This window comes from Pseudomonas fluorescens group sp. (assembly GCF_020093335.1).
GTDB classification, from domain to species: domain Bacteria; phylum Pseudomonadota; class Gammaproteobacteria; order Pseudomonadales; family Pseudomonadaceae; genus Aquipseudomonas; species Aquipseudomonas petroselini.
In genome coordinates, this window is the sequence record NZ_JAIOKW010000001.1 from 165035 (window position 1) to 626407 (window position 461373).

Annotated in this window: 363 protein-coding genes, 1 tRNA gene and 20 pseudogenes (2 of these 384 only partly in view); 165 read left to right on the plus strand and 219 right to left on the minus strand. The window is 60.3% G+C overall.

Annotated elements, in window-relative coordinates; genetic code table 11:
• The 3 genes in view from alkB to K7431_RS00920 are tightly spaced (at most 23 nt apart) and all read right to left on the minus strand, a layout consistent with a single transcriptional unit that may run on beyond the window.
• Nucleotides 1-221, minus strand: partial view of a DNA oxidative demethylase AlkB gene (gene alkB / locus K7431_RS00910; RefSeq protein ID WP_012724159.1) — the beginning only. Its footprint begins 445 nt before the window's first position; only the first 221 of its 666 coding nucleotides appear in the window; its start codon is at nucleotides 219-221; the stop codon falls past the left edge of the window.
• 4 nt (nucleotides 222-225) lie between these two features.
• Complete coding sequence (locus K7431_RS00915; RefSeq protein ID WP_012724160.1) at nucleotides 226-393, minus strand: hypothetical protein; 168 nt, start codon at nucleotides 391-393, stop codon at nucleotides 226-228.
• Between the two features lie 23 nt (nucleotides 394-416).
• The gene (locus tag K7431_RS00920) at nucleotides 417-719 is read right to left on the minus strand and encodes a DUF1883 domain-containing protein (RefSeq protein ID WP_003191319.1); all 303 of its coding nucleotides are present in this window, start codon (nucleotides 717-719) and stop codon (nucleotides 417-419) included.
• 213 nt (nucleotides 720-932) lie between these two features.
• Here K7431_RS00920 and K7431_RS00925 point away from each other — a divergent pair, with 213 nt between their 5' ends.
• From K7431_RS00925 to K7431_RS00940, 4 genes are all read left to right on the plus strand, one after another.
• Nucleotides 933-1286, plus strand: a complete 354-nt coding sequence (locus tag K7431_RS00925) for a hypothetical protein (protein ID WP_012724161.1) — start codon at nucleotides 933-935, stop codon at nucleotides 1284-1286.
• Nucleotides 1287-1459: 173 nt separating this feature from the next.
• Entirely contained in the window at nucleotides 1460-2107 is a 648-nt protein-coding gene (locus tag K7431_RS00930) for a c-type cytochrome (RefSeq protein WP_043205336.1), read from the plus strand.
• Complete coding sequence (locus K7431_RS00935) at nucleotides 2104-3027, plus strand: c-type cytochrome (protein ID WP_012724163.1); 924 nt, start codon at nucleotides 2104-2106, stop codon at nucleotides 3025-3027. The genes K7431_RS00930 and K7431_RS00935 overlap by 4 nt, the downstream gene beginning before the upstream one ends.
• A gap of 77 nt (nucleotides 3028-3104) precedes the next feature.
• Entirely contained in the window at nucleotides 3105-3335 is a 231-nt protein-coding gene (locus K7431_RS00940; protein WP_012724164.1) for a hypothetical protein, read from the plus strand.
• Nucleotides 3336-3344: 9 nt separating this feature from the next.
• On the opposite strand, the gene K7431_RS00945 is transcribed toward K7431_RS00940, so the two are convergent.
• Complete coding sequence (locus K7431_RS00945) at nucleotides 3345-3626, minus strand: hypothetical protein (protein WP_012724165.1); 282 nt, start codon at nucleotides 3624-3626, stop codon at nucleotides 3345-3347.
• A 142-nt stretch (nucleotides 3627-3768) separates the two neighbouring features.
• Entirely contained in the window at nucleotides 3769-3954 is a 186-nt protein-coding gene (locus K7431_RS00950; RefSeq protein WP_012724166.1) for a hypothetical protein, read from the minus strand.
• Between the two features lie 310 nt (nucleotides 3955-4264).
• Here K7431_RS00950 and galU point away from each other — a divergent pair, with 310 nt between their 5' ends.
• Both galU and gorA read left to right on the plus strand, forming a co-directional pair.
• Nucleotides 4265-5104 carry a UTP--glucose-1-phosphate uridylyltransferase GalU gene (gene galU, locus K7431_RS00955; RefSeq protein ID WP_003173830.1) on the plus strand — a complete coding sequence of 280 codons (840 nt, stop codon included), beginning with the start codon at nucleotides 4265-4267 and terminating at the stop codon, nucleotides 5102-5104.
• A 105-nt stretch (nucleotides 5105-5209) separates the two neighbouring features.
• Nucleotides 5210-6568 carry a glutathione-disulfide reductase gene (gorA, locus tag K7431_RS00960; RefSeq protein WP_012724167.1) on the plus strand — a complete coding sequence of 453 codons (1359 nt, stop codon included), beginning with the start codon at nucleotides 5210-5212 and terminating at the stop codon, nucleotides 6566-6568.
• On the opposite strand, the gene K7431_RS00965 is transcribed toward gorA, so the two are convergent.
• Nucleotides 6569-7576, minus strand: coding sequence for a DNA-binding protein (locus K7431_RS00965; RefSeq protein WP_012724168.1), 1008 nt, complete (start codon nucleotides 7574-7576; stop codon nucleotides 6569-6571).
• Between the two features lie 170 nt (nucleotides 7577-7746).
• Between K7431_RS00965 and K7431_RS00970 the strand changes: the two genes are divergently transcribed.
• The 3 genes from K7431_RS00970 to ahpF all read left to right on the plus strand — a co-directional run bounded on the left by K7431_RS00970 (nucleotide 7747) and on the right by ahpF (nucleotide 11080).
• On the plus strand, nucleotides 7747-8679 hold the full coding sequence (locus K7431_RS00970) for a site-specific integrase (RefSeq protein ID WP_012724169.1): 933 nt from the start codon (nucleotides 7747-7749) through the stop codon (nucleotides 8677-8679).
• Between the two features lie 144 nt (nucleotides 8680-8823).
• A complete protein-coding gene (gene ahpC, locus K7431_RS00975) occupies nucleotides 8824-9387 on the plus strand; it encodes an alkyl hydroperoxide reductase subunit C (protein ID WP_010210361.1) in 564 nt (187 codons plus the stop codon).
• Between the two features lie 127 nt (nucleotides 9388-9514).
• Nucleotides 9515-11080: an alkyl hydroperoxide reductase subunit F gene (gene ahpF / locus K7431_RS00980; RefSeq protein ID WP_012724170.1), complete on the plus strand. Its 1566-nt coding sequence runs from the start codon at nucleotides 9515-9517 to the stop codon at nucleotides 11078-11080.
• A gap of 50 nt (nucleotides 11081-11130) precedes the next feature.
• Here the strand turns inward: ahpF and gloA are convergent, their stop codons facing one another.
• On the minus strand, nucleotides 11131-11652 hold the full coding sequence (gene gloA, locus K7431_RS00985; RefSeq protein WP_012724171.1) for a lactoylglutathione lyase: 522 nt from the start codon (nucleotides 11650-11652) through the stop codon (nucleotides 11131-11133).
• Between the two features lie 195 nt (nucleotides 11653-11847).
• Here gloA and K7431_RS00990 point away from each other — a divergent pair, with 195 nt between their 5' ends.
• Nucleotides 11848-12384, plus strand: a complete 537-nt coding sequence (locus K7431_RS00990) for a DUF4946 domain-containing protein (RefSeq protein WP_012724172.1) — start codon at nucleotides 11848-11850, stop codon at nucleotides 12382-12384.
• Between the two features lie 123 nt (nucleotides 12385-12507).
• Here K7431_RS00990 and K7431_RS00995 read toward each other — a convergent pair whose 3' ends face one another.
• From K7431_RS00995 to K7431_RS01005, 3 genes are all read right to left on the minus strand, one after another.
• Nucleotides 12508-12873, minus strand: coding sequence for a histone-like nucleoid-structuring protein, MvaT/MvaU family (locus K7431_RS00995; RefSeq protein WP_012724173.1), 366 nt, complete (start codon nucleotides 12871-12873; stop codon nucleotides 12508-12510).
• A gap of 198 nt (nucleotides 12874-13071) precedes the next feature.
• Complete coding sequence (locus K7431_RS01000; RefSeq protein WP_043206247.1) at nucleotides 13072-14613, minus strand: EAL domain-containing protein; 1542 nt, start codon at nucleotides 14611-14613, stop codon at nucleotides 13072-13074.
• A 96-nt stretch (nucleotides 14614-14709) separates the two neighbouring features.
• A complete protein-coding gene (locus K7431_RS01005) occupies nucleotides 14710-15579 on the minus strand; it encodes a LysR family transcriptional regulator (RefSeq protein WP_012724175.1) in 870 nt (289 codons plus the stop codon).
• A gap of 77 nt (nucleotides 15580-15656) precedes the next feature.
• On the opposite strand from K7431_RS01005, the gene K7431_RS01010 reads away from it, so the two are divergent.
• Both K7431_RS01010 and hppD read left to right on the plus strand, forming a co-directional pair.
• The gene (locus K7431_RS01010) at nucleotides 15657-16580 is read left to right on the plus strand and encodes a DMT family transporter (protein WP_043205338.1); all 924 of its coding nucleotides are present in this window, start codon (nucleotides 15657-15659) and stop codon (nucleotides 16578-16580) included.
• Between the two features lie 244 nt (nucleotides 16581-16824).
• Nucleotides 16825-17901, plus strand: coding sequence for a 4-hydroxyphenylpyruvate dioxygenase (gene hppD / locus K7431_RS01015; RefSeq protein ID WP_012724177.1), 1077 nt, complete (start codon nucleotides 16825-16827; stop codon nucleotides 17899-17901).
• A gap of 59 nt (nucleotides 17902-17960) precedes the next feature.
• Here the strand turns inward: hppD and rarD are convergent, their stop codons facing one another.
• From rarD to K7431_RS01030, 3 genes are all read right to left on the minus strand, one after another.
• Nucleotides 17961-18842 carry an EamA family transporter RarD gene (gene rarD, locus K7431_RS01020; RefSeq protein ID WP_043206249.1) on the minus strand — a complete coding sequence of 294 codons (882 nt, stop codon included), beginning with the start codon at nucleotides 18840-18842 and terminating at the stop codon, nucleotides 17961-17963.
• A gap of 172 nt (nucleotides 18843-19014) precedes the next feature.
• Nucleotides 19015-20025 carry an aldo/keto reductase gene (locus tag K7431_RS01025; protein ID WP_012724179.1) on the minus strand — a complete coding sequence of 337 codons (1011 nt, stop codon included), beginning with the start codon at nucleotides 20023-20025 and terminating at the stop codon, nucleotides 19015-19017.
• Nucleotides 20026-20104: 79 nt separating this feature from the next.
• Nucleotides 20105-21007 carry a LysR family transcriptional regulator gene (locus K7431_RS01030; protein ID WP_012724180.1) on the minus strand — a complete coding sequence of 301 codons (903 nt, stop codon included), beginning with the start codon at nucleotides 21005-21007 and terminating at the stop codon, nucleotides 20105-20107.
• A 101-nt stretch (nucleotides 21008-21108) separates the two neighbouring features.
• On the opposite strand from K7431_RS01030, the gene K7431_RS01035 reads away from it, so the two are divergent.
• Complete coding sequence (locus tag K7431_RS01035; protein WP_012724181.1) at nucleotides 21109-21813, plus strand: SDR family oxidoreductase; 705 nt, start codon at nucleotides 21109-21111, stop codon at nucleotides 21811-21813.
• A 54-nt stretch (nucleotides 21814-21867) separates the two neighbouring features.
• Here the strand turns inward: K7431_RS01035 and K7431_RS01040 are convergent, their stop codons facing one another.
• Nucleotides 21868-23178: an MFS transporter gene (locus K7431_RS01040; RefSeq protein ID WP_012724182.1), complete on the minus strand. Its 1311-nt coding sequence runs from the start codon at nucleotides 23176-23178 to the stop codon at nucleotides 21868-21870.
• A 161-nt stretch (nucleotides 23179-23339) separates the two neighbouring features.
• Between K7431_RS01040 and K7431_RS01045 the strand changes: the two genes are divergently transcribed.
• Nucleotides 23340-24446, plus strand: a complete 1107-nt coding sequence (locus K7431_RS01045) for a sugar diacid recognition domain-containing protein (RefSeq protein ID WP_012724183.1) — start codon at nucleotides 23340-23342, stop codon at nucleotides 24444-24446.
• Between the two features lie 91 nt (nucleotides 24447-24537).
• The gene (locus tag K7431_RS01050) at nucleotides 24538-25680 is read left to right on the plus strand and encodes a glycerate kinase (RefSeq protein WP_012724184.1); all 1143 of its coding nucleotides are present in this window, start codon (nucleotides 24538-24540) and stop codon (nucleotides 25678-25680) included.
• Here the strand turns inward: K7431_RS01050 and K7431_RS01055 are convergent.
• The 4 genes from K7431_RS01055 to K7431_RS01070 form a co-directional block, all read right to left on the minus strand.
• Entirely contained in the window at nucleotides 25677-26789 is a 1113-nt protein-coding gene (locus tag K7431_RS01055) for a class II histone deacetylase (RefSeq protein WP_012724185.1), read from the minus strand. The two genes, K7431_RS01050 and K7431_RS01055, sit on opposite strands and share 4 nt — an antisense overlap.
• Nucleotides 26786-27970 carry an MFS transporter gene (locus tag K7431_RS01060; RefSeq protein WP_012724186.1) on the minus strand — a complete coding sequence of 395 codons (1185 nt, stop codon included), beginning with the start codon at nucleotides 27968-27970 and terminating at the stop codon, nucleotides 26786-26788. The genes K7431_RS01055 and K7431_RS01060 overlap by 4 nt, the downstream gene beginning before the upstream one ends.
• A 23-nt stretch (nucleotides 27971-27993) precedes the next feature.
• A complete protein-coding gene (locus tag K7431_RS01065) occupies nucleotides 27994-28869 on the minus strand; it encodes a transporter (RefSeq protein WP_012724187.1) in 876 nt (291 codons plus the stop codon).
• Nucleotides 28870-28971: 102 nt separating this feature from the next.
• Nucleotides 28972-29943 (minus strand): helix-turn-helix transcriptional regulator, encoded by a 972-nt coding sequence (locus tag K7431_RS01070; RefSeq protein WP_012724188.1) that lies wholly within the window; start codon nucleotides 29941-29943, stop codon nucleotides 28972-28974.
• A gap of 238 nt (nucleotides 29944-30181) precedes the next feature.
• Here K7431_RS01070 and K7431_RS01075 point away from each other — a divergent pair, with 238 nt between their 5' ends.
• Nucleotides 30182-30694 (plus strand): GNAT family N-acetyltransferase, encoded by a 513-nt coding sequence (locus K7431_RS01075; protein ID WP_012724189.1) that lies wholly within the window; start codon nucleotides 30182-30184, stop codon nucleotides 30692-30694.
• Here K7431_RS01075 and K7431_RS01080 read toward each other — a convergent pair.
• The 3 genes from K7431_RS01080 to ccoN all read right to left on the minus strand — a co-directional run bounded on the left by K7431_RS01080 (nucleotide 30691) and on the right by ccoN (nucleotide 33112).
• On the minus strand, nucleotides 30691-31383 hold the full coding sequence (locus tag K7431_RS01080; protein ID WP_012724190.1) for an aspartate/glutamate racemase family protein: 693 nt from the start codon (nucleotides 31381-31383) through the stop codon (nucleotides 30691-30693). The two genes, K7431_RS01075 and K7431_RS01080, sit on opposite strands and share 4 nt — an antisense overlap.
• Nucleotides 31384-31473: 90 nt before the next feature.
• Nucleotides 31474-31683, minus strand: coding sequence for a cbb3-type cytochrome c oxidase subunit 3 (locus K7431_RS01085; RefSeq protein WP_012724191.1), 210 nt, complete (start codon nucleotides 31681-31683; stop codon nucleotides 31474-31476).
• 1 nt (nucleotide 31684) lies between these two features.
• Nucleotides 31685-33112 carry a cytochrome-c oxidase, cbb3-type subunit I gene (gene ccoN / locus K7431_RS01090; RefSeq protein WP_012724192.1) on the minus strand — a complete coding sequence of 476 codons (1428 nt, stop codon included), beginning with the start codon at nucleotides 33110-33112 and terminating at the stop codon, nucleotides 31685-31687.
• A 199-nt stretch (nucleotides 33113-33311) separates the two neighbouring features.
• On the opposite strand from ccoN, the gene K7431_RS01095 reads away from it, so the two are divergent.
• Together K7431_RS01095 and K7431_RS01100 are read left to right on the plus strand one after the other, a co-directional pair.
• A complete protein-coding gene (locus tag K7431_RS01095) occupies nucleotides 33312-33806 on the plus strand; it encodes a hypothetical protein (RefSeq protein ID WP_043205339.1) in 495 nt (164 codons plus the stop codon).
• Between the two features lie 143 nt (nucleotides 33807-33949).
• A complete protein-coding gene (locus K7431_RS01100; RefSeq protein ID WP_043205340.1) occupies nucleotides 33950-34621 on the plus strand; it encodes a DUF3313 domain-containing protein in 672 nt (223 codons plus the stop codon).
• A gap of 262 nt (nucleotides 34622-34883) precedes the next feature.
• On the opposite strand, the gene K7431_RS01105 is transcribed toward K7431_RS01100, so the two are convergent.
• Together K7431_RS01105 and K7431_RS01110 are read right to left on the minus strand one after the other, a co-directional pair.
• The gene (locus tag K7431_RS01105; RefSeq protein WP_012724195.1) at nucleotides 34884-36284 is read right to left on the minus strand and encodes a DUF1254 domain-containing protein; all 1401 of its coding nucleotides are present in this window, start codon (nucleotides 36282-36284) and stop codon (nucleotides 34884-34886) included.
• A gap of 158 nt (nucleotides 36285-36442) precedes the next feature.
• Complete coding sequence (locus K7431_RS01110; RefSeq protein ID WP_012724196.1) at nucleotides 36443-36808, minus strand: response regulator; 366 nt, start codon at nucleotides 36806-36808, stop codon at nucleotides 36443-36445.
• A 240-nt stretch (nucleotides 36809-37048) separates the two neighbouring features.
• Here K7431_RS01110 and K7431_RS01115 point away from each other — a divergent pair, with 240 nt between their 5' ends.
• The 5 genes from K7431_RS01115 to K7431_RS01135 all read left to right on the plus strand — a co-directional run bounded on the left by K7431_RS01115 (nucleotide 37049) and on the right by K7431_RS01135 (nucleotide 43623).
• Nucleotides 37049-40546 (plus strand): response regulator, encoded by a 3498-nt coding sequence (locus tag K7431_RS01115; RefSeq protein WP_043205341.1) that lies wholly within the window; start codon nucleotides 37049-37051, stop codon nucleotides 40544-40546.
• Nucleotides 40547-41377 (plus strand): CheR family methyltransferase, encoded by an 831-nt coding sequence (locus K7431_RS01120; protein ID WP_012724198.1) that lies wholly within the window; start codon nucleotides 40547-40549, stop codon nucleotides 41375-41377.
• Nucleotides 41374-41979 (plus strand): chemotaxis protein CheB, encoded by a 606-nt coding sequence (locus tag K7431_RS01125; protein ID WP_012724199.1) that lies wholly within the window; start codon nucleotides 41374-41376, stop codon nucleotides 41977-41979. The genes K7431_RS01120 and K7431_RS01125 overlap by 4 nt, the downstream gene beginning before the upstream one ends.
• Nucleotides 41973-43166 (plus strand): hybrid sensor histidine kinase/response regulator, encoded by a 1194-nt coding sequence (locus K7431_RS01130; protein ID WP_012724200.1) that lies wholly within the window; start codon nucleotides 41973-41975, stop codon nucleotides 43164-43166. The genes K7431_RS01125 and K7431_RS01130 overlap by 7 nt, the downstream gene beginning before the upstream one ends.
• Before the next feature lie 79 nt (nucleotides 43167-43245).
• Complete coding sequence (locus K7431_RS01135; protein WP_012724201.1) at nucleotides 43246-43623, plus strand: response regulator; 378 nt, start codon at nucleotides 43246-43248, stop codon at nucleotides 43621-43623.
• A gap of 103 nt (nucleotides 43624-43726) precedes the next feature.
• Here K7431_RS01135 and K7431_RS01140 read toward each other — a convergent pair whose 3' ends face one another.
• From K7431_RS01140 to K7431_RS01160, 5 genes are all read right to left on the minus strand, one after another.
• Nucleotides 43727-48004, minus strand: a complete 4278-nt coding sequence (locus K7431_RS01140) for a hypothetical protein (protein WP_043205342.1) — start codon at nucleotides 48002-48004, stop codon at nucleotides 43727-43729.
• A 186-nt stretch (nucleotides 48005-48190) separates the two neighbouring features.
• Entirely contained in the window at nucleotides 48191-49861 is a 1671-nt protein-coding gene (locus tag K7431_RS01145; protein WP_012724203.1) for an ATP-binding protein, read from the minus strand.
• Nucleotides 49858-51360, minus strand: coding sequence for an ATPase domain-containing protein (locus K7431_RS01150; RefSeq protein WP_012724204.1), 1503 nt, complete (start codon nucleotides 51358-51360; stop codon nucleotides 49858-49860). The genes K7431_RS01145 and K7431_RS01150 overlap by 4 nt, the downstream gene beginning before the upstream one ends.
• Before the next feature lie 144 nt (nucleotides 51361-51504).
• Nucleotides 51505-52563, minus strand: a complete 1059-nt coding sequence (locus K7431_RS01155) for a tetratricopeptide repeat protein (protein WP_012724205.1) — start codon at nucleotides 52561-52563, stop codon at nucleotides 51505-51507.
• Between the two features lie 76 nt (nucleotides 52564-52639).
• On the minus strand, nucleotides 52640-53533 hold the full coding sequence (locus K7431_RS01160) for a bestrophin family protein (protein ID WP_012724206.1): 894 nt from the start codon (nucleotides 53531-53533) through the stop codon (nucleotides 52640-52642).
• Between the two features lie 200 nt (nucleotides 53534-53733).
• Between K7431_RS01160 and K7431_RS01165 the strand changes: the two genes are divergently transcribed.
• Genes K7431_RS01165 through K7431_RS01180 form a run of 4 tightly spaced genes read left to right on the plus strand, consistent with a single transcriptional unit; the run spans nucleotide 53734 to nucleotide 57620 of the window.
• On the plus strand, nucleotides 53734-54501 hold the full coding sequence (locus tag K7431_RS01165; protein WP_012724207.1) for an SDR family NAD(P)-dependent oxidoreductase: 768 nt from the start codon (nucleotides 53734-53736) through the stop codon (nucleotides 54499-54501).
• A gap of 12 nt (nucleotides 54502-54513) precedes the next feature.
• Nucleotides 54514-55698: an acetyl-CoA C-acyltransferase gene (locus K7431_RS01170; RefSeq protein WP_012724208.1), complete on the plus strand. Its 1185-nt coding sequence runs from the start codon at nucleotides 54514-54516 to the stop codon at nucleotides 55696-55698.
• 9 nt (nucleotides 55699-55707) lie between these two features.
• Entirely contained in the window at nucleotides 55708-56835 is a 1128-nt protein-coding gene (locus K7431_RS01175; RefSeq protein WP_012724209.1) for an acyl-CoA dehydrogenase, read from the plus strand.
• Between the two features lie 11 nt (nucleotides 56836-56846).
• Nucleotides 56847-57620, plus strand: coding sequence for an enoyl-CoA hydratase (locus tag K7431_RS01180; protein ID WP_012724210.1), 774 nt, complete (start codon nucleotides 56847-56849; stop codon nucleotides 57618-57620).
• 95 nt (nucleotides 57621-57715) lie between these two features.
• Here the strand turns inward: K7431_RS01180 and K7431_RS01185 are convergent, their stop codons facing one another.
• The 12 genes from K7431_RS01185 to arnC all read right to left on the minus strand — a co-directional run bounded on the left by K7431_RS01185 (nucleotide 57716) and on the right by arnC (nucleotide 70727).
• Nucleotides 57716-58864, minus strand: a complete 1149-nt coding sequence (locus K7431_RS01185; protein WP_012724211.1) for an acyl-CoA dehydrogenase family protein — start codon at nucleotides 58862-58864, stop codon at nucleotides 57716-57718.
• A 3-nt stretch (nucleotides 58865-58867) separates the two neighbouring features.
• Entirely contained in the window at nucleotides 58868-59971 is a 1104-nt protein-coding gene (locus K7431_RS01190) for an enoyl-CoA hydratase/isomerase family protein (RefSeq protein WP_012724212.1), read from the minus strand.
• A gap of 141 nt (nucleotides 59972-60112) precedes the next feature.
• Nucleotides 60113-60823 carry an HPP family protein gene (locus K7431_RS01195; protein WP_043205347.1) on the minus strand — a complete coding sequence of 237 codons (711 nt, stop codon included), beginning with the start codon at nucleotides 60821-60823 and terminating at the stop codon, nucleotides 60113-60115.
• Nucleotides 60824-60997: 174 nt separating this feature from the next.
• A complete protein-coding gene (locus K7431_RS01200; protein ID WP_139237994.1) occupies nucleotides 60998-61234 on the minus strand; it encodes a type VI secretion system contractile sheath small subunit in 237 nt (78 codons plus the stop codon).
• Between the two features lie 169 nt (nucleotides 61235-61403).
• Complete coding sequence (locus tag K7431_RS01205) at nucleotides 61404-63026, minus strand: ArnT family glycosyltransferase (RefSeq protein WP_012724215.1); 1623 nt, start codon at nucleotides 63024-63026, stop codon at nucleotides 61404-61406.
• A 3-nt stretch (nucleotides 63027-63029) separates the two neighbouring features.
• Nucleotides 63030-64421: a UDP-glucose dehydrogenase family protein gene (locus K7431_RS01210; RefSeq protein ID WP_012724216.1), complete on the minus strand. Its 1392-nt coding sequence runs from the start codon at nucleotides 64419-64421 to the stop codon at nucleotides 63030-63032.
• Nucleotides 64418-64831, minus strand: a complete 414-nt coding sequence (gene arnF, locus K7431_RS01215; RefSeq protein ID WP_012724217.1) for a 4-amino-4-deoxy-L-arabinose-phosphoundecaprenol flippase subunit ArnF — start codon at nucleotides 64829-64831, stop codon at nucleotides 64418-64420. The genes K7431_RS01210 and arnF overlap by 4 nt, the downstream gene beginning before the upstream one ends.
• Nucleotides 64828-65175 carry a 4-amino-4-deoxy-L-arabinose-phosphoundecaprenol flippase subunit ArnE gene (gene arnE, locus K7431_RS01220; RefSeq protein ID WP_012724218.1) on the minus strand — a complete coding sequence of 116 codons (348 nt, stop codon included), beginning with the start codon at nucleotides 65173-65175 and terminating at the stop codon, nucleotides 64828-64830. Before arnE ends, arnF begins: the two co-directional genes overlap by 4 nt.
• Nucleotides 65172-66827: a lipid IV(A) 4-amino-4-deoxy-L-arabinosyltransferase gene (arnT, locus tag K7431_RS01225; RefSeq protein WP_012724219.1), complete on the minus strand. Its 1656-nt coding sequence runs from the start codon at nucleotides 66825-66827 to the stop codon at nucleotides 65172-65174. Before arnT ends, arnE begins: the two co-directional genes overlap by 4 nt.
• Entirely contained in the window at nucleotides 66824-67708 is an 885-nt protein-coding gene (gene arnD, locus K7431_RS01230; RefSeq protein ID WP_012724220.1) for a 4-deoxy-4-formamido-L-arabinose-phosphoundecaprenol deformylase, read from the minus strand. The genes arnT and arnD overlap by 4 nt, the downstream gene beginning before the upstream one ends.
• Nucleotides 67708-69699: a bifunctional UDP-4-amino-4-deoxy-L-arabinose formyltransferase/UDP-glucuronic acid oxidase ArnA gene (arnA, locus tag K7431_RS01235; RefSeq protein ID WP_012724221.1), complete on the minus strand. Its 1992-nt coding sequence runs from the start codon at nucleotides 69697-69699 to the stop codon at nucleotides 67708-67710. The genes arnD and arnA overlap by 1 nt, the downstream gene beginning before the upstream one ends.
• Nucleotides 69700-69701: 2 nt before the next feature.
• Nucleotides 69702-70727, minus strand: a complete 1026-nt coding sequence (arnC, locus tag K7431_RS01240) for an undecaprenyl-phosphate 4-deoxy-4-formamido-L-arabinose transferase (RefSeq protein WP_012724222.1) — start codon at nucleotides 70725-70727, stop codon at nucleotides 69702-69704.
• Between the two features lie 413 nt (nucleotides 70728-71140).
• Between arnC and K7431_RS01245 the strand changes: the two genes are divergently transcribed.
• Both K7431_RS01245 and K7431_RS01250 read left to right on the plus strand, forming a co-directional pair.
• Entirely contained in the window at nucleotides 71141-71965 is an 825-nt protein-coding gene (locus K7431_RS01245) for a M949_RS01915 family surface polysaccharide biosynthesis protein (protein ID WP_012724223.1), read from the plus strand.
• Between the two features lie 108 nt (nucleotides 71966-72073).
• Entirely contained in the window at nucleotides 72074-72988 is a 915-nt protein-coding gene (locus K7431_RS01250; protein ID WP_012724224.1) for a site-specific integrase, read from the plus strand.
• Between the two features lie 423 nt (nucleotides 72989-73411).
• Here the strand turns inward: K7431_RS01250 and K7431_RS01255 are convergent, their stop codons facing one another.
• Together K7431_RS01255 and K7431_RS01260 are read right to left on the minus strand one after the other, a co-directional pair.
• Complete coding sequence (locus K7431_RS01255; protein ID WP_012724225.1) at nucleotides 73412-74269, minus strand: glucose 1-dehydrogenase; 858 nt, start codon at nucleotides 74267-74269, stop codon at nucleotides 73412-73414.
• 191 nt (nucleotides 74270-74460) lie between these two features.
• The gene (locus K7431_RS01260; protein WP_012724226.1) at nucleotides 74461-75669 is read right to left on the minus strand and encodes a multidrug effflux MFS transporter; all 1209 of its coding nucleotides are present in this window, start codon (nucleotides 75667-75669) and stop codon (nucleotides 74461-74463) included.
• A gap of 157 nt (nucleotides 75670-75826) precedes the next feature.
• Here K7431_RS01260 and K7431_RS30975 point away from each other — a divergent pair.
• Nucleotides 75827-76582 (plus strand): annotated as a pseudogene (locus K7431_RS30975) (MCP four helix bundle domain-containing protein); the annotation flags it as partial.
• Nucleotides 76583-76714: 132 nt separating this feature from the next.
• Nucleotides 76715-77440 (plus strand): methyl-accepting chemotaxis protein, encoded by a 726-nt coding sequence (locus tag K7431_RS30980; protein ID WP_370636041.1) that lies wholly within the window; start codon nucleotides 76715-76717, stop codon nucleotides 77438-77440.
• A 60-nt stretch (nucleotides 77441-77500) separates the two neighbouring features.
• On the opposite strand, the gene K7431_RS01270 is transcribed toward K7431_RS30980, so the two are convergent.
• Complete coding sequence (locus K7431_RS01270; RefSeq protein ID WP_012724228.1) at nucleotides 77501-77860, minus strand: winged helix-turn-helix transcriptional regulator; 360 nt, start codon at nucleotides 77858-77860, stop codon at nucleotides 77501-77503.
• 99 nt (nucleotides 77861-77959) lie between these two features.
• Between K7431_RS01270 and K7431_RS01275 the strand changes: the two genes are divergently transcribed.
• On the plus strand, nucleotides 77960-78709 hold the full coding sequence (locus tag K7431_RS01275) for an SDR family NAD(P)-dependent oxidoreductase (protein WP_012724229.1): 750 nt from the start codon (nucleotides 77960-77962) through the stop codon (nucleotides 78707-78709).
• Nucleotides 78710-79737: 1028 nt separating this feature from the next.
• On the opposite strand, the gene K7431_RS01280 is transcribed toward K7431_RS01275, so the two are convergent.
• Nucleotides 79738-80541 (minus strand): hypothetical protein, encoded by an 804-nt coding sequence (locus K7431_RS01280; RefSeq protein ID WP_224265892.1) that lies wholly within the window; start codon nucleotides 80539-80541, stop codon nucleotides 79738-79740.
• An 876-nt stretch (nucleotides 80542-81417) separates the two neighbouring features.
• Here K7431_RS01280 and K7431_RS01285 point away from each other — a divergent pair.
• Complete coding sequence (locus K7431_RS01285) at nucleotides 81418-81705, plus strand: hypothetical protein (protein WP_148270917.1); 288 nt, start codon at nucleotides 81418-81420, stop codon at nucleotides 81703-81705.
• Between the two features lie 479 nt (nucleotides 81706-82184).
• On the opposite strand, the gene K7431_RS01290 is transcribed toward K7431_RS01285, so the two are convergent.
• The 5 genes from K7431_RS01290 to K7431_RS01310 all read right to left on the minus strand — a co-directional run bounded on the left by K7431_RS01290 (nucleotide 82185) and on the right by K7431_RS01310 (nucleotide 86858).
• Nucleotides 82185-83111: a hypothetical protein gene (locus tag K7431_RS01290; protein WP_012724232.1), complete on the minus strand. Its 927-nt coding sequence runs from the start codon at nucleotides 83109-83111 to the stop codon at nucleotides 82185-82187.
• A 195-nt stretch (nucleotides 83112-83306) separates the two neighbouring features.
• The gene (locus K7431_RS01295) at nucleotides 83307-84344 is read right to left on the minus strand and encodes an SMEK domain-containing protein (RefSeq protein ID WP_012724233.1); all 1038 of its coding nucleotides are present in this window, start codon (nucleotides 84342-84344) and stop codon (nucleotides 83307-83309) included.
• A gap of 390 nt (nucleotides 84345-84734) precedes the next feature.
• Nucleotides 84735-85604 (minus strand): DUF7281 domain-containing protein, encoded by an 870-nt coding sequence (locus K7431_RS01300; protein WP_012724234.1) that lies wholly within the window; start codon nucleotides 85602-85604, stop codon nucleotides 84735-84737.
• Complete coding sequence (locus K7431_RS01305) at nucleotides 85601-86170, minus strand: hypothetical protein (RefSeq protein WP_148270918.1); 570 nt, start codon at nucleotides 86168-86170, stop codon at nucleotides 85601-85603. Before K7431_RS01305 ends, K7431_RS01300 begins: the two co-directional genes overlap by 4 nt.
• Before the next feature lie 94 nt (nucleotides 86171-86264).
• Nucleotides 86265-86858, minus strand: a complete 594-nt coding sequence (locus K7431_RS01310) for an ATP-binding protein (RefSeq protein ID WP_043205351.1) — start codon at nucleotides 86856-86858, stop codon at nucleotides 86265-86267.
• 178 nt (nucleotides 86859-87036) lie between these two features.
• Between K7431_RS01310 and K7431_RS01315 the strand changes: the two genes are divergently transcribed.
• Nucleotides 87037-87909, plus strand: a complete 873-nt coding sequence (locus tag K7431_RS01315) for a transcriptional regulator (RefSeq protein WP_012724236.1) — start codon at nucleotides 87037-87039, stop codon at nucleotides 87907-87909.
• Nucleotides 87910-88114: 205 nt separating this feature from the next.
• Here the strand turns inward: K7431_RS01315 and K7431_RS30985 are convergent.
• The 8 genes and pseudogenes from K7431_RS30985 to K7431_RS01345 form a co-directional block, all read right to left on the minus strand.
• Nucleotides 88115-88267, minus strand: a pseudogene (locus K7431_RS30985) (IS21 family transposase); the annotation flags it as partial.
• 101 nt (nucleotides 88268-88368) lie between these two features.
• A pseudogene (locus K7431_RS01320) lies at nucleotides 88369-88662 on the minus strand (methylated-DNA--[protein]-cysteine S-methyltransferase); the annotation flags it as partial.
• Nucleotides 88663-89041: 379 nt separating this feature from the next.
• A pseudogene (locus K7431_RS30990) lies at nucleotides 89042-89539 on the minus strand (methyl-accepting chemotaxis protein); the annotation flags it as partial.
• A 360-nt stretch (nucleotides 89540-89899) separates the two neighbouring features.
• Nucleotides 89900-90718: pseudogene (locus K7431_RS30995) on the minus strand (cache domain-containing protein); the annotation flags it as partial.
• Nucleotides 90719-90794: 76 nt separating this feature from the next.
• Nucleotides 90795-92048 carry an OprD family porin gene (locus K7431_RS01330; RefSeq protein ID WP_012724238.1) on the minus strand — a complete coding sequence of 418 codons (1254 nt, stop codon included), beginning with the start codon at nucleotides 92046-92048 and terminating at the stop codon, nucleotides 90795-90797.
• Nucleotides 92049-92140: 92 nt separating this feature from the next.
• Complete coding sequence (locus tag K7431_RS01335; RefSeq protein WP_012724239.1) at nucleotides 92141-93445, minus strand: CitMHS family transporter; 1305 nt, start codon at nucleotides 93443-93445, stop codon at nucleotides 92141-92143.
• 126 nt (nucleotides 93446-93571) lie between these two features.
• Nucleotides 93572-94903 (minus strand): dicarboxylate/amino acid:cation symporter, encoded by a 1332-nt coding sequence (locus tag K7431_RS01340; protein ID WP_012724240.1) that lies wholly within the window; start codon nucleotides 94901-94903, stop codon nucleotides 93572-93574.
• 44 nt (nucleotides 94904-94947) lie between these two features.
• Nucleotides 94948-96030: a 4-oxalomesaconate tautomerase gene (locus K7431_RS01345; protein ID WP_012724241.1), complete on the minus strand. Its 1083-nt coding sequence runs from the start codon at nucleotides 96028-96030 to the stop codon at nucleotides 94948-94950.
• 165 nt (nucleotides 96031-96195) lie between these two features.
• Here K7431_RS01345 and K7431_RS01350 point away from each other — a divergent pair, with 165 nt between their 5' ends.
• Nucleotides 96196-97086, plus strand: coding sequence for a LysR family transcriptional regulator (locus K7431_RS01350; RefSeq protein ID WP_012724242.1), 891 nt, complete (start codon nucleotides 96196-96198; stop codon nucleotides 97084-97086).
• A 232-nt stretch (nucleotides 97087-97318) separates the two neighbouring features.
• On the opposite strand, the gene K7431_RS01355 is transcribed toward K7431_RS01350, so the two are convergent.
• From K7431_RS01355 to K7431_RS01365, 3 genes are all read right to left on the minus strand, one after another.
• On the minus strand, nucleotides 97319-98686 hold the full coding sequence (locus K7431_RS01355; RefSeq protein ID WP_012724243.1) for a glutamine synthetase family protein: 1368 nt from the start codon (nucleotides 98684-98686) through the stop codon (nucleotides 97319-97321).
• Nucleotides 98687-98759: 73 nt separating this feature from the next.
• Complete coding sequence (locus K7431_RS01360) at nucleotides 98760-100157, minus strand: aspartate aminotransferase family protein (RefSeq protein WP_012724244.1); 1398 nt, start codon at nucleotides 100155-100157, stop codon at nucleotides 98760-98762.
• A 246-nt stretch (nucleotides 100158-100403) separates the two neighbouring features.
• Nucleotides 100404-101189 (minus strand): SDR family NAD(P)-dependent oxidoreductase, encoded by a 786-nt coding sequence (locus K7431_RS01365; RefSeq protein WP_012724245.1) that lies wholly within the window; start codon nucleotides 101187-101189, stop codon nucleotides 100404-100406.
• A 96-nt stretch (nucleotides 101190-101285) separates the two neighbouring features.
• Here K7431_RS01365 and K7431_RS01370 point away from each other — a divergent pair, with 96 nt between their 5' ends.
• Nucleotides 101286-102191: a LysR family transcriptional regulator gene (locus K7431_RS01370; protein ID WP_012724246.1), complete on the plus strand. Its 906-nt coding sequence runs from the start codon at nucleotides 101286-101288 to the stop codon at nucleotides 102189-102191.
• Between the two features lie 211 nt (nucleotides 102192-102402).
• Here K7431_RS01370 and K7431_RS01375 read toward each other — a convergent pair whose 3' ends face one another.
• Genes K7431_RS01375 through K7431_RS01390 form a run of 4 tightly spaced genes read right to left on the minus strand, consistent with a single transcriptional unit; the run spans nucleotide 102403 to nucleotide 106210 of the window.
• Nucleotides 102403-103251, minus strand: a complete 849-nt coding sequence (locus tag K7431_RS01375) for an alpha/beta fold hydrolase (RefSeq protein WP_012724247.1) — start codon at nucleotides 103249-103251, stop codon at nucleotides 102403-102405.
• A 12-nt stretch (nucleotides 103252-103263) separates the two neighbouring features.
• Nucleotides 103264-104556, minus strand: a complete 1293-nt coding sequence (locus K7431_RS01380) for an NAD(P)/FAD-dependent oxidoreductase (protein WP_012724248.1) — start codon at nucleotides 104554-104556, stop codon at nucleotides 103264-103266.
• Between the two features lie 56 nt (nucleotides 104557-104612).
• Nucleotides 104613-105035, minus strand: a complete 423-nt coding sequence (locus tag K7431_RS01385; RefSeq protein ID WP_012724249.1) for a RidA family protein — start codon at nucleotides 105033-105035, stop codon at nucleotides 104613-104615.
• A gap of 35 nt (nucleotides 105036-105070) precedes the next feature.
• Complete coding sequence (locus tag K7431_RS01390) at nucleotides 105071-106210, minus strand: tyramine oxidase subunit B (RefSeq protein WP_012724250.1); 1140 nt, start codon at nucleotides 106208-106210, stop codon at nucleotides 105071-105073.
• A 186-nt stretch (nucleotides 106211-106396) separates the two neighbouring features.
• On the opposite strand from K7431_RS01390, the gene K7431_RS01395 reads away from it, so the two are divergent.
• The 6 genes from K7431_RS01395 to K7431_RS01420 all read left to right on the plus strand — a co-directional run bounded on the left by K7431_RS01395 (nucleotide 106397) and on the right by K7431_RS01420 (nucleotide 110723).
• Entirely contained in the window at nucleotides 106397-107224 is an 828-nt protein-coding gene (locus K7431_RS01395; protein ID WP_012724251.1) for a helix-turn-helix domain-containing protein, read from the plus strand.
• 146 nt (nucleotides 107225-107370) lie between these two features.
• Nucleotides 107371-108117 carry a response regulator gene (locus tag K7431_RS01400; RefSeq protein ID WP_012724252.1) on the plus strand — a complete coding sequence of 249 codons (747 nt, stop codon included), beginning with the start codon at nucleotides 107371-107373 and terminating at the stop codon, nucleotides 108115-108117.
• Nucleotides 108114-109190 (plus strand): ATP-binding protein, encoded by a 1077-nt coding sequence (locus K7431_RS01405; RefSeq protein ID WP_012724253.1) that lies wholly within the window; start codon nucleotides 108114-108116, stop codon nucleotides 109188-109190. The genes K7431_RS01400 and K7431_RS01405 overlap by 4 nt, the downstream gene beginning before the upstream one ends.
• A 23-nt stretch (nucleotides 109191-109213) precedes the next feature.
• A complete protein-coding gene (locus K7431_RS01410) occupies nucleotides 109214-109414 on the plus strand; it encodes a hypothetical protein (RefSeq protein ID WP_012724254.1) in 201 nt (66 codons plus the stop codon).
• 20 nt (nucleotides 109415-109434) lie between these two features.
• Nucleotides 109435-109833, plus strand: coding sequence for a hypothetical protein (locus K7431_RS01415; protein ID WP_012724255.1), 399 nt, complete (start codon nucleotides 109435-109437; stop codon nucleotides 109831-109833).
• The gene (locus K7431_RS01420; protein ID WP_012724256.1) at nucleotides 109806-110723 is read left to right on the plus strand and encodes an ABC transporter six-transmembrane domain-containing protein; all 918 of its coding nucleotides are present in this window, start codon (nucleotides 109806-109808) and stop codon (nucleotides 110721-110723) included. The genes K7431_RS01415 and K7431_RS01420 overlap by 28 nt, the downstream gene beginning before the upstream one ends.
• 12 nt (nucleotides 110724-110735) lie before the next feature.
• On the opposite strand, the gene K7431_RS01425 is transcribed toward K7431_RS01420, so the two are convergent.
• The 9 genes from K7431_RS01425 to K7431_RS01465 all read right to left on the minus strand — a co-directional run bounded on the left by K7431_RS01425 (nucleotide 110736) and on the right by K7431_RS01465 (nucleotide 120202).
• Complete coding sequence (locus tag K7431_RS01425; RefSeq protein WP_012724257.1) at nucleotides 110736-111677, minus strand: helix-turn-helix domain-containing protein; 942 nt, start codon at nucleotides 111675-111677, stop codon at nucleotides 110736-110738.
• A 77-nt stretch (nucleotides 111678-111754) separates the two neighbouring features.
• Complete coding sequence (locus tag K7431_RS01430; RefSeq protein ID WP_012724258.1) at nucleotides 111755-112534, minus strand: 2-keto-4-pentenoate hydratase; 780 nt, start codon at nucleotides 112532-112534, stop codon at nucleotides 111755-111757.
• Nucleotides 112531-114138 carry a bifunctional 3-(3-hydroxy-phenyl)propionate/3-hydroxycinnamic acid hydroxylase gene (locus K7431_RS01435; protein ID WP_012724259.1) on the minus strand — a complete coding sequence of 536 codons (1608 nt, stop codon included), beginning with the start codon at nucleotides 114136-114138 and terminating at the stop codon, nucleotides 112531-112533. Before K7431_RS01435 ends, K7431_RS01430 begins: the two co-directional genes overlap by 4 nt.
• A gap of 62 nt (nucleotides 114139-114200) precedes the next feature.
• Nucleotides 114201-114803 carry an amino acid synthesis family protein gene (locus K7431_RS01440; RefSeq protein ID WP_043206254.1) on the minus strand — a complete coding sequence of 201 codons (603 nt, stop codon included), beginning with the start codon at nucleotides 114801-114803 and terminating at the stop codon, nucleotides 114201-114203.
• Nucleotides 114804-114813: 10 nt separating this feature from the next.
• Nucleotides 114814-115272 (minus strand): VOC family protein, encoded by a 459-nt coding sequence (locus K7431_RS01445; RefSeq protein WP_012724261.1) that lies wholly within the window; start codon nucleotides 115270-115272, stop codon nucleotides 114814-114816.
• Nucleotides 115273-115283: 11 nt separating this feature from the next.
• Nucleotides 115284-116324 (minus strand): VPS10 domain-containing protein, encoded by a 1041-nt coding sequence (locus K7431_RS01450; protein WP_043205354.1) that lies wholly within the window; start codon nucleotides 116322-116324, stop codon nucleotides 115284-115286.
• Nucleotides 116325-116336: 12 nt separating this feature from the next.
• Nucleotides 116337-117131: an SDR family NAD(P)-dependent oxidoreductase gene (locus K7431_RS01455; RefSeq protein ID WP_012724263.1), complete on the minus strand. Its 795-nt coding sequence runs from the start codon at nucleotides 117129-117131 to the stop codon at nucleotides 116337-116339.
• 27 nt (nucleotides 117132-117158) lie between these two features.
• Entirely contained in the window at nucleotides 117159-118649 is a 1491-nt protein-coding gene (locus K7431_RS01460; RefSeq protein ID WP_012724264.1) for an aldehyde dehydrogenase family protein, read from the minus strand.
• Between the two features lie 11 nt (nucleotides 118650-118660).
• On the minus strand, nucleotides 118661-120202 hold the full coding sequence (locus tag K7431_RS01465) for an acetolactate synthase large subunit (protein ID WP_012724265.1): 1542 nt from the start codon (nucleotides 120200-120202) through the stop codon (nucleotides 118661-118663).
• Nucleotides 120203-120439: 237 nt separating this feature from the next.
• On the opposite strand from K7431_RS01465, the gene K7431_RS01470 reads away from it, so the two are divergent.
• A complete protein-coding gene (locus tag K7431_RS01470) occupies nucleotides 120440-121198 on the plus strand; it encodes an IclR family transcriptional regulator (RefSeq protein ID WP_043205356.1) in 759 nt (252 codons plus the stop codon).
• Between the two features lie 10 nt (nucleotides 121199-121208).
• Here the strand turns inward: K7431_RS01470 and K7431_RS01475 are convergent, their stop codons facing one another.
• The 3 genes from K7431_RS01475 to K7431_RS01485 all read right to left on the minus strand — a co-directional run bounded on the left by K7431_RS01475 (nucleotide 121209) and on the right by K7431_RS01485 (nucleotide 125508).
• On the minus strand, nucleotides 121209-122534 hold the full coding sequence (locus tag K7431_RS01475) for a hypothetical protein (RefSeq protein ID WP_012724267.1): 1326 nt from the start codon (nucleotides 122532-122534) through the stop codon (nucleotides 121209-121211).
• A 3-nt stretch (nucleotides 122535-122537) separates the two neighbouring features.
• Nucleotides 122538-123968, minus strand: coding sequence for an aldehyde dehydrogenase family protein (locus tag K7431_RS01480; protein ID WP_012724268.1), 1431 nt, complete (start codon nucleotides 123966-123968; stop codon nucleotides 122538-122540).
• 91 nt (nucleotides 123969-124059) lie between these two features.
• The gene (locus tag K7431_RS01485) at nucleotides 124060-125508 is read right to left on the minus strand and encodes an APC family permease (RefSeq protein WP_043205357.1); all 1449 of its coding nucleotides are present in this window, start codon (nucleotides 125506-125508) and stop codon (nucleotides 124060-124062) included.
• A 347-nt stretch (nucleotides 125509-125855) separates the two neighbouring features.
• Between K7431_RS01485 and K7431_RS31375 the strand changes: the two are divergent.
• From K7431_RS31375 to K7431_RS01495, 3 genes and pseudogenes are all read left to right on the plus strand, one after another.
• Nucleotides 125856-127049 (plus strand): annotated as a pseudogene (locus tag K7431_RS31375) (PDC sensor domain-containing protein); the annotation flags it as partial.
• 315 nt (nucleotides 127050-127364) lie between these two features.
• Nucleotides 127365-127907: pseudogene (locus K7431_RS31005) on the plus strand (methyl-accepting chemotaxis protein); the annotation flags it as partial.
• A 65-nt stretch (nucleotides 127908-127972) separates the two neighbouring features.
• Complete coding sequence (locus K7431_RS01495; RefSeq protein ID WP_012724271.1) at nucleotides 127973-129466, plus strand: MFS transporter; 1494 nt, start codon at nucleotides 127973-127975, stop codon at nucleotides 129464-129466.
• Here the strand turns inward: K7431_RS01495 and K7431_RS01500 are convergent.
• Entirely contained in the window at nucleotides 129463-130911 is a 1449-nt protein-coding gene (locus K7431_RS01500) for an APC family permease (protein ID WP_012724272.1), read from the minus strand. The genes K7431_RS01495 and K7431_RS01500 overlap by 4 nt on opposite strands.
• A 214-nt stretch (nucleotides 130912-131125) precedes the next feature.
• On the minus strand, nucleotides 131126-132094 hold the full coding sequence (locus K7431_RS01505) for a helix-turn-helix domain-containing protein (protein ID WP_012724273.1): 969 nt from the start codon (nucleotides 132092-132094) through the stop codon (nucleotides 131126-131128).
• A 193-nt stretch (nucleotides 132095-132287) separates the two neighbouring features.
• Here K7431_RS01505 and K7431_RS01510 point away from each other — a divergent pair, with 193 nt between their 5' ends.
• The 3 genes from K7431_RS01510 to K7431_RS01520 all read left to right on the plus strand — a co-directional run bounded on the left by K7431_RS01510 (nucleotide 132288) and on the right by K7431_RS01520 (nucleotide 135792).
• Complete coding sequence (locus tag K7431_RS01510) at nucleotides 132288-133664, plus strand: aspartate aminotransferase family protein (RefSeq protein ID WP_043205358.1); 1377 nt, start codon at nucleotides 132288-132290, stop codon at nucleotides 133662-133664.
• 27 nt (nucleotides 133665-133691) lie between these two features.
• A complete protein-coding gene (locus tag K7431_RS01515; RefSeq protein WP_012724275.1) occupies nucleotides 133692-135146 on the plus strand; it encodes an aldehyde dehydrogenase family protein in 1455 nt (484 codons plus the stop codon).
• A gap of 82 nt (nucleotides 135147-135228) precedes the next feature.
• On the plus strand, nucleotides 135229-135792 hold the full coding sequence (locus tag K7431_RS01520; protein WP_012724276.1) for a cytochrome b: 564 nt from the start codon (nucleotides 135229-135231) through the stop codon (nucleotides 135790-135792).
• 352 nt (nucleotides 135793-136144) lie between these two features.
• On the opposite strand, the gene K7431_RS01525 is transcribed toward K7431_RS01520, so the two are convergent.
• The 3 genes from K7431_RS01525 to K7431_RS01535 all read right to left on the minus strand — a co-directional run bounded on the left by K7431_RS01525 (nucleotide 136145) and on the right by K7431_RS01535 (nucleotide 140045).
• Nucleotides 136145-136849 (minus strand): hypothetical protein, encoded by a 705-nt coding sequence (locus K7431_RS01525; protein ID WP_224265893.1) that lies wholly within the window; start codon nucleotides 136847-136849, stop codon nucleotides 136145-136147.
• Nucleotides 136850-136940: 91 nt separating this feature from the next.
• Nucleotides 136941-138941 carry a DKNYY domain-containing protein gene (locus K7431_RS01530; protein ID WP_012724277.1) on the minus strand — a complete coding sequence of 667 codons (2001 nt, stop codon included), beginning with the start codon at nucleotides 138939-138941 and terminating at the stop codon, nucleotides 136941-136943.
• Between the two features lie 171 nt (nucleotides 138942-139112).
• Nucleotides 139113-140045, minus strand: coding sequence for a cupin (locus K7431_RS01535; protein ID WP_012724278.1), 933 nt, complete (start codon nucleotides 140043-140045; stop codon nucleotides 139113-139115).
• A 229-nt stretch (nucleotides 140046-140274) separates the two neighbouring features.
• On the opposite strand from K7431_RS01535, the gene K7431_RS01540 reads away from it, so the two are divergent.
• From K7431_RS01540 to K7431_RS01550, 3 genes are all read left to right on the plus strand, one after another.
• On the plus strand, nucleotides 140275-141477 hold the full coding sequence (locus K7431_RS01540) for a M48 family metalloprotease (protein ID WP_012724279.1): 1203 nt from the start codon (nucleotides 140275-140277) through the stop codon (nucleotides 141475-141477).
• On the plus strand, nucleotides 141465-146903 hold the full coding sequence (locus K7431_RS01545; RefSeq protein WP_012724280.1) for a WGR domain-containing protein: 5439 nt from the start codon (nucleotides 141465-141467) through the stop codon (nucleotides 146901-146903). Before K7431_RS01540 ends, K7431_RS01545 begins: the two co-directional genes overlap by 13 nt.
• A 211-nt stretch (nucleotides 146904-147114) precedes the next feature.
• Nucleotides 147115-147984, plus strand: a complete 870-nt coding sequence (locus tag K7431_RS01550) for an isocitrate lyase/PEP mutase family protein (RefSeq protein ID WP_012724281.1) — start codon at nucleotides 147115-147117, stop codon at nucleotides 147982-147984.
• Between the two features lie 310 nt (nucleotides 147985-148294).
• On the opposite strand, the gene K7431_RS31010 is transcribed toward K7431_RS01550, so the two are convergent.
• From K7431_RS31010 to K7431_RS01565, 3 genes and pseudogenes are all read right to left on the minus strand, one after another.
• A complete protein-coding gene (locus K7431_RS31010) occupies nucleotides 148295-148879 on the minus strand; it encodes a methyl-accepting chemotaxis protein (RefSeq protein ID WP_224265899.1) in 585 nt (194 codons plus the stop codon).
• A gap of 3 nt (nucleotides 148880-148882) precedes the next feature.
• A pseudogene (locus K7431_RS31015) lies at nucleotides 148883-149650 on the minus strand (PAS domain-containing protein); the annotation flags it as partial.
• A gap of 122 nt (nucleotides 149651-149772) precedes the next feature.
• Complete coding sequence (locus K7431_RS01565; RefSeq protein ID WP_012724283.1) at nucleotides 149773-150261, minus strand: winged helix-turn-helix transcriptional regulator; 489 nt, start codon at nucleotides 150259-150261, stop codon at nucleotides 149773-149775.
• Between the two features lie 107 nt (nucleotides 150262-150368).
• Here K7431_RS01565 and fabF point away from each other — a divergent pair, with 107 nt between their 5' ends.
• From fabF to K7431_RS01580, 3 genes are all read left to right on the plus strand, one after another.
• Nucleotides 150369-151637, plus strand: a complete 1269-nt coding sequence (fabF, locus tag K7431_RS01570) for a beta-ketoacyl-ACP synthase II (RefSeq protein ID WP_012724284.1) — start codon at nucleotides 150369-150371, stop codon at nucleotides 151635-151637.
• 64 nt (nucleotides 151638-151701) lie between these two features.
• Nucleotides 151702-152082 (plus strand): RidA family protein, encoded by a 381-nt coding sequence (locus tag K7431_RS01575; RefSeq protein WP_012724285.1) that lies wholly within the window; start codon nucleotides 151702-151704, stop codon nucleotides 152080-152082.
• 105 nt (nucleotides 152083-152187) lie between these two features.
• Entirely contained in the window at nucleotides 152188-154167 is a 1980-nt protein-coding gene (locus K7431_RS01580) for a peptidase U32 family protein (RefSeq protein WP_012724286.1), read from the plus strand.
• Here K7431_RS01580 and K7431_RS01585 read toward each other — a convergent pair.
• On the minus strand, nucleotides 154145-155047 hold the full coding sequence (locus K7431_RS01585; protein ID WP_012724287.1) for a DMT family transporter: 903 nt from the start codon (nucleotides 155045-155047) through the stop codon (nucleotides 154145-154147). The two genes, K7431_RS01580 and K7431_RS01585, sit on opposite strands and share 23 nt — an antisense overlap.
• A gap of 109 nt (nucleotides 155048-155156) precedes the next feature.
• Between K7431_RS01585 and K7431_RS01590 the strand changes: the two genes are divergently transcribed.
• Nucleotides 155157-155597, plus strand: coding sequence for an Lrp/AsnC family transcriptional regulator (locus K7431_RS01590; protein WP_012724288.1), 441 nt, complete (start codon nucleotides 155157-155159; stop codon nucleotides 155595-155597).
• A gap of 120 nt (nucleotides 155598-155717) precedes the next feature.
• A complete protein-coding gene (locus tag K7431_RS01595; RefSeq protein WP_012724289.1) occupies nucleotides 155718-156293 on the plus strand; it encodes a hypothetical protein in 576 nt (191 codons plus the stop codon).
• Here the strand turns inward: K7431_RS01595 and xylB are convergent.
• The 6 genes from xylB to K7431_RS01625 form a co-directional block, all read right to left on the minus strand.
• Nucleotides 156265-157764, minus strand: a complete 1500-nt coding sequence (gene xylB, locus K7431_RS01600; protein ID WP_012724290.1) for a xylulokinase — start codon at nucleotides 157762-157764, stop codon at nucleotides 156265-156267. The genes K7431_RS01595 and xylB overlap by 29 nt on opposite strands.
• Nucleotides 157765-157779: 15 nt before the next feature.
• Nucleotides 157780-158772, minus strand: a complete 993-nt coding sequence (locus tag K7431_RS01605; RefSeq protein ID WP_012724291.1) for a LacI family DNA-binding transcriptional regulator — start codon at nucleotides 158770-158772, stop codon at nucleotides 157780-157782.
• 21 nt (nucleotides 158773-158793) lie between these two features.
• Nucleotides 158794-159726 carry an ABC transporter substrate-binding protein gene (locus K7431_RS01610; RefSeq protein ID WP_012724292.1) on the minus strand — a complete coding sequence of 311 codons (933 nt, stop codon included), beginning with the start codon at nucleotides 159724-159726 and terminating at the stop codon, nucleotides 158794-158796.
• A gap of 34 nt (nucleotides 159727-159760) precedes the next feature.
• Nucleotides 159761-160738, minus strand: a complete 978-nt coding sequence (locus tag K7431_RS01615; RefSeq protein WP_012724293.1) for an ABC transporter permease subunit — start codon at nucleotides 160736-160738, stop codon at nucleotides 159761-159763.
• Nucleotides 160731-162260: a sugar ABC transporter ATP-binding protein gene (locus tag K7431_RS01620; RefSeq protein WP_012724294.1), complete on the minus strand. Its 1530-nt coding sequence runs from the start codon at nucleotides 162258-162260 to the stop codon at nucleotides 160731-160733. Before K7431_RS01620 ends, K7431_RS01615 begins: the two co-directional genes overlap by 8 nt.
• A gap of 164 nt (nucleotides 162261-162424) precedes the next feature.
• Nucleotides 162425-162967, minus strand: a complete 543-nt coding sequence (locus K7431_RS01625) for a cytochrome b (protein WP_043205360.1) — start codon at nucleotides 162965-162967, stop codon at nucleotides 162425-162427.
• Nucleotides 162968-163158: 191 nt separating this feature from the next.
• Here K7431_RS01625 and K7431_RS01630 point away from each other — a divergent pair, with 191 nt between their 5' ends.
• The 11 genes from K7431_RS01630 to K7431_RS01680 all read left to right on the plus strand — a co-directional run bounded on the left by K7431_RS01630 (nucleotide 163159) and on the right by K7431_RS01680 (nucleotide 174226).
• Nucleotides 163159-163836: a thermostable hemolysin gene (locus K7431_RS01630; protein WP_012724296.1), complete on the plus strand. Its 678-nt coding sequence runs from the start codon at nucleotides 163159-163161 to the stop codon at nucleotides 163834-163836.
• Nucleotides 163826-165304: an AMP-binding protein gene (locus K7431_RS01635; protein WP_012724297.1), complete on the plus strand. Its 1479-nt coding sequence runs from the start codon at nucleotides 163826-163828 to the stop codon at nucleotides 165302-165304. Before K7431_RS01630 ends, K7431_RS01635 begins: the two co-directional genes overlap by 11 nt.
• On the plus strand, nucleotides 165301-165975 hold the full coding sequence (locus tag K7431_RS01640; RefSeq protein WP_012724298.1) for a TenA family transcriptional regulator: 675 nt from the start codon (nucleotides 165301-165303) through the stop codon (nucleotides 165973-165975). The genes K7431_RS01635 and K7431_RS01640 overlap by 4 nt, the downstream gene beginning before the upstream one ends.
• A complete protein-coding gene (locus K7431_RS01645; RefSeq protein WP_012724299.1) occupies nucleotides 165962-166771 on the plus strand; it encodes an SDR family oxidoreductase in 810 nt (269 codons plus the stop codon). The genes K7431_RS01640 and K7431_RS01645 overlap by 14 nt, the downstream gene beginning before the upstream one ends.
• A complete protein-coding gene (locus K7431_RS01650) occupies nucleotides 166768-167412 on the plus strand; it encodes a tetratricopeptide repeat protein (protein ID WP_012724300.1) in 645 nt (214 codons plus the stop codon). The genes K7431_RS01645 and K7431_RS01650 overlap by 4 nt, the downstream gene beginning before the upstream one ends.
• Nucleotides 167413-167424: 12 nt before the next feature.
• A complete protein-coding gene (locus tag K7431_RS01655; RefSeq protein ID WP_012724301.1) occupies nucleotides 167425-168087 on the plus strand; it encodes a response regulator in 663 nt (220 codons plus the stop codon).
• Nucleotides 168084-169451 carry a sensor histidine kinase gene (locus tag K7431_RS01660; protein ID WP_012724302.1) on the plus strand — a complete coding sequence of 456 codons (1368 nt, stop codon included), beginning with the start codon at nucleotides 168084-168086 and terminating at the stop codon, nucleotides 169449-169451. The genes K7431_RS01655 and K7431_RS01660 overlap by 4 nt, the downstream gene beginning before the upstream one ends.
• Before the next feature lie 382 nt (nucleotides 169452-169833).
• Nucleotides 169834-171183, plus strand: a complete 1350-nt coding sequence (locus tag K7431_RS01665) for a sensor histidine kinase (protein ID WP_043205361.1) — start codon at nucleotides 169834-169836, stop codon at nucleotides 171181-171183.
• Nucleotides 171168-171551: a response regulator gene (locus K7431_RS01670; RefSeq protein ID WP_012724304.1), complete on the plus strand. Its 384-nt coding sequence runs from the start codon at nucleotides 171168-171170 to the stop codon at nucleotides 171549-171551. The genes K7431_RS01665 and K7431_RS01670 overlap by 16 nt, the downstream gene beginning before the upstream one ends.
• Before the next feature lie 9 nt (nucleotides 171552-171560).
• Nucleotides 171561-172790: an EAL domain-containing response regulator gene (locus tag K7431_RS01675; protein WP_012724305.1), complete on the plus strand. Its 1230-nt coding sequence runs from the start codon at nucleotides 171561-171563 to the stop codon at nucleotides 172788-172790.
• Nucleotides 172791-172873: 83 nt separating this feature from the next.
• Nucleotides 172874-174226 carry a cation:proton antiporter gene (locus K7431_RS01680; RefSeq protein WP_012724306.1) on the plus strand — a complete coding sequence of 451 codons (1353 nt, stop codon included), beginning with the start codon at nucleotides 172874-172876 and terminating at the stop codon, nucleotides 174224-174226.
• On the opposite strand, the gene K7431_RS30860 is transcribed toward K7431_RS01680, so the two are convergent.
• From K7431_RS30860 to K7431_RS01690, 3 genes are all read right to left on the minus strand, one after another.
• The gene (locus K7431_RS30860; protein ID WP_255610698.1) at nucleotides 174217-174351 is read right to left on the minus strand and encodes a hypothetical protein; all 135 of its coding nucleotides are present in this window, start codon (nucleotides 174349-174351) and stop codon (nucleotides 174217-174219) included. The genes K7431_RS01680 and K7431_RS30860 overlap by 10 nt on opposite strands.
• An 11-nt stretch (nucleotides 174352-174362) precedes the next feature.
• Nucleotides 174363-174575, minus strand: coding sequence for a hypothetical protein (locus K7431_RS01685; protein ID WP_012724308.1), 213 nt, complete (start codon nucleotides 174573-174575; stop codon nucleotides 174363-174365).
• Nucleotides 174576-174660: 85 nt separating this feature from the next.
• On the minus strand, nucleotides 174661-175209 hold the full coding sequence (locus tag K7431_RS01690) for a hypothetical protein (protein ID WP_012724309.1): 549 nt from the start codon (nucleotides 175207-175209) through the stop codon (nucleotides 174661-174663).
• A gap of 417 nt (nucleotides 175210-175626) precedes the next feature.
• On the opposite strand from K7431_RS01690, the gene K7431_RS01695 reads away from it, so the two are divergent.
• Together K7431_RS01695 and K7431_RS01700 are read left to right on the plus strand one after the other, a co-directional pair.
• Nucleotides 175627-177036, plus strand: a complete 1410-nt coding sequence (locus K7431_RS01695; protein WP_012724310.1) for a circularly permuted type 2 ATP-grasp protein — start codon at nucleotides 175627-175629, stop codon at nucleotides 177034-177036.
• 2 nt (nucleotides 177037-177038) lie between these two features.
• Nucleotides 177039-177989 carry an alpha-E domain-containing protein gene (locus K7431_RS01700; protein WP_012724311.1) on the plus strand — a complete coding sequence of 317 codons (951 nt, stop codon included), beginning with the start codon at nucleotides 177039-177041 and terminating at the stop codon, nucleotides 177987-177989.
• Here K7431_RS01700 and K7431_RS01705 read toward each other — a convergent pair.
• The 3 genes from K7431_RS01705 to K7431_RS01715 all read right to left on the minus strand — a co-directional run bounded on the left by K7431_RS01705 (nucleotide 177986) and on the right by K7431_RS01715 (nucleotide 182905).
• Entirely contained in the window at nucleotides 177986-178927 is a 942-nt protein-coding gene (locus K7431_RS01705; protein WP_043206256.1) for an alpha/beta fold hydrolase, read from the minus strand. The two genes, K7431_RS01700 and K7431_RS01705, sit on opposite strands and share 4 nt — an antisense overlap.
• A gap of 79 nt (nucleotides 178928-179006) precedes the next feature.
• Complete coding sequence (locus K7431_RS01710) at nucleotides 179007-181262, minus strand: ATP-dependent DNA helicase (protein WP_012724313.1); 2256 nt, start codon at nucleotides 181260-181262, stop codon at nucleotides 179007-179009.
• Nucleotides 181259-182905, minus strand: coding sequence for a VRR-NUC domain-containing protein (locus tag K7431_RS01715; protein ID WP_012724314.1), 1647 nt, complete (start codon nucleotides 182903-182905; stop codon nucleotides 181259-181261). Before K7431_RS01715 ends, K7431_RS01710 begins: the two co-directional genes overlap by 4 nt.
• Before the next feature lie 185 nt (nucleotides 182906-183090).
• Between K7431_RS01715 and K7431_RS01720 the strand changes: the two genes are divergently transcribed.
• The gene (locus K7431_RS01720; protein WP_012724315.1) at nucleotides 183091-183315 is read left to right on the plus strand and encodes a YgdI/YgdR family lipoprotein; all 225 of its coding nucleotides are present in this window, start codon (nucleotides 183091-183093) and stop codon (nucleotides 183313-183315) included.
• Between the two features lie 128 nt (nucleotides 183316-183443).
• Here the strand turns inward: K7431_RS01720 and K7431_RS01725 are convergent, their stop codons facing one another.
• The 8 genes from K7431_RS01725 to K7431_RS01760 form a co-directional block, all read right to left on the minus strand.
• A complete protein-coding gene (locus tag K7431_RS01725) occupies nucleotides 183444-184853 on the minus strand; it encodes a polyurethane esterase (protein WP_012724316.1) in 1410 nt (469 codons plus the stop codon).
• Between the two features lie 36 nt (nucleotides 184854-184889).
• Nucleotides 184890-186218 carry a TolC family outer membrane protein gene (locus K7431_RS01730; RefSeq protein WP_043205362.1) on the minus strand — a complete coding sequence of 443 codons (1329 nt, stop codon included), beginning with the start codon at nucleotides 186216-186218 and terminating at the stop codon, nucleotides 184890-184892.
• 2 nt (nucleotides 186219-186220) lie between these two features.
• Nucleotides 186221-187534 carry an HlyD family type I secretion periplasmic adaptor subunit gene (locus K7431_RS01735; protein WP_012724318.1) on the minus strand — a complete coding sequence of 438 codons (1314 nt, stop codon included), beginning with the start codon at nucleotides 187532-187534 and terminating at the stop codon, nucleotides 186221-186223.
• Complete coding sequence (locus K7431_RS01740) at nucleotides 187531-189282, minus strand: type I secretion system permease/ATPase (RefSeq protein ID WP_012724319.1); 1752 nt, start codon at nucleotides 189280-189282, stop codon at nucleotides 187531-187533. The genes K7431_RS01735 and K7431_RS01740 overlap by 4 nt, the downstream gene beginning before the upstream one ends.
• A 103-nt stretch (nucleotides 189283-189385) precedes the next feature.
• Nucleotides 189386-189754, minus strand: coding sequence for a protease inhibitor Inh/omp19 family protein (locus K7431_RS01745; RefSeq protein ID WP_043205364.1), 369 nt, complete (start codon nucleotides 189752-189754; stop codon nucleotides 189386-189388).
• 49 nt (nucleotides 189755-189803) lie between these two features.
• Nucleotides 189804-191237 carry a serralysin family metalloprotease gene (locus tag K7431_RS01750; protein ID WP_012724321.1) on the minus strand — a complete coding sequence of 478 codons (1434 nt, stop codon included), beginning with the start codon at nucleotides 191235-191237 and terminating at the stop codon, nucleotides 189804-189806.
• A 365-nt stretch (nucleotides 191238-191602) separates the two neighbouring features.
• Nucleotides 191603-192706 (minus strand): DmpA family aminopeptidase, encoded by a 1104-nt coding sequence (locus K7431_RS01755; protein ID WP_012724322.1) that lies wholly within the window; start codon nucleotides 192704-192706, stop codon nucleotides 191603-191605.
• Between the two features lie 9 nt (nucleotides 192707-192715).
• Nucleotides 192716-194080 (minus strand): APC family permease, encoded by a 1365-nt coding sequence (locus K7431_RS01760; protein ID WP_012724323.1) that lies wholly within the window; start codon nucleotides 194078-194080, stop codon nucleotides 192716-192718.
• A 199-nt stretch (nucleotides 194081-194279) separates the two neighbouring features.
• Between K7431_RS01760 and K7431_RS01765 the strand changes: the two genes are divergently transcribed.
• Nucleotides 194280-195065, plus strand: coding sequence for a helix-turn-helix transcriptional regulator (locus K7431_RS01765; RefSeq protein WP_012724324.1), 786 nt, complete (start codon nucleotides 194280-194282; stop codon nucleotides 195063-195065).
• A 300-nt stretch (nucleotides 195066-195365) separates the two neighbouring features.
• Here the strand turns inward: K7431_RS01765 and K7431_RS01770 are convergent, their stop codons facing one another.
• Genes K7431_RS01770 through K7431_RS01785 form a run of 4 tightly spaced genes read right to left on the minus strand, consistent with a single transcriptional unit; the run spans nucleotide 195366 to nucleotide 199139 of the window.
• Nucleotides 195366-196445, minus strand: coding sequence for a polyamine ABC transporter substrate-binding protein (locus tag K7431_RS01770; RefSeq protein WP_012724325.1), 1080 nt, complete (start codon nucleotides 196443-196445; stop codon nucleotides 195366-195368).
• Nucleotides 196446-196505: 60 nt separating this feature from the next.
• Nucleotides 196506-196847, minus strand: a complete 342-nt coding sequence (locus tag K7431_RS01775) for a cupin domain-containing protein (protein WP_012724326.1) — start codon at nucleotides 196845-196847, stop codon at nucleotides 196506-196508.
• Between the two features lie 26 nt (nucleotides 196848-196873).
• Nucleotides 196874-198280 (minus strand): NAD(P)/FAD-dependent oxidoreductase, encoded by a 1407-nt coding sequence (locus K7431_RS01780; RefSeq protein WP_012724327.1) that lies wholly within the window; start codon nucleotides 198278-198280, stop codon nucleotides 196874-196876.
• 49 nt (nucleotides 198281-198329) lie between these two features.
• A complete protein-coding gene (locus tag K7431_RS01785) occupies nucleotides 198330-199139 on the minus strand; it encodes a helix-turn-helix transcriptional regulator (RefSeq protein ID WP_012724328.1) in 810 nt (269 codons plus the stop codon).
• Between the two features lie 261 nt (nucleotides 199140-199400).
• On the opposite strand from K7431_RS01785, the gene K7431_RS01790 reads away from it, so the two are divergent.
• Nucleotides 199401-199673: a DUF1652 domain-containing protein gene (locus K7431_RS01790; protein ID WP_003217129.1), complete on the plus strand. Its 273-nt coding sequence runs from the start codon at nucleotides 199401-199403 to the stop codon at nucleotides 199671-199673.
• A 76-nt stretch (nucleotides 199674-199749) separates the two neighbouring features.
• Here K7431_RS01790 and K7431_RS01795 read toward each other — a convergent pair whose 3' ends face one another.
• The gene (locus K7431_RS01795; RefSeq protein WP_012724329.1) at nucleotides 199750-202197 is read right to left on the minus strand and encodes a UvrD-helicase domain-containing protein; all 2448 of its coding nucleotides are present in this window, start codon (nucleotides 202195-202197) and stop codon (nucleotides 199750-199752) included.
• Nucleotides 202198-202416: 219 nt separating this feature from the next.
• Here K7431_RS01795 and K7431_RS01800 point away from each other — a divergent pair, with 219 nt between their 5' ends.
• Nucleotides 202417-203112 carry a pirin family protein gene (locus tag K7431_RS01800; RefSeq protein ID WP_012724330.1) on the plus strand — a complete coding sequence of 232 codons (696 nt, stop codon included), beginning with the start codon at nucleotides 202417-202419 and terminating at the stop codon, nucleotides 203110-203112.
• A 147-nt stretch (nucleotides 203113-203259) separates the two neighbouring features.
• Here the strand turns inward: K7431_RS01800 and pgm are convergent, their stop codons facing one another.
• From pgm to K7431_RS01820, 4 genes are all read right to left on the minus strand, one after another.
• On the minus strand, nucleotides 203260-204906 hold the full coding sequence (pgm, locus tag K7431_RS01805; protein ID WP_012724331.1) for a phosphoglucomutase (alpha-D-glucose-1,6-bisphosphate-dependent): 1647 nt from the start codon (nucleotides 204904-204906) through the stop codon (nucleotides 203260-203262).
• A 106-nt stretch (nucleotides 204907-205012) separates the two neighbouring features.
• Nucleotides 205013-206419: an aminotransferase-like domain-containing protein gene (locus K7431_RS01810; protein ID WP_012724332.1), complete on the minus strand. Its 1407-nt coding sequence runs from the start codon at nucleotides 206417-206419 to the stop codon at nucleotides 205013-205015.
• Complete coding sequence (locus K7431_RS01815; RefSeq protein WP_012724333.1) at nucleotides 206416-207840, minus strand: hypothetical protein; 1425 nt, start codon at nucleotides 207838-207840, stop codon at nucleotides 206416-206418. Before K7431_RS01815 ends, K7431_RS01810 begins: the two co-directional genes overlap by 4 nt.
• Nucleotides 207841-208543: 703 nt before the next feature.
• Nucleotides 208544-209566, minus strand: a complete 1023-nt coding sequence (locus K7431_RS01820) for a zinc-dependent alcohol dehydrogenase family protein (RefSeq protein ID WP_012724334.1) — start codon at nucleotides 209564-209566, stop codon at nucleotides 208544-208546.
• A gap of 247 nt (nucleotides 209567-209813) precedes the next feature.
• Here K7431_RS01820 and K7431_RS01825 point away from each other — a divergent pair, with 247 nt between their 5' ends.
• The gene (locus K7431_RS01825) at nucleotides 209814-210728 is read left to right on the plus strand and encodes a LysR substrate-binding domain-containing protein (protein WP_012724335.1); all 915 of its coding nucleotides are present in this window, start codon (nucleotides 209814-209816) and stop codon (nucleotides 210726-210728) included.
• An 804-nt stretch (nucleotides 210729-211532) separates the two neighbouring features.
• Here the strand turns inward: K7431_RS01825 and K7431_RS01830 are convergent.
• Nucleotides 211533-211799 (minus strand): hypothetical protein, encoded by a 267-nt coding sequence (locus K7431_RS01830; protein ID WP_010656553.1) that lies wholly within the window; start codon nucleotides 211797-211799, stop codon nucleotides 211533-211535.
• Nucleotides 211800-212099: 300 nt separating this feature from the next.
• Here K7431_RS01830 and K7431_RS01835 point away from each other — a divergent pair, with 300 nt between their 5' ends.
• Genes K7431_RS01835 through K7431_RS01855 form a run of 5 tightly spaced genes read left to right on the plus strand, consistent with a single transcriptional unit; the run spans nucleotide 212100 to nucleotide 214704 of the window.
• Nucleotides 212100-212738: a TVP38/TMEM64 family protein gene (locus tag K7431_RS01835; RefSeq protein ID WP_043205366.1), complete on the plus strand. Its 639-nt coding sequence runs from the start codon at nucleotides 212100-212102 to the stop codon at nucleotides 212736-212738.
• 10 nt (nucleotides 212739-212748) lie between these two features.
• Nucleotides 212749-213132, plus strand: coding sequence for a nuclear transport factor 2 family protein (locus K7431_RS01840; protein WP_010656555.1), 384 nt, complete (start codon nucleotides 212749-212751; stop codon nucleotides 213130-213132).
• A gap of 56 nt (nucleotides 213133-213188) precedes the next feature.
• The gene (locus K7431_RS01845) at nucleotides 213189-213575 is read left to right on the plus strand and encodes a nuclear transport factor 2 family protein (protein WP_012724338.1); all 387 of its coding nucleotides are present in this window, start codon (nucleotides 213189-213191) and stop codon (nucleotides 213573-213575) included.
• 44 nt (nucleotides 213576-213619) lie between these two features.
• Entirely contained in the window at nucleotides 213620-214069 is a 450-nt protein-coding gene (locus tag K7431_RS01850; protein ID WP_010656557.1) for an SRPBCC family protein, read from the plus strand.
• Between the two features lie 56 nt (nucleotides 214070-214125).
• A complete protein-coding gene (locus tag K7431_RS01855; RefSeq protein ID WP_012724339.1) occupies nucleotides 214126-214704 on the plus strand; it encodes a flavin reductase family protein in 579 nt (192 codons plus the stop codon).
• Between the two features lie 307 nt (nucleotides 214705-215011).
• Here K7431_RS01855 and K7431_RS01860 read toward each other — a convergent pair whose 3' ends face one another.
• The 3 genes from K7431_RS01860 to K7431_RS01870 all read right to left on the minus strand — a co-directional run bounded on the left by K7431_RS01860 (nucleotide 215012) and on the right by K7431_RS01870 (nucleotide 217560).
• Nucleotides 215012-215755: an SDR family oxidoreductase gene (locus K7431_RS01860; RefSeq protein ID WP_010656559.1), complete on the minus strand. Its 744-nt coding sequence runs from the start codon at nucleotides 215753-215755 to the stop codon at nucleotides 215012-215014.
• 68 nt (nucleotides 215756-215823) lie between these two features.
• Nucleotides 215824-216927, minus strand: a complete 1104-nt coding sequence (locus K7431_RS01865; protein WP_012724341.1) for an alkene reductase — start codon at nucleotides 216925-216927, stop codon at nucleotides 215824-215826.
• A 51-nt stretch (nucleotides 216928-216978) separates the two neighbouring features.
• Nucleotides 216979-217560 carry a TetR/AcrR family transcriptional regulator gene (locus tag K7431_RS01870; RefSeq protein WP_010656561.1) on the minus strand — a complete coding sequence of 194 codons (582 nt, stop codon included), beginning with the start codon at nucleotides 217558-217560 and terminating at the stop codon, nucleotides 216979-216981.
• A gap of 106 nt (nucleotides 217561-217666) precedes the next feature.
• Here K7431_RS01870 and K7431_RS01875 point away from each other — a divergent pair, with 106 nt between their 5' ends.
• Together K7431_RS01875 and K7431_RS01880 are read left to right on the plus strand one after the other, a co-directional pair.
• Nucleotides 217667-218002, plus strand: coding sequence for a helix-turn-helix domain-containing protein (locus K7431_RS01875; RefSeq protein ID WP_043206257.1), 336 nt, complete (start codon nucleotides 217667-217669; stop codon nucleotides 218000-218002).
• 109 nt (nucleotides 218003-218111) lie between these two features.
• Nucleotides 218112-218744 (plus strand): TetR/AcrR family transcriptional regulator, encoded by a 633-nt coding sequence (locus K7431_RS01880; protein WP_010656563.1) that lies wholly within the window; start codon nucleotides 218112-218114, stop codon nucleotides 218742-218744.
• A gap of 33 nt (nucleotides 218745-218777) precedes the next feature.
• On the opposite strand, the gene K7431_RS01885 is transcribed toward K7431_RS01880, so the two are convergent.
• Complete coding sequence (locus K7431_RS01885; RefSeq protein WP_012724343.1) at nucleotides 218778-219980, minus strand: pyridoxal phosphate-dependent aminotransferase; 1203 nt, start codon at nucleotides 219978-219980, stop codon at nucleotides 218778-218780.
• Between the two features lie 295 nt (nucleotides 219981-220275).
• On the opposite strand from K7431_RS01885, the gene K7431_RS01890 reads away from it, so the two are divergent.
• On the plus strand, nucleotides 220276-220947 hold the full coding sequence (locus K7431_RS01890) for an NAD(P)-binding oxidoreductase (protein WP_010656565.1): 672 nt from the start codon (nucleotides 220276-220278) through the stop codon (nucleotides 220945-220947).
• A complete protein-coding gene (locus K7431_RS01895; RefSeq protein WP_012724344.1) occupies nucleotides 220944-221609 on the plus strand; it encodes an NAD-dependent epimerase/dehydratase family protein in 666 nt (221 codons plus the stop codon). Before K7431_RS01890 ends, K7431_RS01895 begins: the two co-directional genes overlap by 4 nt.
• Here the strand turns inward: K7431_RS01895 and K7431_RS01900 are convergent.
• Nucleotides 221606-222187, minus strand: coding sequence for a TetR/AcrR family transcriptional regulator (locus tag K7431_RS01900; protein WP_029612645.1), 582 nt, complete (start codon nucleotides 222185-222187; stop codon nucleotides 221606-221608). The genes K7431_RS01895 and K7431_RS01900 overlap by 4 nt on opposite strands.
• Before the next feature lie 154 nt (nucleotides 222188-222341).
• On the opposite strand from K7431_RS01900, the gene K7431_RS01905 reads away from it, so the two are divergent.
• A complete protein-coding gene (locus tag K7431_RS01905) occupies nucleotides 222342-223217 on the plus strand; it encodes a LysR family transcriptional regulator (RefSeq protein WP_010656568.1) in 876 nt (291 codons plus the stop codon).
• Between the two features lie 72 nt (nucleotides 223218-223289).
• Here K7431_RS01905 and K7431_RS01910 read toward each other — a convergent pair whose 3' ends face one another.
• The 4 genes from K7431_RS01910 to namA form a co-directional block, all read right to left on the minus strand.
• Entirely contained in the window at nucleotides 223290-223748 is a 459-nt protein-coding gene (locus K7431_RS01910; protein ID WP_012724346.1) for a nuclear transport factor 2 family protein, read from the minus strand.
• Between the two features lie 210 nt (nucleotides 223749-223958).
• A complete protein-coding gene (locus tag K7431_RS01915) occupies nucleotides 223959-224978 on the minus strand; it encodes an alpha/beta hydrolase (RefSeq protein ID WP_012724347.1) in 1020 nt (339 codons plus the stop codon).
• Nucleotides 224979-225047: 69 nt separating this feature from the next.
• Nucleotides 225048-225431, minus strand: a complete 384-nt coding sequence (locus K7431_RS01920; protein ID WP_012724348.1) for a nuclear transport factor 2 family protein — start codon at nucleotides 225429-225431, stop codon at nucleotides 225048-225050.
• Nucleotides 225432-225499: 68 nt separating this feature from the next.
• Nucleotides 225500-226540 (minus strand): NADPH dehydrogenase NamA, encoded by a 1041-nt coding sequence (namA, locus tag K7431_RS01925; RefSeq protein ID WP_012724349.1) that lies wholly within the window; start codon nucleotides 226538-226540, stop codon nucleotides 225500-225502.
• 112 nt (nucleotides 226541-226652) lie between these two features.
• Between namA and K7431_RS01930 the strand changes: the two genes are divergently transcribed.
• Entirely contained in the window at nucleotides 226653-227042 is a 390-nt protein-coding gene (locus K7431_RS01930) for a winged helix-turn-helix transcriptional regulator (RefSeq protein WP_012724350.1), read from the plus strand.
• 156 nt (nucleotides 227043-227198) lie between these two features.
• Here K7431_RS01930 and ggt read toward each other — a convergent pair whose 3' ends face one another.
• The 17 genes from ggt to K7431_RS02015 all read right to left on the minus strand — a co-directional run bounded on the left by ggt (nucleotide 227199) and on the right by K7431_RS02015 (nucleotide 258878).
• A complete protein-coding gene (gene ggt / locus K7431_RS01935) occupies nucleotides 227199-228863 on the minus strand; it encodes a gamma-glutamyltransferase (protein WP_224265894.1) in 1665 nt (554 codons plus the stop codon).
• A gap of 249 nt (nucleotides 228864-229112) precedes the next feature.
• A complete protein-coding gene (locus K7431_RS01940) occupies nucleotides 229113-230372 on the minus strand; it encodes a cation:dicarboxylate symporter family transporter (protein ID WP_012724352.1) in 1260 nt (419 codons plus the stop codon).
• A 112-nt stretch (nucleotides 230373-230484) separates the two neighbouring features.
• A complete protein-coding gene (locus tag K7431_RS01945) occupies nucleotides 230485-230910 on the minus strand; it encodes a VOC family protein (RefSeq protein WP_010656575.1) in 426 nt (141 codons plus the stop codon).
• A 163-nt stretch (nucleotides 230911-231073) separates the two neighbouring features.
• Nucleotides 231074-231283, minus strand: coding sequence for a hypothetical protein (locus tag K7431_RS01950; protein ID WP_029612650.1), 210 nt, complete (start codon nucleotides 231281-231283; stop codon nucleotides 231074-231076).
• A gap of 565 nt (nucleotides 231284-231848) precedes the next feature.
• Nucleotides 231849-232586, minus strand: coding sequence for a hypothetical protein (locus tag K7431_RS01955; RefSeq protein WP_224265895.1), 738 nt, complete (start codon nucleotides 232584-232586; stop codon nucleotides 231849-231851).
• A gap of 18 nt (nucleotides 232587-232604) precedes the next feature.
• Nucleotides 232605-244946, minus strand: a complete 12342-nt coding sequence (locus K7431_RS01960) for a two-partner secretion domain-containing protein (protein ID WP_012724354.1) — start codon at nucleotides 244944-244946, stop codon at nucleotides 232605-232607.
• Between the two features lie 33 nt (nucleotides 244947-244979).
• Complete coding sequence (locus K7431_RS01965) at nucleotides 244980-246701, minus strand: ShlB/FhaC/HecB family hemolysin secretion/activation protein (protein ID WP_012724355.1); 1722 nt, start codon at nucleotides 246699-246701, stop codon at nucleotides 244980-244982.
• Nucleotides 246702-247259: 558 nt separating this feature from the next.
• Entirely contained in the window at nucleotides 247260-249938 is a 2679-nt protein-coding gene (gene aceE / locus K7431_RS01970) for a pyruvate dehydrogenase (acetyl-transferring), homodimeric type (protein ID WP_012724356.1), read from the minus strand.
• A gap of 75 nt (nucleotides 249939-250013) precedes the next feature.
• Complete coding sequence (gene fabG / locus K7431_RS01975; RefSeq protein ID WP_102061468.1) at nucleotides 250014-250772, minus strand: 3-oxoacyl-ACP reductase FabG; 759 nt, start codon at nucleotides 250770-250772, stop codon at nucleotides 250014-250016.
• Complete coding sequence (locus K7431_RS01980; RefSeq protein WP_012724358.1) at nucleotides 250769-252214, minus strand: FAD-binding oxidoreductase; 1446 nt, start codon at nucleotides 252212-252214, stop codon at nucleotides 250769-250771. Before K7431_RS01980 ends, fabG begins: the two co-directional genes overlap by 4 nt.
• The gene (locus K7431_RS01985; protein WP_012724359.1) at nucleotides 252211-253080 is read right to left on the minus strand and encodes a fumarylacetoacetate hydrolase family protein; all 870 of its coding nucleotides are present in this window, start codon (nucleotides 253078-253080) and stop codon (nucleotides 252211-252213) included. The genes K7431_RS01980 and K7431_RS01985 overlap by 4 nt, the downstream gene beginning before the upstream one ends.
• Entirely contained in the window at nucleotides 253068-253499 is a 432-nt protein-coding gene (locus K7431_RS01990; RefSeq protein WP_012724360.1) for an acyl-CoA thioesterase, read from the minus strand. Before K7431_RS01990 ends, K7431_RS01985 begins: the two co-directional genes overlap by 13 nt.
• Nucleotides 253500-253545: 46 nt before the next feature.
• On the minus strand, nucleotides 253546-255375 hold the full coding sequence (locus K7431_RS01995) for an acyl-CoA dehydrogenase family protein (RefSeq protein WP_012724361.1): 1830 nt from the start codon (nucleotides 255373-255375) through the stop codon (nucleotides 253546-253548).
• Between the two features lie 30 nt (nucleotides 255376-255405).
• A complete protein-coding gene (locus K7431_RS02000; protein WP_043205371.1) occupies nucleotides 255406-256623 on the minus strand; it encodes a beta-ketoacyl-[acyl-carrier-protein] synthase family protein in 1218 nt (405 codons plus the stop codon).
• A complete protein-coding gene (locus K7431_RS02005) occupies nucleotides 256623-256853 on the minus strand; it encodes an acyl carrier protein (protein ID WP_007936684.1) in 231 nt (76 codons plus the stop codon). The genes K7431_RS02000 and K7431_RS02005 overlap by 1 nt, the downstream gene beginning before the upstream one ends.
• Before the next feature lie 46 nt (nucleotides 256854-256899).
• Nucleotides 256900-257928 (minus strand): beta-ketoacyl-ACP synthase III, encoded by a 1029-nt coding sequence (locus K7431_RS02010; RefSeq protein ID WP_012724364.1) that lies wholly within the window; start codon nucleotides 257926-257928, stop codon nucleotides 256900-256902.
• A 56-nt stretch (nucleotides 257929-257984) separates the two neighbouring features.
• Nucleotides 257985-258878 (minus strand): DMT family transporter, encoded by an 894-nt coding sequence (locus tag K7431_RS02015; RefSeq protein ID WP_043205374.1) that lies wholly within the window; start codon nucleotides 258876-258878, stop codon nucleotides 257985-257987.
• Between the two features lie 153 nt (nucleotides 258879-259031).
• Between K7431_RS02015 and K7431_RS02020 the strand changes: the two genes are divergently transcribed.
• A complete protein-coding gene (locus K7431_RS02020) occupies nucleotides 259032-259613 on the plus strand; it encodes a helix-turn-helix domain-containing protein (RefSeq protein ID WP_012724366.1) in 582 nt (193 codons plus the stop codon).
• A 276-nt stretch (nucleotides 259614-259889) separates the two neighbouring features.
• On the opposite strand, the gene K7431_RS02025 is transcribed toward K7431_RS02020, so the two are convergent.
• The gene (locus K7431_RS02025) at nucleotides 259890-260825 is read right to left on the minus strand and encodes a helix-turn-helix domain-containing protein (RefSeq protein ID WP_012724367.1); all 936 of its coding nucleotides are present in this window, start codon (nucleotides 260823-260825) and stop codon (nucleotides 259890-259892) included.
• Nucleotides 260826-261189: 364 nt separating this feature from the next.
• On the opposite strand from K7431_RS02025, the gene K7431_RS02030 reads away from it, so the two are divergent.
• The 11 genes and pseudogenes from K7431_RS02030 (at nucleotide 261190) to K7431_RS02080 (ending at nucleotide 271357) form a co-directional block, all read left to right on the plus strand.
• On the plus strand, nucleotides 261190-261351 hold the full coding sequence (locus K7431_RS02030; RefSeq protein ID WP_173390385.1) for a hypothetical protein: 162 nt from the start codon (nucleotides 261190-261192) through the stop codon (nucleotides 261349-261351).
• A gap of 42 nt (nucleotides 261352-261393) precedes the next feature.
• Nucleotides 261394-262452, plus strand: coding sequence for an aliphatic aldoxime dehydratase (oxdA, locus tag K7431_RS02035; RefSeq protein ID WP_012724369.1), 1059 nt, complete (start codon nucleotides 261394-261396; stop codon nucleotides 262450-262452).
• A gap of 83 nt (nucleotides 262453-262535) precedes the next feature.
• Entirely contained in the window at nucleotides 262536-263402 is an 867-nt protein-coding gene (locus tag K7431_RS02040) for a transporter (protein ID WP_043205375.1), read from the plus strand.
• Nucleotides 263403-263582: 180 nt separating this feature from the next.
• Nucleotides 263583-265100, plus strand: a complete 1518-nt coding sequence (locus K7431_RS02045; protein ID WP_012724371.1) for an amidase — start codon at nucleotides 263583-263585, stop codon at nucleotides 265098-265100.
• A gap of 76 nt (nucleotides 265101-265176) precedes the next feature.
• Complete coding sequence (nthA, locus tag K7431_RS02050; protein ID WP_012724372.1) at nucleotides 265177-265770, plus strand: nitrile hydratase subunit alpha; 594 nt, start codon at nucleotides 265177-265179, stop codon at nucleotides 265768-265770.
• Nucleotides 265771-265833: 63 nt separating this feature from the next.
• Entirely contained in the window at nucleotides 265834-266496 is a 663-nt protein-coding gene (gene nthB / locus K7431_RS02055) for a nitrile hydratase subunit beta (protein WP_012724373.1), read from the plus strand.
• Nucleotides 266493-267749 (plus strand): GTP-binding protein, encoded by a 1257-nt coding sequence (locus K7431_RS02060; RefSeq protein ID WP_012724374.1) that lies wholly within the window; start codon nucleotides 266493-266495, stop codon nucleotides 267747-267749. The genes nthB and K7431_RS02060 overlap by 4 nt, the downstream gene beginning before the upstream one ends.
• A gap of 393 nt (nucleotides 267750-268142) precedes the next feature.
• Nucleotides 268143-268766: pseudogene (locus tag K7431_RS31020) on the plus strand (PAS domain-containing protein); the annotation flags it as partial.
• A 27-nt stretch (nucleotides 268767-268793) separates the two neighbouring features.
• Nucleotides 268794-269051, plus strand: a pseudogene (locus K7431_RS31025) (methyl-accepting chemotaxis protein); the annotation flags it as partial.
• A gap of 78 nt (nucleotides 269052-269129) precedes the next feature.
• On the plus strand, nucleotides 269130-270770 hold the full coding sequence (locus K7431_RS02075) for an AMP-binding protein (protein ID WP_043205376.1): 1641 nt from the start codon (nucleotides 269130-269132) through the stop codon (nucleotides 270768-270770).
• 11 nt (nucleotides 270771-270781) lie between these two features.
• The gene (locus K7431_RS02080) at nucleotides 270782-271357 is read left to right on the plus strand and encodes a TetR/AcrR family transcriptional regulator (protein ID WP_043205378.1); all 576 of its coding nucleotides are present in this window, start codon (nucleotides 270782-270784) and stop codon (nucleotides 271355-271357) included.
• 34 nt (nucleotides 271358-271391) lie between these two features.
• Here the strand turns inward: K7431_RS02080 and K7431_RS02085 are convergent, their stop codons facing one another.
• The 4 genes from K7431_RS02085 to K7431_RS02100 all read right to left on the minus strand — a co-directional run bounded on the left by K7431_RS02085 (nucleotide 271392) and on the right by K7431_RS02100 (nucleotide 279301).
• Nucleotides 271392-274502 (minus strand): multidrug efflux RND transporter permease subunit, encoded by a 3111-nt coding sequence (locus K7431_RS02085; protein ID WP_012724378.1) that lies wholly within the window; start codon nucleotides 274500-274502, stop codon nucleotides 271392-271394.
• A 1-nt stretch (nucleotide 274503) separates the two neighbouring features.
• Nucleotides 274504-275643: an efflux RND transporter periplasmic adaptor subunit gene (locus tag K7431_RS02090; protein WP_012724379.1), complete on the minus strand. Its 1140-nt coding sequence runs from the start codon at nucleotides 275641-275643 to the stop codon at nucleotides 274504-274506.
• 64 nt (nucleotides 275644-275707) lie between these two features.
• Nucleotides 275708-277123 carry a diaminobutyrate--2-oxoglutarate transaminase gene (locus tag K7431_RS02095; RefSeq protein WP_080567193.1) on the minus strand — a complete coding sequence of 472 codons (1416 nt, stop codon included), beginning with the start codon at nucleotides 277121-277123 and terminating at the stop codon, nucleotides 275708-275710.
• 117 nt (nucleotides 277124-277240) lie between these two features.
• The gene (locus K7431_RS02100) at nucleotides 277241-279301 is read right to left on the minus strand and encodes a TonB-dependent receptor (RefSeq protein WP_012724381.1); all 2061 of its coding nucleotides are present in this window, start codon (nucleotides 279299-279301) and stop codon (nucleotides 277241-277243) included.
• Between the two features lie 256 nt (nucleotides 279302-279557).
• On the opposite strand from K7431_RS02100, the gene K7431_RS02105 reads away from it, so the two are divergent.
• From K7431_RS02105 to K7431_RS02140, 8 genes are read left to right on the plus strand one after another with little or no spacing between them, the layout of a single operon-like run.
• Nucleotides 279558-280535, plus strand: coding sequence for a TauD/TfdA family dioxygenase (locus K7431_RS02105; RefSeq protein ID WP_043205379.1), 978 nt, complete (start codon nucleotides 279558-279560; stop codon nucleotides 280533-280535).
• A gap of 8 nt (nucleotides 280536-280543) precedes the next feature.
• The gene (locus K7431_RS02110; RefSeq protein ID WP_012724383.1) at nucleotides 280544-283915 is read left to right on the plus strand and encodes a condensation domain-containing protein; all 3372 of its coding nucleotides are present in this window, start codon (nucleotides 280544-280546) and stop codon (nucleotides 283913-283915) included.
• 17 nt (nucleotides 283916-283932) lie between these two features.
• Nucleotides 283933-284979, plus strand: a complete 1047-nt coding sequence (locus K7431_RS02115; RefSeq protein WP_043205380.1) for a TauD/TfdA family dioxygenase — start codon at nucleotides 283933-283935, stop codon at nucleotides 284977-284979.
• 34 nt (nucleotides 284980-285013) lie between these two features.
• A complete protein-coding gene (locus K7431_RS02120; protein ID WP_012724385.1) occupies nucleotides 285014-288025 on the plus strand; it encodes a non-ribosomal peptide synthetase in 3012 nt (1003 codons plus the stop codon).
• A 46-nt stretch (nucleotides 288026-288071) separates the two neighbouring features.
• Nucleotides 288072-301982: a non-ribosomal peptide synthase/polyketide synthase gene (locus K7431_RS02125; protein WP_012724386.1), complete on the plus strand. Its 13911-nt coding sequence runs from the start codon at nucleotides 288072-288074 to the stop codon at nucleotides 301980-301982.
• Nucleotides 301983-302036: 54 nt separating this feature from the next.
• Nucleotides 302037-312101 (plus strand): non-ribosomal peptide synthetase, encoded by a 10065-nt coding sequence (locus K7431_RS02130; RefSeq protein ID WP_043205381.1) that lies wholly within the window; start codon nucleotides 302037-302039, stop codon nucleotides 312099-312101.
• Nucleotides 312098-315844, plus strand: a complete 3747-nt coding sequence (locus K7431_RS02135; protein ID WP_012724388.1) for a non-ribosomal peptide synthetase — start codon at nucleotides 312098-312100, stop codon at nucleotides 315842-315844. The genes K7431_RS02130 and K7431_RS02135 overlap by 4 nt, the downstream gene beginning before the upstream one ends.
• On the plus strand, nucleotides 315845-317476 hold the full coding sequence (locus K7431_RS02140) for a cyclic peptide export ABC transporter (RefSeq protein WP_012724389.1): 1632 nt from the start codon (nucleotides 315845-315847) through the stop codon (nucleotides 317474-317476).
• Here K7431_RS02140 and fhuF read toward each other — a convergent pair.
• Complete coding sequence (fhuF, locus tag K7431_RS02145; protein WP_012724390.1) at nucleotides 317467-318150, minus strand: siderophore-iron reductase FhuF; 684 nt, start codon at nucleotides 318148-318150, stop codon at nucleotides 317467-317469. The two genes, K7431_RS02140 and fhuF, sit on opposite strands and share 10 nt — an antisense overlap.
• A gap of 199 nt (nucleotides 318151-318349) precedes the next feature.
• On the opposite strand from fhuF, the gene K7431_RS02150 reads away from it, so the two are divergent.
• Nucleotides 318350-320053 (plus strand): ABC transporter ATP-binding protein/permease, encoded by a 1704-nt coding sequence (locus K7431_RS02150; protein ID WP_012724391.1) that lies wholly within the window; start codon nucleotides 318350-318352, stop codon nucleotides 320051-320053.
• Between the two features lie 72 nt (nucleotides 320054-320125).
• On the opposite strand, the gene K7431_RS02155 is transcribed toward K7431_RS02150, so the two are convergent.
• Nucleotides 320126-320413, minus strand: coding sequence for a hypothetical protein (locus tag K7431_RS02155; RefSeq protein WP_148270920.1), 288 nt, complete (start codon nucleotides 320411-320413; stop codon nucleotides 320126-320128).
• A gap of 651 nt (nucleotides 320414-321064) precedes the next feature.
• Between K7431_RS02155 and K7431_RS02160 the strand changes: the two genes are divergently transcribed.
• Nucleotides 321065-322207: a pectate lyase family protein gene (locus tag K7431_RS02160; RefSeq protein WP_012724392.1), complete on the plus strand. Its 1143-nt coding sequence runs from the start codon at nucleotides 321065-321067 to the stop codon at nucleotides 322205-322207.
• A 65-nt stretch (nucleotides 322208-322272) separates the two neighbouring features.
• Here the strand turns inward: K7431_RS02160 and gspF are convergent, their stop codons facing one another.
• From gspF to gspG, 7 genes are read right to left on the minus strand one after another with little or no spacing between them, the layout of a single operon-like run.
• Nucleotides 322273-323481 carry a type II secretion system inner membrane protein GspF gene (gene gspF / locus K7431_RS02165; RefSeq protein WP_012724393.1) on the minus strand — a complete coding sequence of 403 codons (1209 nt, stop codon included), beginning with the start codon at nucleotides 323479-323481 and terminating at the stop codon, nucleotides 322273-322275.
• On the minus strand, nucleotides 323481-324899 hold the full coding sequence (gene gspE / locus K7431_RS02170) for a type II secretion system ATPase GspE (protein ID WP_012724394.1): 1419 nt from the start codon (nucleotides 324897-324899) through the stop codon (nucleotides 323481-323483). Before gspE ends, gspF begins: the two co-directional genes overlap by 1 nt.
• A complete protein-coding gene (gene gspD / locus K7431_RS02175; protein ID WP_012724395.1) occupies nucleotides 324896-327262 on the minus strand; it encodes a type II secretion system secretin GspD in 2367 nt (788 codons plus the stop codon). The genes gspE and gspD overlap by 4 nt, the downstream gene beginning before the upstream one ends.
• On the minus strand, nucleotides 327259-327804 hold the full coding sequence (gene gspM / locus K7431_RS02180) for a type II secretion system protein GspM (protein ID WP_043205382.1): 546 nt from the start codon (nucleotides 327802-327804) through the stop codon (nucleotides 327259-327261). The genes gspD and gspM overlap by 4 nt, the downstream gene beginning before the upstream one ends.
• Nucleotides 327797-328969: a type II secretion system protein GspL gene (gspL, locus tag K7431_RS02185; protein ID WP_043205383.1), complete on the minus strand. Its 1173-nt coding sequence runs from the start codon at nucleotides 328967-328969 to the stop codon at nucleotides 327797-327799. The genes gspM and gspL overlap by 8 nt, the downstream gene beginning before the upstream one ends.
• Complete coding sequence (gene gspK / locus K7431_RS02190) at nucleotides 328966-329931, minus strand: type II secretion system minor pseudopilin GspK (RefSeq protein WP_012724398.1); 966 nt, start codon at nucleotides 329929-329931, stop codon at nucleotides 328966-328968. Before gspK ends, gspL begins: the two co-directional genes overlap by 4 nt.
• Before the next feature lie 8 nt (nucleotides 329932-329939).
• The gene (gene gspG, locus K7431_RS02195) at nucleotides 329940-330389 is read right to left on the minus strand and encodes a type II secretion system major pseudopilin GspG (RefSeq protein ID WP_012724399.1); all 450 of its coding nucleotides are present in this window, start codon (nucleotides 330387-330389) and stop codon (nucleotides 329940-329942) included.
• Nucleotides 330390-330535: 146 nt separating this feature from the next.
• Between gspG and gspI the strand changes: the two genes are divergently transcribed.
• Nucleotides 330536-330922, plus strand: a complete 387-nt coding sequence (gspI, locus tag K7431_RS02200; protein ID WP_012724400.1) for a type II secretion system minor pseudopilin GspI — start codon at nucleotides 330536-330538, stop codon at nucleotides 330920-330922.
• Between the two features lie 6 nt (nucleotides 330923-330928).
• Here gspI and K7431_RS02205 read toward each other — a convergent pair whose 3' ends face one another.
• A complete protein-coding gene (locus K7431_RS02205; protein WP_012724401.1) occupies nucleotides 330929-331360 on the minus strand; it encodes a general secretion pathway protein GspC in 432 nt (143 codons plus the stop codon).
• 81 nt (nucleotides 331361-331441) lie between these two features.
• On the opposite strand from K7431_RS02205, the gene K7431_RS02210 reads away from it, so the two are divergent.
• Together K7431_RS02210 and K7431_RS02215 are read left to right on the plus strand one after the other, a co-directional pair.
• Entirely contained in the window at nucleotides 331442-331903 is a 462-nt protein-coding gene (locus K7431_RS02210; protein ID WP_012724402.1) for a GspH/FimT family pseudopilin, read from the plus strand.
• Nucleotides 331900-332511, plus strand: a complete 612-nt coding sequence (locus K7431_RS02215) for a prepilin-type N-terminal cleavage/methylation domain-containing protein (RefSeq protein WP_012724403.1) — start codon at nucleotides 331900-331902, stop codon at nucleotides 332509-332511. Before K7431_RS02210 ends, K7431_RS02215 begins: the two co-directional genes overlap by 4 nt.
• 390 nt (nucleotides 332512-332901) lie before the next feature.
• Here K7431_RS02215 and K7431_RS02220 read toward each other — a convergent pair whose 3' ends face one another.
• The 7 genes from K7431_RS02220 to K7431_RS02250 all read right to left on the minus strand — a co-directional run bounded on the left by K7431_RS02220 (nucleotide 332902) and on the right by K7431_RS02250 (nucleotide 350291).
• A complete protein-coding gene (locus K7431_RS02220; protein ID WP_012724404.1) occupies nucleotides 332902-333300 on the minus strand; it encodes a hypothetical protein in 399 nt (132 codons plus the stop codon).
• Between the two features lie 15 nt (nucleotides 333301-333315).
• Nucleotides 333316-334116 (minus strand): Imm49 family immunity protein, encoded by an 801-nt coding sequence (locus K7431_RS02225; RefSeq protein ID WP_012724405.1) that lies wholly within the window; start codon nucleotides 334114-334116, stop codon nucleotides 333316-333318.
• A 179-nt stretch (nucleotides 334117-334295) separates the two neighbouring features.
• A complete protein-coding gene (locus K7431_RS02230) occupies nucleotides 334296-334553 on the minus strand; it encodes a hypothetical protein (protein WP_012724406.1) in 258 nt (85 codons plus the stop codon).
• Nucleotides 334554-334903: 350 nt separating this feature from the next.
• Nucleotides 334904-335488, minus strand: a complete 585-nt coding sequence (locus K7431_RS02235; RefSeq protein ID WP_012724407.1) for a hypothetical protein — start codon at nucleotides 335486-335488, stop codon at nucleotides 334904-334906.
• A gap of 440 nt (nucleotides 335489-335928) precedes the next feature.
• A complete protein-coding gene (locus K7431_RS02240) occupies nucleotides 335929-336360 on the minus strand; it encodes a hypothetical protein (RefSeq protein WP_012724409.1) in 432 nt (143 codons plus the stop codon).
• Entirely contained in the window at nucleotides 336360-348536 is a 12177-nt protein-coding gene (locus K7431_RS02245) for a hemagglutinin repeat-containing protein (protein ID WP_012724410.1), read from the minus strand. Before K7431_RS02245 ends, K7431_RS02240 begins: the two co-directional genes overlap by 1 nt.
• A 33-nt stretch (nucleotides 348537-348569) precedes the next feature.
• Nucleotides 348570-350291 (minus strand): ShlB/FhaC/HecB family hemolysin secretion/activation protein, encoded by a 1722-nt coding sequence (locus K7431_RS02250; protein WP_012724411.1) that lies wholly within the window; start codon nucleotides 350289-350291, stop codon nucleotides 348570-348572.
• Between the two features lie 560 nt (nucleotides 350292-350851).
• On the opposite strand from K7431_RS02250, the gene hxsD reads away from it, so the two are divergent.
• The 8 genes and pseudogenes from hxsD to K7431_RS02285 all read left to right on the plus strand — a co-directional run bounded on the left by hxsD (nucleotide 350852) and on the right by K7431_RS02285 (nucleotide 357568).
• Entirely contained in the window at nucleotides 350852-351151 is a 300-nt protein-coding gene (gene hxsD / locus K7431_RS02255) for a His-Xaa-Ser system protein HxsD (protein WP_012724412.1), read from the plus strand.
• A complete protein-coding gene (gene hxsB, locus K7431_RS02260) occupies nucleotides 351148-352635 on the plus strand; it encodes a His-Xaa-Ser system radical SAM maturase HxsB (protein WP_043205385.1) in 1488 nt (495 codons plus the stop codon). Before hxsD ends, hxsB begins: the two co-directional genes overlap by 4 nt.
• Complete coding sequence (gene hxsC / locus K7431_RS02265) at nucleotides 352635-353870, plus strand: His-Xaa-Ser system radical SAM maturase HxsC (protein WP_012724414.1); 1236 nt, start codon at nucleotides 352635-352637, stop codon at nucleotides 353868-353870. The genes hxsB and hxsC overlap by 1 nt, the downstream gene beginning before the upstream one ends.
• A complete protein-coding gene (gene hxsA / locus K7431_RS02270; RefSeq protein WP_012724415.1) occupies nucleotides 353867-354472 on the plus strand; it encodes a His-Xaa-Ser repeat protein HxsA in 606 nt (201 codons plus the stop codon). The genes hxsC and hxsA overlap by 4 nt, the downstream gene beginning before the upstream one ends.
• 234 nt (nucleotides 354473-354706) lie before the next feature.
• Nucleotides 354707-354991 (plus strand): hypothetical protein, encoded by a 285-nt coding sequence (locus tag K7431_RS02275; protein WP_012724416.1) that lies wholly within the window; start codon nucleotides 354707-354709, stop codon nucleotides 354989-354991.
• Nucleotides 354992-355153: 162 nt separating this feature from the next.
• The gene (locus tag K7431_RS02280; protein WP_012724417.1) at nucleotides 355154-356098 is read left to right on the plus strand and encodes a hypothetical protein; all 945 of its coding nucleotides are present in this window, start codon (nucleotides 355154-355156) and stop codon (nucleotides 356096-356098) included.
• 72 nt (nucleotides 356099-356170) lie between these two features.
• A pseudogene (locus tag K7431_RS31030) lies at nucleotides 356171-356290 on the plus strand (hypothetical protein); the annotation flags it as partial.
• A 147-nt stretch (nucleotides 356291-356437) separates the two neighbouring features.
• Nucleotides 356438-357568: a GGDEF domain-containing protein gene (locus K7431_RS02285; RefSeq protein ID WP_012724418.1), complete on the plus strand. Its 1131-nt coding sequence runs from the start codon at nucleotides 356438-356440 to the stop codon at nucleotides 357566-357568.
• A 15-nt stretch (nucleotides 357569-357583) separates the two neighbouring features.
• On the opposite strand, the gene K7431_RS02290 is transcribed toward K7431_RS02285, so the two are convergent.
• Nucleotides 357584-358750, minus strand: coding sequence for a cytochrome P450 (locus K7431_RS02290; protein ID WP_012724419.1), 1167 nt, complete (start codon nucleotides 358748-358750; stop codon nucleotides 357584-357586).
• Nucleotides 358751-358824: 74 nt separating this feature from the next.
• On the opposite strand from K7431_RS02290, the gene K7431_RS02295 reads away from it, so the two are divergent.
• On the plus strand, nucleotides 358825-359595 hold the full coding sequence (locus K7431_RS02295) for an ArsR/SmtB family transcription factor (RefSeq protein ID WP_012724420.1): 771 nt from the start codon (nucleotides 358825-358827) through the stop codon (nucleotides 359593-359595).
• 153 nt (nucleotides 359596-359748) lie between these two features.
• Here the strand turns inward: K7431_RS02295 and K7431_RS02300 are convergent, their stop codons facing one another.
• Complete coding sequence (locus K7431_RS02300; RefSeq protein WP_043205387.1) at nucleotides 359749-361557, minus strand: ABC transporter ATP-binding protein; 1809 nt, start codon at nucleotides 361555-361557, stop codon at nucleotides 359749-359751.
• A gap of 416 nt (nucleotides 361558-361973) precedes the next feature.
• Between K7431_RS02300 and K7431_RS02305 the strand changes: the two genes are divergently transcribed.
• The gene (locus K7431_RS02305; protein WP_148270955.1) at nucleotides 361974-362132 is read left to right on the plus strand and encodes a winged helix-turn-helix transcriptional regulator; all 159 of its coding nucleotides are present in this window, start codon (nucleotides 361974-361976) and stop codon (nucleotides 362130-362132) included.
• A gap of 27 nt (nucleotides 362133-362159) precedes the next feature.
• Here the strand turns inward: K7431_RS02305 and K7431_RS02310 are convergent, their stop codons facing one another.
• Nucleotides 362160-363041 (minus strand): LysR family transcriptional regulator, encoded by an 882-nt coding sequence (locus K7431_RS02310; RefSeq protein ID WP_012724423.1) that lies wholly within the window; start codon nucleotides 363039-363041, stop codon nucleotides 362160-362162.
• Between the two features lie 112 nt (nucleotides 363042-363153).
• Between K7431_RS02310 and K7431_RS02315 the strand changes: the two genes are divergently transcribed.
• Nucleotides 363154-364068: an arginase family protein gene (locus K7431_RS02315; protein ID WP_012724424.1), complete on the plus strand. Its 915-nt coding sequence runs from the start codon at nucleotides 363154-363156 to the stop codon at nucleotides 364066-364068.
• Here the strand turns inward: K7431_RS02315 and K7431_RS02320 are convergent.
• The 6 genes from K7431_RS02320 to hpaA all read right to left on the minus strand — a co-directional run bounded on the left by K7431_RS02320 (nucleotide 364048) and on the right by hpaA (nucleotide 370446).
• On the minus strand, nucleotides 364048-365514 hold the full coding sequence (locus K7431_RS02320) for an amidase (RefSeq protein WP_043206263.1): 1467 nt from the start codon (nucleotides 365512-365514) through the stop codon (nucleotides 364048-364050). The two genes, K7431_RS02315 and K7431_RS02320, sit on opposite strands and share 21 nt — an antisense overlap.
• Nucleotides 365515-365528: 14 nt before the next feature.
• On the minus strand, nucleotides 365529-366761 hold the full coding sequence (locus K7431_RS02325) for an MFS transporter (protein ID WP_012724426.1): 1233 nt from the start codon (nucleotides 366759-366761) through the stop codon (nucleotides 365529-365531).
• A gap of 10 nt (nucleotides 366762-366771) precedes the next feature.
• Entirely contained in the window at nucleotides 366772-367704 is a 933-nt protein-coding gene (locus K7431_RS02330; RefSeq protein ID WP_012724427.1) for a SphA family protein, read from the minus strand.
• 68 nt (nucleotides 367705-367772) lie between these two features.
• Nucleotides 367773-368765: a helix-turn-helix domain-containing protein gene (locus K7431_RS02335; protein WP_012724428.1), complete on the minus strand. Its 993-nt coding sequence runs from the start codon at nucleotides 368763-368765 to the stop codon at nucleotides 367773-367775.
• 168 nt (nucleotides 368766-368933) lie between these two features.
• Entirely contained in the window at nucleotides 368934-369356 is a 423-nt protein-coding gene (gene hpaR / locus K7431_RS02340) for a homoprotocatechuate degradation operon regulator HpaR (RefSeq protein ID WP_043205390.1), read from the minus strand.
• Between the two features lie 184 nt (nucleotides 369357-369540).
• On the minus strand, nucleotides 369541-370446 hold the full coding sequence (gene hpaA, locus K7431_RS02345; RefSeq protein WP_012724430.1) for a 4-hydroxyphenylacetate catabolism regulatory protein HpaA: 906 nt from the start codon (nucleotides 370444-370446) through the stop codon (nucleotides 369541-369543).
• A 179-nt stretch (nucleotides 370447-370625) separates the two neighbouring features.
• Between hpaA and K7431_RS02350 the strand changes: the two genes are divergently transcribed.
• From K7431_RS02350 to hpaI, 8 genes are read left to right on the plus strand one after another with little or no spacing between them, the layout of a single operon-like run.
• Nucleotides 370626-371294, plus strand: coding sequence for a fumarylacetoacetate hydrolase family protein (locus K7431_RS02350; protein WP_012724431.1), 669 nt, complete (start codon nucleotides 370626-370628; stop codon nucleotides 371292-371294).
• Nucleotides 371291-372061: a fumarylacetoacetate hydrolase family protein gene (locus tag K7431_RS02355; RefSeq protein WP_012724432.1), complete on the plus strand. Its 771-nt coding sequence runs from the start codon at nucleotides 371291-371293 to the stop codon at nucleotides 372059-372061. Before K7431_RS02350 ends, K7431_RS02355 begins: the two co-directional genes overlap by 4 nt.
• 5 nt (nucleotides 372062-372066) lie before the next feature.
• Nucleotides 372067-373527, plus strand: coding sequence for a 5-carboxymethyl-2-hydroxymuconate semialdehyde dehydrogenase (gene hpaE, locus K7431_RS02360; RefSeq protein ID WP_012724433.1), 1461 nt, complete (start codon nucleotides 372067-372069; stop codon nucleotides 373525-373527).
• A 50-nt stretch (nucleotides 373528-373577) separates the two neighbouring features.
• Nucleotides 373578-374435 carry a 3,4-dihydroxyphenylacetate 2,3-dioxygenase gene (hpaD, locus tag K7431_RS02365; RefSeq protein ID WP_012724434.1) on the plus strand — a complete coding sequence of 286 codons (858 nt, stop codon included), beginning with the start codon at nucleotides 373578-373580 and terminating at the stop codon, nucleotides 374433-374435.
• A 45-nt stretch (nucleotides 374436-374480) separates the two neighbouring features.
• The gene (locus K7431_RS02370; RefSeq protein ID WP_012724435.1) at nucleotides 374481-374873 is read left to right on the plus strand and encodes a 5-carboxymethyl-2-hydroxymuconate Delta-isomerase; all 393 of its coding nucleotides are present in this window, start codon (nucleotides 374481-374483) and stop codon (nucleotides 374871-374873) included.
• Nucleotides 374874-374923: 50 nt separating this feature from the next.
• Complete coding sequence (locus K7431_RS02375) at nucleotides 374924-376228, plus strand: MFS transporter (protein WP_012724436.1); 1305 nt, start codon at nucleotides 374924-374926, stop codon at nucleotides 376226-376228.
• Nucleotides 376229-376241: 13 nt separating this feature from the next.
• A complete protein-coding gene (gene hpaH, locus K7431_RS02380; protein ID WP_012724437.1) occupies nucleotides 376242-377045 on the plus strand; it encodes a 2-oxo-hept-4-ene-1,7-dioate hydratase in 804 nt (267 codons plus the stop codon).
• A gap of 14 nt (nucleotides 377046-377059) precedes the next feature.
• Entirely contained in the window at nucleotides 377060-377863 is an 804-nt protein-coding gene (gene hpaI / locus K7431_RS02385; protein ID WP_012724438.1) for a 4-hydroxy-2-oxoheptanedioate aldolase, read from the plus strand.
• A gap of 428 nt (nucleotides 377864-378291) precedes the next feature.
• Here hpaI and hpaR (K7431_RS02390) read toward each other — a convergent pair whose 3' ends face one another.
• Nucleotides 378292-378714, minus strand: a complete 423-nt coding sequence (gene hpaR / locus K7431_RS02390; RefSeq protein WP_012724439.1) for a homoprotocatechuate degradation operon regulator HpaR — start codon at nucleotides 378712-378714, stop codon at nucleotides 378292-378294.
• Nucleotides 378715-378951: 237 nt separating this feature from the next.
• On the opposite strand from hpaR (K7431_RS02390), the gene K7431_RS02395 reads away from it, so the two are divergent.
• The 6 genes from K7431_RS02395 (at nucleotide 378952) to K7431_RS02420 (ending at nucleotide 383827) form a co-directional block, all read left to right on the plus strand.
• The gene (locus K7431_RS02395) at nucleotides 378952-380250 is read left to right on the plus strand and encodes an NAD(P)/FAD-dependent oxidoreductase (protein ID WP_012724440.1); all 1299 of its coding nucleotides are present in this window, start codon (nucleotides 378952-378954) and stop codon (nucleotides 380248-380250) included.
• Between the two features lie 31 nt (nucleotides 380251-380281).
• Nucleotides 380282-380647: a cupin domain-containing protein gene (locus K7431_RS02400; protein ID WP_012724441.1), complete on the plus strand. Its 366-nt coding sequence runs from the start codon at nucleotides 380282-380284 to the stop codon at nucleotides 380645-380647.
• 57 nt (nucleotides 380648-380704) lie between these two features.
• Nucleotides 380705-381364, plus strand: coding sequence for a helix-turn-helix transcriptional regulator (locus tag K7431_RS02405; RefSeq protein WP_012724442.1), 660 nt, complete (start codon nucleotides 380705-380707; stop codon nucleotides 381362-381364).
• A gap of 85 nt (nucleotides 381365-381449) precedes the next feature.
• Nucleotides 381450-382271 carry a molybdenum cofactor biosynthesis F family protein gene (locus tag K7431_RS02410; protein WP_043205393.1) on the plus strand — a complete coding sequence of 274 codons (822 nt, stop codon included), beginning with the start codon at nucleotides 381450-381452 and terminating at the stop codon, nucleotides 382269-382271.
• Nucleotides 382264-383064 (plus strand): SDR family NAD(P)-dependent oxidoreductase, encoded by an 801-nt coding sequence (locus K7431_RS02415; RefSeq protein WP_012724444.1) that lies wholly within the window; start codon nucleotides 382264-382266, stop codon nucleotides 383062-383064. Before K7431_RS02410 ends, K7431_RS02415 begins: the two co-directional genes overlap by 8 nt.
• Nucleotides 383057-383827 carry an SDR family oxidoreductase gene (locus K7431_RS02420; protein ID WP_043205395.1) on the plus strand — a complete coding sequence of 257 codons (771 nt, stop codon included), beginning with the start codon at nucleotides 383057-383059 and terminating at the stop codon, nucleotides 383825-383827. Before K7431_RS02415 ends, K7431_RS02420 begins: the two co-directional genes overlap by 8 nt.
• Nucleotides 383828-384449: 622 nt before the next feature.
• Here K7431_RS02420 and K7431_RS02425 read toward each other — a convergent pair.
• The 4 genes from K7431_RS02425 to K7431_RS02440 all read right to left on the minus strand — a co-directional run bounded on the left by K7431_RS02425 (nucleotide 384450) and on the right by K7431_RS02440 (nucleotide 388192).
• Complete coding sequence (locus tag K7431_RS02425; RefSeq protein WP_012724446.1) at nucleotides 384450-385034, minus strand: TetR/AcrR family transcriptional regulator; 585 nt, start codon at nucleotides 385032-385034, stop codon at nucleotides 384450-384452.
• Between the two features lie 14 nt (nucleotides 385035-385048).
• Nucleotides 385049-386011, minus strand: coding sequence for a transcriptional regulator FeaR (gene feaR, locus K7431_RS02430; protein WP_012724447.1), 963 nt, complete (start codon nucleotides 386009-386011; stop codon nucleotides 385049-385051).
• Between the two features lie 116 nt (nucleotides 386012-386127).
• On the minus strand, nucleotides 386128-386748 hold the full coding sequence (locus K7431_RS02435) for a DUF3156 family protein (protein WP_012724448.1): 621 nt from the start codon (nucleotides 386746-386748) through the stop codon (nucleotides 386128-386130).
• On the minus strand, nucleotides 386693-388192 hold the full coding sequence (locus K7431_RS02440; protein ID WP_012724449.1) for an APC family permease: 1500 nt from the start codon (nucleotides 388190-388192) through the stop codon (nucleotides 386693-386695). Before K7431_RS02440 ends, K7431_RS02435 begins: the two co-directional genes overlap by 56 nt.
• A gap of 302 nt (nucleotides 388193-388494) precedes the next feature.
• Here K7431_RS02440 and K7431_RS02445 point away from each other — a divergent pair, with 302 nt between their 5' ends.
• Nucleotides 388495-389823, plus strand: coding sequence for a hypothetical protein (locus K7431_RS02445; RefSeq protein ID WP_012724450.1), 1329 nt, complete (start codon nucleotides 388495-388497; stop codon nucleotides 389821-389823).
• Between the two features lie 218 nt (nucleotides 389824-390041).
• Here K7431_RS02445 and K7431_RS02450 read toward each other — a convergent pair.
• The 3 genes and pseudogenes from K7431_RS02450 to K7431_RS02460 all read right to left on the minus strand — a co-directional run.
• Nucleotides 390042-390113, minus strand: a pseudogene (locus K7431_RS02450) (methyl-accepting chemotaxis protein); the annotation flags it as partial.
• A 138-nt stretch (nucleotides 390114-390251) separates the two neighbouring features.
• Nucleotides 390252-391181, minus strand: a complete 930-nt coding sequence (locus K7431_RS02455) for a p-hydroxyphenylacetate 3-hydroxylase reductase component (protein WP_012724451.1) — start codon at nucleotides 391179-391181, stop codon at nucleotides 390252-390254.
• Between the two features lie 57 nt (nucleotides 391182-391238).
• Nucleotides 391239-392408: a p-hydroxyphenylacetate 3-hydroxylase oxygenase component gene (locus K7431_RS02460; RefSeq protein ID WP_012724452.1), complete on the minus strand. Its 1170-nt coding sequence runs from the start codon at nucleotides 392406-392408 to the stop codon at nucleotides 391239-391241.
• Nucleotides 392409-392670: 262 nt separating this feature from the next.
• Here K7431_RS02460 and K7431_RS02465 point away from each other — a divergent pair, with 262 nt between their 5' ends.
• Together K7431_RS02465 and K7431_RS02470 are read left to right on the plus strand one after the other, a co-directional pair.
• The gene (locus K7431_RS02465) at nucleotides 392671-394158 is read left to right on the plus strand and encodes an aldehyde dehydrogenase family protein (RefSeq protein ID WP_012724453.1); all 1488 of its coding nucleotides are present in this window, start codon (nucleotides 392671-392673) and stop codon (nucleotides 394156-394158) included.
• A gap of 99 nt (nucleotides 394159-394257) precedes the next feature.
• Nucleotides 394258-394566 (plus strand): annotated as a pseudogene (locus K7431_RS02470) (MerR family transcriptional regulator); the annotation flags it as partial.
• 13 nt (nucleotides 394567-394579) lie between these two features.
• On the opposite strand, the gene K7431_RS02475 reads toward K7431_RS02470, so the two are convergent.
• Nucleotides 394580-395623 (minus strand): NAD-dependent epimerase/dehydratase family protein, encoded by a 1044-nt coding sequence (locus K7431_RS02475; RefSeq protein ID WP_012724454.1) that lies wholly within the window; start codon nucleotides 395621-395623, stop codon nucleotides 394580-394582.
• Nucleotides 395624-395859: 236 nt separating this feature from the next.
• Here K7431_RS02475 and K7431_RS02480 point away from each other — a divergent pair, with 236 nt between their 5' ends.
• Together K7431_RS02480 and K7431_RS02485 are read left to right on the plus strand one after the other, a co-directional pair.
• Nucleotides 395860-396921, plus strand: a complete 1062-nt coding sequence (locus K7431_RS02480) for an aromatic ring-hydroxylating oxygenase subunit alpha (protein ID WP_012724455.1) — start codon at nucleotides 395860-395862, stop codon at nucleotides 396919-396921.
• A 29-nt stretch (nucleotides 396922-396950) separates the two neighbouring features.
• Complete coding sequence (locus tag K7431_RS02485; RefSeq protein WP_012724456.1) at nucleotides 396951-397901, plus strand: PDR/VanB family oxidoreductase; 951 nt, start codon at nucleotides 396951-396953, stop codon at nucleotides 397899-397901.
• A 6-nt stretch (nucleotides 397902-397907) separates the two neighbouring features.
• Here K7431_RS02485 and K7431_RS02490 read toward each other — a convergent pair whose 3' ends face one another.
• The 6 genes from K7431_RS02490 to K7431_RS02515 form a co-directional block, all read right to left on the minus strand.
• Complete coding sequence (locus tag K7431_RS02490) at nucleotides 397908-398621, minus strand: GntR family transcriptional regulator (RefSeq protein WP_012724457.1); 714 nt, start codon at nucleotides 398619-398621, stop codon at nucleotides 397908-397910.
• Between the two features lie 75 nt (nucleotides 398622-398696).
• Entirely contained in the window at nucleotides 398697-400439 is a 1743-nt protein-coding gene (locus tag K7431_RS02495) for an acyl-CoA dehydrogenase (RefSeq protein ID WP_043205397.1), read from the minus strand.
• A 36-nt stretch (nucleotides 400440-400475) separates the two neighbouring features.
• On the minus strand, nucleotides 400476-401717 hold the full coding sequence (locus K7431_RS02500) for a thiolase family protein (RefSeq protein WP_012724459.1): 1242 nt from the start codon (nucleotides 401715-401717) through the stop codon (nucleotides 400476-400478).
• Nucleotides 401714-403588, minus strand: a complete 1875-nt coding sequence (locus tag K7431_RS02505) for a feruloyl-CoA synthase (RefSeq protein ID WP_043206266.1) — start codon at nucleotides 403586-403588, stop codon at nucleotides 401714-401716. The genes K7431_RS02500 and K7431_RS02505 overlap by 4 nt, the downstream gene beginning before the upstream one ends.
• Nucleotides 403589-403651: 63 nt before the next feature.
• Nucleotides 403652-405100: an aldehyde dehydrogenase gene (locus tag K7431_RS02510; protein WP_012724461.1), complete on the minus strand. Its 1449-nt coding sequence runs from the start codon at nucleotides 405098-405100 to the stop codon at nucleotides 403652-403654.
• Between the two features lie 76 nt (nucleotides 405101-405176).
• Entirely contained in the window at nucleotides 405177-406007 is an 831-nt protein-coding gene (locus K7431_RS02515) for a p-hydroxycinnamoyl CoA hydratase/lyase (RefSeq protein ID WP_010567568.1), read from the minus strand.
• 212 nt (nucleotides 406008-406219) lie between these two features.
• On the opposite strand from K7431_RS02515, the gene K7431_RS02520 reads away from it, so the two are divergent.
• The gene (locus tag K7431_RS02520) at nucleotides 406220-406708 is read left to right on the plus strand and encodes a MarR family winged helix-turn-helix transcriptional regulator (protein ID WP_012724462.1); all 489 of its coding nucleotides are present in this window, start codon (nucleotides 406220-406222) and stop codon (nucleotides 406706-406708) included.
• Nucleotides 406709-406713: 5 nt separating this feature from the next.
• On the opposite strand, the gene K7431_RS02525 is transcribed toward K7431_RS02520, so the two are convergent.
• Nucleotides 406714-408039: an OprD family porin gene (locus K7431_RS02525; protein WP_012724463.1), complete on the minus strand. Its 1326-nt coding sequence runs from the start codon at nucleotides 408037-408039 to the stop codon at nucleotides 406714-406716.
• A gap of 308 nt (nucleotides 408040-408347) precedes the next feature.
• Between K7431_RS02525 and mhpT the strand changes: the two are divergent.
• Nucleotides 408348-409557 (plus strand): annotated as a pseudogene (mhpT, locus tag K7431_RS02530) (3-(3-hydroxy-phenyl)propionate transporter MhpT).
• On the opposite strand, the gene K7431_RS02535 reads toward mhpT, so the two are convergent.
• From K7431_RS02535 to K7431_RS02545, 3 genes are all read right to left on the minus strand, one after another.
• The gene (locus tag K7431_RS02535; RefSeq protein WP_012724465.1) at nucleotides 409535-410482 is read right to left on the minus strand and encodes a SphA family protein; all 948 of its coding nucleotides are present in this window, start codon (nucleotides 410480-410482) and stop codon (nucleotides 409535-409537) included. The pseudogene mhpT and the gene K7431_RS02535 sit on opposite strands and share 23 nt — an antisense overlap.
• An 81-nt stretch (nucleotides 410483-410563) precedes the next feature.
• Nucleotides 410564-411331 (minus strand): coniferyl-alcohol dehydrogenase, encoded by a 768-nt coding sequence (locus K7431_RS02540; RefSeq protein WP_012724466.1) that lies wholly within the window; start codon nucleotides 411329-411331, stop codon nucleotides 410564-410566.
• Nucleotides 411332-411420: 89 nt separating this feature from the next.
• Nucleotides 411421-412896 carry a benzaldehyde dehydrogenase gene (locus K7431_RS02545; RefSeq protein ID WP_012724467.1) on the minus strand — a complete coding sequence of 492 codons (1476 nt, stop codon included), beginning with the start codon at nucleotides 412894-412896 and terminating at the stop codon, nucleotides 411421-411423.
• 269 nt (nucleotides 412897-413165) lie between these two features.
• Between K7431_RS02545 and K7431_RS02550 the strand changes: the two genes are divergently transcribed.
• Entirely contained in the window at nucleotides 413166-414926 is a 1761-nt protein-coding gene (locus K7431_RS02550; RefSeq protein WP_012724468.1) for a sigma-54-dependent Fis family transcriptional regulator, read from the plus strand.
• A 98-nt stretch (nucleotides 414927-415024) separates the two neighbouring features.
• Nucleotides 415025-415636, plus strand: a complete 612-nt coding sequence (locus K7431_RS02555) for a TetR/AcrR family transcriptional regulator (protein WP_012724469.1) — start codon at nucleotides 415025-415027, stop codon at nucleotides 415634-415636.
• A gap of 193 nt (nucleotides 415637-415829) precedes the next feature.
• Here the strand turns inward: K7431_RS02555 and K7431_RS02560 are convergent, their stop codons facing one another.
• From K7431_RS02560 to K7431_RS02570, 3 genes are all read right to left on the minus strand, one after another.
• A complete protein-coding gene (locus K7431_RS02560; RefSeq protein WP_012724470.1) occupies nucleotides 415830-416933 on the minus strand; it encodes a polyamine ABC transporter substrate-binding protein in 1104 nt (367 codons plus the stop codon).
• Nucleotides 416934-416973: 40 nt separating this feature from the next.
• Nucleotides 416974-418311: a hypothetical protein gene (locus tag K7431_RS02565; RefSeq protein ID WP_043205399.1), complete on the minus strand. Its 1338-nt coding sequence runs from the start codon at nucleotides 418309-418311 to the stop codon at nucleotides 416974-416976.
• A 115-nt stretch (nucleotides 418312-418426) separates the two neighbouring features.
• On the minus strand, nucleotides 418427-419689 hold the full coding sequence (locus tag K7431_RS02570) for a serine hydrolase domain-containing protein (protein WP_043205400.1): 1263 nt from the start codon (nucleotides 419687-419689) through the stop codon (nucleotides 418427-418429).
• Between the two features lie 241 nt (nucleotides 419690-419930).
• Between K7431_RS02570 and K7431_RS02575 the strand changes: the two genes are divergently transcribed.
• Nucleotides 419931-420536 (plus strand): cysteine hydrolase, encoded by a 606-nt coding sequence (locus K7431_RS02575; RefSeq protein WP_012724473.1) that lies wholly within the window; start codon nucleotides 419931-419933, stop codon nucleotides 420534-420536.
• Between the two features lie 60 nt (nucleotides 420537-420596).
• Here the strand turns inward: K7431_RS02575 and K7431_RS02580 are convergent, their stop codons facing one another.
• From K7431_RS02580 to pstS, 6 genes are all read right to left on the minus strand, one after another.
• Nucleotides 420597-421187 carry a hypothetical protein gene (locus tag K7431_RS02580; RefSeq protein WP_012724474.1) on the minus strand — a complete coding sequence of 197 codons (591 nt, stop codon included), beginning with the start codon at nucleotides 421185-421187 and terminating at the stop codon, nucleotides 420597-420599.
• Nucleotides 421187-421885: a hypothetical protein gene (locus tag K7431_RS02585; RefSeq protein ID WP_043205401.1), complete on the minus strand. Its 699-nt coding sequence runs from the start codon at nucleotides 421883-421885 to the stop codon at nucleotides 421187-421189. The genes K7431_RS02580 and K7431_RS02585 overlap by 1 nt, the downstream gene beginning before the upstream one ends.
• A 31-nt stretch (nucleotides 421886-421916) precedes the next feature.
• Nucleotides 421917-422678 carry a phosphate ABC transporter ATP-binding protein PstB gene (gene pstB, locus K7431_RS02590; RefSeq protein ID WP_217649954.1) on the minus strand — a complete coding sequence of 254 codons (762 nt, stop codon included), beginning with the start codon at nucleotides 422676-422678 and terminating at the stop codon, nucleotides 421917-421919.
• Between the two features lie 76 nt (nucleotides 422679-422754).
• Nucleotides 422755-423648 (minus strand): phosphate ABC transporter permease PstA, encoded by an 894-nt coding sequence (gene pstA / locus K7431_RS02595; RefSeq protein WP_012724477.1) that lies wholly within the window; start codon nucleotides 423646-423648, stop codon nucleotides 422755-422757.
• Nucleotides 423645-424613: a phosphate ABC transporter permease subunit PstC gene (pstC, locus tag K7431_RS02600; RefSeq protein ID WP_012724478.1), complete on the minus strand. Its 969-nt coding sequence runs from the start codon at nucleotides 424611-424613 to the stop codon at nucleotides 423645-423647. Before pstC ends, pstA begins: the two co-directional genes overlap by 4 nt.
• A 73-nt stretch (nucleotides 424614-424686) precedes the next feature.
• Nucleotides 424687-425715 (minus strand): phosphate ABC transporter substrate-binding protein PstS, encoded by a 1029-nt coding sequence (pstS, locus tag K7431_RS02605; protein ID WP_012724479.1) that lies wholly within the window; start codon nucleotides 425713-425715, stop codon nucleotides 424687-424689.
• Nucleotides 425716-425899: 184 nt separating this feature from the next.
• Between pstS and ppk2 the strand changes: the two genes are divergently transcribed.
• Together ppk2 and K7431_RS02615 are read left to right on the plus strand one after the other, a co-directional pair.
• The gene (ppk2, locus tag K7431_RS02610; protein ID WP_012724480.1) at nucleotides 425900-426817 is read left to right on the plus strand and encodes a polyphosphate kinase 2; all 918 of its coding nucleotides are present in this window, start codon (nucleotides 425900-425902) and stop codon (nucleotides 426815-426817) included.
• A gap of 171 nt (nucleotides 426818-426988) precedes the next feature.
• Entirely contained in the window at nucleotides 426989-427438 is a 450-nt protein-coding gene (locus K7431_RS02615) for a hypothetical protein (protein WP_043205405.1), read from the plus strand.
• Nucleotides 427439-427453: 15 nt separating this feature from the next.
• On the opposite strand, the gene treS is transcribed toward K7431_RS02615, so the two are convergent.
• Together treS and K7431_RS02625 are read right to left on the minus strand one after the other, a co-directional pair.
• Nucleotides 427454-429517, minus strand: coding sequence for a maltose alpha-D-glucosyltransferase (gene treS / locus K7431_RS02620; RefSeq protein ID WP_012724482.1), 2064 nt, complete (start codon nucleotides 429515-429517; stop codon nucleotides 427454-427456).
• 254 nt (nucleotides 429518-429771) lie between these two features.
• Nucleotides 429772-430536: an AraC family transcriptional regulator gene (locus K7431_RS02625; protein ID WP_012724483.1), complete on the minus strand. Its 765-nt coding sequence runs from the start codon at nucleotides 430534-430536 to the stop codon at nucleotides 429772-429774.
• Nucleotides 430537-430723: 187 nt separating this feature from the next.
• On the opposite strand from K7431_RS02625, the gene K7431_RS02630 reads away from it, so the two are divergent.
• The 5 genes from K7431_RS02630 to K7431_RS02650 are packed head-to-tail and all read left to right on the plus strand — an operon-like array spanning nucleotide 430724 to nucleotide 437153.
• Nucleotides 430724-432349 carry an APC family permease gene (locus tag K7431_RS02630; protein ID WP_012724484.1) on the plus strand — a complete coding sequence of 542 codons (1626 nt, stop codon included), beginning with the start codon at nucleotides 430724-430726 and terminating at the stop codon, nucleotides 432347-432349.
• Nucleotides 432350-432363: 14 nt separating this feature from the next.
• Complete coding sequence (locus tag K7431_RS02635; RefSeq protein WP_012724485.1) at nucleotides 432364-433290, plus strand: 4-hydroxyproline epimerase; 927 nt, start codon at nucleotides 432364-432366, stop codon at nucleotides 433288-433290.
• 42 nt (nucleotides 433291-433332) lie between these two features.
• Nucleotides 433333-434280: a dihydrodipicolinate synthase family protein gene (locus K7431_RS02640; protein ID WP_012724486.1), complete on the plus strand. Its 948-nt coding sequence runs from the start codon at nucleotides 433333-433335 to the stop codon at nucleotides 434278-434280.
• A 59-nt stretch (nucleotides 434281-434339) separates the two neighbouring features.
• A complete protein-coding gene (locus K7431_RS02645) occupies nucleotides 434340-435911 on the plus strand; it encodes an aldehyde dehydrogenase (NADP(+)) (RefSeq protein WP_012724487.1) in 1572 nt (523 codons plus the stop codon).
• A 3-nt stretch (nucleotides 435912-435914) separates the two neighbouring features.
• Nucleotides 435915-437153, plus strand: coding sequence for an NAD(P)/FAD-dependent oxidoreductase (locus tag K7431_RS02650; RefSeq protein WP_012724488.1), 1239 nt, complete (start codon nucleotides 435915-435917; stop codon nucleotides 437151-437153).
• Nucleotides 437154-437325: 172 nt separating this feature from the next.
• Here the strand turns inward: K7431_RS02650 and K7431_RS02655 are convergent, their stop codons facing one another.
• Together K7431_RS02655 and K7431_RS02660 are read right to left on the minus strand one after the other, a co-directional pair.
• Nucleotides 437326-438306: a GlxA family transcriptional regulator gene (locus K7431_RS02655; protein WP_043205407.1), complete on the minus strand. Its 981-nt coding sequence runs from the start codon at nucleotides 438304-438306 to the stop codon at nucleotides 437326-437328.
• A 341-nt stretch (nucleotides 438307-438647) separates the two neighbouring features.
• Nucleotides 438648-439256, minus strand: a complete 609-nt coding sequence (locus K7431_RS02660) for a LysE family translocator (protein WP_043205408.1) — start codon at nucleotides 439254-439256, stop codon at nucleotides 438648-438650.
• Between the two features lie 728 nt (nucleotides 439257-439984).
• Between K7431_RS02660 and gcvA the strand changes: the two genes are divergently transcribed.
• The 4 genes from gcvA (at nucleotide 439985) to K7431_RS02680 (ending at nucleotide 442871) form a co-directional block, all read left to right on the plus strand.
• Entirely contained in the window at nucleotides 439985-440890 is a 906-nt protein-coding gene (gene gcvA / locus K7431_RS02665; RefSeq protein ID WP_012724491.1) for a transcriptional regulator GcvA, read from the plus strand.
• A gap of 75 nt (nucleotides 440891-440965) precedes the next feature.
• Nucleotides 440966-441793: a DMT family transporter gene (locus K7431_RS02670; protein WP_012724492.1), complete on the plus strand. Its 828-nt coding sequence runs from the start codon at nucleotides 440966-440968 to the stop codon at nucleotides 441791-441793.
• A 29-nt stretch (nucleotides 441794-441822) separates the two neighbouring features.
• Entirely contained in the window at nucleotides 441823-442584 is a 762-nt protein-coding gene (locus K7431_RS02675) for an SDR family oxidoreductase (protein WP_012724493.1), read from the plus strand.
• Nucleotides 442585-442625: 41 nt separating this feature from the next.
• Entirely contained in the window at nucleotides 442626-442871 is a 246-nt protein-coding gene (locus K7431_RS02680) for a hypothetical protein (RefSeq protein ID WP_012724494.1), read from the plus strand.
• A gap of 159 nt (nucleotides 442872-443030) precedes the next feature.
• Here K7431_RS02680 and K7431_RS02685 read toward each other — a convergent pair whose 3' ends face one another.
• A complete protein-coding gene (locus K7431_RS02685) occupies nucleotides 443031-443621 on the minus strand; it encodes a TetR/AcrR family transcriptional regulator (protein ID WP_012724495.1) in 591 nt (196 codons plus the stop codon).
• A 166-nt stretch (nucleotides 443622-443787) separates the two neighbouring features.
• On the opposite strand from K7431_RS02685, the gene K7431_RS02690 reads away from it, so the two are divergent.
• The 4 genes from K7431_RS02690 (at nucleotide 443788) to K7431_RS02705 (ending at nucleotide 447910) form a co-directional block, all read left to right on the plus strand.
• A complete protein-coding gene (locus K7431_RS02690) occupies nucleotides 443788-444888 on the plus strand; it encodes an alkene reductase (RefSeq protein ID WP_012724496.1) in 1101 nt (366 codons plus the stop codon).
• 52 nt (nucleotides 444889-444940) lie between these two features.
• Nucleotides 444941-445729 (plus strand): SDR family NAD(P)-dependent oxidoreductase, encoded by a 789-nt coding sequence (locus K7431_RS02695; protein ID WP_012724497.1) that lies wholly within the window; start codon nucleotides 444941-444943, stop codon nucleotides 445727-445729.
• Nucleotides 445730-446037: 308 nt separating this feature from the next.
• Nucleotides 446038-447036 carry an NADP-dependent oxidoreductase gene (locus K7431_RS02700; RefSeq protein WP_012724498.1) on the plus strand — a complete coding sequence of 333 codons (999 nt, stop codon included), beginning with the start codon at nucleotides 446038-446040 and terminating at the stop codon, nucleotides 447034-447036.
• Between the two features lie 61 nt (nucleotides 447037-447097).
• A complete protein-coding gene (locus tag K7431_RS02705) occupies nucleotides 447098-447910 on the plus strand; it encodes an oxidoreductase (protein WP_043205410.1) in 813 nt (270 codons plus the stop codon).
• A gap of 541 nt (nucleotides 447911-448451) precedes the next feature.
• On the opposite strand, the gene K7431_RS02710 is transcribed toward K7431_RS02705, so the two are convergent.
• The 3 genes from K7431_RS02710 to K7431_RS02720 form a co-directional block, all read right to left on the minus strand.
• Nucleotides 448452-448787: a hypothetical protein gene (locus K7431_RS02710; protein ID WP_224265898.1), complete on the minus strand. Its 336-nt coding sequence runs from the start codon at nucleotides 448785-448787 to the stop codon at nucleotides 448452-448454.
• A gap of 382 nt (nucleotides 448788-449169) precedes the next feature.
• Entirely contained in the window at nucleotides 449170-449817 is a 648-nt protein-coding gene (locus K7431_RS02715; protein WP_148270922.1) for a hypothetical protein, read from the minus strand.
• A 343-nt stretch (nucleotides 449818-450160) separates the two neighbouring features.
• Nucleotides 450161-450958 carry a hypothetical protein gene (locus tag K7431_RS02720; RefSeq protein WP_012724502.1) on the minus strand — a complete coding sequence of 266 codons (798 nt, stop codon included), beginning with the start codon at nucleotides 450956-450958 and terminating at the stop codon, nucleotides 450161-450163.
• A gap of 306 nt (nucleotides 450959-451264) precedes the next feature.
• Here K7431_RS02720 and K7431_RS02725 point away from each other — a divergent pair, with 306 nt between their 5' ends.
• Both K7431_RS02725 and K7431_RS02730 read left to right on the plus strand, forming a co-directional pair.
• Nucleotides 451265-452005, plus strand: coding sequence for a hypothetical protein (locus K7431_RS02725; RefSeq protein ID WP_012724503.1), 741 nt, complete (start codon nucleotides 451265-451267; stop codon nucleotides 452003-452005).
• Nucleotides 452006-452050: 45 nt separating this feature from the next.
• Nucleotides 452051-452602 carry a hypothetical protein gene (locus tag K7431_RS02730; protein ID WP_012724504.1) on the plus strand — a complete coding sequence of 184 codons (552 nt, stop codon included), beginning with the start codon at nucleotides 452051-452053 and terminating at the stop codon, nucleotides 452600-452602.
• A 25-nt stretch (nucleotides 452603-452627) separates the two neighbouring features.
• Here the strand turns inward: K7431_RS02730 and K7431_RS02735 are convergent.
• A pseudogene (locus K7431_RS02735) lies at nucleotides 452628-453038 on the minus strand (DUF4113 domain-containing protein); the annotation flags it as partial.
• On the opposite strand from K7431_RS02735, the pseudogene K7431_RS02740 reads away from it, so the two are divergent.
• Nucleotides 453035-453403 (plus strand): annotated as a pseudogene (locus K7431_RS02740) (SOS response-associated peptidase family protein); the annotation flags it as partial. The pseudogenes K7431_RS02735 and K7431_RS02740 sit on opposite strands and share 4 nt — an antisense overlap.
• Nucleotide 453404: 1 nt before the next feature.
• Here K7431_RS02740 and K7431_RS02745 read toward each other — a convergent pair.
• A complete protein-coding gene (locus K7431_RS02745; protein WP_043205414.1) occupies nucleotides 453405-453995 on the minus strand; it encodes a hypothetical protein in 591 nt (196 codons plus the stop codon).
• 66 nt (nucleotides 453996-454061) lie between these two features.
• Nucleotides 454062-454388 (minus strand): annotated as a pseudogene (locus tag K7431_RS02750) (DNA adenine methylase); the annotation flags it as partial.
• Between K7431_RS02750 and K7431_RS02755 the strand changes: the two are divergent.
• Nucleotides 454387-455385 (plus strand): annotated as a pseudogene (locus K7431_RS02755) (tyrosine-type recombinase/integrase); the annotation flags it as partial. The pseudogenes K7431_RS02750 and K7431_RS02755 overlap by 2 nt on opposite strands.
• A 145-nt stretch (nucleotides 455386-455530) precedes the next feature.
• Here the strand turns inward: K7431_RS02755 and K7431_RS02760 are convergent.
• The 8 genes and pseudogenes from K7431_RS02760 to pvdQ form a co-directional block, all read right to left on the minus strand.
• On the minus strand, nucleotides 455531-456205 hold the full coding sequence (locus tag K7431_RS02760; RefSeq protein ID WP_012724508.1) for an anti-sigma factor: 675 nt from the start codon (nucleotides 456203-456205) through the stop codon (nucleotides 455531-455533).
• Nucleotides 456202-456837 (minus strand): sigma-70 family RNA polymerase sigma factor, encoded by a 636-nt coding sequence (locus K7431_RS02765; RefSeq protein ID WP_043205415.1) that lies wholly within the window; start codon nucleotides 456835-456837, stop codon nucleotides 456202-456204. The genes K7431_RS02760 and K7431_RS02765 overlap by 4 nt, the downstream gene beginning before the upstream one ends.
• Before the next feature lie 55 nt (nucleotides 456838-456892).
• Complete coding sequence (locus tag K7431_RS02770; RefSeq protein WP_012724510.1) at nucleotides 456893-457486, minus strand: fasciclin domain-containing protein; 594 nt, start codon at nucleotides 457484-457486, stop codon at nucleotides 456893-456895.
• Nucleotides 457487-457810: 324 nt separating this feature from the next.
• The gene (locus K7431_RS31035) at nucleotides 457811-458674 is read right to left on the minus strand and encodes a methyl-accepting chemotaxis protein (protein ID WP_370636043.1); all 864 of its coding nucleotides are present in this window, start codon (nucleotides 458672-458674) and stop codon (nucleotides 457811-457813) included.
• 3 nt (nucleotides 458675-458677) lie between these two features.
• A pseudogene (locus tag K7431_RS31040) lies at nucleotides 458678-459514 on the minus strand (HAMP domain-containing protein); the annotation flags it as partial.
• A 192-nt stretch (nucleotides 459515-459706) separates the two neighbouring features.
• Nucleotides 459707-459871, minus strand: a pseudogene (locus K7431_RS02780) (IS66 family transposase); the annotation flags it as partial.
• A 258-nt stretch (nucleotides 459872-460129) separates the two neighbouring features.
• Nucleotides 460130-460203 (minus strand) — tRNA-Cys (locus K7431_RS02785).
• Between the two features lie 212 nt (nucleotides 460204-460415).
• A protein-coding gene (pvdQ, locus tag K7431_RS02790) for a bifunctional acylase PvdQ (RefSeq protein ID WP_012724512.1) crosses the window boundary here: on the minus strand, nucleotides 460416-461373 show its end. It continues 1328 nt past the right edge of the window; the window shows 958 of its 2286 coding nt (coding positions 1329-2286); its start codon lies off the right edge, out of view — the gene reads right to left on this strand; its stop codon occupies nucleotides 460416-460418.

The following is a 461373-nucleotide window of genomic DNA, read 5'->3' on the forward strand; positions in this document are numbered from 1 at the left end:
TCGCCGCAGCTGCTTAATGCGGCCGACATAGTGAAGCCACCGGGTGTGACCATTTGCCGGAAGGGTGATTGAGCCAGCACCTGCCGTAACTCCGGCAGAAGGCGCTCAATCCAGGGCAGGGCGTAGCCCCTGAGCACGTAGGACTGTTCGCCAATTTGTTCGCGCCCAGCGGGTTGCTGCAAGGCGTCATCGGCGAACAGGTCAGCGGTGGGGCCGGGCATCGGCTTACAGCGCCTTGCTCACATTGATGTCGGTGATTTCATCACTGGCATCGTGAATCTTCGCCAGGGCTTGCTTGGCTTCTTCGACGCTGTTGGTCTGCAGTTGAGCGAACTCAAAGCGGCGTTCGCCGTTGAGCTTGTACTTGATCACGTATTTGGTGGTGGCAGTCACGGCTATTTCCTTTGGATGGCGGATCAGCTCAGCTTGGAGCTGGTACGACGCACAATGCGGATCTTGTGGGACAGCGCGGGTTTGCGGGTCACGCTGATGGCGCGGCGCGTGACGACGTCCAGGGTGATGTTCCAGAAACCGGTGCTCGGCGCGGTGATTTTGGCTGGGAATTTGTCAAATGCGCCACCGTGGTAAGTGTGGCGGCCGCCGTTCTTGAAGCTGCGAAAATTCGCATCGCTCATCAGACGAATATTACAAGTCTGCGAGCATTCGATGACAACAATGTCTCCCTCGTTGAGGTGCTCGCGCTGGTGGATGAATTTCATTGGGGGTGTCTCCAGAAGGGCTTTTTCTGAAAAATCAGAACGATACGTAGGTTAAGATGGAGTTTATCAGCCCCAGCGCGTTTATTATCGGCCCGTCTTCAACGACGTCGACAATTTAAAACAGTTATTTACCGAGTTATCAGGGATAAATCCTACGTGGGCGGGAGAAAAATACCATCCCCGCTGTCGTAGGGTCTTTATCGGAGGTTTTATATGAAGTGGAGTGTGTTGGTTCTGGCCCTGGCGATTGGTGGGTGTGCTTCGGTTGCAGATATCAAGCAGACCCCGCCGACCTTGGCGGTCATTTCCGGGAAGAAACCTCAGGAATACGCCGCGTGTGTGGTACAGAAACTGTCGGCGACCCGCCGGCCGCCGCAGATCGAACCGCATAAGGACGGTGGCGTGCAGGTGATCGTGCCGCAAAAGTTTTCAGCCGACCCATCGGCGATTTTTGAAATTGATGAACGTTCCAGCGGTAGCAGCATCAAGCTCTACGAGAGCATGTCCAATGTGCCGATCCGTCCGGGTGACGTGAAAAAGGCTGGCGAAGAGTGCATTTCCGGCTGATACAGCGCGCTTCAACCGGGACTCGAATCCGATAAAAGAGCCTGGCCCCGCACGCGTGGGGCCGGGCTTTTTTTATGACACGTTTTGAGTGTTGTCGCGACGGGCTCATTCCCCTACCATTTGTAGGCTTATGCCATAAACGCCTAAGCTTATAACTATAAAATTGAGGGTTGATGATGTCTCTGGGACGAGTGCTGATGGGCAGTGCGCTGATGTTGCTGTTGGGCAACGCTCACGCGCTGGAGGGGAAGAAGATCTTTGCCGAGGGCGGCTCGCAACCGGGCGCCATGCCCTGCGTCGCCTGCCATGGTGCCGATGGCGCGGGTATTGCCGCAGCGGGTTTCCCCAGGCTGGCGGGGCTGCCGGCGGCGTATGTGCGTAAACAACTGGAGGACTTCAAGCGCGGCAGTCGCGTCAATCCGGTGATGCAGCCGCTGGCGAACGCCCTCACCGACGCTGAAGTCGAAGCCGTCAGCGAGGCGCTGGCGGCGATGCCGGCCTTTGTCCCCGAACCGATCCAGCGCAGCGAGATGCCCCTCGGTGCTGCGCAAAAGCTTGCACAGCAGGGCGCGTGGGAGCGACAGATTCCGCCATGCGCCAGTTGCCATGGCCCCGCCGGTACGGGGGTAGGCGACGCGTTTCCACCGCTGGTGGGCCAGCCCGCAGCCTACCTGGCCGCCCAGTTGACGGCGTGGCAAAACGGAACTCGTCACAATGACCCGAATGACTTGATGGGCCACATCGCCAAATCCCTCACACCGGAGGAAGTACAGGCCGTGGCCGAGTATTTCGCGTCGCTTAAACAGGAGGCCAAGCCATGAGCCCGTTTATGCATGGCTTGGCGCTGGCGGCGTACGGTCTGTCGTCAGCGTATGCCGCCACGATTGCCATGGAAGATCAGTCGCAGTTGCCGCCATCCGCCAGCCACGCGGCGGTCGCTCAATTCCAACCGCCTCAAGAGCGCGATCTGCCTGACAACGCCTACGGCAAGCTGGTCAAGCAAGGCTACGCGCTGTTCGTGGATACCAAGCGCTTGGCGCCGACATTTGTCGGTAACGGACTCAATTGCAGCAATTGCCATCTGGATCAGGGCCGGTTGGCCCATTCGGCGCCATTGTGGGCGGCGTACCCGATGTACCCGGCCTATCGAAAGAAGAATGACAAGGTCAATACCTTCGCCGAGCGGTTGCAGGGCTGTTTCCAGTTCAGCATGAACGGTGGCACCCCGCCGGCTGCTGATAGCCCCGAAATTACCGCACTCTCCGTGTATGCCTACTGGCTGGCGAGCAAGGCACCTTTGGGCGTGGAGTTACCGGGCCGTGGTTACCCGGACGTGGTCCAGCCGGCCAAGGGTTATGACCTGTCCCAAGGTGGGCAGGTGTACAAAGAGCAATGCGCCGTCTGCCACGGTGCCGAGGGGCAGGGCCAGAAGGTGGGTGACAGCTACGTAATGCCACCGCTCTGGGGTAAGGATTCCTACAATTGGGGCGCGGGGATGCACCGTATCAATACGGCGGCGTCTTTCATCAAACACAACATGCCGCTGGGCAAGGGTGGCAGCCTGAGTGATCAGCAAGCCTGGGATGTGGCCGCCTACATCAACAGCCGCGAACGGCCGCAGGATCCGCGACTGGTGGAGGGTTCCGTGGAGAAAACCCGGGTTAAATTCCATGCCAATGACGGGATCAATCTTTACGGCCAAACCGTAGAAGGCGTGCTGATTGGGCAGGGCATCCGTTAAACTCTCGGTCAATCAATGCAAAAATGCCGCGCAAACTCTCGGTTTGTGCGGCATTTGTCTTTTTAGGGAAGTCTTTCATGAAGCGTGAACACGTCAGGGCGCGCCAGGCCGAAGGCCAGATATCGGCCACTCACATCATCCAGAACCCAGCCGACCTGGGGGAGTGGATCGTTTTCTTCAAGAAAAGCGGCGGCCGCAGTTTTTTCCTGGTAGACGATCAGGATGAAGTCGAGTCTTTCCCGCGTCTGGATGAACTGGTGGAGACTATCCGTGGCCTGGGAATCAAGTTTGCCGATATTCAGCTGTAGGCGTAACGCTTACTTGCAGACCACCACCACGCTGCGGCTTTTGAAGTTGCCCACATCCTGGCCGAGGGTCTTTTCACTTTCCTTGAGCGAGGGTGTGCCTTCGGTGCCGACGATACGGTAGCCGGTGCCCGCACACGAAGCGTCAGCCTTTTCGTAGCAACTGGCCCAGGAATTGGCTTCGCCCGAGCAGTCGATGGTCAGGCCTTGTTCGCCGTTTTTCAGGAAGACGTCGGAAGTGGTGGTGCACCCGGCCAGGGTCAGTACCGCGGTCAGTGCCAGAATCTTGTTCATATAGGTTCATCATCGAGGGTGTTGGAGGGGCGCTGACACTGTCGTGGGGCGTTCCGGCGAGATTATAGCGAACTGCCATCTACGTACAGACAAACACAAAAAAGCCCCGTTCATCGGGGCTTTTTTCGCAGAGCGTTGACGCTTACTTGCCCTTGGGCCGTTTGCTCGATGCGTGGCCCGCTTCATCCACAAACACTTCGGCTACGGCAATAGCCTGGCTTTCGCTCGCGAATGCGCCAGCGACGCTGTCGCCGTGGAAGTTGATCAGGTGCCAGCCGTCCGCTCGCTTGGTGATCAGGTAGCCGTTCACGCCTTTTGGTTCTGACATCTATCAAGTATCTCGTGGTCTGGTTCAAGGGCGTAATGATAGCGCCAAATGTCGCGGGGCTGCGCAAGTTATTCTCGGTCAGTGTTCTGAGCCTGAAAGCATGCTAAAAAGGTTGCAGCCCTCTGAAAACACGAGGTGCAGGCATTTTTTGCCGTGCCGGTGAACATTCCCTCAACAACGTGAGCGGAACTTACGCCGACATTTTTTCTCTATGATGACATCGCAACGCCAGCAGGACCCATTGTAAGGTGACTGCGGCCTGATTAGACTGCGCCGAATTCCGTACGCACAGCCCTTTGTAAGGACTCATATGATCAAGAAATGCTTGTTCCCAGCAGCCGGTTACGGCACTCGCTTCTTGCCAGCGACCAAGGCCATGCCCAAAGAGATGCTGCCGGTGGTGAACAAGCCACTGATTCAGTACGGCGTCGAAGAGGCACTGGATGCCGGCCTGAACGAAATCTCCATCGTGACCGGTCGTGGTAAGCGCGCACTGGAAGACCACTTTGACATCAGCTACGAGCTGGAAAACCAGATCAAGGGCACCGACAAGGAAAAATACCTGGTCGGTATCCGCAAACTGCTCGACGAGTGCTCGTTCTCCTACACCCGTCAGACTCAGATGAAAGGCCTTGGCCACGCCATCCTCACCGGCCGTCCACTGATCGGCGACGAGCCGTTCGCCGTGGTACTGGCGGACGACCTGTGTGTGAACCTGGAAGGCGATGGTGTGCTGACCCAGATGGTCAAGCTCTACCAGAAATACCGTTGCACCATCGTTGCAGTGATGGAAGTGAACCCGACCGAAACCAACAAGTACGGCGTTATCGCCGGTGACGACATTGGCGATGGCCTGATCCGCGTACGTGACATGGTTGAAAAACCAGCACCGGAAGACGCGCCTTCGAACCTGGCGATCATCGGTCGTTACATCCTGACCCCGGATATCTTCAAACTGATCGAAGAAACCGAGCCAGGCAAAGGCGGCGAGATCCAGATCACCGACGCCCTGCTCAAGCAAGCCAAAGACGGCTGCGTGATTGCCTACAAGTTCAAGGGCCAGCGTTTCGACTGCGGCGGCGCTGAAGGCTACATCGAAGCGACCAACTTCTGCTACGAGCACTTCTACAAGACTGGCAAGGCTTACTGATTCACGGTAAACGTCGCCTGCTCTGAAAAAGCCACCTTCGGGTGGCTTTTTCGTTTTTCAGCCCCATCTAAGTCGGTATGCTGATGTCCTGCCGAGGAGAGTGAAATGGCCTACGATTTTGACCTGTATGTAATTGGCGCCGGTTCCGGCGGTGTTCGCGCGGCGCGCTTTGCCGCAGGCTTTGGCGCCAAAGTGGCAGTGGCGGAAAGCCGCTACCTGGGTGGCACCTGCGTGAACGTCGGCTGCGTGCCGAAAAAGCTGCTGGTGTACGGCGCACATTTTGCCGAAGATTTCGAACAGGCCAGCGGGTTTGGCTGGTCTCTGGGCGAAGCGAACTTTGATTGGGCGACCCTGATCGCCAACAAGGATCGTGAGATCAACCGTCTCAATGGGATCTACCGCAACCTGCTGGTGAACAGCGGCGTAACCCTGCATGAAGGGCATGCGCGCCTGGTTGATCCGCACCAAGTCGAGATCAACGGCGAACGTTTCACCGCCAAGCACATTCTGATCGCTACCGGCGGCTGGCCGCAGATTCCGGAGATTCCGGGACGTGAACACGCCATTGGCTCCAATGAAGCGTTCTTCCTCAAGGCGTTGCCCAAGCGCGTGCTGGTCGTCGGTGGGGGTTACATTGCCGTCGAGTTCGCGGGGATCTTCCATGGCCTGGGTGCCCAGACAACCCTGCTGTATCGCGGCGACCTGTTCCTGCGCGGCTTCGACGGTGCGGTGCGCACGCACCTGAAGGAAGAGTTGACCAAGCGCGGCCTGGACCTGCAGTTCAATGCCGATATCGAACGCATCGACAAGCAGGCCGACGGCAGCCTCAAGGCGACGTTGAAAGACGGCCGCGTGCTGGAAGCCGACTGTGTGTTCTACGCCACCGGGCGTCGCCCGATGCTGGACAATCTGGGGCTGGAGAACACTGGCGTCAAACTCGACAAGCGCGGCTTCGTTGAGGTGGATGACCAATACCAGACCGCCGAGGCATCGATCCTGGCCATTGGCGACGTGATCGGTCGTGTGCAACTGACACCGGTTGCCCTGGCCGAAGGCATGGCTGTGGCGCGTCGTCTGTTCAAGCCTGAGCAGTATCGCCCGGTGGATTACGCGATGATTCCGACGGCGGTGTTCAGCCTGCCGAACATCGGCACCGTAGGCCTGACCGAAGAAGAAGCGAAAGAGCAGGGCCATAAGGTACAGATCTTTGAAAGCCGTTTCCGGCCAATGAAGCTGACCCTGACCGAGTGCCAGGAAAAGACCCTGATGAAGCTGGTCGTCGACGCCGACACCGACAAAGTGCTGGGTTGCCACATGGTCGGCCCGGACGCGGGTGAGATCGTGCAAGGCCTGGCGATCGCGCTCAAGGCCGGCGCGACCAAGCGGCATTTCGATGAAACCATCGGCGTGCACCCTACGGCGGCGGAAGAGTTCGTCACCCTGCGCACGCCTGTGGCGGGCTGATCAGGCGTTGGGGGTTGCCTCGGGCGCCGCCGCAACGGTGGCTGCCAGGCGCAACGCCTCGATACTTGCCTGGGCCTTGATCAGCTCAAGCTCCAAGGTCTTGTTGGTGTGCTGGTGTTCGGTCAGCGCCTCCTGGCGTGACTGGCTCTCCAGCACTGCCACCCGCAGGCGTTCCTGAAGCAGGGTGCGTTCGTTATCAATCAGGCCGACCTGTTCACTTAGCTTGAGCTGTTGGGCCTGATCCTTGCGGGATTGCTCCTGCAGCGCCGTCAATTCCTTCGCCGTCACCCGATGCTCGATCAGCAGTCGCTCATTGTCGCGATGCAGTTGGGTGATTTCATCCTGGCGCACCATGGCGCTCTGCTGTGCCTGGCGCAGCTCGGCCTGTACCTGCTGCAATTGGCCTTCGTGGCGGCGCTGTTCCTGTTCGCGCTGTTCCTTGATCGCATTGCGGTAATGCTCCAGGGCGTCGCGCGCATGCAGGTGCTTTTCTTCCAGCGAACGAATCTGTTCGTCCTTGTCGTTGATCCGTAACTCGTAATCACTGCACGCCTGGTTAAGCCCGGCGTTACGGGTTTGTTCGGTCTGCAGGCTGGTAGTGGCGGTTTGCAGGGCGGCGCTTTCTTCTGCCAGGGCTGCGGCCTGGATATCGAGTTGTTGCTGGAGTTGGCTTTGGGCGGCTTCCAGCGCCTCTACTTGGGCGAGCAGGGCGGTCTTTTGTTGCTCGAACTGTGCCAAGGCCAAGTCGATTGGCTCCTGGGCTTTCTCTTTCAGGCGTTGAGCCAGTCGCGCCACCAGCTCGCCAAGCTCGTCGTCGATCGGTGCTTCGGTGATGGTGACGCGGGTTTCGCTCTCATCCAGCTCCTTCAAATAGCGATGAATCGTGGTTTTCGAGCCCGTGTTGCCCATCTCGATGCGTACAGCGTCGATGCTGGGGTTCTCGCCGCGGGCGAGGATCGCCAGGCGTGCCGTTTGAACTACTGCTTTATTAATGCCGCCGCGAGCCATGGGGTCTCCGTCGATTTCGTAGTGTGGTACATGGTATGTATATACGTACTATATCACGGATAAAAAGCCGTTGAAATTCATCAATTAACAGATGGGATATTGGCGTATTATCCCGTGTCATACGCATTTAACCGGCACATACACCTGCCAGCAGTACACAAAGGCCTCCCATGAGCGATCTGGATCGTTACCTCAACGCCGCCACCCGCGATAACACCCGCCGCAGTTATCGCGCGGCCATCGAGCACTTCGAAGTGAGTTGGGGCGGGTTCCTGCCGGCGACCAGCGATAGCGTGGCGCGCTATCTGGTCGCTCATGCGGGGGTATTGGCAGTGAATACCTTAAAGTTGCGGCTCTCGGCCCTGGCGCAGTGGCATACAAGCCAGGGCTTTCCCGACCCGACTAAAGCGCCGGTGGTGCGCAAGGTCTTAAAGGGCATCCGCGCCGTGCACCCGGCGCAGGAGAAGCAAGCCGAGCCTTTGCAGCTCAAGCATCTGGAGCAGGTGGTGGCGTCTCTTGAGGTTGAGGCGACAGCGGCAACGCAGGCGCAGGATCAGCCCCGATTGCTGCGCGCCAAGCGCGACACGGCGCTGATCCTGCTGGGGTTCTGGCGCGGCTTCCGTAGCGATGAGCTGTGCCGCCTCGACATCGAACATGTGCAGGCGACGCCCGGCGCCGGGATCAGCCTGTATCTGCCGCGCAGCAAAAGCGACCGTGACAACCTCGGCAAGACCTACCACACCCCGGCACTGTTGCGGTTGTGTCCGGTGCAGGCCTACAGCGAATGGCTCAGCGCCTCGGCCCTGGTACGCGGCCCGGTGTTTCGTGGCATCGATCGCTGGGGCAACCTGGGGGAGGAGGGCTTGCACCCCAACAGTGTGATCCCGCTGCTGCGCCAGGCGCTGGAGCGCGCCGGCATCCCTGCCGAGCAATACACCAGCCATTCATTGCGCCGTGGCTTTGCGACTTGGGCGCATCGCAGTGGCTGGGATTTGAAGTCGTTGATGAGTTACGTCGGCTGGAGCGACATGAAATCCGCCATGCGCTATGTTGAATCCACGCCCTTTATTGGCATGACCTTGGCGACCCAGCCGCTGCTTTGAGATTTCTTCTATTAATACAGTCACCTGATAGGGAAAACCAATCGTCAGCATCAGGTTTGCCAATGAGCCATCCGCCGAGAGAGTGGGTAGGATTCACTTCATCAACTTCTTCACCCCTTTTACAAACCTGACGGAGAGTCAACGATGCCTATCATCAACAGCCAAGTAAAACCGTTCAAAGCGACCGCCTACAAAAACGGCAACTTCGTAGATGTGTCCGACGCCGACCTGAAAGGCAAGTGGTCCGTTGTGTTCTTCTACCCAGCCGACTTCACCTTCGTTTGCCCAACCGAACTGGAAGACCTGGCTGACAACTACGCCGAATTCCAGAAGCTGGGCGTCGAAATCTACAGCGTGTCCACCGACACTCACTTTGCCCACGCTGCCTGGCACAACACTTCGCCAGCCATCGGCAAAATCCAGTACACCATGATCGGCGACCCAACCCTGACCATCTCCCGCAACTTCGACGTACTGATCGAAGAAGCTGGCCTGGCAGACCGCGGTACTTTCGTGATCAACCCAGAAGGTCAGATCAAGATCGTTGAGCTGAACGACGGCGGTGTTGGCCGTGACGCTTCCGAGCTGCTGCGCAAAATCAAGGCTGCCCAGTACGTCGCTGCCCACCCAGGCGAAGTGTGCCCAGCCAAGTGGAAAGAAGGCGAAGCCACCCTGGCTCCGTCCCTGGACCTGGTCGGCAAGATCTAAGTCTGTGAAGTCTCAAGGGCGGGAATCCGCACTTAAGTAAGCTGCATCCGCCCTCAAAACGCCCGGGCGAGATTCGCTCGGGCGTTTTTTTGTCTGCAATAAACCGAATGAACAGGAAATCGCCCGTATGTTGGACGCCAATCTTAAAGCTCAGTTGAAGTCATACCTGGAACGGGTCACCCAGCCGATCGAGATCGTCGCCTCCCTCGACGACGGCGCGAAATCCCAGGAAATGCTTGCCCTTTTGCAGGATGTTGTCAGCCTCACTACGCTGATTACCCTGAAAACCGATGGTGATGATGCGCGCAAGCCTTCGTTCTCCATCAACCGCCCGGGTGCCGATATCAGCCTGCGTTTTGCCGGCATTCCCATGGGCCATGAATTCACTTCGCTGGTGTTGGCCCTGCTGCAAGTCGGTGGCCACCCGTCGAAGGCCAGTGTCGAAGTGATTGAACAGATCCGCGCCCTTAAAGGCGAGTTCAGCTTCGAGACGTACTTCTCGCTGTCCTGCCAGAACTGCCCGGACGTGGTCCAGGCGCTGAACCTGATGGCCGTGCTCAACCCGAACATCCGCCACGTCGCCATCGACGGCGCGCTGTTCCAGGCAGAAGTCGACGAACGCCAGATCATGGCAGTGCCCAGCGTTTACCTGAACGGTGTGAACTTCGGCCAGGGCCGCATGGGCCTGGAAGAAATCCTCGCCAAGCTCGACACCAGCGGCATTGAAAAAGCCGCCGAAAAAATCAGCGCCAAAGACGCCTTTGATGTGCTCGTCGTCGGCGGTGGCCCAGCCGGTTCGGCGGCGGCGATCTACGCCGCACGTAAAGGTATTCGTACCGGCGTCGCTGCCGAGCGCTTTGGTGGTCAAGTGCTGGACACCATGTCCATCGAGAACTTCATCTCGGTACAGGAAACCGAAGGCCCGAAACTGGCCAGCGCCCTGGAAGCCCACGTACGCCAGTACGACGTGGACATCATGAACCTGCAGCGCGCCAGTAGCCTGATCCCGGCGAAAAACGCCGGTGACCTGCACGAAATTCGTTTCGAAAGCGGTGCGACCCTCAAGTCCAAAACCGTGATCCTCGCCACCGGTGCCCGCTGGCGCGAAATGGGGGTGCCGGGTGAGCAGGAATACAAAGCCAAGGGCGTGTGCTTCTGCCCGCACTGCGACGGTCCGTTGTTCAAGGGCAAGCGTGTGGCGGTGATCGGCGGCGGTAACTCCGGCGTTGAAGCGGCCATCGACCTGGCCGGTATCGTCAGCCACGTCACCTTGCTTGAGTTCGACAGTAAATTGCGCGCCGACGCCGTGTTGCAGCGCAAGCTCTACAGCCTGCCGAACGTTGACGTGATCACCAGCGCGCTGACCAGTGAAGTCAAAGGTGATGGCCAGAAAGTTACCGGCCTGGCCTACAAGGATCGCGACAGCGGCGAGTTCAAGACCATCGACCTGGAAGGGATCTTTGTGCAGATCGGTTTGCTGCCCAACACCGACTGGCTCAAAGGCACCGTGGAACTGACCCCTCGCGGCGAGATCATTGTCGATGCGCGTGGCGAAACGTCACTGCCCGGTGTATTCGCTGCCGGTGACGTAACAACGGTGCCGTACAAGCAGATCGTGATTGCGGTGGGTGAGGGCGCCAAGGCTTCCTTGAGTGCGTTCGACCATTTGATCCGCACCTCCGCTCCGGCGTAATACCGAGCCCGGAAATGAAAAACCCCATGAGCGATCATGGGGTTTTTTCGTTACAGCGGTGCGGGCTGGATAATCTCGACCCAGTAGGCATCCGGGTCCTTGATGAACGCCAGGCTCTTCATGCGGCCATCGCTCAGGCGCTTCTGGAAATCGCAGCCCAGGGCTTCGAAACGTTCACAGGCCGCGACAATATCCGGCACCGAGATGCAGATATGGCCAAAGCCACGTGGGTCGGTATTGCCGTTGTGGTAGGCGAAGTCGGCGTCGTTTTCGGTGCCGTGGTTGTGGGTCAGTTCCAGGATGCCCGGGATCGACTTCATCCACTGGGTGCGCTCGGCGGCGTCGGCCGGGATCTGGGATTTGTCCACCAGGGCCAGGAAATACAGGCTGAATTCGGCTTCCGGGAAGTCACGCTTTTCAACCAGGGAAAAGCCCAGGACGCGCGTGTAGAAGTCCAGCGACTTAGTGATGTCCTTGACCCGCAGCATGGTGTGGTTGAACACGAAGTTGGCGGTGGCGGTGTCAGGTTGGGCAGTGACGCCCGGGAAAGTGTTCAGTTCGTGCAGGCTCATGGGCCCTCCAGAAAAAATGGGGCAAACGCGGCTCTAAGACGTGAGCGGTTCCTTGGCTTGCGGCTGGCATCCGTGCAGCCGGGCCATGATACGCAAGGCGCGCCCCCGGCGCCAAATGAAAAAGCCCACGCAGGCCTTGCGACCCATGGGCCTGGGGCTCAAACTTTGGCGCTTGAACCTTGGGTGTTTTTTGTCATGATCGAACGTCGTAAACCGCTGTTGAGTGCTGTGTGTTTGCTGTTGGCCAGCCCCTTCGTCATGGCCGCCGACCCTGAAATTCATTGGCCCAGCGGCTGGCAAGTCGAAGAAGTCGTGGCGGATGGAGAAGCGCCAGCCACACCACGGCCCGTGTCTCGGCAGCGCGCGATCAAGAATGATGAAAATGGCGCGACCTTGATGGTCATCGAACTGACCGGCACGCCCATTGAGCCGGGCCATAAGGTTAATCTCCCAGGTGTATTGCTGGAGATGCGCAAGTCCATCCAGAAAGATTTTGCCCAGGGGGGGTATCAAAGTGTGTGCAGCAAGATGCACCCTACAACCTTGAGTCGCCTTGAAGCACTGGAAACTACTTGTGTGATTACCGAAAACGGCCGTCACGTGCTTTCACAAACATTGGTGGGTGCGGTCGATACCGATAACGCCTATGTTTTTTCATACGCCGGTCAGGCGCAAGCGTACGACGCCAGCAAGGACGAAGTCAGTTCGGTGCGCGATAGCCTGAAACTTTAAGTATGTAATGCCCGTGGGTTCTGAACATGATGAAACGTTATTTAAGTTCGGTTTCGAACCATTGAAATGAAAAAGAAATGAAAAAGCCCCGCCTAGGCGGGGCTCTTTGTTAGTGCAGTGCAATCAGCCGCGAAGCCAGGAGTCTACAGTGGCGGCGCCGTACTGTTCTTTCCAGGCCTTGAGGCCGCGATGGTTGCCACCTTTGGTTTCGATCAGTTCACCAGTGTGCGGGTTCTGGTAAACCTTGACCACGCGAGCGCGGCGCTGTTTTGGTGCGGCAACGGCAGCAGCACTGGACTTGCCCGGGTTTGGATCAAGGATGGAAATGATGTCGCGCAGGCCTTTGCCATAGGTCTTCATCAGGGCTTGAAGCTTTTCTTCGAATTCGATTTCTTTCTTCAGGCCGGCGTCGTTCTTCAGGGATTCCAGCTGGGCAAGCTGTTCTTGAAGGGCTTTTTCTGCTGCGCGAAATTCGGCGAGTCTGGACAAAATCTGTACTCCAATAGTGTATTTGGCTGATATCAACTGCAGACAAAGCTATAAGCCAAGCGCTTTAAGGCGACCCAAGAAAGAAGTCGTCCCGCGAATTCTGCACAGGCAGGAAAAATTGTAGTAGTTAATCCGCTACGAGTAAATCATGTCTTTTGTCTAAATAAGATTATTTCAACACCGGTAGTGCATGGCTATTCAATGGCCGACCAGGGATTTAATAAATTCATTGCACGGTAATGGCTTCCCGAACAGGTAGCCCTGCAGGAAATCCACGCCCTGGGCCGCCAGGTATTCACACTGTTCAGCGGTTTCCACACCTTCGGCGACGATACCCAAGTCGAGCTTCCCGGACAGTTCTATGATGCTGTCAAGAATATGCCCTGATAGTGCATCTGCGCCGATCATGGCGACAAAACTCTGGTCGATTTTCAAATAGTCCACATTGAAATTACGCAAGTAACCGAGGCTGGAATGCCCGGTGCCGAAGTCATCAATGGCAATCATCACGCCCAGTTGATGCAACGCATCGAACAGGCGACGGGTGATGTCGGTGGGTTCGATCAGCTCGCGTTCGGTCAACTCCAGCACCAGTGTCACCTGGCCTACAGGAAAGGCGGCGAGGAACTCACGACAGTCATCCACCAGTGCCAAGTCCTGGCAGTGGCGCGCGGTGATGTTCACGCCGATATGGAATCCAGGGCGGAACCGCGCCGCGTGGGGCGCCAGTTGTGCAGCGGTCTGACGCAATAGGGCGCGAGTCATGGGGACGATCAGGCCCGAATGTTCGGCCAGCGGGATAAACAGGTCGGGGCGTACCAGGCCTTCTTTAGGGTGTTGCCAGCGCATCAATACTTCGCAACCGGCCCACTCACGGGTATCACCGCGTACGACCGGTTGGAAATACGGAATGAATTCATGGGCACCCAACGCCCGTTGCAGTTCATGGGTCGGCGCCGAAGAGCGCTTTTGCAGCCAATGGGCCAACACGCCCGCCAGCACGCCAAAGAACACCACCAGGCTGAACAGTGCCGGGTATCGGGCCTGCATATACCGCCAAACTTCGCCGGCCGGCATGCCTGCGTCGACACTGTAGTGAAACCGCTCGGACGCCAGGCGATGATGGGCCACGGCGAATACGGGCACCTGCGTGTCGTGCACCTTTCCATCCGCCCCCAGCCAATTCGGGCCAACCTGCAGCACCAGGTCGGCGTAACGGCTGATTAGGCGCAGCGCGTTGGTCAGGTGGTAACCATCAATCGAAGCAAAGGCGGCCTTGTCGCCGTCGACCAGCCGGTAGACCAGCAATGCCGTGTCCGGCGTCACCGGGTTGCCATTCATCAGCCATAAGCGGCCATCCACATAGTCGTCCGGGTTGACCGGCGACGCATAGGTGCCGCCGAACAGCGAACTGCAGTAGATATTTTTTTGCCAGGACAAAGTGGTCGCCCGCACGAACGGCCGGCGCGTGACCTGTTCGCGCAGCGCCAACTGCGCAGCGTCATCACAGGGTCGTCCCGCCAATGGCAGCAAGGCCTGGGCGGCGAGGGCGGTGTTGTCGAGCATCAGGTCGAATTGGCGCACGGCTTCCTGCGCCGTCTGGGCGGTGCTTTGTTGCAGGGTGCGTTCGGCTTGCCAATGCAGAATGACCACCCCGAGTGCAATCGGCAGCAGCGCACTGAGCGCGGTGATCACGTTGCGAGTGGCGCGTTTTCGCGGGCCGTTGACGGTGAGGGGCATGAAGTGAACGGCCTGTTGCAGGATCAGATTCAATTGATGATAGAGGTCCAGGCCAAAATAAGCTCGCGGTACCTAGCGTTTAGCCAGTAGCTGCCACTACCACGCCAAAGCTTGGGCAATGCGAATGAAGGCGAGGGCCGCAGGGGACGCGTGCCGCCGATCCAGCACGGCCAGGCCCACCCGGCGCGGCACACGCGGTGACAGCGCGCGCTGTACATAGCGTTGATCGCGCCAAATTGGCAACGATGACTGCGCCACCACGCTCACGGCATCGCCGCGACCCACGGTTTCCAGGGTGCTTAGCAACTGCGAGCAGCGAAAACGCACGTTAGGGGTCAGCCGCGCCTCGTTGAACAGCCGCAGCACCAATTCAGACGAGCCGGCCTCAGTCAGGGCAAAGGGGTCGTTGCACAATTCCTTGAGGCTGACCTGCTCGCGGGCCGCCAGCTTATGGTCGGCCGGCAGCAGCGCTACCATCTGGTCCTCGAACAGCGCGAAGGTGTCGAAACGTTCCTGTTCCAGTACCACAAAGCCGATATCAATCCGGCGTTCGTCGAGCCATTGCATGACTTGCCTGTCCGGCCCTTCGTCCACATGCACTTCGATGCCGGGATACTCCAGGCGAAACCGGTTGAGGATCTTCGGCAGCAGGTAGGTCGAGGACGTCGGTCCGAAGGAGCCGATGCGCAACGTCCCGCGTTTCATGCCCCGAGCGTCCGCGGCCTCTTGTTGCAGTGTATTGGCCAACCCCAGCATCGCGCGGGCGCGTCCCAGCAATTGCGCGCCGATATCACTGAGTTCCACCTGGGCCTGGTGCCGCCTGAACAATGCCACGCCCAGTTCCTCCTCCAGCCCCTTGATCGCATGGGACACCGCCGATTGGCTGATGCCCAGGCGGTGGGCGGCGCTGGTAAAACCTTGCAGCTCGGCCACCAGGGAGAATATTTCAAGTTGAGTCAGGGTCATGAGTGAAAGCTCATTTTACGATGACTCTGTATTACCAGAACAATGGGCTAACCCTCAAGCCATTAGAGCCACCGCCCGTGTATTCAACCTCGGATCGCATCACTTACTTCAAGTTGGCCGCCGTCACCATGATCTGGGGCGGTACCTTCGTCGCCGGTCGCTACCTGAGTGAGGCGGTTGACCCTCTGCTGGCGGCCAGCCTGCGCTTTTGCCTGGCCAGCCTGGCATTGTTGGTGTTCATGGGGGGCGCACGTATTCCCTTGGCGCGCCCAAACCCGCGGCAGGCCGCACAATTGCTGGTGCTGGGTTTTTTCGGCATCTTTTTCTACAACCTGTGTTTCTTCTACGGGTTGCAGTACACCAACGCGTCACGCGCCTCATTGATCGTGGCCCTGAACCCGGCGGTGATTGGCTTGGCGTCCTGGTGGTTATTCAAGGAGCGCCTGAACGGCATCAAGGTCATGGGCATTGCCTTATGCCTGGCGGGCGCCGCCGTGGTCATCATCAGCCGCAACCCGCAGTTGCTGGGCGAAGGGGCCGGCAACTGGCGGGGCGATCTGCTGATCTTTGGTTGCGTGGTGGGGTGGGGCATCTACTCGTTGTTTTCCCGCGAACTGAACCAGAGCCTCGGGCCGCTGCAGACGGTCACCTGGTCAATCCTGTTGGGCACCCTGATGCTGACCGTGACCTCGCTGATCACGGGCCGTTTTAGCGTCGAGGCCATTGGCCAACTGCATTTTTCGCAGGTCATGAGCCTGTTGTACCTGGGTGTGCTGGGGTCGGCGCTGGCCTATATCGGCTACTACGATGGCATCCGACGTATCGGCGCGACCCGCTCCGGGGTATTCATCGCGCTTAACCCACTCACGGCCGTGATCTTTGGCGCCTTGCTGCTGAGCGAACAGTTGACCGCGCCAATGCTGATCGGCGGTGCGGTGATCCTGCTGGGCATCTACCTGTGCAACAAACCCCTTGCGCAGGCCAAGGCAATGGGGATTTGATAAGAGTACGGACAAACACTGTTACGCTGTGTAGAATCGATTTACGCATACAAGAATATGGACTTGCGCTCACGCAAGCCTAAGCCGTCAGAGACCGATGACATCATGAAGCTACTCGGCTCCCCCCTCATCTTTGGTGACTTCCTCGCCCGCAGCGTGCGAGGCCTCTCCTGTGCGCCGCCTGTGCACCTCATCCTTGCTGGCAATTGAATCCGTCACTACAAGAATGATGAGGCGCCAAATCATGGCAGATCTATACGAAAACCCAATGGGCCTGATGGGCTTTGAATTTATCGAATTCGCGTCGCCGACGCCGGGCACCCTGGAGCCGATCTTCGAGATCATGGGCTTCTCCAAGGTCGCGACCCACCGCTCCAAGAATGTGCACCTGTACCGCCAGGGCGAGATCAACCTGATCCTTAACAACGAGCCCAACAGCATCGCCTCCTACTTTGCGGCCGAGCACGGCCCGTCGGTGTGCGGCATGGCCTTCCGCGTCAAGGATTCGCAAAAAGCCTACAACCGTGCCCTCGAGCTTGGCGCCCAACCGATCCACATCGAAACCGGCCCGATGGAACTGAACCTGCCGGCGATCAAGGGCATCGGTGGTGCGCCGCTGTACTTGATCGACCGTTTCGGCGAAGGCAGCTCGATCTACGACATCGACTTCGTCTACCTCGAAGGCGTGGAGCGCAACCCGCAAGGCGCAGGCCTGAAGGTCATCGACCACCTGACCCACAACGTCTATCGCGGGCGCATGGCCTACTGGGCCAACTTCTACGAGAAGCTGTTCAACTTCCGTGAAGCGCGCTATTTCGATATCAAGGGCGAGTATACCGGCCTGACCTCCAAGGCCATGAGTGCGCCGGACGGCATGATCCGCATCCCGCTGAACGAAGAGTCGTCCAAGGGCGCCGGGCAGATCGAAGAGTTCCTGATGCAGTTCAACGGTGAAGGTATCCAGCACGTGGCCTTCCTCTCTGACGACCTGGTCAAGACCTGGGACGCGTTGAAGAAGATTGGCATGCGCTTCATGACCGCACCGCCGGACACCTACTACGAAATGCTTGAAGGCCGCTTACCGAACCACGGCGAGCCGGTGGATCAACTGCAAGCGCGCGGCATCCTGCTGGATGGCTCGTCCGTTGCAGGCGACAAGCGCCTGCTGCTGCAGATCTTCTCGGAAACCCTGATGGGCCCGGTGTTCTTCGAGTTCATCCAGCGCAAAGGTGACGATGGCTTTGGCGAAGGCAACTTCAAGGCGCTGTTCGAGTCCATCGAGCGCGACCAGGTGCGTCGTGGTGTATTGGCCACCGACTAAGCAAGCGTAAAAAAGCCCGGCCGAGAGATGTCTCGGCCGGGCTTTTTATTGCCTGTGCATCAGGCTCTACGCTGACGCACCAAATGCTTGAACCCTTCAAACACCAGCACCATCACCGCCAGCCAGATCGGGATGTAGGTCAACCACTCGCCGCCCTTGATCCCTTCACCCAAGATCAGTGCGACGCCCAGCAACAGCACCGGCTCCACATAGCTGAGCAGCCCGAACAGGCTGAATGCCAGCAAACGGCTGGCAATGATATAGCTCACCAGCGCCGACGCACTGATCAGGCCCAGCATAGGAATCAACGCATACAGCTTCGGGTGCGCATCCATCACCGCAAAGCCTTGCTCGCCGCTCTGCACAAACCACCAGGCCACTGGGAGCATGAGCGCCATATCCAGCCAGAGGCCGCCCAGGTGGTCGGTCTTGAGGTATTTGCGCACGATGAAATAGAGCGGGTAACCGATGATCACCACCAGTGTTGCCCAGGAGAAACCGCCGGCCTGGTACAGCTCGTTGAGCACGCCGAGGCCTGCAAAAAACACCGCGACCCGCTGTAAATACGACAGCTGCTCGCCCCATACCAGGCGCCCAGTCAGCACCATGGTCAGCGGTAACAGGAAGTACCCCACCGACACATCCAGGCTGCGCCCATTCAGCGGCGCCCACATAAACAGCCACAGCTGCACGCCGAGCAACGCTGAAGACAGCAGCACACCCGCGATCAGACGGGGCTTGCCGGCTAACATCCGTACCAGCTCCCACACCCGCCGCCATTCGCCGCTGACGATCATGAAGACCGTCATGCACGGCACGGTGAGCAGCATGCGCCAGCCGAAAATTTCCAGGCCGCTCAAGGGGGTGAGCAATGATGTGAAGTAATACATCACAGCGAACAACGCCGAGGCCGAGACCGATAACACAACACCTTTAGACACACTGTCCTCGCGAAAAACCATGGGTACAAAAAAGAGGGGGATTGCAGGAGGGGATTATGGTGCTTTTAGCGTGAGAGGGTTGCGCTGTTTTGGGGCGTTTTTCAGGAAAATTTCTCGCGGTGAATTCGTTGGGATCTGCCCTGTGGCCTGCGGGCCACAGGGATTTTGCAAATCAGCCGCGCGCCACACGGCCCGAGACGAAGTGCTCCACATCATTGAACCCGGGCGTGGAGGAATGCCCCGGCGTCACCAGCGAGTCGATGAACGCTTCATCCTGCGCCGTGATCTTCACGTCCAACGCGCCAAGGTAGGCGTCCCACTGCTCCTCGGTGCGCGGCCCGACAATCGCCGAACTGACCGCCGAACTGTTCAACACCCAAGCAATGGCAAACTCCACAATCCCCACGCCACGGCCTTGGGTGTACTGCTGGATCTGCTGGGCGATGCGCAGCGATTCCACGCGCCATTCGGTTTCCAGGATGCGTTTGTCCTGGCGCGCCGCACGGCTGCCGGCTTCGGGCGCTACATCCGGGGCGTATTTGCCGCTGAGCACACCACGCGCCAATGGGCTGTAAGGCACTACACCCAAGCCGTAGGCGACTGCGGCGGTGATCTGCTCGACCTCAGCCTGACGGTTGACGATGTTGTACAGCGGCTGGCTGATCACCGGTTTGTCCACGCCCAGGCGCTCGGCCACGCGGATCACTTCGGCAATGCGCCAGCCGCGATAGTTGGACAGGCCCCAGTAGCGGATCTTGCCCTGGCGGATCAGGTCGCCGATTGCCGACACCGTCACCTCCAGCGGGGTCGTGTGGTCTTCACGGTGCAGGTAGTAGATGTCGAGGTAGTCTGTGTCGAGGCGGCTCAGGCTGGCTTCCAACGCATTGAAGATACGCTTGCGGCTCAGGCCGCTACGGTTGGGCAACCCGTCGGTGGGGCCGATGGCAACCTTGGACGCCACCACCCAATCCTCGCGGTGACGGGCGATCGCTTCGCCGACGATTTCCTCGGAGCGGCCGCCGGTGTAGACGTCCGCCGTGTCGATAAAATTGATGCCCTGGTCCCAGGCCTTGTCGATGATGCGCAGCGAGTCCTCGGTGCTGGTCTGTTTGCCAAACATCATGGTGCCCAGGGTCAAGGCACTGACCTTCAACCCGGACTGGCCCAATGTGCGGTAGATCATGGATAGCTCCTCTTGGCCGAAACGTACGCCATGCAATACCAGACTCCAAGGCTCTGGGACAAGCCCCGCACGCGTTTCTTCACGCGCTCAGCAACGCCTGACAGCGCCCCTGTAAAAAGCGATGCAACACTTTCACCCGTTCCGATACTTGCAGGCGGTGGGGGCACATCAGGTTGAACGGCGTCGGTTCGCCCTGCCAATCAGGCAGCAAGGGCACCAGCCGACCGGCCTGGATGTCACGGGCAATATCCAGGTTGGCTTTGTAGGCGATGCCGTGGCCGGCCAGCGCCCAGCGCCGCACGATTTCGCCGTCATCGCTCAAGTAATCGCCCGTCACCTCAACCTCCTGCAGCGCCGTGTCCTGGCGAAAATACCACGTGCTGTTGGCCCGGCCCTGACGCATGTAGCGCAGTGCGTTGTGTTGCGCCAGATCGGCCGGTGTTCGGGGCGTGCCATGGCGCGCCAGATAGTCCGGGCTGGCGCAGGGGATGCGGTGGTGCCCAGGCACCACCGGCAGTGCTACCAGGCTGGAGTCCCTGGGCACACCAAAGCGCAGGGCAATGTCGACGGTGTCGCGGAACAGGTCGGCATTGCTGTCGTTGAGCAGCAATTGCAGACGGATGTTGGGGTGTTCGAGCTTGAACTCGTCCAGCCAGCCCAGCAGCACATTGCGCCCGAAATCCGAAGGCGCCGCCAGTTGCAGTAAACCACTGAGACTCTGGCCCTGCTGCTTGATCGCCTGTTCGCCTTCCGAGAGCGCCTCCAGCGCTACCCGCACGCTTTCGAGGTAGCGCCGACCTTCCTCGGTGAGGCGCATGCTGCGCGTGGAGCGCGCCAACAGGCGGATGCCCAGGCGCGTTTCCAGGCGTTTGAGGGCGATGCTGGCGGCGGCCGGGGTCAAGCCAAGCCCGCGCGCGGCGGCGGACAAGCTGCCGGTGTCGGCGGTGCGCACGAAGACTTCAAGGTCGAGGGTTGAGCTCATTTGTAAAAATCCTTTAAAGATCTTGTCGTTTTACCGGGATTTTTCGCTGATTGCCAAGCTGGGAAGATGAACGCTCATTTTCTCGAGCAGGAATTTTCCCCATGACTTCTTCCCTCAACGGCAAAACCGTCATCGTGATCGGCGGCAGCAGCGGCATCGGCGCCGCCGTGGCCCAGGCTGCCGCTGCGCGGGGTGCACAAGTGATATTGGCCGGGCGGCGCTTGGTCTCCGGCAACGAAAACGGCCTGCGCAGCGAACCGGTGGACGTCACCGATGCAGCCTCCCTGCAACGCCTGTTCGAGACCGTGGGACGTTTTGACCACCTGGTCTACACCTCGGGGCCGACGGTACGCGCCAAGACCTTGCTTGAGACCGACCTGGCCGAAGCCCAGGAAAATTTCAACGTAAAGCTCTGGGGCTCGCTGCGAGCGATTCAGCTGGCACTGCCTTTTCTTGACGAACACGGCAGCATCAGCCTGACCTCGGGGCAACTGGGACGTAAATTGGCACCGGGCCAGTTCATCAAGACCGGCATTAACGCCGCGACCGAAGCACTGGGCAAGCAATTGGCCAAGGAGCTGGCACCGCGCCGGGTCAACGTGATCAGTCCAGGCGTGATTGACACACCGGCTTATGCGGGGTTGGCTGAGGAACAGCGCCTGGTGATGTTTGCCAAGGCCGGCGGTGCGTTGCCGGTCGGGCGCGTGGGGCAGACGGAGGAGGTCGCGGCGGGGTATGTGCTGGCCATGGAGAATGGCTTCATGACCGGCGCCGTGATCGACATCGACGGCGGCGGCCTGTTGTAAACACCGCACAAACAATGCGGGGGGTGGTCACACCACTCCCCACATGTGACTGCGTTAGACCTTCAGGGTACGCGTCATCCGCAACGCCAGCACACTACCCGCCACGATCACCGCCGCCAGCAGGTACAGCGCCACATCCGTTGATCCAGTGGCATCTTTCACAAACCCCACGATGTACGGGCTGAGGAAGCCGGCCATCTGGCCCATGGAGTTGATCAACGCCAGGCCACCCGCCGCCGCGCCGGCACTGAGCATCGCGGTGGGCACCGGCCAGAACATCGGCAGGCCGGTCAGCGCACCCATGGTGGCGATGGTCAGGCCGAGGATCGCAATGGCCGGCGTCGTCGCGAAGTTCACCGCGATCACCAAGCCAATGGCGCCCATCAACATCGGCACCACCAAGTGCCAGCGACGCTCTTTGCGCAAGTCCGCGGAGCGACCCACCAGCAACATGAACACCGCCGCCAGCAGGTAAGGGATCGCACTGAGCCAGCCGATCACCAGGTTATCGCTGAAGCCCAGGTTCTTGATGATCGACGGCAGCCAGAAGTTGATCGCATACACGCCGCTCTGGATGCAGAAGTAGATCAGGCCGAACGCCCAGATCGCCGGGTTCTTGAACACTTCGGCCAGCGAATCGGTCGTGGTTTTCGGCTTGTTGGCCAGGTCGGTCGCCTGGTCGGCTTCCAGCACTGCGCGCTCGTGCGGCTTGAGCCATTTGGCGTGGGCAAAGCTGTCGCTGAGCAGGAAATAGGCGAGGGCGCCCAAAATCACGGTCGGGATACCTTGCAGCAGGAACATCCACTGCCAACCGGCCAGGCCGCCTTGGCCCGCCGCGAAGTGGTTGAGGATCCAGCCGGAGAACGGGCTGCCCAGCAGGCCGGAAACCGGAATGGCCGACATGAACAGCGCCATGATCCGCCCACGGCGGAAGGTCGGGAACCACTGCGAGAGGTACAGCACCACGCCAGGGAAGAAGCCGGCTTCGGCGGCGCCGGTAAACAGGCGCAGGGTGTAGAAGTGGGTCGGTGTGGTGACGAACAGCAGGCAGGTCGACAGCGTGCCCCAGACGATCATCATCAATGCAATCCAGCGCCGTGGACCGAACTTGGTCAGCGCCAGGTTGCTCGGCACACCGCACAACACGTAGCCGATAAAGAAGATCCCGGCACCGAGGCCGTACACGGTTTCGCTGAATTTCAACGCATCGAGCATCTGCAACTTGGCAAAGCCAACGTTTACCCGGTCGAGGTAATTGAACAGATAGCAGATGAAAATGAAGGGGATCAAGCGCAGGGTAACGCGCTTGTAGATGGCGTTTTTATCGTCATCGGTGGCCAGTGTGACGGCGGCGCTCTGTGACATGGGAGTCTCTCTTTATTATGATTTTTTGCGATGCGAGGTTAACGTTGATCGCCCACTGAGTCTCGGCCACCTGGCAGGCCGCTGTCTTTGTGCGTGCGCACAGTGAAGCCGCTATTGCGCTGTGCCTGTGAACAACCATCGTTTTCTAGGAAATTAGCCCCATGTTCGAGCTGGATCATGACCTGGCACAGGATATCGTCGATCGAACCATGGCGATCCTGCCCCATAACGTCAACGTCATGGACAGCCAGGGCCTGATCCTCGGCAGCGGTGAGCCCGAGCGTATCAACACTCGCCATGAAGGCGCACAACTGGTGCTCGCCAATGGCCGTGTGGTGGAAATCGACGGCCAGACCGCCAAGCACCTCAAAGGCGTGCAACCGGGCATCAACCTGCCGCTGCTGCATGACGGCCGCCTGATCGGCGTGCTCGGCATCACCGGTGAGCCGGAAGGCCTGCGCACCTACGCCGAGCTGGTGCGCATGACCGCCGAAATGCTGGTGAGCCATCGCCACCAGCAGGCCGAGCAACAATGGCGGCGCCAACGCTGTGACGATCTGCTGGCCTTGCTGCTGGCCGATACCGGCGACTCACCGCGCCTGGTGGACGAAGCTCAACAACTGGGGCTCAAGCCGCAGATGGCGCGTACACCGTACCTGTTCGAACTGGGCGCGGGGCAATCGGCGGAAGCCTTGAGTGCCTGGCTGACCTCGCGTTACCCGGACAGCTGGTGCGTCAGCTCGGCGCAATATTCATTGTTATGGTGCCGTCCGGCCGCGATACAGGTCGACAACCCACGGCTGCTGGAAAAGCTTGATGGCCTCGGCTGGCATATCCTGCGCGTCGCCGTTGGGGGGCAGGCGGATGGGCTGGCGGGGCTGCGCCGTTGCTATCGACGCGTCGGTGATTTGCTCGCCTATGGCCGCGATGTGCTGCCGCAGTCACGGCTGCTGACCCTCAACCGCTATCGCCTGCCCGTGATGCTCTGGCGCCATCGCAACGACGATGCCCTCGACGAACTGCTCAACCCCCTGCGCAAAGTGCTGGCCAAAGACAGCAATGGCCAACTGCAGGCCACGCTGCGCAGTTGGTGCGAACACGACGGGCAAAGCCAGGCCTGCGCCGATGCGCTGGGCATTCACCGCAACAGCCTGCGTTACCGCATGGAGCGCATTGCCGAACTCAGCGGTGTCGACCCGTTGACCCTGGACGGCATGCTTGCGCTCTACCTCGGCGTGCAGTTGCTGCCCCAGGCTTTGTCGGAATGAACAACAAAGCGCATCCGCACTTGTGCACCGGACCGGCGTCAGCGGCCGTGCCAACTGGCAGCATGGGCGTTATAAAAACCGGAGAAAGCCCATGAAAATCATCATCGCCCCCGACTCGTTCAAGGACAGCCTGAGTGCTGAAGGCGTCGCCCAGGCCATTGCTGACGGGCTGGCGCAGGTCTGGCCGGATGCACAGTTGGTCCAGTGTCCAATGGCGGATGGCGGTGAAGGCACGGTGGATTCGGTGCTGGCGGCATGTCACGGCGAGTGGCGGCGCCACACCGTGAGAGGCCCGCTCGGCGCAGCGGTTCAAGCACGTTGGGGCTGGTTGGCTGACAGCCACACCGCCATCATCGAAATGGCCGAGGCCAGCGGCCTGCAACTGCTGCCGCCGGAACAGCGCGATGCCTGTGTCACTACCACTTACGGCACCGGCGAACTGATCCGCGCAGCCCTGGATGCCGGCGCCCAACGCATCATCCTGGCGATTGGCGGCAGTGCCACCAACGACGGTGGCGCGGGCGCGATGCAGGCGCTGGGCGTGCAACTGTTCGATGCACAGGCGCAACGGCTGCCACCCGGCGGCCTGGCCCTGTCGCGCCTGGCGCATATCAGCCTTGAACAGCTGGACCCGCGCCTGGCGCAGGTCCGCTTCGAAATCGCTGCGGACGTCAACAATCCGCTGTGCGGGCCCCACGGCGCGTCGGCGATTTTCGGCCCGCAGAAGGGCGCCAATCCCGAGCAAGTGCAACAGTTGGACGCCGCCCTTGGTCACTTTGCCGATCACTGCGCCCGCGTGCTGCCCAACGACGTGCGCGACGAACCCGGCAGCGGCGCCGCCGGCGGCTTGGGCTTTGCCGCCAAGGCGTTCCTGGGCGCGCAGTTTCGTGCCGGTGTAGACGTGGTCGCCGAATTGGTCGGCCTGGATGAAGCTGTGCGTGGCGCCGACCTGGTGATCACCGGCGAAGGCCGTTTCGACGCCCAGACCCTGCGCGGCAAAACCCCGTTCGGCGTGGCACGTATCGCCCGGCAGCACAACGTGCCGGTCATTGTGATTGCCGGCACGCTGGGCGAGGGCTATGAGCAGATGTATGCCCATGGCGTGGATGCTGCTTTCGCCTTGCCTTCGGGGCCGATGAGCCTTGAGCAAGCCTGCAGCGAGGCGCCGCGCCTGCTGCGTGAGCGGGCGTCGGATATTGCGCGGGTGTGGCGATTGGCGGTGCGCACCCGCTAATCAATCAAGCCCGCTGCCAACTGATCGATCCACCGCTTCTGAAACTCCAGCAGCGCCGCCTTGGGCTGCTGCAGCTCGACCAGTGCCAGCATCGGGTCTTCCACGGCTGTGCGCACACCGGACAATTCCTCCAGCGTCGCCAAGCCGCAAAACGGCACATAGGCTTCGCTGTAGCCGCCTTCATGCACCAGCACCAGGCGCCCCTGGCACAGGCGTTCGGCAGCCTGGCGCACGCAACGGGTCATCAGGCGAAACGACTCGCTGTGCAGCAACATCCGCGCGAGTGGGTCGACGGCGTTGGCGTCAAAGCCGCAGGCGACGATGATCAGTTCCGGCTGGAAGCGCTCCAGCGCCGGTACCACGATGCGCGTCATCGCATGCAAGTAAGCGTCGTGGCCGCATCCCGGCGGCAAGGGAATATTGATGTTCGCTCCCCGCCCGGCGCCGCGACCACGATCCTGTTCACCGCTGTAGCCCGGCGGATAACAACCGTCCTGATGCAACGAGATCGTCAAGACATCCGCCCGCGCCTCAAAAATCGCTTGCGTGCCGTTGCCATGGTGTACGTCCCAATCGATCACGGCGACCTTGCCCAGCCCGCTGCGGGCCTTGGCGGCTTCGATGGCGATGGCGATGTTGGCCAGGAAACAGAAGCCCATGGCGCTGTCCGCCAGGCAGTGATGGCCAGGCGGGCGAGACAGCGAGTAGGCGTTATCCGCGAGGCCCTTGAGCACGGTGTCGACGGCGGCCATGGTCAGGCCGGCGGAGAGCCGGGCAATCTCGTAGCTGCCCGGGCCTATCGGCGCCTGCGGCCCAAGCTCGCCACCACCGGCATCACTCAGCGCCTTGAAGCGCTGCAGGTATTCGCGGCCATGGACGCGCAACAAGTCGGTTTCGCTGGCGACCGCAGCGTTGTGGATGTCCAGGTGATGGCTTAACCCAGACACATCCAGCAGGCTTTTCATGCGCCGTTTGGTTTCGGGGGACTCGGCATGCCCGCTGCCGGCCGGTGGCTGCACCCAGCCACCCACGGGCAAGGTCAATGCATGGGCGCTGGCGCTGTGCCAAAGGCTCATTTCATCAAAGAAAAACGCGGTGGTTCGGTTCATACAGGCTCCATTTCAACGACGGGTTTAGGACGGCTGGCGAGGATCATCGCCAGCGACAACAAGGTGATCACGGCGCCGCCGATCAACAGCGCCGTAAAGCTGCCGCTGACCTCGATCAGCCGGCCGGCGATCGCCGGGCCGATGGCCAGGCCGCCGCCGATCACCAGGTTCGAGGCATTCATCAGCTTGCCGCTGTGATCGAGGTCGGCGAGGCACGCGAGGATCAGCGGCAGGATGAAGGTCCAGGTGAACTTGAACAGCAGCGCCGCCAGGGCGAAGCGCATCAGCGTCGGTTGGCCCAGCAGGAGCAACACGGCGGCGGCCATCAGGGCATAGCCCGCCAGCAACAATCGCAGGCGCGACAGGCGTGGGCCGATCAGCGACGCACAGGCGGCGCCGGCGATCCCCATGACCGTCGCAACGGCCAGCACCTCGCCGCTGTCTTGCGGCGATATCCCGACACGGGCGCCCAGGGCGCCGATAAACGTCCAGACCCCGCCAAGGCTGATGTAAAAGGCCAGCACCGCACCGACGCCCAGCGCGGCGTGCCATCGCGAGCCGGACACCCGCGCGGTTTCCGCTGTTTGTGGCGCCGGGGCGGCGTTAGGAAAACTGCGCGCCAGGGGTAACAACAGGGTCATCAGGCCGGCGAGGATCAGGTAGCAGGCACCCAATCCATAGCGCTCGAACAAACCGGGCAATACCGCCAGGCCGATGGCGCCCACGACCAGTTGCCCCATCACCCACAACCCGTAGACGCGACTGGGGTTGGCCGTGGTGGCCGCACTGGCCAGGCAGATAATCATCAATGAACCGCCCGCCAAGGCACTGGCGAAGCGCAGGGTCAGCAGGTGGGTGTAGCTGTCGGCAAGCATCGACAGCAGGTTGGCGGCGATAAACAACCCGGCAGCGGCCAGGGCCGCCAACCGCCAGTTCACGCGCCTTAGCCACCACAGGGCGGGCAGGGTCGCCAGGCTCATCGCGCCCAGTTCCACCGAAAACAAGTCGCCGATCTGCGAGGGGCTCAGTTGCCATTGGGCGCCCAACTGCGCGGCCACGGCGGGCGCGGTCATCAGGATGGTCGGGGTGATCGCGGCAAACAGCACGATGGCGGCGAGCAGGTTCCAGGAAACGGACGCTGGGCGAGGCCGATCCTGTGTTGCGTGGGAATGAGTGTGCATGGTCAGGCTCCGGAAAAGGGGGGTCAGAACACATGGACCAGGCGCAGCAAGGCCTCGGTGCCGGCATAGCCGTTGGATGCCGCGACGTTTTGCGAAAGGCTGAACATCACTTGGTTCTGCTGATCCAGCCAATGCCCGACCTCGAACCCCAGCTGGGTGTAGCGCTTGCGGGTGTCGTCGATTCGCTGACGGTTGATGCGCAGCGCGCCACCCTCGGCCTGGATCAGGCGAAATGCGCCGTAGGTGGCAGGGCTGAAGTCGTAGGAGGCAAACGCTTGCAGGCGATACAGTGGGTCTTGCTTGAGTTCGCTGCCAAAGTAGTCGTCATTGGTGGCGTACAGCTGGGTTTCGAGGTTGGCTTCCAGCACCCATTTTTCGCCGATGCCCTGGGTGTAGTTGTAGACAAAGGTCGCGCCCCAGCGATTGCCGCCGGGCGAGACGTCGGGGTTGTTGCGGTGGTATTCGCCCACCGGCACGGTGATCAGGCTCAGCAGGCCGCTGTAGGTGCGGGACGCCGGGTCATTGATGAAAAACAGCGTGCCGCCGACCTGTGGATCGCCGAACCCGCTTTCTCCGGTGTGCCGGGTCGCGCCCGGCAGGCGAGCATTGATATCGGCAAACGGCACAATGAACTGCGGGGTGCAGAGCGTGCCGCAGGCATCGGTGAAAAACACCTGCCGGTAAGCGACGGCATTGACCTTGAGTTCGGCCTTGCCGGTGGTGTCGGCCGGGCCGTGAAAGTCCCCGGCGCGGGTGGCTGGCAGGTACAGCACACCGAGTTGGGTGCCGGGCGGTGCACTGAAGAAATCCCGGGCATTGAGGTCGGCAGCCTGGCTGTCGAGGCACAGTAAGGTGCCGCCGAGCAGTAAAGGCAAGGTGCGCAGGGTGGGTTGAGTCATGGCAAGGTGTCTCTTATGGGTGAGGGCAGGGACTGAAAGTTGGGCAAAAGCCGCCCGTGGCCGCCAAAACGGGCAGCGCAAAGAAACTAAAAAAACGCGGGATTATTCAGGTGGGGCGTGCACCAAGTGCGCAATGCGTGCTTTGTCTCTGACCCCGAGCTTGCTGTAGATCGTGCGCAAGTGATGGCGCACGGTATTGGGCGAGAGCCCCAGGTCGCGGGCGACTTCCTTGTAGGTCTTGCCCTCGCCGAAGCCTTGGGCTACAGCATTCTCCCGTGGGCTGAGCTGGGGCAGGGCTCGGTTGACGCGCGCGGCCAACAGGAACTGGTCGCCCACCGCGGACACCTGGATATGGATGTGCTTGCCCTCATGGCCACGCTCATCCAGTGGCACCGGCAAGGTCGGACCACTCCATTGCGGCCATTCGCTGAGCAGCAAGTCTATAAAGCCGCGTTCGGCGCACTGCAACACGCCGTGCGGGCCGCACACCGCCAAGGCCAGGTTGCGCGGGCTGATCAGGGTTTCGCGGGTGGCCACCAGCGTGCGGATCTGGTTGGCCGAGACCGCTGCCACCAAGTGCAGCATCAGGTGGTTGAGCAGCTGGCAGTCTTGTTCGGCGAACCGTTGCGCTCCGGGCTTTCGATACAGGGTCAGGTGATCGCTGAGGCTGGTTTGCGGGTCAATGTGGATGACACACAACAGTTCGCCGATGCCGTACCGGTCGGCCAGCCAGTTCAAGCCAGTGCCGCTCGCCGGGTCCGACATATCGATGATCACCGCCTCGCCGGGCTGAGCATGCACGCGCCCGACGGTCACATCCAGATGACGGACGGACTGCCAGTCGGTCAAGTAAGCCGGCGGCAAGTGGTACAGGCAGCTGCTGTGTTCTTCCGGCAAATCCCCGATCAGCGCCGCGCGGCCCCACCAGGCACTGTCGAAGTGCAACAACTGACTGACGCGCGCCAACGCGTGGTGCTGGAAGTGCTCGATGTCCTGGTGTTGGGCCAATCGCTGCAGATCCAGGATCAGGGTGCTGAAGGCCTGCAACAGGCCCGAAGGGTCAGGACGGCTCATGAGTGTTCCTCTGTGCGACTTTTTATTGTTCTGGTCACAGGGTGAAGGCCGGTACGGTGAAATGACGTGGCAGGGCCTGGGCCAAGTATCGGTGCAGCCGAGTACGATCGCTATCGTTCAGATGCAGGATGCGGCCGATGGGTGTGTGGGATCTTTCGGGAGGTGCCACGGCGCTTTTCCCCCTTCCGGTTTTCCCCCTACACTGGCCGGTCACTTGTCTTTCAAAGGATGAAACACAATGCACACGCCTGAACCTCATATCGTGATCCAGCGCTTTACCGAGGCCCACCTTGAGGGGGTCGCCGCGCTCTATAACGAACCGGCCGTGTGCCGTCAGGTGCTGCAGATGCCTTTCCAGTCGGTCGAGGCGTGGCGCAAGCGTTTGGTGATGGACAACGAGCGGCGGCTACAGCTGGTGGCGGTGCACGGCGGCGAGGTGATTGGCCAGCTTGGCCTGGAGCAGTACCTGCGCGTGCGCCAGGCCCACGTTGGCTCGTTCGGCATGGGCGTGGCGACGGCGTGGCAGGGCAAGGGCGTCGGCTCGCGGTTGTTGACGGCAGCGCTGGACGTGGCTGACAACTGGATGAACCTGCACCGGGTGGAACTCACGGTGTACGCCGACAACGAAGCGGCGCAGGCGCTGTACCGCAAATTCGGCTTTGAAGTTGAAGGCGTGTTGCGCGATTACGCCCTGCGTGACGGTCGGTTTGTCGACACCGTGAGCATGGCGCGCCTGCGCACGTCGGCTTAATCCTGCAAGGCGAACGCCACCGCAGCCTGCGCATGCAGCTCGGTGGTGTCCAGCAGCGGCAGGCGGCTGTGTTCGGGTTTGATCAGCAGGCTGATTTCCGTGCAGCCGAGGATGATCGCCTGGGCACCGCGTGCGGCCAGGGACTCGATCACCCGTTGGTAGACCTGGCGTGATGTGTCGCTGATCACCCCGACGCACAATTCTTCATAGATGATCCGGTGCACCGCCTGGCGTGCGTCCGCCTCGGGCACCAGCACGGTCAGGCCTTGGGCCGCCAGGCGGGATATGAGGAAATCCTGCTCCATGGTGAACGCGGTGCCGAGCAGGCCGACTGTGAGCGTGCCGGCGTCCACGGCCGCCGCGCCGGCTGCGTCGGCGATATGCAGGAACGGAATCGAGACGGCCGCTTCAATACGCGGCGCCACGAGGTGCATGGTGTTGGTACACAGCACCACGCACTCCGCACCGCCGGCCTGCAGGCGGCGCGCGGCATCTTCGAGGATCAGCGCGGTATCGTCCCAGCGGCCGGCGTGTTGAGCCTGCTCCACTGGGCCGAAATCTACGCTGTACATCAGCAGTTGCGCCGAACGCAGCGGGCCGAGTTGGTCGCGCACGCGTTGGTTGATGATGCGGTAGTACTCGGCGCTGGACTCCCAGCTCATGCCGCCGATAAGACCGATGGTGCGCATGCGGTGCTCCTGGCAAGGAAAGTCGCTTCACCTTACGCATCAGCCGCGGATTAGTCATACGCAGTTGCCGGCGAAATGACCGGTGCAGTTCTACAGGTCGAGGTTGATCCAGCCCGGCTTGGCCTCTTCCGGTGCCACGGCGTTGATCTGCTTGCCGGTCGCCCGCTCTACGCGCCGCGCCACTTGCGGGTCATCGGCAAAAGGTATCAGGCTGGCGTCGTCCAGGCTCTGCTCAGACTGACCGCGCAAGCAGTATTCCACCGCGCCATACAGGCACACCACCATCAGTAAGCCGCCCATATCAGGCAATCCGCGCGTCAAGTTGAGCCATGCTCAGGTCGGCGACACGCACCGTGCGCCACGTGTTGTAGGCCATCAGCACCATCCCGGTCAGAAAGAACACGCCCCCGGCAAAACGCACCACGAACCCCGGATGACTGGCCTGCAAGGCTTCGACAAACGAGTAGGTGAGGGTGCCGTCATCGTTGACTGCCCGCCACATCAGGCCCTGGGTTATGCCATTGACCCACATCGAGGCGATGTACAGCACGGTGCCGATGGTCGCCAGCCAAAAGTGCAGGTTGATCAGCGGCACGCTGTGCATCTGCTCGCGCCCGAATACCTTGGGGATCATGTGGTACAGCGAGCCAAAGGTGATCATCGCCACCCAGCCCAACGCCCCGGCGTGGACGTGGCCAATGGTCCAGTCGGTGTAGTGGGAGAGGGCGTTGACGGTCTTGATCGCCATCATCGGGCCTTCAAATGTCGACATACCGTAGAACGCCAGCGACAGCACCAGAAAACGCAGGATCGGATCGGTGCGCAACTGATGCCAGCCTCCGGACAACGTCATCATGCCGTTGATCATCCCGCCCCAGCTCGGCGCCAGCAGGATCAGCGACATTGCCATGCCCAGTGACTGCGCCCAGTCCGGCAGCGCGGTGTAGTGCAAATGGTGCGGGCCGGCCCAGATATACAGGGTGATCAACGCCCAGAAATGCACAATGGACAAGCGATACGAATACACCGGTCGGCCGACTTGTTTGGGCACGAAGTAATACATCATCCCCAGAAAGCCGGTCGTCAGGAAAAACCCTACCGCGTTATGCCCATACCACCACTGCACCATGGCATCGGTGGCCCCGGAATACACCGGGTACGACTTGAATCCGTCCACCGGGATTGCCAGGTGGTTGACCACGTGCAGCATGGCGATCACCAGGATAAACGCGCCGAAAAACCAGTTGCCCACGTAGATGTGCTGGGTTTTGCGTCGCACCACCGTGGTAAAGAACACCACGGCATAGGCCACCCACACCACCGCCATCCACACCGCGCCGGAGAATTCGATCTCGGCGTATTCCTTGGTGGTGGTATAGCCCAGCGGCAAGCTGATCAGCATGATCACGATCACCGACTGCCAGCCCCAAAACGTAAACGCAGCGAGGCGGTCGGAAAATAGCCGAACCTGGCAGGTGCGCTGCACCGCGTAATAGCTGGCGGCAAACTGTGCGCTGCCGGCAAAGCCGAAGATCACCAGGCTGGTGTGCAAGGGCCGTAACCGGCCAAAGGTGGTCCAGGGCAGATCCAGGTTCATTTCCGGCCAGACCAGTTGCGAGGCGATCCACACGCCCATCGCCATGCCGACCACGCCCCAGACGAGGGTGGCGATTACAAATTGACGCACGACTTTATAGTTATAGGCCTGCCCGATGGTTGCGGTGCTCATGCTTGTCCTCCCACGGTTCCAAGTGGCGGCACTTTAGGAAGTGTGGGCAAAACAAAACAGACTCAGAAATACCTCATTACGGCGGATCAGCTTGCTTGGAGCCGCCGGGCTCATTACAAAAAAGCCGTTAATCGTACGGCCAGTGGCTGCATCTGCCATGATCGACGCTAGTTACCTGGCCCACCCAAGGAAATCCGCAATGGACGATGTACAGCAACTGGGCGAGATGCTTCGTCACTACGCCGATAGCGAAGCGCACAAGAAACAGCAATTCGATGTGCAATCGGCCCGCTGGGCGCAAAAGCTCGCAGAGCTGTTCGGGCAGATCGAGCAGTGGCTGGAACCGGTAAAGACCGTGGGACTGCTGGAGGTGCATCGCGAGGCCTACGTTGCCAGCGGCCCGAGCGTGCCGGTGGAGACATCGACCTTCAAGACCGAAAAACTGACCGTACAGATCACCGGCAAGCCGGTCGAGTTCGTGCCCGATGTGATGGGAGTGGGTGGCTTGATCTCCGTGTCCGTCATGGGCTTGACCGCTGCGCGGCACGGCAGCGTTTCCTTGGTGCTGCCCGCGGACAAGAACGACTGGCTGTGGAAAAAGACCAATGGCCTGAAAGACCCCGACACCTTTGGCTTCGACGCCAACTTCCTGGCCTCGCAGTTGCAAAGCCTGATTCCACGCGAACGCGGCTGAGTGTCAGCGCGGGGTCGCCACGACCGCTGGGCTGCTGGAGCATCGCCGGCCGGTCAAACCGACTCGTGCAATAACGCTAATTTTTCAGGATTGGCTATACCTACAGCTCAACATTTCGATGATGACTGCCAGGGAGTTCAATGATGAAACTAAGGCTACTGATCAGCACGCTGGGCGTTGCGTCAATCGCGATGGCAGGCTGTGCCAGCAAGGTCACTCAACCGGATGAGTATTCCGGCTTCCTCTCGGACTACAGCCAGCTCAAGGAAGCCAAATCCCCTTCGGGTGCCGAAGTGATGCGCTGGGTCGACCCCAAACTGGACCTGAGCCGCTATACCGCGGTGTACATCGAACCGACCCAGTTCTATCCCAAACCGCAGGCGACCGCGAAAATCCCCGACAGTACCCTCACTGGTATCAACGCCTACTACAGCCAGGCGCTTAGGCGGGAGCTGGAAAAATCCCTGCCCCTGGCCAATGGTCCTGGCCCCGGCGTGATGGTGGTACGTGCGGCGATCACCGCCGTCAGCAGCAAGACCGAAGGCCTCAAGCCTTATGAGTTCATCCCCGTGGCTCTGGTTGCCGCGGCGGTGAGTACCGGCACCGGCATCCGTGATCAGGAAACCACCCTGGGCACCGAGGCGCAGTTTCTCGACGGCTCAAGTGGCAAGGTACTTGCCCAAGTGGTGCGCAAAGGCACCGGCAAGCCATTGGCCAATGACTCGCAGGTGATGAAAGCTGACGATGTAAAAGGCGTGATTGATGGTTGGGCGTCCGACTTGCATCAGTCGTACCTCAAGCTCAAACGCCCATAAATCCGCAGGGATTGGCCTTGTATCGGAGGGACATGCCCTAATGCCAGTCAGTTAAGAAGCAGCAAGAGCGAAAAGTAACCCGTGGCGAGGGAGCTTGCTCCCGCTGGACTGCGCAGCAGTCCCAGTCTTTTGAAACAAAAAGCTGGGGCCGCTTCGCGACCCAGCGGGAGCAAGCTCCCTCGCCACAGTTACGGTGCTCACCCTTAAATGACTGGCATTAGGACATGCCCGGCCTGACGCTGTTGTGACCGGGCATGAGGTGTTACTTGAGCGGGGTCAGGGGAGGCAGCTTCCATTGACCGCTACCGACCTCAGGCTTGGGCAGGTAAATGCGCAACACCGCATAGAACGGGCCTGGCGGGGCCGGCAACCAGTTGCTCTGTTCCGCTTTTGGCGGCTCGTGGTGCTGCAGCGCCAGGGTCAGGCCGCCATCCGCGTCGCGCTTGAGGCTGGAGAGCATCCGCGAGTTGATCAGGTAGCGTTTCTTGTGGTTAGGCACCAGCAGCTTGGTCTTGGCGTAGTACATGGTCAGCGACCAGAACGCGTCGGCTGGCGGTAACTGGTCTTTGGCGAAGTGCACGGTGTAGCTATGGCGTGCGCCGTTGGCCGGTTTGCCCTCGCTGTCGACGACGTAAGTCAAGTAAGCCGCCTCGTCGGTGGAGTTGCCGAAAAGCTCCGTGTCGGCACCCGCATAGCGGTACAGGTAGTTGTTTTTAAGGTGGTCGCGGCTACCGAACAGCTCCCCGCTGGGGATTTGTTGCGTGTCCAGTTTGTCTTTCTTGAACGCGGCAAACTCGGCCTTGCCATCAGCGATGCCGTCTTCGAGGGCCTTACGCTGTTCGGCGGTCAGCTGGTTGACCTTGAACGGTGCACCTGGCGCGACACCGATCTTGGCAAAGCGTGCCAGCAGGTCTTTTTCACTGTCCTGGGGCGCGGCGAACGCCAGCATGAAGTTCAGGTAGCGGAACAATTGTGGGCTGTCGCTCATGGTTGCCGTCGGCTTCGGCCATTCGATTTTCGGCGCCTTGGCCGGTGCGGCGAGCTTCACATAGCTGCTCAGCGACTGCACTTTGTAGCCACTCTGGATCTGCTTGACCTTGTTCAGGTCTTTTTCATCAAACAGCTGCGTGCGGTACAGGGCGTAGGCGATATTGCTTTCGCTGTAGATCACGCGGTCCACATCCACCGGTTGCTGGCCCTTCCAGTCCGGGCCGGCGATCATGTAGTGGCCGCCGTTATTACCGGTACTGCGAGTGCCCAGGTAGGCAAAGTTCTGCGTGTAAAGGTCGATCAACTGCACCGAGTAGTAACGGTCGTCTTCGATTTTGGGCAGGGTCAGTACGAGCGGTTCGCTGCGCAGGTCCATCCACACGAAGGAGTAGGGCGTGTCCGGGTTCGGTGTGACGACCCCGGTGTCCTTGGGCGTAAATACCTGGGCGGAGTGGCCGATACGGTTGATCGGCGCCTTGAAATTGGCACCGCCCTTGTCAACGGCTTGGGTGTAGAGCGTCTTGTACATCTCCACCACCGGGAAGCCATACAGGTAGGCTTCCTTGGCAATGGCCCGCGCTTCGCTGGGCGTTGCGGTGAAGTCGGCCCAGGCGCCGGTACTCATGAATATCGAGAGGCTCGCCAACAGCAGGCGCGTCGGTTTTCCAATCATGTTGTTGCGTCCTTCCAGAGATCTTTTTTGAGGGCATGGGATTAAACCGCCGAGTTAACCGGTTTATTGGCCGAACGTCACGTTAATCCCTGCAAACAAGCGCCATCTGTGCGCAAATCGTTGCCCTGGCGGGACGGCGCACACGCCAAGAGGGGGTCTCAGGCGGCGGGCAGCATCGATTTGACCTTGTCGCGCAATTGATCAATGGAAAACGGTTTGGCGATCACCTGCATGCCGGCGGGCACGTCGATATTCTCCGCATAGCCGCTGGCGAACAGGATAGGCAGGGTAGGGCGCAGTTCACGCACCTTGGTGGCCAGCTGCTTGCCGTCCATGTCCGGCAGGCCGACGTCGGTCATCATCAGGTCGATGACATGTTCGGTGTTTTCCACCATTGCCAGCGCTTCTGCCGCGTCGGCAGCCTCCAGCACACTGAACGCCAACTCCTCCAGAACATCGACGATGAGCATGCGCACGATGGCATCGTCTTCAACGACAAGGATGGTGGAAGTGACTGCGGACATAATATGAAATTCCCAAAAAAGGCGAGGGTTTACACGCGGCCGTTCTGACAGGCCTCTTCCTTGAGTAAGCGCGCACTCGTGACAAGTTCCCGCAGGCCGTAAAAACAATGCGTTAGAAAAGACCATAGAGAATAGCCTGTTCCCATGTAGGAATCTGTACAAACCCGTTCTAGAAAAATAGTCTTGCCCGCCCGTTTGGGGCAAACTCCCGGTTTTTCCACCTTTGGCCAAGGCATGCCCATGACTCCCGCTTCGTCCGTCGATGAAAAGAGCTTCCGTACACTACTGAGCCGAAACGTGGCGTTGCCCCTGGGTGTGGGCGTGCTCAGTGCTGTATTTTTCGTCGTATTGATCACCTACCTGCTGTCGGTCATCCAGTGGGTGGAACACACCGACCGGGTTATCAATAACCTCAATGAGTCGTCCAAGCTGACGGTGGACCTGGAAACCGGCATGCGCGGCTTCCTGATCACCGGTGACGAGCATTTCCTCGACCCTTACGAAGTGGCCAAGCCGCGAATCATTGCCGACCTGCGCAATTTGCAGGAACTGGTGGCGGACAACCCGCAGCAAGTGGACCGTCTCAAACGCCTGGAGGCCATGCAGGCCGAGTGGAACAACTACGCCCAGTCGATGATTGATATGCAGCGCAGCAGTGGCGACTACCGCAGTGCGGTCAAGGCCGGCCGCGGCAAGCGCCTGACCGATGAGATCCGCAAGGAATATGACGATGCGGTGGCGATGGAACAGCAGTTCCGCATCGCCCGCAATGAAGAAGTCACCCGCACCACCGTGATCAGCGTCACCCTGTACCTGGCCTTTGTACTCGGTTTGAGTGGCTTTCTGGCTTACATTGGTCGTAAAAATTTAGTTTCTTTATCAGATAGTTACAGCGCAAACCTCGCGTCCCAACAGAAGATCGCGCGGCGGCTGGAGCAACAGGCTTGGTTGCGCAATGGCCAGACTGAATTGGCTGAACAGGTGCTCGGCCAGCTGACCCTGAACATGCTGGGCCGCAATATCCTGCAATTCTTTGCCCAATACATGGGCTCGGTCGTCGCCGCGCTGTATGTGCGCGAAGAGCACGGCGGCCTCAAGCGCGTGGCCACCTACGGTTTCTCCCGCGAGCAGGAACAGCGTGAGCAAGCGATCTACAGTGATGAAGGCATCGTTGGCCAAGCGGCCCAGCTGGATCGCCTGATTCGCCTGGACGATGTGCCGGTGGACTACTTCAAGGTCAGCTCCGGCCTGGGTGAGGGTGCTGCACGCAGTGTGCTGGTCATGCCCACCAGCGATGATGATCGCGTCAATGGCGTGCTCGAGCTGGGTTTCCTGCGGCCACTGCAAGAACGCGACGAGGAGCTGCTGGAACTGATCGCCGGCAATATCGGCACCTCCATCGAGGCCGCCCGTTATCGCCAGCGCCTGCAGGAAGTGCTGGCCGAAACCCAGCAGCTCAACGAAGAGCTGCAAGTGCAGCAGGAAGAGCTCAAGACCGCCAACGAAGAGCTGGAGGAACAGTCGCGCATCCTCAAGGAGTCCCAGGCTCACCTGGAAACCCAGCAAGCGGAGCTTGAGCAGACCAACGAGCAACTCGCCGAACAGACGCAGACCCTGGCCGAGCAGCGCGACGCCATGGACCGCAAGAACGTCGAACTCAACCAGGCCCAGCTCGAGCTGGAAGACCGTGCCGAAGAGTTGCAGCGCTCCAGCAAGTACAAATCCGAATTCCTCGCCAACATGTCCCACGAGCTGCGCACGCCACTGAACAGTTCGTTGATCCTGGCCAAGTTGCTGGCCGAGAACCCGCAGGAAAATCTCAGCGCTGAGCAGGTCAAGTTTGCCGAATCGATCTATTCCGCCGGCAATGACTTGCTCAACCTGATCAACGACATCCTGGACATTTCCAAGGTGGAAGCCGGCAAGCTCGAAGTACGCCCGGAAAACTCCAGTGTGGCGCGTTTGGTAGACGGCCTGCGCGGCATGTTCGAACCGCTGGCGGCCGATCGCAAGCTGGGCTTCCAAGTGGACGTGCAGGAAGGTTCGCCGACCATGCTGTTTACCGACCGCCAGCGCTTGGAACAGATCCTCAAGAACCTGCTGTCCAACGCGATCAAGTTCACCGAGCAGGGCGACGTAAGCCTCTCTGTGTCGCGTGCACCGGGGGAGGGCATTGCCTTCACGGTTCGCGACTCCGGCATCGGCATTGCCCCGGACCAGCAGGAAAGCATCTTCGAAGCCTTCCGCCAGGCCGACGGCACCACCAATCGCCGTTATGGCGGCACCGGCCTGGGCCTGTCGATTTCCCGCGACCTGGCGGCGCTGTTGGGCGGCTACATCAGTGTGGCCAGCGAGCCAGGCAAGGGCAGTATCTTTACCCTGGTGTTGCCGGAGCAGTATGTCGAGCGCGAGGCAGACGCCGCCCCTGTCGAACCGCCGCGCCAAGTGGTGATGGCACCCGCACCGGTCCCCGTCAAGGTGTCACCGTTGCCGGTGGCCGACGCCAAGCTGATTCCGCGCTTCGCCGACGACCGCGACAAGACCCCGTTTACCACGCGCTGCATTCTGGTGGTGGAAGACGAGCCGAATTTCGCCCGTATCCTCTTCGACCTGGCCCATGAACTGGGCTACCACTGCCTGGTGGCCCACGGCGCGGACGAAGGCTACAGCCTGGCCGAGGAATACATTCCCGACGCCATCCTGTTGGACATGCGCTTGCCGGACCATTCCGGGCTCACTGTTCTGCAGCGCCTGAAAGAGCACGCCAACACCCGTCATATCCCGGTGCATGTGATTTCCGTGGAAGACCGCGTCGAAGCCGCCATGCACATGGGCGCCATTGGCTATGCGGTCAAGCCCACCACCCGCGAAGAGCTCAAGGACGTGTTTGCGCGCCTGGAGGCCAAGCTGACCCAGAAGGTGAAGCGCGTGCTGCTGGTGGAAGACGATGACCTGCAGCGCGACAGTATTGCCCGCCTGATCGGCGACGATGACATCGAGATCACCGCCGTCGGTTTTGCCCAGGAAGCCCTCGACCTGCTGCGTACCAATGCCTACGACTGCATGATCATCGACCTCAAGTTGCCGGACATGCTCGGCAACGAGCTGCTCAAGCGCATGGCCACCGAGGATATCTGTTCGTTCCCGCCCGTGATCGTCTACACCGGGCGCAACCTGACTCGCGATGAAGAGGCCGAACTGCGCAAGTATTCGCGCTCGATCATCATCAAGGGCGCCCGCTCGCCGGAGCGCCTGTTGGACGAAGTCACACTCTTTCTGCACAAAGTCGAATCCCAGCTGTCCCATGACCGCCAGAAGATGCTCAAGACCGCCCGCAGCCGCGACAAGGTGTTCGAAGGGCGAAAAATCCTGCTGGTGGACGACGATGTGCGCAACATCTTCGCCCTGACCAGCGCCCTGGAGCACAAGGGCGCGGTGGTGGTGATCGGCCGTAACGGCCGTGAAGCCATCGACAAACTCAATGAAGTCGACGATATCGACCTGGTGCTGATGGACGTGATGATGCCGGAAATGGACGGTTACGAGGCCACCGCCTTGATCCGCCAGGACCCGCGCTGGAAAAAGCTGCCGATCATCGCGGTGACGGCCAAGGCCATGAAGGACGACCAGGAACGTTGCCTGGCGGCCGGTTCCAACGATTACCTGGCCAAGCCGATTGATCTGGATCGTCTGTTCTCACTCATTCGCGTATGGCTACCGAAGATGGAACGCATTTAAGTGGAGCGAAGTTTTTTGGAAAAAAGCAGCGACATTGAGCTGCGCCTGTTGATCGAGGCGATTTACCTCAAGTACAGCTATGACTTCCGGGATTACTCCGGGGCGTCGGTCAAGCGCCGTGTGGCTCATGCGTTGCGCCAGTTCGATTGCGCGACGATTTCCGCCTTGCAGGAGCGCGTGCTGCACGACCCGGCGGCGTTCATGCAGTTGCTGCAGTTCTTGACGATTCCGGTGAGCGAGATGTTTCGCGACCCGTCGCACTTCCTGGCGATCCGCCAGGAGGTGGTGCCGCTGCTCAAGACCTATCCGTCGATCAAGATCTGGATCGCCGGCTGCAGCACGGGCGAGGAGGTGTACTCCATGGCCATCCTGTTGCGCGAAGAGGGGTTGCTGGAGCGTACGATCATCTACGCCACCGATATCAACCCGGCGTCGCTGGACAAGGCCAAGCAGGGCATCTTTTCGCTGGAGAACGTCCGCGCCTACACCGCCAACTATCAGCAGGCCGGCGGCCAACGTTCATTTGCCGACTACTACACAGCGGCCTACGATTACGCGATCTTCGATAAAACGTTGCGCGAGAATGTCACCTTCGCCGACCACAGCTTGGCGACCGATAGCGTATTCTCAGAAACTCAATTAATTTCATGCCGTAACGTATTGATTTACTTTAATAAAAAATTGCAAGATCGCGCATTTGGTTTGTTTCATGAGTCGCTGTGTCATCGCGGCTTCCTGGTGCTGGGCAGCAAGGAAACCCTGGACTTCTCCGCGTACGGCAAGCAGTTCGAACCCTTGGTCAAACAGGAACGGATCTACCGAAAACTATGAATCAAGCGGCTGCCAGCCCGGCAAAGGTCCGGGGTATAGAGGCTATCGTCATCGGCGCCTCCGCCGGTGGCGTAGAGGCGTTGCTGATAGTATTTGGCCAATTGCCGGCAGATTTCGGCTTGCCTATCGTCGCCGTATTGCACCTGCCGGACGAGCGCCGTAGTCAATTAGCCGAGGTGTTTGACCGGCGCGTCGCCATACCGGTGGTGGAGGCGCGCGACAAGGAAACGCTCAAGCCGGGCACCCTGTACTTTGCCGGTCCCGGCTATCACCTGTCGGTGGAGCAGGATCGCAGCTTGTCGCTGAGCCAGGAAGACCGCGTGCACCATTCGCGACCCGCCATTGATTTCCTGTTCGAGTCCGCCGCCGAAGCCTACGGCAAAGGCCTGATGGCCATCCTGTTGACCGGCGCCAACCACGATGGCGCCCGGGGCCTGGCCTACGTCAAGCGACAGGGTGGAACCACCGTGGTGCAAGACCCCACTGAAGCACGTGTCGACGTCATGCCCCGGGCTGCGCTGGCGCTGCACACACCCGACCACATTCTGACGTTGAGCCGCATTGGCTCATTGCTGGCTTCCCTGGAATATTCCCCATGTTAAGTACTGTCCAGGCCAAACTGCTGATCGTCGACGATCTGCCGGAAAACCTGCTGGCCCTCGAAGCGCTGATCAAGCGCGAGGACCGCCAGGTGTTCAAGGCATTGAGCGCCGACGAGGCCTTGTCCCTGTTGCTGGAGCACGAGTTCGCCATGGCGATCCTCGACGTGCAGATGCCCGGCATGAACGGGTTCGAGCTGGCCGAATTGATGCGCGGTACCGAGAAAACCAAGAACATCCCGATTGTGTTCGTCAGCGCCGCCGGCCGCGAACTCAATTACGCCTTCAAAGGCTACGAAAGCGGCGCCGTCGACTTCCTGCACAAACCGCTGGATATCCATGCGGTGAAGAGCAAGGTCAACGTGTTCGTCGACCTGTATCGCCAGAGCAAGGCGATGAAGCAACAAGTCGAAGCCTTGGAGCGCAGCCGTCGCGAACAGGAACTGCTGCTCACGCGCCTGCAGGCCACCCAGGCCGAGTTGGAACAGGCGGTACGTATGCGCGACGACTTCATGTCGATCGTCGCCCACGAAGTGCGTACGCCCCTGAATGGCCTGATTCTCGAGACCCAACTGCGCAAGATGCACCTGGCGCGGGACAACGCCGCGGCGTTCGCCCTCGACAAGATGCACGCTATGGTCGACCGCGATGAGCGGCAGATCCAGAGCCTGATCCGCCTGATCGAAGACATGCTGGATGTGTCGCGCATTCGCACCGGCAAGCTGTCCATTCGCCCGGCGCGCTTCGACCTGGCGCAGTTGGTGAGCAACTTGGTAGAGAACTTTGCGCCGCAAGTGGCGGCTGCGGAATCGTCCATGCAGCTGATTGTGGACGGCCCTGTTGAAGGTAACTGGGACGAGTTCCGCATTGAGCAGGTGGTCACGAACCTGCTGACCAACGCCCTGCGCTACGGGGCCAAGAGCCCGGTGGAGGTGCGCGTGTACAGCGAACATGGCGAAGCTCGTGTGGAAGTGCGCGACCACGGGATCGGCATCAGCGAAGACAACCAGAAACGTATTTTCCAACAGTTCGAGCGTGTGTCCGCCAGTCAGGTGGCGGCAGGCCTGGGCCTGGGACTGTTTATTTCCGAGCAGATCGTTGCAGCCCATGGCGGCACCATCGAGGTCGAAAGCCAGATAGGCGAGGGCGCCCTGTTTCGGGTGTGTCTGCCCCTTGAACAGTCGGCATGAAATCAATCGTCATTTCGACGCAACCTTCTGCGTGACCCCATGGTCGTAATTGCAGCAATTGACCGAACAAAGGCTTCCCATGAGTGAAGATGCGCAAGATGTCGTTCTGATCGTCGAGGACGACGAATCCATTATGTTTGTGCTGGGTGAGTACCTGGCCGGCCTGGGCTATCGGGTGTTGAAGGCGATCGATGGGGAGCAGGCCTTCGAAATCCTGGCGACCAAGCCGCACCTGGACCTGATGGTCACCGACTACCGCCTGCCGGGTGGGATTTCCGGGGTGCAGATCGCCGAGCCTGCGATTATGTTACGGCCTGAACTGAAAGTGATCTTCATCAGCGGCTACCCGCAGGAAATCCTCGACTGTAACAGCCCGATCACGCGCAATGCGCCGATCCTGGCCAAGCCGTTTGATCTGGATACGCTGCAAGAGCATATCCAGCGATTGTTGTCTTAAACATGGCGGAGCCAACCAGGGCTCCGCTCATTTCTCGGGAACCGAGTGGGTTCAGACTGTCCGGATTTCCTTCCAGCGCCGTGTTCCAAAGCGTCCGTGATGCTTAGGACGATGTGATAGGGGCGTCATACAGTTTTTTGAGCTCTGGACTGAAGACACTGTTTTTCACCTGCCATTCGTCATCATGATCGAAGACCTTAAATTCCAGCTTGTTACGATCATTGCTGTGGGTTCTATAGCTCGCCCCCAACTTTTTATCGTGAAAGAGTTTTTTCAGGCCTGCCTCCATGGCATCGGCACTCGAAAAGGTCGCGATACCCAAGTTGGGGTCATAAAAATAAAATGACTTCTCCGTGCCCTCTATTTTGATACCGGCGGCCATTGCATGGCGGGGAGAATCAATCATGATTGATTTTGAAACGGTAGAGTTGGCGAGTTCATTTACCATGTCTTGATAGGAGAGCTGCCGGGTAGATTTCCCCGCATGGAAAGCAGTCTTCGGGCCCACTTGGATTTGAAGCTTATTTAGCGCTTTCATAAACTGCCTGGAGGCGGGAGCTTTGGGGAAAGCGGCAGCGGTGTACATATTTCTTATCAGCACTTTTTCCTTCCCTTGCTCGATAGCGCTCGCCATGGCCCGTGAAAGAGCGGCGCACTGTCCGTCAGACAGTTGAGCGGTTTGGGAAAGGTAGATAACTTGTGGGATAGGGACGACCTTGCCGAAGCCAGGTTCTATAACGCTGATGAAACGCGCCGACGCTTTTCGGCCGAACGCATAGGCAATATCATCGTATTTCCTGACCAGAGTCCCCAGCTGCTTTGCCGTCAACGTTTGTTTGTTGGCCAGTTCCATCAGATCCTTGATACTTTTAGCGCTGGATAAACCTTTCACACTCTGTAATGTTCCAGTGTTATAGCCTTCATCAAAATCAGCGCTTTCTGGACCATTGCGATGTTTCGCCACTTTTTTTCCCCAGTTTTCAATCAGGGAGTCCTCAATCTTCCGGCGACCATCGCTCGCGGTCGCCCACGTTGCGAACGAACCCGCCTCTAAGCGTGCTGAAGGCAGGAAATCGTTTAACGCGGGACCATAGGGTTGCCGGGTAATGGGGTTGTAGGCGTACCAGTTGTTATTTTTAAAGACCGCGGCCCCCTCTGCAAAATCGCTGTCAAGTTTGAATGTGCCGATTGAAGCGCGATCGAACTGTTTACTCGCGCTCACCATGTCATAGCTCGTCCTCGCGCCTCGTAACTGCCGGATATCCTGGCCCACGTCAGCAATGATGTGCCTCGCCACGTTTCGCGCGCCGCGCCCAGCGCCTCGCAGTAAGTCGGTTGCGCCGTCCAAGGGGTTGATCAAGCTGAGCGTTCCACGCCCCAGGGTCTTTGTAATGCGCAGCGCCTTACCACCGGCTGACAGGGTGCCATTTGCAACTTTCGCGGCTTTACCAACGACGTTTGCACCTGCCGTCAGAATGCCGAATATGTCGAGCGACAAGTCGACGATGCCTTCACCGATATTGCCATCGGTAAAGTTTTTGATGGCTGATCTGAGCGGAATCAGGTTAAGAACGAATTCATTGAATTTCTTGTAAAAGGGCACTTCGGATTCAACGGTGGTAACCCCTCGCGCCTCGGTTTCCAGCGCTTGCCAGAAGCTGGTGACCTTGGCCACCGTGGCACCGATGGCTGACGTTCTGGGGCTGGAAAAGCTATTCAGCGGGCCGCCCGTATCCGTTTTCGCGTGTGCGAGCTGCTCTCGCTGATTGGGCTTGCTTTCATCGCGGATGGAAAGCGTGACCGGTACCATGTCCGTGTAGGGCGTGTTGATGTTTCGCCGCTCGCCCCCTTCAATACCCAGCCCAGGTTGATAACCCGGTTGGAAGTCACCCAGGTCCCGGCGCTTTTCGAGCGTGTTCTTTTGCACGTTCACTTCGTAGGTGTGCGAAACCCCGTCACGCACCACTTTCAACAGGACAGGGTTGCCTGCCGACATCGCCCGGAAGATCATCTGACCCTGGCCAACACGCGTCGCGCCTTTAAATTCCCGGAAGAGCGAAAGACTCCCGTATTCAATATTTTTGCGGTCTTCCAGGGGCAACTGCGCTATCAGGTTCTTGACTTGCGTGGCGACGCTTTTATCAAGCGCCTGGCCGAATTGTGCAAATTCAACATGGAACTGTTGATTGACATCCCTCAGCGATTGAGTCTTGCTCAATACACCGTCAATCGTGAAATTGGGTGTGTTTGCTTCAGAGCGGCCCGGGCCTCTGCTTGGTGGCGTATAAGGCTCAAGCACCCAGCTGTTAGGCGTTTTGGTCCTGTCGGGGAGACGAGGATGATAGGGCCGCATCGGAGGGTTTTGCAGCATGCCCTCGATATAAAGGTCCAGTATCGAGTAGGGCCCCGGCCGATCTTTATCGTAAGTGGCGAGCACTATGCATTTGAGCTCCAGGCGCACATCATCGCCCAAAACCTTGCGCAACTCCGCCAAGGCGATTTCCCTGCGGGAAGCCGGCACAGGCGCGCTTTGCGCCTCGGATGCGTGTCTCAATTCGATGAGTTGCTCGTTGTAGGCCTGAGCCACTGTGTTCATGTCTTCCGGCGAAGTCACCTGGGTGACGATGCTATTGGTAATGCCCCATTCCTTGAGCGCTTCATGATGCGCGATGTATTCGATCTGGCGTTGAGCCGCCGAGACTGGCTGGATCTGCGCATTCAACATTATCTCCCCGTATGTCATCGTCGCGGCGCGACCAGGCGCCTCAGCCTCAATGCGCGCCACCGCAATACTGAAGTTGACGTGGGCGATGGAGCCATGGGTGACCGTCGGAGGAATATCCTTCACCAGTAACTCCGGCGCCCTTGAGGCCAACAGCAAGTGGGCCTGGATCAATGCTTTTTCGGGGGTTGAGGCTCGGCGCGTTTGGAAATAAAGGTAATCGGCCACGCTCTGGGCGGTTTTGGATAACGGTTGGCCTTTGAGCTGCTGCCCGGCCAAGTCAAAGCCGTCGACATGCTTTGCCGGCAGTGCTGAGCGGGCGGCTTCGGGCGCGTCATGCCACTGCAGGTTCAAGGCGGCCATCAACCAGTCATTGGCGCTGCCGGAGACCGACAGCGCGTCAAACCTGGCTTTGATCGCCTCGCCCAACGCTTGCCCCTTCGGCGATTGGATGATTCGGTCGAGCACTTGCTGCGGGTTACGCAGCTCGGACGGTTCAAACGCAATACCCCGCATCAACGACTCCAGCACACAGCGGGTGGACGCCAGGTTCAGGTTGCCGACATCACCGTAAAGCAAGAACGCAGACAGTTGCCGTTGCGCCCCCTCGTCAAGCGGTCGAGGCCAGGACGTTGCACCTCCGTAGTTGCCGTATATCGGGCTGCGGGGTGCCGGCGCGAGGAGCAACGACCTGAGGTTCTGCGCATCCTCTGCGGTGACTGGACTATCAAAGCCGTGGTACTCAAGAAAGTCCTGCAGGCTGACGGCTTCCCCTTCCGACAGCCCCCTGTCCCGTTCATATGACGAGTCGGGATGAACAGTGAAGGTGGTATCACGCAAATACTTGGGAATCTCCGAAACCTCCAGGTTGCCAGTCTCCAAAACTGAAGCCAGGTGCTTGAGCGACACCGCCACGTCGTGCCGGTTGTTGATGTTGCCAAGTGCAACTTTCTGATTGTCTAAGGCATCCTCGCTACGCTGCTCCTGAACGCCAGGGAAATGAGCCGGGTCCAGTAAACCAAAAGTCTTTTCCTGTTCAAGTTCAGCCGAACGTTGTTGAAATTCCAAGGCTGTGTTTTGTTGTTGCTCAAAGTAGAAGCGCCCAACCAGCCAAGCGGGCGCACGGTCCGGGGACTCAGGTGATGGCAGCGGGAAAGGCATGTTTTTGTCGGATATGACCAGACCTGCATCCACTAACGGCGCCCTGGCAGCAGACCATCGCGGGTCCTCGCTACCGCGCTTCTGCATAGACGCCGTGAGCGAGACATCCGGCGCTACCTTGTAGCTGATCTGACCGGTTTTCGGCAGAATTTCAATCGATCCTGGAAGGGCTCTGACATATCGCCGCCATTCAACAAAATCCCGAGATTGAGCAGCATTGCCCAACTGAGTCCACCATTGGCCGAACGTCGAGCCCGGAGGGACATCAACCATGATGGCGTTGTCGTTGACCTTCGCCCCCGTAAACCCCAACAACGCTTTAGCGTAGTTTTGCGCCAGTTCAGCGTCGCCGCTGGTGCGCAGGGAATCAGTAGCGGTGGGTAATGGGGGGCCGGCAGGTTCCGACACCACGGCTACTATGGCCGAAACCTCGGGGGCGGGGGCTTCGAGGCGAACGGGGGAAGGGAATGCACGTACAGAACTGCTGGAAATGCTCATAGGGCGGCGGCTCAATCGTCAGGATTAAAGTCTGCCGGGAAAAATTCTAACTCCCAGCGGTAACTTTACGTGCCTCAAGCGCCCCTATGATTCCAGTACTGAACCGTATTTTTGTTTCTGTCTTTTACCTCCTTCAGGTCACGCTCGAAAATTGCCCGCCTGGTGGTTGACGTCACACAACCTACCTCACGCCTGAATCATCTCCCTGACCTTCGCCGTCAACAGGTCAAAGGTAAACGGCTTGGTGATCAATTGCATGCCCGGGTCCAGAAAACCTCCCCGTACGGCGGCGTGCTCGGCATACCCGGTAATGAACAGCACCTTGAGTTCCGGCCGGATCTGCCGGCCGATTTCTGCCAGCTGTCGGCCGTTCATGCCGGGCAAGCCCACGTCGCTGATCATCAAGTCGATACGCTGCTCGGACTCGATGATCGGCAGCGCCGTATCGGCATCGCCAGCCTCGACAAAGGCGTAGCCCAGTTCTTTGAGTACCGCACTGACCAATACACGCACGGCGGGGTCATCTTCGACGATGAGCACCGTTTCACCCGCGTTGGCGAATGGCAATAACGTCGGGTTGACCGCTTCGTGCGTTGCCATTTCACCGACAAACCGTGGCAAAAACAGGCTGACCGTGGTGCCTTTTCCCACTTCACTGTGGATCGTCACGTGGCCATGGGATTGGCGCGCAAACCCGTAGATCATCGACAACCCCAGGCCGGTGCCCTGGCCAATCGGTTTGGTGGTGAAAAACGGATCGAACACGCGGCCCATCACGCTTTCCGGAATGCCGCAGCCGTTATCGCTGACGCTCAATTCCACGTAGTCACCGGGTTTCAGGGTGCCATAGGCCGCCGTGAACACATTGTCGAGATGGCGATTGGCGGTCTCGACCGTGAGCTTGCCGCCACCGGGCATCGCGTCTCGCGCGTTGATAACCAGGTTGAGCAGGGCGCTTTCCAACTGGTTCGGGTCGGCTTCGGCGGTCCAGAGCTGGTCGTCCAGGCGCATGTCCAGCGTAATGCTCTCGTTGATGCTGCGCTGCAGCAACTCGCCCATGGAGAACACCAGTTGGTTGATCCCTACGGGTTTTGAATCCAGTGATTGGCGACGGGAAAACGCCAGGAGTCGATGGGTGAGGCCCGCCGCTCGGTTGGCCGAGGTCACACCGAGGTCGATAAGGCTGTCCAGATCGTCCAACTTGCCCCGGGATACACGCCTGCGCAGCAATTCCAGGCTGCCGATGATGCCGGTGAGCATGTTGTTGAAGTCGTGGGCGATGCCGCCGGTCAATTGGCCGACGGCTTCCATTTTCTGCGATTGGCGCAAGGCTTCTTCATTGCTGCGCAATTGCGCCGTACGTTCTTCGACTTGCTGTTCGAGGGTCTCCAGCGTGCGCTGCAAGCGCAGTTCACTCTCGCTCAAGTCAATCAGGCGGTCGCGTGCTTCGTATTGACGGCGCCGACCGCGCAGGGCGGTACTCACCAGGCTGATCAATGTCACAGGGTGGAACGGCCGCTCCAGAAACGTCACGTTGCCCAACAAGCCGCTCAAGTGGGATGAGCCATTCTGTTCGCTGCCGCCGTGATGGGTCATCAGCACAATGGGCAAATCCGACCAGGCCGGCTGCTGATGCAAGTACTCCAGCAAGGGTTCCAGATCAACCCCGCGCAACGCTTCAGCCGCAATGATCAGTAAGCCTGCACCTTGCTCCAGCGCTTCGCACAGTTGCACCAGGCTGCCGACAGTGACGCCAGCGTAGCCAGCCTCGTTGAGCATCATCAACGCCAGCGACCCGTCACGGCCCATTGGCGCAAGGACGATCGCACGCTCGGAGACGGGAGAGAGCGCCGTCACACCCCCTCATCCTTGAGCAAAGGGGAGCCTGCGCCCATGTAGGTCGGTATGCCGCGCAACACGCCTTGGAAGTTATCAAGGGGCTCGCCAACGGTCATGCCCTGGCTGCCAATTCGGTATTCGCGAATGGTGGCTTCATGGGTGCCGGTGCGTTTCTTGATGATCGAGATGGCTCGACGCACCTTGCCCAAGGCTTCGAAGTAGCGCAGCAGGATCACCGTGTCCGCCAGATAGGTGATGTCGACGGGGGCCTGCATATCACCGACCAGCCCGTGTTGCGCGACCGTCATAAAGGTCGCCGCGCCCCGGCGATTGAGGTACAGCAGCAGTTCGTGCATATGCAGGATCAGCGCGTTTTCTTCGGGCATTGCCGCCTGGTAGCCGTTGATGCTGTCGATGACCACGGTTTTGATTCCGCGTTCGTCGACGCAACGCCGCACCCGGTGCGAGAACTCGCCCGGCGACAACTCGGCGGCATCGACCTGTTCGATCAGCAAGTTGCCGGTTTCCTGCAGGGCGGCGAGGTCGATACCCATGTTTTTCATGCGTTCGAACAACAACCCCAGCTCTTCATCGAAAATAAACAGTGCGGCTTTTTCGCCGCGCTCCACGGCGGCGGCGGCAAAGATCATCGAGATCAGCGACTTGCCGGTACCGGCCGGGCCGAGAATCAGGCTGCTGGAGCCGGTCTCGACCCCGCCGCCCATCAACGCATCCAGCGCGGCAATGCCGCTGCTCAAGGTCTCGCGTTTATAGCCCCCGCGATGCTCGGCGGCCACCAAGCGTGGGAACACATGGACGCCATCCTGCATGATGGTGAAGTCATGAAAGCCGCCCCGGTATTTCTGGCCGCGGTACTTCACCACCCGCACCCGGCGGCGCTCGGCGCCATAGTTGGGGGTCAGCTCTTCCAGGCGGATGACGCCATGCGCAACGCTGTGCACGGTCTTGTCGAGGGATTCGGTGGTGAGGTCGTCCAGCAACAGGACGGTGGCGTCGTAACGCACAAAGTAGTGCTTGATCGCCAGGATCTGCCGGCGATAGCGCAGGGAGCTTTGCGCCAGCAGGCGGATTTCCGAAAGGCTGTCGATGACCACGCGGGTCGGCTTCACCCGTTCCACCACCTCGAAGATCTGCCGGGTGGCCTCGCCCAGTTCCAGGTCGGAGGAGTACAGCAGGCTTTGCTGGTGGTCGGCGTTGAGCAGACTTTCCGGCGGCGTGAGTTCGAAGATATGAATGTTGTCATCCAGGTCCCAACCGTGAGACGTGGCACCTTGACGCAACTCGCGCTCGGTTTCCGATAGGGTGATGTACAGCGATCGCTCGCCGCTTTTCGCCCCCGCCTGCAGGAAATGCAGGGCGACCGTGGTTTTACCGGTACCGGGCTCACCTTCCAGCAGGAACAGGTGGCTGCGCGAGAGTCCACCGGCAAGAATGTCATCGAGACCTTCAATGCCAATGGCCGCTTTTTCGGATAGTTGCGCTTTGGATGTAGACAAGAAGTGCCCTCAGGTCACATACGAGTAGAGGATGCGCGGCCATGTGGACGCGCCATATTCTCTTGACCGTAGTGCTTTGCGGCGGTTCAACCTTTTACTGGGGAAATGAGCGCGAGGCCACGTTTTACAAAAATGGTGGCCACGCTATAAGCCCTGCTGCAATGCCGGGTCGTCCGGGTTCTGTTGCTCAAGTTGCGCGAGCAACACTTGGACATTTTGCAACTGGCCGCTTTCCTTCCAGTAATTGACCAGCAGCACCCGCGCCTTGCGATTGGCCGGGTGGCGCTGGATGATTTCTTCCAACTGGCGCTGGGCCGCTTCCAATTCCTGCTGGGCGTGCAGGGTGGTGGCCAGGTCGTAGCGGTAGTCCTGATTGTCCGGCTCCAGCTCCACCGCTTTCGACAGGCCCAGCAGTGCGTAAGGGCGTTCGCCATGGTGCAACAGCCACAGGCCAAGGGCGTGTTGCAGGTAGGCTGATTCAGGGTGCGCCGCCAGTTGGCGCGCCAGCAATTGGCGGGACTCTTCGGACTTGCCCTGTTTGTCCAGGAGTTCGATCTGCGCTACCACGGCTTGCAGGTTGTCCGGTTGCAAGCGCATGGCCTGCTCAAGCGCATGTTGCGCGTCCGGCAACAGGGCGCTGTGAATGTAGAGACGCGCCAGCTGAATCCAGCCTTCGGCGGTTTCGGGCTGGGCCTTGAGCTTTTTCACAAACTCATCCAGCACTTGCTGCAAGGGCCCGAAATACAGGCCCAAGGTGTCGGGCGACAAGCCCAGCAACGCATTGGCGGCGGCAAACCGTACTTCCTGTTCAGGATCATCCAGCACCGGGCCGAGCAACAGTGTGCGCTGACCGGTCGGCACCAGGCCGACAATACTGTGGATGGCGGCCTCGCGTACCTGGGGTGAATCGCTGCTCAAGTCTTTGTCGGCCAGCTTCAAGGCTTGGGGGCTGGGGTAGTTGGGCAGCTCGGCATGCAGCGCCACCCGGCGCTCGGGCGTCAGGTCTGGGCGGCCTAACTGCTGATACAACACGCGCGCCGCCCCAGGCTCACCGTTATGCGCCTGTTTCAAGGCTTTGGCGTAACCGTGGGCAATGGCGGGAGGCACGGCCACTGGGGTGGACCGAGAGAAATACCAAGTGAACAGCACAATCAACAACAGGGCGCACAGGCCGATGATAGAGTAACGGCGTGACTTTGACATGCAGGCGTCCGAAAGCTAAGGCAGCTAATACAAAGCCACCAGCTTCGGTCAGACCACGGCGAGTGTCAAACCCCTCTCAGGTGAGCACGTATTCCACCGGTTCCAGCGTCGGCGGCAGCTCGGTTTCACCGAGGGCCGCGAGTACTTCGCGCTCAAGGGTGCGCAGGATGGCATTGCAGGGCAGGTCGTTCTCATCAAAGCCGAACGGGTCCTCAAGGTCATCACCGATTTCATCCAGCCCGAAAAACGTGTAGCTGACGATGGCGGTGAACACCGGCGTCAACCAGCCCAGCGGCTCAGCCATGGCGAATGGCAGCAGGATGCAGAACAGGTAGATGGTGCGATGCAGCAGCAGGGTGTAGGGGAAGGGCAGTGGCGTGCTTTTGATCCGCTCGCAGGACGCCTGCACCTGACTGAGGCTGACCAGTCGCGCTTCCAGCTGGGTGTAGCGCCATTCACTGATCGCACCTTGCGCGGCCAACGCGGAAAACCGGGCCCCCACCTGTTGCAGGACATTGTCGGGGAGGTTGGGGTGGTGCGGCTGGAACGTGCTCCAAGGCTGTATCGCCTGGGCTTCATCCTCATGGCGCAACCGCGCGATCAGGCCATGCGCGAAGCCACACAGGCTGCGCAGCAACCCCGCACGTTCGGCCGGGTCACTGAGCACCTGGGTTTCGCGAATCAAAGAGCGCACATCGATGATCATCTGCCCCAGTTGCTTGCGACCCTCCCACCAGCGGTCATAGCAGGCGTTGTTGCGAAAGCTCATGAAGATCGACAGCGACAACCCCAGCAACGTGAACGGCGTGGCATTGACCTTGGAGAAATACGCCGGGTGCAGGGTTTCCACCAGCACGATCACCGAGGCCAGCAAGGTGACCAGCAGGCTGCGCAGGGCGATGCGCTTGGCGATCGAGCCCTTGAGGGAAAACAGGATGCCCAGCAGGTTGGGTTTGGGGCGGACTATCATTCAGGGGCGGGCTTCGTGAGTGGCGCAGGCCGTCAGGTTAGAAGCAAGCACCCCAGCCGTCCAATCGCTTGGGCCGACCGGTTGATCGGCGAGCTCGATGACTGGCCAAAACAGTCAGCCAGGTTGAGGGCTTTGACCATTGCCGCTACAGCGCTGCGGGGCGACTATTTCGACGATTCGGACCGTTCAAGGAAACAACAATGCAGATTGAAAACAAGATCTTCCTGGTCAGCGGCGGTGCTTCGGGCCTCGGTGCGGCGACTGCCGAGATGCTGATTGCTGCGGGTGCCAAGGTGATGCTGGTAGACCTGAATGCCGATGCCGTGGCCGCCAAGGCCAAGCAGCTGGGCGACAATGCCCGCAGCTGCGTCGCGGACATCAGCCAGGAAGCGGCGGCCGAAGCCGCCGTGCAGGCCACCGTCGCAGCCTTTGGCGGCCTGCATGGGCTGGTCAACTGTGCCGGCGTGGTGCGTGGCGAGAAAATCCTTGGCAAGAACGGCCCCCACGGCCTGGCGAGCTTTGCCCAGGTGATCAACGTCAACCTGATCGGCAGCTTCAACCTGTTGCGCCTGGCGGCCGCCGTTATCGCTGAAACCGAGGCGAGTACCGACGGCGAGCGCGGCGTGATCATCAACACCGCCTCGGTGGCGGCGTTTGACGGGCAGATCGGCCAGGCGGCGTATGCCGCGTCCAAGGGCGCCATCGCCAGCCTTACCCTGCCTGCCGCACGTGAGCTGGCGCGCTTTGGCATTCGCGTGATGACCATCGCCCCCGGCATCTTCGAAACGCCGATGATGGCTGGCATGACCCCGGAAGTCCGCGACTCACTGGCGGCGGGTGTGCCGTTCCCGCCACGCCTGGGCAAACCCGACGAATACGCCGCGCTGGTGCGGCACATCATCGAAAACAGCATGCTCAATGGTGAGGTGATCCGTCTCGACGGCGCCCTGCGCATGGCTGCGAAGTGAGGAGCAACCCGCATGACTGATCCTATCGTTATTGTCAGCGCCGTGCGCACGCCCATGGGCGGGTTCCAGGGCGATCTCAAGAGCCTGACTGCGCCGCAGCTGGGTTCCGCCGCGATTCGTGCCGCCGTCGAGCGCGCCGGTATCGCCACCGATGCCGTGGATGAAGTGCTGTTCGGCTGCGTATTGCCCGCCGGCCTCGGCCAGGCGCCGGCGCGCCAGGCTGCCCTGGGCGCCGGGCTGGACAAGGCCACGCGCTGCACGACCCTCAACAAAATGTGCGGCTCGGGCATGGAGGCGGCGATCCTGGCTCACGATTCACTGCTGGCCGGCAGTGTCGACGTGGTGATTGCCGGGGGCATGGAAAGCATGTCCAACGCACCCTACCTGCTGGACCGGGCGCGCAACGGCTACCGCATGGGCCACGGCAAGGTGCTGGACCATATGTTCCTCGACGGCCTGGAAGACGCCTATGACAAAGGCCGCCTGATGGGCACCTTTGCCGAAGACTGCGCCCTGCACAACAGTTTCAGCCGTGAAGCCCAGGACGCGTTCGCCATTGCTTCGTTGACCCGTGCACAAGAGGCCATTACCCATGGCAGCTTCGCCGCCGAGATTGTCCCGGTTCAGGTCACCGTGGGCAAAGAACAGAAAACCATCCAGCATGATGAGCAGCCGCCCAAGGCCAAACTGGACAAGATCGGCAGCCTGAAACCGGCCTTCCGCGAAGGCGGCACCGTGACAGCGGCCAACTCCAGCTCGATTTCCGATGGCGCGGCGGCGTTGGTGCTGATGCGCCAGTCCGAGGCGCAGCAACGTGGCCTCAAGCCCTTGGCGGTGATCCATGGGCATGCCGCGTTTGCCGATGAGCCGGGTCTGTTCCCGGTGGCGCCGGTCGGGGCAATTCGCAAACTGATGACCAAGACTGGCTGGAACCTGGATGAGGTTGATCTGTTCGAGATCAACGAAGCCTTTGCCGTGGTCAGCCTCGTGACCATGAGCAAGCTGGAAATCCCCCACGCCAAGGTCAATGTCCATGGCGGCGCCTGCGCCCTGGGCCATCCGATCGGCGCATCGGGTGCGCGGATCCTGGTGACCTTGCTCTCGGCCCTGCGCCAGAGAGGCCTCAAGCGCGGCGTCGCCGCGATTTGCATCGGTGGTGGTGAAGCCACGGCCATGGCCGTCGAATGCCTGTATTAAGGAGCCCAGATGCTGCCCAATGACGAACAACTGCAGATCAGCGACGCGGCCCGGCACTTTGCCCAGGAACGCCTGAAACCCTTTGCCGCCGAATGGGACCGCGAGCACCGTTTCCCCAAGGACGCCATCGGCGAGATGGCCGAACTGGGCTTTTTCGGCATGCTGGTGCCGGAACAGTGGGGCGGTTGCGACACCGGTTACCTGGCCTACGCCATGGCCCTGGAAGAAATCGCGGCGGGTGATGGCGCTTGCTCCACCATCATGAGCGTGCACAACTCGGTCGGTTGCGTGCCGATTCTCACATTCGGTAACGACCAACAGAAAGAGCGCTTCCTCAAGCCACTGGCCAGTGGTGCCATGCTGGGTGCCTTTGCGCTCACTGAGCCCCAGGCCGGTTCCGACGCCAGCAGCCTGAAAACCCGTGCGCGCCTGGAAGGCGACCACTACGTGCTGAACGGCTGCAAACAGTTCATCACCTCCGGGCAGAACGCCGGGGTCGTGATTGTGTTTGCCGTGACCGACCCGGTGGCGGGCAAGCGCGGAATCAGCGCTTTTATCGTACCGACCGACTCGCCGGGCTACACCGTGGCCCGCGTCGAAGACAAGCTCGGCCAGCATGCGTCCGATACGTGCCAGATCCTGTTTGAAGACGTGAAAGTGCCGGTGGCCAATCGGCTTGGGGAGGAGGGCGAAGGCTACAAGATTGCCCTGGCCAACCTCGAAGGCGGCCGCGTGGGCATCGCCTCGCAATCGGTCGGCATGGCCCGCGCCGCCTTTGAGGCGGCCCGTGACTATGCCCGCGAGCGCGAAAGCTTTGGCAAGCCCATCATTGAGCACCAGGCCGTGGCCTTCCGCCTGGCGGACATGGCCACGCAAATCGCGGTCGCTCGGCAGATGGTGCATTACGCCGCCGCCCTGCGCGACAGCGGAAAGCCGGCGCTGGTGGAAGCCTCCATGGCCAAGCTGTTTGCCTCGGAAATGGCTGAGAAAGTCTGTTCGGCCGCCTTGCAAACCCTGGGCGGTTACGGTTACCTGAGCGACTTCCCGTTGGAGCGGATCTACCGCGACGTGCGGGTCTGCCAGATTTACGAAGGCACCAGCGACATCCAACGCATGGTCATCTCACGCAATCTCTAAGGAGCCGATACATGAGTTACGAAACCATTTTGCTCGACGTCCAAGGCCGCGTCGGGCTGATTACCCTCAATCGTCCAAACGCCTTGAACGCCCTGAATGCGCAACTGGTCAGCGAATTGAACCAGGCATTGGACGGCCTGGAAGCCAACCCTGACATCGGCTGCATCGTGTTGACCGGCTCGAAAAAAGCCTTTGCCGCCGGCGCCGACATCAAGGAAATGGCCGAGCTGACCTACCCGCAGATCTACCTCGATGACCTGTTCAGCGACAGCGACCGCGTGGCCAATCGCCGCAAACCGATCATCGCGGCGGTGAACGGCTTCGCCCTGGGCGGCGGCTGCGAACTGGCGTTGATGTGCGACTTCATCCTGGCCGGTGACGGCGCCAAGTTCGGCCAGCCGGAAATCAACCTCGGCGTCCTGCCCGGCATGGGCGGCACCCAACGGCTGACCCGCGCGGTGGGCAAGGCCAAGGCCATGGAAATGTGCCTGACCGGGCGTTTTATCGACGCGGTGGAAGCGGAGCGCTGCGGGATTGTCGCGCGCATCGTGCCGGCCGATGAGCTGCTGGAGGAAGCCTTGAAAGTTGCCACGCTGATTGCCGGCAAGTCGGTGCCGATCAGCATGATGGTCAAGGAAAGCGTGAACCGCGCGTTTGAAGTGAGCCTGTCCGAAGGCGTGCGTTTTGAGCGCCGGGTGTTCCATGCAGCGTTTGCGACGCAGGATCAGAAGGAAGGCATGGCGGCGTTTGTGGCCAAGCGTGCACCCGAGTTCAAGGATAAGTAACCCGGCCTGACAAACACTGGATGTCAAATGTGGGAGGGGGCAAGCCCCCCTCCCACAGGGTTTATGCGGTGTGACAGTTAGAGTAACCCGTTTTTTTATGAGTAATTCTTCAGTTCCCGCGCAATGACCATCCGCTGAATCTCGCTGGTCCCTTCGTAAATCTGCGTGATCCGCGCATCCCGGTAGTAACGCTCCACCGGATAATCTTCCAAATACCCGTACCCGCCGTGAATCTGCATCGCGGAGGAGCAGACCTTCTCGGCCATTTCCGAGGCAAACAGCTTGGCCTGGGAGGCTTCCGACAGGCATGGCTTGCCGGCGCTGCGCAGGCGTGCGGCGTGCAGGATCAGCAAGCGTGCGGCATTCAGTTGGGTTTGCATGTCTGCCAGCAGATTGGCCACGCTCTGGTGCTCGATGATCGCCTTGTTGAACTGCACGCGATCACGCGCATACGCCAAGGCGGCCTCAAACGCTGCACGGGCGATCCCCAGCGCCTGGGCGGCAATGCCAATGCGCCCGCCTTCCAGGTTGGACAGGGCAATCGCGAGGCCCTTGCCACGCTCACCCAGCAGGTTGGCTTCGGGCACCGTGCACTGGTTCAACGTGACGGCGCAGGTGTCGGAGGCGCGGATGCCCATCTTGTGTTCGGTGCGGTCCACCACGAACCCCGGAGTGTGCGTAGGCACCAGGAACGCCGATATCCCTTTCTTGCCCAGATCAGGGTCGGTCACGGCAAACACAATGGCCAGCTTGGCACGCTTGCCGTTGCTGACGAACTGTTTGGCGCCATTGATCACCCACTGGCCGTCACGCAGCTCGGCGCGGGTGCGCAGGTTGTGGGCTTCTGAACCGGCCTGGGGTTCGGTCAGGCAGAAGCAGCCAATCGCCTGGCCGCTGGCGAGGTCTGCCAGCCAGGTTTGCTTTTGCGCATCTGAGCCGTAGTTGAGGATTGGCCCGCAACCCACTGAATTATGGATACTCATCAGGGCGCCCGTAGCACCGTCACCGGCAGAAATCTCTTCGACGGCGAGGGCGTAGGCAACGTAATCGACGTAGGTACCCCCCCATTCTTCCGGCACCACCATGCCCAGCAGGCCCAGCTCCCCCATCTTCGCCACGAGGGCGTCGTCGATCCAGCCAGCTTTTTCCCAGGCTTGGGCGTAGGGAGCGATTTCACCACGGGCGAAGTCACGCGCCATGTCGCGAATCATCACTTGTTCTTCTGTATATTCAAGGTCTTGCATGGCTTATTTCACAACCTTCTCGAAGTGATGGAAGAAGCTCTCTACATGGTTGAGAGCCAGCCCATGCAGGGTGGGCGGGTTCCAACGTGGGCTTTTGTCTTTGTCGATAATCAACGCGCGTACGCCTTCGATCAGGTCGCCGCGTTCGAACCATTGACGGTCCAAGTGCAACTCCAGGGCAAAACACTGTTCCAGCGACAGGCGCCGGCCACGGCGCAGCATCTCCAGGGTAACGGCCATGGCCAGGGGCGAGCGCGTCTGCATCAGGCTGACGGTGTTGAGTGCCCATTCGTGGCTGTCGGCAACGGTGACTTGCTGCAATTGCTCGACGATGCTCGGCACATCCGGCAGCGCGAAGAAGTGGTCGATGGCGGGGCGCAAAGCGGCCAGGGGCGCATCTGGCAATTGCTGCACCGCCAGCCTGGCAAGCGCGCCTTGCAGGTCCTTGAGCGGCGAGTCGTGCCATCTCAGGTTGTCGAGCTTCTGGTCAAGGTCGGCCAGTTTGTGACTGTCCAGGTACCAGTCAGCCAGCCCGCAATAGAGCGCATCGGCCGCGCGGATCTGCACCCCGGTCACCCCCAGGTAAATCCCCAGCTCGCCGGGGATACGCGGCAGGAAGTAGCTGCCGCCTACGTCGGGGAAGTAACCGATGGCTACTTCCGGCATCGCCAGGCGACTGCGCTCGGTGACCACGCGTAAATCGGCGCCTTGCACCAGGCCCATGCCGCCGCCCAGGACAAAACCGTCCATCAGCGCCAGCACCGGTTTACGGTAGTGGTGGATGGCCAGGTCCAACGCGTATTCCTCGACGAAGAAGTCCTGGTGCAGGGTGTCGCCATTCTTGAAGCTGTCGTACAGCGAACGAATATCGCCTCCGGCACAAAAGGCTTTTTCGCCGGCGCCGCGCAGGACCACGGCATACACCTGTGGATCATCCGACCATGCCTGCAACTGGGACGTCAGGCTGCGGACCATCTGCAGGGTAAGGGCATTCAAGCCGGCGGGGCGATTGAGGGTAAGGTGCCCGATGTGGTTGCGGACTTCGGCGAGGACTTCGTCCTGAAGTATTGCTGCGTGGCTTGCCTCGGTTGAAACCTGAGCAGTCATCGATAACTCCCTGCTTTTATTATTCTTTATCAAGATGTTCGCGGACGAACCATCGTGTGATCGTAACAGTGCAAATTTGCACAGTACAACCCTCAATCATGCAGGTCGTTTTTGCATTTATGCAGGGAAAGAATGGTGGCCTCAAGGCACCCGACTGGCCAGCACCTCACCAATACTGCGGCGCCTGGCGTGGGTCTCCGCCGCGTGGATCAACTGCTCCAGCGCCGTAGGCTCCACATCGTAGAACTGCTCCATTTCAGCCAGCGCCAGTTTCAGGTCGGCAGCGGTGATTGCAGGGTCGTGACCGGCCTTGGGATCGTTCAAGATAACCGGCGAGGACTCGATGGCACCCTTGGGGTAGCGCGTGCGCGTGGCATTGTTGTAAGCCAGTGCACACGTCAGCAAGGCTCCGGCGCCCAGCAATACCGCGCCCAACTCATACCAGCCCAAGGCGGCGGAGGCCGGGTCGGCCAGCACCAGCGTCATGGCCAGGCCCCCGGCCGGCGGATGCAGGCAGCGCAACCAGCACATCAGCACCACCGTCATGCCCGCCGCCAGGCAGGCGCCGCCCAGGGAAGGCCCGAGGACGCGAGCCACCAGCAGCGCCAGGACACCCGCGCACAGGTAGCTGCCGATGATCGACCACGGCTGCGCCAAAGCGCCAGATGACACCGCAAACAACAACACGGCCGACGCGCCGAGAGGGCCAAGCAAATGCAGGGCCACGTCCATGCCAAATACTCGGGCGCATAGCCAGACACTGAACAGGGTGCCCAGCGCCATGCCGATCGCGGCACGGCTCCATTCGGTGGGACGGGTGTTGATAGCAGCAGGGAACCAGCGAGCGAGCATTGAAAGGGCGTCCATAAACAGCGGGCAAAAAAAAGGCTTGTCTGGTCGCCCGGAGAAGCCCTTTGAACGTTCCAACATTTGGGGGAAGGAACAGCTGCAGTGTGCCGGGCTGGGAAGCAGGGCGCCAATGCATATTAATGAGGGTTGAATGCAAGAATATTGAGTTGTAGGGGGCTATCCGATCAGCGAGCTGCACATTTTACCCAGCACGCGATTATTGAAGTCTTCATCCAAAAAGCGTCTTTGCAGGTTTTCCCGTAGCCCTGGCTCACTGGCCAGCGGCCCGTTCAGCGCCACCAGGGCATCACGCAAACCCATCAATCGATCCAACGACGGCACGGGTAGGTAGCCCGAAGGCATCCCATCACGGGTCCAGGAAGCAGCGGGATCAAGCGAAACTTTATCTGGCACGGTGCTCTCCTCCAACGTCCTTGTTGTAATCCATGACCTGTGGCGGTAAATGAATACCGCACGCAGGCGAGTTTACAGTCGGGTTTTGGACGCAGGAAAGTGAAATGGCATCAGCCATTACGTAAAGCTACGTAGGAGTTCTCTGCGCCGGGGAGCGCCGGCGCAGGGCTCAAGGTTGCGGGGTTTTGACCAGGTGCAGCAGCACGTAAGGGTTGCGGTCAAATTCACCGGCCAAGGTCGGGGTGATGGAGCGAAAACGCGGGTCCGTCATGCCTTCGTAATCCGCTTCGCTCATCACTACCCAGGCGGGACCTTGGATCGGCTTCAGGTCGGCCGTTTGCTGGGTAAACAAAGGCACCTGGTCGCAGTCGAGGTTGACCATGTATTTGATCGCCTTGGCGTCTTTGCCCAGACCGTGCAACACCACTGGCGCGCGTTGCTGCATCACCTGTTCATGCACCTGCAGGGTAAACGTGCGTGTGTCGTAGACACTGCGCTCCAGCGGTTCGACCACCAGAATATACGTGGCCCACACCGCCAGTACTGCTGCAAAGGCTGGCCCGACGGTGCGCCAGCGGATCTTGAATAACGTCAACAGCGCCAACACCTGCAGCGCCCCCAGCACGCCGAACACCCACCCGAGGTGGCTCAACTGCTCCGGATAGCGCGGTCGCGCCAACAGCAAGCCGGCGATCAACAGTGTCGGCAGCAACGTCCAGATACCCAGCATCAGAACACGCAGCCAGGCAAAGAGCCGCCCGTGCGCAACTTGGAACGGATACGCCGCGATGATCGCCGCCATCGGCAACATCGGCAGCACATAACGCGCCTTTTTCGCCTGGGGAATCGACAGGCCAAGCATCACCAGCAAGGCCGCCGCCGCGCAATACCACACCAACTGCAACGCCGGCCCCGGCGCACGGCGCCCGCTGATCACCATTGCCAGCAGCACCAACACGGCCATGGGATAGGCCATGGCGTAGTTGCCCAAGGAACTGGTGAAGTAATACAGCACGCCGCTGGAGCCTTCGCTGCCATCCATACGGCCGAGGAACTGCATGCGAATCACGTCCTGCATGAAGCGCTCGCCGCCGCTGAGCTTGGCCATCAGCAACAGCAGGCCAACGCACGCCACCAGCAATGCCAGTGCCAATAAGCCGAAGCTGAACAGTTGCCGCCATTGCCGGTTGATCAGGTAATAGCTGCACAGCACGCCGGTCGGAATCACCAGGCCGATCGGCCCACGGATCGCAAAACCGACGATCAGCAACAGGTAAATCCAGTGCAGACGTTTACCCGCCCCAAAGTGATCGTGGGCATAACCCAGGTAAAACACCGCCAGGGCGATGGCGGCCAGCATCTGGTCGAGGGACACCGCGCGGGTTTCGCTGATAAAGCTGCTGCTCAGCAACAGCATCGCAATGCTCAGCAAGCCCCAACGCTGGGAGTAGGGCGCCGTCAGGCGATACACCAGCATGACGATGACTGCCGACGCCATCGCCGTGGGCAGCCAGGCGGTAAGGCTGGTGACCTGGCCCAGCGGCACTGACAGCAGCCACGTCAGCAGCGTCGAGGTGGCCAGGTAATCCGCATAAGGCTGCCCATAGGTGGTGGGGAAAAAGCCTGGACCATGGCGCAGCATCTCCTGGGCGAACAGCACGAAGCGTGAGTCGAAGCCAATGATCGCCTGGTGCCAGCTGCCGGCGATAAACAGCAGCAGCGCCAGCAATCCCAAACCGAGGGATTGGCGGCGGATCGCTGGGCTTAACAGGGGCGGTCGGTCTTTGTTCACGTATCAGGCTTCCACGACCTGTTTTGCCACTTGAGCCACCCACTGCTGCTGGGGAATCGGCAACTGGCAGGAGTCGCCACGGCCGATCGGGTAATACTGGAACCCTTTGCGCGCCAGGCGTTCGCCGTCGTAGAGGTTACGGCCGTCAAAGATCACCGGGGTTTTCAGGCGCTGGTGGATCAGGTCGAAGTCCGGCGCCTTGAACTGTTGCCATTCGGTGCAGACGATCAGCGCATCGGCGCCGCCCAAGGTGGATTCCGGCGTACCCATCAGCATCAGGCGTGGATCATCGCCGTAGATACGCTGGGTTTCCTGCATGGCTTCCGGGTCGAACGCACGTACATGGGCGCCGGCGGCCCACAACGCTTCCATCAGCACACGGCTGGGTGCATCGCGCATGTCGTCGGTGTTGGGCTTGAACGCCAGGCCCCACAAGGCGAAGGTCTTGCCGCGCAGGTCGCCCTTGAAGAACGCATTGATCCGCTCGAACAGCTTGCTCTTCTGGCGTTGGTTGATGGCTTCCACGGCTTCAAGCAGGTCGCTGGAGCAGTTGGCCTGCTTGGCGCTGTGGATCAGGGCGCGCATGTCCTTGGGGAAGCACGAACCGCCGTAGCCGCAGCCGGGGTAGATAAAGTGGTAGCCGATGCGCGAGTCGGCACCGATGCCCAGGCGCACGGCTTCGATGTCCGCCCCCAGGTGTTCGGCGAGTTCTGCGATCTGGTTGATAAAGCTGATCTTGGTCGCCAGCATGCAGTTGGCGGCGTATTTGGTCAGCTCGGCGCTGCGCAGGTCCATGAAGATGATGCGGTCATGGTTGCGGTTGAACGGTGCGTACAGGTCGCGCATCACGTCGCGCACTTCTTCGCGCTCACAGCCGATGATGATGCGGTCCGGGCGGCGGCAGTCGGCAACCGCCGAGCCTTCCTTGAGGAATTCCGGGTTGGAGACGATATCGAAGTCCAAGTGCCGGCCGGCCAGGTGCAAGGCTTTTTCGATATGTGCGCGCAGGGTGTCGCCGGTGCCGACGGGCACGGTGGATTTTTCCACCAGGATCACTGGCTCCTTGCGATGACGAGCGACCGCATCGCCCACTGACAGTACGTACTTCAGGTCCGCCGAACCGTCTTCGTCCGACGGCGTGCCCACGGCGATAAACAGCACTTCGCCGTGTTCGACCGCGAGTTTCTCGTCATGGGTAAAGTGCAGTCGCCCGCTTTCCAGGTTTTCCTTGACCATCGCTGCCAGCCCCGGCTCGAAGATCGTCACATGGCCTTTCTGTAAAGACTCGACCTTGTTTTTGTCAACGTCCATGCAGATGACATCGTGACCGACTTCGGCTAATACGGTGGCCTGCACCAGACCGACGTAACCACTACCAAATACACTGATTTTCATGGGGCATTCCTGGGACTTGTAGCGCTAGCACGGCGAGAGTTGATAACCAGCACACCGAGGATGACAAGCGCCACCCCCAGGGTTTTTGAAACCGAAAAATCTTCGTTGAACACCGGCAGGCTGGCCGCCAGCAGATAGACCAGGGCGTAGCTGATGCTCAACAGTGAATAGGCACGGCCCAGCGGCAGGTGTTTGAGCGCGCCGAGCCAGCAGAGCATCGACAGCGCGTAGGCCAGGATCGCCAGGATCACCATGCCGAGCGCACCCAGGTCGATGCTGTTGTGGGTGAACGCGTCCAGCCAGTCGCTGGGCAGCGGCAAGCGCGTCATGCTCCAGCGCATCCCCAACTGGGCGGCACTGACCAGGCCGACGCTGCCCAGGGCCAGGGCAAACCCTTGGACCCGGCTCATACGTGACGCCCCAGCAGCACGACACCGCTGATCACCAACGCCACACCCAGCCAGTGGCGGGCATCGATGGGTTCATGAAAGACAAACCGCGCCACCAGCGTGACCAGCACAAAATTGAGGCTGAGCATCGGGTAGGCAATACCCACTTCCAGGCGCTGCAATACCAGCAGCCACACCAGCAGGCCCAGGCCCAGGCATACCAGCGCCGACCACAACCACGGCGAACGCAGTTTCAGTGCCCAGCCCTCCGGCAGGTCGCGCCAGCTTTCCACGGCGAACTTCTGCGATACCTGGCCCATGCAGGTCAGCAGGCACGCAGCCAATAACAGCAGCAGGGTGATCAAGGCGTCACCTGCGGGAAGATCAGAATCACGATATTGCCTTGTTCATAGCGCTTGCCATCGGTGGGCAGCAATGCCACTTCGGCCACTTCGTCGTCGCCTTTGACGCGCATCACCACGCCGACCGCACCTTGTTTGCGCGCCTCGGTCATCCACTGCTGGACCTGGGTGACGTCCACCTTGTGATGGCCGGCATCCGGGTAGGCGAGGCCGTACTTGACTTCGCCGACGGTGTTGTAGAGCGTCACGTCCGGGCGTGCCAGGCGCCACGACAGCGCGGACGCCGCGCCCAGGTCATTGCTCAGCAAGGCGGTGGCAGGTTGCAGTTCCTGCAGGTGGTCGATGATGAATTGATCAGGGGTCTTGTTGTACACCACCGAGTGCGGCAACGCGGCCGGCAACAGGGCGACCATCAGCCAGCTGCCGAGAATCGGCGCCGCCCACAGGCGCAATGGCTGGGCGGCCTGCAGCAGGTTGACCAGGATCCAGCCGAACAGGAAGGTGAACACCAGCACCAGGCTGAGGGTTTCCTGCCCGTGTTCGTACACCGGTTTTTTCAATTGGAACCAGCTCAACGCCAGCAGCACCACCACGCCAATGACCAGGTTCAGCCAGCCGTTGATACGCAATGCACGGTAACGGCCCTGGGCCAGTTTGTCGGCCAGGGTGTTGCCCATCAGCAACGCCAGCGGCAGCAGGCACGGCATGATGTAGGAAGGCAACTTGCCCTTGGCCAGGCTGAAGAATGCCAGCGGCATCAACAGCCACAGCAACACAAAGCCGATTTTCGCGCTGCGTTTTTCCAGCCAAGCCTGTTTGAGCGTGGACGGCAACAACGCCACCCACGGCAGGCAGAACGCAACCAGCAGCGGCAGGTAATACCAGAACGGCTCGGCGTGCTGGGCGTCGTCGCCGGCAAAACGTTGGATATGCTCGTGCCAGAAGAAGAAATTCCAGTAGTCGGGCTCTTGCAGGTGAACGGCCAGCGCCCATGGCAGGCTGACGACAATCGCCACCACCACGGCGACCACGCCGTAGCCCAGCAGCTCACGAAAACGCTTCTGCCAGATCGCGTAGGGCAGGGCGATCAACACCGGCAGCAACCAGGCCAGGAAACCCTTGGTCATGAAGCCCATGCCACAGGCCAGGCCCAGCAGCGCCCAGGCCCCCAGCCGCCCGCTGCGCGTGGTGCTGTCGAAGCAAAACCACAAGGCCACGCCGGTCAGGTTGACCCAGAAGGTGAACTGCGGATCGAGGTTGGCGTAGCCGCCCAGCGCCGCGACACTGACAAAACTCATGTAGAGCACGGTGCTGACCAGGCTTTTCTGCGGGTCATTCCACAGCCGACGCGATACCAGGTACACCAGCAGGATGCTCAAGCCGGTGCTCAAGGCGGACGCAAACCGCACACCGAACAGGTTCTGCCCGAAGATTGCCTGGCCCAGCGCGATCATCCAGTAGCCCGCCGCCGGTTTCTCGAAGTAGCGGATGCCCATGAAGTGCGGCGACGCCCACTTGCCGGTCAGCAGCATTTCCTGGCTGATCTGTGCGTAGCGGGTTTCATCCGGGATCCACAGGCCGTGGGTGGCCAATGGCAGCAGGTAGAAGACGCCAAACGCCAACAGGAGCAGGGGCAGGGCCCAACGGCGGATCATGCCTGCTGCACTCCGAGCCAGCCCTCGCGGCCGGGCAAGGCGCCGCGCACCAGCTGTTGCTGGGGCAGGGAGGTCAGGTCGGCAGGCAACAGGTCGCCCAGGGGTTTGAAGTCGATGCCGCGCTGCCCTGCCTGGGCGAGCAACTGGCGAAAATCATTGGCCATCAGAATCCCTTCTACTTCTGCGTGGATCGTGTAGACGTTGAGCTTCGACGCGCCAAAGCGGTCGAGGATGAAGGTGTTGAAGTCTTTGGCAGCCACCACCGGCCCGACGACTTCGTCGAAGGTCGGCAGGTCCACCGGAATTTGTGGGGTGCCCGCGCTGCCATCGGCCAGGGTTGGACGAAACAGGCTGGTGCCCCGGCAATCGCTGTTGTAGCGAAAGTTGAACCCTTGCTTGGCTTGCACGACGCGTTCATCGGCGCGCCAACCGGCGGCCGCTGAACAGTCGATACGTTCGCCGAGGATGTCGCTCAGGGTCTCCACGCCGCGTCGAATCTGCTCGACCAGCTGCGCTTCGCTCCAACGCCCGGTGTTGGCTTGCCAGCCATGGTGATCCCAGGCGTGCAGGCCGACTTCATGCCCGGCCGCCTTGGCCTGGCGCATCAAGTGCCCCAGGTCGCGGCCGATCGGTTTGCCCGGCCAGGCGGTGCCGGCCAGCAAAATGTCCAGGCCATACAAGCCCACGGCGTTGGAACGCAGCATCTTCCACAGGAACTGCGGGCGGATCAGGCGCCACAGGTGGCGCCCCATGTTGTCCGGCCCGACACTGAAGAAGAACGTCGCTTTTACCCCAGCTTCATCCAGGGTTTCGAGCAAGCGCGGCACACCTTCACGGGTGCCACGGTAGGTGTCGACGTCGATGCGAAGACCTGCCTCCATTACTTTTTGTCCGCGATTTCAAGCATGGCTTCACGCAGGAAGAAGTCCAGCGTGTTGCCGATGGTTTCGCTCATCTCCACGGTCGGCTCCCAGTTCAGCAGGCGCTTGGCGTTTTCGATGCTTGGCTTGCGGTGCGCCACGTCCTGGTAACCGGTGCCGTAGAACGCTTTGCTCTCGACATCGCGGAAACCGGCGAACGGCGGGAAGTTGCCACGCAGCGGGTGCGCTTCGAACTGACGCAGCAACTCTTCGCCCAACTGGCGGATGCTGGCTTCGTTTTCCGGGTTGCCGATGTTGATGATCTGGCCATTGCACGCGTCATTGTCGTTATCAATGATGCGCGCCAGGGCTTCGATGCCGTCGGCGATGTCGGTGAAGCAACGCTTCTGCTCACCACCGTCGAACAGGCGGATCGGCGTGCCTTCCACCAGGTTGAGGATCAGCTGGGTGATGGCGCGGGAGCTGCCGATGCGTGCCGAGTCCAGGCGGTCCAGGCGCGGGCCCATCCAGTTGAAGGGACGGAACAGGGTGAAGTTCAGGCCCTTGGCGCCGTAGGCCCAGATCACGCGGTCCAGCAGTTGCTTGGAGACCGAGTAGATCCAGCGCTGCTTGTTGACCGGGCCAACCACCAGGTTGGAGGTGTCTTCGTCGAAGTACTGGTCCTGGCACATGCCATAGACTTCGGAGGTCGACGGGAAGATCACGCGCTTGTTGTACTTGACGCAGTAGCGCACCAGCTTGAGGTTTTCTTCGAAGTCCAGCTCGAACACGCGCAGCGGGTTGCGGGTGTATTCGATGGGTGTGGCGATGGCCACGAGCGGCAGGACCACGTCGCATTTCTTGATGTGGTACTCGATCCACTCGGTGTGGATGCTGATATCGCCTTCGACGTAATGGAAGTTCGGGTGGCTGCGCAGGCGCTCGATGGCGTCGGAGCCGATGTCCAGGCCGTAGACTTCGTAGCGGTCGTCACGCAACAGGCGCTCGGACAGGTGGTTACCGATAAAGCCGTTCACGCCCAGAATCAGCACGCGGGTACGGCGCGGTTTGCGGCCGGACTCGGCGCCGCGCAGCACGGAACCGTCGACCAGGCCCAATTCGTTGGCCAGGGACGGGCCGGCCAGGTACAGGCCGTTGTCGTTGCGCTGGCCGAACTTGATCACCAGGGAGTCTTCACCGCACGCGATACGCAGCGGGTTGACGCTGATCACACGGCCCGGCGCCAGGCCTTCGTTGCCCTTGACCACGTCGGCCTGCCACACGACCAGCTTGTGCTCGCCCACGGCGCAGAAGGCACCTGGGTAAGGTTGGGTCACGGCGCGCACCAAGTTGAACAGTTCCTCAGCCGGTTTTTTCCACTCCAACTTGCCATCGGCAGCGGTGCGGCGACCGAAGTACGTGGCCTGGCTTTCATCCTGGGCGGTTTCCGCCAGTTTGCCTTGGGCCAGTTGCGGCAGGGCGTCGCGCAGCAGGTTGCTGGCGGCGTCGCGCAGTTTGGCGTGCAGGGTCAGGCCGGTGTCGCTGCGCTCGATGATGACTTTCTGCTGGGCCAGGATCGCGCCGGCATCGGCACGCTTGACCATGCGGTGCAAGGTCACGCCGGTTTCGGTTTCACCGTTGACCAGCACCCAGTTGGCCGGGGCGCGGCCACGGTATTTAGGCAGCAACGAGCCGTGCAGGTTGAACGCGCCTTTGCGCGCCGTGGCCAGCAGCGGCTCGCTCAGCAGGTTGCGGTAGTAGAACGAGAAGAGGTAGTCCGGGTTCAGCTTGGCGATGCGCTCGATCCACAGCGGGTGGTTGGCGTCTTCCGGAGCGTGCACCGGGATACCATTGCGCGCGCACAACTGGGCGACGGAACCGTAGAAGTTGTTTTCCTTCGGGTCATCGGCATGGGTGAACACAGCGGCAATGTCGTAACCGGTATTGAGCAGCGCTTCGATGCCTGCACAACCAATATCGTGATACGCGAATACAACAGCTTTTGAACTCATGTTTAGACCTGATCAGCAGAAGTAGAGGTATGGGAGGACACCAGGCCGTCAACGACGACCACGGGAGCCGGTGCTGCCGGTTGGTTGCGCAGCACTTTTTCGATAAAGAAGCGCGGGCGGGCACGCACGTCGCTGTACATGCGGCCCAGGTATTCACCCAGCAGGCCCATGCCGATGAACTGGCCGCCGGTAAAGACGAACAGCACGGCGAACAGCACGAACAAGCCGTCACCGGCCCAGTCGGCACCGAAAGCCAGGCGCATGACGATCAACGCGAAGGCAAACAGCATGCCCAGCGCCGCCAGGCTGAAGCCGACGATGGACAGCAGGCGCAGCGGGGTGGTGGTCATGCACGTCAGCAGGTCGAACATCAGGCTGATCAGGCGCATGGCGCTGTATTTGGATTCGCCGTGCTCACGCTCGGCGTGGTGCACCAGGATCTCGGTGGTGTGACGGGCAAAGCCGTTGGCCAGGATCGGGATAAAGGTGCTGCGTTCGCGGCAGGCGAGCATCGCGTCGACGATGGTGCGGCGGTAGGCGCGCAGCATGCAGCCGTAGTCGGTCATGGCCACGCCGGTGGAGCGCTGCACGGCCAGGTTGATCAGGCGCGACGGCCAGCGGCGAAAGGCCGAGTCCTGGCGATTGTTGCGCACGGTGGCGACCACGTCGTAGCCCAGGGCGGCTTGTTCGACCAGGCGCGGGATCTCTTCGGGCGGGTTTTGCAGGTCCGCGTCGAGGGTGATCACCACGTCGCCTCGGCATTGCTCGAAACCGGCCATGATCGCTGCATGCTGGCCGTAGTTACGGTTGAGGATCACCGCCACCACGTTGCTGCCGTCTTCAGCGGCGGCGTCCTCCAGCAGTTGGGCTGAATTGTCGCGGCTACCGTCATCGACCAGGATGATTTCGTATTCGTAGGCCAGTTGCTTGCAGGCTGCGGTGGTACGGCGCAGCAATTCAGGCAGGCTCTCTTGTTCGTTGTAGACCGGGATTACGATCGACACGCAATGAATAGGGTAGGGTTTCAAAGATTCATGACCTCGGGGTTAGAGCAACTTGGAGCGTGAAAACAGCAGCAATCATTGGGCGAAAGTCCAGACCGCAGATTAAAAAAACGGCGCCAAAGGTGAAGCGTAATCAAGAGGTTAGACGATATAGCGCGGTTTGCTATGAAGTAATGCGCTAAAGATTAAGCGTAAAAATGTGGAACAGATATGAAAGGCAGATGAAAAACTCGTTTATTTGACAGGTAGACAGCTAGGGTTCAGCTAAACAACTAGGGGCCTGTAGGCTTTAGTTGGCTGGCGAAATGGGAACTGTTTGTAGGACGTTTGGTTTAACGTGGACGCGCACGCTCGGCCAGGAAATTTAAGTGAAGAATCTTCTCTGCAATGCGTCCCAAGTGCCGGTAAAGTAAGCCGTCTCTTGCCAGGGTGATCGGATGAATAGCGTGCAGCTTTTACGCGGCCAGTTGCGGCCTGCTTTGATAGGATCGTTGATCGGGTTGTTGATGAGCGTGGCGTGGGTCACGACAGTCCAGGCCGATGACGGGGTGGCGCTCACCAGCATTGACCAGGTGCCGGACGGTGTTGAAGTACGCGGCAAGCAGATCGCCGCCTATACCTGGGACGATAAACAAGGCAAGAACCTGCTGGTGCTCGCCGAGCAAATCAGCGAGCGCGACGACGACGGCACCCAGTCGGCGTTCGTGTATGCGGCCCAGTACCTGATCGACGGCAACCGCCCCAAGCGCGTGTGGATGCTCTACGACGATGTGCAGCATTGCGAATTCGACGCCTCGCTGCGCTTTGACAGGGCCGCGACCAAGGTCACCGACCTCACCGGCGATGGCATCACCCAGGCCACGGTGGGCTATTCGCGCACCTGCACCAGCGATGTCAGCCCCAATGAGTTCAAGCTGATCATGCATGTCGGCAAGTCGCAGAAGTACCGTCTGCGCGGTGTCGACCGGGTCGGCGCGGCCTGGTGGGACGAAGAGGCCGGCGCCTTGCGTGGCATGCCGCTGCCCAAGGATTGCAGCGTCGCCGGGCAGCAGGCGCTGGTCAGCCAGTACAAGGAGCAGGGCACCGAGTTGCCGTTGCCGGGGTGTTATGGCGACGAGAAAGACTTCGCCAAGGCGCCTGAGGCGTACCTGACGTTCATGCGCCAGCACTGGTTCGCCCTGATGCAGAAGCAGGACAGCGAATGGAGCCAGACCCAGGTCCAGCCCCAGGAGCCTACTGAGGAAGACGACACGGCCCCATGATTTTGTGCGAAGGCTGGCACTGGGTTAGACTCGGCCTTCGCCAATTCACTAAATAGCTCGATTAAACAAAGGCTTGTTCGAGTTATTTAATCCAAAGGCTGATCTACCTTGACTGAGTCTATCCGCAATCCGCTGACCCTTTACCTCACCCGCCTGGCCCCCTCAAGCCAACTGACCATGCGCTACGTGCTGCAAGATGCGGCCGACCGCCTGGGCTTCGAAGACATCAACCTCGAAGACATCGACTGGCACCTGCTGCAACCCGAACACGTGATCGCCCTGGTCGCCGCCTTGCGCGAAGACGGCTATGCGCCCAATACCTCGTCGTTGTACGTGAATGCCGTGCGCGGGGTGATGAACGAAGCCTGGCGCCTGAACCTGATCAGCCAGGAACACCTGTTACGCATGCGCACCGTCAAGGCCACGCCGGGCTCGCGCCTGGGCCAGGGCCGCAACCTGCGGCGCAGCCTGATCCGCGAAATGATGGAAGTCTGCGCCGCCGACCCACGCCCCCAGGGCCTGCGGGATGCAGCGGTGATCGGCATTCTGTACGGCTCGGGCATGCGCAAGTCGGAGTCGGTCAACCTTGACCTGGCGCAGATCAATTTCGAAGAACGCAGCCTGCGGGTAATCGGCAAGGGTAACAAAGAGCTGATCAAATACGCACCGGACTGGGCATTCGCCAAACTGCAGGCGTGGCTTACCTTTCGGCGTGAGCAACTCAAGGACGGAGAGCAGGATGACAACTTCCTGTTCAACCGCATCCGCCGTGGCAGCCACATCACCCGTGAACGCATCACCAAACATGCGATCTACTACATCGCCCGCCAACGCGGCGAGCAAGTAGGCGTGAAAATCATGCCCCATGACTTCCGCCGCTCGTTCATCACGCGGGTTATCGAGGAGCATGACCTGTCGATTGCGCAGAAACTGGCGCACCACACCAACATCCAGACCACCGCCAGCTACGACGTGCGCGACGACAATGAGCGGCGGAGGGCGGTGGATCGGTTCGACCTATAGGATTTCAGCTCCCACACGTACCTGCTCTTGCTTCAACCACTCAGGTCGGCTACTAGGCCGCCGTGCTCTTGCTTTTGATCTTGATCTTGATCTCAGGCGCCCCGTCAAACACGCTGGCCGAACGCAGGCTTGAATCCGTGGGTAACCCGGCAGGACGCCGGGTTAGCCGCCCCGCGCCATGGATGGCGCGTGGCGGCGGCCCACGGATTCAAGCCGGAGTGAGGGCACACCGAGCCTAGGCGAGGTGCCGAGTGTTGGGGCAAGAGCGCTTTGGTTACTTTCGCGCTTTTCGAAAGTGACCCGCCGTAAGGGCGGAACCCTAAGTGGCCGCTACCTAAATAACGGATATGTATTCCGTCTAATCCAACATCCCGGTCAGCTGTGAGGCCGCCTTCGCAGACAAGCCAGCCCCACAGTGAGGCATTAGAGGATCGGCTTACCGCCAGTCACCGCATAACGCGAACCCGAAATGTAGCTGGCCTCATCCGACGCCAACAGCACATAAATCGGCGCGACTTCCACCGGTTGCCCCGGACGCCCCAGCGGGGTTTCGCTGCCAAAGCTCTTCACGTCCTCATCCGGCATCGTCGCCACAATCAGCGGCGTCCAGATCGGCCCCGGTGCCACACTGTTGACCCGAATACCTTTGCTACCAAGCAACTGCGCCAGGCCACCGGTGAAGTTGGCGATGGCGCCTTTGGTGGCAGCATAGGCCAGCAGCGTCGGCTTGGGCATGTCGGAGTTGACCGAGCTGGTGTTGATGATCGAACTGCCAGCCTTCATATGTGGCAACGCTGCCTTGCAGATGCGAAACATCGCCGTGATGTTGATATCGAAGGTTTTCACCCATTCCTCGTCCTCGATTTCCTCGAGGGTTTCGTGGCTCATCTGGAACGCGGCGTTGTTCACCAGCACGTCGATGCGGCCGAACTGCTCGACTGTTTTGTCCACCAACGACTGACACACGCTTTTCTGCGCAATATCACCCGGCAGCAACAGGCATTGGCGACCGGCTTCTTCGACCCAGCGTGCGGTTTCCTGGGCATCCTCATGCTCATCCAGATAAGCGATGGCCACATCGGCGCCTTCACGGGCAAAGGCGATGGCCACGGCGCGACCGATGCCGCTGTCGGCCCCGGTGATCAGGGCGATCTTGTTGGCGAGTCGGCCGGAGCCCCTGTAGCTTTTCTCGCCGCAATCGGGATACGGGTCCATTTTTTTCTGCGCACCCGGAACAGCTTGAGCTTGAGGGGCGAAGGGTGGGCGAGGGTAATCAGTCATATCAATCTCCATAGTTTGCAAAGGGGCTATGGGATTAGTAGTTACCCGCCGGTCGATAGTTGTAACGGATGCCGCCGAAGCCCGACGAGTGGTTAGCTTTAAGCTTTTGCAAAAACGGTGTTTCCACTGCCCAACGATGGTCACCCGCGCGGGATTTATCCGTGGGCGTACCTGGCGCAATTGGGCAGCGATCAGGAGGAGGGCGGGGCACTCGCCAAGTGAGCCGGTAGACGACGCAGCGTCCACAGTGTGGTGAGCATCGCCGCGATGCCACACAGTGCGATGCCGATCAACATCGGCGCGGGTGTGTGATCGGCGAACACGCCGACCAGTGTCATGGACACTGCGGCGGTAATCATCTGGATCGCCCCCAGCAAGGCCGAGGCAGAACCGGCCACTGCGCCGTGATCCTCCAATGACAACACCCCGGCCGCCGGCAGCAGCAAACCGAGAAAACCGAAGCCGATAAACAGCATCGTCATCATCAAGGCCAAGCTATCGACCCATAGCGTGGTGGTCGCGAGCACGGCCATCACCGCGGCCACCGCTACCACCGACCCACGAATCAGCGGCGCCAGGCCAAAGCGCGCGCTGAGGCGTGCAGTGAGTTGGCTCATGGCGAAGAACGAGGCGGCATTCAGGGCAAACCCCAGGCTGAATTGCGTGGGTGTCAGGCCGTAATGCTCGATGTACACGAACGGCGCGCTGCCGATAAACACGAAGAAGGTCGCCAGGCCAAAACCGCACACCACCGACAAGCCAATGAATACCGGATCACGCAGCAACGCGCCATAGCTGCTGAAGGCGTTGCCCAAGGTCTTGCCCAGCCGACGTTCGGCCGGGTGGGTTTCCGGTAATTGCACGATGGTCATCACCAGGCACGCCACCGCGACGACCGCCAGCACGGCAAATACTTCACGCCAGCTCCACAGCGCGATCACCAGGCTGCCGGCGAGCGGCGCAAGGATCGGCGAGACACTCATCACCAGCATCAACAAGGCCATCAATTTTGCCGCTTCATGCCCGGTGTACAGGTCCCGCACGATAGCGCGGGGAATCACCATGCCTGCGCACGCACCGAACGCTTGCAGCGCACGAAAGGCGATCAGTGATTCGATGGTCGGCGCCAAGGCACACCCGACGCTGGCTACGGCAAAAATAACCAGGCCGGCATAGATCGGCGGTTTACGCCCGAATACATCACTGATCGGCCCGTAGAACAGCTGGCACACACCGATGATGACAAAGAACACGGTGAGGCTCATTTGTACCAATGCCGGTGAGGCCTGCAGGCTCGCGCCCAGCGTCGGCAGGGCCGGCAGGTAGATGTCGATGGCAAAGGGGCCGACGGCGGTGATCAAGCCCAGCAGCAGGGCGAGGTGGGCGATACTTCGAGACATGGGCAGTTCCGGGTGGAGCAAGGGTCGGTCAGCTTAAGGGATCCGCGCAGATCCGCAAACTTAGGCTTCAATAAGCTGCACGCGTGGCCGATAACATGACCAGCGGGGCTTCTACGGTTGGCATCCCAACCGGCTGACCAGGCATGGGGATATATGCATGACGATCAAACTACGCTTGATGCTGTTGATTACGACCGGGTTGCTCACGGCCTTGATCATGAGCTTGACCGGTTACCTGGGAAATAACCGGATGGGCGACGCCGTGCAGGACAGCGAGGTCAGCATGACCGTGCTGCGCAACCATATGGAAGCCGACATGATGCACGATGCGCTGCGCGCCGACGTGCTGTCGGCGATGCTGGTCGGCCTGGGTAAAAGCACCAGCACCAAGGCCGAAGTCAACAGCTCGCTCAAGGAACACGCCGAGCACTTTCGCCAGGTGTTGGCGGACAACCTCAAGCTGCCGCTGGACGATACGCTTAAGGCCAACCTGGAAAAAATCAAACCCAGCCTGGAAAGCTACATCGCTGCGGGTGAGCGTATCGTCACCCTCGCGCTGGACAATCCCGAAGCCGCGCGTGCTGAACTGGATACGTTCAATACCGCGTTCACCCGCCTGGAAGATCAAATGGCGACGCTGAGCGAGCTGATCGAAAACAACACCCAGCAAACCAGTGTGGGCACCCGGCAGACCATCAGCAACGCCAACCTCACCCTGGGTGCGGTGTTGATCGCCAGTCTTTTGCTGCTGTTGGCCCAAGGCCGCTGGGTCATGCTCAGCATCATGGGGCCGCTGCAAATGGCCAGCCGCATTGCCGACAGCATCGCCCATGGCAACTTGAGTGAGCCGATTGTCGAACCCCGCCGCAAGGACGAAGCCAGCGCATTGATTCGCAGCCTCGCCACGATGCAGCGGGATCTGCGCGGCATGATCGAAGTGGTGCGCAGCAACGCGCAAGGGGTCAATGGCATGAGCGAACAACTCAGCCACGGCTGCCATGAAGTGGCCGGCAGCAGCCAGCAGCAAAGCTCAGCGGCCACGACCATGGCCGCCGCTGCGAGTGAAATGACGGCGAGTATTGAGGAAATCACCCGGCATGCCGGACGCGCACTCGAGATGGCGAACCAGGCAGAAACCTTGGCCAAGGACGGCGGGCGGGTGATTCATCAGGTGGTCAGTGACATGGACGGCATTGCGCGCTCCGCTCAGCAATCCGCCCAGGTGATCCGCACGCTGGACAAGGAGTCCGAGGCGATCTTCAGCATTATCCAGGTGATCAAAGGGATCGCCGACCAAACCAACCTGTTGGCCTTGAATGCCGCGATCGAAGCCGCACGCGCCGGTGAGCAGGGCCGCGGGTTCGCCGTGGTCGCTGATGAAGTACGCAGCCTCGCCGGGCGTACCAGCGCCTCGACCCAGGAAATTGCCAGCATGGTCGGCCGCATCCAGCAAAGCACGCGGGAAGCCGTCACCAGCATGGAGGAGGGCGTTGCTCAAGTGGATAAGGGCATGGCGGTGACCGCCGAGGTGGAGCGCGCGATCCGCGAGATCCTCCAGGCCACCTTGAATACCACGGAAATGGTCAACGATATCTCCCGCACTATCGGTGAGCAGAGCCTGGCCAGCAATGAAATTGCCCATCAGGTGGAGATGATTGCGGGCATGTCGCAGAACAATAGCCGGGTGATCGCCACAACGGCCTCGACCACGGACGAGTTGTCCAACCTGGCAGGTAAGCTGTCGCAGTCTGTTGATCGGTTTAGATTGTAACTTGTTGATTTAACTCAACTAAATAGTCATTTAGTTGAGTTGGCTGTCGGGGCAGGGGGCTCACGGTTGGGCGAGGGCAGACGTACGTCGTTCGGCGATGCGCTCAACTGTTTGCATATGTTCCGTGCCCCATTGGCACAGCGCGCCCAGCGCCGTGGCCAGGGACTGCCCGAAGGGCGTCAGGGAATATTCGACTTTAGGCGGTATTTCCTGGAAATCCACGCGGGCAATGATCTCATCGCGCTCCAACTCCTTGAGTTGCTGGATCAGTACCTTATCGGTCACGCCGCCAATCGCGCGTCTTAATTCGCCATATCGATGAACGTTCTGGGCCAGATTGAACAGAACCAGCGGCTTCCATTTACCACCAATCATCGCCAGGGCGGCTTCGAGACCACAGTTGAATGAGTTGTTGGCCATCAGGATACAGGCTCCAGGGGGTACTTACTAAAAGGTGCATACTATTCAAAAGAATAGCGTAGATCTACAGTTGGGCCTCAACATTCTTTGGAGTTCATCATGAACAGGCTCAACGGCAAAATTGCAGTGGTTACCGGCGGCAACAGCGGCATCGGCCTGGCAACCGCCATTCGCTTTGCGGCTGAAGGCGCACAGGTGGTGATCGTCGGTCGCCGGCAGGAAGAACTGGACAAGGCGCTACACCTGATCGGCGCTGACGCCATCGCCATACAAGGTGACATTTCAAGACTGGACGACCTCGAGCGCATTTTCACTCAAGTCAAAGCCGATAAAGGCCGAGTTGACGTACTGTTCGCCAACGCGGGCCTGGGAGATTTCCAGCCGATCGGATCGATCACTGAGGAGTCGTTTGACCGTACATTCGGCATCAACGTCAAAGGCACGCTGTTTACCGTGCAGGCGGCGTTGCCACTCATGCACGCCGGCAGCTCAGTGATCCTGACCGGTTCGACCACAGGCACCATGGGCACACCGGCGTTCAGCGTATACAGCGCCACCAAGGCGGCGCTGCGTAATTTCGCCAGGAGCTGGGCACTGGATCTGAAAGGCACGGGGATTCGCGTCAACGTACTTTCACCCGGGCCGATCTCGACACCGGGTCTTGACCTGGCGCTTTCAGGCACGGGACAAAAGGAAGCAATCATCGACGACATGACTGCGCAGCTTCCATTAGGTCGTATCGGCAAGCCTGAAGAAGTTGCAGCAGCAGCGTTGTTCCTGGCATCGGATGAGAGCAGCTTCATGACAGGCAGTGAAATGTTTGTTGATGGGGGCTTTGCTCAGGTTTGAGTCAGATAGGGGTTTTGTCTGTTGAAATCTGACGGGCACTGCCCCTGATTACGTAGCATCGTATTGCGCATAATGTATATTATGTTAAATCATGTACAATGCTACGCCGTTGCCCATACTCGTTCCGTTCATCTACTGCACCAATCGCGTTTTGAGTGGATTGTCCCCCTCCAAAACCCTCAAACCCTTGTATTCCGGGGCCTTGAGCACACCAGGCGCCCGATTCGGCCGGATTTTTTAACGAAATAAGTGGAAAATTTCTTCGGCCTGAAAATAGCAAAGCATTGATTTATATAGGTTTTCCTAAAATCGCTCCAAATGGAATAGCTCTTTCGGCCAAGGGGAAATTAGTGGAATCAGTTTTGACGCTGCGAAACCCCGCCAACCCTGAAACCCTCGCAGGACAAGGGCCCCAGCGCCATTTGAAGATTTTAGTGGACATTCCCACCTACCAATTCCTGAGACGTAATGAGTGGACATTCCACGTGAACACCGACCCGCTCAACATTTCCTAACCAGCACTCGCGGCCCGGGTCTGAAGCAAGCTGAGCGCCCTAAGCCCAGGTCATCTGAATCTGCTACATCGCCTCAACCTCACGTGATACCTGGCCTGCACCATATCCACCTAAATGCGCACACGGATGCCCGCCGGCGTTCCTGGTCACCGCCAACAGGCTCAACGGCACGCGAGTCGATACAATGACGCCTTACAGCCCGATCGCCGTTTCCTGAAACTCTGCGGCCATCCTTTAAAACAATGAGTGGAAAATCCATACGCCCATTTGCCCCAAAGCCCCCTGCCCCCCCCGAAATCCGGGCTTTTCCTAGAATTCAAAGAAATTAGTGGACATTCCAAATGGTTTTCCCGTTTAAATCTTTAAATGGAAAAACCATTCGTGATTTTCCACTCATTGTTTGGCCCGGTGTTCTCGACTGAGGCCTTCAGTCACTAGATGGGTAACCCAACAATTAGCACCGAACGGCTGCCTCGAACCGGCGTTTCCTCGCGGCCTTAATGCATCCAAAAATCATCCACCTAGCACCAACACCCAGTACCACCCAGAAACCCCGGGTAAACCCGAACCTCTCCAGTCAATTTCAGTGGCCAGCCATTTTCTGAAGGCAGCGTCCGCCAGCAACTCATCAGGATTGAGTGTCAACAGCTTGCGAGGCTTGCTCGACTTGTTGAATCCATCAATTCCCCCCATACCGAAGTACTTGTGGAATTTGGCCAGCCGCTTCGGGTCATGCTTCAAGGATATCGTGATCGACTTGGGTGGCTTGGATTTCGCCGAGAAGTTCTCTCCTATGATCTCAATCAGCGTGCAGCCTTCCTCCGCCTTGACTGGCAGAGGGTAGTCAACGTCGTCCAGAGCGACCAGTACACCTCCGTATCGGCTATCAGCCTGCGTTTGGCACTGCTTCCACACCCCAGCCACTGTCTTGCAGGAGGGGTAGTGTTCTTCGAACATCTCCTCAATCAGCTTCAGCGTCTCAGGATCGGTGACCGTCAGGCCTGGCTTTCGCCCCCTTCGGTCAGACAAAAGCGCCCTGTAGCTTTTAGCGCCCCGCATGTACTTCAGTAGCTTGTAAAAGCGCGATTTCTTGACGCTCAGTATCTCCATCGCCACCACTGCGCTGATTTTGCCGGCCAGGTAGTCTTTGAGAACATCGTGCCGACTATCCGCCAGCTTGTGTCGCTCGATCTCGCCCAGCTCACTGCCCGCGGTTAAGGTCGCCTCCATGCGGACTGGGTGCGTGCTGTCGTTTTGTGAGCTGGCGCTGAGGGTCTGTACATCGGGACACTTTTCATCTGAGTTAAGCTCAGTCATTTCCTCATTCTCTGATTTGTGGTCAGACGCAAAGCCTCTTCGCATTTGCCATTACGCCTCATCGCTCTGTCCACAACTCCTCCTGTAATGTAGGAGTGCGAAATTTTCATGGCGTGAGCGCATGAACAAGTTAAGTTTCACGACGACCACTTTCGATTTTTAAAGAGCGGGTTGTATCTGCTCAGCGACTGAGCGGGACGCAGTAGACCCAAATAAAAATCGTTGGTCAACACTGGCCGCCGGCCAAATCAATATATAAATAAAACAGATTTTGATTTTGGTTATAAGAGCCTTACAAGCCCGCTCAGGCGCCCGCACTACGGGAGTTTCGGAATTTATTTGAATTTTTTATATCTATAGTTTTCTGTGTTTTTTTCGAGCCTTTAAAGGCTTATTGACTTCCAGTTATGACTTCCAGTTATCTGAGAAATCCCAAATTTTTTTCTCTATTCCAAAAACTTCTAAAAAAGCAGATAAAAATTTTGAGCGCTACTGGTGAGCAATGGTCGCTGATTTTATTAAGCATATATAGATATATTGAGTGCGCACTTTGCAGGATATTGGAGATCCATTACATCTAATATTGGAAATATTGAGCTCGATGTATTAGCGCTTTAGGAGATTAGGGAGTGGGAGTAAATTCGCCAAGTTGAGGTTTTGTTTGGTTTATTCGGGCGTACACCGGCCAAGGCGAGCGCCGGCATCGGTAACCAGGCTGCGCCGAGGCAGGGTTGCTAACTCCAAGATTGGCCAGGCCGCCTCGGTAGGACAGGTCCGATATCTACAGGGCTCTCACAGAAAAGTTTGGCTGAGGTGAGTAGCAGGACGTGCGTATCCAAGCTGGAACGCGCTCAAAGCAGTCCGACACTGGAAATGATGGCCACGCTGAGCGGGCCTCTGGATTTAAGCCCTCTGACCTTAGTCGCCATTACCATCGGCGCTGAAACGGGGCAATCGATCAACTCTCTTGTCGCGCGCATTGAAGGGGAAGTCGCAGAGCTTAAGCTAGCGGGAGTCCTCGCTGAGCTGGGGATTCCCTATGACCCTCCTAGCTCTGTGAGGCCCGCATCATTATCAAAATCCAAGAAGCTGAACACATCAGAAAGGCAAGCGACATCGATTGATGCATTGCAAAACCCCGATGAGTTCATACCTAATCATTAAACTGGGATGCTGACAATGTGTGATCAGACCTCCCTGAAAATAGCCCCTCTGCATATTTTGTCAAGATATATGATATTTTCATCATCACAATTCAGATCCAGGCATAGATCTTTATCTGCTGGAGGCTCTGGGAACACTGACCGGTTACAAACTGCATCTATGTAAATAAATAGAACCTGCTCCCCAGTTACTTCATCATCACCGGCAAACAAATGACAGTGGTCGTGTAAATTCCGCATTTCATCGCTAGAATGTACGGCGCGGCGCAGAGCAAGAACTCGCGCCTGTTTAGTTTTCTCTGAAAAACCGTCGCCTATTGACTCCTTAAACCCAATTGTGCTAAAAAAATCGTTGAATCCTCAGTAAGTCGATCTCGAAAGAAATAGCCAGACAGGACTCGACTGACTCTCCCTGCCGGGAACTAAACATGTCCGGCCACGTACAAACCCTCACCCCTCACCCCTCAGAACTTTATTGCTTCACGCAGAAGCTTCAGGTTCTGAATAATACCGCCCCGCCATATCTCGCTTCAACTTAGCGATATGATCAAAACAGTCTGCAGCCACATCCCTAAAGTCACTTTCGATCTGCTGGCAGTGATTAAGATAAATATCCGCCAAAACCGAAAAATAGGCCTCTATGATGCGAGTAAATACTAGAATACAGTCCTTCGTTCTTTTGCCCGAGCGGGCAACTACGTAGGTCTTGTTGCCTGACTTCTCTTGCGCAGGTTCGCTCTCCACATACACCCCCCATATCTTCTTATTGTTGTGTATATAGTCACTTAGCATGCCATTGAGGCTGCCAGCATCGGGAATAATCTCCTTCAGCGGCGTGATGGATTTGGTCGGCTCAAATCTATCAAGTTCCATTTTATCTTTTGCGCCCCTAATTTGATAGGCATGCCCTATCTGCTCAAGAACCGAACGAAGCAAGCAATTAACATCAAAGTACATACTGTTCTTTATAAGAATTGAGATTGATTGAAAGCTACTTAATACCCTTTGGAGAATTAGCATAGAAGCGCGGAGCCCTAGGTTAATCTCAGGAAGCCCCCCAATGCTCTCATCAATTGACTTGTGCGCCTTGAAGGAGCTAAACACCAAAAAATCTGTCGCCAAAAATTCATCCTTAACCAGCGTCTGCATAGTCAAGCCGTCAGGATCATTAAGATTTTGAAGTAGCGCCTGAAAATTATCGTTATCAAATTCTTCATTTTCATCAAGAGATGAGAAAAGATAATGAACCAGCCTAAGCACCGTATTTGAACTATCTGTTGGCAGCGCGTAATCAAACTCGCCTGTTCCCAATGGAAAAAGAAGATGAACATTATCGATAGCATGCTCACCCTGCCGATAATAGCGAAGATCTCGCAAGGAAAACCACGGCTCACGATTATTGCTCATATTTATACAGGGCTCCATTTATTTAATATCCCGTCAGTATTCCAAGAGAATGCGCAGGAATTTTCAAAGTTGAAGGAGAGCTCTCTTCTGACTGAAAGCTGACTATGATCCACGGATCCTGCCGGAAGCTGATACACGCATACTCTTGCGGCAATGTGATGCTCGAGACGGTAAAACGTAACTTGCATTAACTTATCAAAATCCGCTGAAATCCAGTGAGACAATTGGCTTTTTGTATCCTATGCCTTTGGCCTCAATGTAATCGACGAGCTCATATATAAAACCGTCAATTTTTATCGGAGCGAAAATTCTAACGAATGGGCTTTGGTTGCTCTCTTGCTCCTCAATATCTGCGAAGCCGTGCTCGTCAAGCAATATAAGCTCTTCCCTCAGGCCGGGGAATTTGCAGGTTCTTACAAGCTTGTTGTAGTTTAACCATAAGCACGCACGATAGAAGCTTCCGCTTGGGGTCTTTTTGTCGTCCATTTCTCTGCGCTCCAGAAGAAAAGCATAGAACTCTCGAGTGATTCTCGGCAGTTCGGCCAGCTTATGGGCGAAGCTTTTAAAGTGTTCCCTGACTTCGCTCAGCGAGTGCTCAAAATTCTCTTCAACCCCCTGTTGATAGGCATAGTATTTCTTGAAATCCGAAAACTGCGGCTTAGGGATTCTCTCAATATACGAATCTATTGATGTTGCAAAATTACCATCTTCATCGGGGATCTCCAGCTCAATCCGAATCCTTGTCAAGTTGCGACGGACAAGGTCATAGAGAGCCTGCAAACGATCAAGTGGAAGGGATATAGTCTTCCTACATAGGTCGTCTATATCCCAGATATTCTTCTCGGTGAAACTTAATGCTTTTGCATACGCCGAATTAATAGTGTATGTCGATTGTTTCTTTCCGATTATCAGTACGATGACTTCGGTGAAACCAGTTTTTTTCTCAAAAAGCACCTTGAGAGTCTTATTGATCTTTTGAGAGGTTTTTGTTGATGTAACTTGAAAGGCAATTGAGGCGACCTCATCGCCAAGGTCTAGACCTGGCTCATTGCTTCTATCGTCATTAAGGTTACACAAGAGCAATGAGAGAGTCTCATTTAAGAAGTCCTTAAAAAAATCCTCAAGATAGCGATTGAGATCGGTAAGTCCAAGCTGGCACCGAGTAGATACCTGCTGTGAAATAGTTGCGAGCCCGTCAACTATCTCGCCTATTAAATGTCCGCGCGTGATCATGCTTCACCGTGAATATGGTTTATAAGTCGGCGATACATACAGACGGGTGCCCCCCCCCTGTTTCTATCGTGTAGCGAGTCTTGTCGATGCGCGCCACTTTATCCAATTATCTCAAGTATTGGAGTCGTAGCATAGGCAAAGAGGTCGCGGTAGGGACGGCAGTTACCTGCCGCCCCCCGCACAGATCCGTACGCGCGGAACTACCGCATACGGCTCCTGCCTCGGGTGATGCTATCAGCAAGGTCTGTCAGACAGATACCTACCACTGAGGGGATTTGAGCCGGACTAGAGGGGCCCCTTCTGTCATCGTCTAGCATTTCGTCCCGGGAAGTATGAACGTGTGACTACGGTGCCAGGGCTCCGCGCCCTGGCACCCTCCAGGACTGAGCACTAATTACAATTAATGTCGTCGCTAGCACCCGTTGGGTTAAGTGGTAGATATTCCAGCTCCATACCTGCCATGGACTCCTGCGACAATGCCAGTTTCTTCAACAGCATGTCTTGCACCATAGGTATGGTCGCGCGTTGTAGCCACTCACGCGCAACATCCTGGTTTTCATAATCCTGTGGCTTGTCCCAATTGGAGGCGACGATTTCGGCAATCGTGTTCGCCGACGGCACGACAATACCCTGTGCTTTTGCAGTCAGCGTATTCATCCAACCTTGAGGGTCGAAATCGGGAAAACAGATGACGTTTTTTACGCCGGCAAGAGCTCTCGTCACTGCGGCCGGTGTGATTTGAGGACTCCCACGAAAGAGCATGGGTAGGTGCATGACATTGCTTGGCCAGTGGTACTCGTTGACCGCGAACATCACAGCTTGGTTCTCTACCAAAATCACCGTATCGAGGCCGTGAAGCTCATCTGCAGGTACGTTCAGAGTGCCTCCGGCCGGGTGGCTGTACACGCCAGTTGCCAACTGGATTTGTCCGGACAGCGACGCGACCATGACAACGAAATCCCCGGGCCTCAATCGAGCCAACTTCTCATTACGTGACTTTTTGGCCAGAGCCAAGCGGTCACCCTCTAGCTCTTTCATGCTAACAACCAGAGCGTCTATGCCTGTTTCCCTCTCTAGCATCATGCGCACGGTGTGCAATTCAGCGTTTGTCAGCGTCAGGTAGGTAGCCCCAAGCCTTTTGCCAATGCAGTAGGTTGTGTGCAGGGACAACCAGGTAGCGTTGATTTTCACCTTGCACGCGTCCTGCCTGATTGCAATCACCACGGGTTTGATGGCCCTGATGTTGTCAAAAATTCTCATCGCCGCTCAGCTCTTTCCAAAATCAGGTCAATGACACGCCGGTTGGCAGATATGCGCGGGTATGGGGCATAAGTCGGGTTGAGCCGGTAGTTGAGCGGTTTGTGTCGCACCTTGGCTACCGCCGACTGCAGACGAACGTATCCATCCAGCGCGTAAAGCCAGATGCTCATCGAGATGTCACTGTCGCCATGGGCACTCCAATAGGCAACTGCAGACTGCGCTTGATTGGTCTTGTTCAGGGCCTCAAGCATGCCCATGAGATGATCACGCGCGAAGGGTTTCTCAAGAGCCTTGGGGGCCTCTTCGGCTGGAATCACGGCCTTCGACTCACGAGCTTTCGCGGGCTGTTCGATTCGTCGCTCTTTCGGAGGAGGGAGTGAGGCTATCAACAGTTCTAACTGCTCCAGGCTCTCCCCTGCCTCGACGTCACAGTACGCGCTACCCGCCAAGGTCATTTCCACGGCCGGAACCCAGGCAGCCGCGTCTCTGCCGTCAAACAGCGGTTCCAGATCAATCGGGTTGCCCGCCTGAAGGAACAGGTCAACGGCATGGGCTATCTGGCGCATGTGATTGCGCTTACGCACCGCCAAACTCAACCGATCTAAGCGTCCGATCATCTCGTCCAGAGCGAGGCGGTTTCGTGAAACAGCACCGAGAAGGTTATCCAGGAGGACACGCCGTAGAGAAGTCCTTGCGCTTTGGTGCGAGTGAGAAGCCCATCCGCAGACTCACGATCAGCTTGCGCTTGGTAGCGTCGGTGATTTTCTCCAGATGGGCTGTGCCGCTATTGAATTGAATGATCTGCCGGTAGTGGTACGGTTGCAGCTCAGGGGAACAGGCGATCCCAAGGTGGGTCAGGTGGCCATGTAGTTCGCCTGGAAGTACCAACAGGCCTGCATCATAGTCGCGGTAGAGAAGTTCCGGGCTCCAAGCGCTTGATACCAGTCGATATGCATACCCTTCCCCGCTACGATGCATGATCGCGCAGCGAGCATCGCCAGCAAAGTTCACGTATTCAAATACGATGAAGCTCGAGGAACGTGGGAGATACCAGTTGGCAAAGCTCTCACGGTTGGTTCCAGCCTTCACCAAGCGCCCTGGAGACGCGCCATAAAACACAGGGATGAGCTTTATGAAGGACGACTTTCCGATTCCGTTTTCACCCGTGACGCTGGTGTTACCTTCCATGACAAGCTCTGCTTTGGCGCCCGCACATAGTGAATCGATCAGTACAATTTTGATGAGTTGCGACATCAGCTGCCTCTCTGGCTAACCTCGTATCAATACCGCCGACGGTTTCTCGGCATCCCTTCGCAGCGTCCATCTACTCCTTCGACGGTGCTTGCGCTCTCACTCAACGATATGTAGATATACCTGACACATCTACGGTGTTTACGCATACAGGTAAACTTTTCGAGCACATGGTGACGGTATGAAACGGGCGAAAGCGATTGAGGCTGTACGCTGGGATTTGGCATTGCGTTACAAACTGATAGAGACCGTTGCCTGGTGGGAAGGTCGCCTGACCACGGGGCACTTGATGCAGAGCTTTGGCATCAGTCGTCAGCAGGCGTCGAAGGACATCAATACCTACATCGATGAGCATGCGCCCCGAAATCTATCGTATGACAAGCACCTAAAAGGTTACGTACCCACCAAGCATTTCAAACCGCTGTTCATGAAGGAAAGTGCAAGTGCATATCTGCACCTGCTGAACCAGAATCACGAGCGGGCTCCGCACATTGAAGGACTGACGTTGGCGTATGCGCACATTGACATCCTTGACGTGCAGGATCGCTCTATCCGCCCCGAAGTGCTTAGGCCGTTATTGAAGGCTTGTCGAGAAGGTCAACGACTTGAGTGTGAGTACGCTTCTTTCAAAACGCCAGATGGGGAAACCCGACTCATTGCGCCGCATACGCTTATCCATACCGGCATGCGCTGGCACGTGCGTGCATACTGCGAGAAAAATGGTGAGTACCGTGATTTTGTATTGAGCCGGTTTCGGGGTACTCCGGAGCTGATGAATGATTTCACAGAGCATTCACGTCAGCTCGACCCTGGGTGGACGACGCCGGCGACAGTGATCCTGGAAGCGGATTCGAGATTGAAGGCTGGGCAGCGGGCCATTCTCGAAGCCGATTACGGAATGGAGAACGGACAGTTGATGATAGAAACCCGCGGCGCGTTGGTTCAGTACGTCTTGAATCGCTACCAGATCGATACCGCCAAAATGCATATGAAACCAAGCGCCCAGCAGCTCATCGTGGCTAACCTGGACGAGCTCAGCCAGTGGCTCTACTAGACCTGGGCAGCACCGTGAATGTGTAAACAAATCACGCATATCGCGTAGGTAGGGCTTGATCACATCCAACAGCAATCACCAGCTGCACCACAGCGGATGCCCCTTACTCAGAGGATCAGCTGGATCGCTGCCGTTGGAAAAGGCAATAGGCCTCATCAGCTCGGAGGCCTACGGAATGGATTCCAGATATTTGAGTATCACGACGTTCTTGAAAGGTTGCGCACCGTTGGTACGCTGGCTGAGTGGCTTGGGGCGCTCTGACCCGTTTTCGGATGGTGTTTGTAGAAAGCCCGGTACGCTTGGCTATCTGATGCAGCGAGAGCTTGTCGCGGAAGTACATCCGCCGGATTTTCCCCAACATTTCCATGCTGATCCCCCTGTGTTCTCCTGCTCAAAAAGTGAGCAGAAGTAGTTGAACACCTGGGTCAGTTTTCGGTCAGCGGCAACACTGCTTAGCAACTAATTCAACAGGAATTCGTTCTGTTGAGTCATTTGCAAAGCGGTCTTCTCCAAACGCAGTAAAAATTCTTTCCTGGGCTGTCCTCCGCCATATCCGGCGAGTGCACCATTTGTCGCTATGACACGGTGACAGGGCACGACAATAGATAAGCGATTGTGTCTATTTGCATTGCCCACTGCTTGGCTTGCACCTGGCTTACCGATGCCCCTAGCGATGGCACCGTAGGTTGAAATGGTTCCATAGTCGACTTTTAGAAGCTCTGCCCACACAAGCCTGTCAAAAGTGAGCCAAGGCGACCGCTAATGCCTTGATGGAAAGGCGTGGCAGTGACCCGCTCTACCCCATCTCGTCCAGCTGAAAACTTCGCGTGAATTACGTACATATTGGTTCAAAAATCGCTTCAATCAATCAGTGGGAAATCACGAATCTGGTGAAAATAATTGGTGGAAAATCACGATTTATTTTGTTTCTTCATCGGAAAAACCATAAATGGTTCCACTAATTTATCAAAGGGCTCGGTTTGGCCTAGGAAATACGGGGCTTTGGGGCTTTCCACTTATATCGCGATTGGTGCATCTACGTTCAACTTTCGTATCAATGCAGGCCTACCAGGCGTATGTCCTGTCCAGCACCCTGCCCCCATCGTCCTGATAAGCGCCGAGCAGCGCGGCATCAAATTTTGAATTGCCCCAGCAAGCTTCGCAGGCGATTACCGATCATATCCATCTCGTCGATTGTCTTGACTCCGAGCTGAGTCTGGTTGGCAACGGCGTCAATTGCGCGCGCGATCTGATGTACCCCGCGATTGATCTCTTCCGCCACCGAGGTCTGTTCCTCGGCAGCACTGGCGATCTGTGCGTTCATTGCATTGATAGTCGCGATCAGCTCGACAGTGTTGCCCAGGAATTCGCCCGCCTGGTCGGCCTGAGCATTAGCGCCTTGTGCGGCTTCGGTGGATTGGTGCATTGCATTGACCACCCCCCCGGTAGCGCTCTTGAGGCGCTCAACCATCGCCTGGATTTCCTCCGTACTCCGCTGGGTACGGCTAGCCAACGCTCGCACTTCATCAGCAACCACGGCAAAACCGCGCCCGGCAGCGCCTGCACGGGCGGCTTCAATTGCCGCATTGAGAGCGAGAAGATTGGTCTGTTCAGCAATTGAGCGAATGACATCGAGCACGGAGACGATAGACGTTACATCGCTTTGAAGATGCTTCATGGAGATACCGCTCGCATCAAGCTCAACGGTCAGCGCCTGAATTCGAGTAATGCTGCCATCGACAATTTGCCTGGCGTGTCGGGACTGCTTGTCGGTCTCAGCGGCTGCCTCTGCAGCATTTTGTGCGCTGACTGACACCTCCTGCGCCGCCGCCGACATCTGGTTGATCGCCGCCGCCACCAGGTCTGTTTCCTGACGCTGCTTGTCCATGGCGCGATCAATTTGTCGGCTCTGATCGGCCACACGACTGACGGACCCATTCAACTGCTCGCTCATGGCAACAGTCTGGCTGACAAGGCTGTGAATCTTTTCGATAAACGCATTGAACGAACCGGCCAGTTGTCCCAGCTCGTCTCGACTGACCAGCGGCAGCCGCCGCGTCAGATCACCCTCGCCCGCAGCGATTTCGTCAAGATGAGCTCGAATCAAGGTCAAGGGACGTAAACTGCGTTTGACGAGCACAAGAGACAGTGCCCCGATAATGCCAATTAATGCGGTAGCGATGAGGGCAATGCTGAACATCAAGTTGCGAACCCGCCGATCTACATCTGACCGCACCTTGGCGACTTGAAGTTCAATGCTGTCCAGATTGATCGCAGTGATCACTACCATGTCCCACTTGGGCAAAAAGAAACTGTAAGCCAGCTTCGGCACGACCTTATCGGTGTTGACCACCCCGCCTGAGTAAGTAACGAAGTGAGTTTCATTTTTTGCCGCTTCGACCATTTCGCGGTTCAAGTACTTCCCGTTGACGTCTTTGCGGTCATTCATATTGATGCCGACGCCTTCACTGCTTTCACCGCGAAACAGGCGTACAACCTGGCTGTCATAACCAATAAAATAACCGTCATCACCATACTTCACCTTGGACAAACGGCTGATCGCCAAGACTCGGCTGGAGCTATCTCCAGGTGCCGCTCGATCATAAAGTTCAGCTATGGAAGTGCGCGCGATGCTTGCGTAATCCTTGAGCCGGGTGCGGCTCTCCTCAAGCAATCGTTCGCGAGTTTGCGCGATCTCCTGCTCGGCCTGTGACTGTAAGGTGCCACGGGCGCTCAAACCTAAAACCAGAGCAAATAACATCACCGGCAATAAGGTCAGCAACAGTATTTTGGTTTTGAACGACATCATTGAATTCCTTGACCCATTTCCTTAAATCCGCCGCTGAAAAGGCGGCCCGCGAACGTCGCGGTGCCGCGATCGGGGATCACCAGAGTGCGATGTCGTAGGTGAAGTACAACCGGTTACTATCCCGGCCACGGGAATAATCAGAGCGGTAAACGTAGTTACGCAGTCGTACCCCCAAACCTTTGAAGGTCCCTTGTTGCACGACGTAAGCGAGTTCGGCGTCACGTTCCCACTCCTTCACCGAGGTGTTGGACTTACCGTCGTTTCCGCTCAGGTAGCGGGTGGAAAATGTCAGACCGGGTACACCCGCGGCGGCGAAGTTGTAACCGTAGTTAAGCATCCAGGTCTTCTCATCTTCCTCGATAAATTTACCTATCCCGGCGTTGCTGAATGAGTACACAGTCGCGCCACTAATGAAGGGCAAACCGGCATCGCCGCTCAGGGTCTGGTATCCGCCACCGAAGGTGTGGCCGGAGATGGCGTAGGAAAGTTGCCCGCTCAGCATGTTGTTATCGATCTTGCCGGTGTAGGCAGAGCCAGTGTCCACACTGTTGAAGTAGCGTAAATCACTGGTCAGCACACCGCCGCCCAAGGGTAGGTCGTGCTGGATACCTGCAAAATTCTGACGGTAAAAGTTTTCCAACTCCCCGTAGAAGTAACTCAACCGAATGGTTTTCCCGAGCTTGTATTCGGCACCGGCATAGCTGAAATCTCCGGATTTATCACCACTGTAGCCGTCAGGAACAATCGGCACACTGTCGCTGGAATCACGCAGTTTGAATCGATCCAGATAGCCCCCGGTGAGGGTGAGGTTCTGGATGTCGAGGCTACTAATTTGAGTGCCTTGGTAGGTTTGCGGCAATAAACGCGCATCGTTGTAGATCAGCACCGGAGTCTTGGGGAGCAAGGTGCCGTATTTGACCGTTGTCTTGGCCAGTTGGGCTTTGGCAGTCATCCCCATACTTGCGAATTCGTTGGCCGCACGACCGTCATCATGGACGGGCAATAAGCCGGTACCGCTGCGCCCACGGCCGGAGTCGAGCTTGACCCCGAGCAGGCCAAGCGCATCAACACCAAACCCTATCGTGCCGGGGGTAAATCCTGACTGATAATCCAGCAGGAATCCCTGAGCCCACTCAGTTCGTTCGCTCTTGGCCGTCCTGGCCGCTTTGGCACTCAAGCCATGCTCGTCGCGGAAGTTTTCATTGAAATAGACATTCCGTAATTGCAGCTTGAGCTTGCTGTCATCGATAAATCCTTGTGCACTGGCACTTGCCAGCGGCAACAAACCAAGCAGTGAAAACAGAGCCTGTCGGGTATGCAAAGTGGTCATTGTCAAACTTCTCATTGTTGTTATTTAGAGTGCAGGACGTCGCGCGCCTCGCTGATGAGGCACGTCGGGAAAAAACAGACGGTGGAGTTGAATCAGGTGAAGAGACTAATCGCACCGGTCAACAGGGCTATAGCCGTGATCACCAGCGAAGTGAGAACTGCCCATTTGACGGTGGCTTTCTGGAAGTCGCCGATATCGCGATCAACCATCCCCACCAGCAACAGGGTCGAAGCCACGAGAGGGCTCATCAGATGCACCGGCTGTCCGAGTATCGAGGCCCGAGCGATTTCAACCGGGTCGATGCCATAGGCAGCGGCCGCATTGGCCAGGATAGGTACAACCCCGAAGTAGTAAGCATCGTTGGAAAGAACAAAGGTCAGCGGCATGCTGGTGATCGCCACTACTAGTGGGAACAGGTGACCCCAGGATGGCGGAATCCAGTCCACCAGCGTTTGCGCGAGGGAGTCGACCATCTTGGTGCCCGAGAAGATCCCGGCAAAGATCCCGGCGGCAAACACCAGCAACACCACCGTCATTGCGTTTCCGGAATGGGCGAGAATGCGCTCTTTCTGAATATCCAGTTGCGGATAGTTGATCATCAGTGCCAGGACAAAACCGATCAGGAACAGGATCGCCGAGTGCATGATCCCCATTACCAAGGCGACCATGACAGCGATCACCAGCACCAGATTCACGTAGGCAAGTTTAGGCCGCTTGTGTGGGGTATCGCCCAGAATCGCGTCGATGTAGCAATCACCGCCACCGCTCTGAAGCTGCACATTACCGATGCGCTTACGCTCGGCACGGCCGAGGAGGAAAGCGGTGAACACCACCCATATCGCGCCGCCGATCATGGTCGGCAGCAAGGGCACGAAGTATTCGCCGGCATCCAGGCCCAGTGCCGCGATCGCCCTTGTAGCGGGCCCACCCCATGGGGTCATGCCGCTCATGATACTCAATGACAGCATGGCGATGGTCGCCAGAATCATCGGATTCATACCGACACGCTTGTACAACGGCAGCATTGCCGCGCAGGTGATCATGTAGGTGGTTGTGCCGTCTCCGTCGAGCGCGACCACCAGTGACAGCAGCGCGGTGCCGATAGCAATTTTCATCGGATCGCCGTTTACGCGCTTAAGAATCTTGCGAATCAACGGGTCGAACAACCCGGCATCAATCATCAGGCCGAAGAAGAGGATGGCGAACAGCAGGAGCGCAGCCGAAGGTGCAACCATCTTCAGGCCGTCGAGCATCATCTTGCCCGTAGTGCCACCAAAACCGCCAATCACCGCAAACACAATCGGCACCACAGTCAGGGCGACAATTGGCGATAGGCGTTTCGACATTATCAGGTAGGTGAAAACCACCACCATGGCCAAACCAAGAAATGCGAGCATAGTTCAGTTCTCTTGTTCTTATCAGTAGCGTGGCCGATGCGCAGGCGCACGACCCCGTGCCCGCCAGATGGCACGATCAAAGGTGCCTGGCGGGGGGTGTTTATTGAGTTATTCAGCTGCGGCCGGTTAGGCCTGTTCCGTGACCTTCAGGCCATCCCAGTCCGCGTTCTGGACTTGGTTTGGAGGCGCGGCGGGCGAAGGTTTGCCGTCCAACGTCCGCATCAGTGTTTCGCGATCGCAGGCATTCTCCGAAATGGACATCACCACGGTAGCCACGGCGTTGCTGGCAAGACTGGTCAAAGCCCGCGCTTCCGACATGAAGCGGTCGATACCGATCAGCAGGGCAAGGCCGGCTAAGGGAATGTCATGGATAACGGTCAGTGTCGATGCCAGCGCGACAAAACCGGCACCGGTGACGCCTGCCGCGCCCTTCGAGGACAACAGCATGATCGCCAGCATGGTCAAGGTCTGCGATAGGCTCAGCTCGATGTTGCAGGCTTGAGCAATGAACACCGCTGCCAGCGAGAGGTAGATCGCCGTACCGTCGAGGTTGAACGAGTAACCCGTTGGCAGTACCAGCCCTACCACGCCTTTTTTGCAACCAAGCGCTTGCAGCTTTTCCAGCATCCGAGGCATCACCGGCTCGGTGGAGGAAGTCCCCAGCACCACCAGAAATTCTTCGCGGAAGTATCGCAACAACTTCCACAAACTGAAGCCATTCGCCCGGCAAATGCTCCCCAACACCGCAAAGACGAAGAAGGCACAGGCGATGTACAAGGTCATGATCAGCTTGGCCAACGAGCCCAACGAGGTAATACCGTACTGGCCCACGGTGAATGCCAAAGCGCCAAAGGCACCGATCGGAGCGAAGCGCATCAAGTAGGAAAAGATCTTGAACACCATCTGCGAGGCAGATTCCAGTACATCCAGTACCGGCTTACCACGCTCGCCTATGGCCGAAAGCGCAAAACCGCACAGCACCGCGATGAACAACACCGGCAGCACTTCGCCTTTATTGAAAGCACCGATGAACGTGTCGGGAATGATGTGCATGAAAAACTCGACCACTCCCAGCTTCGCGGCTGAATCGGTGTACTGCGACAAGCCCTTGGTGCTCAACTGGGTGGGGTCAATGTTCATGCCCACACCGGGCTTAAACACGTAGACCGACACTAGGCCGATGATCAAACTGATCACGGTCAGCGCCAGGAACAGCAACATGGTCTTGCTCAACAGACGCCCTAGGGAGCGTTTGTCGCTCATGCCGGCGATGCCGGTGACGATGGTGCAGAACACCACCGGAGCGATCATCATCTTGATCAGCTTGATGAAGGCATCACCCAGAGGCTTAAAGGCAATGGCCTGTTGCGACCAAAAATGCCCAACCAGCACGCCCAACAGCACGGCGAAGAGAATCTGGAAGTAGAGCGATTTTACAACTTTCATGGCATCACCCATTTTTAGAATTGTTCTGATGCAAATACGGCAATGACTAGAGGAAATTATCCGGCGAGTCGTTGGGAAGCTGCGGCGTAGACAAAACCGGAGAAAAGCCTGCGCGATGTACGCACCACCGAGGCACGAATTGTCTCACCCCGAGTACCGGTGTAGGACAATACGACATCTATTCCACCACTTGGATGTTCAATGCGTACTTGTTTCAAGCGCGGCTCGCTCACCCCGCCAAGCAATTGCGCGACCACACTGCCTTCAGTCACACAAGCCGTGGCCAAGCCAATAGAACCCGTAATAGCCAACGCACGGTGACAGTTGTGTGGCATGAAGTAGCGCACCTGGATTGTGCCGCCAGATTTGGCCGGAGACACCAGTACGGGCTTGGGAATCACTTTATCACTGACATCACCTAGGCCCATTGCCAGGCCAGCTTGCAATCGCAAGGATTCCAGGCGACGCAGGAACTCTTTGTCAGCATCCAGTTCAGCAGGACTTTCATCACCGCGTTTACCTAGCTTGCCGGCCTCGACAATCACCATTGGCATTGCCATATCGATGCAGGTCACGGCAATACCATCGATCAGATCCTGCGTTCGACCCGTCGGGAAAAGTTTACCGGTCTTGCTGCCCGCAGCATCCAGAAAGGTCAGTTGCACAGGAGCCGCGGTACCCGGTACTCCATCGATAGCGGTGTCGCCTTCGTAGCTGACACTGCCACCGGGGGTCTGAACCTCAGCATTTACAAAAGTCCCGGTGTTGAGGTTGCGAATACGCACGCGGGTCAGGTCTTTGGAGGCCTTGACCAAGCCCTCCTCGATGGCGAACGGGCCTACGGCGCAAAGCATGTTGCCGCAATTAGGCGCTGTGTCGACTCGACGCTGGGAGACCATGACTTGAACGAACAGATAGTCGACATCCGCGTCAGGATGCAGCGACGGGCTGACGATCGCTACCTTGCTGGTTTGCGGGTTACCGCCACCGATACCGTCAATTTCCAGCTCATGGCCAGAACCCATAAGGTTGAGCAGCAGCTCATCACGTTCTTCGATTGCAACAGGTAGATCCCAGGCGAGAAATACCGGGCCCTTGGAAGTGCCACCACGCATTAGTACACAGGGAATTCGCTGCATGAATACTGACCCTTGTTGATCAATAGGAGTAATTGATGTCCTGTAAGCAAGAGTCGCAGGCTTTAAAAAATGTTTCCAATGCAAATATCAGCCTGATTATTGCGTTTAGCGAATGATAAATTTAGGATGATCTGGCTGAATTTCTCTCATCTGCTGAGATAAAAAATGAATTATGAGCTCAATGACATTCGATCTTTCGTGAAGATCGCAGAACTTGGAAGCTTCCACGAAGCGGCTGATGCATTGCACCTCTCCCAACCAGCGCTCAGTCGGAGAATGAAAAAGCTTGAAGAGGGATTGGGGACCGCCCTCCTCGATCGCACGACAAGGAGGGTAAGTCTTACTAGCGTTGGGAGAGACTTCCTGCCCAAGGCACGACGCTTACTGGATGACTTCGATGACTCAGTACTTAACATCCGAGAACTGGCGGAGCGGCAGAGCGGCCGTGTAACCCTCGCCTGTATTCCTACCGCCGCCTTCTACTTCCTTCCTTCGGTAATCCGGCTCTACAACGAGCGCTATCCACAAATACGCATTCGCTTGCTTGATCTCAGTGCGAACGAAGGGCTGGAGGCTGTTCTACGCGGCGAAGCGGACTTTGGCATCAACATGATGAGCGGCCAGCACCCAGACATAGAGTTCGTGCCATTGGTTAACGAGCCTTTTGTTTTAGCGTGTCGACGCGATCATGAGTTGGCGGAGCGTAGCTCGGTAACCTGGTCTGAACTCAGCAATTACCGCCTTATCGGGGTCGGTCGCCTAAGCGGTAACCGCATGTTGCTCGACCACGCGTTGTCGGGCTTGAGCTGGCGTCCGCAATGGTTCTATGAGGTACAACACCTTTCTACTTCACTGGGCTTAGTAGAGGCTGGGTTAGGGGTATCGGCGATGCCCAGTTTGGCGATGCCTGCGGTGGATCATCCCACGTTGGTGAGTGTCCCTTTAATAGAGCCCATAGTTAACCGATCGTTGGGGCTGGTTTACCGGCGAGGCGCCTCACTTTCTCCGGCAGCGGAAAAATTCGTGTCAATACTGCTGGAACAGTGGGAGAAATGACCCAACTCTTCTTTAGCAGGATCCGCGGATCAGCCTTGGTCAAGTCCATCGTGGTTTTAACATCCGGCGCGTCCAAGTACCTGACGACGCTAGTCTGCACCGCCGCATCAGCACAAACCCCGCACAGACAACGGGTTGTGAGGAATCAGACCAGATACTTGGTGGCATCACTTTAAGCCGCTGGTGTCGCTCCGTCAGCGGTCCATTTCAGGGTTTGCTGACGGACCAAAACTCATGCGTGAGTGAGGTACCAGCGCCAGTCCTGCTCTCCGACTTCAGCATTGAATTTACGGAACTCGCGCCACTTGATCGCCAGAAAAACCTTTAGGAACTCAGCTCCCAGCGCCTCATGTGCCCACGTTGAACGTTGCAGTGCCTGCAACGCTGTAAGCCAGTCGGTGGGTAGAAAATCGGTCGCCTGTTCATAGCCATTGCCTTCAATCGCCGCGCCGGGATTGCTTTGATGCGTGATGCCGTAGTGAATGCCTGCGAGTACTGCGGCGGCGGCGAGATAGGGGTTGGCATCGGCACCGCAAATGCGGTGTTCGATATGCCGACTGATTGCTGGGCCGCCGGGCACACGGAACGACACAGTCCGATTGTTGACGCCCCAACTTTTGGCCAGCGGCGCGTAACTGCCGGTCTGGAACCGGCGATATGAGTTCGCATGGGGGCAAAATATCGCCAGCGAGTCAAACAGGGTTGCCATCATCCCTCCAATGGAATGACGCAACAGTGGCGTGCCCTGCGGGTCTTCGCTCGCATACAGGTTGTGACCCTGCTCGTCGGCCAGGCTGACGTGCAAATGCATACCGCTACCCGCCTGGTCGCTGAATGGCTTGGCCATGAAACACGCTTGCAGCCCATGTTTGTTGGCTACCCCTTTGACCAGGCGTTTGTAACGTACGCCTTCATCAATCGCCTGGAGTGCGTCGAAACGATGCTCCAGCGTCAACTCGAGCTGGCCTGGAGCATACTCAGAGATCGCTGTACGCACGGGTAATCCCTGTAGCGCGCAAGCCGCGTAGAGGTCATCAAGAAACGGTTGAAGCTGCTCCAGTTCGTATACGCCATAAACCTGCGGAGCAACTGGACGTACGCCATTGGTCTGCAACGCTGGCTGCGGCCGACCGTTGACGTCGCGTTGCCGATCCAGCAGATAAAATTCCAACTCAACGGCCATGACCGGATGGAAACCATCGGCTTTAAGCCGCTCGATGGTGTGCACCAGTACATGGCGCGGGTCGGCCGGCGCGGCGGGGATACCGTGGGTCGGGTGCATGCTGACCTGCACTTGGCCTGTGGGATTGGTGCGCCAGGGTTGCAGGGTCAGGCTTCCCGATAAGGGATAGGTCCAGCAATCAGCGTCAGCGACATCCCAGACCAACCCTGTGTCTTCTACGTCCTCACCCTGCACGGTCAAGGCAAGAATGGAACTTGGCAGTGGCCGACCATTTTCGTAGATCGCCAGCAGCTCGTCGCGATGCAACAGTTTGCCCCGTGGAACACCATTCGCGTCGATAAGGAACAACTCGATGCTCAGCACTTCAGGGTGCGCGGCCAGATAATCCTTGGCCTCTTTTTTGTCAGCAAATTGCATGTCAAACCTCTTAGCGCTCATTCAAGCGACTTGGCAGTATTTGATAAAAATGGGGGCGTCAACCGTCCAGTTATTAAGAGATGACCCGAGCTCCAGGTATGGCAAGCAGCTGAGTCAGCGCGTTATCCAACTCACCGATCAGCCTGTCGATATCCGCCTGACTGGTCTGCGGACAGCACAGGGTCATGTTGTGAAAGGGCGTGATCAGGATTCCGCGGTTGATGAGGTACAGGTGCAGGGCCATTTGAAGGCTGTCATGAAAAGCCGCCTCGGCCTGCGCGCCTGTTCTTGGCGAGGTAGCACAGAATTGAAACTCACAACGCGCGCCCAACTCTGTTACAGACCAGTTCAATTGGTGCCGCTTGAACAACGCTCGAAATCCCTGCGCCAGTCTTGAGGCCAGAGGCAGCATGTGCTGGTAGGCAGAGTCTGTCATAACCTCTTCAAGACTGACGCGCATGCAACGCATCGCCAGTGCATTGGCGGACAGTGTCGTTCCCATACCGCTATGGCCATGCCCGCCGCTCTCTTCGCTGAGGGTCTTCTGCACGTCGCGCATGGCCAAGGCGACTTGCTCGGTCACACCAAACACCGCGCAAGGCACGCCACCGGCGATAGGTTTACCTACCACGAAGAAGTCGGGTTTCAAATCCCACTGGCGAGTGCATCCACCGATGCCGGTAGAAATAGTGTGGGTCTCATCAATGACCAACAGGCTGCCATATTTAAGGGTCAATTCTCGGCACTTTTGCATGAAACCCGGATCGGGCAGGACCATGCCTATGTTCGTCATCGCGGGCTCGCAAATCAGCGCGCACACATCGCCTTGCGCTAACGCAGCCTCCAGCGCGTCGACATCGTTGAAGGGGATGGATCGACTGTATTGGGTCAAGTCGTAGGCTTGGCCCACAAGACCTGCACGGTGCACTGTTTTACCTTCGCGGTACCGCACCATCACGTCATCCACGGTGCCGTGATAACAGCCGTCGAACACCAGCAATACATTGCGTTTGGTGATAGCGCGCGCCCAGCGCAACACATACCGATTGGCGTCAGTTGCATTGGCGGTCACCTGCCAATAAGGCAGCTCGAATCGCTGAGCCAGCAACTCTCCACAGACCACTGCGTCTTCGCCAGGAAGCATCGTGGTCAAACCGTTATTCGCCTGCTCTGCGATGGCGCGGGCAATAGAATCAGGTGAATGGCCAAACATCGTGCCGGTGTCGCCAAGGCAAAAGTCAATATATTCATGACCGTCAACATCGGTGAAGCGTGCCCCTTTGGCACGCTGGACGAAAAGCGGCGACGGCATCGACCAATCGCTCATCCAGTGCATGGGAACACCGTTGAACAGATTCGCCTTGGCGCGCTTGGCCAGGGCCAGTGAGGTGGGGTTGTTTTCTATAAATCGGGCACGCTCGGAGGCGGTAAAAGCAGCAATCGCTGATTCACTAATTCCACTTTTCGACATAATCAAAACCCTGTGTTAATTATCAAATTAATTAAAAGTCCGTTTCTTAATGACAGCCGAATACGGCTCAAAGAAATCTCCTATTCTTTGATATGTCGTGCTTTTATAAAACGCGGTTATAGCCCCCACCCACAGGATCAATCGTTGATCACTCTGGAGAGTATTCAAACTTAATAGCGGCTGGATTACTTAAAAGGCTCTTTTTTACTTCCGGTCAAAAGAAAATAAATCATCTGCGTCCTGGCATCAGCCGTGAGGTGCTTTGTTCTCGATCAGACAGTTCCCGCCATCCACCACGAGTACTTCCCCTGTGATGTAACTGGCGTCGGGCGATGCCAGAAATGCAACCGCTGCTGCCACTTCGCGAGGGGTGCCTGCCCGCCCGATCGGGGTAAAGCGCCCCGCCTCTGCTTCAACGGGCGTGGTTGACCCAGTGGAGATCCATCCAGGAGCCACGCTGTTTACGGTAATGCCCTGCTTGGCGACTTCAAGTGAAAGTCCCATGTTCATGCCAACCATCGCGGCCTTGGCGGCGCCATAAGCGGCTTCGCCCGGATTGCCCCCCCTAGTGCCCGTGGTGGAACTAACATTGACAATGCGCCCGTAACTTCGCGTCCTCATACCGGGCAAAACGGCCCGAGTCAGGAGAAAAGCGGTCGTTAAGTTTCTGGCCAGTGAAAGATTCCAGTCATGCAGTTCCATCGTTGCCAACTCCGAGAAAATCTCAGGGCTTCCTTGCATGGCCATGCCGGCATTATTCACCAGAATATCGACCCGTCCCCAGACTGATTCTGCCCATAGGCTGAATTCACGTACCTGACTTTCATCAGTGAGGTCAGTTGGCCGGCCTTCAACTTCAAACCCTTCAAGGCGTAGCTCTTCAATACGATCGGCGATGCGGTTACTGCTGGCAGTGATAATCAATTTCGCCCCGGATGTACCTAGCCTGCGAGCAATAGCCATACCAATCCCAGATTCGCTCCCGGCACCACTGACAAGTGCCACATGCCCTCTCAATTCCGCACCCAACATGGTGTGCCCCACGTATTTAATTTGAAAGAGAGTAGAAATTAGGCCAATAAACCTGATAAACAAAGACGATCATCATCAGAAAATTTGACAATCACTATGGCGTTTACCAGTGAGTCACTTAAAGTTTTCCTCTCGGTCGTCGACAGCGGGTCCTTTTCTGCCGCTGCTCGAAAATTAGGCCGGGTACCCTCGGCAATCAACATGGCCGTGTCGCAGCTTGAAGCAGAGCTGGATTTATTGCTTTTTGACCGATCAACCCGCAAAGCTATTCCTACGGCAGCCGCCAAAGCACTGGAACCCCAGGCACGACAAGTCGCCAGCCAGTTAAACCTGCTGGACGCCCATGCGCTCCAGCTTCATCAGGGGTTGGAGGGACGCTTGGTCCTTGCAATGGCGCCGGAGTTGCAGACAGGCATATGGAATCGTCCGCTGTCCATTATCGCCAGGGAGTTTCCCACGCTTGAAATCGAGATTCGCTCCGCGTCCCATCCGGAGGCGATGCGCATGCTCCATGAGGGGCGTGTGCAATTGGCACTTGGATTTGAACGACCAGGGCTTGACGAGCGGGAGACGTTTCTTGAAGCGGGGAGCCAATTGTTAGTAGCAGTTGCCTCTCCAGATCATCCTGCGGCCGCCGGCAAGAAAAGCCCCTTAGGTGAAGAGCAACTGGTCAACGTTCGACAGATCATCGTTGCTACTGGCGGACCTACAGACTCTGACCCGCGTGTTGTACTCTCACGGCGGATTTGGCACAGCGACAATTATCTGGCAACTCTCGATCTGGTGCAGCAAGGATTGGGCTGGGCTTATCTTCCACAACCGCTGGTACAACCTCTAATCACTTCGGGCGCATTGACGGAGGTTGTGTTTGACAACATGCCGAGTCAGATGCGGTTATGGGTCGATATCATCTGGGTAAAGAATCGACCGCTGGGGCTGGGAGCGCGTCGTTACTTGAGTCTGATGCGCGAAATGGCCGAGGGCGAGCCTCGTCGTGTTTGAGAAGTAATAAATGGCGGGCCACAACACCTTCAGGAATTCAGCGCCCAGCGCCTCGCCTGTCCAGTGTGAGCGTTGCAGTACCTGCAACGCTGTCAGCCGGTCGGTAGGAAGAAATTCGGTCGCGCCTCTAAGACACAGATCTGATCTGTTTTTTATATCGACTCAATCAACAGTCGTTTTAAATCCATTCAGTGCTCAAGCGCCTTGATTGTCACTGAGCTGCGTGCGTCAGACTGCTTAAAAAGTCTGCGACCAAGCGATTGAATACTTCGCCTTGATCATCATGAACATAGTGACTGGCATCTGCCACTTCCACGGCTTGGACCTTCGGGTTGCTGGCGCACATGGCCTGCAGCATGGCAGGTGGTAGAAAGTCCGAGCGGCCGCCGCGAATGAACAGGCTTGGGCAGTCCAGGGAGCGCACCGCAGGCCACAAATCGGTAGGTTCGATACTCAGCCGTGCCTCGGCAATCCCCTGTTGATCATGACGCCAGCCAATCACGCCGTCGCGCTCTTGCATCGAATGCGCCAGCCTGGATGCCAGGCCCTGCTCCGATAAACCTGGGCGTGAGGCTTTCCAGAACGCGCGGGCTGCGTCCCAGCTTTCGAACTGCAACGGCGTCTGGCCCATCTCGCGACGAATACGCGCCGCGCCATCGCCTTGGGTTGAAGACCCGGGGCCGATATCCTCGATCAGCAAGCCCATCAAGCGTCCCGGATGTTGCCGTGCATACTCGAGCGCGTTGGCGCCACCCAATGAGTGCCCGAGCAAGACAAAACGCCGCAGGCCGACATGGGCGATCAAATCCTCAAGGTCCTCGACATAGGATTGAGTGTGATAACTGGAAGGTTCAGCCCAGTCGCTCAACCCACGGCCGCGCTGGTCCAGGGCAAAGATGCAGTAGCCCTCCCCCAGGGCCTGCACCAGCGACTCCCAGGTCTGCGCATAGGCGCGCAAGCCATGCAATAGCACCAACGGCACGCCGGTCGGCGCGCCCCAGCGCAAATAGTGCAGGCGCAAGCCCGAACGATTGGTGAAGAAACAGCTGTCAGCAGGCATGGCCTTGCTCCTTTAGAAACGGTCGAAGCGGTAAGGGCTTGGGTCAATGATCGGCGTATGCCCACTGACCAGGTCCGCCGCGAGATGGCCCGCCGCCGGCGACGTACCGAACCCGTGCCCCGAGAAGCCGGTGGCCACGGTCAGCCCCGGGATCTGCGCAACCGGGCCGATGACCGGGTTGGAATCCGGTGTCACGTCGATAGTGCCCGCCCAGGCATGCGCGATCCGCGCCTGTTGGAACACCGGCCAGGCGGCAATCAGGTTGTTCATCGCGTCGTTGTTGAGCCGTGGGTTGGCCTCCGGGTCCTGCACCCTGACGCGCTCGAACGGGCTCACGCTGTCTGCCCGCCAACGCCGCGCCAGCGCCAAGTCATTGATAAACGGCTTGCCCAGCGACACGTTCAGCACACTGCGTTGCGCACGGAACTGCGGCATATACTGCTTGGCGAGCAAGAGGTGATCGAGGGTCAGGAACGCATCCAGCTTGCCGCGCTGCGTGATGATGAAACCGCCGTCCTTGTGCTTGCGAAACGAAAAGTCCGGCGCGCCAACAGCAATCTCTGTCGGCCCGTCCATGGGGTGGGTACGCAGTACCGAGCAGGTCAACGGCAAGGTCGGCAACGAGACGCCGAGGTTGCCCAGAAAGCGCCGTGACCACATGCCCCCCGCGAGCAAGACGTGATCACAGCGAATTTCACCTTTTTCCGTGACCACGCCACTGACCGCACCTGCGGACATCTGCAGTGTACGCACCGCGCACTGCTCGATGATCACCACGCCCATGGCCATGGCGGCCTTGGCAATCGCGCTGCTGGCCAGCGTCGGTTCGGCGCGCGCATCGGAGGGCGTAAATATGCCGCCGGCCCAGTCACCCACGCCGCCTGGCACCCGCGCGTCAATCTCACGCTTGCTGAGCAGGCGCGAATCCAGCGACAAGTGCTCCACCGACTTGAGCCAGCTTTCGTGCATGGCCATTTGCGCCGAGGTACGCCCGACAAACATGATGCCTTCCTGGCGATACCCCACATCCGCCCCTACCCGCTCAGGCATCTGCGCCCACAAGCGGTCAGCGGCGAGGGCCAGCGGGATGTCAGCCGCGTGCCTGCTGGTCTTTCGCACCCAGCCCAGGTTGCGGGATGACTGCTCGGCGGCGATCCGGCCTTTCTCCAGGACCACCACCGAGATATTGCGCTCTGCCAGGGTCAGCGCAGCCGTCAGGCCGATGATCCCTCCGCCGATAATGACGACGGAGGCCGCGGGGGGAAACACAGTGGACGTTGTCACGGGCGCAATTGTCGGGGCCATGGTCAAGACTCGGTAAGCGAATAAAACGGCCACGCCTGCGCACGGCCGCGTGACGATTATTGCGACAGGCGAATGACCTCGACCTGCGCCTTCGACGCGTTGCGATACGCGGTCACTTCCAACTCTACTTTGTAGACTGTCGAGCCCAGGGGTGGACACGTGACGGTGCTGGCTGGATCGACGCCGCGAAACTTTTCGCCGATCAGGCCCATCACGGCCGGCACATCCTTGGGGTCCTGGATAAACACCCGAGAACACACCACATCGGCCAGGCTCGCATCGACGACTTTCAGGGCTGACTCGATATTGGCAAACACCTGGTGTGTCTGCTCCAGGACATCTTCCGGAATCAGCTTGGTCTGCGGGTTGCGGCCAGCGGTGTTGGACACGTAGATCCAGTTGTCCACCACCACCAGGCGCGAATAGCTGGCCTGGTCTTCGAACGGCGAACCGGTCTTGAGCTTGATGATTTTTGTCATGTCGAATACCTCGTCAGATTGAATGAAGGTGTGGCTCAGCGCAGCTCCGGGGTTTCCCACAGGTTCAAGGTCACGCCGATGCCTTGCTTGACGGCGTTGCGGTACACCACCGTGCCCCAGGCCACGTCTTCGACGGGCATGCCGCCCACCGACATGATGATGATTTCCTCATCGTTCCTGCGGCCAGGCGCGGCCCCGGCGATGATCTTGCCGATGTCTTCGACGTCGTCGAGCTGCATCTTGCCTTCGGCAATCATGTCCATGAAGCGCACGCCAATCACCGGCACATTGTGATGCGCGGGCTTGGGCAATTCTTCGAACCAGGCCTGGTAGAGACCGGTGTTGTCGAGCACCTTGCGTACGTCAGCCTGCTCCATGCCAGCGTCGAGCGAGCACGACGCCGGCATCGCGAGAAAGGCGCCTGGCTTGACCCACTCACGCCGCACAATTGGGTAGAGCGAGGGGTCGCCGGTGGCACCAGAGCTACAATAAGTAACAAGGTCCGAGTCGCGGACCACCGCTTCGAGGGTGTCGACCACTTCTATCGTGGTGATCTGCGGATAAGTGTGTTTGACCCACGCGATAAAGTCGTCGAGGCTCTTCTGGCCACGGCCCTTGATCTTCAATGTGTCGATATGCGGGCACACAGCGATGAAAGCCGCCAAGGTGGTCTTGCCCATGACGCCAGGCCCCAGCAGGCCGACGACTTTCGAGTCCTTGCGCGCCAGGTGACGTGCGCCCACGCCGGGAATTGCACCGGTGCGATAAGCGGACAGCAGGTTGGCTGACATATGGGCCAACGGCGCGCCGGTGTCGGGGTCGTTCAGGGTGAACATCAGGATGGAGCGCGGCAGGCCTTTTTCGCGGTTGGCGATATTGGAGCCGTACCATTTCACCCCAGCGGTGCAAAAACTGCCGCCCAGGTACGCTGGCATAGCCATCATGCGCCGATCAGCCGTGGGCTTGGGCATATTCGGGAACGGCGATTCCTGCGGAAAAATCACCATCGCACCATGGGAATCATTGTTCGGGCCGGCCATGCGATAGTCACCGGCATACAGCAAGCCGAACATCTCCTCCATGGTATTCACGCAGGCCAGCATGTCGGTCACACCCGCGCGGATCATGTCTTGCTCGGAGAGGTAGATAAAGTCGATTTTTGTGGTTGTGGACATAGTTATTCTCGGGCTGAAGGTGATATCACTGCGGTAGGCGCAGCTCCACGCTGTCGAGACCGAGTATCAGCCGGCGGGTATTGGCGGTATTGTAAATTTCGGACATGCCGCTCACGCCGACATGCGAATAGTTGGCGCGATTAATGCGTTAAATTTCCCGTAGCGCTGCCTTCCCTAGGTACAACCATGATCAAACCGAGCGTGCCGACGCCCCGGCACCACACAGCGAACGAACAGCCCTGGTTCGTGCTCAACTCTTCACGCTATTCGGTGATGCCTTGCGCGCACCCGGCGATCTCGCATTTCTATGCGTTCGATGTGGCGCAATCGGCCAACCTGCTGGCCGTGCCGGACGGCTGTGTGGATATTTTGTTCGACTGCGATGCGACACGGCCCACGGCGCGAATCTGCGGCACTCCGCTGGTTGCTCAGGCCGTCGAGTTGCACCAGCACCACCACTACTTCGGCGTACGCTTTTCACCCGGGGTCATTCCCGGCTTCGTCAATGTGCTCGCAGAGGAATTGACTGAACGCGAACTCGACCTGCTGGAGGTCTCAGAGTTTGCCCAACGCCTCTTCGAAAGCATCGTCCAGGCACCGCTGCTGAGCGATCAGATGCGGCTGTTCAACGACTACCTGACCCCACGCCTGATGGGCAAAACATCGAAACTCACCGCCATGATCATCCAGCAGGCGTTGCACCATCGCGGCGATATTCGCATCCAGCAACTCGAAGACCTCAGCGGCTACACCAGCCGCACCCTGCACCGCCAGTTCAACCAGGACACCGGCATGTCACCCAAGACATTTTGCCGAATCATCCGCTGCCAGGCGGCCCTGGACACCCTCAACACCCAGCACGATGTATCGTTTTCGCAGTTGGCCCTCGACCTGGGCTTTTCCGATCAATCGCACTTCCTGCGCGACTTCAAGAAACTGGTCAGCACCACCCCCTGCGACTACCAACGTACAATGACCCAAAACGCCTACACCGACAGGATCAGCTACGCCTGATCACACGCTGCGCAAATAAATCCGCGTCTCCATCGTTTCTCCATAAAACCTCCCATGAAAGCGCATGCTCGTGGTGCACAGTAGGCTTCGTCGCAACAGGCTAATTCGCCATACTGCGACGACCGAACAGCACGACCGAGCGGACCATGACCGAATCACACCTTGCATCGACACCCACGGACCTCGCGGACAAACGCCAGGCGTTGATATTGATCGCCGAAGACGAACCTGAAATCGCGGACATCCTCAGCGCCTATCTCAAGCGCAGTGGCTTCCAGACCGCCCAAGCCCTGGATGGCCGCCGCGCCCTTGAACTGCATCAATCGCTCAAGCCTGACCTGGTACTGCTGGACGTGCTGATGCCGAACCTGGACGGCTGGATGGTACTGGCCGAGATCCGGCACCGGGGCACCACACCCGTGATCATGCTGACCGCCCAGGACCAGGACATGGACAAACTCATGGGCCTGCGTATCGGTGCCGACGACTACATCGTCAAACCGTTCAACCCGGCTGAAGTCGTCGCCAGGACCCAGGCGGTACTGCGGCGCTCGCTCGATCATGGCTATGCCACCCGCCCCAGCGTACTGCGGGTGAACGCCTTTGAAATCGACATCGACAGCCATGAAGTCAGTGTGCAGATCGGGGCACAGAAGCACCCGCTCAACCTGACGGTGACCGAGTTCAGGTTGTTGGCCCAATTGGCCAAGGCCCCCAAGCGCGTATTCAGTCGCGCCGAGTTGCTGGCGCTGTGTTCGCCCGAGAGTGACAGCCTGGAGCGCACGGTCGACAGCCATATCAGCAAGCTGCGGCGCAAAATCGAAGACCTGGGTCTCCAGGGCGTACCGGTCAGTATCCGTGGGGTCGGCTACCGATTCGGGAGCACCCCATGAGGATCGCCAACAGTTTGAGCCGGCAGATCATTTTGTCGATGTCCGCCGTGGTGCTCTGCGTGATCGCACTGGCGGTGGTCGGTTCCTATGTGTTTTACGCGTTGCTCTGGATGTTCTGGCCGCCGTCGGATCTGGACGTGGACGAATGGCTGCCCACCGGCGTGGAGTGGGCATGGATGGCACTGATCACCTGCATCAGCCTGGCGGTGGGCGCCGTGGTCGCGATCAAACTGTCCCGACGCATTCTGATGCCCTTGAACTCGGTCGCAACCAGCCTGCGCCGCCTCGCCGACGGCGACCTCGATGCCCGGGCAACCGCCTCCAACCGCTCATTGGCGGAGGCCACCTTGTTAGTGGATGACTTCAACAGCATGGCCGATAGATTGAAACGCATGGCGGAGGAGCAATCCTTCTGGAACGCCGCCATTGCACATGAACTGCGCACCCCGCTGACCATCCTGCGTGGCCGCCTGCAAGGGTTGGCGGAAGGCGTGTTCACCCCGGACCAGGCGCAGTTCTACAGTCTGCTGAACCAGGTGGAAGGCCTGACGCGCCTGATCGAAGACCTGCGGGTAGTGGGCCTGGCGGACAACGGTTACCTCGAAGTCCATATCCAAAGCGCCGACCTGGCCGAGGAAATCGAGGCAGACGCTCGCCTGTTCGAACCGGGCCTGCTTGCATCCGGGTTCGTGCTGCATCTGGATCTGCTTGAACGGCCTGTGCAGTGTGATCCCGCCAGGATCCGCCAAGCATTGCTGGCCATGCTGGACAATCTGAGACGGCATGCAACCCCTGGCAATGTCACGGTGCGTCTGAGCAGCCAGGATGGCCTGAATACCTTGAGTGTCGCGGACGAGGGCCCGGGCATCGAAGAAGCCTTCGCAACGCACATCTTCGAACCGTTTCAGCGCGGGGAAAGTTCGCGCTCCCGCGCCCAGGGTGGCAGCGGCCTGGGGCTGGCGGTGGTGCGCGCAATTGCCCTGTCCCACCAAGGCAGCGTGACCTGCCGGAACCTGGACAACGGCGGCACCCTATTCGAACTGAGCTGGCCCGACCACTTGGTCGCCATCTAACTCCAACCGCCCCAGGTGAAGGCATGCGCCTCTCTATTTTCAGGGTCAATCGGTACCGCCACTTTGCCTTGCTCGACACACAGGGACGTTGTATCGCTTTCAAGAGCTGCGAAGGGATTCCAGAGAACGGCAAATGGGTTCAAGTCAACGAAGTCAACCTGGCCTGGTTGAACCGTGCGCTGCCTGCGCGCGCCATGGCCAAGTCAAACACCCGCCCCTTGTAGGTCAGCCTGGGATTGCTTGTATGTCTATTAACGATCGCGATCGAAACCGAATTGACGTGACACTGCTTGAAGACTCGGTACGGCTCTACAGCGCCAAGCTCAGAAAACTGCAGCGGTTCTGGATTCCCCTGCAAAAACAGGCGCCCCGCCTGGTGCTGTCACTGTGGGTCCTGGGGGTGATCGCCTCGCTGTTCAGCCAGTCCTATTACCACTGGTTATTTACCGCGCCGGCCATTTGCATGCTGATCATTCTCGAAATCGTCATCGACGAAGTCCAGATCGACTTGTTATTGGTGACCGAGGAGACGCGCTATCTGCTCGACGTCACCCACGGTCTTTATACCGGGACCCTGAGTTCCCACCCCCGTACTCTGCGTAAGCCAGGTGGCCCATGCCCTCCGTCACACCTCCACTCCTGATCGAGCACAGCCGCAAGATCGGTCAACAGTCCGCCAGCCAGACGCTCAAGGCGATCGCCAAGGCCTATCCGGGCAAGTTGTTTGGCACCTTGTCGCTGGTCGCGTTGGAGAACGCGTTGCTGCTGGCCTACCCGTTGTTTGCGGGGTTTGCCGTAGACGCCATGCTCCGCGGCGACGCCGGCAACGCCCTGCTCTACGCCGCCGTTGTCCTGGGTTTCTGGGTGGTGGGCGCCGCCCGGCGCGCCTTGGACACCCGCACCTTTACGCGTATCTACGCTGACCTTGCAGTACCGGTGATTCTTAACCAGCGCCTGCAACGACACAGCACCTCCAAGGCCGCCGCTCGGGTGGTATTGGCACGGGAATTCGTCGATTTTTTTGAAAAGCACGTGCCCACGATTGCCACGGCGCTGGTCTCGATCATCGGCGCCGCTGCCATGTTGCTGGCAATTGAACCCTGGGTCGGCCTGGCGTGCCTGGTGGCGCTGGGGCTCTGTCTCGCAGTGGTGCCTGGCTTTGCGCGCCGCAACCAGCGCTTGCATGAGCGCTTGAACAACCGTCTGGAAAAGGAAATCAGCCTGGTGGAAAGCGTCGGTGCGCACACCTTGCGTCGTCACTATCAGGTACTGTCGCGCTTGCGTATCTGGCTATCAGACCGCGAGGCTATCGCCTTTCTCACCATCGGTGTTCTGGCGGCCTTGCTCTTTGTGGTCGCCATCAGCCAACTGGCATTGGCGCCTGCAGTGAAAGCCGGCCATATCTATGCGGTGATGACTTACCTGTGGACGTTTGTCAGTTGCCTGGATGAAGCCCCCAATGTGGTCGACCAATTGGCTCGGCTTAAGGACATCGGCAAACGCGTGGATCCGGGTTTGAACGAGGCGGCCTGATCTTTCGCCTATTCAGAGGATCGCCCGCTGGGTTTCCGACGGAGACTCGCCAAACAACTCGCGGTAATGCGCGGCGAAGTGGCTCAGATGGAAGAAGCCCATTGCCACCGCCACATCGCCGACGTTCTGGCTGCCGCCCGGGGTGGCGATCAGCTGCCGGCGTACCGCGTTAAGGCGCAGGTTGCGCAGGTATTCGACCGGGCGCAGGCCGGTCACCGCCTGGAAACTGTTCTGCAGGGTCCTTCGGCTGACCCGCAGGTGTTCGCACAGGTCGAGAATGCTCAGTGGCGTGTCGCCGCTGGCGTCGATCAACTCCTGGCAACGCTTGACCAGGTAGGCACTCACGGCGAAGTTGCCACGCCGGCACCGCACTTCGTCGGTGGCGTTGCTGAACAGATCGAGAAAGGCGCCGAGCAGCTCGTCTTCGAGCATCTTTTCGGCGCAGGCACTGATAGGGTCCGTTTGTTGCAATAGGTGACGAAACAGCGGGTAGATACGCTGGCGTATCCGCAACAGTAACGCGTCATCCACGCAAATCTGGGAACGGGTGGTGACGCGCTTGAGTTGGTCGCTGGACAATTCGAAGGCGGCGAGTTTGGCAAAACGTACGGTGTCGACGTTAAGCGCGAAGAAATGCGTGCCTTCGGGCGCATGCAGCACAAACTCCTCGCCATCGCGCAACAGCACCACGTTGTGCGCGCCCACCTGCTGCCCCTGTACCACCGGTGCACTGCCCAACGACATGGCCACACACAGTCGTCCTTTAGGCGCAAAGCCGCGCTGCACCACACGCTTGTCCAGCACTTCCTGGAAGATCTGAAAACGCTCGGCCGACAATTGGCGCAGCCCGCTGGTCAGGCAACCTCGCCCCAATTGGTCGTACACTTGCCGCCAGCCCTGGATAGAGCCGGCATGCAATTGAGGGTCATTGAAGGTTCGAACTTCAGCAAGCATGGTCGTCGTTCCTCGGGGGCCCCGTTGTCGTAATCGGCCTGAAGGGGACTGAAGTCATCCTTGACGGCGGCTAGGGTTCACACTGCGGCGGTGTCCGTGGTGAAAAGCAAAGCCAGTTCCGTGCCAAACATCTGCAGGCGGTACGTGGTGGGCTGGATCTCCATCGGCGTCAACAACGCCCCGGAGAGCACCACCTGCCTGGCCTCCACCGGTTGACCGTCGGCCAGCAGCCGGCGTATCAGCCAACACAGATTGGCCAGTGGTGGATCTTCCCGGCCCTGGGTCTCCCCTTCGCCGCAGATCGCGCCTGCGCATTCCAGGCGGAACGCCACGTTGGCATGCTCAACAGGGTCGAATACGGTTCTGGGCCCCAGGCAATACAGGCCCGCCGCCGCGTTGTCGGCCAGAAAGGCCCCCACCCCGAACGACCACCCCTGCCAACGGCAGTCGGCAATCTCGAACGCGGGTGCTACCTCGGCAATTGCGGCCAGGATCTCAGCATCGCTGTAATTACCCGGCGGCAGGCTGCGACCCAGCACAATCGCCACTTCGACTTCCAGTTTGGGCTGGATCAAGCGCGACAGTGCCACCGCCGTGTTCGACGGCACACACATTTGATCGGTCAGGCCGCCATACACGGGTTCGTCAATGCCGAAGCGCCGTTGCGCGGCGCTGCCAGCGAAGGCGATCTTCCAACCGCTCAACTGTTCGCCCGCAGCCAGGCGCACATCCAACGCCCGGCGTTGCAGTGCGTACCCGCCGCGCAGGTCGAGCGCCTCCGGAACCAGTGGCGCAATTGCTTGCACTGTACGCGTGGCGTGGTCTAACTGACTCAATACGGCAGTATCGATGCTCATGACAGTTGCCCCGCTAATTTGCGTAATACCGCGTCGAGCCGCTCTGGCGTGGTGATAGCGGCAACAAACCGGTCTGGACGCACCACGACGATGCAATCGCGCACCCTGGAGAACCATTCGCCGAGGCGGTTATCCACATCTTCCACGCTGATGGCGTCCGTGGCCGTCAAGGGCTGGCGCCGGCCCGGACCGCTGCGCGAACGATTGACCTGGATAAAACGCGTGTCCCAGCGAGCCCAGAACGTTTCCATTTCTGCGCTCAGTTGCTCACGTGGATTGACCCGGTAACCCAGCACCGCGTAGGAATTGCCCAGCACATCATCCAGACGTCGGCGTTGCCCCTGGGCGTCTTCGATATACGGCTGCACAAACAGCTGGCCGACCAGGTCGTCTTCGCGCAATTCGGCGCGCTCGTGATAGACCAGCCCTTTGGTGAGGGTGGCCTTGGGTTTGAACTTGAACTCCAGCAGGTGCGAGCGCAGGTTATCGACGCTGTTCACCGCCTGGAACAACCAGTCACGCACGCCAGCCATCAAGGGGTTGGTCAGCCCCAGTACCGTGCCCATATTGTCGGCCAGTGCCACCAGTTCGGTGGCGTGTCCGCGACGTTCCTGGTCGTAGCTGGCGAGGATCCCATGGGACGCGCGCCCCTGGATGATCGCTGCCAGTTTCCAGGCCACGTTGGCCACGTCGCGCAGTCCCGAATTAAGGCCCTGCCCGGCCCAGGGTGGCGATATATGCGCAGCATCGCCGACCAGTGCCACACGCCCCTGGACAAACCGCGCCGCCACCCGTGAATGGTGGGTGTAGGCGCGTATACGGATGATATTCAACGCGTCCACCGCATCGCCGATATGCCCACGGATGAGGTCGCGGATGGTGCTTTCTTCGCACATCTTCGCCTCATCTTCGCCCTCCATCAGCATGAACTCCCAGCGCCGCTGCTGGTAGGGCAAGTAGATGCACACGAAGGGTCGCTGCGGGTCGGCATGCAGTGCGGTATAAGGCGCATCGAGGGTGTCATTGGCGACATCCACCACCACCCATTTGCGCGCATGGGTCAGCCCCAGCAGTTCGACGCCCAGCTTTTTGCGTACCGTGGAGCGCCCGCCATCGGCGCCGATCACGTAATCGGCGCGCAGCTGATAGACCTCGCCCTCGGCATCGCGCACCTGCAGGGTCACGCCCTCCCCATCCTGCTCCAGCTCCAGCATTTCATGGCCCTGGCGCAACACCACACTGCTGCGCTGCCCCAGGGTTTCGCGCAGCGTGCCTTCGAGCAGTTGCTGCATGAAGATGTTGCGCATGGGCCAGCCGTAATGCGCGGTACTGGGCTTGACCTCGGCAAAACACACACCACGGGCGTTGTAATAGCGCAGCGGCACGTCGCAGATCATGTCGCGCACGGCCAATTCGGCGATGCCGATAGCCTGAAGCACGCGCAACGCTTCATCGTCCATGCCCACCGCACGCGGGTAAGGCAGTATGCAGTCGGCGAGTTCAAGGACGACGCAGTCGATACCGTACATCCCCATATAGTGCGCGGCCGTGATCCCATTGGGCCCGCCCCCGACAATCACAACCTGGGTCTTCTCCTGCTTCATCGCTATTCACCGCTTTCTTGTTGTGGTTTTAAACTGGCGTTGCCAAGGCCGCACGCCTGCAATCAGTGCAGCCCATCAATACCTTTGATGTCTTCGGCCAGCAGGCCACCCAGCCGGGCATGCAAGCGGCCACGAGTGGCGAAGGCCCAGATCACGATGACTTCATCCGGCGCGGGGCCATCGCCGAACATCAGCGACATGCTGTCGTAGTGGGAACGCACGTAGAGCGCATCCTTGTGTGCCAGCGGTACGTCGATGGTCGAACCGGGTCCGCCGCGCTTGCCGGTGGACGGCACCCACGACTTGCCACCCCCCAGCGCGACGCGAATCGGATCGGCGGCCGGGTTGGTCAGGAACGCGTTGCCGTGCTCGTATTCGCCCGCGCTGCCGACCAGGATCGCCTTACCATAGCTGACGATCTCATGGGCACCGGCCAGTGCCTGTATGCGCCGGCCGAACTCTTCGCCCAACAGCGGCGATGGATCGACCAGCTCGGCAAGCGACTCGCTGTAGCGACCGGCATAGGGGTTGGCGATCACGGCGGCAATCGCGTACTTGAACAGCGGCTCGCCATCGGCCAGTTGGCCGGTTTCGTTGGCCAGGGTTTCTTCGACGAAGCTGTACCATTTGCGAATGTGATACGTAGCAAAATTCGCGGTTTTCATCAGCATTGCCTCAAAGTGGGTCGAGTGGATCGAGGTTGAAATGTCGGCTCGGCGCGCCGGCAGCCTTGAAACGGGCCTTGCCGCGCGCATCGTCGTGTTCGGTTTCGAGAAAGAATTCCATGCGATTGCCGTCAGGGTCGTTGAAGTACACGCCATGACCGATCTCATGATCGGTGATCTTCACCACCTCGACGCCCTTGCCCAGCAACATGCCGTAAAGCTGGCGCAAGGTGGTCATGTCCCCGGCGATTTCCAGGCCGTAATGTTGCAGCCCCAGGCCACCTTGATGGGCGCCGGGATCGGCACGAATCAAGGCGATGTCGTGGTGCTTGCCGCCAAACGCCATCATGACCCAGCTCTCGCCTCGGGCACTTTCGTGCATGCCCAGGATGTCGGCGTACCAGCGCGCCGACACGTCAGGGTCACTGACCCAGAGCGACAGGTGAGTCCGCAGGATCTCGATCTTCATGGCGGTATACCTCAGTGCTTTTTGACGATGGATTGATGCCCGGACTTGATCTGCGCAACCGCAGGCGTCCAAAGCACATCAGCGATCTCGCTGAATTCCCGCCAATGCTTCTGCCAGCCGTCACCGCCGTTGTCGGAGGTGAACAAATGCCCGTACTTGGTGCCCGCCACGATCTGTCGCGGGTTGGCCGGGTTGAAGGCAATCGCCCAGACGCAGGAGTTGGGCTGCTGTGGCAGCGGCAGCACGTTCCAACTGAGCGCGGCATCGCGGGACACCAGGATCTTGCTGGTGGTGCCGGGCGTACCATCGGAAATACTCAGGTACAGCTCGTTTTGCGTGCCCAACGGCGCGTTCATTGCGCGGATGTAGTACAGGCCGAAGGCTTCGCGACCAATGATGCCGGTCCAGGTCAGTCCCTCGTCCAGACTGCGGTACACCGCGTTGACGCAGACCACCACGATGACTTTCTCGCCGTGATTGGGCAGTACCAGGATGTTGTGGACGTCCGAGTTGTAGTCCCACAGCAGCCGGTCGTCGACGCGGGTCCAGCTGTCGCCGCCATCGCGCGAATGGAACAGTCCGCCCTCTTCCAGGCCGAACCACAACTGGTTGCGGTCGGTGGGGTCATAGGCGAAGGCCAGCAGGCGTGGGCGGCTGACACCGTCGCAGAACTCCGGAATCTCAACCGGCGCGCGGTCCCAGCTCAGGCCGGCGTCGAGGGTCCGCCATAACACGGCGCGCGATGGCGCACCGGTGCCAACAAAAATCCGTTTGGCGTCCTGCGGGTCGACGGCGACTTTCCACACCGTCTCGCCGTTGAATGGCGAATCGACGCGCTGCCAATGGCCACCGGTGTCGCGGCTGATGCACAAGCCCACGTCCGTGCCGGCGTAGATCACTTCGGGTGCGTCGGGATGCACGCTCAGGGATCGGGTGATTGCATCGAACTCAAGGTCTTGTCCCAGGCCCAGGCGATGCCAGGTACGGCCATCGTCGGCACTGCGGATCACTGCTTGACCCACGGTGGCGACTAAAAGGGTTCCGTTACTCATCACAGATGCTCCTCAGATGTAGATACCACGGGTCAAGCCACCGTCGATGCCGATGGATTCGCCCGTTACCGCAGCCGCTTTTGGCGACGCCAGGAAACCGATCAACCAGCCCATTTCAATGGGGGCGAGGGTGCGGCGAATCGGGGTCGCATCGATGTAGGCCTGCTCAACCTGTTCCGACGTTTTGCCTTGCTTGACCGCTTCGCGCTCGTACAGCTCCTGGATATGCGGGGTGTCCACCACGCCAGGGTGAATCAGGTTGACCGTGATGCCCGAGGGGCCGAGCTGGTCGGACAGGGTCTTGGTCATGTGGGCGATCGCCAGGTTGCGCATGCCCGAGAGCACTTTGCTGCTGCGCCCGGTGAGGCCGCCGATGTTGATGATGCGACCGAAGCCGCCCGCCTTCATGTGCGGGGTCACGGCCTTGGCGCACCGGAAGTAGCCGATCACCTTAGTGTTGAGGTCGGAGAGCAGTTCATCGTCGCCGGCGTGTTCGATGTCATTGCGCACCACACCCGACGGCGCTGCGGCACCGTTGACCAAGATGTCGATACGGCCGAAGTGCTTGTGCGCCGCCTCGACCATCTCCAACACGGCCTTCATGTCATTGGTGTCACAGAACAGCGGCAATACTTCATTGCCGGTCTGTGCGCTGATCTCTTCGGCCGCCAGCTGCAGGAACGCCATGCGCCGCGCGCAGATCACCACCTTGCAGCCTTCCTCGGACAGAAAACGCGCGACTTCCTTGCCGATGCCCATACCGCCACCGGTGACAATGGCCACGCGGCCTTTCAATTCCAGATCCATAGCAATTACCTCGTGTGATTATTCAGTTCAGGCCAGATCGACAAACACGCTTTTGGTCTCGGTGTAGGCATCGATCACGTTTTTACCCATCTCCCGGCCCCAGCCGGATTGTTTGTAGCCACCGAACGGTGAAGAGGGATCGACCACGTTCCAGCAGTTGATCCAGACCGAGCCGGCCTTGAGCTGTGCAGCCACGCGGTGCGCCGAGCGCAAGTCGCGGGTCCACAGGCCAGCGGCGAGGCCATACGGCGAATCGTTGGCGCGCAGCACCAGCTCATCGATTTCGGTCCAGCTCATGACGGTCAGTACCGGGCCGAAGATTTCTTCGCGGGCCACGCAGGCGCGCTCGGCACGGTCGAGGAAAACGCTCGGTTGAATGAAATGCCCATGCTCCAGGTGTTCGGGACGGCCGCCGCCGCAGATCAGTTCGGCGCCCTCCTCCTGGCCCCGCTGCAGGTAACCCTTGACGGTGTTCAGCTGCCGCGCGGACACCAACGGCCCCATGCTGTTGGCCGGGTCCAGGCCATTGCCCAGGACATAGGCGGCGGCATGGCGCTGCAACTCTTCGAGCACCTGGTCGAGCACACTGGCGTGGACATACAGGCGCGAGCCAGCCGTGCATACCTGGCCCTGGTTGTAGAAAATCCCATCGGCAGCCCCCTTGGCGGCGCGCGCAATGTCGGCGTCGGGCAGGATGATGTTCGGCGACTTGCCGCCCAGCTCCAGCGAGACCTTTTTCATGTTGCTGGTGGCCGCCTGGGCGATCAGCCGCCCGACTTGGGTCGAGCCGGTAAACGCGATCTTGTCCACATCGGGGTGCTGTGCCAACGGTGCGCCAGTGTCGGCGCCCAGGCCGGTGATCAGGTTGACCACGCCGGCGGGGAAGCCTGCGGCCTCGATCAGTTGCACCAGGCGGATCGCGATCAGCGGCGTTTGCTCGGCGGGCTTGAGCACCGCCACGCAACCGGTGGCCAGCGCCGGACCGAGCTTCCACACACACATGGTCAGCGGGAAGTTCCACGGCACGATCAGCGCGCAGACCCCCACCGGTTCGCGCAACGTGTAGTTGAGCATCGGCGCGCCGCTGGCCGGTGATACGGGCAGCGTGCTGCCTTCGATCTTGGTGGGCCAGCCGGCAAAGTAGCGAATGATATTCGCCGCGCTGGCCGCTTCACCGCGCGCGTTGGCGATAGGTTTGCCGTTCTCCAGGGTGATCAGTTGCGCCAATTCCTCGCGGTGCTGGTCCAACAGATCGGCCAGGCGAAACAGCAACAGGCCGCGCTGCGCCGGTGACTGCAAGGCCCACGTGCCGGTAAAGGCTGCGCGCGCGGCCGCAACGGCCGCATTCACATCGCGCTCATCGCCTTGGGCGACTTCGGTCAGGGTCTGTTCAGTGGCCGGATTTTCCACGGCAAAGCGGCGACCGCTGGCGGCGTCCTGCCAGGTACCGCCGATGAACAGGCGACCGGGCTGCGCCAGGAACGCCTGGACGGCAGGTAATAATTCGAGCGAATGCATAGTCGACTCCTTCACAGCGCCATTTCGATCAGGCAAGGACCACGGTCGGCCTTGGCATTGGCCAGCGCGCGTTGCAGTTCGGCATTGGTCTGTACCGTGCAGGCCGGCACCCCGTAGCCTTTGGCCAGGGCCTTCCAGTCAATACGCGGGCTGTCGAGCACGGTCAGGCGCAGGGCTTGCGGGTCCATTTCGGTCATGCCGAAACGGCGCAGCTCGTTCTGCAAAATCGCGTAGCGATGGTTGGCGGCAATCAGGATCACCACCGGCAACTGCTCGCGGGCGATGCTCCACAGGGTTTGGATGGTGTATTGGGCACTGCCGTCCGATTGCAGGCAGAACACGCTATTGCCGCGTTCCGCCAAGGCGGCACCGAACCCCACCGGAATCCCCTGGCCAATCGCGCCACCGGTATTGGTCAATACCCGATGCCGCGCGGCGCGGGCGGAGGCGGTAAAAAAGGGATAGCCGCAGGTGCCGCCCTCAACCGAGACGATGCTGTCGTCGGGCAGTGACGCGGCCAGCACTTGGCCGATGGATTGTGGCGTCAGCTCGGCGTGGCCGGGCGGCAGTTCGATACCCTCCGGGGTCGGCACATAGGCCGGTGCATTCAGGGCATCGGCCAACGCCGTCAGCGCGGCGGAAACATCGTCACCGACTTCGGCCAGCGTCAGCAGGCGTTCACGTTCAGCGAGGCGCGACGGGATGCCTTCGTAGCCAAAGTAACTGATGGGCTCGGGTACGCCTGCACAAATGACCAGGTCGTACTGCTCAAGAATTTCAATTGCCACTTCCGGGAAATACGGCAGGCGATCCAGGTCCGGCAAGCCACCGCCACGGTAACTCAGGCGCGGAAAGGTCTCGGCAAACAGGCGCACGCCGTGCAGTTGCGCCAGGCGCCCCGCCGCTTCCAGTCCCGCGACCGACAAGCCCTCATCGCCGACGATGAACACCAGGCGCTTGCCGTCACGCAATGCCTGCGCCACGGTTTCGATCCGGTCACCGGCAAACCGGCGAACCGGTGCGCGCAGAGGTGCGAACACACCGTTGTGCGTCACCGCGTGGGCTTGCAGGTCCATGGGCAGAATCAAACTGGCGATTTGGCCTTTGGCTTGCCACGCCGCACGCACCGCTTCCTGTAAATCCTCACCGATTCCCGACGCGATGCGCGAGGTGCGCACCCAGCCGGAGACAGCACCGGCCAAGGCCTGGATGTCGCTGGCCAAGGGCGGATCGTAGTTGACATGCCAAGAGGCGTGATCGCCGATGACGTTGACGATCGGTGTATTGGCCCGACGCGCGTTATGCAGGTTAGCGATGCCATTGGCAAAGCCCGGGCCCAAGTGGGTCAGCGTCATTGCCGGCTTGCCGGCGATCCGGCCATAGCCGTCAGCAGCGCCGGTGCAGACCCCTTCGAACAGCGACAACACCGGCTTGAGAGCAGGTGCGCTGGCCATGGCGGCCACCAGAGGAATCTCGGTGGTCCCGGGGTTGGCGAAGCAGTACTCGATACCGCTTGCCGCTGCCGCATTCACTATCAGTTGCGCACCATTCATTTTCAGCCCTCTTGCTTGAGCATTTACAGTGATGAGATTTATCACATACAAATCCATAGCCAACAAGCACTTTATCTATGTTTTTCTCATTTAATGAGATTGAAGGTGGTTTATTGGGCTGAAAACCTATCTTGAGATTGCGTTTTTCTCTCACTGCGGTAGTGTTGCGCCAGCGCTTGGGTGACCTGATCCTTGCGGGTACGCACCAAACGCCCTTCCCTCTCTTTTAGGAACACAATGAGCAGCCTGAGCAAATTGCTGAGCATCCTGGACCTGTTCGGTCCACAGACGCTGAAGATCGAACCCGACACCATTGCCGAGCGCATGGGCCTGTCACGGGCGACCGTGTACCGCTACGTCAAGGACTTGTGTGACGCCGGTATGCTCACCCGCGTGGACGCCGGCAGTTACAGCCTGGGGCCGCGTGTGATCGAGCTGGACTGGATGATGCGTCAGTACGACCCGATCCTCATCGCCGGGCGCGAGCTGATGCACGAGCTGTCCTCGCAAACGGGCCTGGCGGTGTTTGCCAGCGTGTTTTACGACGGACGCATCATTAACACCTACATCGCCGAACCCACCGACACCTATCACTTTGCGTTCGGGCGCGGGCAGCCGTTGCCGTTTTTTCGCGGGGCACAATCGAAGGTCCTGATCGCCTTTCAGAAAGGTCGCCGCCTGCAACGCTTGTTCGACGAGCACATGGCGAACGACCCGGACAGCCCGTATGACTGGGCCGGTTTCTCCAAGGCCGCGAAAAAAATCCGCAAGGACGGTTACTGCCTGACACACGACGAACTCAACCTGGGCCTGGCCGGTATCGCTGCACCGATCATCCAGGCAGACCTCGACGAGGTGGTTGGCAGCCTGTCCGCCGTCGGCAGCAGCCAAAGCTTCAAGTTGCTGCGCCAGGAAACAGTGATCGAAATGGTCATGGATACCACCCGGCGCATTGCCGAAAACATGCGTAACCCGCCGAGCAGCATCACGCCCTAGCCCGTCGCGCTCAGAACGGCACGGCCACCGACAATTGGCTGTACAGGTTGGTGCCATTGCCACCCACTTGATTGCCGCCGGTGGTCGAGTCCTGCCGAGGTTTGTAGAGCCCCACCAACGGCGTGATTATCAAGTGCGGGTTGACCGCCCATTCGGCATACACATCCAGCTCGCGGCCATCTAGGTTCAACGCATTGCTTTTACGCACGGTGGCGTAATCGAAATACAGCGCCCCCAGGGTCAGGTTTTCCAGTGGGGTTGCCTTCAGCCCGACATGGTGGATGCGTGTATTGGTGTTGAACGGCCCGGCGTAGTTGCCGGCCACTTCGCCCTGGAACCAGGTGCCGTAGCCGGTGCTCAAACCGGTGAACAGCGCGTCCCAGTTCTGCGAATAGCGGGTGTAGCGATACGTCACCTTAGGTGCCCAAGCGGTATCGGCGAAGGTATAGCCCGCCTCGCCGTACCAGGCTTTTTCAGGCCCCGCATCCTTGTCCTGCCAGGCGTACTCGAACGCCAGGCTGACGTTCTTGATCCCCGCATCGCCTTCACCGCGCACGCTATAGACGTTCATGCCCTTGCGTTGGCGTTGAAAATCGCTGGCCCATTGATCGTTCACGTCCAGGCCATGGACCCAGGTCAAGCCGAGCGTTCCTGGTTGGGCGGTGTAATCCAGGGTAGCGGCGGCCAACTCGGTGTCGGCCTGGATACGGTTGTCCGACTTGAGCCACAACACGCTGCCATGCAGGCCATCCTGGCCACCCAGGCGCACCACGGCGGTTTGATCGAACGCGTGCCGGGCAGCCAGGTAGTAAGCGCCTCCTCGGTTCAAAGTGCCGTCGGCCGGGCCCTTGCCTGGGTTCAGTCCGTCATCGTTGATCAGGAACCCTCGGCCGACCTTGACCACCTGTCGACCGCCGGAAATATCCACGCCATCCTTGCCGAGCAACGGGAACAGGTCGCCGGAACGCCAGCCCAGGTAGGCGTCTTCGATCTTTGTCGTACGCTCAGTGCCCAGCGAGTTGCCACCTGCGTCACCGTCCCCCCAGGTGGCGGAGCTGACCAGGGCAAATGCCCCGTATGCGCTGCCATTGCCCCCCAGCGTCTGGTCGCCACTCACGCCGTATTTGATAAAGCCTTCACGCCAACTGGAGCCGCCCGGCGTGCCATCGTAATTCTTGCGGCTGTTGAACTGGCCGAACACAGCCGTCATGTCTGCGTTGAGATGACGACTCTCATCACTGTACAGCTCATAAGCGTGCACCTTGCTGATAGCGCCGAGCGCCAAGGTGCACACAAGCGTGCAACCGAATACGGGATGATGTGATAGATAACGCATGGCTCAAACTCCTTCTTCGACAGCCTGCTTGCGTACAAACAGCAGTTGCTGACCTGTGAACTCCAACAGCCCCTCAAGGCCGAACTCGACACCAAACCCCGACATCTTGCTGCCGCCAAACGGCGTGTTCGGCTGGATCTGCGCGTGGCAGTTGACCCAGGCGACGCCACTCTCCAGGCGGCTGGCCAAGGCCTGTGCCTGCTCGACATCCGGCCCCCAGACCGAGCCGCCGAGCCCCATGTCACCGGCATTGGCGCGCTGCAGCACCTCCTCGACATCCCGGTAGGCAATCAACGGCAACACAGGGCCGAACTGTTCTTCGTCGACCAGGCGATGGCCGTCGGTCACGTCCGCCACCAGCGTCGGCGGATAGAAAAAACCTGGGTGGTCCAGGCGTGCACCGCCACATAACACACGTGCACCCTGTGCCCGTGCGTCGTCGACCAATGCCTCCACCAGTTCCAGTTGCTCAAGGTTCTGCACTGGCCCGAAGGTCACGCCGGCGTCCAAGCCATCACCCACCACCTGGCGCGCAGCAATGTGCGTCAGCGCGTCAGCAAAAGCCTGGTACTGCGATTCGTGGATATACAGGCGTTTGAGCGCAGCACAGGTCTGGCCCATGTTCAGAAAGGCCGCCTGGAAGATCTCCTCGGCCACGGCCTCCACGGGTGTTCCCGGCAATACAATGGCGGCGTCGTTACCACCGAGCTCCAGGGTCAGGCGCTTGAGGTTGCTGGCGGCACCGCGCATTACGCTTTGCCCTGTGGCGGTGGAGCCGGTGAAGACGATCTTCTGGATCCCTGGGTGCGAGGTCATCGCACTGCCGAAGCCCCGCTCGCCGGTCACGCAATTGATCACGCCGTGGGGTACATGATGGGCAATGATTGCCACCAGGCCCAAGGTACTCAGCGGCGTCAGGCTTGACGGTTTGCTGATCACACAGTTGCCCGCACGCAGCGCCGGTATGATGTGCCAGACGGCAATCATGAACGGCCAGTTCCAGGGGGTGATCGACGCCACGACGCCCAAGGGTTTGCGGTGTAGCTCAATGCGCTGGGTGGCTGTTTCTTCCACCAACTCCACCGCAATCTCCTGCCCGGCCGCGTAGCGCGTCCAGGCGGCGGCGCCCATGACCTCGGAAAACGCCAGCGCCAGTGGCTTGCCTTGCTCAAGCACAATCAGGCGCGCCAGTGACTCGGCCTCTTGCTCGATATCTGCCGCAATCGCCATCAAACGCTCACAGCGGTCCGGATGGCTACTGTTGCGCCAGGTTTTGAAAGCCGCCTGCGCGACGCTCACTGCTTGGTCGAGTTGCTCCAGTGAACCGGCCGGGCATTGGGCGAACGCCTTACCGGTGGCCGGATTGATCACATCAAACTGGCCTTCGTCGCCCGCCACCTGAACCCCATCGATAAGCATCTTGTAGTTATGCATTTGAAACCTTCCTTTCACACGCGCACGCGCCATGCCGAGCAACGGCAGGCTGCGATTGTCTGGTTAGTCGAGCTATAAAATCGCTGGAGCCTTAAAGCTTGTGGCTGCCCAAGGCCAGGAACCGTTGCGGCGAGCTCTTGCGCAGTCGCGCGGCGAGCACGATGCCGATGATCAGGGCGGCCGGAATAATCGCGCAGAGGCTGTAGGACAGCAGTTGGCTGGCACCGGTCAGCACGTCGAAATGCACCACCGCCAACACCAGCACCATCACCAACGCCAGGCACGAAATACCGGGCAGGATCCGGCCACGCAGCATCCCGACCTTAAGCTCGGGATGGCGATGGAAGTAGGCGCATACCGCCACCGAGGTCAGCGCCATCAACAGGATGACGCACAGCGTGGCCAGGTTGGACAGCCAGGCAAACAGTTGCAGGATCGGATCGGCATCCATCGCGGCAAATATCAGCACCACGACTGCAGCGATCAAACTCTGCAATGCCGAGCCCATATGCGGGCTCTGGTGCACGCGGTGGGTGGTACCCAACAGGCTGTGCAACAGGCCGTCGCGCCCGATGGCGTAGAAGTAACGCGCTGCTGCGTTGTGAAAGGCCAACAGCCCGGCATAGATACTGACCATGAACAGCACGCGGATAATCTGGGTCAGTTGCGGGCCGACAAAGTGGTCGGACATGCCGTAGATAAAGGTGGTTGGGTCCTGCAAGGACTGCAGCAGCGGCACGATTTTGTCCGCCCCCACCCCCACCACCATCGACCACACCGACAGCGCGTAGAAACCACCGATCAGCAACACCGAACAGTAGGTGGCAATCGGGATACTGCGCTTGGGATTCTTGGCTTCTTCACCGTAGATGGTCGTAGCCTCGAAGCCGATAAAGGCGGCAAAACAGAACAGCAAGCCGATTGACGGCGTGCCACTGAACACATGGCTGCTGCTGAACGAGTCAAGGTTGATGCCGCTGTCGCCGCCGGACTTGAGAATGGCAAAATCCAGGACCAGGATCGCCAGGTACTCGGCAATCACCACCACCGACAGCACCCGAGCCGACAGGTCAATCTTGCGATAGCCCAGGATCGCGATGCTCGCCATCGCCATTAACGAGTAGGACCACCACGGCAGCACCAGGCCGAAGGCGGCTTCCATGGTGCCACTGACCACACCGCCGAACATCCCGTACAACCCGACCTGAAGGATGTTATAGGCAAACATCGCCAGCACCCCAGCGGCACCACCCGCCAGTCCACCCAGGCCACGGGAAGTGAATGCGTAAAAGCCACCGGCATTGGTCACGTGGCGCGACATGGTGGTGTAACCCACCGAAAACGCCAGCAGCACCAGCAAGGCGAGGATCAGCAACGCCGGGGTGCCGGCACCGTTGCCCAGCATGATGCCGATGGGGAAGCCGCCGGCGATCACACTCAGTGGGCTCGCCGCCGATATCACGAAGAAGATAATGAAGCCCACACCGAGGGCTCCACGCTTGAGCTCCGTGGAGCTGTTGACCGGGATAGATACACTCATGTTGTTGACCTTATTGTATGAGGCAGTCGCTTTTGGGTTGGTCCGACCACACCGCATCGGCACCGGTTAGCGTTTTGTTTTAGTTGCGCGCTGAATTTGATCCTATGCCCGCACCTGAACCGCTCGCTATCCCAAATCGGTAGCGTCCGAAGCCTCGCCCCAAAACAGGTCAGGTCTGCACCATCAACCCCATCGCTGTTGCCGATTTGGGATAGCTGCCTGACCTGTCATCCCCGCAACCTAGCCTCACCGGTGCTCTGTCCGGGTGCCGGCAACCAGAATAAGAATGAGGGCTCGCCCTACCCCCAGCCCCTCATCGCGAAGCCCACTTGTAGGAAGCCTCAACCATGCAGCTAGCCCACCTCACCATTCAATGGCGTATCACCCTGCTGAGCGGACTTTGCCTACTGGCAGTGGTGGCGGCCCTGATTGGCGCCAGCGCATATCAGAATCACACCAGTGCAAGGCTGCTTAAAGAGCAGAGCAGCGAGTTGCTCGGACAGGCTGCGCTGGAACGCTTGCAGGCCCAGGCCGTGGCGCGTGGCCAACAGGTGGAGCGTTTTTTCAATGAGACGGCACTGTATGGCGAAGGCTTTGCGCAACAGGTTCTGCAGCTGCGCGAGCAAACGCTCAAGGGGCGCCTGACCGTCGGCCAATTGCGCGAAGCCCTGATCAGCACCGCACGTGAAACCCTGAAACAGCGCGAAAAAGTGCTCGGCCTGTACGTCATCATGCTGCCGGATGCGCTGGCCGGCACCGACGCCGACTGGCGCGACCAACGCGCCGTGGCGGGCAATGAAACCGGGCGCTTCGCGCTGTATTGGTCACAGAGTCAACCGGGGCAACTGGTGCAGGAGGTACTGAGTGAGTCACAAATCGCCGCGAACACCGCGCCCCCGGGCAGTGAGCCTGGGAACGCCTGGTACTCCTGCCCTCAAGCGCAACAGCGTGTGTGTGTGGTCGAACCCTACACCATCGAAGTCGAAGGCCAGAAAGCTCTGATGAGCAGTGTATCCATCCCCCTGATCGTCAACGGCAAAGTGCTCGGCGTGGTGGGCATGGACATCAGCCTCGACACCTTGCAGAAGCTGGCGGCCAACCTCGGCCAGGACTTGTACCGGGGTGACAGCCAGGTCACCATCCTGTCCGCCACGGGCCAAGTAGCGGGACGCAGCGGCGCCGTCTCGGGGGACACGCTGGATATACGCCAGCCCTTACAGACGGCGGCGGGCACGCCGGCCTGGCAACTGGAAATCAAGGTTCCGCAGGCCCGGGTGCAGGCGTCTGCCCGGCAGATGCAGAGCGAACTGGACGACAAAAGTCGTGAGTCCAACTGGCTCAACCTGGGCTTGGGCATCCTTGCCAGCAGTCTGGGAATGCTGCTGATCTGGCTGGCCGCTTACGGCGTGACGCGCCCATTGCTGAAGATGGCCGAGTTGCTTGATGCGATTGTCGAAGGCGACGGTGACCTCACCCAACGCCTGCCCGCCGGGCGGCGCGACGAGTTGGGCCACTTGGCCGATGGATTCAACCGTTTCCTCGACAAGTTGCAGCCAATTATTCGCGCCATCCAGGCTGCGTCCCTGGACACCCGCAACAGTGCCGACACCTCATCGGGCATTGCCCGCGAAGTCAGTGCCGGCATGCAGCGTCAGTACCACGAAGTGGAGCTGGCGGCGACCGCGTTGCACGAAATGAGCGCCAGCGCCCAGGAAGTGGCGCGTCACTCCCACAGCGCCGCTGACGCAGCAACCACCGCAGAAAATGCGAGCCGATCAGGCCAGGTGGTTTTCTCAACCGCCGAGCGCAGCATTGAATCCCTTGATCAGCACTTGGAAACCACCCTCGAACAAGTCAACGCGCTCGCCAATAGCAGCGCCCAGATCGGCCAGGTGCTGGACGTCATCAGCACCATCGCGCAACAGACCAATCTACTGGCGTTGAATGCAGCCATCGAAGCGGCCAGGGCCGGCGAACAGGGCCGTGGTTTCGCGGTAGTGGCCGACGAAGTGAGGCACTTGGCGAGCAACACCCAGCATTCGGTCGAACAGGTACGCACGGTGATCGAAACGCTGCAACAGCTGAGCCAGTCGGTGGTGCACAGCACCCAACTTAGCCGCGAGCAAGCCAGCGGTAGCGTGATTCAGGTGCAACAAACCCGGGTGGCCCTGGAGAATATTTCCAAGGCCGTGGATGTCATCGAACAAATGAATCAGCAGATTGCCAGCGCGGCCCTTGAGCAGAGTAGCGTGGTGGACGATATCAGCCATCGGGTCAGCGACATCCGCGGCATCAGCGAAACACTCGCCGGGCGCATGAACGAAGCGTCAAAGGCCAGTGACGCATTGCATCAAATGTCCAATCACCAACAGCAACTGGTCGGGCATTTCCGCGTGTAAAACGTAGGCCGTCTTGACTCAGGTACAGTGGCCGCCTTAAAACTCTCCTACATTGAGCACCACCCATGACTGTTCCACGCCGCTGGCTGATCCTCGCGATCATTTCCAGCGCCCTGCTGCTCATCGTCATCGACATGACGGTGCTGTACACCGCCCTGCCCACCCTGACCCGAGAGCTGAATGCCTCGGCCTCGGAAAAACTCTGGATCGTTAACATCTATGCACTGATCGCCGCGGGCCTGCTGCTGGGCATGGGTACCCTCGGTGACCGTCTCGGGCACAAACACCTGTTCATCGGCGGGCTCAGTGTGTTTGGCCTGTTCTCGCTGATTGCGGCGTTCTCACCCTCCGCCGCCGTATTGATTGGGGCACGGGGTTTCCTGGCGGTCGGTGCGGCGATGATGATGCCCGCCACGCTGGCCATCGTGCGGGTGACCTTCATCGATCCGCGCGAGCAGGCCATGGCGTTCGGTATATGGGCCTCGGTGGCTTCAGGAGGCGCGGCGTTCGGTCCAGTGGTGGGCGGCTTGTTGCTGGAGCATTTCTGGTGGGGCTCGGTATTTTTGATCAACGTGCCGATCGTGCTGGTGGCGTTGGTCGTCGGCGCCCTCTTGATCCCGAATCATCCGGGGGATATGAGCAAACGCTGGGACTGGCTGGGCTCGCTGCAGGTGATGATCGGTTTGATCAGCGTCGCGTATGCGGTCAAGGAACTCGGCAAGCGTGCGCCCTCCTTCGAAGGCATGTTGATCGCATTGGTGTTGGGTGCGCTGTTCCTGACGCTGTTTGTTCGCCGCCAACGTCGCGCCACTCAGCCGATGCTCGACGTGGCGCTGTTCAAGGTAACGGGGTTCAGAAATGCGGTGATCTCGGCCGTGGTGTCCGCCGCTGCGTTGATCGGCATGGAGCTGGTATTCAGCCAACGCCTGCAACTGGTGCTGGGCCTGTCACCACTGGAAGCTGCACTGTTTATCCTGCCGCTGCCGCTGGGCTCGTTTATCTCAGGGCCACTTGCCGGCTACTACCTGCCTCGCCTGGGGAACCAGCGGATGCTGTTCTGGACCCTGCTGCTATCTGCTGCGTCAATGCTGGCCTACCTGCTGCTGTATGACGCTGCGGTGTACCTGCAACTGATCGTCCTTGCGCTGCTGGGATTTACCATTGGTGCAGCACTGACAGCGTCGTCCAGCACCATCATGCTCAGCGTACCCGCCAACCAGGCTGGCATGGCCGCCTCCATCGAGGAAGTGTCGTTTGAACTGGGCGGTGCGGTGGGTGTAACCCTGGCAGGCAGCCTGTTATCGGCGATTTATGCGTATTCGGCGGGCGTGGTGATTCCATCCTGGCTGACCCGCAACCCTGCGACATTCGACAGTCTTGACGACGCGCTTGTCGTCGCCGAAACGTTGTCGCCCGAAGGCGCCGCCATGCTGCGCGCATTTGCCCGCTCGGCGTTTGATACGGGCTTTGTCGCTGTGCTGGCGGCGTCGGCAGCACTGCTTTTGATCGCAGCGCTGCTGGTCAAGTTGAGCAGGCAAACACCGCCGGCCACGCCTTAAAGCTTGTGGCTGCCCAACGCCAGGAACCGCTGGGGCGATGCCTTGCGCAGCCGCGCCGCGAGAAATACACCGCCCAGCAAGGCCAGTGGAATAATCGCGCAGAGGCTGTAGGACAGCAGTTGGCTGGCACCGGTCAGCACGTCGAAATGCACCACCGCCAGGACCAGCACCGCCAATAGCGCCAGGCACGAGAAAGCCGGGAAGATCTGCCCGCGCAAGACACCGACCTGGAGCTGCGGGTGGCGTCGGAAGAACACCAGGACCGCCGCCGAAGTCAGCGCCATCAGCAAGATCACGCACAGCGTGGCCAGGTTGGACAACCAGGCAAACAGTTGCAGGATCGGATCGGCATCCAGTGCGGCGAATATCAGCACCACCACGGCCGAGATCAGGCTCTGCAAGGCCGACCCCATATGCGGGCTCTGGTGTACGCGGTGGGTGGTACCCAACTGGCTGTGCAGCAAACCGTCACGGCCGATGGCATAGAAGTAGCGCGCAGCGGCGTTATGGAAGGCCAGCAGCCCGGCATAGATGCTGACCATGAACAGCACACGGATAACCTGGGTCAGTTGCGGGCCGACAAAATGGTCGGACATGCCGTAGATAAACGTGGTCGGATCCTGCAAGGCCTGCAACATCGGCACGATCTTGTCCGCCCCCACGCCCACCACCATCGACCACACCGACAACGCGTAGAAACCACCGATCAGCAACACCGAGCAGTACGTCGCAATCGGGATGGTGCGTTTTGGGTCCTTTGCCTCCTCACCGTAGATGGTCGTGGCTTCAAAGCCGATAAAGGCGGCGAAGCAAAACAGCAAGCCGATTGACGGTGTGCCGCTGAACACATGGCTGCGGCTGAACGAGTCAAGGTTGATGCCGCTGTCGCCGCCGGACTTGAGGATGGCGAAGTCCAGGACCAGGATCGCCAGGTACTCGGCGATCACCATCACCGACAGCACCCGCGCCGACAGGTCGATCTTGCGATAGCCCAGGATCGCGATGCTGGCCATCGCCATCAGCGAGTAGGACCACCACGGCAGCACCAGCCCGAGGGTGGCTTCCATGGTGCCACTGACCACACCGCCGAACATCCCGTACAACCCGACCTGCAGGATGTTATAGGCAAACATTGCCAGCACCCCGGCGGCACCACCCGCCAGGCCGCCCAGCCCACGGGCGGTGAATGCGTAGAAACCGCCCGCATTGGTCAGGTGGCGGGCCATGGTTGTGTAACCTACCGAGAACGCCAGCAGGACCAGCAAGGCGAGGATCAGCAAGGCCGGGGTGCCGGCACCGTTGCCCAGCATGATGCCAATGGGGACGCCGCCAGCGATCACACTCAGCGGGCTTGCCGCCGACACCACGAAGAAGATGATAAAGCCCACACCCAGGGCGCCACGCTTGAGCTGCGTCGAGCTGTTGATCGAGTTGGATACACTCATGTTATTGACCTTATTGTATGAGGCAGTCGCTGCAGGATCGGTTTAGCCGGCAGTTCACCGGCACCGAATAGCTTGTCGTTCTTGTTGCACGCTGGGGCTGATCCTATGCCTGCCCCGCAACGCGCCGGTATCCCAAATCGGTAACGCAAGCACCCACGGCGAAACACCCGCGTCTCCCAGGCAGGCTGTATCCGGTCTTGGCAGATTTTTTCGTTCAGGCGCGCGAGTAACCGGCGATGGTTGCGCGAGCGGTATGGGACGGCAGCTCTGCGAACAGCTCTTGGTACTCCGCCGCAAAATGGCTCAGGTGATAGAAGCCCCACTGGGCAGCGGCATCACCAATCGACAGCTCGCAGGCACGGGTGGACATCAAGAGGCGGCGTACGCCGTTGAGCCTTACGGAGCGCAGGTAATTCAGCGGAGTAGTCTCGGCGACCGAGCGGAAGCTGTTCTGCAGCGTCCGTCGACTCACCTGAAGGCGCTCGCACAGCTCGATCACGCTGGGCACGTTGATCATTTCTGCGGTGGTCAGGCGGTGGCATTTCTCGACAATGAAACTGCGCGTGGAGCTGGGGCTTCGCTGGTGTTTGTCACAGGCCGGGTCGGTCATCAGTTGCAACAGCTCGCCGAGCATCGCCTGCTCCAGCGCCACCTCACGATCCGGCGTGCTGTCGAGATCTTCATACATCAGTGCCTGGGAGAAAAGCGCCAGCAATCGCTGCCGAGCCCGTGCAAATCGCTGGGGGGAAACCCTGATCACCGGCTGGCGCAGCAAGCGGTTGAGTTCCTTCGCCGACGCCGTTTGCTCCAGTGCCTGTTCGAACAACTCACGCTCGAAGGTGATGGACAGCAGCTCCATGCCCATCGGCATATGGAACATGAACTCTTCGCCGCCGTGGAGAAAGAACAGGCTGCTGTCATCCACCTCGCGGCCCTGCATGCGAATCGAACCGGGGACGTTGATCGGCACGGCAAAGCACATCTTGCCGCGAGGCGCCACGCCGTTCTGCACCACGCGCTGGTTGATCTGTTCGAGAAACAAGTGACAACCGGTCGTCGTCAGTTGCATCAGCGAACTCTCGGCGCAGCCGGCGGTTAACTGGCTGTAGTCCTGATTCCACTGCTGGATGGTGGCCGCATGGACGTGGACATCTCGAAAATGGCTGATCGTCTGGTTTTTCATTGGGTCGCATGCCTCTGCCAATATTCTTATTTTTAGATCGCCGGGTAGGTTTGATAGTCGCACATAGCATAAATCCTGCAAGTGTGTTTATGCGCTGGAATGCATGCACTTCATGTGCCGATTCGGGCTACCCGTCTGGAACTCGCGCCGGAGATGATCAGGACACGTAAATAGACATTCCAGAGAGACCGTCATGAGTGAAGCCAAACTGCAATCCCTGCACTTCGCGGATGCCCCGCAGATTATCTCCGGCGAACTGCCAGGCCCCAAGACCCGCGAAGCCCTGGCGCTTTCGGCGCGTACCGAGTCCATGGCACGCGGCGGCGGACGTATGCCGGTGGCCATGGACCGGGCCTTCGGTGCAACCTTCAAAGACCCCGACGGCAACACCTACATCGACCTGTCAGCGGGCGTCGGTGTCAGCAGCGTAGGCCGTTGCCACCCCAAAGTGGTGCAGGCAATTCGTGAACAGTCCGAAGTGTTGATGCACGCCCTGGAAATCAACAGTACCCGGCGTACCGAGTTGGCTGCCAAATTGTCCGAAATCGCGCCCGAGGGTTTGCGTGGCGACTGCATCACCTTCTTCACGCAAAGCGGCAGTGATGCACTGGAAGCGGCGATCAAGTTCGCCAAGCGCATCACCGGGCGGCACCAGATCATCGCCTTTCACGGCGGCTACCATGGCGTGTGGAACGCTTCGGGTTCGCTGACCACCGGCACGGCCTACCGCAAAGGTTTTGGCGCGCAAATGGGTGGCGTGATTCACGCCCCCTACCCTTACGCCTACCGTTTCCCTTTCGACACCACCCACAAAAGCGCCGAGCAGATCGCCGGCGAGTACATCGACTACCTGTTGAACACGCCCTACACCGCCGCCGATGACGTGGCAGCCGTGATCGTGGAACCGGTACAGGGCGAAGGCGGCTACGTGCCCCCATCGCCGGAATTCCTGCAATTGCTGCGCAAGGCCTGCGACCGCAGCGGCACATTGCTGATTGTCGATGAAGTGCAGTCCGGCGCCGGCCGCACCGGCAAAATGTGGGCGGTCGAACACTCCGGCGTGAAGCCCGACATGCTCACCTTCGGCAAAGGCATCGGCAGCGACCTGCCCATGGCCGGCCTGATCATGCGCTCGGACCTGGCGGCGAAAATCCCCGACGGTTCCATGCCCAACACGTTTGCCGCCAACTCGTTGTCGGCCGCAGTGGCTCTGACCAACATCAGTATCCTGCAGGATCCTGAACTCGACCTGCTCAACCGCGCCCACACGCTGGGGCTGGAGGCACACGCGCATATTCGTGGCTTCAACAGCCCGTTGGTCGGTGAAGTGCGCGGGCGCGGCCTGATGATCGGCATCGAACTGATCGAAGACCCGCTCACCAAGGCGCCCCTGGCGGGCGAGAAGATCGGCCAACTGATGGGCTATCTGCTCAACCACGGCGTGCTGATGATTCCCTGTGGCCGCTACAGCAACGTGATGCGTGTGATGCCGTCGCTGACGATCTCCCGCGAACTGTTCTTCAAGGCGCTGGACATCTTCGGCGACGCCCTAGCGTCCCTCAAGGCGTAAACCTGCCCACTATTCGAGGACCGCAAAATGACTGAGCACTTGAATCACTTCATCGAAGGTACGTCCTGCGAAGCATTCGACCGACGTCGTATCGACCTGGTCAGCCCCGTGACCGAACAGGTGTATGGCAGCTCCGCGCGCGGCACACGCGAGGACGTGGACCGTGCCGTGGCGGCTGCGCGCCGGCAACTCGACGGCGGCGAGTGGAGCCAGCTCGACGGCGCCCAGCGTGGCCGACTGCTGTCGAAGCTGGCTGACCTGGTTGAGCGCGACACGGAACGGCTGGCCGATCTGGACGCCAACGCCATCGGTCGCTCCCCTATCGAACCGCGCCGCATGGACCTGCCCAACGCGATTGCCAACCTGCGCGCAGCCTCTGGCTGGGCCAACCAGCTTGAAGGCCGCACCATTCCCACCGGTGGCTACTTTGGCACCAAGACCTTGTCGTACACGGTACGCGAGCCTGTCGGCGTAGTCGGTGCGATCGTGCCCTGGAACTCGCCGCTGATGATCACCGTGTGGAAGCTCGCTGCATTGCTGGCGGCTGGCTGCACCGTCGTGATCAAACCATCGGAAGAAACCCCGCAGTCGGCCCTGCACCTGGCGCTGCTGGCACAAGAAGCGGGCTTTCCGGACGGCGTGATCAACGTGGTCACCGGCTACGGCAACGAAGTCGGTCGCGCCCTGTGCGAACACCCGGACGTCGCCAAGATCAGCTTCACCGGCAGTCCCGAGGCCGGGCGTGAAATCCAGCGCACCGCCGGTGTGCTGTTCAAGCGCGTGGCTTTGGAATTGGGCGGCAAGAGCCCGCAGATTGTGTTCGACGATGCCTCCTTCGACGACGCCCTGCGCGGCTGTACCCTCGGTCTTTTCGCCAACCAGGGCCAGGTGTGTGCGGCCGGTTCGCGGATCCTGGTGCAGCGCAGTCTCGCCGAACGTTTCGGCGCCGCGCTGGCCGAGGCCGCAGAGGCGGTAAGCGTGGGCGACCCTCGCGAGCCCGGCGTACAGATGGGCCCGGTGGCCAAGAAGGCGCAATTCGATCGCGTCAACCGGTACATCCAACTGGGTATCGACCAAGGCGCAACACTGCTGGCCGGCGGCGTCTCGGCCCCTAAGCAGGGCTGGTTCGTGCGTCCGACGATCTTCGCCAACGCTCGTAACGACATGGAAATCGCCCGGGACGAGATCTTCGGTCCCGTCGGCACACTCATTACGTTCGAGACCGAAGACGAAGCGATCGCCTTGGCCAACGACAGCAGCTACGGCCTCGCGGCCACAGTCTGGACCGGCGATCTGGTCAGGGCGCACCGTGTCGCGGCGGCGGTCAAAGCCGGCGCCGTGGGTATCAACTGCTGGAGCCCATTGGACGCCAACCTGCCTTGGGGCGGCGTCAAGACCAGCGGTATCGGGCGTGAAGGCGGGTTCAGCGGCGCGCTGGCCTACACCGAGGAGAAAGTCATCACCGTGCTGCTGCCAGCCTGAGCGCACGCCCTGTCCTGACCGAGCCACCCGCCAACGTTGAGGGTGGCCATTGAACCGTGCATCGCTCCGTGGAGAGCCTGATATGAACCCAATAGATCAACCGACAATCGATCGGTACCCGACCTCCTTGCGCATGTTGCACTGGGTGCGTGCCGTGCTCGTCCTGGGCCTGCTGTGGGTCGGCTGGCACATGACCGGCATGAATGATGAAGTGGCGAGCAAATTCGAGCTCTATTACCCATGGCACAAGTCCTTCGGGGTGTTGACGTTCCTGGTGGTGATGACTCAGCTCGCCGTGCGTTTTCGCACGCCCAATTTGCCGCAGCCGCTGGAAACCTTGGCGGGGTATGAAAGGTTCCTGTCACGCCTGACGCAGCGCGTGATGTATGTGCTCCTGGTGATCGTGCCGTTGATGGGCTACTCCATGTCGAGCACTTACACGATGAGCGACGGGGTGTTCTTTTTTGGGGTTAACCTGCCGGAGTTGTTGCCGAAGAATGACGATTGGTTCGCGGTGTTCCAATGGCTGCACAAAGTCCTCGCCTATACGTTGCTGGTCCTGATCGTGCTGCATGTCGCTGGCGCCCTCAAGCACCGCTTCTACGACCGCGACCCGCGCAACAACGTGTTGCGCCGCATGCTCTGACGCGATAAGGCGTTGACGCAACACGTCAACGCCTGCCTGAACCCGCAACAAACCTCAATGACGACTCAGAACGTCACCCACACAATGAACTGCATATAGGCATTGGTAGACGCACTTCCGCTCTGCCCGCCCCCGTTGCCAAACCATTTCTCGGGTTTATAGAGGCCGATCAACGGCGAGAGTGTGACGTTATCCGTGACCATCCAATCCAGGAACAGGTCCACCTCCCGCGCCGCGAAATCCCGTTCATTGCGACGGGACAGTGGATGGTAGTCAAAGGCCATCGCGTTCAGGGTCAATTTCTCGGTTGGCCGAACCGAGAGCAGCACGTCGTTGATCTGCATATTCGAGGTCACCGAACCAGCGTAGTTGGCTGCGATTTCACCCTGGAAGCGTTTGCGAAAACCGCCCTGGAACAGGAAATCCCAGCCTTCGGAATAGCGCGAATAGCGATAACTGACCGTCGGCTGCCATTGCACATCGGTGAAGGTGTAGCCGGCGTCGAAGAACATTGCCCGCTGTGAGCCGGAACGTTTTCCTGGCGCGCCACCTCGAATGCGAAGTCGGCGTTTTCAATCCCGGCGTTGCCCTGCCCACGAATGCTGTAGACGTTCATGCCCTTGCGTTCAAGCCTATCCGCAAAGGCATATTTCTCATCCACATCCAGGCCGTGGATGTAGGTCGAACCGATCGAGCCAATGGGGGTGGTGTAATCGAGAGTGCCCACCGCCAGTTCGGTCTTGGACTGGCCGGGATTCTCGGATTTCAGCCATATCAGGCTGCCGTGCAACCCCTCCTTGCCGCCCAGTTTCAGCATCGCCGTATTGCCAAACGCCAGGCGCTGCCCAAGGTAGAAGGCTCCCCCACGGTCGAACCGACCATCGCGCACGCCCTCGATGGGGCTGAACGCGTTCCCCGGGTTGAATCCGTCGTCGGTAATCAGGAAGCCATCCACCGTGACCAGTTGGCGCCCAAACGAGAAATCCACGCCGTCGTGGCCCAGTGCAGGCAGCAGGTTCCCGGACCTCCAGCCCAGGGATGTGCTGAGGTCAGTCACGTCTTGCTCCTGCATGCGTGGTTAATATCAAAAAAAGCTTTTCGTACTTCAGGTCTTTTAAAGATTACTTGCCGTTCATCCATCCTCTTTGTCAGTCCCCGCTGCCCGCTTTCTGATAGTGCGCCTCATCAACTTCACTCAGCGTTGCATAACCGTCGTAGTGGTAGAACCGATGCTTGTCGCGGGCATGGCGGTCACTCAGAAACTCCAGCGTGGCCAGGTCTATGCGCTTCGCGCTGAGGGGGCGTCGGTGGCAGAACAGTTTGCGCGTGCCCAGTTGTAAAAAGTCGGGATGCGGCACGCGCACTTCGTCAGGGGTGAACGTCACATCCAGCAACTTGCCCTCCGACAGTATCGCCGTAGGGCTGAAGGCATAAGTACCCATGACTTGCGTATCCGCAGGGCTCAGGTGTTTTTTGGCCTGGCCGTAGTAATAAACCGCGTGTTTATCCTTGGCCCAGCCATGACCGCAGGACTCGAACGTCGCCGCATCGGCCTTACGAATGGGCTCGGGGGGATGATAGAAAACCCGCTGGCAGAACACTGTTTTACCATCAGTCAGGTATGGCGAACCCAATGCGCGAAAATGCTCAGCGGGCTCCATTGAGAAGCGTTCGGGCACTTGAGTGTCGGCGTTATGAAACGGGATCAGGTACAAGCCATTTGCATCGCCGCACAGGTGACGATCGAGCAACTTGAAACTCGCCGCGTCCAGCCCGCTGATTGGCCTCCCGTGAAAATACACGTGCCGGCCCAGCTCGAAATTGAGGCCGATGGCATGCAAGGGCGCGGTTTCTTCCTGGGACTGTGCTTTGTCTTGCAGGCGGTGCCACCAATAGTCTTGCAGGTGCGGATGCGCGATGAAGAACACAGCCCATGCTTGTCGCATGGCCGCATCGACGACGCCGCCGGAGCCCAGTGGGCCATGCTTGTCGCCTACCAATACAGGCGAGTAATCCTGCGGCCCTTTATAGAGCTGTGCCACCACGAAACTCTCTACGTCTACCTCCAGGCGTTTGTTGCGCAAATAAGCGTGCTGCTGATCGCGGTAGTAACCCAACCCCAAATGCCGAAAGCTCGGGCCGTGAGCGCCGCGCAGGCGGGTACCGGCGGCGTAGACGAATTGGTCGTCCACAGCGAAATACTCGTCTTCGTGTTCGCTGGCGCTGACTACGCGGCCGCACTCATCAAACGCCGGTTGCCAGCACCTGAGCAGATTGAACTCACCCACATAACGCAGGTTTTTTCCGGTCAGGTAATAGGCGCGGTGGCGGTCTTTTGCATAACGCTCGTTGAGCACGGTGAAGGTTGCAAGGTCGGCATTGTCGATACGGTAGAAGTATTCGTAGGCAATGCTTGAGCCTTGCTGCGCTTGCACAATGATCGATTGGCCATCCGAGCCCCATCGACGCGCGAGCATTTGGAAGTTGCCTGGATTGGCAATTGGCAGCGGCGTGCCGTCCTTTTGGTGCAAGGGCTTGAAACCCCGATACACGTTGTTGTCGATCACTCGATAATCAGGATGATTGCAGTAACTCACCTGGGCAGTGGCGTTGGCGATGAATTGCCCCTGCAGAAAGACGGTCACCCCATCGCTGAAAAGCGCCGAGGCAGCGGACACCGATGCGGGTGACGGCTCCAGTAGCGCAAGGTGCTTGTGTCGCGCATCAGCAATTGTCACGACCGTGTAATGGTCAAACCAATAGGCGCGGGTTTCATCCCGCCAGTATTGGTGGCCCAGGTTTTCCAGCCCGTGGTTGAAACGAAACGCCAGGCGATGAAGCGCATGGTAGCCATAGCGCGCCTGGTAGCCTGGAAGCAGATAGTAATCGCGCCGCGCATCGCGCAGGAGCGCAGGGTTTTTGCGATGCCGCCACACCGGCTGTTCGGCAAGCAATGGGGACGGCGGGTAGTGCCCGGCAAGGGCGCGTTGCACCGTCTCGCCGGGCGGCAGGCCTTGAGGAGTGAGCATGATGTACACATCGGGTACCTGCCCATCACCCAGTAACGTGCCGTCCATAAACGCGAAGCCTTGATGCCATTCAAGGTTCAGCAGTTCCCAGTCGGCATTGTCTGTCGCGGTATTTTTCATTCAGCCACTCTAGCAAGGAGTTGGGGCAGTTTATTCAGGAGACCAAAAAGAACCACCCGGCAGGCAGCTAGCCCCGCGCGCTGTTTAATCTCGGGAGCCAGTCACTGACCTGGGAAACCCTGAACCTCTCGATAGCGGCGCAGTGTTTCATTCGCGTTGACCCTAAGCCACTCAACTGAACCGAATATCCAACGACCGCAGGTACGTTTGCAGCCCCGCATCTTGAATCGGGATCAGGAATGCCTCCGTGTCTGCCTCATTGAAGTGCGCATGCCAGTAACCGGGCGGGGTCACAAACGCCAGGCCAGGTGACCAGTCAACTCGTACCGGGTTGTGGATCTGCCCATCCACATCCAGCTCAGTACCCACCAACGAGTAACACCCTGCCGGGCAATCGATAATGAAATCCAAGGCAATCGATTGATGCCGATGGGGCTTTTGCACCGAACCCGCTGGCAGAATCCCATACATCGCCCACAGCACATGCGTCACCGTGCGTGTCTGTGGAAAGTTGCGATTGCCCAGCAGGATACTGATGCGACTGCGGTCCTGCGCACGCGGGTCGTCGGCTGCTTCACGCAGTTTCGCGTTCGCCACGTCTGCGGGGTAGAGCGTCGGCGCAAAGCGATCACTGCTGCGCGTCACACCCAGGTAGCGCAATAGCGGCTCATCGTGCACATAGTAAAACCGAGCATCCTGCGTCGCACTGAGACATGCCTCCTGCAGGCCCGGCAGCGCAATAAAGCAGCCTTTAGACCATTGAATGGCATGCTCGCCCTGAACCACGCGGCCCTCCCCTGCGATCACATAGAACACTTGTGACGTCGCGTTGGGCTGCAGGTAGAGGGTATCGCCGGCGTTGAGCCGAATGAAGTTCGCGCACAGCCCAGGGCCAGTCGCCGGGCCTTCGCAGCCCAAGGCTTCGCTGAGGTCCAGTGGCACCACCCTGGAGGGGCCGCTGTCATACAGCGAGGCTGGGAAGCTCTGATAGGGAATCCGTGAGATCAAGTTCGCGCTGATCGGATTGGCCGCTTTGCTGTATTCAAAGTACTCGGCGTCGATTGGGTCGGTACGGATCCTGTGCGGTGTGGATTCGCTGTTCATTCGGGTCACCTCAATCTTCGGCTGGGTTGCGCACGGCTCCAAGGGACGCTGCGCGGGTGCATCAACTATAGACACCCTGCAGAATGGGATTAATCCCTTGCGCCGTGCAGCAGTCATGCGAAACGGATATGCTCCGCGTTTATTGCCGATCACTGATACCGGGATGCCAGCCCAGTCTCTGCTGCCCACGCGGTGCATGGAGCCGTATCCTCTCAAGGACGTTTGAACGATGAGTACCCCCGCGCTGGATATCAGCAGCCTGACGCCATTGCCTTACCACCAGCGCGTGGTCGACTACCTGAAAGCCCATGAACCTGTCGTGTGGGATTGGGCCTCGTCCTTGGGCGTTCAGCAGGAACACGCCCAGGATGTACGTGCGCAATTGCTGCGTGACACCTATCGCTTAAGTCCCGAGACCCATCCGCAGGCCTATCAGGCCTGTGAAACGGCATTACAGTGTTTGCAGATCAAGGCACCCGCCACCCTTTACCAGGCTGGCGACGGCGCGATGAATGCGAGCCTGTATTACCTGGCCGGTGAAGTGCATGTGGTGTTCTACGGCCCGATTCTTGAGCGGCTGGACGCCCAGGAGTTGCTGGCGCTGCTGGGACATGAGCTGGCTCATTACCGGTTATGGTCGGAGCACGGTGGCGACTTTCTCACCGCAGAGCGAATTCTCAATCACGCCATGGCCGATGTGAATACGCCGTCCAGCCTGGAACAGACGGCACGTCTATATAGCTTGCACACCGAAATCTATGCCGACCGCGGAGCGGCACTCGTGGCTAATGGGCCAGAAGCGTCGATTACCTCGCTGGTCAAGATTCACACCGGGATTGTCAGCGTGGATGCCGCCAGCTACTTGAAGCAGGCCCGAGAGCTGGATGGCAAGGACGCGCAGCTGTCCCAGGGCATTTCCCATCCGGAGACGTTTTTGCGCTCCCAGGCGGTGGACAGCTGGTGGCGGCAACTCCCGGATATGGATAGCTGGCTGGATCGGCGGTTGCGCGGGCCGTTGTCGCTCAATCGTCTGGACGTGATCGACCAGGTCGAGTTGACCGCCCTCACCCGCAGCTTTATTGCCCATTTCACCGGCTCCCCCGTGTTGCAATCAGAGGTTGTGCTCAATCAGGTGCGCGGTTTCTTTCCCGATTGGAAGGACAACGAAACGCCACTCGACCTAACGACGTTGAATGCCGAGCGTATCGACACCAGTATCCATGAATACCTGCACTTCATCATGCTCGACCTGAGTCTGGTGGACCGCGACTTGCGGGATGAAGCCCTGCTGCACGCCGCGCGCACCGCCAAGAAACTCGGCAGCGCCGATGACTTTATCAACGTGCTCAAGCGCGATATCAAACTACCCAAACGTGAGCTCGACCCGATCGTTCGCGCGCTCAAAGCGGAGGTCGACACATGGACCCAGTAAGCCAAGTCGTCACGTTCACTCAATTGCTGCAGAGCCACGATGGCGCCGCCGTACCCATCGACGATGTGTTGTTCCTGGCGCTGCCACTGCTGCGTCAGGTGGCACAGCTGCATGAACTGGGACGTGTCGCCCAGCTCAGCTATCTCGATGTGCTGCAAGGGCCGGAACGCGCGTTGCAACTGCGTAATCCTGAAGGTGTCCCGCCGCGGCTGGCGCTGGAAGCGATCAAGCAGGTGCAGCCCAATCCGGAATCGGCGCTGAATGTCGTCGGCAAAGTCCGCCTGACCCGGGACTCGGAAAGCGGCGTGGCCATTACCGACCTGCAAGTCCAGGAGGACCTGCATCAAGCCATCGACCACCCGGTATTCCTCCCGGACCTGCACAGTTGGGAGCATCGCCTCGGGCACCACGATGAGATCACCGACATATTCCAGCTCGGTCAATTGCTGGCGTGCCTGGCATGCGGATTGGATTTCGCCGATATCAATGACCTCAAGACGTTTGCCCGGCACCGCCGCAACCTGTTCCAGCTTAATGGCCGGCTCAACCCGGTGTTGGCCAATCTGATCGTTGAGATGACTGAGCTGAACCGCCATGAGCGCGCCACGGATGTGGGCTCGCTGGCGCGGCGCCTGGAGTCTTGGCGCGAACAGCCAGCCAGCCTGGATGTCGAGCGTGTGTTGGCCCAGGCCGAAGGCCCGGCGTCGCGGCGCACGGTGGTGCTGGAACATCTGCGCAACCGGTTGTTTGACCTTTCGCGCCGCAATCGCCTGCTGTACTTCCGGCCAACCCAGGCCAACGTCAACTTGACCGTGGCCAGCGTTCCGTTGGTGATGCGCATTGAAAGTATCCGGCCCGAAGCGCTGTGCACCTGGCAACCCACCTTCGGCGGGTTCTCCGAACAAGTGCTGAGCGGCAAGCCTGTTGGACTGCAGCAATGGCTGCGGTTTGAAGACCAGACCTGGTTGCAGGCGTCGCTGGAGCGCATCATCCAAGAAACTCGACGTGATCGTGCCGAGTTCGGCTTCAGCAACTTGCGCCTGGTGGTGGCCTTCATGCGCTGGCACAACCTCAAGGACACGCCGGAAGAACGTATTGTTACCCCGCTGCTCTGGCTTCCAGTGGAGTTGAGTCGCAAAAAAGGTGTGCGTGACCAGTTCGTGTTGCAATGCGACGAAACCGAGGCGCAATTCAACCCGGTACTGCGTCATCAGTTGCGTCAGCTCTACGATATCCAGTTGCCGGAAACCGTCGACCTGCAAAAGACGTCTCTGGAAGACATCCATGCTGATATTGCGCGCCAGATCAAACTGACCGAGCCCGGCGTCGAGTTACGCCTGCAAAGCAAACCGCAAATCGAGCTGATCCACCAGAAGGCCGTGCAGCATCTGCACCACTTCCAGCGCCGTCGTGCTCGCCAGCGTTCAGCGATGCCTTTGGTCAAGCCGGATTTCAGCTACGACCGCGAAGATTTCCGTCCGCTGGGCCTGCAACTGTTCCAGCAGAAGGTACTGCCCAGTGAGTTGCCGCTGCGCCTGGCCGTAGGCGCCAAACCCGTGCTGCGCAATCAACACCCTCAGATGGTCGCCAGCAGCGCCGAAAACAGTACCTTCGCCCTGCCCGAGAACCAGGGGCATCGCTACGCCTGGGACATCGACCTGACGCAGGTGACCCTGGCCAACTTCAACTATCGCAAGATGTCGCTGGTGCGGGACTATGCGCAGCTGATCGACGAACCGGCGCAGAACGAAGCGTTTGACCGGATGTTTTCCATCGAACCTCGGGACGTCGAGGTCCAGTCCCCTGACCCCATCCCGTTGCCCGAACAGTGGAACGTGGTCGCCGGCGACGCTACGCAGAATGCCGCCGTCAGCCTGGCCCGTACCGGGCGTAACTTCATCATTCAGGGGCCGCCGGGCACCGGCAAGTCCCAGACCATCACCAACCTGATCGCCGACTACGCAGGTCGCGGCCTGCGGGTGCTGTTTGTCTGTGAAAAACGTGCGGCGCTGGACGTGGTGTTCCATCGCCTGCAACAAAGTGAACTGGGTGAGTTGTGCTGCCTGATCCACGATTCACAGACTGATAAGAAAGCCTTCGTGGGCAACCTGCGCGAGTGCTATGAGCGTTGGATCGCCGGCGATGCGCAGTCGCCGCAGTTGCAAGCCCGGCGCGACACCCTGCTGGCTGGCCTGAGCCAACAACTGGGCTTGATAGAGTGTTTTGAACAGGCAATGGCTGGGGTGCCGGAGTCCTTGGCATGCTCGGTACGCGAGTTGGTACGTCATCTGATTGAACTGCCGCCCGTTGCTGCAAAGCTGCCACCCGAAGCCTTGGAGCGCTTGCCCGAATGGCGTCATTGGCAGGCCCAAAGCGAGCTGACCGGCCGTGTGTATCAAACGATCAAAGAACGTTTCGGCCTCGACAGTTTTGCACGGCATCCTTTCAGCCACTTGGCCTCAAGCCTGATTACCCACGAACATGCATATGGTCAACTCAAGGCGTTCCTGGATGAAGCCAGTGGGCTGATGGACAGTGTCGAGCCGTTCCTGGAGTCATCGTCGGGCCTGCTGTCTGGGGACACCCGCCTGGCGGATGCGTGCTTACTGACCCAGGCCGCGGAACAACTGACCAGCGCCAACCTGGCAACGCACCTCGACCTGCTGGAGCCAGGCTCGCCGGGCTCCCAAGCGTTGCACGCCGAACAGCTGGCGTTGCAGGCATTGACCGTACAGCAACACAACGCCCGTGAATCGACCCACTACTGGCGTGAAAAACTCGCGCCCCAGGATACCCAGGCTGCCCTCGACCTAGCACAGCGGTTAGAAGGCTCGCTGCTGCGTTGGCTGCAACCCGCCTGGTGGCGGCTGCGCAGTGAAGTGCAACGACGCTACGACTTCAGTCAACACGCGATTCGCCCCAGTTTCCGCAGTGTGCTCGACGGCCTGGCCGGCGAGCACCGCGCCACTGCCGAACTGCACGTCGAGCAGCAACGCCTGCAAGGTCGCTATGGCATCCCGGATATCGACCTGTTCGTGAGCAACCTGCAAGCCCTGCTCCAGCAACTGAGCACATCACCGCTGTTGCGTCAGTGGGTCGAAGGCCTGCGGGGTAATCCGGATTCCCTGCCTGGTGTGCGCCAGGCAGCCAACCTGCGCCAGCCGGTGGCCCGCTTGGCCGAACTGGTCGCGCAACATTGTGTGTTCGACCCGGCGCCGAGCTTGAGCGAGTTGGCGGAATACCTGCGCGATCTGCGCGAAGAACTCGACGAACTGCCCGACACCCTGCCCCTGCTCATTGAGTTGCACCAGGCCGATCCTGTCTGCTTGGCGGTCGTGCAACAGTACGCCTTGGCGCACCGCGCACTGGACGGTTTGATTGCCCAGGAAAACCTGACTCGCCTGTACCGCGCCAACCCGCAGCTGGCGCGCTTCGATGGCCCGGCCTTGAGTGTGGCTGCGCGTCAGGTCAGCCAGGCTGAAAGCAGCCTGCTCAAAAGTAATGCTCACGTGCTCAGCGCTACGTTGCACCAGCGTTTTCTGGAGCATGTGAAGCAATCGGCGATGTCGGTGACTCAACTGGACGCCCAAGCCCGTGAGTTCAAGAAAGCCTACGCCAAGGGCCGTCGTGAACTGGAGCATGAGTTGGGCAAGACCATGCGCTATCGCTCTATTCGTGAAATGGCGAGTGGCGACAGTGGCCGGGTGATCAACGACCTCAAGCCCATCTGGTTGATGAGCCCGCTGTCGGTGTCCGACACCCTGCCATTGACGCCGGACCTGTTTGACGTGGTGATTTTCGACGAAGCCAGCCAGATCCCTAGCGAAGAAGCCGTGCCGGCCCTGAGCCGTGCGCAGCAGGTGATTGTGGTGGGTGACGAGATGCAGTTGCCACCGACCAACTTCTTCTCCAGCGCCGGCGACCAGGACGATAACGAACTGATTGCCATGGAGGATGGAGAACAGATCGCAATCAACCTTGATGCCGACAGCCTGCTGAGCCAAGCCGCACGTAACTTGCCGGCGACCCTCCTGGCTTGGCACTACCGCAGTCGCCACGAAGCCTTGATCAGTTTCTCCAATGCAGCGTTCTACGAAGGGCGGCTGATCACCATTCCTGACCGTCGTATCGAGCGCCCTGCCCCGGCTCACGCGGCCCTTGACTCCACGGACGCCCAGGCGGTGGTCCAGGGCGCCGACACGCTGCTGGAAAGCCCGATCAGCTTCTTGAAGATGAGCGACGGTGTCTACCTCAGCCGCAGCAATCTGGCCGAAGCACGCTATATCGCCAATCTGGTGCGTGAGCTGCTGCAACGCGAGACCGGCCTGAGCCTGGGCATCGTGGCGTTTTCCGAGGCCCAGCAAGGTGCCATTGAGCAGGCCCTGGAAGACTTGGCCAGCAGCGACTCGGCCTTTGCCACACGTCTTGAGCGCGAGTACGTGCGTGAAGATGCCGGGCAATTCAATGGCCTGTTCGTCAAGAACCTGGAGAACGTCCAGGGGGACGAGCGTGATGTGATTATTCTGAGCATCTGCTACGCGCCAGGACCAAACGGCAAGATGCTGATGAATTTCGGCCCGATCAACCAGCGAGGTGGGGAAAAACGCCTTAACGTGATCTTCAGTCGCGCCCGTAAGCGCATGGCGATCGTCTCCAGCATCGAATCCGAGGCCATCACCAACACCCACAACGACGGCGCCGCTGCACTGCGTGCGTTCCTGCAGTTTGCCCAGGCCAGTGCCACTGGGGATGCGCCGCGCTCCCAAGGTATCCTCGCCAACCTCAATCCCGGCGCCAAGCAGTCCTTTGCCGTCAGCCTGCCCAAGGACCACCTGCGCAGTGCCCTCGCCGCCGCGTTGCGCAAACGCGGGCATTCGGTCCAGGAATATGTTGGGCGTTCACAGTTCCGCTGTGACTTGGCGATCAGTGACGCCAGCGGCGAACACTTCAGCCTCGGCGTGCTGCTGGACGGCGACACCGCGGCTGCCGCTGACGTGCGTGAGCGTTACATCTTCCGCCCGACGGTACTGCGCAGTTTCGGTTGGAAGATCATCGACGTGCCCAGCCATGACTGGCTGCGCGATCCGGAAGACGTGCTCAATCGCATCGAAACGCTCCTACGGGGTGAGGAAGCCCCTGCGCTGCCAGAACCGGAACAGGCAGAGGAAACTGTCGAGATCGAGGTCGAAGCGCCAATCACCCCTGAAGCGCTTCCCTTGATGCGCGCGTTCACCTTTGGAGACGGCAACGCCAACAAGTTCTGGCGTATTGGCGTGGCGGAGGCCGAGGTGACGGTGAATTTTGGCCGTATCGGCACCAAGGGGCAGACCCTGATCAAGTCCCTAGACAGCCCTGAACGTGCTTTGCGTGAAGCAGAAAAGCTGATCGCGGAGAAACTTCGCAAAGGGTATCAAGAGCAGGCATGAATGAGAGAAAGGCGCCCAACCCGGGCGCCGATCAACTGGCGGGCCCTGCCCGCCAATCCTGTCCGCCCTCCAACCGTAAACCCACACGCCATACCTCAGCCCCCGCCTAATGCTGAAACGTCATCATCTCCTATTCGCCCGCATGTTAATCTCGCACCACCACGAATAGACATTGATCGTCACAAGACGATGACCAGAACCAGGAAAGCCCATGCCAAAGATTTCTCACTCAGCCCTGCGCCGCACATTCCGTGAATTGCTTGCCACCCCAACCTGCGTTGAAACCGCTTCCGTCTTTGACCCGATGTCGGCGCGTATCGCCGCTGACCTGGGTTTCGAAGTCGGCATCCTCGGTGGCTCCGTTGCCTCGTTGCAGGTATTGGCCGCACCCGATTTCGCGCTGATCACGCTGAGTGAGTTCGTCGAACAAGCCACCCGTATAGGTCGTGTTGCCCAACTGCCGTTCATTGCCGACGCCGACCACGGCTACGGCAATGCCCTTAACGTGATGCGCACCGTTGAGGAGCTTGAGCGTGCCGGTGTGGCCGCCTTGACCATTGAGGACACGCTGCTGCCTGCGCAGTTCGGGCGTAAATCCACTGACCTGATCTCCATTGAAGAAGGCATCGGCAAGGTCCGCGCCGCGCTGGAAGCGCGTGTTGATCCAGAACTGTCGATCATTGCCCGCACCAATGCTGGCGTGTTGCCGACTGAAGCGGTTATCGAGCGTACCCTGGCTTATCAGAAAGCTGGTGCCGATGGGATTTGTATGGTGGGTGTGGCTGATTTTGAGCACCTCGAGCAGATCGCGGAGAACCTGACGGTGCCGCTGATGCTGGTGACGTATGGCAACCCTAAACTGAATGACGCCAAACGTCTGGCCAGCCTCGGTGTGCGTGTAGTGGTTGCTGGTCACGGCGCCTACTTTGCCGCGATCAAGGCGACCTACGACAGCCTGCGTGCTCAGCGCCAGTTGACCCATAGCACCGATAACCTGAGCGCTACCGAGCTGACCCACACGTACACCTTGCCGGAAAACTACGTGGCTTGGGCTGAAGAGTTCATGGACGTCAAAGAGTAAGACCCAAACCGGAACGAGGGGTGCAATGCCCCTCCTTTTCCGATAGTGCCTTCATCGAAAACGTCATCCAGCCCACCCGGTAACCTCGGGAACATGACGTTGAAGCCATCACTGCCCTCCTCGGCGATTTGAATGAGCTGCGGCTGATCGTCGACTATCCGTGTGGTGAGGGAGCTTGCTCCCGTTGGACTGCGCAGCAGTCCCTTTAGAGCGGGGCCGCTTCGCGCCCCAGCGGGAGCAAGCTCCCTCGCCACAGAAAGCCACCTCATAGCAAGACAGCTGCGCCCTTATAGCTAGCTCCCTCGCTACATCAGCCCACCCAACCGACTGCGGTTTTGGGAATCACGTCTGACTCATCCAACTTCGATGCAAACATGCTGACCGCCTCCACCGCATCACGGGTGCTGGTGCGAATCTGCAGGATCACCGAGCCCGCCTGGTCGGCCAGGTTGACGCCGCGTTGTGCGCCTTCCTGGGTCGAGCTCATGCTGCTCACCGCATCGCGGGTTTCCGAGAGAATCATCCCGATCATCTCGGCAATTTCCGCCGTTGAGCGGCTGGTCCGCCCGGCCAGTTGCCGCACTTCGTCGGCCACCACCGCAAAGCCGCGCCCCTGGTCACCTGCCCGCGCGGCCTCGATGGCTGCGTTGAGTGCCAACAGGTTGGTCTGGTCGGCGATGCCGCGAATGGTGTTGACGATGGCGGTGATCTGCTCGGATCGGTCGCCCAATTGTCCCACCAGCCGTGCAGACGCGCCGATGTTGTCGGCGATGCGGCGCATTTCAGTGGCGGTCTCCTGGATCACCTGGGTGCCATGTTCGGCAAACCGCTCGGTCTCGGACGAGATATGGTAGGCCCGGGAAGCACCACGAGAGTCTTCCTCGAACTTTTCCACGCGTTCGGTGATGTCGCTGGCAAACTTGACGATCTTGACCAGCTTGCCGTCGCCGTCGTAGACCGGGTTATAGCTCGCCTCCAGCCACACCACCCGGCCATGCTTGCCCAGGCGCTTGAATTGCCCGGTGAAGAACTCGCCGTTGTTCAAGCGGCGCCAGAAGTCTGTGTATTCGTTGCTGTTGATCAGCGCCGGTTCGCAAAACAGGCGATGGTGCTTGCCTTTTATTTCTGCCAACCCATAACCCATGACGTTCAAGAAGTTTGCATTGGCGTCCAGCACCTGGCCGCTCAAATCAAATTCGATCACTGCCATTGCTCGGTCCAGCGCGGCCAGTTTGCTGCGGGTCGCCGCCTCTTGCTCGACTTTGGCGGTGACGTCCAAGGCGTACTTGACCACTTTCAGTACCTGGCCACGCTCATCCAGCACCGGGTTGTAACTGGCCTCCAGCCAGACGGTCTTGCCGTTGGCGTCCACCCGTTTGAAGGTGCCTGACACAAACCTGCCAGCCTTCAGGTCAGTCCAGAACTGGCTGTAGGCCGGGCTGCTGGTCAGCTCTGGCAGGCAGAAGTCACGGTGGGACTTGCCGGCCAATTGATCGGCGCGATAACCGAGGGTCTTGAGGAAGTTGTCGTTGGCCCGCAGCACCTTGCCGTTGAGGTCGAATTCGACCACGGCCATGGAGCGTTCCAGTGCAGCAATCAGTCCTTTGTATTCAGTGGCTTCGGCCGTCCTGGCCGCCAGTTCTGTCTTGAGTGTTGTGTTGAACATGACGTGCCCTCAGCCGTGCGGAAAAACTGGTTTCTTGATGGGCTATCGGCTGAGAAATACACGACTTTATGCGGCAAAAATGTTTATTTTCTGGCGCCAAATTATTGCTGGAGCCGCGTGATTCAAGGCTTTGCGGCGAGCGACGCCAAACGCTCGCGCATGCCGTCGCTGGCGGCCGGGCCGGCCTGCAAAACGCAGTTCTCCAACGACACGATCTCCCCCTGCTCGCTCGCCAATATCGGCTGCAGCGGACGCCCGGTGCCCCGCTCCACCAACTCGACACTGGTGCCTTCCTCGGCGTAGTGCCGATTACCCCAGGCCACCAGCGACATCAGCACCATACGAAAGTCCTCACCCTTGGCCGTCGGCACATACTCGTCGCGCGGCGGCCGCTCGCTGTAAGGCCGACGCTCCAGCATGCCGGCCTCCACCAGCGCATTAAGGCGGCGCGTCAACATATTGGGCGCGATGCCCAGGCTGCGTGAGAACTCATCGAAACGGCGTAAGCCCTGCAGCGCGTCGCGCATGATCAAGATGCTCCACCACTCCCCTACCCGCTCAAGGCTACGGGCGATGGGGCATTCGTCGCGAGTCAGGGATTTGCGTTGCATGGAAGTTCCTATCGGTCGGTGCAAAGGTGTGTGATGCCATGTTACTTTCATTATGATAGTGACGTCCATAAAGTCTGTACCCTCAACGCAACCGGAGTCGATTGATCATGAGTAAACGCATCGTTGTGACAGGCATGGGCGCTCTGACGCCATTGGGCGCTGACGTGGAGACAACCTGGCGACGCCTGTTGGCCGGGCAGTCGGGCATTCGTCGCTTGCCGCAGGCGTTGATCGGAGACCTGGCCGTGAGCATCGGTGGCCAGGTCCAGAGCGTGCAGCAGGACCCCGAAGCCGGGTTTGACCCCGATCGGCTGCTGGCGGCCAAGGAACAGCGCAAAATGGACCGCTTTATCCTGTTCGCCCTGGCGGCGGCGGATGAAGCCTTGAAGCAAGCAGGCTGGACGCCTGAGACGCCCGAACAGCAGGCGCGCACGGCCACCATCATTGCCTCAGGCGTGGGCGGTTTCCCAGCGATCGCCGATGCGGTGCGTACCACCGACAGCAAAGGCCCACGGCGTTTGTCACCGTTTACCATCCCCTCCTTCCTGAGCAACATGGCCGCCGGGCATGTGTCGATCAACTACGGGTTGAAAGGCCCGTTGGGTGCACCGGTCACCGCCTGTGCTGCCGGTGTACAGGCCATCGGCGACGCCGCGCGCATGATTCGCGCCGGTGAAGTCGATGTGGCGGTGTGTGGCGGTGCCGAAGCGGCGATCCATCGGGTCAGCCTCGCCGGTTTTGCGGCGGCGCGGGCATTGTCCAGCGACTTCAATGACACGCCCGAACGCGCCTCCCGCCCTTTCGACCAGGCACGCGACGGTTTCGTCATGGGTGAAGGCGCCGGTATTCTCGTCATCGAAGCGCTGGAGCACGCCCTGGCGCGGGGCGCGCAACCCATTGCAGAGTTGGTCGGATACGGCACCAGCGCCGATGCCTATCACATGACCGCGGGCCCGGAAGACGGCGACGGTGCGCAACGCGCGATGGTGCAGGCCTTGCGTCAGGCCGGTATCAATGCGGATCAGGTGCAGTACTTGAACGCCCACGCCACCTCGACCCCGGTGGGTGACAAAGGTGAGTTGGCCGCAATCAGAACGGTCTTCGGTACGGGCGGCAGCCTGGCGATCAGTTCGACCAAATCCGCCACCGGCCACCTGCTCGGAGCGGCGGGCGGGATCGAAGCCATCTTCACCGTACTCGCCCTGCGCGACCAAGTGGCTCCGGTGACGCTCAACCTGGAAAACCCCGACGCCCTTGCTGACGGTCTGGACCTGCTGCGTGGTCAAGCCCGGCCAATGCCGATTGAGTACGCGCTGTCCAATGGCTTCGGCTTTGGCGGTGTGAATGCGAGCGTACTGTTCCGCCGCTGGGCGTAGTTTGCCCCCTCCGTCATTTTCGGGGACCATGGCGCCTTTCTGAACCTGCCAACGAGAGGCGCCCATGGCCAACCACGACCTGCACTACACCCCGGACCCGGATGCCGATTCGATTTCTTCCGACGTGATCGGCTTCAACGGCATCCTGGTGTCCACCCAGATCCCGACCCGCGCCGACGGCAGCCTGGAACTGGGCGACATCACCCAGCAGAGCGAATGCACCCTTCAAGCCCTGAAAGTCGCCCTGGAAAAGGCCGGCAGCGGCATGGACCGGGTGATGCACCTGACCATTTATCTGACGGACATGGCCGACCGCGCCGCTTTCAACGAGGTCTACAAACGCTTCTTCGCCAAGCCCTGGCCGGTGCGTGCGGCAGTTGGCGTGGCCGCGTTGGCGGTAGAGGGTATGCGCGTGGAAGTCACCGCGATGGCTGCCAAAGCCTGAGTCAGGCTCCACCAGCGGTCACAATCGGACAATGCGCGGATGCTTGTAGGGGTTTTCATCGCTACAATGCCCGCCTCGACCGTGACAAGCCTGACTAAAAAAACTATGTCCTTGCCCAAGCACCACCTGGAATTGCTCAGCCCTGCCCGCGATGTCGCCATCGCACGCGAGGCCATTTTGCACGGCGCCGACGCCATCTACATTGGCGGGCCTAGCTTCGGCGCCCGCCATAACGCCTGTAACGACGTGAGCGATATCGCTTCCCTGGTGGAATTCGCCCGCCGTTACCACGCCCGCGTCTTCACCACCATCAACACCATCCTGCACGACAACGAACTGGAACCCGCGCGCAAGTTGATTCATCAGCTCTACGACGCCGGTGTCGACGCGTTGATCGTGCAAGACCTGGGCGTGATGGAGCTGGATATTCCGCCCATCGAGCTGCACGCCAGCACCCAGACCGACATTCGCACCCTCGCCCGCGCCAAGTTTCTCGACCAGGCCGGTTTCTCGCAGTTGGTATTGGCCCGTGAGCTTAACCTGCAAGAGATCCGCGCCATTGCCGACGAAACCGAGGCCGCCGTTGAGTTCTTCATCCACGGCGCCCTGTGCGTGGCATTCTCCGGCCAGTGCAACATCTCGCACGCGCAGAACGGCCGCAGCGCCAACCGTGGCGATTGCTCCCAGGCCTGCCGCCTGCCGTACACCTTGAAAGATGACCAGGGCCGCGTCGTGGCCTTTGAAAAGCACCTGCTGTCGATGAAAGACAACAACCAGAGCGCCAACCTGCGCGCCCTGGTCGAAGCCGGCGTGCGTTCGTTCAAGATCGAAGGCCGCTACAAGGACATGGGCTATGTGAAGAACATCACCGCCTATTACCGTCAGCGCCTCGACGAGATTCTCGAAGACCGCCCGGACCTGGCCCGTGCTTCCAGCGGCCGCACCGCGCACTTCTTCCTGCCCGACCCGGAAAAAACCTTCCACCGTGGCAGCACCGACTATTTCGTCAGTGACCGTAAGATCGACATCGGCGCCTTCGACACCCCGACCTTCACCGGCCTGCCGGTGGGCGTGGTGGAAAAAGCCGGCAAGCGCGACCTGCAAGTGGTCACCCATGAGCCGCTGTCCAATGGCGACGGCCTGAATGTGCTGGTCAAACGCGAAGTGGTGGGTTTCCGCGCCAACATCGCCGAGCCTAAAGGTGAGTTCGAGGAAGACGGCGAGAAGCGCTACCGCTACCGCGTCGAGCCGAATGAAATGCCGGCCGGCCTGCATCAACTGCGCCCGAACCACCCGCTGAACCGCAACCTCGATCACAACTGGCAACAGGCGCTGTTGAAGACCTCGTCCGAGCGCCGTATCGGCCTGTCCTGGGTTGCTCGTTTGCGTGAAGAGCAGCTTGAAGTCGTCGCCACCAGTGAAGAAGGCATCAGCGCCAGCGTCACCCTGCGCGGCCCGTTTGGTGTGGCCAACAAGCCGGAACAGGCGCTGGACACCCTGCGTGACCTGCTCGGCCAACTGGGCACTACCGAGTACCACGCGACGAACATTCAGCTGGATGCGCCGCAGGCGTTCTTCATCCCCAATTCGCAGCTCAAGGCCTTGCGCCGCGAAGTGATCGAGGCGCTGACCACCGCTCGCATCGCCGCTCACCCACGCGGTGGCCGCAAGGCAGAAACCTCGCCGCCGCCGGTCTACCCGGATGCGCACCTGTCGTTCCTGGCTAACGTCTACAACCAGAAAGCCCGTGATTTCTACCACCGGCACGGTGTGAAGCTGATCGACGCCGCCTTCGAAGCCCACGAAGAAACCGGCGAAGTCCCGGTGATGATCACCAAGCACTGCCTGCGCTTCTCGTTCAACCTGTGCCCTAAACAGGCCAAGGGCGTGACGGGCGTGAAGACCAAGGTCGCGCCGATGCAGTTGATCCACGGCGACGAAGTGCTGACCCTGAAGTTCGACTGCAAACCCTGCGAGATGCACGTGGTGGGCAAGATCAAGGGGCACATCCTCGGGCTACCGCAGCCGGGCAGCGTGGTGGAGCATTTCAATCCGGAAAATATCATCTTTCAGGGCACGCACTAACCCTGCGGGAGCGGGGCCACCACCAGCCCCGCTGCAACCCTGCAGCCGCCAATAGAATGGCCGCCACCCCCAGCCATTGCAGCCAGCCCAGGCGATGCCCGAAGGCGATCCAATCAACGAAGATCGCCGCAATCGGGTAGATAAATGACAGTGCGCCGGTAATGGCCGTGGGCAGCTTCTGGATCGCCCCGTACAGCAATACATACATCAAACCGGTGTGCACCACGCCGAGCGTCACCACTGCCGTCCAGGCGTTGGTCGAGTCCGGCAGGCTATGCCAAGGCACCCTCGGCGCGAGTAACAGCGCGCCGGTGGTCACCTGGATCAACGCCATCAAATGCGGCGGCACTTCTTTTAGACGTTTGATGATCAGCGCCGCTATGGCGTACAGGAAGGCCGCGCCCAATGCCAATGCGATGCCTGCCAGGTAATCGTCGCCGGTCTGTTGATCGCCATGAGCGGTGACAATCGCCAGCATCCCCAGGAACGCCACGCTCAGCCACGCCAATTTCTGCACGGTGATCTTTTCACCCAGGAACAGCGCTGCCAGCATCACCAACAAGAACGGCTGCACGTTGTACACCGCCGTGCTGATGGCAATCGACGCGCGGGAATAGGATTCGAACAACAGCAGCCAGTTGCCGACTATCGCCACGCCGCTGAGCATCGCCAGGCCCAACGTGGCCCAACTCAGCAGGTCCAGGCGCAAGTAGCCCAGCAGTGCGCACACCAGCAACAGTGTCAGGCCGCCGATGACACAGCGCCAGAACACCACTTCGATCACCGACACGTCGGAGACCAAGACAAACCAGCCAATGGTGCCCGAGATCAGCATGGCGGCGACCATTTCCCACGACCCGCGACGGATGGATGTATCCATGATTGAGGCTCCTCAAGTGAGGCTCAAGTATGGCAATCTGCGGGTCAGTGGCTCCAGCGACTAAAAAAGGCAAAACCGCCAGATCACCTTTTCTTATTAGGCAAATACCATGATCGACACCATCGACCAGCAACTGATCGCCGCCTTGATGGACGACTCGCGCCTGTCCCTCAAGGCCCTGGCGGGCATCACCGGGCTGTCGTCACCCAGCGTTGGCGAACGCCTGCGCCGCCTGGAAGAGCGCGGCGTGCTCACCCACTACACCGTCGACATCGACCCCAAGCACTTTGGCTACCTGCTGCAAGCCATCGTGCGCATCCGCCCGTTGCCGGGCAAATTGCAGGAGGTGGAGCGCCAGATCCAGGCCATCCCCGAATTCACCGAGTGCGACAAGGTCACGGGCGAAGACTGCTTCATCGCACGGTTGCACGTGCGCACCATGGACCATCTCGACAGTTTGCTCGACCGGATCAACGCGTATGCCGAAACCAACACGGCGATCGTCAAGAAAACCCCGGTGAAACGGCGCTTGCCGCCGCTGTGTGACTAGTCGCTGAAGTGCGCAGCATCGCGACATATGGGCCTGATGTGATCCGTTGCGGGTTCAGTCAGATAGATCCAGTTGTGGCTATTTGCTATCTTTTCGAGACAGGTATTCTAGGGACGTAGTATGAGTTTAAAAGAAGATTGGGACGAAATGCTCAGTCATATGAAGACAGGCAATTCACTTTTTAAGGTTTACTCAGTCATTCCGATTATTGCGATGGTCAACTCACTGGCATCGTTGTCGGATGGCATCGTCAAGTGGAGGGGGATATTCAGAGACACGCTGAGCGTCTACCAATTGTGGATCAGGGATCCGGTGACGGAGCTGTTCTCACTGGCAGATATTCATCTCACAAAAAGCTCCATGGACTTTTTACTGTCGATGCTGATTATATTGGCTTGTTGGTTCAGATCGATGATTGCCGGAACGGACTGGACAAACAAGGCAGAAGCAGCAGGGACGAGGGCCGCGATAGCATTCACCGCCTGTGTACTCCTGATTGCCCCGTTCTACCTAAACAACAGCCAACAAACGCTATCAACCACAGAAATGCTATTCATGGCGGCATTCTGGGCATTCGCGCCGCTTATAGGTAGCAACCGAAAGTTCTTCAAGCATTACTTCATCCTCTTGGGCACCAGTGCGACCTGTATCGTCGTTTTGGCCATGATTAATATTGGCTTGACGAAGCCCCTGTAGCCTCCATGCTCGCGGGGCTCAATCCCTGAGCTGCCGGAAGTAAGCCTTGGAACATGCTATAACGGGCGTGCAGATTCACTTCTAGCGCGCTGTCCGGCTTATAGCGCGCCTTGACAGACATCCCTGCCGCTAATAATGGCTCACCCTGCCCAATCGCCATAAACCCCAACTTGGCCGCACCAATGCAGGCACTCAACTCACTGCCGTGCAAGGTGAAGACCTCCCGCTGCAGGATATTGGCCAGCAACTGCGCCCAATATTCACTCCGCGCGCCGCCGCCAACCAGAGCGCAGGCGCCGAGGTTGGCCCCGGCGGACTCCACCGCGTGCAACGCATCCAGCAAACCAAACCCCACCCCCTCCATCACCGCATAACCCAGCAGGGCTGGCGTGCAGTCATGGCCAAGGCTCATAAAGCCACCGCGCAATAACGGGTCGTTATGCGGCGTGCGTTCACCGGCGAGGTAAGGCAGGAACAACGGCGTGTCCAGGGGCACCGGTTGCCCCATCGGCAATTGCGCCTGCACCTGATCCAACAGTGTTTGCTCATCCGGCATGCCCGTCAGGCGCGTCACCCAGCGCAAGCAACTGGCGCCGGCGAGCATCGCGCCCATGGTGTACCAACGGTCCGGCAGTGCATGGCAGAAGCTGTGTACCGCGCTGGCCGGGTTGCCGGCGGCGTGGTCGGTGATGGCGACGATGGCCGCGCTGGTGCCCAGGGTTATAAACCCGTCCCCTGCATTGATTGCACCGATACCCACCGCCGCCACCGGGTTATCGCCACCGCCGCCAGCGATAACGACCGAAGCAGGCAAGCCCAGTCCGTCCACGGTTAACCCAGCGCTGGCGGCACCGCCTTCCACCAACCTGGGCATCTGCTCAAGCGTGAGGCCTGTTGCTCGCAGCATCGGGACGAACCACTCACGCCGTGCCACATCCAGCCACAACGTACCCGCAGCGTCGGACATTTCGCTGATACGCTCGCCACTCAAGCGCAAACGCAGGTAATCCTTGGGTGACAACACGCAGTCGATGGCCTTGAACACCGCTGGCTCATGCTGTTGCAGCCACAGCAGTTTCGGCGCGGTCAGCCCGGCCATCGGCAAGCTGCCGGTCACGTCCGCGAACGTCGCGCCCAGTTGCTCGGCCTCGGCGATGGCGCGGGAGTCATCCCACAGGATCGCCGGGTACAACACGCGGTTGTCAGCCCCCAGCAATACCGCGCCGTGCATCTGCCCGGAGAGGCCGATACAGGCCACGTGGGCGAACGCCGCATGCCCGCGCAACTGGGTCAGCGCCTGTAAACACGCCTGCCACCAGTCTTCCGGCGCCTGCTCGGACCAGCCGCTGTGGCGCCGCGACACACTCAGGCGCACGCCGGCGTGGGCCAGCACCTGCCCGTCGAGGTCCATCAGGATGGCCTTGAGTTCCGAGGTGCCGAGGTCGATGCCGAGGGAAACAGGACGGCTCATATGCAGGTCTTCCAATCAATCGCAGCCACATGAATTACGCCATTGCAAGGTCGGCGCCAGGCGCACGCTGTGGGGCGGTGCGGTGGGACACGCCATGCGGTGCAACAGCAGGTTTACCGCCTGGGCGCCGAGTGCCTGGACCGGCTGAGCGATCAAGGTCAGGCGCGGCACGAAAAAATCCGCCCAGTCGAAATCATCAAAGCCCACCAGGGCCATCTGTGACGGCACGTCGATCTGCGCGTCACGCAGGGCCTGCATGGCGCCGAGCGTCATCAGGTTGTTACCGGCCATGATCGCCGTGGGCGGTGGCGCCAAGGCGAGCAGCTGCACCGTGGCTTGGCGGGCGGGCTCAGTATTGGAGCCGCCGTTGACGAGCAGTTGCGGATCAAACGCCAGCCCCGCCGCCTGCAGCGCAGCCCGATACCCGGCAACGCGCTCGTCGGTGGTGCTGAACCCCTCGCGCCCGGCGATAAAGCCGATCCGACGGTGACCATGGGCAATCAGGTGCTCAACCAGGGCCTGGGTCGGCTGGGCATTCTCCACCCCGACCTGGTCGAAGTGCTCGCTCATCATGCGGTCCACCAGCACAGCGGGAATTTCGTTGGCCCGCAGGTACGCCAGGGCCTTGGAGCCGTTTGACGGCGCCAGCACAATCCCGTCGACCCGCCGATGATGCAGCGCCGTGACCACCCGCAATTCCTGCTCCGGGTCGTCGTGGGTATCGACAAACAGCATCATGAAGCCGTGCTTGGCGCACTCGGTTTCAATCGCGTGCACGGTTTCGCTGAAGTAATGGTTGGACAGCGCAGAAATCGCCACGCCGATGGTGTTGGTACTGGAGCGGGCCAGCGAGCGCGCCAGGGTGTTGGGGATGTACCCCAACGCCTGGATCGCGTGCTGCACCGCCTGCACCGTGGCCGGGCTGACTTTGCGGGTGCCGTTCAACACGTGTGACACGGTCGACGTCGACACCCCTGCCCGGCTTGCCACGTCATCCATGGTCACCACGGTGCAGTTCCTCTCACTGGATCAATGTTTGCTCGACCAACCACTGTAGGTAGCGACGTTGTCGCGGGTAATCAGTTTTGGCGTGAGCAGAGTAATCGCTTCGGCAGGGGCTTTGTCGTTGAGAATGTCATTGCCCACGTTCACTGCCGTTTGCGCCATGGCCCAGGGGTCCTGGCTGGCCGATGCCTGGATCTGCGTGTCGGTCTTCAGCGCGTTCTCGATATCCGGCGCACCGTCCACCGAGGTGATGATGATGCCGCTGCGCTTGAGCTGCTTGGCCGCCAGGTCGCTGCCGATGGCTTGCGGGTCGTTGATCGCGAACAGTCCGTCGATTTTCGGGAAGCGCGTGAGATAGCCCTGCATCACGTTCAGGCCGCCTTCGCGGGAACCCTTGCCGTCCTGGTCATCGGACAGCACCTTGATCTCCGGCGCGGCCGCGAGTGCGGACTTGCAGCCTTTGACTCGGTCAGTCACGGCGGTGACTTGCGGGCCGTTCTGGATAATCACATTGCCCTTGCCGGCCAGCTTGTCCACCAGGTACTGGCAGGCCAGCTTGCCGGCTTCGACGTTGTCGGTCTGCACGGTGGCGTTCACGCCCTTGGCGTCCACGTCCACGGCGACCACGACGATGCCGGCGTCGCGGGCTTTCTTGATCGCCGAGGCCATGGCGGACGGGTCGACGGCGTTGATCAGGATCAGGTCGACCTTGGAGGAGATGAAGTTATCGATCTGCGAAAACTGTTTGCTCAGGTCATAGTCGGCGGACACCGAGGTGACCTTGACGTTGGGGTTCAATTCCTTGGCCCTGGCGGTCGCGCCGTCGGCCAGGGTCACGAAATACGGGTTGCCCAGTGAGCCCATGCTGATGCCGAGCGCTTTCAACTCTCGGGCCTCGACGACGTGGGACATCAGGGCAGCCAAGGCAATGACGGGAAACATGCGTTTAAGGTTCATGCGGGTCTCTCTTGTGATTGTTGTATGAGTGAAATCAGGTCCGCGCACCGGACTGGCGATAACGATCCAGCGCCACGGCGCCAATGATCACGATGCCCTTGATGATGTACTGCCAGATGTCCGAGACGCCCAGCAACACCAAACCGTTGGTGAGTACCGCGATGATCAGCGCACCGATCAGCGTGCCGCCGATGGTGCCGACGCCGCCGGTAAAGCTGGTGCCGCCGAGGATCACCGCGGCGATCGCATCCAGCTCATAGGATTGCCCCAGTTGCAGGCCGTTGGCGGCGAACAGGCGCGACGCGCTCATCACCGCGCCCAGCCCGGCCAAGGCGCCGGACATGGCGTAGACAAACAGCAGCACCTTCCACACCTTGATCCCCGACAACCGCGCCGCTTCAGGGTTGCCGCCCACCGAATAGATCTGCACGCCCATCACCGTGCGGCGCAGGATGAACCACGACAGCGCCACCACCGCCACGGCGATCACCACCAGCCAGGGCACACCGAGGATCGAATCATTGCCGATAAAGGCAAACGGCAGGTCCGGGTTGAAGACGGTCTTGTCGTCCGCTAGCAGGCGAGCCAGGCCGCGCATGGCGGTCAACGCACCGAGGGTGACGATAAACGGCGGCAAGCGCATGAAGGCGATCAACCCGCCGTTGACCAACCCGAGTAGCAGCCCGAAGCCGATACCGGCGGCGATCCCGAACATGCCGAACTGCGGCGACATTGACGCTTGCAACGCCACCACAGCCGACGCCGCCAGGATCGCGCCCACCGACAGATCGATCCCCGCCGTGAGGATCACAAAGGTCATGCCCGCCGCCAGCACCACGTTCACCGAGGCCTGCTGGGTAATGATCGACAGGTTCTGCACCGTCAGGAAGTTCTCACTGGCCAAGGCAAAGCCCACCAGCAACAGGATCAGCACCGGCAACATACCCACTGTGCGCATCAGTTCGCGTGCGCGCTCAGCTTTACCGATTGTTGCAACATTCAATTCAGCCATTGGCTACCACCTGATCGCCACCGGTGGCGAGGTCAATAATACGTTCCTGGGAAATAACCTGGCCTGACGCGCCGCCGACTTCAGCCACCAACTGGCCTTCGCGCATGATCAGCACGCGGTCGCAGGTGCCGATGATTTCCGGCAGTTCGCTGGAGATCACCACGATGCCAACGCCGGCCTGGGCCAGTTGATTGATGATGCGGTAGATTTCGGACTTGGAGCCGATGTCCACGCCGCGCGTGGGCTCGTCGAGGATCAGCACATGCGGCTTGACCTCCAGCAGTCGCGCCAGCAGCACCTTTTGTTGATTGCCGCCGGACAAGGCGCCGACATTGACCTTGCCCGACGCCACGCGGATCGACAGCGACTTGATCGCGTCCGTGGCGCGCTGCGCGGCATGCCCGCGATCCAGTACGCCGGCATGGGCATCCGGCACGCAGGCGCAGACGTTAATGTTGTCGGCCACGCTCATGTCCAGGAACAGGCCTTGGGCCTTGCGGTCTTCGGTGAGGTAAACGACGCCTGCGCGAATGGCATCCGCCGGGGTGCGCAGTTGCGTGACGGTCTTGCCGACCACTTCCAGCGTGCCGGAGGTGCGCGGGTCGGCGGCGAAGATCAGGCGCGCCAGCTCGGTGCGCCCTGCCCCGACCAGGCCGGCAATGCCCAGCACTTCCCCGGCATGCAGGTCGAAACTGCAGTTGCGCACACGCTTGCCGTCGGCCATGTCGCGCACACGCATCACCACGTTGCCGGGGTTGTACGCCGCGTGTTCCTTCTTGTAGAAGCCGGACAGGTCGCGACCCACCATCATTTTCACCAGCACTTCGGCCGACAGCGCCTCGCGGGTCAGTTCGCCGATGTATTGGCCGTCGCGCAGCACCGACACACGGTCCGACAACTCATAGATCTCGGCCATGCGGTGGCTGATGTAGATGATCGCCAACCCCTGGCTGCGCAGCTGTTTGATCAGCGCGAACAGGCGGTCGGTCTCACGGGAAGACAACGGCGTGGTCGGTTCGTCCATGACCAGGATCTTGGCGTGAGCGTGCAAGGCGCGGGCGATTTCCACCAGTTGGCGTTCGGCGATCGACAGGCTGCTGACCCGCGTTGCCGGGGTGAACTCCGCGCCCAGGCGTTGCAGCACTTCGATGCAACCGGCTTCCATGCCCTTGCGGTCGATGGTCCAACCGCGCCGCAGTTCGCGGCCCAGGTAGATGTTCTCGGCCACGCTCAGGTTGGGGCACAGGCTCAGTTCCTGGTAGATCACGGCGATGCCGAGGGCTTTGGCGGTGGCAGGGTCGAAGGTGGGAATGGTTTGACCGCCAATGCGGATTTCACCGCCAGGGTCGGCTTGGTAGGCGCCGGAGAGGATTTTCATCAGGGTGGACTTGCCGGCGCCGTTCTCCCCCATCAAGGCGTGGATTTCGCCGGGGTAGACCTTCAGGCCGACATTCTTGAGCACGCGCAAACCGTTGAAGGTTTTGCTGATGCCCTGCATCTCAAGCAAGGGTTCAAGGCTCATCTATGAGCTCCTGGATTTTATTATTTTTGTATTCGCGCTCCTTGGATCAGAGCCGATTGCCACCGACTCTAATCAGATACATTTGCTTACGCAAGCGCTTGCTTGCGCCGTTTGTCGCAAGATGAAACGTTTCATCAAGCGCTTTTTTAGCTATTTCGGCATTTCTAACGTTTTGGCAACATGCGCAGCAAGGTGTTGTCCCGTACCCAGTAATGGTGGAACAGCCCCGCTACCGCGTGCAGGCCGATCAACCAGTAACCGGCACTGCCCAGCCACTCATGCCAGTGTTTGAACTGCTTGGCCAGATCCGGGTCAGGCGCCACCAGCGAGGGCAATGGGAACTCCAGATAAGGCAGCGGTTTGCCGGCGGCGTTGAGCATCAACCAGGCCAGTAGCGGCGTAACGATCATCAGGCCGTACAACGCCATGTGCATCAAGTGCGATACGCCCGTCTGCCAGGCAGGTGGGCGCGGCACAATCGGTGGCCGCGGCGCCAGGCGCGCCCACAGGCGCAGCCAGACCAGCAGGAAAATTCCGATGCCGAACAGTGCGTGCCCGCCCAGGAGCACGCCCTTGAGCGCATGGCCGCGAGGCAGTAGGCCTTTGATTTCAATGCAGCCATAGACGCCGACGAACAGCGCCAGCATCAACCAGTGCAGCGTCATCGATAGCCTTGCGTAGCGTTGCGTGATCAGGGGGTCGCTCATGGGAAACACACCTTGTGCAGGAGGGCGGCCTTACGTGGCAGGGAAGAGTCGGCGCCACCCTGCCCGACAAGTCTTAAGGCAATCTGAAGATCGATAGAACGGTCATTTTCGCCACATTTTCGCCACCTTCAGACTTCGTTAAGAAATGCCTTTGATACTCCTCCCAACTTCACTGGGGAGGCGTAACGCCAATGCCCGATATCGATTGGAACACGCCATTACCGCTGCTGTTTGGCCAGGCCGACAGTGCACCGTTGCGCCTGGCTCGCGCCCTGCCCCAAGACCCTCAGCGCCCTGACTTCGAAGCGTTTATCCAACAGCGTTTTCGCATCGCCCACGGGGCCGATATCCGCCATTTCATGCCGCAGCTATTCGGCGTCAGCCAGGCCAGCGGTGACCTGTGTGCCGTCGCCGGCGTACGCCTGGCGAGCGCTGAGCCGTTGTTCCTGGAGCGTTATCTGGACCATGCGGTCGAGCCGCTGATCAGCGCCGCCGCCGAACACCCGGTAGAGCGCAGCGCCATTGCCGAAGTCGGCAACCTCGCGGCCAGCGATACCGGCAGTGCGCGCCTGAGCATCATCGCCATTACCTGGCTGCTCGCCATGGGGGGCCTGGAGTGGGTGGCGTTCACCGGCAATATCGGCCTGGTCAACAGCTTCCACCGCCTCGGCTTAAAGCCCGTCACCCTCTGCGCGGCCGACCCGCAGCGCCTGGGCGATGATCGCCACCACTGGGGCAGTTACTACGAAAGCCAACCCTGGGTGCATGTCGGCAATATCCGCGCCGGATTCGTCCATTTGCGCAACATGGGCCTGTTCGCGCGCCTGGGGTTGCCTACCACGATCGAGGACACCAGCCATGTCGCCTGAAACCTGTCGCTTCCACGCCGTACTGCGCGGCCATGCCGAACGCAACGATGGCGCCATCGCTCTGTGGGGTGACGCAATGAAAATGGACTACACCTCATTGTTCGCCGAAGTCGCGTATCGACAGGAGCGCCTGCGCGATGAGGGCGTCAAGGTCGTGGCCCTGGCCCTGGACAACGGCGTGGACGCGATGCTGTGGGACCTGGCGGTGTTGTTCGAAGGGTTAACTTGCCTGACTCTCCCGCCGTTCTTCAGTCCGGCCCAGCGCATCCACTGCCTTGAACAGAGTCACGCCGAACGGGTGATCGCCGAGCCTTACCTGGAGGCAGAATTGCTGGCCGGCGGTTACCGTCAATCCGGCGACTTCTGGTGCCGCGGCTTCGAAGGCCGACCTTCCATGCCTTCGGGCACCGCCAAGGTGACGTTCACGTCCGGTACCACCGGAACGCCCAAGGGGGTCTGCCTGAGCGCCGACAGCCTGCTTCGGGTCGCCCGCGAGTTGCACCAGGCGAGCCACATCACCGATCCGCGCCATCACTTGGCGCTGTTGCCCATTGCGATTTTGCTGGAAAACCTCGGCTGCTACGCGGCGCTGTATGCCGGCGCCACGCTGAGCGTACCCAGCCAGAAGAGCCTGGGCATCCAGGGCGCCAGCGCGGTAGACGCCGCACAGTTGCTCGGGTGCCTGGCGACGCGCCAGCCCCACAGCCTGATCCTGGTTCCGCAATTGCTGTTGATGCTGGTGATCGCCGCCGAGCAAAAGGCATTCAGCCCCCAGGGCCTGCGATTTGCCGCCGTCGGCGGTGCCCGTGTGTCCAAGGCCTTGCTGCAACGCGCACACCGGCTGGGCATGCCGGTCTACGAAGGTTACGGGCTCTCGGAATGTGCCTCTGTGGTATGCCTGAACGCCCCCGGGGCGCAGCGTCCAGGCAGTGTCGGGCGGCCGTTGCCCCATGTTGAACTCCGCTTGGCCGAAGACGATGAGGTGCTGATCAAGGGGTCGACACTGCTCGGCTACCTGGGCCAGCCCGATCAGCCCGAACAATGGTGGCCCACCGGCGATCTCGGTGACTTTGACGCGGACGGGTTTCTTTACCTCAAGGGCCGCAAGAAGCATCAATTCGTCACCAGCTACGGACGCAACGTCAACCCCGATTGGGTCGAGGCCGAGTTGACGCAGGACGGCGTCATCGCCCAGGCGTTCGTCTATGGCGAAGCGCTGCCGGAGAACCACGCCTTGCTCTGGCCTCATCGCGCCGACTGCAGCGACAGCCAACTGGCCGCCGCCGTGGCGCAGGCCAACGTCGGCCTGCCCGACTATGCCCAGGTACATCGCTGGACGCGCCTGGCAGAACCCTTTACCGCAACCAATGGCCTGCTCACCGCCAATGGTCGACCACGACGCGACGCTATCGTCGCCTGGTATCAAGCCCAACTTGCCCCGCGACTCAACGAGGAAACCTCATCGTGAATTTTTTCGACACGCTTCAAGAAGCCACCCAGCAGGAACGCCAGGCACTGTTCAATTTGCCGATTATTCGGGAGGCCCTGGAGGGCAAGGTCAGCCTGGAAAGCTATCGCGCGTTCCTGACTCAGGCTTACTACCACGTCCGGCATACCGTGCCGTTGATGATGGCCTGCGGTGCGCGCCTGCCGTCGCGCCTGGAGTGGTTGCGCAAGGCCGTCTGTGAGTACATCGAGGATGAATATGGCCATGAACAATGGGTGCTCAATGACATCGCCGCCTGTGGCGGTGACCAGGACGCCGTGCGTGACGGGCGCCCTGGCTTGCCCATCGAGCTGATGGTCAGTTACCTCTATGACCTGATCGCCCGTGACAACCCGGTCGGCCTGTTCGGCATGGTCAATGTGCTGGAAGGCACCAGCATCGCCCTGGCCACCCATGCGGCCGGCAGTATCCGTGAGCGTTTGCATCTGCCTGACACGGCGTTCAGTTACCTGAACTCCCACGGAGCCCTGGACATCGGCCACATGGAAACCTACCGACGCTTGATGAACAGCCTGGAAGACCCCGACGACCAGGCCGCGGTGATCCGCGCATCCAAGGTGGTCTACGCCCTGTACACCGACATGTTCCGTAGTCTGCCGCGCCTCGGGGAGGCTTCCGATGCGCCTGTCTGATGCGCGCGTGGTGTTGACCGGCGCCAGCGGTGGCATCGGCCTGGCAATTGCCACCGCCCTGTGCGCCAGCGGCGCGCGGGTGCTGGCCGTGGCCCGTCATCGGGTGCCGCTGGAGGGCTTGCTTGAGCGCTACCCCCAGCAGCTGTGCTGGGTCGGTGCCGACCTGACCTTCCTCGCTGACCGCCGTAAGGTGCTGGCCGCCGCCGAAGCCATCGGGGGGGTGAACCTGCTGATCAACGCCGCCGGTATCAACCACTTTGCCATGCTGGAACAGCTGGACGACAACGAAATCAACGGCATGCTGGCACTCAACATTACCGCGCCCATCTGCCTGACCAAGCTGCTGCTGCCGCTGCTCAAGCAAGCGCCGAGCGCCATGGTCGTGAATGTCGGCTCGACCTATGGCTCCATCGGTTACCCCGGCTACGCCACCTACTGCGCCACCAAGTTCGCCTTGCGCGGTTTTTCCGAAGCCTTGCGCCGGGAACTGGCCGACACCCGTGTCGGCGTGCTGTACGTGGCGCCACGTGCGACCCGCACCACGATGAACAGCCCGGCGGCACAGGCCTTGAACGATGCGCTCAAGGCCAATGTCGACGACCCGAACACGGTGGCGCACGCGGTCATCCAGGCGATTGCCAACGAACGTCGCGACCTGTACCTGGGCTGGCCGGAGCGCTTCTTTGTGCGCCTCAACAGCCTGTGGCCGAACCTGGTCGACCGAGGGTTACGTAAACAGCTGCCGCTGGTACGTCGCTTGATCGATAAACCCGTGAAAAAGGACCTGAAACCATGAAACGACTGCTTGCCGCGCTGCTGCTCTGTGCCTTGAGCCCCTTCACCTGGGCGCTGGACACCGCCGACCAGCAGCGCCTGAACGATATCCAGGCACGCTGGGCACAGATCCAATACAACCTGCCGGAGGAACAACGTACCCAAGCGTTCGAACAACTGGCCGCCCAGACGACGGCTTTCACCCAGGCCCGCCCACAGACCGCCGAGGCGTGGATCTGGTCGGGGATTGTCACCAGCAGTTGGGCCGGTGCCCAAGGCGGGCTCGGTGCGTTGAGCAAGGTCAAGCGGGCCAAGGTCGATCTGGAAACAGCCCTCGCCCTGGACCCGAAGGCACTGCAAGGCTCCGCCTACACCAGCCTGGCGGCGTTGTACGACCGCGTACCCGGCTGGCCAATCGGCTTCGGCGATGCCGACAAGGCGCAACAGTTACTGAAACAGGCCTTGCAACTCAACCCGGCGGGCATTGATAGTCTGTACTTTTGGGGAGACCACCTGTACCGGCAAAAGCGTTATGGCGAAGCGCGTGAGGCTTTGCAAAAAGCCCTGCTGGCCGCGCCACGACCCGGTCGGGAAACCGCCGATGCCGGGCGGCGCAAAGAGATCGAAAGCCTACTGGCCGACATCCATAAAAAACTCAACTGACCAGGAGTCCGCGTGCGCCTATTACTGATCGAGGATGACGACGCATTGGGGGGAGGCATTCACCAGGCACTGGCGCGTGAGGGGTATACCGTCGACTGGCTGCAAGACGGCAACAGTGCCTTGCATGCCCTGCTCAGCGAAACTTTTGACGCCGTGGTGCTTGACCTTGGCCTGCCACGCATGGACGGACTGGAAGTGCTGCGTCGCCTGCGCGACAGTGGCGCGACCGTGCCGGTGCTGATCCTCACGGCGCGCGACGCCACCGAAGACCGCATCGCCGGGCTAGATGCCGGCGCCGATGACTACTTGGTCAAACCGTTCGACCTGGCTGAACTCAAGGCGCGTCTGCGCGCCTTGTTGCGCCGCAGCGCCGGGCGTGCCCGGGTGGTAATCGAGCACGCGGGTATCTGCCTGGACCCGAGCACGCAGCAGGTCAGTTATCACGGTGTCCCCGTGCTTCTCACCCCCAAGGAATATCAACTGCTGCACGAGCTGCTATCGCCGCCCGGCCGCGTCATGACCCGTGACCAGTTGATGCAATTGCTCTACGGCTGGAACGAAGAAGCCGAAAGCAACACCCTGGAGGTGCACATCCATCACCTGCGCAAGAAGTTCTCCAGCGAACTGATTCGCACCGTCCGAGGTGTGGGCTACCTGGTCGAGGAGCGCCGATGACTTCGATCCGGCGACGAACCCTGACCCTTATTATTGGCCTGCTGCTCACCGGGCTGCTGGTGATCAGCGTGCTGAACCTGCATGACAGCAATCACGAAATTGCCGAAGTCTACGACGCACAACTGGCGCAAAACGCGCGGCTGCTCCAAGGCGTCATGAGCATGCCGCTGGCCAGCAAAGACCAGGCAGACCTGTATCGCGCCTTCAATAAAGCCTTGGGCGAAGCCATGCCCAAGGTGGATGGGCACCCTTATGAAAGTAAAATCGCCTTTCAGGTGTGGAACCCGCAGGGTGAGCTGCTGGTGTTTACCGCCAGCGCCCCTTCCTTCTCGAAGCCGCCTGCACAGCCGGGGTACAGCAACATCAACGACCTCAATGGTCGGCAATGGCGCGGCTTCGTGCTCAAGGACAAGGACAATGGCCTGCGCATCTGGGTGGGCGAACGCGACGATGTACGGTCCGACCTGGTGCAACGCATCGTGCGGCATACCCTGTGGCCCAATGTGCTGGGTAGTCTGATCCTGGCCGCGATGGTCTGGCTGGCCATCGGTTGGGGGCTCAAGCCGCTGGCCGATATGGCTGCCACGTTGCGTGCGCGGCACTCTGGCTCACTGGAACCGATGCAACTGACCCCCTTGCCCACGGAGCTGGAGCCCATGCAGGCGGCATTGAACCGCATGCTGGCGCAGATCCAGGAGATGCTCGGCCGTGAGCGCCGCTTTATCGCCGACGCCGCCCACGAAATGCGTACGCCCCTGGCGGTATTGCGGGTGCACGCGCAAAACCTACTGGAAGCCGGCACAGACACCGAACGCCGCGAGTCCCTGGCTTTTCTGATCACCGGCGTCGACCGCACCACCCGCCTGGTCAACCAATTGCTGACCATGGCGCGCCTTGAACCCAGCGCCACACAGCCATCCGTACAAACCATCGACCTGGCAACGACAGTGCGTGAAACGCTGATCCAGCTGACACCCTGGCTGCTGAGCAAAGGCCTTGAGCTGGTGTTCGACGTGGACGATGCGCCGTACCGCGTGACGACCGATGCCGGCGCAATCAACATCGCCCTGACCAACCTGGTGACCAATGCCGCGAATTTCTCTCCGGAATACGGGGTCATTACGGTGAGGTTGTGCCAGGTCCCCAAGCGTTTCGTGCTGACCGTGGATGACCAAGGGCCCGGCATTGAAGAAAGTGAGCGTGACCGCCTCTTCGAGCTGTTCTACAGCCGGGGCAACGCCGAAGGCGCCGGCCTGGGCCTGACCATCGTACACACCATCGCCCAGCGCCTCGGCGGCCAGGTACGCCTGGAAAACCTGGCGGCCGGAGGGCTGAGAGCAACGCTGGAAATCCCGCAGTCATGACCGACTGTGGGGGGCACGTTGATGCGTCACTTGAGGACGACAGCGCGCGCCAATGCATTCAAACGAATGCATGTCGTCGACGCGACAGCCAATGCCCCGCTCCGCGAGCTGAACCGTGCCTCAGGGTTACACAGCGCCATTTATCTGGGTAAAAGTACCCAGGTCGACAGTAGTGTGACGTGGTGAACAGCACTGAACGGGCGCCCCGAGCCCGTTGTCGGCATACATTCGTTTGAGCGTATTCGTACCGCGCGGGGTGCGGTATCTGCTATCGTCCAAGGACCTCATCTCCTCCTCATCGCGTTGCTGCGATTTTCTGTGAGTATGCTCTGCGGCCGTGTCAACGACGCGTCCGGGCCTTATCTGCACGGACAACAACGCAGTGGACAAACCAGCTGTTGGCACCTCCCCCGAACCCCAATCGCGGGCCGAAAAAATCGTCGAGTTCAAACGGCAGAAAACCCTGCTCAAGACCGGCGCCCTGCAGGACGCGATCTTCAACAGCGCGTACTTTTCCAGCATCGCCACCGACGAGAAAGGCGTCATCCAGATCTTCAACGTGGGCGCCGAACGCATGCTCGGCTATGCCGCCGCCGATGTGGTCAACCGCATCACCCCTGCCGACATCTCCGACCCCGTCGAACTGATCACCCGCGCCGCCGCCCTCAGCCTTGAGCTGGACACGCCGATCACGCCGGGTTTCGAAGCGTTGGTGTTCAAGGCCTCGCGTGGCATCGAAGACATCTATGAGCTGACCTATATCCGCAAGGACGGCAGTCGCCTGTCGGCCATGGTCTCGGTGACCGCCCTGCGCAACCGCTACGACACCATCATCGGCTACCTGTTGATCGGCACCGACAACACCGCGCGCAAGCAGGAAGAAGCCGAGCGCAAAGGCTTCGAGCGGGCGCTGGAAGAGAAGAACCTGGAGCTGGAACACGCCAGCCACATGAAGTCCGAGTTCCTCGCCACCATGTCCCATGAACTGCGCACGCCGTTGAATGCGGTGATCGGTTTTTCCGAAGCGCTCAAGGATGGCCTGGTCGGCGAAATGAGCGACACCCAACGCGAGTACATCGGCGACATTTTCACCAGCGGCCAGCACCTGCTGTCGCTGATCAATGACATCCTCGACCTGTCCAAGGTGGAGGCCGGCATGATGGAGCTGGAACTGGAAGCCGTCGAGCTGGCGGGGTTATTGGCCAACAGCCTGCTGATCGTGCGGGAAAAAGCCGCGCTGCACCGCATCCAGTTGAAACTCGAAAGCCCCGAAGACCTCGGTTGCCTGGCGCTGGACCTGCGCAAGACCAAACAGATCGTCTACAACCTGCTGGCCAACGCCGTAAAGTTCAGCGAGCACGGCAGCTCAGTGACGCTGACGGTGCGCCAGGTGCCCCGCGAACAGGTCGGGCAGATTCCAGGCGAATGGCCGGTGTACAACTTTGCCTTGCCCGATAGCCCCCACCAACAGTTCCTCGAGTTGAGCGTCAGCGACACGGGCATCGGGATTGCCGAGGACGACATGGGCAAGCTGTTCAAGGCATTCAGCCAGATCGACAGTAGCCTGGCGCGCAAATTCGAAGGCACCGGCCTGGGGCTGGCGATGGTCAAGCAATTGACGGACCTGCATGGCGGCAGCGTCGCCGTGGCCAGCCGCGAAGGCTGTGGCGCACGCTTTGTGGCCTGGCTGCCGCTGCACCGCGCCCCGGAGGCGGCATGGCCAACATCCTGATCGTTGAGGACAATGAGGCCAATATGCGCCTGGCGCGCTTATTGCTCGTGAATGCAGGTCACACCGTGCTGTGGGCGCCCGATGCCGAAACCGGCCTGACCCTGGCCCGCGAACAGCAACCGGCGCTGATCCTGATGGACATCCAGTTGCCGGGCATGGACGGCCTGGCCGCCACCGCGCTGCTCAAGCGTGACCCGCTTACCGCACACATCCCGGTGATCGCCCTGACGGCCATGGCGATGAAAGAAGACCGTGAAAAAACCCGGCTGGCCGGCTGTGACGCCTACATCATCAAGCCGCTGCGTTACAAAGAGCTGTACCAGGTGATTGACACCTTGCTGCAACAGCACACCAAACCCCTCATATGAGTCCTCTCCATGGCCAGCCAACCCGCGACGCTGTTGATCGTTGATGATGAACCTCAGGTTCGCAAGCTCCTGGAAACCTTGCTGCAACACGAGGGCTACCAGACCCTCACGGCGGGCAGCGGCGAAGAAGCCCTGCAATTGGTGGCGCAACAGCCACCGGACCTGATCCTGCTGGACATCATGATGCCAGGCATGGACGGCTACGAAGTCGCCAGCCAGTTGAAAGGTGATGAAACCACGGCAGGCATTCCGATCATCATGTTGTCGGCCCTCAGCGAACCGAGTGCACGGGTCAACGGACTGGAGGCCGGCGCCGAGGAATTCATCAGCAAACCCGTGGAGCGTGTCGAGCTCTGGTTGCGGGTACGTAACCTGCTACGGCTCAAGACGCGCGGCGACTGGGTGAGCCATTCACGCGAGCTGGCGCAACGCCCTACCGGCATGAACGTGCATGACCTGGCCCGGCAAGACTTGGAAAATGCCTTGCGCCAGGCCGTCGAACACCATGAATTCACCCTGCATTACCAGCCCAAGGTCGAAGTCGCCAGCGGCCGCTTGTGCGCCCTGGAGGCGTTGCTGCGCTGGGAACGGCCGGACTATGGCGCCGTGTCGCCGGCCGTGTTCGTGCCCATCCTGGAAAGCCTGGGCTTGATCGTGCCCGTGGGGCGCTGGGTGATCGAACAGGTGTGCCGACAGATCGCCGAGTGGCAACAAGGGCCGATTGGCCCGGTGGAGGTGTCGGTCAACGTCTCCGGTCATCAGTTGATCGAAGGCGACCTGATTGCCGATATCGCGCGCCTGCTCAAGCAAAACCAGGTCGAGCCGCACTGGTTGGAAGTGGAACTGACGGAAGGCTCGTTGATGGAAAACACCCAGCACACCATCGCCAGCCTGCAACGCTTGCACACCATGGGCGTGAAAATCTCCATTGACGACTTCGGCACCGGCTACTCGAGCCTGGCGTACCTGCGGCGGTTTCCCATCGACACGCTGAAGATCGACATCGCGTTTATCCGCGAAGTCACCAGCAACCCGCAGGATGCGGCGATCACCCGCACCATCATTGAACTGGCCCACAGTCTCAACCTGCGGGTGGTGGCCGAAGGCGTGGAAACCCAGGCGCAGTTGGCGTTTTTGAAAGAGGCCGGCTGCGATCAGATCCAGGGGTACCTGTTCAGCCGGCCGTTGCCGGTGGAAACCTTGGAGCGCCTGTTGCTGGAGCGCTTAGAGGGGCCGTGAAATCGGCGTGGGCGCAATCACATTGAACCTGCACGCGACGCTTGCTCTCAAACCAGGACAGACCACGGCCCGGTAGATGTCCGATGACTTTTATTCTATGGATGGCCGTACTGGGCGCCGTATTGCTCACACTTGCCCTCACCTCCTCTTACCTGCGCTGGATGCCGGTCACGACCTCGGCGGTATGCCTGCTCCTGGGCGTAGGGATCGGCCCGCTGGGCGTCGACCTGTTGCACCTGGATATCAAGCATTCCGCGCGCTGGATGGAGCACCTGACCGAAGTCGCGGTGCTGTTTTCGCTGTTCGTCAGCGGTTTAAAGCTGCGTCTGCCGCTCAAACACCGGCTCTGGCGCATCGCATTTGGCATGGCCGGGCCGGTGATGCTGCTGACCATCCTTGGCCTCTGCCTGGCGCTGCACTACCTGTTTGCAATGTCGTGGGGCGTGTCGCTGCTGGTGGGGGCGATCCTGGCACCGACCGATCCGGTGCTGGCGGGACTGGTGCAGGTCAATAACGCCCAGGATTATGACGCGCTGCGCTTCGGGCTGTCCGGTGAAGCAGGCTTGAACGACGGCACCGCCTTCCCGTTTGTGATCTTCGCCCTGCTGTTCATGCAGCACGGCGGGTTTGACGGTGATTGGCTGGGCGGTTGGGTGCTGAAGAACCTGGTCTGGGCGGTACCGGTCGGGTTGTTGATCGGCTATTGGATGGGCCGCGGCATTGGCCGGGTGACGCTGTGGTTGCGCATCACCCACAGTGACAGCACGCTCTCGCCCAATGACTACCTGACGCTCGCCTTGATCGCGCTGGCCTACGTAGTGGCCGAAGCGGTGGGCGGTTATGGCTTCCTGTCGGTGTTCGCGGCAGGGCTTGGTCTGCGCCAGGCGGAATTTCGCTCAACCGGCAGTTCGCAGACACCCTCCGAGCACCTTGCGCTGCCGGTGGTGGGTCACTTGGAAGTCGAGCCCGAGCACGCGCTGCAGGGCGACGTCAGCGAATTGAAAGAGACCCAGATCGCCGCCGGCGTGATGATGGGCGACATGCTCTCATTCGGCAGCCTGGTGGAGCGTTCGATGGAGGTGTTCCTTGTGACGGTGCTGGGGATCGTGCTGGTGAGCCATTGGGATTGGCGCGCGTTGCCGGTGGCGGCATTGTTATTCTGTGTGATTCGCCCGATGGGCGTGCTGGCGATGCCCTGGGGGCGTCTGGTCGACCTCAGGCAGCGCGGCCTGATGGGCTGGTTCGGGATTCGTGGGATCGGCAGCATTTACTACCTGTTCTACGCGCTCAATCATGGGTTGATCGGCACCAGCAGCGCGGTGGCCGTGAACCTGACCCTGTCCGTCATAGCCTTGAGCATCGTCGTTCATGGCCTGAGTACCCAGCCGATGCTGGCGTGGTATGAACGACGTGCCCAGGTGAAAGCTCAGTCTTGATCCTCGCTATTGCCCACATCTGCCGCTTCATCCAGATCGTTGAGCGGCACTTCTGCATCGTCCATCAACGAACCCGGGTCTTCATTGCCCGGATCGTTGAGTTCTTCGTCGAGTTCTTTTGACATGACCGTCTCCTCTAACCGCCTTGGGTGTCGATATCAGCATCGGTTTCAGGCTTGGGCTCGCGCTCGGGCTTGAAGTCTGGACTGTAGTCGTTTTCCTTGGCTTTGGGGTCTTTGGCTGGAGCCGGGTCCTTGGGCGCGTCGGCAGCGGTCCCCGGCGCCGGTTCGCCGCCGTCGATGGCCGGATCATTACGGTTATCGAGTTGGGGGTCTTTATTCGTGCTCATGGGTCACCTCTTGGTAGGCCGGAGGGAAATCAGCAGGGCCTGAAGGTAAGGCGCTGCGCCGACCGGCGAAGTTCCGTCCGATTGCTCACCGGATCGGATTGTCGACCTGGATATAGAACGCATAAATCCCCAGCACCAGCCAGAACACCATGAACAGCCAGGGCGCACGCATGGAGAACAGCAACGACTTGCGATAGCCCTTGTGGGACGACTCCATTTCGGAAAACAGCGGCGACTCATCGTAGGCCAAGCCCATCACCGGCTCGCTGCGCAGCAGTTCGCTTTGCTTGTAGTGCCAGTGGTCGATGATCTCGTACGCGGCCCGAATGCCTGGCCAGGCGTTAAGGGAGCTGAGAATGCCCAGCGAGACCAGGAACACCGGCACCACCAGGGTGAACAGCTTGCCCCACTCCGGGTTGAGGTTGCCCATGCCGGACACAAAGGCGATGACCAGGAACGACTGCGCGGTGAGGTAGGCGTCGGTGCGGTTGGCCAAAATGGTGGTTTCGTACTGGATTTCGCGCCGGTAGAAATCGAGGCGGTCCTTGGGTGAGCCGAAGATTTTCGCGGTGTGTTCGCTGTGGTCGGCCAGCGCCGCTTCCGGCGTATTGGGAGAAGGAATGATTCTGGGCACGACAGTGCTCCACACAGGTTCGAGTCCTATTAGAAGAATCGGGGGTGGGTGAAGTTCAAGTTTGTTCGCGCACCATCCCGGCGCACTGCGTGCCCCATGGAAGACAGGGCTCTTGTAGTGAGCGGGCTTGCCCCGCGCTGGGCAGCGTAGCGGCCCCCAACAAACAGGAGCGCTACGCACTCCAGCGCGGGGCAAGCCCGCTCACTACACAGAATTTGGGCGTTTCGGCACAGGCATTGCTTAAACCATTCATCTGCCCGAATAAAGGAGCATTCGTTACCCCCCGACCCAGAGCCGACCCCACAAGAAAGTAAGGACCAGGCCCATTGGCACCATCGGCCACGGGCTCATAAAAATATGCGGTTTTTTAAGCGGCAGTGCCACCCAAGCTCTCCTCGGCACTGACAAGGTACTGGAATGGCTCTATCTTTCTTCGATGAAATGAATGACGCGAACGGCGCGTGCCGCGCGCACTATCAGGATTTCTCCCGCTGGCTGGCGAATACGCCGCAGGAACTGCTGGCCCAGCGTCGCCGTGAAGCCGATTTGCTGTTTCACCGCGCCGGGATCACCTTCACCCTGTATGGCGACGAACAAGACACCGAGCGCCTGATCCCCTTCGACATCATCCCGCGCAGCATCCCCGCCAGTGAATGGAGCGTGATCGAACGCGGCTGCATCCAGCGCGTCAACGCGCTGAACATGTTCCTCGCCGACATCTACCACGACCAGCGCATCATCAAGGCCGGGATCATTCCGGCGGAGCAGGTGCTGGGCAACGAGGGCTACCAGAAGGCGATGGTCGGCCTGGACCTGCACCGCGACATCTACTCGCATATCTCCGGGGTGGACCTGGTGCGCGACGGCGACGGCACCTACTACGTGCTGGAAGACAACCTGCGCACCCCCAGCGGCGTGAGCTACATGCTCGAAGACCGTAAAATGATGATGCGCCTGTTCCCCGAGGTGTTTGCCAAACAGCGCATTGCGCCGGTGGACCACTACCCCAACCTGCTGCTCAAGACCCTTAAAAGCTCAAGCCGCCTGGACAACCCCAATGTGGTGGTGCTGACGCCGGGGCGCTTCAACAGCGCGTTCTTCGAGCATGCGTTCCTGGCACGGGAAATGGGCGTGGAGCTGGTGGAAGGCGCCGACCTGTTCGTGCACGACCTCAAGGTGTTCATGCGCACCACCGATGGCCCCAAGCCGGTGGACGTGATTTACCGACGTATCGACGACGCCTTCCTCGACCCCAAGGCCTTCAACCCCGAATCGATGCTCGGCGTGCCCGGCCTGGTCGCCGCCTATTGCGCCGGCAATGTGGTGCTGGCCAATGCCATCGGCACCGGCGTGGCCGACGACAAGTCGATCTACCCCTATGTGCCGGAAATGATCCGTTTCTACCTGGATGAAGAACCGGTGCTACAGAACGTACCCACTTTCCAGTGCCGCAAACCCGATGAGCTGTCTCATGTCTTGGCCCACCTGCCGGAGCTGGTGGTCAAGGAAACCCAGGGGTCCGGCGGCTACGGCATGCTGGTCGGCCCGGCCTCCACCGCCGCCGAGATCGAGGACTTCCGCCAGCGCATCAAGGCCCGTCCTCACGCCTACATCGCCCAACCGACCTTGAGCCTGTCCACCTGCCCGACCTTTGTCGAAAATGGCATCGCCCCACGGCATATCGACCTGCGGCCGTTTGTGCTCTCGGGCAAGGAAACCCGCCTGGTGCCCGGCGGTCTCACCCGCGTGGCGCTGAAGGAAGGCTCGTTGATCGTCAACTCGTCGCAAGGCGGCGGAACCAAGGACACCTGGGTGGTGGAGGGCTGAGTATGTTGAGTAGAACCGCCGCAGATTTGTACTGGATGTCCCGTTACCTGGAGCGTGCCGAGAACCTGGCGCGCATGCTGGAAGTCAGTTACTCGCTGTCGTTGATGCCCCAGGCCGGGCGCAGCGATGGCCTGGATGAGCTGGCCATGTCGTTGCTCAGCAGCGGCACCCTGGACAGCTACCTTGAGCGTCATAAACAGCTGGACGCCGAACGCATGCTGCATTTTTTCGCCCTCGACGAAGAAAACCCCGCCAGCATCTACAACTGCCTGCGCGCTGCACGTGGCAATGCCCACGCGGTACGCGGGCGCATCACCGCCGACATGTGGGAAAACCTCAACGCTACCTGGCTGGAAATGCGCAGCATCGCCGCCGGCGGCCTGGCGCGGCATGGCATCAGCCACTTTTGTGACTGGGTCAAGCAGCGTTCACACCTGTTCCGTGGGGCGACCTCCGGGACAATCATGCGCAACGACGCCTATCGGTTTATCCGCTTGGGCACTTTTGTCGAGCGCGCGGACAACACCCTGCGTCTGCTGGATGCGCGTTACGAGATGTTTGGCGAAGAGTCGGAAGAAGTCAGCGACTTGTCGGCACGCGGTTATTACCAGTGGAGCGCCCTGCTCCGCGCGTTGTCGTCGTTTGAGGCGTATACCGAGCTGTACCCGAATGCATTGAATGCGCGGTCGGTGTCGGAGCTGCTGTTGCTGCGCAGCGATGTGCCGCGTTCGTTGCATGCGTGTATCGAAGAATTGAGCCATATCCTGGCGGATCTGCCCGGCAGTTATGGGCGCACGGCGCAGCGGTTGGCGGCGGAGTTCGAGGCGCGGCTCAGGTATACCGGGATTGATGAGATTCTGGAGGATGGTTTGCATAGCCGTCTCACGGAATTCATCGACACGGTGCGCGAGCTGGCGCGGGCGATACACAGCTCATACCTGGAAGTGGTCTAAGCAGCCCCCGCTTTCCCTAGAAACCCGAGCATCAGCGCGTTGACCTGCTGCCCTTGCTCGTTCTGGATCCAGTGGCCACAGTTGAGCAGCACATGCTGCTCAAGGTGAGGCACCGACTCAGGCATGCGCTTGAGCGTGTGGGCCTCGAAGACCCCGACCGGGTCGCGGTCGCCGATCAGGAACAGCGTGGGTTGCAGCACCTGCTTGCCGGCCAGGCTTTCGGTGAGTTGCCAGTTGCGTTCGAAGTTGCGGTACCAGTTCAACGGGCCGCGAAACCCATGCTCGGCGAAGGTGTGCACGTAGACGTCCAGATCCGCCTGGGAGCACCAGTGCGGCAAGGCGCCGGGTGCCGGAACCCCCTCAAGCAACCTGGCATTCGCAGGTTTGCTTTGCAGAAACACATCCTGATCCTGCATGAACAGGCGCAAGGTACGCTCAATATCGGCGTTCAACTCCTGCTCGGCGACGCCCGGTTCCTGGAAATACAGGATGTAGTTGAAGCGGTCGGCGTACAGCTCGCGCATGATTTGAATCACCGGCCGCCGTGCGCGCCCGGCAAACGGCACCGACAGCGTGATCAAGCGCGTGATCCGTTCAGGTTCGAGCAACGCCAGGTGCCAGGCCACGACCGCGCCCCAGTCATGGCCGACCATGACCACCTGCGCATGGCCAAAATGGTCCATGGCCTGCTGGATATCGCCACACAGCGTCAGCAGATCATAATCGGCGATCTCGGCCGGCGAACCTGACTGGCCGTAGCCGCGCATCTCAGGGGCAAACACCCGATAGCCCGCGGCCGCCAGCGCGGGAATCTGCTCGCGCCAGGAGTGCCAGCACTCCGGGAAGCCGTGAAGCAGCCAGATCGGCCTGCCGTCTTCGGGACCGGCGATGTGGACGCTTAACTCAATACCGTTGACGCAGATGAGTTGCTCGCTCATTGGCATGGCCTTTTCGAGGTTTTTCCCAGCGTGCGGCATTGTTTTCAACGCCACCAGCATCATTGATCGCGGGAATGCCTCATGCAACCGCCCACCAACGCGGCAACAACTGCCGTACCCGCGCTTCGCCGAAGCGGTCATCGATCAACATCACCACGCCACGGTCCTGCTGGCTGCGGATGACCCTGCCCGCTGCCTGCACCACTTTCTGAATGCCGGGGTACAGGTAGGTGTAGTCGTAGCCTGAACCGAAGATCGCGCCCATGCGCAGTTTCATCTGTTCATTGACCGGGTTGAGTTGGGGCAACCCGAGGGTGGCGATGAAGGCGCCGATCAAACGGGCGCCGGGCAGGTCGATGCCTTCACCAAAGGCGCCGCCGAGCACGGCAAAGCCGACACCCTGGCTGTGTTCGGTGAATTGGTCGAGGAACGCCTGGCGCTCGGCCTCGGCCATGCCGCGTGACTGTTGCCAGAGTGTGATCTGCGGGTGTCGCTCGGCCAGCAACTGCGCCACCTGCTGCAGGTAATCGAAGCTTGAGAAGAACGCCAGGTAGTTGCCAGGCTGCCCGGTGTATTGGCGGGCGATCAGCTCAACGATAGGTTCCAAAGAGGCGTGGCGATGCACGAAACGCGTGGAGACCGCATCGACGATGCGCACCTGCAATTGCTCGGCCTTGAACGGCGACTCCACATCGATCCAGGCCGTGTCCGCCGGCAAACCGAGCAAATCCGCGTAGTAATGACGGGGGCTCAGGGTCGCGGAAAACAGCACGCTGCTGCGGGCCGCGGTCAAGCGTGGGCGGATGAATTCGGCGGGCACCACGTTGCGCAGGCACAGGGTTGAGCTGCTGCGTTTGCCGCTGAGCTGGCGTTTGCTGATGTCGAAAATGAAGTGTTCGTTGAACAGCTCGGCGACTTTGGCAAATTGCAGCACCTCGAAATAGAAGGCTTGCAGGTCGCCGCTGAGCGATTCGGGATGCTCATTGAAATACTCGCCCATGCTGCTGGCGCACAGGCTCAGGGCCTGCAACAGTTTTTCCGGGCGGGCGGCATAAGCCTGGTAGGGCGCGATCTGGTCCTTGTGCAGTGCGTTCCACTCACGGTTGAGGCGCTGCAAGGGTTTTTTCAAGGGCTCGGGCGCGACGTCGCGCAGGGTCTTGAGGTGGTATTGGTCGAGGCTCGCGCTGTACATCGAGCGGGCCCGTTCGACCAGGTTGTGCGCCTCGTCCACCAGCACTGCCGCGCGCCACTGGTTGAGCTGGGCCAGGCCGAACAGCATGGCGCCAAAATCGAAATAGTAGTTGTAGTCGGCGACCACCAGGTCGGCCCAGCGCGCCATTTCCTGGCTCAGGTAATAGGGACAGACGTCATGGGCCAGGGCCACGTCGCGCAGGTTGCGCTGGTCCAGCAGGCGCACCTTGGACGCGGCGATGCGCGCGGCGGGCAAGCGATCGTAGAAACCCTTGGCCAAGGGACAGGCGTCGCCGTGACAGGCGTTGTCCAGGTGCTCGCAGGCTTTGTCCCGCGCCACCAGCTCCAGGACGCGCAATTGCAGCTCGGGGCTGCTGGTGTGCAGCACGTGGGCGGCGTCCAGGGCGAGCTTGCGGCCGGGGGTTTTGGCGGTGAGGAAGAACAGCGTGTCCAGTTGCTGGGGCGCCAGGGCCTTGAGCAACGGGAAAATCGTGCCGATGGTCTTGCCGATGCCGGTAGGCGCCTGGGCCATCAGGCAGCGGCCGGTACTGACGGCCTTGTACACCGATTCAGCAAGCGAGCGCTGGCCAGGACGAAAACCGGCATGGGGAAACGCCAGGGCCTGCGCGGCCCTGTTGCGCGCTTCGCGGTGCGCCATTTCCTGCTGGGCCCAACCGAGGAACAGCGCGCATTGCTGGTTGAAGAACGGCTCCAGTTCGCTGGCGTGGAAGTGTTGGTTGAGCACCGTCTCGCCCTCGCCGACGATGTCGAAGTACACCAGCGCCAGGTCGATCTGCGAGAGGCCGAGTTTCTGGCACATCAACCAGCCGTACACTTTGACCTGGGCCCAATGCAGTTGCCGGTGGTTGGCGGGTTGGGCGTCGAGGTCGCCGCGATAGGTTTTCACTTCTTCCAGGCGGTTGGCGTCCGGGTCGTAGCCGTCCGCCCTGCCCCGCACCTTGAGTTGCTGGTACTCACCTTCGAGCGCCACTTCATTCTGGTAGTGCGGGCTGCGCCGCGAGGCGACGGTGCGGTGGCCGACAATGCCTTCCTGGGCGCTGGGCGACGGCGTGAAGCGCAGGTCCAGGTCACCGACCTTGGCCGTGAACTCACACAGTGCACGCACGGCAACGTTGTAACTCAAGCGGACGCTGCCCAGCGCACATAGCAGACCGTCACCGGCATCTGGTATTCACCGCAGAACTCCAGCCAGCGCAGCTGGTTGTCTTGCAGGCGATCGCCGGGGCCCTTGACCTCGATCATGCGGTAGGTCTTCTGCGCGGGCCAGAACTGGATCAGGTCCGGCATGCCGGCGCGGTTGGCGCGGATATCCAGCAGCAGCCGTTCAAACCAGTAGCGCAGGTGTTCGGCGGGCAGGCAGGCCAGGGCCTGCTCCAGCAGTTCTGCGCTGAGCAGGTTCCAGAACACGAAGGGCGACTGGATCCCCCATTTTTCGCTGTAGCGTTGGCGGATGGTGGTTTTGTAGCGCTCGTCCTGCAATTGTTCGAAACACGCGGCGAACAGCGGCGCGCGGCGCAGGTGAAAGTCTTCACTGTGCAGATCCGCCGGCCCACGCTGGAACGGGTGGAAAAACGAACCCGGCAGCGGCGCAAAGATCACGTCCCAGCACAACAGGCCGAACAGCGAGTTGATCAGGCCGTTTTCAACATAGTGCACCGGCCCATCAGGCTCGCTGAGGTGAGCCTGCACGCAATACTCCACCGACATCAGCGGGTCCGGTAGCGCGAGTGCCAAGTCCAGGCGCGTGACCGGCCGTGGCTTGACCTTGGGCAAGGCCGGCTCGCCCAGTTTGCGCCGCAGGCGTGGCACCACACGCAGCAAGTGCTGCTGCTCGGCGGCGCTTTCCGGGGCCTGTTGGGCGGCGTTCGCCAGGGCCATGGCTTGCACGTAGTGCTCCTGGCGCTCCAGCACACGGATCAAGCGTGAGCGGGCGCCGGGGTAGGCGCAGGCGCGATAAATCTGTTCCGCCAGCGCCAATTCGGCAGTGCGCTCGCAATATTGACCCACTTGGAACAACAGCTTGGCCCGCCGTTTTTCCAGCCAGGGATTGTCGGTGTTCAATGTGGCGACCTGGGCCAGTACCTCCTCCAGCGCCGCACCGGTTTCAAAAGCCTGCTGGCACTGGTGCAGGAACAGAAAACCCTGCACGTCATCACGGCTGCGCAAGCCACGGGATTCGGCGCAGAACTCGACTTTTTCGTAGGTGTAGATGCCCAGGTCAGCCAGCACGAACTCGGACCAGTCCTGATGCAAGTTGCCGAAGAACATCAGGCGCAGACGATCGCACAGGTCCATCACGGTGAGGCTGTACAACGTGTCGGCAAGGTCGGGGCACCAGTGGGCAAAGCAGCGATTGTCGGTGAAATGCGCCGACAACCCTTCCAGCCAATCGGTTTTCTTGGCTTTGGGTTGTTCGATCCAAGGCTTGAATGCAGCGAGAATCTCGCCTTTTTGCAGCAAGGCGAACAACGCGTCAAAGGCCAGCAGGCATTCGTCGTCAACCCAGCCCAGCTCCAGCAATGGCCCGGCAGCGGCCTGGGTGCAACCGATCTCCACATAGTTGAGCTTGCCCGCACGAAAATGCACGCCCTTGCGCATCACCATGCGCACCAATAAGGCCTGGGACGCTTGCGGCAACCTGTCAAATTGCTGAATGAAATGCTCTTCGTCCGGGTCGAGCAGATCCGCATAGCGTTGCCCCAGCCAATGCAGGACTTGGCGGAAGTTATGCAGGTAATAGAGCGGTTCTTCGAGGGGATTGGCCATGGCGCGCAGCGATCAAATACTGGTTATGCATACAGAGTGCCGTCGCAAAGGCCCGGTTGCAATCGGTAATAGATAAATGGCGCCTGCAACTTTTTACATAAAAGTGATCAGATGCTGAAGTCGATGGCGTAACATTTGTCGCCCACGGCCTCTGGCGTGGGACTTTCACGGTTAAGGTAAGGGTTATGAACATGAAGAATTTGGGTCTGCCGCTGGTTGCACTCACTTTTCTGGTATTGGCCGGTTGCGCGACGCAAACCGTAGTGACGATGCAAAATGGCACGCAGTATTTGACCAAGGACACCCCAAGAACCAAGACCGCCGACGGTTTTTATGAATTCACCGATATCGCCGGCAAGCGTGTACGGGTCAAGGCCGACGACGTGGCCACCGTGCGCAAGGAAGACTGATTCCCAAAGCCGGAACCTATCAAATGTGGGAGGGGGCTTGCCCCCGATGGCGGTGTACCGGTCGATAAATGCGTTGGCTGCTCCACCGCAATCGGGAGCAAGCCCCCTTTTTCAACTGCATTCCACTCCTAGCCGATCACCACCTCGCCCAACCCTCCACTCACCCCGACCAACGTCACCGAATCGCCCCCCACACTGATCACCGTATCGCCTCCGTGCTCCCGGTAATCCACACTTCCCTGCACATCCTTGAACACCAGCTTGTCGGTCAGTTGGTAGCCGATCACCCGGTCCTGGCCAAAATGCCCACTGAATAAAAAGGTGTTATGCCCGCTGTTATCACGGAGGGTGTCGTTGCCCTTCCCGCCCTCGATAAAATCCACGCCCTTCCCTCCTTGGATCAGGTCATCGCCGTCACTGCCGATGATGAAGGTATTGCCTTTGTGCGGCTCGGCATTGCGGTTGAGATCTTGCACCCAGGTGTTGGCCCGCGCCGGGTCGGACAGGTTGGCGACAATCACGGTGGCGTCGCGGCTCATCTGCTCGTAGAACCCTGACTCGACAATCCGTGTCATGCCATCGCCATACCCGGTGGGCAGGTGCGAGAGCCAGGTCGGCAGGTTGGCGATGGAAAACGGCAGCACGTTCCACAGCGTCGAGGCGTAGTGGTCGTTGAAGCTGACGATGTTATCGGTGGTCGACTCATGGGGTTTGTCGTGCACGCCCAGTGACGACAGGTTGAAGGATGAGCCATCCAGCGCACGGAATACCGGGTCGTTCTCGTAGCCGATATTGAGCACCTTGTCGCCGGCACTCTGGGTCGGCGATGCGTAGGCCACGTAGTGGGCGTCCTTGTAGAAGCCGCCCCACTTGTTAACGCTCAGGTCCGCCAGGCTGTTGACCGCGAGGCCCCCCAGGCTATGCCCGCTGACCAGCACATCCTTGCCACTCAGGCCATGGGCGCTGGCGTAGTCGGCGACGTTTTTGAGCAAGCCGCCAAAGGCTTCGCCGGCGTAATTCTTCGCGTAATCCTTTGGCCCCAACGCCGCCAGCAGATCGCTGACCAAGTCGCCGATGGAGTCGCTGATCAGGGTTTCCCGGGGCCCCGAGGTGCCGCGAAAGCCGATGCCGATTTCCAGCAGCTTGCCGGCGTCATCGTACTTGCCCAGCACCTCGACCTGGGCCGTGGTGTAGCCTGCCTTCTCGCCGAAGAACGTGCCTCGTGCATCGACCTTACCGCCGTAGCCCAGGGTGCTGGCGCTGATCGGCGTCCAGCCGGCCTTTTGCACCGCGTCCAGGGCGGCTTTCTCTGAATCCGGGTTCCACGGTAAGCCGGGGATAACGCCCTGGGAATCAGTGCTGCCGAGCAATGCACCGACCAGCGTGGCCGGTAGGCCCAACCCCAGGCCATTGTGTTGGTAACCCACGGCAAAGCCGTTATCCAGGTTGTGATAGGTGTACAACGTGATCGCCATCGCATCCGCGAACAACGCCTTGGAGCCCTCGGTGCCGAGGTTTTTATAGTCAAATATACCCATGCCAGTCCTCTCTTATTGTTGTTTAACACCCAAAAATCAACGTCCAAACGCCTCATCCACCTTGGCCAGGTCGGTGTCGCGCAGGTTACCGGCGTAGTAATGCAATTTGGTCCAGGCCATCAGGTAGTCGTAGCGCGCCTGGGCCAGGTCGCGCCGGGTGCTGTAGAGCTGCTGCTCGGCGTTCAGTGCATCAAGGTTGACCCGCTCACCGCCCAGAATGCTCTGCTTGGTCGACACCACCAGCGCTTCCGCCGACGCCAAGGCCTTTTGATAAGCGCGCAATTTGCTCACCCCCGACAGGCAGGCACTGAACTGCCGACGCAGTTCGATCAGGGTTTCGCGGGTCTTGCCCTCCAGCTCGTACTCGGCCTGCTCCATGGCGCGGCTGGCCTGGCGGGTGGACGCCGAGATGCCGCCACCGGCATACAGCGGCACGCTCACTTCGACGCCGATGGTGTTGGTGTCGTAGCGCTGGTTGTAAGTGTTGCCGCTGTCGGACTCTTGCTGGCGCGAGCTGGCATAGGCGGTGACCTTGGGTAAATGCCCGGCGCGGTTGCGCTCTACTTCATAACGCGCGACTTCCAGGGCCTGGCGCTGGGAGGCCAGCGTGGGGTTGTTGCTGATCGCCAGTTCATGCCAGGTGTCGTAGTTGGCCGGGGTCAGGGCGAACGCGGCAAAACCCTGGTTCAGCGGCGCAAGGTCGTCGATGTTGACGCTCTGTACGCCAATCAAGGCGCCCAGCTCCCGCAAGGACGCGTCCTGCTCATCCAGCGCCTGGATTTCTTCGGCGGTGGCCAGTTCGTAGCGCGATTCGGCTTCCAGAATGTCCGTGCGGGTGCCCTCGCCTTGCTGGAACAAATGCCGGTTCTGCTGGAATTGCTGTTCGAACGCCTTCTTCTTGGCGCGGGCGATGTCGATCTGGTCCTGGGCAAACAGCGCCTGGGTGTAATAGCTCAGCACCCGCACCAGCAGCGCCTGGCTCTTGTCGCGAAAGCTTTCATCGGCGAACAGCGCCTGGGCCACACCTTTGCGGTAGTTGGCGTAAGCCTCGTAGTCAAACAACGGCTGTTGCAGGCTGAAGGTCGAGCCGTAGCTGTTGTAGTTGCGGTCGTCGTGATAGTTACCGCCGCGCCCGTCGGGCAAGGTGGCCTGGGAGTTGTTGCGGCCCTTGTTGTAGGTGTAGGACAGCTTGGGCAGCAGGCCGGCGCGGCCGATGGCGCGGTTTTCCAGGCCGGCGTCGCGTTCCTTGAGGGCGCCGAGGAATACCGGGTCGTTACGCAAGGCCTGTTCGTACACATCGAACGGGCCCATGGCGGCCTGGGCATTGGCGCAGGTCAACAGCAAGGCGATAAACACGTGCTTCATGTTCATTCCTCGGTCAACGCCGAGCCGGCGCGGTCGAGCAGCGGCTTGAACAGGTAATTGAGCAAGGAGCGCTCGCCGGTGCGCACGAACATCTCGGCGGGCATGCCCGGCTTGATCACCAGGCCGTGGAGTTTTTCCAGCGCGGCGTCGCTGACTGTCGTGCGCAGCACGTAATAGGGCGCGCCGGTTTTTTCATCGAGCATCTGGTCGGCGGAAATCAGACTGACCTCCCCCGGCACGCGGGGTGTGCGGCTCTGGTTGAAGGCGGTGAAGAGGATATCGACTGGCAAGTGCGTGCCGACCTTGTCCACCAGGTGCACCGGCAAATGCCCTTCGACTTCCAGGCGCGTGCCCTGGGGCACGATTTCCAGCAGGGTTTCACCGGCGCGCACCACCGCGCCCTCGGTGTGCACGCTGAGATTGACCGCGATGCCATCCGCCGGGGCGTTGATTTCGCTGTGTTGCAGGTCAAACCCGGCCGAGGTGAGTTGCTGCTCCAGGGTCAGGCTGCGCAGTTGCGCGTCGGCCAACTGGCTGCGCACTTCCTTCTGGTACTCCTCACTGTGCTGCTGCAATTTCAGCCGCGACTCAAGAATGCCCTGCTCGACGCGGCCACTTTCACCGCTGTTCTGCGCCAGATCCTGTTGCACCTGGGACAACTGCCGCTGGTACTCCATCAACCGGTTGCGCGGGATGTAGCCGTTGTCGGCCAAGGGTTGCAGGTTGCTCAGTTGGTCGCGCAGGGATTGGGCCTGGGCGGTCAGATCGCTGCGCGCACGTCGCATGCCGCCCAATTGCGCGGAGGCACCGTCGATGTTGGCACGGATGCCGGCTTGCTCACGGGCAAAGGCTTCGCGACGGCTGCTGAACAGTTGGCGCTGGCCTTCCAGCACCAGCGCCAGGGCTGGATCGGGGTTGGCGCTCAGCTCGGCGGGAAAGCGGATGCTGGCGTGGTTGTCACGCTCGCTCTGCCAGCGCGCCACGCTGGCCCAGGCCATGCGGTACTGGGCTTGCAGGGACTGCACGTCGGCCTGGTGCTGGGTCTGGTCGAGACGAAACAGCGGCTGGCCCTGTTTCACATGCTCGCCCTCCTTCACCAGAATCCGGCTGACCACGCCGGGGCTTAAGGTTTGCACCGCCTTGCGCTTGCCCGACACCACGACCGTGCCTTGTACCGGAATGCCCTGGTCCAGCGGCGCCAGGCTGGCCCACAGGAAAAATCCGCCGGCACCGACCAGCGTCAGCAGCCAGCCCATGCGCGTAAAAAACGTGGCGTCGCGCTCTTTGAAGCGGGGTTCAACAGTGATGCTGCTCATGCGCCTGGATTCCTTCCGGCTTGGTACTGACGACTGAAACTCACGCCGGGTTTCTCCTTCGGCGCTTCCTGCTGGCCGGACAACGCGCGCAGCACGTCTTGGCTGGGCCCGAAGGCTTGCAAATGCCCGTCGTTGAGGACCAACAGCTTGTCGGCTTGGGCCAACGCCGAAGAACGGTGGGTCACCAGCACCACGCTGCTGCCCTGGGCTTTCATCTGCACGATGGCGCTGGCCAAGGCGGCTTCACCGACCGTATCGAGGTTGGAATTGGGCTCATCCAGCACGATCAGGCGTGGCCCGCCATACAGCGCGCGTGCCAGAGCTACCCGTTGTTTCTGGCCGCCGGACAGGCCGCCGCCGTTGTCGCCCAGTACCGTGTCGTAGCCCTGCGGCAAGCGCAGGATCAGTTCATGCACGCCGGCCTGCTGCGCGGCGCGCACCACCTGATCGGGGTCGGCTTCGCGAAAGCGCGCGATGTTGTCGGCAATGCTGCCGCTGAATAGCTCGATGTCCTGGGGCAGGTAACCGATGTGCGGGCCGAGGTCGTCGCGGTCCCAGCGGTGAATGTCCGCGCCATCCAGGCGTACGGTGCCGGCCAGCGTCGGCCACACCCCCACCAGCACACGCGCCAGGGTGGATTTGCCGGAGCCCGACGCACCCAGCACACCGAGCACTTCACCAGCCCCCAGATTGAAGCTGACTTGATGCAGGGTCGCCACGCGCCGCCCCGGCGGGCCGGCACTGACCTGTTCGAAACTCACCTGCCCTTTGGGCGCCGGCAGCTTCATCTGCTCCACGTCCGGTGGAAACTCGCGCAGTAAGTCATCCAGCCGCTGGTAGGCCAATTTGGCCGAACTCCATTGCTTCCATACCGCAATCAACTGGTCGATGGGGCTCAGCACCCGGCCCATCAGGATGGAGCCGGCGATCATCATCCCGGCGGTCATATCACCCTTGATCACCAACAGCGCCCCCAGGCCCAGCACCAACGATTGCAGGCACAGGCGCAGGGATTTGCTCAGGGAGGTGATCACCGAGCCGGTATCGCTGGCGGTGTTCTGCAAGCCGAGGAACTGCGAATGCACGGCAAACCAGCGCGAGCGCAGTGCGCCGAGCATGCCCATGGCCTGGATGGTCTCGGCGTTGTGCAAGTGGCTGGTGGCCAGTTGCGTGGACTGCTGGGAGAAGCCACTGGCCTCGCCCAATGGCTTCTTCGTCAGGTATTCATTCAGGCACGCCAGGCCGATCAGCAGCACGGCACCGGCCGTGGCCAACACGCCCAGCCACACGTTGAACAGGAAGATCACAAACAGGTAGAGGGGGAACCACGGCGCATCGAAAAATGCGAACAGCGCAGGCCCCGTGATGAATTGGCGGATATGCGTCAAATCGCCCAGGGATTGCCCGGCATGCCCCTGGCCACGTTGCAGGTTGCGTTCAAACGCGGCCTTGTACACGCGCAAGTTGAAGCGCCGCTCCAACTGGCTGCCAATACGGATCACGATAAAACTGCGGATCACCTCCAGCAGGCCAATAAAGGCAAAGAAGCCCACGACCATCAGCGTCAACATCACCAGGGTGGTTTCATTCTGGGAGGACAGCACGCGGTCATACACTTGCAGCATGTAAATCGACGGCACCAGCATCAGCAGGTTAATCAAGGCGGTAAAACAACCGACGCTGATCAAAATGCTCTTGTATTCACCCAGCGCCTTGAATAACGGCGCGACGGCATGGGACTTCGCCATGGTTTCTAATCTTCCTTGAAGCAAATTGCGCGCAATAGTTGCCCCGACCCCGAATGACGGAGCGGTCAACTAATAAAATCAAGTGATCGGTTTAAAACGGCAACTAAGGTGTACGTTGCAATACCACTTCAAGGCCGGTGGGCGTGCGTCCTTTATATTCGCCTTCTTTTTGCCGGTTAAGGTGGGTAATGCCACTGCCTTCGGCGTTCATCAGCCAGATGCCGTCCGGCGTTGGCGTCCAGGTCAGGGGCTTGGCGCCCAACCATTGTTCGACACACGCCACGTCGCCGCCCAACGCGTTGGCCTGCTCCAGCAGGTCCAGCGCGCACACCTGGTCCTGCTGGTGCAACTGCCAATGCCCGGCCAACTGGGCGGTGGTGGGTAATACAAGACTGCTCGCCATTGCGTGGGCTCCTGCCGACACGAACATCACCTGCAATACGCAGGCGATCCTATTGAAAAAACGCTGCATCTTCATGCTCCATCCGTAAAGCGCGGCGCCGAAGCGCCGCGCCCGTGCATCACGCCACGATGTCGCTGACAGCAGCCTGGCCAACGGTGGTGACGAGGAAGTCCGCCACGCCGTGACCGGAGAAGTCCACTGCCAAGGTGCCCAGGTTGGTGCCTGCGGCGTAGGTCAGTACCGCATCGCCGGCATGCCCGGTGAAGGCATTGACGAAGGTCAGGCCTGCACCCTTGGTGATGCCGGACAGGTCGATCTTGTCCGAACCCGAGGTAAAGTCAAAGATCTTGTCAGACGCCCCAGGCTTGGAGTCGGAACTGGCACCGAACACAAAGGTGTCGTTGCCCGCGCCGCCCCACAGTTGGTCCGCACCGCCACCGCCGTAGATGAGGTCGTTGCCGGCGCCACCTTTGATGATGTTGGCCGCGTTGTTCCCGATGATCAGGTCATTGCCCGCACCACCGAAGGCGTTCTCGATGGTCACGCCCTTGGCGATGGACACGTTGCCCACCAGGCCGCCAACGTCGGAGAATGAGGCTTCATTGAGGTTGATTTTCTGGTTCTGGGTGAAGCCGGAGAAGTCCAGGGTGTCGTTGCCACCACCGTCCCACACCGAGAACACCAGCTTGTCGGCATTCGACGTGGCGCTGAGGAAATCACGCCCGGTGTTGGAGTTGAAGCCGTAGGTGGTGTCACCGGCGCGGGTGTTGTAGTTGGCGCCGTAGAGCTTCTGGATCGCCGCGATGTCGTCGATCAGCGGGCCGGACGCGTAGGCCTCGACCCCGCCTTTGCTGAAGTTCTGGTTGGTGTTGCTTTCGCTCCAGTAACTCATGAGGCTGTAGCCGCGCGTGTCCTGTCCATAGGTCGCGTCGTTGTAGGTTGGGGCGCCTTCTCCGGCGTTGTAGTCGCCCGGGTGGGCCAGGCCCAAGGTATGACCGATTTCGTGGGTCAGGGTCTGCCGGCCGTAGTTGTTCAGGTCCGGGGTTTTGTTCGGCGTGTAGCTGTTGTTGGTCAGGTACCACGACGTGCCGTCGTAGCCTGCACCGGTGCCGGGCAGGTAGGCGAAGGCCGCCGCGCCGTCCTGGCCGCCGCTGTAGTTGCCGAACGTCATGTGGGCGTCACCGCCACTGGCTTTCTCGGTGAAGGTGATGTTGGCCACGTCCGCCCAGGACTGCATGGCCAGTACGGCCTGTGCTTTCTGCTGTGCGTTGAACTGGCTGAAACCCGAGATGCCATGTTTGTTCATGGTGCTCGAAGAGGCCGATGTCAGGAACGTGTAGGTCAGGTCGATCTTGCCGTTGCCGTCAAAGTCCCGGTACGTGGCGCCGTCGCGCAGCAGCTGGGTGGCTGCCTGGTCAACGGTGTAGGAGGGTTTGCCATTGATCGTGAGGTTGCCGCCACGGTCATACAGATGGCTGAAGCTATCGATTTGCGAGTAAGCGGTGCTGGCTTGCGCCGCCGACACGATAGCCTTGTCTTTTACTTTTGACATAAACGTACTTCCTTGTTTGCAAGTGCTTCAGTCTTTGATCGATAGGCACCCCGCGGGCGAGATCGTCCTATCACTCGCCTCTTTTGAAGGCGTAAGAAAACTGACACAACTTGAAATCTTTCGTCTACATCTTTTCCAGCATTAGATTCGGGCGCGCAAACAACTTAAGTAATTTGCGCGCCGTGTTTGTTGGGCGGGGTTGACTTTGTCCGACAAAAACAACCTTGGGTTATTTAAATATTAAATAGCGCTAACGCGGCCTAAGTTGTCTGGCGCTGTTAATAATTGGATCCATTATATTGCCAGGGTGTCATTAGCAACATTAAACGGCCATTACTTGTATTAATAACTTCGCGTGCCCCCTATTAACGGGACACCCTCCAGCCTGTTGTGTGTAATACCGACAACAGCGTGTCACCGCTCAGGCCGGGGACCAGCACACCTTGATCGGTGAGCATGTCCTCTCCGGCCAGGATCGCATTGATGATTGCCTCTTCCACAGCCTCGGCCGCGGCGCTGAACAGCGGCGAAATATGGTCGTTGTTGACCATCTGCAACGCGCTGCTGAAAGGCCGGCCCTTACGTCCGTAATCCGCCGGTGGCAAATCCTGGTTGCCGGTGGCAAAGGCCAGGAACAGGTCACCGCTGGAATCCTCGGTACCGCCGCCGGTACGCGCAATACCGATCGACGCGCGTTGCGCCAGGCGCTGGCATTGGTGCGGCAACAGCGGCGCATCAGTGGCGAGGATCACCACGATCGAGCCCATGCCCGGCGTGCCTTGCTCGGCGAAGGGCGACGGAATGTCCATCAACCGACGCCCCACCGGGTAGCCATCCACCCGCAGTTCCTGGCGCTTGCCATGGTTGGCCTGCACCAGCACGCCGACAGTCCAACCGCCCTGCTCCGCCGACAAGCGCCGCGATGCGGTGCCGATGCCGCCCTTGAACTCATGGCAGATCATGCCGGTGCCGCCACCGACCGCGCCTTCCTGCACCGGACCGGTGGCGGCGTTGTCCACCGCTTCGCGCACATGCTCGGGGCCCACGTGCTGGCCCCAGATATCGTTGAGCAGGCCGTCATAGGTCTCCATCACCACCGGCATGCACCAGTACACCGCCGGGTCCGCCAGGCGCTCGCGCTCCAGGGCGATCAGGCTGTCGCGCACCATGCCGATGCTGTGGGTATTGGTGATGGCCAGCGGCGTGGTCAGCAACCCCGCCTCGCTGACCCATTCAAGGCCGGTGGCATCACCGTTGCCATTGAGCACGTGGTACCCGGCAAAGCACGGTTGTTGGCGTGCCTCCCCTGCACGCGGCTGGATCACGCTGACGCCGGTGCGCACGTGCTTGCCATCGATACGTGTGTTCAGCGTGCTGTGGCCAACCCGCACACCGGGCACATCGGTGATGGCGTTCCATTCTCCAGGCGTGCCCAGCCCTAACGTAACCCCCAATTGACGTGCGCGCATAACCACTCCTTACAATTTCTGGAAGACCGGACTCGACCGGCCACTGATGCAATACAGGATCACCGACAGCGCCAGCAGGCCGATGATGATCATGATGTCCCGCACCGAAGCGGCGGCCACCAGGGTGACCAACAGGTAACCGGCGCCGAGTACCGCGAGCACCGCCGGCAACGGCCACAGCGGCATGCGATAGGGATGCTCGCGATCACGCAGCAATACCCGGCTCATCAAGGCGCTCAACGCCACCATCAGGTACACCAGCATGATCAGCAGCACGCTGAATGAGGTCAGGTCGGCGAGGTTGGAGCTGAAACTCAGCAGCGCCGAAGGAATCGCCAGGAACAGCGTAGCCAACCAGGGCGAATCCCAGCGTGGGTGAATGCGTGTGAACAGCGTGTTGATGCTCGGCGTCCACAGCGCATCGCGCCCGCTGCTGAACACCACGCGGCCGATCTGGATCACGATCGCCACAATCGCGTTGAACACCGACAGGAAGATTCCGGCGCTGACTAGCCGTGATAAGGTTTCATTGCCATGGCTGCTCAACAGGTAGCCGATGGGGTCCGGGCTGCTGATCATCGCGCTCAGGGACGGTGCGCCGATCAACAGTGCGGTGATTGGCACCAGCTCGATGATCACCACCAACCCCAGTGACCACAGCACCGCCTTGTGCACGCCTTTGCCGCCGCATTTCATGTCTTCGGCCAGCAACACCGCCGGGCCATAGCCGTTATAGGAAAACAGGCCGATACCCACCGCGCCGATCACCAGGGCCCACGGCGCCAGGTGCAGCACGCCGTTTTCGACGATCTGCGGTTGGAACAGCACGCTGGCCGGTTGCACCGGGTTGCCGAAGCCGATCACCACGATCACCAGCAACGCGGCGATTTCCAGCAACAGGCAGGTACCGGTGATCCAGGCATTGAGTTTGATATTGAGGATGCCCAGGGCGTAACTGCACACGACGATCACCAAGGCGACGGTCTGCGAGTCGAACCGGGTGCCGAGGGCGTTATTCAGGTAGGTCGCCGCGCCGGTGGCCAGTACCGGTGGGATAAACAGCAACATCACCAGCACCGTCAGAAACGTCGCATAGCCCGCCATGCCACCGAACACGCGCTTGGCGTACACATACTCACCCCCTGCGCTGTTGTGGGCGCGGCCGAGTTCGGCGTAACAAAAGGCAAACATCAGTGCGAGCAACCCGGCCATCACAAACGCCAGGAACACGCCGCTGCCGGCCTGCTGGATGGCAAAGGGCGCGATCACGAATACGGAACTGGCCGGCGTCACCGCCGACACGGTGATGGCCACTACATCGAAGACACTCAAGGTGGGTTTCAGCACGCTGTTGGGCGTGGGGGAAGTGCTCATATCGTTATCCTCTTTCGTTGTTCTTGGTGTGAGGCAGATACGAAAAGTCTGAGAGTCACGGGATATGTTTCCCGCTCAATGATGGCGAAGATAAACATTGGGCCTATGCCCGCCAATTCCCCTATTGGCGTACTCCCCTTGACGCGACCCGGCAAAAGCCGAACCCTTGCCCGATCTTTTGCTGGCGGGAGCCTGTCACATGAGCCTGTTTCGGGAGGTTGGGATGCACGCCGGCCTGGGCCGCACCGTCGCACACATCGGCACCGAGCGTTTCTGGAAACAGCTGGTGCTGCTGTTGCACCAGTGCCTGCCTTTCGATAACGCCCTGGCGATCTTCTACCCCCTGGAAGGACCGCCCCAGGCCCTGGAAGAATACGACGCCCAACCCAGCAGCAAACCGGCGTCGATGCTGGTGTACCTCAATGGCTTGTATTTGCTCGACCCGTTTTTCCAGGCGTGTCGCGAGGGTTACGCCAGCGGCGTGTACCGCCTGGAGGAAGTGGCGCCGGATCATTTCCGCCAGAGTGAGTACTTCCTCAATTACTTCCACGACAACGTGCTGGAGGACGAGGTGCAATTGATTCTGCAATTGCCCGGCGCGGGGACGTTGTCGCTGTCATTGGGCAGGCAGCGGCGCTTCAGTGTTGAAGAGACCGGGCTGATGACAACCATGGCCGCCTGGGTATTACCGCTGATGCAGCAGCACTGGCAGCAAAGCACCCAGCGAGCGCCGGCGATGGACAGCCAGATCAGGGATGCATTGAGCCAGTTCGGCTGTGGCGTGCTCTCGGACCGCGAACTGGAAATCGCCCGCCTGGTGCTGCGCGGGTTCTCGTCCAAGGCCATGGCCGAACGCCTGAATATCTCGCCGGACACCGTGAAAGTGCACCGTCGGCACTTGTACGCGAAGCTGGATATCTCGTCACAGCCGGAGCTGTTTTCGTTGTTTATCCAGTCGTTGGGGCATGATCTGGAGAATCCCTGACCCGTTTGTGGGCCGGTAGGTCGAACGGGGTTGGTGTGGTGAGTGGGCTTGGTGTGGTGAGCGGGCTTGGTGTAGTGATCCGGCTTGGTGTGGTGAATGGGCTTCGTGTGGTGAGCGGGCTTGCCCCGCGCTGGGCTGCGAAGCAGCCCCAAGGCCAAGCACCGCGGTTTATCTGGATAACCGCGGTGACCTTATTGGGGCCGCTTCGCGCCCCAGCGCGGGGCAAGCCCGCTCACCACAACAAGCCGGTTCACCACAACAAGCGGGCTCACCCCAACAGCGGTCCGTTTACATCAGGCCTCAGCGGCCGGTGCGAATGGTGTTCCACACCCGCGTGCGCACGCGGTCGATATTCAGTGGCATGGCTTCCAGTGCGAAAAGCTTGCCCATCATCTCGGGGCTTGGGTAGATCTTGGTGTCGGCCTTGATCGCCGGGTCTACCAGGCTGTCGGCGGCCTGGTTGCCGTTGGCGTAGTGCACGTAGTTGGTGATGTCGGCCATCACTTCCGGGCGCAGCAGGTAGTTCATGAACGCATAGCCGGCTTTCTCATTAGGCGCGTCGGCAGGCATGGCCACCATGTCGAACCAGATGGCGGCGCCTTCCTTGGGAATGTTGTAGCCGATGTTCACGCCATTCTTGGCTTCCTTGGCACGGCTTTCAGCCTGCAGGATGTCGCCGGAGAAGCCGACCGCCACGCAGATGTCGCCGTTGGCCAGGTCTGCGGTGTATTTCGAGGAGTGGAAGTACGCCACGTAGGGTCGCACGTTCATCAACAGGTCTTGCGCCTTCTTATAATCCTCAGCCTTTTTGCTGTGGTGCGGCAAACCCAGGTAGTTGAGTGCGGCCGGTAACAGTTCGGGGCCGTTATCCAGAATCGCCACCCCGCACTTCTGCAGCTTGGCCATGTTCTCGGGCTTGAAGATTAAGTCCCAGGAATCGACAGGCGCGTTGTCGCCCAGTACCGCCTTGACCTTGTCGATGTTGTAGCCAATGCCGGTGCTGCCCCACAGGTACGGGAAGCCATGGGCATTGCCAGGATCATTGTTCTCCAGGGCGTTGAGCAGCACCGGGTTGAGGTTCTTCCAGTTGGGCAACTGGCGCTTGTCGAGCTTCTTCAATGCGCCGCCCTGGATCTGCCGGGCCATGAAATGGTTCGACGGGAAGACCACGTCGTAGCCGGATTTACCGGTCATCAACTTGCCGTCGAGGGTTTCATTGCTGTCGTACACGTCGTAGGTGAAACCGATGCCGGTTTCTTTCTGGAAGTTCTGGGTGGTGTTCGGTGCAATGTAGTCCGACCAGTTGTAGATTTTCACCGTTTCGGCGGCCTGGCTGACAGAGGCCACCAACATCAAGGGCAACAGGGCAATGGCTTTCATGGTTCGATTTCCTGGCGGTTTTAGGGCTGTTTTTATGGCAGGCGATCAAGGATCAAAGCGTTACAGAATCAATACGTAGGTCTTGCGCACGGTCTCCTGGATGTCCCAGATGCCGGTGCTGTTGGCCGGCAACATCAGTGCATCGCCGGCTTGTATGTGGACAATTTCACCGTTGTCCGGGGTGAAGGTGCAGCGGCCCTGGATAAAGTGGCAAAACTCCTGGGATTTGATCTGCCGACGCCAGCGCCCTGGGGTGCATTCCCAGATGCCGGTCTCGACGCCGTCGCTGCGCTCGACACTCAGGGTCGAGGCCACGGCGATGGGCTCACCCAGGGGCACCGCGACGGGCGACGAGTCCGGCAGGTGGGCGTTCAGCGTGTCTTTGAATTGAGTGATGCTCATGGGTTTTCCCGTGTGAGTGAAACGTCTTAGTGCATGAAGCCTTCCATGAACCCGGCCACGCCGGTCGCCAGCTTGCGGCGCCAAGGGGCGGTAGTGGGGTCAGCCAACACCTGGTCTTCGTGGACAAAACTGCGAATGATCGCGTTGTAGCCCAGCCAGCGGCAGGGCTCGGGCTCCCAGGGTTTGAGCGCTTCCAGGCCGCGTTCGCGAATCACCCAGGGCTGGTGAACCCGCGGGGTGTCGTGGCCCAGGATCAGGTCGGCCAGGGTGCGGCCGCCCAGGTGGGAGGCGCCGACGCCCTCCCCGCCATACCCCCCGGACAGCGCAATGCCGGTCTTGTGATCGCAAAGCATGTGCGGGCGGAACTGGCGCGACATGCCGAGGTTGCCGCCCCAGGAATGGGTAATCCGCACGTTCTTGAGCTGGGGGAAAAGCTCACCGAACAGGTAGCGACGCAGTTCCACCTCGCTGTCGGTCAAGTCGAAGTTGTGGCGCAGTTTCCCGGCGAACTGGTAGCCGCCGCGCGCACCGAACACCAGGCGGTTGTCCGCCGTGCGCTGGCCGTAGGTGACCTGGCGACTGCTTTCGCCAAAGGCCTGGCCGTGGCTCAGGCCGATCTCATCCCAGGTACTGGCCGGCAAGGGCTCCGTGGCGACGATCAGGCTTTGCACCGGCAGTTGGTAGCGACCCAGCAGTGGCAAGGTGTTGGCGTAGCCCTCCACCGCCGGCACCACCCAGGCGGCCCGGACACTGGCCTTGGCGGTGCGCAGGCTGCCGGACTGCCAGTGGGTGACCGGGCTGTTTTCGTAAAGGGTCACGCCCAGGCGCTCAACCACCCGCGCCAGGCCGCGCACCAGCTTGGCCGGGTTGATGGTCGCGACGTGGGGCGCATAAATGCCGCCGTAGGGCTTGGCGATGCGGACCTGTTCGGCCAGTTGCTGCGGGCCGAGCCAGCGGTAGTCGGCTTCGGTCAGGCCCTGAGCGTAGAGTGTGTCCAGATAGCGGCGCAGGCTGCCTTCCTGCTCGGGGTAACGCGCCGCGCAGTATAGGGCGCCGCCCTTGCGGTAATCGCAGTCGATGCCTTCACGCGCCAGCACTTGGGCGACTTCGTCAGGGATGGCGTGCAACAGGTCAAACGAGGCGCGCCGTTGTTCAGGGTTCAAGCCGGCGAGCAAGCGGTCCTCACCCAGCAGGTTGCCCATCAGCCAGCCACCGTTGCGGCCGGAGGCGCCGAAACCGGCAGTCTGCGCTTCGACGATGGCGATTTTCAGCTCAGGGGCCTGGCGTTTCAGGTAGTAAGCGGTCCACAGCCCGGTGTAACCGGCGCCGATAATGGCCACGTCGACGTCCAGGTCATGCTCCAGGGCGGGCCGCGCGTGCAGCGGGTCGTCCAGTTGGTCCATCCATAAACTGATAGTGCGCCATGCCGGCATGCCAGGTTCCCCTACCTCGTTTCGATAGGGGCGATCCTAGAGCGCGGCGTTAAGGACTGTCTTGCGCGCGTGCACGCAGGGAAATTTGTTTGACGTAGGCCTTGGGCGATTGGCCTGTGTGCTGGCGGAAGGCGCTGTAGAACGCCGACAGCGAGTTGAAGCCGGCGGCAAACGCCAGGTCGTCAACCATTATCGGCGCAGTGGCCCTGTCCAATGCGGCCAGCAAATGCTGGAGCCTCGCCTGGTTCACATAGCGATAGAAGCTTTGTCCCAGCACTTGGTTCAGCAGGTAGGAAATCTGATTGCGGCTGTAGCCACACTCCTTGGCAACCCGCTGCAGATCCAATTCAGGGTCCAGGTAGGGTTGCTTGTGTTCGAAATACTGCTGCAGGTCATTGGCCATATGCCCCAATTGCTGGGGCGACAGGCCCAGGCGGCTGACCGAAGGCCGCGCAGCCTGGGCCGGCTGCTCATGCACCAGGGAGGCGTATTCGTTGACCCGCCAGATCAACCCGTCGCGCACGGTGATGGCCTCGCTGGTACGGAACGACACCAGGCCCTGGCCGCCGCGCAAGGTAATGCGGTACTGGATGAACGCGGTATCGCCGTCGGCGCGGATGCGGTCGGTGTGCTCGATCGCCTCATCGGCCTCGCGGGGCATGCTGGCTTGCAGGTAGTCGCGCAATTCGGCGGAACCGACGACACGGTTCTGGAAAAAGTCGTGGTACTGGATGTCCGGGTGGTAGTAGGACATCACGCCTTCCAAGTCCCGATGGCGCCAACACAGGTGGTGGCGCAGCACCAACTCACGCGTGGCTTGGGATTGCTGGGAGTCATCGTCTGGGGCGATGTGTGGCATGGAAGGCTCGAAGGCGGTTAAACAACCGTGGAGATTGCCGAATTTTGCCGGAGCCTTCAACGGCTTATTGGCCCCTCAAGGATGATGGCCTTTTGCTAAAATGTACGCAGGTCATGACCCACATCAACCCAAGTGGAAACAACCGCTGAACGGGGTCAAAAAATTCACGTTCCGGTCTCGAACGAATGCTATTTTTAAGTTCTTCGATGCCACGACCAGTGAAGGTCATGGCCCCCTGCCGCGAGCTAAAGGAAGCGCTCAATGAACAAGGTGGGCAACATGAACAAAGTGACGTTCCCCAACGCCTGCCAGCTGATGCGCTGGCATTTTCATCCGATGGGTTTTGAAGCCAGCATGGACGCGCCCGGCAGTATGATCGCCCGCCTGTTCGACCGCGCCAGTGGCGAGACACTGATTGCCATCGCGGGCATCCCCTGCGCCACGGTGATGAACGCGGCTGACGTAGAGCGGATTATCGAAGCGGTGGAGGATGAGTTGGAGTCGTTTGTACCGCCGCTGTCATTGCGGGCCTGAATTCAATCGTTCAAACAACACATATCTGCTCTGGGAGGGGGCCAGCCCCCTCCCACCGTTGAATGCCATTCACTCGCTAGCCGCGTTGATCATCAAAGAACGCTTTCCTGCCATCCACCCGCTCCGACGCCTTGGGCACGTTCACCGCCTGGCCTTCGGGCTTCTCCACATACCAATAGCAATGGCTCACCGCGCGGGTAATGCCCACGTAGGCCAGGCGCAGCACTTCGTCTTTTTGCGCCGTGTCATACGGCTCGCTGTCGCCGTCCTTGCCCAGGCCAGCCATGCGGTACACCTGGTTCTTGTAGGGCGAGCTGGTCACGTGCTGGCAATCCCCAAGCAAAAACACCGCGTCAGCCTGCAGGCCCTTGGCACTGTGATAGGTCAGTTGCTTGAGCCTGCGCGCCGGTGGCGGCAAGCTAGAATCCAGATTAACTACAGACTGAATATGCTCTTGAATCAATAGCTTATCGCTGCTTCTTCGATAAAGCATTAATACCGATTCGCCGCGCTGGTAATGCTCCGCCAACTGCCGTCCCAATGCCGCATCGTCCCGCTCCAGTACCTTGACCGGCACCAGTGCCTTGGGCGCCCCGCTGGCCTTGGCCTTCTTGCCAGGAATAGCCGGTGCGGCCCGCACGATATGCTCGGCGGCATCGATGATGTGCTGATGGCTGCGGTAGTTCTCACCCAGCATCACGCGGGTGGTGGCGGGTGACGGAAATTCCTGATTGAACGCCATGAAGTATTTGGGCGAACTCCCGCGCCAACCGTATATCGACTGCCAGTCATCCCCCACGCACAGCAGCGATGACCGCTGGGCGCCGCGACCGACGTGCATGGCCGGGCCACGGCTGCGGATCTCACGCAGGCTGGCGCGTAGCCATGAGACGATCTGCGGCGAAACGTCCTGGAATTCATCGATCATCAGGTGCGACAGCGGCCGCAACAGTGGATCGCTGAGCAGCTTGAGATTTTCCGGGGTATTTTCGCCGAACAGTGAAAACATGCGGTTATACGTCATGATCGGCGGCGATTGGTCGAGCAGGTGATCTTCCAAGGCTTTCCAGAAGATGCTCAGGGCTTCGAAGAAATAGCGGTCCGGATCATCCTTGGCGAAGCTCATCTGCCCAACTGCCGTGGGTACATCCAGCCCCAGGTTTTCGATAAACCCGGCGGCCATTACAAAACTGTCCAGCAACGGCGCTGAGGCCAACTCGCCTTTGACCTTGTAATCAAAGCCTGGCCCGGCAGTCGCATCCCCAGCCAAGCTGCTCAAAAGTCGCTTCGAAGACTCGTAACTATCCAGCCATATCAATGGCTTACGACAGAAAGCTTGAAACAATGTGCGCTTAACTGCCCATTCTGCCCGTACGGACAGTTTTGAGTTGGGCCGGTTGATCTGGGCGTTTTCCCGTGAATCGAAGCCCAGCACTACCCAGGCGTCCAGTTCGGGAATATAGCCATGGCAGTGAAACTGCGCGCCATTGATCTCCAGAGTCCGGCGGTTGGGCTCAATGCCCTTGATCGGCCAGGCGCCCGCACGAAACCACAAGTCTTCGATCACATCGCAGAGCTCTTCGTCGCGCTTGGCCGCCAGCTCGGTCACCGCCACCCGTTTTTGCACATCGGGGTGATCGCGCTCCAGCTCCTTGAGCTGCAGGCCATGGCGCGCCAGCGGCGCAATCAGTTCACGAAAGCGCGTGTGCTGCCCGTGCAGCCGGTGATAGCAGGCATTCATTTGTTGGCGCTGGGCTTCGTTGATGCGCAGGTCGAACGGGTTGCTGTCAGCGTCTTCAAAACCGGTGTTCAGGTTCTCGAACGCTTGCAGACGCTCAAAGCCCGGCAGGCTACGCACCATGGGCAGGATGCGCGAGTGAAAGGTACGCACCACGCCCTGCGCTTCTTTCATATCAATGGGTTGGCCCCACACACTGAAAATCTGCATGAGCTTGCTGATGAAGTCTTTGCGTGACTCACGGGTAAAGGTCACCACCGTCATCGAGCTCAGCTCAAAGCCCAGGTAATGGGTCAGCAGCAAAATACGCAGCACCAACGACGTTGATTTACCCGCACCGGCTCCGGCAATCACGGATGTAGAGGGCGTATCGCTGAAAATCATCTTCCATTGCGCCGTGCTCGGCTGGGCGTGGGCCGGTAGCAATCGCGCGACGTCAGCCTTGATGCGCTTTTTCAGCTCGGCGGTGAGGGGCAGGCGCCAATCATCGAACAGGCTGTCATCCACCCCCGGCGCACGGTGCTCCTCCGGGCGGAAGTCACGGATCAGCAGAACCTGCCGGCCCTCCTCGAGACCGTCGGCCTTACCTTCGCGATAGCCGTACTCTACGCCCGCCTCGTGCCCGCTGCGAAAACCGTCAGCCTGCCCGTGCAACCAGGAAAACCGGTGCTGGGCGCGCAAACGGGTCAGGCCATGGCCGAACAGGCGCGCGGCCAGGCGTTTGAACAGAGGCATCTCGGCCAGGGGGCGCAGTTCGGGAGGAAGATCAGGCTTTTGTTGCGACACACGGACTCCTGCGATGAGTTGGGTTTTTGCAAGTGCGCCATGGTCGCCGGAATCGACGCTCAGTTCCAGCCAATTGCTTTGCTGTCATGCAGTTAGACGATGAACTGAAAGTCAAAACGCCATCAACCAATCTAATCCACTGATAGGAATTAGGCATTTTTTACGCTTTTTATCGATCATGACCTGCCGGATCATAGGCGCCATCAACAGGAGACGATCATGCTTGAACTTCGACCTTTCACATCCTTGGGCGGCGCCCATCATGGCTGGCTTGACGCCCATCACCATTTCTCATTCGCCGAATACCACGACCCCAAGCGCATGCACTGGGGCAACCTGCGGGTCTGGAACGACGACATCATCGCCCCCGGCACCGGTTTCCCGCAGCACGCTCACCGCGATATGGAGATCATCACCTACGTACGTGAAGGTGCTATCAGCCACGCCGACAACCTCGGCAATAAAGGCCGCACCGAGGCCGGTGATGTGCAGGTGATGAGCGCAGGCACGGGGATCGCCCACAGCGAGTACAACCTGGAAGCGGCGCCGACCAAGATCTTCCAGATCTGGATCATTCCAAACGAAGCCGGGCTCCCACCTGCCTGGGGCGCCAAGCCGTTTCCGAAAGGCGATCGCGAAGGTTTTGTGACCCTGGCCAGCGGCAAGACCGGGGACAGCGAGAGCCTGCGCATTCGTGCGGATGCACGCTTGGTGGCAGCGAACCTGAAAGCAGGGGAAAGTGCCGAATACCGGCTGGACAGCGGGCGCCGTGCGTACCTGGTGCCGGCGACCGGTGTGATTGAAGTCAATGGCTTGCGTGCACAAGCTCGAGACGGTGTTGCGGTGGAGGATGAGCAGGTGTTGCGGGTGACGGCGATTGAAGACAGCGAGATTGTCCTAGTCGACTTGGCCTGACCTTATAGGGGCCGGCTTTTGTGGCGAGGGAGCTTGCTCCCGCTGGGGTGCGAAGCGCCCCCAAAAGCCGACTCCAGCTGCGCTGTCGAGCGGGAGCAAGCTCCCTCGCCACAAAAAACCGCCCCCCCCTATTGTATACAGCGGGTTTCAGTTAGCGCTGATAGCGCCGTCTACCAGCACCTGCGCCTCTTCCACCAACTGCTTGAGGTGATCTTCGCCAATGAAGCTCTCGGCGTAGATCTTGTAGATATCCTCGGTCCCCGACGGCCGTGCGGCAAACCAGCCGTTTTCGGTCATCACCTTCAACCCGCCGATTGCCTGGTTGTTGCCCGGCGCGTGGCTGAGGATCTGCTGGATGCTTTCCCCGGCCAACTGGGTGGAGGTCACTTGGTCCGGTGACAGCTTGCCCAGCAAAGCTTTCTGCGCCGGGGTGGCCTTGGCGTCGACACGGATCGCGAACGGTTCGCCCAGGGCATCGGTGAGGCCACGGTAGATCTGGCTGGGGTCCTGGCCTTTGCGCGAGGTCATTTCCGCGGCCAGCAGCGCCGGGATCAGGCCGTCCTTGTCAGTGCTCCAGACCGTGCCGTCCTTGCGCAGGAACGACGCGCCGGCGCTTTCTTCGCCGCCAAAGCCCAGTGAACCTTCAAACAGGCCATCGGCAAACCACTTGAAGCCGACCGGCACTTCGTACAGGCGACGGCCAATACGCGCCGCCACCCGATCGATCAGGCCACTGCTGACCACGGTCTTGCCCACGGCTGCGTCAGCGCGCCAGTCAGGACGGTTCTGGAACAGGTAGTCGATGGACACGGCCAGGTAGTTGTTCGGTGCCAACAGGCCGCCGGACGGGGTAACGATGCCGTGACGATCGTGGTCCGGGTCGCAGGCGAATGCCACGTCGAAACGTTCCTTGAGGCCGATCAGACCTTGCATGGCGTAGCTGGAAGACGGGTCCATGCGGATCTGGCCGTCCCAGTCGACGCTCATGAAGCGGAACGTGGCGTCGACTTCGGTGTTCACGACCTCCAGGTTCAGGCGGTAGTGCTCGGCAATCGCCGACCAGTAGCGCACCCCTGCTCCGCCCAGCGGATCCACGCCCAGGCGCAGGTCTGCGCTGCGGATGGCGTCCATGTCGATCACATTGACCAAGTCAGCCACATAGCTGTTGAGGTAGTCATGGCGATGGGTGGTGTCGGCCTTGAGTGCCTGGGCGTGGGTCATGCGTTTGACCCCGGCCAGTTTGTTGGCCAGCAGCTCATTGGCCTTGGCTTCGATCCACTTAGTGACGTGGGTGTCGGCCGGGCCGCCATTGGGCGGGTTGTACTTGTAGCCGCCACTCTGCGGCGGGTTGTGCGACGGCGTGATGACGATGCCGTCGGCCAGGCCGCTGGTGCGGCCACGGTTGTAACAGATGATGGCGTGGGAAATCGCCGGGGTCGGCGTGTACTCATCGCCCTCCGCCAGCATCACGTGCACGCCATTGGCGGCCAACACTTCCAGGGCGCTGGCGCCGGCAGGCGTCGACAGTGCGTGAGTGTCCAGGCCAACAAACAGCGGGCCGTTGATGCCCTGGGCTTCGCGATACAGGCAGATGGCTTGGCTGATAGCCAGCACGTGCCACTCGTTGAAGCTCAGCTCGAACGAGCTGCCACGGTGGCCGGACGTACCGAACGCCACGCGCTGGGTGGAGATTGCTGCATCAGGCTGGCCGGTGTAGTAGGCCGTAACCAGTCGCGGGATATCCACCAGCAACTGGGCTGGCGCCGGTTTGCCCGCAAAAGGACTGATTGTCATGCATAAACCTCGGAAAGAAGGATTCGGAAAAAAATGGCAGTTTACTGAGAGTTGGACTGCTGCGCGACGGTATCGATCCTATAGCAGGCAGAGAAACTTCGCACAATCATCCAATCTGGGCCTGACGCAGTGCCTCACTGATGGCGGTCAGAGCGATATCCAAGTTGGGTTGCCCATGAAAGGTGTTGCTCAAGCGCAAATTCTGCTGGTGCAGGCCGCTGACGCTGAACAGCTCGCCGGGGGCAATCACCACCTGCTGGGCAAGCAATTGTTGGAACACATGGCGCATGTCTACCGTCCGTGTGGAAGCCAGCCAGAACACCGCCCCGGCGGCCGGCACGCGGTACGCCACTTGATCCCCCAGGTGCCGGTCGAGGCGCTGGCTCATTTCCTCCGCCTGCTCGCGTAATTGCAAGCGCAGTTCGCGCAGGTGCTGGTCGACTCGTCCGCTTTGATAAAGGCGCGCAATCGCGCGCTGGCGGATCGACGATAAGCGAAAGGAACGCAACAGGAACTGGCGCTGCAGTTCGCTGCTCATGCGCCGGGACAGCAGGTAGCCATAGGGGGCTTCCGCGCCGAGTATTTTCTCGAAAGAGGAAAACACCACCAGTCGTTCAGGGTTCACCAGCTCGCGTAACGTCGCCTGCGGCTCCTTGAAACCCAGCTCGCCAAAGGTATCGTTTTCCAGTAGCCAGCAACCGTACTGATCGAGCAGTTGCGCGACGGCCACGCGGTCGCGGTCAGAGAGGGCGACCCCAGAGGGCAGGCTGACCACAGACGATAGCAATACCAGATGCACCGACTCATCGCACAGCTGTTGCTCAAGGGTCGCCAGATCCAGGCACCCTTCCGGCGTCCAGGGCAATTCGATAATGCGCACCCCGGCATCCTGGAGCAGGCGCAGGATCAGCCAGTCGCAGGGGGATTCCACAATCACCGCAGTCCCCCTCAGGCCCAGTACGTCGATAAGGATGTCCAGGACACCGCGCAGATCGGCCCCCAGGTAGACGTCATCGGCATGCCAGCAGCGCGTGGGTGACGAGGTGTAGCGTGCCGCCAGTGCCGCACGCAGCTCCCATACGCCACACGGCTGGGACCAGGGTTGCGCCTGGGCCGGGTAGTGGCGCACCAACTCCCGCTCCAGGCGCAACAGGGTTCCATCCAAAGAGGCCAGCAGCGCGGGCTCATCCCCGCTGAGCACCGCCATGCCCGGCCGCCGCGCCGCAGCATAGAGTCGGTCAAGCAGATCGCCACCGGCCCACGTCAGCGAGTTTGCCGAGAGAGGCCAGGCGTAGTAACCCGACTTGGCTACCGAATACACCCTACCCTCCTTCTCCAGCAATGCGTAGGCGTACTGGATAGTGGAGATCGATACGTTCAGGCGCCCGGCCAATTGCCGCAGGGATGGCAGTTTTACCCGAGTATCGGTGCTGACTTCGTTGATCAACGTGATCAGGTAGCGGTAAACCGCCTGATACGCGAAATCCGCCTGCCGTTCGCCGTGCAGTGTCATCGCCCGGACAATTGACAGGCCTGCGCGCTGTCGCCGGACAGAGCGCCAGCATCGTGCAGTTTGCCACTCGCGGTAACCGATGGACGCTTGCGGTAAAGCTGCTGCAGCAATGGCATTGGTAAGCCGCTGGTGTCGGTGACCCACTGTTGCAGCATATCGGCGGATGGCTTGCCCTGCAGGACCTTGTGCAGTTCAGGCAGGGCCACCAGCATGCCCGGATGGCATTGGCGCAAGTAGCCTTCCAGCCGCTCTCCATGATGAATAAACGGCGAGAACAGCAGGCAAATCAATTGAGTTTCGTCCAGGCCAAAGAACTGCTGGGCGTACGTGCTCGCTAGGGTGCGCCCTTCACGGCTGCCCGCTTCGATGAGCAACGTTTCGGGCACGTGCATGCGGCGCAGGTAGTGGGTCGCCTGCTGGATAAAGCCCTGAACGCCGGCCTCATAATCCAGGTCTCGCAGGGATTGGGCCTGCAACCCACGCAAATGGGCCATCAACAGGGGGTTGGAATAGTTCGGATGGCTGAAATGAAACCCCAGCGGATCAGGGGTAAAGGCCATGAACTCGGAGAGCATGGACGAGGATGAGAGGTCTGCGTCGCTGAGCAAATCCGCAATGCCAATATAGGCCAAGTGACGGTGACCGGACTTGCTGGGGTTGTCACTTGCCGCATAGTGCTCGCCATACACATCGCGGTAGTAACCGACGCTCAACTCGTCCATGCGTGCAAACAAACCTGTGAGCGACGATGGCCAGGTCTCCGGCATGGCGACACCCGCGCCGGCTGCCATGCCCTTGAGCCAGGCAAGATACTGACCTTGCTTGCGCGGCGAGTCACCGCTGACCACCGCGTGCACGCCGCCGCTCCACGTGGTGACGCGCTGGTAGAAATCCCCCAGGGCAAGGTAAGTATCACTGCACAGGGTCGTGCGACAGTCACCTGAGCTCATGTGGCCGACCATCAGCCTATTGCGTTGGCTGGTTTCGCGCCCAACCGTAGACGCGGGTCGCAGAGGGTTGAAGGGCAATACCTCCTGGTTTTCCACCATGAGTAGCTCAACCCTTGGATCATCGTGGAGAAACAGGCGGCCATAGCCCTGATTGAGGCCGTTGAGCGTCCCCTCGGTCATGCCTGCGTGTCGCAATGTTGCAACGCGCAACTGAAAGGTCCGGGGTGCTCGGCCAGCAATGGTCAACTGTGCAGCACGTAACAGCGCCAACGTATAGCTGCTGACGGCGCCGCCACCATGGGCAATCAACACCTTGTAGTCCCCCACTTGCTCCATGCCTCCCGCTGCCACAACGATACGTTGGACCAACAACTGGAGTGCCGTTCGTTCTACGCGAGCGAAGTGCCCGATCAAACGCTGCAGAACTTGTTGGTAAACATAATTCATGGCCTGCTCGTGAATAGTGCTCATTGCTGACTACCTGAGTTGAAATATTGGTTTCAAGCAACCGCTGAACGTGTTTGCTCGACCTATTGCGTGTGTAAGAAATTTGCGCACAACCTTGTACGCCGATGACTAGACACTAGCACTGCGCAACAAAGCGACACAGGTATCCTCGGGCAGCACCCAAGGCCTGCAAGCGCGTAAGCCACCGGATTTACTGGGGTCAAATGGATTCGCTTGCACTCCTAGGAGCTTTCCGACAAGCGCTTACACACCGTTAACCAATTATTAAAAGAAACGTCCGACCTGTAACTCAACCAACTTTCCCACTTATTGGATTGATACTTTTTAGGCGCCCACCTGTTTCCTTGTGGTCGCGCGCCTGACGCGCAATTAGTTAAAGGTACTCGCGACAGTAGTGTCAGATAATCAATCATTGCTCAGTCCTTGAGATGAAAGTGAAGGCGCAATTATCAGTGTTGGAATAATGATTAATAGATACAGAAGTTGGGCGAAAAGCAGTGCAGATGAATAACGGGCCACACATTAACTACGCGCACACGAAGACGCCGCGCTGGAATTCAGGGCGGCGTCAGCTAAAAAGTCACGATTCAGGGGTTAGCGTGCCGGGCAGGCACCTGATGGGCTATGCAGGTTCAGCCCTGCCAAATGGCGCATTTGCCCCATCTGCCAGGGGCAAGCAGTGTTTGTTAGAGAACATTCCTACACACTAAACAGCTTCGACCTGCAACGCGACACGTTCGCGGCACGGGCATTCATCCATGTAACGGTGCGCTTCGACGAACTGATTGAAAGGAAACACCGTGGTTTTCAGTGGCACCAGCACGCGGTCGGCGGTCAGTTGATTGATATCCCGCAGGGCTCGCTGCAAGGCCACCTGGTCCTGGATAATGCCCAGTTCAGGTTTGCCGGTGAAGTTACCGATGCAGTGCACAAAGAACTGAATGTTCTTCTGGAACGCCGCACACGCCGGGAACGGTGTCTGGTTACCGCCCTGCAGGCCATAAAGTACCAGGCTGCCACGGGGTGCCAATACGTCGCCGAGCAACGACATTTGTGGGCCGCCCAAACCATCGAACACCACGTCTACGCCACGGTTATCGGTGAACTTGTTGATTTGCATCAGCAGGTCCTGCTCTTCGGTAACAATGACTTTTTCGGCACCGAGGGACAGCAGGTACTCACGCTCCGCGCTGTCCTTGGTGGCGGCAATCACCCGTACCCCCAAGGCTTTGCCCAGTTGCACAAAGGACGGGCCGGCGCAGTGGCTGGCGTCAGTTACCAGCGCAAATTGCCCCGGTTTGACGCGTGCCAGGTCCACATAGGCAAAGTAGGCGATCAACAGCGGCGTGTAATGCACGCTGGCTTCGATAGGGCTCAGGACATCCGGATAACGGGTCAGGGCCGAACGGGGCAGGACGATTTGTTCGCCATAAACAGGATAATCATTAGGGCTCTCGGCCGGAAAACTGGCCACCTTATCGCCCACCGCCAAGTCATCCACGCCATCGCCTAAAGCGACCACAACCCCGGCCATCTCATGGCCAAGGCCGGACGGCAAGCGTGCATGGGAAGACGCCAGGTTCTGGCGCCACAGAATGTCATACCAGCTAATGCCAATCGCTTCGACACGCACCTGCACTTCGCCCGGTGCGGGCTGCGCGGCTGCATGCTCTTCGCATTTGAGCACCTCGGCCGGACCAAACTTGTGAAAACGGATCGTGCGGGACATCGCAAACCTCGTCAAAGTAACCTCTAATGCCATGAACTCTATCTGGGCTTTCCGGGTAAGACCACCGGTCGCCATTAATAGTCGACATGCTTGTCATTGATTCCGCAACTGAGGAATAGACCTCAGCTCTTGTAAGAAAACTCAATTTTCTTGTGCAGAGTAACAGCCTTTGCCCGTAAGATTCATGCCGGTCATTCTTCCTATACGGCCGCTCTCGTCAAGTTTGCTGACTCTTCCAGGACACAAGATGAACCGTAACGACCTGCGTCGTGTCGACCTTAACCTCTTGATCGTATTCGAAACCTTGATGCACGAGCGCAGTGTGACCCGTGCTGCCGAGAAGTTGTTCCTCGGCCAGCCGGCGATCAGCGCGGCCTTGTCACGCCTGCGCGGGCTGTTTGATGACCCCCTGTTCGTGCGCACGGGGCGCAGCATGGAGCCTTCAGCCCGAGCGGTAGAAATCTTCGCCCTGCTCTCCCCGGCCCTGGACTCAATTTCCACCGCCGTGAGTCGCGCCGCCGAATTCGACCCCGCCACCAGCACCGCGGTATTCCGCATCGGCCTGTCCGACGACGTCGAATTCGCCCTGCTGCCGCAACTGCTCAAGCGCCTCCGCGCCGAGGCACCCGGCATCGTGTTGGTGGTACGCCGCGTGAACTACATCCTGATGCCCGGCCTGCTGGCCTCCGGCGAAATCTCCATCGGCGTCAGCTACACCGCCGACCTGCCGGCCAACGCCAAACGCAAAGTCCTGCGTCGCAGCCTGCCGAAACTGCTGCGCGCCGACAGCGTGCCGGGCCCTCTGAGCCTGGACGACTTCTGCGCTCGCCCTCACGCGCTCGTGTCCTTTGCCGGCGACCTGAGCGGCTTCATTGATGAGGAGCTGGAAAAACTCGACCGTAAACGCCATGTGGTCTTGGCCGTGCCACAGTTCAACGGCCTCGGCACGTTGCTGGCGGGCACGGACATCCTGGCGACAGTGCCGGACTACGCGGCCGAAGCATTGACCTCGGCGGGCGGGTTGCGGGCGGAAGATCCGCCGTTACCGGTACGCAGCTTTGAGCTGCACATGGCGTGGCGTGGTTCGCAGGATAATGATCCGGGAGAGCGGTGGTTGCGGTCGCGGATTCAGATGTTTTTTGGCGACCCTGAGAGTCTTTAGGCGTCGTCGGACAGGCTGTTTAGCTGATCATTTCTGCCTTTCCACAAACCATGGAGCTCCGTTCACTTCCAGTGGATTGCTACATTGGGGGCACATTTGAGGGCATGCATTGGATGCTTCGAAAAGGATGCCCCCAGCCTAAGGCCAAACAGGCTATTGATAAGGGCAGTTCCGATCGGAGTCTCTGCAAATCGATAGACCGGCCTGAGGCTTTCAACATATCAGTGGGAATCCTGAGAGCTTTTAAAAAACAGGGAGCACCTGTGATCTGCCCTACCCTGATTATCACAGGACGTGGCGAGATCACCATAGGTGAGTCAAGTAGCCGCTCCGCTATTGGTCCTGCGCGAATCCCCCCCGCACTCTGTGCCGACAACACAGTAGCCAGCACCATCAACACCGCTCCTGTCAACATCCGATATGACGGCGCTCCAGGAACAACCACCACGCGTAGGCCATGGCGTAGACCGGCTCCAGTGAGATGATTATCCCGGTGCTGCGTGCGTTGACGCCCTTTAAGTATCAGCCCAGGGACGAAGTGCACGATGAGTTTCTTGCGGTTGAGGCCGCGCAGCGAAGCCCGGCCTTGCAAAAGGGCAAACACCTCCAGGACTACCTGGGCAAACTCCGCGCGGCCGAAGGTGATCACATTGACACTGGCGTGAATCAGCGGCCCCGGTTGGGGTGATTGAGTCGCGCACAAATGCGCAGAGCGTCGTCATGCTTTTCGCTCCATTGCAGCAAATGCGAGTTGATCAAGATGCAAGTATTTCGCTGTTGCGCGATAGACAAGGCTTCCGCCATTCAGCACACCACAGGCTCATCGCCCCTCGGGTCTGAATGCGCAAAGTCTCCTGCCGTTTTAATCGCCAGTTCAACGATGGAACCTGGCGGCGCCACTTTCAGCATCCGATAGATGCCCGCGTTCTGCTCCGCCTCTGCGCCAAGGCGCAGGTTGAGCACTACATAGCTGCCCGCTACCTCAAGGTCGTAGCGCCCCCTGACGGTGCTCAACGACTCGATAGCTGCCCAGTTACGTCCATCCCAGATTGAAAGGTAGATGGGCTCCATAACCAACCGCCTTGGTGATCTCGCACCTATCCAAAAAGCTGTAGGTCCTCGTAGAGCTGCAGAACCAGGTGCCCTGTGCGTAAAACTCTAACGTCATGGTTCGCTCCTGCGGCCATCGAATATTGGCGGCACCGTCGAGCCTCCGCTCCGTACTTCGCCAACACCGACCGCAAATTTCTTGACACAAAATGTAGTGACCACTATAGAATATCTGACAATATGTAGCGACCGCTATTTAATTAGCATTCAGTGATGTATTGGACGGTAATCATCTCCGACCGAGAGAATGGAATAGGCAAAGTGATAGACCTGGCCGTACACAACATCGCGCAGTGGCTCGAGATTATTCGCTCGCTCAACGTCGTCGGGATTGCGCTGTATGCCGCGATATTTGTGGTGGGCACTGTCGCCTTCGTACCCGCCTCGATGCTCACGGCGCTCGCAGGTTTTTTGTACGGCCCGATGTGGGGAACGCTACTCATCTCGCCCGCTGGCTTGCTGGCTGCAGCGGTCGCGTTTGCCTTGGGCAGATCGCTTCTGCGCCCTTGGGTCAAACGACGCCTGGCGAACAGCCCCACATCAGCGGCGGTCGACCACGCAATCGAGTCAGGAGGTTTTCGAATTGTTTTTCTCTTGCGCCTAGCCTCCATCGTGCCGTTCGCTCCGCTGAGCTATGGACTCGGAGCCAGCCGAATCGCCCGTCGAGATTTCCTCCTGGCGACTTGGATCGGCCTGCTTCCTGGAACATTTCTGTATGCGTACTTGGGCTCTCTGGCGGCTGATGTCGCACAGATAATCAGTGGCGAGGTAACGACCAATCGATCGACTCAAATGATGACTTGGACGGGTCTGGTCGTTGCATTGATAGCCTTACTGACCGTCGCCAGATATGCACGCAAAGCGATCAACCAAGCCCTTCTTCAACCTTCTTCAAACTAGGAGTTACACCATGAGCAACCCAACTTACGTCGAAGACTACAACGCCATCGTCACGGTGCTGAACCACTACAACGAAGGTGGCAAGCAAGCCAAAAGCAGCCTCATGAAACCTGCCTTCAGCGAGCAGGCCACCATCTTTGGTGTAGATGGCGAAGGCAAGCTGACCGGAGGCCCGATCCAGGGTCTGTTCGACATCATCGACAGCGCCTTCCGTCCCTCACCGGAAGCCAAAGGCGCCATCGTCAACGTCGATATCGTAGGCACCGCTGCCAGCGCACGTATCGATACCAACGACATCTCCGGCTTCTGCTTCACCGATTTCTTCAACTTGCTGAAGGTTGACGGAAAGTGGACCGTCATCAGCAAGATCTACCACACCCACGTTGCTCCTTAACCCAGCCGTTTGAACCGCGCCCTGTTGGCGCCAAAACCATGCAAAGGGGTTTGACCATGAGCAAAAACATCAAAGCTGTACCCACCCTGGACTACAACGCCGTTGTCGCCGTGGCCCAGCAATACGCTGACGGCCTGCGTGCCGGCAGCCCGGAAGTGCTGGAGCAGGCCTTCCACAAGGAAGCAGTGATGTACGGCTTCACCAACGGCAAACTGTTGGGCGGCCCGATCAGCAACCTGTTCGACTTCGTCCGTACCAATGGCACGGCCCCGGATATCAGTACCCGCCTGGACGTGCTGGCGATCACCCCAACCACCGCCGTGGTACGGGTGGATATGGAAAAGGACGCGATCGGTGCCGACTACAACGATTACCTGACACTGATCAAAATCGACGGCACCTGGAAGGTGATCGCTAAGGTTTATCACCAGTTTGAAGGCTGACCCGAGCAGCCTGAACGTAATGCTGTTTCTTAAGGTGATAAATCATGGCAAAAGTTGAATACAGCGCCGTTGTAGACGGCGGCGCCGAGCGCGTTTGGGATGTACTCAAGCGCTTCGGGAAAATCAGCCAGTGGCACCCGGCGATCCCGCAGAGCGTCATCGAAGACGGTCAGCCGGACGGTCTGGTCGGTTGCATCCGTAGGCTGACGTTGCAGGATGGCGCCATTCTGCGCGAGCAGTTGTTGTCGATAGACGCGGTAAATCTGCAGTTCTCCTACCGTTTCGTTGAAGCGCCATTGCCCGTCGACAACTACGTGTTGACCGTGCGCCTGATCCCGTTGACTGGCAAGGACGAAACCGTGATTCTGTGGTCTGCGACCTTCGATACGCGCGAGCCTGACCCAGCGGGGCAATGGACCTCGACCATCGAGTCGCTCATTGTCGGAGGGCATGAAAGCCTCCAGGTTTACCTGAACCAAACCGCCACCGCGTGAATGTGCCCTACCCCGCTCCAGCAATGGATGCGGGGTTCAATTTTTCTGGAGTTACGATGCACGACCACATTGCCGAAGTGCCGCTTGAAAAAGCCTATCGGCTGATCAACCACGGCCCCACCGTGCTGGTTTCTGCTCAACACGAGGAGACTCGAAATGTGATGGCCGCGGCATGGGCCTGTGCATTGGATTTCTCACCGCCCAAAGTCACTGTGGTGCTGGACAAGATCGCCAAAACCCGCGAACTCGTAGAGCTTAGCGGCGTGTTTGTGATTCAGGTTCCGACGGCGGCACAGTTGCAATTGACCCGCGCTGTCGGCAGCGTCAGCCTCCAGGAAGATCCACAGAAGCTGGCTCATAGCGGCGTCGAGCTATTCAGTATCAGCGGCCATGACGTGCCATTCGTGGCCGGCTGCTCGGCCTGGCTTGCGTGCAAACTATTGCCCGAACCTCACAACCAGTCGACCTACGACCTGTTTATCGGTGAAGTCGTCGCTGCCTGGGCCGACACACGGGTATTCAGCGACGGCCATTGGCACTTTGAGCGCGCGCACCCGGACTTTCGTAGCCTGCACTACATCGCAGGCGGCCACTTTTATGCGATCGGAGAAGCGCTAACTCCATCAGTGATCTAATGCAGTGTCAACCGAGGCTCGGTGCCTGGCCCCAGATGGTTACCCGACATCAGTAATGCATAGGGTACCAGGCCATAGCGCGCGACTGCGGTATGCGGTACAGCGATGCATAGAACGCCCGCGCCAACCATCCTTCCAGCGTCACGCAGGCTCTTCGCCAGCGCCACCGTCGACAATCAAAATACGAATGTCATTGAACATTGAAGGGTCTCAGTGCTTTTACTCGGGAGCACAGGACGGATCCTATAGCGCCCAGGCACACGGCGTTGCGCCGGTGCCTGGGCTGGGTGATTTCAACGCTTATGACCTACCAATCCTGACGGGTCGGCGAAATGATCAGGTCGTTGACGGTGACGTTTTCAGGCTGATTCAGTGCATACACCACTGCGCGACCAATATCGTCCGGCGAGATAGCAATTTTATTCAGCTCTTGAGCCGCTTTACGGCCTGCCGGGTCGGTGACTTTATCGGCCCAACCGGTGTTGATCACACCCGGGCTGACCGTGTTGACACGGATGCCGTGCTGCACACCCAGCTCTTTGCGCATCGACTCAGTCATGGCCTGCACGAAGAATTTGGTGGCGCTGTAGATACCCGCAGCAGGCCCAACCTGGTGACCGGCGACCGAATCCATATTCAGGATCTGGCCCGACTTCTGTTTCAGCATGAACGGCAACACCGCCGCGATACCATGCAGGTAGCCTTTGATGTTCACGTTGATCATCTTTTCCCAATCATCGGTGGCCAGGTCGACCCAGTTGGAAAACAGCATCAAGCCTGCGTTGTTGATCAGGATATCCACCGAACCGAAAGAGTCTTGGGCGAATTGCGCGAGCGCTTTCATATCCTCAGGGTTGGTAACGTCGCTGACGCGACCTACCGCTTCACCGCCCTTGCCTTTCAGTTCGCTGACGATGGCGTCCAGGCCTTGCTGGTCCAGGGCTGCTGCGACAATTCGAACGCCTTTCTCGGACAAGGCACGTGCCGATGCAGCACCCAGGCCGGACGATGCGCCAGTGATGATCGCGGTTTTATTCTGCAGATAGTTCATGGCGTTCCTCTCGTTGGTGACTGCCCGTCTGTGCGGGCAGTTTTTGGGTTATCGCGGATATAAGGGGATCAGTAGTTGCCGACAGGCCAGTCGGTGTAGCCCTTCGCGCCGCCGCCGTAATACGACTCGCGCGGTGCGATGGTCAGTTCGGCCCCACGACGCAAGCGCTCAACCAAGTCCGGGTTGGAGATAAACAGGCGGCCAAACGCTACGGCGTCGATCTTGCCTTGGGCGCGGCGCTCAATAGCCATGTCCAGGTCGTAGTTGTTGTTGCCGATGAAGGGCCCGTTGAACTGCGCGCTCAATGCGTCCATGTCCACGCCTTCCGGTACATCACGCGAGGTGGCGGTAGCGCCTTCAACGAAGTGCAGGTACGCCAGGGCGAAGGCGTTCAACTGCTGGATCAGGTAGCCGTACATCGCCATCACGTTGCTGTCAGGCGGCGTGTTGCCGGCGTCAGGCGTCACCGGCGACAAACGAATGCCAACACGGTCGTTGCCCCAGATCTTGACGATTGCTTCGGTCACTTCCAGGGTCAGGCGCGCACGGTTCTCGATGGAGCCGCCGTACTGGTCGGTGCGATGGTTGGTCGAGTCCCGTAGAAACTGGTCCAGCAGGTAGCTGTTGGCCGAGTGAACCTCTACCCCGTCAAAACCAGCACGCTTGGCATTCTCGGCAGCACGTTTGTACTGCTCGATGATCCCCGGGATCTCATCGGTTTCAAGCGCCCGTGGCATCGACACCGGGACGAAGCCGTTGGTGGTATAGGTGTCGCCTTCAGCCTTGATCGCGGAAGGTGCGACCGGTGCGGCACCGTCAGGTTGCAACTCGACACTGGAGAACCGTCCCACATGCCATAGCTGGCTGACGATCTTCCCGCCGGCGGCATGCACGGCGTCCGTGACTTTCTTCCAGCCCGCAACCTGCTCCTCGCTCCAGATGCCGGGGGTGGCCGCGTAACCGCGACCTTGCGCGGAAATATTGGTGGCCTCGGCGACGATCAAGCCCGCGGTGGCGCGTTGAGCGTAATACTCAGCGTGCAGCTCGTTGGGGACGCCATCTTCGGCATAGCGGCTACGGGTGACAGGCGCCATCAAAATACGGTTGGCGAGTTTCATCGCGCCCAGGTTGATGGGGGTGAATAAGTCGGTACGAGTGGCGTTGTCTGTCATGATAGACCTCAATTAAATAGACCGGTCGTCTAGTAAGTTGGTAAAAAATAACTACGACAAAAGTCGCTTTGCCAGAGTCAGGGATGTTTCAAAGGCGTCGTCGCGCTTGCCGATCTTCATCATCAACGAAGCGCCGAGCCAAACCTGATAGAGCGATTGCGCAAGCGTCGCGCTTGGCGCTGTGGACGTGATCGAGCCATCGACAAGCCCCTGCTCAATACAGCGCTCAAGCTTTGCGTGGATAGCCTGCGTGCCTCGGTCGAGCACCAGGCGCATGCCCTCCGAGAGGTCACAGACCTCGGCGCCTAACTTGACCACCAGGCACTTGTCGGTAGGCAAATCAGAGCACTGGGTTTGCGCCCAATACTGGAAGTAACTCAGCAGCCTTTGCGCGGCGGGTGCAGAACCCATCAACAGCGTGTCGACTGTTGCGAGGTAGTCGGAAAAATACTGCTCAAGCAATGCCTGACCAAATTCTTCCTTGGATTTGAAGTAGTGGTAGAACGAACCTTTAGGCACGCTCGCAGCCGCTACCACCTCAGCTAACCCTACGCTGGTGTAGCCTTTGTGAGTCATCAACGTCCTGGCGACATCCAGGATGTGTTGGCGTGTTTCAGAGTGATGCTTTTTCATAATGCAGCCACCCTAATTAAAACTAGACCGGTCGTCTAGTAAATTTTAGAATAGGCTCATGTTCTACGACCAACGGCGAACGAAGACAAATGACAGGGTAAAGCTCATGAACACCCCTCCCCCCACGTCAACGTTCAACACCGAGTGCCTTGCGCAATTCAACCTCAATTGCCTGGTGATCTTCGCTGCGCTGTATCAGGAAAAAAGTGTCACCAGGGCGTCCGAGCGGTTGAACATTGGGCAACCTGCGGTCAGCAACAGCCTGTCCAAACTCAGGCTGGTTTTTCAGGACCCACTGTTTTTTCGCCGAAACGCAGAGATGGTGCCCACCCCAGTCGCCGATGATATTGCGAAGCATGTGATACCGCTATTGAGCGGTATTGGCCACGTGCTTGAGCGATACGACGTACCGGCCCTTGGGCACCCGTCACGGCCGAACTGAAAGCTCAGAATTACGCTACGCAACCGAAAATTTCATTTTGTGTATCATTGGGCAGAACTTTCTTCCAGGCATGCTCGTCTGGCGATACGCCCCCAAGGTGCTGCACTCAATGACCAACTCCACCCCAATCTCTGTTCCACGCGCAAAAGGACGCCCGCGCGCGTTTGATCGAGACCAGGCTCTGCTGCAGGCGCTGGCAGTGTTTTGGAGGCGTGGCTACGAGCCGGCCTCTGTGGCGGAATTGTGTTCAGCCATGGGCGTCAGCCCTCCCAGCCTGTATGCGGCGTTCGGCAACAAAGCCAAGTTGTTTCTCGAAGCGGTTGCCTACTACGAAGCGACGTTCTGGGATGCCACGTGGGAGCGCATGGACACCGAGCCCGACATAGTGCTTGCCATCAGCGAGTTCTTCCACACCTCCGCGTCGATCTTGACCGAACCCGAGGCGCCCTGCGGCTGTATGGTCGTCCTCGCGGCAGTCAATGTCTCCGACGATGCCGGTGAAGTCACCGCGACCCTAAAGGCCTTGCGCCAGGAAGGCCGTGACTACTTACAGCAGCGCTTGGATCGCGCAGTGGAACAAGGTCAGCTCAAGCCGGAAACCAACACTCGCCTGCTCGCCGCTGCCTTGAATACATTGCTCGAAGGCATGTCCCTGCAGGCACATGACGCTGCCAGCAGGGAAGATCTGCAAGGCATCGGCGCAACAGCCGTAGCGATGCTGAGCCCTTCCCTGTCAGCTTGACTGGAACCAACTCCGCCAAACCACGCGCTGCATTCAAGCAAGCTGTTTACACGCAGCCTTGATGCGCGCGCATGCCTGCTCCAGCAGCACCGTGGAGGTCGCAAAGGAGATGCGGAAATAACCCTCCAACCCAAACGCACTCCCCGGTACCACCGCCACCTGTGCGGCTTCGAGCAGGTACTGGCAGACATCCACGTCATTAGTCAGCACCGCTCCTGCAGGCGTTTTGCGCCCGTACAGCCCCGAGCATGAAGGGAAGAGATAAAAAGCGCCCTCCGGACGGCGACATACCAGGCCGGGAGTGGTGTTAAAAGCGTCCAGACAAAGATCCCTGCGCTGACGAAACACTTCATTGCGCTCAGCCAGAAAATCGATAGGCCCGTCCAGCGCTGCCACGGCAGCCGCCTGGGATATTGCGCAGGGGTTGCTCGTGGTCTGCGATTGAATGGTGGCCATGGCAGCAATTAAAGGTTTAGGACCGCCCGCATAACCAATGCGCCAGCCCGTCATAGAATAGGCCTTTGAAACGCCATTCACGGTCAGCACGCGACCATGTAACGCCGGCACCTGCGAAGCCAGCGTGGAAAACACCCAACCGTCGTAACTCAGGTGCTCGTACATATCATCCGTCAGCACGTAGACCTGCGGATGCTCCAACAATACGGCGCCCAACCGATCAAGCTCTGCCGCGCTATAACCCGCACCCGTCGGGTTGCTTGGCGAATTCAAAATCAGCCACTTGGTACGCGGCGTGATGGCTTGCTGGAGTTGCTCAGCGGTGATCTTGAAATGCTGATGGGCCGCGCAGCGGATTTCCACGGGCGTGCCCCCCGCCAGGCGCACCATGTCCGGATAGGACACCCAGTAAGGCGCAGGAATGATGACTTCATCCCCGGGGTTAAGGGTGGCCTGCAGCGCATTGATCAGCACTTGCTTCCCGCCGGTGCCGACGCTGATTTCGTCTTTCGCGTAGGTGATGCCGTTTTCACGCTGAAACTTTCGAACGATCGCCGCTTTGAGTTCTGGAGTGCCGTCTACATCGGTGTAGCGGGTCTGGCCTGCATCAATCGCCGCCTTGGCAGCCGCATTGATGTGATCGGGGGTTGGAAAGTCCGGCTCGCCGGTTGACAGGCTGATGATATCGGCCCCATTGCGGCGTAACTCTGCCGCCTTGCGCGTGATTACCAGCGTTGGCGAGGGTTTAACCGCTTTCAGCAAATTTCCGAGCAATTGCATGGGGCCACTCTTTGAGCTTTTGTTGATAGTGCATCAATGCTAGCGGCCTCCAGCAGACAATTAAAACAATATATATGGATGCAAAAAATCAATTTTATTTGTTTATTCCGGGCTGATTTTTTTGGCCTCTTGCGCCGATTGAAGACAAGGCACGTGCCCGGGGCCAAATCTCCCAGGCGCTTGACAGTTTCTGTAGTGACCAATATAGAATAACCCTCAGCGTGCATTCGCCGAGCGCGTTTGCAGGTTCGCTTGAGGGGGACATTTTTGAAACATCGCCTGATCTGGAGGAACTATGCACTCAGTTTTTATCGTCGGTGGTTCGGGTAAAGTGGCCCGAAGCCTTGCTCGACAACTGGCAGACCGAGGCCATCAACCACATTCGTTATACCGTCATGCGGAACAGGCCGAGGGACTCGAAGCACTCGGCGCCATCCCCGTGGCGGGTAACTTGCTTGACCTCGACACAGAGGCTCTGGCCAAGCTGATGGCGGGCAGTGATACCGTGGTATTCGCGGCGGGTGCCGGCGGCAAAGGCGGCGAGCAGATGACGGATGCCATCGACGGTCACGGCCTTGAGCTGTCCGTAGCCGCGGCTGAGTTGGCGGGCATTCAGCGCTTTATTCTTGTGTCGGCGTTTCCAGAGGCATCGCGTGGCAAATCGGTTTCCGAGACCTTCGAAAACTACATGGCCGTGAAAAAACGCGCCGATGTGCACTTGGCCGCAAGCGATCTAGATTGGGTCATTCTGCGCCCCGGCACCTTGCTGGACTCACCCGGCAGTGGCAAGGTCCACGCTGGCCTGGCTATCCCCTATGGCGACGTGCCGCGCGACGATGTCGCCGCAGCCTTGTTGCAGATCATCGAACAGCCCGGCGTCAGTCGCGTCATTATCGAACTGACCCAAGGCAGCACACCGGTCAACGAGGCTATCCAGAGTTTTGTGCCGAATAGCACTCAAGCATGAACGAACCCACAACATTCAAGCTGCTACTGGTCGGCGCAAGCGGGCTGGTTGGCAGCCATGTACTGGATCTGGCCCTGTCGGATCCGCGCGTCGGCAAGGTCTACGCGCCAACACGCAAGACTTTGGCGGCGCACCCTAAACTCATCGCCACGCCCATCGATTTTGATCACTTGGACGAACAGGCTGATCGCTGGCAAGCAGATGCTGTGATCTGCACGCTGGGTACCACGCTTAAAACAGCTGGCTCCAGGGCAGCCTTCGAGCGAGTCGACCACACCTATCCATTGGCAGTGGCCAGGCTCGCACGCGCGCATGGAACGCCGACCTACGTGCTCAATTCGGCTATCGGCGCAGATGCGGGATCTTCGTTTTTCTATAACCAGGTCAAAGGCCGCCTGGAACAGGATCTGGCGAGGGTGGGGTTTGAATCGCTGACGTATGTGCGGCCGGGTGTCATCGGAGGCAAGCGTGAGGAGGTGCGCCATGCCGAGCGTGCACTGATCCGGATGCTCAAACTTGCATCGCCGCTGTTACCTGAACGCTGGCGTCTCAATCCCCCGGCGCTGATTGCGCGGGCATTGCTTGAAGCCGCGATCAGTCAGGAGCCTGGCATTCATGTGGTGCCATCGAGCAGCATGACCAAGCCTGCCGATCGACACTAAGCCAACAAGCGTCGGCTCATATCAAGCGCAGCGTCAAAAGGCTCACGTGTTTTGTTGACTTTGACCAGCAACGAGGCGCCCAACCACATCTGGTAAAGCGCTTCAGCCAGTATTGCTGAATCAACGGATGCTCTTATGGAGCCATCCGCTTTACCCTGCTCAACACAACGACTCATCCGCTCGATGATCAGGGCGGTACCCTTCTCAAGCACACCGCGCATGTTTTCGGACAGGTCGCACACTTCCGCACCCAATTTGACTACCAGGCATTTTTGATCGGTGTGATCAAACGCCTGAGTCTCGGCCCAATAGCGTAGATAGATCAGCAGACGTTCAGCGCCGGAGCCCTCACTGGCCAGTTGCACATCGACCCTGGTGAGGTACTCCTCAAAGTACTCTTCGAGCAGCGCTTGGCCAAACTCATCCTTGGATCGGAAGTAGTGGTAGAACGACCCTTTCGGTACACCCGCGGCCGTGAGCAACTCGGTAAGGCCGACGGCGGTGTAACCTTTTTGGGTCATCAGCGACCTGGCGACATCGATGATGTGCTGGCGCATATCTTGGACAGGTTTCTTCATAATGCGGCGCATGCTAGCAAAAAAAACGCTCAAGCGGCAGGCGCCTGGTGCAGCGCCTGCCGCTTGTACACCTGTGCCGCAAGCAGATTTACGCAACGCTTGAGCCACAAAAATATAAATGTATTTACCCGCGAAACATAATTATTATTTGTGGATGATAAAAGAACTGAAAACACTTATCGCCGTGGCGAGAGAAGGTACGTTTGCCGCTGCCGGCAGCAAAATCGGCCTAACCCAAGCCGCCGTCAGCGCCCAAATGCAGCGCCTTGAGGCAGAGCTAGGTGTGGAGTTGTTCGACCGTATTGGACGCTCCGCCCAACTCAACCAAATGGGTCGACAGGTTTTGCTGCAGGGCCAGGAACTGGTACGTCAGTTCAAGGATCTGGGCACGACACCAGTGGGCCTTCCCGCCAATGTTTTGGTGACCATTGGCGCGATTGCCTCGGTTCAGCGCTCCTTCTTACCTGAAGCCTTGGCAGAATTTCACCAACGATCCCCACAGTGCAGGACGAGAGTCCTTCCCGGGCTGTCAATGGAATTGGTAAACCAGGTCGATTCAGGTGAAATCGATATGGCGGCGATTATCCGTCCACCCTTCTCTCTTCACAGCGATCTACGCTGGACAACTCTGGCGCGCGAACCGTATCGGCTGATTGTCCCGATTGATATGCCAGGCGAGGATTGGGCTGAGTTGGTATCAACCCAACCCTTTATCCGCTATGACCGTTCATCCTTCGGCGGACGTCAAGTCGATCGATTTCTACGACAAACTCATTTTTCTTTACATGAAGTCTGCGAACTCGATGAGCTGGATGCAATCGTCAAACTGGTTGCAAACGGTGTCGGAGTCGCTCTGGTACCAGAAACGGCCACCCATGAAGAATGGCCTCCGCAGATACGTGCAATCGATCTGAAACAACGTACATTCCATCGCGATATTGGTTTGGTGCACCGCGCACGCCGCGGCCTAACTGATCCAGTGAAACTACTGGCTCAACTGATTATCGAGCATGCAGTGAAAAAGAACTAGATGAGTGCTGACGCGTACTTCGTGAAGTTCATCTTTGATTTCAACCTCGTACTTCAGCACGGCCCTTACTCGTTAAGGCGTCTCATGCGTTTGGAAAACCTTGCTAACAACCGTCCACTTGCCCTCTACTTTCAGCAGATGGAAGAAGTCGGTGAAAGAGAGGCCGGACATGCCGGTGGCGTCAATGCGAGCACTCGCGGCATTACCGACGATTTCAATACGAGTAATAGCAGCTTGCGCATCCGGAGATGGGCGGAAACCCTTGTCAATCCCCTCGAACAGGATTGGAATCGCCCCGCCTTCCAGCTTGCCATCGGCGCCGACGCTGTACATCGTCGCATGTTCATTGAAAGCGGGTTTCATGATACTGCTCTTGGCCTGTTTGCAACCTTCAATATACGTATTAAGCACCTTAGTGATAGCTTGATAGTCTTCTAGATATGTAGCTTTGCTGACTGTTTTACTACTGACTACTTGCGGACTGCTCGGTGAGTTGTCTGCGTGAGCCAGCGCGCCAATACTCGAAATCAAGCCGACAAAAAACAACTGTTTAATCGATATAATTTTCATGTAGTCGCTCTTCACAAGGAGTGTAATTATTGAAATATGCTCAACCGCAAAGCCCCAGTAGACGCTCATGGAATCTGCTGTGCGCAGGCAGCCGCGCAATGAGATGACGATATGTTTTCAATGACGAAGCCCGCAGTTTCACCGTGACCTGCGGGTTCTTTGTTTTTGAAATTACTTGCTCAGGTTGATCTTGAGTTCCTGAGAAGCCTGCGCAATCGCGCTGCGCGGCGTCGGCAGATGGCTGGAGCCATTCGATAGACCGAAATCGTGAATCATGCCGTTGTAGCGAACCGTCTTCACAGGCACACCCGCAGCGTCGAGCTTGCGGCCGTAAGCTTCAGCTTCATCGCGCAGGACATCGAATTCGGCTGTCTGGATCAGCGTCGGCGGCAAGCCCTTCAACTGCTCGGTCGTGGCCTGCAGTGGAGAAGCGTAAATCTGTTGGCGTGTCTCGGCGTCGGGTGCGTAATTGTCCCAGAACCACGCCATCATGTCCTTCGTCAGGAAATAGCCGTTGGCAAACTCCTTGTACGACGGCGTGTCAAAATTGGAATCTGTCACTGGGCACAGCAACACTTGCGAGCGCAGTGCAGGTCCACCCTTCTCGTTCGCCATCAGGGCAACTACGGCGGCAATGTTCCCGCCAGCACTATTGCCGGCTACGGCGAGGCGAGTGCCGTCTACCTTGATGTCTTTGCCATGTTCGGCGACCCATTTTGTCGCGGCATAGGCTTGCTCGGTGGCGACGCCATATGCCGCCTCTGGCGAGAGGCTGTAGTTGACGAAGACCGCCACCGCACCCGAGCCTACCACCAGGTCACGCACCAGTCGTTCGTGGGTCGGGAAGTCGCCCAACACCCAGCCGCCGCCATGGAAATACATGAACGCGGGCAGCGTCTTCTGTTGGCTACCGACCGGGCGCACGATGGTCAACTTCAGATCGCTGCCGTTGACGCGGATCGTCTTCTCACTGACATCAGCTGCCGGCAAGGCCGCTTGAGGGGCAGCCTGGGCGCCCGCCAGCGCGGCACGGGCATCGACCGGCTTCATGGAATCGAGCGTCGGCACACCTTCAAGCGATTGCAAGAGTTTCGCCGTGTTGTGCTCAACTCCCGGGTATGTGGTGGCGGAGGCACTACCCGGCGCAAGAGTAACGACCGTAAAAGCGAGAGCGGAAGTAAGGGTTTTCATGACGGTTCCATTTGTATGGCTGAGTGCCGGGAAGCAATCAGCTACAGCAGACTCAAGGACGACAGAGGTTCAAGCCGCGACGTGGGTGTGAAAGATCTTGCTGACGACCGTCCACTTGCCATCGACTTTCAGCAGATGGAAAAAGTCGGTGAAAGAAATGCCTGACATGTCGTTGGCGTCGATGCGCGCGCTAGCCGCCGTACCGACAATCTCAATGCGGACGATAGCTGCCGGTGCATCTGGAGAGGGGCGAAAACCCTCATCAATCCCCTTGAACAGGATTGGAATTGCGCCACCGGCCAGCTTACCGTCGCCATCGACGCTAAACATGGTCGCTTGCTCATTGAAAGCAGGCTTCATGAGGCTGCTTTTTGCTTGCTTGCAGCCCTCGATGTACTGGTTCAGCACCTCGGTGATGGCGTGGTATTCGTGTACGTAAGTAGGTTTGCTCATGGTTAACTCCTGCTTCATAGGATTGAGGATTAGCGCGCCGCAGCGGCGCGCGTTCGACGTGGACATGTTCAGGCTTTGGTATCAAGCCATACAGAGCCGTAACGCGTGTAGGCAGCAGGAATCTCAATGATTTCTTTCAAATCATCTGCTGCAGTGCGCACCCAGAACGGATCACGCAGCATTTGCCGGCCGACAAACACCAAGTCAGCTCGGCCGTTTTGCAGGATGTCTTCGGCCTGACGCCCACTCTGGATGACACCCACCGCACCCGTGGCAATATGCAATTCTTTGCGCAGCAACTCAGCGGCCGGGACTTGGTAACCAGGATAGGTCTGCACCTTGATCATCTTGATCCCGCCGGAGCTGCAGTCGATCAGATCGACGCCCTGCTCTTTCATCCAGCGACCGTATTCAAGGAACGACTCGGGGGTATTCCCGCCTTCGGCGTAATCAGAGCTGGAGATACGAACAAACAGAGGGCGATCGCCCCAATGGGTTTTGACTTCCTCCAGCACTTCGCGCAGGAAGCGATAGCGACGCTTGGCATCACCGCCATATTCGTCGTCGCGGGTATTGGCGAGTGGTGAGAGGAACTCACTCAGCAAATAACCATGTGCGGCATGGATCTCAAGCACATCAAAGCCCGCTTCACTGGCACGTCGTGCGGCATCGCCGTAGAGCTTTACCAACCCCGGAATTTCCTCAGCCGCGATTGCGCGAGGCACGGGGCTGGTTTCCGTGAACGGGATAGCCGATGGCGCGATGTGAATGAGATTGGGCAGGTCAGCGTTGCGCCCCGCATGGCCGATCTGAGCACCGGCTTTTGCACCAAAGCTGTGAAGCAGTTCGGTCAGCGCTTTCAAGCCGACGATGTGTGCGTCGCTCCAGATACCGAGGTCACCGGCCCCGATACGACCGTCGGCGTGGACTGCCAACGTTTCCGGGAAAATCAGCCCCGCCTGGCCCAAGGCGCGAGCACCGTAATGCACCCGATGCCAGTCAGTGACAAAGCCATCATCTGCAGCCATGTGCATGCACATGGGCGACATGACCACGCGGTTTTTCAGTTTAAGGCCTTTGATTTCATGAGGGGACAGCAGCAAACTCATCTAACTAATTCCATAGTGATCGATATGGAATAATGATAATGTGCACATCCGATTCGCGTAAGTACGCACATTTTTGTGCTGTAGGTACATTTTTTATACCAAGGAGATCCCTTTGAAGAAATGCACCCCACAGAGTGAAGTTGAAGCGTTTGCCTGTCCTGTCGCCTTTACGGTGGATGTCATCGGCGGCAAATGGAAATCGCTCATACTGTTCCATCTGATGTCAGGAACGAAGCGGTTCAACGAATTGCGTCGCCTGATGCCAGATGTGACCCAGAGAATGCTCACACTACAACTCAGAGAGCTGGAGACAGATAAGGTTATCCATCGCGAAATCTATCGAGAGGTCCCGCCCAAGGTCGAGTATTCCCTAACAGCATTAGGCAACACGCTTGCCCCACTGATCAGCGCGATGCGGGAGTGGGGAGCGGTGCATGAGCATGCAATCCTGGCATTCAGGCGCGCTGAGATTGATGCAAATTCATTTGAATCGCTCGCCTAACTTTAGATTCTTGTCAGGCAGGCGAACGCCTCAGCGCAGGATAAGGAACTAGCACTGGGGCGTGGGCTCTGGTGGATCTCGATCCACCTGGATGACCACCCCCTTACCGAGTGCTTCTGGCCAAATGCTCGTAAGCCAGACGAGCGGATTGACCCGCTACTTGGCGATGGACGTGACGCCCCTCCCCCTGGGATCAGATACGGGTTCAGGCACGCCGTGCTCAACGCGGATTGCCTGAATATCACCGTTGAAGCCCTGGTTAGCCAGGTAGTAGCCAGCGACGTCAAGGTCCGCCGCCAGTTGCCCGGAAATCGGCGCGTAGGGCTCCCAGAAGATCGTGTTGGCAGGCAGCAACTGGTGGTGAAAGCGCATCGCACCCACCGCGTCTTTTAGCCCTAGGTGGAAGTCATACACGTTACTGACAACTTGGAAGATAGACGTAAAAATCCGCGAGCCACCCGGTGTACCAATGACCAGGGCGACCTTGCCGTCCTTCAGGAAAATCGTCGGAGTCATCGAAGACAATGGCCGCTTTCCGGGTTCGATAGCATTGGTATCAGTACCCACGACACCCATCTGATTGGGCACCCCAGCCAGTGCCGAAAAGTCATCCATCTCGTCATTGAGCAAAATACCGGTTTTTTCTGCGACCACACCGGAGCCGAAAAAGCCATTGAGCGTGTAGGTGTTGGAAACGGCATTGCCCCATTTATCGACGATTGAGAAGTGCGTGGTCTGGGGTTTTTCCGGCGATTCAATATTCAGGCCGGCGACAACCTTATTGGTGTCCGAAGGGACCGACAAATTGACCTGCGACGCCCGGCCCGCCAGGTAGTGCTCGTCGATCAACTCATGCACCGGCACCGTGTAAAAATCCGGATCGCCCAGGTACTGCGCCCGATCGGCAAACACCCGCTTCTCGATCTCCGCCACCAGGTGCATATAGCGCGCGGAATTGAGCGGCACGCCCTGGAAATCCTCGCGGCGCATCTCTTTCATCTTCAACAGTTGCACCAGCGCGACCCCGCCGGAGCTGGGCGGTGGAGCGGTGACAATCTGGAAGCCATTCCAGTTGGCTTGTATGGGATCTCGCCACACGGCTTTGTAGTCGGCCAGGTCCTGCGTGCTGATCAGCCCGCCATTGGCACTCATATCGGTCACGATCAACGCAGCGGTTTTACCGGCGTAGAATCCTTTAGGACCTTGCGCGGCGATGCGTCGGAGTACCGCCTCAAGTTCGGGCTGCTTGAAGGTGGTACCGGCCTGCAGCTTGCCGAAATGTTCAGCGAAGTTGGTTTTACCGGCGAAACGTTTTTCGTTTTCGCTCGTAGCGATACTGGCCAGTGCGTCATCGACGACGAAGCCGTGGTGCGCATAACCAATGGCCGGCTCGATAAGCTGCGCCCATTTGAGCCTGCCAAAGCGCTTGTGCGCCTCCCACAGACCGGCGACCGTCCCCGGCACACCCACCGACCGGTGGCCGATCACACTGCCTTGCGGTTGGTCGGCAGCAATCACTTTTTTACCCGAGCTGTCGACGAACATGTCTCGCGTCGCTTTCAGCGGCGCACGCTCGCGGTAATCGAGAAAGTAGGGTTTGCCCTTGTAATAAACGGTCATGAAACCGCCGCCGCCGATATTCCCGGCTTCGGGGTAGGTCACGGCCAGGGAAAAGGCAACAGCGACGGCCGCATCCACGGCACTCCCGCCTTTGGCAAAGATTGCGTTGGCGGTGTTCGCAGCGATTTGGTCAGGTACGGCCACCGCAGAGTGCGTCAACGCAGTGCGTGGGCTGGCGATTGCCGGTTGATAGATACCCATAAATAGCAACACCATCCACAGTGCGACGCAGCGACGCGTCCGATAGAACACTGATTTCTTGCACATAGACCACCTGTTTTTTTTATAAATAATGGCAGCACAGTGGCAACTAACAGGGCGCGATTCGTTATCTGAACCGAGCACCCCAGCGCCTGAAAAGAATGAATGCGCAACATCTTCTTATTGGTTTATCAGTCAAAAAAAGAGCCCTCGACGCGGTTAACGTGGAAGGCTCTTGTGTGTCACTGATTAAGCGTTCTGTTCGCCCCCTACAGCGCTTTTTCGCTCCAAGGGTGCTTTCTCCCACTTGGCGATAACCAGGGGTGCAATTGCATTACCCAGCACGTTCAAGGTGGTAGTGCCGCTGTCGATGATCCGGAAGATCCCGGCAATCAACGCGACCCCTTCCAGCGGCAGCCCGGCAGATGCCAAGGTGGCCGACAGAATGATGATGGCAAACCCAGGTACACCCGCAGCGCCCTTGGACGTCAGCACCATCGTGACCACCAGCAAAATCTGCTGAGTCAGTGACAGGTCGATGCCATAGAGCTGGGCAATGAAGATCGTCGCCACCCCGAGGAAGATCGAAGCACCGTCCAGGTTAAACGCATAACCCACCGGCACCACGAAGCTGACGATGCGCCGAGGCACGCCATAGGCCTCCAGTTTGGTCATCAACTGCGGCATGACCGCCGCAGAGGCTGCACTGGAGAAGGCCAGGATCAGCTCATCGCGGAAGTACTTGATCAACTTGAAGACGTTTTCGCCGATCAAGTAGCAAATACCGCCAAGCATCACCAGCGCAAAGGTAATCAGCGCCAGGTACACCACGCCGATCAGCTTGAGCAACGGTAGCAACGAGGCAAATCCGAAGGTCGCCACCGTGGCCCCGATCATGCCGAATACACCAATCGGTGCATAGGCCATGACAAACGACACGACTTTGAACATGGCGTCGGAGAAACCCTGCACTACCGCAATGACCGGTGCGCTTTTCTCTTTAGGCAACGTGTTCAAGGCCATACCCAGCAGCACGGCAAAGAACAACACCGACAGCAACTTCGCTTCCGACATCGCGACAATCACGTTATCGGGCACGATGTTTTGCAGGATGATCAGCGCGCCTTTCGACGGCTCCATATGCACGGCTGCCGCATTGTGGGCGATACCCGCGATTTCGGTACCTTTACCCGGCTCGAAAAGGTTGGCGAAGCACAAGCCGAGCACGATGGCGAGGCTGGTGATTGCAAAGAAGTAGATCAACGACTTTGCGCCCATGCGCCCGAACGATTTGTTATCACCGCCCCCGGCAATGCCGAGGATCATGCAGCAGAAAACAATCGGCACGACGACCATCTTCATCATCTTGATGAAGATATCACCGAGCGGTTTAAGGATCTCGGTACTGACCCACACTTGATTTTCCGGGTGGGTATTGAAATACCAACCCACGAGCACGCCAAGCAACAGCCCGGCAACGATTTGCCAAACTAAGGGGATACGTTTCATGTCTAGCCTTTTTGTTGGAATGAAAGGACTGCGTGACGGCAGTAGCTAGATTCATGAGCTTCCAGCTCATTTATGTTTTCTGGAGCACGCTTTAACGTGCTCCAGATTTTTATTATTTTGCGAAGAGCTGGCTCATATCCTTGAACGCTTTGAACTCAAGCGCGTTGCCGCACGGGTCGAACAGGAACATGGTGGCTTGCTCGCCGACTTGGCCTTTAAAGCGAATGTAAGGTTCGATAACAAACTTGGTACCGAAGGATTTCAAACGCTCGGCCAGTGCTTCCCATTGAGCCCATTCCAGAATGATGCCGAAGTGCGGAACCGGTACGTCGTGGCCGTCTACCGGGTTGCTGTGCACGCTTTCCTGAGAAGCAGTTTTCGGGTGTTCATGGATGACCAACTGGTGGCCGTAGAAATCGAAATCTACCCACTGCTCGCTTGAGCGGCCTTCGGCAAGGCCGAATACCTCACCGTAAAAGGTGCGCGTAGCTGCCAGGTCATACACAGGGATTGCGAGGTGGAAAGGAGAAAGACTCATCAGGACTCCGATAACAATTTTTATTGGTTTGTGGTGCCGGACACCGTGGTCGCTGCCCGACGTTTTTTGAAGGTGGATTTATGCTAAAGCCGAACCAACCTAAAAAAAATCAATATAAATTTTTCACAAACACAATTTTATTTTGTTAATTGGGGATCTCTTTTTACTGCTCCCAGGCCGCCTGAATCGCATGGGTAATTTGATCGACAAACACCCTTGTCTTCGTCGGAACCAATCGCCCCGGGGGCATCACGGCATAGATCCCACCCGGTGCCGGGCCTTCCCATTGCCTCAATATTTGTACAAGCGTGCCATCGCGCACCGCCGCCCCGGCCTGCCAATCAGGCGTCAGAATGGTCCCTGCGCCCTCCACAGCAGCCTGTAAAAGCGCCTCCGAATATCGGAGATCAGCGGCACCGTCTCAATGCTGATTCCGTGTCTAGGCGCCTGGTGGCGATGGACACGCGGATCGATCCCCCTGGCAACCGCGTATTGCAACATCGCGCAGAGCATGAGCATCTCGCGAGCCAATTTCTGGATAGATGCAGAGAGACAGACCCGAAAAGTCCGCTTAGGGATATCAACTCAGAACCCTCTTCCGAGCGACCACGGATTTGCCCCATTCGGGTTGCTCATCCAGTATATGGAGGCGCACTGAATACCAGCCACGGCCACCCAGGTCCGTGTCGGCAAACGCCGTTCGCGATCGCTCGTACGCCCGGTGTGAATGGGGGCATAACTGGGGGCATAATTCGTTTTTTTCAGGCTGTAACTACCGCCCTAGAGCCCAGTAAAAATGTTTTTTGGCGATCCTGAGAGTCTTTAGGCGTTGTCGGGCAGGCTGTTGGTCTGATCAGCCTTTCTACAAACCATGGAGCCCCATTCACCTGCAGCCTGAGCAGCTGGTTGTGCCGCTTTGCGTAACGGACACGCAGCGATCAATCAATGGATGGCTCAGTTTTTATCAAGAAAAAATCTTCTCGAAACAGACGCTTAAGCTCACCCCGGCGTTTTGAGAACAGTGAGAAGTTACTTGCCACATCCTGGATATTCTCTGTGACCGTTACAAGATAGCCCTTATTAAGCTTTTCAATAGGAAAGCCTGCTGCAGCAATCCGCTCAAAATCGACCTCTTCAGCGAACTCATCGCCGTAGAACATGGCCCAACCTATATTCGGCACGTCCGGGTTCAAAGCTGACTTGAATGAGCCGATCTGAAAACTATTATTTTTCTCATGAGGGCCGAGTTCGGGTTCACTGAAAAGGTGCAGCATTCCAAGTTGAGGAGGAAAAATTTCACACCATGTTTTGAAGAGTGAATACCAATCGACTCTCTCGCTACTGGCCGAGCGATAGCTGATTGCGCCTGGAACCACCTGCCCCCGGGCGTTGCGCGCAGTATGAACAACGCTCCCAGAGCCTTTAACCTTTTTTTTTCTCCGCCAGGCAAAGTCTTGGTAGAAGTCCGACAATGCGCCATTAATCCGTATGGCCGCCTTGGACGCCCAGCACGCCTCACTCGCGGCCATGCCCATGAAAGACTCCACGAACTTATCCGCGTTGTGCGACACCTGCTCTGGAACCAGTACGCCCCCATCCCGGCTTAACGACGCAATGAACGCCTCTCCAACTCCCCATCCAATAGTTTCAGACTTCGTCCTGATTGCGATCTGCACGTAAGGCTTCATATGTCTTCAAAATCTCGTCAATTCACGCGTGACAGGATTGTATCTATAAACCTCCCCCCCCGTGCTCTCCACCTGGCGCATCACCTCCCTCGAAATACCATTTGTTCTGGAGCTGACCACAATATTCAAGGGTTGGCTGGTATCGAGTGCGACCTTGACCTGCGCACGCAACTGGTTGGACATTGAAAGATTGAGTACATTCTTGATCTCCAACATCCCCCCTACGTTCTTCCCCCACATATCAGGAATCGTTGTTACTTTTGCGCCGTTAGCCAGCTCGACAGTTACCAGGCTGGTATTTTTCACCCCGCCCATATCATCAAAGGCACTGATGACTTGCCGTTCAAACTCAATGCCATTTTGGCGATTGAGGGTAATCTGGGGCAATTTGCATGGCCCAGTGTTGTGGACCCAGGTCTTCAGCTTGCCAACATAGAACGTATGCCCGATATCAACTGTCAGGTTGAACGTTTTACCCACCGGCTGGAACAGCTCCAGGGACTGGACCCGAGTCGAGACGTTTTCGCTGGCGCCGTCTCCCAGCGACTGCAGCAAGTCGCCAGGCTTGAGATTGATGGCTGGGACAAAATCGTGTTGGGCTGGAACGTAGAATGGGTGCGACGGGGTCACCAACAGCGTTTCGCCCTCCGCCGCACCGTCTTTACGAATACTCTCCAGCTTCAGGCGATAGATCGGTTGATCCGTGCGCACATGGGTTGCCAGGATGGCCGCGGCAAACGGTTCACCGCCGTGTTCAGGTTTACTCCAGACGATTTCGCCGACCTTGAGCGTATCGATGGCGCGATCCCCTGACGGGGTCGCAACCATCGTGCCTGCCGCGAAACAGCAAGGACCGCGCAGCTCGCTCGCCACAACGCCCTTGAGCTCGTTGCTTGCAACGCCGGTCACACCACCAGGAAACTTGACGCTCGCGGCCCCCAGGGCTCCGACGACGATGTTCCCGAGACCGTTCCAGGTATCGCCGTCGATGACCTGTTTACCCCCGTAACCCGCCTGCAATACTCCATTGGCAGCTGCGGCGATACGAATAGCCGAACCCAACGGACCTGACAGTGCGTAAATCGCCGGCGTCCCGATGTTTGCCAGGCCCTGCTGTTCGTTGCTGATGCGCAAATAACCTTGCGCATCCCTGTACACCATCTCGTTGGCCGTTTGTTCTCGGCTCCAGAACGGATTCAGTACAGAGACACCGTCCACTGCACGCAACGCATCGGCATAGGCGATTTTCGCCTCGGTCGTGCCCGCAAACGGATAATCACGGATAGGAACCGGTCCATTCTCTATCAGCATCTTGACGCTGGACGCGGCAACTTCAGGGCCATACTTGAGCTGCGTCTCGTAGGCATAGACTTGAAGATAGGCCTTCAGCTCACTTGTTTCCGCAGCGGATAGGGAGGTGGGGTCGTTATGGAACTTGGCCAGCAAATCATCGCTACGATGATCAGCGCCCTCAAGCGTGGACAACTTCCTGGCGGCGTCGAGGCTTCCAGTTTCCTCATACTCGTTACGCGCTCGATCACGCACGGCTTGCGAATGATTTCCCAGGAAATTGTACTGGGTGGCATTCGCTGCCACCGAGGACGCAATGGCGGAATCACCACCGGATGCTACCGCCCCCAGCACACCGGCAATCTGCGAGAGCGCCATCAGGTTCGCTTCGGCCCGGATATATTCAGGGGAGCCCTTTACCAGGTTTTCCGGCAGGAGCTGGTCGCCCAACAGCCCGACTAAAAGCTCGTTGGCGCCACCGGCAATGGCACCCGTGCGGAAATCACCGCCCATGGCCTTGGACAGCAGGCCACCAAGACCCGCGTGCAACAGGATCTTTTCCAATCCACCTTCGGGCAGTCCCTGATCACCGATTTTCCCGGCCCCGATTGCCCCACCAATACTGGCGGCAGTACCCATCGCCGAGCTGGTCAGGTTGTCCTGGAAGCTACCGCCATACACCGCGGTCTTGATCACCGCATCCGCGGTCACCTTCAAGGCAACAGTCTGTGCACTTTGAAGATCGAAACCCATGCTGCCGGGGCTGTAGTTGAGCCCTTGCGCCACACCCGCCGTCGCGATCGAAACGCCATAACCCTTAAGGCTGTCCTTGGACGTGACATCCTTTAAAATCGCACCGAGGTTGCCCCGGTTATCGATGGTGCTGACGGTCGCCTTGGTCGCAACGCTGACGGCGCCCGCCTGGGCCATGGTGCTCCAGCCGGCCATCATCGGCCCCATCACCGCAGCCAGCGCAATCGCGATGATCAACTGCGATGCAGGCCCCAGTCCCGAGGTGTTGTACTTGAAGGATTCGTGAATCTCCTTCACTTGCCGCCAATCCACGTCACCGCGCTTCTCGGCTTCCTGGAGCCATGCCAACTTCGGATCAGCCTTGACCATCGCGTCGATGGTCTGACTGACCGTCTGCTGATTGACCTCCCTGACATCGATTTTCAGGCCTTCGACAGCCTTGATGGTGATTGCTCCAGCCGCCGTCAGTTGGCTCTGGCGAAGTGTTTCGTCGGTATGGCCCTTACCTTTGGATGAGTTCCAGAAAGCATTGTTGTTGGTTTTGGTATGGCTCTCATCATGAAGGTCCTTCACCCCCTCGAAAGTAATGCTGCCACCACTGTCCAGCGTGAGATTCTTACCGCTCTCAAGCTTTGCAACCTGGTAACGCTGGTCATCTCCACTCTTTAGCGTCAGGTCTCCCCCGGTCTTGATCTCGCTCCCCACATTTGTCACTTGGGTCACTTCATCGTGGCGGGTCTGCAATTTGCCGAAACTGCCCTTCTTTTTCTTGTCGTAGAGCGAATAGTCACTGTCCTGTGCTGCGAGCAGATCCAGTTGCCCACCCGCTACCAGATACGCCTCATCTCCAGCATTGATCCGGCTGGATACCAGCGTCATGTCCTTACCCGCACTGAACACGACATCACCACCCGCCGTCACGTTACTGGCGATCTGCTTGACGTGATCCTCTTGCGTCTTGAGCTTCTTGGACTTGGAGTAGGAATGGCTTTCGTCAGCTGCAGAACTCAAGGTCAGGTTCTCGGCTGCCTTCATGCTGATATCCCGCATGGCGTCGATATCGCTGCCAATCACCGAGATATCACGACCGGCGCTTACCGATACGTCACGGCCGACCATCAGGTCGGAGCCATATTGGCTAACGCCGCTGCTTTGTCCCCGGCCGGCTTCGCTACGGTGTTGCTCGGCAGAGACAATGTTGACGTCACGACCGGCAGTAAGGGTCGTATCACGGCCGCTGTACATCACGCTGCCGGCGCTGGTGATATCACGCCCGGCGCTGATGCTCAGGTCGTTTGCTGCCTCGATGCGTGCAGCGCTGTCGACATAGTCCTGGGTCTGGGTATATCCCTTGATGCTGTAACCCGTGGTCGAGGCAGTGCGCTCACTGACCACATCACCGCCGATCGCGACCATGCTGACATCGCGACCGGAGATGATCCCCCCGGCCTTGTTGACGATATTGTTGCTGGCCAGCAGATCCAGACGATTGCCGGCCTCGATAAGGCCGCTGTTGACGATATTGTTACCCGCCATCGCGCTCAGATTGTTCGTTGCACGCAATGTCCCGGCATTCTGCAGATCCTGACCGGCAATCAGCGTCACATCCGCGCCCTGGATCAGCGCCCCGTTTGGCGCCAGGCGATTGGTCGCCTGGGCCAGGTAGAGCACCGGCACCAGGACTTTCTCACCATTCACTTCATGCTCTTCGAGCCAGACGATATCGTGGGTCAGCGCCGCGACCTGCTGGGAGGTCAGGCTGACCCCAACCGACAGGTCAAGCTGCTGCTTGCTCTTGATGGCGTTGTCCATCAGGTACTTGTAAAGCGCTTCGTCGGAGGTCTGGCCGTCGATGAAACGCTGCCCGGTACGCTCGACCACCGCCTGCTGGATCAGCTTCTGCTCATAGAAACCGTCGCCCAGGCGTTTGGCGCTTTGATCGGGGTTGTAACCGAGGTTCGCCAGCAGGTAGTCCGAACTCATGAACTGCTTGAGGTCGGTCAGTACCGGGTTGGTTTCGATCAGGTACTTCTGCGGGTTGGACCTGCCCGAAGTGTCCGGCAGGCCCTGCACGCGATTGATGACCTGGCTGCCCACCGTGGAAACCACGCCCGCCTGCCCCGGCAACTGGACACTGCCGGAATCGCCGGGCGCACTGACACTGATCACGCTGCCGGAAACCCCAGCGCCCGTGGCCTGGCGGGTACTTTGTTCGAGTTGAAGAGTGCTCGCGGCGATCCGCGCCGCATCGCTGAACTGCAGGTTGCGCGCCTGGACGTCATCCGCGCCCTGTTGGCGCTGGGCACTGCTGACTGTCGCGCTGCCCATGCTCCAGCTCTGTGGCCCGGCACTGGTTTGGCTTGCCTGGGCCGCAGAACCGCCCTGGCCGCTCAGGCGGAACAGACCGTTTTGTCCGTCCGGCAGGCTGAAACCCCGCGACGCCACGGGGTCCACCCGCTGCTGGGACAGGTTCGGCGGCAGTTGTGGGTTCAGGTAGACGACCGTCGGCTTGGCCGCGCTGCCGACCTGGGTACCGGTCCCGGTCTTCGTCGTCCCGGAGAACTGGGTATTGGCGTGCAGGTTGCTGTTGTCGATGGTGTTCTTGGCGTTGATCTGTATCGCCTGCCCGGCCTGGACCACCGAAGCGACACTGCCACCCCCGGCGGTAAACACTTTGTTATCGCTGCTCAGGGTGCCGGCCAGGATGCCGGCGGGAATGGCCACATCCGGTCCCTGACCGAATTTGGTGTTCACGGTTGTGGTTTTTTGTTTGCCGTAATCGTTGAGTTCGGTGTGAGTCCCGCCTTTGTCGGGCTCATGCACGGTCTTGGTGTATCGGTAGACGTACTGGGAATATCTTCGCGCGTAGGCGTCCAGCGCTTCGTTCGCGTAAGTTTTGTTAGTGAAGATATTGCGCACGCCGGTATAGACCCGGTTACGGGCGAAGTTGCCGGCCTCCAACCCCAGGTTCTCGAAGGTATCCACGTTCAAGCGAATATTCTTGCCAGCAGAAATCGTCGAAGCGGTGTTGGAAAAGCGGCCGACATCGCCATCAATGTTTCCGGCCACCGCCAGGCTCGCTCGCGTGCCGCTGATGGTCGACTCCGAGGTGTAGTTTTCGGCGATATAGAACGTGCTGCCGTTAAACGTGATATCGCCCGACACCAGCCGCTCTTTGCCGATAACCCCTTCGGTCTTGTTGTTGAAGCTGTTCGCCGACAGCGAGAAATCCCCGTCGACATTGATCGAGGACGCCAGGTTGGTCACGCTGTTGGCGCGACCGCCATTGAGTCCCGAGATGTTCAGGTTGCCGATGCTGTAGACATCCCCGTTGTCGTTGGTGAAGTCATTGACCAGCAAGCCCATGTTTCGGCCGCTGAAGATCAGGCCGTGATCGTTCACCAGGGTGGGCGTCTTCAGCGTCAGGTCCTGGGTCGTTCCCAGCGTGCCGGTGTTGCCGATACTATTGGCGGTGACCGTCATGGAACCGCCGGACGTCAGGCGCCCGGCGTTGCTCAGGCCACCGGCATTGATCGTGGTATCCCCGCCACCGGCAATGCTCGTGGCAGTGCCCAGGGTTACCTGGGCCGCGCTCAAGCCCAGGGTGCCGACGCTGCTGTAGCGCCCGTTACCACCATAGGTGCCGGCCAGGGTCAGGTTGGCCGTGCCGTCACTGGCGATCAGCCCATCGTTGTTCCAATTGCCACCGTTGCCGGTCAGGCTGTCCGAGGCCAGCAGTTGTCCGCCCGCCGTCTGGTTGAGGGTGTTGACGTTCACCGTCAGGCGCCCGGCCTGGATCACGCTGCTGTTGGTCCAGTTGTCCGCCGTCAAGGTCAGGCCGCCACGGGTTAACAGGCTGCCGCCGGCGTTGGTGATATTGGCGGTGCTGATATCAAAGGTGCCGTTACCCACATGCAGCAGACTGCCGCCCATATTCTGGAAGCTGCTGGCATTGAGGGTCAGGTCGCTGTTGGCGGTTTCCAGCTTGCCGTTGCGGTTATCGAACAGGCCGCCGATCTGGAAGTCGGTCTTGCCGCCGGAGCCCAGTGCACGGATCTGGCCGGTCTGGTTATCGAGGCTGGCCGCACGCACGCTCAAACTGCTGTCGCTTTCAATAACGCCCAGGCGGTTGTTCAGCGCGCCGTTGAGGCTGAGGTCGATGCGCTGGCCTGCGATCTGTCCGTCGTTGTCGCCGCTGTTGTCGAAGTTGTTGCCGCTGACCTGTACCAGGCCCTGGGCGTACAGGCCGCCGTTGCGGTTGTCGAAGTCGGCGGTGGTGATCAGGGCATCGCCGCTTTGCGCCGCGATCCGCCCACCGTAGTTGTCGATCCCGCCAAGGGCCCTGAGGTTGAGGCGCTGGGCCTGGATGATGCCGCCCTGGCGATTGTTGGCCAGGTCATAGCCGTTTTTCAGCACGCCGACGACATGGGCTTCGAAAGCGCCCTTGAGGCTGGCCAGGGTGCCGCCACGGTTGTCGAGGCTGGCCGCGCTGACACTGAGGTCGCCATTCTGGCTAATCAGCTTACCGCTCTGGTTGTCGATATCGCCGCTGACCGTCAGGTTGAGTGCACCTTGCCCTTGCAGGGAGCCGTTGCCGTTGGCGAGGCTCGCAGCGTCGACACGGACGCCAGCGTTCTGGCTGTAGATCAGGCCGTCACTGTTGTTCAGCACGGCACCGCTGCTGCTGATCACCAGGTTGTCATTGGCCGCGACGGTACCGCGATTGCGGTTATCCAGGCTGCCGGTGAGCAGGCTCAGCCCCCCTTGGCTGACGAGTTGGCCGCCCTGGTTGTCGATCTGGCTGCTGCGGCTGATCACCAGTGGTCCGCCGCTGGCGAGCTGGCCGTTGCTGTTGGTCAAGGCGCCGAGCAGGTCGAGGCTGACTGCGGCCTTGCCGCTCAGGGTACCGTTACGGTTGTCCAGGGTACTGCCGGTGAAATCCAGGGCCTGTTGTGCGCTGATGCTGCCGCTGTTGTTCAGGCTCATAGCTTGCAGTGTCAGGGTGGCGGCGCTGTCGATGGAGCCGCCCTGGGCGTTGTTCAACAAACCGCTGACGGTCAGGCGCTGGGCCGCGCCACTGGAAAGAATGCCGGCGCTGTTGTCGAGGCTGGCCGCGTTGACGGTCAGGGCTTGCTGGCTGACCAGCGCACCGGCATTGCTGTTGATCAATGCACCGCTGACGTTGACATCAAGATTGCCGCTGCGACTGGACAGCGTGCCGCTGTTGCGGTTGTCCAGGCTCGCGCCGTTGACGGCCAGCCCCTGCCAACCGGAAATCAGGCCGCCCTGGTTGAACAGGCTGTCGCCGGCCACGCCCAACTGGTTGCTGCTGATCAGCTTGCCGCCGCTATTGTCCAGGGTCCGTGCGGTGAGGTTGAAGCTCTGGTTGCTGGACAGCTCGCCGCCCTGGTTGTTCAGGTCACGCAGATGATTGAGGGTCAGGGGGCCCTTGGCCTTGAGCAGGCCGTTGCGGTTGTCGAGATCTCCCCCCGCCAGGTCGAGGCGGATGGCTTGGTCGCCGAGCAGGCGGCCGCCGTTCTGGGCCAGGGCGCCGAGGCTCAGGTCGATATCGCCCTTGGCCGAGACTTCGCCGCCATTGCCGGAGTCCAGGCGGCTGGCGTTGATCGTCAGGCCGGCCTGGCTGTTGATCAGGCCCTTGGCGCTGTTGTTCAGGGCCATGGCGTTGAGGGTCACGGCGCTGGCACCCAGCAGGGTACCGCCCCTGTTGTCGAGGTCGGCGCTGCTGACGCTCAGGGCTTGGGCGGCGTTTATCAGGCCCTGGTCGCGGTTGCTCAGTTGACCGCTGGTGGTCAGGTCGAGGGCGCCCCGGCTGGTCACGGTACCGCCGCTGTTGTCGAGGCTGGCGCTGCGTATATCGAGCGCGGCGGCCGCGATCTGGCCCTTGAGGTTGCTCAGTGCCTGGTTGATCCGCAGAGTCACGGCCTGGTTGCTCAGCAGTTTGCCGCTGCTGTTGTCCAGGCTGTCGGCGGCCAGCACGAAGGCCTGGGCACTGGAGATTTCACCGCCCTGGTTGTTCACGCCCTTGAGGTTGTTGAGCCGCAATGACGGCGCGTTGATCAGGCCGCTCTGGTTGTTCAGTTGGCCGTTGTTCAGGTCCAGGGTCAGTGCCGTGTTGCTGAAGAGCTTGCCGTCCTGCTGGTCCAGGCCGGTGACGCTGGCGACCAGGGCCTTGTCGCTGCCGATGCGGCCGCTCTGGTTGCTGACCTGCCCTGCCGTCAGGGCGAGGCTGTCGCTGCTGCTCAGGCTGCCGGTGCGATTGTCGTAGGCGCCGGTAGTGACAGTCACCGCACCTTTACCGCTGATCACTCCCAGCCGGGTGTTGTCGAGACTGGCACTGTTCAGGTTGATGCTGCTGTCGCTGACCAGGCGTCCACCCTGGTTGGCCAGTGTGCTGTTGGCCTTGACGTTGAGCGCGCCGCCACTCGACAGACTACCGGCCGTGTTGGTCAGCCCGACGCTGCTGACGTCCAGCCGGCCTTCGCTGCCGATCAGGCCAGCGCTGTTGTCGAGGTCAGCGCCGAGGGTGAGTCGTGCGTCCTGGTCGCTGAATAGTTGGCCGCCGGTGTTGTCGAGGGCCTGGCCGTCCAGCGTGACGCCGGTCTTGCCCTTGAGCAGTCCCAGATTGCGGTTGAGCACTTCGGCCATTTCGAGGGTCAGCGTGGTATCGGCAAGGAGCTTGCCGCTGTCGCTGTTGTTCAGGCGCTTGCCGGTCAGGCGAATATCGGCACTGCTGGAGAGTTCACCGCCGCGGTTGTCGATAACGTCGACATCGAGTGTCAGCGCTTTTGTCGCCCCTACCAGGCCGTTCAGCCGGTTATCCACGGAGGCGCCGCTCAAGGCTAGCGCGCTGCTGGCGATCAGCTTGCCGTTGCGGTTATCCAGAGCAGCAATGTTCGCTGTGACATCGGCTTTTCCGGAAACGGCACCGTTGCTGTTATCCAGGCTGTTGGCCGTCAACAGGATAGCGCCATCGCCCACCAGGGTGCCGCCCTGGTTGATGAACGCCCCGCTTACGCCGAGGTCGACCGCACCGCGGCTGCTGATCAGGCCCTGGCTGTTGTCCAGGCTGGCGCTACGACTGTCGAGAGAAGCCGCGGCCACCAGGCCCTTGATGTTACCCAGCGCCTGATCGATACGCAGGGTCAGGCCCTGGTTGCTCAGCAGCTTGCCGTTGCTGTTGTCGAGGCTTTTCGCGGCCAGGGCAAAGGCTTGGGCACTGGAGATTTCACCGCCCTGGTTGACGACCACGTCGAGGTTCTTCAGCACCAGCAGCGGGCCGTTGATCAGGCCGCCACTGTTGTCCAGGCGGCCGTTGTGCAGGTCCAGGTTCAGTTGGGTCTTGCTGAACAGTTCGCCGCCCTGTTGGTCGAGGCCGGTGACGTTGGCCGTCAGATCCTTGGCACTGGCAATACGCCCGGAAGCGCCGTTGTTGACCTGGGTTGCCGTCAAGTCAAGGCGGTCGCCACTGGTCAGGCGGCCACCCTGGTGGTTATCCAGGGTGCCGGTGGTGACGCGGGTCGCACCCTCGCCGCTGATCAGGCCTTTCTGGCTGTTGTCGAGACTGCCGCTGGCAAGCACCAGGCCCTGGTCCGTGAGGATCGACCCGCCCTGGTTGAGCACCGCGCCGAGACTGTCGATCGACAGGTCGGCGGCACTGCCGAGCTTGCCGGCCGTGTTGTCCAGGCTGCCGACCGTAAGGCCCAGCGCACCTTCGCTGCTGAGCGAGCCGGTGTTGTTGAGCAGCGCGCCATCGAGGCGGATATCCAGGCCCTGCAGGGCGGAGATGTTGCCGCCACTGTTATCCAGGGTCTTGCCGTTCAGGTTGACGCTGCCCCTGGCGAACAGCCGGCCCTGGTTCTGGTTGATCACTTGCGCCACTGCGACGGCAAGATCAGTCTCGGTCAGCAGCTTGCCGCCATCGCTGTTGTCCAAACGCTGCCCGCTGACACTGACGCTGCTGTGGGTGCTGGACAGCTCGCCGGTACGGTTGTCGATCTGCTCGACATTGATGGTCAGGCCCTGGGTGCTGGCGACCGTGCCGCCATTGCGGTTGTCGAGGCTCTTGCCGGTCAGCCGCATGGAACCCTGGGCCACCAGCGCCCCGCCCTGCTGGCTGAGGCTGTCGATGCTGGCTTCGAGGTCACCCTGGCTGGCAATACGGCCCTGGGTGTTGGCAACCTCCTTGGCCTTGAGACTGACCGGGCCGACTGCGCTGAGCAGGCCACCGCTATTGTCCAGGCGGGTGCCTTCGAAGCCGACGGCCGCCTTGGCGACAAGGTTGCCCTTGTCGCGGTTGTCCAGTTGATCGACCAGCAGCTTGAGGTCTTTGTCGGCCTGGATCAGGCCGCCACGATTGTCCGCCGACCCTCCGCGTACGGTCAGGTGGTCCTTGCCCGCCAGGCTGCCGCCGCGGTTGTCCAGGCTGCCGGTGGTCAGCTCGATGCTGCCCGTGGCGCGCAGCTTGCCCTGTTCGCGGTTGTCCAGCGCGCCGTGAACGGTGGCACTCAGCGTGCCGTCCGCCGCCAGCACCGTGCCCGCCGCGCGGTTGTCGAGGCTGGCGGCGGCCAGGGTCAAGGCCTTGCCGGAACCCAGGGTCCCAGCATGGTTATCCAAGGCACCGCTGAGGTCGATGCTCAAGCCCAGATCGCCGGTAATCTGCCCGCGGGTATTGTCCAGGCTGACGGCCTCCAAGGTCGCCAGGGTTGAACCCGACAAGGTGCCGTCACGGTTATTGATCGCGCCGCTGGCAGTGAGGCTGAGCCCCCTGTCAGCCGCGATCAAGCCGGACGTATTGTCGAGGCTGGCGACATTCAGGGTGACATCGGCCAGGCTGGAGATTTCCCCACCGCGATTGCCCAATGCACCGACGTTCACCACCAGGTCGCCGTTGCTGGAGATCAGACCGTCCCGGCCGTTCGCGGCCTTGTCGGCGGTCAAGGTCAGACGGTCGGTGCTGAGCAACCGCCCCTTGTTTTGGTTGTCGAAGGTGCCGGCGGTGACGGTGGTCTGCCGCTGCCCGCTGAGGGTGCCGCCCTGGTTGTTCAGGGTCTGGGTGGTGGTGATGTCGAGGTCACGGCTGGCAATGATGTTCCTGCCGGCGTTGTTGAGGCTCTGCGCGCTGATACGGATATCGGCGTTGGTGTTGCGGGTGTTATCGGGATTGACTCCGCTTTCGATGATGCCATTGTTGGCCAACTGGCCGCCGCTGGTGAGGGTTATGCGGTCCTTGGCGACAAGGTTGTTCTGGCTGGTCAGGTCGCCTCGGGTTTTCATCTCCAGTGTGGTGCCGGCGTAGGCCGACCCTTGGATGTTGGCGCTGACGGCCTCTATGTTCACTGCACCGTCGGCGGCGACTTGTGTAACGGTCAGGTCGCCGTTGGCGTCGATCTGGATGTCGCCTGCGCTGGCAGCCATCTTGCCATCGAGTTTTACCCCGACACCGGCTTCGCTGCTGACCAGCTTGATCGCCCCGGCGTACATGCCGCCCAGGGCTGAAGAGTCGATCGCCAGTTGCGGGGCTGTTGCTGGGTCGGCCACTCGTGCGGTGGCCTTGAGGGTCTTGGCATCGACGTCGTTGGCACCGGCAATGATCGTCAGGTTCTTGGCTTGAATCTCGGCATTGAGCTTGGCCGAACGGGTGATGATTTCGAACTGGTCGATGTTGTTGGCGTTCAGGCCTGCGCCTTCGATGGACACGCTGCCTTGATCGACTTGGTAGCGACTGATCTGGCCGTTTTCGATTACCGCTTTACCGGTGGTCAACGTGGCTTGCGGGGTGTTGATAAACCCGCAGCCGTTACAGGTAATCCCATACGGGTTGGCCACGATGACATGCGCCGACTGCCCTGCCACTTCGGTGAAACCGCGCAACTGGCTGGGGCTGCCGCCGTTGACCTCGTTGAGGATCACGCTGGCAGCCGTACCATTGAGGTTCTGGTTACCGAGGATGATCCCCCCCAACTGGGTCGACTGGGTCCGACCGGTCGCGTTGTTGAGGATCACGCCCTGCTGACCGACGTTGTAATCCTGGAATTGGTTATGCGACAGCCCACTGCCATTGGGCGCGGCAATGTTGACGATAGGCACGCCGTTGCCCGCCTGGCCGAGCGTCGTCCCCGGCGCACTGACCACAATCCCGTCCGCCTGGGCCAGCAATGGCTGCCAGAACATGGCGTTGGCCAAGACCAACGCAAGCCCGCGCTTGGGCAAGCCCAAGAAGTTGGAACGGCTTTTCACGGCTGCAGAAGGTTGGCGCGCAAGGAAGGCGAGCTGGCGAACGTCCATGTCATGTCTCGATGCCCGAGGGGCGGTAAAAATTTAAAGAAAGAAATCCAGGCGAAAATAGATCGGCGCTTCACGCTCAGTGATCGGCCCCGGTCGTTCCAAAGAGTGTGCAAAGGTCACCGTGGCCGCGACGTTCTGGCCGCGCGCGAACAGGTCCACGGAATTGCTGGTCATGCGCCCGTGCTGTTCGGCGTTGTAGCGGTCGCGGCGGATCACGCCCTGGTCATAGCCGAGGCTGGTGCCGTACTCGGCGAACACTGGCTGCAACCACGCGAAGGTCACCGGCCTACTCCAGCGCAGGTCGTTGCGCCAGTAGCCGCCGCTGTAGCCGGACAGACTTTGATCCTTGTAACCGCGTATCGAAGATTGCCCGCCCAGGCTCATGCGCTGCGGGCTGAATAGCACGTCTTCGCTACGTTGGCCGGTCATCAGGCTGCTGAAGCTGAACGACTCGCCCCACGCTTTGAACGGGTACAGGTAGCTCACTGTGGCGGTGTATTTTCGGTAGCGCGCATCGGCCTGGCCGGGGCGTGGGTTGTGATTGGCCTGGGCGTCGAACGCGCCGATGCCGTCCTGCATGCCCAGGTCGATGTTGAGGAACGAGCCGCCAATACGCCGGCCATGGTTGATGCCGAATTGGGCTTCGCTGAGGCGGTTGCTGCTCAGGGCGAGTTTGCTGTCTTCGATGAAGTTGTTGGTGCGCAGGTAGGCCACGCCGGTGCTGAGGGAGGTTTTGCTCAGGGCGTCGCGGTGGATGACCCGCTCCAGGCGCAGTTGGTGGTTTTGGCTGTCGCCCGATTGCTTGAAGTTAAAGCCGCTGGCCTGGGCCAGCGAGCGGTAGTCGCTCTCGCTGTAGGTGTAATTGAGGTTCCACCAGCCGAACGGCAGGTTGTAATTGAGCATCGAGTTACGCGAGGTTTTCTGGTGGTCGCTGATCGCATCGTGGCCGCCTCGTAGCGACAATTGGTCCGCCAGGCCCAGCGGGTTGTCCCAATCCAGGCTGGCGCCCCACTGCTGTTCGCCGGTGCTGCGCTGGCCGCCGTTGTGACGGGAAAGGCCGACGCGCCAGGGTTTTTGCGGGGTGTTCTTGACCAGCACTTCGCTGCCGCCGACTGCTTTGCCCGGTGCCAATTCCATCTGGGCCTGGTTGGAGGGCAAGCGGTTCAGTTGGTCGACCATCTGCTCGATTTCGCGCAGGTTCAGCAGGTCGCCGGGTTTACCTGGAAAGCTCATGGCCAATTGACGGTCAGTGATGCCGCTGCCCTCGGCGCCCTTCATGCCTTCCAGTCGGCCCTCCACCACCTGCACCTTGAGGTTGCCGCTGCCGAGGTTTTGTTGCGGCAGGTAGGCGCGACTGGTGACCAGGCCTTTGGCCAGGTAGTGGTCGGTGATGACCTTGAGCAAATCATTGAGCTGCGGCACGCCAAGACATTGACCGATGTAGGGCTTGATTAGGCTGGCGCGCTCGCCTTCGGACAGCGCGTCGGCGCCGCTGAGTTCGATGGTGTTGATGGCGAAACAGCGAGTGTCGGCGGGCGCTGCCGGCTTGGCGGGGGCGGCGGCTTTGCCGGGCAGGTCCTTGAGCTCTTCGAGGCGGCGCTGTTGCTCTTCGAGCAGGCGATCCTGGCGGTCACGGATCAGGTCGGTAACGCCTGGCGTGTCCTGCGGGGTTGCGCCTTGGGCCATCCCGGCCGTGCTCAGGCAAAAAAATGCGAACAGCAGGCAAAGCCTGGTCCGACGTACCGAACGCCACATTTCTAGATCCCTCTAAATGGCCTTGTGCCACTATTTTTTTCGGCGATCTTAGAGTGGCGATTTGATGGCGTCAATTAAATGTATGATTTTGTTTCAGCGTTGAAATGTTGATATCAAGTCGCAAGAAGCGGTAGAGACCGAATTCACCGCGCAACCCTATCCCTGCGCGAGTCAACCTCGGGCACCCGGATTCTCAAGGCCGCCAAGCGCCCCCGCGAACAGCCATCGCTGATCAATAAAGATGTTCGCCGTGGGGGCCAAAATGGGGGCATCGAAAAGTTTTTCGGACCTTAAAAGACCGTTCCAGAGCCCAGTCAAAATGTTCTTCGGCGATCCTGAGAGTCTTTGATTCAAGCCGTCGCACACTTAAACGCTGGAGGATCGGGCACCCACAACGGCCCGCAAAAGAGCTGCAGGCACTGCTGCTGAGCCAGGTGGGTGGCGACCAGCAAAGTACGCCAACCCGCAAGGTCATATGACAGCATCTGCCATACAAGCCACAGCCAAAGATAACTGAGTTGGAACATCCCCCAGGTCAATCCTGGCTATCCATGGCGGTCAAGCATGGCGATTGTCCGCACCGCCCATGATGCAGCGGGCCTTGGCGACCGTATCTGCGGCCAGGCGCCCTTGCTCCACCAGTGCCTGCAGGGCCGTCAGGCAGATCGCCTGGCTGTCTACCTCGAAGTAACGCCGCAGGGCGCCTCGGGTGTCTGAACAGCCGAAACCATCCGTGCCCAGCACCTTGAGCGGCGCACTCACATAGGGAGCGATGAGTTGCGCATAGGCCCTGACATAGTCCGTCGCCGCAACGACCGGCGCAGACCCGCCCAGGCATTGCTCGACATGCCCCAATGTCGTCTGCGTACCCGCCAGACGCGCGTGTTGGGCAGACCTGGCATCGCGTTCAAGCTCGCTGAAGCTGGTGACACTCCAGACCTGCACCGTCACGCCCCATCGCTCGCGCAGTCGGTTCGCCGCCGACAGCACTTCATTGAGGAGCGCGCCGCTTCCAAGCAGGCGTACCAAAGGCGCTTCCGGCCCGGCGTCCAGTGTGTCGAGCAGGTACATGCCCTTGATCACATCCGCCTCGGCACCGTCCGGCAGCGGCCGCTGCAGGTAATTTTCATTGGTCACGGTGAGGTAGTAAAAGACGTCCTCCTGGGCGGTCATCATGCACTTGAGGCCATGGTCCACAATCACTGCCAATTCACCGGCAAAGGCCGGGTCGTAGGCTCGGCAGTTGGGCACGGTCGCCGCGACAACATGGCTTGAACCGTCTTGATGTTGCAGCCCCTCCCCGGCCAGGGTCGTTCGCCCTGACGTCGCCCCGATCAGAAAGCCGCGGGTGCGCTGGTCAGCCGCGGCCCAGATCAAATCGGCAACACGCTGGAAACCGAACATGGAATAGAAAATGTACACCGGCAGCATCGCCATGCCGTGGGTGCTGTAGGCGGTACCCGCTGCGATCCACGAAGACATCGCCCCAGCCTCGGTGATGCCTTCCTCAAGGATCTGACCATCGCGAGCTTCGCGGTACGACACGATAGAATCCTTGTCCTCGGGTGTATAAAGTTGGCCCTGGGGCGAATAGATACCGTACTTGTGGAAGAGATTGGCCATGCCGAACGTGCGCGCCTCGTCGGCCACGATCGGCACGATGCGCTCGCCTAACACCGGAGCCTTGAGCAATGAGCCCAACATGCGCACGAATGCCAGGGTGGTGGACATCGGTTTGCTTTCCCCGGCTGACGCAAAGCCCGCAAATGCGCTGGCCGCCGGCGTTTCCAAAGGCACTGCAACGCTGCTGCGGCTCGGTAGGTAGCCGTGGAGGGCCTGGCGACGGCTATGCAGGTAACGCATCACCAGGCTATCGGCTTCAGGTTTGAACAGACGGGCCGCGCGAACATCATCGTCGCTCAAGGGCAGCGCGAAGCGGTCGCGAAACGCCAGTAGCGCCTCATCGTCAAGCTGTTTCTGCTGGTGCGCAATCATCTTGCCCTGCCCCCAGCGCCCCATTCCATGACCCTTCTCGGTCTTGGCCAGGATCACTGTCGGGCGCCCCTTGCAGGCCAGCGCGGCCGTGTAGGCGGCGTGAATCTTCAACGGGTCGTGGCCACCACGGCGCATTTTCTCGAGCTGGCTGTCCTCCAGGTGCGCGACTTTCTCCAGCAACCGTGGGTGTCGAGCGAAAAAGCGTTGGCGCCTGGCCGCGCCGTCCAGCGTGGAGAGCGACTGGTATTCACCGTCAACGGTAATGTCCAGGTAATGCTGGAGCACGCCATCATGGTCCTGGTCGAGCAGTGCATCCCACTCGCTGCCCCACAGCACTTTGATCACGTTCCAGCCGGCCCCCAGAAACTGGGCCTCAAGCTCTTCAATCACTTTGCCATTGCCACGCACCGGGCCGTCCAGACGCTGCAGATTGCAGTTGATCACGAACGTCAGATTGTCGAGCCCTTCACGTGCCGCCAGGCCCAGTGCTGCAAGCGACTCAGGCTCGTCCATCTCGCCGTCGCCAAAAAAGCCCCAGACGTGGCGTGTCGACGATGGACGCAGGTGACGATGTTGCAGGTAGCGCATAAAGCGCGCCTGGTAGATGGCGCTGATCGGCCCCAACCCCATGGAACCGGTGGGGAATTGCCAGAAATCAGGCATTGACCACGGGTGGGGGTAGGAACACAGGCCCTCCCCGCCGACTTCGCGCCGGTAGTTGGCCAGTTGGCGCTCGCTCAAGCGACCTTCGAGGTAAGCGCGCGCATAGATACCCGGCGCTGAATGGGCCTGGAAGAACACCAGGTCATTGGTTTCCCCGCTGGGCCCGGCGCGAAAGAAGTGATTGAAGCCTACCTCGAACAGGTCGGCCGCCGACGCGTAGCTGGCAATGTGGCCACCCAATTCGCCCTCACGGCGGTTGGCCTGGACCACCATGGCCATGGCATTCCAGCGGACCCACGCCGCCAGCTGGCGTTCCAGTTCCAGGTCACCACTAAAGAGCCCTTGCTCACTGTGATGAAGCGTATTGCAGTAAGCCGTGCGCAATGTGGTAGACGCTGCAATGCCGCAACGCCCGGCCTGCTTGATCAGGCGCTGCAACAAGTAGCGCCCGCGCGCCACTCCAACGTGGCGCACGACGCCATCAAAGGCGTCCAGCCATTCCCTGGTTTCCTCGGGGTCGACGTCAACGGGAAGCTGCAGCGCAGCACCCAGGTGCATCCCACCAAGTCTGGCATCCATTGTCATGTTGATAGGCTCCGAAAAATTCAAAGTAGCGCGTCGGCATCCGGTTCCGGCGAGTGCTCAGCCGACCGCTCAGGTCACCAGGCCACCGTCCACCACCATGACCTGGCCGGTCACGTAGGCCGCGTCCTGCGACAACAGAAAAGCCACCACCTTGGCCACCTCTTGCGGGGCGCCGAAGCGACGCATGGGGATCCGGCTTTCCATTTCCGCCACCCGTCGCTCGTTAAGCTTGCGGGTCATATCGGTGTCGATAAACCCAGGGGCGACGACATTGAGACGTACGCCACGGGCAGCGAATTCAACTGCCATCGAGCGCGTCATACCGATCAAGCCCGCCTTGCTCGCGCAATAATTGGCCTGCCCAGGGACGCCGATCAGCCCGGAAATCGAGGCCATGTTGACCACCGCACCAAAGCCCTGCTCGACGAACAGCGGCAACACCGCCTTACAGGCATGAAACGCGCTGTCGAGGTTGCTGCCTATCACGCTGTGCCACTGTTCGGCGCTCATGGCCAACGCACTGCGGTCCTGGGTGATACCGGCGTTATTGACCAAGCCCTCCAGGGCACCAAAGTGCGCCACGCAACGCTTGACCGCCTGCTCGATGGCAGTGGCATCGCGCCCGTCGGCACGCACCGCCAGCACCCGGTCGGTGCCTAGGGACGCCGCCAGTTCTTCGGCCTGTTCCGCGTTATTGAGGTAGGTAAAACACACGTTCAAGCCCCGTGCCACGAGGTCTTCGACTACCGCGGCGCCCAGCCCGCGTGAACCGCCGGTTACCAGAACCGTACGCATTGAGCTAACAGCGCCGTTGGATGTATCGGTCATGGACGCGCCTCCCTGGCAGGTGTATCGAAGGAAAAAATCTTTCCGGGGTTGAGAATGTTGTCCGGATCCAGCGTGCGCTTGATCGCGCGCATCATCTCGACGGCGCCTGCGCCTGCCTGGTCGACCAGGTAGCCCTGTTTGTGCAGCCCGATACCATGTTCGCCGGTGCAGGTGCCCGCGAGCCGAATAGCCCGTGCCACCAGCCGATCGTTCAGTGACTCGGCCAATGCCCTTTGCTGAGGGTCGTCAGGATCAATCAAGTAGCCGAAATGGAAATTCCCGTCACCCACATGCCCTACCAGGAAATACGGCAGTCCTGTCGCATCGACTTCAGCGATGGATTCAAGCAGGCACTCGGCGAGGCGGCTGATCGGCACGCACGTATCGGTGCTGATTGCGCGGCAGCCGGGCTGCGACTGAATCGCGGCAAAATAGGCATGGTGCCGGGCCGTCCATAGCCGCCGACGCGCCTCGACGCTGGTCGCCCATTCAAACGCTTGGCCGCCCCACTCGCCAGCAATCTCTTGCACAGCCTGCGCTTGCTCACGCACACCCAGTTCGCTGCCATGGAACTCCATCAGCAGCATCGGCGTCTCGGGCAGTTCCAGTTTGCTGTGCACATTGACCATGCGCACGGTGTTGGCGTCGATCAGCTCGATTCGCGCCACGGCGATACCGGATTGAATGACCTGGATCGCCACGTTGACCGCCTGGTCGATGCTGTCGAACGAACATACGGCAGCGCAGATCGACTCCGGCACCGGGTGCAAGCGCAAGGTGATCTCGCTGATGATGCCCAATGTGCCTTCGCTGCCAACCATCAAATGGGTAAGGTCGTACCCGGCGCTGCTTTTTTTCGCGCGGGTGCCGGTACGGATGACATCGCCGCCGGCGGTGACCACTTGCAGGGCCAGCACATTCTCTTTCATCGTGCCGTAGCGTACGGCATTGGTCCCACTGGCACTTGTGGCGCACATGCCACCGATGGACGCATCAGCCCCAGGATCAATGGGAAAGAACAGACCGGTACTTTTCAAGGCTTCTTCAAGCTGGCGGCGGGTTACGCCCGGCTGCACGGTGACGCTCATGTCTTCGGTATGGATCGCCAGGATCTGGTTCATCTGGCTCAGGTCAAGGCTGATACCGCCCTGCACTGCCAAGAGATGACCCTCGACCGACGACCCCGCGCCGTAAGCGATCAGCGGCACGCGGTGAGCGGCCACCAGGCGTACGGTGTCAACAATGTCCTCGGTGCTGCGGGCAAACACCACGGCCTGGGGCAACGGCGCATCGACATAGGCCGACTCGTCGCGGCCATGCTGCTCACGTATGGCCGTCGCGGTCGAACAGCGCTCATCGAAACGCGCAGCGAGCGCCTCGATCAGCTCGGCCGGCGCTTCACGCAGTACCTGAGGGGTAAAGGCCTGGGCGAGTTGGGTCATGTCACTTCCTTATAAAATGCGCGGCATACTTGACGCTGCGCGCCCAGGCCAACCACTTCGGCCTCGACCACATCGCCGTCGCGTAGAAACGGCTGGTCTGGTCGTCCCAAGGCCATGCCGCCCGGGCTTCCGGTGAGGATCACGTCACCAGGGTGCAGCGTCATGAAGCGGCTGAGGTAATGAATCAGATGAGGTACGTCGAAGATCATGTCCTCGCTGCTGTCACGCTGCATGACCTCGCCATTGACCCGGCAGATCAGTTCCAGCGCCTGGGGCGACGGCACCTCATCAGCCGTCACCAGGTACGGTCCCAGCGGGGCAAACCCATCGAATGATTTGCCCTTGATCCATTGCCCGCCCCGTTCCAATAACCAACTGCGTTCGGACAGGTCATTGGCGGTGCAGTAACCAAGGATGCAGGCGGCCGCGTCAGCGGGCGTGGCGAGGTACTGAGCGCGACGCCCGATGACCACGCCCAACTCCACTTCCCAGTCGGTCTTGTCGCCGTCGACTGGCAGCACCAGGTCATCAAACGGGCCTCCCAACGCATGCACCGATTTGCTCGACACAATCGGCTCTTCCGGCACAGCCATCCCGGCCTCCCGCGCATGCCGGTGGTAGTTCAGCCCGATCGACAGGATCTGCCCCGGCCGTAAGGCCGGGCCAATACGCTCGTGCTCGATATGAACCTGGGGCAGTTGGGCCCATTCCAGCGTGAAGCGCCGTGACAACGTCTCCATTGCCGCTACGGCCAGCGCTGCCCCAGTCCAGTCATTGACCCACTCACTGAGGTCGCGCACCGAACCATCGACGCCGACTGCGCAGGGCCGCTCGCACCCCGGTGCACCGACCCTCAGCAGGCGCATGACAGCGCCTTGCGTGGGTTGAGGAAGCGTTCGAAAAACGCCGTTTCCTCATCGCTCATGGTGCGCGGATAGCGGCCTTCGTAATTGAAGGGTGCCATGGTGGTCGATGCCAGGGCGCACAACGTGTCGCCGTCGCGCACTTCATACTCGATCGTTACGGCGGCGGCACGAACGTCCGAGACCCACATATGGATGGCCACGGGTTCGTGGCGGTGGACCAGCGGGCGCTTGTACTCGATCGCATGCCTGACCACCACGGAGCCGCCGCTGAAGAAGGCATCGCCCTGCTCCGCGCCCAGGCGCCAGATAAAGTCCACCCGCGCTTCTTCGAGCAAGCGCAGGAACGAAACATTGTTGACCACCCCATATACGTCCATATCGGACCAGCGGACGGGGCATTGATAAATATGTACGGACATGGAAGTCTCCGCAGTGGCCGAAGGGGCAACGCGTGCGCTGGCGGTATTAGTCGACATTCGCGTGCACCTGCTTGCAGAACGCTTGGATATAGTCACCTTCTGCGATGGGCGCACGCAGTAGCTCAGGCGACAGGGCAAAGCCGTCGATCAGGGTCGACACGCAAGGGCGCAGGGCTACGCACTGCTGGTCGATCCTCCCTGGCAGCGACAGGGCCTGGCCGGCGTCGATAAGCTCATGAGCCAGAAACCACGCTGCGTCACGCTGCAGCAGGTTCAGGCCATAAAGCGATGCCAGGCCATTGAGCGCCGCCTTGGCCTCGTCCTGTTGCGCATGCAGCGCGGCACTCCAGAGTTGCTCCAGGGCCAAACGTTCACCACGCAGACGTGCAAGCTCAAGGCCGGGGTTCATGGCGTCGTTCCACACCTCGAAATAGCCGCGCTCGTCAGCGTTCATCTCCTCGCGAACCGTCAGCCACAGCTGGTACTCGCGAAAGGCGATAGCAGCGATCAACCACTCCGGCTCGGCCAGACGCCGCGCACGTGCTGGCCGCAGCGGCAACGGACCTTGCCAGGCCTGGGCGAGCAGTTGGCCGGCTACGGTCGCAAGCAGTACCAGGTTGTCACCTTCGGCCGTTACCAAACCTTGCAGCAGGGAACCGTAATCGGCGATGCGGTTAACGCTGAAAATGCCTTGTGCTCCACATCGCTCGCGGCACTCGGCGATAACGGCGGAGGCATCCCAAGTCGCCAGTGCCTTGGTGATGTTGATCAGGCTGACGACATCGGCAGCCGGCTCAGCTGTATTAGCCAGGAAACGTGCCTTGGCTTCGTTGAGCAGCAGCGTCATCGCATAGGTGCTGGCCAGTGCCGAGAACATCGCACGCTGGTAGCTGCGGTATTCGATGACCGGCATGTCGTTGGTCCCCGGGGCGTTGGTCAGCCGTTGCTGTCCATAGCGCAACGCGATGTACAGGCTCGCGCGACTTGCGCCCTGGGCGGCGCTGGCCACGCACAGGCGGCCTGGCACGATCCGCGACATGGCGCGCAGAAAGCGCGACCGGGCATTGCCTGCGCCGAGCACGAAGCTGCCATCTTCAGCGAAATGGCCCATGTCGCCGTGCAGCAGGCTGCTACGGGGCACACGCACGTTGTCGAACCAGGTCAGGCCGTTGTCCAGCCCTTGCACCGGTTTCTCCGGGCACAAGGCCGCGCGGATACCGGGGCATAGGCCTGCCTCAGTGGACAGCCTGATCAGGAACGGAAATACGCCGTGATCCTTGCCTTCGATTTTCAAGCGCGCCATCACGGTCGCGACTTTGGGGATATCGCCGAACCCACTATAGGACATGTACTTTTGCGCACCGGCACTCGGCGTGTTGAGCGTGAAGGTCTGGCTATGGCGGTCATACACCGCCTCGGTCTGCAACGCCGCGACGTTATTCCCAAAACCCAGTTCAGTCGCCATATAGGGGCCGAACGAGGTCAGTTCGTCCAGCGCCTCGGTGAGCCCGGCGATGTCCGGACGGCCCTGGGCATGATCGAATACCGTGCCCAGGCACAGGTTGTAGTGGACCATCAGCAGCGAGAAGCTGGCGACGTCCAACAGGCTTGGCCATTCCGCCAAGGCAAACAGCCGACGCGGGTTAGCCAGAATCTGCAGCGGGCGTTCGAGCGCCGCGTGCACATGGCGGCTGCGGGCATAGGCCAGCCGTCCGGCTTGCTCCATGTTCAGGCCCGGCTGCGGGTCGAAGATCGGGTCGAGCAGCACCTCGCGGATGCTCTGGTGATGGCTCTCGAATGTGCCGGCGAACAGCAGGTCGCGCAGTTCGTCGCGCGCCAAGGGGGCGACAGTTCCCGGGTTGCTTGGATGAGTCATGACATGTCCTGTGCAGTGAGCAGCGAGGTCTCAGGCGGCGAACACCAATGAGACATTCTGGCCGCCAAATCCGAACGAATTGGAAAGCGCCACCTTGATCGGCTGCGCACGCGCCTGGCCGTGCACCAGGTCAACCGTTATCTGCGGATCGGGGTTGCGCAAGTTGGCCGTCGGCGGCAGCAGCCCGTGTTCAAGCGCGAGCAAGGTGTAGGCCGCCTCGATGGCACCGGCAGCGCCCAGCAGATGCCCGGTGACGCCTTTGGTCGAACTGACCGGCATGCGTGCACCAAACAACTCGGCGATGGCACGCGACTCAATCACGTCGTTGCCCGGCGTCGACGTGCCGTGGGCATTGACGTAATCCACTGCGTCAGCCTCGATACCGGCATCGCGCAACGCCGCCTGCATCGCCAGGCGGGCACCGAGCCCCTGGGGATGGGGCGTGGTGACGTGGTGAGCATCTGCCGATGCGCCATACCCAAGCAGACGCCCGTGGCTGCGTGCACCTCGGGCGCGGGCATGCGCCTCGGACTCAAGCACGAACATCCCCGCGCCCTCACCGATGACGAAGCCGTCACGCGCGACATCGAACGGGCGCGATGCGCCGCCGGCATCGGTGTTGCGCGACAACGCCCGCATCTTGGCAAACGCGGAAACATACAAAGGGGTGATCGGTGCTTCCGCACCACCAGCCACCACGATATCGCAGAGCCCTCGGTTGATCAGGTCCTTGGCCATGCCCAGTGCGGAGGCCCCTGACGCACAGGCCGAACAGGGGGCCAGGCATGGACCGCGTGCGCCCAGCTCAATGGCAACCTGCCCGGCGGCCATGTTCAACAGCCCCATGGGCAGGGTCAGCGAGGACACATCGTCAGGCCCCTCAGCAATCAGCACTGCGTGCTGCTGCTCCAGGGTGGCGGTGCCCCCAGCCCCGGAACCGATGATCACCGCCACACGGCTCTCATCTTTCCAACTGCCGGCCTTGAGACCGGCATCCTCCAGAGCCTGGCGCGCTGCCAGCAAGGCGAACTGCGCATAACGGTCCCACTGCCAGGGGCTCTTGACGCCCAGCAAGGCGCTGTCAAAACCGGGTACACGGCACGATATCTCCACCGGCATCGCTTTGAGGGTCTTGTCCGGCGTGGCCGTGGCTTCACCTGCCACCACCCGCCGCCAGTTCGCCTCGATACCGATGCCGGCGGGCGTGACCAGGCCGATACCGGTCACAACCACCGCTTCGGCGACCATCACGCTTTACCGTTGGCCAGTGCCAGAACGTCACCGACAGTGGCGACCTCCGACAGCTGCGCATCGCTGATCTGCACACCCAGTTTCTTTCTCAGCAACTGGGCCAGGTCGACCTGCGACAGCGAGTCGAAACCCAGGTCTTCAAGGGAGGCATCAGGGACGATACGGCTTTCTTCGATGTTGAAACGCGCGGCAATGGCTTGGGCGATAGCTTCGTTACTTACGGTCATCACATGACTCCTGTTGTGTGGAACTGTAGGTTGGGAAAAGTCTGAATCAGTCCTGCCACTCGCTGTTGCGGGTAGTCAGTTGCGGCCAGCGCAGTACGGTCGAGCCCCACGAGAGGCCCGCGCCGAATGCACTCACCAACACACGTTGGCCGGCCTTGAGGTCGCCGCGCAGGGCCAGGTCGTTGAGAAGCAGCGGGATGGAGGCTGTCAGGGTGTTGCCCAGCCGCTGGATATTCACCGCCACCTTATCTGCGGGAAGGCCAAGCTCGAATGCCACGGATTGCAGGATGCGCACATTGGCTTGGTGACCGACGAACCAGTCGACCTGGTCCAGCGACCAGTGGGAGCGGTCCAGCACGCTCTGGGCCGATGTGGACATGCGTGCAACGGCCTGCTCATAGACCGCGCGACCGTCCATGTGCAGATAGAACTCACCCGGCGCTACCGCTTCATGGCCCAGCCCGGCGCTGGCCGAACGTTGTCGCGAGCCGCCGGCTGGGATGGCCAGCAGGTCCGAATGGGCACCGTCGCTGCCGAGGTCGAAGCACCCGAGCGCGCCGGCCTCGTCCACCTCGCCACGGCGCAGCACCACGGCACCGGCACCGTCACCGAAGATCGGTCGGGTGGCGCGGTCTTGCGGGTTGACGAAGGTGGTAAAGGCTTCAGCGCCGATCAGCAGGACACTGTCGGCGATGCCCGCGGCAATCAGTCCGGAAGCAGTGGCCAGCCCATACACGAAGCCGCTGCAGGCAGAGGTGATGTCATAGGCGGCGATGTCGCCCAGGCCCAGTACCGACGCCACTTCTGGCGCCACCGCCGGGCAGATGCGCTCCGGCGAGGTGGTCGCAACCACCACCGCCTGCACCGCCCGCCCCTCTGCCGAGGCGAGCGCACGGGCGCCGGCCTTGATGGCCAGGTCAAGCATGCTCAACCCATCACTGACCATTCGACGCTCACGAATGCCCGTGCGCGATTCTATCCATTCGGGCGTGGTATCCAGCCCGCTGGAAATTTGCTGATTGTCAATTATCTTAGGCGGAAGGCAGCCTCCCAGGCCACACAAGATCACAGTCACGATCAACTCCCTTGATTTAACGATGGTTCAGATGGTGTGTGGTGTTGGGCCCAGCCCTAGGTCACTTCCTGACGCGGGGCACGGCCCAGCGACCAACCAAAATTCATGCCCGCCGCCGCCAGCAGGATCGCGCTCGCGCCAAGCACTTGCAGGGCACTGAGCGGATGGGCGAAGGCAATCCAATCGACCAGGATGGCGACGATCGGATAGATGAACGACAGTGCGCCGACCAGCGCCGTGGGGATTTTCTGGATGGCGCTATACAGCAGGGTCGACATGAGCCCGGTATGGACCACGCCGATAATGATCAAGTATGTCCAGGCGCCCTCGACCGTATCGACGCTGCTGAAATCCACGAACGGCGCCAGGACCAGCACACCTACCACCATCTGGATCAGCACGATCAGGTGCGCGGGCAGGCCCTTGAGGCGCTTGGTGATCGCCGCCGCCACGGCGTAGAAAAAGGCCGAAGCCAGGGCCAGGCAGACGCCAAGCACATAGTCGGCGCCGGGGGCCTGCCCACTACCCTTGGCGGACACGATCAGCATCAGCCCGGCGAAGGCCAACAGCAGCCAGCCAACCTTGGCGGCGCTGAGGCGCTCAGCGAAAAACAGCACACCCAGACCGACTAGCATGAACGGCTGAACGTGGTAGACCACCGTGGCGATGGCGATAGAGGAATGTTTGTAGGCACTGAACAGCAGCACCCAGTTGAGAATCAGCGCCACCCCGCCCAGGCACACCAGAATGAACTGCCGGGCGGTGATCAGCGAGCGACGCAGCACCCCAAGCACCAGGCATGCGACCAGCATCGCCATGGCGCCGAATACGCAACGCCAAAACACCACGGCCTCCGGGCTCTGCCCCGACATGATGACAAACCAGCCCACCGTGCCGGAGATCACCATGGCCGAAATCATTTCGAGCGTCCCACGGGTTTGCGACTTCATCACTCACTGCTTCCTTGCCGTCGACATTGCCGTAACCTAAGCCGTCGTTCGCGGGGGGGCTCGGCAAATCAAACTTTATAATGAACTAATGACCGATATACTGAACAAGGCGCCTGAGAGCGTCAACCCTTTTAAGGATGATTTAAAAAACAAATGACCGACATAGCGAACACTCTATTGAAAAACAACCCGAGCCGAATCGATCTGCTGGCGCTTTCAATCAAGCGCGAACGCTTGGCCGCTGGGCTTTCCTTGACCGAATTGGCGAAACGCGCCGGTGTGGCGAAGTCGACGTTGTCTCAGTTGGAGTCGGGAATCGGTAACCCCAGCATCGAAACCCTATGGTCGCTGGCGATGGCAATGGGCTTGCAAGTCACCCGGTTCTTCGAACAACCCCAGCAGCCGTTGCGGGTGATTCGCGCCAACGAGGGCATGACCACCTATGCCGAGACTGCCAATTACGCAGCGACACTGCTTGCCGATTGCCAGGCGGGAGTACAGCGCGACATCTACCGGCTCAAGGTGCAGCCCGGCGAAGTTCGACTGTCTCAGCCTCACCCACCGGGAACCGTAGAGCACGTAGTGCTGTGCAGCGGCAGCGCCCATATTGGCCCGGCGACTGGGCCTGTATTGCTGAATGCCGGCGACTACATCAGCTACCTGGCGAATGTGCCTCACGTGTTCGAAGCACTTGAGGCGGACACTACTGCAGTGATGGTGATAGAGCATTCCTGAGGTAGGTGCCATGGACACGCCAAATGCTAAATTTTGCCAGCACTCGCCCTTTCCGTTCGCTCGTGTACCACGAGCGACTTGGGGGTAAACGTGGGGGCATATCTGAGGGCATGCTTTGGATGGTTTAAAAAGGATACCCCCCGTCCAAGCTCCCACACTTCCCTTCACGAAAAACATGCGTCGATGCCATTAAAAAAGCAGAGCGACCTTCAGGGCAATTCGGCATGCCCATCGGCGTGAGGCCCCCTCTCTCATCGATTTGGCACCCCGGCAATTTCAATTGCGGCGTAACAGCGTATTCGGCGCCACACCAAATGCCTTGCGAAACGCATGGCTGAAATGGGAGAAGTCAGAAAACCCGAAGTCCAGCGCCGCCTCGGACACGCTGCGTACCTGGCCGCGTTCAATCGCTTCTCGACTGGCATTCAGGCGCTCTTTCCAAATCTCTGCAACGGGGGTTTTCTGGTAGCGTGCGAAGGCCCGCGTAACGGTGCGGGTGGACACATTGTGGGCTTTGGCGATGGCTTCAATCGACAGGTCCGGCTCAGTCAAGTGCCGTTGGATGTACTGCATGATGCGGCCGTAGAGGTCCATCTCCTGATGGCTTGTTTTCAGGTCCTGGAGTTCCAGGCTGATCACAAGCAGATCAAGCAAAGCACTTGAGTAACGATTCGAGATGCGCTCGTCCTGCAGCGATGCCGGCGCGCTCGCGGCCTGATGCAGCATTTCGCGTAAAGGAACGACACCAGGACGCCGGTCGTCGAGGACCATCGCGGTGTACTCGGCAATACGCGGCAGGCGCTCGGTGAGCAACGCTCTCGGAATACGGATCAAGTGGTTTTCGGTACCACCCAGGCTGAAGCGAAACGCCTGAGTTGCGTCATAAAGAAACAAATTGCCGGTTGCCAGGCTGGCTTTTCTTGAGCCTTGTTCTATTTGCCCATGGCCATTTCGAGCGAAACCCAACCATAAATCTTCGGCCGGACCGCTGCGCAGGTGCTGCTCGGAACGCTCCCAGTAGTGCAGCGGCGAAGACAGCGAACAGATGTCCAGCTCGCCGACGGTATTGACGGTGAGCGAGCCATCAAAGCTGCTCTGGGACAAGGGTTTGCTATCGGCGGCCAGGCAATGGCGACAGACCACTTCTTTCCAATAATCAAACCGACGGGGTGCCGGAACAGCAAGGGTCGAATACTGAGTGCTTGGGTTCATGACACTGACCTCGACAACGATGCAAGAGGCGCTCGCGAAGGTGTAACGTGCGGCCAATTTTCAGGCATGAAAAGCAATTAACAGGCCAAGCGCAGTGGCAGGCCTGCTTGAGCGCGCTGCCACGTGGTTTCCATCGCGATTGTCGGCGGCCTTCGCGGGCTGTCGCCCGATGCCGCCATCACCCTTTAAGGGCATGGCACGTCACCCGGTCGGTGCACGCGCACCAGCGCGGATCACGGGTAAACCTCAGCTCCAGCCTTGTCTTTTCCAACCAAATGGTTGTCTCGCCGAACAAAGCGCCCCCTCCTCGCCCAGCCTAATTTCCACCTCACAGCAGCTCATTCATCCGCTGATGAGGCACGCCATGCATCGACACAACTCACAACGATTGGCTGATTCCTCCTGGCTTCTGCAGCGGCGCGACCTTGCGCCTGAAGAGTCGGCTTATTGGTTGATTGAATGGAGTGCCATGCAGCTGCTGCACCGACGGCAGATCGCCAAGCGCGACCAGCCACCGACGCGCTAACGCCCAACCGTAGGCCTGAACGAAAATAACGAGGAGCTCAAGATGGAATCTGCAATCGACACACATCTCAAATGCCCGCGCACCCTGTCCCGCCGTGTACCGGACGAGTATCAACCGCCGTTCCCTATGTGGGTCGCACGCGCTGACGAGCAACTGGAACAAGTGGTGATGGCCTATCTGGGCGTGCAATATCGCGGCGACGCCCAGCGCGAGCCTGCATTGCAGGCGATGCGTCACATCGTCGGCAGTTTCAGCCTGGCCGATGGCCCGCAGACTTATGATTTGACCCACCACACCGACAGCAGCGGCTTTGATAATTTGATTGTGGTCGGGTACTGGAAAGACCCGGCCGCCCACTGTCGCTGGTTGCGGTCACCCCAAGTGAATGACTGGTGGAGTTCGCCGGATCGGCTCGGTGAAGGCCTTGGTTATTTCCGCGAAATCACCGCGCCGCGCACCGAGCAGTTCGAGACGCTGTACGCCTTCCAGGAGAACCTGCCCGGTGTCGGCGCAGTAATGGATACGACCAGTGGAGAGATCGAAGAGCACGGTTACTGGGGTTCGATGCGCGACCGTTTCCCGATCTCCCAGACGGATTGGATGAAGCCCACGAGCGAGCTGCAAGTGATCGCGGGTGACCCGGCCCAGGGCGGACGGGTCCTGGTCCTGGGGCATGACAACCTCACACTGATTCGTTCCGGCCAGGACTGGGCGGATGCCGAGGCAGAGGAGCGCTCGCTCTACCTCGACGAAATCTTGCCGACGTTGCAGGACGGCATGGACTTCCTGCGTGACAACGGCCAGCCATTGGGCTGCTACAGCAACAGGTTCGTGCGCAATATCGACCTGGACGGCAACTTTCTCGACCTGAGCTACAACATCGGTCACTGGCGCTCGGTGGAGAAACTCGAACGCTGGGCTGAATCTCACCCGACTCACCTGCGTATTTTCGTGACGTTTTTCCGCGTGGCCGCGGGTTTGAAGAAGTTAAGGCTGTACCACGAAGTGTCCGTGTCGGACGCCAAGAGCCAGGTCTTCGAGTACATCAGCTGTCACCCGCAGACCGGCATGTTGCGCGACGCGCTGCCGCCAACCACCTGAGCGCCATCTGCGTTTACCTCCCCCCCTTCTGCCGCCTTGCCACCCTCCTCGGGTGGCCGGTCTCCCTGTGCGAGGAATAAATGATGAATAAGATCCGCCTGCTGACGCTCTCTACGCTGTTGCCCGCGCTTCACGCCAACGCCGGTGAAGTAGCGCCCGGCGATTACGAGCAATACCCGGTCGGCGCTACGATCGGGGCGATTTATTACCAGCACGCCACCACGGACTCGGCTTATGCCAACGGCCACAAGGTCAGCTCTGACTTCAAGGTGAGCTCTGACATCGGCATCCTGCGGCTACTGCATGTCTACGCACTCTCCGACACCGTCACCATCGACCCGCAATTTCTTTTGCCTTTCGGACACGTCTCCAGCGCAGGTGACGCCTCAGCCCTGGGCAGCACTCGCGGCGTTGGCGACTTGATCCTCACGGCGCCGGTCAAATGGCGGTTTAACGAAGCCCGCGACACCCTCAGTATCGCCCCCTACCTGTATGTGCCGACGGGTACGTATGACAAGGACGACGCGCTCAATCTCGGCGAGAACCGCTGGAAATTCGAACTGCAGACTGCGTACGTCAAACACTTCACAGAAAAATGGGCGATGGACCTGGTCGGCGGTGCCACCTGGTATGGCGACAACACAGACTACGGTGCCAATGCCGACCGTATGAAGCAGGACGTTTCCTACGCAGCGCAGATCATGGGGCGTTACATGCCAGACGCCAGCACCGCGTTTGGTATCGGCTTCGGGCGCACCTGGGGAGGTGAGACGAACATTGAGCACGTCAATCAGGATAACGAGCTTGGCACCACCAACTTCCGTCTCACCGCCACCAAATTCGTCACCCCCCAAGACCAGATCCAACTGCAATTGGGCAAGGACCTCTCGGTGGACAGCGGCACCAAGGAAGACTTCCGCATGAACCTGCGTTATGCGCGCATTTTTTAACGCAAGGGTCTTCGACCGCGTGCCCTTTGCGCCTTTGCACAGCGGTGTCCGGCTCAGCCAAGTCGATGTCTTTCTCAACCAAGCCTGCGACTTGAGGCGCGGACTATCTTGAGCGCCAGGCCCACTGATATTGATGAGCAGCAGTGCTCTTCGGCCACTTACGATAAGGACAGCCCAACCATGCCAATTGTGCGCCCCACCCTTGAACAGCTATTGGATGTATCGAGCCGCCTGCACATGCAGATCAGTGCGGAGCAAGCCCACGAATACCTGGCGCTTATGCAGTCAAGCTTCGATGCTTATGACCTGATTGACGAGCTGCCTGACCTCATTCCGCCGGTGCGTTACGAACGCAGTTCGGGCTATCGCCCCTCGGCTGCACACAACCCGCTCAATGCCTGGTACTTCCGCACGGAAGTCAGCGGTGCCCGCGAAGGCAAGTTGGCGAATAAAACCGTCGCACTGAAGGACAATATTTCACTCGCGGGCGTCCCCATGATGAATGGTGCAAAGCCCCTTGAAGGCTTCGTTCCATCATTTGATGCCACCGTTGTCTCCCGCTTGCTGGATGCCGGCGCAACCATCCTCGGCAAGGCAACCTGCGAGCATTACTGCCTGTCCGGGGGGAGTCACACCTCCGATCCGGCGCCGGTGCACAACCCCTATCGCCACGGATTTTCCTCGGGTGGGTCGTCTTCCGGCAGCGCCGCACTGGTTGCCGCGGGCGAGGTTGACCTGGCAGTCGGCGGTGACCAAGGAGGGTCGATCCGGATTCCTTCCGCATTCTGCGGCACTTACGGGATGAAGCCGACTCACGGACTGGTGCCTTACACCGGGATCATGGCCATCGAGGCGACTATCGATCATGCCGGCCCCATCACGGCAAACGTACGCGACAACGCCTTGATGCTGGAGGTCATGGCGGGAGCGGATGGGCTCGATCCGCGACAAGCCGCGCCCCAGGTCGACACGTACAGCGATTACCTGGAGCGCGGTGTGAGCGGGCTGAGGATCGGAGTGCTGCGCGAAGGCTTTGAACTGGCCAACCAGGACCCGCGTGTTGCCTCGTCTGTGCGCAATGCCATCGACGCATTTGCACGGCTGGGTGCGCAGGTCGAAGAGGTGTCAGTGCCTGAGCACAAGATTGCCGGTGCGCTGTGGCACCCCATCGGCTGTGAAGGCCTGACGATGCAGATGATGCACGGCAATGGGGCCGGCTTTAACTGGCAAGGGCTGTATGACCTCGGGTTGCTGGACAAGCAAGCCGGATGGCGCGACCAGGCGAATGACCTGTCCGCGTCTCTCAAGCTGTGCATGTTCGTCGGGCAATACGGTTTGGAGCGCTACAACGGTCGTTTCTACGCCAAGGCACAAAACCTCAGGCGCCTGGCACGCTCCGGCTATGACGCCGCATTGGCGCGCTATGACCTGCTGGTGATGCCTACCGTGCCGATCATTGCCCAGCCCCATCCGGAGCCCGGTTGCTCGGTCACCGAGTACGTGGCCCGAGCGCTGGAAATGATCGGCAATGCCTCCGCACAGGACATCACTGGCCATCCGGCCATGTCGATTCCCTGTGGCCTGGTAGACGGTTTACCTGTCGGGCTGATGCTGGTGGGCAAACACTATGCCGAAGGCACGATTTACCAGGCTGCCGCGGCATTCGAGGCATCGGTTGACTGGAAAAACAGTCAGTAGCCGGTGCGTCCCCTTGCAGCGCAAGAGAATAAGCCGCCGTGCGCTGCCTAGAAGCTCAACGATGAGGAACCAACTGATGACCACACCTGAAAATAAAACATCAACCCCGGGTGAGCGAGCACAGGCATTACTGCACGTGCTCAAACAAAAGGACCTGATCCCCGACGGTTACATCGAGCACATGACACAGCTGATGGCACACGAATGGAGCCCGCAGAACGGTGCTCGGGTGGTGGCCAAGGCATGGGTGGACCCGCAGTTCCGCGAGCTGCTGCTCAAGGACGGTACCGCTGCGTGCGCCCAATTTGGCTATACCGGCCCGCAGGGTGAATACATTGTTGCGCTGGAAGACACGCCCAGTGTGAAAAACGTGATCGTGTGCAGCCTGTGCTCCTGCACCAATTGGCCCGTCCTGGGCTTGCCGCCGGAGTGGTACAAGGGCTTCGAGTTCCGCGCTCGACTGGTTCGCGAAGGGCGCACCGTGCTGCGTGAACTGGGCACGGAGCTGCCGGATGGGGTCACCATCAAAGTGTGGGACACCAGCGCCGAAAGCCGCTACCTGGTGCTGCCTCTGCGGCCAAAGGGGAGCGAATCCATGGATGAAGAGGCACTTCGAAAATTGATTACCAAGGATGTCCTTATTGGCGTGGCGCTACCGTACGTCGCCTAATCAGGGTGCTTTGTTTCTTTCAATTTTCATTCTCTATTCATTCGCTATTAAGAGGTATCCACGATGGATGGCTTTCACGATCTCGGCGGTTTCCAAGGCTTTGGCAAAGTCCCTCACACCGTCAACAGCCTGAGCTACCAACCTGTGTTCAAGCAGGACTGGGAGCACCTGGCGTACAGCTTGATGTTTATCGGTGCCGATCACTTGAAGAAGTTCAGCGTGGATGAAGTGCGCCACGCCGTCGAACGCCTGGACGTGCGCCAGCATGTCGGCACCCAGTACTACGAACGCTATGTCATCGCCACCGCCACCCTGCTGGTCGAAACCGGCGTCATCACCCAGGCGGAGCTCGATCAGGCCCTGGGTGCTCACTTCAAGCTGGCGAACCCCGCGCATGCGCAGGGTCGCCCGGCGATCACTGGCCGACCGCCTTTTGAAGTCGGCGACCGAGTTGTCGTGCGTGACGAGTATGTGGCCGGGCATGTCCGCATGCCGGCCTATGTGCGCGGCAAGGAAGGCGTGGTCCTGCACCGAACTTCAGAAAAATGGCCGTTCCCGGACGCCATAGGTCATGGCGACTTGAGCGCTGCGCATCAGCCAACCTACCACGTCGAGTTTCGCGTCAAAGACCTGTGGGGGGATGCAGCCGACGACGGCTTTGTGGTGGTCGACCTGTTCGAAAGCTACTTGGACAAGGCCTCCAGCGCGCAAGCGGTGAACCTATGATTGACGGCGCCCAGGCGGGCCGACTGCCGGTGACCGTGCTTTCTGGCTTCCTCGGCGCCGGCAAAACCACCCTGCTCAATCATATCTTGCGCAATCGCGACGGCCTGAAAGTGGCAGTCATCGTCAACGACATGAGCGACGTCAACATCGATGCTGAAGAGGTACAGCGCGACGTGGCGCTGCACCGTGGTCGAGATGAATTGATCGAGATGAGCAATGGCTGTATCTGTTGCACGCTGCGCGCCGATTTGCTCGAGCAGATCAGTGCCCTGGCACGCCAGCAACGTTTTGACTACCTGCTCATCGAGTCCACGGGCATTTCCGAGCCGATGCCGGTTGCCGAGACGTTTGCATTCCTTGACGCAGAAGGCTTCAGCCTCAGCGAACTGGCGCGGCTCGATACCTTGGTGACGGTGGTCGATGGCAGTCGTTTTCAGGCGTTGCTCGACGCGCCAGACATCGTGGCCCGCGACGACGCCCAAGCGGACGCACCCAAACGCCATCTGGCAGACCTGCTGATTGAGCAGGTGGAGTACGCCAACGTCATTCTCGTCAACAAACTGGACCTGATCGACGAGCCCGGTTACCAGGCCGTGCACGCGATCCTCACCGGCCTTAACCCGACCGCGCGGATCATGCCGATGACACACGGCAACGTTGAGCTATCAGGCATTCTCGGTACTCATCTGTTTGATTTACCCAGCCTGGCTGCATCACCCGGCTGGATGAAAAAAATGCAGGCCGATGACACACCGGCCTCCGAGTCGGACACCTATGGCGTGACGTCATGGGTGTACCGCGAGCGTGCCCCCTTTCACCCACAGCGATTATTCGATTTTCTGCAGCGCCCCTGGTGCAACGGGCGCCTGTTGCGCAGCAAGGGTTACTTCTGGCTCGCCAGCAGGCACCTGGAAACCGGCCTGCTGGTGCACAGCGGCAGGCAGTTCCAGTGGGACTATGTCGGGCACTGGTGGAACTTCATCGAGCCGTCGCAATGGCCGCGGGATGAATATCGGTTGCGAAGCATCATGACCAAGTGGGACAGCATTGTCGGCGATTGCCGGCAGGAGTTGGTCTTTATCGGCCAGGATATGGATACCCACGTGTTACAGCGCGCCCTCGACGACTGCTTGCTGAGTGCCCAGGAAATCGCCGCCGGCCCATCCGCCTGGCAAACGCTGCCGGGCGCGAACGTCTTTGACGCCCAGGCCTTATCGGCCCCAATGCAATCCTTGCAGGCTGTTCCCATTTGACCGAGGTAGAGGTGCCCTATGCTCTTTTTCCGCCGCACCACACACCGGGTATTGGCGCAGCTCGCCGACCGGCTGGACCAGCCTGGGCAGGCGAGCACGCCATTGTCGTCGAACAACCGGTCAGTGCACCGCATCCTGGCAAGCGTCGAACACCTGCTGCAAGAGCGGCAAGCCGTTAAGGAGCAGGCCAGCGCACTGACGTTTCGCGTCAGCCAACTGGAAGAGCACCTGGCCGGCCGTGACAAGCTGTTGCAGCAATGGGAGGCGCGCTGGGCACTGATCATACAGGGCGCAGATGAGCTGTTCTGGGAACTGGAGCTGGATGGAACCGCTGCACCTGGGCCGGAATGTGCGATGACGTGGACGGGGCCTGCGTCGAATCCGGCCCAGGCGATGGATCAGCTCGGCGCGTGGAGTGAACAGTTGCACCCGGATGACCGGCAAGCGCATCTGGCAGCGCTCGCCAGGCACCTTGCCGATCGTAGCGGGCGGACGGCATTTGCGCTCGAGGTGCGCATGAAGCCTGCACCCGGCGATGACTATCGCTGGTGCAGCATCAGCGGTGCCTCGCGGCGCGATGCGCAAGGCGCAGCGCTCTGCATCGCGGGGACCGTGCGTGACATTCATGCACAGTACCTGCACAACGAGGCGCTCGAACTGGCGGCCACACGTTTCGATATTTCCCGGGAGATGCTGCATGACGGGCTCTGGGACATCGAGGTGGTGGCAGGCGACCCGGCGAACCCAAAAAATACCATTTGGTGGTCTTCGCAAATGCGCCGACTGCTGGGATGCAACACGGTTGAGGAGTTCCCCAACACCCTGGAAAGCTGGACCTCGCGCTTGCATCCCGACGATAGCGCAAGGGCCATCGGCGCATTCGTCGCCCATGTGGACGACCGCAGCGGCAAGACACCGTTCGATGTGGATTATCGACTCAAGCACAAAAACGGCACTTACCGCTGGTTTCGCGGCCGCGGGCAAACGCGCCGCGCGCAGGACGGCTCTGCGCAACGGGTGGTGGGTGCCATCACCGACATACATGCCCACCATGAAGAAAGCACGATGCGCGAGGCCCAGGCGCAACAACATCGGGTGATGCAGGAAACCCTCACCAAGCTGACGCAGATTGTTGCCACCATCCAGGGCATTGCCAGCCAGACCAACCTGCTGGCGTTGAATGCCGCCATTGAGGCGGCGCGAGCAGGCGAAGCCGGTCGCGGGTTTGCCGTGGTCGCCGATGAAGTGCGCAAGCTCGCCACGCGAACCAGCCAGGCGACCCAGCAAGCGGCCGAGATGATGGACAACTAGCCACATCCCTGCGCCTGCGCGGCGTGCGTGGGCACAGGGCAAATTCCAACAATAATAATCAGGTACGTTATGCGCGATTACGACTCAGCGGTGTCAACGTTCGACTATCTACAACTGGCGGCTCAAGACTTGCACGGCGAACCGGAAGCCTTGAACGCCTGCATCGAGTGCTGCGACCGGCACGCTCATGGCAATGCCGTGGCGTTGTACTGCGAAACGCGGGATGGCCGCGCCACGCGCTATACGTTCAGCGAATTGCAGGTGCACGCTGCGCGCTTCGCAAACTTCCTGCGAGCGCAAGGGGTACAGCCGGGAGATCGTGTCGCCGGACTGCTGCCACGCACAGTTGAACTGGTGATTACTGTCCTCGGGACCTGGCGCATCGGCGCGGTCTACCAACCGCTCTTTACCGCATTCGGGCCCAAGGCGATCGAGCAGCGATTGGCGTGCTCCGGGGCACGCTGGATCGTGACCGATTCCCACAATCGTCCCAAGCTGGATGACATCCCCGACTGCCCTCGCGTCATTGTGGCCGACGGCCCCCCACAGCACCCGAACGATGACGGTTTCTGGGACGCCCTCGGCCGTCAACACGCCGACTGCACGCCTGAGCTGCTGGACGCCAGTGCGCCTTTCCTGCTCATGTGTACCTCGGGCACTACAGGACCTGCCAAGCCGCTTGAGGTGCCTTTGAGCGCCATTCTGGCCTTCAAAAGTTATATGCGCGATTCAATCGACCTGCGCGAAGACGACCATTTCTGGAACCTCGCCGACCCCGGCTGGGCCTATGGCTTGTATTACGCAGTCACCGGGCCACTGGCGTGCGGCCGGGCCACGCTGTTCCATGACGGGCCTTTCACCGTGGAAAGCACCTGCCGGATTATCGCCAAGTATGCGATCAGCAACCTGGCCGGCTCGCCCACGGCCTATCGCCTGCTGATTGCTGCCGGGGCCGAGTTCGCCGACGCCGTGCGTGGTCAACTGCGTATCGTCAGCAGCGCCGGCGAACCGCTCAACCCGCAAGTCATCCGTTGGTTCGCCGAACAGCTCGGCGTGGTCATTCACGACCATTACGGCCAGACCGAAATCGGCATGGTGCTGTGCAATCACCATGGGCTACGCCATCCGGTACGTGAGGGTTCTGCCGGTTACGCGGTGCCGGGGTACCGGATTGTCGTGCTGGATGATGCGTATCAGGAATTACCGACGGGTCAGCCGGGCGTACTGGCGGTGGACCGCGAGCGCTCGCCCCTGTGCTGGTTCAATGGCTACTTGCATATGCCCACCAAGGCTTTTGTCGACCGTTACTACTTGAGCGGCGATATCGTGGAGCTCAATGCGGACGGCAGTATCAGCTTTGTAGGCCGTAACGACGATGTGATCACCACATCCGGCTACCGCGTGGGGCCTTTCGATGTCGAGAGTGCGCTGATCGAACATCCGGCAGTCGTCGAAGCCGCGGTGATCGGCAAGCCCGACCCGCAACGCACCGAGTTGATCAAGGCGTTTGTGGTGCTGAACCGTCAGTACCTGCCCAGTGCGGAGTTGGCGGAAGTCTTGCGCCTGCATGTCAAACAGCGCTTGGCTGCGCATGCGTACCCCCGGGAAATCGAGTTCGTCGAACAACTGCCCAAGACCCCGAGTGGCAAGGTGCAGCGGTTCATTCTGCGCAACCAGGAAATTGCCAAACAGCAGGCACTCGACACATGACTCACGGGCGTATGGCCCCCGCGCTGAGCCGCTCGGAGTTTCAGCGCAGAGCCCTGGAGCTGTTCAAGGAACGTAGTTTCAGCCAGGTCAGCATGCGCGAATTGGCGGCGCATGTTGGCATCAGCCCGGGGGCGATTTATCACCATGTCGAGAGCAAGGAAGCCATGCTGTTTGAATGGCTGACAGAGCTGTATCAGGCTCTGTTGTCGCACGTCGACCTGCTCAAGGCCCGAAGATTGACGCCCGCGCAACGCCTGACAAAACTGATCGAAGGCCATCTTAAATTGCATGAACAGATGACCGGGCACTTCAAGTTAGCGGTGATGGATGCCAATTGCCTGGGCGCCCCGATGCAGGCACGCATTGAGCGATTGAGGCTAGCCTATGAGTCAGAATTCATGAAATTGGTCGGCCAACTGGGCCATCCGCCCGGCGGGCCGTTGCGCGAGGGTGCGCTTACTGCGATTTTGCCCCTGCTGAACAGCCTACCCACCTGGCTGAGCCCGACGGTTGACAAGGGGCAACGTCGGCTTATTACAAAGACCATCGCCGATGCGGTCATTCACGCCATAAACGCCCTGCCTTGAGTGCCCCTACCCAGCGCTGGATGTCAAAACTGACTCAAGGCCCTTTGTTCGCGTCCACGACCCATTGGCGACCCTGAAGTCTTTGAGAAACCGACATCACCTTCACAAATAACACGGGCACCCACAACACGCCCAGCACTGTTGCCGCGAGCATTCCACCGATAACCCCGGTTCCGATCGCTTGCTGGCTGGCAGCACCCGGCCCGGTGGCGAGCGCCAGGGGCACCACGCCCAGGATAAATGCCAGTGACGTCATGATGATCGGGCGAAAACGCAGGCGTGCGGCCTGGATCGCCGCATTCGCAAGGCTCGCACCTTGGGCGTGCAGCGCTTTGGCAAACTCGACAATCAGGATCGCGTTCTTCGCCGACAGGCCGATGATGGTGACCAAGCCCACCTTGAAATAGACGTCATTGGGCATGCCCATGACGGTGACGGCAGCCACTGAACCCAACACGCCCACCGGCACGATCAACAGCACGGCAAACGGTATCGCCCAACTTTCATACAAGGCCACGAGCACCAGCAGGACCGTCAACAGTGATAAACCCATCAACAGCGGCACCTGGGCACTGGATTGTTGCTCCTGCAAAGACAACCCGGCCCATTCCAGGCTGAAGCCGGCCGGAAGTTGCGCAGCGATGTCCTGCAATGCCTGCATCGCCTGGCCGGTGCTGTAGCCGGCAGCGGCATCACCGGTAAAGCGCAGCGATTGCGAGCCGTTGTAACGCACGATCTGCAGCGGGCCGACTTGCCACTCGAAACGGCTGAAGGCTTCCAGGGGTACCAGTTTGTTCTGCCGGTTGGGCACTTGCAGGCGCAGCAGCGCTTCAGGTGTCTGGCGGCTACTGCCGTCGGCCTGGACGATCACGCGCTGCATGCGCCCCTGGTTGGCGAATTCGTTGATTTGTTGTGAGCCCAAGGCCGCCGATAACGCGGCGCTGATCACATCGAAACTCACACCGAGGGCCTCGGCTTTTTCCCGGTCGATGTCGATTTTGATCTGCGGTGCGTCCGCCAGGCCTTCATCGCGCAGGCTGCCGATCACGGGGGACGCCTTGGCCGCCGCGAGCAGTTGTGCGCGGGCTCCCAGCAACTCGGCGTGAGGGTGGCCGGTCAGGTCTTGCAGGCGCAGTTCGAAGCCGGCGGACGTGCCAAGGCCATCGACCGCCGGCGGCACGGTGCTGAACACGCTGCCGTCGCTGACATCTTCAAAGGCCCGGGTCGCGCGCTGTGCCACGGCGCGGCTGGCCTGGTCCGATCCGCGAACCGACCAGTCCTTGAGGCTGATATACGACAAGGCGGCATTGGCCCCCTCGCCCGAGAAGCTGAAGCCCAGGATACTGAGCACCTGGTGGGTGGCCGGTTGTGCCAGGGCGTATTGCTCCCAGGCGTTCACCGTCACCTCGGTACGCGCGGCGGAGGCCGCTGGCGGCAGTTGGATATCGGTGACGGTGTAGCCCTGGTCCTCACTGGGAATAAAGGAGGATGGCAGGCGGTGATAGGCCAACACCAGCACCGCCAGCAATAGCAGGTACAGACAGACGCTGCGAGTGCCGCGCCGCACCCAGGTGCCGGCGACGCGCTCATAGTGTGCGGTCAACCTATCAAAGTGGCGGTTGAACCCAGGTACCCGCCGTGTCGGATCAAAAGGCTTCAGCAATGCCGCACACAGCGCCGGAGTCAGGGTCAGCGCGAGGAACCCGGAGAACAGAATCGACACCGACAACACTAGGGCGAACTGCTGGTAGATCACGCCCACCGAACCGCCCATGAAGGCCAGCGGCAAAAACACCGTTGCCAGCACCAGGGTAATGCCGACAATGGCTCCGCTGATCTGACGCATGGCCTTGCGGGTCGCGTCCTTGGGCGACAGACGCTCCTGGCTGATCAAGCGCTCGACGCTTTCCACCACGACAATGGCATCGTCCACCAGCATGCCGATGGCCAGCACCATGCCGAACAGCGTCATCATATTGATGGAAAACCCCAGCACCCCCATCACGGCCAGCGTGCCCGACAGGCACACCGGCACGACCACTGCCGGGATCAGGGTGTAGCGCAGCTTCTGCAAGAACAGCCACATCACCAGGAATACCAGGACCATGGCTTCGATCAAGGTGTAGACGACCTGCTTGATCGCGGCCTGGACAAAGGGCGCCGTGTCGTACGGCACGCTCAAGCGCATATTGCCCGGCAAGGTGCTCGACAGATGCTCCAGACGCGCCTTGACCGCCTGTGCGGTCTGCAACGCATTGCCACCCGGCGCGAGTTGCACCGACATGGCGGCCACGGGCTTGCCGTTGAGACGGGCATCGAAGCGGTAGTCCTGGCGCCCCAGCTCCACCCGCGCCACATCGTGAATCCGCACACTGGCGCCATCATCATTGGCGCGCAGGACAATATTGCCGAACGCCTCCACCGACTCCAACTGGCCTTGAACCATGACGGTCGCGGTAATCTGCTGGTCCACCGGGCCCGGACGTTCCCCCATGCTACCGGCCGGTACCTGTACGTTCTGCGCCGCGATGGCTTTGCTCACGTCCGCCATCGACAGGCCGTAACCCACCAGCTCCGCCGGGTCGACCCAAATGCGCATGGCGCGTTCGGCGGTATACATCTCCACGCGGCCGACCCCGGCCACACGACGAATTTCGTTGTTCACCGCGCGGGCTGCAAAGTCGGCCAGGCCGACCGAGTCCTGCTGCTCGTCGGTGTACGACAGGGCGTAGATCATCAGGAAGTTCGCGCGTACCTGCTCGACTTTCAATCCTTGCTCGATCACCGCCTGGGGCAAACGCCCCACCACCCGTTGCAGGCGGTTTTGCACGTCGATCTGCGCGCGATCCGGGTCAGTGCCCGGTTTGAAGGTGACGGTCGTGTCTGCGCTGCCATTGGCGCTGGTGGACTCGTAGTAGAGCAAGTCCGGCAGGCCGTTGAGTTCCTCTTCCAGCAGGCTGGTGACGTTGAGGTTGATGATCTGTGCCGACGCGCCAGGGTAGCTGGCACTCACGCTGATTTGCGGCGGCGCAACGTCGGGGTACTGGCTGACCGGCAAACGGCCGAGCGTCAACGCCCCAGCCAGTACGATAAACAGCGCGATAACCCAGGCGAAATTCGGACGCTCAATGAAAAAGTCGACCATTTCAGTCTGCGGCCTGTCGTGCAGCCAGGGTATCGACATTGACCTTGCTACCGGCGCTGAGCTTGTCGGCCCGTTCCACCACCACCCGCTCACCCGCCTTCAATCCTTGGATGATCTGCCAGTCGGGGCCGAGCATCGCGCCGGTGCTGACGATGCGCTCCTGTACCACGCCTTGGGCGTCGACCAGCATCAGCCGGGCTTGTCCGTCGGTGCCACGCTGCACCGCCTGCTGCGGCACGAACAGCGCCTGTGGGTCGACCCCCGCCGGTGCCACCACCCTTACGTACATGCCGGGCAGCAGCACGTTATCGGGGTTGGGAAACTCACCGCGCAAGGTCACCTGGCCGGTGCTGCGGTCTACGGAAATATCGGAGAACAGCAGCTTGCCCGCGCGAGTCTGCGCCGGGTTGCCGACCTGCAGCGAGACCTGGGCCGCGCCCTCCCCGGTTAACACCAGGCGGCCGTTGGCCACGGATTGGCGCAGCGCCACGACCTGTTCGGCGGGCTGGGTGAAGTCAGCGTAGATCGGGTCCAGTTGCTGAATCCGTGCCATCTGCGTGGCTTCGTCCTGGCCGACCAGCGCGCCCTCGCTGACCAGCGCACGGCCTATGCGGCCGCTGATCGACGCACGCACCTGGCAGTAATCCAGATTGAGTTGTGCGGTCGCCCGGTCAGCTTCTGCGGCCAGGCGGTCGGCCTTGGCGCGTTTGAGGTCGGCAATTGCATCATCAAACAACTGCGGACTGACCGCATTGATCTCGACCAATTGCTTGTAGCGCTGCACATGCGCATTGGCGCGATAGACATCCGCCTCGGCCCTGGCCAGGTCACCTTCGACGCGCATCAACTTGGCCTTGAGCGGTGCCGGGTCGATGCTGAATAACAGCTGGCCGGCCTTGACGTCACTGCCTTCGACAAAATGCCGCGCCAGCACCACCCCGCCGACCCGCGCGCGCACTTCTGCGACGCGCACTGGTTCGATGCGGCCCGGCAGTTCGGCCGTCATGGCAAAGGCGCGGGGTTGTACGGTCAGGGTCTTGACCTGCGCCGGCAGCGTCCTGGACGCAACGGGCGGCGGCGCAGGGTCGCAGCCGCCAAGGGCCAGCGCCGCAAACAGCAGTGTCGATACAGCCTTGTGCATGTGTCGTCCTTACGCTGAAAAATGCGCACTGCCATGCCTTTGGCAGGCGCCGGGCATCGCTCGATCAGGGCTGCGTGGTGATCGAGTGGGCGGCTTGGAACAGGATCTGCGCAACAAAATCAATTTCCTGCTCGGTGATGATCAGCGGCGGCAGGAAGCGCACCGTTGCTCCGTGACGCCCACCCAGCTCGACGATCAACCCATGTTTGAGGCACGCCTGCTGGAAAGCCTTGGCCCGCGCAGTGTCCACCGGCGGATGCCCTTGTACATCAGGCACCCCGCACGGGTCGACGATTTCCATGCCGAGCATCAGGCCGCGGCCGCGCACGTCGCCGACCCAGGTGAATTCACTTTGCAGCGCCTGCAACTGCTTGCGCAGGTGCGCGCCGACCGTCTCGGCGTGGGCCACCAAGTCATTGTCGCGGATGAAGCGCAAGGTCGCCGTACCCGCCGCCATTGCCAACTGATTGCCACGGAAGGTGCCGGCATGCGCACCGGGCTGCCAGACATCCAGCGCGTCGTTATAGACCATGACCGACAACGGCAGGCCGCCACCGATGGCCTTGGACAAGGTGATGACGTCCGGGGTGATGCCCGATTGCTCGAAACCGAACATACGGCCGCTGCGGGCAATGCCGCATTGGATTTCGTCGACGATCAGCGGGATACCGTGGGCACGGGTCAAGCGTCGCAGTTCCTGCAGCCAGCGGTCCGGCGCGGCGATCACACCGCCCTCGCCCTGGATCGGCTCCAGGATCATCGCAGCCGGCAACGTCACACCGCTTTCCGGGTCGTTGAGCAGATGTTCCAGGTAGCGCACGTTGAGGGTGACGCCTTGATCGCCGGCGACGCCAAACGGGCAGCGGTAATCATGCGGGTACGGCAGGCGTTGCACGCCCGGCATCAGGGCGCCGAGGGCATTTTTCGGTGACAGGTTGCCGCTGATGGCCAAGGTGCCCAGGGTCATGCCGTGATAGGCGCCTTCGAACGCCAGCACCGAATGACGACCGGTGGCGGTGCGAGTCAGTTTGAGTGCCGCTTCCACGGCGTCCGCACCGCTGGGGCCGCAAAACTGGATACGCGCGTTGCGTGCGAAGTCTGCCGGCAGGCAGCCGAAGACTTCCTGGACAAAGGCATCCTTGACCGGCGTCATCAGGTCCAGGGTATGCATCGGCACACCGGCCGCCATCACTTGCGTGATCGCCTCGATGACCACGGGGTGGTTATGGCCCAACGCGAGGGTTCCGGCGCCGGCCAGGCAATCGACGAACACCTGCCCGCGACTGTCCTGTACGTAGATCCCATAGGCACGTTCAAGCACCAAGGGAATACGTCGGGGGTAGCTGCGGGCGTTTGATTCCTGCTGTTGCTGGCGCTCGAGCATCGGCGTCAGGTCCAGGCAATAAGGTTGGGACAGCCCGGTATGCGCCAGGCGTAGCTGTGGCGCACCACCGTGTGTGGCATTCGAAAAAGCGCTCATGAGATCCTCCATGGAGGCTGGGTGTGGAAGCAAGTGGGACTGCCTGGGCGCGAGCGCCCCAGGCAGCAAACAGCTTGAAACCAGACGCTGGGAATGCGCATCCCTGCGCCCATCGACTTACATGTCGTAACGCAGTACCAGGCCGAATGTGCGCGGGGCGCCCACATCGATGATGTCGCCAATGCGGTTGCTCGTGACGTATTCCTTGCCGAAAGCGTTTTTCAGGTAACCGGACACCGCAACGTTCTTGGTCACCTTGTATTCGGTGCTGAAGTTGGTCAGCACGTAGTTGTCACTGCGGCGTACTTTGCTGACGTTGCCGTTGGCGTCGAACTCGAAGTCGGACGGCGCGGTGCTCTGGTAGGTGAGGTCGGTGTTGAGGGTCAAGCGGTCGTTCCAGCGGTAGGTACCGCCCACCGACATTTTGTATTTCGGCGAGTAGAGGAATGGCTGGCCGCTACGATCCAGGCCGTCGCCGGTGTTGAAGTCCTTGTATTTGGCATCGGTGATGGCGCCGCCGATGTTGAGGGTCAATTGCTCACCGAAGTCTTTTTCGACGCTGACTTCCAGGCCCTTGATGTCGCTGCGACCGGCGTTGTACACAAGGAAGAAATTGCCCGACGGGTCGAGCACGCTGACCTGCTGGTCTTTCCAATCGGTGTAGTACAGGTTGGCGCGCGCACGCAGGCTCTTCTCGAGGAACGAACCCCGATACGACAGCTCGTAGTTGGTGGTGTACTCCGGATCGTAAGCCTCGTGGCCGCCACCGGCACGCACGTTGACGCCACCGCCTCGGTAGCCTTTCTGCACCATGAAACCGACGTACTGATCAGGAATGAACTGATAATCGACGCCCAGTTTCGGCAAGAGTGCGCTGAAGGATTTCTTGACCTTGCCAGGGCTGGAGAAGTCATCCTGCTCGATATCGGTGTCGTTGGTTTCGTAGTCGTAGCGCAGGCCGGTGATCAAAGTCCAGTTCGGCGCGAAATCCCAGTCCACCTCGCCGAACAGCGCGGCGTTGTTGATAGCGACATCGCCTTTGGCTGCACCGCGTTGCACATTGTTGAACAGCAAGCGATCGTGGAAGCTGTTGGTGGTGCGGCCAAAATACACGCCACCGAAGCTGCGGATTGTGTCGGACTCATAACCCAGGCGCAGTTCCTGGCTGAACATGTTGCCAGCCTGGTTACGCAGGATCTCGTTGTTCGCCGTGGCGGTCTGGTCGAAGTCCTTGCGCGCGGTGTAGTCCGAGTGGGTGTAGGTGGTCAGGTTGGTCAGTGTCCAGGCATCGTTGAGACGCCAGTCGATCTTCGCGCTCAAGGTGTCCTGGTTAAGGTTGTCGTAGGCCTTGGTGTTCGAGGCGATCTTGTAATACTGGACCTTGTCGCCGATGCGGGTGATCGAGTTGTCGCCCTGACGGTGTTCGTTGTGTGCGTAGGTCAACAGCACATCGGTGTCGTCGTTCGGCGTGATCAACAACTTGCCGCGATAGTTGCTCGTGCGGTGCGGGTTGGCATCGTCGTGATTGGTGGTGTTGCGGATATAACCGTCGCCGTCCTGGGTATCGATGGCGATGCGGCCGGCGATCTTGTCGTCGACGATCGAGCCACCGCCGGCCACGGCTACACCGCGCTCACCGTAGTTGCCGATGTTGGTCTGGGCGGAGAAGGATGGGTCGAAGGTTGGGTTCTTGGTCTGGATCACCACCGCGCCGGCCAGGGAATTGCGGCCTTGGGTGGTGGACTGCGGGCCGAGGAAGACTTCAACCTGCTCCGTGTCCCACAGGCCGATCGGGCTCAACGTCAGCGCCCGGTTCGGTTGTTGGGCGCCATCGACGTACACCGACACCGCGCCGTTCAAGGTCGCGGGGCCCTGGTCATCGAAACCCGACACCGGCACACCACGGATACCCCAGTTTTCGTTACCGGCTTGGTTGTACACGCCAGGGGTGCGGGCGAATACGTCGATCAGGTTGTGATCGGCCTTGTCGCGCAGTTGCTGTTCGGTCACGACGGCCACGCTCGACTGGGTCTTCTCAAGCGAGCGGTTGATCTTTTCGCCGGTGACGGTGACCGGCGCAATCTCCAGTGCGGCGGGTTGATCGTCCGCCCATGCGCTGTTCAACAGGTACATGGCTGAGCCTACCGCCAACGCAAGTGTATTAATTTTGTAATTCACGCCCCGCTCCCCTACCGCAGTTATTTGTATTTTTATCCGTTGGCAAATCGCTGTTTTTTCCCAGCGGGGCGGAGTCTAGTCGAAAAAAAATATTAAAGGAATAGTATTGATAATCCCTCTCATTCACACCTAATATACTTTCTGTATTCACATATACACATTAGGTTTCAAAGTCTCGCCGAGGCCACTGCCCAGTTTTAACGGCCTGCTGTCACGTTGCTACAGAGCCAAGAAAAATAAACAGGATGTGCAAAGGATGACCTCAATCGAACACCCGAACGGACGTTCCGAGCCTGTTTCAATCAAGGATCAAGCCCCCGGCGCAGCGGTATTGCCAAGGTGCGTGCAGGCTGCCCCAGGCCAATCGATCCATGCGCTCGAGCCGTCGATCCGCGACAGCCTTGATGACAGCCTGCGTACGGTGGGCGGCGTGCTGTTTCGCGGCTTCAACGTCCCCACCCCGATCGACTTCAAACGCTTTGCCGCCAGTTTCGGCGCGCCGCTGGCCAGCTACGAATTCGGCTCCACGCCACGTAGCAAAGTGTTCGCCGGGGTCTACAGCTCGACGGAATACCCGGCCCACCAATTCATCCCTTTGCACAATGAGCAGGCCTATACCCGCCCCTGGCCTTCGCGCATCTGGTTCCACTGCATCAAGGCCAGTGAAACCGGTGGCGAAACGCCAATCTGCGACAGCCGCCTGATCTATCAGCGCATGCCCGCCGAGATTCGTGAGCTATTCGCCAGCCGCGAGTTGCTCTACGTGCGCAACTACAGCGGCGCCCTCGACCTGCCCTGGCAAAAAGTGTTCAACACCGAAGACCGCGCCCAGGTCGAACGCTATTGCCAGGACAACGACATCGAGTGGGAATGGAAGGCCGACGACGACCTACGGACCCGCCAACGCTGCGCCGCCGTGTTGCAGCACCCCGAGACCGGCGAGTGGGTCTGGTTCAACCAGGCGCACCTGTTTCACGTCTCGGCCATTGAACCCGCCGTGCGTGCCAGCCTGCTGGCGGCCGTCGGTGAAGAGAACCTGCCGCGCCATGTGTATTTCGGCGACGGCTCGGCGATTCCCGATGCGATGCTCGATACGGTGCGTGCGGTCTATGACCAGACCGCCGTCAGCTTCCCTTGGGAACCCGGCGACATTCTGATGCTCGACAACCGACTGGTCGCCCACGGGCGCAATCCTTATACCGGTGACCGTAAAGTCATCGTGGCCATGGCGTAAATCCCACCATGTTTGCATTCAATCACTGGATCGAAGTGCTGGAGGCTAACGCCCTGCACTTCCCGCAGCGTGCTGCCTTGCATTTCCTGCCGGACGGCGTCGAGATCGGCGAAACCCTCACGTTTGCCCAATTGCACGAGCAGTCCCAATCCCTGGCGGCCGCCTTGCAGGCGCGTTGCAGTCCAGGCGACCGCGTGTTGTTGATGCTGCCGAGCAGCCTCGACTATGCACGCGCGTTCTGCGCCTGCTTATATGCGGGGCTGATCGCCGTGCCGCTGTTCCCGCCGCCTTCCCGCAAGCCGCGCCATCTGGATCGCGTGCGCAATGTCGTGATCGATGCGCAGCCAGCGCTGATCCTCGCGCCCTTGGATCATTGCGAAGGTCTACGCGAATTGGTTGAACATCGCGTCGATGTGTTGACCGTCAACAACCTCGGCACCCCGGCGCCTGACACGTGGCAACGGCCGGCGATCGACGGCGCCAGCGTGGCGTTCCTGCAATACACATCGGGCTCCACCGGCACGCCCAAAGGCGTCGAAGTGCGCCAGCGCAACCTGATCGCCAACGTCGAATTGATGCGCAAGGCCTACGGTTTCGATGAGCACGGCGCCATGGTCAACTGGCTGCCGCTGTACCACGACATGGGCTTGATCGGCGGCGTACTCGCCCCGCTCTATAGCGGCATGCCGTGCTACCTGATGGCCTCGCAGACCTTCGTGAATGCACCGTCCACCTGGCTGCAGGCCTTGAGTCGCTACCGCGCTACCGCGAGCTTCGCGCCGAATTTTGCCTATGCCCTGTGCAACCGCGTGGTCAGCGACAGCCTTATCGCCCAGCTCGATCTGAGCGCCTGGCAGCACGCAATCAACGGCGCCGAGCCGATCCACCCGGCCACCCTCGACGCCTTCGCCCGACGCTTTGCCGCGTGCGGCCTCAACCCCATGGCCATCAGCCCCGGTTACGGCCAGGCCGAAGCAACCCTGTGCGTCAGCGCAACGCCCGCCGAAGCCCTCCCGGTGGTGTTGCGCCTGGACAAAAGCGTGTTGGAGACCGGCCACGTGGCCCTGGCGTCCGGCGACGCCACTGCGGTTGAGTTTGTCGCCTGTGGCTACCCGCAAGCGCTTCACACCATCGCCATTGCGGACCCGAACACCCACGAACGCTGCGCCGTCGACCGCATCGGCGAAGTCTGGCTACAAGGCCCGAGCAACGCCGAGGCCTACTGGAAAAACCCCGATGCCAGCCGCTACGCGTTCGAGGCGCAGATAGTCGGTGAGCCCGGCTATTACCTGCGCTCAGGTGACCTGGGTTTCATGCATGAAGGTCAAATCGTCATCTGCGGCCGCCTCAAAGACCTGCTGATCCTCAACGGCCGCAACCTTTACCCCCACGATATCGAGTTTGCGATCACCGACAGTGAGCCGGGCATCCGCACCGGACGCATCGCGGCTTTCTCGGAGATGGACCTGCTGCTCGGCCGCGAGAAACTGGTGATCGTTGCCGAGCCGCAGCGCAAGTTTGTCGACCCGGCACATCACCCGGCGCTGTTCGCGTCGATGCAAACCGCCGTGCGTGAAGCGGCCGACTGCGGCATCGACCAGATTGTGCTGGTGGAAGCCGGCACCATCCCGATGACCACCAGCGGCAAGATCGCCCGCCAGGGTGCGCGCAACCAATGGGCGGCCGGCACCCTGAGCATCATCGCCCAGAGCGGCGGGCAGGCAAGCACGCCCGTTGAACGCATCGCTATCGAGCAACTGCGCCGGCAGCCGAGCCTTTCGGCCTGCCAGCAGTGGCTGGAACAGACGCTGATCGAGGTCAATCCGTACCTCAGCGTCGACGTCGAGCTCAGTCTGATCGGCTTGGGCCTGGACTCCATCGGCATTGCCGATTTTGCCGCGCGCCTGCACCGCGACCTGGGCTGGGACCTCGACACCCAGAGTCTGTTCGGCGAACGACGCCTGGCCGAATGGGCGCAGGCGCTGCTCGTGTACCTCGGGACTCCGGCGCCCGGTGCCCGCCTCGAATCAGACGCTACCCCCCACCCTCGCCGCCAATCCTTCGCCCAGCGTCGCCTGTGGTTCCTGCACCAGTTGAACCCGCAGGACACCCACCACCACCTGGTATTGCACCTGAAGCTGCAAGGCCCAGTTGACAGGGACGTCTTGTCGCAACGGCTCAATGCCCTGGTCGAGCGTCACAGTGTGCTGCGCACGGTCTATCACGATAGCGTTGATGGCCCGCAGCAACAGGTGCTGCCGGCCAGCAACGTGCGTTTGACCCTCCATGATCAATTGGCGGACTGCCTGGCCCAGGAACACGCCACCCCGGTCGACCTCAAGCAAGGCCCACTGCTACGCGCCCACCTGATCAGCCACGATCACCAGCACGACCTGCTGCTGACCCTGCACCACATCGCCTTCGACGGCCGCTCCGCACAACTGCTGCTGGCTGAACTGGCGGCCCAGGCCGCCAATGAAACGCCGGTGCAATATCTGGACTTTGCCCGTTGGGAAGCCGCGCACTGGACAGACCAGCGCATCGCCACGCACCAGGATTTCTGGCGCGAACACCTGGCCGATGTGCCGCAAACCTTGGACCTGGGCGGCAGCGGCACTACCCACGGCGAACACAGCCTGAATTTCAGCCTGCCCCAAGCCACCTGCGACACCCTCGCCTGCGTCGCCCGTGAACACGGCATGACGCTGTTCATGCTGCTGTTGGCCAGCTATCAACTGGCGCTCAAGCAATTGGGCGGCCAGCAACGTTTTCTGCTCGGCACTGATGTGAGCGGCCGTCCGCTGGCCGCGCACAACGAGGTGATCGGCTTCTTTGTCAACCAGCTGACCCTGCGCTGTGAGATAGCCGGGGAAGGGACGCTGGCGGATTTTTTCGCGCACGTGCGTGATGAGGCGCGACTGGCGTATGCCCACCAGGACCTGCCGTTTGACCTGGTTGTCGCGGCGCTGGCCCCAACCCGGCGCGCCGGCCATTCGCCGCTGTTCCAGGTCAAGCTCAACTATCAACCGTCGCGGGTTGCGCCGGTCACTCTTGCCGGTGCACAACTGACGAGCATGGACATTGCGCAGGCGCCGGGAGACTTCCATCTGGTGCTCGACCTGGTGCATGCCGGCCACGGCATTGATGCCACGCTCAAATACCGTGGCGAGTACTTCGATCAGCCCCGAGCCTTGCGCCTGCAGCATTTGTGGAGCCGCCTACTCGGCGAAGTTCGTGATCTGCTCGGCGAGTCCCTGCCCGCCCTGGCCCAGCGCCTTGACGATTGGGATCAAGCTTTCCAGCGCGAAAGCCAGCAGTCCCACGCCCTCGCCGGTCGCAGTCAGTTGCTGCAAACCAAACGTCGCTCACTGACCCTTTGATCAAGGTGGATGCTTGTATGCCTATCGTGCCCCCAGCACCCCGCACACTGGGCAGTGCGCGCCGCAAAGCCATGAACGTTGCCCCCCAGCAACTGGTCAGCGAACGCCTGCTCAGCCCCGATCACGCCTTGCCGTTGGTGATCGAACCCGCAGTCAGCGGCGTCGATCTGGTGGCCTGGGCTACCCGTGAACGCGAAGCCCTGGAACGGAAGCTGCTGCAATACGGCGCCCTGCTGTTCCGCGGATTCGGCGTCGCGTCGGTGGAACAATTCGACCACGTCATCGCTGCCCTGTCCCCCGGTGCCCTGGAATATATGTTCCGCGCCTCCCCGCGCACCCGGGTCGGCGGCAACATCTACACCTCGACCGACTACCCGGCCGACCAGATGATTTTCCCGCATAACGAACACTCCTATTCGCCGCGTTTCCCGCTGCGCCTGTTCTTCTATTGCCAACTGCCGTCCGAGACCGGCGGCGAAACCCCGATCGGTTCAACCCGCGCAGTCAAGGCCCGGATCAGCGCCGACATCGAGGCGCGTTTTCGTGAAAAAGGCGTGCTCTACGTGCGTAATTACGGCGACGGTTTCGGCCTGCCGTGGCAGAGCGTCTTCCAGTCCGCCGACCGCAGCGAAGTCGAAGCCTACTGCGCCAGCGTCGGTATCGAAGTGGAATGGAAAGAAAACAACCGCCTGCGCACCCGCCAACGAGGCCCGGCAGTGGTACGCCATCCGCGTACCGGCGAAGAAGTCTGGTTCAACCACGCGACGTTTTTTCACATCAGCACCCTGCCGCCGGCCATCCGCGATTCGCTGCAAGGCAACTTCAACGACCTCGACCTGCCGACCAACACCTTCTACGGCGACGGCACACCGATCGAACCGGAGGTGCTGGCGTCGCTGCGCGCCGCCTACCTGGATTCGCTGGTGCGTTTCTCCTGGCAACAGGGCGACGTGCTGTTTATCGACAACATGCTTGCGGTGCACGGTCGCGAACCGTTTACCGGCAAACGCGCAATCATGACCGGCATGGCCGAGGCCTTGCTGTCCGCCGACGTGGCTGTCTGACCGCTATCAACCCCATTTTGCAGTTGAGCTGAACATGAACGGACTTCAAGGCTTTCGTATCTCACCGCAACAAGCGTCGCTTTACCCGCACCTCGATGGCGCAACCGAACACACGTTCAGTTGCCAACTGCAATGGACCATCGCCCAGGCGGTAGACGCCAACACCCTATCCCAGCGCCTGCAGGCATTGGTCAGCGGCAGCGAAATACTGCGCACACAGCTGACTCCGGTGCCAGGCCTGCGCCATCCGGTGCAAGTGATTCACGACCAGGCCGCGCTGAGCGTGGGCGTTAAGGACCTGCGCCACCTCAGCCCAGCCGATCAGCAGGTTGCCTTGGCCACCTTGGACGGGACCGCGCCGCTGGCCGTGACGCTGGTGCAACTGACCGAGGGGCACGTGCTGCACCTGGCCGCCGCCAGCAGCCATCTTGACCTCGCCAGCCTGAAACTGCTGGCCATTGCCCTGCTGCAAGACACCCCGCCGGACCTGTCCGAAACCCTTCAATACGCCGATTACGCCGAGTGGCGCTGGAGCCTTGCCGAAGACGAGCCCGAACACCCCGGCGCAATGTTCTGGAAACCCTCAGCCGACAGCGAACAGCACAGCTTGCAACTGTCGCTGGAAACGCCCCGCCCCGGTGGATTCAGCCCGCAGCGCATCGACGTGCACCTGCCCCACCACCCGGTACTGACCGCTGAGCTGATGCTGGCGGCCTGGGCGGTGCTGCTCGGGCGGTTGTCCGGTCAACAGCAGGTGCCGATCACCCTGATCCATGCCAGTCGCGGCCCGGAACTCGACAACGCCTTGGGCCTGTTCGAGCAAACCTTGCCTGTGCGGATCGACCTGCAAGCCCAGGCGACCTTGCTGGAACAAAGCCGCCATGTCAGCGCCCTGGTCGAACAGGCCACAGGCTGGCAGGACTATTACACCCAGGACCTCAAGGGCGGTTATGCCTTCGCCTGGCGTGCCAGCGATGCGCGCGAACGCGACGCCAGTGCGGTAATGAGCCCGGCCAAGGCGTGCCTGCACGTTCATCAAGGTCCCGAGCGGCTCAACGCGCAGATCATCTACGATCGCCATCTGCTCAGCCACAAGGCGGCCGCCTGCCTTGCCGAACAGTGGGCGCAGTTGCTGCACTCCGCGTTGGCCGCACCGCACCAGGCCTGGGCGCAGTTGCCCATGGGCGGGCCGCTGCAAGCGCAGATCATCGCCCCCCAGGCACAACCGCCGGTGATAGAAGCCGTGACGCTTGTTGAACTGATCGGCCGCCAAGTGCAACTACAGCCAACCGCCATCGCCCTGAGCGACCCGCAGGGCGACCTGAGCTACGCGCAACTGGACGCAAGCGCCACGCAGTTGGCGCACCAACTGGTGGCCGCCGGCATCCGTGCCGGTGTGCCGGTCGGTATCCTGTTCCCCCGTGGCAACGCCGCGATCGTCGCGCTGCTTGCCGTGTTGAAGGCCGGTGGTGCCTATGTGCCGGTGGACCCGACTTATCCGCAGGACCGTCGCGCCTACATGCTCGCCGACAGCGCCATTGCGCACATCGTCGTCAGCCCTGAGCTGGCCGATAGCGTGCCGGCCGGCCTGCGGAGCTTTGTGCTGGACGACTTGCACGCCCCCAACAACCTGCCGCCATTGCCGCTGCCGCGTGGCGACGACCTCGCGTACCTGATCTACACCTCCGGTTCCACCGGTGCACCGAAAGCCGTCGAAATCAGCCACGCTGCCTTGAGCTATTCCACCCAGGTGCGCATGGCGGCGTATGAAGCGCCGGTGAGCGCTTACCTGCTGCTGTCCTCGTTTGCCTTCGACAGCTCCGTGGCCGGGATTTTCTGGACCCTGGCCCAAGGCGGCCGCCTGGTATTGCCGGCACCCGGCGAAGAGCTGGACATGGCGCGCCTGTCGCACTTGATCGGCCAACACCAGGTCAGCCACGGCCTGTCGCTGCCCTCGCTGTATCAAGCGTTGCTGGATCAACTCGGCAGCGCCAACAGCCTGCAATGCTGGATCGTTGCCGGGGAAGCCTGCCCGCCGTCGTTGATCGCCCAGCACAGCAACACCCTGCCCCACACGCTGCTGGTCAACGAATACGGTCCTACTGAAGCCACCGTGTGGGCGACCTACGATGTACTGAGCCCCGACCGCGCCTTGACCATCGGCCGCCCGATTGCCGGCATGGACCTGCGCGTCTTGAATGAACACGACATCACCAGCGGCATCGGTGAACCCGGTGAAATCGTGCTGGCCGGCCCAACCCTGGCCCGTGGTTATCGCAATAAGCCCGAGGAAACCGCTAAGGCCTTTGTCACCCTGGCCGACGGCACCCGCGCCTACCGCACCGGTGATCTGGCCTGCTGGCTGGCCGATGGGCGCCTGGCGTTCCTGGGGCGCAAGGACCATCAGGTCAAATTGCGCGGCTATCGCATCGAACTCGGCGAGATCGAGCGACAACTGTGCAGCCACAGTGACGTGCGCGAAGCAGCCGTGATTGTGCAGGAGCAACCCGCCGGCAAGCGTCTGCTGGCCTATGTGCTCGCCGCCCATGGCTACGCGCCGGATTCAGAAGCCCTCAAGCGCTACCTCGGCGAGCGACTGCCGTCGTACATGGTGCCAACGCGGGTGCTGACATTGTCAGCCTTCCCACGCACCCCCAACGGCAAACTCGATACCCGCCAACTGCCAGACCCGGACCAGTTCGACCAAAGCACCCATGTCGCCCCGCGCACGCCGATGGAAACCACCTTGCACGCCATAGTCACCAAGGTCTTGAGGCTCGACAGCGTCAGCGTCACCGAGAGCTTCTTTGCCATAGGGGGCGACTCGATCCTTAGCCTGCAAGTGGTGGCCCAGGCCCACGAACAAGGCATTGCGCTGTCGGCCAAGCATGTGTTCGAACACCAGACCATCGCCGCCATGGCCCATGTCGCCCAGCCGCTGGACGCCCGGCATGTCGACACTGAGAGCACCGAATTCAGTGCCTCGGGCATGTCGCAAGATGAACTGAACGCGCTGATGGCCGAGCTCAACGACGCCGACCTGTAACCGCCACGCCCATCGCCGTTGCCCCTTTTCCTGCAGGACGTTTTGAATGACCACCGAAAAGACCACCAGCAATCCGATCGAAGATGTTTACCCGCTGTCACCGCTGCAACAAGGGATGCTGTTCCATTCCCTGCTGCATGAAGACTCCGGCGTGTATTTGATGCAGGATCGCTACCGCATCGGTGGGGCCATTGATGAAGGCGCATTCCTTGAGTCCTGGCGCCAGGTGGTGGCGCTGCACCCGTCGCTACGCGCCAGCTTCCAGTGGAAAACCCAGAAGCAACCGGTGCAGGTGATCCACCGCGAGGTCAAGGTGCCGCTGGACACCCTCGATCTGCGCGGCCTGGCTCCCCATGAGCAGGAGGCGCGGATTCGCAGCCTGCTCGAAAACGAGCAGAAAATCGGCTTCAACCTGTCCAAGCCACCCTTGATTCGCTTCCGCCTGGTGCGCCTGGCGGATGAGTCCTATGAGTTCATCCGCAGTTTCCATCACATTCTGATGGACGCCTGGTGTATTTCCCTGGTGACCGTGGACTTTCTCAAGGTCTACGAAGCACTGTGCAACGACCGTACGCCACAGATCAAAAGCCCACGCCCATTTCGGGACTACATTCAATGGCTGCAACGCCAGGACGCGGGCAAGGCTGAGCAGTTCTGGCGCGGCCAATTGCAGGGGCTCAACGCACCCACGCCGCTGACCGTGGACAACGGCGTAAGCCGCGACCGCTACACCGACGCGGTGCGGGTGGCCGACCAGTTGATCCATCTGAGCGAAGACGACACCCAGGCCTTGGCCGCTTTTTGCCGTCACCGCCGGATCACTCCCAATACCTTCTTCCAGGGCGTCTGGTCCCTGTTGTTGTCGCGCTACAGCGGCCAGCGTGACGTGGTCTTCGGCGTCACCGTGGCGGGGCGTCCCGCTGAGTTGACCGGCGTCGCCGAGATGATTGGCCTGTTCATCAACACCCTGCCACTGCGGGTCAGCGTCGACCCGCAGGCGACCTTGGGTGACTGGCTCACGGCGTTGCAGGGGCTGAACGTCGAGATGCGCGACTTCGAGCACACGCCGCTGACCGATATCCAGGGCTGGAGCGATTTCCCCCGTGGCGAAACGCTGTTCGACAGCATTCTGGTGTTTGAAAACGCGCCGATCGATGAACAGATTCTGGACGGCGGTTTTGAGTTCAGCCTCGACGGAATGGACCACAGTGTGCACACCCACTATGGCTTGACCGTGGTGATCCTGCCCGGCGAGCAACTCGGCATTCGCGTGTCCTACGACCGCGAGCGTTTTGAAGCGGATACGGTGCAGCGCCTGCTCGGCCACTTGGCCAGCCTGGTACGCGGCATGCTCGCCGCGCCTGAAGCGCCGCTGGGCAGCTTCGAGCTGCTGGCCGCCGACGAGCGCCAGCAATTGCTTGGCGAGTGGGCACTCAACCCCCACGATTTCCCGCTGCATAAAAGCTACGCCGAGCTGTTTGCCGCCCAGGTCGCCGAGCGTGGCGATCAAATTGCCGCGATCTGCGCCGGTGAATCCCTGACCTATGCCGAGCTCGACTTGCGTGCCACGCGCCTGGCCCAGGCCCTGCGCACAGCCGGTGCGGGTGCCGATCAATTGGTCGCGCTGGTCGCCCCCCGTGGCCTGGCGTTATTGACCAGCATGATTGCCGTGTTCAAGGCCGGCGCCGCGATGCTGCCGCTGGAGGTCAACCACCCGCCTGAGCGTCTGCGCGAGATCCTCAACCTGTCCCGCGCCCCGCTGCTGGTGGCGAGTGAAGAGTGCCGTGGCCTGCTCGACCCACTGCTCAGCGGCCTCGAGCACGCGCCTACGGCCCTGTTCGCCGAAGCCGCCTGGAACACGCCCAACGACGCGCCATTCACGCTGGCCGGCGGCCCGGACAGCCTGGCCTACGTGCTGTTCACTTCGGGCTCGACCGGTACGCCCAAGGGCGTGATGATCGAACAACGCGGCATGCTCAATAACATCTTCGGTAAAGTCCCGGCCCTGGGGCTGAGCGCCAATGACCGTATTCCGCAGACCGCCTCGGTGGCCTTCGATATTTCCGTGTGGCAATTTCTCGCGGCGCCGGTGTTGGGCGCCACCGTGCATATTCTGCCGGACGAAGTGGCCCACGATCCGCAACGCCTGCTGCAAGTGCTGGCCAGCGAACGCCTCAACGTACTGGAAATCGTCCCGAGCCTGATGCGCACGCTGCTTGCGCTGTGCCCGTGCGACCTTCAGTTGCCTGACCTGCGCTGGGTACTACCGACTGGCGAGGCGCTGCCGCCGACCGTGGCGCGCGACTGGTTCGCACGCTTCCCGGACATCGCGCTGATGAACGCCTACGGCCCAGCCGAGTGCGCCGACGACGTGGCGTTCCAGCCGATTACCCAGGCGCCGCACGCCAACGTCAGCCATATGCCCATAGGCCAACCCACGGCCAACAACCGCCTTTATGTGCTCGATGAGGCCCTGCGCCCGGTGCCAATCGGCGTGGCTGGGGAAATCTGCGTCGGTGGCGTCGGCGTCGGCCGTGGTTACCTGCACGACCCGCAGCGCACCACCGAGGCATTCATCCAGCACCCACAGATCGACGGTCGTCTGTACCGCACCGGCGACCTCGGCCGCTGGTGCGCCGACGGCGTGATCGAGTACCTCGGCCGTCGCGACCAGCAAGTGAAATTGCGTGGCCACCGCATCGAACTGACCGAAATCGAACACCGACTGGCCCAGCACCCGAACGTGCGTGAAGCCGCGGTATTGCTGCGCGAGAACAGCGCGGGCGAAGCCTGGCTCGTGGCCTATTGGTCAGCCCACGACGACACGCTGGGCAGCACCGGCCTGAGCGAACACCTGCGCGCACAACTGCCGCCTTACATGGTCCCGGCCGCGTTCGAATGCCTGGAACGCTTGCCCCTGAACAACAACGGCAAAGTCGACCGCAAAGCCTTGGCCGCGCTGCAACTGAACTGGCAGGCCGATACCCGGGAAAGCCTTGCGCCGCGCAACGAACACGAAGCCACCATCGCCAAGGTGTGGGCCGACGTACTCGGACGCGACAGTGTCGGCGTGGAAGACAATTTCTTCACCCTCGGCGGCCACTCGCTGCTGGCCACCCAGATCGTCGCGCGCCTGCGCAGCCAGTTCAAACTCGACCTGCCGTTGCGCGTGCTGTTCGAACAGCCGACCGTCGCCCTGCTGGCCGTGGCCATCGCCGAACGCGAAGCGCAAGCGGCTGCACCGCAAGCCGTCGCCCTCGACACGCCGCACGCCAAGGCGCGCCCTGCCCTGCTGCCGTTGTCGTTCTCGCAACAACGCCTGTGGTTTATCGAACAACTGACCCCAGGCACCACGTTGTTCAATATCCCGTTTGCCCTGCACCTCAAGGGTGAACTCAACGTCCCGGCGCTGAACGCCAGCCTGAATGATTTGCTCGCGCGCCACGAGATCCTGCGCACCGGTATCCGCAGCGTGGATGGCGTGCCGAGCCAGCACATCAGCGACGCACTGGAAGTTGCACTGCCGTTTGAAGACCTGTCCGGCCTGGGCGCAACCGCCCGTGAAGGCGCGCAATTCACGGCGCTGCAAGCCACCTTTGAACAGCCCTTCGACCTGACCGAGCCACCGCTGCTGCGCGCCCGCCTGCTCAAAGTGGCACCGGGCGAACACGTGCTGGGCATCGCCCTGCATCACCTGGTCTCCGACGCCTGGTCGGCGACCATCGCCCTGCGTGAGCTGGCCTTGGGTTACGAGGCCCGTTGCAACGGCAGCGCGGCGCAATTAGCGGCGTTGCCGCTGCAATACGCCGATTTCGCCCTGTGGCAGCGTGACCATCTGCAAGGCGCCGAACTCAAGCGCCAACTGGATTACTGGACCCGCACCCTCGACCGTAGCGACCAGGACGCCAGCCCGCTGCTGGCGTTGCCCACCGACCATCCTCGGCCCTCGGTGCAGAGCTATCTCGCCGGCCTGGTACAACGCGAGCTGAGTGCCGACTTGAGTGGCCGCGTGCAGGCGCTGGCCAGCCGCCTCGGCACCACGCCGTTCAGCGTGGTGTTCGCGGGCTTTGCCGTGCTGATGCACCGCTTGAGCGGCGATGCCACGGTGTTGATCGGTACACCGGTCACTCACCGCGAGCAACCGGGCACCGAAGGTCTGTTGGGGATCTTGCTCAACAACCTGGCGATCCGTGCCGACTTCACCGCCCAGGCGGATTTCAGCGCCGTGGTCAGCCAGGTCGCCACGCGGCTGCGCGAAGGCCTGCAGCATCAGGACCTGCCCTTCGAACAACTGGTCGACAGCCTGCAACTGCCGCGCAGCCTCAGCCATGCGCCGCTGTATCAAGTGATGGTCGCGCAGCAATTGGCCATGGAGTCCCGCCTGCAATTCCCGGGGCTGGCCTTCGAAGCCCTGGACACGCCGCTCAAGCACTCCGAGTGCGACCTGGACCTGCACGTGCTGTGCCCGGCCAATGCGCCGATTCAGCTGGAGCTGATGTTCGCCCTTGACCTGTTCACCCAGGACAGCGCCCGCCAGACGCTCGCGCGCCTGGAACACCTGCTGCAACAGATGCTCGCCGAGCCGCAACGCCCGGTCGCCGCCTTGCCGCTGCTGATGCCGGCTGAATGGCAGCGCACCGTGGTCGAGTGGAACCGCACCGAAATGGACGTGCCGCAGCACCTGACGTTCGCCCAGTTGTTTGAACAGCAGGCCGAACGCACGCCGCAGCGCGATGCGTTGTGCTTTGAAGGCCAGCGCCTGAGCTACGCCGAACTGAATCGCCGTGCCAACCAGGTCGCACATTACCTACGCGCCCAAGGGGTGGTCGCCAATTGCCCGGTGGCGTTGTGTGTGGAGCGTTCCCTGGAGTTGTTGATCGGCCTGTTGGGCATCCTGAAGGCCGGTGGCGCCTATGTGCCGCTGGACCCTGGCTACCCGGCCGAACGCTTGGCCTACATGCTCGAAGATGCGCAACCCGCGCTGTTCCTCGGCCAGCAGGGCCTGCTTGAACAGTTGGGCGGCGACTTACCGCGCCTGCGCCTGGACGCCGATGCCGCGCTATTGGCCGCTCAGCCTGAGAGCAACCCCGCAGCATTGGCCGGCCCGGATGACCTGGCCTACATCATGTACACCTCGGGCTCCACGGGTAAGCCCAAGGGCACCCTGGTCACCCACACGTCGGTGGTCAACCTGGCCTGGGCGCGGATCCATGGCCTGTATCGCCGCTACACCGACCAGCCGATGCGCACCAGCTTCAACTATTCGTTCGCCTTTGATAGCTCGGTGGCGGAATTGATTCTGCTGCTCGACGGCCACAGCCTGTACCTGACGCCGGAAGACGTGCGCTACGACCCTGCAGCACTGGCGCAGTTCTTCCAGGAAACCCGACTGGACGCGTTCGAATGCACCCCGGCGCAGCTTAAAAGCCTGCTCGAAACCGACGGCGTGCGCCGTGGTGAAACCTACCTGCCGCGCTTCGTGCTGTTTGGCGGTGATGCGGTGGACGCGCAACTGTGGCAGCGTTTGCCGTCGATCAGCGGCAGCCGTTTCTTCAATACCTACGGCCCAACCGAGTGCACCGTGGACGCCACCGGATGCGCGGTGGACGACTTCCCGCAACGGCCGATCATTGGTCGGCCAATCGCCAACGTACGCACCTATGTGCTGGATGCGTTCTTGAATCCGATGCCGGTGGGTGTGCCTGGCGAGCTGCATATCGGCGGCGCCGGGGTGACCCTGGGTTACCTCAACCGCGCCGAACAAACCGCCAAAGTGTTTATCAACGACCCGTTCTCGCCACTGCCGCAGGCGCGCATGTACAAGTCCGGTGACCTGGTGCGCTGGCTGCCGGACGGCCAGCTGGAATACCTCGGGCGCATGGACCACCAGGTGAAAATCCGCGGTTTCCGCGTCGAGCTGGGCGAGATCGAAGCCTTGATCGGCGCACAACCCGGCGTGCGCCAGGCGGTGGTACTGGCCCGTGAAGACGTACAGGGCGACAAGCGCCTGGTGGCGTACGTCACCTGTGATCAACCGGCCGATATGAATGCCTGGCGTAACCGTCTTGGCGCCGCCCTGCCCGACTACATGGTGCCGTCGGCGTTTGTGGTGCTGGACGAACTGCCGCTGACCGACAACGGCAAACTCAATCGCAAGGCCCTGCCCGCACCAGATATCCAGGCTGAACCGAACGCCGAAGACCCGCCGCGCACCGACGCCGAACGCCAGCTCGCGGCCTTGTGGGCAGAGCTATTGAATGTGCCGTTGGGCGCCATTGGGCGAGACAGCCAATTCTTTTACCTGGGTGGCCATTCGTTGCTCGCGGCCGTGCTGTTTGCCCGCCTGCGTCAGCAATTTTCCACGGTGCCGCCGCTGCGCGCGGTGTTTGAACACCCCACCTTGCAGGCTTTGGCGGCGCTATTGGCGCAACCGCTGCAAGCACCTGCCGCGACGTTCGTCCCAATGACTCGCCCGGCGCGCTTGCCGTTGTCGTTCGAACAACAGCGCCTGTGGTTCCTCGAACAACTGAGTGGCGCCAGCGAATACAACGTCGTCAGCGCCGTGCAGTTCGACGGTGAGTTGAATGTCCAGGCGTTGCAATCAGCGTTGAACACCGTGATCCAACGTCACGAAATCCTGCGCAGTCGCATCCTGCGTGAAGCCGACGGCGAGCTGGCGTTGGTGATTGAGCCGCAGGGTGAACTGACATTGGCGGTGGCGCAGTGGGATGCTGTCAGCGATGAACGCTGGCAGCAACTGACCGACGCCGCGATCCAGGCCGCTACCGCGCAGCGCTTTGACCTGGCGCACGAGGTGCCGATGCGCGCCGCGTTGCTTCAGCGCAACCGCCAGGCATTGCTGGTCCTTACCTTGCATCACTGCGCGACAGACGATGCTTCCACACAAAACCTGCTCGACGAATTGGCCCAGTGCTACAGCGCCGACTGCCAGGGCCACGCCGCCCACCTGCCGGCGCTGGCGTTGCAATACCCGGATTACGCGCTCTGGCAGCGCGAGTCTGCCCAGCAAGCGCTGTTCGACAGCCAATTGGCCTACTGGCGCACTCAGCTGGAAGACGGCAGTTACCAACTGGAACTGCCCACCGACCAGCCACGCCCGCACGTCCTTGACCCGCGTGCCGGTTCCGTCCAACTGCAGTTGCCCGCAGAACTGAGCGGTCGTTTGCGCCAGTTTGCCCAGCAACGTGGCGCCACGCTGTACATGCTGCTGCTCAGCGCCGCGCAACTGCTGCTGGGGCGCTACGCCAACCAGCGCGATGTGCGTTTCGGCAGCCCGGTGGCCCAGCGGCCATTGGCCGAGTTGCAACCGCTGATCGGGTGCTTCGTCAACACCTTGGTGATGCGCGCCGACCTGGCGCCGGGCCTGGACTTCATCGGTCTGCTCGATCAGGTGCGCAACACCGTTCTGGATGCGCAACAGCATCAGGACGTGCCGTTCGATCAGGTGGTCGAACACCTGGCACCGGAACGCAGCCTTGGCCAGACACCGTTGTTCCAAGTGCTGTTCGTGATGCAGAACGCCAACACCGGTGCCAGCCAGTGGCCGCAGTTGCAGGTGAGCGAACGTGCGGTGACGGCCGACGCCACCAAGTTCGACCTGAACTGGGAAGTGCATGACGGCGAGGTGTTGTCGGTATTGCTTGAATACCGCAGCGCACTGTTTACCCAGGCCACCGCCGAGCGTTGGCTGGCGCAATGGCAAGCCCTGCTGGAAAGCATGCTGGAAGCGCCACAGACGCGTTTGACTGACTGGTCGCCGTTGGCCGTCGCAGAGCGTCAACAACAGTTGGCGTGGAACACCACTGAGCGTCATTACCCTGGCCCGCAAGACCTGCGTACAGCCCTGAGCCAGCAAGCCGCCCTGACACCGAACGCGCCGGCGCTGGTGTTTGAAGGCCAGCGCCTGAGCTACGCCGAGCTGGACCAGCGCGCTCAACGCGTCGCCCGTGCCTTGCGTGCGGCGGGCATCGGTCGCGAGTCGATTGTGCCGGTGTGCATGGAGCGCTCGGTGGACATGGTCGTGGCCTTGCTCGGTGTGGTGCATGCCGGTGCTGCCTGGCTGCCGCTGGATCCTGAGTTGCCGGCTGCACGTTTGGCGTTCCTGATTGCCGACGCCGAGGCCCAGGTGACGCTGACGCAACCGCAATGGCTGCCACATTTGCCGGTCGGGCATACCGCCTGGACCCTGGAAACGCTGCCCGCGGCTGCAAACGGCAAGCCACTGAGCGTGGAGGCCAGCGACCTGGCCTACGTGCTCTACACCTCCGGTTCCACCGGCCAGCCCAAAGGCGTGATGAACGAACACGGCGCCCTGATGAACCGCCTGCATTGGATGCAGGACGCGTTCCCGATTGGCCCGGATGACCGCGTGCTGCAAAAGACCCCGTACAGCTTCGACGTGTCGGTATGGGAATTCTTCTGGCCGCTGATCACCGGCGCAACCCTCGTGGTTGCGCGTCCGGACGGCCATCGCGACCCGGCCTACCTGAGCCAGTTGATCCAGCAGGAACAGGTCACCACCCTGCATTTCGTACCGTCGATGCTGCGGGTCTTCGTCGAAGAGCCGAGCCTGGTCAACTGCCGCAGCCTGCGCCAGGTGTTTGCCAGCGGCGAGGCGTTGCCGGTGGATCTGGTGCAGCGGTTCATGTCCCAGCACCCGGCCGCGCTGGTCAACTTGTATGGCCCAACCGAAGCGGCCATCGACGTGTCGGTGTGGCGTTGTTCGGTCAACGACACGCTCGTGCCAATCGGCAAGCCTATCGCCAACCTGCGCCTGCATATCCTTGATGATGCCCAGCAACCGCTGCCGATTGGCAGCATCGGCGAGCTCTACATCGGCGGCGTCGGCGTGGCACGGGGTTACTTGAAGCGCGCCGACCTGACTGCCGAGCGCTTCCTGATGGTCAACGGTGAGCGCCTGTATCGCACCGGCGACCGTTGCCGCTTCCTGGCTGACGGTAATATCGATTACCTCGGCCGCCTCGACCATCAGGTCAAGCTGCGCGGCCAGCGTATCGAACTCGGCGAGATCGATGCCGCCCTGCTGGCCCAGCCAAACGTGCGCGACGCCGCCACTCTGCTGCTGGACCAGCGCCTGGTGAGTTTCTGGAGTGGCGATGCGGATGAAGCGACCCTGCGCGCCGGCCTTGGCGACCACTTGCCCACGCACATGCTGCCGGGCCTGCTGGTGCGACTCGACCAACTGCCGCTCAACAGCAACGGCAAGCTCGACCGCAAAGCGCTCGCTGCCATCAACCTGCCCGATGCAAGCCGCGAAAAGCCCCATCGGGCACCGCACACGCCTACGCAAAAGCTGCTCTGCGAACTATTCAGCGACGTCCTGGCGTGCCCGTTGGTAGGCCTCGACGACCACTTCTTCCACCTTGGTGGTCATTCCCTGCTGGCCACGCGCTTGGTCGCCCAAGTGCGTGAACGCCTGGGCGTTACATTGCCATTGGCGCTGGTGTTCGCCCACCCGACGGTGGCGGCATTGGCCGAACACTTGCGCGACGCCTTGCCAAGTGAGGAGTTCACGGCACAACCGCGTCCGGCAGCCTTGCCGCTGGGCCTGGCGCAACACCGCTTCTGGATGCTCAGCCGTCTGGTACCGGACTCCCGCGAGTACCACATGCCGTTCGCCCTGACCTTGAAGGGCGCGCTGGACCTGCCCGCCTTGCGTCGCGCCTTCGACCAGGTCAGCGAACGCCATCTGGTGCTGCGCAGCCGCATCGTTGAGATCGCTGGCGAAGCGCAGTTGCTGATTGATCCGCAAGGCCCGGCGCTGCGTGTGACCTCGGTCGCCACCGATGACTGGGAGACCGCGTGCAGCCGCGCCGAAGCCGACTTGATGGCCCCGTTCGACCTGGCCACTGCCGCACCGTGGCGCGCCCAGTTGCTGCAACGTCAGGACAGTGACGAAAACCGCTTGCTGCTGTGCCTGCACCACAGCGCCACCGATGGCTGGGCCATGCAGTTGCTGATCGACGAATTGGCGCAGGCCTACCGTGCCGGACGGGACGGGCAGGCACCCGACTGGGCACCACTGGACCTCGACTACGTTGATTTCGCCCTGTGGCAACAACACCCGCAGACCCAGGCCCGTCGCCAGGCCAGCCTGGATTACTGGAAAAATCATCTGGGCGCGGACGATTACTCACTCGACCTGCCCCTGGACCAACCCCGTGCAGCTGAAGCCGATCGGCGTGCCGGGCAACTGCACATCAGCCTGGGCACCGAACGCTCAGCCGCGATCCGCCAATTTGCCCGCTTACGGGGCACCACGCCGTATGTGGTGCTGGCGAGTGCGTTGAGCGCCCTGCTCGCCCGTTACAGCGGCCAGCGCGATATTCGCCTGGGTACCCCGTCCGATCAGCGCGAGCAGCCGCAAACCCAGGCGCTGCTGGCCTGCCTGGTCAACACATTGGTGATCCGCTGCGAGGTCGATCAACAGGCCCCGGCGTCGGCCTTGCTGGCGGCCCTGGAGGCTGACCTGCGCACCGCTCAGGCCCACGCCGACCTGCCGTTCGCCACGCTGGTCGGCGCCATCACCCAGCGACGCGACTTGAACCGCACACCGTTGTTCCAAGTGCTGTTCTCCCTCAACCACGGCCGCATGGACAGCCGCCAATGGCCGGGCCTGGACCTCACAGAACAGCCCCTGCCAGCCATTGACGCCAAGTTCGAGCAAAGCTGGGAAGTCCACGACGACGGCAGCGACATCACCCTGGCGCTGGAATATCAGACGGCATTGTTCAGCGCCGCTACGATGCAGCGCTGGAGCGCGCAGTGGTGTGCGCTCCTGGATGCGTTGATCGCCGCGCCGGAGCGTGCACTGGTCGAGTTGTTCCCGCAGCAGCAGGACCACGCGCAACTTGCTCGGTGGAATGCCACCGAGCGTCATTATTCCGGCCCGACGAACTTGCATACGGCGCTGAGCCAGCAAGCCGCGCTGACGCCCAACGCGCCGGCGCTGGTGTTCGAAGGCCAGCGCCTGAGCTACGCCGAGCTGGACCAGCGCGCCCAACGCGTCGCCCGCGCCTTGCGCGCGGCGGGCATCGGTCGCGAGTCGATTGTGCCGGTGTGCATGGAGCGCTCGGTGGACATGGTCGTGGTCTTGCTCGGTGTGGTGCATGCCGGTGCCGCGTGGTTGCCGCTGGATCCTGAGTTGCCGGCTGCACGTTTGGCGTTCCTGATTGCCGACGCCGAGGCCCAGGTGACGCTGACGCAACCGCAATGGCTGTCACATTTGCCCGTCGGGCATACCGCCTGGACCCTGGAAACGCTGCCCGCGGCTGCAAACGGCGAGCCACTGAGCGTGGAGGCCAGCGACCTGGCCTACGTGCTCTACACCTCCGGTTCCACCGGCCAGCCCAAAGGCGTGATGAACGAACACGGCGCCCTGATGAACCGCCTGCATTGGATGCAGGACGCGTTCCCGATTGGCCCGGATGACCGCGTGCTGCAAAAGACCCCGTACAGCTTCGACGTGTCGGTATGGGAATTCTTCTGGCCGCTGATCACCGGCGCAACCCTCGTGGTTGCGCGTCCGGATGGCCATCGCGACCCGGCCTACCTGAGCCAGTTGATCCAGCAGGAACAGGTCACCACCCTGCATTTCGTGCCGTCGATGCTGCGGGTCTTCGTCGAAGAGCCGAGCCTGGTCAACTGCCGCAGCCTGCGCCAGGTGTTTGCCAGCGGCGAGGCGTTGCCGGTGGATCTGGTGCAGCGGTTCATGTCCCAGCACCCGGCCGCGCTGGTCAATCTGTACGGCCCAACCGAAGCGGCCATCGACGTGTCGGTATGGCGTTGTTCGGTCAACGACACGCTCGTACCAATCGGCAAGCCTATCGCCAACCTGCGCCTGCATATCCTCGATGATGCCCAGCAACCGCTGCCGATTGGCAGCATCGGCGAGCTCTACATCGGCGGCGTCGGCGTGGCACGGGGTTACTTGAAGCGCGCCGACCTGACTGCCGAGCGCTTCCTGATGGTCAACGGTGAGCGCCTGTATCGCACCGGCGACCGTTGCCGCTTCCTGGCTGACGGTAATATCGATTACCTCGGCCGCCTCGACCATCAGGTCAAGCTGCGCGGCCAACGTATCGAGCTCGGCGAGGTCGATGCCGCCCTGCTGAGTCAGCCGGGCATCACTGGCGCGTGCACACTGGTGATCGACAATCGTCTGGTGGCGTTCTACAGCAGCAATGCGCCGCAATCGGAGTTGGGCGCGGCCCTCAGTGCAGAATTACCGGCCTATATGGTGCCCGCGGTGTGGGTCGAAGTGCCGAGCCTGCCCCTGACCACCAACGGCAAGCTCGACCGCAAAGCCCTGGCCGCGTTGCCACTGCCGCCGTCCCAACATGCACCAGTCGCCCCTCGTAACGCCTTGGAAAGCCTGGTCTGCCAGCTGTTCAGCGACGTGCTTGGCGACGGCCTCACCGGTGGGCGTGTGGTCGGTACGGCCGACAGTTTCTTCGCCTTGGGCGGCGATTCAATTCTCGGTTTGAAGCTGATTTCGCAACTGCGCGACCAGGGTTATGCCCTGACGCCCAAAGACCTGTTCCGCGCCCAGACACCTGCGGGCCTGGCGCTGGTGATCACACCGTTGCTGGCGGTGGCCGAGCAAGGAGACGTCAGCGGTGCGATGCCGTTGATGCCGCTGCACCAGTGGTTCTTCGATCAGCAGCAACCGCAGCCCGCCTACTGGAACCAATCGGTGCTGGCGGACAGCGACCGCGTGCTGCAACCGGCGCTGGTCCAGGCCACCCTGGATCGACTGATCGCCCATCACGATGCATTGCGCCTGCGTTTCATCGAAGTGGACGGTCAATGGCAAGCCCATATCGCAGCCGTCGAACCGGCCCGGCTGACGCTAGCCACGGACGTGGGACAGCTGCAGCACGTCGCGCAGAGCCTGGACTTGCAACATGGCCCGTTGTTCGCCGCCGCCTTGCTCGACGGCGCGCCGCAACGCCTGTACCTGGTTGCCCATCACCTGGTGATCGACGCCGTGTCCTGGGCGCCGCTGCTGGAAGATTTCCAGCAGCTGTATGCGGCGCTGGAAAACGGCACACCGGCTAGCCTGCCGGCAAAAACCACGTCCTATCGCCAATGGGCCGAGCACATGCATGCGCACGCCGGCAAAGTCGCCGCGGAGCAGCGTTATTGGGCCAGTCAGGTCGCAACAAATCCGCGCCCCCAGGCCACGATCGCCGAGCGTCAGACCCTGTCGGCCCGTTGGGATGCCACTCGTACGCACCAATGGCTGACCGAGTCCCACGCCGCCTACCGCACCCAGCCGGAAGAGCTGCTGATCGCTGCTCTGGTTGCCACCCTGGCGCAAGCCGAACAGCGCCAGGACATCGTCGTCGACCTTGAGCGTCATGGCCGCGATGCCGGCTTTGAGGGCTTGGATGTCAGCCGCACCGTGGGCTGGTTCACCACCCTGTTCCCGCTGCGTGTCAACGCCCGTGGCGCCGTCGGCGACTGGGTGCGTCAAGCCAAGGAAGCCCTGCGCGGCGTCCCCGGCCAGGGCCTTGGGCACGGCTTGCTGCGCCTGCGGGGCGACTTGCCGGCAGGAAGCGGTGATGTGCTGTTCAACTACCTGGGCCACGAGCAGACCTCGCCAGGTTGGTTGCGTGCCAGCTCGCTGGCGGCGCCGTCGGAGGTGGCTCTGGTTAACCGCGTCAGCCATGCCCGTGAAGTGGTGGCATGGCTGGAGGATGGCGTGCTGAACCTGCATTGGCACAGCGCCAACCCGGTCGCTGACCGCGACCTGCCTGCGCAACTGCTCAAGCACCTGCAAGCGCTGCTCGAACACTGCCTCGATCCCCAGGCCGGTGCGCTGATGCCGTCCGACTTCCCGTTGGCCAAGGCGCTCAATCAGAAGTCCCTCGAGACATTGCTGGGCAAGCTCAAGAACAAACCGAATTCCTGAAGACGGCCCGAGGCTGGCCGTCTTCCCCAAGCATTTGAAATGGATCGCACAACAATGAACAACATCGAAGACATCTACTCCTTATCGCCGACCCAGCATGGTTTGCTGTTTCACAGCGTGGTCGAGCCGGACTCCCGGGTGTATTACCAGCAACTGAGCCTGGAGATGAACGGCCCGCTGCAATTGCCGGCGTTTCGCGCGGCCTGGCAGGCGCTGATGCAACGCCACGCCGTGTTGCGCAGCGCGTTTTTGTGGGAAGACCTCGACGACGCTTATCAGGTGGTGCAAACCGACGTCGGGTTGCCCCTGAGCGAGCTGGACTGGCAAGGCCACGCCGACCCGAAAACCGCGCTGCAGCAATTGGCCCTGGAACAACGCGCACAACCGCTGGAGCTGAATGACTCGCCCCTGATGCGCCTGACCCTGGTGCGCCTGGAGCCGCAGCGCTGGCACCTGATCTGGACCTTCCACCACATCATCATGGACGGCTGGAGCGTCGGCATTGCGATCCAGGAATGGCTGGCGCTCTACTACGAACACGCCCATGGCCGCCCGGCCAATCTGGCGCCGACTCGCGCCTATCGCGACTACATCGCCTGGCTGGCGGAACAGGACATGGCCGCCACCGAAAGTTTTTGGCGTAACCAGTTGCAAGACGTCAGCGAACCGACGCCGCTGCCCGATTTCGGCCTGCGCCTGGTTCCCCCGACCGACGCACCGTGCGCCGAACGGGAAAACCGCCTGAGTGCCGACGAAACCGAGCAATTGGCACAGTTCGCCCGTCGCCATCACTTGACGCTCAATACCCTGATCCAAGGTGCCTGGGCCCTCTTGCTCGGCCAACACGCCGGGCGCGACGACGTGATCTACGGCGTGACTGTGGCCGGTCGCCCGGAAAACCTCGCGGCCGTCGACAGCACGGTCGGGCTGTTCATCAATACCCTGCCCCTGCGTGTGCAATGGGCCGACGGCCCAGCGCTGGTGGACTGGCTGCAACAGTTGCAGCACGCCAACAGCGACTTGCGCCACCACGCCTACCTGCCCCTGGGCAAGCTCAAGTCGATGAGCAAGATCGCGGCGGAGCAGGCGTTGTTCGATTCGATCCTGGTGTTCGAAAATTTTCCGGTCACCGATGCGCTCAACCAGGACGCCGGCGGCTTGAGCTTCGCCGACCCGAACCGTGAGCAGGCCACCGATGGGCTGGTCCTGACCCAAGGGCGCAACCATTTCCCGCTGTCGCTGATCGTGGTGCCGGGCGAACAGTTGCACTACCTGTTCAGCTACAACCGCAGCCGTTTCAGTGACGCCGAAATCACCCTGCTGTCGGCGCAGTTGCGCAACGTGCTATTGGCCATGGCCGCGCAACCTCAATGCCGTGTGGGCGAACTTGATTGGATGGGGGCTGACGAACGCCAGCAGTTGCAAGCCCTGGGGTGTGGTACGCCGCTGGCTGTGCCTGAGGCGTGCCTGCACCAGCGCTTTGAACAACAGGTCGCCGCCGCCCCGGACCAACCGGCGATTCTCGACCGTGAAGGCGTACTCAGTTACGCCGAGCTGGACCAGCGCGCCAACCGCCTCAGCCATCACCTGCGCGCCGAAGGCATCGGCCACCACAGCCTGGTCGCCCTCGCGCTTGAGCGCAGCGCCGACTTTGTCATCGCCTTGCTCGCCACGCTCAAGGCGGGTGCCGCCTACCTGCCGCTGGACCTGAAACAACCCGCCGGACGCCTGGCCGATGTGCTGCAAGACAGCCGCGCCGCCCTACTGATCGGCGCGACAGCTTCGCCCTTGTTGGCACGCTTGGCCGAGCACACGCCGTTGCTGAGCCTGGCCGAACAGGCCGAGGCCATCGCCGCGCAGCCGGGTACCTCGCCCGCCGTCGCCCACAGCCTGGATGACGCCGCCTACGTCATCTACACCTCGGGCTCCACCGGCACGCCAAAAGGGGTGGTGGTCGAGCACCGGGCAATCGTCGACTACCTGACGGCGGTGCACAGCGTGCTCAAGCCGCCCGCCGCCGCCCGCTACGGCCTGCTGTCGAGCATTGCCGCCGACCTTGGCCACACTCAACTGTTCGGCGCGCTGTGCAGCGGTGGCAGCCTGTTGCTGGTGGATGACGAGAGCGGTTTCAGCCCATTGGCCCTGGCGGAGCTGTTCAGCCAGCACCCGGTGGACGTGCTGAAAATCACCCCGAGTCATCTGAGCGGCCTGTTGCAGGCGTTGCCGGATGCACGTTTGTTGCCCCGGTCGCTGCTGGTATTTGGCGGCGACGCGCTGAGCCCGGCGCTGCTGGCGCAGGTCAACGGCCTGGCACCGGGCCTGCGGGTGTTCAACCATTATGGTCCGAGTGAAGCGACAGTCGGCGCAATTGCCACCGAACTCACGCCGGGTCAGCGCAGCATTGCCTTGGGCCGACCCCTGCCCAATCGTCAATTGCGGGTGGTGGATGCACAGGGTCGCGAGGTGGCGACAGGGGTGAGCGGTGAGCTGCTGATCAGCGGCGCCCTCGCCCGTGGCTACTTGCACCGTGACGACCTGAGCGCCGAGCGCTTCCTGCGCGATGAGCAGCAAAACCGCTGGTACCGCACCGGTGACCGCGTGCGCTGGTTGGTGGACGGCCAGCTGGCGTTCCTCGGCCGGGTCGACAGCCAGGTGAAGATTCGTGGCAACCGTCTGGAGTTGGGAGAAGTCGAGGCGCAGATCAAGCGCCTGTCGCCGCTGATCGAACAGGTCGTGGTGCGCGCGCTGGAACTGGACGGCAGCCTGCGCCTGGTCGCCTACCTGGTGGCCAGCCAGTCGCTGTCGGCCCTCAAGCTGCGCAATGACCTCGGCAACCGCGTGCCGGATTACATGGTGCCCGCGCACTTCATCACCCTGGATGAACTGCCCCTGACCCGTAACGGCAAGGTCGATGCACAGCGCCTGCCGCTGCCACCCACCACCGGCGATGACAGCGCCACCCACGTCGCCCCGCGCAATGAAGTAGAAACGTTGCTGGCGGCGATCTGGCAGGACGTGCTCAAACGCGAACAGGTCGGCGTGCACGATAACTTCTTCGCCATCGGCGGAGATTCGATCCTCAACCTGCAAATCATCGCGCGGGCCAACCAGCAAGGGCTCAAGCTCACGCCACGGCAGCTGTTCGAGAACCGCACCATCGCCGATATCGCCCGTGTGCTGGGCGCCGACGCCAGCCATGCCGTTGCCGAACAGCTCGCCGATGGCTATGCGTTGCCCCTGAGTGCCGGCCAACGCGCGCGCCTGGAACAAGGCCCATTGACCGCCACCTGGCGTTGCGTGGCACTGGCGCAACCGCTTGATCGCGACCTGCTCAGCCAGGCCCTTGGCGCCTTGCAACAGCATCACCAGGCGCTGCGCCTCGCGTTCGACGCGGACGGGCAACAGCGTGTGCTGGTCGCCCCCAAGGCGGCCGCGATCACGTCCGGCGACTACCACCCGGCGCAGCTGCACGCACTGGCCCAGGCGGGGGTCGACACGCTTGACCTGCGGGCAGGCCAAAGTCTGCATGCCAGCCTGCTCGGCGAGCACCTGTTATTGGCCGCGCACCCGCTGTGCGTGGATGAGAGCTCCTGGTCGTTGCTGCTGACGGACCTCAATCTGGCGCTGGCACAACTACGCTTGCAACGGCCGGTGCGGCTGCCCTACACCGGTGGCAACTTCACCCAATGGACACGCCATCAGCAAGCGCATGCCGAGAGCGATGCACTCGACGAGGCTTGGGAACACTGGCTGCAATACGCCGGGCTGGACACGCTGCAACTGCCTGACAGCCACCAGCCGAGCAGCGTGGTCGAGCAGAGCGTGAGCGCCGCGACCTCCAGCGAACTGAAACGCCTTACCGATGTTCTGCACCTGGACTGGAACAGCCTGTTGGCCACTGTCGTGGCCGAACAGTGCGGCGACGGTCTGTTGGCGTTGGACCTGTACGCCGCACGCCCTGCCACCGAACGTCTGCCGGTGGCGGCGCCCCTGGTACTTGCCGACCTTGAGCCAGCACTGATCGTCGGTGCGCTGGACCTGGCAGTACCGGTGTTCCTGCAAGCCGCCGGCGCGACTGCGCTGCAACGCCTGCAATCGGTGGCCGCACAACTGCGCGCCTACCCGCAACACGGCGTTGACTATGGTGCGCTGCGCTATCTGTCGGACAACACCTACCTGCAAGACCCCCTGCGCGATTTGCCGGCGGCACCGATTGCCGTGCACTGGCGCGGCGATTTCGACAGCCACCGTGAACAGCGAGGCCTGCTGGCACAGATCACCGCCGCCAATACGCCAGGGGCTTCGTCCCATGCCTTGCGCATCGATGCGCATTGGCAGGACGACCAACTGCACCTGCGTGTCGAAGGCGCGCTGGCCGCCGACTGGGCACCGCAACTGGCCGAACGCCTCAGCGCCCTGGCGGCCCTGCTCGCCGAGCCTGACCTGCGCCCCGCCAGCGAAGCCTTCCCGCTTTGCCACAAGCAGGCCACAACCCTCGCGGGCGAACCGCTGGATTGGCCGAATCTCGAAGACGTCTACCCGCTGTCGTCGATGCAACAAGGCATGCTGCTGCACACGTTGCTGCAACCCCACAGCGGCATCTACCTGATGCAACAGCGCTACAGCTGGGACGGCGTATTGCAACGCACGGCCATGGAAACCGCCTGGCGACTGTTTCTCGACCGTCACCCGATGATGCGCACCGCGTTCTGGTGGCAGGACGACCACGAACCGCTGCAATGCGTGTATCGCAAGACCGCCCCGGCGTTCGACTGGCAAGACGTGCGTCACCTGGATGACGCGCAGCAGCGCCAAGCCATGGACCAGGCCCTGGAAGCCCAGCGCGTGCAGGGCTTTGACATGAGCAGCGCGCCCTTAACTCACCTGCGGGTGTTCCAGCTCGATGAGCAGCGGTTTGCGGTGGTGCGCAGCTTCCACCATATCCTCACCGATGCCTGGTGCTTCGGCCTGCTGATGGAAGACCTGCTGGCGATCTATCAGGCCGTCGTGCGCCAGGAGCCGGTGGCGCGCCCGCGCTTGCGTTCGTTCCGTGGCTACATGAGCTGGCTGGAGCGCCAGGACATGGCGGCCGCGCACGCCTTTTGGCAAGCCGACCTGGCCGGTTTCAGCGAGCCGACGCCGCTGCATGTGGACGGTGCCCTCGCCCGCCCGGAGCAGGCGCCGGAACAGGTCGGCGACGTCGACCAGACCCTGAGCATCAGCCAGACCCAACGTTTGCAGCAGCTGTGCCAGCAGTACCAACTGACGCCCAACACCTGGATCCAGGGCGCCTGGGCACTGCTGCTGTCGCGTTACAGCGGCAACCGCGACGTGCTGTTCGGCGTCACCGTGGCCGGTCGCCCCACCGATCTGGCGGGGGTGGAAGAAATGGTCGGCCTGTTCATCAACAGCCTGCCCCTGCGCATCGACGTCGATCCTGAAGCGCCAGTCGGGGCCTGGCTGCAAGCCCTGCTGTCGCACAACGCACGCCTGCGTGAGCACGAAAGCGCTTCGCTGGTGGATATCCAGCGCAGCAGCAACGTGCCGCGCGGCCAGCCGTTGTTCGACAGCCTGGTGGTGTTCGAAAACGCACCGTTGGATATCAGCAGCGTGCAACTGGATGCCTTCAGTATCGATATCTATGAAGATCGGGTGCACACCAACTTCCCGATGACGGTGGTGCTGTACCCCGGTGATCGCTTGGGCATTCGCCTGTCCTATGACAGCCAGCGCTTCAGCACCGACACTGTGCAGCGCATGCTCGGGCACTTGGTGCAATTGCTGTCGAGCATGCTCGACGCGCCAGAAGCGCCACTGGGCACGCTGCACATGCTGTCGGCCAGCGAACGCGAGCAACTGCAGGTGGAGTGGAACCGCAGCGAGGTCGATTTCCCGCTGGATCAAGGCTACGCCGCGCTGTTCGCCGAGCAGGTGCGCCGCCGGCCACAACAGATTGCTGCGGTGCACCTGCACGAATCCTTGACCTACGCCGAGCTGGACCGTCGCGCCAACGCCGTCGCCCATGCCTTGCAAGCCGCCGGCGCAGGCCCGGAAACCCTGGTGGCGCTGTTCGCCGAACGTGGCCTGGCGCTGCTGACGCTGATGATCGGTACACTCAAGGCCGGTGCCGCCTTCCAGGCGCTGGACATCCAACAGCCGGCCACACGCCTGGCCGAACTGCTGAGCTTGGGTGAAGCGCCACTGGTGCTGGTGTGCGACAAGGCCACCGCCGTGCTCGATGGCGTGCTGCCGCAGCTCCTCAAGCAGCCGAGGTGCCTGGTCGCCCAGACACTGTGGCAAGGCGAGGTCAAGCCGTCGGTCGACTACGTTCACATCCCCGACCAGTTGGCCTACGTGATTTTCACCTCTGGCTCCACCGGCACGCCAAAAGGCGTCATGGTTGAACAGCGCGGCATGCTCAATAACATCTTCGGCAAAGTCCCGGCCCTGGGCCTGGGTGAACATGACCGCCTCGCACAGACCGCTTCGCCTGCGTTCGACATTTGCGTGTGGCAGTTCCTCGCTGCACCGCTGGTGGGCGCGTGTGTGCACATCCTGCCGGACGCCCAGGCCCATGACCCGCTGGCCTTGCTCGATGCGGTCCAGGCGCAGCAGTTGACCCTGCTGGAAACCGTGCCGGCGCTGATCCGCGGCATGCTTCAGGAGGTGCGTGCACAAGACCACCTGGCCAGCCTGCGTTGGCTGCTGCCCACCGGCGAGGCACTGCCGCCGACGCTGGCACAGGATTGGTTCGCACGCTTCCCATCGATCCCTTTGATGAACGCCTACGGCCCCGCCGAGTGTTCGGATGACGTGGCGTTCTACCCGATTACCGAGGCGCCGAGCGACGACTGCCTGCACATGCCCATTGGCCGCCCGACGGCCAACAACCAGGTGTTTGTCCTGGATGCCGACCTGCGCTGCGTGCCGATCGGCGTACCGGGCGAACTGTGCATCGGTGGCGTCGGTGTCGGGCGTGGTTACCTGGGCGACCCGCAACGCACTCGCGAAGCCTTTGTCGCGCATCCCTTCCAGACGGGGGCGCGTCTGTACCGCAGCGGCGATATCGGCCGCCTGCGCGCCGATGGGGTGATTGAATACCTCGGCCGCCGCGACCAGCAGGTGAAGATCCGTGGTTATCGTATCGAACTGGGCGAGATCGAAAATCGCCTGATGCAGCATCCGGCAGTCGACAGCGCGGCGGTATTGGCGTTGCCCGACGCCCGTGGCGCGTTGCAACTGGTGGCCTGGTATGTCCTCGATGCCGCCGCCGAACTCGGCGGGCAAACCGCGCAATCCCTACTCACCGCGTACCTGGAGCGGCAACTGGCGAGCTATATGGTGCCGGCACGCTGGCTGGCACTCGCGCAACTGCCGCTGAACGCCAACGGCAAGGTCGACCGGCGCGCGCTGGCGGCGCTGGATGTGCAGCAGGCCGAACCGGCGCAAGGCGTGGTGGTCGCGCCGCGTACGCCGACGGAAAAAGTCCTCGCCGAGCTGTGGCAGGACCTTCTCGGCGTGGCCGGCGTCGGTGTGCACGACGACTTCTTCGCCATCGGTGGGCATTCGTTGCTGGCCACGCAGATGCTCTCGCGCATTCGTCGTCGCTTGAACGTCAGCCTGCCGCTGCGCACCTTGTTCGAAGGCGGCACCCTGGCGCAATTGGCGCAGGCGGTCGATCAGCAGGCCCAGGTGTCGGATGACAGCGAGATCGTGCCGGTGCCGCGTAACCAGACGCTGGCGTTGTCGTACGCCCAGCAACGCCTGTGGTTCCTCGACCGCTTCGAAGGGCCGAATGCGGCCTACAACATGTCCAGCGTGGTGCGCCTGCGCGGCGCGCTCGACATCGCGGCTCTGCAACAGGCGTTGCAGCGTGTGCTGGAGCGGCATGAAGCGCTGCGCACCACCTTCCACTTGAAAGGCGAGCAGCCGTGCCAAGTCATCAACGAAGCACCGACCCTTGACCTCACACCGGTCAACGTCGAGTCGCACGCCCTGCAAAGCGTGATTGACCGGCAATCGGCGCAGCCGTTCGACCTGCAACAGGCGCCGATGCTAAGGGCTCACCTGCTTCACCTGGGTACGGATGATCACGTGCTGCAACTGGTGTTGCACCATATCGCCACCGACGCGTGGTCCATGGGCATCCTGATCCAGGAACTGATCACCGGCTACCAGGCCTACGCCAGCGGCGTGAACCCAACCCTCCCGGCGCTGCCGATCCAGTACGCCGACTACGCCCAGTGGCAACGCAGCGAACCCCAACAACGTCAGTTGGCGCGGGCGATTGACTATTGGCGGCGCCAGCTCGACGGCGCACCGACCTTGATCGCGTTGCCGCTGGATGCGCCGCGTCCGACGCAGCCGGATTACCAAGGTGCGGCGTTGACCCAGCAGTTCAGCCCGGCACACACCCAGGTGCTCAAGGCGTATGCGCAACAGCACAAGGCCACGTTGTTCATGGTGTTGCTCAATGCCTTCAACAGCCTCTTGCAACGGGCGACCGGTGCGAACGACTTTATCGTCGGCACCGACCTGGCCAACCGCGAGCACTCGGCGCTGGAGCCGTTGATCGGCTTCTTCGTCAACGTGCTGCCGATTCGCGCACGCCTTGACGACAGCGACACCTTTGATCACCGCCTGCAACGCCTGCGCGAGGACTGCCTCGCCGCCTTCCAGCACCAGCAGGTGCCGTTCGACAAACTGGTCGAGACGTTGCAACCGCCACGTACGCCTGGCGTCAACCCGCTGGTGCAGGTGCTGTTCGTGATGCAGAACACGCCGCAGGGCACGGCCAGCCTGTCGGGCCTGGCGGTGGAACACCTGGCGCCGCAGCAGGAAACCAGCAAATTCGACCTCGCGGTGTTTGTCGAGGAAGACGAGAACGGCCTGACTGTACGCTGGGTCTATCGCACCAGCGTGTTGAGCGCCCAGACCGTGGCTGATCTTGAGCACGGTTTCCAGGCCCTGCTGGACAACCTGAACCTGCAAGACTGGGTGTGGCGCCTGGCAGGCAACACCCAACCTGAACCCGTTGCAACCGACGACGCCCAGGCACGCAGCGCGCGCAAGCTGTCGAAAATGAGCAAGCTGAAAACCACCCGCGCCACCGCTGTGAGCCAACTCGCCCACGAACAGGTGCGCACGCGGACCTTGAGCGACGGCCAACCCCTGCCCCTGGTGATCGAACCACTGCTGGCCGACTTGGACCCAGTGCACTGGGCCGTACAGGCCCGCGAGTGGATCAATGTGCAACTGCGCACCCATGGTGGTCTGTTGTTCCGTGGCTTCAACCTGCCGGACGCGAGCGCCTTCGAGCAGTTCGCCCAGGCCATCGAGCCGGACTTGTACGGCACCTATGGCGACCTGCCGAAGAATAAATCCGGCAAGAACATCTACCACTCCACGCCGTACCCGGAACAACACATGATTCTGTTCCACAACGAGAGCTCACACCTGCCGCAATGGCCACGCAAGCAGTGGTTCTTCTGCGAGATCCCGGCACCACGCGGTGGTTGCACGCCGATCGTCGATTGCCGCCAAGTGCTGGCGCAATTGCCGCCGGCCATCGTTGAGCGCTTCAAAGCATTGGGCCTGCTGTATGTGCGGCACTTCACCGACAAGCTGGATGTGCGCTGGCAGGACTTCTTCAAGACCGAGCAGCGTGAAGAGGTTGAACGCCAATGCTTGCTATCGGGCATGCAGTGGGAATGGCTGGGAGACGACAACCTGAAGATTGCCCAGCACTGCCCGGCGATCGTCGCGCACCCGGATTCCGGTGAGGCGTCGTTCTTCAACCAGGTGCAACTGCATCACAGCGCCTGCCTGGAAGCGGAGGTGCGCAGCAACCTGATTAACCTGTTTGGCGCCGGCAACCTGCCGCGCAATGTGTATTACGGCGATGGCAGTGTGATCGAGGATGCGGTGATGGACGTGATCGGTGCGGCGTACGAGGCCTGTGCGGTGCGCTTCGACTGGCAAAAAGGCGACATGGTGATGCTCGACAATATGCTGGTGGCGCATGCCCGCGACCCGTTTGAGGGCGAGCGCAAGATCTGCGTCGCCATGGGCCAGATGATGAACCGCGAACAACTGAATCGCGCAGGGGAGCAGGCATGAGCAACTACCAAGCGGCGTTCGCCCTGTCGCCACAGCAACGCAGCCAATGGCTGGCGAACGCGCCGCCGGCACGCCTGACCCTGGAAGTGCACGGCGCCGCTGCACTGGCACAACTGCGTGAACGGCTGGCAGCGCTGAGCGCCGTTCATGATGCGCTGCGCCTGCAAACACGGCCTGAGCCGGGGTTGCAGGTGCCGTTGCAAATCGTCGCGCAGTCCAGCGCCATCAGCCTCGACGTGCAATTGCTGGCGGCGGATGTCTACCGCGTCACATTGCAAGTGCCCGCCCTGGCCGCCGACCGTGGGACGTTGCTGCGTCTGGCGCAAGCGTTGGGTTCGGCACAGGCGCCGATACCTGACGACGAGGCCATGACCTACACCCAATACAGCGCCTGGATTCACGACTTGCAGGCGGATGAAGACGCCGCACAAGGTCGGCAATACTGGGCTGGCCTGGCGCTGGGCGAGCAGGCCGCTACCGAGTTGCTGTACCGCGAGGCGCGTAGCGATCAGGCCGATACGCCGCTGACCACCAGGGTCATGCTCGATCCTGCCTTGAGCGCCGCGTTGCACCGTCATGCCGCGCCTGCCGAGCAGCTGTTGATGACCGCCTGGGGCGTGTTGTTGCAGCGCTTGAGCGCCAATGACAACGCGGCCCTCACCCTGAACTGGGTGCATGACTGCCGTGACGACTATGAAGAACTCGCCGACTGCTGGGGCCTGTTCGCCAAGGCCCTGCCTCTGCCGTGGCAACCGGCTGTCGAGCGGCCATTCACCCAGGCGCTGGCGACGCTGCAAGTGCTCTGCGAGCAGGCGGGCGAATGGCAGGAATACTCGCTGCCGGTTGAGGCCGCGCCTTATGGTTTCCAGTGGAGCCCTGGGTTCGATCGTGCGGACAGCGCGTTCAAGGTGCTGGAGATCGATGCCATCCCCGCCGGCATGGAGCTGCTGCTGGTGGCCGAAGCACAGGGCGCCGACGGTTATCGCCTGACGCTGTGCCATCAAGCCCGGCACTACAGCATCCAGGCCGCGCAGACCTTGCTGGAGCAAGTGCAGTCGCTGCTGCTCGACGCCCTCACCCATCCCGCCAAGCCCCTTGCCGAGCTGTCACTGCACGCAGCGGGCTTTGCGGCAACGCTGGCGGCTCGCCAGCAGCAGGTCGCACCGCCCTTTGTCAGCGTACCGGCGCGCTTCAACGCGTGTGCCACCAGCGTTGCCGAACACCTGGCGCTGCGCGACGCCGGCCAGCACCTGAGCTACGCCGAACTGCATGCGCGCAGCAACCAGTTGGCGCATTACCTGATGGCCCAGGGTATTGGCCGCGAAGATCGCGTGGCCTTGTACCTGGACCGTTCGGCGCAGATGGTCTTGGCGATGCTCGCCGTGCTCAAGAGCGGCGCGGCGTTTGTACCGTTGGACGTGCACCAGCCCACACAACGCTCCCTGGCGATCCTGCAACAGGCGCAGCCGCGCTGGGTGTTCACCGGTGCCGCCGGCGATCCACCTGCGCTGGCATCGATGGGCAGCCTTGATATTCGCGACACCGCCGTTTGGCAACAGGCGCCCATGACCGACGTTGCCCATGACATAAAGCCCGGGGATGCCGCCTACGTGCTGTTCACCTCAGGCAGCACCGGCTTGCCGAAAGGCGTGATCGTCGAACATGCGCAACTGGCCAGCTACGTGTCGAGCGTGTCCTCGCGCCTGCACCTGCAAGCCGGTGAACGCAGTGCGGTGGTCACTTCGCTGGCAGCGGACCTGGGCTACACCCTGCTGTTTCCGACGCTGCTGAGCGGCGGCGAACTGCACATCATCGACAAGGACACCGCCATGGACGCCCAGGCTTGGGCCGCGTGGCAGGCGCAGTACCCCATCGATCATTTGAAAATCGTCCCGTCGTTGCTCGACGCCTGGCTGATCCACACGCAAAGCGCCGTCGTGCTGCCGCGCAAGCAACTGATCCTGGGCGGCGAAACCTGTTCGCGGCGCCTGTTGCAATCGGTCCGCGCATTCGCACCGGCACTGACGGTGCTGAACCACTACGGGCCGACCGAAACCACGGTTGGGGTGGTGATGCACAAGGTCGATCCGGCCTGTGACTACCGACGCCTGCCCCTGGACGACCGCCTCGATGGCGTTCGCCTGTATCTGCTCGACGAGCAGCAACAACTGGCCGCACCTGGGCAAAACGCTGAACTGTATATCGCCGGCCCGCAGTTGGCGCGCGGCTACCTTGATGCGCAACACGACGACGGGCGCTTTATCCAGCGCAATGGCGAGCGCCTGTACCGCACCGGTGACCGTGCGCGTTATCGGCATGACGCCAGCCTGGAAATCACTGGGCGCACCGATCGCCAGGTCAAAGTGCGTGGGTTCCGCGTCGAGCTCGACGAGATTCAGGCCCAGTTGGCCAGCCTGCCGGGCGTGGCCCAGGCGGCGGTGGAGTGTCTGCCTAAAGGTGAGCTGGGCCAGCAACTGTTTGCGTTCCTGACCCTGGCGCCAGGCCACACGGTGACGGTGGCACACCTGCATGGCCAGGCGCAGGACCGTCTGCCGGATTACATGCTACCGAACGTGCGTATCGTTGAAGCGCTGCCGTTGATGGGCAATGGCAAGCTCGACCGCAAGACCCTGCAGCAATGGGCTGACAAGGTGCTCGACAACGTTGGCGGCGCTCTGCCACGTACGCCCTTGGAGGCGTTGCTCGCCGAGGTTTGGGCACAGGTGCTGGGCCTGGAACGGGTGGGGATCGAGGATGACTTCTTCGCCCTGGGCGGGCACTCGCTGGCAGCGGTGAGCCTGGCGAGCCGCTTGCAGACGGTACTGTCGGCACCGGTCACGGTGAATGCGGTGTTCAATGCGCCAAGCGTGGCGGCATTTGCAGCGCTGGTGCAGGCGCAGTTCACGTTGTCGCCGCTGGTGCGGCTGTCGGCGGCGGGACCGGGCATTAACCTGTTCTGCTTCCACCCATCCACCGGCCATGTGCAGGATTACCGCGCGCTGCTGCCCCATCTGCCGGACTGGCAAGTGTGGGGCTTGCAGGCGGCGTATCTGGGCGACGACAGCACGGCGCTCAATGGCAATATCGATAGCCTTGCGGCACTGTATGTCGAGCAACTGCGCCAGCAGCAACCCCACGGCCCGTATCATTTGCTGGGGTTTTCCCTCGGCGGGCTGCTGGCGATCACTGCGGCGGCGCAGCTGGAAAAGTGCGGCGAACGGGTGGCGTTTCTCGGCATCCTCGACTCGCAATACCAGCGGCAGGCCGAGGAAGACAGCGTCGAGACGTTGCTGGACTCGGCCGCGCAGGCGCTCACGGTGGAAAGCCAGGCGCGGCTGCGCAATTTGCCGGCGCCGGTATCCACCGCGTTGATCGCACGATTGGCTACACTGCCCGCCGCCGAGCGCCTGCCCGCGCTGGCGCAATGGGCACACCAGCAAGGCCTGCAACTGGAGGGCGACAGCTGGGAACACCTGCACACACGCCTCGGTTACCAGCAACAGACGCAGCAGTTGCTCGCCAGCTTCCAGCCGCCACGGCTTAGCTGCCCGGTGCATATCTGGTGGGCCGATACCACCCTGCAAGCGGCGGACTTTACCGATCCGCAGTGGGAACAGCTCAGCAGCGGGCCTTGGTTCCGTGACGTGGTGCAGGCGCAACACTTGAACATCCTGGAACAACCCACGGTGCATCAACAATTGGTCGTCGGCCTCGCGGCCCTGGCGACAGACGGAGCGGTTTGAATGGATTTGCTGATTCTCATGGCCAAGCGCTCGTGGCGCGCCCTGTTGGTGGCGACGCTGACCGGCCTGGCCTGCGGGCTTGCGGCAGCAGGGTTGATCGCGATGATCAACCACAGCCTCACGGTGTTCGATCAACTGCGCCCGATTGACGGCCTGTACTTCGGTGGCCTGGTGCTGCTGGTGGCGGTGTCGCGGATTATTTCCGATATCAGCCTGCTGCGCCTGGGCCAGGCGGCGGTCAACGATATGCGCCTGCACCTGAGCGCCAAGCTGATCGACACGCCCTATGCGCAATTGCAGCGCCTGGGCAAACACCGGTTGCTGGCGATGTTGACCGATGACACGCAAACCATCAGCCAGGCGGTAGAGCTGGTGCCGATCCTGCTGGTCAACGGCGGGATCATCATCGCTTGCCTGGGTTACCTGGGGTGGCTGAGCTTGCCGTTGCTGGGCTTGACGGTGTTGCTGATCGTGCTCGGCAGCCTGAGTTTCAACTGGCCGCAACGCCGGGCGCTGACGTCGATCTCGCGCGCGCGTGAACTCAAGGACCAGCTGTTCGAGCACTACCGCTTGCTGACCGACGGCAGCAAGGAGCTGCAGCTCAATCACCCGCGTCGCCAGCACTTCTTCACGCGCCTGCTGCTGCCGGTCAGCCAGCAATACCGTCGCGACTTTGTGCGTGGCATGAGCATCTATGCCGTGGTGCTGAACTGGGGCAACGCGGTGTTCTACCTGCTGATCGGCATGGTGCTGTTTGCCGCACCGCACTTTATCGAGTTGAGCGTGAGCCTGGTCACCGGCTATATCCTCGCGATTTTGTACATGATCACTCCGCTCTCAGAGTTGATGCACGCGCTGCCGACCCTGGGCCGCGCCAGCGTGGCGTTGAACAAGATCCGCGCCCTGGAAGGCGAAATGCAGGGTGCCAGCGAAACCCTGGAAACCTTCGCACCGACCCGGGTGCGCAGCCTGGTATGCCGCGATGTGACCCACACCTACTACCGCGAACGCGAAGACGGCCACTTCACCCTCGGGCCCATCAACGTCACCTTGAAGGCGAGCGAGACGGTGTTCATCACCGGCGGCAACGGCAGCGGCAAGACCACCCTGGCGTTGTTGTTGACCGGTCTGTATCGCCCGGAAAGCGGCGACGTGATGCTCGATGAGCAGGTGTCGTCCAGCCAAGACAACCACCATTTCCGACAGCACTTCTCGGCGATCTTTACCGACTTCTGCCTGTTCGAAAACCTGTTCGACGGCGACGACCCGCAGTTGGTGCAGCAGGCCCAGGATTACCTGGTGCACCTGCAATTGGATCACAAGGTGCAAATCGACCAGGGCCGCCTGACCACGTTGGCGCTGTCCACCGGGCAACGTAAGCGCCTGGCGCTGCTCAGTGCTTATCTGGATGACCGTCCGTGCTACCTGTTCGATGAATGGGCAGCGGACCAAGACCCGGTGTTCAAGCACTTCTTCTACACCCGCATCCTGTCGGACCTGCGCGCGCGCGGCAAACTGGTGATTGTGATTTCCCACGACGATGCCTATTTCGGCCTTGCCGATCGCTTGTTGCGCATTGAGCATGGGCGCCTGAGCGAAGCACCATTGACGGCCGGTGCCGCTCAGTCGTAGAGGGAGTGCAGGTAGCTGACCTGCTCCGCGAGGGGCATGCGGTGCAATTTGGGGCAGGATTCGCACAGTACCAGCGGCTCGCCCTCGACCAGCGGGTGCAGTTGGTAATGCAGGCAACAATGGCGACGCAGCGGCAGGCGCGGGCAAATGTCCGGTGCGGGCGACGGCACCTGGCGTTGCAGGCCGCGCAACTTCAAGCGTCCGTGGTTGACGCTGACCGGTTCCAGCCAGCGGTGCACCTCGGCAAAGCCTGGGCGGGACAGGTCGGGGTCGAACCGGTCGAACGCGCCGTCCCAGATCGCGACGAAATTACCCCACAGGATCTTCGGCGCCAAGCCACCGGCCGCCGCCAGGGTGGCGAACAACGGTGCCAGGTGCTCGTGCACCCAGCGCGAGAGGTAGAGGTCGTGTTCGGGCGGCGTGAGTGGCGGCAAGCAGTTGGCGAAGTGCAACGCCAAGGGCTGCCCGGCATCCAGGCGCAACACGTTGTCATCCGTCCAGAAGTCGATCGCCTGTTGGCGCGTGAGCACGCAGGCCAAGGTTGCCGGCACCACGATGCTCATGTAGTTCATCGACCACTGCGACACCACCGCCGGCTTGTTGATGCCGGGATAACGCTGGGCAAACTCGGCCAGCACGGGCTGCAGTAAAGCAGGCTCGGCCACGCGGCTCAACGGGAGGAAAGGCTGGTCATTCGGCTCAAGCTGGATGACCCGTTGTAGGGGGGGCCATGCCTGCTTGAGCCAGTCTGGAAATTCGATAACGGGGCTCCTGTCGCTTTCCCTTATGAATGCAAGCGATTAGCATTGGCAGATCCTATCCTCCCTATCCTGCAAACTCAACGTCGCCAGCGACCGGACCTCTTCAGCCCCCATGCATACACTTCGCACTTTCTGGCGCCTGGCACGGCCTTTCTGGACCTCCGAACAGAAATACCCGGCCCTGCTATTGCTGCTGGCCACGGTGGCGATGAACCTGTGCCTGGTGGGTGTCAATATCCTCAATAATTTCTGGAACCTGCATTTTTATAATGCACTGCAGGAAAAGGACTACCCGGGCTTCCTGCTGGGCGGCCTGCAATTCATCCTGCTCCAGATCGGCCTGGCGGCCTTTACCGTCGGCGCGTTTCACTTTCAGCAGAAACTGACCTTGCTGTGGCGACGCTGGTCGACGCGCAACCTGCTCGCGCAATGGCTCGACAGCCAGCGCTACCAGAAGCTGAAATTGACGGAGACCGAGGTAGACAACCCCGACCAGCGCATCGCCGAAGATATCGACCTGTTTATCATCAAGTCGCTGAAGCTGAGCCTGGGGCTGCTGACGGCGGTGGTGTCGCTTTTTTCATTCCTGAATATTCTCTGGCAGGCCTCGGGCCTGGTCAGCATTCCATGGGGCGATGAAGGCCTGGTGATTCCTGGGCTGCTGGTGTGGGTGGCGTTGCTCTACGCACTGTTGGGCACCGGTTTCGCCTTCTGGCTCGGCCGCGCCCTGCCCCATCTGAACTTCGTGCAGCAGCGGCGCGAGGCCGATTTCCGTTTCTCATTGATGCGCCTGCGGGAGAACGCCGATTCGGTTGCCCAGTACCGGGGCGAGGCTGTGGAAAGCCAGCGCTTCAACCAGCGCCTGGAAGCGGCTTTGCAGAACTTCTGGGTCCTGGTGAAAAAACAGAAGCTGATCATGGGTTACTCGACCTTCTACCTGCGCAGTGCCACGGTCATCCCGATGTTCATCATGGCCCCGCAGTTTTTCGCCGGGGCCTTCCCCCTTGGTCGTCTCACCCAGATCAGCGCGGCGTTTGGCGAAGTGCATGCCGCCGTGGCCTATCTGGTTGGCGTATTCCCGGAACTGGCCGAATGGAAGTCGGTAGTTGATCGGCTGGATGGTTTCCAGAACCGCCTGGATAACGTCAAGGTCGACTCCGACGTCGTACTGACGCAACGGTCCGATGGCCTGCACATTCGCAACCTGGCCATCTGGCTGCCTGACGGGCGACGACTGTTTGAAGGTTTCAACCTGACGCTCAAGCCCGGCGACAGCCTACTGATCAAGGCACCCTCGGGATACGGCAAGTCCACGCTGATTCGCGCCGTCACCGGCCTCTGGCACCATGCTTCAGGCTCCGTTGCCTATGACCGCGACCGCGCCCTCACCCTCTCGCAAAAAACCTATCTGCCCTTGGGCAGCTTGCGCGAGACGCTGTGGTACCCCCTCCCAGCCCCTGAGGAACAGGACGCCGTGTTGCAGCAGATCATGCGGCAAGTCGGCCTGGAACACCTGGACACCCAACTGGCCCAGGAACGCGACTGGGCGCAAACCCTGAGCCTCGGCGAACAACAGCGCTGTGCCTTCGTACGCGCACTCCTGGCTCGCCCTGCGGTGCTGTTTCTAGACGAGAGCAGCGCAGCGATGGATGCCGCCAATGAGGCGCGTTGTTACCAGCTACTCAAAGACATGCTGCCGGATACGATCCTGATCAGCGTCGGCCACCACGCCTCACTGGAGCGCTTTCATGGCCAAGTCCTGGAGTTGCAAGATGAGGTGGAATGGGTGCATAGAGCGGTGAGTCGAACGGTGTGAGTGAAAAAACGACTGACCCAACCGGGGACAAGGTTGGGGGCATTGCACCTTGTGCCATTTAGAAACTCCCTTTTACTTGATGATCGCGTACACGCCCGGACGGGATAACAGATACAGCCAGGCCGCTGAGGTTGTTCCTTGAGCAGCTTTGACCAGCAGCGCCATATGCGCGAGATATCCCCTGGCCACATACGGGTGTGCTGCAAAATAACCACGACATTCAGGCGTTCTCAGCGAAAAGATCAGCCCTCCGCTCGTTTCAATTCTTGCCAGTTGATCTTCGGCAAAACCGTAACCCGCAACAACAGCGATGAGCATCCCCACCGTCAAAAACAGGTGAGGTTTTTTCGTCCGTGGCACATTCCACCTCTGTGAATAAGCAGATCCATTGTTTGTCAGCTAGCCAGGTGCCCTGACAACCCATTCCAAATCAGACGAACATCCCGATAAAACGGCCTTCTGCTGACACCGAGGGATCGTTCCCACGCTCCAGCGTGGTAGCGATCAAGCCGAAACTCCCATCGTACAAAACCGGGATTAGAAAACCCCCATAAAAACGACTCTCTGACCTGAGAAAAAGTAACCACTGGACCCTATTCCTGATCAGACACTATCGCTTGCACACGAAATTTCTTTTCTGGAAATTTACATGACCCTTGTCGACACATTCTCGCTTGCACCGTCCCCCGGAGAGTGCTGGTACGCTCGCCTTCGGACAGCGCGTCGGCGCTGTTGGTCTTCGAGCAGGCGATCCTGGCGGTCACGGATCAGGTTGGTAACGCCTGGCATGTGGTTGGACGCCCGGCTTGTTGATCAAGAACAAAACGCTCGACTTGCGAATGAATGCACATCAAAGCGCATTCAGTTGTACGACAACAAAACGACACATGATAGTATTTCTCATGCAGCGGACGTTCGATTCGCTGCACCGATGACACGGACGTCCGCTCGAGAAACACGCCACACCTGTGCGTGTTTAAAACCTCAAGTTAATCAAGGATCTGATTATTCATGACAACACCATCAACCTTCACCGCGTGCAAACTGGCCAGTGCTATTTTCGGCGTACTCGTGCTTGGCAGCTTGCCGGCTCACGCTGCGGACATTTGGCTGGATTCGGCCACGACCGGCTGGGCCACTCAGAATGGCGGCACCAAGGGCGGCTCCAAGGCTGCCGCGGCTAACATCTACACGGTCAAAAACGCTGCCGAGTTGAAAACCGCACTGAGTGCTTCGGTGGGAACCAACGGACGCATCATCAAGATCACCGGCGTGATCGACGTCAGTGAAGGCAAGGCTTATACGACGACTGCGGATATGAAGAAGCGTGGCCGTCTGGATATTCCCGGCAAAACCACCATCGTCGGCACCAGCAGCACCGCCGAAATCCGCGAAGGTTTCTTCTACGCCAAAGAAAACGACGTGATCATTCGCAACCTCACCATCGAGAACCCTTGGGACCCAGAGCCGATCTGGGATGCCAATGATGGCAAGGAAGGTAACTGGAACTCCGAATACGATGGTTTGACCATCGAAGGCGCCAACAACGTGTGGGTTGACCATGTCACCTTCACCGACGGCCGCCGCACCGATGCGCAGAACGGCACCGCTAACGGTCGCCCGAAACAGCACCACGACGGCGCCCTGGACGTGAAAAACGGCGCCAACTACGTGACCATTTCGTACACCGCCTTCAAGTCCCACGAGAAGAACAACCTGATCGGTTCGAGCGACAGCCGCACCACCGATGACGGCAAGCTCAAGGTGACGATCCACAACTCCCTGTTCGAGAACATTTCGGCCCGCGCCCCGCGCGTGCGCTTCGGCCAGGTGCACCTGTACAACAACTACCACGTGGGTAGCACCAGCGATAAGGTCTACCCCTTCTCGTACGCGCATGGCGTCGGCAAAGGCTCGAAAATCTTCTCCGAGAAAAACGCGTTCGAGATCAGCGGCATCAGTGGCTGCGACAAAATCGCCGGCGACTACGGTGGCAGCGTATACCGCGACAGCGGCTCGACCCTCAATGGCAGCGCCTTGACCTGCCCCTGGACCGCAAGCATCGGCTGGACCCCGCCTTACAACTACACACCGCTGGCGGCGGACAAAGTCGCTGCAGACGTCAAGGCCAAGGCCGGCGCCGGCAAGCTCTGACTGAACGGTTGTACCCAGTAAAAAGAAGCCCTCGGTGACGGGGGCTTTTTAGTGCGCGCTTGCAGCTATTGCACCAACTGGTTGATCTCGATGATCGGCAGCAGCACGGCCATTACAATCACCAGCACCACCGCGCCCATCACGACAATCATCAGTGGCTCCAGCAACGCCGTCATGCCCATGGCCCGACGCTCGATATCGCGCGATAAGGTCTGCGCCGCCCGCTCCAGCATTGGCGGCAGCGAACCGGTTTTTTCGCCACTGGCGATCAGGTGGATCAGTACCGGCGGGAACACATTTTCCACGCGCAACGCCGGCGCGAGGTTCACGCCTTCGCGCACCTTCGCCGTGGCATCACTTACGCTGAGGCTCAAGCGGTCATTGGACAGGGTTTGGCGCGCCGCTTCCAGGGCACGCAACAACGGCACCCCGGCGGCCCCCAGAATCGCCAGGGTCGAGGCAAACCGCGCCGTGTTCAGGCCCAGCACAAAGCGCCCGATCAAGGGCAAGCGCAGCACCCGGCTGTGCCAGTTCAGGCGCGCCACCGGGTTACGTAAATACAGGCGCCATCCCCAGAAGCCGGCGGCCATGAGACCGAAACACCACACTCCCCAAGCACGAATGAAATCACTCGCATTGAGCATCGCCAGGGTCAGCCCCGGCAAGTCCTGGCGAGCCTGGGAAAACGCACTGACCACCTGCGGCACCACATAGCTGAGCAGAAAGATCACGATCGCAATCGACACCAGCCCGACCACACCCGGGTAGATAAACGCGGTGAGGATCTTGCTGCGCAGGTTGTTGCGTTCTTCGATGTAATCGGCCAAACGCTCCATGACCTGCGCAAGGTCGCCGGACTCTTCACCGGCGGCAATCAATGCGCGATAGATCGCCGGGAAATCCCGTGGCCGTGTCGCCAGCGCCTCGGCCAGGCGCATGCCGCCGCGTACATCGGCGCGCACCGCGCTCAAGGTCTGGGCGATATGCTTTTTTTCCGCCTGTTCGACCGTGGCGCTCAAGGCGGCCTCCAACGGCAGGCTGGCGCCCAGCAGGCTCGCCAGTTGCCGCGTGGCCCAGGCGAGGTCGTTGTCGGAGAACTTGGCGCTGAACAATGCGCCGCCGCCGGCAGGCACAGGGGTTTCAAGCTGCACCGAGAGCGCGGTAAGACCACGGCTGCGCAACACCCCGAACGCGGCGCGCTGGCTATCGGCTTCAAGGTGCCCGGACTCAAGCTTGCCGGTGGCGTCGGCGGCTTCGAAACGGTAGCGATTCATCAGGCGTCCCGTGTCACACGCAGGATTTCTTCCGGCGCCGTGGCCCCTGCGCGCACCCAACGCTCACCGTCTTCGCGCAGGCTGAACATGCCCGCTTCGCGTGCCGCAAGGCGCAGGGCCTGTTCACCCGCCCCCTGGTGGATCAACGCGCGAATCTCATCGTCGATACAGAACAACTCATGGATGCCGGTGCGGCCGCTGTAGCCGGTGTGGTTACAGGCGGCACAGCCAAGCGGCCGCCACGTGCCTGGGTGGGCCGGGTCTTCCTGCTTGCAGTGGCTGCACAGGCGCCGCACCAGCCTTTGCGCCAACACGCCGAGCATCGAAGACGCCAGCAGGAACGGCTCGACGCCCATGTCAATCAGCCGGTTGACCGCCGATACCGCATCATTGGTGTGCAGCGTGGCCAGCACCAGGTGCCCGGTCAGCGAAGCCTGCACTGCGATCTGTGCGGTTTCGAGGTCGCGGATCTCGCCGATCATGATGATGTCCGGGTCCTGGCGCAGGATCGCTCGCAGGGCCAGGGCGAACGTCATGTCGATCTTGGCATTCACCTGGATCTGGCTGATGCCCGGCAGGTCGTATTCCACCGGGTCTTCAACGGTGAGGATGTTGCTGGTGCTGGCGTCCAACCGTGCGAGCGCGGCATAGAGGCTGGTGGTCTTGCCGCTGCCGGTGGGGCCGGTGACCAACACGATGCCGTGGGGCTGGCGGATCAGGTTGTCCAGCTTGGCCAGCACCTGCACGTCCATGCCGAGGGTTTCCAGTTGCAGGCGCCCGGCCTGTTTGTCGAGCAAACGCATCACCACCCGCTCACCGTGGCCGGTGGGCACCGTGGATACGCGAATGTCGATCGGCCGACCCGCCACGCGCAACGCGATGCGGCCATCCTGGGGCAGGCGTTTTTCGGCGATGTCCAGTTGCGCCATGATCTTGATCCGCGACACCAGCGCCGCGTGCAACGCCTTACGCGGCGAGACCACGTCACGCAGGGTGCCGTCGACCCGGTAGCGCACCACCGAATGGCTTTCGTAAGGCTCGATGTGAATGTCACTGGCCTCGTCACGCGCGGCCTGGGTGAGCAACGCGTTGATCATGCGGATCACCGGCGCGCCGTCCTGGGTGTCCAGCAGGTCGGTGATTTCCGGGATGTCCTGCATCAAGCGGTCAAGATCGACTTCGTTTTCCGCCGCCCCCACCACCGCCGCCGCGCTGCCGGTATCGGCGTAGGCTGCGGCGAGCAAGCCGTCGAGTTCCTCGTCCCGCACCTGCTCGAGCCGCGCCGCGCCGAACTGCCGGCGCACCTCGCTGATCGACCAGCCGGGTGTCGATGGGCAAACCGTCAGCACCGCACCCTCCTCGCCATTGCGCAGCAGGATGCGTTGAGCCTTGGCCCAGGCGTAGGGTAACGCGTTCATTGGAGCGGCACTGCGCGAATCGTCGCGCGGGGTTGCCCGCTTCCCGGTGCCGCCGGCACCCCCACGGCCGCGGCGGGTAATTGCGGCGCCTGCATGCCCGGCATCGCCCAACTGCGCTCCGGTTGCAGTGCGCCCTGGGCCCGGCGGATGAAGTCGTAGCGGTTCAGGGTAATCGCCCGTCCACCGGCGCTGTCACGGATGATATAGGGCCGTAGGAACACCATCAGGTTGGTCTTGGTGGTGGCCCTGCGTTCATTGCGAAACAACGCGCCGAGCCCGGGAATGCTCGACAGCCAGGGCACCGCCTCGTTGCTCTGGCTGTAGCCGTCCTGCAGCAGGCCGCCGAGCACCATGATCTGCCCGTCATCGAGCAGGATGCTGGTGTCAATTGCGCGCTTGTTGGTCACCACGCCCGCCGACGTCGCACTGCTGGAGGCGCGTTCGTCGATGCTGCTGACTTCTTGGTAGATATCGAGCTTGACCGTGCCGCCTTCGGAGATCTGTGGCCGTACATTGAGCTTGAGCCCAACCTCCTCGCGCGTCACGGTCTGGAACGGGTTGTTGCTGGTGCCACCCCCTCCGGTCACGTAGCTGCCGCTGACAAACGGAATGGTCTGGCCGACGAAAATACTCGCGGCTTCGTTGTCCAGGGTCAGCAGGTTCGGCGTTGACAGTACGTTGCTGCCGCCCTTGCTCTTGAGGGCGCGGGCCAGCACTTTGAGGTCCATGACATTGCCGACACCGGGGATGTTCACCGTGCCGCTGAGGTAACCCACGCTCAGGCCACCGGGCAGCGCGTCGATGCTGGTCAGGCCGCCGGTCTGCAGCCCGCTGCCGCCCAGGTTGGTGCCGCCGATCACCCCTTTGCCCGCCAGGTCACCGCTTTGCCATTGCACGCCAAATTCGTTGGCATCGTCCTCGCCGACCTCAACTATCAGGCTCTCGATCACCACCTGTGCGCGACGCTGGTCCAGCATGTCGATGACTTCCCGCAGGTTGCGGTACAGCGGCTCGGGCGCGGAAATCAGCAAGGTGTTGGTGGTGGCGTCCGCCTGGATCGTGACACCGCCGGCGCTGAAGGCGACACTTTGGTCCGTGGCCTGGGCGCCGGCCTGGCTGCTCGAATTGCCGCCGCTCTGTCCGTAGCCCATGCCGGTGCCGTTGCTGGAACTGCTGCCGCTGCTCGACGTCTGGCTGGTGCTACTTGGGCTGTTTTGGCCGCTCTGCCCGCCGCTGGTGTTGCCACCCATCGCGCTCAGCACCGAACGTCCGGTATCGCCGGTGCCGCTGTCGCTTTCACCGGTGAGCAAGCCGCGCAGTGCCTGGGCCAGCTTCGCCGCCTGGGCGTTACGCAGGTACACCACGTGCAGGTTGCTCGGATTGCTCTGGGCGTTGTCGAGTTTGTACACCAGGTTGCGCGCCAGCTCGGTGCGCTCCGGGCTGCCGGCACGGATGATGATCGAGTTGGAACGCGGGTCGCCCACCACCGAAATCTTCTGGGTGGCGTCGCTGCCAGGCTGTTCCAGCAGCTGCGAGACCATACCGGCGATGTCCACCGCGATGCCGTTCTGGACCTGCACGACATCGGTATCGATCGCGCTGGGGCTGTCGATGCTGTCGATCAACTGCGCCACGCGCGCCAGGTTGTCGGCGTAGTCGGTGATGACCAAGGTGTTGTTGCCGGGGTAGGCATTGATCGGATTGTTCGGCGAGACGATTGGGCGCAGCACCGGGATCAGGTTCACCGCATTTTCATAATGCAGGCGAAACGTGCGCGTGAGCATGCCATTCGCCGCCGGCCGGTCGGCACTGTAGACCGGCCCACCGAGCAATTTCGCATCGGCCTCCGGTACCACATGGGCCACGCCGCCGACGTCGACCACGCTGAAGCCCTGCATGCGCAATGCCGCCAGCAACATATCGTAGGCCTGATGGGCCGGTACTTCGCCTTCAGACACCAGGGTCAGGGAACCGGTTACGCGTGGGTCGACCAGAAACTGCCGGCCGGTGGCGCGGGAGAGTCCGCGCACGACGGCTTGAATGTCGGCATCCACGAAATTCAGACTCACCGGCTGGCTGCCAAGCGGGTTGCTCAGCGTTGTACCGCCGATACTTGCGCCGCCCCGGCGCACCGGATTGACGAGGGTACGCTGCGGCCGCGCTTGCCGCTCGATCTGCGTCTGGGCGCGCTGGCGTTCCAGGAGTACGTCGCCGCTGCGCTGGGTGTTGGCCAGGGGCTGGCCGAGTTCGCTGTCGACCAGCAGCGGTGGCGCGTTGGAAGCCGTTTGCGTGCTGCACGCGCTCAGTGCCAGTAACAGGAACGGCGCGGCGTTGCGTACATAATTGGAACCTGACCACTTCATGAAGCTTCCTTAGCGCCAAACGCCTGATCCATGCGGACAGTTCCCGACAGAGTGCCTGCCGTATCATCGGCCTTGGCTTCGCCTGCACGCTGCAAACGGGCCTCGACCACTTCCAGAGAAAATTGCCTTGGGTTGCTCACCAGCCAACCGATGACTGCGTCAGCCGGTGCGGTTTCGAACGTCAACTGCCAGCCGGTCTCCACCGGCGTCAATTGGTAATATCCGACCAGCCCGCGCGCATCCAAGCTTTGGCGCAGGGCCGGTTCGAGGGGCTGGCCGGCGGTTGGCGTCGGCACCTCGCGCAGCAAGCGTTCGAGTGCCTCGGTTTGCGCACGCAGCTTTGGTGTTTCAGCCTGCCAATATTCGATTTTCTTCAAGGCCGGCTGGATCAGGACCAGCCAGCTCAGCAGCCCGACGAGCAGCAGCGCAGTGCCCGCGACCATGCGTTTTTCCCGCCGTGACAGGCCTCGCCAAACGCCCCGTGTGCGCGCGTTGAAGTGCTGCCATTGGCCACGCCAAAGGGTCAAGGAATGCTTATTCATTGTCGCTTGCAGCACCGGAGTCGGGTTCACGGGATTCGGCATCGGCCGGGCGCAGGCGCCAGCCCGTCGGCGTGGCCTGAGCCGCGACGCCGGCCTGGGCCAGGGTGGCTTGCCAGGCGTTATCTGGGGTATTTCGCCGCGCATCGGCGGTCAAACTCACGTGCAGCTCTGCCTGTTCAAAGACCAGGCCCTGCACATTGCCGACCATGAACGGCATCGCGTCGGCGGCTTGCAGCATCAGGCCGGCAAAGCGCTGGGGTGCGTCGCTATTTGCCGGGTTTTGCCGCGCGCTCAATTGCTGACGGGCTTGTTGCAGTGGATTAAGGATCACCGGCAACTCGGGAAACGCTTGTTTGACCCGCTGACTCATTTGCATTTTGAGTTGCTGGCCTTCGCTGGCCTCACGCGCGGCGTACAGGTTCAGGCCCAGCAGCCACACGCCGATTGCCAGCGCGCAACAGGCCAGCGCCCTGCCCCAACCCGCTTGCGACCCTGGTGCCTTGCCGACGCCGCCGTGTAATCCCCACGTAGGTAAAGCAGCAGACCATCGTTGCTGCGCAGGTTGTGGCTCGATCACTGCAGCGGGGGTGTCGTCACCGAACCAGGCCAAGCGGCTGCCACTGGCCGCCAGCGCGTCCAGGCTCGCCTGAACCTGCGGTTCGATCACGCCTTGCTCAAGGCTATGGCGCAGCAGCAAATGCCCCTCCAGCACACAGGCACTGATGTGCCCGGCCGGTGGCACCGGCAGGCCATAGGGTGCAGGATAAAGCCCCCGCAGCTTTAACCGGTGCTGGCTCAACACCTCACCGAAACGCTCCAGGACCGACGTCGGCAACCAACTGAGGAACACGTGCCCATCGGCATCGCCAGGGCTGTGCGCGATATGCATCTGTTCAATGCGACCGAGGATCAGCGCCTGTGCCGCACACATCACCGCCGCCTGGGTCTTCGCGGCCGACAGCGGTGGCAACTGCAACTGTGTGAGGACGCTGTCCATGGGGTGAAGAAAGCACTCCACGCTCTGCGATTGAGCCGTTTGCCCCAGCAACGCCAGCGTACTGACGCCGGTCTGGCTGACGCGACCGTTGCGGTCCAGGCGTGCGAACGCAAGCTCAGTGTCCGGCGTCAGGCTGTTCAGCGGCGGCAAGGCAATGCGCACACTCATACGCCCAGTCTCGACCAGATCACCTTGGGCATGTCGCTCTCCGAGCGATACAACAATGCGTCCACCCTGATTCGGCGCTTGTCACGACGGGCGTAACCGTGAAGCAGAAACCATTCGCTGGTGATGCCGACGTCAAGGTCGTCGACGCTCAACTGCGGCGCACGCAAGCGATTGAGAAAGTCGCCGCGATTGATAAACCACTGGCCCCGATCACGCTCTGCGACCAAGGCCTGCGCCTGGGTGAGCGATAGCCCAGGCACTACCGCGGCCAGTACCTCAGCGCTGGCGGTATTGCTGTTGACCCAGGTACTGACCGGGATAACGCTGACATAGGGCGCCAGGCGCGCCAACACCCGCTCATTCACGCCCTGGATACCGCGCAGGTCGTCGAGGCTGCGCAGCATCGGCCGGGTTGCAGGAACGGGATTGGCGTTGGTGTCGGGCGAGGTCGCACGGCCGCTGTTAAACCGGTTTTGCGTCGTGCTTTGCGAATGTTCCTGGCGCGGATAAGCGGCAATGACGCGCTGACTGATGCGTTGCGCAACGCCAGCCTCGATGCCGAGCATGGCGCACAGCTGCTCAAAACTGCGTAATTGCCGGGCATTGACGCGCTCGCCGGCGATCAAGTTCCGCAGGTTGAATTTGCCTTGCTGATCTTCCAGGCGCCCATCAAAACCTGCACCCGGGAGGGCGCTTTTGATCGGTTGCGCCCATGCCTGGTCACGCCGCGTTGGTGCTTCCTTGCGACGCGCATCCCACAGCAGTTGCCGGCTGGTTTCCAGGCCGCCGAGCAGCACCGCACTGCCTTGCAGGCGTGACTGTTCAGCTTCCAGCGAGCGGGTAAACACGCTCTGCCGGGTGAGCATGCCAGCGGCGATAACCGCCACCACGGCGGCGATCAGCAAGGCGCTGATGATCGCCATGCCGCGCTGTTTCGCCCTATTGAGCAAAGGGTTTTTCATGGCAGCGCTTAGAGCTGCCAGGAGCCGATATCGGCGTTCACGCCGTCGCCGTCAGGTTGCCCGTCTGCACCGAGGGAGAAGATGTCGACTTCGCCGTTCGCGCCAGGGTTCAGGTAATGGTAAGGACGCCCCCACGGGTCATTGGGCAAACGCTCCAGGTAAGAACGCCAGTTGCTGTTCTTGGCGTCCGCCGGGCGCTCCACCAGCACATTGAGCCCCTGGTTCATGCTCGGGTAAGTGCCGTGGTCGAGGCGATAGAGCTTGAGTGCCTGCATCAGGCCGGAGACGTCCTGCTTGGCCGCCGTGGCCCTGGCTTGATCCGGACGGTCGAGCACCTTAGGTACGACCATGGCCGCGAGGATGCCGAGAATCACCACCACCACCATGATCTCGATCAGGGTGAACCCCTGCTGGCCTCGGCCACCTGCAGACTGAAATTTGACGCGAGCGACATCCATATCCACCATCCTTGGCTTGTTTGCAATTCGGCGCGCAGTGTAACAAATGAACTAAATGGTGTATTGAAAAAACTCAGCCGCACGCTGAGTCATCTGCCTGTTTTCGAGTGTTATCCTGCCTGCCGGTTTTCGGTAAAGAGTCACCCATGGAGCTGTCGCGCAAGGAGCAAGGTTTTACGTTGATCGAGGTGCTGGTGGCGTTGGCGATTATTGCCGTGGCCATGTCGGCAGCCGTGCGCGTTGCGGGCCTGATGACCCAGAGCAATGGCCTGCTGCGTGATCGATCACTGGCACTGCTGGCGGCGCAGAGCCGACTGGCCGAACTGCGCCTGGAAGGCCGGCTGGCACCGGGGCACAAGGCCTTCGAATGTGATCAGGGGCGCCTGCAACTGCGCTGCGGGCAAGTGATCGCGCCGAGCGCAGACCCCCGGCTGATGCGCGTCACGCTGCAGGTCTCGGACCGCGAACGCGAGGCGCCGCCGTTGGCGCGGCTCGAGACGCTGCTCGCCCAGCCCGTGGAAAAACGCGAATGAGCGGGCTCAGGGCCGGGTCAATCGTGGCATCGACTGAGCGTCGGGCAGCGTGCTGACCTTGAATCGAGTCCGTTCGCTGCCGCGCTCAATCACCACGGTGTCGCGCTCAATCGCCACCAGGCGCACACCCTGGGTCAAGCGCTCCCCCACCAGAAACCCACGGGGTGGCATGCCGTTGAGACTGAGGATCGCGACTGCGCCATGCGCACCGGTCATCATCCCTGAAACCTTGATATCCAGCACTGCAAGCCGATTGGAAAACCACTGCAATGCCGGGCTGTCGACCGCCACTGCGGCGTCTTCGCGCTCGGCCGGCGGTGCGCTGGATTGGACCGGGGTCAGCAGCAGTGATGACCAGACCAACACGCCCGCCAACGTCGCGAGCAACGCCGCCGACTGCACACATTGCGCGGGCGATAAACGAAAAGTGTATGCCAAGACGAAACCTCCTTGTTGTCCTGTCGCGCAGTCTACAGGACAACTCTCGGTATGTTCTCCACGACGACGGAGCGTTGCGCGATGACAGCAGCCAGGCAACACGGCTTTACCCTGATCGAACTGATGGTGGTGCTCATCATCATCGGCATTGCCAGTGCGGCGGTCGGCCTGAGTATCAAGCCCGACCCGTTGCACCTGCTGCGCCAGGACGCCAATCGCCTGGTGCAACTGCTGCAGGTCGCCCAGGCCGAAGCCTTGGCCGACGGGCGCCCGATCACCTGGCTGGCAGATACCAAAGGTTTTCACTTCAGCCGCCGCAATGAACACGCTACGGGCTTCGATCAGTTCAACAGCGACCCGCAACTGCGCCCTCGTGCGTGGGACACACCGGCGGTTCAGGTACGCGTCATCCCCAAACAACGGGTCGTACTCAACGCCGAGTGGTTCGATACGCCGTTGCAACTGCAACTGTCGGACGGGCAGAACAGCCTTTCGGTACGGCGCACCGCGGCCGGACAATTTCGCGTGGAGGCCACGCCATGAATACTCGGCAGCACGGCTTTACGCTGATTGAAGTGATGGTGGCGATCATGCTGATGGCGATTGTCAGCCTGATTGCCTGGCGCGGCCTCGACAGCGTCAGCCGTGCCGACCAGCATCTGCAGGCGAGCACCGAACACACCGAAGCCCTACTGCGCGCCCTGAACCAGCTGGAACGCGACCTTGCCCTGCGCGCCAGCACCGAATTGCGCGTGCCAAACCTTACCCAGCACGAGACCGAACCTGCGCAAGCGCCGCCGGCGATCAGCGTACGCAGCGCCGACAATCAGCGCTTTCGCCTAGACGTGATCCGCAGCGCAGCCGCGTCGGAAGACGGTTTGCAACGGGTACGCTGGTGGCTGCAGGACCAAACCCTATACCGCGCAGCAGCACCCGCGCGCAGCCGCTACCCGCTTCCCGCACCGGGCGAAGGCGTGGCCGTATTGGACAAAGTGAGTGACCTGCAGGTGCGTGTCTGGGAGCCTGGCCAGGGTTGGCGTCAGCTGAGCGGCAATCGCAAGGACGAACCCCAAGGCCTGGAGATCAAGCTGACTCGCCAGACGTTGCAGGGAGCAGAACACTATCGGCAGGTCGTGGGCCCATTGAATTAGGTGTAAACCTATTTAAGGACTAGACAGTAATTTAACAGGCTATTTATCTTTATGTAGTTAAACGCTACAGCCCGCAGATCTCATTAGCAAAAACACCGTGTCATCAAATTCTTAATCAGCCATACCCCTTATTGACTTCGCACTCTTCCACTCCCCTATAACAGGAAGAATGACGATTTTAATCTTCTCAACCTTAGTAAATCCATTTTTCTGAGTGAAAAAGGGGACAAAGAAAATAAATCCGCGCCCTTTTCTCAGATGCAGCACCTGTTATTAATGAACATACACTTCAATTTAAATGCTCGAGGCTGTTGGCCGGAAATATATCTGGCCGAGCATTAAGTCCCCGAAGGGAAGGCACTTACTTTTCTGATGCCCTTCCTTCGCGAATCAAATTGCAATACGCAACAACTTAATATCTTGCGTCACGGGATCCATACATATTACGCACGCCACAAGTAAAATTTTCGCAAGCGCAGATTCAATCTTAACTGAAAATTGAACAGTGTCTGGAGAGCACTTCAAACTAGCGATCAACGCGGAGAACCACGGTTTAGAGTATTGTAAATGCGGACCAAGCGATGCAGCATCCAGCTGTAAAGCACCTTCACTGTCCAATAATTTTAAACCCAAAAACAAGGTGACGTTCCCATCAGCCTCGCTAATCGCGAGTTGATCATTGTTGTAGTCGCCGCCGTATCGACCAGGAATCAATGTTGCGTTGTAGCGACCCACAAGAGATTCAAACAGCTGACTTCGCACCTGGGCATCTTTCGAAAGATTGTTCATATTTCATCAACCCTGCTATTTCAGAAAGTCATAATGAACATCATAGCAATCCAGCGGTTTCACGGGTAGCCACTCCGCTGGAATATAGGGTGTATCTATAGCTACTTGATAACCGTGCCGCCAGGCAATTTTTGCGTAAATAACACCAACCGTAGAAATCAGCCCCTCGGAATAACCACTTTCACTACTAAGCCTTCTCTTTATTGCGGCGGGTGTTGTTAGTTCGCGCAAAACGGATTCCATTTTTGACGTATCACCCTCGGCCAGCGCAATGAAAAACTCATTATCCAGCATGAATCTCTTCTTGGGTCCCGAAGGTGGATGCGCAATCATTCTGGCACACCGCTCGAGCAACTGAGTAAAGTCACCTTTAACCGCCAACCTAATTTGATACGCTACAAAGTCCGCCGTAGTGGTCGCCTGAACTCTTTTAGCATCAAAGATATCGTCGTTATTGCAGAACCAACTGATCAAGGATTCATTATCAGAAACCAAGCCAGCTAAAAAATCAAACGTCTTCGTCATGAAGTTCATTTTGTCGGTTTTCAGTGAATACCGGTGGCGACGCAGACTGTCCGCTATAAAAAACCAGGTTTTCATCTTTTCCAATGACGAATTGCTAAACCATTCCTCTATAGCTTGCGCATATGCATGCGACGCTAACCTATCCATGCACGCAATTGGATCACCTTTGCCGGTTTCTATATTTACTACACATCTTTCGATATTAAAGCCGCCGTCCAAGTGGCTTTTTACATGCTCGATTCTTGATACGGCTTGCGCCTTGTATTTTCCATATTTTTCAAAGGCCTCCATTTATTCACCTCACTTTAACTTAGCAATTATTAGCTGACCTGGTTTTCGATCAACACCCGCGACACCTTCTACCAAACCTCAATAAGAGCGTTGGCAGCGATACGAATTTTTCCTGGGGAAAATATGGGCCAGTTCACGAATACATCACTAAGAATTAAGTACGTGCGAAAAATTAAGCATCAAACCACCTTATCGGCTATTTCATCAACAATAAACTCGTGGCCGAATATAGTAAGACCTACGAGTGCTTCTAACTCAATTTTAACTTTCCCACCCATCAACTCAACCTCTGCGACTTCAATTTCTTGAGAGCATTCAACCGTCCATGACTTATCAAGACCTACAGCACCAAGCCTGACCAAAACAACGTGCAGGACGTTACGCAACACCGCATCGCATTCATCACCCAGCACTATTGATGTAAATTCATCAGTCATATTTAAAAGCTTAAATCCTTTCCACCTGAACGATTTGCAGGCTCAGTTATCTGCTCCCAGCTTTTGCCTTTAGCTCTCAGTCAATCAATGGATGGCCCAAGTTTTTCCCCGTATACTCGCAAGTTTCGCTCATAAATCTCTGCAAGCTAATCAGGTGGTGTTAGATCCTTACACTGAATACCTAACTCACGGCGCGCCTGATGAAGTTGGCGAGCGACTTGCTCTGGTGTTGCATCCGCTCCGCGCATTCTGAGACTAACCTCTGACAAACCATTAACTTTATCGACATATGCTTGCCTTAGAGGTGGAAGCTTATCTACCGGACCAGTTGCTTTTGGACGTTTCTCACTTTATATAAACCGAAGTTTCCAATAGTCATTGCCCGCCACTATCCAGTAGCGCTCGCGAGCAGGGATCAAAAAGCTAAAATCAAAGCATTCAGCAGTCCAGTCCGAATAAGCTAGACTTTCATGAGCACGTGCGTCATCCATATGCATAAAAATTTTTCTGTCAAAATTTATGTAGAACTTGGGGAACCTAGAATGAATAATATTAGCCTTTTTAAATAGCGCTGGCGACAAACCCTCACCGGTTAAAAAATAATGTTCAGCCTTTTCAAAAACCTCATAATCCGCTTCTATAAAATTCTTCAAATCGCTTGAAGTCAGAATCTTTTCACTTGAATCATCTAGATACTGGAGAAAATTCTCCGAAGTCATTTTCAGAATGCCGCCCCTGAAACTTTTGCAAGACTGCTCGTATTGCTCCTGGGTTATATCGCCATCTTCAAGATAGGCGCGATAGTCTTTTTCCGCGTCAAGAGAGAAATTATACTTCTCATCTATCACCCAATAACATCTTCCAGAGTGTACAAAAAAGCAGACACTTCTCTCTCCATTCCAAAGATCATCAAAAACTGTCTGGTTCACCTTCATTGCTTGAACTCCTTGAAAAATTCATCCTGTGTATAAACACGTGCGTTACTCGAGTTCTTTTCGAGTAGCGATTCCCAAATCTTGGGTAGCTCGAGGGAGTAACCGGGCTGGTCTTTGTCTACCCTCTTAGGTGCATCAGGATCCTTCGTCATACCAGCAACAGGCCGCTGAGGAACTACTCTGTCCGTAATTTCCTTATGAAGGCCAGCATTAACGTCAAAAATCACTACAGAGCCATCAGGTCGCTTATTCGTCAAGTAGTACGTAGCATGCTCAGCATTGCCAACACTTACGCAAATTTGCCCTGCGCAGCCTGGGTTGATGGTGATGGTTCCATACTCATTGGCAGTAATACGGTTCTGACTGGTCTTAGTGCCAGATCCGCCGCCCTCAACCCTGAAGTAGGTGACAGTTTCTGGAGAACCTCCTTTTGCACCAACTCAAATTTTCCCTTTGAGGTGATTTCGCCACGGTACTAGCAAACCGTCCAGCAGGACTCGATCAATAACACCGTCCTCAATAGCGCCAACATAAGTAGTATCTAACTGAAACTCAAAGGAAAGACTTTCATTTTCAGATAGTTTTTTTACGGCACCTACCAGCGCCTCTACGTCATCTAGGTTTTTTGAGTCCATCTCAATAGGAAGTAGGTTTGGCGGCAAAGCCGAATAAATTTCCAAAATCCCACCTACTACTTCCGTACCACTCTCGTCTATCTCGTCAATAAAGCTTGGCGGAGTAACGCTCCATATTCTTGACGCAGCAACCTTATTCACAAGCTGCTGCACATTAGATCTAATAGACTGGTCCAAATCCTGAGCCACGTAAAAAATCAACTTTTGCTTCGCAAGCTCTAGCGGTATGGAATGCATTACTCAGCTCCTTTTTTCGGAGGGTATGCCGGGAGAGCTGACCCTGGACCGCCCGGATTATATCTAAATCCTCCTGGCATATGCGCGTCCAAATGCCGTGTATCAGGCAGTGGCACAGTAAGTGGCGAACCCTGAACATGATGCATAGGTATTCTCTCACCCTTTAGCCCTGCATCTTCAGGAAAAACTTTAACCCATGCATCGTCGACCTTCGGAGTCTTCCCTTTAGCAATCGCGGCCCGATTTTCAGTACTTAAGATTTGGCCATATCCAAGGTCATCCCAGTTATCACGTAGTACTCTCCAGTCTGCGGCATTCGTACGAACAACACCTGTCCGAGTCGTACCAGAAGTAACCACAGGCGCGGGAGGCACGACTTCACCTGCCGCTTTTGGACCGCTTTCGCTTGTTGATCCTACTCCCCCCGACCGCTTCGGAGCATCTGCACCTCCCAGCAAAGCGTAGACGACTAAGTTAACACCATCAGCCAACGTTTTTTCCAGTGCGGCTTGCAGCCATCCACACTTGCCCCCGCAATTGTCCACGATGTCTGCATAAAATTCGGCAGACTGTTCGTAGGCGCCACCGACCATAGGGTCTTGGATCTTGAGCTTCGTGTAAGCGTTTCTGTCAGTTTCAATTTGCTCGCGCATTTTTGCTACACAAGCAGTGTCACCGGCGTCCCAGCAACCTTTCAGCTTGTTGATATTTTCCGCTGACTCCTTAGCGATGTCCTTTCTGACAGTAAGCTCGCAACCTGTCTCACCTTTGCAACCGGCGTATCGGGTAGCGTAGGCATCAGGCCGCCCTTGGTTGAGAAAGTTATTGTCAACGGCGTTTTGAGCCGTACCCGCGCCGGTCACAGCACCCGCAGCACCTCCACCGGTAATCGCACCTGCCAATCCCCCAGCTAGGGTGGACAAAGCCGATACTGTTTGCCGCTCACTCTCTGTCAGATCGGCGGTCTTCTTGTCTGGATAGAGCTGGCGCGCTATTAGCTCTCCAACACTAGCGCCTGCTGCTCCGGCCAGCGCTGAGTTGCCCTGCGCTTGCGCAACCAGCGCCCCTAGCAACGCATGCGCCATCAAGTTGGCTTCGGGATTATCGGCGGTCAGACTGTGGATTTGCTCTGCCAGATAGGGCGCAGCGGCCCCGGTTAGCGCCTGCGCGATATTTCCGCCGGCGAGCCCCTGCAACGCGGCTGTAACTGCTTGCGCCGCACGTTGATAATCGCTGCCCGTACCATACTGCTGCATCACGGTATTGGTGATCTGCGTCGCAATTTGCTCAGCTGTTGGATCGGTGTTGCCCCCTGCGATCAACTTGTCTCTCGCAGCAGCGATCGCTACTGGATCTTTCTGAGCTTTGGCGGCGTTAATGGCACCTTGCGTGCGAATGATATCCATCGACTGGGTACCGATCTCACTGATCAGCCTTACCTGTTGCAGGCGCTTCTGCTCTTTCTCTTTATCGAAGATTGGGCTGATGCTGTCGTTGGCGTGTTCGACATCGTGGCTAAGGGTCGCCACATCTTGCTGTTGTTTGGCAGGGTCGCGAATATCGAGAGTGCCATTGGAGACGGCCGATGAGGTCGTACCACTGGCGCTGCCACTGTGGTTGTAAGCGATCAAAGTACCGCTGGGCATGTTGCTGGTAAAACCGCCACTGCCGTCGCTGGAGCTGCTGACGCTGGCACTTTGCATTTGGCTCTTGTATTCGGCCTCGTTCTTGATATCACTCCAGCCGAGAGTGCCTGTACTCAGCCGATTCTTATCGGCCTCTGCGGTACTGGCAATGACGCTTCCATCAAGTTGTGTGTGATTAACCACATCAACCTGATAACCACCTTTACCCGCGTATAACCCGGTCTGCTCCTGCACGCTTTGGTACTTGGAGTCAATCTTGGTTTGGCTGACGCTAAGACTGGCTGAACCACCTGTGCCGATGATCGCGACACTCACGCCGCCACTCACATCAGTTTGCTTGGACTTATAATTGTCGGTGTCTTGAAGGCTCTGCAGTGTCAGATCGCGACCGACACTGGCAGCGATTTTGTCAGCACTGACCTGTGCGCCCTTAAGGGCAGTGTCTCGCCCGCTAACCAGGTTAGCCTGATGTCCTGCGTCCAGCGTGGTTTCAGTCCATGTGGTGCCGGTACCTTTTTCATTACCAGTGCCTTTATTCGCGTTGGCGAAGATACTCAGGCCACCGCCTTGAGGCCCAACCCCCAAACTAATCCCGATTGCACCACCGCCACTATTGTTTTTGCCATCCAGCTTTTGGCTATTGGCGGCTGCTTCAAGACGTATATCCCGCTCAGCGGTCAGCGAAATGTCGTTGACTGCTTTGAGGCTACTACCTTGAACATGGATATCTCCGTCTACCCCAGGAGTACCGTTACCGACGGCGACAATGCTGAGATTGTTGCCGCTGGTCAGGCTACTGCCTTGGCTAATCGTTTGTTCTTGGGCCTGTTTTGAACTGGACTTCTGCGCGCCGAGGGAGATGCTAATACCGACAAACTGCCCGGCGTTGTCAGCAGTCATTCCACCGTTCTGCTGAGCAGCCTGCCAAGCCTGAACGCCAGTTAACCCTGCTTTGATACCTTGCAAGGCGGATACACGGCTGTCGTCTTCCTGCTTGGCTTGCTTGGCCGTTTGATAAGCGGTATTGACCGCACTGCCGACAGTTCCGGAGAGTGCCAGCGTCAACCCACCGCTTTTGCTTTTAGAGGTTTGCTCGCTCTTGTTGTTATTTTCGGCCGCTATGATGTTGACGTTTTGGCCAATGAGGTGGATGTCCTTACCTGCAATAACATCAGAACCTTTTATGCTGAGATCTTTACCGGCCTGAATATCGACACTGCCAAGCACGCTGCCGATGGTACTGGCCTTGCTACTTTCAGTAGTGCTGGTCGAGGTATTTTGAAGGCTGGTCGAACCTATGGTGAAACCTATACCACCAGTCCCCAACAGGCCGGATTTTTTACTCGACGTAGAATGGCTTTCTTCGAAGGTTTCCGTTGCCCCGTCAATCACCACATTGCGTCCGGCAATCAGGCTGGTGGCGTTGGTGGAAACTACGTCACTGGCGGTAGTGCCAATGTCCCGACCGGCACGGACGACCACCGTATCGGCACTGATAGAGGAGCCCTGTTGAGTGATAGAGCTGCTGCTGTCCATGCGTGTCTTCTGGCTGCTGGACAACAAACCGCTGCTGGTCTTGGTTTTGCGGTAGTAGCTGTAATCGCTGTTTTGCGCCGCGTTCAGGTCTAGATCGTTTCCTGCGTACAGGTAAGCTTCCTTCCCGGCACTTACACGACTGGCGCTTACCAACAGATCCTGGTTCGCACTCAAGGCGACGTTGCCTCCGGCTGTCACCGTCGTGGAGACCTGTTGAACATGATCCTCCTGACTCGTCACCTTCTTGGTCTTACCATACGAATGCTGCTCATCCGCCGCCGAAGCCAGGGTCAGATCACCCACCGCACTCATGCTCACATCGCGCTTGGCAGCAAGCTGACTGGCAATCGCGGTGACATCGCGGCCAGCGCTGACTTTCAAGTCCTGCCCGGCATCGACGGTCGAGCCGTATTGGGTAATGGCCTGACTGGTATACAAACCACGCGCGCCGCTGGTGACTTGTTCAGCAGAGACAAGGTTGACGTCACGTCCGGCACTGATCGTGGTGTCCGTGCCGCTTTTGAGCACGCCGCCGGCGTTGTTGACGTCTCGCCCGGCGTTGACAGTCAGGCTGTTGGCGGCTTCGATGCGGGCGGCGTTATCGACGAAATCAGTGCGTTCGGTTCGGTAGCTGCTGCCGCTTTCGTGGGTGGTGACCGTGCGTTCGTTGATCACGTCGCGGCCGGCCGTCAGTGAGACGTCGCGGCCGGCGATCACACCGCCTGCCTTGTTGATCAGGTTATTGCCGGCCAGCAGGTCGAGCCGATTGCCCGCTTCCACCAGACCGCTGTTCACCAGGTCGTTACCAGTCGTCGCCGAAAGGTTGCTGGAAGCTTTCAACGTGCCGGCGTTGCTTAGGTCCTTACCCGCGATCAGGGTTACGTCGCTGCCCTGGATAAGAGCGCCGTTGGCGGCCAGGCGATTGTTGGCGTTGGCCAGGTACAACACAGGCACCAGCACTTGCTCGCCGTTCACCTCGGCGTTTTCCATCCAGACAATGTCGTGGGTCAGGGCTGCGACTTGTTCGGAGGTCAAGCTGACGCCGAGCGACAGGTTGAGCTCTTGCTTGCTGGCGACGGCGTTGTTCATCAGGTACTTGAACATGCCCTCGTCTGAGGTCTGGCCATCGATGAAGCGCTGGCCGGTTCGGGCGACTACGGCTTGCTGAATCAAGTTCTGTTCGTAGAAACCGTCACCCAGGCGCTTGGCGCTTTGGTCCGGGTCGTAACCGAGGTTGGACAACAGGTAGTCCGAGCTCATGAACTGCTTGAGGTCGGTGAGTACCGGGTTGGTTTCGATCAGGTATTTATGGGGTTTGGACTGACCGCTGCTGGCGGGCAAGCCCTGGACGCGATTAATGGTAAATGCCGTGGACCGGCCTGGCAGTGCAGAACCCTCAGCGCTGGCAGCCGGTAGGCTGACGTTAATCGCGCTGGCCCCCACGTTGACGTTTGGCGCCTGATAATCTGCCGCAGTCAAATCTGCGCCGCTGGCCGAAGCCTGAGCGCCGTTGCCCGGTTGAATGTTCGGGGGCTGGACGCTGGGCAGCACTGGCTGACGCTGGGTCGGGGTGACGCTGGCGCCGCCCATGGTCCAGCTTTGCGGGCCGCTGGCCGCTGGAGTACTGCTGCCTTGACCACTCAGGCGGAACAAACCATTCTGCCCGGTGGGCAGCGCGAAACCCGGTAAGGTCAGTGGATTCACCTGCTGCTGGGCGAGGTTCGGCGGCAGCTGCTGATTGACCGTAATGCGCGTCGAAAACGTCCCCGCGCCGCTGGCGCCAGCACTGCCGGTAGTGGTTTTCGCACCCGCACCTACATAGGTGAAACCGGGCCGCGCCACACGGTTGTCGATACCGTCCTGGGCCTTTATGTTCACCGCGCCTGCCGCCTGAATCACGGCAGCGTAGCTCTGGTCACCCGTGCTGATCGTGGTGACCCGGCGCAACGCTGTGCGCTCTTGCTCGGTCATGCCGATAAACGAGGACATGGCACCAACCAGGCCGCTCAGGTCTTGGGGGTTGTAGCCCGCGCCGCCAATGGCATAGCGGTTGTTGAACGCCGCCGCAGCGTTGTACCACATGCCGGCATTGCGGGTGCGCTCGGACACGAACAGCCGCCAGGTTTGAGTTTCACCGGTTTCAACGCCGCTGTTGGTCAGGTTGTTGGCGGTAATGTTGAGGTTGCCGGCAGCACCGATGGTGCTGCTGGCATTGAGTACATCACCGCCTGCGATAGTGAGGTTTTTCCCAGCGGTGATGCTGGAACCGGCGCTGGCAGCGGTCACCTCGAGTTTTTCGCGTTGGTCGATCTGCCACAGGTGGTTTTGCTTGCCGCTGCAGTCACCCGCATAGTTCGGGCCTTCTATGCACGGATACTCCGTGATGGAGGCGGTGTAAATGCCACCGGCACTGGTGGTCAGCACGGCACGCACGTTCTGAAGCGTGCTGGCGGCCAAGCTCAAGTTGCCATCGCTCTGGATGCTCGACGAGCTGTTGATCACGCTGGTTGCCAGACCACCCTGCCCGTCGCGGTCGATGCTCAGGTTGCCCAGGCTGTAGATATCGGCGTAGCTGTTGTTCAGTGTGTCGAGGCGCAGGCTCATGTCCGCGCCACTGAAGATCAGGCCGTGGTCATTGACCAGCGCGCCAGTGGTCACGGTCAGCGCTTGACCGCTGCCCAGCGTGCCCTGGTTGTTGATGCCCCCGGCGTTGACGATCAGGTTGGTCGCCGAGGTCAGGCGACCGACGTTGTTCAGTTGGCCGCCGACTGACACCGTAGTGTCCCCGCCGCCGGCGATGCTCGAAGGGGCGTTCAGGCTCACTTGCCCGGCACTCAGCCCGAGTGTCCCAAGGCTGCTGAGCCGGCCATTGCCTGCGTATGTGCCACCGAGGTTCAGGCTCAGCGCACCATCACTGGCGATCAGCCCGTCGTTGGTCCAATTGCCGCCGCTACCGACGAGGCTGGTGGACGCCAACAGCTGGCCACTGGCGGTCTGGGTAAAGTTATTGACGTTGACGTTCAGGCGCGCAGCCTGGATGACATTGCTGTTGCTCCAGCTATCGGCGTTAAGCGTCAGGCCGCCGCGAGTGACGATCGAGCCGCCGGCGCCTGTGACGTTGGCGGTAGAGATGTCGAACGTGCCATCGCCCACATGCAGCAAGCTGCCGCCGGCATTGAGAAAGCCACCTGCCGCCAGGCTCAGGTTGGTGTTGGCGCTTTCCAGGGTGCCATTGCGGTTGTCAAACAGCCCGCCAATCTGGAAGTCGGTTTTACCGCTGCCGCCCAGGACACGCAGTTGGCCGGTCTGGTTATCGAGGCTCGCGGCCTTGATTGCCAGGGTGCTGTCGCTTTCGATGATGCCCAGCCGGTTGTTCAGTGCACCACTGAGATTGAGGTCGATCTGCTGGCCGGCAATCTGGCCATCGTTGTCGCCACTGTTGTCAAAATCGTTGCCGGTGACGCTGATCTTGCCTTTGGCGTACAGGCCGCCGTTACGGTTGTCGAAGTTGCCGGTGGTGATGATCGCGTCACCGTTTTGCGCTGACACACGCCCGCCGTAGTTATCGATGCCACCCAAGGCGGTCAGGTTCAAGCGCTGTGCCTGGGTCACGCCGCCCTGACGGTTGTTGTTCAGGTCATAGCCGTTTTTCAGCACGCCGGTAAGCTGTGCAGTGAAGGCCGATTGCAGGCTGGAGAGCACGCCGCCGCGGTTATCGACATTGCCGGCGGAGACGGTCAGGTCGCCGGCCTTGGCGATAATCCGGCCACTCTGGTTATTGATATCTGCGCCTGTGGTAAGGGTCAGCGCCCCCTGACTTTGCAGCGTACCTTTGCCATTGCTGAGGCTGCCGGCCTGGACTTGCAGGTCACCGCTCTGGCTGTAGATCAGGCCGTCGGCGTCGTTCTGCACCACGCCCGGCGTGGTGATCGTCAGCAGATCGTTGGCCGCGACGGTGCCCCGATTACGGTTGTCCAGGCCGCCGGTGAGCAGCGTCATCAAGCCTTGGCTGGCGAGTTGGCCGCCCTGGTTATCGATTTGCGTTGAGCGCTGAACCCGCAGCGGGCCGACGCTGGCCAGTTTGCCATTGGTGTTGGTCAGCACGCCGAGCAAATCAAGGGTCACTGCCGCGTTACCGACCAGGTTGCCACCGGTGTTATCCAGCGCGGTGCCGGTGAAGCTGAGGCCCTGCTGGGCGTTGACGGTGCCGCCGGCATTCCCCAGGGTCATCGCCTGAATCACCAGTGCCGCGCCGCTGTCGATCAAACCGCCTTGGGCGTTTGTCAGCAGACCGCTGAGGGTCAGGGTCTGGGCGCCGCCACTGGAGATCACACCACCGTTGCTGTTATCCAGGTTCGCAGCGTTGAGATTGAGGTTTTTGCTGCTGACGATTGCGCCTTCGCCGCTATTGAGTACCGTGCCATTGACGGCGACGGAAACATCGCCGTCGCGACTCGACAGCGTACCTTTGTTGCGGTTATCCAGGTTGGTGCTGGTCAGGCTCAGGCCCTGCCAGCCGGACAGCAAGCCACCGAGGTTTTGCGCGGCGTCGGCATTCACTGTCAGCACGTTGTTGCTGATCAGTTTCCCACCCGTGTTGTCGAGTGCCCGCGCGCTCAGGGCGAGGCTTTGCGTGCTGGAGATTTCGCCGCTGCGGTTACTCAGGTCGCGTAAATGCTGAATGCTCAACACGCCAGCGGTGGTGATCAGGCCGCCGCTGTTGTCCAGGTCTGCCGTGGCCGCACCAAAATCGATGGCAATTGCGCTGCCCAACAGCGAACCGCTCTGGTTATTGATACCGCGGCTGTTAATGGTCAGGCCGTTGGTGGCGTTGATCAGGCCCCTATTCTGGTTATTCAGAAGCCCGTCGAGGTTCACGTCCAGATTGGCACGACTGGTCAGCGTGCCACCGCTGTTGTCCAGGCCGCTGGCCTTGACGTCGAGTGTGGCGGCAGCTATCAGCCCTTTGAGGTTGGTCAGCGCCTGATCGACGCGCAGGGTCAGGGCCTGATTGCTCAGCAACTTGCCATTGTTGTTGTTCAGGCTGCGAGCCGTCACGTTGAACGCTTGGACACTGGAGATTTCACCGCCATCGTTGTTGATGTCGGTGAGATTCTTGAACATCAGCAACGGCGCGCTGATCAACCCGTTCTGGTTGTTCAGTTGACCCTGGTTCACGTCCAGCGTCAGGGCGGTGTTGCTGAACAGTTGACCGCCCTGTTGATCCAGGCCAGTGACGCTTGCGGTCAGGGCGCCGGAACTGGCAATTCGGCCGCTGTCCTGGTTGGTCAGTTGGGTAGCCGTCAGGTCCAGCGTGTCGCCACTGTTCAGCCGCCCGTTGTGGCTGTTATCCAGCACACCGGCGTTCACGCGCACCGCACCTTTGCCGCTGATGCTGCCGTTGTTGCTGTTATCGAGGCTGGCACTGTTGAGCACGAGGCCAGCGTCGGTAACGATCTCACCGCCTTGGTTCAGCACGTCGCCCGTGGTGGTCAGCGTCAGCGGTCCTGCCGCAGACAGGCTGCCGAGGGTATTGGTCAGGCTGGCTGCGGTCACGTCCAACCGGCCTTCAGCACTCAACAGGCCTTGACTGTTGGTCAGATCGCCGGAGAGTCCGGCCTTGAGGTTTTTCTGGCTCAACAGCGAGCCGCCGCTGTTGTCGAGATCCTGCCCGATCAACGTCAGGTCAGTCTTGCCCGACAAAAGGCCTTTGGCACGGTTGATGACATGATCGACTGTCAGCGCCAGCGCGCCCTGCGCAACTACCTGACCGCCATCGCTGTTGTCCAGGCTGTCGGCGCTGATCTGCATATTCCCGTCTGCGATCAGGGTGCCGCCCTGGTTGACGACCTGACCGCCTACCGTGACCCCGAGGGTGTCGCGGCTGCTGATCAGACCACCCGTGTTGTCCAGACGGGCGCTCTGCAGGTCCAGGGTCTGGGCGGAAATCAGGCCCTTGACGCTGGCCAGCAAGTGTTCGAGGCGCAGGGTCAGGCCCTGATTGCTGATCAACTTGCCGTTGCTGTTGTCGAGGTTGCGAGCGTCCAGCGCGAATGCCTGGGCACTGGAGATTTCACCGCCCTGGTTGTTGATGTCCTTGAGGTTCTTCAGCATCAGCAACGGTGCGTTGATCAGGCCGTTCTGGTTGTTCAACTGCCCCTGATTCAGGTCCAGGCTCAGGGAGGTTTTGCTGAACAGTTGACCGCCCTGCTGATCAAACCCAGTGACGCTGGCGGTCAACGCCTTGTCGCTGGCAATCCGGCTGGCAACACCGTTGCTCACCTGAGTCGCACTCAGGTCAAGGGTGTCGCCGCTGATCAATTGCCCGGCCTGGGTATTGTCGAACACACCGGTCGTCACAACCGTCGCATTCTTGCCGCTGATCAGACCTTTTTGGCTGTTGTCGAGGATGGCGCTATTGAGGGTCAGGCTGCCGTCGGTACTGATCGAGCCGCTCTGATTGTTCAACACACCTTTGGTGGTCAGTGCCATCGCGGCGGCACTCGACAAGTTACCGCCAGTGTTGTCAAGACTGCCTGCATTGACCACCAGGGTGCCTTCACTGCTGATCAGACCGGCGACGTTGCTCAGGGCATTATCGAGGCGAATATCCAGAGCTTGCTGAGTGACAAGGTTGCCACCGCTGTTGTCCAGGCTCTGTCCGGCAACCGTTGTCGCGCCCTTGCTGAACAGCTGGCCTTTGGTCTGGTTGATGATCTGTGTCACGCGCAGGGCCAGATCGGTGCCGGCGAGGATCTTGCCGTTATCACTGTTGTTCAGTTGCGAGCCTTGCAGGCTGACATCGACGGTGCTGGAGATTTCCCCGCCACGGTTGTCCACTGCATCGACGTTGAGTTTCAGCGCTTTTGTGGCGCCTACCAGACCGCCGCTACGGTTATCCAGTCCCTTGCCGTTCAGGGTCAACGCGCCTTGAGCGACCAGTTCGCCGCCCTGGTTGGTGAACTGCGCAACATTGGCGATCAGGTCGGTTTGGCTGGCAATGCGACCGCCGCTGTTATCGGTACTGGCTGCGTCCAGACGTATCGGCCCTACTGCGCTCAGCAAGCCACCGCGGTTGTCCAGTTGAGTGCCCGAGAAGTTGATCGCGGCCTGACTGTTGAGCAGCCCTTTTTGGCGGTTATCGAGTTGCCCGACATTCAGTTGCAGGTCGTTGATGGCGCGTACTGTACCGGTGCGGTTGTCCAGCGAGTCGCTGCGCAGCGTCAGTCGATCCTTGCCGGACAGGCTGCCATTACGGTTATCGAGGCTGCCAGTCTGCAGGTCGACCGCGCCTTTGGCGCTGAGGTCACCGTTCTGGTTATCGAACAGGCTCGCAATGCGCGCGGTCAAGCCGCCGTCGCTGACAAGGCTGCCGTTATGGCTGTTGTCCAGGCTGGCGGCAGTGATACTCACACGCTGTCCGGAACCCAACACTCCATTCTGGTTATTCAGGGCGCCGATCAAGCCGATATTCAGTGCAACGTCACCGGTCACCTGACCATCGCTGTTATCCAGCGAGGAGGCATTCACCGTGGTGTTACCGGCGCTGGAAAGCTCGCCATTGTGGTTGTTCAAGTGCCCGACATTGGCCGTCAAGTCACCGCTGCTGGTGATCACCCCCAGGGTATTGAACACCTCATCGGCCGTAACCTTCAGCGCACTCACGCTCAGCGCACGCCCGTTGTTCTGATTGTCCAGAGTCTGGGCATTGAGGGTGGTGGTTTGTCCACTGAGCGTGCCGCCCTGGTTGGTCAGCGTCTGCGTTGCGTTAACAACCAGGTCACGACTGGCGATGATGTTCTTGCCAGTGTTGTTGACGCGCTGTGCACTGATGCTGACATCGCCCGTGGTATTACGGGTGTTATCGGCATTGACCCCGCTTTCGATGATGCCGTTGTTGGTCAACTGGCCGCCGCTGGTGAGCGTGATGCGGTCCTTGGCGACAAGGTTGTTCTGACTGGTCAGGTCGCCTTGGGTTTTCACGTCCAGGGTGGTGCCGGCGTAGACCGGCCCCTTGGCTTGCAGGTTGTCGGCCTTGATGTTGATCGCGCCGGCCGCCGCCGTATCAACCAAGGTAAGGTCGCCGCTGGCATCCAATTGCATATCGCCGCTGCTGGCGACCATCTTGCTGTCAAGTTTTACCCCGACACCGGCTTCGCTGCTGACCAGCTTGATCGCCCCGGCATACATGCCGCCCAGGGCCGAGGAGTCGATGGCCAGCTGCGGCTTGGTCGCCGGATCGGCGGCGCGGGCAGTCGCCTTGAGGGTCTTGGCGTCGACGTCATTGGCACCGGCAATGATCGTCAGGTTCTTGGCCTGGATCTCAGCGTTGATCTTGGCCGAGCGGGTGATAATTTCGAACTGGTCGACGTTGCTGGCATTCAGGCCGGCGCCGTCAATGGCAACGCTGCCCTGGTCGACTTGGTAGCGAGTGATCTGGCCGTTTTCGATGACGGCCTTGCCAGTGGTCAGCGTGGCCTGCGGTGTATTGATAAAACCGCAGCCGTTGCAGCTGATGCCATAGGGGTTGGCAACGATTACATGGGCCGACTGCCCCGCCACTTCGGTGTAGCCGCGCAGTTGGCTGGGGCTGCCGCCGTTGACCTCGTTGAGGATCACGCTGGCAGCCGTACCATTGAGGTTCTGGTTACCGAGTATGATCCCGCCCAACTGGGTCGACTGGGTCCGACCGGTCGCGTTGTTGAGGATCACGCCCTGCTGACCGACGTTGTAATCCTGGAATTGGTTATGCGACAGCCCACTGCCATTGGGCGCGGCAATGTTGACGATAGGCACGCCGTTGCCCGCCTGACCGAGCGTCGTCCCCGGCGCGCTGACCACAATCCCGTCCGCCTGGGCCAGCAACGGTTGCCAGAACATCGCGTTGGCCAACACTAACGCCAAGCCACGCTTGGGCAATCCAAGGAAGTTGGAACGACTTTTCAGGGCCGCAGAAGGTTGGCGCGCGAGGAAAGCGAACTGGCGAACGTCCATGTGTTTTCTCGATGCCCGAGGGGCGGTAAAAATTTAAAGGAAGAAATCCAGGCGGAAATAGATCGGCGCTTCACGTTCAGTGATCGGCCCCGGGCGTTCCAAAGAGTGTGCAAAGGTCACCGTGGCCGCGACGTTCTGGCCGCGCGCGAACAGGTCCACGGAGTTGCTGGTCATGCGCCCGTGCTGTTCGGCGTTGTAGCGGCCATGGCTGATCACGCCCTGGTCGTAGCCGAGGCTGGTGCCGTATTCGCTGAAGACTGGCTGCATCCAGGCCCAGGTCACCGGACGGCTCCAGCGCAGGTCATTGCGCCAATAGCCGCCGCTGTCGCCGCTCAGACTCTGGTCCTTGTAGCCGCGTATCGACGACTGCCCGCCCAGGCTCATGCGCTGCGGGCTGAACAGCACGTCTTCGCTACGTTGGCCGGTCATCAGGCTGCTGAAACTGAACGACTCGCCCCACAACTTGAACGGGTACAGGTAGCTCAGGGTCGCGGTGTATTTGCGGTAGCGCGCATCGGCCTGGCCAGGGCGTGGGTTGTGATTGGCCTGGGCGTCGAACGCGCCGATGCCGTCCTGCATGCCCAGGTCGATGTTGAGGAACGAACCGCCAATACGTCGGCCATGGTTGATGCCGAATTGGGCTTCGCTGAGGCGGTTGCTGCTCAGGGCGAGTTTGCTGTCTTCGATGAAGTTGTTGGTGCGCAGGTAGGCCACGCCGGTGCTGAGGGAGGTTTTGCTCAGGGCGTCGCGGTGGATGACCCGCTCCAGGCGCAGTTGGTGGTTTTGGCTGTCGCCCGATTGCTTGAAGTTAAAGCCGCTGGCCTGGGCCAGCGAGCGGTAGTCGCTCTCGCTGTAGGTGTAGTTGAGGTTCCACCAGCCGAACGGCAGGTTGTAATTGAGCATCGAGTTGCGCGAGGTTTTCTGGTGGTCGCTGATCGCATCGTGGCCGCCTCGTAGCGACAATTGGTCCGCCAGGCCCAGCGGGTTGTCCCAATCCAGGCTGGCGCCCCACTGCTGTTCGCCGGTGCTGCGCTGGCCGCCGTTGTGACGGGAAAGGCCGACGCGCCAGGGTTTTTGCGGGGTGTTCTTGACCAGCACTTCGCTGCCGCCGACTGCTTTGCCCGGTGCCAATTCCATCTGCGCCTGGTTGGAGGGCAAGCGGTTCAGTTGGTCGACCATCTGCTCGATTTCGCGCAGGTTCAGCAGGTCGCCTGGTTTGCCTGGGAAGCTCATGGCGAGCTGGCGGTCAGTGATCCCGCTGCCCTCCGCGCCCTTCATGCCTTCCAAGCGGCCTTCCACCACCTGCACTTTGAGGTTGCCGCTGCCGAGGTTTTGTTGCGGCAGGTAGGCGCGACTGGTGACCAGGCCCTTGGCCAGATAGTGGTCGGTGATGACCTTGAGCAGATCATTGAGCTGCGGCACGCCAAGACATTGGCCGATGTAGGGCTTGATTAGGCTGGCGCGCTCGCCTTCGGACAGCGCGTCGGCGCCGCTGAGTTCGATGGTCTTGATGGCGAAACAGCGAGTGTCGGCGGGCGCTGTCGGCTTGGCTGGGGCGGCGGCTTTGCCGGGCAGCTCCTTGAGCTCTTCGAGGCGGCGCTGTTGCTCTTCGAGCAGGCGATCCTGGCGGTCACGGATCAGGTCGGTAACGCCTGGCGTGTCCTGCGGGGTCGCGCCTTGGGCCGTAGCGGCTAAGCCCAGGCATAAAAAAACAGACAGCAGCGAGAGCCTGGTCCGACGTACCGAACGCCACATTTTTAGATCCCTCTAGATAGCCTTGTGCCACTATTTGGCGGCGATCTTATGGTGGCGATTTAGTGGCGTCAATTAAATGTATGAATTTGTTTCAGCGTTGAAATCCTGATGATCAGGCAGCGATAACTTATGTCTTTTTGCATCAGTTACTTAACCGATAAAACGGAGCAGCCCCATTCCCTATACGTAATTCTCTTCCTCCCTGAATCAACCCGGCGCGTAGAACGCTCAAGGCCGCCGAGTTTCCCAATGCGAACAGCCATCGCTGATTGCTGATTAAGGCGTAGTGGTCGTATAACGGGTGCAATGTGCTGAAGCTGGAGAAGCACCAGCGGCAGATGCAAAAACGAGGGTTGGGATGCTGGGTGAGTCGCTGTGGCGGTGGGTGAACTGAGGGCGATTGAATCCTCGGACCTACCCCTTATCAACGGCTGAGTCGCAGTGAGAGCAGCACCATCACGCTGGAAAAATGCGTGCAAATGTAAAAAATTATGATGGCATAATGCCTCGTCAACCGGCAAAATCCACACGTTCCCAACGGATTTGAAGGATCGGTTCCGATGACATGGCCAGTCACGCTGAAACTCGACAGCGCAGCCTACCCGCTCAGCGTGGTGCAACGCGCCGCTTATTCCCTGGCCGACACTGTCACGATCCAGGTCGGTATTGAAGCCAATCAGATAAGCCTCACGGCCCACCCCGCTGAATCAAGGCTAACGCTTTCCCCGGAGCAGGCTCACTCGCTGATCCTTGAGCATCTGAACGACTTCGCCCTACGCGACCATATCCACCGCGAAACAGCAGGGTTGCGCGAAGTCCTGGCCCGAGCCGCGCTCGCTGGATGTGGGATTTCCCAGTGACACTGATTGCGACAGACGCCAAGCACTACCGCTTGCTGCCTTTTCGATTCATGCGCATGAGCATGGGAAATGACCGTGACATCCTGCTCACCTCCGATACCGGTGAGTACATGCACGTGAACAACGCGCAATTACGAGCCCTCAGTTACTTCGACGTTCAAGCAAGTACGCCTTTTTACAAGGACCTGCTGGCCCGCCACTTCATCTACGAACCAGGCCGCCACGACCCGTTCCCGGAAATGGCCGCGCAGTATCGCAGCCGCAAGGACTTCCTCTTCCAGGGCCCTGCACTGCACTTGTTCGTGGTGACATTGCGCTGCAACCACACCTGCCAGTACTGCCAGGTGTCGCGAGCCCCTCTGGGAGGTTCCAACCACGACCTGTCGGAAGCGGATGCACAGGCAGCGGTCGATCGTCTGTTCGAATCGAACGCTCCCGCCCTGACGGTGGAGTTTCAGGGTGGCGAGCCGCTTCTGGCCTTCGAGCGTGTCCGCCAGATTGTCGAATGGGTCGTTGAACGGAACGTGGTGGAACAACGGGAAATACAATTTGTCATCACCACCACGCTGCACCACCTGACGGAGGAAATACTCGACTTCGCAGAACAACATCGCATCCAGTTTTCGACCTCGCTCGATGGGCCGGCGCCCTTGCACAATGCCAACCGCCCTACCCCGTCACGAGACTCTTACGAACGCACTGTAAAAGGCATCCAGTGGGTCCGTGAGCGCCTTGGCCATGATGCAGTTTCCGCGCTGACCACGCTGACTTCAAGAAGCCTCGAACAGCCTGAAGCGATCATCGATGAGTATGTAAGCCAGGGTTTCTCCAGCATCTCGCTTCGGCCTCTGAGCCCTTATGGGTTTGCCACCAAGAGTGCCCATCGACTTGATTACCCTATTGAGCGATACCTGGCCTTCTACAAGAAGGCACTGGCCTATTTGCTGCATATCAACCAACAGGGCGTATACCTCTCAGAGAGTTATACGAGCCTGTTGCTGAAGAATATCCTGACACCCTTCTCCTCCGGCTATGTAGACCTCCGCTCCCCTGCTGGCGCAGGCACTGCGGCGCTGGTTTACAACTATGACGGTTACGTCTATCCATCGGACGAAGCCCGAATGTTGTTGGAGATGGGTGAAGACGGCTTGAGGCTCGGCACCGTACACCAACCCTTATCTGATTTACTCACATCGCCCGTTATGAATGCGTTGCTCGCCAGTGGTGTAGCAGAGGCGCTGCCGGGCTGCTCCGACTGCGCACTTGTCCCGTACTGTGGTGCTGACCCCGTCGAACACTATGCCCGCCAAGCTGACCCGATCGGACACCGAGTGTTCAGCAGCTTCTGCAAGAAGAACATGGGGCTGCTGAAGCATCTTTTCGGCCTGCTTTGCGATGGCGACGACAACGTGCAGAGGGTGCTGCTGTCTTGGTTGAACAGGCGCTCTTACAACGATGTTCGATTTCCGGGTTACAGGGGCTGATGGCGATGCTGCGCAAAGATACCCACTTCGAAATCCATCACTTTAATGAGCCGAAACTGCTCAAGGTCATCACTCTCGATGAGTTCATCGAACAAGGCCTGGCTGTTTGTGCCGGAAGCGCTGAGTTCGGTGACCTGCTGCTTTGGCTGCCAAACGAAGACCGGCTGCGAAGCCCGCATCTGCTCTCATTACCAGTGGGTGGATTCCTGATCCCTGAGCCATTGATCGGCGACTTCGAAAGCGCGCGGCCACACCTGCACACTTCCAAAGATGCGGACGTCGTGCAGCCCGGCGATGTCATTGCCATCACACCAGGCAACGCGTTGGTGCGGGTGCTCTATCGACGAGGCTCAGACAGCAACCTGCTGTTCATGACCGATCGTTGCAACAGCCTCTGCCTAATGTGCTCGCAGCCGCCCAAAGATATCGATGATCGCTGGCACATCGAGGAGAACCTACGGCTGATCGACCTGATGGACCCAGGCGAGGAAAACCTGGGAGTCAGCGGCGGAGAACCAACGCTTTATCGCGACGGCCTGGTAGAAATCCTAGCCAAGTGCAAAGCCGTTTTGCCGCACAAATCCATTCATGTGCTCAGCAACGGGCGTCTGTTCCAAGATCCAAGCTGGATCGCAGCGCTCTCTGCCATCGGCCACCCTCAGTTGAGTTGGGGCATCCCGCTGTATGCCGACAATGCCGAAGACCATGACCATGTGGTGCAGGCTCCAGGCGCGTTCAGCGAAACCCTGCAAGGTATTTATAACCTGGCGCGCGCCAACCAGATCATCGAGATACGCGTGGTGCTCAATCGCCTGACCACGCCACGCTTGCCAGAGCTCGCCCACTACGTGTTCAGGAACCTGCCCTTCGTGCGGCATGTTGCGCTGATGGGTATCGAAAGTACCGGCCTGGCCAGGAAAAACTACGAAGAACTGTGGATTGACCCGCTGGACTATCAGGAGTCGTTGAGCCAGGCCGTGTATTTCCTGTTCAACCGCGGGGTGCCGGTTTCGATCTACAACTTGCCCCTGTGCTTGATCCCGGCTCACCTCTCGCGTTTCGCCCGCCAGAGCATCTCGGACTGGAAGAATCTGTTCATCGATACCTGCCAGCAATGCGCTGCCGTCAAACATTGCTCTGGCTTCTTCAAATCCCACACCGACCGCTGGCAAAGCCGCGGTGTACAACGACTATCGACCGAGGCCTTCAGCGCCTATGCAAGGAGTGCACAGTGAAATTGCTCGACCGCTGGAAAGTCCTGATCAGTGGGATCAGCCTGCTGCCAATGGCAGGTACCCCCCTTGCACAGGCGGGCCATCTGCCGCTCGCCGATGCGAACTGGCAACCCAACGACAAGCTGCAGCCCCCGGTATTTGCCGATACGCTCAATGCGCCGGACACCGTCAACATCTATGCGGCACATCGCTCGCACAGTTCACACCGGTCCCACAGCTCGCACAGCTCTCACTACAGCGGCTCGGGTGGCTATAGCGCACCGCGCTACTACAGCCCACCCGCTACCAGTACCCGCAGCTACAGCGCGCCGAGTGCTTCAAGCAGCACCCCAAGCAGCAGCCTTTATCAGTCGTACGGCACTACCAGCGGGACACGTTCGAGCACCTCAAAGAGCCGTGCGACGAATGAGCAGAAAAGCAACCTGGTCATCCGTGTGCAGACTGCGCTGATGGTGCGCCAATATTACCAAGGCACCATTGATGGGGTGATGGGCAAGGCGACACGTGGTGCGTTGATGGCCTTTCAGATGGACAGTGGGCTGACCGTGAATGGCCGGATGGATACGCCATCGCTGAATGCGTTGGGTATCAAAATTCCATAAATCGCTTCACGTTAACGCTAGCGTCCGTTCAGCAACGAAGGAAGTAGTACGAAAAAGCCGGCCCGCTTTACCAGGCGGCTCGTTACAGAGCAGAAGACAAGCCGGGCCGTACCAACATCACCTACGTTCTGCCGATTCTGGAGCAGTGCCAGGCAGTCGGCATCCGGTCAACCACCCCAAACAGCACTTGGCTGCTGCCCTGGTCCGTTCCGGATATATTACAAGGACACCCACATGTACGCCAAAATAGACACCTTCCGCCCCAGCAGTGCCGCCTCGTTTGATGAACCGTGCAAGGTTACGATCAACAGCGAGTTTATCACCGTCGCCTATGACGACGCGGGCCAAACCTGGCAGTACCGAGGCCAGGAAAAAAGCCCGGGGCATTACGAACTGCACGCCGAAGGCTTCGAAGGCAGAGCAACGCTGCACCGCTTCGAAGGCTCGAATGTACTGGAAGGCACTTGGGTAGAAGACGGCGTACGCGGGATGTGGCGAATTGTCTGCCAAGCCGATTGATTCGCCTGCCGTCCCCACATAAATAAGCTGAACTCGTGGTGGTTTGATGGCCCACCGCGGGGGCACCCACCTCAATTGGCAAGACAAGACGTACATCACGGCGGCAAAGCATTGCTATCCGCCTGGATTTTAGAAGCACGGAAAAGAAGTTCAAGGACTAAAATGATAGCGTTGAAAGCAAAACTGCTCGCCAAATTCCTGCAGTATTCCGTATCACAACGGTTCTACCTCGCCTCGGTAGTTACGTACCTCATCACAGTCGCAGCTTCCCTATACACGGGCAGATCCGCGCTCACCATCGGGACGACGGCCGCGGCTGCATTGATCATCTGTGGATTCATTGCCTGGTGCATCCCTTTCGCCCGCTGGCTCCATACCGCATGGGATAAGCCATTCGCCAAAACACCCATCATCATCATGCATCTGCTTGCACTGCTGATGTCAACAGCGTGCGCGCGTTTCGCGGTTGCCGAGACGTTAGGGCTGCCCCCTCAGAGCTTTGATCTGACAGTCGGTTTTCTCGCGTTGCTGTTCTACCTTCCATCATGGCTGCTGGTGGTGGCAGTACTCCTTGGCCTGACAGCAGTGCTGATCACAGTCATCGCGATGATCAGCCTGCTATTCGAAGCAGCCTGGCAACATATGACCCACTTGGCCGCACTCCTCGGTTTTCAAGCTAAATTCAAGCAATCGCGCGGTATGATCATGTTCCATGGAGCAGGGGCACTTATCGTTAGCGTGCTATTTGCCATGAGCTACGACTACCTTACCGACAACTTCAGCCCGGCCTTCAAGACGGTGACCAAAGTCATTGCACTACGAAGTGATTTCCACAAGTCTCCAAACTATCCCGGCGTACGGACTGGAGAATATGTGCATCCGTTGGAGAATGGCTTTATTGCTTACGCCCGCGAACAAGAAGACAAAAGTGTCATCATTGGCGTTCGTTTACAGCCTGACGAGAATTACGATGTCGTGGTGTCTACTATTCCGCCTTTCAAGGTTGCAATGAAAGCCATGGCTGAACACGTCAAGCAATCCCCTGCGCTGATTTGGCTGCTCAGCAACGCTGCTTCAGAGACTAAGTCTGACCCGATGCTGCGTTAGATTTGGTTGCCGAGCCAACAGGGCAGCAGCTTGAGACATCAGTGACGGGCATGGCGTGCGCTCGTTGAGCACGCCATGCACGAAATCGTGGTCGACGGCATCAAGACCAACATCTCGCTGCACCGGGACCTGGTCCGTGATGAAGGATTCTGCATTCACTACTTGGAGCAAAAATGGACACGTCAGCATTGAAATCGCTGAAGGGGCTACGTCGATAATTTCCGCTAGCGCCACGCGCGAACACAACTCAAGGGACCCCAGGCAAAACCGTTTACCCGAGGATGGCAAAATAGTGCTAAAAGGCCACTACTGGTTATCGCTTTTTGGCGGAATAACACTATGCCTAATCATCACTCGTTTCCCAGGACATCGTTTATCCGTTGGTTTGTGCAAGACAATGAAAAACTCGACCGGGACATTCGTTTAAAGCTACTCAAAGGCCCCCTCTCCTCTCGAGCGGCGCTGGCGGCAGCGGGGCTGAACACGCTGCTAGTCTGCAGTGTCGCCGTGATACTCCATCCCACCGTGTTTTTCATCTGTTGGTGGGTAGCCGACATTGTGATCTGGATCATCCGCTGGTTTTTACTGCAACGGTTTTTAACCCGTGAAGCGTCCAAATTACCCTACGCGGCGGACCTGTCGCTGCTCTTCGGTTTGATTTGGGCTGCCGAAATCGGCGTGGGTACGGCGGCGTGCGTCATCAGCATGGACCCTGTGCTGCAAGTGCTGGCCTGTACGTCGGCGGTCAGCATGAACGGCGCTATTGCCATGCGGAATCAAGGCATCCCCCGATACGCCTTCACCCAGATCCTGCTCACGGATATACCGCTGAAACTGGCCACGCTGTTTCAACCGGAACCGATGTTACGGGTATTGATCCTACAGGCCCCGATGTACCTCACCGGCTTGTGGGTACTGCTGAACAACCTCAATGCCAACCTTACGAAAGCCTACATTGCAGAAGCACAGAGCACACATTCAGCCACCCACGACAAACTGACGGGCGTACTGAACCGCTTAGGCATCCTGAATATGTTGACCGCCTCGCTCAGTTCGAACGCCAAGGAGGATGCGGGTTTTTTCGTCCTTTACCTGGACTTGGACGGGTTCAAAAAAATCAATGACGCGAACGGGCATGCGACCGGCGACGGCGTACTCGTGTCCTTCTCTGCCATGATCACCGAGGTGGTGCGCAAGAGTGACGTAGTGGCACGCATAGGCGGGGACGAATTCATTGTGTTAATGCCGGGTACCGATAAGGCATCCGCCGCACTCGTTGCCGAGCGCATTATCAAGACCCTTGGCGATTACACCGATACACATGCTGACTATGACGGTCTCGGTGTCAGCATCGGCATTACCGAGAGCGCGGCTGCAGGACCGGAGAGTGTTGATCAGGTTTTATCCAGGGCGGATATAGCGATGTATGAAGCAAAATCCGCCGGTAAGAACTGTTATCGGTTTGGATAGGTCCTGGTTCAGGCTTCATAAATAACGGTGAATGTCCCGATCACGATTGAACTGAGGGATGCGACCATTAAGGGAGCGCAAATACCCCCACTGGCAAGGACGAACCGATGAGGTTGGCTGTCGATGCAACCATGCCAAAATCGCCTCAGCGGCGATAGTCAATGCCAGTTGCTGACCTGGACATTCATGTCGTCCTGAGCCGAAGCTGAAGGTTCGTCGTTGCGTCCGTTTTAGCAAGAGGCTATCGGGGTGTGGGTTTGCGTAGGGATCCCTGTTGGCTGAAGCGAGTAACACTAGAACGGTATCACCCGCCTCCAGGACGCTATCCCCGATAATGCATCGCTTTGCAACGAATCGCCGGGTGTTTTGCACCGGGGAGTCGTAGCGCGCTACCTCTGCCACCAAGTCTGCAACGAGCATCGGCTCAGGTTGCATGCCTTCAGTCAGATCAGGGTAACGATGGAGCGCTACGAGGGTATTGCCGATCAGGCCTGCGGTGGCTTCGCAAGTCTGTGACAACAAGCCGATCAGGTTGGCAATCAATGCATCATGCTCGCTCCAGGCGTTGGCTGCGCAGGCGCTCCGGATATGACTCATGAAGCGGCTGCTGTCCTCCTGGTCACTCAATAGCGCGCTGAATAATTGATTTAACCGAGTGGCCCCGAAATGAGCTTCGCCGAGTTGAATTTCGTCGCTTAACGGCGACAGGCAGGCGACAAAATCCCGTGTCAGCTTCGCGACTTCGTGTAGCCGCCCGGATGGGAGGCCTATCAAGGCTGCGATGACGGAAACCGGTAACGTGAACATCAACTCATCCAGGTCTTCAACGGGGTCATCGAGGGTCTCGACCACGCGTGACACGATCTCTGAGAGGCTTTCTTTCCCGACAGAAGCCAAGGCAGGCTCGATAGCCATCCTGGGGCACAGATGCTGCGGGCCCTCGTTCATGCGCATCAAACGACCAAAAATCACTCCTGCGGCGCCACGCGCAATGGCAGGAGGAATCGGCTCGCTTAGCGGGCGCACCCGACAGTCGGGATGCCCCAAAATGGCTTCGACGGCGTTGGCACTGCTCGCAATCCATAAACCCAGCTCAGCATCGAATAACAAGCCATTTTTTCGCCTGAGGTTTGAGTAATAACCGTAGGGATCAGCATGGGTAGCGGCTTCAAAAGGTGTCATTGCGCAAGTCCTGTTCACAAAGAAAGGCTACTATCGAACACCCCTCATGCCAACGATTCGCTCAGGAACGAAATATGGACGCTCAAGGCAATGACACCGCGATTTCTCGGGTAGCCGGCGCCATTGCCGAGCCTGCGAGGACGAAAATGCTGTGTTCGTTGATGGACGGCCACGCCCGTACCAGTACCGAGATGGCCGCCATCGCCGACGTCGGTGCATCCACGGCGAGCGCGCATCTGGCACGACTAAAAGAGGACGGGTTGGTAAGGCTGCACACGCAGGGCAGGCATCGCTATTACAGCCTGGCGGACGCGCAAGTGGCCCAGGCTATTGAGGCCCTGATGGTGATCGGCCAAAACGCTGGTCCACGGTATGTGTCCACAACCCCGACCCGATTGCAGTTCGCACGTACCTGTTATGACCACATGGCTGGAACACTCGCTGTGCAACTGCATGACCATTTCATCGCGTCAGGCTGGTTAACCGCGTCGGTCGCTGGGGACGGCATGTATCAGCTTACGATGAACGGCGAAAAAGCGATGACCGGGCTCGGTATCGAGATAGAACAGGTAAGAGCACAACGACGTCAGTTCGCGTGCTCATGCCTGGATTGGAGCATGCGCCGCCCTCACCTTGCCGGAGCACTCGGAGCAGCGCTCCTACAGACAGCCATAAACCGCAAATGGGTTATCCAAGACCTTGACAGTCGGGCACTGGCATTAACATCCAAGGGGCGAAAGGAGCTGTCTGACCGATTCGGGATCACTTTTGAAAACACAGGGATAAAACGATCAGTCGTGGCAAATGTAACACCACCCGCCGAGCCAGCTTTACCTGCACGATAACGACTAATTCCTTTGACTGAGGATCTGTTCGGCCACACGCTGATGCCTGGCGCCCAGCAAAAACATCTCAACTGCCCGACCGACCGTCGGGTGCGCCGAGGGCCATAAAGATAAACCGTACGGACCCTATACCGCTGCACGACGGTGGGTTTTCTAGCGATAGCCCCGTGCCTGCACGTCAAACAGGTCGGCATAACGTCCACTGGCAGCCATCAGTTGGCTGTGACTGCCCTCCTCCAGAATCTGCCCGCGTTCCAATACGATAATGTGATCCGCACTGCGCACGCTGGAAAAACGGTGGGAAATCAACAAGGTCATGCGGCCCTTGGCATGCTCACGGAAGTGCTCGAACACTGCCGCTTCAGCCCCGGCATCCAGCGCGGAGGTCGGCTCATCGAGGATCAGCAAGTCGGCGTCCTGACGCATGTAGGCCCGCGACAAGGCAACTTTCTGCCACTGCCCACCGGACAGTTCCTGGCCGCCGAACCAGCGTCCCAGCTGGGTTGAATAGGTTTGGCTCAAGCGCTCGATAAATTCGGCCGCGACCCCTTGAGTGGCCGCACTGCGCCAGCGTGCCTGGTCGTGCAGGGCATCGACGTCGCCGACGCCGAGGTTTTCACCCACGGTCATCTGATAGCGGATGTAGTCCTGGAAAATCACCCCGATGCGCTGGCGCAGGGTGTGTTCATCCCACTCCTGCAGGTCGCTGCCATCCAGCAGGATGCGGCCTTCATCCGGGGTATACAGACGGGTCAGCAGTTTGATCAGGCTGGTCTTGCCGGAGCCGTTTTCACCCACCAGCGCCAGGCTTTTGCCGGGTGCCAAGTGCAGGTTGATATTGCGCAGCGCTGCAGAGGCGGCGCCTGGGTAGGTAAACCCCACGTGCTCGCAGCGCAGGCCATCGCCAGGGCGCACGCCCTGGGTGAGCCGGCCGCGCGGGGTGATCACGGGGGTTTCAAGGTATTCATACAGGTCCGAGAGGAACAAGCTGTCATCGTACAGCCCGGCAATAGCGCTGAGGCTGGCGGTGATTGCGCTTTGCCCCTGCTTGAAGAGCACGATGTACATGGTCATCTGGCCCAGGCTCGTCTGGCCACGCACGGTGTCGAGTACCACCCAAGCGTAGGCCAGGTAAAACGCTGCGGTACCCAGCAGGCCCAATGCAAAACCCCACGCGTCACGGCGCACCGTTAATTGGCGGTCTTCCGTATACAAACGCTGGGCGTTGTCGCGATAGCGCTGCAGGAACAGCGGTGCCAGGCCGAACAGCTTGACCTCCTTGGCATGGGCCTCGTGGGAGAGCAAAGACTCAAGGTAGTTCTGCTGACGCGTCTCCGGTGCCCGTCGGTGAAACAGGCGGAACGCATTGCCCGAAAAATGCGTCTCGGCGAAGAACACGGGTAATGCGCCGACCACCAGGATCAACAAGGCCCAGGGAGAGAAATGCACCAGCAGCACCGCAAAGCTGACCAGCGAAATGAGGTTCTGCACCAACCCCAGTCCTTTAGTCACCAGGCTCAGCGGCCGCGTCGAAGCACCCTGGCGCACACGCACCAGTTTGTCGTAGAACTCGGCGTCTTCAAATTGCAGCAGCGAAAGGGTCTGGGCTTTCTCCAGGACCATCAGGTTGACCTTGACGCCTAACCTCACCCGCAACAGCGACTGCTGCATCGACAACGCCCGTTGCGCGGCCGCCAACAACGCCAGCACGCCGGCCTCAGCCAACACGTAGCGCATCACTGGCCACACCGGTGCCTGGCTGCCGGCCGCGTGAACCTGCATGGCGTCGACCACGCCGTCAACAATGCGCTGTCCTATCCAGGCGGCCAATGCGGGCAGCAGCCCGGCGACGATCGTCGCCAGCAACAGCCCCAAGAACAGTGGCCGTGAGGTTTCCCACACCAGTCCCAGTGCCCTGCGCGCCTGGATAGAAAATGCGCCCAATCGATTGAACAGCACCATGAATGGCATGGACTCCTTGAGGGGGGTGAAATCAGGCCGGATGGCCGAGTGTGACAGGTGCCTGCGGATCACTGCTGCATTTGCTGCAAGGTCCAAGGTACAGGCGCGCCTGCATTACGCGCAGATTATGACAGGCCGCGACACTAGAACGACGAGCATTCATGCTCGAGGTCCATGTTTTGGTTACCGAACAGATCACTCCTGAGGCGACTCATAGGACCGGGTTCTGTGCGCTGCCTGAAAGCGCCGTCAAAACCTGATCGAGGGATTTGGGCGCCCGACCGGACAATTGCTCCACGTGACCGGTCACGACGTCGAATACGCCTTGCGCAAAGTCTTCCTGGATACTGATCACCACGTTGACGACGCCCTCCGGCAGGCTGGCCTAGTTCAGACCGGCACGTAATTGCTCCTGACTGAGGACGACGAACGCGAACGGCTTTCCCCGGGTTGATTACGAGCTGACTGCCCTTGGCCACTCGCTCAAACCTCACCTGGAGCTGCTTGCCGAGTGGGCGCGGGTCAATCAGGCGACTATCGAACAAGCACGCATCACCTTCGACCAGCGGAGCTGACTGGCCTCTCGATGACGACCGCTGTCCTCAACCGGGAAGACGCGTGGAGAGAAAGTCCAGCAACGTCTTGAGGGCGTTCGGCATACGCTGGCGTGACAGGTAAACGGCATGGATGCCGATGGGTTTGATGCGATATTCAGGAAACAGTCGAATCAGGCGCCCCTCCTTGATGGCCTGCCCGGCAGCGAAATGCGGGAGCATCGACACGCCTGTTCCGCTCAGCGCAGCACGCACGATGATCGACGCCTCGTTAGTGCTGAAGCTGCCAGTGACCGGCACCGAGACGTTCTCACCGTCAACGATGAAATGCCAAAGGCTGCGTCCGTAATACGCGTAGGTCAGGCAATTGTGGACGGCCAAGTCTCTCACGTCGCCCGGTACGCCATGGCGCTGGAGATAGGCCGGGCTGGCACAGATGAACGAATCCACCTCGCCGAGCTTCTTCGCGATCACCCCCGGATCAAGGTTGTCAGTCACCCTGATCGCCAGGTCAATGCCCTCTTGCGCAAGATTGGTCATGCCATCGGCAATCTGCAAGTCGATGGCGACAGCCGGGTACAGCTGGAGAAACTCCATCAGCAGATCCGTCAGGCAATACTCGGCAAAAATCGACGGTGCAGTGACCCTGAGCAGGCCCTTGGGCGCACTCTCGGCTTGCGACCCCAGCACCTTGACGTCGGTCGATAGCGCCACCAGTTCCTTGCAAAGGGGCAGCAGTTGTTCGCCCGCGGCGGTCAGGCTGAGTTTGCGTGTGGTCCTGTGCAGCAGCCGTATCTCGGCCCATTCCTCCATCAACCCGATGTAACGCGTGGCCATCGCCCTGGACATCCCCAGGTGCGTGGCGGCCGCCGAAATGCTTCCCCTGGCGACTGTCTCAAGAAAGACTTTTGCCGCAGTCAACCGGTCCATATGCGCGCTCTGTGCAACAAAGCGTCAACTATAGCCCTGCATATCTTCATCCGCTAAGCGAATACGGTAGCAACCAACTGATTCCGTCTATTCCTGAACCGGAGAATTTTGCATGTCCGACGCCAACGGCAAGACCCTGCGTTTGCTGTTTCCACAATGGCAAGGTGGCAACAACCCGCCCTATCACTTCGGCGCCCAGCTTCTGTCCTGGCTGGCGCCTGAACACCTCGGCCCGGTCGAAGAGGTTCCTGTGAATCTCCCTGACGGCTCAACACTTACGCCGGAAGGCGGGATCATCGGCCGAAGCGCGTTGCTGCGCCAGTTGTACGCTGCGCGTGCGCTGATCGACAAGCATCAACCGGATCGCCTTGTTGTTCTGGGCGGCGACTGCCTGGTGGACCTGGCGCCGTTTGCCTACCTGAACGAGCGTTATGACGCAGACCTGGCCATTCTCTGGGTGGATGCTCACCCGGACATCCTGACGCCGAACGACTTTCAGCACGCCCACGCGATGGTGCTGGGCAACCTGCTAGGCGAAGGAGACCCTGATTTCCTGAAAGCCGTGAAGCGTCCAATCAAACCCGCCAATGTGATGTACGCAGGCCTGCAAGCAACGATGGACGTTGAAACCGCAATGATCGCCAGGCTGGGCCTGTCGAGTGCAAGTGCTGGCGAACTGGCGTATTCCAGCGAGCCCGTCTTGCAATGGCTGAAATCGACAGGAGCGAAGCATCTGGCGATCCACTTCGACTTGGACGTGCTGGACCCGACGCTGTTTCGTTCATTACTGTTCGCCAACCCTGACGTTCCTGCCAGCACATGGGACGGCATCGCTCAGGGAAAAATGACCATGGCGCAGGTTGTTCGCCTCCTCGGGGATGTGGCAAACGTCATCGATGTGGTCGGAATCGGTATTGCCGAACACCTGCCGTGGGACGCGTTGGCACTAAAAAACATGCTGACCAAACTGCCGCTGATTGGCCAGCCAGAAACGAAACTTAGCGTTTCACCGGCGCATCGAAGCTGACCGCTGACAGGCATTGACCGGTGGTATCCGACCGCGCCAGGGCTGGGCGCGCTCCAGCTGCGCGGCGAGTGCAAACAAGGTGCTTTCCTCACCAAAACGACCGGCAAAATGCGCCCCCATCGGCAGGCCTGCCGCGCTCCAGTACAGCGGCACCGACATTGCCGGTTGCCCACTGGCGTTGAACAGTGCGGTGAATGGCGAATAGCTGTGAAACCGCTCAATCAGCTCATCGAGGCTCAAGCGGTCGTCTTGCAGGTCCAGCTCCCCGATCGGTGCCGGCTCACGCGCCAAGGTCGGCGTGAGGATCAGGTCGTAATCCTGCATGAACACCGCCAATTGCCGACCCAAGGCATGAATCCCCTCCACCGCCCCGGCGTACTGCGCACCGCTGACATCGCCTTTGCTGCGCAAAATGATGCGGGTACGGGCTTCAAGCTCCTCAGGCTGTACCGCGAAACCGCGCATCTGTCCCAGGACGTCGAGATAGTGGCGAGTACTTGCACCGATGATGGTGAAGACCTGGTCGAGAAACGCCGGCATCGCGACGGGTAAGCTGACCGGTTCAACGGGGTGCCCCAAGGATTGGCACAAGCGGGCGGCCTGGCGCACGGCTTCCAGACTTTCGCGGGAGGTCGGCCAAGGCTCGAGTTGCTCAACCAGCGCGATACGCAGAGGCCGGGGGTCACGCTGCAGTGCCGTGACATAAGGCTGCACCTGCTGCGGCGCGGCGTACGGCGCACCCAGGTCGATCCCGGCGGTGGCGTCCAGCAGCACAGCGCTGTCGCGTACCGACAGGGTAATGGCATGGGGGGTGCCCATCCCGGCCCAGCCTTCGCCGACCATCGGCCCGGATGGCAACAGCCCACGGCTGGGCTTGAGACCAAACACGCCACAGCAGGAGGCTGGCACACGCAAGGAGCCGCCGCCATCGTTGCCATGGGCAAACGGCACCACGCGTGCCGCCACCAAGGCTGCCGCGCCGCCGCTGGACCCACCGGCACTGTGGTCGACATTCCAGGGGTTGCGGGTGGCGCCAAAGCGGTTGGACTCGGTGGAGTACGACGTACCGAACTCGGGTGACGTACTGGTGCCGAGAATCACGCAACCGGCCCGGCGGATACGGCTCACGTGTTCGGCGTCAAAGTCTGCGCGAAAGCCTCCCAGCGCGTGCGAGCCATTGGTCATCGCCGCGCCGTTGACCGGTGAAAACAGGTCCTTGATCAAGGTCGGCACCCCGGCAAACACCCCGCGACCGGGGCGCGATGCGAGGGCGGCTTCGCGGGCGGATTCGTACAGCCGCTCGGCGACCGCGTTGAGATGCGGTTCGACCAGTTCAATGCGATCAATCACCGCCTCCAACAGCTCGCCCGGTTGCACGTCACCGCGCCTGATCCACTCGGCCAGGCCGGTGGCGTCTTCACTGTCCAGCAGGTTCTGGATGTCCATCTTCATTTCCTCTCTTACGAATGACTTGAGCCGAGTATCTGGGTCAGTGCTTTGCGCCGTGCCTGCAGGCCTGCCAGCGCCCATGCCAGGGCCGAGGCAAAACTGGCGAATGCCAGCCATTGGATGGCGTGACGCAGATCACCCGAGTAAACGCTGAGCACGGCCACCACCAGCGGGCTGACAAATTGGCCGAAGTACAAAAACGCGGTGAACCCGCCGAGGCCGCGCCCTCGGTTTTTGGCGTTAAGGGCATTCATCACCGGCGCCATCGCATTGGGCACCAGCAGTCCCGCGCCCACGCCGTGAATCAGCACCGCTACCAGCACCGCGTTGTAGCTTTGCCCCCGCATCAGCAGCCATAACCCCAGGCCCAGCAGGCTCAGCAACAGCGCATTGCACCCAGCGATGCCGACGCGGCGGCGCAGCAGCGGCCAGGCCAACGAACCGACCAAGGTCGCCAGCAGCGCCAGGCCCGCCGACAGCCCGATCATCGTGCTCGACGTCACCCCAAGGCTCACCAGCAGAATCGGCGCCTGGATCGGCACGACAAAACTCAGGACCATGCCGCTGAGGATCAGCAGGTAACCGACCACCAAGGGCAGCATCGCCACCCTGCCCTGCTCAGGCGTCTCGACCAACCGCCGGGTGGCCGCAGGCTCCCACAGCACCTTGATCATCACCGGTACCAACAGCAGCGGCAGCAGGTACAACAGGAAGGGCAGGCGCCAGGAGTGCTCGCCCAACGCCCCGCCCACCACGAAGAACAACGAGCCCACCAGGCCGATAGTCACCACCTGCCGATTGATGTACCGCAGCCGCTCTTCGCCGTGCCAATAGTCGGCAATCAGCGTGGCGCAGCAGGTCATCACCGCCGCCTCCGCCGCGCCGAACAACAGGCGTACGCCGACGATGGCCGGCAAGTTATCCAGCAGTGCCGGGATGGCCCCGAGCACGGCATACAACAGCGTGGCGATCACCAGCAAGGCCTTGCGCCCGACCCGGTCGGCCAACCAGCCGGCCAGGGGCGCGCACAGTGCAATCGCCAGGGCCGGCCCGGTGACCGCCAAGGGCACCAGCAGGTCGGCGCGGGGCTCCAGCGGGCCGAACTCGGCCCCCAGCTTGGGCAGGATCGGCGCCACCATGACGGCGCCCATGATGGTCAGGCTGCTGCCCAGCATCAGCACCAGCCCTTCACGACGCCCGGTGGCTTGCCGTGGAGATAAGGAATCGGAATGTGATGAGTTCATGCGCAGCCCCCTAGAAACTTTGCGAAATACGCAGCGCCACGGTGTAACCCTCGGCACGGTTGCGGGCATCGGTTTCCTTGTAGGCATGCAGCCACACGGGAGGCAGACCGGGCTTGAAGTAACTCACTGCCGGCCCGATGGCCAGCACCCGCGCACGGTTGCCCGATTGCAGCCCGGGCGCATCGTCATCGGTGAACTGGCGGTAGTAGTAACCCCCCAGGCCCAAGGTCCACGGCCCCACGTGCTGACCCACGGCAAACTCGTGCCGGTACTCGACACCGTTCTTGTAGTCGGTCGCGGGGTTGCGGGTATTGACGTCGACCTCAACGCTTGAGGAAACCTCAAAGCCGCCGTCGGTGATGTAGGTCGCGTTGACGATTGGCGAAAACGTCCAATGGTTGAGCCCCGGCGAAATCAACCGATTCTTGTCGTAGTCACCGGTGGGCGCCTGGATCTGCAATTGCGTGTTGATGAACAGATTCGGCGACAGGTTCCACTGCAGGATCAACGGCAGCAATTGCACGTCCGCCATGCGAAACGGATCAGCCTCCAGATTCAGCGGCCCGACCGGCGTCGGCACCTTGACGGAGGCGTCCATCTTGAAAAACGGTACCACCGTGCCGAACCCGTATTGGGCGCCCAGCACGGTGTAATCCGTCATGCGCATGTAGGCGACGCCAATGGACAACACTTCCAGTGAGAAGTGGTTGTCAACTGAGCGGCCGTGACGGTCCTTCTGCACGTTGGCGGAGTAAAACGCCGTTCGCAGCCCCAGCGTCCCGAACGGTGTGGCTGGCGGCATCATGCCCGCGCCAAAATCGTACACACCGACAGCGGTCGTCGGCGCACCGTTCTCGGTGCCGTGCACGCTGGCGCAGCAACCCAGCAGCGCCAGGGTAAACAGCGTCGTCCGTGCGACGCGTGCATTATTGTTATGAATCATCGAATGCCCCTCCCATCAAGTGGTGTGGGCCATCCTAGTAAGCACCAGCGTATGCCGGTTATCCGTTTTCAGCAGAGTTGAGTGCGACGCAGGGTCTGTGATGGGCTTTCGCCAAACATGGTGCGGTAATCGCTCGAGAACCGACTCAAATGCCAGAACCCCCAACGCGCCGCCACTTCTTGTACGCCATGGGATTGGGTGCGGGTTCGCAGTTCGCGGCGCACCGCATTGAGGCGCAGCGCACGCAGATAGGCCACCGGGTTGATGCCCAGGGTTTCCTGGAAACAGTATTGAAGTTTGCGCCGGCTGGCGCCGATGTGGTTGCACAGGTCGAGGATCGACAGCGGTTCGTCGAGGTGGCTCAGCGCATATTCGCGCGCCCGGTCGACCATCCTTTTGCGCGCCGTCGGGTTAAGGGGTGGCGCCTGGTCCGGCGCGATCAACTCCAGCACGTGCAGCATCACCGCATCCCGTATGCCGCGCCGGATCGAGTCATGCCCCAGCACGGCATCACGGCCCTGGTCGCAACCCGCCAGCGCATCGAACAACCCTGCGAGTTCACGTTGCACAGATGAATCACCCAAGCGGTAACACTTGGGAAGATCGGTAATTCGAAACTCACTGCCCTGACGCTCCAGGACGTGTGCCAGTGCGTGTTCTTCAATGGCCACACTGAGCAAATCCAAGTGCTGTGGCGTGTGCAGCTCGGGAAGGTTTTCACCGTGGGCCACCAACAGGCTGGGCGCATGGATCGGGTGACCCGAGCAATACACCGGGCCGTCGGCACTCAAGGGAAGGCTGAAGGTGATTGCGCCTTTCCAGGCTGCACCACTCTTGATCATGGCCTGATTAGAGCGGTCGCGCACCAGTTGCATCCAGCCCGAACGGAACTCCACCAGCTCACCTTCAAAGGCGCCCGGCGATAACTGATCGTACCGAACCTGCCAGCCACCCATATTGCGCGCGTGTTCATCGATGTCGCTGGTCAGAAAACGCTGGAGGGGTAACGCCGGTGGAAGCACCACCGAGGCCGCAGGCATCCGCACATTATTATTGTTCATCGACCCAACCTTTTTCAGTTCCAAGGCTTACAGGTCAGATCGCACGCAAGTTCCATTCCGGACCTGGGGCGGGTCGTGTATTTGTGCCGAAATTGGATAGTAAAAATTGGCCAGCGCAATGCCCTCGCCGGACAAACACGTTCACCTATTAACTAAAATGTCGTGCATTCAAGGCTTGATATTTTTCAGCTCGTTCAGCAACGCCAACAGTTGCTCCATTTTCTCGGCGCCAAACTGTTCTTCGATTTTCTGGTAGTTGCTTTCCATGCCTGCGCTCATGGAGACGAAGCATTGCTGGCCGCGCTCGGTGAGGCCCACGAACACCCGGCGCTGATCCTGGCTGGACTTCTGCCGCCGCACCAGGCCGTCACGCTCCAGGCGCGTCAACACACCGGTCATGCTCGGCTTCAGGATGCAGGCCTGCAAAGCGAGTTGATGGCTTTCGAGTTCACCCCGCTCGCGCAGGATCCGAATGACCCGCCACTGTTGTTCAGTCAGTTCATGCTTGTTCAGGGCCGGACGGAAGAAGGCCATTGCGGCCTCACGGGCTTGCAGCAGGGTCAGGGTCAGCGAAGGTCTTGGGTTGGCCATAAACGGCACCACTTGAATGGGCGAGCCGGCAGCTTAGTGTCGCCGGCCAGCGGCTGCAAGCGGCGTGGGCACGGTGAAAAGTACAAGCGGTTCTGTGTAAAAGCCATTCTGTCGCGCCACTGCGCTGCGCATGATGATCCGCACACGATCAACCAGACCAAGGTGCGAAGCCGCCATGCTTGGCTCAACGCAACCCCGATTGGCGCTGGCGGTACTCCCCCGGCGTGAGCTGCGCGTAACGCTGGAAAAACCGGCTGAAATAGGCCGGGTCCTTGAACCCCAGCTGGTAGCAGATTTCGTTGGCCGAGCTGCCCGTAAACAGCAGCAGGCGCTTGGCCTCTTGCATCAGGCGTTCGAGGATCAGGCGCTTGGACGGCAGGTCGGCGATGCGGCGGCACACGTCATTAAGCCGTGCCTCGGTCACCCCGATGCCTTGGGCGTAACGCGACAACGGCCAGTGCTGCTGGTAGTGCGCTTCGATCAGCTCATTGAAACGGTGGAAGATTTTCAAGTCCTCGTGGCGGGCAGGCGTGGCTTTCAGCGAATGGGAACACAGCCGCAACAGGCTGATCATGATCAACCGCGTCAGGCTGTCCAGGGCCGCACTGCGCCCCGACCGCTGGGCTTTCATCTCGTCGCTCAGCGACTCAAACAGAACGTCCAACCGGCGGATATCGCCTGCGTATTGCGGCCCCAACTGCGCCAGGACCACACACGCGGCGGGCAATTGCGCCCCCGTCGGCGCCAGGCTGGCGTCGGCTTCGATCAGTTGCCACACCAATTGCTGACGCACCGTCAGCACATGCCCGTCGCTGTCCGGCTCGGTCACGAAGGAATGCGCGACCGTGGGTGGCGTGAGGAAGAACATCGGCCCCGATTCGACGTACTGCTGGTCGTCCAGGTACACGCGCACGGTGCCGCTTTTCACGTAGTGAACCTGGAAAAACCGGTCGTGCCGATGCACCGGCATGTTACGGCCGAAAAAATCCGCCAGGTTGGCCAACTGGTCGTAATGCACTTCGGCATCGCTGTAGCGCTGGTCGTAGACCTGGCCAATGTTGATGTTCGGAATGGGTTGACGGTCGCTCATCGCACGCTACTCGTTTTTAGTCTGATTGCCGCCGTGCAGCGGCTCTCATCCTGCACCGATTCGGTCGGCACAACCACCGAAGAAACAGTCTGTCACGCTTGACGATAGTTAACATCTTAATTATAACGGTTAACACATTAACTAAATCCAGGGCCTCCATGGACCTGCCAGGAGAATGCATGAGCCGCGCCTTGCATGACGTCGCGACGGGCACCCTTTTCGGTGTCGCGCTGAACTACCAGGGGTTGCTCAAGCAGCACCTCGCCGAATTCGAAGCGCCGCCGTATCAGAAGCCGCCGGTCAAACCGGTGCTGTTCATCAAGACGCCCAACACGCGTAACCAAAACGGTGGCGATGTCGTGCACCCTGGCCAGGGCGAACGCCTGCAGCCTGGGCCGGCATTGGCGGTGGTGATGGGCAAGGACGCCAGCCGCGTCAGTGCAGCCGACGCCCTCGACTACGTGGCCGGTTTTACCCTCGTCAACGAGTTCAGCCTGCCGGAAGACAGCTACTACCGCCCCGCCGTCAAAGCCAAATGCCGCGATGCGTTCTGCGCCATCGGGCCGGAGCTGGTGCCGACCGCACAGCTGGATGACCTGCACAGCCTGGCGATCACGCTGTACGTCAACGGCGAGATCCGCCAGCAAAACACCACGGCCAACTTCGTCCGCAGCATTCCATTGCTGATCGCCGAGATCAGCGAATTCATGACCCTGCACGCGGGCGACGTGCTGATCACCGGCACTCCCGAAGGCCGGGTGGATGTGCAACCTGGCGATACCGTGGAGGTCGAGATCAGTGGCCTGGGCCGCCTGGTCAATCACATCAAGGCAGAGGAGCTCTCATGAAACACGCCCGTATTCGCTTTGAAGGTGAAGTCCATTCGGTACAGGTCGAAGCTGAAAACGCCGTGCGCCTGGCTGACGGCCGCCTGCTGGCCGAAGACCAGGTGCAATGGTTGCCGCCGGCCACCGGTAACATGTTCGCCCTGGGCCTGAACTACGCCGACCACGCCGCCGAACTGGCCTTCACGCCGCCGACCGAACCGCTGGCTTTCATCAAATCCGTGGGGACGTACACCGGCCACAACCAAGAGACCTGGCGCCCGGATAACGTCGCCTACATGCACTACGAGTGCGAGCTGGTGGCCGTCATCGGCAAGCCGGCGCGCAACGTCAAGCGCGAAGACGCGCTGGATTACTTGGCGGGTTACACCGTGTGCAACGACTACGCCATTCGCGACTACCTGGAAAATTACTACCGCCCCAACCTGCGCGTGAAAAACCGCGACGCCACCACACCTGTCGGCCCGTGGATCGTCGATGTAGCCGATGTACCGGACCCAGGCAACCTGACACTGCGCACCTGGATCAACGGTGAACTGCGCCAGGAAGGCAGCACCCAGGACATGATTTTCGACATTCCCTACCTGATCGAATACCTGTCCAGCTTCATGACCTTGCAGCCCGGCGACATGATCGCCACCGGCACGCCCGAAGGCCTGGCCGACGTCGTACCTGGTGATGAAGTGATTGTGGAAGTCGAAGGCGTGGGCCGCCTGGTTAACCGAATTGTCAGCGAAACGGCGTTCTTCAACGCCCGTAAAGAGGCTTGAGCAGCATGATCAAACATTGGATCAACGGCCGTGAGGTCGACAGCAAAGACGTGTTCGTCAACTACAACCCGGCCACCGGTGAAGCCATCGGTGAAGTGGCCAGCGGCGGTGCCGAGGAAGTCGCGCAAGCCGTGGCGGCCGCCAAGGAAGCCTTCCCCAAGTGGGCAGGCACACCGGCCAAGGAACGTGCACGCTTGATGCGCAAGCTCGGTGAACTGATCGAACAGAACGTGCCGCACCTGGCCGAGCTGGAAACCCTCGACACCGGCCTGCCGATTCACCAGACCAAAAACGTGTTGATTCCACGGGCGTCGCACAACTTCGATTTTTTCGCTGAAGTCTGCACGCGCATGGACGGTCACAGCTACCCGGTCGATGACCAGATGCTCAACTACACGCTCTACCAACCGGTGGGTGTCTGCGCGCTGGTGTCGCCCTGGAACGTGCCGTTCATGACCGCCACCTGGAAGACTGCACCGTGCCTGGCGCTGGGCAATACCGCCGTGCTGAAGATGTCCGAGCTGTCACCGCTGACCGCCAACGAGCTGGGCCGGCTGGCCGTCGAAGCCGGCATTCCCAACGGCGTGTTGAACGTGATCCAGGGCTACGGCGCGACCGCCGGTGACGCCTTGGTGCGTCACCCCGATGTGCGCGCGATTTCCTTTACCGGCGGCACCGCCACCGGCAAGAAAATCATGCAGACCGCCGGCCTGAAAAAATACTCCATGGAACTGGGCGGCAAGTCGCCAGTGCTGATCTTCGAGGACGCCGACCTGGAACGCGCCCTCGACGCTGCGCTGTTCACCATCTTCTCGCTCAACGGCGAACGCTGCACCGCCGGGAGCCGGATCTTCATCCAGGAAAGCGTGTACCCACAGTTCGTCGCCGAGTTTGCCGCTCGCGCCAAACGCCTGATCGTCGGCGACCCGCAAGACCCGAAAACCCAGGTCGGCTCGATGATTACCCAGGCCCATTACGACAAGGTCACAGGTTACATCAAGATTGGTCTCGAAGAAGGCGCTACCCTGCTCGCCGGTGGCTTGGAGCGCCCGGCCAATCTGGCGGCGCACTTGAGCAAAGGCCAGTTTATCCAGCCAACGGTGTTTGCTGACGTGAACAACACCATGCGTATTGCCCAGGAAGAAATCTTCGGCCCGGTGGTGTGCCTGATTCCGTTCAAGGATGAAGCCGAAGCCCTGCAACTGGCCAACGCCACCGAGTATGGCCTGGCGTCCTATATCTGGACCCAGGACATCGGCAAGGCACATCGTCTGGCCTATGGCATCGAAGCGGGCATGGTGTTTATCAACAGCCAGAACGTGCGCGATCTGCGCCAGCCGTTCGGCGGTGTGAAAGGCTCAGGCACGGGTCGTGAAGGTGGCCAGTACAGTTTCGAAGTGTTCGCCGAAATCAAAAACGTGTGCATCTCGATGGGCAGCCATCACATTCCACGCTGGGGCGTCTGAGCGACACCAGAAGCCCCTAAGACAACAACAATAATTTCAGGAGAATCATCATGGGCGAAGTCGTCCTGGCGGCGAAAATCTGCCACGTACCCTCGATGTATTTGTCGGAGCTTCCCGGTAAACACCATGGTTGCCGTGAAGCGGCGATTGCCGGTCACAAAGAGATCGGCCGTCGCGCCCGCGAGCTGGGGGCCGATACCGCCGTGGTGTTCGACGTGCACTGGCTGGTCAACAGCGCCTACCACGTCAACAGCGGCGAGCACTTCAAAGGCATCTACACCAGCAATGAACTGCCGCACTTCATCAAGAACATGGAATACGAGTACCCAGGTTGCCCCGAACTGGGTGAGCTGATCGCGGCCGAAGCCAACGCCGCCGACGTACGCACGCTGGCCCACAATATCCCGAGCCTGGAGCTGGAATACGGCACCTTGGTGCCGATGCGCTACATGCACATGGGCGTACCCGACGAGCAAAGATTCAACGTGGTGTCGGTGGCCGCCTGGTGCGCCTGGCATCGCCTGCAAGACAGCTTCACCTTCGGCGCCGCTGTGCGCCGGGCCATCGAGAAAAGCGACCGCAAAGTCGTGGTGCTGGCCTCGGGTTCGCTGTCGCACCGTTTCTCCGACGACCGCAATGCTGAAGCCAATATCCATAACTGGACCCGCGAATTCGACAAGCAGGTCGACCTGCATGTGGTGGAACTGTGGCGCCAGGGCCGCTGGAAAGAGTTCTGCGCCATGCTGCCGGACTACGCCGAGCATTGCTTCGGCGAAGGCAAGATGCATGACACCGCCATGCTCCTGGGGTTGCTCGGCGGACCGGACTACGACAAGCCAGCCGAGATCATCACGCAACCCTTCGGCAGCTCGGGCACCGGCCAGATCAACGCCATTTTCCCTGTTTGAGCGCATGGCCGCCCGGTATCCCCGGGCGGCCTCAAGGAGCCCCTCATGCCCCACTTTATCGTTGAGTACACCGACAACATCGAACAGCAAGCCGACCTGCCTGGCCTGTTCGAAACAGTCCACGCCACCCTGGGCGACAGCGGCGTGTTTCCCCTGGGTGGCATCCGCAGCCGTGGGGTGCGCCTCGACACCTGGCGCATGGCCGATGGCAAGCACGACTACGCCTTCGTGCACATGACGTTGAAGGTCGGGCATGGTCGCGACCTGGCAACCCGCCAGAAGGTCGCCGAACAACTCTTCGCGGTGATCACCCAGCACTTCGCCGCGCTGCAGGACCAGCGGCTGCTGGCGTTGTCGTTTGAAATGATCGAGCTGCACGAGCAGCTCAACTTCAAGCAAAACAACGTGCACGCCTTCCTCAAGGCGCAAGTGGGCTGACACACCCACCCGCTCGTTCCATCGGCCTCTCAGACAAAAAGTATAAAACCATGAGCTCAGCCAATACCGCCGACACCCTCGGCACCGACGTCCGTGACCAAACCCACAGCACCGTGACTTGGCGGCTGATGCCGCTGCTGCTGATCTGCTACCTCTTTGCCCACCTCGACCGCATCAACATCGGCTTCGCCAAGATGCAGATGAGCGCCGACCTCAACTTCAGCGACACCGTCTACGGCTTCGGCGCCGGCCTGTTCTTCGTGGCCTACGCGCTGTTTGGCGTGCCCAGCAACATCGCGCTGGACCGCGTGGGCCCCCGTCGCTGGATTGCCGCGTTGATGGTGGTGTGGGGGGCGTTGTCGACGTGCATGTTCCTGATCGACAGCGCCATGGGCTTCTATGTGCTGCGCTTTTTGCTCGGTGTGGCCGAGGCCGGTTTCTTCCCAGGCATCCTGGTATTTTTGAACCGTTGGTACCCGGCCGGTCGGCGCGCGCAAGTCACCGCCCTGTTTGCCATCGCCGTGCCGATGGCCGGGGTCATCGGCGGGCCGCTCTCCGGCGGCATCCTGGAACACTTTCATGACCTGGGCGGTTTGCGCGGCTGGCAATGGATGTTTGTCATTGAAGGCGCCCCCGTGATTCTGCTTGGGCTGGTGGTGCTCAAGTGTCTGCCGGACAGCTTCGAAACGGTGAAGTGGCTGACGCCCGTGCAAAAGCAACAACTGCGCGAGCAGCTGCACCAGGAAGAACACCGCAAATCCATCACCTCGTTCTCGGCCATTCTCCGTAACCCGCAAGTGTGGCTGCTGGTGGCGGTGTATTTCGCGGTAATGCTGGCGGTCAACACCCTGGCGTTCTGGATGCCGACACTGATCCATGGCGCCGGCATCGGCAGTGACGGCAAGGTCGGGCTGCTCAGTGCGTTGCCCTACTTGGCCGGTTGTTTCTTCATGCTCGGCTGCGGACGATCGTCCGACCGCCACCGCGAACGCCGCTGGCACCTGTGCGTGCCCTTGCTGATGTCGGCGGCCGGTATTGCCATCGCCGGGCTCGCCCCCGCCAACCCGGCCCTGGTGCTGGGCGGCCTGATCATCGCCGGCATGGGTGCCAGCGCGGCGTTGCCGATGTTCTGGCAGTTGCCGCCGGCGTTCCTGTCCAACCACACCCAAGCCGCCGGCATCGCCTTGATCAGTTCCTTCGGCAGCATCGCCTCGTTCTTTGCGCCGTACTTGATCGGCTGGATGCGCGACACCACCCAGAGCGCCAGCCTGGCGCTTTACGTGCTGGCGCTGCTCATTGCACTCGGTGGCTTGCTGGTGCTGCGCACCCAGGCGGCCATCGTCAACCCTCAGTAAGAGTACCCTTGCCATGCTTGATCAACACCTCATTCAGCAAGCCGCCGCCCGCCTCGACCAGGCTGAACGCTCACGCGAGCAGGTGCGTCAGTTTTCCCTGGATCACCCAGAAATCACTATCGAAGACGCCTATGCCATTCAACGCGCCTGGGTAGCGCAGAAAATCAAGGATGGGCGCAAGCTGGTCGGGCATAAAATCGGCCTGACCTCCCGCGCCATGCAGGTTTCGTCCAACATCACCGAGCCGGATTACGGCGCGCTGCTCGACGACATGTTCTTCGATGAAGGCACCGACATCCCGTTCGAACGCTTTATCGTGCCGCGCGTCGAGGTGGAGCTGGCGTTCATCCTCGGAAAACCGCTCAAAGGCCCGAACGTGACGGTGTTTGATGTACTGGACGCCACCGAATGGGTGATCCCGGCGCTGGAGATCATCGACGCGCGCATCCAGCAAGTCGACCCGCACACCAAGGCGACCCGCAAGGTGTTCGACACCATCTCCGACAACGCCGCCAACGCCGGCGTGGTCATGGGCGGGCGTGCCGTGCGCCCCACCGGGATCGACCTGCGCAAGGTGCCCGCCGTGCTCTACCGCAATGGCGTGATCGAGGAATCCGGCGTCTCGGCCGCCGTGCTCAATCACCCGGCCAAAGGCGTGGCCTGGCTGGCGAACAAACTGGCGGCCTATGACGTGACCCTGCAACCCGGGCAAATCATCCTGGGCGGCTCTTTCACCCGCCCTGTCGCGGCCAACCCAGGCGATACCTTCCATGTCGATTACGACATGCTGGGCTCCATCGCCTGCCGATTCGTCTAACCGGAGATCGCTCGATGGATATGCCTGTCAACACCTTCAAACAGCGCCTGCGCAGCGGTGAAACCCAGATCGGCCTGTGGCTGGGCTTGTCCGATGCCTACTGCGCCGAGCTGGCCGCCAACGCCGGGTTCGACTGGCTGCTGATCGACGGCGAACATGCGCCCAACGACCTGCGCGGCATGCTCGGCCAGCTCCAGGCCGTGGCGCCCTACCCCAGCCATCCGGTGATTCGCCCGGTCGTCGGCGACACCGCACTGATCAAGCAAGTGCTGGATATCGGCGTGCAAACACTGCTGGTGCCCATGGTGGAAAACGCAGAGCAAGCGCGGCAACTGGTGAATGCCATCCACTACCCGCCCAACGGGGTTCGGGGCGTCGGCAGCGCACTGGCCAGGGCGTCGCGCTGGAACAGCATTCCCGGTTACCTCGACCACGCCGATGAGCAGATATGCCTGCTGGTACAGATCGAAAGCCGCGAAGGCCTGGCCAACCTCGACGCGATTGCCGCCGTGGAGGGGGTCGACGGCGTATTTATCGGGCCGGCGGACCTGAGCGCCTCGATGGGCCATCGCGGCAACCCGGCTCATCCGCAGGTGCAGACGGCAATCGAAGACGCCATTGCGCGCATCCGCAGCGCCGGCAAAGCCGCCGGTATTCTCAGCGCCGACCCGACACTGGCTCGGCGCTACATCGAACTGGGAGCGGCGTTTGTCGCGGTGGGCGTGGACACCACAGTGCTGATGCGCGGGCTACAAACCCTGGCGGCGGCGTTCAAGGGTTCATCGGCACCCACCAGCTCCGCTGGCGCTATCTACTGACAGTGCAGGCGCCGGCTTTTGATCTGCTTGTGATCTGCTTGTGATCTGCTTGTGATCCAGCTTTTGATCTTGATCTCAGGCGCCCCGTCAAACACGCTGGCCGAACGCAGGCTTGAATCCGTGGGCAACCCGGCAGGACGCCGGGTTAGCCGCCCCGCGCCATGGATGGCGCGTGGCGGCGGCCCACGGATTCAAGCCGGAGTGAGGGCACACCGAGCCTAGGCGAGGTGCCGAGTGTTGGGGCGAAGCGTTTTTGGTTACTTTTGGCGCTCTTCCAAAAGTGACCCGCCGTAAGGGCGGAACCCATAGCAGCCGCTACCTAAATAACGGATATGTACTCCGTCTGATCCAACATCCAGGTCGGCTGCCAGGCCGCCATCGGGAGCAAGCCCCCTCCCACATTTGGATCGGTTTACATCCACGCTTAACTAGCGCTTGAGGCCTTTAAGCTCGTTGAGCAATACCAGCAAAGTCTGCAGCTTCTCTTCGCCAAAGTCCGCCTGCAAACGCTGGTAATTGGCCTCCATGCTCTGGCTCATCGAATCGAAACACGCTTGCCCCTTCTCGGCCAGCCGCACCAGCACACGCCGTTGATCCTGTTGCGCCTTGCGCCGCTCAACCATGCCCGCCGCTTCCATGCGCACCAGCACACCGGTCATGCTCGGCTTGAGGATGCACGCCAGCTCGGCCAGGCGATTGATCTCAAGCTCCTCGTGCTGGCTCAAGATACGAATGACCCGCCACTGCTGCTCGGTCAGTCCGTGTTGATTGAGCGAAGGCCGGAAAAACCCCATGGCGGCTTCACGCGCCTGGAGCAAAGTAAGGGTCAAGGATTGGCGCGGTTTGGACATAAAGGGAGACGTCGTAATTAGTTAACAGATTAACAACACTCTAACACCGGCCGCCGATTGGCGTGTGCCGCTTTAATGCCCGGCCGGATTCATCGTTGATATTGGCAGCCACGATCAAGGCCGGCGGCACACAGAATCAAGACACCTACCGCTCGGAAGGCACTTAATACACCCCAACAGGCACAGAGCTGTTTGTCGGCTCTGCAGCGAGATCCCTTCACTTTTCCAGGCTGCGCCATGATCAATATCGAAACGCCTACCTACTATTCGGCAACCAAGAAATACAACCTCAGCTTTCCCACGCTCGAGCAGGACGTGGAAGCCGATGTGGTCGTGATTGGCGGCGGTTTCTCGGGCATCAATACCGCACTGGAACTTGCGGAAAAAGGCATCACTAACATCGTGGTACTCGAGGCGCGCTACCTGGGCTTCGGCGGTACGGGCCGCAACGGCGGGCAGATCATGGCGGGGATCGGCCATGACCTGGAAAAAATCAAGAACCAGGTGGGCGACGAGGGCCTGCGTCAGATCTTTGAAATCAGCGAGCTGGGCGCCGGCATCATCAAGGACCGTATCGCCAAATACGCAATCGATGCCGACTTCTGCCACGGCTATGGCTACATGGGCTTCAATGCCCGCCAGGAAAAAACCCTGCGCGCCTGGGAGAAGGACTTCCAGTCGATCAACACCAAGGACGAAATCCGTTTTATGGCCGGGTCCGAGGTCAAGCAGATCATCGGCTCCGACGCCTACACCAGCGCGTTGCTGCACATGGGCGGCGGGCACGTGCACTCGCTGAACCTGCTGCTGGGCGAAGCCAAGGCGCTGGCCGGTCACGGCGTGCGCATCTTCGAGCACAGCCCCGCCCTGGAGGTCAGCTACGGCGAGCGCATCACCGTGCGCACCGGCCGAGGGTCAGTCAAAGCCGCCAAGCTGCTGTGGGCCTGCGACAGTTTCCTCAACAAACTGGAACCTGAACTGCACAAAACCACCGTCAACACCTACGCCTTCCAGCTGATGACCGAACCGCTGTCGGACGAGATGATCCACCGCATCAGCCCGATCCGCGGTGCCTACAGCGATATTCGGCCGGTCATCGACTACTACCGCGTCACCAACGAGAACCGTCTGCTGTTCGGTGCCGCCACGCCGTTTGTCGAGCACATCCCGCTGGACCTCAAAGCCTGGAACCGCAACCTGATGCTGAAGATTTTCCCGTACCTGAAGGACGTCAAAATCGACCTGGCGTGGGGTGGGCCGATGGCGACCGGGGCCAACCTGTTCCCGCAGATCGGCACGCTGAGCGGGCGCCCCAACGCCTTCTACGTGCAGGGTTACGCAGGTTTTGGGGTTACGCCCAGCCACATCATCTGCAAGGTCTTGGCCGAAGGCATGAGCGAAGGCTCTTCGCGCTACGACCTGATCAGCTCGGTCAAGCATGCACAGATCCTCGGCAAGGATCATATCCGCCCACTGCTGCTCACGGCCGGCAAAAGCCTTCACCAACTCTCGGGCTATTTCAACGGTCGCCGTTAAGCCCCGCTGTTTCATTCACAGGAGAACTGCCATGCCCGTTACGACCCTGAAAAAAGATACCCAACTGTCGGACCTCGATGCCTGGGGCACCGTTGCCGACCTGGGCTCCGAGATCCTCGAAGGTGAAGTCAACGCCTTTGGCAAAATGACCTTCGGCGCACCGACCGACCCCGTCAGCAGCGCCTATTTCGGCACCACCCAAGGCAAATTCCGGATGGTCTACCCGTTCGCCGAGCAAGCCACGGTGGTCACCGGCGAGGTGCTGTTGACCGACGAAAGCACCGGCCAGACCACCCGCTACAAGGCCGGCGACAGCTGGTTTGTGACCAAGGGCACGCCGGTATTGTGGGAGGTGGTGAGCGAGAGTTTTGTGAAGCATTATTTCGCGGTAGTCTGATCGCTTTCGCCTGCTGGCTTCGGCCAGCAGCGTTTTCTCCGGCGCAGGTGACTGACCATGCACGCCCTCCCCGCTCAGGAAGTTGCCGGCCATTGCCTGCAGGCTTTTACCCAGCTCGTCCCCGTCAGCCAGGCGGCGTTCTATTGTGTCGACCGCCAACTGCAAGCGTGCGACTTCCGGCTGCACGGCATGAGCCGTGAAATGCACCGCGACTATCTGGACAACTACCGCCAATTCGACCCGTTGCAACCGCGCAATTGCCTGTCCAGCGGGTTGACGGTGGTGCCCCTGGGTTTCGCCATGGCACGCCAGCCGCCGCGTGACAGCCACCGTTACCGAAACTTCCTGCAGCGTTACGGCGTGGTCGATGTGGTGGAGATCGTCGCCCATCGCGCCGACCAGCCGCAGGCGGCCATCTCCTTGCTGCGCACCGCCGAACAAGGGGTGTTTACCGCCGACCAATTGACTCAGCTCAACGCGTTGCAGGCGTTGCTGCAGATGGCCGTGGCCAATATGCAGCCCTGCGACGATGCGCTGGCCGGGCTTACGCCCAAAGAGCGCCAGATCGCCTGGTTATTGCGTCAAGGTGCAAGCAACAAGCAATTGGCACTGGAGCTCGGCGTCGGCCTGCCGACCATCAAGACCCACCTGATCCACCTGTTTCGCAAGACGGGCGTGAGCAGCCGCACCGAGCTGGTCGCCGCACTGTTTCTTTAAGCCGCCTCAACCTTTCGGTTGATAGGCGAGCCTCCTCGCCCGCCGCATGATCCGGGATGTCCATTCCATCAACCGGAGCCATGCCATGACCACCCAATCCGACTGGATCACCGTAGGCGCCCTCGCCGACGGTTTCGCGCCCGACGCGTTTATCCTGCCCAACCTTGCCGACCTCAACGGCAAGACCTTCCACCTGCACTTCGCCAACGGTTGGCAGATCGAGCATCGCTTTGACACCGAGGCGTTGCACTGGCATGCCGCCGACGGTCACTCCAGCGGGTCGGCCGCATACCGCGCCACCTCGGTACGCCCGGGCCTGTACTTGGTCGACTTCATCAAGCACGAGGCCGGTCAGGCCTGGTCGATCAGCCTGGTGCTGGACACCACCACGTCGTCCTTTACCGCCGTGATCGGCCGCATGCCCAAGCGCGAACAAACCGAGGAAGGCCTTTACAGCCGTGCCCTGGCCGGCAAGGCCCTGACCTCGGTGGACGTGGACTTCCTGCATGGCAGCCTGGACCAACCCTGGCAGCCCGGCCAATGCCCCCACGCGCCCACTCAGGAACTGACCGGCTTGCGCAACCTGTATCGCTACAGCCCCAGCGAAGTCTACGAACACATCTACCTGAACGATCAGTTCTATGCCTGGCAATGCCTCAAGGGTGTGGAACAAGGCTTGTGCGACACCGACCGCTGTCACTACTACAAGATTGCCGATCAGTTGTACCTGTTCGTCTGGCGCGAAAAGATCATCCCCACCCTCGGTCTGGTCCTGATCGACCTGCAACAGCACCGCAGCGACGGCAAGATCTTCGGCTATGCCGGCGCGGCCTTCGATGAGCTGTCGAACTTTCCGGTCAGCTCCTACTGCCAAGTGCTCAACCGCACGGAGTATCCCGATGCCTGATCCACGTACCGTTGTGATCACCGGGGCCGGCACGGGCATCGGTGCCGCCTGCGCCCGGCTCTACGCCGCCGAGGGCGCCAACCTGGTGCTGATCGGCCGGCGCCACGAGCCTCTGGAGCAAGTGGCCGGGGACACCGGCGGCCTAGTCCTGGTCGGCGACGCAGCTTGTCCGGACAGCTGGGAAGGCTTCGTCGCACAGATCCGTGAGCGCTACGGCCGCCTGGATGTGCTGCTGGCCTGCGCCGGTGGGCATGGTGTGGGCAGCGCCACCCAGACCAGCCCTCCCACCTGGGAGGCGGCCTTACGCAGCAACCTGGACAGTGCGTTCTACAGCGCCCGCGCCTGCCTGCCGCTGCTGATCGAATGCGCCGGCACTATCGTGTTGCTCGGCTCCATCGCCTCCCTGGCCGCCGGTCCCGAAGTGTGCGGCTACACCACCGCCAAGCACGCGTTGCTCGGGCTCAATCGCTCCCTGGCGCGGGATTACGGCCCACGCGGCGTGCGCGTGAACGCGGTGTGCCCAGGCTGGGTCACTACGCCGATGGCCGACGAAGAAATGCATCCGCTGATGAGCTTTTATGGGGACACACTGCCGCAAGCCTATGCCCGCGTATGCGCCGACGTTCCGTTACGACGCCCCGCCAGCGCCGAAGAAATCGCCAAGGTCTGTCGCTTCCTGGCCAGCCGCGATGCCTCGATCATCACCGGGGCCAGCGTGGTCGCCGACGGCGGTTCGAGCATCGTCGATGTGCCGACACTGGCCTATGCCCATATGGAGCGCGCACATGCCTGACGACTTGAATTTCAGCGGCAAAACCGTGCTGGTCACTGGTGGCGCGCAGGGCATCGGCCGGGCCATCGTCGAGGCGTTTGCTGTGCGCGGCGCGCGCGTGATGATTGCCGACCTTCAGTTGGCGCAAGCCCAGGCGCTGGCCGACGACCTGACGGCGCGAGCGTGCCAGGTCGCGGCCATCGAGGTTGACCTGGCCGATGCGGCGGCGGTACTCGAATGGGTGAAGGGAATCGAACGCAGCTGGGGCCGCCTGGATATCCTGGTGCACAACGCCGGCTACTTTCCGTTGACGCCATTCGCACAGATCACCCCGGCGATTCTTGAGCGCACGTTGGCGGTCAACCTCTCGGCCCTGTTCTGGTTGACCCAGGCCGCCTTGCCCATGTTTCAACGCCAGGGCGGCGGCTGTGTGCTGGTCACGTCGTCGGTCACCGGGCCACGGGTTGCCTACCCAGGGCTCAGCCACTACGCGGCGTCAAAGGCCGGGGTGACCGGTTTTATCCGCAATGCGGCGCTGGAGCTGGCCGCCTACCAGGTGCGCGTCAACGGCGTGGAGCCCGGGATGATTGCCACGCCGGCCATGGATAACCTGGGCGACAACCAGGTCAATGCCGACATCGCCACCCGCGTGCCCCTGGGACGGCTCGGTGCTCCGGAAGATATTGCCGGGGCCATGTTGTTCCTGGCGTCCGACCTGGCGGCCTACATCACCGGGCAGACCATCGTGGTAGATGGCGGGTCGACTTTGCCTGAGGTGAAGTGACCTCTATCGGGCTGTAAACCGGATCAACTGTGGGAGAGGGATTGCCCTAATACCAGTCAGTTAAGGGCAAACACTGTACCTGTGGCGAGGGAGCTTGCTCCCGTTGGACTGCGCAGCAGTCCCGGTTTTTTCGAGCAAAGAGCTGGGGCCGCTTCGCGGCCCAACGGGAGCAAGCTCCCTCGCCACAGGTTATTTTTTACCCTTTCTACGTCTTAACTGACTGGCATTAGAGCTTGCCCCCGATGGCAGTGGGTCAATCACCGGATGCACCCACTGACACGCCCTCATCGGGAGCAAGCACCCTCCCACCTGTTGATAGCGGTGTATCAGCTGAATAACGCTCGGCCCTTTCAAGCATCGACAGTAATGGTCTGCATCACCCGGCAGACCCGTCTGGTGGATGGCGGGCTGTAAACCGGATCAACTGTGGGAGGAGGCTTGCCCTAATGCCAGTCAATTAAGGGCAAACACTGTACCTGTGGCGAGGGAGCTTGCTCCCGTTGGACTGCGCAGCAGTCCCGGTTTTTTCGAGCAAAGAGCTGGGGCCGCTTCGCGGCCCGGCGGGAGCAAGCTCCCTCCCACATTTTGATCGGGGTGTATCCGCTGAAGAACTGTCCCCCCATTAGAGCATCGACAGTGAATCACTCAACACCCGCGACAAGGCCGCAAGCCGTTTGACGTAACCCTGGGGCGTCGAGTAGATCAGCTCCACATGCAGGCTGTCGACGATACCCAGGTAGGCGTCGCAAAACACCTCAAGCGCCTCGGGTTGCACTGTGCTGTACCGACCTTGCGCTGCACGCTGAAAGTCATCGCGAATGCGCGCCAGGTAACCCTCGAATCCTGCGGTGATGACGCCGCGAATGTCCGTCGGCGGAAAGTACGCCGTGCGCAACAGGAAGCGCAGGTGCGCCGACCCTTCATAACGCCCGCTCAACCGTTCAAGGTGCAACTGCCCCGGCACGCCGGTGTATCCGGCTTCCTCCTTGAAGCATTGCGCGATGTACGAGTGCTCATGGGCCAAGGCAATCTCGAAGACCTTCTGAAACAGCGCATCCTTGCTGACAAAGTGCGCATACAGCGACGCCTTGCGCATGCCGGCCCTCTCTGCGATTGCGCTCAGCGAGGAGGCGTCGTAGCCGTGATCGGCAAAGTGTTCGACCGCCACGGTACAAATGTTATGGGCCGACAGGGTGAGCGGTTTCATTGATCGATGCGAACCTACGCCGCCCCGACCGTTTGCTGCAGGTGGGTAGACCGAAAGTCCTTGGGCGACAGGTCGAATTGCTTCTTGAACGAGCGGCTGAAGTGCGCGGAATCGGTGAAGCCCCATTTGTAGGCGATCGAGGTGATCGACTCACGTTTGAGGAAGGGGTTGGTCAGATCATCCGCGCTGCGTTTTAGCCGGGCACGCTGGATGTAGCGGCAGACGCTGTCGTCCTGCTCTTCAAACAAACGGTACAAATGCCGCACCGAGATGTTCAAACGATTGGCCAGGCCCACCGGGCTCAAGCCGGGCTGGGTCAGCGATTCGTCGATGACTTTCTGTACGTAGCTGCGCAGGTTACTGCCCTGCAACGACGCCGCGCAGTCGCCCGGCGCGTCGTGCAATTCAAAGGCTGACCCGAGCAAGGAGACAAACGCCGCTTGCAGTGCCTCGGCCTCTTCAATCGAGTCCTGCCCCTCCAGGCCTTCTCGGCACAGTTGGTCCATCAACACATGGAGCATGCGGCCGCAGGCTTTGGTCGAAGAGATCTTGCCGAAGGTTTTCGGTGCACCACCCAGTTGCTTGCACACTTCGTGGCGTGAGAGTGCCAAGGACGCATGTTCGATAAGGCCGAACGGGCTGATCTCGATCGAGCCCGTGGAGTCCATCAGCAACATATCGCCGGGGGCCAACTGGATGACCTGGTCGTTCTGGGTGATCTGGCAATAGCCGCTGCGCTGACTGACGAGGAAACAATGTTGGTCCATATCGTGATCGGCGTTGGGTCGCTCGCGCTTGATCAGCCCGGCATTGGTCCGCAGGTTGGCCAGTGACAGGCCGCCCCGGGAGTGCTTGGACACTTCACCGATGAACAGCGAACGGTTGAAGGCCAGTTCCGTGTCGAAATGGCCGCAGGCCGCTCGCAGGTCCCGAGTCCAGGTTTCCAACCCATAGTGCGCAGACTGATAAGTGCTCATGGCATCTCCACAATGGCTTCTTGTTTTTGTTGGCCAATAGTTAACATGTTATCTATATGGGCGCAACAAGTCCGTGATAGCGACTGTGGAAGCACTAATGATGCCAAGTATCCCGATCAGACGGCGCCCAATACCCGCTGCAAGCCCGCCAAAACAGTCAACAACCCTGCCCGTTGAGCGTCACTCAAAGGAATGTAGCGACGAAACACCGGCATGCGGTTGACCACCTCGCTGCCGCCGATGTGTTCCAGCCGCACCTGCCATTGATGCCCGCTCAACGCGATGTGCAGTCGCTTGAAGTCGAGCCCCATCAGCGCTTGATGCAGGCTGAGGTCGTCGTTCAAAGCCGCCTCGAACCTGGCGAGTAGAGCCGGCTCTCCCGAGCGTTGCCGACACGCCAGCCCCGTGCGTCGAATCGACCCGCGGTGGTGCAGCTCAAAGCGTGCACTGCCCTGCTCTGTGGCGGGCACCGTGAGCATGAATTCGGTCATGACCAGGTGCATCAGCAGTTGCGATTCGGTGCGTTCGACAACGTCCACCTGCAGGCCGGTATCGTCCAAGCGAAACGCTGCACGGGCCGGCCCGGTCGAGGCGAAACTCGCCAGCCCGAGGTTACGCCTAACATATTCAAGCGTGACCCCCGGCCGGTAACCGGCCGGCGCCCGTTGGGCACTGAACAGCTCAGACAGCTTTTGCAGCCTGCTCGAGATAAGCGTTGTGAACGTTACCAGGCTCATGAGAAAACTCCTTGGCCAGCACTTCTTCGACCGAAGCGGGCTTGAATGGATTGACCTTCTGCACCACCAATGTCCAGAACAACGCGTAGGCCGCGGTGATCCCGAGCATTACCCCGAAAGGCACATAAATATCCGCCGGGTTCATGCCCGGCGGGGTGATGAACCACATGCCCAGCAAGATGCCGACACTGGAAAGAATCTGCGGCAACGGGAACAACGGCGACCGATAAGCCCGTGGCAGGTCAGGACGACGAATACGCAGGATAACCACCGACAGCGTCACCAGCAGGTAGGAAAAACTCCACGCACACACGGCGGCCAGCACCAGGTGCATGATGTTGTCGGTGTTGCCGCCCAGCCACAGCGCATACAGGCACGGAATCAGCATCGCCACCAGGATGCACAACAGCGGCGTCTTGAAGCGCGGATGCAAGTAAGTGAACACCTTGGGCAGCGCGCCATCCACCGCCATGCCGTAGAGAATCCGTGGCACACCCGCCATCAGCGTGTTGATGGTGGCGGCGCCGGCGAACAGAAAGCCAAGGCCCAGCCACAACGGGCCAATATCCCCCATGACCTGCTCGGCAAAGCGTGGAATCGCCATGGGCGTGTCCAACAAGTGCACGCCGGTGGCGGCATCCAGCAGTACGTTTTCCACCTGGCGCTTCATCGCGGCGCCGTAGATGAACATGCAGGTGGCCACGCTCAACAAGCCGAAAATCATCGCCTTGGGCATCACCTTCGCCGAATTGCGCAGGTCCGGCGCCAGCGGCGTGACGAACTCGCAGCCGACGAACATGAACATCGCCATGCCCACCAGCGACAGAATGGTGATCAGGTCGGTGCCCACCAGCGACACGCCGAACCAACCCTCGAGCTGCACCGCCGGCGCCGCGATCAGGCCCATCACGCCAAACACCATCAGCGTGGTCCACATGCCGAAGGTCAGGATGATCTCAGCCCTGCCAAAGGCGCTGACGCCAAAGGCATTCAGAATGCCGAATACCACCACAAACCCCACCCCCAGCAACCACGAACCGCCGGCAGACTCCGCCAGGGTGTTGAGGTGCTCGAAGTTCACCAGGGCCATGACCCCGGACAGAATCGTCTCCGCCGTCCCGGCAAACACATGCACGATCAGGTACGCCGACAAGGTGCCGGTAATGGCAAAGAAACGGCCCATGCCGCAGTTGATGTAGTCGTAGACCGAGCCGGTGGTCGGCAGGATTGAGGCGGCTTCGGCAAAGGTGGTCGCCTGGGCCAGCATCATCACCACCGCGATCAGCATGGCCACCGCGAACGCGCTGCCGCCGATGCCGAAGCCCATGGTCGCGGTGAGAATCACCGGGCTGGCCATGATCAGGCCGATGGTGCTGGCCAGCGCGGTCGGAAAACCGACGCTGCCCCGTTTCAAATGCTGTGTGAGCCGGTCATTGATCGACATGGTACGGATCCTCGAAAGCGGATTTCTGAGTGGATGCATCGAGCCGTACAAGGAGCCGGCGATAAAGCCCTCCCCAGCCAGTCCCTGATCGAAACGGCATCGTGCGCAAAATCACTGTGCGCCTCACACGCGCTGATCGTCTTGCCCATGTCTGCCGTCGCTTTTGCAGCTGCCTGCCAAGGCCTACGGCTTGGCGGGCAGGATCAATTACGTGGCACGCAGGTGAAAGACTTACCCCGCTGCGGATCATCTTAATGCGTCCTCGACCTATTGGCTGTCCAACCACGCTGGGGAACGTAACAATGGAGCACACACAAAGAACACGCAGGTTGTCCAAGGCCGTCGGCCTAGGTATCGCACTGTTGGTCGGCCACTCTTCGGCCCAGGCCTATGCGCTGTATGCCGACGATGACACGCACCTGAACGCGGACTTCCTGGCCGTATACGGGATGTTCAACAGCCGTCACAACTACGATGGCACGCCGGGCGGTTCGACCTGGCGCGAAGGGTTCATCAAGTATGGGTTGAGCGGCGATCAGGGCCTGGCCGGTAACGGCACCGCGTACGGCGCGCTCAATTGGGTCAGCTCCGGCACCTGGGGCGACGGCGACGCGGCGGGCAACACCGATGGCAGCGAGCGCACGACCAAAATCGAAGACGCCTACCTGGGGTGGCGCTCGGCTGACCTGTTTCCGGCGCTGGGCAAGGACGGTGTGGACTTTTCCCTCGGCCGCCAGGTGGTCAAGATCGGACGAGGGTTCCTGATCAACGACGACGGCCCCAACCTGGGCAACGGCCCGGCGGACGGTGCGTTGAATCGCGGTGGCGCCTACTACCTCGCGGCACGTCACGCGTTCGACCGCACCGCCGTGTTGCGCCTGGGTGGGCAAGAGGGGTTGCACGGCTCGGTGCTGTGGCTCAAGTCGGATAACCGTGCCCAGGCTGAAACCGAGCTGGCGGCGGGCACCCTCGACTACACGGGTGCCGCCGGTACGCTGGGGTTGACCTGGGTTCATGGCATAAGCGTCACCGACCAGTGGGCCAGCGATTTCCAGAAACAGCGCGAGGGCCTGAACACTTACAGCCTGCGCGGCGAAGGCAGCGCGGGCATCGACAACGCCAGCTTCGCTTTCGAATACGCCTGGCAAGACAAGGATGCAGGACCGCAAAAAGCCTGGTACGCCGAAGCCGGCTACACCTTCGCCGATGTCGTCTGGGCGCCGAAGTTGACCTACCGCTACACACGCTACTCACAAAAATGGGACCCGCTGTTCACCGGACTCAGCACCGGTTACGGCACTTGGTTCCAGGGCGAAGTGGCCTCCAATTATGCCGGCCCGTTCAACAGCAACACCGGTGTGCATCACGTCGGTCTCAAGGCGACACCGCTGGAGAACCTGACGGTCGGCGCGTTGTACTTCGACTTCACTACCTTGCACAAAAACGATGCATTGAACCTGGATGCCCGTGAGCTGGACCTGTACGCCGAGTGGGCAGTCAACAGCCACCTGATCATCAGCCCGCTGGTGGGCATTTATCAACCCAAGAAGGATGCCGACACCGGGGGTAACCAGGTGGGCGGCAATGGCACCAACCTCTATAGCCAACTGACCGTGGCCGTGCCTTTCTGAAGGCCCTCAGGAGCTGCGCGGTGCAGCTCCGTTGTGGCGAGGGAGCTTGCTCCAGCTGGGCTGCGTAGCAGTCCCATGGTTTGGGGCCGCTTCGCGGCCCAGCGGGAGCAAGCTCCCTCGCCACAGGTTCAGGGTTCGTCTTCCAGGTGGTCAGCAGTGGCTGATCAGTTGCTTCAATACCGTCTTGAAGGTTTCGATCTGGTCCTGGCTGAACTCGGCGCTACCACCGAAAACCCGCGCCCGACCTCGCCGACCCTGGCCGCTTCAATAGCGGCGTTCAAGGTCAGCAGAACAGGTACAAAAAGTCATCGGTGGCGAGGGAGCTTGCTCCCGTTGGACTGCGTAGCAGTCCCATGGTTTGGGGCCGCTTCGCGGCCCAGCGGGAGCAAGCTCCCTCGCCACAGGTTCGGGGTTCCTCTTCCAGGTGGTCAGCATTGGCTGATCAGTCGCTTCAATACCGTTTTGAAGGTTTCGATCTGGTCCTGGCTGAACTCGGCGAATACTTTCTCCTGTTGCTCACGGGCGATGGCCCAGAGGTCTTCGGTCTGTTCGATACCGACCGACGTCAAATAGACGCCGTCGTCGTCGGCCACCAGCCCTTTGCGCTTGAGGTTGGCCACGGCGTCCTCGATTTCCCGCACCGGCATCGCCACTTCCCGCAACAATTCACTGGCACTCAGCCGTGCGTCGTTCTCCAGCACCATCAGCATCCGCGCCTCGTTGGTGCGCAGGCCGGTGGACAATTGCCGGGGCTGATAGCTGGACTGGTAGGCGCGTACCGCCTGGGTCATCAGGTAATACAGGTTGTGACTCAAGCGCCCCTGAAAATGACTGCTGGGCGGTTGCCCTTCGTCGCGCTGGGTCATGCGGGTATGGGGCAGGACCATCGAATAAGCGCCCTGATGATAAAGCAGCGGCGCACGGCCGAAATCATCGAAGGCCACGACCTTGCCGATCATGATCCAATGGTCGCCGCCGTCCACCTGCTGGTATTTCTCGCAGTGAAACCGCGCCGAGCAATCGGCGAACACCGGCGCCCCGCCCTGCCCCGACTGGTACTCGATCGCGGCGAACCGGTCGTCCTTGGGCCGGGCAAAATTGTTCGAGAGGTCGATCTGGTCAGCGGCCAGCACGTTGACCGCAAAATGGCTGGCCTGCTCGAACACGCCGTGGCTGCTCGAACGTTTGTCGATACTCCACAACACCAGCGGTGGGTCCAGGGACACCGAGTTGAAACTGTTGGCGGTGACGCCCACCTTGCGGCCAGAGGCATCTGCGGCAGTCACCACGGTCACGCCCGTGGCAAAGTTGCCCAGGGCCCGGCGAAAGGCGCGTGGGTCAAAGGTCGATTCAGACATGCAAGGCTCCCGGACTGCGTCAGGCGCAGCCCTGATGGTTGTTATCAAAACGCCGGTTCAGATCATGCTCGGGTCGGGTTCCAGGCCCATCAGCTCGCGGCCGAGGATCTGCGCGCACACGTCGTAGTCGGTGTAGGCATGAGCGCCAGTCATGTGCGAATCGCGGAATAGGCGTTGCATTTCGTTGTGTTCGAACCAGGCATTGCCGCCGGCGGCTTCGAACAGGCGGTCCACCGCCTGGATGCACATCTTGGTGGCGTAAGCCTGGTTGGTGCGCCAGAACGCCAGGGTTTCGCGGCTGGGATAACGCTGCTGCTCACTGTGTTCGGCGTGTTCGTTCCAGGTTTTTTCGAGAAAGGCACGCGCGGCGGCGACCTGGTGAGTCGACTCGGCCAGGCGCATCAACGCCGGGGTGGCGGCACCGACGGCGGCACCGGTGTAGGCACGCACGCGGGTCTTGGTTTTTTCGCGGAACACCTCGAGCATCCGCTCGGCAACACCCAGGCTGACCGTGGAAAAACCACTGGCAAAATAAGGCCGGTAGGGCGAGTAGAAAATCTTGCTGTCGGGGTACAAACCAAAGCCGGCGGACTTGCCTTCCATCATGTCCTTGGCCTTCTGGATGCGGTGTTCGGGCACCCGGGCCTTGTCGATGATCAACGTCTTGGTGCCGCTGCCTTTCATGCCTGCCGCAAACCAGTCATCGCGTATCTGATAATCGCTGCGCGGCAGCACCGCGAAGCAGTAATCCTGAGTGCCCTGTGCATTGTTGCGGCGAAACCCCACGATCGCCCACTCAGCGTGATCACAGCCGCTGCTCCAGCCCATTTCGCCGCTGAACAACACCCCGCCGTCGACTTCCTCGGTGCGCCCGAACGGCGCAATGCTGCTACTGGCCGTGGCGTTCGGGTCGGTGCCCCAGACCTCCTGCTGCAACTGGGCCGAGAACAGCGCCAATTGATGGCTGTGGGTACACAGCAGGCTCATGGCCCAGGCGGTGCTGGCGCAGGCCCCGGCGAGCAAGGCGATGCAGTCGGCAAACTGTGGCAATGACAACTCCATGCCGCCGAACGCTTTGGGTTGAAAGGCGCGGTGCAGCCCGATGCTTTTGAGCAGTGCGATATTTTCGGCAGGCACCTTGCGGTCCTGCTCGGCCATGAACGCGTTGGCCGCAATGGTCGGCAAGATGGACGTGAGGTCTTCGAGGAGCGGGTTTGGCTTTTTCATGGATGGCCCTGCTTATTATTGGATGTCCAGGCCACTGGTGAAATCGAGAAGTGGCGCCGGATGCAGGGCCAGTATGGTGCGAGCCTGGCTGGCGGAACATGCACCTTCCAGAGTCAAGATTGCACTTTTCATAGCCTTAACGTGATCAGCCGACCGCAGGCACTGGCAGCCACAGACATGTCGCTCGGCAGCCACAGTCAAGCCCGGTGCGGTCACTGGGATTACGCTCGAGCTTTGCAATGTCTGCCACCAGGAAACCCCCATGAGCGATATTCCACTGCTGCCCCACGTTGAAGCCTTCCTCAGTCGACACCATGCGCTGTTCATCGACGGCGGCTACGTCCAGAGTCATTCCAGCCAGACAGTAGAGGTGATCAACCCCGCGACCGGCCAGGTCATCGCCCAAGTCGCCGACGCCGACCCGGTCGATATCGATGCGGCCGTGGCCTCGGCGCGGCGCGGCTTCAAACGGTGGTCACAAGCAGCTCCGGCAACGCGTGGCGCCGTGCTGTTCAAACTCGCCGACCTGCTGGAGCAGCATCGCGAAGAACTGGCGCAGATCGAAACCTGCCAATCGGGCAAGATCATCCAGATTGCCCGAGCCTTCGAAGTCGACCAGGCCGCGCACTTCCTGCGTTACTACGCCGGCTGGGCCACCAAGATCAGCGGCCAGACCATCACCCCGTCACTGCCCTCCTTCGCCGGTGAGCGCTATACTGCTTTCACCCTGCGCGAGCCCGTCGGTGTGGTGGTCGGCATCGTGCCGTGGAATTTCTCGACCATGATTGCCATCTGGAAACTCGCCTCGGCGCTGGTGACCGGTTGCAGCATCATCATCAAACCCAGCGAATTTACACCGCTGACCATCCTGCGCATTGCCGAGCTGGCGATTGAAGCCGGTCTTCCCGCCGGGGCGCTGAACGTCTTGACCGGGGGCGGCTCGGTAGGCAAAGGCCTGATCGAACACCCTGGCACCGACAAAGTGTCGTTTACCGGCTCCGTGCCGACCGGGGTTGCGGTGGGCCAGAGTGCCATGGGCGCCGGTCTGACGCGGGCCACCCTTGAGCTGGGCGGGAAAAACTCGGCCGGGTTCCTGCGCGATGTGGCGCTGGATAAGGCTGTCAGCGGCATCATCGAAGCGGGCTTTCTGCACTCCGGGCAAATCTGCGCGGCGGCCGAACGGTTCTTCGTGCATCGCTCGCAGATCGACGCGGTCATGGCCAAACTGGCGCAGCGCTTGAGCGCGCTGAACATTGGCTCGCCCCTGGATGAGCGCACCGAATTCGGCCCGGTCACTCACCGCCAGCATCAACTCAAACTCGGCGAGTTTTTCGCCAAGGCCCGCGCCGAAAACAACACCATCATTCACGGTGGCCACCTGATCGACCGTCCGGGTTGCTACGTCGAGCCGACGATCATCCTCGCCAACAGCGTCAACGACACCTTGCTCAACGAAGAAACATTCGGCCCCATTGCAACCTTCTTCCCCTACGACACTGAAGACGAACTGCTGGCATTGATGAACAACACGCCCTACGGCTTGAGCGCCAGCCTCTGGACCAACGACCTGGGCAAGGCCCTGCGCATGGTGCCCGCCATCGAGTCCGGCACGGTGTGGGTGAACATGCACACGATGCTGGACCCGGCGGTGCCGTTTGGCGGCAACAAATCCTCGGGCATCGGCCGGGAGTTCGGCAGTGCATTCATTGAGGATTACACCGAGCTGAAGTCGGTGATGATTCGCTACTGAGCCCACCTCGATATTTTTCGACTGGCAAGGGGCAGCGGGTGCAGCTCTGCCGATAAAACACCGCTAAAGTGATTGCTGTCTCACATAAGGAATTGACAGATGTTCATTGGACGACTCGCCAAGCTGACCGGCTGCACCCCGAAAGCCATTCGACTGTACGAGCAACTAGGCCTGATCAACGCGCCGGAACGTGAAGGGCGGTATCGCCTCTACAACGCTCACCACCTGGAAATCGTCCACCTCATACGCAAGGCGCAAGTGGCCGGGTTCAAGCTGGCCGAGATGAACCCGCTGATTGCCGCAAAAAACACGTTGAAATCCTTTCCGCTGGCATTGGCCAACCAGGCCGTCGACGACAAGCGCCGGCAGGTCCAGGACAAAATCACCGAACTGCAGGCGCTTGATCTTCACTTGATTGGACTCAAACGCGAGATGAACTCAATGTTTGCGCCTCGTCCTGACGCGGGTCTTGATAAGGTTGATGCGCCTGTCTGTGCAGATAAGCAAACGCTTGCTTCAACGCCACTTCAGGCGGCCGAGGGTTGAAACCCAATTCGTTTTTCGCCTTGGTGATGGTGTATTCCTGCGCCACGTTGTGAAACAGGCGCACCTGGCTCAAAAGCAACTGAGCGGGCTTGCCACCCCATTGCGCCCGGCGCTCCTGGAGCCAGGCCACGCCCAGCAGTAACCAGCGTGGGGCTGAGACAGGCGGGCGATACCCAGGCGCTTGGGTGTTGGCAGCCTCGATCAAATCGCTGAGCGGCGACGAACGCTCATTGGCGAGGATATAGCGCTGCCCTGGCCGGCCCTTTTCGGCGGCGAGTATCATCCCGTCGGCCACATCGCGAACATCCACGAAGTTGAAACGAAATCCCGGGTCAAAAGGCATCTGCCGCTGCCGAACGGATTGAAGAAACCCCATGGTATCCGTGAGGTAGCCGGCATTGGGGCCGACCATGGCCGAAGGCAATACCGACACCATGCTCAACCCCAACGCCTCCGCACAGTGCCAGGCCGCCTGCTCGGAGAGAATCTTCGATGTGTAGTAGGCGTTTTCGCTTTCCGTATTCCAGTGTGCCTCATCCAGCGCCGTACCATCATGACCGACGGCGGCCACCGAACTGACGTAGACCACACGCCGTACACCTGCACGTGAAGCAGCTTCCAGCACACGTCGCGCGCCCTGGATATTCGGCTCGACAATCTCGGCCTGCGGGTTGCGCGCCCAGTGCCTGAACACGGCGGCCGATTGAAACAGCACCTCTACGCCCTCCAATGCCTTGTCCAGGGCCGCACTGTCCTGCAACTCGGCATACACCAATTCGCAGTCCAGCCCGGCAAAGGGCGTGTGATTACTGAGGTCACGAACGCCGGCTCGAACCCGATAGCCCTGGCTGATCAGCGCGCGCACTAAATTATTACCCAGGTGGCCGTTGGCCCCCGTCACCAAACATAAACCTTTCACAGCAGCTCCTTTTGTCAGCGCGCCAGCGTGGGCGCTTGAAAAAAGGGTACGAGGTGTCCCATGGGACAGAGTCAAGTCATTCAGTGCTCGGAAGATCGCCCCAACACTGTGGATCCATTATTTTTAAAATGGCCGATAATCGCCCTATTAATAACCGTAAACAGATTGACCCATTAACCTTCACGCCATTTAATGGATCCATTAAATAAAAACAATCCATTGCCTGGAGAGTCGTCATGTACCCCAAGAACACGTGGTATGTCGCCTGCACCCCCGATGAAATCGCGCAAAAGCCCCTGGGTCGACAGATCTGCGGCGAAAAAATGGTGTTTTATCGTGGCCAGGAAGGCGCCGTCGTGGCCGTGGAGGACTTCTGCCCCCATCGTGGCGCGCCGCTCTCGCTGGGCTATGTCGACAACGGCAACCTGGTCTGCGGCTATCACGGCCTGGTCATGGGCGGCGACGGCAAGACGGTGGAAATGCCCGGTCAGCGGGTGCGTGGTTTTCCCTGCAACAAGACCTTTGCCGTGGTTGAGCGTTACGGCTTCATCTGGGTGTGGCCCGGCGATCAGAGCCAGGCCGACCCGGCACTGATCCACCACTTGGAATGGGCCGTGAGCGATGAGTGGGCCTATGGCGGCGGGCTGTTTGATATCCAGTGCGATTACCGCCTGATGATCGACAACCTGATGGACCTGACCCACGAAACCTACGTGCATGCCTCCAGCATCGGCCAGAAGGAAATCGACGAAGCGCCGCCCGTCACCACGGTGCAAGGCGATGAAGTCGTCACCGCACGGCACATGGAAAACATCATGGCTCCGCCGTTCTGGCGCATGGCTTTACGCGGCAACAACCTTGCCGATGACGTGCCGGTGGACCGCTGGCAGATCTGCCGCTTCACCCCGCCCAGCCATGTGCTGATCGAAGTCGGCGTGGCCCATGCCGGCAAGGGTGGCTACAACGCCGCTCCCGAACACAAGGCTGCGAGCATCGTAGTCGACTTCATCACCCCGCAAACCGATACCTCCATCTGGTACTTCTGGGGCATGGCGCGCAACTTCAACCCGCAGGATGAGGCACTGACCGCCAGCATTCGCGAAGGCCAGGGCAAGATTTTCAGCGAAGACCTGGAGATGCTTGAGCGCCAGCAACAGAACCTGCTGGCTCACCCGGAACGCACCCTGCTCAAGCTGAATATCGATGCGGGCGGTGTGCAGTCGCGCAAGATCCTGGAGCGACTGATTGCCAAGGAACGCGCCCTCGAACCGCAACTGATCACGACCACCACCGCCTGAACAACACGATAACTCTGCGAGGACTGAACATGATCGATGTGGTGGTGGTATCCCGTAACACCGAAGCCCAGGACATTTGCAGCTATGAACTGGCCAGTGTCGATGGCCAGCCGCTGCCGACCTTCAGTGCTGGTGCGCACATTGACGTGCACCTGCCCGATGGGGTGATCCGGCAATATTCCCTGTGCAATCACCCCGAAGAACGTCATCGCTACCTGATCGGCGTGCTCAACGACCCTGCCTCCCGGGGCGGCTCGCGCAGCCTGCATGAGCAGGTACACGAGGGCACCCACCTGCAGATCAGCGAACCACGCAACCTATTCCCCCTGGCCCACGAGGCGCGCCGCAGCCTGCTGTTTGCCGGCGGCATCGGCATCACCCCGATCCTGTGCATGGCCGAACGCCTGGCCCACGCGGGTGCCGACTTCGAACTGCATTACTGCGCCCGCGCCGCAGAACGCGCGGCATTTGTGCAGCGGCTCAAGGATTCATCGTTTGCTGAACGGGTGTTCCTGCATTTCGATGAGCAGCCGCACACGGCCTTGAATGCTGCCGAGGTGCTGGCGGCGCCCGCAGACGACGTGCACCTGTATGTCTGCGGCCCTGGCGGGTTCATGCAGCATGTGCTCGACAGCGCACGCGAACAGGGCTGGCAGGAAGACTGTCTGCACCGCGAATACTTTAGCGCGACACCAATGGACAGCAGCCTCGACGGCGGCTTTTCGGTGAAGCTGGGCAGCAGTGGCCAGGTCTTTGAAATCCCCGCCGACAAGACCGTGGTCCAGGTTCTGGAAAGCCATGGCATCGAGATTGCCGTGTCCTGCGAACAGGGGATTTGCGGCACCTGCCTGACCCGTGTGCTGGAGGGCATACCGGAGCACCGCGACCTGTTCATGACCGAGCAGGAGCAGGCCCTCAATGACCAGTTCACCCCCTGCTGCTCGCGCTCGAAAACCCCGCTGTTGGTGCTCGATATCTGAGCCCCGTCATGTGCTGGGCAAGATGACCTTCATGCGCGCATCGGCGGTGGACGAACTGAAGATCTCGGCATAACGCAAGGTGGCATTGGCGTGTTCGCGCATGATGGCTTCGGCCCGAGCGCCCTGGCGATTGACCAGGGCATCGAAGACCGAGTGATGCTGCATGTGGGCATAGTTGAAGCGTCGGTATTCACGGGCCATGTCGTCGCGATCCACCGCCAACGCGGTCACCGAGGCGAACGGCAAATGATCATTGCGCGCCAGCGCATCGGCGATCGCCGGGTTGTGGCTGCCTTCGACGATGACTTGATGAAAGCGCATGTTCAGGTCGTGATAAACCTCAAGGTCATCCTCGGTCACGTAACCTTTTTCGAACAGTTGATCGCCCTCCACCAGGCAGCGTTCAAGCACCCTGCGCGCCTCGTCGGACAACCCCCGCTCGGCAGTTTGACGCGCCGCCAAGCCCTCGAGCACACCACGCACTTCGACCGCGCCGGCAATGTCGCTGGGGCTGACCGAGCGCACCTGATAGCCGCGCCCGCCGAATGGCACCAGCAGCCCTTCCTGCTCGAGGGTACGAAAGGCCATGCGCACGGGCATGCGCGACACGCCGAACAGCTGCGCCGTAGGAATCTCCATCAAGCGCTCGCCCGCCGCCAGCTCCCCGCTGGCGATCATCTTGCGCAGTGCAACCAGCACCAATTGACCGGGTTTACTCATCCAGGCAACTTCCAGAACACGTGGGCTGCCATAGTACCGCAAGCGTCTAGTCAGTACCGCAAGCACCTGGCCGCGTCAGATGAACGCCAGCGCTGCCCGTGCCCCGTCTATGGCGCCCAGGTGCTGCGCCAGCCGCGACGGCAGGTAATCGAAAAAGAACCCGGCGCTTTGCAGCTTGGCGGCACGCAAGGGATCATCGTCGGGCAGTGCCCTGGAGACCCGCGCGGCCCGCGCCCAGGCAAAGGCCAGCAACGCGACGCCACAGAGCTGGAGGAAATCCGGCGCCGCCCGATAGGGGTATTCACTGTCCTCGTGCGCGCGTTCACGTATGGCGCTCACCACACGGGCCAACGCGTCGCACAGGCTACCCAACGCACCGCAAAAGCCTGCGCATTCGACAGACTGTCCGCCCTGCCCGGCCTCGGCGCGAAACGCGTCCAGCAGCAGGCCGAAGGCGCGGCCCTCATCCCCCAGCACTTTGCGCAGCAACAGGTCATTGGCCTGGATCTCATTACTGCCCTCGTAGATCATCGCGATACGGCTGTCACGCAGGGTTTGCTCGATGGCGAACTCGGTGACGTAGCCGTAACCGCCGAACACCTGCAGCGCATGGCTGGCCTGCCGAAAACCCTGTTCGGTGAAAAACGCCTTGATGATGGGCGTCAGCAACGGCGCCAACTGCGCGGCCGACGAGTCCTGGTCATGCTCGGCCTGATCCAGCAGGTGCGCCGCCCAATAGCCGATGGCGCGCATGCCCTCGCTGGTGGTGCGCAGCTCCAGCAACACGCGGCGCATGGCCGGGTGGTAACGGATCGGGTCAGCCGCCTGGGCGACCACCTCTTCCGGCCTTGACGGCGCACGCATCTGCAAGCGTTCGGCGGCGTACTGGCGGGCGTTCTGCCAAGCCGCCTCGACATGCCCCAAGCCTTGCAGGCCGACATGCAGGCGCGCCGAATTCATCATCACAAACATCGCCGCCAGACCGCGATTGGTCGCGCCGATCAGCCAGCCTTGGGCACCGTCGAATACCAGCGAGCACGTCGCGCTGCCCTTGATGCCCATCTTGTGTTCAATGCCGTCACACCGCACGCCATTGGGCTGGCCATCGTCCAGCTGCTTGGGCACCAGGAACAGTGAAATGCCACGGCTGCCCGGCGGCGCATCGGGCACGCGCGCGAGCACCAGGTGCAGGATGTTGGCCGTGAGGTCGTGCTCGCCACCGGAGATAAATATTTTGCTGCCGCTCAGGCGATAGCTGCCATCCGCCTGGGGCTCGGCGCGACAGCGCAGCAAGCCGACGTCGCTGCCGGCCTGGGGTTCGGTCAGGCACATGGTGGGCAAGGTCTGGCCGCTGACAATCTCGGGCAAATAGCGCGCCTGCAGCCAGGGGGCGGCGTGGGCCTTGAGGCACAGGTACGCGCCGTGGGCGATGCCGGTGTACATGGCCCAGGCGTGATTGCTGGCGTAGAGCATCTCTTGCAGCGCCGCCTCGAGCAGTTGCGGCAAGCCCTGCCCGCCCGCCGCCTCGGCGCACGCCAGCGCGGGCCAGCCACCCTCGACATAGGCGCGATAGGCCTCGACGAAGCCGTCCGGGGTGCTGACCTGGCCCGCCTGCCACCGGCAGCCCTGGCGGTCACCCTGGCTGTTCAACGGCGCCAGCACGCCCTGACTGAAGCGCGCCGCCTCTTCCAGCACCTGGAGCGCGAGCGGCAGGTCCAGGGCCTCGAACGCCGGGCTGCGGCGCCACGTGTCGGGTGCCTGCAACCAGTGCTCAAGCACAAACTGCATATCGCGCAAAGGCGCCTCATAGCTCCACATCGGCACACCTCATCGACTAAAAAGGAATCGTGCGCTTCAAGCGCGATAGGCAGGGTTTTCGATCAACAACGCCATGCCCTGCCCGCCGCCCACACACGCGGCGGCAATCCCGTAGCGCAGGTGGTGCTGGCGTAATTGCCGGGCCAGGGTCATGACCAGCCGCAGGCCGGTGGCGGCCAGCGGATGCCCCAGCGCGAGGGCGCCGCCCTGGACGTTGAGCCGGGCGCTGTCCAGCTCCAATTCCTGAGCCACCGCGAGCACCTGGGCGGCCTGGGCTTCGTTGATCTCGAAACGGCCGATGTCGTCCAGGCTCAACCCGCTGCGTTGCAGCAGCAGGCGAATTGCCGGTGCCGGACCGATGCCCATGAACTCCGGGGCCACCCCCACCACTGCGCTGGCCAGCAGCCGCGCCAGGGGCGCACGCGTGCAGGCCGAGGCGCGCCCCACCAGGGCGGCCGCCGCGCCATCGACCACCGCGCAACTGTTACCGGCGGTTTGTACACCGTTGGCATGCACGGCGTGCAGACGCGCCAGGGCCGCCAGGTCGGTGGGCCGTGGGTGGCTGTCGGCGCTGACGGCACTGGCGCGGCGTGCCAGGCTGATCCCTCTGGGCTGATAGCCCTCAAGCGCGAACACCTGGTGATCGACCGTGACGATTTCTTCAGCCCAGGCGCCGTCACGTTGTGCCTGCAAGGCGCGCTGATGGCTGTCGCAGGCGTAACGGTCCACCGCCTCGCGGCTCAGGCCATAACGGCGCGCGAGGTTGTCGGCCGTGGCGATCATGTCCAGGCCCGGCGCCGGGTCGTACAGCGCTTCCCAGAGAAAATCCTTGAACTGCACTTCGCCGCCGAGACGAAAGCCGCCCCGGTGGGTGTAGGCGGCAATCGGGTTACGCGACATCGATTCACAGGCCACGCATAGGGCCAGTTGCACCTCGTCACGCAGCTGCTCGGCGGCCTGGCGCAACAGCTCGAAACCGGTGGCGCAGATGCGCTGCACCCCCAGCGCGGGCACCGATTGCGCCACGCCGCTGTACAAGCCGATATGCCGTGGCAGCAAATAGGCATCGAAGCTGGCCTGGGCCATGGAGCCGGCCAGTACGCTGTCCACCGCCCCAGGCTCGATGCCGGCTCGCGCCAGCACTTCGCGGCCCACCTTGATCCCCAAATCGATGGGCGACACCTGGGACAGCGCGCCGCCAAGGTCGACCCACGGGGTGCGCACCGCCTCGAAAATCGCCGCGTCGGCAAACGCCGAATACTGCCCGGCGCCGCTCAAGGCTTGGGTCCGGCGCGCAGGATGGTCGGGTCTTCACCGCGATACAACGCCTCGACCCTTGCCGCGCGCCATTGCAACACCGCACGCTGGTTGATCGAGCCTTTATCGGTGATTTCCCCACGGTCGATGGACGCCGGCTCATCCAACACAGCAATCCACTCCAAGCGACTGGCATTGCCGGTGGCCTCGCGATTGAGCCGCGCCAACCAGTCACCGAACCACGCGCGCACCGGCGCGCTGGCCAGCACCTCGGCGTCACTGGCGTCGGTGCTCAAGCCCGCCAGCCGGCGACACTCGTAGAGCCTGGGGAACACCAGGGCCCCCAGGCACTCGCGGTCCGGCGCGGCAATCACGAGGTCCTGCACATAGGGCGAGCCTTCGAGCACCGCACGATTGCGCAGCGGCCCAACGCTGACAAACACGCCTGAGGAGAGCTTGAAGTCCTCGGCAATGCGCCCATCGAACATCAGCCCCAGTTGCGGTTGCTGCGGGTCGGCGAGCTTGATCGCGTCGCCCGAACAATAGAAACCCAGTTCGTCGAACACCTCGGCGGTCTGCTCGGGCGCCCGCCAGTAACCGGGCATGATGTGCGGCCCGCGAAAGCGTCCTTCGAATTTGCCGTCCAGCGGCACCAGGCGCACCTCGCAGCCGGGTGCGGGTAACCCGATATACCCGGCCATCGACAGCGGCCCGGTGGTAAAGGTGCAGGACGGCGCGGCTTCGGTCATGCCCAGCCCGGCCATCATGCGGATACGTTCACCGCAGTGCCGCTCGGCCACGCGGTCGAGGCGGTCCCAGATACTTTGCGACAGGCCGGCGGCGGCGAAGAAGAACAGTTTCATCCGCGCGAAAAAGCGCTCGCGCAACTCAGCGTCCTGCTCCAGGGCGTTGACCAGTTCTTCCCAGCCCTTGGGCACCGTCAGGTAGGCCGTGGGCGACACGTCCTTGAGGTTGCGCAGGGTCTCGGCAAAGCCCTGGACCGTCGGCTTGCCGTCGTCGAGGTAAAACGTACCGCCGTTGTAGAGCACAATGCCGACGTTGTGGCTGCCGCCGAAGGTGTGGTTCCACGGCAGCCAGTCGACCAGTACCGGCGGTTCCTCACCGAACACCGGGAACGTCTGCAGCAGCATCTGCTGATTGGCGCAGAGCATGCGTTGGGTGGTGACGACCGCTTTGGGCAACTTGGTGGAGCCCGAGGTAAAGAGAAACTTAGCGATGCTGTCGGGGCCGGTGGCCTTGAACGCCGCTTCGGCCTCAGCGCCACCCGGCGTTTGCAGCAGGCTGGCGAAGCTGGCCTGAGTGCGCCCCGGCGCGTAGCCGCGCACGCTGATCAACGGAGTCTCGACCGGCAATACGGCGTCGATTGCGCGTTGGTAAGCGGACGCGTCGCTGACGAACACCAAGCCCGGTTGCAGCAGGTTGCACACATGCCGCAGCTTGGCGAAATCCTGGGACAACAATGAATACGCCGGCGACACCGGGCAGTAAGGGATTCCGGCATACATCGCGCCGAGAGCCACCTGCAGATGCTCGATGTCGTTGCCAGACAGTAATGCCAGCGGTTTGTCCGCCGAGAGGCCGTAACGCAGCAGGCCCTGGGCAATCGCGCGCACGCTGTCGAGCATTTCCCTGTAGCTGACACGACGCCAATCACCACCGGCCTGGCGTGCGGCGATAAATGTTTGCTCGGGCCGTACCTGGGCCCAATGCACCAAACGATCGAGCAAGCGTGCCGGTAATTCACCCAGCGGCTCCAGGGAACGCATGTGCAGCACGCCCTGTTCTTCAGTGACCTGCACCGGCGCGTGGCCGATGGACACCTCGCGGTATCGCGGCGTGGGCTGGGGTTGCGGTCGGAATTCGGAACTCACAAGGATGTCCTCCATCAAGGCGGATCAACGCCGCCTTGTTATTGTTATGTCGCCGCGCCTTGCTCAGATCGGGTAATGCCGCGGCCCGTTCTGCAAGGTGACCCAACGCAATTGCGTAAAGTGTTCAATCGAAGCCTTGCCGCCAAAGCTGCCGTAGCCGCTGGACTTGACCCCGCCAAACGGCATCTGCGCCTCGTCGTGCACGGTCGGGCCGTTGATATGGCAAATGCCCGACTCCACCCGTTGCGCCAGGGCCAGCGCACGCCCGGTGTCGCGACTGAAGATCGCCGCCGACAGGCCGAACTCAGAGTCGTTGGCCAGACGCAGCAGGGCTTCGTCTCCATCACCGCGCAACAGCACCGCCACCGGCCCGAAAGACTCTTCGCGGTACAAACGCATGTGTTCGGTGACGCCATCGATCAGGGTCGGCTGCAGGATACTGCCTTCCAATTGGCCGCCCACCACCAGCCGTGCACCTTTGGCGAGGGCATCGTCGATCAAGGCCTTGATGCGCGTGCCGGCACGCGCGTCCACCAGCGACCCCAGCACTGAATCCGCCGCCTCGGGGTTGCCCGCGCGCAGGGTCGCGACCTTGGCCGCCAGCTTGGCGGTGAACGCATCGGCGACCTTGGCGTCGACAATCAAGCGTTCAGTGGACATGCAAATCTGCCCCTGGTTGAAGTAGGCACCAAATGCTGCCGCCGCCACTGCTGCATCGAGGTCGGCGTCGTCGAGCACCAGCAACGGCGCCTTGCCGCCCAACTCCAGCAGGGCCGGTTTGAGGTGACGCGCCGAGAGTTCGCCGACAATCCGCCCCACGTGGGTCGAGCCCGTGAAGTTGACCCGGCGCACGGCCGGGTTGGCGATCAGCCGCTCGACAATCGCGGCGGCATCCTCTGGCGCATTGCTGATCACGTTGACCACGCCATCGCCCAGCCCGGCGTCCTGCAGCACCTGGCCAATCAGGCGGTGCACCGCTGGGCTCAATTCCGAGGCCTTGAGCACCACGGTATTGCCGCAAGCCAGCGGCATGGCGATAGCCCGCGTGGCGAGGATGACCGGGGCATTCCACGGCGCGATGCCCAGCACCACGCCGCAGGGCTGACGCAGGGCCATGGCGAAACTGCCGGGGACATCGGAGGGAATGACGTCGCCGGTGATCTGGGTGGTCATCGACGCGGCTTCGCGGAGCATATTGGCCGCCAGGCGCACGTTGAAGCCGTACCAATTGGCCATGGCGCCGGTCTCACCGGCAGCAGCGATAAATTCCGCGCTGCGCGCCTGCAATTGCTCGGCCGCCTTGAGCAAACGGGTGCGGCGCTCGTTGGGGGCCAGCGCTGCCCAGGTGGGGAACGCGGCTTGAGCGGCGGCGACGGCGGCGTCGGCATCTTCCAGGGTCGCTGCGGCGACCCGCGAGACGACTTCACCGGTCACCGGGTTGCGGCGCTCGAAGGTTCGACCGTCGCGGGCGGCGCACGACTGGCCGCCGATCAACAGGGGCACGTCCAGCATGGTGATTCCTCTTTATTGTCTTTATCGGGAATACGTTCAAGCGGGGTACAGCGGCGCGGCCAGGCGGCCGCGCCCTTCAGCGTTTATACGCCTGCAGGCCAGGCTTGATGCTCTTGTCGTCGAGGAACTGTTTCATGCCCTGCTCGCGACCGCCTTCGGTGTCGAGCAGGCGCGACTGATCGAGCTTGGCGTAGAGGTAATCCTCGTTCTGCTCCCAGGTCAGTTCGCGGCAGCGCTTGAAGCCATGCTTGGCCGCGCGCAGCACCACCGGGTTTTTCTCGAGCAGGTTGCGCGCCAGTTCGATGGTCACTTCGCGCAGTTGCGCCAGGGGTACGCTTTCGTTGACCAGGCCCATTTCGGCGGCTTTCTGCCCGCCGAAGGTCTTGCCGGTCATGATGTAGTACAGGGATTGGCGATGGCCCACGGTGTCGGCCATGGCTTTGCTCACCAGGTTGCCCGGCGGGATGCCCCAGTTGATTTCCGAGAGGCCGAAGGTGGCTTCGTCGGCGCAGATCGCCAGGTCGCACGCCACCAGTGGGCTGAAGCCGCCGCCGAAGCACCAGCCATTGACCATGGCAATGGTCGGCTTGGCATACATGCGCAGCAGTTTCCATTGCCATTGCGAGGCTTCGCGGCGAATTTTTTCCTGGAGGATCTCCGGCCCGGCATCCACTTCGCGGAAGTATTCCTTGAGGTCCATGCCGGCCGTCCAGGCTTCGCCGGCACCGGTCAGTACCAGTACGCCGGCGGCAGGATCCTGCTCCAGGGTTTCCAGTACGTCGATCATTTCCCGGTTCAGGGTCGGGCTCATGGCGTTGCGTTTTTCCGGACGGTTGAGGATGACCCAGGCGATGCCTTCCTCGATCTCAACCTTGACTGTGGTCCAACGGCCTTCGTAATTGCTCATGACGGTACGCTCTTGTTCTGGTGTGAAGATGAGTCGAAATTAAACCGCAAATATAGTTATGTCAATTAACTATTAATCTGGATAACCAATATTTTTCCGGTGTAAAACCTGCGTTTTTCTGGTGTTGTGAAACGTCGGCATAGCCAGGGCTCGCCAACCTCGGCAAACTAGATAGCCTTCTTAACCTCCACCTCTTGAGGATTGCACTGTTAATGGCCAAGCCTTCCAACATCGCCGCCCCCAGCCCGGCCCTGCCCGACAACGAGGAGGTGCGGCCGCCGCTGGATTCAGCCCTGGACGATCTGATCGGTTACGCCATGCGCCGCGCCCAGCTCAAGCTGTTCCAGAACCTGATCGGCCGGCTGTCGGACCACGACCTGCGTCCCGCGCAGTTCTCGGCCCTGGCGATCATCGAGCAGAACCCTGGGCTGATGCAGGCCGACCTGGCCCGTGCCCTGGCGATTGAGCCGCCCCAGGTGGTGCCCCTGCTGAACAAGCTGGAGAGCCGCGCCCTCGCCGTGCGGGTCCGCTGCAAGCCCGACAAACGCTCCTACGGGATCTTCCTCAGCAAGACCGGCGAAACCCTGCTCAAAGCGCTCAAGGAAATCGCCGCCCAGAGCGACCAGGACGCTACCGCCGCCCTGGACAGCCAGGAACGTGAAGAACTGCTGCGCTTGCTCAAGAAGGTCTATCAGGACTGATCGCCCTACCAGAGCGCCACGGTGTAGAGCACCAGGAAGCGGGTCTGGTTTTCGTCGCGAAAGGCTGCGCCGCTGGGGAAGTCATTGCGGTAGATCGACTTGCGCGCCATGAACCCGACGTTCTTCAGCGGGCCGCTCTGAATCACATAGCCCAGCTCCATCTGGAACTCGCGCTCCTTGCGATCCTCGGCGTTGAAAGCCGCCAATTCGATGTTGTCGCCGCGCACATAGCGAAGCCGGCTCTTCAGCCCCGGCACACCCGCTGCGGCGAAATCGTAGTCATAGATGGCCTGCCACGTGCGCTCCTTGGCGTTGAGAAAGTCCGAACTCATGGTCAGCTCGCTCATGCCCATCAACTCGGTGCCGGAAATATAGGGCGTGGCGGTCTCGCCGCTTGAATGCATGTAGCCAAGGCTCACGCGGTGGCCGCCCAGGCGGTAACCAAACAGCGCCGAGAGGTTGCGGTTATCCACGTTCCCGGCCTTGGCACTGCCGTCCTCGCGGCTGAAGAAGCTGCGCAGGTCACTGGTGAGCACGCCATCCCCCACCGGCAGGTTATGCAGCAACGCCAGGGTGTCCTGCTGGTAGAGGTCCGCGACCTGCGAGTGATAAACGCGCAGGCTCAGGTCTTTGTTGACCTGGTAGTCACCGCCGACGTAAGCCAGGTGCGAGGTGGTGGCGGTGGCATTGAAACGCCGGTTGGGCGAGGCGACGGTCATGGCCTGGTAGTCCGTGGAGTCGCGCTTGTTGATACGGTCGATATAGCCGGTGTTGAGGGTCAGGCCCTCGATGTCCTTGGAACTCAGGGTGGTGCCGCGAAAGGTCTGCGGCAGCAGGCGCGACGGGCTGGCGAAGGCGAACGGCAGGAAGATCGACACGTCACCCGCCTTCACCGTGGTTTGGGCAAACCGCAGCTTGGCGGTCGGCGCCAGGCGCGCGTATTCATCGGCGGCACGCTTGTCGCTGGCCGACACCGGCAACAACTCGGTGCCGCTGCGGTCCGGTGACGAGTCGAGCTTGACCCCCATCAACCCACGCACATCCAAGCCAAAGCCCACTGGGCCTGGGGTGTATCCCGATTCCAGGTTGAGGATGAACGCCTGGGCCCATTCCCGTGCGGCGGTCTTCGCACCGTCGTCCTTGTAGTCACGGTCCAGGTAGTAATTGCGCAGGGTCAAGGTACCGTGGCTGTCGTCGATAAAGCCTGCCGCCCACAGTGGGGTGGGCAGCACGCTCAAGGCCAGCGACGCCAGCAGCAGACGTGGAAGGTTGTTCGACACACAGGAGACTGACGCAGCCGCAACGGCGTCCTCCATCGGGAGTTCTAGCATGTTCGATGTCCATTTTTTGTTGTTGTTTTTGGGGTGTCACACGCTCGGCCCAGTCGGCTTTGCGAGCCAAGAATGGAAACAGCCTAGGGCGCTCGTCAACTGCAAGTGAGCGATAATCGAACATTAATAAAACTATCTATTTTTCAGCTTCATATGGATCTTCATCATAAGCACATGTTTTTGATCGATTTATTATTATTTTTTAAGGATTTTTATCCGCGATTCATTTTTTAGTTATCTTTGTTATCTTAATCGCCAGCAGCCACTGAAGCTCGCCATCCCCATAAAAACAACAATGAGGTTTGCCCATGGACAGTCCATCGCGTCGTTCGACGCTGACTATTGCGTTGTGCTTTATCGTTGCGCTGATCGAGGGGTTCGATCTGCAAGCCGCCGGCACCGCCGCCGCCGGGTTACGTCAAACGTTCGCCCTGGACCCGAAGATGCTCGGCTGGGTCTTCAGCGTTGGCATCATTGGCCTGCTGCCGGGGGCGTTCTTCGGCGGTTGGGTCGCCGACCGCATCGGGCGCAAGAAAATCCTGGTGATGGCAGTGCTGCTGTTCGGGGTGTTTTCCCTGAGCACCGCGTTTGTCGACAGCTACTCGGGCCTGTTGCTGGTGCGCTTCCTGACCGGCCTGGGGCTGGGTGCGGCACTGCCCAACCTGATCGCCCTGTGCGCCGAAGCGGTGAGTGAACACAAGCGCGGCACCGCCATCAGCGTGATGTACTGCGGCGTACCGCTGGGTGGCGCCTTGGCTGCCGTGGTAGCGATGTTTTCCAGTGAACACTGGCAAACCACCTTTATCATCGGCGGCCTGGCGCCCTTGCTGGCCGTGCCGTTGATGATCCTGTTACTGCCTGAATCCAGCGCCTTTCGCCAACAGCGCGACACCCCCCCCCGGCGCCCGCCCTTCCACGTCCCAGGCGCTGTTCGGCGAGGGTCGCGCGCGCACCACACTGGCGTTGTGGCTCAGCTACTTCTTCACCCTGACCGTGATGTACATGCTGCTCAACTGGCTGCCGTCGCTGTTGCTGGAACAAGGCTTCAGTAAACCCCAGGCGGGCATGGTGCAGATGCTCTTCAATATCGGCGGCGCCCTGGGTTCACTGCTTGGCGGCGTGCTGCTGGACCGCTGCAATGCCGTCAAAGTGGTGTTGTGCGTGTACGCCGGGTTGCTGGCGGCCCTCGCGGGCGTGGGACTCTCAGTGGGCATCGTGCCCATGGCGATTGCCGGCTTTGCCGCCGGCTTGTTCGTCATGGCCGCGCAGTTGGTGCTGTACGCGTCGGCACCGCCCTCCTACCCCACCTCGGTACGCGCCACCGGCGTCGGTGCCGCGGTAGCCGTCGGCCGCCTGGGTTCGGTGGCCGGGCCGCTGGCGGCCGGCCAACTGCTCGCAGCCGGCGCCGGCACCGCGGGGGTCCTGCTGGCGACCTCCCCCGGGGTGGTGATTGCCGCGCTGACCATCATCAGCGTGATGGTGCGGGCCGCGCCACCTAGAACTTGTGCAGCCAATTGAGCACCAGTTTGTTGCCCTGGGTGCGGTTCTCAGCCTGCTGCTCGAAGTAGGCGTTCACCGACAGCACGTTTTCCTTGTTGAAGGCATAGACCAGGCCTGGGCCCATGGCCCAGACCTTTTCCCGCCGCCCACTCACGTCGTGCCCATCGACCTGGGTGTCGGTGATCTGCTTCAACCAGTAGCCATTTACCCCCACGCTCAGTTGTTGGTTCAAGGCATATTGCAGCGTCAGGTTGGCATGCAAGGCCTGGCCGGCCTGGGTATCGGAAACATCCCCGAAGCCTGCCTGTGGATCATCGTTCTTGCCGTTCCACAGGTACATGAAACGCCCGCTCGCCGACCATTTCGGGTTGAACCAGTACGTCGCCGCATAATACGGGTTGAATGACCAGAAGTTGCTGCCGGGGTTGATCGAACGATTGCGGTTATAGGCCCCCACCGGCACCGACACATCGGCCTCGACGCGCTGGGTCAACAGTGGGCTGCCATCGGCCCGGCTCAGGGTCGGCAGTTGCAGGAAGGCACCAAGCGTCACGTCGCCAAAGCCTTCACGAGCACTCAACGCGGCGTTATGCAAACCATCATCGACATCCACATGGGCCAGCGAGGTGTTGATCAAGGTGAAGCCGGGCATGGCGCCATTGGCCAAAGGTTGACCGAGGTAGATGATCTGCGTGGTCGGCGCCACCACTTCCAGATCCTGTTTGGGCAATGCCAGCTTGTGGCCGTTGGCGTCGTTGAAACGGCTGGCGCGGGAGTACGTCAGGTACTCCTCCAGGTACCAGCCAGGGCCGGCCGGTGCCGGTGAGCCGTCGTAGAAACTGGTGCTGCCCAGGTTGAGTCCGGGCAAATCGTAAGCGTGTGCAGTCGATGACAGTGCGACAAAGGTCATGGCCGCAACTGCCCGCAAGATAGGCTTGAGCATCTTGTGTGTCCTGTATTTTTGTTGTTGTTCAAGACCCCCGGCACGGTGGATCCGCGCCGGGGTTTACCGCGGTTGCAGGCCCTACACGTAGGTGGCGGCCAACCCACCGTCCACCGGCAGATTGACCCCGTTGACCCAGCGTGCGGCGTCCGAGCAAAGGAAGGCGATCACCGCCGCCACCTCATCGGCCAGGGCTGGACGGGTCATGCGCTGGCTGTCCTCGGCCACCCGCTCCGGCCCGAGCAGGCTGACAAAGTCGCCCAGGATCGGGGTAAACACCGGCCCCGGCGCAACGCAGTTGATGCGCACCGAGTGATCGCGAAACCAGCCTTGGGCTTGCTGGAAGCTCCACACAATCAGCGCTTCCTTGAAGTACTGATAACAGGTGGCCTGCGCCACCGGATTGGCCGCCAGCCACTGCTGCCCTGCCGTGAAGTTCTGCGTGGCGGCCAGGGCCTTGTGCAGTTCCAGCCGTTGCGGCCATTGCGCGCCGAGCACCGACGCGACATTGACGATGCTGCCGCCCGCCGGCATGCGGGGCAGCAGCGCTTGCGTAAGATGCCGCAGCCCCAGGTAATTGACCTCGGCCACCGTCTGCGCGGGTGCCGTACCGGGCACGCCGGCAATGTTGCACAACCCGTCGACCCGTGCCGGCAGGCGCGCCACCAAGGCATCGATGCTGGCAGGGTCACCCAAGTCCGCCTGGAAGAATCCATCCAGGGTCAATTGCGGTTCATGGCGATCAACGCCGATCACCGTGGCGCCCTGGAAACGCGCGAGCCGCGCCAATTCGGCGCCAATGCCGGAGGCGACACCGGTGACAACCAGGGTTTTGTTATACAGGTTCATGTTCAAGCCCTCTTGTTTTTGTATAGGCATGGGTGGAGCAAACCGATGAGCCAGGGCTCAGTACGGCCACGACTCAGTACGGCCGAAACTCAGAACGGATAGACAGGCGGCGTGTTTTTAACCGTAACCCACTGCCACTGGCTGTACTCGTCCCAGTCGGCCGGCCCGCCGACGCTGCCGCCGTTGCCGGAAGCGCCGCGCCCGCCGAAGGGGTTGATGCATTCGTCGGCCACGGTCTGGTCGTTGATGTGCAACAGGCCGCAATTCAGCCGCTCGCCGATCGCCATGGCGCGCCCGACGGACGGCGAGATGATGGCGGCCGAGAGTCCGTACTCAGTGCGGTTGGCCAGCTCGATGGCCTCCTCGTCGGTGGCAAAACTGACCACGCTGGCCACCGGACCGAACACTTCGTCCTCAAAGGCGCGCATGCCCGGCCGCACGCCACTGAGCACGGTGGGCTGGTAGAACAACTGGTCATATTCGCCGCCAGCCTCCAACCGTGCGCCTGCTTGCAGGCTGTCGCTGACGATCTCGTGCACGCGCTGCAATTGCCGTGGGTTGATCAACGGGCCGAGCGCTGCTTCACCCCGGGCGGCATTGCCCACGGTGAGCGCCCGGGCCTTGTCCACCAGCTTGCGCGTGAGACGTTCGGCGATGGATTCATGGGCAAGAATCAAACCGGTTGCCATGCAGATTTGCCCCTGGTGCAGCCAGGCGCCCCAGGCCGCATTGCTTGCCGCCAGGTCGAGGTCGGCGTCGTCGAGAATGATCAACGGGTTTTTGCCACCCAGTTCCAGCGCGACTTTTTTCAAGTGGCGCCCGGCCACCTCGGCGACTTTGCGCCCTGCCGCCGTGGAGCCGGTAAAGGTGATCATCTGCACATTCGGGTCACGGCACAGCGCTTCACCGACCGGCGCAGCACCGGGCAACACGTGCAGCAGGCCCTTGGGCAGGCCCGCTTCCTCGAACAGCCGGGCGATCAGAAAACCGCCGCTGACAGGGGTCTGCGGGTCGGGCTTGAGTACCACCGCATTGCCCGCCGCCAAGGCTGGCGCCACCGAACGCAGCGACAGCACCAGGGGGAAATTGAACGGTGAAATCACCCCGACCACGCCATGGGGCTGGCGCCGCGCATAGGACAGACGCCCGGCCGCACTGGGCAGCACCAGCCCGTGCGGCTGGGACAACAGGCCCGCCGCCTGGTGCAGCAGCACGATCGCCTCGCGCACTTCGTGCTCACCTTTGAACAGCGCGCCCCCGGTTTCGCGGGCGACATACAGCGCCAGTTCGGCGAAGCACTGCTGAGCCAGGTCCGCCGCCTTGCGAAACACGGCGGCGCGTTCCCGTGGGCCGAGTGCGGCCCATGCCGGCTGGGCCAGGGCCGCGCTGCGACTGGCGACGGCGATGTCGGCCGCGTTGGCCATGGCGCACCGCATCAAGGGCTCGCCGGTGGCAGGTTCGATCACAGGCATCACGGACCCCGAGGCGGGTATCCAATCGCCGTTGAACAGGCATTCGGACTCAAGGGCCCGCTGTAACAGGTGGGTGGTTTCAGACACTGACATGGCAACTCCCGGTTCTTGTAATTGTCATCGCCTGCACATAGGCAAACGCCGCATCAGGTCTTGAGCAAAGGCTATGCCGCTTGCGCGCGGCGACGCTGACATAAATCGCCGAAGGCTCTATGCCGGGGCCCGCCACGTACCACTCAGCCATCAGGCGTCGGTCCGTGGCAAAAACCACGGCCTCGCCACTTGTTCAATTGATAAGGTTATGTTTAATAACTATCTGAGCAGTTACTCAAATCGTTCATTCGCTTTGCAGGGGCATAACAATGACTAATCCCCACAGCGCGCTGCCCGATGATCGGGTGGCCACCGCGCCCTATCATCCACGGGGCGACAGCCGCCAACTCAGCGACAGCAGCTCGCCGACGCCTGGAGAACTGGCCGACTGCCTGTTCTTTTCCCCAGAAGACGGGCGCATCTGGCTCAACGACCAACGCATGATGTTGCTGCACAGTTCCTCGTTCGGCGCCCTGCGCGGGGAAGTCATCGAGCGCCTGGGGCTGGAGCAGGCGCGCGGCCTGTTCACCCGCACCGGTTACGCCTCCGGCGCGCGGGATGCGCGGCTGATACGCGAGCGCTGGCCACAGGCCGATGCCGCCGCGGTGTTTCGCGCCGGGACCCACCTGCACACCCTGGAAGGCATGACCAAGGTCGAACCGCTGCATTTCAAGTTCGATGCCGACTCGGGGTTCTACGAAGGCGAGTTTCTCTGGCATCACTCCTGCGAAGCCGATGAGCACGTGAGCGCCTATGGCCTCGGCCAGGACCCGGTGTGCTGGACTGAAACCGGCTATGCCATCGGGTTTGTCAGCGGCCTCTTCGGGCAAATGGTGATTTTCCGCGAAGTGGAATGCCGGGGCATGGGCCATCGATGCTGCCGGGTGGTCGGCAAGACGGCTGAACAATGGGGTGACGTCGAGCAAGACCTGCGCTACCTGAACGTGTCCCAGGCCGTCACCAGCCCCGCCCCCTCCACCACTCCCGACCACCCAGTGAACCACGGCGCCTGGGTCAACCCGCCGCAAGCGCTGGTGGGCGCCAGCGCGGCGTTCAACGCCGCAACGCAAGCCCTGCAACGCGTTGCGCTGACCCCGGCGACGGTGCTGATCAGCGGTGAATCCGGGGTGGGCAAGGAGATGTTTGCGCGCCAATTGCACCAGCTCAGTCACCGGCACGAGCGCCCGTTTGTGGCGCTCAATTGCGCCGCCATCCCGGACAACCTGATCGAAGCCGAACTGTTCGGCGTCGAGCGCGGCGCGTATACCGGCGCCACGCACTCGCGCCCCGGGCGTTTCGAGCGGGCCCAGGGTGGGACACTGTTCCTCGACGAAATCACCAGCCTCAGCCTGGCAGGGCAAAGCAAATTGCTGCGTGCCTTGCAGGAACGCGAAATCGAACGGGTCGGCGGCGTGCGTGGGATCAAGGTGGATGTGCGGGTGGTAGCCGCCACCAATATTGATCTGCGCAAAGCCGTGGCTGACGGTACGTTTCGTGAAGACCTGTTCTACCGGTTGAATGTCTACCCCATCGCCCTGCCGCCCCTGCGTGAGCGCCGGGATGATATTCCGTTGCTGATCAACGCCTTCCTCACGCGCTTCTGCCAGGAATACGCCCGAACCCCGGCGGGCCTGACCATGCGCGCCCTGAAGGTACTGCTGCGCTACGACTTCGCGGGCAATGTGCGCGAGCTGCAAAACCTGATCGAACGCGGCCTGATTGCCAGCGACGAAGGCCAAGCCATTGACTTGGTGCATCTGTTTCGCAACGAACCCATGCCGACGGATCCCTATGGCCTGGACGACCATGGCAGCCTGTCCAACACGGGACTGCAAGCCCCACGCGCCGCGCTGCTGGACACCCTTGGCCAGTTGGACCAGGGCTTTTCCATTGATGGCCTGGAGTCGCGCCTGATCAATGAGGCGCTGCAACACAACGCCGGCAACCTCGCGGCCGCCGCCCGGCTCTTGGGCCTCAGCCGTGCGCAATTTGCCTACCGGCTGAAGAAGCATCAGCGGCAAACCTCGTGATTGGAAATGAGTGCTTTAAAAGCTTTACCCAATTAAGTATTTTGCAGAGGTACCGGGCTACAAGCGCCCTTTTTTCCTACTCGTGACAAGGATCTCCTGTGAGCGGACTGCGTGAACGTCAGAAAGCCGAACGCCGCCAAGCCATCAGCCAGGCGGCGATCGAACTGTTTGAGCGCCAGGGCTTCCAGAACACCACCATCGAACAGATCGCCAGTCAGGCCGGCGTGTCGCCGCCCACGGTGTTCAAGTATTTCGGCAACAAACAGGAAATCATCCTGGAGATCCTGCGCCACGCCGATCAGCGGGCCATCACTGATACCCGCAGCCTGATCCACACAATAGACGACCCGGTCGACGCGCTCTGCCACCTGGAACGGCTGCTCACGGGCTATGCCCTCGAAGTCATGCATCCCAGCCTGTGGCGCGAACTGTTGCCGCTGATCCTGTTCGGTGGCAGCAATGAACTGCCCGCAGGTTATCGGGCCATGAACGATGCCCTCAGGGCGCAAATCAGTGAACTGCTGAGGGAGCTGCAACGGGCCGGCAAGCTGCGCCCGCAACTCGATGTGGAACTGGCCGCATTCCTGTTGAACGACTACTCACACCTGCAACTGTTCAGGCTGGTCAACCAGGAACACCCGGATATCGATGCGCACTCTACGCAGGTCAGGCGTATCACCGAGTTGCTGTTCTACGGCATGCAGGCCTGAGGGCATAGGCATGTATATAAATCTTAAACGCTGACACATAACGCTGTGGCGAGGGAGCTTGCACCGCGCAGGGCAAGCCTGCTCACCACAAGCACCTCATCTTCACAGGTTATGTCTTCATCGAAATGTATAGATCAATGGGCCTGACAGCTTCCAGGGTCGGGCCCGGCGCGCACGCACCGGGCCACACTGATCAGCGGTTGCTCTTGATGGCGGTCCAGGTTCGGGTACGGATGCGCTCCGCGGCAGCCGGGATCGGCTCGAGGGCGAACAGGGTCTTGCGCGCTTCGTCCGGCACATACATGTTCGGGTCGTTGCGGATGCTGGCGTCCACCAGCGCAGTGGCGTCCTTGTTCGGGTTGGGGTAGCCGATCTTGTTGCTGATACGCGCAATCACGTCCGGGCGCAGGATGTAATTGATGAACGCATGGGCCTCCGCCACATCGGGGGCCTTGGCCGGGATCGTCATCACGTCAGACCACATCGGCGCGCCTTCCTTGGGCAGCGCCATCTCGACCTTGACGCCCTTGCCGGCGGCATCTGCCAGTCGTGCGGCCAGTGCGACACCGCCGGACCAGCCCACGCCCACACAGATATCACCGTTGGCCAGGTCCATGCCGTAGCGCGACGAGTTGAAGTAACTGACGTAAGGGCGAATCTTCATCATCAGGGCCTGGGCTTGTACATAGTCCTCGCGCTTCTGGCTATTGGGGTCGAGGCCCTTGTAGTGCAAGGCAATCGGCAGGATCTCGTTGGCGGCGTCGAGGAAACCCACGCCACAACTAGCGAGCTTGGCGAGGTTTTCTTCCTTGAAGATGATGTCCCAGCTGTTCATCTGCACGTCAGGGCCGAGGGCTTTGCGCACCTTGTCGACGTTGTAGCCGATCAGCGTGGTGCCCCACAGGTAAGGCACGGCGTAGCGATTGCCGGAGTCACCTGCGGTTTCCAGGGTTTGCATGAATTGCGGGTCCAGGTGCTGCCAGTTTGGCAACTGCTTGCGATCCAGCGGCTGCACTGCACCGGCCGTGATCAAGCGTCCCAGGTTGGAGGAGCCGGGAAACACCACGTCATACCCGGAGTTGCCCGTCAGCAGCTTGGACTCCATGGTTTCGACGGTGTCGAACACATCGTAAATCGGGCGAATGCCGGTTTCCTCCTGGAAGCTCTTGAGCACCTCGGGTGGCAGGTATTCGATCCAGTTGTAGATCCGTACGGTGCGTTCTTCAGCCAGGCAAAAACCACTGATCAACAACAAAGCGACAGTGCCCAGCACGGTGTTACGCAAAAAACTGTTCATGGTGAAAACACTCCAGCGCGGCCACGATGGCTCGCAGCACTTAATAGCGATAGGTGAAATACAGCTCCAGCGCACTGAACGTTTGGTCATCGCCGAACACCTGTTTGGCGGCGGCCAGTGGCTTGACCCAGTTGTACGATAGCGACGTATAGAACGACGGCGTGGGCGTCCAGTCGAGGAATACCACGCTCTCGTCGGCAAAGCGCCGATCGTTGACCGGTGCACCCATGTAGTTTTTCTCGTCCAGCCAGAACTGGTAGTGAATCGCACCGAGGGTCACGGTTTCGTTGAGGTGGGTCTTGAGGGAAAACTGCTGGACGTTTTCGTTGCTGTTGAACAGCAGGTAGTTACCCACCACGTCGCCGATCAGCCAGGTGCTCCAGTCGACAAAGCCCTTACTGAGCGGGTCCCAGGCTTTTTGCCGGTTGTCGGAGAGGTTGTCGTCGCCGGAAAAACTCGCGTAGCGGTAGCCGATGATCGGGGTCAGCGGCAATGTGCTGAACGCATAGTCCGCCTGGCCATACCAGGCATTGGCCGCGTAATCGACCCCCTCGCCGCTGCCGCGCTCCAACGCGTATTCGGCGTTCAAGGTCAGTGCCGGCACGCCGGGAACCTTGGCATTGAGCGCCCTCAGGTTGTACACCCGCATGCCGTCCCGGCGTCGGGGAAGCGTGCTGCCTCTCGGGCCAAGGGCATTGACCTTCATGGCCATGGCGCCGAGCGTCACCTGGTCATCGAGGGTGTAATCCAGGTTGACGCCGGTCATCCGGAAGTCGCCCAGATCATCATCGGTGCGCAGGGTGAACGCCTGGGACTTCAGTGCGCCGTGGTCCCAGGCCAGGACCGCCGAATCCTTGAAGGCGGTCCGAGGGCCCAGCCAGTAGGCAGCGTCTTTGTGCTGGTCGAGGTTACCGTCCATGACGATGAACCCCGTGCCGATCATGTAGTTCTGGCGGCCGGCGGTCAGCTTCCATTCGCCGGCGCGGAAACCCCCGTAGAGTTCTTCGGCCGCGACCTTGCCGTCGGAGCTGCGGGTGAAGCCACCGGCATCACCGTCGCCGAACGTGCTTGCCGCCACCAGCGAACCGCCCGCCAGCAGGCTGAAATCGGGTTGTACCGCGTACTCAAATTTGGCGCCCGGTTTTACGTAGAACTCTTGCCAGTTGATACTGGCGCCGCCGTTTTTGCCGTTGCGCGCATCCACACGGCCGCTGCCGAAGTTGACGCCACGACTGAACAGCGTCGCCCCGCCCACCGTGAGGTTGACTTCGCCCTTGAGATTGCCGTCCTCAAAGGTGTAGCCCGCCCATGCGACGTGGGTGGTCAAGGGTAAGCCGACCGCTAAGAGCGCTCGAGAGAAACGCTTGGTGAAAACCATAAGAAGCTCCTGTGGAATTATTGTTGTTACAGGGCAGTCAATGGCGACGCAGGGCGTCGCCAACACCTGGGCAAGCCAGGTGAATAGAACGCAAGACTCTTATTTTTTGACGAAGTCAGTGACTCAGGTGGGCGGCAATCGCGCGCAGCATGCGCACGCTGTCGGTATCGAACGGGCTGACCGCCTCGTTCAGCGACGATTGCTTGACGATCACCACGCCGGACGGTTTGTCGATGAACAGGTATTGACCGTGAATGCCCCCGGCCATCAGGGCCTGGCTGTGGTCGTTGAACACGTACCACTGGCTTCGATAGGACGCACCGGGTGTCCAGTGGGAGAACTCGGCGTTTTGCGCGTAAACCGCCGGGTCGGCCCCTGCGGTGATGCGGGCGACGGTCTCGGGCGACAGCAGCTCAACCCCGTCCTGGCGGCCGTTGTTGGCCAGCAGGCGACCAAAACGCGCCATGTCGCGCAAGGTGGCACTAAAGCCCGCCCCGGCGACATTACGCCCCCACGGATCGGCGATGAAATACCCGTCGCGGTCGCACCCCAACTGCTGCCAGATACCCTCCAGCAGCTCACTGCAGGCGCTGCCCGAAGCCCGCTCCATCACCCACGCCAAGGCTTCGGTGGTGGCGGTCACATAGTGGAAAAACCCGCCGTGCACGCCACGTTTTTTCAGCGACGGCAGGTATTGGTACAACGACTCGAACTGAGCGTATTGCGCCAATGCCGGCTGGAAGCCACAGGCATAGCCGTACTGCGAGCTCTCTGAATTGGGGTCGTCATAGACCTCGCTGTAATCGATGCCCACCGCCATGTCGAAAAGCTGGCGCACCGTCGCATCACCAAACGCGCTGCCCACCAGTTCCGGCACGTAGTACCCGGCGGGCAGCTCGGGGTTGAGCACGCCGCGGGTCACCAGTTCTTCGCCCAGGGTGCCGACCAGCGATTTGGTCACCGAGAACATGATGTGCCGGTCACAGGGGCGCTGGCCGTTGAAGTAGCGTTCGAACAGCACGGTGTCACCCTGCATCACCAAAAAGGCATCGGTCTGGCTGGCCAGCAGATGCTCGATGACACTCACGCTCAACCCGCACTCACTGTCGAAGTACAGGGCATCCAATGCCTGCGACACGGTATTCAAGGGCCCGGCAGGGCCGGCGCCCGCGCGCACATCGATGGAGGGACGCAGTCGCGCCAGGTTGCGAAACCCCCACTGGTTAAAGGGCGGGCGCATCCAGTTGTGCCAAGTGACGCGGTATTTGGGCCCCGCCGGGAAGCCCTGCATCAGTAAAGGCGCCAAGCGGGGCTGGGTGGAAGACTCGTTCGTCTCAACGTAAAGGCTGGCCAATGACGGCATGATGTTCTGACCCATGGGATAACCCTGGAAATGACTCTGCATGCGAGCAGATGCCAGGCAATAATTAACCGGCAAATATTCTTTAGTCAATAAATCTTTTAATCAAATAACCAAAGACCTGTTCGGTTTCATTCTGACGTGACCGATCTGCGCTGCTGTACATTGTCCTCAAATCCCCAGCCTTAACGAACGCGGTTAACTATGCTGAAGGACCCGTCCCGACGTTCCCCACAGTGATCCTTATCGGAGACCCAACATGAATCCAAACGCCACCGCCCTTGTCTTGATCGAATTCCAGAACGACTTCACCACGCCCGGCGGCGTGTTCCATGACGCCGTCAAAGACGTCATGCACACCGGCGACATGCTGGCCAACACCGCAACCACGGTGCAGCAAGCCCGCACACTCGGGGTGAAGATCATCCACCTGCCGATCCAGTTCGCCGACGGCTATCCAGAGCTGACCACGCGCGATTACGGGATTCTCAAAGGTGTCGCCGACGGCAGCGCGTTCCGCACCGGCAGCTGGGGCGCCGAGATCTCGGAAGCGATCACCCGTGAAACCGGCGATATTCTCGTGGAAGGCAAGCGCGGGCTGGACGGTTTTGCGACCACGGGCCTGGACCTGGTGCTGCGCAACAATGGTATCCAGAACCTGGTGGTGGCAGGGTTCCTGACCAACTGCTGTGTCGAGGGTACGGTGCGGTCAGGGTATGAGAAGGGTTATAACGTGGTGACCTTGAGCGACTGCACGGCGACGTTCACCGATGAGCAACAAAAGGCCGCTGAAAACTTCACGCTGCCCATGTTTTCGCAGGTGTTGCGGCACACCGAGTTCCTTGGGGCGTTGCGCGAAAAATAAGCAAAAAAAGGGGCGACTGATCCATCAGTCGCCCCCTTTTTGCTTAGCCCTGGGAATGGCTTATCCGTTCAACGTCAGCCCCGGATAGGCCCGCACAGGCACCTTGTGCCGTTGCGGTTGCTGCCGGGCGAGCTGCGCCTGGACCTGTGCGACGGCATCCAGCACGCGCTGCGCCCATTGCTCGTCTTCGGGGTCCACGACCACAACGCGAAAACCGTGATCGAAGCCTTCAAGCTGGACCCCTTCGGAGTCATCGACATGCAGGTCGATGTCGAATGCCGGCGGGAATTTCGACGGTGTGCTCGACAGCCCGCGCTCGGTGAGCGCTTGATTGTGCCGCACACTGTTGACCACGCCATCGACGTGAATGCCATACAGCAGCAACCAACGGCGGATGTAGGACGGGGTCCGGCCGGACGAGGTGTAGACCCAGACGCTGCAACCCTGGCGACGCAGTTCGCGGGTCAGGGCGCGGGTGCCGCTGCGCAGCGGCTCACCCAGCCAACGGTGTACACACGCCGGCAAACGGCTGTGCTCGGTCGCGCTGTGGTGAAGCTGGCAGGCCAGCGTGTCGTCAATATCAAAAGAGATACGGATACGCTGACGCTTGAACACCCGCTTGATTGTGTCGAGCACTGGGTACCTTCCCATCAATGGCCCCCTTGGCAGACGGGCGCCGGTGTGTCGCTCAGGAAAAACGCCATAGGGTCAGGGGCCTTATCTTCCAGGAACGCTGCATATTTTTTCTTGATCTTGGGCAATTCGTACAATGCCATTACGCCATGTTTGGCGGAGTTACGTATGACCGAGGACGGGTTGAAATAGCCCTCGGCGTTGTCCAGCGTCAGTACGAACGGCGGCAAGCCCTCGCGCATCAGCAGGTAGCTGACAATCAGCGACCCACTGCGGTGATTGCCTTCGACGAACAACTGCGGCCTGCTGAGGACTCGCACGTAGACACCGGCGGCGCGCTTCCACACCGATTCACTGTGGTGCCTGCAGTACCAGCCGTATAAATCCTTGATGCCACCCTCGACATTGTTGAAAAAATGCTCTTCGGTGGCCGCCAGGTGTTGGGCGTATTCCTGCCGGCGAACCGGGTCTTTGCCGCAGAGCACGGTGGCATTGATCTCCAGCATCAGGTTCAGTTGCTGGAGGTCGAACAGGTCAACACCGCGCGCAACATAGTCGTCAATCAGGGCGTAGCCTTCAAGCACATTCTGCAGCACTTCGTCCGTCAGCGGGTCGCGTGGCTCGGTAAAGTCCCGGCTGAGCTGGGCAAAACGGTTCTGTACCTCGCGCAGTGCGCGTTCAATCGCGGCCAGATCAAGACGATGCGTTGCAGACATTGGCAATCCTGAAAAACGGTGCATGAGTCGGTCAGCTGAACTTGCCGCTGATGTAGTCCCCGGTCATTTGTTCGCGTGGGTTCTCGAAAATCTGCGTGGTGGCGCCCATTTCAACCAGATAGCCGGTGCGCGTGCCCTGGGAGATATCCACCGAGAAAAACGCGGTGGTATCGGCCACACGAATCGCCTGCTGCATGTTGTGGGTCACCAGCGCGATGGTGTAGTCCTTCTTCAACTCAACCATCAGCTCTTCAACCCGGCGCGTGGCAATCGGGTCCAGTGCCGAGCACGGCTCATCCAGCAGCAACACTTCCGGCTCGGTGGCAATGGCGCGGGCGATGCACAGGCGTTGCTGTTGGCCGCCGGAGAGCGACAGGCCGCTGACCTTGAGCTTGTCCTTGACCTCATCCCACAGCGCGGCGCCTTGCAGCGCGTGCTTGACGCGGTCGCCCAGGTCGCCCTTGTAGCGGTTGAGACGCAGGCCAAAGGCCACGTTGTCAAAAATGCTCATCGAAAACGGGTTGGGCTGCTGGAAAACCATGCCGATGTAACGGCGCACGACTACAGGGTCAACGCCCTTGCCGTACACATCCTGGCCGAGGAAATGCACATGGCCCTCGAAACGGAAGCCCTTCACCAGGTCGTTCATGCGGTTGAGGCTGCGCAATACAGTCGATTTGCCGCAGCCGGACGGGCCAATGAAACCGGTGATCTTGTTTTTCTCGATCGGCACATGGCTGTCACGCACCGCCATGAAGTTGCCGTAGAAAATCTTGTCCAGCTTGCAGTCCATGACCACAGGCGACTGGGTGATAAACGGAGCGGCTATTTGCGCGGATGACATGTTCAAAATTCAGGTGCTCCCGTTCTTAGTACTTGGGCTTGCCGAAAATACGGCTCACGATATTCACGACCAGTACGATCATTACCAGCACCAACGAGGCCGCCCAGGCGAGCTCAAGCTGGTTGTCGAAGGGCATGCCGGAGAAGTTGTAAATCAGCACGGCCAGGGAGGCCGTCGGATTCATGACTGCCAGGCTGCCGTCGTGGTAGATCCAGTAGTTGCTGAACAGCGCGGTGAACAACAGCGGTGCGGTTTCGCCGGCGGCGCGTGCCACGGCGAGCATCACGCCCGTGAGGATCGCGGGCATGCCGGTGGGCAAGACGATTTTCCAGATCACCTGCGAACGGGTGCAGCCCATCCCGTAGGCGGCATCCTTCATGATCTTGGGCACCATCTTCATCGACTCTTCGGCCGTCAGCACCACGATAGGCAGCATCAGCACGGCCAACGCCACGCCACCCGCCGGTGCCGAGTACGTGCCGGTGGTCATCACCACCAGGGCGTAGGCAAACACACCCGCCAGAATCGACGGCAAGCCGGTGAGCATTTTCGCGGCAAAGCGCGAGGCGTTTGCCAGCTTACTGTCCGGCCCCAGTTCAGCCAGGAAAATCGCCGCCATAATGCCAACCGGCACTGCGATGGCGGCCGCGATACCGACCATGACGAAGGTGCCCGCCATGGCGTTGCCGAAACCACCGCCGGTCTCGAAACCGGTGGGCGGCAATTCGGTGAACACTTCCAGGCTCAAGCGTGCACCGCCACGGGTGATCAGCATGTAGAGCACGGAAATCAGCGGCACGCTGGCCAGCAACGCCCCGAACCACACCAGGGTGGTCAGGACCAGGCTGCGCAGAGCGCGGCCTTCAAACCGGCGCTGCAGGCTGGGCATGGCGGTGATGGGCGAAGAAAGGTCAGTCATTGTTTAGTCCCCCGCTGGGCGTAGACCATGATCATCGAACCGATGACATTCACCAGCAACGTGATGAACATCAGCACCAGTGCGGCATACATCAGCACTTCGATCTCGTTCGGGCCGGCTTCGGGGAAGTTCAGCGCCAACAAGGCCGCCAGCGTGTTGGCCGGTGCAAACAGCGACAGAGAAATGTTGTTGGCGTTACCGACCAACATGGCCAGTGCCATGGTTTCACCCAAGGCGCGGCCCAGGCCCAGCACCAGCGAACCGAAGATGCCGGTCGCGGCGGATGGCACCATTACCTTGAGAATCGCTTCCCAGTGGGTGGTACCCATGCCGTAGGCGGCTTGCTTGGTTTTCATCGGCACACCCGTGAGGGCGTCCTGGGAGACGGCAGCGATGGTCGGCAAAATCATGATGGCCAACACCAGGGCTGCCGGAAGCAAGCCCGGCCCGCTCAAGGAGGTGCCGAAAAACGGAATCCAGCCGAGCTCGCTGTTCAACCATGCGGTCAGCGGGCGAATCGCCGGGATCACCACATAGATCCCCCACAGGCCGTAAACGACGCTGGGGATCGCGGCGAGCAACTCGACGATGGTGCGAAACACTGCAGCAAGCTTGGCGGGCAAAAAGTCTTGAGTCAGGAAGATCGCCATGCTGACGCCAAAAAAACCGGCGATCAGCAACGCGATGAAGGCGCTGTACAGCGTGCCCCAAATCGCCGGCAGAATGCCGTATTTACCTTGGTTAACGTCCCAGACGCTGCCGAAGAGCACATCAAAGCCGTGCTTTTCCATGCCTGGAAGTGCCTTGCGCCCTACTTCGAAGACCAGCGCGAATACCAGCGCCAGCACCAGCACCACGCCTATGCGTGCAAGTGCACGGAAGGTGCGGTCAACCAGGAAGTCCTTCGTGGACGGCGGCTGGCACGCAGAATCCGGGTTATCCGGTACGACAAAAGGTGTGTTCATGGGCTAATTCCGGAACAAGGGGGGAACGCTCCCGGCAAGGATGAAACCCTCACCGAGAGCGGCCTGGCGAGCCTTACTTAATGTTGGCGGACGCTTTACGAACCTGTTCGACCACCGATGGCGGCAGCGGGATGTAGCCCATCGAATCAGCGATTTTCTGACCTTCAGTCAAGCTGTACTCGACCATTTCACGCATGGCCTTGGCCTTGGCTGGGTTGCCGTTGTCCTTGCGGAAGATCATCCAGGTATAGGACGTGATCGGGTAGGACTTGGCGCCATCCGGATCCGGCAGCCAGGCCACCAGGCTTTCCGGCATTTTCACCGCGGCCAGTGCTTCGGCGCCGCTTTCGGCGTTCGGTACCACGTACTTGCCGGCCTTGTTCTGCAGTTGGGCAAAGTCAACCTTGGCCAGCTTGGCGAAGCCGTACTCGATGTAGCCGATTGCGCCTGGGGTCTGGCGTACGGTGGCGGTCACACCATCGTTCTTCGGCGACTTGATGAATTTGTCGCTGGCGGGCCAGTTGACGGTGTTGCCTTCGCCCAAGTCCTTCTGGAACTCAGGGTTGATCGCCGCCAGGTGCTTGGTGAAGACGGCGGTGGTGCCGCTGGAGTCTGCACGCACCACAACGGTGATCGGCATGTCAGGCAGTTTCAGGCCTGGGTTGGCGGCAACGATCTTTGGATCGTTCCACTTGGTGATCTTGCCCAGGAAGATGTTCGAGTACACATCGCGAGGCAATTTGAGCTCTTTAGGATTGCCCGGCAGGTTAAACGCCAGCACGATTTCACCCGCGGTCATCGGCAGCAGTTGCACGCCTTCGGCCACCTTGGCGATGTCTTCGTCTTTCATGGCCGAGTCGCTGGCGGCGAAATCGACGGTCTTGTTCAGGAAGTCCTGTACACCCGCACCGCTCCCCTTGGACTGGTAGTCAACCGTGACACCTTCGGTTTTCTTGCTGAAATCCTTGAACCAGGTGAGGTAGATCGGCGCTGGGAAACTCGCACCGGAACCGGTCAGGCGGATGCTTTCGGCGGCAAACACCGAGGTGGCACTGAGAGAAACCGCAACGGCGAGTGCAGCAGACTTCATCAGACGTTTCATTAAGGAAAATCCTTGTGATTTCGGGCTCGGCAACTCTGCAACAATCTTGTTACGGTTTTATGAACGTGCAGTGGCAAAACGCCCAGTTGTCCCCCTCTCCCGCCACAACACCGCATTTTGTGGTCATTGGTTCGTAACAAAATGCGACTAAGACTTTGCCATCCCCCACGACGCGAGTTCCGCCATGTCCTCACTAGAAGACACCTTGATACAGCGCATCCACCGTGAATTGCTCGATCACAGTGACGAAGAGCTGGAACTGGAATTATCCGAAGATGGCCATGACCTGAACGCGCTGTTTGATGAGCACGTCGGTGAAGGAAGCGAAAAAGCCGCACGCCGCATTTATTTCAGCGAACTGTTCCGCCTGCAAGGCGAACTGGTGAAATTGCAGAGCTGGGTGGTCAAGACCGGCCACAAGGTGGTGATCCTGTTCGAAGGACGGGATGCCGCCGGCAAGGGTGGCGTGATCAAGCGCATCACCCAGCGCCTGAACCCGAGGGTCTGCCGAGTGGCTGCGTTGCCGGCGCCAAATGACCGCGAACAGACGCAGTGGTACTTCCAGCGCTACGTCTCACACCTGCCGGCCGCCGGCGAAATCGTGCTGTTCGACCGCAGCTGGTACAACCGCGCCGGTGTCGAGCAAGTCATGGGTTTTTGCAACGAGGACCAGTACGAAGAGTTCTTCCGCACCGTTCCGGAGTTCGAACGGATGCTCGCCCGCTCCGGTATCCAACTGATCAAGTACTGGTTTTCGATCTCCGACCAGGAACAGCACCTGCGTTTTCTCAGTCGCATTCACGACCCGCTCAAGCAATGGAAACTCAGCCCCATGGACCTTGAGTCGCGTCGGCGCTGGGAAGCCTATACGAAGGCCAAGGAAATCATGCTCGAACGCACCCACATCGCCGAAGCGCCGTGGTGGGTGGTACAAGCCGATGACAAGAAGAAAGCCCGACTCAACTGCATCCACCACTTGCTTGGGCAGATGCCGTATGAAGAAGTCGAGCTGCCGGTGATCGAACTGCCGCAGCGCGTGAGGCAGGAGGATTATTCGCGCAGCCCGACGCCGCCGGAACTCATCGTGCCGCAGCGCTACTGATTAGCCCCATCGCGGGTAGGTGGCGGGCGGCATCACGAATCGGGATGTTCGCTCGCCTCCGTGTTTTTTCAGACCCGTCTTAAATCATCTCCTGCCTGACATCGGTACGCTGGCCCCTTCCCGACCCCTATGTGGAACGCGCCCGGCGCACAGCTGACAGGTACCCTCGCCATGATCGACAAACACCTGCGGATCCTCATCTTGGATTCGCTTCACGCCCATGTCGTGCAGATCGAAAAGCTGCTGAACCGCATGGGCTATCACTGCATCGCCACCGCCAGCAGCGACCGGGAAGGCCGGCAATTGAGTCGCGCCGGGCTAAGGCGCTTCGATGTGCTGCTGGCCGCTGACCACGTGGTACGCAAGCCTGGCGTAGCGGGTTCGGCGTTTGATGCCTACGACATCGCGAACGTGTTTATCTATGGCCGGCCTGCCGACAGCGAACAGGTGCACCTGCCCAGCCACGGTGAGCGTTACTGGCGCTGCGGCTTACCGGAATACCTGGTACTGGAGTGGTTCATGGCCCGTTCCAAGCGCAGCCTGCCGGAGGCTGCCGCTCACCCTTTGCGAACGCCTTGCACAGACTCACCCGGTTACTTTGCGCTGCCAGGCGCAAGGTGACCGGGTATCGGGGCGTCAGATAGGGGCGCTGCTGACGACCCTTAGCGCCAACCCTTCATACGCATCCAGCGTGATGGTGAACGCTCCCTCCGCCGTCAAATCCCCCTCGACCCGTTCGTTGATGATGTCCACCACCATCCCCGCAGCGATATCCGGCAGGTGCAGGGTCTCGGTGATCGGCGTGGCGCCGAAGTTCAACGCAGTGATTTGCGTGCCTTTGCCGGCCGGCAATTCGTGGACCATCACCAACAGCCCTGGGTTTTGCACTTCCGGCACCTGGATCTGGCGGCTGGCGGCGATGTCGTAGGCCCGGCGCACCGCGAGGATTTTCTGCAGTTGCGAGGCGAAGGACTCAGGGTCCTGCAATTGGCTGTTGAGGCTGCCATACAAGCTTTTCGAGCGCGGCATATGGCCGGCGGACAATTCTGCGTCCGGGTTCAGGTCCACCAGGTCATAGGCGCCGCGATGAATCCAGCGCGTGTCGCCATCCTGCATCAAATGCTCGACCTCTTCGGCGGCCAGCGGCAACGCGCCCACCAAGTCCCAGCCCGACAAGGCAAATACCCCAGGCTGCATGGCGTTGTACATCACCAACAGCAAATGGATCTGGCGAATCTGCAGAATATCCGCCGCGGTAATGGCCTCCAGATCTCGAATCCCCAGCGCCGCCGTGATGATGCTGGCGGTGGTGCAGGACACGCCATTGGTCACAAACTTGAGGTTGTAGGGGGCATGTTCGCCGGTCAGGCGTTCGTACATCTGTTCGCGAATATGCTCGCGCAGGATATTGCCGGGGAAGGTCTGGCCCTGGTACAGGAAGGTGTCATGGGCGTGCAGGGTCCAGAAGTGCACCAATTCCAGGGTCAATTCATCGTGATTCTGCAACGCATGGATCAGCGAACCGGGATCGATGCCCTGGCGGTGCATTTCGCGCAGCATCAGGCGCAGGAACTCGGCGTCGCCCATCAGCAACGCGTGCTGGTATGCAGGGCGGGTGATGAAGTCGTAGGACAGATCGGCACCGCCGTGAGACATGGACGCAATGTCATCCACGGTGAGGTTCAACTCCTGGAAGCTGAAGCCACCGGCTTTGCGAATCGCCCCGCCCAGCAGTTGGTTACCGGTGATCGACAGCGGATGGCTCTCGGACCAGGCCGTGCCGTCCAGCTTGCGTTCCACGCCGAGGAACCCATTGGCGTCCAGGCGCAGGATCTTCGCCCCCATCACGTCGATGGCATGCAGGGCATCGCCGATGATCATCTGTTGCGCGGCGAAGGTCGGGTCCAACCAATTCAGCGACGGTTGGCCTTCCTTGAAGTAATGCAGGTACACCCAGCGGCGCGGCTTGCCATCCACGCCCAACACCACGTTTGTGGCGCTCCAGTCGGTTTCCTTGACGCCGGGTTCAAAGAAGATCACGCGCTGCAACTGGCCGACGATGTAGTGTTTATCACGCAACGCATCAACCTGGACGGGGCTGAGGTTCTGCGCATCGCGGCCCTCTGCGACGTCAGGAAGCAATGACCAATCTTCTTCGCGGATCTCCACCATATGGTAAAGGCCGGGATAATCCTCGTACGCCATCTCGGCCAGGCGAAAATCCGCGCCCTTGCCGGTATGGGACGGGATTACGTCGTCGATGATCACCGCATTGTGCGCCGCCGCCATGCGCGTCAACGCCTGCAATTGCGCTTCGGTGCCCAGTTGCGGGTCGATCTCGAAACTGATGCGGTCGAAATTGCCGTCGATGGTGGGCGTGTGCTCCGAGCCGTTCAGGCCGCCGGATTTTTTCAACGGGCCGTTATGGATGCCTTGAATACCGATCTTCGACAAGGCATGCCACAGCGCTTCATCCCCCAGCGCCTCCAACACCGTACCGCCTTCACGGGTCACGATCGACGCCGGGTAGGCGGTAAACCACACGGACGACAAGGCCGAGGCATCCCGTGGCCGCGTCTGCGCATAGGGTTGCTGCCACAACCGGCCTTGGCCCGAATAGAGCTTGGCCCGCTGGCGTGCCGCGTGCAGCATCGATTGTTCCACCAGCCAGTTCACATGGTTGTTTTCAGCCGCCGTCATAAGCCTGATACCTGTCGTCGTGAAGCATTACTCGTGAACATATGAGGGTTGTGCGGGCCATTCGTTGCATTGCGCTGGCCGCACTGACACAAAGCGATCACCGTGCGGGCTTGCTGTGGTGAGCAGGCTTGCCCTGCGCCGGGCTGCGAAGCAGCCCCTTGGGTCGGCGGTGAACCCGTCGAGGGACAAGCCCCCCTCACCACAGGCAGCCTGCACACAGTTGGGTGTTCATTAACGCCCCAGCAGGTAGGTGCTCAGGTCTCCCGATACTGCCTTGGCGTAAACCCCGTCGAGGCCTTGAACTGGCGAGTAAAAGCACTGTGATCGGTGTACCCGCACTGCAGCGCCACCTCGGTGATCGGCATGTCGGTGTGCAACAAGCGGTGGGCATGCTCCAACCGCACCTTCTGGATCATCTGCCGGGGCGTGAGGTGGAACACGCGTTTGCAGTAACGCTCCAGTTGCGCCACGGAAATGCCTGCGATGCGCGTCAGCTCACCCAGGGTGACGCGGCGATTGAAGTGCGCGCGGATGTGCGCGTCGACGGCCGCCAGGCGTTGGTAGGCCGGATGACTTTCGCTGGCGGTTTGCAGGTCCACCGAGATGCCCGCCAGGCCGATGATGGCGCCCATGTGGTTGTACAGCGGCCACTTGTGGGTGAGGCACCAACCCGGTTCACGGGTGCCATAGAGGTGCAATTCCAGCTGGTCCTCCAGTACAAACCCCTGCTCCAGCACGCGCTGATCCTGTTCGGTGTAACCCGGCCCCAGTTGCGCGGGGAACACTTCAGCACTGGTCTTGCCCAGCAACGGTTGCAGGTGCTTGAGGCCACAGCGCTGCACCAGGGTGTGGTTGGCGAGCACATAACGGGCCTCGGTGTCCTTGATGAAAATCGCCGCATTGGGGATCACATCGAGCATCGGCAGTAACTGCGCCACGCCGGCCAATAGCTGCTCGATGCTGTGGGGCCGATTGGCCTCAGGCCCTTGGCAAAGGGTCGCAAACGCGCTCTGCATCATGACGGTTGATCCCCACTGACGGCCTCGACGCGTAGCAGATTGCCCGATGCCCGAGGCGCTGTCGAGCGGTGCAAACTGTGCTGATTTCGTCATCGTTGTCGGCAAAAAACATCAATCGCGCCGCCGTTCATGAGTTCACTGTAGGGGCACTGCATGCCTATCCAATAACTCACAAGAAGGCGACGCTATGTCAGGTCAAGGCAAGTTCAAGAAACAACTTTCATTGATGGACCTCACCTTTATCGGGCTGGGCGCCATCTTTGGTTCGGGCTGGTTGTTTGCGGCCAGTCACGTCTCCGCCATTGCAGGTCCTGCGGGCATCATTTCCTGGCTGATCGGTGGTTTCGCGGTGCTGCTGCTGGGCATCGTGTACTGCGAACTGGGCGCCGCATTGCCGCGCGCCGGCGGCGTGGTGCGCTACCCGGTCTACTCCCACGGCCCGCTGCTGGGCTACCTCATGGGTTCTATCACGCTGATTGCGTTCTCCAGCCTGGTGGCCATCGAGGTGGTCGCCTCGCGCCAATACGCTGCGGCGTGGTTTCCCGAGCTGACCAAAGCCGGTTCCAGCGACCCGACCACCCTCGGCTGGCTGGTGCAGTTCGCCCTGCTGTGCCTGTTCTTTATCCTCAATTACCGCAGCGTGAAAACCTTCGCCATCGCCAATAACCTGGTGAGCGTGTTCAAGTTCATTGTGCCGTTGCTGGTGATTGGCATGCTCTTCACCTTCTTCAAGCCGGCGAATTTCCAGGTGCAGGGTTTCGCGCCGTTTGGTCTGTCAGGCATCGAGATGGCGGTGTCGGCCGGCGGTGTGATTTTCGCCTACCTGGGGCTCACGCCGATCATCTCGGTGGCCAGCGAAGTGAAGAACCCGCAACGCACCATTCCGATTGCGTTGATCCTTTCGGTACTGCTCTCGACCGCCATTTACGTGTTGCTGCAAACCGCGTTCCTCGGTGGCGTGCCCACGGAAATGCTTGCCGATGGCTGGGCCGGGATCAGCAAACAACTGGCGCTGCCCTATCGGGATATCGCCCTGGCGCTGGGCGTGGGTTGGCTGGCGTACCTGGTGGTGGCCGACGCGGTGATCTCCCCCAGCGGCTGCGGCAACATCTACATGAACGCCACCCCACGTGTGGTGTATGGCTGGGCGCAGACGGGCACGTTCTTCAAGATTTTCACGCGTATCGATGAGAAATCCGGCATCCCCCGACCGGCGCTGTGGCTGACCTTTGGCTTGTCGGTGTTCTGGACCCTGCCGTTCCCGTCCTGGGAAGCGCTGATCAATGTGGTGTCCGCCGCGTTGATCCTCAGCTATGCGGTCGCCCCGGTCACCGTCGCGGCACTGCGACGCAATGCACCGCAGATGGCGCGGCCGTTCCGGGTCAAGGGCATGGCGGTGCTCGGCCCATTGTCGTTCATCATCGCCGCGTTGATCGTGTATTGGTCGGGCTGGAGTACGGTTTCCTGGCTGCTCGGCCTGCAAATCCTGATGTTCGGGGTGTACCTGCTGTGCGCGCGCTGGGTGCCGACCGCGCACCTCAACCTCAAGCAGCAAGTGCGCTCATCCGCGTGGCTGATCGGCTTCTATGCGGTGACCCTTTTGCTCTCCAAGCTCGGCAGCTTTGGCGGTATCGGCGTACTCGCCCACCCGTTTGACACCCTCGTCGTCGCGGTCTGCGCGCTAGGCATTTACTACTGGGGCGCAGCCACTGGCGTGCCGGCCCATCTGGTGCGCCTGGAACACGAAGCCGATGAAAGCGAAGCGGTCGACGAGCCCCTCGGCCGTGCCCCGCTGACCCCGGCCACCCACTGATTCTGGAGCGTTTTATGAAGCGATTGCATGTGATCGACTCCCACACCGGCGGCGAACCGACGCGCCTGGTGATGAACGGTTTCCCCAAGCTCATCGGCAACACCCTGGCTGAGCAGCTGAATAACCTGCGCAGCGAGCATGACAAATGGCGCCGCGCCTGCATTCTGGAACCGCGTGGTAACGATGTTCTGGTCGGCGCGCTGTACTGCGAGCCGGTCACGCCGGGCGCCATCTGCGGCGTGATCTTCTTCAATAACGCCGGCTACCTGGGCATGTGCGGGCACGGCACGATTGGCCTGGTCGCCTCCTTGCACCACGTGGGTCGCATCGCACCCGGCATGCATCGCATCGACACGCCTGTCGGCCTGGTAGAAGCAACATTGCACGAAGACGGCGCCGTGACCCTGGGCAATGTGCCCGCCTACCGCCATCGCCGCCAAGTGCCGGTGGAGGTGCCGGGCCACGGGGTGGTGCTGGGCGATGTTGCCTGGGGCGGCAACTGGTTTTTCCTCGTGTCCGAACACGGCCAGCGCTTGCAGATGGACAACGTCGATGCCCTCACCGACTACACCTGGGCGATGCTCAAGGCCCTTGAAGACCAAGGTATCCACGGTGCAGACGGCGCGCTGATCGACCATATCGAGCTGTTTGCCGACGACGACCACGCTGACAGCCGCAATTTCGTCATGTGCCCCGGCAAAGCCTACGACCGCTCACCGTGCGGCACCGGCACCAGCGCCAAGCTGGCCTGCCTGGCCGCCGATGGAACACTTGCGCCCGGAGCAACCTGGACACAAGCGAGCATCACCGGCAGCCAATTCGAAGGCCGCTATGAGTGGGACGGCGAACGCGTGCGCCCCTTCATCACCGGCCGCGCCTATATGACCGCCGACAGCACCTTGCTGATCGACGAACAGGACCCTTTCGCCTGGGGCATTTGAGCCCGGGCCACCTTTAACTGAACGATTGCAGGAGTTAGCACAATGAGCGACAACATCTTCACCGGCTGCATCCCCGCCCTGATGACCCCGTGCACGCCCGCGCGCAAGCCGGACTTCGATGCCCTGGTTGCCAAGGGCCGCGAGTTGATCGATATCGGCATGAGCGCCGTGGTGTATTGCGGTTCCATGGGCGACTGGCCGTTGCTCACCGAGGCCGAGCGCCAGGAAGGCGTGGCGCGGCTGGTGGCGGCCGGCGTGCCGACCATCGTCGGTACGGGTGCGGTCAACAGCCGTGAGGCAGTAGCCCACGCGGCCCACGCCGCCAAGGTCGGCGCCCATGGCCTGATGGTGATTCCGCGCGTCTTGTCCCGTGGTGCCTCGGCCACCGCGCAAAAGGCGCACTTCTCGGCGATTCTCAAGGCCGCGCCGAACCTGCCGGCCGTGATCTACAACAGCCCGTATTACGGCTTCGCCACCCGCGCCGAGCTGTTCTTTGAACTGCGCCGCGAACACCCGAACCTGATCGGCTTCAAGGAGTTCGGCGGCGGTGCCGACCTGCGCTATGCCGCCGAACACATCACGTCCCAGGACGATAACGTGACCCTGATGGTCGGTGTCGACACCCAGGTGGTGCACGGCTTCGTCAACTGTAACGCCACGGGTGCGATCACCGGCATCGGCAACGCACTGCCACGGGAAGTCCTGCAACTGGTGGCGCTGAGCAAAAAAGCCGCCAAGGGCGACGCCAAGGCGCGCCGCCAAGCGCGTGAACTGGAAGCCGCGCTCGCGGTGCTGTCGTCGTTCGATGAAGGCTGCGACCTGGTGTTGTACTACAAACACCTGATGGTGCTTAACGGCGATAAGGAGTACGCCCTGCACTTCAACGAGACCGATAAGCTCAGTGACGCTCAGCGCCGTTACGCAGAAACGCAGTACTTGCTGTTCCGGCAATGGTACGCCCATTGGTCGGCGGAACAGCACGTCGCCTGAGCCCTTGCGTGCCGCTGCGGCGCTCGCAGCGGCCACCCTCTTTTTTCCAGGACGATTCCATGACTCTGACAGGCAAGATGCTGATCGGTCAGCACGCCACTGGCGGCAATCGCGAGCCTATCCGGGCGATCAATCCCGCGACCGACACAGCCTTGGAGCCGGCCTACCTGGGCGGCGACGGCGAACAGGTCGCACAGGCATGCGCCTTGGCGTGGGCAGCGTTTGATGGGTACCGCGAGACATCGCTGGAAGCGCGCGCAGAGCTGCTTGAAGCCATCGCCGCGCAGATCGAAACATTGGGCGATGAGCTGATCGACCGCGCCGTTGCCGAAACCGGCCTGCCCCGCGCGCGCATTCAAGGCGAACGCGGGCGCACCTGCGGGCAACTGCGCACGTTCGCCCGCACCGTCCGCGCCGGGGAATGGCTGGATGTGCGGGTCGATACCGCGCAACCGCAGCGCCAGCCGCTGCCCCGGCCAGACCTGCGTCAGCGCCACATCGCGTTGGGCCCGGTGGCCGTGTTTGGCGCGAGCAACTTTCCGCTGGCGTTTTCCGTGGCCGGAGGCGACACCGCCTCAGCGTTGGCGGCCGGGTGCCCGGTGATTATCAAGGCCCATGGTGCGCACCCTGGCACCAGCGAACGGGTCGGCCGAGCGGTGGCTCAGGCGGTCAAAGCATGTGGGCTGCCGGAGGGTGTGTTCTCGCTGTTGTACGGTTCGGGCCGCGAGGTCGGCATTGCGCTGGTCACCGACCCGCGTATCAAGGCCGTCGGCTTTACCGGTTCTCGCAGCGGCGGCCTTGCGCTGATCCAAGCGGCGCAGGCGCGGCCGGAGCCGATTCCGGTGTACGCGGAAATGAGTTCGATCAACCCGGTGTACCTGTTCCCGGCGGCGTTGGCAGCCAGGGCTGAGGCGTTGGCCGAAGGTTTTGTCGCTTCGTTGACCCAAGGCGCCGGGCAATTCTGCACCAACCCTGGACTGGTGATTGGGGTACAAGGGCCCGCTTTGGATCGCTTTATCAAGGCTGCGGGTGAACGGCTGCCGACCTGTGCAGCACAGACCATGCTGACACCGGGGATTGCCAGTGCCTACGCTTCAGGGGTGGCGGCAATGACGGAACACGCCGAGGTCGCCGCCAAGGGGCTGGCGGCAGAAGGTCCTAACCAAGGCCAGGCGCATCTGTTCGTGACGCAGGCACAGGCTTTTTTGGCCAATGAACACCTGCAAGCCGAGGTCTTTGGCGCGGCCTCCTTGATGGTCGTCTGCGCCGATGCCGAGGAAGTCCGCCAGGTTTCCGAGCATCTCGAAGGTCAACTCACGGCCACTCTGCACCTGGACGAAACCGATTTGCCAGACGCCAAGGCCCTGTTGCCGGTGCTTGAGCGCAAGGCCGGCCGCCTGCTGGTCAACGGCTGGCCGACCGGCGTGGAAGTGTGTGATGCCATGGTCCACGGCGGTCCGTTCCCGGCCACCTCGGATTCGCGCAGCACGTCGGTGGGCACGGCGGCGATCCAGCGTTTTTTGCGCCCCGTGTGTTATCAGGATTTCCCCGATGCGTTGCTGCCCGCCGCGCTCCAGCACGGCAACCCTTTGCTGCTGCGGCGCTTGCTTGACGGCCAGAGGGAGGCATAGGCGATGTCCGATCCCGATATCGTAGTGGTCGGCGCCGGTATTATCGGCGTCGCCTGCGCGCTGCAACTGGCGCGCCTCGGTCGGCACGTGGTGGTGGTTGACCAGCAGGCACCCGGCAGGGGCGCCTCCTATGGCAACGCCGGGCACCTGGCCACCGAACAGGTGTTCCCGATTGCCGACGTGTCGATCCTCAAGCGCTTGCCCGGCATGCTGCTGGACCCCATGGGCCCATTGCGCCTGGATTGGAAATACCTGCCTCACGCCCTGCCCTGGTTCCTGCGCCTGCTGTGGAACCTGCGTCCGGCGAGCTATCAGCGCACGGTCGCGGGTATACGCACGCTCAATGAAGGCAGCCTGGGCGCCTGGCAGCGCTTGCTGCACAGCATCGGGCGCCCACAGTTGCTGCGCGAGGATGGCTCGCTGTTGGTGTTTGAACAGGCCGACTCACGCCCGGCCCTCGAGGCCCTGCAACGGCGCATGCAGCAACAGCAAGTGCCCGTGGCGTTCTGGTCTGGCGATGCCATTCGCCAGGCCGCGCCGCAACTGAGCGAGCACCTCCAGGGCGGCCTGTTTTTTCCCGGCACCGGGCACTTTATCGACCCTTACCACGTGGTGTGCGAACTGGTCCAGGCCGCCAAGGCCCAGGGCGTGCAATTCCTCCAGCGCGAGGTGAAGGACGCACGCCTTGAGGAACATGGCGTCTCACTGACCACCGATCAGGGCGCCTTGAGCGCCCGCCAGGTACTCATCGCCTGCGGCGCCCACTCGGCCAAACTCACCGCCGCGCTCACCGGCAAAAAAATCCCGCTGGACACAGAACGCGGCTACCACCTGATGCTGCCCCACGAGCAGCATCGCCTGCCATTCGCCGTCACCTCCCTGGAGCGCAAATTCATCATGACCCCCATGACCGACGGCCTGCGCCTGGCCGGCACCGTCGAATTCGCCGGCCTCGACCGCCCGCCGAACATGCAACGCGCCTGGCAACTGCATCGGCTGAGCAAGGGGTTGTTCCGCGATGATTTGAGTGCACGGGATGCCACCCCGTGGATGGGGTTTCGGCCGTCGTTACCGGATTCGCTGCCGATTATTGATCGGGTGTGTGAAGGGAAAGTGTTGCTTGCGTTTGGGCATCAGCATTTGGGGCTGACGCAGGCGGCGGTGACGGCGGAGATGGTGCGAGAGCTGGCGGGCAAGGATCAAGTGCAGTCACTCACGCCTTATCGTCTGGACCGATTCTGACAACAGCACACGCAGCCTATGTAGTGAGCGGGCTTGCCCCGCGCCGGGCTGCGCAGCAGCCCCAAAACCAGACGGTGAGGAGCATCTGACACACCGCATTTTGTATTGATTGGGGCTGCTGCGCAGCCCGGCGCGGGGCAAGCCCGCTCACCACAGAAGGAATCGAGTGCAATCACTTCACCAACCGCTTCTCCTTGGAGGGGCGATATCCGAAATACGAGCTATAGCACTTGCTGAAATGACTCGGCGAAACAAACCCGCACGCCACCAGCACCTCCACCTGTGACAGCTCGGTGTGCTGCAACAGCCGCCGCGCTTCGGTCACGCGCAGTTCCATGTAGTAGCGTTGCGGTGTCGTGCCCAGTTGTTCCTTGAACAGGCGCTCCAGTTGGCGGCGCGAGCGGCCGGCGTACACGGCCAGTTGGTCCAGTTCCAGGGGTTCTTCGAGGTTGGCGTCCATCAGCTTCACCACCTCACGCAGGGGCGCGCTGACGCTGACGTTTTCGGTGGGTTTGATCCGCCGGTAACGTGACTCCTCGAAAGCCAGGATGTCTTCGATGCCTTCGACCAGTGCCTTGTCGTGCAGGCCCTTGATCCAGTCCAACGCCATGTGGAACGCGCCTGAGGGGCTTGAAGCCGTGAGGCGGTCGCGGTCGATCACGTAGGGTTCGCTGGTCACGTGCGCAGCCTTGGACACTTCGGCCAGGGCTGGGCGGTGTTCAGGGTGGATGGCGCAGCGATAGCCTTGCAACAAGCCGGCGCGGCCGAGGAACCAGGCGCCATTCCACAGACCGGCGAGGCCGATACCGTGCTCGGCGGCGGTACGCAGCAGGTGGATGAGGTCTTCACTGGCCTTGAGTTCAGTACGGAAACCGCCGCAGACCACCAACAGTTCCAGGTCTTGCAGGGCCGCCCCATCAAGGCGCGCGTCGGGGCGGATTACCAGGCCCAGGTCGCTGATGACTTCGCCATCGTCCAAACCGAAGGTGCGCGAGGCGAACAGTTCGGGGCGCAGCAGGTTGGCGGTAACCACCGTGTCGAGGGTCTGGGTAAATGCGGGCAAGGAGAAGTGTTCGAGCAACAGGAAGCCAACGCGAGTGACCGACGCCGGCTGCTGGGTTTCATTGAGGTAGCGCAGGTTTTTGCCTTTCATGCCACCGCTGAATTGACGTCTTTCCATCGAGGGTTTGCCCACTCTTATTGTTGATGCAATGTGCACCATCTTAGGGGCAAACAAGTGAGTTGTCTCAGGCGCTGATCTTGAGCAAACCGCAACCGCATCAAGCCCGCAGCAGAACAGTGGCAACGGCATCTGATACGGTTTTTTCTTCGCTATCTGCGTCTGTATCGAAACACTGTTTGGGCGGACAATAGCGCCATTCCTACCCCCTTCCCTTCGGAGGCCTTATGACCAAGATGGCACTTTTCCTGTTCGGCTTTTTGGTGTTGACCATCGGCATCGGCCTGCTGGCGACCATCTCCCCCGTGTGACGCTCAACCGGCAAACAACATCGGGTACAGCGACAGCACCAGCAGCCCCGCCATCGACACATTGAAGACCCTCAGCCAGCGCGGCTCACGCAACACGTTGCGCAAGCCGCTGCCACACCCGACCCACACACACACGCTGGGCAAGTTGACCACGGCGAACACCAGTGCAATCACCAGCACATTGGTGACGTAGCCTTCGGCCGGGGTATAGGTGGTGATAGCACCCAACGCCATGATCCACGCCTTGGGGTTCACCCACTGGAACGCCGCCGCGCCGAGGAACGTCATCGGCTTGCCCTGCGCATCATCGCTGTCGGACATACCGCCCGCCGTCGCGATCTTCCACGCCAGGTACAACAGGTACGCCGCGCCGACGTAGCGCAACACCGTGTACGCCCATGGGAACAGCTTGAACACCTCGCCCAACCCCAGGCCCACCGAGATCACCAGCAGCATGAACCCCATACTGATCCCCAGCGCATGAGGCATCGACCGGCGGAACCCGAAGTTCACGCCAGAGGCGAGCAGCATGGTGTTATTGGGGCCTGGCGTGATCGAGGACACGAAGGCGAACAGTACAAAGGCTGACAACAGGCTGGTAGACATGAACATGACGCGGCATCCGAACACAGGTGATAGGCCTGTGACAGTAAAGGCTTATGGACCGCCCTGACCCGTACAGCCACAGTACGATTAAGGCATACACTTTTTTGCCAAAGCTTTCACAAACCTTTCACAGATGGGCGCCTATGGTGAATCCAGCTCCTAATGAACATCCTTTTAGCCCGCGCTCCCCACGCGGGCTTTTCTTTGCCTGGGATTTGTCACGCTGGAATAAACGCCTCGGCCCAAACTGCGATTGGCAGGCAAAAAAAGGGCAAGCCATTCGTCATGGCTTGCCGCTATTTTTGCCTGTCCGTTAACGCGGACCGCCACCACCGCCTGGGCCACCTGGGCCACCGCCCTGACCATGCCCGCCACCATGACCACCACCGCCACCTCCCGGTGGCATGAATATCCAGCAGCCCGACAAGGTCGACAACAACGCGACAACCACAGCCGCCTTGGTTAGATAACTCAACTTCATGACCACACTCTCTTACTTGACGAGATTAACTTCTCGCTGGATATGACAGTGCGAACCGCAAGGCGTCACGGCTATCGTGTAACGCGATGGTAGGGTTTGTATGCGTGACGGTACAACGTGAAGACCGTTGCAGGGTTGCCTCAGCCCTTTGCGCAGACCTGGCAACCGTGAGGTCGAGTCAAGGTACGCAAATCAACTACCATGAGCCTTCATTCATGGAAACGATTTCCACCAGACTCGCCGGGGCCCACTCATGAGAGACCTACCGCCAACCGCTACGCTGCGCGCTTTCGAAGTTGCCACCCGGCACGCGACCTTCACCTCGGCTTCAGAGGAGTTGCATGTAACCCAGAGCGCCGTCAGTCATCAGTTGAAGCACCTCGAAGACCTCTGGGGCCTGCAGCTGTTCCAGCGTGGCAAGTCGTTGCGGTTGACCCCCGCCGGTGCGGCGCTGGCACCCATCGTGCGCGAGTTTTTCATGAACCTGGAGGCCACACTGTCTGACCTCAGGGAACAAAAAGGCAGGGTCCGGCTCAAGGTCAGCGCCACCTACTCCTTCGCCCTGAAATGGTTGCTCCCGAGGTTGCCGAGCTTGTCGCAACAGCATCCGGAGATTCTGATCACGCTGGAGACCAGCGACAAAGCAATCACGTTTTCCAGCGCAGATTCAGACGTAGCGATCCGCCTGGGCAATGGTAATTACCCCGGCCTGCACTCGGAGTTCATGCTCAGGGAGCAGATATTTCCGGTGGCCAGCCCTGACCTGCTCAACCGCTTTGGCACCCCGCAGGAGCCCGCCGAGCTGTTGCGTTACCCGCTGCTGACGCGCGACGGCGCAGACTTGGTGCCCAAGTGGGAAGCCTGGTTTGAACACGTCGGCGTCGGGAGTTGCGCGCTCAACGAAAGCGTCAGGTTTGCTGATACCAACATGACCATTGAGGCGGCATTACTGGGCCATGGGATTGCCTTGGCGCGTAGCGGCCACGTCGAAGCTGAAATCAACGACGGCCGCCTGGTGAGGCTGTTTGAGGTGCCGTTCGCTTCACCGGTCGCCTACTTTTTTGTCTGTCCCAAAGGGATCGAATCCCAGCCTCACATCATCAGTTTCCGTCACTGGCTGCTGGCCGAATCAGTCCAAGCCCAGCAGCGCTATCGATAAAGCATGAATAATCACTCATGCCAGGATGAACGGACTTCGCTTTCAGGCAAGCCATAATGTTACTTAATATGGCGCATGCCTTTTCCTATCGTTCTACTCATCCTCTTCGCCGCGCTCCTGCATGCCAGCTGGAACGCGCTGTTGCGCGCCGGCACCGACCGGCTGTGGTCAATGACCGTAATGTGCCTGGCGGTGGCCGTGGCCAGCACGGTCATTGCCTTGTTCCTCACGCCGCCCGCCGCCGCCAGCTGGCCGTACGCGGTCCTGTCGGGCGTGTTGCACGTCGGTTACAACCTGTTCCTGGTGCGCAGCTACAAAGTCGGCGACCTTGGGCAAACCTACCCGATTGCCCGTGGTTCCTCGCCCATTCTGATCACCCTGTTCGCCTTCGCATTCGCCGAAGAGACGGTCAACGCAGGCGCGCTGATAGGCATCGTATTGGTGTCAGCCGGCATCATTTCACTGACCTTCAAACAGCGCAGACTGGCCGTCCCCAGCCTGCCTTACGCATTGGGCACGGGCGTTTTCATTGCGGCCTACAGCGTGACGGACGGCATCGGCGCAAGGCTGTCCGACGCGCCGTTGGCCTATACCGCGTGGATGTGTGCGCTCTGGGGCATCATGATGCCCCTGGTTTACGTTGGCCTGCGCGGCACGCGCAGCCTGCTCACGCCGCGCCCAGGCTGCATCACGGCCTTCCTGGGTGGGCTGGTCTCCCTGCTGGCCTATGGCATCGTTATCTATGCCATGTCAGAGGCGCCGATGGGCGCCGTGTCGGCGTTGCGCGAAACCAGCGTAGTGTTCGCGGCATTGATCGGTTATTACTTCCTGGGCGAGTCACTGACTGTCCGAAAAGTCCTCGCGTGCGTGGTCATTGCGACCGGCACGATCCTTATCGGCTGAACCCTCAGCCCTCCTAAAAGGCGCAAGCAATGGATACTGTCTCTTCAGCCCCCCTCATTTTGATCACAGGCGGCAGCCGAGGTGTCGGCGCGGCAACGGCGCGGCTGGCGGCTGCGCAAGGCTACGACGTGGCAATCAGCTTCATCAGCAACGAGGCCGCCGCCCTCGGCGTGGTGGCCGATGTGCAAGCATTGGGGCGACGCGCCCTGGCCATTCGCGCCGACAGTGCAGACCCAGAACAGGTCGCCCACCTGTTCGCCGCCATTGACGAGACGTTTGGACGTATCGACGTGCTGGTTAACAACGCCGCCATCATTGCGCTTCAATCGCGCTTCGAAGACCTCGACTTCGCCCGTATGCAACGCATTTTCGCAATCAATGCCATCGGCCCGATGCTGTGCGCACAGCAGGCCGTGAAACGCATGTCGCTGCGCCACAACGGCAAGGGCGGCAGCGTGATCAACGTGTCCTCGGGCGCCGCCCGGCTTGGCAGCCCGAACGAATATGTCGACTACGCCGCCTCCAAGGGTGCCCTGGAGACATTCACCATCGGGCTGTCCAAGGAGGTCGCGCGCGAAGGCATACGCGTCAACTGCGTACGCCCGGGGCACATCTACACCGACATGCACGCCAGCGGCGGCGAACCTGGCCGCGTGGATCGCGTCAAGGACAGCATTCCAATGGGCCGGGGCGGAGAACCCGAAGAAGTGGCGCGGGCCGTGCTTTGGCTGGCCAGCTCAGAGGCGTCGTTTATCACCGGGACCTTTCTGGATGTGACTGGGGGGAAGTAACCTGTAACACGGGTGTCGGACAGAGATTGATGGGGGAATAGATGGACGATTTGATACAAGGGCTCGATGGGCCCAGGACTGCTCAGCAGGAATTGTTCTACGACCTGGAAGATGCGGCGGCGGTGATTGGGTGGTCGGTGGTTGAATTGACGGCGATGGCGGGTAGCGACAGAACGCCGGATGAGGCCGTGGCGTTGATGAAAATATGCGCGTTGTTGGCGGCGCAGCAGAAAAAAATGAAGGCTTATGCGAGTGAGGTTAAGGAACAACGGATCGTGAGAGCGTAAAGCGGCTGGATTTATTTTCAGGAGAGTCGACACCCTCACCTGCTTGCGCCCGTGCTTAGAAAAAATCTGGCAATCAATAAGTAAACGTACAACCCCTGGCCATTAAAACCCCATAGACGCTAGCTATGGGGTTTCCATGAGTGGTGGTCCGCTATCGACTCAGTCAGCGCCTTTCTGCATCCCCAACGGCAACGACGCCACGATCTCAGCACGGCACGTTTCGAGTATTTCATCCGCCAGAGCAGAGTCATCCGGGCACGCCCGCGACAACATCACTGCGCCGATTGCATGCGCCAGCAGGTCGATCATTTTTGCGCGGACGTCTTGCTTCGTCGTATCCGGACCCGCCGGGTAATTTTCCTCGAGTGCTGCGAGGGTGCTCTCTACGCCGCTGGCGAAGGTCGCCTTTAACTCATCTGACTGGCGAGCAGCATCGCCACACAGCGCCGCCATGGTGCACCCGCCGCTCCTGCCGTCTCTGTGCTCGCGCGACACATACATGTTGACGAACCCCGTAACGTCGAGGTGGCAGGTATTGGCCAGGGATTGCGAAAGGCTGTTTTCAGCGGCCTCGGCCATCAAGTCTGCTTTGGAACCGAAGTGTTTGTAGAACCCTCCCTGGGTAAAACCGGCAGTCGCCATCAGCTCTGCCACCCCGACGCCATCGTAGCCACGCTCACGAAACAGCGCTGACGCCGTCTCCACAATATGAGCCCGGTTGGCGATGGATTGCGTTTTGGTGATCTTCATTTTGCGCTCCTGTGCCTCCTGAACAATGGCCTGACTATACTCTGATGTCAGTCATAATCAAAAACGTTGACATCTTTGATTATGATCGACATCATAAATTCCGTACTGCAAGCCTCTGCCATTGCGGCGCAGGTCGCCGTCATTGATCAACGAGTATGGAATCGATATGAACGACAAGACCTTGTTTGAACCCTACACGCTCGGCTCACTGACGCTTTCCAACAGAATCGTAATGGCACCGCTGACGCGGAACCGTGCGGGCGCGGGCTTTGTTCCGAGCGAGCACGCTGCGACCTATTACAGCCAGAGAGCCTCTGCAGGCCTGTTGATTTCCGAGGCCACGCAGATCTCACAGCAGGGCCAGGGTTATCAAGACACCCCCGGGATTTATACGCAGGCGCAAATAGACGGATGGCGTTCTGTCACAGAAGCCGTTCACGCGAAGGGCGGACGTATTTTCCTGCAACTGTGGCATGTGGGGCGCGTGTCCCATACCGACCTTCAGGAAAATGGCACAGCACCGGTTGCGCCCTCTGCGCTCCGTGCAGCGACGAAGGTGTTCGTCAACAATCGTTTCGTGGATGTTTCTGAACCTCGGGCGCTCGACATCAGCGAACTGCCCGGCATCGTGGGCGACTTTCGTCGCGCCGCGTTAAACGCAATTGCGGCTGGTTTTGATGGTGTAGAAATCCATGGTGCGAACGGCTATTTACTTGACCAGTTCCTCAAGGACGGCGCGAATGTGCGTACGGATGCCTACGGTGGCTCGGTTGAAAATCGTGCGCGCTTGTTGCTGGAGGTTGCGGCGGCGGTAGTGAGCGAAGTCGGTGCTGAGCGCACGGGCATCCGCCTATCGCCAGTGTCGCCGGCCAATGGGGTGTCCAGCACCGACCCGCAAGCTCAATTCGATTACCTCGTCGATCAACTCAACGCCCTCGGCCTGGCTTACCTGCATGTGGTCGAAGGCGCCACTGGCGGGCCTCGCGACGTGGCGCCCTTCGACTTCGGCTCCTTGCGCCAACGCTTCAATAACACCTACATCGCCAACAATGGCTACGACCTGAACCTGGCCACCTCGACACTGATTGAAGACAAAGCCGACCTCATTGCCTTCGGCCGTCCGTTCATTGGCAACCCTGATTTGGTAGAGCGACTCCAGACCGATGCGGCTTTATCCGCCTTTGACCCGGCCACCCTGTATGGCGGCGGCGCCGCGGGCTACATCGACTACCCGCCACTGACTGAAAGCGGCCAACGCCACCCCTGAACGTCACCTTCGCGAACGTTCCCGCCCTACATCCACAACAGAGAATCAAGCCATGAGCCTCCCTAACACCGTCCTCATCACCGGCGCCTCCACGGGCATCGGCGCCACCTATGCCGAGCGCTTCGCGCAACGCGGCCACGACCTCATCCTGGTCGCCCGCGACAAAAATCGACTGGAGGCGCTGGCAGCGCAACTGCGCGATAAACACAAGGTCGCCATCGAGGTACTTCAGGCTGACTTGACCCACAGCAGCGACCTGGCGGCTGTCGAAACGCGCCTGCGCGAGGACGCCAGCATTGGCATCCTGGTAAACAATGCGGGTGCCGCGCAATCCGGCAGCTTTATCGAACAGTCCACCGACAGCGTAGCTCAACTGGTGACGCTCAACACGACCGCGCTGGTGCGACTGGCCAGCGCCATCGCCCCTCGCCTGGCCCAGGCCGGGGACGGCGCGATTATCAACATAGGTTCAGTGGTGGGCCTGGCGCCGGAGTTCGGCATGACGGTCTACGGCGCGACCAAGGCCTTTGTACTGTTTCTATCACAAGGCATGAGCCTGGAATTGACGCCCAAAGGCGTCTACGTGCAAGCCGTCTTGCCAGCCGCCACGCGTACCGAGATCTGGGAACGTGCAGGCATCGACATCAATACCCTGACTGACGTGATGGAGGTCGGCGATCTGGTCGACGCGGCGCTGGTGGGTTTTGATCGTCGCGAGACCGTGACGATTCCTCCCTTGCAGGATGCCGCCCGCTGGGATGCCTTGCAGGCTGCACGTCAGGGTTTACTGGCGCAGATTCGACAATCCGATGTCGCCGAGCGATACACCGCCACTGCATAAATACGACCCATATCAAGGGGCTGCCATGCCTAATGCCAGTCATTTAAGGGTGAGCACCGTACCTGTGGCGAGGGAGCTTGCTCCCGCTGGGTCGCGAAGCGGCCCCAGCTCTTTGTTTCAAAAGACTGGGACTGCTGCGCAGTCCAGCGGGAGCAAGCTCCCTCGCCACGGGTTACTTTTCGCTCTTGCTGCTTCTTAAATGACTGGCATTAGGCTGCCATGCCCCTTTTTCATACCAAATCTTGACGCGGATCCCTGAATAACTGAGGCGGTCAAGTTCCATTGAACGCCATGAGAGCTGAATCAAAATGAAGGCATTCTCGATCGACCGTTACGGCAAAAAGAATGGACGCATCAGCGAAATGCCCGCCCCTGAAGTGGGCGCCCATGACGTGCTTGTTCAGGTGCATGCCACAAGCGTCAACCTGCTCGACGCGAAGATCAGGACGGGCGAATTCAAACTGATCCTGCCGTACTCATTCCCGCTGATATTGGGTAATGACCTGGCGGGGGTGGTGGTCCGCGTAGGAGCCTCCGTGCGGCGCTTCAAGCCGGGTGATGAGGTGTACGCACGCCCTCCTCAGGCGCGCATAGGCACCTTCGCGGAACTGATTGCGGTAGATGAAAACGCACTGGCATTGAAACCTGAAAACCTCAGCATGGAAGAGGCCGCCGCCCTCCCGCTGGTTGCGTTGACGGCGTGGCAAGTGCTGGTTGACAGCGCCAGGCTGAAACAGGGTCAGAAGGTCTTTATCCAGGCGGGCTCCGGCGGCGTTGGCAGCGTCGCCATCCAGCTCGCCAAGCACCTGGGTGCCTTTGTCGCGACGACCACCAGCACGGCTAACGTGGAGTGGGTCAAGGCACTCGGGGCAGACGTCGTGATTGACTACAAGACGCAAAAGTTTGAACAGGTTCTTCAGGATTACGACGTCGTATTAAACAGCCTGGGCGCGGATGAACTGGAAAAGTCGCTGACCATTCTGAAGCCGGAAGGCCAACTGATATCCATCTCCGGGCCACCGACGCCGGCGTTTGCCCAAGCGCAAAAGTTGCCCTGGGTAGTGGGCCTGGTGATGCGTCTGTTGAGCAGCGGTATTCGCAGGAAAGCGCGAAACAAGAAAGTCAGTTATGCGTTCGTATTTATGCGTGCCAGTGGCACGCAACTGGACAAGATAACGGCGCTGGTTGAATCCGGCAGTATCAAACCGGTGATCGACCGCACATTTACCTTCGACTCGACCGCCGACGCCTTGAGCTATGTCGAACAAGGAAGATCCAAGGGCAAAGTCATCATTAAAGTCAAATAACTATCCCCTCCTCTTCGTTCACGAAAGACGTTGTGAGTGAGCCGCACACTTGGAGCAGCAAATGAGTACATCTTCCGAAAGAACCGCGATTGTGACCGGCGCCTCATCGGGCATTGGTCGCGCGACCGCTGAGGCGCTGGTACGGGCGGGATACACCGTGTTCGGCACGAGCCGCAAGGCCACCGACACGCCAACCCAGGTGACCATGCTCGTCTGTGATGTGACCGATGACGACGCTGTCAGCGCCCTCGTCTCCACTGTACTTGCGCGGACTGGGCGGATCGACCTTCTGGTCAATAATGCTGGCGTTGGCCTGCTGGGTGGCGCGGAAGAGTTCTCGATCTCGCAGGTGCAGGCACTGTTCGACGTCAACCTGTTCGGCGTGATCCGCATGACCCATGCGGTCTTACCGTCGATGCGGGCAAATGGCCAAGGCCGCATCATCAATATCGGATCGATCCTGGGGTTAGTGCCCGCGCCCTACTCCGCTCATTACTCAGCGGTCAAACACGCGCTGGAGGGCTATTCGGAATCCCTTGATCACGAGGTGCGCGCCTTCAATATCCGAGTCTCGATTATCGAGCCGGCATTCGTAAGAACCGTCTTCGATCAGAACGGCATTGAACCGGACTCACCGCTGAAGGAGTACGACCAGGCGCGCGCCGGGTTCAAGGCGCTGCTGGCCGATGTGATGCCCAACGCCGATCGTCCAGAAGTCGTAGCGACGGTAGTCGTAGAAGCGGCGAGCGATATTCACCCCAAGCTTCGCTACACGGCCGGGAAGGCAGCGAAACAAATCAGCCTGCTGCGCCGCTTCGCTCCCGCCGGGGTCTTTGATAAGAGCTTGCGCAAGCAATTCCGGTTGCCGGTTTGAATCCTGGGTCTCATGACGCGCCTGCGAAACCTGTGTAGTCGAGGCAGCCGACTCTCGTCCTGGTACATTTCGCCCTCCGCCACGGGGCAGGGTTGAGGAAGTGTTTCTCAAATCCCAGACAATAAAAAACCCCGTAGACGTTAATCTACGGGGTTTTTAAGAGTGGAGGCCGAGGTCGGAATCGAACCGGCGTAGGCGGATTTGCAATCCACGAATATCCTCATTATTTTCAATAAGTTATATGATAATCTATTCCGCATCACCAACATTTACTCCTCGCTGGAGCCCTCTAAAATCGGGAGGTTCTATTTCGGTTGCGGAATGAATTTCTATGCTTCGTCGAGTACAGCCAAATAGCCCTACGGCTGGCCCTATCAAGCCTTCCATCCAAAGGTCTGAGATAGGGATTCGGACCCCTTCCTGCATTCATACAGGCAGCTATAGGCAAGCAATTACGGCTAATTGCTTGGTATTAGAAAGCGCAACGCGCGCCTACAGCAGCCCATTTTCTACCCTAAAACGATGCGACTCCCCCCAATGCTCACATACGTTTCGCCTTCATGTATTGGGCTAGGAAATTTTTCGCTTTAGCCTTCTCGGCTTTCCGCGTTTTTTCCATCGCTTTGTTCGCCGCCTTCACTGCCTGCTCTGTGGACCGAGCAGACGCTTCCATTTGCTCCCGAATGATTGGAGGCTGACGTGCGAGTTCGTCCGGGTCAAGGATGGGAGTTTCCTCACGCGGCTGACCTATAGCCATAACGATCTGCTGTTTGCGTAGGGATATAGGTTCAAATCCATAACCCTTGTAGACAGACACCAAGCGAACGTCACAAGACAGGCTGACCACCGCATACCTGGAAATGATCTCATGCACCATTAAGCTAAGAATCCCCTCGCATCTACGAGGCTTGGAAACTGCCGCGTAGTAGATGCCGCACTCGGGCCGCGACCCGGGAGATAGGCCACAAAGCGCGAACCCGACAAGTTGACCATCATCAGTAGCGGTAACTAGCTCTATCTGGGAGGGAGCTGGCCGCGCCAAGTACGCCCTCACCTCGGTAAGCAGACTGAGCCGATATGCGCTGAACAGAGGGTGCGATACCGGAGGGTGTCGCATAGAGAGGTCTGTTACATTGTCGGCGACGAGGTCCAACACCTGCTCTCCTATTTGTTGCAGTATTGGAGCAGCAGTTGTTTTAACAAGGATCATATGGGGCCTCCTGGCCTTCTGAGGGAGCAGCAACACGTCTAACTCTTATTCAAGCACGCCGGCTCTGGTGATGCGCGTGGGCCGCATCAAGTAACCAGGGATGCCTTCCCAAATAACGGATTATCGCAGCACTCATTGTTTTTGCTTCTCTATCTGCGTTTTGTCCCCAAGCCGCGACTTGGCTTTTAGCAAACCCTCCATTGGTTTCGAGCTGCAGCAATATTGCAGACCGCGTCAAATTGACACTACGCTTGAGCGAGAGGAATGCATTTGCAACATCTAAATCTTCAAGGCGGGTATATTCAATTTCTTTTAAGTCCTCAAGACATATTTCCAACAAGTTTGAGTGATATTTCAGCATCGGTGGGGTGGGCACCCCCTGCAAGATGTACTGACTTGCTCCCGCAATCACTTCGCTCGCATAGGCAGCGACTCCGAAAGCTTTCTCCATATAGCCGTACCCCTCAAATAGCTTGTCCTCTTTTTGTTGCATCATTCCCCGACGCGCAATCGCGACTGCGGCTAAAATCGCGCCGATGCTTCCTATGGCTTGCACCCATGCACTCATGCTTTCAGTCGAGCCGACAGCTTTTATTACCACCCAGAGAGTCCAGCCCAAAAAGCCCATTGAGATAAAACTCCATACCACCCATATTGAAGCCAGCTTCATGCTTTCAGGGACTATCAACGCTTTCATTTTCGAATGGTCCACGGAGAAAATCGGAGCTTGACTGGGTTTCAAAATTTGGTCCAGCGCCGCGTGCTACCCCCCCCATTGTGTTGGAGTATTTCGCTCGTAAAGCCCCAAATCTACATCTTTATTGAGGCTCAGCGCGTATCAACACTCCATGCACAAACGCATGTTTGGCTTAGAATGGCGTGAATTGGCGTACGGTTTGCCCCATTTTTTCCCCTCCTCTCGCAAGCGCCCCCAGTTCCATGTGCCACCTGGCAATCATATCGAAACGTAATCTTTATGCTCTGACAGGCCATACTCGATGCGAATTGAAGCTCAACTAAGGATAGCCACGACGAGTTTATTATGTGGATCCGCGATACTGCTTAATTAATGAATGAGCGCTGCTAGCTTCAAGCATCACCTTAGGCAAGGTACTTACTAACAGATCAGCTCCTTCGTAGAAAGATGAAGCAATCGCCATAGTAGCTAATGGATCTATCTTCACAATCATTTCATATTGAAGCATAGCATCTGCGTCCCTATGCGCGATCGTAGCATGCCTGGCCGGGGATAATATTTTTTTTGCTCTAGCGTGCGCCTTGTTAATTTTTCGGAACGCCGAATTCATTTCCCCTATCAGTTCATCACTTATTCCGGCGAGCCTATAAGCCTCTTTCAACTTGTTTGCCGGCGCAACTTTCGCCATATCCCACTCATGTATGACAAGCAATATAATTCGCAGAGAAAGGTTTCTTTTCCACTCATCAGCGTGTGTCAATGCGTCAATTTTCACAGCCTGAATATCTTTTTCGGCCAGAAGAAAAAACAGTGAGAGATTGAAAAATATCTTCAGCGACTCGAAATGCATCGCGCTTTTACTTTTTTTAAAATTCTCGACAGTTGCATTAAGTGCATCCGTCAAAGCTACCGAGCGCTTTCTCTCACGAATCACCAACTTAATACGCAGGCAATGTCGCAGCACGCCCTCAATGTAAGGACGAAAAATCCTAATAGCTTTAATCGAGAGCCATCGCCTTACTACTTGAGGTGGCTGATCAAACAGCTCCCTTTTTTTACCATCCCGCATAATCCCCCCTCCGAAACCTCTAATGCCAATCCACAAGCCAGCCAAGCAAACCCAACCAAATTTCGCATACACGCGCGCGATACCGTCTTATTTCTACGAACTGTATCTAAACTTTTTTTGGCATTCAGGCGCAGTGCACATCTGCTTTGTATAGAATACGGTCATTAGAAAAAATCACAAGAATAGGGATTCGACCCCCTTCCGTCGCTCACACGGGCCGCTATGGGCCGGCAATCACATGCTCAGTGGTTCACTCTGTACACTGCGGGCGGCTTTCTTCTTACCCAGCACGTACCAGAGAAACGACTGCGCCAGCTAAGGACTGTGCGCGCCTGCTTAATTTTTTGTATCCTGAGCGGATAAGAAGGAGTTTTAGCTATGGGACAAGCAAAGGCTAGGGGAACTAAACAGGCGCGTGAAGCGCTGGCAAAGGAGGTCGCCTCACTTGTATCGGGAGACAAGTACCGTCTTCAAATGATCGAGGTCAAGAGACGGTTCCGAGCCGCAGCTCGCATTCTTAATTCTGATATACCACTGTCTGGCGATACTGACATCGACAATGAGTGCGCTTTTGCTCAAGTCCGACGGATCGTCGAACTTATTGCATTCTCCGCGTTGATTGCAGACCGTGGCCACTATGAAGCTCAAAGGCTTCGGGAAGCAGCCAAAAATGATAAAGATAAGGGCGACTACACTGCCGATTGGAAGGCTGGAGAAATCCTTAAGCGTCTAAAAAAGGTCAACACCAACTTCCTTCCCCAATCGGCTGGAGACCCCGTCGCGGGTCCAGACAACACTAAGCACATACCATATGGCGCTATCGGCCCCAAGACACATAGCGACTTGATCACTATTTACCAAACGGCTAGTCGTTACCTGCACACCTCGAATCCATTCGCGGCAGATCTGGAAGCACGCGCGTTGCTGAAACTTAAAGAGGCCAGATCCGTCCTTCAGGCAGACCTGGCACTACTACGGGGCATAATTTGGAAGCACAACAAATTTGGCCTAATGCCTGGAAGCTCGAAAGAGGCAGGTAAAAGATTTGTTTGGATGGTGGACTTACGCGACGAAGAGTCCAATGAGGTGGAGATATATACGGCACTACAAGATACATAGTCGATGTAAGCTCGAGCAAATAGCTAAAAACATAAGGAGCTAAATTTGGAAATCGCTGACTTTAAAGAGATCGCCCCTCTGCTGACGGGCATAATAACTGCGACTGCCGCCATATTAGCTGTAGCCGTTACCAGCTTGTTCAATCTTAAAGTTGCCAGAATTAACATTGAAGCCCAAGGCAAGCAAAAAACAAAAGAGCTTAGACTTGAAAGACTAGAGGAACTCTACCTTTTATTTGACAAGTGGGAGCGAAACTTCACAAACATCTACCTCATCTATTTTCGCTGCTACATGGGAAAACTTAGATATCAAGAAACACACGAATTAATTCAAAAACAAAACATACTTGCACCTAATGAGGCCCAGAAATACAAAATGATCATGATGGTTCACTTCCCATCACTTGCACCTGCATATGAGCCTGTTGAAGCTGCTAGAAAGCTACTAGTTCCCTTTCTCACCGATCCAAGCAAAAGCGCATTATCTGCAAGAGAATTCGATAACCTTCAAAAATCATTTGAGAAAGCCTGCGAAACCTTCAAGTCAGAAATAAGCTCTCTAGCACATATAACGACGGGCGCAGAAAAACATTCATAATATTTGTAACCACTCACACACACGCCTATTTGCACGCCACTGCCCATAACTGATCCAATTTGGTTGTATAGCTTTGGCTCATCATTTCCCGGCGCATACCCCAAGCAGGGTTACTAGGAACGCTAGCTGACCGCAGCGTTCCTCTCCCCCACCGAACGTTAATTTCGTCCAGCACGGTCATCACTCGCGTGGATTCGGAAGGCTGCGAAGTTGCGAACAGATCATCGGTGTACTCACCGGGCTTACACAGGTTGAGCAGCATCACTTCGGCCTTACTGTATTTGAAGCCTGGTCGGTAAATACGGTCGACGGCATCCACAGCCGCCTTTATGAGCAGTCGCACATCATCGGTTGGATAGGGTATATCTACCACCACCCCGTTGGCATACTTCGTCTCCTCAGGATTGAACATGCCAGTGCGGATGCACACGCGTAAAGGACCCGGAGGACCCGAAGAAGAAGCAGCCCTTTTTCATCCGCCTGAAAAGCCGGCGCCCGATGTTCTTCGGGGCGCTTGCCGAGGTCAATCCTGGACAGGAGCCTCATCAGGGCGATGGGTTTGTCATTATCACCGCCGCAAGCGATCTGGGAATGGTCGACATCCATGACCGGCGCCCCCTGGTACTAACTCCAGAGCATGCCAACGAGTGGCTTGACCCCGGTATAACGCCGTCAAGAGCAGAAGAAATTGCAAGAGAACTGTGCCAACCAACAGAAGAATTTGAGTGGTTCCCGGTAAGTAAGGCCGTGGGCAATGTGAGAAATCAAGGACCAGCGTTAATCAACCCTGCCATAGGATAACCTAATTAGTAATCGACTCTTTTAGAGCTGTGTAGTGCTTCTCTATTTCATTCAAGTGCAACAGCACATTACTTTTTAAAACAGAATTAATTATAGAGAGATATTTCTGTCGCTCTACTAAATCGCCATTGAGGCTAGCTAGCTGATCGGAAACGCCGGGCAATAACGATGGAGCCATTAGCAGTTTGTCTGTCGCATCCCCCAAGAACACAAGCTGATTGCTGATACCTAGTATCGCTAACACTTGCTGGCCCGAAGCCAATTCATGCACAGGGGCGCCCTGGAGAGCCCTAACCAATCCGGCGTTAACATCTCTGTGGTACACCCCATACAGACTTAAGTTACTGCCTGGATCGACACTAATAAGATTAATAGCAGCACGAATTTTGCCGGCGTATTCATAAGCCGCCTCAGCCACAGATAGGATAGTTTTTTGTTTTTGCAACCCCGCGTGCGCAATTGAAGTCCTGGACACTCGAATGGCGATATATAGCGCCACAATTGAACCTACCGCCTGTACCCATGCGGGAGCGCTATCACTTGAAATAAATTTTAAGACTGAATTCCATATCACTAGCCATTCAGCTGCCATCTCATATCTCCATATCGTCATAGGTAACCTGCGGTCATAGTACTCAGAACCGCAGGCTTGTTCGCATCAGAATAATCTACCCAGTTGTGCAGGGGTCCAGTTCATTATCACCAACTCGCCACTGACCTCTGCTTTCTGCTGCCGCTGATTTGTATTGCAATACCGGATATCGACAGTTTCAAAATGAAACCCCTCAAACACACGCCGAATATCCGGATGGTCATTGATGCTTACCATTACCTTACCTTTGCAGCGCCGCATGAAATCGGCCATCCGCTCGTAGTTTTCAAAGGGGAAGTCAACGCCATATCCGGTGGTCTGCCAGTAAGGCGGGTCCATATAGTGAAAGGTATGGGCACGGTCGTAACGCTCGGCACAGTCTAACCAGGGTAAGAGTGGAAAGACTTGGACATCGTATTACTACGACGGGAGAACTACCGACGGGAAGCGGAAGGAAATCCCACTCGGGACAGACCTCGATCAGGCCAAAGTGGAATGGGCAAGACTGGAGCGCAAGACACCGCCTAAGCCTACCCATCTGATGAGCTATGTATTTGATCGCTACGAAAAGGAAATCATCCCGGGCAAGTCGATTCGCACCCAATCCGACAACCGCAAGGAACTCAAGCAGCTAAGAAGAGCATTTGAGAGCGCCCCTATTGAGTCGATCACGCCTCAAGTAGTAGCGCAGTATCGTGACGCTAGGACAGCCAAGGTGAGGGCCAACCGTGAGATCGCCCTGCTCTCCCATGCATTCACCATTGCACGAGAATGGGGGCTGACTGACAAAGCAAACCCTTGCTTTGGCGTTCGCCGCAACAAGGAAAAGCCACGGGACTATTATGCCGGTGCAACCGTATGGAACGCGGTATACGCGGAAGCGGTACAGGAACTCAAGGACGCGATGGATCTGGCCTACCTGACCGGCCAACGTCCCGCTGATGTGCTCAAGATTGCAGCCACCGACTTGAACAATGGCTTTTTGCTGATTGGTCAGGGCAAGACCGAAAAACGTCTCCGTCTTCGTTTGGAAGATGACGGAATCCAATCCGGCCTGAGTAGCTTTATCGACGACCTGCAAGAGCGCAGAGCCGTCAATGGAATCCGCACGTCAACTTTGATAACAAACGCGTCTGGACTTCGGATGAGCCAGCAGATGCTGCGTAATCGGTGGGACGACGCACGAGAGAAGGCAGCAATCAAAGCGTCAGCTGATGGTGATCCAGCGCTGGCAACGAGCATTCGTCAGTTTCAGTTCAAGGATATCAGACCAAAAGCTGCCAGCGAGATCGAGCTGACGCACGCTAGCCGCCTACTAGGTCACTCCACAGAGGAAATGACCAAGAAGGTATATCGGCGAGTCGGTGAAATTGTGAAGCCTACGAAATGACACGTTACTACGTGTACGACAGGCAGAAAACGGCCAGAAGCTGCCGTTCACTACTCATGAGTCGGTTGAGCTGGCTTCGAACTCTGGACGACCGATCATTGTGTCGTTTACTCACGAAAAGATTTAAAGACTTACCGCCACGGAGTTACAGTACCGTAAGCGCGCCCTGGTAAAGCACCGGACCTGTCGGCTGTCCTGTCGGCGATCCGCCATCGGGTTCAAGACTGACGGCCAAAGTGCTTGACTCACCCATGAGAGCTTTCTGCGCGCTGGCCAACTTAATCTCCCCATCTCCACCTGGCGGTATCACCCCAAGGGACACGGGTTTGCCACTTAGCGGAATAAGCCACATTTGCAGGCTACGACCCTTTTCAACTTTCGCTAACGCCTGCGGTTTGATTCTCAGGTAGTCCTCTCGCGTTTCAATGCTCATCCAAGACTGTGCGTCAGCGCTATACAACGTGGCACCGTAGCGTACATCGTCACGGCTGTAGATAACGCTTAGCGATACTGCTGCTACGAGTGAACATGCTGCGATCGTCATTCGGAGCCAGTTCCAGAGAGGCCGTTTCATAGGCAGCTGCATTGTTTGCGGATCTATGCGAGCCGTAACTTTGCGCCAAACACGATCCGGTACAGGTTGTTCAGGCAGAGCCTCAGTGAGGCTCATGAGGCATTCCTGCCATTGCGCAAGTTCCGCGCGAAGTTCCGAGTCTTTTAGTAAAAGTTGCTCAAAGCGCCGGCGTGCGGTGTGCGGCATCAACCCGATGGCATAGTCGGCGGCAAGTGCGCGACGCATACTTGGAGTTTGGTAGTTCATGACTCAAGGCACCTGCGCAGATGCTCCATGCCCCGGCGTATCCAAGACTTCACCGACCCTAGCGGTGCTGAAAGGTGTTCGGCCAACTCTGAACAGGAGAGTCCCCCAAAGTAGGCAATGGTGATCGATTGGCGTTGCATCCCTTCTAGCTTATCCAGGCACCGATGTAATGTGCTGGCCTCACGGGAACTGTTCAGTTGCTCATGTGCCGAGGGGCTGTCATCGACCAACATCTGCGCGTCGAGATCATTCAGCGGACGGTCGCGATATTTTCGCAATTGGTCGATGGCCTGGTTTCGCGTTATGCTGATCATCCAGGTCATCGGCGCGGACAGGTGGGATTGGTAGCGTGAAGCATTGTTCCAAATGCGCACAAAACTTTCCTGCAGCACCTCTTCAGCGAGATCCGAACGTCCCATGAGCCGCAAAGCCACGCCGTGCAAGCGCGGACTCACGCTACGATACAGCGTTTCAAATGCGCGTCGATCACCCAGGGAGCACTGGGCTAAAAGGTGTTTGAGTTGGTCGATGTCGGCGATTGGAATAGCCTTTCTCCAAACGATTAAGTCGTGAGGTGCTAAATGTCGATTGCAGCCAGAGGTTAGCCCACAGCGCGCTGTTGTTCCATTCACGGGTGGGCTCCTCGGAAAACTCGCCAATCCTGCGGATGGCGACCGGCGATGTCAGTCAACTTTTCGGCATCAGCACCTTATCGATGACCTGTATCACACCGTTCGACTGGTACACGTCATAGGTGGTGATGTCGGCGACGTTACCCTTCTCGTCTTTGATGGTGATGTTGTGCGGGCCATTCATCATTGCCCACAGCTTGCCTCCTGAGACAGTGGTAAGTTCGGCCTTACCGCCACCGGCCTTGATCTTTTCGGCAAGGGTGGCCATGTCCAGTTTGCCGCTCACAACGTGGTAAGTGAGGATCTTGCTGAGGGTTGCCTTGTTTTCCGGCTTCAGCAACGTATCGACGGTTCCGGCGGGCAAAGCAGTAAAGGCTGAATTGACCGGTGCGAACACGGTAAAGGGACCTTTGCCCTTGAGAGTGTCGACTAGACCGGCAGCTTTGACAGCGGCGACCAGGGTCGTGTGATCTGCGGAATTTACTGCGTTATCAACGATGTCCTTGCTCGGCAACATGCTTTGCCCGCCTACCATTACGCTGTCGTGGCTCATCGTCGCTGCCTGTGCCGCGTTGAACACTAAGCCGCTACCTGCCGCCAAGGTCAGGAGGCCGACTATCAATGGCGTTTTGATCGAAATGCTTTTCATCGCGATGATCCTTTATGAGGAGATTCGGCCAGGAAGGTCTGTCCGTGTTTGATATACGTGGCGGCGTTCGGAATGGATGCAGTACCTCAGTTTTTTTGTGATCTGGAAATTACGCGATCCAGTGACCACTGCTTCTTAAGCAAGGTGGCCATATTCCAGCTAGAAGGTGTTTTTTGTGCACGGCTGCTTTTGGCCGATAGTTGCCTATCGCGGCAGGCTCAAAACGGCCAATTGCTGCCGCATAAATGGTCGCCGGTTTAATTACGCGAGGCGGGATAGCCGCCCACCAGCAAGCTTTCCAGCTTCGCTACTAACAAGGAAACTTTATATGCGGAAGCGACCTACCAGCGCGTTAAGGTCCAATGCCAAGCGCGATAATTCATGGCTCGCAGAATTGGTTTGCATCGCTCCTGCTGCTGACTGCGCTGAGAGATCACGGATGGCTATAAGGTTACGATCAACTTCGCGCGCCACCTGAGCCTGCTCCTCTGCTGCGCTGGCGATCACCAGGTTCCGCTCGTTGATCTCACCGATTGCAGAGAAGATTTCCTCCAGCACGTTACCGCTGGCTTGGGTGATAGTGAGGTTGTCTTGAGCCTTGGCCGTACTTGAACGCATGACATCGGCAGCCTGCTCGGCGTTGCTTTGCACCATGTCGATCATCTGCTCAATTTCACGAGTCGATGCCTGAGTACGATGAGCCAGCGTGCGGACTTCATCGGCTACGACCGCGAAGCCACGCCCTGCCTCGCCGGCACGTGCGGCCTCGATGGCTGCGTTCAGGGCCAGCAGATTGGTCTGTTCGGAGATTGAGCGGATTACATCCAGTACTGTGCTAATGTTTTGCACCTCACTGGCTAGGTTCTGGATACGTCTAGCACTGTCTTGGATCTCCGACGCCATCAACTTTGTTCCTTGGATATTCTCCCGCACTTGCGCTCGGCTCTTCTGGGAGAGATTGTCGGAAGCGGAGGCAGCTTGTGAGGTGGATGTAGCGTTACGCGCTACCTCTTCGACCGCGCTGGTCATCTCGGTTACTGCAGTTGCCGCCTGCTCTAGCTGCTGGTCCTGCTGCTGCAGGCCGCGGTTGCTTTCTTCTGTTACTACATTTAGTTCTTCGGCAGCGGAAGCCAACTGCGTGGCAGAACTGGCGATCAGGCTGAGCGTCTCGCGTTGACTAACCTGCATCTGCTGTAGTTCGGTAAACAACTCGCCAATCTCGTTACGTCCAGGAACCATAACCGGCTGAGTCAAATCTCCACCGGCAATGCGTCGGAAGTGTACGCCTGCCTCACGCAGTGGGCGTAAAACGCTGCTGGAGATAAAGCCCCAACACAGCAAAGCCAACGCCAAGGTCACTACGGCTAGAGTGATCGCCATAGTCTGCGAGACTTTAAGACGATCAGCCGACTCTGCCATTATCTGTTTGCTACGGGTATCTAGCTCATCAACCAATTTGACGCGTACAGCTTGTAGTTTGGTCATGCCTTTGCCCGCGGCAATATTCACCTGAAAGTAATCCTTCGCCGACTGTGCACGTGTAGCTGCCCGCTGGCCGACGACGGCGTCGCCGTACTCGGTAAACGCAGCCTTAAGCTCACGGACATAGCCTTTTAGGGTCGGTTCGGTGATGTCGGCGGTGGAGGCCTCAATCTTGGCAATGGCCTCCTTCCAGATAGCCTCACTTAGAATCAGGCGGGCCTCGGCATCCTGCTGACGCCCGGCCATGATTTCTATAAAGGCCGAGGACACGTTGGCACTAGTGCGAATTGCTAACAGCAAGGAGTTGTTGATTCCATCAATCTGACTCGTCGCCCGATCCAATTCGCTGATCTGATCGTGGCTGCGCTCGGATGAATGCCAGTTGTTAACCACCGAAAACAACAACGTCAAAACGAACGTGAACAGTACAACGACCATTCCAGTGCGGACTTTGAGATTGGGAAACATCGCGCTAGCTCCAAGGAAAAGCCCAGAGAGGGCTCTAATGCTTAAGTATCTGACGTATATAGAAAAGCTATAGGCCATGGAATCGCATTTTGGGCGATTAGCGGACAGTAATTTTTATGTCTTTGGTCTGAGGTGAAAGGCTACAGGCCGAGAGCGGGTCAAATATGGCACATGGAAGGTTGTGTGGTTTGAAAATGGTAAGAGGAGCTTAGATCGGCGCTACAAGCACCGGCTTGCAAAGCCGGCAGGTTTAGGCGCTTCAATCCATTACGGGGACGGCTTTTCGGGCCGAATTTGTCGCCGTAAATCTGGTTCAAGGTCGCGGATCTTATTTTCGATTTCGTATAGCAACTGGATAGAGCGCAGTGCCTGCTCGGCGAGCATATTTTTGTTCGTGGAGTGCAGGTCGGAGAATTTGCGCCGTGCATGGGCCATTCAATCGAATTCAGTGGTGAAAGGTGACAGATTTATTTTTCTTCCGGAATGATCGCTTCTGGCCGTTAGTAGACGCTGAGGCTTTTTAGCCTCGAGCACAATCCCACGCCCAATCGGGGAGAGGCATACCGATAACGGCGTCTTAAATTTCCCGAAAAAAGGTAGGGATGCGGAAGCGATCCGAAAAATTGCGGAAGCGATGACCAAATCGCAGACAATAAAAAACCCCGTAGACGTTAATCTACGGGGCTTTAAGAGTGGAGGCCGAGGTCGGAATCGAACCGGCGTAGGCGGATTTGCAATCCGCTGCATAACCATTTTGCTACTCGGCCTCAAACGATCAATGCCCCAACTGCTGGCACTCACCGTATAAAAACTTGAGTGGGCTGTATAACCCTGCCTCTACTCTAACTCATTGAATACATTGAAGTTTTTAATGCTTCGTTGCGTTCGATGGGCGCCATTATGTACGTATTTACCAACGCGTGCAACCCCTTGATTTCAAAAATATTTCGTAATGCCATCAAGGGGTTGCGCGTCTGCCCTACTCCTTGATGCGCAGTTGCTGGTACTGCGGGTCGGCCTTGATTTGGGCTTCGGTGAACGGCAGCGGGCTGAGTTTTTTCTGAGAGAACGCTTGGGTCTGGTCGTTGGAATGCGCGGAGGCTGGGTTCGTGGACTCGGAGAACGCAAGTACGCCTTGGGCATGCGGGCCCTGGTCGTCGAAGGTGACGATTTGCAGGTAGCTGCTGCCGCTGACCACTTCGCGCTTGCCGTCGGCGCGGGGCACGGTTTGCATGGCGTTGTAGATTCCCAGTTCCTGCGGGCCACCGTGGATTGGGGTTTGGCCGGAGACTTGGATATCGCCCCATGTGCTGTCGGCAGTCAGGCCCAGTTTTTCGACGTCGGCAGAAGAGGCCAGCATGGCTTCGCGCAGCGCTTTCGCCACGGGTGCGCGGTCGATCGCCAGGCCGCGCGGGGTGGTCAGCGGCTGGGCTGGGTCGAAGGCGACGCGCCAGGCGTCGGGGATTTGCTGCAGCTGTTGCACCAGGTTGATGAAGTGCACCAGGCCTATGCCGCTGTCGAGGTTGGCGCGTTGGTCCCAGTTTTTCAGGCTGGAGCACAGGGGTTGCAGGACGTTGGCGTCGGCGCCGAGGTGCTTGGCGCAGAAATCGAGCAGGTCGGGCATGACTTGGCCGGCCAGGTACACCTCGTTGTCCATCACCATGTTTTGCAGGTCGGTGACGCTGATCGGTTTTTGCAGGGATTGCAGGCGCTGCAGGGCAAAACGCGCGCGCGGGCCAAGGCCGATGTGGTCCTGGCTGATTACCGGGGAGAAGCCCGTGAGCGGCGCCTTCGGGTTGGCCAGCCACGCCGAGTCGTTGGAATGCTGGACGTAGTCGGTGCGTTGCAGTTGCGGCAGTTGGTCGGCCGCGAAGATCCCAGGCTGGGCCGCGCGCGGGTCGATGTCCCAGGCGCAGGCGCTGTGTGCACCGTCGAGC

Excerpts from the sequence above, each read along its gene's own strand:
- K7431_RS00920 (WP_003191319.1), bottom strand. The coding sequence starts at position 719 with ATGAAATTCATCCACCAGCGCGAGCACCTCAACGAGGGAGACATTGTT.
- K7431_RS00925 (WP_012724161.1), top strand. The coding sequence starts at position 933 with ATGAAGTGGAGTGTGTTGGTTCTGGCCCTGGCGATTGGTGGGTGTGCT.
- K7431_RS00930 (WP_043205336.1), top strand. The coding sequence starts at position 1,460 with ATGATGTCTCTGGGACGAGTGCTGATGGGCAGTGCGCTGATGTTGCTG.
- K7431_RS00935 (WP_012724163.1), top strand. The coding sequence starts at position 2,104 with ATGAGCCCGTTTATGCATGGCTTGGCGCTGGCGGCGTACGGTCTGTCG.
- K7431_RS00940 (WP_012724164.1), top strand. The coding sequence starts at position 3,105 with ATGAAGCGTGAACACGTCAGGGCGCGCCAGGCCGAAGGCCAGATATCG.
- K7431_RS00945 (WP_012724165.1), bottom strand. The coding sequence starts at position 3,626 with ATGAACAAGATTCTGGCACTGACCGCGGTACTGACCCTGGCCGGGTGC.
- K7431_RS00950 (WP_012724166.1), bottom strand. The coding sequence starts at position 3,954 with ATGTCAGAACCAAAAGGCGTGAACGGCTACCTGATCACCAAGCGAGCG.
- galU (WP_003173830.1), top strand. The coding sequence starts at position 4,265 with ATGATCAAGAAATGCTTGTTCCCAGCAGCCGGTTACGGCACTCGCTTC.
- gorA (WP_012724167.1), top strand. The coding sequence starts at position 5,210 with ATGGCCTACGATTTTGACCTGTATGTAATTGGCGCCGGTTCCGGCGGT.
- K7431_RS00965 (WP_012724168.1), bottom strand. The coding sequence starts at position 7,576 with ATGGCTCGCGGCGGCATTAATAAAGCAGTAGTTCAAACGGCACGCCTG.
- K7431_RS00970 (WP_012724169.1), top strand. The coding sequence starts at position 7,747 with ATGAGCGATCTGGATCGTTACCTCAACGCCGCCACCCGCGATAACACC.
- ahpC (WP_010210361.1), top strand. The coding sequence starts at position 8,824 with ATGCCTATCATCAACAGCCAAGTAAAACCGTTCAAAGCGACCGCCTAC.
- ahpF (WP_012724170.1), top strand. The coding sequence starts at position 9,515 with ATGTTGGACGCCAATCTTAAAGCTCAGTTGAAGTCATACCTGGAACGG.
- gloA (WP_012724171.1), bottom strand. The coding sequence starts at position 11,652 with ATGAGCCTGCACGAACTGAACACTTTCCCGGGCGTCACTGCCCAACCT.
- K7431_RS00990 (WP_012724172.1), top strand. The coding sequence starts at position 11,848 with ATGATCGAACGTCGTAAACCGCTGTTGAGTGCTGTGTGTTTGCTGTTG.
- K7431_RS01000 (WP_043206247.1), bottom strand. The coding sequence starts at position 14,613 with ATGCCCCTCACCGTCAACGGCCCGCGAAAACGCGCCACTCGCAACGTG.
- K7431_RS01005 (WP_012724175.1), bottom strand. The coding sequence starts at position 15,579 with ATGACCCTGACTCAACTTGAAATATTCTCCCTGGTGGCCGAGCTGCAA.
- hppD (WP_012724177.1), top strand. The coding sequence starts at position 16,825 with ATGGCAGATCTATACGAAAACCCAATGGGCCTGATGGGCTTTGAATTT.
- K7431_RS01025 (WP_012724179.1), bottom strand. The coding sequence starts at position 20,025 with ATGATCTACCGCACATTGGGCCAGTCCGGGTTGAAGGTCAGTGCCTTG.
- K7431_RS01030 (WP_012724180.1), bottom strand. The coding sequence starts at position 21,007 with ATGAGCTCAACCCTCGACCTTGAAGTCTTCGTGCGCACCGCCGACACC.
- K7431_RS01035 (WP_012724181.1), top strand. The coding sequence starts at position 21,109 with ATGACTTCTTCCCTCAACGGCAAAACCGTCATCGTGATCGGCGGCAGC.
- K7431_RS01040 (WP_012724182.1), bottom strand. The coding sequence starts at position 23,178 with ATGTCACAGAGCGCCGCCGTCACACTGGCCACCGATGACGATAAAAAC.
- K7431_RS01045 (WP_012724183.1), top strand. The coding sequence starts at position 23,340 with ATGTTCGAGCTGGATCATGACCTGGCACAGGATATCGTCGATCGAACC.
- K7431_RS01050 (WP_012724184.1), top strand. The coding sequence starts at position 24,538 with ATGAAAATCATCATCGCCCCCGACTCGTTCAAGGACAGCCTGAGTGCT.
- K7431_RS01055 (WP_012724185.1), bottom strand. The coding sequence starts at position 26,789 with ATGAACCGAACCACCGCGTTTTTCTTTGATGAAATGAGCCTTTGGCAC.
- K7431_RS01060 (WP_012724186.1), bottom strand. The coding sequence starts at position 27,970 with ATGCACACTCATTCCCACGCAACACAGGATCGGCCTCGCCCAGCGTCC.
- K7431_RS01065 (WP_012724187.1), bottom strand. The coding sequence starts at position 28,869 with ATGACTCAACCCACCCTGCGCACCTTGCCTTTACTGCTCGGCGGCACC.
- K7431_RS01070 (WP_012724188.1), bottom strand. The coding sequence starts at position 29,943 with ATGAGCCGTCCTGACCCTTCGGGCCTGTTGCAGGCCTTCAGCACCCTG.
- K7431_RS01075 (WP_012724189.1), top strand. The coding sequence starts at position 30,182 with ATGCACACGCCTGAACCTCATATCGTGATCCAGCGCTTTACCGAGGCC.
- K7431_RS01080 (WP_012724190.1), bottom strand. The coding sequence starts at position 31,383 with ATGCGCACCATCGGTCTTATCGGCGGCATGAGCTGGGAGTCCAGCGCC.
- K7431_RS01085 (WP_012724191.1), bottom strand. The coding sequence starts at position 31,683 with ATGGGCGGCTTACTGATGGTGGTGTGCCTGTATGGCGCGGTGGAATAC.
- ccoN (WP_012724192.1), bottom strand. The coding sequence starts at position 33,112 with ATGAGCACCGCAACCATCGGGCAGGCCTATAACTATAAAGTCGTGCGT.
- K7431_RS01095 (WP_043205339.1), top strand. The coding sequence starts at position 33,312 with ATGGACGATGTACAGCAACTGGGCGAGATGCTTCGTCACTACGCCGAT.
- K7431_RS01100 (WP_043205340.1), top strand. The coding sequence starts at position 33,950 with ATGAAACTAAGGCTACTGATCAGCACGCTGGGCGTTGCGTCAATCGCG.
- K7431_RS01105 (WP_012724195.1), bottom strand. The coding sequence starts at position 36,284 with ATGATTGGAAAACCGACGCGCCTGCTGTTGGCGAGCCTCTCGATATTC.
- K7431_RS01110 (WP_012724196.1), bottom strand. The coding sequence starts at position 36,808 with ATGTCCGCAGTCACTTCCACCATCCTTGTCGTTGAAGACGATGCCATC.
- K7431_RS01115 (WP_043205341.1), top strand. The coding sequence starts at position 37,049 with ATGACTCCCGCTTCGTCCGTCGATGAAAAGAGCTTCCGTACACTACTG.
- K7431_RS01125 (WP_012724199.1), top strand. The coding sequence starts at position 41,374 with ATGAATCAAGCGGCTGCCAGCCCGGCAAAGGTCCGGGGTATAGAGGCT.
- K7431_RS01130 (WP_012724200.1), top strand. The coding sequence starts at position 41,973 with ATGTTAAGTACTGTCCAGGCCAAACTGCTGATCGTCGACGATCTGCCG.
- K7431_RS01135 (WP_012724201.1), top strand. The coding sequence starts at position 43,246 with ATGAGTGAAGATGCGCAAGATGTCGTTCTGATCGTCGAGGACGACGAA.
- K7431_RS01140 (WP_043205342.1), bottom strand. The coding sequence starts at position 48,004 with ATGAGCATTTCCAGCAGTTCTGTACGTGCATTCCCTTCCCCCGTTCGC.
- K7431_RS01155 (WP_012724205.1), bottom strand. The coding sequence starts at position 52,563 with ATGTCAAAGTCACGCCGTTACTCTATCATCGGCCTGTGCGCCCTGTTG.
- K7431_RS01160 (WP_012724206.1), bottom strand. The coding sequence starts at position 53,533 with ATGATAGTCCGCCCCAAACCCAACCTGCTGGGCATCCTGTTTTCCCTC.
- K7431_RS01165 (WP_012724207.1), top strand. The coding sequence starts at position 53,734 with ATGCAGATTGAAAACAAGATCTTCCTGGTCAGCGGCGGTGCTTCGGGC.
- K7431_RS01170 (WP_012724208.1), top strand. The coding sequence starts at position 54,514 with ATGACTGATCCTATCGTTATTGTCAGCGCCGTGCGCACGCCCATGGGC.
- K7431_RS01175 (WP_012724209.1), top strand. The coding sequence starts at position 55,708 with ATGCTGCCCAATGACGAACAACTGCAGATCAGCGACGCGGCCCGGCAC.
- K7431_RS01180 (WP_012724210.1), top strand. The coding sequence starts at position 56,847 with ATGAGTTACGAAACCATTTTGCTCGACGTCCAAGGCCGCGTCGGGCTG.
- K7431_RS01185 (WP_012724211.1), bottom strand. The coding sequence starts at position 58,864 with ATGCAAGACCTTGAATATACAGAAGAACAAGTGATGATTCGCGACATG.
- K7431_RS01190 (WP_012724212.1), bottom strand. The coding sequence starts at position 59,971 with ATGACTGCTCAGGTTTCAACCGAGGCAAGCCACGCAGCAATACTTCAG.
- K7431_RS01195 (WP_043205347.1), bottom strand. The coding sequence starts at position 60,823 with ATGCTCGCTCGCTGGTTCCCTGCTGCTATCAACACCCGTCCCACCGAA.
- K7431_RS01210 (WP_012724216.1), bottom strand. The coding sequence starts at position 64,421 with ATGAAAATCAGTGTATTTGGTAGTGGTTACGTCGGTCTGGTGCAGGCC.
- arnF (WP_012724217.1), bottom strand. The coding sequence starts at position 64,831 with ATGAGCCGGGTCCAAGGGTTTGCCCTGGCCCTGGGCAGCGTCGGCCTG.
- arnT (WP_012724219.1), bottom strand. The coding sequence starts at position 66,827 with ATGATCCGCCGTTGGGCCCTGCCCCTGCTCCTGTTGGCGTTTGGCGTC.
- arnD (WP_012724220.1), bottom strand. The coding sequence starts at position 67,708 with ATGGAGGCAGGTCTTCGCATCGACGTCGACACCTACCGTGGCACCCGT.
- arnA (WP_012724221.1), bottom strand. The coding sequence starts at position 69,699 with ATGAGTTCAAAAGCTGTTGTATTCGCGTATCACGATATTGGTTGTGCA.
- K7431_RS01245 (WP_012724223.1), top strand. The coding sequence starts at position 71,141 with ATGAATAGCGTGCAGCTTTTACGCGGCCAGTTGCGGCCTGCTTTGATA.
- K7431_RS01255 (WP_012724225.1), bottom strand. The coding sequence starts at position 74,269 with ATGACTGATTACCCTCGCCCACCCTTCGCCCCTCAAGCTCAAGCTGTT.
- K7431_RS01260 (WP_012724226.1), bottom strand. The coding sequence starts at position 75,669 with ATGTCTCGAAGTATCGCCCACCTCGCCCTGCTGCTGGGCTTGATCACC.
- K7431_RS30980 (WP_370636041.1), top strand. The coding sequence starts at position 76,715 with ATGGCCGCCGCTGCGAGTGAAATGACGGCGAGTATTGAGGAAATCACC.
- K7431_RS01270 (WP_012724228.1), bottom strand. The coding sequence starts at position 77,860 with ATGGCCAACAACTCATTCAACTGTGGTCTCGAAGCCGCCCTGGCGATG.
- K7431_RS01275 (WP_012724229.1), top strand. The coding sequence starts at position 77,960 with ATGAACAGGCTCAACGGCAAAATTGCAGTGGTTACCGGCGGCAACAGC.
- K7431_RS01280 (WP_224265892.1), bottom strand. The coding sequence starts at position 80,541 with ATGACTGAGCTTAACTCAGATGAAAAGTGTCCCGATGTACAGACCCTC.
- K7431_RS01285 (WP_148270917.1), top strand. The coding sequence starts at position 81,418 with ATGGCCACGCTGAGCGGGCCTCTGGATTTAAGCCCTCTGACCTTAGTC.
- K7431_RS01290 (WP_012724232.1), bottom strand. The coding sequence starts at position 83,111 with ATGAGCAATAATCGTGAGCCGTGGTTTTCCTTGCGAGATCTTCGCTAT.
- K7431_RS01295 (WP_012724233.1), bottom strand. The coding sequence starts at position 84,344 with ATGATCACGCGCGGACATTTAATAGGCGAGATAGTTGACGGGCTCGCA.
- K7431_RS01300 (WP_012724234.1), bottom strand. The coding sequence starts at position 85,604 with ATGAGAATTTTTGACAACATCAGGGCCATCAAACCCGTGGTGATTGCA.
- K7431_RS01305 (WP_148270918.1), bottom strand. The coding sequence starts at position 86,170 with ATGCGCCAGATAGCCCATGCCGTTGACCTGTTCCTTCAGGCGGGCAAC.
- K7431_RS01310 (WP_043205351.1), bottom strand. The coding sequence starts at position 86,858 with ATGTCGCAACTCATCAAAATTGTACTGATCGATTCACTATGTGCGGGC.
- K7431_RS01315 (WP_012724236.1), top strand. The coding sequence starts at position 87,037 with ATGAAACGGGCGAAAGCGATTGAGGCTGTACGCTGGGATTTGGCATTG.
- K7431_RS01330 (WP_012724238.1), bottom strand. The coding sequence starts at position 92,048 with ATGACCACTTTGCATACCCGACAGGCTCTGTTTTCACTGCTTGGTTTG.
- K7431_RS01335 (WP_012724239.1), bottom strand. The coding sequence starts at position 93,445 with ATGCTCGCATTTCTTGGTTTGGCCATGGTGGTGGTTTTCACCTACCTG.
- K7431_RS01340 (WP_012724240.1), bottom strand. The coding sequence starts at position 94,903 with ATGGGTGATGCCATGAAAGTTGTAAAATCGCTCTACTTCCAGATTCTC.
- K7431_RS01345 (WP_012724241.1), bottom strand. The coding sequence starts at position 96,030 with ATGCAGCGAATTCCCTGTGTACTAATGCGTGGTGGCACTTCCAAGGGC.
- K7431_RS01350 (WP_012724242.1), top strand. The coding sequence starts at position 96,196 with ATGAATTATGAGCTCAATGACATTCGATCTTTCGTGAAGATCGCAGAA.
- K7431_RS01355 (WP_012724243.1), bottom strand. The coding sequence starts at position 98,686 with ATGCAATTTGCTGACAAAAAAGAGGCCAAGGATTATCTGGCCGCGCAC.
- K7431_RS01360 (WP_012724244.1), bottom strand. The coding sequence starts at position 100,157 with ATGTCGAAAAGTGGAATTAGTGAATCAGCGATTGCTGCTTTTACCGCC.
- K7431_RS01365 (WP_012724245.1), bottom strand. The coding sequence starts at position 101,189 with ATGTTGGGTGCGGAATTGAGAGGGCATGTGGCACTTGTCAGTGGTGCC.
- K7431_RS01370 (WP_012724246.1), top strand. The coding sequence starts at position 101,286 with ATGGCGTTTACCAGTGAGTCACTTAAAGTTTTCCTCTCGGTCGTCGAC.
- K7431_RS01375 (WP_012724247.1), bottom strand. The coding sequence starts at position 103,251 with ATGCCTGCTGACAGCTGTTTCTTCACCAATCGTTCGGGCTTGCGCCTG.
- K7431_RS01380 (WP_012724248.1), bottom strand. The coding sequence starts at position 104,556 with ATGGCCCCGACAATTGCGCCCGTGACAACGTCCACTGTGTTTCCCCCC.
- K7431_RS01385 (WP_012724249.1), bottom strand. The coding sequence starts at position 105,035 with ATGACAAAAATCATCAAGCTCAAGACCGGTTCGCCGTTCGAAGACCAG.
- K7431_RS01390 (WP_012724250.1), bottom strand. The coding sequence starts at position 106,210 with ATGTCCACAACCACAAAAATCGACTTTATCTACCTCTCCGAGCAAGAC.
- K7431_RS01395 (WP_012724251.1), top strand. The coding sequence starts at position 106,397 with ATGATCAAACCGAGCGTGCCGACGCCCCGGCACCACACAGCGAACGAA.
- K7431_RS01400 (WP_012724252.1), top strand. The coding sequence starts at position 107,371 with ATGACCGAATCACACCTTGCATCGACACCCACGGACCTCGCGGACAAA.
- K7431_RS01405 (WP_012724253.1), top strand. The coding sequence starts at position 108,114 with ATGAGGATCGCCAACAGTTTGAGCCGGCAGATCATTTTGTCGATGTCC.
- K7431_RS01410 (WP_012724254.1), top strand. The coding sequence starts at position 109,214 with ATGCGCCTCTCTATTTTCAGGGTCAATCGGTACCGCCACTTTGCCTTG.
- K7431_RS01415 (WP_012724255.1), top strand. The coding sequence starts at position 109,435 with ATGTCTATTAACGATCGCGATCGAAACCGAATTGACGTGACACTGCTT.
- K7431_RS01420 (WP_012724256.1), top strand. The coding sequence starts at position 109,806 with ATGCCCTCCGTCACACCTCCACTCCTGATCGAGCACAGCCGCAAGATC.
- K7431_RS01425 (WP_012724257.1), bottom strand. The coding sequence starts at position 111,677 with ATGCTTGCTGAAGTTCGAACCTTCAATGACCCTCAATTGCATGCCGGC.
- K7431_RS01430 (WP_012724258.1), bottom strand. The coding sequence starts at position 112,534 with ATGAGCATCGATACTGCCGTATTGAGTCAGTTAGACCACGCCACGCGT.
- K7431_RS01435 (WP_012724259.1), bottom strand. The coding sequence starts at position 114,138 with ATGAAGCAGGAGAAGACCCAGGTTGTGATTGTCGGGGGCGGGCCCAAT.
- K7431_RS01440 (WP_043206254.1), bottom strand. The coding sequence starts at position 114,803 with ATGAAAACCGCGAATTTTGCTACGTATCACATTCGCAAATGGTACAGC.
- K7431_RS01445 (WP_012724261.1), bottom strand. The coding sequence starts at position 115,272 with ATGAAGATCGAGATCCTGCGGACTCACCTGTCGCTCTGGGTCAGTGAC.
- K7431_RS01450 (WP_043205354.1), bottom strand. The coding sequence starts at position 116,324 with ATGAGTAACGGAACCCTTTTAGTCGCCACCGTGGGTCAAGCAGTGATC.
- K7431_RS01455 (WP_012724263.1), bottom strand. The coding sequence starts at position 117,131 with ATGGATCTGGAATTGAAAGGCCGCGTGGCCATTGTCACCGGTGGCGGT.
- K7431_RS01460 (WP_012724264.1), bottom strand. The coding sequence starts at position 118,649 with ATGCATTCGCTCGAATTATTACCTGCCGTCCAGGCGTTCCTGGCGCAG.
- K7431_RS01465 (WP_012724265.1), bottom strand. The coding sequence starts at position 120,202 with ATGAATGGTGCGCAACTGATAGTGAATGCGGCAGCGGCAAGCGGTATC.
- K7431_RS01470 (WP_043205356.1), top strand. The coding sequence starts at position 120,440 with ATGAGCAGCCTGAGCAAATTGCTGAGCATCCTGGACCTGTTCGGTCCA.
- K7431_RS01475 (WP_012724267.1), bottom strand. The coding sequence starts at position 122,534 with ATGCGTTATCTATCACATCATCCCGTATTCGGTTGCACGCTTGTGTGC.
- K7431_RS01480 (WP_012724268.1), bottom strand. The coding sequence starts at position 123,968 with ATGCATAACTACAAGATGCTTATCGATGGGGTTCAGGTGGCGGGCGAC.
- K7431_RS01485 (WP_043205357.1), bottom strand. The coding sequence starts at position 125,508 with ATGAGTGTATCTATCCCGGTCAACAGCTCCACGGAGCTCAAGCGTGGA.
- K7431_RS01495 (WP_012724271.1), top strand. The coding sequence starts at position 127,973 with ATGACTGTTCCACGCCGCTGGCTGATCCTCGCGATCATTTCCAGCGCC.
- K7431_RS01500 (WP_012724272.1), bottom strand. The coding sequence starts at position 130,911 with ATGAGTGTATCCAACTCGATCAACAGCTCGACGCAGCTCAAGCGTGGC.
- K7431_RS01505 (WP_012724273.1), bottom strand. The coding sequence starts at position 132,094 with ATGAAAAACCAGACGATCAGCCATTTTCGAGATGTCCACGTCCATGCG.
- K7431_RS01510 (WP_043205358.1), top strand. The coding sequence starts at position 132,288 with ATGAGTGAAGCCAAACTGCAATCCCTGCACTTCGCGGATGCCCCGCAG.
- K7431_RS01515 (WP_012724275.1), top strand. The coding sequence starts at position 133,692 with ATGACTGAGCACTTGAATCACTTCATCGAAGGTACGTCCTGCGAAGCA.
- K7431_RS01520 (WP_012724276.1), top strand. The coding sequence starts at position 135,229 with ATGAACCCAATAGATCAACCGACAATCGATCGGTACCCGACCTCCTTG.
- K7431_RS01530 (WP_012724277.1), bottom strand. The coding sequence starts at position 138,941 with ATGAAAAATACCGCGACAGACAATGCCGACTGGGAACTGCTGAACCTT.
- K7431_RS01535 (WP_012724278.1), bottom strand. The coding sequence starts at position 140,045 with ATGAACAGCGAATCCACACCGCACAGGATCCGTACCGACCCAATCGAC.
- K7431_RS01540 (WP_012724279.1), top strand. The coding sequence starts at position 140,275 with ATGAGTACCCCCGCGCTGGATATCAGCAGCCTGACGCCATTGCCTTAC.
- K7431_RS01545 (WP_012724280.1), top strand. The coding sequence starts at position 141,465 with ATGGACCCAGTAAGCCAAGTCGTCACGTTCACTCAATTGCTGCAGAGC.
- K7431_RS01550 (WP_012724281.1), top strand. The coding sequence starts at position 147,115 with ATGCCAAAGATTTCTCACTCAGCCCTGCGCCGCACATTCCGTGAATTG.
- K7431_RS01565 (WP_012724283.1), bottom strand. The coding sequence starts at position 150,261 with ATGCAACGCAAATCCCTGACTCGCGACGAATGCCCCATCGCCCGTAGC.
- fabF (WP_012724284.1), top strand. The coding sequence starts at position 150,369 with ATGAGTAAACGCATCGTTGTGACAGGCATGGGCGCTCTGACGCCATTG.
- K7431_RS01575 (WP_012724285.1), top strand. The coding sequence starts at position 151,702 with ATGGCCAACCACGACCTGCACTACACCCCGGACCCGGATGCCGATTCG.
- K7431_RS01580 (WP_012724286.1), top strand. The coding sequence starts at position 152,188 with ATGTCCTTGCCCAAGCACCACCTGGAATTGCTCAGCCCTGCCCGCGAT.
- K7431_RS01585 (WP_012724287.1), bottom strand. The coding sequence starts at position 155,047 with ATGGATACATCCATCCGTCGCGGGTCGTGGGAAATGGTCGCCGCCATG.
- K7431_RS01590 (WP_012724288.1), top strand. The coding sequence starts at position 155,157 with ATGATCGACACCATCGACCAGCAACTGATCGCCGCCTTGATGGACGAC.
- K7431_RS01595 (WP_012724289.1), top strand. The coding sequence starts at position 155,718 with ATGAGTTTAAAAGAAGATTGGGACGAAATGCTCAGTCATATGAAGACA.
- xylB (WP_012724290.1), bottom strand. The coding sequence starts at position 157,764 with ATGAGCCGTCCTGTTTCCCTCGGCATCGACCTCGGCACCTCGGAACTC.
- K7431_RS01610 (WP_012724292.1), bottom strand. The coding sequence starts at position 159,726 with ATGAACCTTAAACGCATGTTTCCCGTCATTGCCTTGGCTGCCCTGATG.
- K7431_RS01615 (WP_012724293.1), bottom strand. The coding sequence starts at position 160,738 with ATGGCTGAATTGAATGTTGCAACAATCGGTAAAGCTGAGCGCGCACGC.
- K7431_RS01620 (WP_012724294.1), bottom strand. The coding sequence starts at position 162,260 with ATGAGCCTTGAACCCTTGCTTGAGATGCAGGGCATCAGCAAAACCTTC.
- K7431_RS01625 (WP_043205360.1), bottom strand. The coding sequence starts at position 162,967 with ATGAGCGACCCCCTGATCACGCAACGCTACGCAAGGCTATCGATGACG.
- K7431_RS01630 (WP_012724296.1), top strand. The coding sequence starts at position 163,159 with ATGCCCGATATCGATTGGAACACGCCATTACCGCTGCTGTTTGGCCAG.
- K7431_RS01635 (WP_012724297.1), top strand. The coding sequence starts at position 163,826 with ATGTCGCCTGAAACCTGTCGCTTCCACGCCGTACTGCGCGGCCATGCC.
- K7431_RS01645 (WP_012724299.1), top strand. The coding sequence starts at position 165,962 with ATGCGCCTGTCTGATGCGCGCGTGGTGTTGACCGGCGCCAGCGGTGGC.
- K7431_RS01650 (WP_012724300.1), top strand. The coding sequence starts at position 166,768 with ATGAAACGACTGCTTGCCGCGCTGCTGCTCTGTGCCTTGAGCCCCTTC.
- K7431_RS01660 (WP_012724302.1), top strand. The coding sequence starts at position 168,084 with ATGACTTCGATCCGGCGACGAACCCTGACCCTTATTATTGGCCTGCTG.
- K7431_RS01670 (WP_012724304.1), top strand. The coding sequence starts at position 171,168 with ATGGCCAACATCCTGATCGTTGAGGACAATGAGGCCAATATGCGCCTG.
- K7431_RS01675 (WP_012724305.1), top strand. The coding sequence starts at position 171,561 with ATGGCCAGCCAACCCGCGACGCTGTTGATCGTTGATGATGAACCTCAG.
- K7431_RS01680 (WP_012724306.1), top strand. The coding sequence starts at position 172,874 with ATGACTTTTATTCTATGGATGGCCGTACTGGGCGCCGTATTGCTCACA.
- K7431_RS30860 (WP_255610698.1), bottom strand. The coding sequence starts at position 174,351 with ATGTCAAAAGAACTCGACGAAGAACTCAACGATCCGGGCAATGAAGAC.
- K7431_RS01685 (WP_012724308.1), bottom strand. The coding sequence starts at position 174,575 with ATGAGCACGAATAAAGACCCCCAACTCGATAACCGTAATGATCCGGCC.
- K7431_RS01695 (WP_012724310.1), top strand. The coding sequence starts at position 175,627 with ATGGCTCTATCTTTCTTCGATGAAATGAATGACGCGAACGGCGCGTGC.
- K7431_RS01700 (WP_012724311.1), top strand. The coding sequence starts at position 177,039 with ATGTTGAGTAGAACCGCCGCAGATTTGTACTGGATGTCCCGTTACCTG.
- K7431_RS01705 (WP_043206256.1), bottom strand. The coding sequence starts at position 178,927 with ATGAGCGAGCAACTCATCTGCGTCAACGGTATTGAGTTAAGCGTCCAC.
- K7431_RS01715 (WP_012724314.1), bottom strand. The coding sequence starts at position 182,905 with ATGGCCAATCCCCTCGAAGAACCGCTCTATTACCTGCATAACTTCCGC.
- K7431_RS01720 (WP_012724315.1), top strand. The coding sequence starts at position 183,091 with ATGAACATGAAGAATTTGGGTCTGCCGCTGGTTGCACTCACTTTTCTG.
- K7431_RS01725 (WP_012724316.1), bottom strand. The coding sequence starts at position 184,853 with ATGGGTATATTTGACTATAAAAACCTCGGCACCGAGGGCTCCAAGGCG.
- K7431_RS01730 (WP_043205362.1), bottom strand. The coding sequence starts at position 186,218 with ATGAAGCACGTGTTTATCGCCTTGCTGTTGACCTGCGCCAATGCCCAG.
- K7431_RS01735 (WP_012724318.1), bottom strand. The coding sequence starts at position 187,534 with ATGAGCAGCATCACTGTTGAACCCCGCTTCAAAGAGCGCGACGCCACG.
- K7431_RS01740 (WP_012724319.1), bottom strand. The coding sequence starts at position 189,282 with ATGGCGAAGTCCCATGCCGTCGCGCCGTTATTCAAGGCGCTGGGTGAA.
- K7431_RS01745 (WP_043205364.1), bottom strand. The coding sequence starts at position 189,754 with ATGCAGCGTTTTTTCAATAGGATCGCCTGCGTATTGCAGGTGATGTTC.
- K7431_RS01750 (WP_012724321.1), bottom strand. The coding sequence starts at position 191,237 with ATGTCAAAAGTAAAAGACAAGGCTATCGTGTCGGCGGCGCAAGCCAGC.
- K7431_RS01755 (WP_012724322.1), bottom strand. The coding sequence starts at position 192,706 with ATGCGCGCACGTCAATTGGGGGTTACGTTAGGGCTGGGCACGCCTGGA.
- K7431_RS01760 (WP_012724323.1), bottom strand. The coding sequence starts at position 194,080 with ATGAGCACTTCCCCCACGCCCAACAGCGTGCTGAAACCCACCTTGAGT.
- K7431_RS01765 (WP_012724324.1), top strand. The coding sequence starts at position 194,280 with ATGAGCCTGTTTCGGGAGGTTGGGATGCACGCCGGCCTGGGCCGCACC.
- K7431_RS01770 (WP_012724325.1), bottom strand. The coding sequence starts at position 196,445 with ATGAAAGCCATTGCCCTGTTGCCCTTGATGTTGGTGGCCTCTGTCAGC.
- K7431_RS01775 (WP_012724326.1), bottom strand. The coding sequence starts at position 196,847 with ATGAGCATCACTCAATTCAAAGACACGCTGAACGCCCACCTGCCGGAC.
- K7431_RS01780 (WP_012724327.1), bottom strand. The coding sequence starts at position 198,280 with ATGCCGGCATGGCGCACTATCAGTTTATGGATGGACCAACTGGACGAC.
- K7431_RS01785 (WP_012724328.1), bottom strand. The coding sequence starts at position 199,139 with ATGCCACACATCGCCCCAGACGATGACTCCCAGCAATCCCAAGCCACG.
- K7431_RS01790 (WP_003217129.1), top strand. The coding sequence starts at position 199,401 with ATGAACAAGGTGGGCAACATGAACAAAGTGACGTTCCCCAACGCCTGC.
- K7431_RS01800 (WP_012724330.1), top strand. The coding sequence starts at position 202,417 with ATGCTTGAACTTCGACCTTTCACATCCTTGGGCGGCGCCCATCATGGC.
- pgm (WP_012724331.1), bottom strand. The coding sequence starts at position 204,906 with ATGACAATCAGTCCTTTTGCGGGCAAACCGGCGCCAGCCCAGTTGCTG.
- K7431_RS01810 (WP_012724332.1), bottom strand. The coding sequence starts at position 206,419 with ATGACACTGCACGGCGAACGGCAGGCGGATTTCGCGTATCAGGCGGTT.
- K7431_RS01815 (WP_012724333.1), bottom strand. The coding sequence starts at position 207,840 with ATGAGCACTATTCACGAGCAGGCCATGAATTATGTTTACCAACAAGTT.
- K7431_RS01820 (WP_012724334.1), bottom strand. The coding sequence starts at position 209,566 with ATGTCCCGCACGATCCGTTTTCACAAGTTTGGTCCGGCCGAGGTGCTC.
- K7431_RS01825 (WP_012724335.1), top strand. The coding sequence starts at position 209,814 with ATGAACCGTAACGACCTGCGTCGTGTCGACCTTAACCTCTTGATCGTA.
- K7431_RS01830 (WP_010656553.1), bottom strand. The coding sequence starts at position 211,799 with ATGGAGCCCATCTACCTTTCAATCTGGGATGGACGTAACTGGGCAGCT.
- K7431_RS01840 (WP_010656555.1), top strand. The coding sequence starts at position 212,749 with ATGAGCAACCCAACTTACGTCGAAGACTACAACGCCATCGTCACGGTG.
- K7431_RS01845 (WP_012724338.1), top strand. The coding sequence starts at position 213,189 with ATGAGCAAAAACATCAAAGCTGTACCCACCCTGGACTACAACGCCGTT.
- K7431_RS01850 (WP_010656557.1), top strand. The coding sequence starts at position 213,620 with ATGGCAAAAGTTGAATACAGCGCCGTTGTAGACGGCGGCGCCGAGCGC.
- K7431_RS01855 (WP_012724339.1), top strand. The coding sequence starts at position 214,126 with ATGCACGACCACATTGCCGAAGTGCCGCTTGAAAAAGCCTATCGGCTG.
- K7431_RS01860 (WP_010656559.1), bottom strand. The coding sequence starts at position 215,755 with ATGAACTATCTGCAGAATAAAACCGCGATCATCACTGGCGCATCGTCC.
- K7431_RS01865 (WP_012724341.1), bottom strand. The coding sequence starts at position 216,927 with ATGACAGACAACGCCACTCGTACCGACTTATTCACCCCCATCAACCTG.
- K7431_RS01870 (WP_010656561.1), bottom strand. The coding sequence starts at position 217,560 with ATGAAAAAGCATCACTCTGAAACACGCCAACACATCCTGGATGTCGCC.
- K7431_RS01875 (WP_043206257.1), top strand. The coding sequence starts at position 217,667 with ATGAACACCCCTCCCCCCACGTCAACGTTCAACACCGAGTGCCTTGCG.
- K7431_RS01880 (WP_010656563.1), top strand. The coding sequence starts at position 218,112 with ATGACCAACTCCACCCCAATCTCTGTTCCACGCGCAAAAGGACGCCCG.
- K7431_RS01885 (WP_012724343.1), bottom strand. The coding sequence starts at position 219,980 with ATGCAATTGCTCGGAAATTTGCTGAAAGCGGTTAAACCCTCGCCAACG.
- K7431_RS01890 (WP_010656565.1), top strand. The coding sequence starts at position 220,276 with ATGCACTCAGTTTTTATCGTCGGTGGTTCGGGTAAAGTGGCCCGAAGC.
- K7431_RS01895 (WP_012724344.1), top strand. The coding sequence starts at position 220,944 with ATGAACGAACCCACAACATTCAAGCTGCTACTGGTCGGCGCAAGCGGG.
- K7431_RS01900 (WP_029612645.1), bottom strand. The coding sequence starts at position 222,187 with ATGAAGAAACCTGTCCAAGATATGCGCCAGCACATCATCGATGTCGCC.
- K7431_RS01905 (WP_010656568.1), top strand. The coding sequence starts at position 222,342 with ATGATAAAAGAACTGAAAACACTTATCGCCGTGGCGAGAGAAGGTACG.
- K7431_RS01915 (WP_012724347.1), bottom strand. The coding sequence starts at position 224,978 with ATGAAAACCCTTACTTCCGCTCTCGCTTTTACGGTCGTTACTCTTGCG.
- K7431_RS01920 (WP_012724348.1), bottom strand. The coding sequence starts at position 225,431 with ATGAGCAAACCTACTTACGTACACGAATACCACGCCATCACCGAGGTG.
- namA (WP_012724349.1), bottom strand. The coding sequence starts at position 226,540 with ATGAGTTTGCTGCTGTCCCCTCATGAAATCAAAGGCCTTAAACTGAAA.
- ggt (WP_224265894.1), bottom strand. The coding sequence starts at position 228,863 with ATGGGTATCTATCAACCGGCAATCGCCAGCCCACGCACTGCGTTGACG.
- K7431_RS01940 (WP_012724352.1), bottom strand. The coding sequence starts at position 230,372 with ATGAAACGTATCCCCTTAGTTTGGCAAATCGTTGCCGGGCTGTTGCTT.
- K7431_RS01945 (WP_010656575.1), bottom strand. The coding sequence starts at position 230,910 with ATGAGTCTTTCTCCTTTCCACCTCGCAATCCCTGTGTATGACCTGGCA.
- K7431_RS01960 (WP_012724354.1), bottom strand. The coding sequence starts at position 244,946 with ATGGACGTTCGCCAGCTCGCCTTCCTTGCGCGCCAACCTTCTGCAGCC.
- K7431_RS01965 (WP_012724355.1), bottom strand. The coding sequence starts at position 246,701 with ATGTGGCGTTCGGTACGTCGGACCAGGCTTTGCCTGCTGTTCGCATTT.
- aceE (WP_012724356.1), bottom strand. The coding sequence starts at position 249,938 with ATGGATGCCAGACTTGGTGGGATGCACCTGGGTGCTGCGCTGCAGCTT.
- fabG (WP_102061468.1), bottom strand. The coding sequence starts at position 250,772 with ATGACCGATACATCCAACGGCGCTGTTAGCTCAATGCGTACGGTTCTG.
- K7431_RS01980 (WP_012724358.1), bottom strand. The coding sequence starts at position 252,214 with ATGACCCAACTCGCCCAGGCCTTTACCCCTCAGGTACTGCGTGAAGCG.
- K7431_RS01985 (WP_012724359.1), bottom strand. The coding sequence starts at position 253,080 with ATGCGCCTGCTGAGGGTCGGTGCACCGGGGTGCGAGCGGCCCTGCGCA.
- K7431_RS01990 (WP_012724360.1), bottom strand. The coding sequence starts at position 253,499 with ATGTCCGTACATATTTATCAATGCCCCGTCCGCTGGTCCGATATGGAC.
- K7431_RS01995 (WP_012724361.1), bottom strand. The coding sequence starts at position 255,375 with ATGACTCATCCAAGCAACCCGGGAACTGTCGCCCCCTTGGCGCGCGAC.
- K7431_RS02000 (WP_043205371.1), bottom strand. The coding sequence starts at position 256,623 with ATGGTCGCCGAAGCGGTGGTTGTGACCGGTATCGGCCTGGTCACGCCC.
- K7431_RS02005 (WP_007936684.1), bottom strand. The coding sequence starts at position 256,853 with ATGACCGTAAGTAACGAAGCTATCGCCCAAGCCATTGCCGCGCGTTTC.
- K7431_RS02015 (WP_043205374.1), bottom strand. The coding sequence starts at position 258,878 with ATGAAGTCGCAAACCCGTGGGACGCTCGAAATGATTTCGGCCATGGTG.
- K7431_RS02020 (WP_012724366.1), top strand. The coding sequence starts at position 259,032 with ATGACCGACATAGCGAACACTCTATTGAAAAACAACCCGAGCCGAATC.
- K7431_RS02025 (WP_012724367.1), bottom strand. The coding sequence starts at position 260,825 with ATGAACCCAAGCACTCAGTATTCGACCCTTGCTGTTCCGGCACCCCGT.
- K7431_RS02030 (WP_173390385.1), top strand. The coding sequence starts at position 261,190 with ATGCATCGACACAACTCACAACGATTGGCTGATTCCTCCTGGCTTCTG.
- oxdA (WP_012724369.1), top strand. The coding sequence starts at position 261,394 with ATGGAATCTGCAATCGACACACATCTCAAATGCCCGCGCACCCTGTCC.
- K7431_RS02040 (WP_043205375.1), top strand. The coding sequence starts at position 262,536 with ATGAATAAGATCCGCCTGCTGACGCTCTCTACGCTGTTGCCCGCGCTT.
- K7431_RS02045 (WP_012724371.1), top strand. The coding sequence starts at position 263,583 with ATGCCAATTGTGCGCCCCACCCTTGAACAGCTATTGGATGTATCGAGC.
- nthA (WP_012724372.1), top strand. The coding sequence starts at position 265,177 with ATGACCACACCTGAAAATAAAACATCAACCCCGGGTGAGCGAGCACAG.
- nthB (WP_012724373.1), top strand. The coding sequence starts at position 265,834 with ATGGATGGCTTTCACGATCTCGGCGGTTTCCAAGGCTTTGGCAAAGTC.
- K7431_RS02060 (WP_012724374.1), top strand. The coding sequence starts at position 266,493 with ATGATTGACGGCGCCCAGGCGGGCCGACTGCCGGTGACCGTGCTTTCT.
- K7431_RS02075 (WP_043205376.1), top strand. The coding sequence starts at position 269,130 with ATGCGCGATTACGACTCAGCGGTGTCAACGTTCGACTATCTACAACTG.
- K7431_RS02080 (WP_043205378.1), top strand. The coding sequence starts at position 270,782 with ATGGCCCCCGCGCTGAGCCGCTCGGAGTTTCAGCGCAGAGCCCTGGAG.
- K7431_RS02085 (WP_012724378.1), bottom strand. The coding sequence starts at position 274,502 with ATGGTCGACTTTTTCATTGAGCGTCCGAATTTCGCCTGGGTTATCGCG.
- K7431_RS02090 (WP_012724379.1), bottom strand. The coding sequence starts at position 275,643 with ATGCACAAGGCTGTATCGACACTGCTGTTTGCGGCGCTGGCCCTTGGC.
- K7431_RS02095 (WP_080567193.1), bottom strand. The coding sequence starts at position 277,123 with ATGAGCGCTTTTTCGAATGCCACACACGGTGGTGCGCCACAGCTACGC.
- K7431_RS02105 (WP_043205379.1), top strand. The coding sequence starts at position 279,558 with ATGACCTCAATCGAACACCCGAACGGACGTTCCGAGCCTGTTTCAATC.
- K7431_RS02110 (WP_012724383.1), top strand. The coding sequence starts at position 280,544 with ATGTTTGCATTCAATCACTGGATCGAAGTGCTGGAGGCTAACGCCCTG.
- K7431_RS02115 (WP_043205380.1), top strand. The coding sequence starts at position 283,933 with ATGCCTATCGTGCCCCCAGCACCCCGCACACTGGGCAGTGCGCGCCGC.
- K7431_RS02120 (WP_012724385.1), top strand. The coding sequence starts at position 285,014 with ATGAACGGACTTCAAGGCTTTCGTATCTCACCGCAACAAGCGTCGCTT.
- K7431_RS02125 (WP_012724386.1), top strand. The coding sequence starts at position 288,072 with ATGACCACCGAAAAGACCACCAGCAATCCGATCGAAGATGTTTACCCG.
- K7431_RS02130 (WP_043205381.1), top strand. The coding sequence starts at position 302,037 with ATGAACAACATCGAAGACATCTACTCCTTATCGCCGACCCAGCATGGT.
- K7431_RS02135 (WP_012724388.1), top strand. The coding sequence starts at position 312,098 with ATGAGCAACTACCAAGCGGCGTTCGCCCTGTCGCCACAGCAACGCAGC.
- K7431_RS02140 (WP_012724389.1), top strand. The coding sequence starts at position 315,845 with ATGGATTTGCTGATTCTCATGGCCAAGCGCTCGTGGCGCGCCCTGTTG.
- K7431_RS02150 (WP_012724391.1), top strand. The coding sequence starts at position 318,350 with ATGCATACACTTCGCACTTTCTGGCGCCTGGCACGGCCTTTCTGGACC.
- K7431_RS02160 (WP_012724392.1), top strand. The coding sequence starts at position 321,065 with ATGACAACACCATCAACCTTCACCGCGTGCAAACTGGCCAGTGCTATT.
- gspF (WP_012724393.1), bottom strand. The coding sequence starts at position 323,481 with ATGAATCGCTACCGTTTCGAAGCCGCCGACGCCACCGGCAAGCTTGAG.
- gspE (WP_012724394.1), bottom strand. The coding sequence starts at position 324,899 with ATGAACGCGTTACCCTACGCCTGGGCCAAGGCTCAACGCATCCTGCTG.
- gspD (WP_012724395.1), bottom strand. The coding sequence starts at position 327,262 with ATGAAGTGGTCAGGTTCCAATTATGTACGCAACGCCGCGCCGTTCCTG.
- gspM (WP_043205382.1), bottom strand. The coding sequence starts at position 327,804 with ATGAATAAGCATTCCTTGACCCTTTGGCGTGGCCAATGGCAGCACTTC.
- gspL (WP_043205383.1), bottom strand. The coding sequence starts at position 328,969 with ATGAGTGTGCGCATTGCCTTGCCGCCGCTGAACAGCCTGACGCCGGAC.
- gspK (WP_012724398.1), bottom strand. The coding sequence starts at position 329,931 with ATGAAAAACCCTTTGCTCAATAGGGCGAAACAGCGCGGCATGGCGATC.
- gspG (WP_012724399.1), bottom strand. The coding sequence starts at position 330,389 with ATGGATGTCGCTCGCGTCAAATTTCAGTCTGCAGGTGGCCGAGGCCAG.
- gspI (WP_012724400.1), top strand. The coding sequence starts at position 330,536 with ATGGAGCTGTCGCGCAAGGAGCAAGGTTTTACGTTGATCGAGGTGCTG.
- K7431_RS02210 (WP_012724402.1), top strand. The coding sequence starts at position 331,442 with ATGACAGCAGCCAGGCAACACGGCTTTACCCTGATCGAACTGATGGTG.
- K7431_RS02215 (WP_012724403.1), top strand. The coding sequence starts at position 331,900 with ATGAATACTCGGCAGCACGGCTTTACGCTGATTGAAGTGATGGTGGCG.
- K7431_RS02220 (WP_012724404.1), bottom strand. The coding sequence starts at position 333,300 with ATGAACAATCTTTCGAAAGATGCCCAGGTGCGAAGTCAGCTGTTTGAA.
- K7431_RS02225 (WP_012724405.1), bottom strand. The coding sequence starts at position 334,116 with ATGGAGGCCTTTGAAAAATATGGAAAATACAAGGCGCAAGCCGTATCA.
- K7431_RS02230 (WP_012724406.1), bottom strand. The coding sequence starts at position 334,553 with ATGACTGATGAATTTACATCAATAGTGCTGGGTGATGAATGCGATGCG.
- K7431_RS02235 (WP_012724407.1), bottom strand. The coding sequence starts at position 335,488 with ATGAAGGTGAACCAGACAGTTTTTGATGATCTTTGGAATGGAGAGAGA.
- K7431_RS02240 (WP_012724409.1), bottom strand. The coding sequence starts at position 336,360 with ATGCATTCCATACCGCTAGAGCTTGCGAAGCAAAAGTTGATTTTTTAC.
- K7431_RS02245 (WP_012724410.1), bottom strand. The coding sequence starts at position 348,536 with ATGGACGTTCGCCAGTTCGCTTTCCTCGCGCGCCAACCTTCTGCGGCC.
- K7431_RS02250 (WP_012724411.1), bottom strand. The coding sequence starts at position 350,291 with ATGTGGCGTTCGGTACGTCGGACCAGGCTCTCGCTGCTGTCTGTTTTT.
- hxsD (WP_012724412.1), top strand. The coding sequence starts at position 350,852 with ATGACATGGCCAGTCACGCTGAAACTCGACAGCGCAGCCTACCCGCTC.
- hxsC (WP_012724414.1), top strand. The coding sequence starts at position 352,635 with ATGGCGATGCTGCGCAAAGATACCCACTTCGAAATCCATCACTTTAAT.
- K7431_RS02275 (WP_012724416.1), top strand. The coding sequence starts at position 354,707 with ATGTACGCCAAAATAGACACCTTCCGCCCCAGCAGTGCCGCCTCGTTT.
- K7431_RS02280 (WP_012724417.1), top strand. The coding sequence starts at position 355,154 with ATGATAGCGTTGAAAGCAAAACTGCTCGCCAAATTCCTGCAGTATTCC.
- K7431_RS02285 (WP_012724418.1), top strand. The coding sequence starts at position 356,438 with ATGCCTAATCATCACTCGTTTCCCAGGACATCGTTTATCCGTTGGTTT.
- K7431_RS02290 (WP_012724419.1), bottom strand. The coding sequence starts at position 358,750 with ATGACACCTTTTGAAGCCGCTACCCATGCTGATCCCTACGGTTATTAC.
- K7431_RS02295 (WP_012724420.1), top strand. The coding sequence starts at position 358,825 with ATGGACGCTCAAGGCAATGACACCGCGATTTCTCGGGTAGCCGGCGCC.
- K7431_RS02300 (WP_043205387.1), bottom strand. The coding sequence starts at position 361,557 with ATGGTGCTGTTCAATCGATTGGGCGCATTTTCTATCCAGGCGCGCAGG.
- K7431_RS02310 (WP_012724423.1), bottom strand. The coding sequence starts at position 363,041 with ATGGACCGGTTGACTGCGGCAAAAGTCTTTCTTGAGACAGTCGCCAGG.
- K7431_RS02315 (WP_012724424.1), top strand. The coding sequence starts at position 363,154 with ATGTCCGACGCCAACGGCAAGACCCTGCGTTTGCTGTTTCCACAATGG.
- K7431_RS02320 (WP_043206263.1), bottom strand. The coding sequence starts at position 365,514 with ATGGACATCCAGAACCTGCTGGACAGTGAAGACGCCACCGGCCTGGCC.
- K7431_RS02325 (WP_012724426.1), bottom strand. The coding sequence starts at position 366,761 with ATGAACTCATCACATTCCGATTCCTTATCTCCACGGCAAGCCACCGGG.
- K7431_RS02330 (WP_012724427.1), bottom strand. The coding sequence starts at position 367,704 with ATGATTCATAACAATAATGCACGCGTCGCACGGACGACGCTGTTTACC.
- K7431_RS02335 (WP_012724428.1), bottom strand. The coding sequence starts at position 368,765 with ATGAACAATAATAATGTGCGGATGCCTGCGGCCTCGGTGGTGCTTCCA.
- hpaR (WP_043205390.1), bottom strand. The coding sequence starts at position 369,356 with ATGGCCAACCCAAGACCTTCGCTGACCCTGACCCTGCTGCAAGCCCGT.
- hpaA (WP_012724430.1), bottom strand. The coding sequence starts at position 370,446 with ATGAGCGACCGTCAACCCATTCCGAACATCAACATTGGCCAGGTCTAC.
- K7431_RS02350 (WP_012724431.1), top strand. The coding sequence starts at position 370,626 with ATGAGCCGCGCCTTGCATGACGTCGCGACGGGCACCCTTTTCGGTGTC.
- K7431_RS02355 (WP_012724432.1), top strand. The coding sequence starts at position 371,291 with ATGAAACACGCCCGTATTCGCTTTGAAGGTGAAGTCCATTCGGTACAG.
- hpaE (WP_012724433.1), top strand. The coding sequence starts at position 372,067 with ATGATCAAACATTGGATCAACGGCCGTGAGGTCGACAGCAAAGACGTG.
- hpaD (WP_012724434.1), top strand. The coding sequence starts at position 373,578 with ATGGGCGAAGTCGTCCTGGCGGCGAAAATCTGCCACGTACCCTCGATG.
- K7431_RS02370 (WP_012724435.1), top strand. The coding sequence starts at position 374,481 with ATGCCCCACTTTATCGTTGAGTACACCGACAACATCGAACAGCAAGCC.
- K7431_RS02375 (WP_012724436.1), top strand. The coding sequence starts at position 374,924 with ATGAGCTCAGCCAATACCGCCGACACCCTCGGCACCGACGTCCGTGAC.
- hpaH (WP_012724437.1), top strand. The coding sequence starts at position 376,242 with ATGCTTGATCAACACCTCATTCAGCAAGCCGCCGCCCGCCTCGACCAG.
- hpaI (WP_012724438.1), top strand. The coding sequence starts at position 377,060 with ATGGATATGCCTGTCAACACCTTCAAACAGCGCCTGCGCAGCGGTGAA.
- hpaR (WP_012724439.1), bottom strand. The coding sequence starts at position 378,714 with ATGTCCAAACCGCGCCAATCCTTGACCCTTACTTTGCTCCAGGCGCGT.
- K7431_RS02395 (WP_012724440.1), top strand. The coding sequence starts at position 378,952 with ATGATCAATATCGAAACGCCTACCTACTATTCGGCAACCAAGAAATAC.
- K7431_RS02400 (WP_012724441.1), top strand. The coding sequence starts at position 380,282 with ATGCCCGTTACGACCCTGAAAAAAGATACCCAACTGTCGGACCTCGAT.
- K7431_RS02405 (WP_012724442.1), top strand. The coding sequence starts at position 380,705 with ATGCACGCCCTCCCCGCTCAGGAAGTTGCCGGCCATTGCCTGCAGGCT.
- K7431_RS02410 (WP_043205393.1), top strand. The coding sequence starts at position 381,450 with ATGACCACCCAATCCGACTGGATCACCGTAGGCGCCCTCGCCGACGGT.
- K7431_RS02415 (WP_012724444.1), top strand. The coding sequence starts at position 382,264 with ATGCCTGATCCACGTACCGTTGTGATCACCGGGGCCGGCACGGGCATC.
- K7431_RS02420 (WP_043205395.1), top strand. The coding sequence starts at position 383,057 with ATGCCTGACGACTTGAATTTCAGCGGCAAAACCGTGCTGGTCACTGGT.
- K7431_RS02425 (WP_012724446.1), bottom strand. The coding sequence starts at position 385,034 with ATGAAACCGCTCACCCTGTCGGCCCATAACATTTGTACCGTGGCGGTC.
- feaR (WP_012724447.1), bottom strand. The coding sequence starts at position 386,011 with ATGAGCACTTATCAGTCTGCGCACTATGGGTTGGAAACCTGGACTCGG.
- K7431_RS02435 (WP_012724448.1), bottom strand. The coding sequence starts at position 386,748 with ATGAGCCTGGTAACGTTCACAACGCTTATCTCGAGCAGGCTGCAAAAG.
- K7431_RS02440 (WP_012724449.1), bottom strand. The coding sequence starts at position 388,192 with ATGTCGATCAATGACCGGCTCACACAGCATTTGAAACGGGGCAGCGTC.
- K7431_RS02445 (WP_012724450.1), top strand. The coding sequence starts at position 388,495 with ATGGAGCACACACAAAGAACACGCAGGTTGTCCAAGGCCGTCGGCCTA.
- K7431_RS02455 (WP_012724451.1), bottom strand. The coding sequence starts at position 391,181 with ATGTCTGAATCGACCTTTGACCCACGCGCCTTTCGCCGGGCCCTGGGC.
- K7431_RS02460 (WP_012724452.1), bottom strand. The coding sequence starts at position 392,408 with ATGAAAAAGCCAAACCCGCTCCTCGAAGACCTCACGTCCATCTTGCCG.
- K7431_RS02465 (WP_012724453.1), top strand. The coding sequence starts at position 392,671 with ATGAGCGATATTCCACTGCTGCCCCACGTTGAAGCCTTCCTCAGTCGA.
- K7431_RS02480 (WP_012724455.1), top strand. The coding sequence starts at position 395,860 with ATGTACCCCAAGAACACGTGGTATGTCGCCTGCACCCCCGATGAAATC.
- K7431_RS02485 (WP_012724456.1), top strand. The coding sequence starts at position 396,951 with ATGATCGATGTGGTGGTGGTATCCCGTAACACCGAAGCCCAGGACATT.
- K7431_RS02490 (WP_012724457.1), bottom strand. The coding sequence starts at position 398,621 with ATGAGTAAACCCGGTCAATTGGTGCTGGTTGCACTGCGCAAGATGATC.
- K7431_RS02495 (WP_043205397.1), bottom strand. The coding sequence starts at position 400,439 with ATGTGGAGCTATGAGGCGCCTTTGCGCGATATGCAGTTTGTGCTTGAG.
- K7431_RS02510 (WP_012724461.1), bottom strand. The coding sequence starts at position 405,100 with ATGCTGGACGTGCCCCTGTTGATCGGCGGCCAGTCGTGCGCCGCCCGC.
- K7431_RS02515 (WP_010567568.1), bottom strand. The coding sequence starts at position 406,007 with ATGAGCAATTACGAAGGCCGTTGGACCACAGTCAAGGTTGAGATCGAG.
- K7431_RS02520 (WP_012724462.1), top strand. The coding sequence starts at position 406,220 with ATGGCCAAGCCTTCCAACATCGCCGCCCCCAGCCCGGCCCTGCCCGAC.
- K7431_RS02525 (WP_012724463.1), bottom strand. The coding sequence starts at position 408,039 with ATGCTAGAACTCCCGATGGAGGACGCCGTTGCGGCTGCGTCAGTCTCC.
- K7431_RS02535 (WP_012724465.1), bottom strand. The coding sequence starts at position 410,482 with ATGCTCAAGCCTATCTTGCGGGCAGTTGCGGCCATGACCTTTGTCGCA.
- K7431_RS02540 (WP_012724466.1), bottom strand. The coding sequence starts at position 411,331 with ATGAACCTGTATAACAAAACCCTGGTTGTCACCGGTGTCGCCTCCGGC.
- K7431_RS02545 (WP_012724467.1), bottom strand. The coding sequence starts at position 412,896 with ATGTCAGTGTCTGAAACCACCCACCTGTTACAGCGGGCCCTTGAGTCC.
- K7431_RS02550 (WP_012724468.1), top strand. The coding sequence starts at position 413,166 with ATGACTAATCCCCACAGCGCGCTGCCCGATGATCGGGTGGCCACCGCG.
- K7431_RS02560 (WP_012724470.1), bottom strand. The coding sequence starts at position 416,933 with ATGAACAGTTTTTTGCGTAACACCGTGCTGGGCACTGTCGCTTTGTTG.
- K7431_RS02565 (WP_043205399.1), bottom strand. The coding sequence starts at position 418,311 with ATGGTTTTCACCAAGCGTTTCTCTCGAGCGCTCTTAGCGGTCGGCTTA.
- K7431_RS02570 (WP_043205400.1), bottom strand. The coding sequence starts at position 419,689 with ATGGGTCAGAACATCATGCCGTCATTGGCCAGCCTTTACGTTGAGACG.
- K7431_RS02575 (WP_012724473.1), top strand. The coding sequence starts at position 419,931 with ATGAATCCAAACGCCACCGCCCTTGTCTTGATCGAATTCCAGAACGAC.
- K7431_RS02580 (WP_012724474.1), bottom strand. The coding sequence starts at position 421,187 with ATGGGAAGGTACCCAGTGCTCGACACAATCAAGCGGGTGTTCAAGCGT.
- K7431_RS02585 (WP_043205401.1), bottom strand. The coding sequence starts at position 421,885 with ATGTCTGCAACGCATCGTCTTGATCTGGCCGCGATTGAACGCGCACTG.
- pstB (WP_217649954.1), bottom strand. The coding sequence starts at position 422,678 with ATGGACTGCAAGCTGGACAAGATTTTCTACGGCAACTTCATGGCGGTG.
- pstA (WP_012724477.1), bottom strand. The coding sequence starts at position 423,648 with ATGACTGACCTTTCTTCGCCCATCACCGCCATGCCCAGCCTGCAGCGC.
- pstC (WP_012724478.1), bottom strand. The coding sequence starts at position 424,613 with ATGAACACACCTTTTGTCGTACCGGATAACCCGGATTCTGCGTGCCAG.
- pstS (WP_012724479.1), bottom strand. The coding sequence starts at position 425,715 with ATGAAACGTCTGATGAAGTCTGCTGCACTCGCCGTTGCGGTTTCTCTC.
- ppk2 (WP_012724480.1), top strand. The coding sequence starts at position 425,900 with ATGTCCTCACTAGAAGACACCTTGATACAGCGCATCCACCGTGAATTG.
- K7431_RS02615 (WP_043205405.1), top strand. The coding sequence starts at position 426,989 with ATGATCGACAAACACCTGCGGATCCTCATCTTGGATTCGCTTCACGCC.
- treS (WP_012724482.1), bottom strand. The coding sequence starts at position 429,517 with ATGACGGCGGCTGAAAACAACCATGTGAACTGGCTGGTGGAACAATCG.
- K7431_RS02625 (WP_012724483.1), bottom strand. The coding sequence starts at position 430,536 with ATGATGCAGAGCGCGTTTGCGACCCTTTGCCAAGGGCCTGAGGCCAAT.
- K7431_RS02630 (WP_012724484.1), top strand. The coding sequence starts at position 430,724 with ATGTCAGGTCAAGGCAAGTTCAAGAAACAACTTTCATTGATGGACCTC.
- K7431_RS02635 (WP_012724485.1), top strand. The coding sequence starts at position 432,364 with ATGAAGCGATTGCATGTGATCGACTCCCACACCGGCGGCGAACCGACG.
- K7431_RS02640 (WP_012724486.1), top strand. The coding sequence starts at position 433,333 with ATGAGCGACAACATCTTCACCGGCTGCATCCCCGCCCTGATGACCCCG.
- K7431_RS02645 (WP_012724487.1), top strand. The coding sequence starts at position 434,340 with ATGACTCTGACAGGCAAGATGCTGATCGGTCAGCACGCCACTGGCGGC.
- K7431_RS02650 (WP_012724488.1), top strand. The coding sequence starts at position 435,915 with ATGTCCGATCCCGATATCGTAGTGGTCGGCGCCGGTATTATCGGCGTC.
- K7431_RS02655 (WP_043205407.1), bottom strand. The coding sequence starts at position 438,306 with ATGAAAGGCAAAAACCTGCGCTACCTCAATGAAACCCAGCAGCCGGCG.
- K7431_RS02660 (WP_043205408.1), bottom strand. The coding sequence starts at position 439,256 with ATGTTCATGTCTACCAGCCTGTTGTCAGCCTTTGTACTGTTCGCCTTC.
- gcvA (WP_012724491.1), top strand. The coding sequence starts at position 439,985 with ATGAGAGACCTACCGCCAACCGCTACGCTGCGCGCTTTCGAAGTTGCC.
- K7431_RS02670 (WP_012724492.1), top strand. The coding sequence starts at position 440,966 with ATGCCTTTTCCTATCGTTCTACTCATCCTCTTCGCCGCGCTCCTGCAT.
- K7431_RS02675 (WP_012724493.1), top strand. The coding sequence starts at position 441,823 with ATGGATACTGTCTCTTCAGCCCCCCTCATTTTGATCACAGGCGGCAGC.
- K7431_RS02680 (WP_012724494.1), top strand. The coding sequence starts at position 442,626 with ATGGACGATTTGATACAAGGGCTCGATGGGCCCAGGACTGCTCAGCAG.
- K7431_RS02685 (WP_012724495.1), bottom strand. The coding sequence starts at position 443,621 with ATGAAGATCACCAAAACGCAATCCATCGCCAACCGGGCTCATATTGTG.
- K7431_RS02690 (WP_012724496.1), top strand. The coding sequence starts at position 443,788 with ATGAACGACAAGACCTTGTTTGAACCCTACACGCTCGGCTCACTGACG.
- K7431_RS02695 (WP_012724497.1), top strand. The coding sequence starts at position 444,941 with ATGAGCCTCCCTAACACCGTCCTCATCACCGGCGCCTCCACGGGCATC.
- K7431_RS02700 (WP_012724498.1), top strand. The coding sequence starts at position 446,038 with ATGAAGGCATTCTCGATCGACCGTTACGGCAAAAAGAATGGACGCATC.
- K7431_RS02705 (WP_043205410.1), top strand. The coding sequence starts at position 447,098 with ATGAGTACATCTTCCGAAAGAACCGCGATTGTGACCGGCGCCTCATCG.
- K7431_RS02710 (WP_224265898.1), bottom strand. The coding sequence starts at position 448,787 with ATGGTGCATGAGATCATTTCCAGGTATGCGGTGGTCAGCCTGTCTTGT.
- K7431_RS02715 (WP_148270922.1), bottom strand. The coding sequence starts at position 449,817 with ATGAAAGCGTTGATAGTCCCTGAAAGCATGAAGCTGGCTTCAATATGG.
- K7431_RS02725 (WP_012724503.1), top strand. The coding sequence starts at position 451,265 with ATGGGACAAGCAAAGGCTAGGGGAACTAAACAGGCGCGTGAAGCGCTG.
- K7431_RS02745 (WP_043205414.1), bottom strand. The coding sequence starts at position 453,995 with ATGGCAGCTGAATGGCTAGTGATATGGAATTCAGTCTTAAAATTTATT.
- K7431_RS02760 (WP_012724508.1), bottom strand. The coding sequence starts at position 456,205 with ATGAACTACCAAACTCCAAGTATGCGTCGCGCACTTGCCGCCGACTAT.
- K7431_RS02770 (WP_012724510.1), bottom strand. The coding sequence starts at position 457,486 with ATGAAAAGCATTTCGATCAAAACGCCATTGATAGTCGGCCTCCTGACC.
- K7431_RS31035 (WP_370636043.1), bottom strand. The coding sequence starts at position 458,674 with ATGCAGGTTAGTCAACGCGAGACGCTCAGCCTGATCGCCAGTTCTGCC.